This is a genomic window from Sinorhizobium sp. 7-81, from assembly GCF_030124405.1.
GTDB lineage: Bacteria > Pseudomonadota > Alphaproteobacteria > Rhizobiales > Rhizobiaceae > Sinorhizobium > Sinorhizobium psoraleae.
This window is the reverse complement of the sequence record NZ_JASKLT010000001.1, coordinates 900,884-1,355,669: the sequence shown is the minus strand read 5'-3', so window position 1 is coordinate 1,355,669 and position 454,786 is coordinate 900,884. Positions and strand designations below refer to the sequence as shown.

At 61.3% G+C, this 454,786-nt stretch carries 432 protein-coding genes, 7 tRNA genes and 5 pseudogenes; 205 read left to right on the top strand and 239 right to left on the bottom strand.

The features are described 5' to 3' along the window. Positions 1-88: 88 nt before the first annotated feature. From QN224_RS06515 to QN224_RS06410, 22 genes are all read right to left on the bottom strand, one after another. Positions 89-358: a DUF1467 family protein gene (locus tag QN224_RS06515; RefSeq protein ID WP_283975973.1), complete on the bottom strand. Its 270-nt coding sequence runs from the start codon at positions 356-358 to the stop codon at positions 89-91. 133 nt (positions 359-491) lie between these two features. Continuing rightward, the gene (gene mce, locus QN224_RS06510) at positions 492-896 is read right to left on the bottom strand and encodes a methylmalonyl-CoA epimerase (protein ID WP_283975972.1); all 405 of its coding nucleotides are present in this window, start codon (positions 894-896) and stop codon (positions 492-494) included. 74 nt (positions 897-970) lie between these two features. Beyond that, the gene (locus tag QN224_RS06505) at positions 971-2,638 is read right to left on the bottom strand and encodes a ribonuclease J (RefSeq protein ID WP_283975971.1); all 1,668 of its coding nucleotides are present in this window, start codon (positions 2,636-2,638) and stop codon (positions 971-973) included. A 25-nt stretch (positions 2,639-2,663) separates the two neighbouring features. After that, positions 2,664-3,431, bottom strand: coding sequence for a biotin--[acetyl-CoA-carboxylase] ligase (locus QN224_RS06500; RefSeq protein ID WP_283975970.1), 768 nt, complete (start codon positions 3,429-3,431; stop codon positions 2,664-2,666). Continuing rightward, complete coding sequence (gene nuoN, locus QN224_RS06495; protein WP_283975969.1) at positions 3,428-4,870, bottom strand: NADH-quinone oxidoreductase subunit NuoN; 1,443 nt, start codon at positions 4,868-4,870, stop codon at positions 3,428-3,430. Before nuoN ends, QN224_RS06500 begins: the two co-directional genes overlap by 4 nt. A 19-nt stretch (positions 4,871-4,889) precedes the next feature. Continuing rightward, on the bottom strand, positions 4,890-6,401 hold the full coding sequence (locus QN224_RS06490; protein ID WP_173512543.1) for an NADH-quinone oxidoreductase subunit M: 1,512 nt from the start codon (positions 6,399-6,401) through the stop codon (positions 4,890-4,892). Then, positions 6,401-8,395, bottom strand: coding sequence for an NADH-quinone oxidoreductase subunit L (gene nuoL / locus QN224_RS06485; protein WP_283975968.1), 1,995 nt, complete (start codon positions 8,393-8,395; stop codon positions 6,401-6,403). The genes QN224_RS06490 and nuoL overlap by 1 nt, the downstream gene beginning before the upstream one ends. Before the next feature lie 7 nt (positions 8,396-8,402). Then, positions 8,403-8,711, bottom strand: a complete 309-nt coding sequence (gene nuoK, locus QN224_RS06480) for an NADH-quinone oxidoreductase subunit NuoK (protein ID WP_034803568.1) — start codon at positions 8,709-8,711, stop codon at positions 8,403-8,405. A gap of 28 nt (positions 8,712-8,739) precedes the next feature. Then, positions 8,740-9,354: an NADH-quinone oxidoreductase subunit J gene (locus tag QN224_RS06475; RefSeq protein WP_269284280.1), complete on the bottom strand. Its 615-nt coding sequence runs from the start codon at positions 9,352-9,354 to the stop codon at positions 8,740-8,742. Between the two features lie 145 nt (positions 9,355-9,499). Then, positions 9,500-9,991 (bottom strand): NADH-quinone oxidoreductase subunit NuoI, encoded by a 492-nt coding sequence (nuoI, locus tag QN224_RS06470; RefSeq protein WP_136504284.1) that lies wholly within the window; start codon positions 9,989-9,991, stop codon positions 9,500-9,502. A gap of 64 nt (positions 9,992-10,055) precedes the next feature. Next, a complete protein-coding gene (gene nuoH, locus QN224_RS06465; protein ID WP_283975967.1) occupies positions 10,056-11,099 on the bottom strand; it encodes an NADH-quinone oxidoreductase subunit NuoH in 1,044 nt (347 codons plus the stop codon). A 20-nt stretch (positions 11,100-11,119) separates the two neighbouring features. Beyond that, positions 11,120-13,201, bottom strand: a complete 2,082-nt coding sequence (gene nuoG / locus QN224_RS06460; RefSeq protein WP_283975966.1) for an NADH-quinone oxidoreductase subunit NuoG — start codon at positions 13,199-13,201, stop codon at positions 11,120-11,122. A gap of 111 nt (positions 13,202-13,312) precedes the next feature. Further along, the gene (locus QN224_RS06455; protein ID WP_283975965.1) at positions 13,313-13,939 is read right to left on the bottom strand and encodes an NADH:ubiquinone oxidoreductase; all 627 of its coding nucleotides are present in this window, start codon (positions 13,937-13,939) and stop codon (positions 13,313-13,315) included. Between the two features lie 6 nt (positions 13,940-13,945). Next, complete coding sequence (nuoF, locus tag QN224_RS06450; protein ID WP_283975964.1) at positions 13,946-15,250, bottom strand: NADH-quinone oxidoreductase subunit NuoF; 1,305 nt, start codon at positions 15,248-15,250, stop codon at positions 13,946-13,948. An 11-nt stretch (positions 15,251-15,261) separates the two neighbouring features. Next, a complete protein-coding gene (locus tag QN224_RS06445) occupies positions 15,262-16,386 on the bottom strand; it encodes an NADH-quinone oxidoreductase subunit E (RefSeq protein WP_283975963.1) in 1,125 nt (374 codons plus the stop codon). Between the two features lie 16 nt (positions 16,387-16,402). After that, positions 16,403-16,657, bottom strand: coding sequence for a hypothetical protein (locus tag QN224_RS06440; protein ID WP_173512536.1), 255 nt, complete (start codon positions 16,655-16,657; stop codon positions 16,403-16,405). Continuing rightward, positions 16,657-17,847, bottom strand: coding sequence for an NADH-quinone oxidoreductase subunit D (locus tag QN224_RS06435; protein WP_283975962.1), 1,191 nt, complete (start codon positions 17,845-17,847; stop codon positions 16,657-16,659). The genes QN224_RS06440 and QN224_RS06435 overlap by 1 nt, the downstream gene beginning before the upstream one ends. 56 nt (positions 17,848-17,903) lie before the next feature. Then, on the bottom strand, positions 17,904-18,509 hold the full coding sequence (locus tag QN224_RS06430; RefSeq protein WP_283975961.1) for an NADH-quinone oxidoreductase subunit C: 606 nt from the start codon (positions 18,507-18,509) through the stop codon (positions 17,904-17,906). 19 nt (positions 18,510-18,528) lie between these two features. After that, entirely contained in the window at positions 18,529-19,107 is a 579-nt protein-coding gene (locus QN224_RS06425) for an NADH-quinone oxidoreductase subunit B family protein (protein ID WP_173512533.1), read from the bottom strand. Beyond that, positions 19,098-19,463 carry an NADH-quinone oxidoreductase subunit A gene (locus QN224_RS06420; protein ID WP_136504274.1) on the bottom strand — a complete coding sequence of 122 codons (366 nt, stop codon included), beginning with the start codon at positions 19,461-19,463 and terminating at the stop codon, positions 19,098-19,100. The genes QN224_RS06425 and QN224_RS06420 overlap by 10 nt, the downstream gene beginning before the upstream one ends. Before the next feature lie 307 nt (positions 19,464-19,770). Further along, positions 19,771-19,847: transfer RNA gene (locus QN224_RS06415), tRNA-Asp, on the bottom strand. Between the two features lie 74 nt (positions 19,848-19,921). After that, positions 19,922-19,998, bottom strand: a tRNA-Asp gene (locus QN224_RS06410). Between the two features lie 443 nt (positions 19,999-20,441). Here QN224_RS06410 and QN224_RS06405 point away from each other — a divergent pair. After that, a tRNA-Val gene (locus QN224_RS06405) sits at positions 20,442-20,517 on the top strand. Between the two features lie 67 nt (positions 20,518-20,584). Here QN224_RS06405 and QN224_RS06400 read toward each other — a convergent pair. The 3 genes and pseudogenes from QN224_RS06400 to QN224_RS06385 all read right to left on the bottom strand — a co-directional run bounded on the left by QN224_RS06400 (position 20,585) and on the right by QN224_RS06385 (position 25,786). After that, the gene (locus QN224_RS06400; protein ID WP_173512532.1) at positions 20,585-20,983 is read right to left on the bottom strand and encodes a cupin domain-containing protein; all 399 of its coding nucleotides are present in this window, start codon (positions 20,981-20,983) and stop codon (positions 20,585-20,587) included. 61 nt (positions 20,984-21,044) lie between these two features. Beyond that, a pseudogene (locus QN224_RS33845) lies at positions 21,045-24,512 on the bottom strand (AAA family ATPase). Next, positions 24,512-25,786 carry an exonuclease SbcCD subunit D gene (locus QN224_RS06385; RefSeq protein ID WP_283976107.1) on the bottom strand — a complete coding sequence of 425 codons (1,275 nt, stop codon included), beginning with the start codon at positions 25,784-25,786 and terminating at the stop codon, positions 24,512-24,514. Before QN224_RS06385 ends, QN224_RS33845 begins: the two are co-directional and overlap by 1 nt. 336 nt (positions 25,787-26,122) lie before the next feature. On the opposite strand from QN224_RS06385, the gene QN224_RS06380 reads away from it, so the two are divergent. Continuing rightward, on the top strand, positions 26,123-26,596 hold the full coding sequence (locus QN224_RS06380) for a MarR family winged helix-turn-helix transcriptional regulator (RefSeq protein ID WP_173512530.1): 474 nt from the start codon (positions 26,123-26,125) through the stop codon (positions 26,594-26,596). A gap of 92 nt (positions 26,597-26,688) precedes the next feature. Here QN224_RS06380 and QN224_RS06375 read toward each other — a convergent pair whose 3' ends face one another. The 7 genes from QN224_RS06375 to QN224_RS06345 form a co-directional block, all read right to left on the bottom strand. Next, positions 26,689-28,884: an esterase-like activity of phytase family protein gene (locus QN224_RS06375; protein ID WP_283975958.1), complete on the bottom strand. Its 2,196-nt coding sequence runs from the start codon at positions 28,882-28,884 to the stop codon at positions 26,689-26,691. Between the two features lie 318 nt (positions 28,885-29,202). Then, positions 29,203-29,475 (bottom strand): DNA-binding protein HupB, encoded by a 273-nt coding sequence (hupB, locus tag QN224_RS06370; RefSeq protein WP_136504269.1) that lies wholly within the window; start codon positions 29,473-29,475, stop codon positions 29,203-29,205. Positions 29,476-29,696: 221 nt separating this feature from the next. Beyond that, the gene (gene lon / locus QN224_RS06365) at positions 29,697-32,117 is read right to left on the bottom strand and encodes an endopeptidase La (protein ID WP_283975957.1); all 2,421 of its coding nucleotides are present in this window, start codon (positions 32,115-32,117) and stop codon (positions 29,697-29,699) included. Between the two features lie 371 nt (positions 32,118-32,488). After that, complete coding sequence (gene clpX / locus QN224_RS06360; protein ID WP_136504267.1) at positions 32,489-33,766, bottom strand: ATP-dependent Clp protease ATP-binding subunit ClpX; 1,278 nt, start codon at positions 33,764-33,766, stop codon at positions 32,489-32,491. Between the two features lie 287 nt (positions 33,767-34,053). Beyond that, positions 34,054-34,686 (bottom strand): ATP-dependent Clp endopeptidase proteolytic subunit ClpP, encoded by a 633-nt coding sequence (gene clpP / locus QN224_RS06355; RefSeq protein ID WP_173512527.1) that lies wholly within the window; start codon positions 34,684-34,686, stop codon positions 34,054-34,056. Positions 34,687-34,937: 251 nt separating this feature from the next. After that, positions 34,938-36,497: a phospholipase D family protein gene (locus QN224_RS06350; RefSeq protein WP_283975956.1), complete on the bottom strand. Its 1,560-nt coding sequence runs from the start codon at positions 36,495-36,497 to the stop codon at positions 34,938-34,940. Positions 36,498-36,516: 19 nt separating this feature from the next. Next, entirely contained in the window at positions 36,517-37,374 is an 858-nt protein-coding gene (locus QN224_RS06345; protein ID WP_173510282.1) for an endonuclease/exonuclease/phosphatase family protein, read from the bottom strand. Positions 37,375-37,590: 216 nt separating this feature from the next. Here QN224_RS06345 and QN224_RS06340 point away from each other — a divergent pair, with 216 nt between their 5' ends. Next, positions 37,591-38,838 (top strand): cytochrome P450, encoded by a 1,248-nt coding sequence (locus QN224_RS06340; protein WP_283975955.1) that lies wholly within the window; start codon positions 37,591-37,593, stop codon positions 38,836-38,838. A gap of 146 nt (positions 38,839-38,984) precedes the next feature. On the opposite strand, the gene QN224_RS06335 is transcribed toward QN224_RS06340, so the two are convergent. The 3 genes from QN224_RS06335 to QN224_RS06325 are packed head-to-tail and all read right to left on the bottom strand — an operon-like array spanning position 38,985 to position 41,110. Next, positions 38,985-39,329, bottom strand: a complete 345-nt coding sequence (locus tag QN224_RS06335) for a cupin domain-containing protein (RefSeq protein ID WP_283975954.1) — start codon at positions 39,327-39,329, stop codon at positions 38,985-38,987. Between the two features lie 47 nt (positions 39,330-39,376). Further along, positions 39,377-40,660 (bottom strand): O-acetylhomoserine aminocarboxypropyltransferase, encoded by a 1,284-nt coding sequence (locus QN224_RS06330; protein WP_283975953.1) that lies wholly within the window; start codon positions 40,658-40,660, stop codon positions 39,377-39,379. Positions 40,661-40,681: 21 nt separating this feature from the next. Beyond that, entirely contained in the window at positions 40,682-41,110 is a 429-nt protein-coding gene (locus QN224_RS06325) for a CoA-binding protein (RefSeq protein ID WP_283975952.1), read from the bottom strand. A gap of 198 nt (positions 41,111-41,308) precedes the next feature. On the opposite strand from QN224_RS06325, the gene QN224_RS06320 reads away from it, so the two are divergent. After that, positions 41,309-42,145 carry an EamA family transporter gene (locus QN224_RS06320; protein ID WP_283975951.1) on the top strand — a complete coding sequence of 279 codons (837 nt, stop codon included), beginning with the start codon at positions 41,309-41,311 and terminating at the stop codon, positions 42,143-42,145. Between the two features lie 3 nt (positions 42,146-42,148). Here QN224_RS06320 and QN224_RS06315 read toward each other — a convergent pair whose 3' ends face one another. Then, complete coding sequence (locus tag QN224_RS06315; protein ID WP_269276635.1) at positions 42,149-42,970, bottom strand: enoyl-CoA hydratase; 822 nt, start codon at positions 42,968-42,970, stop codon at positions 42,149-42,151. A gap of 135 nt (positions 42,971-43,105) precedes the next feature. On the opposite strand from QN224_RS06315, the gene QN224_RS06310 reads away from it, so the two are divergent. From QN224_RS06310 to rpsI, 3 genes are all read left to right on the top strand, one after another. Next, positions 43,106-43,537: a PaaI family thioesterase gene (locus QN224_RS06310; protein WP_269276637.1), complete on the top strand. Its 432-nt coding sequence runs from the start codon at positions 43,106-43,108 to the stop codon at positions 43,535-43,537. A 225-nt stretch (positions 43,538-43,762) separates the two neighbouring features. Then, positions 43,763-44,227, top strand: a complete 465-nt coding sequence (gene rplM, locus QN224_RS06305; protein WP_173510290.1) for a 50S ribosomal protein L13 — start codon at positions 43,763-43,765, stop codon at positions 44,225-44,227. A gap of 2 nt (positions 44,228-44,229) precedes the next feature. Beyond that, entirely contained in the window at positions 44,230-44,697 is a 468-nt protein-coding gene (gene rpsI / locus QN224_RS06300; protein ID WP_173510291.1) for a 30S ribosomal protein S9, read from the top strand. A gap of 69 nt (positions 44,698-44,766) precedes the next feature. On the opposite strand, the gene QN224_RS06295 is transcribed toward rpsI, so the two are convergent. After that, positions 44,767-45,240, bottom strand: coding sequence for an Lrp/AsnC family transcriptional regulator (locus tag QN224_RS06295; protein WP_173510292.1), 474 nt, complete (start codon positions 45,238-45,240; stop codon positions 44,767-44,769). A 112-nt stretch (positions 45,241-45,352) separates the two neighbouring features. On the opposite strand from QN224_RS06295, the gene QN224_RS06290 reads away from it, so the two are divergent. From QN224_RS06290 to argC, 3 genes are all read left to right on the top strand, one after another. Then, complete coding sequence (locus QN224_RS06290) at positions 45,353-46,144, top strand: phenylalanine 4-monooxygenase (protein WP_269276641.1); 792 nt, start codon at positions 45,353-45,355, stop codon at positions 46,142-46,144. A 192-nt stretch (positions 46,145-46,336) separates the two neighbouring features. Next, the gene (gene speB / locus QN224_RS06285) at positions 46,337-47,293 is read left to right on the top strand and encodes an agmatinase (protein WP_283975950.1); all 957 of its coding nucleotides are present in this window, start codon (positions 46,337-46,339) and stop codon (positions 47,291-47,293) included. A 191-nt stretch (positions 47,294-47,484) separates the two neighbouring features. Further along, positions 47,485-48,417, top strand: coding sequence for an N-acetyl-gamma-glutamyl-phosphate reductase (gene argC / locus QN224_RS06280; protein ID WP_283975949.1), 933 nt, complete (start codon positions 47,485-47,487; stop codon positions 48,415-48,417). A gap of 67 nt (positions 48,418-48,484) precedes the next feature. Here argC and QN224_RS06275 read toward each other — a convergent pair whose 3' ends face one another. Continuing rightward, positions 48,485-49,588, bottom strand: a complete 1,104-nt coding sequence (locus QN224_RS06275; protein ID WP_283975948.1) for a COX15/CtaA family protein — start codon at positions 49,586-49,588, stop codon at positions 48,485-48,487. Between the two features lie 265 nt (positions 49,589-49,853). On the opposite strand from QN224_RS06275, the gene QN224_RS06270 reads away from it, so the two are divergent. After that, positions 49,854-50,066 carry a DUF2842 domain-containing protein gene (locus tag QN224_RS06270; RefSeq protein ID WP_173510297.1) on the top strand — a complete coding sequence of 71 codons (213 nt, stop codon included), beginning with the start codon at positions 49,854-49,856 and terminating at the stop codon, positions 50,064-50,066. A 15-nt stretch (positions 50,067-50,081) separates the two neighbouring features. Next, a complete protein-coding gene (locus QN224_RS06265) occupies positions 50,082-50,822 on the top strand; it encodes a metallophosphoesterase family protein (protein WP_283975947.1) in 741 nt (246 codons plus the stop codon). A 3-nt stretch (positions 50,823-50,825) separates the two neighbouring features. On the opposite strand, the gene QN224_RS06260 is transcribed toward QN224_RS06265, so the two are convergent. Next, positions 50,826-51,476, bottom strand: a complete 651-nt coding sequence (locus tag QN224_RS06260; RefSeq protein ID WP_283975946.1) for a CatB-related O-acetyltransferase — start codon at positions 51,474-51,476, stop codon at positions 50,826-50,828. Positions 51,477-51,908: 432 nt separating this feature from the next. Between QN224_RS06260 and QN224_RS06255 the strand changes: the two genes are divergently transcribed. Beyond that, positions 51,909-53,045: a GNAT family N-acetyltransferase gene (locus QN224_RS06255; RefSeq protein ID WP_283976106.1), complete on the top strand. Its 1,137-nt coding sequence runs from the start codon at positions 51,909-51,911 to the stop codon at positions 53,043-53,045. A gap of 46 nt (positions 53,046-53,091) precedes the next feature. On the opposite strand, the gene QN224_RS06250 is transcribed toward QN224_RS06255, so the two are convergent. After that, positions 53,092-55,233: an exopolysaccharide transport family protein gene (locus QN224_RS06250; RefSeq protein WP_283975945.1), complete on the bottom strand. Its 2,142-nt coding sequence runs from the start codon at positions 55,231-55,233 to the stop codon at positions 53,092-53,094. A 197-nt stretch (positions 55,234-55,430) separates the two neighbouring features. Here QN224_RS06250 and QN224_RS06245 point away from each other — a divergent pair, with 197 nt between their 5' ends. From QN224_RS06245 to QN224_RS06230, 4 genes are read left to right on the top strand one after another with little or no spacing between them, the layout of a single operon-like run. Then, on the top strand, positions 55,431-56,006 hold the full coding sequence (locus tag QN224_RS06245) for a polysaccharide biosynthesis/export family protein (protein ID WP_173510302.1): 576 nt from the start codon (positions 55,431-55,433) through the stop codon (positions 56,004-56,006). 5 nt (positions 56,007-56,011) lie between these two features. Further along, a complete protein-coding gene (locus QN224_RS06240) occupies positions 56,012-57,181 on the top strand; it encodes a glycosyltransferase family 4 protein (RefSeq protein WP_283975944.1) in 1,170 nt (389 codons plus the stop codon). A 59-nt stretch (positions 57,182-57,240) separates the two neighbouring features. Continuing rightward, complete coding sequence (locus QN224_RS06235) at positions 57,241-58,803, top strand: undecaprenyl-phosphate glucose phosphotransferase (protein ID WP_283975943.1); 1,563 nt, start codon at positions 57,241-57,243, stop codon at positions 58,801-58,803. Next, the gene (locus QN224_RS06230) at positions 58,800-60,044 is read left to right on the top strand and encodes an O-antigen ligase family protein (protein ID WP_283975942.1); all 1,245 of its coding nucleotides are present in this window, start codon (positions 58,800-58,802) and stop codon (positions 60,042-60,044) included. The genes QN224_RS06235 and QN224_RS06230 overlap by 4 nt, the downstream gene beginning before the upstream one ends. 532 nt (positions 60,045-60,576) lie before the next feature. Here the strand turns inward: QN224_RS06230 and QN224_RS06225 are convergent. Together QN224_RS06225 and QN224_RS06220 are read right to left on the bottom strand one after the other, a co-directional pair. Beyond that, positions 60,577-60,783 (bottom strand): hypothetical protein, encoded by a 207-nt coding sequence (locus QN224_RS06225; protein WP_173510306.1) that lies wholly within the window; start codon positions 60,781-60,783, stop codon positions 60,577-60,579. A gap of 397 nt (positions 60,784-61,180) precedes the next feature. Continuing rightward, positions 61,181-61,257: transfer RNA gene (locus QN224_RS06220), tRNA-Pro, on the bottom strand. Between the two features lie 86 nt (positions 61,258-61,343). Here QN224_RS06220 and QN224_RS06215 point away from each other — a divergent pair. Next, positions 61,344-61,892, top strand: a complete 549-nt coding sequence (locus QN224_RS06215; RefSeq protein ID WP_283975941.1) for a hypothetical protein — start codon at positions 61,344-61,346, stop codon at positions 61,890-61,892. Between the two features lie 49 nt (positions 61,893-61,941). On the opposite strand, the gene QN224_RS06210 is transcribed toward QN224_RS06215, so the two are convergent. The 6 genes from QN224_RS06210 to QN224_RS06185 all read right to left on the bottom strand — a co-directional run bounded on the left by QN224_RS06210 (position 61,942) and on the right by QN224_RS06185 (position 66,446). Beyond that, the gene (locus tag QN224_RS06210) at positions 61,942-62,475 is read right to left on the bottom strand and encodes a MerR family transcriptional regulator (RefSeq protein WP_283975940.1); all 534 of its coding nucleotides are present in this window, start codon (positions 62,473-62,475) and stop codon (positions 61,942-61,944) included. A 135-nt stretch (positions 62,476-62,610) separates the two neighbouring features. Continuing rightward, positions 62,611-62,949, bottom strand: a complete 339-nt coding sequence (locus QN224_RS06205) for an integration host factor subunit alpha (RefSeq protein ID WP_173510309.1) — start codon at positions 62,947-62,949, stop codon at positions 62,611-62,613. A 93-nt stretch (positions 62,950-63,042) separates the two neighbouring features. Next, entirely contained in the window at positions 63,043-64,014 is a 972-nt protein-coding gene (locus QN224_RS06200) for a beta-ketoacyl-ACP synthase III (protein ID WP_283975939.1), read from the bottom strand. Positions 64,015-64,032: 18 nt separating this feature from the next. Further along, a complete protein-coding gene (plsX, locus tag QN224_RS06195; protein ID WP_173510311.1) occupies positions 64,033-65,076 on the bottom strand; it encodes a phosphate acyltransferase PlsX in 1,044 nt (347 codons plus the stop codon). Positions 65,077-65,275: 199 nt separating this feature from the next. Then, on the bottom strand, positions 65,276-65,827 hold the full coding sequence (locus tag QN224_RS06190) for a DUF177 domain-containing protein (protein WP_283975938.1): 552 nt from the start codon (positions 65,825-65,827) through the stop codon (positions 65,276-65,278). Positions 65,828-65,909: 82 nt separating this feature from the next. Then, the gene (locus QN224_RS06185) at positions 65,910-66,446 is read right to left on the bottom strand and encodes a ubiquinol-cytochrome C chaperone family protein (protein ID WP_283976105.1); all 537 of its coding nucleotides are present in this window, start codon (positions 66,444-66,446) and stop codon (positions 65,910-65,912) included. Between the two features lie 136 nt (positions 66,447-66,582). Between QN224_RS06185 and QN224_RS06180 the strand changes: the two genes are divergently transcribed. Next, entirely contained in the window at positions 66,583-67,092 is a 510-nt protein-coding gene (locus tag QN224_RS06180) for an outer membrane protein assembly factor BamE (RefSeq protein WP_173510313.1), read from the top strand. Between the two features lie 156 nt (positions 67,093-67,248). On the opposite strand, the gene QN224_RS06175 is transcribed toward QN224_RS06180, so the two are convergent. The 4 genes from QN224_RS06175 to ribH form a co-directional block, all read right to left on the bottom strand. Beyond that, positions 67,249-69,384: a sodium-translocating pyrophosphatase gene (locus QN224_RS06175; RefSeq protein ID WP_283975937.1), complete on the bottom strand. Its 2,136-nt coding sequence runs from the start codon at positions 69,382-69,384 to the stop codon at positions 67,249-67,251. A 286-nt stretch (positions 69,385-69,670) separates the two neighbouring features. Then, positions 69,671-70,924: an MFS transporter gene (locus QN224_RS06170; RefSeq protein WP_283975936.1), complete on the bottom strand. Its 1,254-nt coding sequence runs from the start codon at positions 70,922-70,924 to the stop codon at positions 69,671-69,673. 5 nt (positions 70,925-70,929) lie between these two features. Then, on the bottom strand, positions 70,930-71,409 hold the full coding sequence (gene nusB, locus QN224_RS06165) for a transcription antitermination factor NusB (RefSeq protein WP_173510315.1): 480 nt from the start codon (positions 71,407-71,409) through the stop codon (positions 70,930-70,932). Then, positions 71,406-71,867 carry a 6,7-dimethyl-8-ribityllumazine synthase gene (gene ribH / locus QN224_RS06160; RefSeq protein ID WP_283975935.1) on the bottom strand — a complete coding sequence of 154 codons (462 nt, stop codon included), beginning with the start codon at positions 71,865-71,867 and terminating at the stop codon, positions 71,406-71,408. The genes nusB and ribH overlap by 4 nt, the downstream gene beginning before the upstream one ends. A gap of 364 nt (positions 71,868-72,231) precedes the next feature. Here ribH and QN224_RS06155 point away from each other — a divergent pair, with 364 nt between their 5' ends. The 3 genes from QN224_RS06155 to QN224_RS06145 all read left to right on the top strand — a co-directional run bounded on the left by QN224_RS06155 (position 72,232) and on the right by QN224_RS06145 (position 73,933). Continuing rightward, complete coding sequence (locus QN224_RS06155; protein ID WP_283975934.1) at positions 72,232-72,735, top strand: cupin domain-containing protein; 504 nt, start codon at positions 72,232-72,234, stop codon at positions 72,733-72,735. Positions 72,736-72,771: 36 nt separating this feature from the next. After that, the gene (locus tag QN224_RS06150) at positions 72,772-73,308 is read left to right on the top strand and encodes a GNAT family N-acetyltransferase (protein WP_173510318.1); all 537 of its coding nucleotides are present in this window, start codon (positions 72,772-72,774) and stop codon (positions 73,306-73,308) included. Positions 73,309-73,582: 274 nt separating this feature from the next. Further along, on the top strand, positions 73,583-73,933 hold the full coding sequence (locus tag QN224_RS06145) for a hypothetical protein (RefSeq protein ID WP_283975933.1): 351 nt from the start codon (positions 73,583-73,585) through the stop codon (positions 73,931-73,933). A gap of 62 nt (positions 73,934-73,995) precedes the next feature. On the opposite strand, the gene QN224_RS06140 is transcribed toward QN224_RS06145, so the two are convergent. From QN224_RS06140 to QN224_RS06110, 7 genes are all read right to left on the bottom strand, one after another. Then, positions 73,996-74,616 (bottom strand): riboflavin synthase, encoded by a 621-nt coding sequence (locus tag QN224_RS06140; RefSeq protein ID WP_283975932.1) that lies wholly within the window; start codon positions 74,614-74,616, stop codon positions 73,996-73,998. Further along, positions 74,616-75,704 carry a bifunctional diaminohydroxyphosphoribosylaminopyrimidine deaminase/5-amino-6-(5-phosphoribosylamino)uracil reductase RibD gene (gene ribD / locus QN224_RS06135; protein ID WP_283975931.1) on the bottom strand — a complete coding sequence of 363 codons (1,089 nt, stop codon included), beginning with the start codon at positions 75,702-75,704 and terminating at the stop codon, positions 74,616-74,618. Before ribD ends, QN224_RS06140 begins: the two co-directional genes overlap by 1 nt. 18 nt (positions 75,705-75,722) lie before the next feature. Next, the gene (gene nrdR, locus QN224_RS06130; RefSeq protein WP_003529310.1) at positions 75,723-76,196 is read right to left on the bottom strand and encodes a transcriptional regulator NrdR; all 474 of its coding nucleotides are present in this window, start codon (positions 76,194-76,196) and stop codon (positions 75,723-75,725) included. Between the two features lie 12 nt (positions 76,197-76,208). Continuing rightward, positions 76,209-77,504: a serine hydroxymethyltransferase gene (gene glyA, locus QN224_RS06125; RefSeq protein ID WP_173510322.1), complete on the bottom strand. Its 1,296-nt coding sequence runs from the start codon at positions 77,502-77,504 to the stop codon at positions 76,209-76,211. Between the two features lie 183 nt (positions 77,505-77,687). Beyond that, positions 77,688-79,013 (bottom strand): murein L,D-transpeptidase, encoded by a 1,326-nt coding sequence (locus tag QN224_RS06120; RefSeq protein ID WP_283975930.1) that lies wholly within the window; start codon positions 79,011-79,013, stop codon positions 77,688-77,690. Positions 79,014-79,485: 472 nt separating this feature from the next. Then, positions 79,486-79,998 carry a transcriptional regulator LdtR gene (locus tag QN224_RS06115; protein WP_136504221.1) on the bottom strand — a complete coding sequence of 171 codons (513 nt, stop codon included), beginning with the start codon at positions 79,996-79,998 and terminating at the stop codon, positions 79,486-79,488. 130 nt (positions 79,999-80,128) lie between these two features. Next, positions 80,129-80,566: a DUF6163 family protein gene (locus QN224_RS06110; RefSeq protein ID WP_283975929.1), complete on the bottom strand. Its 438-nt coding sequence runs from the start codon at positions 80,564-80,566 to the stop codon at positions 80,129-80,131. A gap of 179 nt (positions 80,567-80,745) precedes the next feature. On the opposite strand from QN224_RS06110, the gene hemB reads away from it, so the two are divergent. The 4 genes from hemB to QN224_RS06090 all read left to right on the top strand — a co-directional run bounded on the left by hemB (position 80,746) and on the right by QN224_RS06090 (position 84,124). Continuing rightward, complete coding sequence (gene hemB / locus QN224_RS06105; protein ID WP_283975928.1) at positions 80,746-81,759, top strand: porphobilinogen synthase; 1,014 nt, start codon at positions 80,746-80,748, stop codon at positions 81,757-81,759. Positions 81,760-81,840: 81 nt separating this feature from the next. After that, entirely contained in the window at positions 81,841-82,305 is a 465-nt protein-coding gene (locus QN224_RS06100) for an RDD family protein (RefSeq protein WP_173510326.1), read from the top strand. A gap of 139 nt (positions 82,306-82,444) precedes the next feature. Further along, complete coding sequence (locus QN224_RS06095) at positions 82,445-83,218, top strand: arginyltransferase (RefSeq protein WP_173510327.1); 774 nt, start codon at positions 82,445-82,447, stop codon at positions 83,216-83,218. A gap of 3 nt (positions 83,219-83,221) precedes the next feature. Next, complete coding sequence (locus QN224_RS06090) at positions 83,222-84,124, top strand: DMT family transporter (protein WP_283975927.1); 903 nt, start codon at positions 83,222-83,224, stop codon at positions 84,122-84,124. Between the two features lie 7 nt (positions 84,125-84,131). On the opposite strand, the gene QN224_RS06085 is transcribed toward QN224_RS06090, so the two are convergent. Further along, positions 84,132-84,503, bottom strand: coding sequence for a metalloregulator ArsR/SmtB family transcription factor (locus QN224_RS06085; RefSeq protein WP_283975926.1), 372 nt, complete (start codon positions 84,501-84,503; stop codon positions 84,132-84,134). Positions 84,504-84,671: 168 nt separating this feature from the next. Then, positions 84,672-86,948, bottom strand: a complete 2,277-nt coding sequence (gene parC, locus QN224_RS06080) for a DNA topoisomerase IV subunit A (RefSeq protein ID WP_283975925.1) — start codon at positions 86,946-86,948, stop codon at positions 84,672-84,674. A 409-nt stretch (positions 86,949-87,357) separates the two neighbouring features. On the opposite strand from parC, the gene QN224_RS06075 reads away from it, so the two are divergent. The 3 genes from QN224_RS06075 (at position 87,358) to groL (QN224_RS06065) (ending at position 90,810) form a co-directional block, all read left to right on the top strand. After that, positions 87,358-88,551: a hypothetical protein gene (locus QN224_RS06075; RefSeq protein ID WP_283975924.1), complete on the top strand. Its 1,194-nt coding sequence runs from the start codon at positions 87,358-87,360 to the stop codon at positions 88,549-88,551. A gap of 182 nt (positions 88,552-88,733) precedes the next feature. After that, positions 88,734-88,955 carry a hypothetical protein gene (locus QN224_RS06070; RefSeq protein ID WP_173510332.1) on the top strand — a complete coding sequence of 74 codons (222 nt, stop codon included), beginning with the start codon at positions 88,734-88,736 and terminating at the stop codon, positions 88,953-88,955. Positions 88,956-89,181: 226 nt separating this feature from the next. Continuing rightward, positions 89,182-90,810 (top strand): chaperonin GroEL, encoded by a 1,629-nt coding sequence (gene groL, locus QN224_RS06065; protein ID WP_283975923.1) that lies wholly within the window; start codon positions 89,182-89,184, stop codon positions 90,808-90,810. A gap of 119 nt (positions 90,811-90,929) precedes the next feature. Here groL (QN224_RS06065) and QN224_RS06060 read toward each other — a convergent pair whose 3' ends face one another. Beyond that, on the bottom strand, positions 90,930-91,310 hold the full coding sequence (locus QN224_RS06060; RefSeq protein WP_269276765.1) for a rhodanese-like domain-containing protein: 381 nt from the start codon (positions 91,308-91,310) through the stop codon (positions 90,930-90,932). 192 nt (positions 91,311-91,502) lie between these two features. Then, a complete protein-coding gene (gene aspS, locus QN224_RS06055; RefSeq protein ID WP_283975922.1) occupies positions 91,503-93,290 on the bottom strand; it encodes an aspartate--tRNA ligase in 1,788 nt (595 codons plus the stop codon). Between the two features lie 299 nt (positions 93,291-93,589). Here aspS and QN224_RS06050 point away from each other — a divergent pair, with 299 nt between their 5' ends. The 4 genes from QN224_RS06050 to QN224_RS06035 all read left to right on the top strand — a co-directional run bounded on the left by QN224_RS06050 (position 93,590) and on the right by QN224_RS06035 (position 98,942). After that, positions 93,590-94,828, top strand: a complete 1,239-nt coding sequence (locus QN224_RS06050; protein ID WP_283975921.1) for an MFS transporter — start codon at positions 93,590-93,592, stop codon at positions 94,826-94,828. A gap of 98 nt (positions 94,829-94,926) precedes the next feature. Then, positions 94,927-96,327: a multicopper oxidase family protein gene (locus QN224_RS06045; protein WP_283975920.1), complete on the top strand. Its 1,401-nt coding sequence runs from the start codon at positions 94,927-94,929 to the stop codon at positions 96,325-96,327. Between the two features lie 78 nt (positions 96,328-96,405). Then, positions 96,406-97,557 carry a ribonuclease D gene (gene rnd, locus QN224_RS06040; protein WP_283975919.1) on the top strand — a complete coding sequence of 384 codons (1,152 nt, stop codon included), beginning with the start codon at positions 96,406-96,408 and terminating at the stop codon, positions 97,555-97,557. Between the two features lie 323 nt (positions 97,558-97,880). Then, the gene (locus QN224_RS06035; protein ID WP_283975918.1) at positions 97,881-98,942 is read left to right on the top strand and encodes an adenylate/guanylate cyclase domain-containing protein; all 1,062 of its coding nucleotides are present in this window, start codon (positions 97,881-97,883) and stop codon (positions 98,940-98,942) included. On the opposite strand, the gene QN224_RS06030 is transcribed toward QN224_RS06035, so the two are convergent. After that, a complete protein-coding gene (locus tag QN224_RS06030; RefSeq protein WP_283975917.1) occupies positions 98,914-99,321 on the bottom strand; it encodes a DUF2000 family protein in 408 nt (135 codons plus the stop codon). The two genes, QN224_RS06035 and QN224_RS06030, sit on opposite strands and share 29 nt — an antisense overlap. A 185-nt stretch (positions 99,322-99,506) precedes the next feature. On the opposite strand from QN224_RS06030, the gene QN224_RS06025 reads away from it, so the two are divergent. Beyond that, positions 99,507-100,865 (top strand): esterase-like activity of phytase family protein, encoded by a 1,359-nt coding sequence (locus QN224_RS06025; protein WP_283975916.1) that lies wholly within the window; start codon positions 99,507-99,509, stop codon positions 100,863-100,865. A gap of 61 nt (positions 100,866-100,926) precedes the next feature. On the opposite strand, the gene ppx is transcribed toward QN224_RS06025, so the two are convergent. From ppx to QN224_RS06005, 4 genes are all read right to left on the bottom strand, one after another. Then, on the bottom strand, positions 100,927-102,450 hold the full coding sequence (ppx, locus tag QN224_RS06020; RefSeq protein WP_283975915.1) for an exopolyphosphatase: 1,524 nt from the start codon (positions 102,448-102,450) through the stop codon (positions 100,927-100,929). A gap of 11 nt (positions 102,451-102,461) precedes the next feature. Continuing rightward, positions 102,462-104,648, bottom strand: coding sequence for an RNA degradosome polyphosphate kinase (locus QN224_RS06015; protein WP_173510343.1), 2,187 nt, complete (start codon positions 104,646-104,648; stop codon positions 102,462-102,464). A 64-nt stretch (positions 104,649-104,712) separates the two neighbouring features. After that, entirely contained in the window at positions 104,713-105,402 is a 690-nt protein-coding gene (gene hdaA, locus QN224_RS06010; RefSeq protein WP_283975914.1) for a DnaA regulatory inactivator HdaA, read from the bottom strand. 25 nt (positions 105,403-105,427) lie between these two features. Then, complete coding sequence (locus QN224_RS06005) at positions 105,428-106,549, bottom strand: AI-2E family transporter (protein WP_173510345.1); 1,122 nt, start codon at positions 106,547-106,549, stop codon at positions 105,428-105,430. A gap of 252 nt (positions 106,550-106,801) precedes the next feature. Here QN224_RS06005 and purM point away from each other — a divergent pair, with 252 nt between their 5' ends. Next, positions 106,802-107,872, top strand: coding sequence for a phosphoribosylformylglycinamidine cyclo-ligase (gene purM, locus QN224_RS06000; protein ID WP_283975913.1), 1,071 nt, complete (start codon positions 106,802-106,804; stop codon positions 107,870-107,872). Next, entirely contained in the window at positions 107,869-108,531 is a 663-nt protein-coding gene (gene purN / locus QN224_RS05995) for a phosphoribosylglycinamide formyltransferase (protein ID WP_283975912.1), read from the top strand. The genes purM and purN overlap by 4 nt, the downstream gene beginning before the upstream one ends. A gap of 22 nt (positions 108,532-108,553) precedes the next feature. On the opposite strand, the gene QN224_RS05990 is transcribed toward purN, so the two are convergent. The 4 genes from QN224_RS05990 to QN224_RS05975 form a co-directional block, all read right to left on the bottom strand. Then, positions 108,554-109,936 carry an AcvB/VirJ family lysyl-phosphatidylglycerol hydrolase gene (locus QN224_RS05990; RefSeq protein ID WP_283975911.1) on the bottom strand — a complete coding sequence of 461 codons (1,383 nt, stop codon included), beginning with the start codon at positions 109,934-109,936 and terminating at the stop codon, positions 108,554-108,556. Next, complete coding sequence (mprF, locus tag QN224_RS05985) at positions 109,933-112,545, bottom strand: bifunctional lysylphosphatidylglycerol flippase/synthetase MprF (protein ID WP_283975910.1); 2,613 nt, start codon at positions 112,543-112,545, stop codon at positions 109,933-109,935. The genes QN224_RS05990 and mprF overlap by 4 nt, the downstream gene beginning before the upstream one ends. Positions 112,546-112,649: 104 nt before the next feature. Continuing rightward, entirely contained in the window at positions 112,650-113,246 is a 597-nt protein-coding gene (locus tag QN224_RS05980) for an NUDIX domain-containing protein (protein WP_283975909.1), read from the bottom strand. A gap of 67 nt (positions 113,247-113,313) precedes the next feature. Next, positions 113,314-115,446: a molybdopterin oxidoreductase family protein gene (locus tag QN224_RS05975; protein WP_283975908.1), complete on the bottom strand. Its 2,133-nt coding sequence runs from the start codon at positions 115,444-115,446 to the stop codon at positions 113,314-113,316. Between the two features lie 68 nt (positions 115,447-115,514). On the opposite strand from QN224_RS05975, the gene QN224_RS05970 reads away from it, so the two are divergent. From QN224_RS05970 to QN224_RS05955, 4 genes are read left to right on the top strand one after another with little or no spacing between them, the layout of a single operon-like run. Then, positions 115,515-116,384, top strand: a complete 870-nt coding sequence (locus QN224_RS05970) for a 23S rRNA (adenine(2030)-N(6))-methyltransferase RlmJ (protein WP_283975907.1) — start codon at positions 115,515-115,517, stop codon at positions 116,382-116,384. A gap of 51 nt (positions 116,385-116,435) precedes the next feature. Beyond that, entirely contained in the window at positions 116,436-116,867 is a 432-nt protein-coding gene (locus QN224_RS05965; protein ID WP_225105014.1) for a hypothetical protein, read from the top strand. Next, positions 116,828-117,577, top strand: a complete 750-nt coding sequence (locus tag QN224_RS05960; protein WP_283976104.1) for a ribonuclease T(2) — start codon at positions 116,828-116,830, stop codon at positions 117,575-117,577. Before QN224_RS05965 ends, QN224_RS05960 begins: the two co-directional genes overlap by 40 nt. A 16-nt stretch (positions 117,578-117,593) precedes the next feature. Then, positions 117,594-118,184: a glutathione S-transferase gene (locus QN224_RS05955; protein ID WP_283975906.1), complete on the top strand. Its 591-nt coding sequence runs from the start codon at positions 117,594-117,596 to the stop codon at positions 118,182-118,184. A 48-nt stretch (positions 118,185-118,232) separates the two neighbouring features. On the opposite strand, the gene QN224_RS05950 is transcribed toward QN224_RS05955, so the two are convergent. Then, entirely contained in the window at positions 118,233-118,871 is a 639-nt protein-coding gene (locus tag QN224_RS05950; protein ID WP_269276808.1) for an outer membrane protein, read from the bottom strand. Between the two features lie 360 nt (positions 118,872-119,231). Here QN224_RS05950 and QN224_RS05945 point away from each other — a divergent pair, with 360 nt between their 5' ends. The 5 genes from QN224_RS05945 (at position 119,232) to QN224_RS05925 (ending at position 123,603) form a co-directional block, all read left to right on the top strand. Then, entirely contained in the window at positions 119,232-119,996 is a 765-nt protein-coding gene (locus QN224_RS05945; protein WP_283975905.1) for an SDR family oxidoreductase, read from the top strand. Beyond that, entirely contained in the window at positions 119,993-122,017 is a 2,025-nt protein-coding gene (gene uvrC / locus QN224_RS05940) for an excinuclease ABC subunit UvrC (RefSeq protein WP_283975904.1), read from the top strand. The genes QN224_RS05945 and uvrC overlap by 4 nt, the downstream gene beginning before the upstream one ends. A 266-nt stretch (positions 122,018-122,283) precedes the next feature. After that, positions 122,284-122,871, top strand: coding sequence for a CDP-diacylglycerol--glycerol-3-phosphate 3-phosphatidyltransferase (gene pgsA / locus QN224_RS05935; protein ID WP_173510357.1), 588 nt, complete (start codon positions 122,284-122,286; stop codon positions 122,869-122,871). After that, positions 122,868-123,128, top strand: coding sequence for a molybdopterin converting factor subunit 1 (gene moaD / locus QN224_RS05930; protein WP_283975903.1), 261 nt, complete (start codon positions 122,868-122,870; stop codon positions 123,126-123,128). The genes pgsA and moaD overlap by 4 nt, the downstream gene beginning before the upstream one ends. Before the next feature lie 4 nt (positions 123,129-123,132). Then, complete coding sequence (locus QN224_RS05925) at positions 123,133-123,603, top strand: molybdenum cofactor biosynthesis protein MoaE (protein WP_283975902.1); 471 nt, start codon at positions 123,133-123,135, stop codon at positions 123,601-123,603. Here QN224_RS05925 and QN224_RS05920 read toward each other — a convergent pair whose 3' ends face one another. Further along, complete coding sequence (locus tag QN224_RS05920; RefSeq protein WP_283975901.1) at positions 123,604-124,500, bottom strand: branched-chain amino acid ABC transporter permease; 897 nt, start codon at positions 124,498-124,500, stop codon at positions 123,604-123,606. A 67-nt stretch (positions 124,501-124,567) separates the two neighbouring features. On the opposite strand from QN224_RS05920, the gene QN224_RS05915 reads away from it, so the two are divergent. Both QN224_RS05915 and QN224_RS05910 read left to right on the top strand, forming a co-directional pair. Further along, positions 124,568-125,128 carry a CGNR zinc finger domain-containing protein gene (locus tag QN224_RS05915; RefSeq protein WP_283975900.1) on the top strand — a complete coding sequence of 187 codons (561 nt, stop codon included), beginning with the start codon at positions 124,568-124,570 and terminating at the stop codon, positions 125,126-125,128. Further along, positions 125,125-125,628 (top strand): hypothetical protein, encoded by a 504-nt coding sequence (locus QN224_RS05910; RefSeq protein ID WP_283975899.1) that lies wholly within the window; start codon positions 125,125-125,127, stop codon positions 125,626-125,628. Before QN224_RS05915 ends, QN224_RS05910 begins: the two co-directional genes overlap by 4 nt. 241 nt (positions 125,629-125,869) lie before the next feature. Here the strand turns inward: QN224_RS05910 and ndk are convergent, their stop codons facing one another. Next, positions 125,870-126,292 carry a nucleoside-diphosphate kinase gene (ndk, locus tag QN224_RS05905; RefSeq protein ID WP_003531616.1) on the bottom strand — a complete coding sequence of 141 codons (423 nt, stop codon included), beginning with the start codon at positions 126,290-126,292 and terminating at the stop codon, positions 125,870-125,872. Between the two features lie 260 nt (positions 126,293-126,552). On the opposite strand from ndk, the gene QN224_RS05900 reads away from it, so the two are divergent. After that, a complete protein-coding gene (locus QN224_RS05900) occupies positions 126,553-127,065 on the top strand; it encodes a DinB family protein (RefSeq protein ID WP_283975898.1) in 513 nt (170 codons plus the stop codon). On the opposite strand, the gene QN224_RS05895 is transcribed toward QN224_RS05900, so the two are convergent. Further along, positions 127,006-129,654, bottom strand: coding sequence for an AMP-binding protein (locus QN224_RS05895; RefSeq protein ID WP_283975897.1), 2,649 nt, complete (start codon positions 129,652-129,654; stop codon positions 127,006-127,008). The genes QN224_RS05900 and QN224_RS05895 overlap by 60 nt on opposite strands. A 263-nt stretch (positions 129,655-129,917) precedes the next feature. On the opposite strand from QN224_RS05895, the gene QN224_RS05890 reads away from it, so the two are divergent. After that, positions 129,918-130,997 (top strand): GGDEF domain-containing protein, encoded by a 1,080-nt coding sequence (locus tag QN224_RS05890; protein ID WP_283975896.1) that lies wholly within the window; start codon positions 129,918-129,920, stop codon positions 130,995-130,997. 140 nt (positions 130,998-131,137) lie between these two features. On the opposite strand, the gene QN224_RS05885 is transcribed toward QN224_RS05890, so the two are convergent. After that, positions 131,138-131,422 (bottom strand): hypothetical protein, encoded by a 285-nt coding sequence (locus tag QN224_RS05885; RefSeq protein WP_283975895.1) that lies wholly within the window; start codon positions 131,420-131,422, stop codon positions 131,138-131,140. 73 nt (positions 131,423-131,495) lie between these two features. Then, positions 131,496-131,786 (bottom strand): hypothetical protein, encoded by a 291-nt coding sequence (locus QN224_RS05880; protein ID WP_336621101.1) that lies wholly within the window; start codon positions 131,784-131,786, stop codon positions 131,496-131,498. Positions 131,787-132,104: 318 nt separating this feature from the next. Here QN224_RS05880 and QN224_RS05875 point away from each other — a divergent pair, with 318 nt between their 5' ends. Next, a complete protein-coding gene (locus QN224_RS05875) occupies positions 132,105-133,994 on the top strand; it encodes an ABC-F family ATP-binding cassette domain-containing protein (protein ID WP_283975893.1) in 1,890 nt (629 codons plus the stop codon). Here the strand turns inward: QN224_RS05875 and QN224_RS05870 are convergent, their stop codons facing one another. Continuing rightward, positions 133,995-134,837, bottom strand: a complete 843-nt coding sequence (locus QN224_RS05870) for a GNAT family N-acetyltransferase (protein ID WP_283975892.1) — start codon at positions 134,835-134,837, stop codon at positions 133,995-133,997. A 198-nt stretch (positions 134,838-135,035) separates the two neighbouring features. Between QN224_RS05870 and QN224_RS05865 the strand changes: the two genes are divergently transcribed. Continuing rightward, positions 135,036-135,962: a Gfo/Idh/MocA family oxidoreductase gene (locus tag QN224_RS05865; protein ID WP_283975891.1), complete on the top strand. Its 927-nt coding sequence runs from the start codon at positions 135,036-135,038 to the stop codon at positions 135,960-135,962. Between the two features lie 176 nt (positions 135,963-136,138). Here the strand turns inward: QN224_RS05865 and QN224_RS05860 are convergent, their stop codons facing one another. Next, positions 136,139-136,588 (bottom strand): DNA polymerase III subunit chi, encoded by a 450-nt coding sequence (locus QN224_RS05860; RefSeq protein WP_269276834.1) that lies wholly within the window; start codon positions 136,586-136,588, stop codon positions 136,139-136,141. Between the two features lie 34 nt (positions 136,589-136,622). After that, positions 136,623-138,116, bottom strand: coding sequence for a leucyl aminopeptidase (locus QN224_RS05855; protein WP_283975890.1), 1,494 nt, complete (start codon positions 138,114-138,116; stop codon positions 136,623-136,625). Positions 138,117-138,436: 320 nt separating this feature from the next. On the opposite strand from QN224_RS05855, the gene lptF reads away from it, so the two are divergent. From lptF to rsmA, 6 genes are all read left to right on the top strand, one after another. Continuing rightward, the gene (gene lptF, locus QN224_RS05850; protein WP_173510373.1) at positions 138,437-139,609 is read left to right on the top strand and encodes an LPS export ABC transporter permease LptF; all 1,173 of its coding nucleotides are present in this window, start codon (positions 138,437-138,439) and stop codon (positions 139,607-139,609) included. After that, positions 139,606-140,688, top strand: a complete 1,083-nt coding sequence (lptG, locus tag QN224_RS05845) for an LPS export ABC transporter permease LptG (protein ID WP_283975889.1) — start codon at positions 139,606-139,608, stop codon at positions 140,686-140,688. The genes lptF and lptG overlap by 4 nt, the downstream gene beginning before the upstream one ends. Further along, on the top strand, positions 140,688-143,036 hold the full coding sequence (locus QN224_RS05840) for an LPS-assembly protein LptD (protein WP_283975888.1): 2,349 nt from the start codon (positions 140,688-140,690) through the stop codon (positions 143,034-143,036). The genes lptG and QN224_RS05840 overlap by 1 nt, the downstream gene beginning before the upstream one ends. Positions 143,037-143,254: 218 nt before the next feature. Continuing rightward, a complete protein-coding gene (locus QN224_RS05835; RefSeq protein WP_173510376.1) occupies positions 143,255-144,190 on the top strand; it encodes a peptidylprolyl isomerase in 936 nt (311 codons plus the stop codon). An 11-nt stretch (positions 144,191-144,201) separates the two neighbouring features. Next, positions 144,202-145,230 (top strand): 4-hydroxythreonine-4-phosphate dehydrogenase PdxA, encoded by a 1,029-nt coding sequence (pdxA, locus tag QN224_RS05830; protein WP_283975887.1) that lies wholly within the window; start codon positions 144,202-144,204, stop codon positions 145,228-145,230. Beyond that, positions 145,230-146,060 (top strand): 16S rRNA (adenine(1518)-N(6)/adenine(1519)-N(6))-dimethyltransferase RsmA, encoded by an 831-nt coding sequence (rsmA, locus tag QN224_RS05825; RefSeq protein WP_283975886.1) that lies wholly within the window; start codon positions 145,230-145,232, stop codon positions 146,058-146,060. The genes pdxA and rsmA overlap by 1 nt, the downstream gene beginning before the upstream one ends. A gap of 140 nt (positions 146,061-146,200) precedes the next feature. Here rsmA and gmk read toward each other — a convergent pair whose 3' ends face one another. The 7 genes from gmk to fabD all read right to left on the bottom strand — a co-directional run bounded on the left by gmk (position 146,201) and on the right by fabD (position 153,253). Then, the gene (gmk, locus tag QN224_RS05820) at positions 146,201-146,860 is read right to left on the bottom strand and encodes a guanylate kinase (protein ID WP_283975885.1); all 660 of its coding nucleotides are present in this window, start codon (positions 146,858-146,860) and stop codon (positions 146,201-146,203) included. Positions 146,861-146,863: 3 nt separating this feature from the next. Further along, positions 146,864-147,751: a YicC/YloC family endoribonuclease gene (locus QN224_RS05815; protein WP_283975884.1), complete on the bottom strand. Its 888-nt coding sequence runs from the start codon at positions 147,749-147,751 to the stop codon at positions 146,864-146,866. 194 nt (positions 147,752-147,945) lie between these two features. Beyond that, positions 147,946-149,151, bottom strand: coding sequence for an endolytic transglycosylase MltG (mltG, locus tag QN224_RS05810; RefSeq protein WP_283975883.1), 1,206 nt, complete (start codon positions 149,149-149,151; stop codon positions 147,946-147,948). 335 nt (positions 149,152-149,486) lie between these two features. Further along, positions 149,487-150,752: a beta-ketoacyl-ACP synthase II gene (gene fabF / locus QN224_RS05805; protein WP_283975882.1), complete on the bottom strand. Its 1,266-nt coding sequence runs from the start codon at positions 150,750-150,752 to the stop codon at positions 149,487-149,489. Between the two features lie 217 nt (positions 150,753-150,969). Continuing rightward, the gene (locus tag QN224_RS05800; RefSeq protein WP_003531676.1) at positions 150,970-151,206 is read right to left on the bottom strand and encodes an acyl carrier protein; all 237 of its coding nucleotides are present in this window, start codon (positions 151,204-151,206) and stop codon (positions 150,970-150,972) included. Between the two features lie 338 nt (positions 151,207-151,544). Continuing rightward, positions 151,545-152,282, bottom strand: coding sequence for a 3-oxoacyl-[acyl-carrier-protein] reductase (gene fabG, locus QN224_RS05795; protein ID WP_173510382.1), 738 nt, complete (start codon positions 152,280-152,282; stop codon positions 151,545-151,547). 26 nt (positions 152,283-152,308) lie between these two features. Next, on the bottom strand, positions 152,309-153,253 hold the full coding sequence (gene fabD, locus QN224_RS05790; protein ID WP_283975881.1) for an ACP S-malonyltransferase: 945 nt from the start codon (positions 153,251-153,253) through the stop codon (positions 152,309-152,311). A gap of 345 nt (positions 153,254-153,598) precedes the next feature. Here fabD and QN224_RS05785 point away from each other — a divergent pair, with 345 nt between their 5' ends. Further along, a complete protein-coding gene (locus QN224_RS05785; RefSeq protein ID WP_283975880.1) occupies positions 153,599-154,642 on the top strand; it encodes an aldo/keto reductase in 1,044 nt (347 codons plus the stop codon). Positions 154,643-154,756: 114 nt separating this feature from the next. On the opposite strand, the gene QN224_RS05780 is transcribed toward QN224_RS05785, so the two are convergent. Beyond that, positions 154,757-155,089, bottom strand: coding sequence for a four-helix bundle copper-binding protein (locus QN224_RS05780; RefSeq protein ID WP_283975879.1), 333 nt, complete (start codon positions 155,087-155,089; stop codon positions 154,757-154,759). A 357-nt stretch (positions 155,090-155,446) separates the two neighbouring features. Between QN224_RS05780 and rpsF the strand changes: the two genes are divergently transcribed. The 5 genes from rpsF (at position 155,447) to QN224_RS05755 (ending at position 159,764) form a co-directional block, all read left to right on the top strand. Further along, positions 155,447-155,893 (top strand): 30S ribosomal protein S6, encoded by a 447-nt coding sequence (gene rpsF / locus QN224_RS05775; protein WP_034854248.1) that lies wholly within the window; start codon positions 155,447-155,449, stop codon positions 155,891-155,893. Between the two features lie 24 nt (positions 155,894-155,917). Continuing rightward, positions 155,918-156,166, top strand: coding sequence for a 30S ribosomal protein S18 (gene rpsR, locus QN224_RS05770; protein WP_012707461.1), 249 nt, complete (start codon positions 155,918-155,920; stop codon positions 156,164-156,166). Between the two features lie 193 nt (positions 156,167-156,359). Further along, positions 156,360-157,313 carry a DUF2232 domain-containing protein gene (locus QN224_RS05765; RefSeq protein WP_283975878.1) on the top strand — a complete coding sequence of 318 codons (954 nt, stop codon included), beginning with the start codon at positions 156,360-156,362 and terminating at the stop codon, positions 157,311-157,313. Between the two features lie 35 nt (positions 157,314-157,348). Continuing rightward, complete coding sequence (rplI, locus tag QN224_RS05760; RefSeq protein ID WP_173510387.1) at positions 157,349-157,924, top strand: 50S ribosomal protein L9; 576 nt, start codon at positions 157,349-157,351, stop codon at positions 157,922-157,924. A gap of 340 nt (positions 157,925-158,264) precedes the next feature. After that, positions 158,265-159,764, top strand: a complete 1,500-nt coding sequence (locus tag QN224_RS05755) for a replicative DNA helicase (RefSeq protein ID WP_173510388.1) — start codon at positions 158,265-158,267, stop codon at positions 159,762-159,764. A 9-nt stretch (positions 159,765-159,773) separates the two neighbouring features. Here the strand turns inward: QN224_RS05755 and QN224_RS05750 are convergent, their stop codons facing one another. The 3 genes from QN224_RS05750 to QN224_RS05740 form a co-directional block, all read right to left on the bottom strand. Beyond that, positions 159,774-160,079, bottom strand: coding sequence for an AzlD family protein (locus QN224_RS05750; RefSeq protein ID WP_283975877.1), 306 nt, complete (start codon positions 160,077-160,079; stop codon positions 159,774-159,776). Continuing rightward, positions 160,076-160,729 carry an AzlC family ABC transporter permease gene (locus QN224_RS05745; protein WP_283976103.1) on the bottom strand — a complete coding sequence of 218 codons (654 nt, stop codon included), beginning with the start codon at positions 160,727-160,729 and terminating at the stop codon, positions 160,076-160,078. The genes QN224_RS05750 and QN224_RS05745 overlap by 4 nt, the downstream gene beginning before the upstream one ends. A 121-nt stretch (positions 160,730-160,850) precedes the next feature. Beyond that, positions 160,851-161,708, bottom strand: coding sequence for an AraC family transcriptional regulator (locus QN224_RS05740; RefSeq protein ID WP_283975876.1), 858 nt, complete (start codon positions 161,706-161,708; stop codon positions 160,851-160,853). Positions 161,709-161,850: 142 nt separating this feature from the next. Here QN224_RS05740 and alr (QN224_RS05735) point away from each other — a divergent pair, with 142 nt between their 5' ends. The 5 genes from alr (QN224_RS05735) (at position 161,851) to QN224_RS05715 (ending at position 167,632) form a co-directional block, all read left to right on the top strand. After that, on the top strand, positions 161,851-162,990 hold the full coding sequence (alr, locus tag QN224_RS05735; protein WP_283975875.1) for an alanine racemase: 1,140 nt from the start codon (positions 161,851-161,853) through the stop codon (positions 162,988-162,990). Positions 162,991-163,132: 142 nt separating this feature from the next. Further along, the gene (radA, locus tag QN224_RS05730) at positions 163,133-164,539 is read left to right on the top strand and encodes a DNA repair protein RadA (RefSeq protein ID WP_269276885.1); all 1,407 of its coding nucleotides are present in this window, start codon (positions 163,133-163,135) and stop codon (positions 164,537-164,539) included. A gap of 109 nt (positions 164,540-164,648) precedes the next feature. Beyond that, the gene (locus QN224_RS05725) at positions 164,649-165,245 is read left to right on the top strand and encodes a CvpA family protein (protein WP_173510393.1); all 597 of its coding nucleotides are present in this window, start codon (positions 164,649-164,651) and stop codon (positions 165,243-165,245) included. Positions 165,246-165,390: 145 nt separating this feature from the next. Beyond that, entirely contained in the window at positions 165,391-166,881 is a 1,491-nt protein-coding gene (gene purF / locus QN224_RS05720) for an amidophosphoribosyltransferase (RefSeq protein WP_283975874.1), read from the top strand. 10 nt (positions 166,882-166,891) lie between these two features. Next, positions 166,892-167,632, top strand: a complete 741-nt coding sequence (locus tag QN224_RS05715; protein WP_283975873.1) for an SDR family NAD(P)-dependent oxidoreductase — start codon at positions 166,892-166,894, stop codon at positions 167,630-167,632. 121 nt (positions 167,633-167,753) lie between these two features. Here QN224_RS05715 and pssA read toward each other — a convergent pair whose 3' ends face one another. The 4 genes from pssA to QN224_RS05695 all read right to left on the bottom strand — a co-directional run bounded on the left by pssA (position 167,754) and on the right by QN224_RS05695 (position 173,392). After that, positions 167,754-168,590: a CDP-diacylglycerol--serine O-phosphatidyltransferase gene (gene pssA / locus QN224_RS05710; RefSeq protein ID WP_269284298.1), complete on the bottom strand. Its 837-nt coding sequence runs from the start codon at positions 168,588-168,590 to the stop codon at positions 167,754-167,756. Positions 168,591-168,635: 45 nt separating this feature from the next. Then, on the bottom strand, positions 168,636-169,334 hold the full coding sequence (locus QN224_RS05705; protein WP_283975872.1) for a phosphatidylserine decarboxylase: 699 nt from the start codon (positions 169,332-169,334) through the stop codon (positions 168,636-168,638). Between the two features lie 209 nt (positions 169,335-169,543). Continuing rightward, complete coding sequence (locus tag QN224_RS05700) at positions 169,544-171,436, bottom strand: ABC transporter ATP-binding protein/permease (protein ID WP_283975871.1); 1,893 nt, start codon at positions 171,434-171,436, stop codon at positions 169,544-169,546. Positions 171,437-171,670: 234 nt separating this feature from the next. After that, complete coding sequence (locus tag QN224_RS05695; protein WP_283975870.1) at positions 171,671-173,392, bottom strand: LysM peptidoglycan-binding domain-containing protein; 1,722 nt, start codon at positions 173,390-173,392, stop codon at positions 171,671-171,673. A 251-nt stretch (positions 173,393-173,643) separates the two neighbouring features. Here QN224_RS05695 and QN224_RS05690 point away from each other — a divergent pair, with 251 nt between their 5' ends. Then, a complete protein-coding gene (locus tag QN224_RS05690; RefSeq protein WP_269276896.1) occupies positions 173,644-174,261 on the top strand; it encodes a TIGR00730 family Rossman fold protein in 618 nt (205 codons plus the stop codon). 84 nt (positions 174,262-174,345) lie between these two features. Here the strand turns inward: QN224_RS05690 and rarD are convergent, their stop codons facing one another. The 7 genes from rarD to cysS form a co-directional block, all read right to left on the bottom strand. Then, complete coding sequence (rarD, locus tag QN224_RS05685) at positions 174,346-175,284, bottom strand: EamA family transporter RarD (protein ID WP_283975869.1); 939 nt, start codon at positions 175,282-175,284, stop codon at positions 174,346-174,348. Positions 175,285-175,472: 188 nt separating this feature from the next. Next, positions 175,473-177,089: a citramalate synthase gene (gene cimA, locus QN224_RS05680; RefSeq protein ID WP_283975868.1), complete on the bottom strand. Its 1,617-nt coding sequence runs from the start codon at positions 177,087-177,089 to the stop codon at positions 175,473-175,475. Between the two features lie 72 nt (positions 177,090-177,161). Continuing rightward, a complete protein-coding gene (gene pip, locus QN224_RS05675; RefSeq protein ID WP_283975867.1) occupies positions 177,162-178,124 on the bottom strand; it encodes a prolyl aminopeptidase in 963 nt (320 codons plus the stop codon). Then, positions 178,121-178,621 carry a GFA family protein gene (locus QN224_RS05670; protein ID WP_269276902.1) on the bottom strand — a complete coding sequence of 167 codons (501 nt, stop codon included), beginning with the start codon at positions 178,619-178,621 and terminating at the stop codon, positions 178,121-178,123. The genes pip and QN224_RS05670 overlap by 4 nt, the downstream gene beginning before the upstream one ends. 2 nt (positions 178,622-178,623) lie before the next feature. Further along, on the bottom strand, positions 178,624-179,097 hold the full coding sequence (locus tag QN224_RS05665; protein ID WP_173510403.1) for a GFA family protein: 474 nt from the start codon (positions 179,095-179,097) through the stop codon (positions 178,624-178,626). After that, positions 179,094-179,576, bottom strand: a complete 483-nt coding sequence (locus tag QN224_RS05660) for a GFA family protein (RefSeq protein ID WP_283975866.1) — start codon at positions 179,574-179,576, stop codon at positions 179,094-179,096. Before QN224_RS05660 ends, QN224_RS05665 begins: the two co-directional genes overlap by 4 nt. 43 nt (positions 179,577-179,619) lie before the next feature. Continuing rightward, complete coding sequence (cysS, locus tag QN224_RS05655; RefSeq protein ID WP_283975865.1) at positions 179,620-181,020, bottom strand: cysteine--tRNA ligase; 1,401 nt, start codon at positions 181,018-181,020, stop codon at positions 179,620-179,622. Between the two features lie 402 nt (positions 181,021-181,422). Here cysS and QN224_RS05650 point away from each other — a divergent pair, with 402 nt between their 5' ends. Next, positions 181,423-181,584, top strand: coding sequence for a hypothetical protein (locus QN224_RS05650; RefSeq protein WP_283976113.1), 162 nt, complete (start codon positions 181,423-181,425; stop codon positions 181,582-181,584). A gap of 128 nt (positions 181,585-181,712) precedes the next feature. Here QN224_RS05650 and QN224_RS05645 read toward each other — a convergent pair whose 3' ends face one another. After that, complete coding sequence (locus QN224_RS05645; RefSeq protein ID WP_283975864.1) at positions 181,713-182,492, bottom strand: SOS response-associated peptidase; 780 nt, start codon at positions 182,490-182,492, stop codon at positions 181,713-181,715. Positions 182,493-182,553: 61 nt separating this feature from the next. Between QN224_RS05645 and QN224_RS05640 the strand changes: the two genes are divergently transcribed. The 8 genes from QN224_RS05640 to QN224_RS05605 all read left to right on the top strand — a co-directional run bounded on the left by QN224_RS05640 (position 182,554) and on the right by QN224_RS05605 (position 187,790). Further along, on the top strand, positions 182,554-183,024 hold the full coding sequence (locus QN224_RS05640; protein ID WP_283975863.1) for an NUDIX hydrolase: 471 nt from the start codon (positions 182,554-182,556) through the stop codon (positions 183,022-183,024). Beyond that, positions 183,021-183,458 carry a TIGR02301 family protein gene (locus QN224_RS05635; protein ID WP_283975862.1) on the top strand — a complete coding sequence of 146 codons (438 nt, stop codon included), beginning with the start codon at positions 183,021-183,023 and terminating at the stop codon, positions 183,456-183,458. Before QN224_RS05640 ends, QN224_RS05635 begins: the two co-directional genes overlap by 4 nt. A 160-nt stretch (positions 183,459-183,618) precedes the next feature. After that, positions 183,619-183,888: a hypothetical protein gene (locus QN224_RS05630; protein WP_085939040.1), complete on the top strand. Its 270-nt coding sequence runs from the start codon at positions 183,619-183,621 to the stop codon at positions 183,886-183,888. 16 nt (positions 183,889-183,904) lie between these two features. After that, the gene (locus QN224_RS05625; protein WP_173510409.1) at positions 183,905-184,657 is read left to right on the top strand and encodes a hypothetical protein; all 753 of its coding nucleotides are present in this window, start codon (positions 183,905-183,907) and stop codon (positions 184,655-184,657) included. Positions 184,658-184,825: 168 nt separating this feature from the next. Then, the gene (locus QN224_RS05620; protein WP_283975861.1) at positions 184,826-185,674 is read left to right on the top strand and encodes a folate-binding protein YgfZ; all 849 of its coding nucleotides are present in this window, start codon (positions 184,826-184,828) and stop codon (positions 185,672-185,674) included. Beyond that, on the top strand, positions 185,671-186,279 hold the full coding sequence (locus QN224_RS05615; RefSeq protein ID WP_173510411.1) for a YfbR-like 5'-deoxynucleotidase: 609 nt from the start codon (positions 185,671-185,673) through the stop codon (positions 186,277-186,279). Before QN224_RS05620 ends, QN224_RS05615 begins: the two co-directional genes overlap by 4 nt. A 1-nt stretch (position 186,280) precedes the next feature. Further along, the gene (locus tag QN224_RS05610; RefSeq protein ID WP_283975860.1) at positions 186,281-186,820 is read left to right on the top strand and encodes a tyrosine phosphatase family protein; all 540 of its coding nucleotides are present in this window, start codon (positions 186,281-186,283) and stop codon (positions 186,818-186,820) included. Next, a complete protein-coding gene (locus tag QN224_RS05605) occupies positions 186,810-187,790 on the top strand; it encodes an NAD regulator (protein WP_173510413.1) in 981 nt (326 codons plus the stop codon). Before QN224_RS05610 ends, QN224_RS05605 begins: the two co-directional genes overlap by 11 nt. A 1-nt stretch (position 187,791) precedes the next feature. On the opposite strand, the gene QN224_RS05600 is transcribed toward QN224_RS05605, so the two are convergent. The 8 genes from QN224_RS05600 to QN224_RS05565 form a co-directional block, all read right to left on the bottom strand. Continuing rightward, on the bottom strand, positions 187,792-188,310 hold the full coding sequence (locus QN224_RS05600; protein ID WP_283975859.1) for a superoxide dismutase family protein: 519 nt from the start codon (positions 188,308-188,310) through the stop codon (positions 187,792-187,794). A gap of 99 nt (positions 188,311-188,409) precedes the next feature. Next, positions 188,410-189,312, bottom strand: coding sequence for a carboxylating nicotinate-nucleotide diphosphorylase (nadC, locus tag QN224_RS05595; protein WP_283975858.1), 903 nt, complete (start codon positions 189,310-189,312; stop codon positions 188,410-188,412). A 53-nt stretch (positions 189,313-189,365) separates the two neighbouring features. After that, positions 189,366-190,964 carry an L-aspartate oxidase gene (locus QN224_RS05590; protein WP_283975857.1) on the bottom strand — a complete coding sequence of 533 codons (1,599 nt, stop codon included), beginning with the start codon at positions 190,962-190,964 and terminating at the stop codon, positions 189,366-189,368. Positions 190,965-191,021: 57 nt separating this feature from the next. Beyond that, the gene (gene nadA, locus QN224_RS05585) at positions 191,022-192,101 is read right to left on the bottom strand and encodes a quinolinate synthase NadA (protein WP_283975856.1); all 1,080 of its coding nucleotides are present in this window, start codon (positions 192,099-192,101) and stop codon (positions 191,022-191,024) included. Between the two features lie 166 nt (positions 192,102-192,267). Continuing rightward, entirely contained in the window at positions 192,268-193,503 is a 1,236-nt protein-coding gene (locus QN224_RS05580) for an MFS transporter (protein ID WP_283975855.1), read from the bottom strand. Between the two features lie 138 nt (positions 193,504-193,641). Next, positions 193,642-194,490, bottom strand: coding sequence for an MOSC domain-containing protein (locus QN224_RS05575; protein WP_283975854.1), 849 nt, complete (start codon positions 194,488-194,490; stop codon positions 193,642-193,644). Positions 194,491-194,666: 176 nt separating this feature from the next. Next, complete coding sequence (locus QN224_RS05570) at positions 194,667-195,323, bottom strand: HD domain-containing protein (RefSeq protein ID WP_283975853.1); 657 nt, start codon at positions 195,321-195,323, stop codon at positions 194,667-194,669. Further along, entirely contained in the window at positions 195,320-198,148 is a 2,829-nt protein-coding gene (locus QN224_RS05565; RefSeq protein ID WP_283975852.1) for a DUF2339 domain-containing protein, read from the bottom strand. The genes QN224_RS05570 and QN224_RS05565 overlap by 4 nt, the downstream gene beginning before the upstream one ends. A gap of 299 nt (positions 198,149-198,447) precedes the next feature. Between QN224_RS05565 and QN224_RS05560 the strand changes: the two genes are divergently transcribed. After that, positions 198,448-200,460: a PhoX family phosphatase gene (locus QN224_RS05560; protein WP_283975851.1), complete on the top strand. Its 2,013-nt coding sequence runs from the start codon at positions 198,448-198,450 to the stop codon at positions 200,458-200,460. A 176-nt stretch (positions 200,461-200,636) separates the two neighbouring features. On the opposite strand, the gene recO is transcribed toward QN224_RS05560, so the two are convergent. Beyond that, a complete protein-coding gene (gene recO / locus QN224_RS05555) occupies positions 200,637-201,386 on the bottom strand; it encodes a DNA repair protein RecO (RefSeq protein WP_283975850.1) in 750 nt (249 codons plus the stop codon). A 228-nt stretch (positions 201,387-201,614) separates the two neighbouring features. Between recO and QN224_RS05550 the strand changes: the two genes are divergently transcribed. Continuing rightward, positions 201,615-202,355 carry a L,D-transpeptidase gene (locus tag QN224_RS05550; protein WP_283975849.1) on the top strand — a complete coding sequence of 247 codons (741 nt, stop codon included), beginning with the start codon at positions 201,615-201,617 and terminating at the stop codon, positions 202,353-202,355. Between the two features lie 38 nt (positions 202,356-202,393). Here the strand turns inward: QN224_RS05550 and QN224_RS05545 are convergent, their stop codons facing one another. Beyond that, positions 202,394-202,756, bottom strand: a complete 363-nt coding sequence (locus QN224_RS05545; protein ID WP_283975848.1) for a VOC family protein — start codon at positions 202,754-202,756, stop codon at positions 202,394-202,396. 11 nt (positions 202,757-202,767) lie between these two features. Continuing rightward, on the bottom strand, positions 202,768-203,250 hold the full coding sequence (locus QN224_RS05540) for an SRPBCC domain-containing protein (protein WP_283975847.1): 483 nt from the start codon (positions 203,248-203,250) through the stop codon (positions 202,768-202,770). A gap of 51 nt (positions 203,251-203,301) precedes the next feature. On the opposite strand from QN224_RS05540, the gene QN224_RS05535 reads away from it, so the two are divergent. The 3 genes from QN224_RS05535 to rkpK all read left to right on the top strand — a co-directional run bounded on the left by QN224_RS05535 (position 203,302) and on the right by rkpK (position 206,179). After that, on the top strand, positions 203,302-203,634 hold the full coding sequence (locus tag QN224_RS05535) for a helix-turn-helix transcriptional regulator (protein WP_173510427.1): 333 nt from the start codon (positions 203,302-203,304) through the stop codon (positions 203,632-203,634). Positions 203,635-203,705: 71 nt separating this feature from the next. Further along, entirely contained in the window at positions 203,706-204,731 is a 1,026-nt protein-coding gene (locus QN224_RS05530; RefSeq protein ID WP_283975846.1) for an NAD-dependent epimerase, read from the top strand. 134 nt (positions 204,732-204,865) lie between these two features. Beyond that, positions 204,866-206,179, top strand: a complete 1,314-nt coding sequence (gene rkpK, locus QN224_RS05525) for a UDP-glucose 6-dehydrogenase (protein WP_269276955.1) — start codon at positions 204,866-204,868, stop codon at positions 206,177-206,179. Positions 206,180-206,292: 113 nt separating this feature from the next. Here the strand turns inward: rkpK and QN224_RS05520 are convergent, their stop codons facing one another. The 4 genes from QN224_RS05520 to QN224_RS05505 all read right to left on the bottom strand — a co-directional run bounded on the left by QN224_RS05520 (position 206,293) and on the right by QN224_RS05505 (position 212,038). Continuing rightward, on the bottom strand, positions 206,293-206,607 hold the full coding sequence (locus QN224_RS05520; protein WP_269276957.1) for a hypothetical protein: 315 nt from the start codon (positions 206,605-206,607) through the stop codon (positions 206,293-206,295). A 244-nt stretch (positions 206,608-206,851) separates the two neighbouring features. Next, the gene (locus tag QN224_RS05515; RefSeq protein ID WP_283975845.1) at positions 206,852-209,158 is read right to left on the bottom strand and encodes a Tex family protein; all 2,307 of its coding nucleotides are present in this window, start codon (positions 209,156-209,158) and stop codon (positions 206,852-206,854) included. 190 nt (positions 209,159-209,348) lie between these two features. Beyond that, positions 209,349-210,605, bottom strand: a complete 1,257-nt coding sequence (locus QN224_RS05510; protein WP_283975844.1) for a cyclopropane-fatty-acyl-phospholipid synthase family protein — start codon at positions 210,603-210,605, stop codon at positions 209,349-209,351. A gap of 434 nt (positions 210,606-211,039) precedes the next feature. Beyond that, positions 211,040-212,038 (bottom strand): glutathione S-transferase family protein, encoded by a 999-nt coding sequence (locus QN224_RS05505; RefSeq protein WP_283975843.1) that lies wholly within the window; start codon positions 212,036-212,038, stop codon positions 211,040-211,042. Positions 212,039-212,210: 172 nt separating this feature from the next. Here QN224_RS05505 and QN224_RS05500 point away from each other — a divergent pair, with 172 nt between their 5' ends. Beyond that, complete coding sequence (locus tag QN224_RS05500) at positions 212,211-213,209, top strand: glycerophosphodiester phosphodiesterase family protein (protein WP_269276965.1); 999 nt, start codon at positions 212,211-212,213, stop codon at positions 213,207-213,209. 30 nt (positions 213,210-213,239) lie between these two features. Here QN224_RS05500 and era read toward each other — a convergent pair whose 3' ends face one another. The 8 genes from era to rpoZ form a co-directional block, all read right to left on the bottom strand. Then, positions 213,240-214,169: a GTPase Era gene (era, locus tag QN224_RS05495; protein WP_283975842.1), complete on the bottom strand. Its 930-nt coding sequence runs from the start codon at positions 214,167-214,169 to the stop codon at positions 213,240-213,242. Positions 214,170-214,177: 8 nt separating this feature from the next. Further along, on the bottom strand, positions 214,178-214,894 hold the full coding sequence (gene rnc / locus QN224_RS05490) for a ribonuclease III (protein WP_173511479.1): 717 nt from the start codon (positions 214,892-214,894) through the stop codon (positions 214,178-214,180). Next, a complete protein-coding gene (gene lepB / locus QN224_RS05485; protein ID WP_173510436.1) occupies positions 214,894-215,637 on the bottom strand; it encodes a signal peptidase I in 744 nt (247 codons plus the stop codon). Before lepB ends, rnc begins: the two co-directional genes overlap by 1 nt. A 146-nt stretch (positions 215,638-215,783) precedes the next feature. Beyond that, the gene (acpS, locus tag QN224_RS05480) at positions 215,784-216,203 is read right to left on the bottom strand and encodes a holo-ACP synthase (RefSeq protein ID WP_283975841.1); all 420 of its coding nucleotides are present in this window, start codon (positions 216,201-216,203) and stop codon (positions 215,784-215,786) included. After that, positions 216,200-216,757: a DUF2062 domain-containing protein gene (locus QN224_RS05475; protein WP_173510438.1), complete on the bottom strand. Its 558-nt coding sequence runs from the start codon at positions 216,755-216,757 to the stop codon at positions 216,200-216,202. The genes acpS and QN224_RS05475 overlap by 4 nt, the downstream gene beginning before the upstream one ends. A gap of 313 nt (positions 216,758-217,070) precedes the next feature. Beyond that, positions 217,071-217,223 (bottom strand): DUF3563 family protein, encoded by a 153-nt coding sequence (locus QN224_RS05470; RefSeq protein ID WP_173510439.1) that lies wholly within the window; start codon positions 217,221-217,223, stop codon positions 217,071-217,073. A 279-nt stretch (positions 217,224-217,502) separates the two neighbouring features. Next, a complete protein-coding gene (locus QN224_RS05465; RefSeq protein WP_269276975.1) occupies positions 217,503-219,728 on the bottom strand; it encodes a bifunctional (p)ppGpp synthetase/guanosine-3',5'-bis(diphosphate) 3'-pyrophosphohydrolase in 2,226 nt (741 codons plus the stop codon). A 103-nt stretch (positions 219,729-219,831) separates the two neighbouring features. After that, complete coding sequence (rpoZ, locus tag QN224_RS05460; RefSeq protein WP_136504099.1) at positions 219,832-220,239, bottom strand: DNA-directed RNA polymerase subunit omega; 408 nt, start codon at positions 220,237-220,239, stop codon at positions 219,832-219,834. Between the two features lie 470 nt (positions 220,240-220,709). Here rpoZ and QN224_RS05455 point away from each other — a divergent pair, with 470 nt between their 5' ends. Further along, entirely contained in the window at positions 220,710-221,288 is a 579-nt protein-coding gene (locus QN224_RS05455) for an NYN domain-containing protein (protein ID WP_173510441.1), read from the top strand. A gap of 49 nt (positions 221,289-221,337) precedes the next feature. Here QN224_RS05455 and smpB read toward each other — a convergent pair whose 3' ends face one another. Next, positions 221,338-221,817, bottom strand: a complete 480-nt coding sequence (gene smpB / locus QN224_RS05450; protein ID WP_269276981.1) for an SsrA-binding protein SmpB — start codon at positions 221,815-221,817, stop codon at positions 221,338-221,340. Further along, positions 221,817-222,701 (bottom strand): 4-hydroxy-tetrahydrodipicolinate synthase, encoded by an 885-nt coding sequence (gene dapA / locus QN224_RS05445; RefSeq protein WP_283975840.1) that lies wholly within the window; start codon positions 222,699-222,701, stop codon positions 221,817-221,819. Before dapA ends, smpB begins: the two co-directional genes overlap by 1 nt. A 292-nt stretch (positions 222,702-222,993) precedes the next feature. Here dapA and QN224_RS05440 point away from each other — a divergent pair, with 292 nt between their 5' ends. The 3 genes from QN224_RS05440 (at position 222,994) to QN224_RS05430 (ending at position 226,860) form a co-directional block, all read left to right on the top strand. Continuing rightward, on the top strand, positions 222,994-225,057 hold the full coding sequence (locus QN224_RS05440; RefSeq protein ID WP_283975839.1) for a lytic transglycosylase domain-containing protein: 2,064 nt from the start codon (positions 222,994-222,996) through the stop codon (positions 225,055-225,057). A 145-nt stretch (positions 225,058-225,202) separates the two neighbouring features. Beyond that, a complete protein-coding gene (locus tag QN224_RS05435; protein WP_283975838.1) occupies positions 225,203-225,688 on the top strand; it encodes a BA14K family protein in 486 nt (161 codons plus the stop codon). A gap of 290 nt (positions 225,689-225,978) precedes the next feature. Further along, complete coding sequence (locus QN224_RS05430) at positions 225,979-226,860, top strand: alpha/beta fold hydrolase (protein ID WP_283975837.1); 882 nt, start codon at positions 225,979-225,981, stop codon at positions 226,858-226,860. Between the two features lie 109 nt (positions 226,861-226,969). Here the strand turns inward: QN224_RS05430 and QN224_RS05425 are convergent, their stop codons facing one another. Further along, a complete protein-coding gene (locus tag QN224_RS05425; RefSeq protein WP_269276991.1) occupies positions 226,970-228,016 on the bottom strand; it encodes a porin in 1,047 nt (348 codons plus the stop codon). Between the two features lie 1,057 nt (positions 228,017-229,073). Between QN224_RS05425 and QN224_RS05420 the strand changes: the two are divergent. Beyond that, positions 229,074-230,119: pseudogene (locus QN224_RS05420) on the top strand (IS256 family transposase). Positions 230,120-231,242: 1,123 nt separating this feature from the next. Here the strand turns inward: QN224_RS05420 and QN224_RS05415 are convergent. Further along, positions 231,243-231,902, bottom strand: coding sequence for a hypothetical protein (locus QN224_RS05415; protein WP_283975836.1), 660 nt, complete (start codon positions 231,900-231,902; stop codon positions 231,243-231,245). Continuing rightward, positions 231,895-232,383 carry a DUF1376 domain-containing protein gene (locus QN224_RS05410; RefSeq protein WP_283975835.1) on the bottom strand — a complete coding sequence of 163 codons (489 nt, stop codon included), beginning with the start codon at positions 232,381-232,383 and terminating at the stop codon, positions 231,895-231,897. Before QN224_RS05410 ends, QN224_RS05415 begins: the two co-directional genes overlap by 8 nt. Positions 232,384-233,416: 1,033 nt before the next feature. On the opposite strand from QN224_RS05410, the gene QN224_RS05405 reads away from it, so the two are divergent. Both QN224_RS05405 and QN224_RS05400 read left to right on the top strand, forming a co-directional pair. Continuing rightward, positions 233,417-233,716: a DUF982 domain-containing protein gene (locus tag QN224_RS05405; RefSeq protein WP_283975834.1), complete on the top strand. Its 300-nt coding sequence runs from the start codon at positions 233,417-233,419 to the stop codon at positions 233,714-233,716. A 268-nt stretch (positions 233,717-233,984) separates the two neighbouring features. Next, positions 233,985-234,346, top strand: a pseudogene (locus QN224_RS05400) (SPW repeat protein). Between the two features lie 122 nt (positions 234,347-234,468). Here QN224_RS05400 and QN224_RS33840 read toward each other — a convergent pair. The 3 genes from QN224_RS33840 to QN224_RS05385 all read right to left on the bottom strand — a co-directional run bounded on the left by QN224_RS33840 (position 234,469) and on the right by QN224_RS05385 (position 235,969). After that, complete coding sequence (locus QN224_RS33840; protein ID WP_336621103.1) at positions 234,469-234,831, bottom strand: NADH dehydrogenase ubiquinone Fe-S protein 4; 363 nt, start codon at positions 234,829-234,831, stop codon at positions 234,469-234,471. Between the two features lie 65 nt (positions 234,832-234,896). Continuing rightward, positions 234,897-235,406 (bottom strand): Hsp20/alpha crystallin family protein, encoded by a 510-nt coding sequence (locus tag QN224_RS05390; protein WP_283975833.1) that lies wholly within the window; start codon positions 235,404-235,406, stop codon positions 234,897-234,899. 101 nt (positions 235,407-235,507) lie between these two features. After that, positions 235,508-235,969, bottom strand: a complete 462-nt coding sequence (locus QN224_RS05385; protein WP_283975832.1) for an Hsp20 family protein — start codon at positions 235,967-235,969, stop codon at positions 235,508-235,510. Between the two features lie 362 nt (positions 235,970-236,331). Between QN224_RS05385 and groES the strand changes: the two genes are divergently transcribed. The 7 genes from groES to QN224_RS05350 all read left to right on the top strand — a co-directional run bounded on the left by groES (position 236,332) and on the right by QN224_RS05350 (position 243,312). Then, the gene (gene groES / locus QN224_RS05380) at positions 236,332-236,643 is read left to right on the top strand and encodes a co-chaperone GroES (protein WP_283975831.1); all 312 of its coding nucleotides are present in this window, start codon (positions 236,332-236,334) and stop codon (positions 236,641-236,643) included. 31 nt (positions 236,644-236,674) lie between these two features. Then, complete coding sequence (gene groL, locus QN224_RS05375; protein ID WP_283975830.1) at positions 236,675-238,303, top strand: chaperonin GroEL; 1,629 nt, start codon at positions 236,675-236,677, stop codon at positions 238,301-238,303. 188 nt (positions 238,304-238,491) lie between these two features. Further along, complete coding sequence (locus tag QN224_RS05370; protein WP_283975829.1) at positions 238,492-239,832, top strand: DegQ family serine endoprotease; 1,341 nt, start codon at positions 238,492-238,494, stop codon at positions 239,830-239,832. Between the two features lie 42 nt (positions 239,833-239,874). Next, positions 239,875-241,062, top strand: coding sequence for an NEW3 domain-containing protein (locus tag QN224_RS05365; RefSeq protein WP_283975828.1), 1,188 nt, complete (start codon positions 239,875-239,877; stop codon positions 241,060-241,062). Further along, entirely contained in the window at positions 241,059-241,997 is a 939-nt protein-coding gene (locus tag QN224_RS05360; RefSeq protein ID WP_283975827.1) for an ABC transporter ATP-binding protein, read from the top strand. Before QN224_RS05365 ends, QN224_RS05360 begins: the two co-directional genes overlap by 4 nt. Then, positions 241,987-242,940, top strand: coding sequence for an ABC transporter permease subunit (locus QN224_RS05355; protein ID WP_283975826.1), 954 nt, complete (start codon positions 241,987-241,989; stop codon positions 242,938-242,940). The genes QN224_RS05360 and QN224_RS05355 overlap by 11 nt, the downstream gene beginning before the upstream one ends. A gap of 57 nt (positions 242,941-242,997) precedes the next feature. After that, entirely contained in the window at positions 242,998-243,312 is a 315-nt protein-coding gene (locus QN224_RS05350) for a DUF982 domain-containing protein (protein WP_283975825.1), read from the top strand. 137 nt (positions 243,313-243,449) lie between these two features. Here QN224_RS05350 and QN224_RS05345 read toward each other — a convergent pair whose 3' ends face one another. The 7 genes from QN224_RS05345 to QN224_RS05315 all read right to left on the bottom strand — a co-directional run bounded on the left by QN224_RS05345 (position 243,450) and on the right by QN224_RS05315 (position 252,150). Then, complete coding sequence (locus tag QN224_RS05345; RefSeq protein ID WP_283975824.1) at positions 243,450-243,635, bottom strand: hypothetical protein; 186 nt, start codon at positions 243,633-243,635, stop codon at positions 243,450-243,452. A 727-nt stretch (positions 243,636-244,362) separates the two neighbouring features. Continuing rightward, a complete protein-coding gene (locus QN224_RS05340; protein ID WP_283975823.1) occupies positions 244,363-245,334 on the bottom strand; it encodes a threonine/serine dehydratase in 972 nt (323 codons plus the stop codon). A gap of 148 nt (positions 245,335-245,482) precedes the next feature. Next, on the bottom strand, positions 245,483-246,478 hold the full coding sequence (locus tag QN224_RS05335; protein WP_283975822.1) for an ornithine cyclodeaminase family protein: 996 nt from the start codon (positions 246,476-246,478) through the stop codon (positions 245,483-245,485). A gap of 672 nt (positions 246,479-247,150) precedes the next feature. After that, the gene (locus tag QN224_RS05330) at positions 247,151-247,768 is read right to left on the bottom strand and encodes an adenylate kinase (RefSeq protein ID WP_283975821.1); all 618 of its coding nucleotides are present in this window, start codon (positions 247,766-247,768) and stop codon (positions 247,151-247,153) included. 17 nt (positions 247,769-247,785) lie between these two features. Continuing rightward, the gene (gene acs / locus QN224_RS05325; RefSeq protein WP_283975820.1) at positions 247,786-249,735 is read right to left on the bottom strand and encodes an acetate--CoA ligase; all 1,950 of its coding nucleotides are present in this window, start codon (positions 249,733-249,735) and stop codon (positions 247,786-247,788) included. Between the two features lie 85 nt (positions 249,736-249,820). Continuing rightward, positions 249,821-251,257, bottom strand: coding sequence for an aspartate ammonia-lyase (locus QN224_RS05320; RefSeq protein ID WP_283975819.1), 1,437 nt, complete (start codon positions 251,255-251,257; stop codon positions 249,821-249,823). A 35-nt stretch (positions 251,258-251,292) separates the two neighbouring features. Continuing rightward, the gene (locus QN224_RS05315) at positions 251,293-252,150 is read right to left on the bottom strand and encodes a GNAT family N-acetyltransferase (RefSeq protein ID WP_283976102.1); all 858 of its coding nucleotides are present in this window, start codon (positions 252,148-252,150) and stop codon (positions 251,293-251,295) included. Positions 252,151-252,429: 279 nt separating this feature from the next. Between QN224_RS05315 and QN224_RS05310 the strand changes: the two genes are divergently transcribed. The 7 genes from QN224_RS05310 (at position 252,430) to QN224_RS05280 (ending at position 259,581) form a co-directional block, all read left to right on the top strand. Beyond that, a complete protein-coding gene (locus QN224_RS05310; RefSeq protein WP_283975818.1) occupies positions 252,430-252,783 on the top strand; it encodes an FAD-dependent oxidoreductase in 354 nt (117 codons plus the stop codon). Positions 252,784-252,791: 8 nt separating this feature from the next. Further along, entirely contained in the window at positions 252,792-253,916 is a 1,125-nt protein-coding gene (gene argE, locus QN224_RS05305) for an acetylornithine deacetylase (RefSeq protein WP_283975817.1), read from the top strand. Between the two features lie 23 nt (positions 253,917-253,939). Further along, the gene (locus tag QN224_RS05300) at positions 253,940-254,863 is read left to right on the top strand and encodes a glyoxylate/hydroxypyruvate reductase A (protein WP_283975816.1); all 924 of its coding nucleotides are present in this window, start codon (positions 253,940-253,942) and stop codon (positions 254,861-254,863) included. Positions 254,864-254,889: 26 nt separating this feature from the next. Further along, positions 254,890-255,243: a cupin domain-containing protein gene (locus tag QN224_RS05295; RefSeq protein WP_283975815.1), complete on the top strand. Its 354-nt coding sequence runs from the start codon at positions 254,890-254,892 to the stop codon at positions 255,241-255,243. 349 nt (positions 255,244-255,592) lie between these two features. Then, a complete protein-coding gene (locus QN224_RS05290; protein ID WP_283975814.1) occupies positions 255,593-257,056 on the top strand; it encodes an aldehyde dehydrogenase family protein in 1,464 nt (487 codons plus the stop codon). A gap of 8 nt (positions 257,057-257,064) precedes the next feature. Beyond that, positions 257,065-258,108 carry a tartrate dehydrogenase gene (locus QN224_RS05285; RefSeq protein WP_283975813.1) on the top strand — a complete coding sequence of 348 codons (1,044 nt, stop codon included), beginning with the start codon at positions 257,065-257,067 and terminating at the stop codon, positions 258,106-258,108. An 18-nt stretch (positions 258,109-258,126) separates the two neighbouring features. After that, positions 258,127-259,581 carry an NAD-dependent succinate-semialdehyde dehydrogenase gene (locus tag QN224_RS05280; RefSeq protein WP_283975812.1) on the top strand — a complete coding sequence of 485 codons (1,455 nt, stop codon included), beginning with the start codon at positions 258,127-258,129 and terminating at the stop codon, positions 259,579-259,581. Positions 259,582-259,897: 316 nt separating this feature from the next. On the opposite strand, the gene QN224_RS05275 is transcribed toward QN224_RS05280, so the two are convergent. Both QN224_RS05275 and QN224_RS05270 read right to left on the bottom strand, forming a co-directional pair. Further along, complete coding sequence (locus QN224_RS05275; protein ID WP_283975811.1) at positions 259,898-261,172, bottom strand: FAD-binding oxidoreductase; 1,275 nt, start codon at positions 261,170-261,172, stop codon at positions 259,898-259,900. A gap of 17 nt (positions 261,173-261,189) precedes the next feature. Further along, a complete protein-coding gene (locus tag QN224_RS05270) occupies positions 261,190-261,858 on the bottom strand; it encodes a haloacid dehalogenase type II (RefSeq protein WP_283975810.1) in 669 nt (222 codons plus the stop codon). Positions 261,859-262,175: 317 nt separating this feature from the next. Between QN224_RS05270 and QN224_RS05265 the strand changes: the two genes are divergently transcribed. From QN224_RS05265 to QN224_RS05235, 7 genes are all read left to right on the top strand, one after another. Continuing rightward, on the top strand, positions 262,176-263,012 hold the full coding sequence (locus tag QN224_RS05265) for a GNAT family N-acetyltransferase (protein ID WP_283975809.1): 837 nt from the start codon (positions 262,176-262,178) through the stop codon (positions 263,010-263,012). 13 nt (positions 263,013-263,025) lie between these two features. After that, positions 263,026-264,402, top strand: a complete 1,377-nt coding sequence (locus QN224_RS05260; RefSeq protein WP_283975808.1) for an aspartate aminotransferase family protein — start codon at positions 263,026-263,028, stop codon at positions 264,400-264,402. Between the two features lie 243 nt (positions 264,403-264,645). Further along, a complete protein-coding gene (locus QN224_RS05255) occupies positions 264,646-264,891 on the top strand; it encodes a hypothetical protein (protein WP_283976101.1) in 246 nt (81 codons plus the stop codon). 70 nt (positions 264,892-264,961) lie between these two features. Next, complete coding sequence (locus QN224_RS05250; protein WP_283975807.1) at positions 264,962-266,572, top strand: ABC transporter substrate-binding protein; 1,611 nt, start codon at positions 264,962-264,964, stop codon at positions 266,570-266,572. A gap of 91 nt (positions 266,573-266,663) precedes the next feature. Further along, entirely contained in the window at positions 266,664-267,614 is a 951-nt protein-coding gene (locus QN224_RS05245; RefSeq protein WP_283975806.1) for an ABC transporter permease, read from the top strand. Next, positions 267,611-268,474, top strand: coding sequence for an ABC transporter permease (locus tag QN224_RS05240; protein ID WP_283975805.1), 864 nt, complete (start codon positions 267,611-267,613; stop codon positions 268,472-268,474). Before QN224_RS05245 ends, QN224_RS05240 begins: the two co-directional genes overlap by 4 nt. Further along, a complete protein-coding gene (locus QN224_RS05235) occupies positions 268,474-270,129 on the top strand; it encodes an ABC transporter ATP-binding protein (protein ID WP_283975804.1) in 1,656 nt (551 codons plus the stop codon). The genes QN224_RS05240 and QN224_RS05235 overlap by 1 nt, the downstream gene beginning before the upstream one ends. Positions 270,130-270,308: 179 nt before the next feature. Here the strand turns inward: QN224_RS05235 and QN224_RS05230 are convergent, their stop codons facing one another. After that, the gene (locus tag QN224_RS05230) at positions 270,309-270,785 is read right to left on the bottom strand and encodes an Lrp/AsnC family transcriptional regulator (protein ID WP_283975803.1); all 477 of its coding nucleotides are present in this window, start codon (positions 270,783-270,785) and stop codon (positions 270,309-270,311) included. Between the two features lie 235 nt (positions 270,786-271,020). Here QN224_RS05230 and QN224_RS05225 point away from each other — a divergent pair, with 235 nt between their 5' ends. Then, the gene (locus QN224_RS05225; RefSeq protein WP_283975802.1) at positions 271,021-272,346 is read left to right on the top strand and encodes an FAD-binding oxidoreductase; all 1,326 of its coding nucleotides are present in this window, start codon (positions 271,021-271,023) and stop codon (positions 272,344-272,346) included. A gap of 631 nt (positions 272,347-272,977) precedes the next feature. On the opposite strand, the gene QN224_RS05220 is transcribed toward QN224_RS05225, so the two are convergent. Beyond that, positions 272,978-273,442, bottom strand: coding sequence for an Lrp/AsnC family transcriptional regulator (locus QN224_RS05220; protein ID WP_283975801.1), 465 nt, complete (start codon positions 273,440-273,442; stop codon positions 272,978-272,980). Positions 273,443-273,566: 124 nt separating this feature from the next. Between QN224_RS05220 and alr (QN224_RS05215) the strand changes: the two are divergent. From alr (QN224_RS05215) to QN224_RS05205, 3 genes and pseudogenes are all read left to right on the top strand, one after another. Continuing rightward, positions 273,567-274,714: pseudogene (gene alr, locus QN224_RS05215) on the top strand (alanine racemase). A gap of 21 nt (positions 274,715-274,735) precedes the next feature. Next, a complete protein-coding gene (locus QN224_RS05210; protein WP_283975800.1) occupies positions 274,736-275,986 on the top strand; it encodes a D-amino acid dehydrogenase in 1,251 nt (416 codons plus the stop codon). Positions 275,987-276,022: 36 nt separating this feature from the next. Further along, on the top strand, positions 276,023-276,361 hold the full coding sequence (locus QN224_RS05205; protein ID WP_283975799.1) for a Rid family detoxifying hydrolase: 339 nt from the start codon (positions 276,023-276,025) through the stop codon (positions 276,359-276,361). Between the two features lie 128 nt (positions 276,362-276,489). On the opposite strand, the gene otnC is transcribed toward QN224_RS05205, so the two are convergent. The 3 genes from otnC to QN224_RS05190 form a co-directional block, all read right to left on the bottom strand. Beyond that, positions 276,490-277,131 (bottom strand): 3-oxo-tetronate 4-phosphate decarboxylase, encoded by a 642-nt coding sequence (gene otnC / locus QN224_RS05200; RefSeq protein ID WP_283975798.1) that lies wholly within the window; start codon positions 277,129-277,131, stop codon positions 276,490-276,492. Continuing rightward, positions 277,128-278,390 (bottom strand): 3-oxo-tetronate kinase, encoded by a 1,263-nt coding sequence (gene otnK, locus QN224_RS05195; RefSeq protein WP_283976100.1) that lies wholly within the window; start codon positions 278,388-278,390, stop codon positions 277,128-277,130. Before otnK ends, otnC begins: the two co-directional genes overlap by 4 nt. Before the next feature lie 178 nt (positions 278,391-278,568). Then, positions 278,569-279,273, bottom strand: coding sequence for an aspartate/glutamate racemase family protein (locus tag QN224_RS05190; protein ID WP_283975797.1), 705 nt, complete (start codon positions 279,271-279,273; stop codon positions 278,569-278,571). Positions 279,274-279,797: 524 nt separating this feature from the next. Between QN224_RS05190 and QN224_RS05185 the strand changes: the two genes are divergently transcribed. From QN224_RS05185 to QN224_RS05165, 5 genes are read left to right on the top strand one after another with little or no spacing between them, the layout of a single operon-like run. Next, positions 279,798-281,120, top strand: a complete 1,323-nt coding sequence (locus QN224_RS05185; protein WP_283975796.1) for an FAD-binding oxidoreductase — start codon at positions 279,798-279,800, stop codon at positions 281,118-281,120. Between the two features lie 51 nt (positions 281,121-281,171). After that, complete coding sequence (locus tag QN224_RS05180) at positions 281,172-282,299, top strand: FAD-dependent oxidoreductase (RefSeq protein ID WP_283975795.1); 1,128 nt, start codon at positions 281,172-281,174, stop codon at positions 282,297-282,299. Then, a complete protein-coding gene (locus QN224_RS05175; protein WP_283975794.1) occupies positions 282,280-282,582 on the top strand; it encodes a (2Fe-2S)-binding protein in 303 nt (100 codons plus the stop codon). Before QN224_RS05180 ends, QN224_RS05175 begins: the two co-directional genes overlap by 20 nt. Then, positions 282,579-284,099, top strand: a complete 1,521-nt coding sequence (locus QN224_RS05170; RefSeq protein WP_283975793.1) for an FAD-dependent oxidoreductase — start codon at positions 282,579-282,581, stop codon at positions 284,097-284,099. Before QN224_RS05175 ends, QN224_RS05170 begins: the two co-directional genes overlap by 4 nt. Continuing rightward, positions 284,096-285,523 carry an aldehyde dehydrogenase family protein gene (locus QN224_RS05165; RefSeq protein ID WP_283975792.1) on the top strand — a complete coding sequence of 476 codons (1,428 nt, stop codon included), beginning with the start codon at positions 284,096-284,098 and terminating at the stop codon, positions 285,521-285,523. Before QN224_RS05170 ends, QN224_RS05165 begins: the two co-directional genes overlap by 4 nt. 240 nt (positions 285,524-285,763) lie before the next feature. Here the strand turns inward: QN224_RS05165 and QN224_RS05160 are convergent, their stop codons facing one another. From QN224_RS05160 to QN224_RS05145, 4 genes are all read right to left on the bottom strand, one after another. Beyond that, complete coding sequence (locus QN224_RS05160; RefSeq protein ID WP_283975791.1) at positions 285,764-286,120, bottom strand: cupin domain-containing protein; 357 nt, start codon at positions 286,118-286,120, stop codon at positions 285,764-285,766. A gap of 661 nt (positions 286,121-286,781) precedes the next feature. After that, on the bottom strand, positions 286,782-287,438 hold the full coding sequence (locus QN224_RS05155) for a site-specific integrase (protein ID WP_283975790.1): 657 nt from the start codon (positions 287,436-287,438) through the stop codon (positions 286,782-286,784). 1 nt (position 287,439) lies between these two features. Next, on the bottom strand, positions 287,440-288,084 hold the full coding sequence (locus tag QN224_RS05150) for an integrase arm-type DNA-binding domain-containing protein (protein WP_283975789.1): 645 nt from the start codon (positions 288,082-288,084) through the stop codon (positions 287,440-287,442). A gap of 164 nt (positions 288,085-288,248) precedes the next feature. After that, positions 288,249-288,338, bottom strand: a tRNA-Ser gene (locus QN224_RS05145). Between the two features lie 459 nt (positions 288,339-288,797). On the opposite strand from QN224_RS05145, the gene QN224_RS05140 reads away from it, so the two are divergent. The 3 genes from QN224_RS05140 to QN224_RS05130 all read left to right on the top strand — a co-directional run bounded on the left by QN224_RS05140 (position 288,798) and on the right by QN224_RS05130 (position 291,037). Continuing rightward, positions 288,798-289,154, top strand: coding sequence for a PilZ domain-containing protein (locus tag QN224_RS05140; RefSeq protein ID WP_283975788.1), 357 nt, complete (start codon positions 288,798-288,800; stop codon positions 289,152-289,154). A gap of 220 nt (positions 289,155-289,374) precedes the next feature. Further along, positions 289,375-289,800 carry a PilZ domain-containing protein gene (locus tag QN224_RS05135; RefSeq protein WP_173510449.1) on the top strand — a complete coding sequence of 142 codons (426 nt, stop codon included), beginning with the start codon at positions 289,375-289,377 and terminating at the stop codon, positions 289,798-289,800. A 112-nt stretch (positions 289,801-289,912) separates the two neighbouring features. Beyond that, a complete protein-coding gene (locus QN224_RS05130) occupies positions 289,913-291,037 on the top strand; it encodes a pyridoxal phosphate-dependent aminotransferase (RefSeq protein WP_283975787.1) in 1,125 nt (374 codons plus the stop codon). A gap of 85 nt (positions 291,038-291,122) precedes the next feature. Here the strand turns inward: QN224_RS05130 and QN224_RS05125 are convergent, their stop codons facing one another. Next, positions 291,123-291,389, bottom strand: coding sequence for a sel1 repeat family protein (locus tag QN224_RS05125; RefSeq protein ID WP_173511480.1), 267 nt, complete (start codon positions 291,387-291,389; stop codon positions 291,123-291,125). A gap of 603 nt (positions 291,390-291,992) precedes the next feature. On the opposite strand from QN224_RS05125, the gene QN224_RS05120 reads away from it, so the two are divergent. Next, the gene (locus QN224_RS05120) at positions 291,993-292,334 is read left to right on the top strand and encodes a DUF2147 domain-containing protein (RefSeq protein WP_283975786.1); all 342 of its coding nucleotides are present in this window, start codon (positions 291,993-291,995) and stop codon (positions 292,332-292,334) included. A gap of 49 nt (positions 292,335-292,383) precedes the next feature. On the opposite strand, the gene QN224_RS05115 is transcribed toward QN224_RS05120, so the two are convergent. Beyond that, positions 292,384-293,085 (bottom strand): glutathione S-transferase N-terminal domain-containing protein, encoded by a 702-nt coding sequence (locus tag QN224_RS05115; protein WP_283975785.1) that lies wholly within the window; start codon positions 293,083-293,085, stop codon positions 292,384-292,386. Between the two features lie 278 nt (positions 293,086-293,363). Here QN224_RS05115 and QN224_RS05110 point away from each other — a divergent pair, with 278 nt between their 5' ends. The 4 genes and pseudogenes from QN224_RS05110 (at position 293,364) to QN224_RS05095 (ending at position 295,844) form a co-directional block, all read left to right on the top strand. Further along, positions 293,364-293,537 carry a hypothetical protein gene (locus tag QN224_RS05110; protein ID WP_173510453.1) on the top strand — a complete coding sequence of 58 codons (174 nt, stop codon included), beginning with the start codon at positions 293,364-293,366 and terminating at the stop codon, positions 293,535-293,537. Between the two features lie 75 nt (positions 293,538-293,612). Continuing rightward, positions 293,613-293,786 carry a hypothetical protein gene (locus QN224_RS05105; protein ID WP_269277005.1) on the top strand — a complete coding sequence of 58 codons (174 nt, stop codon included), beginning with the start codon at positions 293,613-293,615 and terminating at the stop codon, positions 293,784-293,786. A gap of 78 nt (positions 293,787-293,864) precedes the next feature. Next, positions 293,865-294,184, top strand: a pseudogene (locus tag QN224_RS05100) (YnfA family protein). Positions 294,185-294,341: 157 nt separating this feature from the next. Continuing rightward, positions 294,342-295,844, top strand: a complete 1,503-nt coding sequence (locus QN224_RS05095) for an AMP nucleosidase (protein WP_173510455.1) — start codon at positions 294,342-294,344, stop codon at positions 295,842-295,844. Position 295,845: 1 nt separating this feature from the next. On the opposite strand, the gene QN224_RS05090 is transcribed toward QN224_RS05095, so the two are convergent. Continuing rightward, positions 295,846-296,802 (bottom strand): lysylphosphatidylglycerol synthase domain-containing protein, encoded by a 957-nt coding sequence (locus QN224_RS05090; protein WP_283975784.1) that lies wholly within the window; start codon positions 296,800-296,802, stop codon positions 295,846-295,848. A gap of 96 nt (positions 296,803-296,898) precedes the next feature. Between QN224_RS05090 and QN224_RS05085 the strand changes: the two genes are divergently transcribed. Continuing rightward, positions 296,899-297,918 (top strand): glycosyltransferase family 2 protein, encoded by a 1,020-nt coding sequence (locus tag QN224_RS05085; RefSeq protein ID WP_283975783.1) that lies wholly within the window; start codon positions 296,899-296,901, stop codon positions 297,916-297,918. Then, on the top strand, positions 297,911-299,419 hold the full coding sequence (locus tag QN224_RS05080) for a glycosyltransferase family 39 protein (RefSeq protein ID WP_283975782.1): 1,509 nt from the start codon (positions 297,911-297,913) through the stop codon (positions 299,417-299,419). Before QN224_RS05085 ends, QN224_RS05080 begins: the two co-directional genes overlap by 8 nt. Positions 299,420-299,493: 74 nt before the next feature. Here the strand turns inward: QN224_RS05080 and QN224_RS05075 are convergent, their stop codons facing one another. Next, positions 299,494-300,393: a diacylglycerol kinase family lipid kinase gene (locus QN224_RS05075; RefSeq protein WP_283975781.1), complete on the bottom strand. Its 900-nt coding sequence runs from the start codon at positions 300,391-300,393 to the stop codon at positions 299,494-299,496. Between the two features lie 81 nt (positions 300,394-300,474). Next, positions 300,475-300,882, bottom strand: a complete 408-nt coding sequence (locus QN224_RS05070; protein ID WP_283975780.1) for a helix-turn-helix domain-containing protein — start codon at positions 300,880-300,882, stop codon at positions 300,475-300,477. A gap of 102 nt (positions 300,883-300,984) precedes the next feature. Here QN224_RS05070 and QN224_RS05065 point away from each other — a divergent pair, with 102 nt between their 5' ends. After that, positions 300,985-301,998, top strand: a complete 1,014-nt coding sequence (locus tag QN224_RS05065) for a zinc-binding alcohol dehydrogenase family protein (RefSeq protein WP_283975779.1) — start codon at positions 300,985-300,987, stop codon at positions 301,996-301,998. A 63-nt stretch (positions 301,999-302,061) separates the two neighbouring features. Here QN224_RS05065 and QN224_RS05060 read toward each other — a convergent pair whose 3' ends face one another. Continuing rightward, positions 302,062-302,532, bottom strand: a complete 471-nt coding sequence (locus QN224_RS05060) for an Lrp/AsnC family transcriptional regulator (RefSeq protein ID WP_173510462.1) — start codon at positions 302,530-302,532, stop codon at positions 302,062-302,064. Positions 302,533-302,677: 145 nt separating this feature from the next. Between QN224_RS05060 and QN224_RS05055 the strand changes: the two genes are divergently transcribed. Further along, entirely contained in the window at positions 302,678-303,586 is a 909-nt protein-coding gene (locus QN224_RS05055; RefSeq protein ID WP_283976099.1) for a DMT family transporter, read from the top strand. A gap of 46 nt (positions 303,587-303,632) precedes the next feature. On the opposite strand, the gene QN224_RS05050 is transcribed toward QN224_RS05055, so the two are convergent. From QN224_RS05050 to QN224_RS05040, 3 genes are all read right to left on the bottom strand, one after another. After that, positions 303,633-304,520: a proline/glycine betaine ABC transporter permease gene (locus tag QN224_RS05050; RefSeq protein ID WP_173510463.1), complete on the bottom strand. Its 888-nt coding sequence runs from the start codon at positions 304,518-304,520 to the stop codon at positions 303,633-303,635. 197 nt (positions 304,521-304,717) lie between these two features. Continuing rightward, entirely contained in the window at positions 304,718-305,716 is a 999-nt protein-coding gene (locus tag QN224_RS05045; RefSeq protein WP_283975778.1) for an ABC transporter substrate-binding protein, read from the bottom strand. Positions 305,717-306,159: 443 nt separating this feature from the next. Then, on the bottom strand, positions 306,160-307,824 hold the full coding sequence (locus tag QN224_RS05040; RefSeq protein WP_283975777.1) for an electron transfer flavoprotein-ubiquinone oxidoreductase: 1,665 nt from the start codon (positions 307,822-307,824) through the stop codon (positions 306,160-306,162). 325 nt (positions 307,825-308,149) lie between these two features. Here QN224_RS05040 and QN224_RS05035 point away from each other — a divergent pair, with 325 nt between their 5' ends. From QN224_RS05035 to QN224_RS05015, 5 genes are all read left to right on the top strand, one after another. After that, positions 308,150-309,442, top strand: a complete 1,293-nt coding sequence (locus QN224_RS05035) for an Hsp70 family protein (protein ID WP_283975776.1) — start codon at positions 308,150-308,152, stop codon at positions 309,440-309,442. A gap of 40 nt (positions 309,443-309,482) precedes the next feature. Then, positions 309,483-310,364, top strand: a complete 882-nt coding sequence (locus QN224_RS05030) for a uracil-DNA glycosylase (protein WP_283976098.1) — start codon at positions 309,483-309,485, stop codon at positions 310,362-310,364. Positions 310,365-310,506: 142 nt separating this feature from the next. Then, positions 310,507-310,683, top strand: coding sequence for a hypothetical protein (locus tag QN224_RS05025; RefSeq protein ID WP_283975775.1), 177 nt, complete (start codon positions 310,507-310,509; stop codon positions 310,681-310,683). 60 nt (positions 310,684-310,743) lie between these two features. Beyond that, on the top strand, positions 310,744-310,899 hold the full coding sequence (locus QN224_RS05020) for a hypothetical protein (protein WP_173510469.1): 156 nt from the start codon (positions 310,744-310,746) through the stop codon (positions 310,897-310,899). Between the two features lie 185 nt (positions 310,900-311,084). Next, a complete protein-coding gene (locus tag QN224_RS05015) occupies positions 311,085-312,377 on the top strand; it encodes an MFS transporter (RefSeq protein ID WP_283975774.1) in 1,293 nt (430 codons plus the stop codon). Positions 312,378-312,393: 16 nt separating this feature from the next. Here QN224_RS05015 and QN224_RS05010 read toward each other — a convergent pair whose 3' ends face one another. After that, complete coding sequence (locus QN224_RS05010; RefSeq protein ID WP_283975773.1) at positions 312,394-313,332, bottom strand: DMT family transporter; 939 nt, start codon at positions 313,330-313,332, stop codon at positions 312,394-312,396. Between the two features lie 418 nt (positions 313,333-313,750). Between QN224_RS05010 and pepN the strand changes: the two genes are divergently transcribed. Continuing rightward, a complete protein-coding gene (gene pepN / locus QN224_RS05005) occupies positions 313,751-316,399 on the top strand; it encodes an aminopeptidase N (protein WP_283975772.1) in 2,649 nt (882 codons plus the stop codon). Positions 316,400-316,854: 455 nt separating this feature from the next. Continuing rightward, positions 316,855-319,188: an ATP-binding protein gene (locus QN224_RS05000; protein ID WP_283975771.1), complete on the top strand. Its 2,334-nt coding sequence runs from the start codon at positions 316,855-316,857 to the stop codon at positions 319,186-319,188. Between the two features lie 55 nt (positions 319,189-319,243). Here QN224_RS05000 and QN224_RS04995 read toward each other — a convergent pair whose 3' ends face one another. The 12 genes from QN224_RS04995 to feuN form a co-directional block, all read right to left on the bottom strand. Further along, a complete protein-coding gene (locus tag QN224_RS04995; protein ID WP_283975770.1) occupies positions 319,244-322,201 on the bottom strand; it encodes a bifunctional [glutamine synthetase] adenylyltransferase/[glutamine synthetase]-adenylyl-L-tyrosine phosphorylase in 2,958 nt (985 codons plus the stop codon). A gap of 26 nt (positions 322,202-322,227) precedes the next feature. Further along, complete coding sequence (locus QN224_RS04990; protein ID WP_283975769.1) at positions 322,228-323,634, bottom strand: HAMP domain-containing sensor histidine kinase; 1,407 nt, start codon at positions 323,632-323,634, stop codon at positions 322,228-322,230. Further along, positions 323,631-324,329 carry a response regulator transcription factor gene (locus QN224_RS04985; protein ID WP_283975768.1) on the bottom strand — a complete coding sequence of 233 codons (699 nt, stop codon included), beginning with the start codon at positions 324,327-324,329 and terminating at the stop codon, positions 323,631-323,633. Before QN224_RS04985 ends, QN224_RS04990 begins: the two co-directional genes overlap by 4 nt. A gap of 302 nt (positions 324,330-324,631) precedes the next feature. Further along, a complete protein-coding gene (locus QN224_RS04980) occupies positions 324,632-326,191 on the bottom strand; it encodes a Do family serine endopeptidase (protein ID WP_283975767.1) in 1,560 nt (519 codons plus the stop codon). Positions 326,192-326,486: 295 nt separating this feature from the next. After that, positions 326,487-326,942 (bottom strand): cytochrome c-type biogenesis protein CcmH, encoded by a 456-nt coding sequence (locus QN224_RS04975; RefSeq protein ID WP_283975766.1) that lies wholly within the window; start codon positions 326,940-326,942, stop codon positions 326,487-326,489. Beyond that, positions 326,939-328,927, bottom strand: a complete 1,989-nt coding sequence (locus tag QN224_RS04970) for a heme lyase CcmF/NrfE family subunit (RefSeq protein ID WP_283975765.1) — start codon at positions 328,925-328,927, stop codon at positions 326,939-326,941. The genes QN224_RS04975 and QN224_RS04970 overlap by 4 nt, the downstream gene beginning before the upstream one ends. Beyond that, positions 328,924-329,376, bottom strand: coding sequence for a cytochrome c maturation protein CcmE (gene ccmE, locus QN224_RS04965; protein ID WP_173510480.1), 453 nt, complete (start codon positions 329,374-329,376; stop codon positions 328,924-328,926). The genes QN224_RS04970 and ccmE overlap by 4 nt, the downstream gene beginning before the upstream one ends. Further along, complete coding sequence (gene ccmI / locus QN224_RS04960) at positions 329,373-330,518, bottom strand: c-type cytochrome biogenesis protein CcmI (RefSeq protein ID WP_283975764.1); 1,146 nt, start codon at positions 330,516-330,518, stop codon at positions 329,373-329,375. Before ccmI ends, ccmE begins: the two co-directional genes overlap by 4 nt. 150 nt (positions 330,519-330,668) lie before the next feature. Further along, positions 330,669-331,115, bottom strand: coding sequence for a hypothetical protein (locus QN224_RS04955; protein ID WP_283975763.1), 447 nt, complete (start codon positions 331,113-331,115; stop codon positions 330,669-330,671). Positions 331,116-331,284: 169 nt separating this feature from the next. Next, complete coding sequence (locus QN224_RS04950) at positions 331,285-332,670, bottom strand: HAMP domain-containing sensor histidine kinase (protein ID WP_173510483.1); 1,386 nt, start codon at positions 332,668-332,670, stop codon at positions 331,285-331,287. Beyond that, positions 332,660-333,331, bottom strand: a complete 672-nt coding sequence (gene feuP, locus QN224_RS04945) for a two-component system response regulator FeuP (RefSeq protein WP_173510484.1) — start codon at positions 333,329-333,331, stop codon at positions 332,660-332,662. The genes QN224_RS04950 and feuP overlap by 11 nt, the downstream gene beginning before the upstream one ends. Positions 333,332-333,372: 41 nt before the next feature. Beyond that, the gene (gene feuN / locus QN224_RS04940; protein ID WP_173510485.1) at positions 333,373-333,624 is read right to left on the bottom strand and encodes a two-component system FeuPQ modulator FeuN; all 252 of its coding nucleotides are present in this window, start codon (positions 333,622-333,624) and stop codon (positions 333,373-333,375) included. 711 nt (positions 333,625-334,335) lie between these two features. Here feuN and QN224_RS04935 point away from each other — a divergent pair. Together QN224_RS04935 and QN224_RS04930 are read left to right on the top strand one after the other, a co-directional pair. Next, a complete protein-coding gene (locus QN224_RS04935) occupies positions 334,336-334,476 on the top strand; it encodes a hypothetical protein (RefSeq protein ID WP_283975762.1) in 141 nt (46 codons plus the stop codon). A gap of 141 nt (positions 334,477-334,617) precedes the next feature. Then, a complete protein-coding gene (locus QN224_RS04930) occupies positions 334,618-334,953 on the top strand; it encodes an MmcQ/YjbR family DNA-binding protein (RefSeq protein WP_173510487.1) in 336 nt (111 codons plus the stop codon). Positions 334,954-335,007: 54 nt separating this feature from the next. On the opposite strand, the gene QN224_RS04925 is transcribed toward QN224_RS04930, so the two are convergent. Then, complete coding sequence (locus QN224_RS04925) at positions 335,008-335,475, bottom strand: YcgN family cysteine cluster protein (RefSeq protein WP_173511483.1); 468 nt, start codon at positions 335,473-335,475, stop codon at positions 335,008-335,010. Between the two features lie 81 nt (positions 335,476-335,556). Here QN224_RS04925 and QN224_RS04920 point away from each other — a divergent pair, with 81 nt between their 5' ends. From QN224_RS04920 to QN224_RS04910, 3 genes are all read left to right on the top strand, one after another. Next, positions 335,557-337,836: a transglycosylase domain-containing protein gene (locus tag QN224_RS04920; RefSeq protein ID WP_283975761.1), complete on the top strand. Its 2,280-nt coding sequence runs from the start codon at positions 335,557-335,559 to the stop codon at positions 337,834-337,836. Positions 337,837-337,926: 90 nt separating this feature from the next. Continuing rightward, complete coding sequence (locus QN224_RS04915; protein WP_283975760.1) at positions 337,927-338,514, top strand: DUF1214 domain-containing protein; 588 nt, start codon at positions 337,927-337,929, stop codon at positions 338,512-338,514. Continuing rightward, complete coding sequence (locus QN224_RS04910) at positions 338,507-339,052, top strand: DUF1254 domain-containing protein (protein ID WP_283975758.1); 546 nt, start codon at positions 338,507-338,509, stop codon at positions 339,050-339,052. Before QN224_RS04915 ends, QN224_RS04910 begins: the two co-directional genes overlap by 8 nt. Before the next feature lie 258 nt (positions 339,053-339,310). Here the strand turns inward: QN224_RS04910 and QN224_RS04905 are convergent, their stop codons facing one another. The 3 genes from QN224_RS04905 to QN224_RS04895 form a co-directional block, all read right to left on the bottom strand. Further along, on the bottom strand, positions 339,311-339,481 hold the full coding sequence (locus tag QN224_RS04905) for a hypothetical protein (protein ID WP_173510491.1): 171 nt from the start codon (positions 339,479-339,481) through the stop codon (positions 339,311-339,313). Between the two features lie 331 nt (positions 339,482-339,812). Beyond that, positions 339,813-340,097 carry a hypothetical protein gene (locus QN224_RS04900; RefSeq protein ID WP_173510492.1) on the bottom strand — a complete coding sequence of 95 codons (285 nt, stop codon included), beginning with the start codon at positions 340,095-340,097 and terminating at the stop codon, positions 339,813-339,815. 200 nt (positions 340,098-340,297) lie between these two features. Continuing rightward, positions 340,298-340,960 (bottom strand): SH3 domain-containing protein, encoded by a 663-nt coding sequence (locus QN224_RS04895; RefSeq protein WP_283975757.1) that lies wholly within the window; start codon positions 340,958-340,960, stop codon positions 340,298-340,300. Between the two features lie 270 nt (positions 340,961-341,230). Between QN224_RS04895 and QN224_RS04890 the strand changes: the two genes are divergently transcribed. Further along, on the top strand, positions 341,231-342,310 hold the full coding sequence (locus QN224_RS04890; protein ID WP_283976097.1) for a DUF2336 domain-containing protein: 1,080 nt from the start codon (positions 341,231-341,233) through the stop codon (positions 342,308-342,310). Positions 342,311-342,340: 30 nt separating this feature from the next. Here the strand turns inward: QN224_RS04890 and QN224_RS04885 are convergent, their stop codons facing one another. The 3 genes from QN224_RS04885 to QN224_RS04875 all read right to left on the bottom strand — a co-directional run bounded on the left by QN224_RS04885 (position 342,341) and on the right by QN224_RS04875 (position 345,250). After that, positions 342,341-342,700 (bottom strand): DUF1491 family protein, encoded by a 360-nt coding sequence (locus tag QN224_RS04885; protein ID WP_283975756.1) that lies wholly within the window; start codon positions 342,698-342,700, stop codon positions 342,341-342,343. Positions 342,701-342,792: 92 nt separating this feature from the next. Then, on the bottom strand, positions 342,793-343,728 hold the full coding sequence (locus tag QN224_RS04880) for a peptidoglycan-binding domain-containing protein (protein WP_283975755.1): 936 nt from the start codon (positions 343,726-343,728) through the stop codon (positions 342,793-342,795). Further along, a complete protein-coding gene (locus tag QN224_RS04875; RefSeq protein WP_283976096.1) occupies positions 343,700-345,250 on the bottom strand; it encodes a HAMP domain-containing sensor histidine kinase in 1,551 nt (516 codons plus the stop codon). The genes QN224_RS04880 and QN224_RS04875 overlap by 29 nt, the downstream gene beginning before the upstream one ends. Positions 345,251-345,879: 629 nt before the next feature. Between QN224_RS04875 and QN224_RS04870 the strand changes: the two genes are divergently transcribed. Then, positions 345,880-346,311, top strand: coding sequence for a DUF5330 domain-containing protein (locus QN224_RS04870; protein ID WP_283975754.1), 432 nt, complete (start codon positions 345,880-345,882; stop codon positions 346,309-346,311). Positions 346,312-346,672: 361 nt separating this feature from the next. Further along, positions 346,673-347,095, top strand: coding sequence for a SufE family protein (locus tag QN224_RS04865; RefSeq protein WP_173510497.1), 423 nt, complete (start codon positions 346,673-346,675; stop codon positions 347,093-347,095). A gap of 241 nt (positions 347,096-347,336) precedes the next feature. Here QN224_RS04865 and mucR read toward each other — a convergent pair whose 3' ends face one another. The 8 genes from mucR to QN224_RS04825 all read right to left on the bottom strand — a co-directional run bounded on the left by mucR (position 347,337) and on the right by QN224_RS04825 (position 354,096). Then, positions 347,337-347,768: an exopolysaccharide biosynthesis transcriptional regulator MucR gene (mucR, locus tag QN224_RS04860; protein WP_153442114.1), complete on the bottom strand. Its 432-nt coding sequence runs from the start codon at positions 347,766-347,768 to the stop codon at positions 347,337-347,339. A gap of 406 nt (positions 347,769-348,174) precedes the next feature. Next, entirely contained in the window at positions 348,175-348,534 is a 360-nt protein-coding gene (gene mnhG / locus QN224_RS04855; protein ID WP_283975753.1) for a monovalent cation/H(+) antiporter subunit G, read from the bottom strand. Next, the gene (locus QN224_RS04850) at positions 348,534-348,908 is read right to left on the bottom strand and encodes a cation:proton antiporter (protein WP_269284313.1); all 375 of its coding nucleotides are present in this window, start codon (positions 348,906-348,908) and stop codon (positions 348,534-348,536) included. Before QN224_RS04850 ends, mnhG begins: the two co-directional genes overlap by 1 nt. Next, positions 348,905-349,381, bottom strand: a complete 477-nt coding sequence (locus tag QN224_RS04845; RefSeq protein ID WP_283975752.1) for a Na+/H+ antiporter subunit E — start codon at positions 349,379-349,381, stop codon at positions 348,905-348,907. The genes QN224_RS04850 and QN224_RS04845 overlap by 4 nt, the downstream gene beginning before the upstream one ends. Then, positions 349,378-350,937 carry a Na+/H+ antiporter subunit D gene (locus tag QN224_RS04840; protein WP_283975751.1) on the bottom strand — a complete coding sequence of 520 codons (1,560 nt, stop codon included), beginning with the start codon at positions 350,935-350,937 and terminating at the stop codon, positions 349,378-349,380. The genes QN224_RS04845 and QN224_RS04840 overlap by 4 nt, the downstream gene beginning before the upstream one ends. 8 nt (positions 350,938-350,945) lie before the next feature. Further along, positions 350,946-351,323, bottom strand: a complete 378-nt coding sequence (locus tag QN224_RS04835) for a Na+/H+ antiporter subunit C (protein WP_173510501.1) — start codon at positions 351,321-351,323, stop codon at positions 350,946-350,948. Further along, on the bottom strand, positions 351,323-351,742 hold the full coding sequence (locus QN224_RS04830; protein ID WP_283975750.1) for a Na(+)/H(+) antiporter subunit B: 420 nt from the start codon (positions 351,740-351,742) through the stop codon (positions 351,323-351,325). Before QN224_RS04830 ends, QN224_RS04835 begins: the two co-directional genes overlap by 1 nt. Continuing rightward, positions 351,739-354,096: a putative monovalent cation/H+ antiporter subunit A gene (locus QN224_RS04825; protein ID WP_283976095.1), complete on the bottom strand. Its 2,358-nt coding sequence runs from the start codon at positions 354,094-354,096 to the stop codon at positions 351,739-351,741. The genes QN224_RS04830 and QN224_RS04825 overlap by 4 nt, the downstream gene beginning before the upstream one ends. A 493-nt stretch (positions 354,097-354,589) precedes the next feature. On the opposite strand from QN224_RS04825, the gene QN224_RS04820 reads away from it, so the two are divergent. Further along, positions 354,590-355,090 carry a hypothetical protein gene (locus QN224_RS04820; RefSeq protein WP_283975749.1) on the top strand — a complete coding sequence of 167 codons (501 nt, stop codon included), beginning with the start codon at positions 354,590-354,592 and terminating at the stop codon, positions 355,088-355,090. Positions 355,091-355,209: 119 nt separating this feature from the next. Here QN224_RS04820 and QN224_RS04815 read toward each other — a convergent pair whose 3' ends face one another. From QN224_RS04815 to QN224_RS04805, 3 genes are all read right to left on the bottom strand, one after another. Continuing rightward, positions 355,210-355,872 carry a hemolysin III family protein gene (locus tag QN224_RS04815; RefSeq protein WP_283975748.1) on the bottom strand — a complete coding sequence of 221 codons (663 nt, stop codon included), beginning with the start codon at positions 355,870-355,872 and terminating at the stop codon, positions 355,210-355,212. Between the two features lie 544 nt (positions 355,873-356,416). Beyond that, positions 356,417-356,758: a TraR/DksA C4-type zinc finger protein gene (locus QN224_RS04810; RefSeq protein ID WP_269277090.1), complete on the bottom strand. Its 342-nt coding sequence runs from the start codon at positions 356,756-356,758 to the stop codon at positions 356,417-356,419. 54 nt (positions 356,759-356,812) lie between these two features. Then, positions 356,813-357,235 (bottom strand): universal stress protein, encoded by a 423-nt coding sequence (locus tag QN224_RS04805; protein ID WP_283975747.1) that lies wholly within the window; start codon positions 357,233-357,235, stop codon positions 356,813-356,815. A 439-nt stretch (positions 357,236-357,674) separates the two neighbouring features. On the opposite strand from QN224_RS04805, the gene QN224_RS04800 reads away from it, so the two are divergent. From QN224_RS04800 to QN224_RS04785, 4 genes are all read left to right on the top strand, one after another. After that, complete coding sequence (locus tag QN224_RS04800) at positions 357,675-358,565, top strand: VOC family protein (protein ID WP_283975745.1); 891 nt, start codon at positions 357,675-357,677, stop codon at positions 358,563-358,565. A gap of 151 nt (positions 358,566-358,716) precedes the next feature. Further along, positions 358,717-359,556, top strand: a complete 840-nt coding sequence (locus QN224_RS04795; RefSeq protein WP_283975744.1) for an SDR family oxidoreductase — start codon at positions 358,717-358,719, stop codon at positions 359,554-359,556. A 152-nt stretch (positions 359,557-359,708) separates the two neighbouring features. Next, a complete protein-coding gene (locus QN224_RS04790) occupies positions 359,709-361,817 on the top strand; it encodes a S9 family peptidase (RefSeq protein WP_283975743.1) in 2,109 nt (702 codons plus the stop codon). Positions 361,818-361,834: 17 nt separating this feature from the next. Further along, positions 361,835-362,362, top strand: coding sequence for a DUF1697 domain-containing protein (locus QN224_RS04785; protein WP_283975742.1), 528 nt, complete (start codon positions 361,835-361,837; stop codon positions 362,360-362,362). A gap of 6 nt (positions 362,363-362,368) precedes the next feature. On the opposite strand, the gene QN224_RS04780 is transcribed toward QN224_RS04785, so the two are convergent. After that, on the bottom strand, positions 362,369-362,983 hold the full coding sequence (locus tag QN224_RS04780) for a TetR/AcrR family transcriptional regulator (RefSeq protein ID WP_283975741.1): 615 nt from the start codon (positions 362,981-362,983) through the stop codon (positions 362,369-362,371). Positions 362,984-363,215: 232 nt separating this feature from the next. On the opposite strand from QN224_RS04780, the gene QN224_RS04775 reads away from it, so the two are divergent. From QN224_RS04775 to QN224_RS04760, 4 genes are all read left to right on the top strand, one after another. Further along, a complete protein-coding gene (locus QN224_RS04775) occupies positions 363,216-364,172 on the top strand; it encodes a homocysteine S-methyltransferase family protein (RefSeq protein ID WP_283975740.1) in 957 nt (318 codons plus the stop codon). Positions 364,173-364,326: 154 nt separating this feature from the next. After that, entirely contained in the window at positions 364,327-365,832 is a 1,506-nt protein-coding gene (locus QN224_RS04770) for a protein adenylyltransferase SelO family protein (RefSeq protein WP_283975738.1), read from the top strand. A gap of 209 nt (positions 365,833-366,041) precedes the next feature. Next, positions 366,042-368,378: a glucose/quinate/shikimate family membrane-bound PQQ-dependent dehydrogenase gene (locus QN224_RS04765; RefSeq protein WP_283975737.1), complete on the top strand. Its 2,337-nt coding sequence runs from the start codon at positions 366,042-366,044 to the stop codon at positions 368,376-368,378. An 81-nt stretch (positions 368,379-368,459) separates the two neighbouring features. After that, a complete protein-coding gene (locus tag QN224_RS04760; RefSeq protein ID WP_283975736.1) occupies positions 368,460-368,921 on the top strand; it encodes a hypothetical protein in 462 nt (153 codons plus the stop codon). Positions 368,922-368,999: 78 nt separating this feature from the next. Here QN224_RS04760 and bla read toward each other — a convergent pair whose 3' ends face one another. Continuing rightward, on the bottom strand, positions 369,000-369,890 hold the full coding sequence (gene bla, locus QN224_RS04755; RefSeq protein WP_283975735.1) for a class A beta-lactamase: 891 nt from the start codon (positions 369,888-369,890) through the stop codon (positions 369,000-369,002). Positions 369,891-370,285: 395 nt separating this feature from the next. On the opposite strand from bla, the gene QN224_RS04750 reads away from it, so the two are divergent. The 4 genes from QN224_RS04750 (at position 370,286) to QN224_RS04735 (ending at position 373,075) form a co-directional block, all read left to right on the top strand. Then, on the top strand, positions 370,286-371,155 hold the full coding sequence (locus tag QN224_RS04750) for an alpha/beta hydrolase (RefSeq protein ID WP_283975734.1): 870 nt from the start codon (positions 370,286-370,288) through the stop codon (positions 371,153-371,155). Positions 371,156-371,356: 201 nt separating this feature from the next. Next, on the top strand, positions 371,357-371,770 hold the full coding sequence (locus tag QN224_RS04745) for a helix-turn-helix domain-containing protein (protein WP_173510517.1): 414 nt from the start codon (positions 371,357-371,359) through the stop codon (positions 371,768-371,770). A gap of 207 nt (positions 371,771-371,977) precedes the next feature. Then, positions 371,978-372,481 (top strand): GNAT family N-acetyltransferase, encoded by a 504-nt coding sequence (locus QN224_RS04740; RefSeq protein WP_283975733.1) that lies wholly within the window; start codon positions 371,978-371,980, stop codon positions 372,479-372,481. 12 nt (positions 372,482-372,493) lie between these two features. After that, on the top strand, positions 372,494-373,075 hold the full coding sequence (locus tag QN224_RS04735) for a DJ-1/PfpI family protein (protein WP_283975732.1): 582 nt from the start codon (positions 372,494-372,496) through the stop codon (positions 373,073-373,075). 16 nt (positions 373,076-373,091) lie between these two features. Here QN224_RS04735 and QN224_RS04730 read toward each other — a convergent pair whose 3' ends face one another. The 3 genes from QN224_RS04730 to QN224_RS04720 form a co-directional block, all read right to left on the bottom strand. After that, on the bottom strand, positions 373,092-374,006 hold the full coding sequence (locus QN224_RS04730) for a cytochrome c (protein WP_283975731.1): 915 nt from the start codon (positions 374,004-374,006) through the stop codon (positions 373,092-373,094). Between the two features lie 85 nt (positions 374,007-374,091). After that, on the bottom strand, positions 374,092-374,538 hold the full coding sequence (locus QN224_RS04725) for a cytochrome c (RefSeq protein ID WP_283975730.1): 447 nt from the start codon (positions 374,536-374,538) through the stop codon (positions 374,092-374,094). 224 nt (positions 374,539-374,762) lie between these two features. After that, complete coding sequence (locus QN224_RS04720) at positions 374,763-375,401, bottom strand: LysE family translocator (protein ID WP_283975729.1); 639 nt, start codon at positions 375,399-375,401, stop codon at positions 374,763-374,765. A 131-nt stretch (positions 375,402-375,532) separates the two neighbouring features. Here QN224_RS04720 and QN224_RS04715 point away from each other — a divergent pair, with 131 nt between their 5' ends. Then, entirely contained in the window at positions 375,533-376,246 is a 714-nt protein-coding gene (locus QN224_RS04715) for a YafY family protein (RefSeq protein ID WP_283975728.1), read from the top strand. Between the two features lie 152 nt (positions 376,247-376,398). Here QN224_RS04715 and QN224_RS04710 read toward each other — a convergent pair whose 3' ends face one another. After that, complete coding sequence (locus tag QN224_RS04710) at positions 376,399-377,001, bottom strand: superoxide dismutase (protein ID WP_283975727.1); 603 nt, start codon at positions 376,999-377,001, stop codon at positions 376,399-376,401. Positions 377,002-377,450: 449 nt separating this feature from the next. Here QN224_RS04710 and QN224_RS04705 point away from each other — a divergent pair, with 449 nt between their 5' ends. Together QN224_RS04705 and QN224_RS04700 are read left to right on the top strand one after the other, a co-directional pair. Then, the gene (locus tag QN224_RS04705) at positions 377,451-377,867 is read left to right on the top strand and encodes a VOC family protein (protein ID WP_269277135.1); all 417 of its coding nucleotides are present in this window, start codon (positions 377,451-377,453) and stop codon (positions 377,865-377,867) included. 39 nt (positions 377,868-377,906) lie between these two features. Further along, positions 377,907-378,122, top strand: a complete 216-nt coding sequence (locus QN224_RS04700) for a YdeI/OmpD-associated family protein (protein WP_283975726.1) — start codon at positions 377,907-377,909, stop codon at positions 378,120-378,122. A gap of 67 nt (positions 378,123-378,189) precedes the next feature. Here the strand turns inward: QN224_RS04700 and QN224_RS04695 are convergent, their stop codons facing one another. Beyond that, entirely contained in the window at positions 378,190-379,071 is an 882-nt protein-coding gene (locus QN224_RS04695; protein ID WP_283975725.1) for a branched-chain amino acid aminotransferase, read from the bottom strand. 174 nt (positions 379,072-379,245) lie between these two features. On the opposite strand from QN224_RS04695, the gene QN224_RS04690 reads away from it, so the two are divergent. The 4 genes from QN224_RS04690 to tam all read left to right on the top strand — a co-directional run bounded on the left by QN224_RS04690 (position 379,246) and on the right by tam (position 382,555). After that, positions 379,246-380,286: a zinc-dependent alcohol dehydrogenase family protein gene (locus QN224_RS04690; RefSeq protein ID WP_283975724.1), complete on the top strand. Its 1,041-nt coding sequence runs from the start codon at positions 379,246-379,248 to the stop codon at positions 380,284-380,286. Between the two features lie 71 nt (positions 380,287-380,357). Further along, positions 380,358-380,909, top strand: a complete 552-nt coding sequence (locus QN224_RS04685; protein WP_283975723.1) for a phosphatase — start codon at positions 380,358-380,360, stop codon at positions 380,907-380,909. A gap of 197 nt (positions 380,910-381,106) precedes the next feature. Continuing rightward, on the top strand, positions 381,107-381,769 hold the full coding sequence (locus QN224_RS04680) for a haloacid dehalogenase type II (RefSeq protein WP_173510530.1): 663 nt from the start codon (positions 381,107-381,109) through the stop codon (positions 381,767-381,769). A 12-nt stretch (positions 381,770-381,781) separates the two neighbouring features. Continuing rightward, positions 381,782-382,555: a trans-aconitate 2-methyltransferase gene (gene tam, locus QN224_RS04675; RefSeq protein ID WP_283975722.1), complete on the top strand. Its 774-nt coding sequence runs from the start codon at positions 381,782-381,784 to the stop codon at positions 382,553-382,555. 47 nt (positions 382,556-382,602) lie between these two features. Here tam and QN224_RS04670 read toward each other — a convergent pair whose 3' ends face one another. Continuing rightward, a complete protein-coding gene (locus tag QN224_RS04670; protein ID WP_283975721.1) occupies positions 382,603-383,496 on the bottom strand; it encodes a LysR family transcriptional regulator in 894 nt (297 codons plus the stop codon). Between the two features lie 157 nt (positions 383,497-383,653). Between QN224_RS04670 and QN224_RS04665 the strand changes: the two genes are divergently transcribed. Beyond that, positions 383,654-384,835 (top strand): MFS transporter, encoded by a 1,182-nt coding sequence (locus QN224_RS04665; protein WP_283975720.1) that lies wholly within the window; start codon positions 383,654-383,656, stop codon positions 384,833-384,835. An 82-nt stretch (positions 384,836-384,917) separates the two neighbouring features. After that, on the top strand, positions 384,918-385,760 hold the full coding sequence (locus tag QN224_RS04660; protein ID WP_283975719.1) for an aldo/keto reductase: 843 nt from the start codon (positions 384,918-384,920) through the stop codon (positions 385,758-385,760). Between the two features lie 89 nt (positions 385,761-385,849). On the opposite strand, the gene QN224_RS04655 is transcribed toward QN224_RS04660, so the two are convergent. Next, positions 385,850-386,242: a hypothetical protein gene (locus QN224_RS04655; protein WP_269277158.1), complete on the bottom strand. Its 393-nt coding sequence runs from the start codon at positions 386,240-386,242 to the stop codon at positions 385,850-385,852. Positions 386,243-386,532: 290 nt separating this feature from the next. On the opposite strand from QN224_RS04655, the gene QN224_RS04650 reads away from it, so the two are divergent. Both QN224_RS04650 and QN224_RS04645 read left to right on the top strand, forming a co-directional pair. After that, positions 386,533-388,095 carry a DUF853 domain-containing protein gene (locus tag QN224_RS04650; protein ID WP_283975718.1) on the top strand — a complete coding sequence of 521 codons (1,563 nt, stop codon included), beginning with the start codon at positions 386,533-386,535 and terminating at the stop codon, positions 388,093-388,095. 84 nt (positions 388,096-388,179) lie between these two features. After that, positions 388,180-388,392 carry an alkylphosphonate utilization protein gene (locus tag QN224_RS04645; protein ID WP_173510537.1) on the top strand — a complete coding sequence of 71 codons (213 nt, stop codon included), beginning with the start codon at positions 388,180-388,182 and terminating at the stop codon, positions 388,390-388,392. Positions 388,393-388,468: 76 nt separating this feature from the next. Here QN224_RS04645 and QN224_RS04640 read toward each other — a convergent pair whose 3' ends face one another. After that, positions 388,469-388,891, bottom strand: coding sequence for an organic hydroperoxide resistance protein (locus QN224_RS04640; RefSeq protein WP_283975717.1), 423 nt, complete (start codon positions 388,889-388,891; stop codon positions 388,469-388,471). Positions 388,892-389,005: 114 nt separating this feature from the next. Here QN224_RS04640 and QN224_RS04635 point away from each other — a divergent pair, with 114 nt between their 5' ends. Next, entirely contained in the window at positions 389,006-389,482 is a 477-nt protein-coding gene (locus QN224_RS04635) for a MarR family transcriptional regulator (protein WP_283975716.1), read from the top strand. Positions 389,483-389,529: 47 nt separating this feature from the next. On the opposite strand, the gene QN224_RS04630 is transcribed toward QN224_RS04635, so the two are convergent. Together QN224_RS04630 and QN224_RS04625 are read right to left on the bottom strand one after the other, a co-directional pair. Further along, entirely contained in the window at positions 389,530-390,318 is a 789-nt protein-coding gene (locus QN224_RS04630) for a L,D-transpeptidase family protein (protein WP_283975715.1), read from the bottom strand. 285 nt (positions 390,319-390,603) lie between these two features. Further along, positions 390,604-392,937 carry an EAL domain-containing protein gene (locus tag QN224_RS04625; protein ID WP_283975714.1) on the bottom strand — a complete coding sequence of 778 codons (2,334 nt, stop codon included), beginning with the start codon at positions 392,935-392,937 and terminating at the stop codon, positions 390,604-390,606. A 231-nt stretch (positions 392,938-393,168) separates the two neighbouring features. On the opposite strand from QN224_RS04625, the gene QN224_RS04620 reads away from it, so the two are divergent. Next, positions 393,169-393,828 (top strand): glutathione S-transferase family protein, encoded by a 660-nt coding sequence (locus QN224_RS04620; protein WP_283975713.1) that lies wholly within the window; start codon positions 393,169-393,171, stop codon positions 393,826-393,828. Positions 393,829-393,843: 15 nt separating this feature from the next. Here QN224_RS04620 and QN224_RS04615 read toward each other — a convergent pair whose 3' ends face one another. After that, positions 393,844-394,767, bottom strand: coding sequence for a LysR substrate-binding domain-containing protein (locus QN224_RS04615; RefSeq protein ID WP_283975712.1), 924 nt, complete (start codon positions 394,765-394,767; stop codon positions 393,844-393,846). Between the two features lie 90 nt (positions 394,768-394,857). Between QN224_RS04615 and QN224_RS04610 the strand changes: the two genes are divergently transcribed. Next, complete coding sequence (locus QN224_RS04610) at positions 394,858-395,049, top strand: hypothetical protein (protein ID WP_283975711.1); 192 nt, start codon at positions 394,858-394,860, stop codon at positions 395,047-395,049. Between the two features lie 58 nt (positions 395,050-395,107). After that, positions 395,108-395,470, top strand: a complete 363-nt coding sequence (locus QN224_RS04605) for an MmcQ/YjbR family DNA-binding protein (RefSeq protein ID WP_283975710.1) — start codon at positions 395,108-395,110, stop codon at positions 395,468-395,470. Positions 395,471-395,544: 74 nt separating this feature from the next. Here QN224_RS04605 and QN224_RS04600 read toward each other — a convergent pair whose 3' ends face one another. Then, positions 395,545-396,165 (bottom strand): glutathione S-transferase family protein, encoded by a 621-nt coding sequence (locus tag QN224_RS04600; RefSeq protein WP_283975709.1) that lies wholly within the window; start codon positions 396,163-396,165, stop codon positions 395,545-395,547. A gap of 118 nt (positions 396,166-396,283) precedes the next feature. After that, the gene (locus QN224_RS04595; protein ID WP_283975708.1) at positions 396,284-396,655 is read right to left on the bottom strand and encodes a DUF4406 domain-containing protein; all 372 of its coding nucleotides are present in this window, start codon (positions 396,653-396,655) and stop codon (positions 396,284-396,286) included. A 90-nt stretch (positions 396,656-396,745) separates the two neighbouring features. Between QN224_RS04595 and QN224_RS04590 the strand changes: the two genes are divergently transcribed. Next, on the top strand, positions 396,746-397,498 hold the full coding sequence (locus tag QN224_RS04590) for a DeoR/GlpR family DNA-binding transcription regulator (protein ID WP_283975707.1): 753 nt from the start codon (positions 396,746-396,748) through the stop codon (positions 397,496-397,498). A gap of 4 nt (positions 397,499-397,502) precedes the next feature. On the opposite strand, the gene QN224_RS04585 is transcribed toward QN224_RS04590, so the two are convergent. Further along, a complete protein-coding gene (locus tag QN224_RS04585; protein WP_283975706.1) occupies positions 397,503-398,510 on the bottom strand; it encodes an asparaginase in 1,008 nt (335 codons plus the stop codon). Positions 398,511-398,581: 71 nt separating this feature from the next. On the opposite strand from QN224_RS04585, the gene QN224_RS04580 reads away from it, so the two are divergent. Next, positions 398,582-399,319, top strand: coding sequence for a DUF3750 domain-containing protein (locus QN224_RS04580; RefSeq protein WP_283975705.1), 738 nt, complete (start codon positions 398,582-398,584; stop codon positions 399,317-399,319). A 404-nt stretch (positions 399,320-399,723) separates the two neighbouring features. Here QN224_RS04580 and QN224_RS04575 read toward each other — a convergent pair whose 3' ends face one another. The 3 genes from QN224_RS04575 to QN224_RS04565 form a co-directional block, all read right to left on the bottom strand. After that, complete coding sequence (locus QN224_RS04575; RefSeq protein ID WP_283975704.1) at positions 399,724-400,731, bottom strand: NAD(P)H-quinone oxidoreductase; 1,008 nt, start codon at positions 400,729-400,731, stop codon at positions 399,724-399,726. 84 nt (positions 400,732-400,815) lie between these two features. Continuing rightward, complete coding sequence (locus QN224_RS04570; RefSeq protein WP_283975703.1) at positions 400,816-402,615, bottom strand: EAL domain-containing protein; 1,800 nt, start codon at positions 402,613-402,615, stop codon at positions 400,816-400,818. A 164-nt stretch (positions 402,616-402,779) separates the two neighbouring features. Further along, positions 402,780-403,328: an HdeD family acid-resistance protein gene (locus QN224_RS04565; protein ID WP_173510553.1), complete on the bottom strand. Its 549-nt coding sequence runs from the start codon at positions 403,326-403,328 to the stop codon at positions 402,780-402,782. A 148-nt stretch (positions 403,329-403,476) separates the two neighbouring features. On the opposite strand from QN224_RS04565, the gene betI reads away from it, so the two are divergent. The 4 genes from betI to betA all read left to right on the top strand — a co-directional run bounded on the left by betI (position 403,477) and on the right by betA (position 409,065). Beyond that, on the top strand, positions 403,477-404,082 hold the full coding sequence (betI, locus tag QN224_RS04560; protein ID WP_283975702.1) for a transcriptional regulator BetI: 606 nt from the start codon (positions 403,477-403,479) through the stop codon (positions 404,080-404,082). Positions 404,083-404,228: 146 nt separating this feature from the next. Further along, positions 404,229-405,767, top strand: coding sequence for a choline-sulfatase (betC, locus tag QN224_RS04555; protein WP_283976094.1), 1,539 nt, complete (start codon positions 404,229-404,231; stop codon positions 405,765-405,767). 1 nt (position 405,768) lies between these two features. Continuing rightward, a complete protein-coding gene (gene betB / locus QN224_RS04550; protein ID WP_283975701.1) occupies positions 405,769-407,232 on the top strand; it encodes a betaine-aldehyde dehydrogenase in 1,464 nt (487 codons plus the stop codon). A 183-nt stretch (positions 407,233-407,415) separates the two neighbouring features. Next, entirely contained in the window at positions 407,416-409,065 is a 1,650-nt protein-coding gene (betA, locus tag QN224_RS04545) for a choline dehydrogenase (protein ID WP_283975700.1), read from the top strand. Between the two features lie 103 nt (positions 409,066-409,168). Here betA and QN224_RS04540 read toward each other — a convergent pair whose 3' ends face one another. Together QN224_RS04540 and QN224_RS04535 are read right to left on the bottom strand one after the other, a co-directional pair. Continuing rightward, entirely contained in the window at positions 409,169-409,657 is a 489-nt protein-coding gene (locus QN224_RS04540) for a DUF6644 family protein (protein ID WP_283975699.1), read from the bottom strand. Continuing rightward, positions 409,654-410,040, bottom strand: a complete 387-nt coding sequence (locus QN224_RS04535) for a DUF6152 family protein (protein WP_283976093.1) — start codon at positions 410,038-410,040, stop codon at positions 409,654-409,656. The genes QN224_RS04540 and QN224_RS04535 overlap by 4 nt, the downstream gene beginning before the upstream one ends. Before the next feature lie 324 nt (positions 410,041-410,364). Here QN224_RS04535 and QN224_RS04530 point away from each other — a divergent pair, with 324 nt between their 5' ends. From QN224_RS04530 to QN224_RS04515, 4 genes are all read left to right on the top strand, one after another. Further along, positions 410,365-411,120, top strand: a complete 756-nt coding sequence (locus QN224_RS04530; RefSeq protein WP_283975698.1) for a phosphoadenylyl-sulfate reductase — start codon at positions 410,365-410,367, stop codon at positions 411,118-411,120. A 46-nt stretch (positions 411,121-411,166) separates the two neighbouring features. Further along, positions 411,167-412,120: a sulfate adenylyltransferase subunit CysD gene (cysD, locus tag QN224_RS04525; protein ID WP_283975697.1), complete on the top strand. Its 954-nt coding sequence runs from the start codon at positions 411,167-411,169 to the stop codon at positions 412,118-412,120. Next, positions 412,120-413,622 carry a sulfate adenylyltransferase subunit CysN gene (cysN, locus tag QN224_RS04520; protein WP_283975696.1) on the top strand — a complete coding sequence of 501 codons (1,503 nt, stop codon included), beginning with the start codon at positions 412,120-412,122 and terminating at the stop codon, positions 413,620-413,622. Before cysD ends, cysN begins: the two co-directional genes overlap by 1 nt. 155 nt (positions 413,623-413,777) lie before the next feature. Continuing rightward, positions 413,778-413,969 (top strand): hypothetical protein, encoded by a 192-nt coding sequence (locus QN224_RS04515; protein WP_283975695.1) that lies wholly within the window; start codon positions 413,778-413,780, stop codon positions 413,967-413,969. 25 nt (positions 413,970-413,994) lie between these two features. On the opposite strand, the gene QN224_RS04510 is transcribed toward QN224_RS04515, so the two are convergent. After that, positions 413,995-414,138, bottom strand: coding sequence for a hypothetical protein (locus QN224_RS04510; protein ID WP_283975694.1), 144 nt, complete (start codon positions 414,136-414,138; stop codon positions 413,995-413,997). A 140-nt stretch (positions 414,139-414,278) separates the two neighbouring features. Then, positions 414,279-414,355, bottom strand: a tRNA-Pro gene (locus tag QN224_RS04505). Positions 414,356-414,644: 289 nt separating this feature from the next. Between QN224_RS04505 and QN224_RS04500 the strand changes: the two genes are divergently transcribed. After that, a complete protein-coding gene (locus QN224_RS04500) occupies positions 414,645-415,058 on the top strand; it encodes a hypothetical protein (protein WP_283975693.1) in 414 nt (137 codons plus the stop codon). Positions 415,059-415,176: 118 nt separating this feature from the next. Here QN224_RS04500 and QN224_RS04495 read toward each other — a convergent pair whose 3' ends face one another. The 5 genes from QN224_RS04495 to QN224_RS04475 form a co-directional block, all read right to left on the bottom strand. Then, positions 415,177-415,689, bottom strand: a complete 513-nt coding sequence (locus QN224_RS04495) for a cupin domain-containing protein (RefSeq protein ID WP_283975692.1) — start codon at positions 415,687-415,689, stop codon at positions 415,177-415,179. Positions 415,690-416,115: 426 nt separating this feature from the next. Beyond that, positions 416,116-416,316: a hypothetical protein gene (locus tag QN224_RS04490; protein ID WP_269277215.1), complete on the bottom strand. Its 201-nt coding sequence runs from the start codon at positions 416,314-416,316 to the stop codon at positions 416,116-416,118. An 8-nt stretch (positions 416,317-416,324) separates the two neighbouring features. After that, positions 416,325-416,507, bottom strand: coding sequence for a hypothetical protein (locus QN224_RS04485; RefSeq protein WP_269277217.1), 183 nt, complete (start codon positions 416,505-416,507; stop codon positions 416,325-416,327). A 146-nt stretch (positions 416,508-416,653) separates the two neighbouring features. Continuing rightward, positions 416,654-417,109: a hypothetical protein gene (locus tag QN224_RS04480; protein ID WP_283975691.1), complete on the bottom strand. Its 456-nt coding sequence runs from the start codon at positions 417,107-417,109 to the stop codon at positions 416,654-416,656. Positions 417,110-417,239: 130 nt separating this feature from the next. Then, complete coding sequence (locus tag QN224_RS04475; RefSeq protein ID WP_283975690.1) at positions 417,240-417,614, bottom strand: hypothetical protein; 375 nt, start codon at positions 417,612-417,614, stop codon at positions 417,240-417,242. 397 nt (positions 417,615-418,011) lie between these two features. Here QN224_RS04475 and QN224_RS04470 point away from each other — a divergent pair, with 397 nt between their 5' ends. The 3 genes from QN224_RS04470 (at position 418,012) to QN224_RS04460 (ending at position 420,079) form a co-directional block, all read left to right on the top strand. Further along, positions 418,012-418,197, top strand: a complete 186-nt coding sequence (locus QN224_RS04470) for a hypothetical protein (protein ID WP_283975689.1) — start codon at positions 418,012-418,014, stop codon at positions 418,195-418,197. A gap of 119 nt (positions 418,198-418,316) precedes the next feature. Next, a complete protein-coding gene (locus tag QN224_RS04465) occupies positions 418,317-419,606 on the top strand; it encodes an SDR family oxidoreductase (protein ID WP_283975688.1) in 1,290 nt (429 codons plus the stop codon). Continuing rightward, positions 419,606-420,079 (top strand): DUF2269 family protein, encoded by a 474-nt coding sequence (locus tag QN224_RS04460; RefSeq protein ID WP_283975687.1) that lies wholly within the window; start codon positions 419,606-419,608, stop codon positions 420,077-420,079. Before QN224_RS04465 ends, QN224_RS04460 begins: the two co-directional genes overlap by 1 nt. Before the next feature lie 237 nt (positions 420,080-420,316). Here the strand turns inward: QN224_RS04460 and QN224_RS04455 are convergent, their stop codons facing one another. The 5 genes from QN224_RS04455 to QN224_RS04435 form a co-directional block, all read right to left on the bottom strand. Further along, a complete protein-coding gene (locus QN224_RS04455; protein ID WP_283975686.1) occupies positions 420,317-421,288 on the bottom strand; it encodes a DUF3618 domain-containing protein in 972 nt (323 codons plus the stop codon). After that, positions 421,285-421,704, bottom strand: coding sequence for a phage holin family protein (locus QN224_RS04450; protein ID WP_269277232.1), 420 nt, complete (start codon positions 421,702-421,704; stop codon positions 421,285-421,287). Before QN224_RS04450 ends, QN224_RS04455 begins: the two co-directional genes overlap by 4 nt. Then, the gene (locus tag QN224_RS04445; protein WP_283975685.1) at positions 421,697-422,296 is read right to left on the bottom strand and encodes a nutrient deprivation-induced protein; all 600 of its coding nucleotides are present in this window, start codon (positions 422,294-422,296) and stop codon (positions 421,697-421,699) included. The genes QN224_RS04450 and QN224_RS04445 overlap by 8 nt, the downstream gene beginning before the upstream one ends. A 199-nt stretch (positions 422,297-422,495) precedes the next feature. Further along, on the bottom strand, positions 422,496-423,488 hold the full coding sequence (locus QN224_RS04440; protein WP_283975684.1) for a YihY/virulence factor BrkB family protein: 993 nt from the start codon (positions 423,486-423,488) through the stop codon (positions 422,496-422,498). Positions 423,489-423,694: 206 nt separating this feature from the next. After that, positions 423,695-424,183: a BON domain-containing protein gene (locus tag QN224_RS04435; RefSeq protein ID WP_283975683.1), complete on the bottom strand. Its 489-nt coding sequence runs from the start codon at positions 424,181-424,183 to the stop codon at positions 423,695-423,697. 263 nt (positions 424,184-424,446) lie between these two features. Here QN224_RS04435 and paoA point away from each other — a divergent pair, with 263 nt between their 5' ends. From paoA to paoC, 3 genes are read left to right on the top strand one after another with little or no spacing between them, the layout of a single operon-like run. Next, positions 424,447-425,094, top strand: a complete 648-nt coding sequence (gene paoA / locus QN224_RS04430; protein ID WP_283975682.1) for an aldehyde dehydrogenase iron-sulfur subunit PaoA — start codon at positions 424,447-424,449, stop codon at positions 425,092-425,094. After that, positions 425,091-426,041: a xanthine dehydrogenase family protein subunit M gene (locus tag QN224_RS04425; protein WP_283975681.1), complete on the top strand. Its 951-nt coding sequence runs from the start codon at positions 425,091-425,093 to the stop codon at positions 426,039-426,041. Before paoA ends, QN224_RS04425 begins: the two co-directional genes overlap by 4 nt. 4 nt (positions 426,042-426,045) lie before the next feature. After that, the gene (gene paoC, locus QN224_RS04420; RefSeq protein ID WP_283975680.1) at positions 426,046-428,247 is read left to right on the top strand and encodes an aldehyde oxidoreductase molybdenum-binding subunit PaoC; all 2,202 of its coding nucleotides are present in this window, start codon (positions 426,046-426,048) and stop codon (positions 428,245-428,247) included. 108 nt (positions 428,248-428,355) lie between these two features. On the opposite strand, the gene QN224_RS04415 is transcribed toward paoC, so the two are convergent. After that, positions 428,356-428,430, bottom strand: a tRNA-Gln gene (locus tag QN224_RS04415). Between the two features lie 297 nt (positions 428,431-428,727). On the opposite strand from QN224_RS04415, the gene QN224_RS04410 reads away from it, so the two are divergent. Further along, positions 428,728-429,651, top strand: coding sequence for an MBL fold metallo-hydrolase (locus QN224_RS04410; RefSeq protein WP_283975679.1), 924 nt, complete (start codon positions 428,728-428,730; stop codon positions 429,649-429,651). Between the two features lie 15 nt (positions 429,652-429,666). On the opposite strand, the gene QN224_RS04405 is transcribed toward QN224_RS04410, so the two are convergent. Beyond that, on the bottom strand, positions 429,667-430,575 hold the full coding sequence (locus tag QN224_RS04405; protein WP_283975678.1) for a DUF1499 domain-containing protein: 909 nt from the start codon (positions 430,573-430,575) through the stop codon (positions 429,667-429,669). A 251-nt stretch (positions 430,576-430,826) separates the two neighbouring features. Between QN224_RS04405 and QN224_RS04400 the strand changes: the two genes are divergently transcribed. Then, positions 430,827-431,213 (top strand): hypothetical protein, encoded by a 387-nt coding sequence (locus tag QN224_RS04400; RefSeq protein WP_283975677.1) that lies wholly within the window; start codon positions 430,827-430,829, stop codon positions 431,211-431,213. A 307-nt stretch (positions 431,214-431,520) separates the two neighbouring features. Further along, on the top strand, positions 431,521-431,790 hold the full coding sequence (locus QN224_RS04395; protein WP_173510581.1) for a hypothetical protein: 270 nt from the start codon (positions 431,521-431,523) through the stop codon (positions 431,788-431,790). Between the two features lie 51 nt (positions 431,791-431,841). Here QN224_RS04395 and ppdK read toward each other — a convergent pair whose 3' ends face one another. The 4 genes from ppdK to QN224_RS04375 all read right to left on the bottom strand — a co-directional run bounded on the left by ppdK (position 431,842) and on the right by QN224_RS04375 (position 439,748). Continuing rightward, positions 431,842-434,535, bottom strand: coding sequence for a pyruvate, phosphate dikinase (gene ppdK / locus QN224_RS04390; protein WP_283975676.1), 2,694 nt, complete (start codon positions 434,533-434,535; stop codon positions 431,842-431,844). 182 nt (positions 434,536-434,717) lie between these two features. Next, a complete protein-coding gene (locus tag QN224_RS04385) occupies positions 434,718-438,179 on the bottom strand; it encodes a chromosome segregation SMC family protein (RefSeq protein WP_283975675.1) in 3,462 nt (1,153 codons plus the stop codon). A 123-nt stretch (positions 438,180-438,302) separates the two neighbouring features. Continuing rightward, positions 438,303-439,118 carry a DsbA family protein gene (locus QN224_RS04380; RefSeq protein WP_283975674.1) on the bottom strand — a complete coding sequence of 272 codons (816 nt, stop codon included), beginning with the start codon at positions 439,116-439,118 and terminating at the stop codon, positions 438,303-438,305. Positions 439,119-439,235: 117 nt separating this feature from the next. Beyond that, positions 439,236-439,748, bottom strand: a complete 513-nt coding sequence (locus tag QN224_RS04375; RefSeq protein ID WP_283975673.1) for a DUF721 domain-containing protein — start codon at positions 439,746-439,748, stop codon at positions 439,236-439,238. A gap of 90 nt (positions 439,749-439,838) precedes the next feature. Between QN224_RS04375 and mutY the strand changes: the two genes are divergently transcribed. The 3 genes from mutY to QN224_RS04360 all read left to right on the top strand — a co-directional run bounded on the left by mutY (position 439,839) and on the right by QN224_RS04360 (position 442,830). After that, entirely contained in the window at positions 439,839-440,933 is a 1,095-nt protein-coding gene (gene mutY / locus QN224_RS04370; protein WP_283975672.1) for an A/G-specific adenine glycosylase, read from the top strand. A gap of 72 nt (positions 440,934-441,005) precedes the next feature. Beyond that, complete coding sequence (locus QN224_RS04365) at positions 441,006-441,623, top strand: HAD family phosphatase (protein ID WP_173510587.1); 618 nt, start codon at positions 441,006-441,008, stop codon at positions 441,621-441,623. A gap of 169 nt (positions 441,624-441,792) precedes the next feature. Then, positions 441,793-442,830 carry a calcium-binding protein gene (locus QN224_RS04360; RefSeq protein WP_283975671.1) on the top strand — a complete coding sequence of 346 codons (1,038 nt, stop codon included), beginning with the start codon at positions 441,793-441,795 and terminating at the stop codon, positions 442,828-442,830. A 176-nt stretch (positions 442,831-443,006) separates the two neighbouring features. Here QN224_RS04360 and QN224_RS04355 read toward each other — a convergent pair whose 3' ends face one another. From QN224_RS04355 to QN224_RS04345, 3 genes are all read right to left on the bottom strand, one after another. Continuing rightward, on the bottom strand, positions 443,007-444,137 hold the full coding sequence (locus QN224_RS04355; RefSeq protein ID WP_283975670.1) for a site-specific DNA-methyltransferase: 1,131 nt from the start codon (positions 444,135-444,137) through the stop codon (positions 443,007-443,009). Positions 444,138-444,287: 150 nt separating this feature from the next. Continuing rightward, the gene (locus QN224_RS04350; RefSeq protein ID WP_283975669.1) at positions 444,288-444,647 is read right to left on the bottom strand and encodes an antibiotic biosynthesis monooxygenase; all 360 of its coding nucleotides are present in this window, start codon (positions 444,645-444,647) and stop codon (positions 444,288-444,290) included. 4 nt (positions 444,648-444,651) lie between these two features. Beyond that, on the bottom strand, positions 444,652-444,972 hold the full coding sequence (locus tag QN224_RS04345) for an NIPSNAP family protein (RefSeq protein WP_283975668.1): 321 nt from the start codon (positions 444,970-444,972) through the stop codon (positions 444,652-444,654). Between the two features lie 72 nt (positions 444,973-445,044). Here QN224_RS04345 and QN224_RS04340 point away from each other — a divergent pair, with 72 nt between their 5' ends. Next, on the top strand, positions 445,045-445,725 hold the full coding sequence (locus tag QN224_RS04340; protein WP_283975667.1) for a winged helix-turn-helix domain-containing protein: 681 nt from the start codon (positions 445,045-445,047) through the stop codon (positions 445,723-445,725). Here QN224_RS04340 and QN224_RS04335 read toward each other — a convergent pair. The 3 genes from QN224_RS04335 to QN224_RS04325 all read right to left on the bottom strand — a co-directional run bounded on the left by QN224_RS04335 (position 445,705) and on the right by QN224_RS04325 (position 447,634). Next, entirely contained in the window at positions 445,705-446,169 is a 465-nt protein-coding gene (locus QN224_RS04335) for a DUF1284 domain-containing protein (protein ID WP_283975666.1), read from the bottom strand. The two genes, QN224_RS04340 and QN224_RS04335, sit on opposite strands and share 21 nt — an antisense overlap. Continuing rightward, positions 446,166-446,759, bottom strand: a complete 594-nt coding sequence (locus QN224_RS04330) for a biotin transporter BioY (RefSeq protein ID WP_283975665.1) — start codon at positions 446,757-446,759, stop codon at positions 446,166-446,168. The genes QN224_RS04335 and QN224_RS04330 overlap by 4 nt, the downstream gene beginning before the upstream one ends. Positions 446,760-446,965: 206 nt before the next feature. Further along, positions 446,966-447,634 (bottom strand): GntR family transcriptional regulator, encoded by a 669-nt coding sequence (locus QN224_RS04325; RefSeq protein ID WP_269277306.1) that lies wholly within the window; start codon positions 447,632-447,634, stop codon positions 446,966-446,968. Between the two features lie 180 nt (positions 447,635-447,814). On the opposite strand from QN224_RS04325, the gene QN224_RS04320 reads away from it, so the two are divergent. Beyond that, a complete protein-coding gene (locus QN224_RS04320; protein ID WP_269277308.1) occupies positions 447,815-448,510 on the top strand; it encodes an HAD family hydrolase in 696 nt (231 codons plus the stop codon). 318 nt (positions 448,511-448,828) lie between these two features. After that, a complete protein-coding gene (locus QN224_RS04315) occupies positions 448,829-449,935 on the top strand; it encodes a branched-chain amino acid ABC transporter substrate-binding protein (protein WP_269277312.1) in 1,107 nt (368 codons plus the stop codon). Between the two features lie 75 nt (positions 449,936-450,010). Here the strand turns inward: QN224_RS04315 and QN224_RS04310 are convergent, their stop codons facing one another. Beyond that, the gene (locus QN224_RS04310; protein WP_173510598.1) at positions 450,011-450,556 is read right to left on the bottom strand and encodes a hypothetical protein; all 546 of its coding nucleotides are present in this window, start codon (positions 450,554-450,556) and stop codon (positions 450,011-450,013) included. Between the two features lie 491 nt (positions 450,557-451,047). Here QN224_RS04310 and thrC point away from each other — a divergent pair, with 491 nt between their 5' ends. From thrC to QN224_RS04295, 3 genes are all read left to right on the top strand, one after another. After that, on the top strand, positions 451,048-452,448 hold the full coding sequence (thrC, locus tag QN224_RS04305) for a threonine synthase (RefSeq protein WP_283975664.1): 1,401 nt from the start codon (positions 451,048-451,050) through the stop codon (positions 452,446-452,448). Between the two features lie 15 nt (positions 452,449-452,463). Beyond that, positions 452,464-453,765: a pitrilysin family protein gene (locus QN224_RS04300; protein ID WP_173510600.1), complete on the top strand. Its 1,302-nt coding sequence runs from the start codon at positions 452,464-452,466 to the stop codon at positions 453,763-453,765. 250 nt (positions 453,766-454,015) lie between these two features. Continuing rightward, entirely contained in the window at positions 454,016-454,627 is a 612-nt protein-coding gene (locus QN224_RS04295; protein ID WP_173510601.1) for a GNAT family N-acetyltransferase, read from the top strand. Positions 454,628-454,786 lie beyond the last annotated feature (159 nt).

Below are 454,786 nucleotides of genomic sequence, written 5' to 3'. Positions count from 1 at the left end.
AGATGGGGGGCAGAATGGCTGGCGAAACGGCTGTGGGCGTTCGGCCGTGGCATGCTTTTGCCATCCAACCCGCAGGCGCGGCGGCCGTTCAGTAAAATTCCGGCGCGAACCGCGGGATGGAATCGATCCCGTATCCGAGTTTGACAGAAACGACGTACCAACCGAGGTGAATGGCCGCCGCGATGACAGTGGTCAGCAAAACGACACGAAGTGCACGAAACCGCGCCGGAGCGCTTTCGACACTGCCGGGTACGATATCGTTTTCCTCGGCCTGCGTCCGGACTCCCAGCGGCAGAACGGCAAACAGCGTCAGCCACCAGATGATGAAGTAGATGGCAAGGGTCGAAAAAGCGGACATTGCGGGTCTCAATTCAAATCGCCGGACAGGCCGAGCGCCGGCGCGTTTCCGCCGGAACTGCCGCCAGGGCTATGGCGTCCGCCTTATAGCGTTCCTCAGTCCAGCCGGCAAACAAGTGGGCCGCGCCCGACTGTCACACCTGTTCCAACTCTATCAGAGTACCCTGAAAATCCTTGGGATGGAGGAACAGGACCGGTTTGCCGTGCGCGCCGATTTTCGGCGTTCCATCGCCGAGCACCCGCGCGCCCGCCTGCTGCAACCGGTCGCGCGCCGCGATGATATCCGCCACCTCATAACAAATGTGGTGCATGCCGCCCGTCGGGTTCTTCGCAAGGAAGGCGGCAATCGGAGATGCATCGCCCAGCGGTTCCAGCAGTTCCACCTTCGTGTTCGGGAGTGTTACGAACACAACCGCGACACCGTGTTCGGGAAGCGCCTGTGGCTCGGTGACGTTTGCACCGAGCGTCGAACGATAGCTTTCAGCGGCCGAAGCGAGATCCGGCACGGCGATCGCCACGTGGTTTACCCTTCCCAACATCGAATGCTCCCTTCGCTCGAAGACCAAAGCCGATGGCTGCGTGACCGTTTACATCTACCTTGGTGGCGAGGAAATCAGACTTTGGTGACAAAGACCGTGACCACCGGCTTCTTGCCCCAGACCTGATTGGCGGTGCTGCGCACGGCGCGGCGAACCGCTTCCTGCAACATGGCCAGATCCTTCCGCTTTGCCCGAGGAATGCTTTCCACTGCGCCGAGCACTGCGTCGTAGAGCGTGTCATTCATGTCCTCGCCCTCGTCATCGAACTCCGGAAGCCCGATCGGCACGACAACCGGATCACCGAGGAAATCATAGCGGTTGTCGAGCACGACGTTGACGGAGACGTGGCCGGCGAAGGAAAGCTTGCGCCGCTCGCCGATGCCCATCTCGTCGAAATCGCCGATCAGGATGCCGTCCTTGTAGATGCGGCCGTGTGGCGCCTCGTCGATTACTTCCGCCGGCCCCGGAGCCAGGCGCAAGATTTGGCCGTTGCGCAGCCGCGGTACACTGGCGATCCCGGAATGCAGCGCCAGTTCGGCATGCGCCGTCAGGTGGGCTGCCTCGCCATGGACGGGCACGACGGTCTGCGGCTTCACCCACTGGTACATCTGCTGCAGCTCGTTGCGCCGCGGGTGACCGGAAACATGCACCAGCGCCTCACTGTCGGTGATGATGTGAATGCCCTGTTCGATCAGACCGTTCTTGATATCGTTGATGGCTTTCTCATTGCCGGGGATGGTTCGCGAAGAGAAGACGATCGTGTCGCCGGCGGAAAACGCCACATTGCGCATCTCGTCCCGGGCAATCTTGGCAAGCGCTGCCCGGGGCTCGCCCTGGCTGCCGGTCAGGATCACGACGACCTTATCGCGCGGAATATAGCCGAACTCGTCCTCCGCCAGGAACGGCTTCAGCCCTTCCATCAGGCCGAGGTCCCTCGCTACGTCCACGACCCGCTTCATAGAACTGCCGAGCAGCAGCACCTCTCGGCCCGCTGCTTCCGCCGCTTCGGCGACGGAGCGAATGCGGCCGACGTTCGAGGAGAACGTGGTGATGCCGACACGACCTTCAGCATTGGCGATGATCTTCGCCAGACTTTCGGAAACCTGCTGTTCGGAAGGCGAAACCCCATCGCGAAGTGCGTTGGTGGAATCGCAGACGAGCGCCAGCACGCCTTCTTCGCCAACCTGGCGGAAGCGCGCCTCATCCGTGATCGGGCCGAGCGACGGCTCGAGATCGATCTTCCAGTCGCCCGTGTGTACAACGGTGCCGAGCGGCGTGCGGATGACGAGTGACATCGGTTCCGGGATCGAATGATTGACGCCGACCGCCTCGATGCTGAAGGGGCCGACATTGATCCGGTCACTCTGCTTGAAGATCGTGATCGGAATTTCGCCGCGGCTCTTTTCGAAATCGCGCTTCGCCTCAAGCATGCCGGCGGTGAAGGGCGAGGCATAGACCGGAACGTTGAGACCCGGCCAAAGATCGTTCAACGCACCATAGTGGTCCTCATGCGCATGCGTGATGATGATCGCCTTCAGATTGCGGCGCTCCTCCGCGAGGAAGGCGATATCCGGTAAGACCAGTTCGACGCCCGGCAGTTCCGGGCCGGGAAAGGTCACGCCGCAGTCAACCATGATCCACTGGCGGTTGCCCGGCCGGCCATAGCCATAAAGGCCGAGGTTCATGCCGATTTCGCCGACGCCGCCGAGCGGCAAGAACACCAGTTCTTCTTCCTGCGCCATATCTTTGCGCGCCCCTATTCTTCAATCATCCAAAAAATACATCACCGGCGGCGATCGCCTGCTGCGTGCCGGCGCCGGTATCGAGCAACAACCTGCCGTCGTGGTCAATACCGACAAAACGGCCCGAAAGCGATCGATCCGGCAGGTTGACGGTGATCGTCTCGCCAATGCCGCGCGCCGCCGAACGCCAAAGTTCAACGATCTTGCCGATGCCCGTGCCGCGATCCCAGAGCGCGAGCATCTCGGCCACGGCGAGAAAGAGATGTGCGAACAGTTCCTCGGGAGACGCCGACGCCCCTTCGCGACGAAGAGATGTCGCAGGATAGAGCGCCCCTTCGGGCGCGACACCGACATTCACTCCGAAACCGATGACCAGCGCCCGGCGGCCATCGGCAAGCTCCTCCCCTTCGAGAAGAATGCCGCATGCCTTCTTTCCATCGATGAGGATGTCGTTTGGCCATTTGATCTCAACCGGCGCTGCCGCCGGCGGCATCACCATCCGGATCGCCCGGTGCGCCGCCACCGCGACTGCAAGAGGCAGGGAATGCAGGCGCGCGATCGGTGCCGGATCGATGAGAAGCAGCGATGCGTAGAGATTGCCAGGCTCGGAAAACCAGGCGCGGCCGCGACGGCCGCGACCGCCCGTCTGGCGCCCGGCGGTGATCCAGAGGTTGCCTGGGTCGCCTTCGCGCGCCCTCGCCAGGCACTCGCTGTTGGTCGAGACGGTCTCGGCAAGCGCGACGTGCCGGAAGTCGTCAAGCGAAATCCGGCCGCCGCCCTTCCCGCCGGTCAAAAGAAGGTCCGGGCCGCAACTTCCGCGGCGCTTCCGAGCGGACCGCCGATCAGCACGTACCCGAGAACGAACAGACCGGAAAGGCCGAAGACAAGACGCAGTTCGCCGGCAGTGCGGGCAAATTCACCCTTGGCTTCATCGAACCACATGACCTTGATCACGCGCAGGTAATAATAGGCGCCGACGACGGACGCGAGCACGCCTATGATCGCGAGCGCGTAGAGATGCGCCTCGATGGCGGCGACGAACACGAAATACTTCGCGAAGAAACCTGCGAGCGGCGGAATGCCGGCCAGCGAAAACATCAGGACCGTCAGCACCGTTGCCATGAACGGATTGGTCTGCGAGAGGCCGGCAAGATCATCGATGTTCTCGACGTGCTCGCCTTCCTTGCGGCGCATGGCGAGAATGCAGGCAAAGGTGCCGAGAGTCATGATCATGTAGATCAGCATGTAGAGGATCACGCCGCGCACTCCGGCCATCGAGCCGGCCGCAAGGCCGACCAGGGCATAGCCCATGTGGCCAATCGAGGAATAGGCCATCAGCCGTTTGATGTTCCTCTGGCCGATTGCCGCGAAGGCACCGAGCAGCATGGAAGCGATCGAGATGAAGACGATGATCTGCTGCCAGTCGGCCACGACGGGCTCGAAGGCTTCGATAACGATGCGAACGAGCATCGCCATTGCCGCAACCTTCGGTGCGGCTGCAAAGAAGGCGGTCACCGGCGTCGGTGCGCCTTCGTAAACGTCCGGCGTCCACATGTGGAACGGAACCGCGGAAATTTTGAAGGCGAGGCCGGCGAGGATGAATACCAGGCCGAAGACCAGGCCGAGCGAACGGCCTTCCGCCGTCAGCGCCGCAGCGATCTCGTCGAAGCCGGTATGGCCGGTGAAACCGTAAACGAGCGACATGCCGTAAAGCATCATGCCCGATGACAGGGCACCGAGAACGAAATATTTCAACCCGGCTTCTGTCGAACGGATGCTGTCACGATTGATCGCCGCTACGACGTAGAGGGCGAGCGACTGCAATTCCAGCGACAGGTAGAGCGAGATCAGGTCGTTGGCGGAGATCATCAGCAGCATGCCGAGGGTCGCCAGAACCAGGAGCACCGGAAACTCGAAACGGTCGATCTGGGCCGAGCGGGCATGACCGACGGTCATCACCATCGCAGTAATGGAGCCGATCAGCGCCAGGACCTTCATGAATTTGGCGAAGGGATCGGAGAGGAAGGCGCCGCCATAGGCCTCGCCCTCGCCCGTCTTCAGGACGAGCCACAGCCCGGCGATGATCAGCAATGCGACCGCAAGCCCGGTTACCGTCGGCGTGGACCGTTCGCTCGAAAAGACGCCGATCATCAACAGTACCATCGCGCCGACCGCGAGGATCAGTTCGGGGACCGAGAGTTGCAGGCTTGCAAAGAGGGTTTCAGCAGTCATGTCCAGTCACGTCCTGTGGTCATTGCACCGAAAGCGCAACGTCTTGCGCTGCCTGCAGGGCTGCGGAGTAGTTGTTGACGAGCAGATCCACGGAAGCCGCCGTCGCATCGAAGACCGGTGCCGGATAGACACCGAAGAAGATCGTCAGGATCACCAGCGGGTAAAGAATGAGCTTCTCGCGCGCCGACAGATCGAGCAGCGCCTTCAGGCTCTCCTTCTCGAGCGCACCGAAGATCACCCGACGGTAGAGCCAAAGCGCATAGGCGGCCGACAGAATGACGCCGGTGGTCGCGAAGAAGGCGACCCAGGTATTGGCGCGGAAGGCGCCGACCAGCGTCAGCACTTCGCCGACGAAGCCCGAGGTGCCCGGAAGGCCGACGTTTGCCATGGTGAAGACCATGAAGGCGACCGCATATTTCGGCATGTTGTTGACGAGGCCGCCATAGGCAGCGATCTCGCGGGTGTGCAGCCGGTCATAGACGACGCCGACGCAAAGGAAGAGCGCGCCAGAGACGACGCCATGCGACAACATCTGGAAGATGGCGCCCTGGACGCCCTGCGTGTTGGCGGCGAAAGTGCCCATGGTCACATAGCCCATGTGCGCCACCGAGGAATAGGCGATCAGCTTCTTGATGTCGGTCTGCATCATCGCCACCAGCGAGGTGTAGATGATCGCGATGATCGAGAGCGTGAAGACGAACGGCGCGAAATAGTCCGACGCGAGAGGGAACATCGGCAGCGAGAAGCGCAGGAAGCCATAGCCGCCGAGCTTCAGCAGGATGCCCGCCAGGATCACGGAGCCCGCCGTCGGGGCCTGGACGTGCGCGTCCGGAAGCCATGTGTGAACCGGCCACATCGGCATCTTCACCGCGAAGGAGGCGAAGAAGGCAAGCCACAGCCAGGTCTGCATCCCGCGCGGGAACTTGTAGGCGAGCAGTTCCGTGATGTCGGTCGTGCCAGCCTGCCAATACATCGCCATGATGGCGAGCAGCATCAGCACCGAGCCAAGCAGCGTGTAGAGGAAGAACTTGTAGCTCGCATAGACGCGATCCTTGCCGCCCCAGACGCCGATGATGATGAACATCGGAATGAGGCCTGCTTCGAAGAACACGTAGAAGAGCACGATATCGAGCGAGACGAAGACGCCCAGCATCAGCGTTTCCAGTATCAGAAACGCGATCATGTATTCCTTCAGGCGCTTCTCGATCGTGAGCCAGCTTGCGAGCACGCAGAATGGCATCAAGAGAGCCGTCAGAGGCAAGAACAGAACGGAAATGCCGTCAATGCCGAGATGATAGGAGATGCCGGTACCGAGCCATTCGCGCTTCTCGACCATCTGGAAGCCGGGGTTCGAGGCGTCGAACTGATACCAGATGTAGAGCGATACGGCGAAGGTGAAGATCGTCGTCAGCAGCGACACGTTCAGGATGTTGCGGCGGCCGTAGACGCTGTCTTCCCTTGTCAGCAAGAGAAGCAGAACGCCGACGAGCGGCATGAACGTGACCGCGGAAAGTACGGGCCAATCGGTCATCAGAAGGAACTCCCGAGCATCATCCATGTAACGAGCGCAGCGATGCCGATCAGCATGGCGAACGCGTAGTGATAGAGGTAACCGGTCTGCAGCCGGACGACGCGGTCGGTCACGTCGAGAACGCGTGCCGCAACACCATTCGGTCCGAAGCCATCGATCACCCGGCCGTCACCCTCCTTCCAGAGGAAGGTGCCGAGACGCTTTGCGGTGCGGACGAAGAGGAAATCGTACAGTTCGTCGAAATACCACTTGTTGAGCAGGAACTGGTAGAGACCACGGTGTTGCTGCGCGAGATATTTCGGCGTCTCCGGCGAGCGGATGTACATGTACCAGGCAGTGTAGAGACCAAGCGCCATGGCCACGAACGGGCTCCATTTCACCCAAAGCGGAACATGGTGGTATTCCTCGAGAATTTCGTTTTCAGGCAGTGTGAAGAGAGAGCCCTGCCAGAACTCGACATAGTGATGGCCGAAGAAATAATCATGGAACAGGAAGCCCGCGAAGAGCGCGCCGGCGCCGAGGATATAGAGCGGCACCAGCATAACCTGCGGTGACTCGTGGACGTGATGCATGACATCCGAAGAAGCCCGCGGCCTGCCGTGGAACGTCATGAAGGTCAGACGCCATGAATAGAAGCTCGTGAACAGAGCGGCGATCACGAGAAGAATGAAGGCGACGCCGGAAACGGCACCATGCGAGGCGAAGGTGGATTCGATGATCGCATCCTTCGAGAAAAAGCCGGCAGTGCCGATGACGGTTCCCGGAATGCCGACGCCGGTCAGCGCGATCGTGCCGATGAACATCATCCAGTAGGTGACCGGGATGTGCGTGCGCAGTCCGCCCATATAACGCATGTCCTGCTCTCCATCGACGGCGTGGATCACCGAACCGGCGCCGAGGAACAGGAGCGCCTTGAAGAAGGCGTGCGTGAAGAGGTGGAAGATAGCGGCACCATAGGCGCCGACGCCGAGTGCCACGAACATGTAGCCGAGCTGCGAGCAGGTCGAGTAGGCGATGACGCGCTTGATATCGTTCTGGACGAGGCCGACGGTTGCGGCAAAGAAAGCCGTGATGGCACCGATCAGGGTAACGACCGTCAGCGCATCGGGCGAGAGCTCGAACAGCGGCGACATGCGGGCAACGAGGAAGACACCGGCGGTGACCATGGTTGCGGCATGGATGAGGGCCGACACCGGCGTCGGGCCCTCCATCGCGTCCGGCAGCCAAGTGTGCAACAAGAACTGCGCCGACTTGCCCATTGCGCCCATGAAGAGCAGCAGGCAGGTGGCGGTCAAGGCATGCGCCTTGTCGAGCTGCATACCGAACAGCGTGATGACGGCTTCCCCTGCCTCGGCACCTTCCGCCGGCAGATAGCTTTGTGCGGCCGCAAAGATGGTTTCGAGGTTGATCGAACCGAAGAGCACGAAGACGCAGAAGATTCCGAGCGAGAAACCGAAGTCACCAACACGGTTGACGATGAAGGCCTTGATCGCCGCCGCGTTGGCGGAAGGCTTCTTGTACCAGAAGCCGATCAACAGATAGGAGGCCAAGCCCACGCCTTCCCAGCCGAAGAACATCTGCAAGAGGTTGTCCGACGTGATCAGCGTCAGCATCGCAAAGGTGAAGAGCGACAGATAGGCGAAGAAGCGCGGCCGATGCGGATCATGATGCATGTATCCGATCGAATAGACGTGCACGAGCGTCGAAACCGTGTTGACCACCACGAACATGACCGCGGTCAGGGTGTCGACACGGAAGGCCCATTCGACATCGAAGCTGCCGGACTGGATCCAGCGCAACACCGAGACCTTGATCATTTCCTCTTCGCCGAGCGCGACATCGAAGAAAACGAGCCAGGACAGCGCGACCGCGATGATCATCAATCCGCTTGTCACATATTCGGATGCCTTCGCACCGATCTGCGTGCCGAGAAGACCCGCAATGAGAAAGCCGATCAGAGGCAAAAAGACGATAGCCTTGATAATGGTGTCCATAGCCCAATCAGCCCTTCATCATGTTGACGTCTTCGACGGCGATCGAGCCGCGGTTGCGATAGAAGACGACGAGAATTGCAAGCCCGATGGCCGCCTCGGCGGCCGCCACGGTCAGGATGAACAGCGCGAAGACCTGACCGGTGATGTCGTTGAGGAAGGCCGAGAAGGCCACCATGTTGATATTGACCGCGAGCAGGATGAGTTCCACCGACATCAGGATGACGATGACGTTCTTCCGATTGAGAAAGATGCCGAAGACGCCGAGCGTGAACAGGATGGCGCTGACGGTCAGATAGTGGGAAATTCCGATTTCCATGTTGTAGTTCCTCGACCTCGCGTCCGGCTTAGATGCCCTGCCCGGGCTTGACCGTGACCACCTCGACGGCGGTCTCCGGTGTGCGGGCAACCTGGCGCGGAATGCTCTGGCGCTTGATGTTCTGGCGGTGACGGAGCGTCAGCACGATGGCGCCGATCATGGCGACGAGCAGCACGAGCCCCGCAATCTGGAAGAAGTAGATGTAGTGGGTGTAGAGAACGTCGCCGAGTGCGGCGGTATTCGTCCGCTCGGTTGCCGCCGGGATCGGCATCGAGATGCCCTTGGCGATTTCCGGCGAGAACGTGGTGCCGCCGACGACGACGATGAGCTCGGCCGCAAGGATCAACCCGATCAGCGCGCCGATCGGCGCATATTCAAGCACGCCCGCACGCAGTTCCGCGAAATCAATGTCGAGCATCATGACGACGAACAGGAACAGAACAGCCACCGCGCCGACATAGACGACGAGCAGGATCATCGCCAGGAACTCGGCCCCCGTCAGCAGGAAGAGCCCTGCCGAGTTAAAGAAGGTCAGGATCAGGAACAGAACGGAGTAAACCGGATTCTTGGCCGCAATGACCATGAATGCCGATGCCACCGCAATGAAGGCAAAGAGATAGAAAAAAAGAACCTGCAGACCCATGATCGGTGCCTTTTTCGTCTTGCTCGGCGTGAAGGCGCCTGCCCCCACTCCACGGGCAATGCCGGACACGGTCCGGCCAAATGCCCAGTACCTGTTTCACATGCACCGCTCGGAAGCGGCGCGATGCAGCGTCACGCGGATAGCCTCAGCGGTAGGGCGAGTCCATCGCGATGTTACGCGCGATTTCCCGTTCCCACCGGTCGCCGTTGGCGAGCAGCTTCTCCTTGTCGTAGTAAAGCTCTTCGCGCGTTTCGGTGGCGAATTCGAAGTTCGGCCCCTCGACGATGGCGTCGACCGGACAGGCCTCCTGGCAGAAACCGCAATAGATGCACTTCACCATGTCGATGTCGTAGCGCACCGTGCGACGCGTGCCGTCGTTGCGGCGCGGGCCGGCTTCGATGGTGATTGCCTGGGCAGGACAGATCGCCTCGCACAGCTTGCAGGCGATGCAGCGCTCCTCCCCGTTCGGATAGCGGCGAAGCGCATGTTCGCCGCGGAACCGCGGACTGACCGGGCCCTTTTCGAAGGGGTAGTTCACGGTTGCCTTCGGCCTGAAGAAATAGCGCATCGACAGGAAGAATGCGCCGACGAATTCCTTGAGGAACAGCGAGTTGACGGCTTGCGAAAGACCGGCCATCATTTACCTCCAAACTTGCCGGCATCGGAGACACCGGCGGTATTCAGCGAAGCTTGAGCGGACATCAAGCCCACCCCATCAGCTTCAGAACGAATGCGACGATCACGACCATGGCGAGCGACAGCGGAAGGAAGACCTTCCAGCCAAGTCGCATCAGCTGATCGTAGCGGTAGCGCGGCACGAACGCCTTGACCATGGCGAACATGAAGAAGACGAACGAGGCCTTGAGCACGAACCAGACGATGCCCGGGACCCAGTTCAGCAACCAGATGTCAACCGGGGGCAGCCAGCCGCCGAGGAACAGGATCGTCGTCAGCGCGCACATCAGGCAGATCGCCGCATATTCGCCGAGCATGAACATCATGTACGGAGTGGAGCCGTATTCGACCATGAAGCCGGCGACGAGTTCGGATTCGGCTTCGGGCAGGTCGAAGGGCGGACGGTTCGTCTCGGCAAGGGCCGAGATGAAGAACACGATGAACATCGGAAAGAGCGACAGCCAGTGCCAGTCGAGGAACGAAGCCGGCAGGCCAATCATCGTTCCGAGACCGTCGTTCTGAGCGATGACGATGTCCGTCAGGTTGAGCGAGCCGACGCAAAGCAGCACCGTGACGATGACGAAGCCGATCGAGACTTCGTAGGACACCATCTGCGCGGCGGAACGCAATGCGCCGAGGAAGGGATACTTCGAGTTCGACGCCCATCCGCCCATGATGATGCCATAAACTTCGAGAGAAGATATGGCGAAGACGAAGAGGATACCGACGTTGATGTTCGCGATCACCCAGTTTGCATTGAGCGGAATGACCGCCCAGGCGGCGAGAGCAAGCGTCACCGAGACCAGCGGCGCAAGCAGGAAGATCGTCTTGTTGGCGCCGGCCGGAATGACCGGCTCCTTGAAGACGAATTTCAGGAGGTCGGCGAAGGACTGGAACAGTCCCCACGGGCCAACGACGTTCGGGCCGCGGCGAAGCTGCACGGCCGCCCAGACCTTACGATCGGCCAGCAGAACATAGGCGATAAAGAGCAGCAGCGCGACCAGCAGCAACAGCGACTGGGCGACCATGATGATCGCAGGCCAGAGATAGGTCGAAACGAAAGCGTCCATGATACTCTATTCCCTCGCGCTCATTCCGCCGCAGCTTTGAAATTGTTGCGTGCCAAAGCCGAGCATTCGGCCATCACGGCGGATGCGCGCGCTATCGGGTTCGTCAAATAGAAGTCTTTGACCGGAGACGCAAACACGGATTTCGCCATCTCACTGGCTTTTTGTGCGAGTGCGGCAATTTCATCGCTGCGGCCCGCAGCAATCGTGTCATTCTCGGCGAAATGCGGATGAGCCGCATAGAGCTTCGCGCGCAATTCACCAAGCGAATCAAAGGGCAGCTTTCGGCCGAGCACATCGGAAAGCGCCCGGATGATGGCCCAGTCCTCGCGCGCATCGCCCGGTGCGAAGCCGGCGCGGTTGCCCATCTGCACCCGCCCTTCGGTGTTCACCCAGATTCCGGACTTTTCGGTGTAGGTCGCGCCTGGAAGAATGACATCGGCTGCATGTGCGCCGTTGTCGCCATGCGAACCGATATAGACGGTGAAGCCGGCTTTGCGTGCCGAAAGGTCGAGCTCGTCCGCGCCGAGCAGGAACAGCACTTCCGCGCTGCCGACCATATCGGCTGCCGAGTTGCCGCCCTCCCCGGGGACGAAGCCGAGATCGAGCCCGCCGACGCGGGAGGCAGCCGTATGAAGAACGGCAAAACCGTTCCAGTCTGTGCCGACCGCGCCAACCGCGACCGCGAGCTTTGCGGCGTTTGCGAGAACGGCCGCACCGCCCTGCCCTGCCAGCGCGCCCTGGCCGACGATGATCAGCGGGCGCTGCGCCTTCTTCAAGGTAGCGAAGAACTTGGCCTTGCCGGAAAGGAGTTCGGTCAGCATGTCGCTGCCGGCGCCGAGATATTCGTATTCGTAACGCAGCTCGCTCTGTTCGCCGATCACGGCGATCGGGAAGTTGCCCATGCGGTAACGCTTGCGGATGCGCGCATTGAGCACGGACGCTTCGAAACGCGGATTGGAGCCGATGATAAGCAGCGCATCGGCGCTTTCGATGCCCTGAATCGTCGGGTTGAAGATATAGCTCGCGCGGCCGAGCGACGGGTCGAGCGCTGCGCCATCCTGCCGGCAGTCGATATTCTGCGAGCCGAGCGACGAAACGAGTTCCTTCAGCGCGTACATTTCCTCGACAGAAGCGAGATCGCCGGCGATCGCGCCGATCTTGTCGCCCGAGGTCTTCGCAACGGCAGCCTTGATCGCCTGGAACGCCTCGCTCCAGCTTGCGGGCTGAAGGCGACCGTCCTTCCTGACGTAAGGGCGGTCAAGGCGCTGTGTCTTCAGGCCATCCCAAATGAAACGGGTCTTGTCGGAGATCCATTCCTCGTTGATGTCCTCGTTGACGCGCGGCATGATGCGCATGACTTCGCGGCCGCGCGTGTCGACGCGGATCGCCGAGCCGAGCGCGTCCATGACGTCGATCGATTCGGTCTTGTTCAGTTCCCACGGGCGCGCCGTGAAGGCGAATGGCTTGGACGTCAGGGCGCCGACCGGGCAGAGGTCGACGACATTGCCCTGCAGTTCGGACGTCATCGCCTGCTCGAGATAGGTAGTGATCTCGGCGTCCTCGCCGCGACCGATGAGACCGAGTTCGGCAATGCCGGCGACTTCAGTCGTGAAGCGGACGCAACGCGTGCAGTGGATGCAGCGGTTCATTACCGTCTTCACCAGCGGGCCGATATACTTGTCCTCGACCGCGCGCTTGTTCTCCTGATAGCGCGAGCTGTCGATGCCGAAGGCCATGGCCTGGTCCTGCAGGTCGCACTCACCGCCCTGATCGCAGATCGGGCAGTCGAGCGGATGGTTGATCAGCAGGAATTCCATGACGCCTTCTCGTGCCTTCTTGACCATAGGCGTGGTCGTGAAGACTTCCGGCACTTCGCCGTTTGGGCCGGGGCGGAGATCGCGCACGCCCATGGCGCAGGAAGCAGCCGGCTTCGGCGGCCCGCCCTTCACCTCGATCAGACACATGCGGCAGTTGCCGGCAACCGAAAGCCGCTCATGGAAACAGAAGCGCGGAACCTCGGCGCCGGCTTCCTCACACGCCTGAAGCAGCGTGAAATGATCCGGGACCTCGATCTCTTTTCCGTCGACTTTCAGCTTTGCCATCTTCGCACTCAATCCTGTCTTCCGTCCGCCTGCCTCTCGGCGGCGGACATTCCTTTATAGCCATGCCGCTTGCCTGGCGATGGCCGCAGAGGGTCATCGCCTCATCTCTCATCACGCGCCATTGAGCGCCTTCGCCTGCCCCACCCAGTCGTCGCGCAGGATACGGCCGTCGAAGCCGAGTTCCTTATCCAGCCGCGCCACATCCGCCTCGCTCCAGCCGGCGATGTCCGCAAAGCGGCGAATGCCCCTGGCGTTCAAGACCTGCTCAAGCTTGGGACCGATGCCGGGAATCCGCTTGAGGTCATCGGCCGCTACCTGCCTTGCCTCCTTGGCGGGCGCCTTCGTTTTCGCCTTCGGCCTGGATACCTTGGAAGACCGCGCAACAACGGGGGCTGGCGAAGCTTCTGGCGCTTGCTGCACCGCCTGTCTGGCCGGCGCGACCGTTGGCGCCGGCTTGGCCCGCGCCGGGATGCCTTTCTGCATGGCACCGACAGCGCCCTGCATGGCGCCGAACATGATGCCGGCGATGTGACTGGACAGGCCGAAACCAAGCGCCGTTGCCGCGGCAACCGCCGCCGCCGGATGCGCCATCAGCGGGTACGGCGGGAGATTCTGCATGTTTTTCATCCATTCGGCCATGCCGAACGGATCGGCCGGGTCGACGTCGACGGGCCGCGCGAATGGAATGGCTACGCCGACCTTCTCGCTGCTCTGTCCGTCTTTGCGTACCCCGGCCATCGGTCGTTACTCCGCTGCTTCGAGCACCGCGCCGTGCGACGTCGCGTTGCGTGTGTATTCGTCGATGCGCTTTTCGATCTCCGGACGGAAGTTGCGGATGAGGCCCTGAACCGGCCAGGCGGCCGCATCGCCGAGCGCACAGATCGTGTGCCCCTCGATCTGCTTCGTCACATCGAAAAGCATGTCGATCTCGCGCTTCTGCGCGCGGCCCTGCACCATGCGCTCCATGACGCGCCACATCCACCCCGTGCCCTCGCGGCACGGCGTGCACTGACCGCAGCTCTCGTGCTTGAAGAATGCCGAGATGCGGGCGATCGCCTTGATGATGTCGGTCGACCGGTCCATGACGATCGCGGCTGCGGTACCGAAGGACGACTTCACCTCGCGCAGGCCGTCGAAGTCCATCGGGCAGTCGATGATGTCTTCGGCCTTGACCACCGGGCACGACGCACCTCCCGGAATGACGGCCAGGAGGTTATCCCAGCCACCGCGGATGCCGCCGGCGTGCTTTTCGATCAGCTCGCGGAACGTGATGCCCATCGCCTCTTCGACCGTGCACGGCTTGTTGACGTGGCCGGAAATCATGAACAGCTTCGTGCCGACGTTGTTCGGCCGGCCGATGGAGGAGAACCAGCCGGCGCCGCGGCGCAGGATCGTCGGGGCAACCGCGATCGACTCGACGTTATTGACGGTCGTCGGGCAGCCGTAGAGACCCATGTTCGCCGGGAATGGCGGCTTCAGACGCGGTTGACCCTTCTTGCCCTCGAGGCTTTCGAGCAGCGCGGTCTCCTCACCGCAGATATAGGCGCCGGCGCCGTGATGGACGTAGATGTCCATGTCCCAGCCGTGCTTGTTGTTCTTCCCGAGCAGGCCCGCGTCATAGCACTCGTCGATCGCAGCCTGCAGCGCCTCGCGCTCTCGGATATATTCGCCGCGTACATAGATGTAGGCAGTGTGGGCACCCATGGCGAAGCTCGCAATCAGGCAGCCTTCGATCAGCGTGTGCGGATCGTGGCGCATGATGTCGCGGTCCTTGCAGGTCCCCGGCTCCGACTCGTCGGCATTGACGACCAGATAGTGCGGCCGGCCGTCACTTTCCTTCGGCATGAAGGACCACTTCAGGCCTGTCGGGAAGCCCGCACCGCCACGGCCGCGAAGGCCGGAAGCCTTCATCTCGTTGATGATCCAGTCGCGGCCCTTTTCAAGGATCTGCTTGGTGCCGTCCCAATGGCCGCGCGCCATGGCGCCGCGCAGGGACTTGTCCTTCAGGCCGTAGAGATTGGTAAAGATGCGATCTTCATCTTTTAGCATGGTTCACCTCTTTACCGCGGCTTCTTGCCGAAAACCTTGATGTATTCGGCTTCGCCGCCCTTGGCGAGCGCCTTGGCCTGCTTGACCCAATCGTCGCGCTCGATGCGGCCCCTGAAATTCAGATACCCGTCGACCCATTCGCGCTCGGCCTTTTTCCAGGAAGCGACCTGGGCGAAGGTGTAGATGCCAAGCTCGTTCAGGATGCCTTCGATCTTGGGGCCGACGCCCGAGATCAGCTTGAGATCGTCGACGACAGCCGGCTTCTCAATGCCCGCCGGGCGGTCCTTGTCCTCGAGGGACGGCCGGCCTGTGACCGCAGGCTTCGCCGGCTTGGACTTGTCAATCGTCTCGCCTTCGGTCTTGGCGATTGCGGCCGCTTCTTTTCTTGCGGTCGCCGGAGTCTTTAATGTCGGGTTGGTGACGGCGCTTGCGGTCTTCGGCCTTCCCGCGTTCGCCGGCGGCACGCTGACAGCCGGCTCGCTCGACGCCTTTTTTGCCCGAGCGGGGCTGTTCTTAATCGCCGGGTCCGCCGTCAGCAATGTCGTCGGACCGCCAACGGGCGCGGAATAGACGCGATCGATCTGCGGGCCGGGCTTGATCTCCGCGCCCTTGCCTGCTTCGAAACCGTCGATGATCTGTTCCAGCCGCTCAGGCGTCAGGTCTTCGAAAGTATCCTTGAAGATCATCACCATCGGAGCGTTCACGCAGGCGCCCTGACATTCGACTTCTTCCCACGACAGCGACCCACTCTCGTTCAGAGCAAAGGGTTCCGAAGCAATCTTCCTCTTGCAGACCTTGATCAGATCCTCGGCGCCACGCAGCATGCACGGCGTCGTTCCGCAAACCTGCACATGCGCGCGCGTACCGACGGGTTTCAGTTGGAACTGCGTGTAGAAAGTCGCAACTTCGAGAACGCGGATATAGGGCATGCCGAGCATGTCTGCGATCGACTCGATCGCCGCCTTCGTCACCCAGCCGTCCTGCTCTTGGGCGCGCATCAGCAGGGGAATGACCGCCGACTGCTCGCGGCCCTTCGGGTATTTCTTGATCGTTGCCTTGGCCCAGGCAGCATTCTCTTTGTTGAATGCAAAGCTCGCTGGCTGGACAGTGTCTTCGGCTAGTCGACGAACGGACATTCTAGTGGACACCTTATCAGTTAATCGAACCACACCGCGATTTCGCCACCGAGACGAATTCGCAGGCATAGGCTGACTGGTCTTTCTGCAAAAATACGATGTAGCGCGTGCCGTTGGCGACCGCGGCCTTGATCTCATAGCCCTTCGACAGGAGTGCGGACATGGAGCCGCCGCGCAAGGCCTGGGACGACGCGCTGTCCACTTCCTCCTGGGCCGATGCCGCAGAAGTGAACGCAAGAAGCCCGAGAACGGCAAGCGGCGCCAGACGCATCAGCGGTCTACCTCGCCGAAAACGATGTCCAGGGAGCCCAGCACAGCCGAGACGTCGGCAAGCTGGTGTCCGCGACAGAGGAAGTCCATGGCCTGCAGATGCGCGTAGCCCGGCGCGCGGATCTTGCATCGGTACGGCTTGTTGGAGCCGTCGGAGACGAGATAGACGCCGAACTCGCCCTTCGGCGCTTCGACCGCAGCGTAAACTTCGCCGGCCGGTACATGGTAGCCCTCGGTGTAGAGCTTGAAATGGTGGATCAGCGCCTCCATCGAGCGCTTCATCTCGCCGCGCTTCGGAGGCACGATCTTGCCGTCCATCGACGAGACCGGCCCCGCCTTCGCGTCGCCGAGCAGACGGTTCACGCACTGGCGCATGATTTTTGCCGCCTCGCGCATCTCGATCATGCGGATCAGATAGCGGTCGTAGCAGTCGCCGTTCTTGCCGATCGGGATATCGAATTCGAGATCGGAATAGCATTCATAGGGCTGCGCACGGCGGAGATCCCAGGCGGCACCCGAGCCGCGCACCATGACGCCGGAGAAGCCCCAGGCCCATGCATCCTCCAGCTTGACGACGCCGATGTCGACGTTGCGCTGCTTGAAGATGCGGTTTCCGGTGAGGAGCTCGTCGATATCGTCAACGGTCTTCAGGAACGGGTCGATCCACTTGCCGATATCCTCGACCAACTGGTGCGGCAGGTCCTGATGCACGCCGCCCGGACGGATATAGGCCGAGTGCATGCGGGCACCGCAGGCGCGTTCGTAGAAGACCATCAGCTTCTCGCGCTCTTCGAAGCCCCAGAGCGGCGGCGTCAACGCGCCGACGTCCATCGCCTGCGTCGTCACGTTGAGAAGATGCGAAAGGATACGGCCGATTTCCGAATAGAGGACGCGGATAAGCTGTCCGCGGATCGGCACCTGCGTGTCCGTCAATCTCTCAATGGCCAGCGCGAAGGCGTGCTCCTGGTTCATCGGCGCGACGTAGTCGAGACGGTCGAAATAAGGTATCGCCTGCAGGTAGGTCTTGGTCTCGATCAGCTTCTCGGTGCCCCGATGCAGGAGCCCAATATGCGGATCGACGCGCTCAACGATCTCGCCGTCGAGCTCCAGCACGAGCCGTAGAACGCCGTGCGCCGCCGGGTGCTGCGGACCGAAATTGATGTTGAAGTTGCGGACGTTGTGTTCGGTCATACCGATTGCTCCAGGCCGGATGACATCCTCGGCGGATCGTCACGGGCCGACTTAACTCAGCGTGCCTTCGCCTTTTCATCACCGGGCAGGACGTATTCGGTCCCTTCCCACGGCGAGAGGAAATCGAAGTTGCGAAATTCCTGCTTCAATTCGACGGGCTCATAGACGACGCGTTTGACCTCGTCGTCGTAACGAACTTCGACGAAGCCGGTGACCGGGAAGTCCTTGCGCAGCGGATGGCCCTCGAAGCCGTAATCCGTCAGGATGCGCCGCAGGTCCGGATGGCCGGTGAAGAGAATGCCGTACAGGTCGTAGGCTTCCCGCTCGAACCAGTCTGCGCCCGGGTAAACAGCCGTCGCAGACGGCACAGGCTCGCCCTCTGCAGTCTTGACCTTCACGCGGATGCGCAGGTTCTGCCGCGGCGAGAGCAGGTGATAGACGACGTCGAAACGATCCGGCCGCTGCGGCCAGTCGACGCCGCAGACGTCGACCAGGTTGACGAAGGCGCACTGCACGTCATCGCGCAGGAACGTCAGCAGCGCCACGACGTTTTCCGCCTTGGTCGTCACCGTCAGTTCGCCGAAGGTGATGGATGCGTCGACGATCAGCGCGCCGCGCATCTCGCGAAGATAGGAGGCAAGCTCGTTCAGGGCTTCACTCATGTCAAAGAACCCCCTGCCCTTAGCGCTCGATCGTGCCGGTTCGGCGGATCTTCTTCTGCAGCAGAAGCACGCCATAGAGCAGCGCTTCTGCCGTGGGAGGACAGCCTGGCACGTAGATGTCGACGGGCACGACACGGTCGCAACCGCGTACGACCGAATAGGAATAGTGATAGTAGCCGCCACCGTTGGCACAGGAGCCCATCGAGATGACATAGCGCGGCTCCGGCATCTGGTCGTAGACCTTGCGAAGCGCGGGCGCCATCTTGTTGGTCAACGTACCGGCGACGATCATGACGTCGGATTGGCGCGGCGAGGCACGCGGCGCGAACCCGAAACGTTCGGCGTCATAGCGCGGCATCGACATCTGCATCATTTCGACGGCGCAACAGGCAAGACCGAAGGTCATCCACATCAGCGAACCGGTACGCGCCCAGTTGATCAGTTCGTCGGTTGAGGTAACGAGAAAACCCTTATCGGCGAGCTCATTGTTGATCTCGCCGAAGAAAGCGTCATTGCTGCCAATCGGCTTGCCGGTCGAGGGATCGATAATCCCCTTCGGCTGCGGCGCAACGAGCGTGGTGCCGGACATCAATTCCATTCCAGCGCTCCCTTTTTCCATTCATAGATAAAGCCGACCGTCAGCACCAGGAGGAAGACCATCATCGACCAGAAGCCAAACCAGCCCATTTCCCTGAACGAAACGGCCCAAGGGAAGAGGAAAGCCACTTCCAGATCGAAGATGATGAAGAGGATCGACACGAGATAGAAACGGACGTCGAACTTCATGCGGGCGTCGTCAAACGCGTTGAAGCCGCACTCGTACGCCGACAGCTTTTCCGAATCAGGCGCCTTGAAGGCGACGGCGAAGGGGGCGACCAGGAGCGCGAGGCCGATCACAAGAGCGATTCCAATGAAAATCGCGATCGGAACATAGGAACCGAGAAGTTCAGTCATTGTTATCCGTCCCTGCCTGCGGGAGAGCGCCGGAGAGGCACTTGAACAACAAATCTCGCAGGCCGAAAAATATGTTGCAACGCCAGAGTGGTTAGCGCAGCCCGCGCCCGCGCGCAAGCCTTCAAGGGGCATTTAAACCGCTTCGCGACACCGGATGAAGTGGCATTATTCGGCGCAGCAGCGACAAAACGCGCATTTGCGGGAATCGACGAACCTTACCGTAGACGATGGCCCACCGAGACAGATTGCCGCAATGCAAAAAATGCCAAAATCCGGACCATCAGAACCGATCGAAGGACAGGAGAAATGGCGCGAGTGACGGGGCTCGAACCCGCGACCTCCGGCGTGACAGGCCGGCACTCTAACCGACTGAGCTACACCCGCGCATCATGACCACGCGTGGTCATTATTACATCATCGGCACATTTTGAGAATGCCGCTGGTTTGCCTTTCAAGAGTGGCGCGAGTGACGGGGCTCGAACCCGCGACCTCCGGCGTGACAGGCCGGCACTCTAACCGACTGAGCTACACCCGCATCATCTTGACTAGGCCGGAGCGACTTTCGTGCGCCCCGCATCAAAGCGGCCCTGCCGTTCGATGAGCGGCTAACTAAGCGGTTCGCATTTGGGTGTCAAGCGTGTTTGAAGACAAATCCGTGACGGAGCGAATTTTGATCCACAGCCGACTTCGCGACACGAAATCAGACACTGCACGAGACGCCAGTGGGCGACCTGTCGCCTCCGCGCACTTTCTTTGCCGATCGTCGGCCGCCGGATACGTCCACGAGAAGCCGTGCCTCGTCTGACGACACCGCCACACTCGCGGGAGGTTGTCCACAGGCGGCGACGATGCGCTCCGGTGCGCGAAACGGTGTTCATAAAAAAAATCAAAAAAACCTCTCAAATGCTCTTGCGGTTTTTCCCGGTTGCGCATAGATCACGCCCACCGACGCGGCGGACACGTGTTCGAAACGCGAACGGGCGATTAGCTCAGTTGGTAGAGCGCCTCGTTTACACCGAGGATGTCGGGAGTTCGAGTCTCTCATCGCCCACCATTTCATCCGATAGAATCCGACGACTTGAACCACAGCGGCGTGCGCCTCCTCAAACCGGCGCGCCTCGTCACGTTCCGCTATACTGCTCAACCGTCACGTGTTCGAGCCAATCCACGACCTTGCCGTCGAGCGCTTCCTGGATCGCGATATGGGTCATGGCCGTGTCCGGCCCGGCGCCGTGCCAGTGTTTTTCGCCCGGCGGAAACCACACGACGTCGCCCGCGCGAATCTCCCGCAACGCCCCGCCCCAGCTTTGTGCGAGTCCACGGCCAGCCGTCACGATCAAGGTCTGGCCGAGCGGATGCGTATGCCAGGCCGTGCGTGCGCCGGGCTCGAACGTCACGGTGACGGCGCGAACGCGCGCCGGCTCAGGTGCCTCCAGCACGGGATCCTGCCGCACCGATCCGGTGAAGTACTCCGCCGCCCCGCGCACAGAAGGCCGCGATCCGCATTCCATGATTTCCATCGGGGAGTCCTCCGTGTTGTCGATCCAATATCCAAGACAGCGTGAAGCGGGCGCGCTTCGGTTAAAGCCTGTGAATGGTTACTGACGGGCACGCGTCCCGCGCGACATCGCACAGATGTTCGTGGTGGGTAAGATAGATCACCTGCCCGACTCGCGCCATGTCCGCCATCAGCTCGAAGGCACGGCCGGCGCGATCGTCGTCGAATGTTTCCATGATGTCGTCGGCGATAAACGGTAGCGCCTCCCTGGCGGCAGCAACCTCGTGGTAGCCGGCAATCCTGAGAGCGAGATAAAGCTGAAACCGTGTGCCTTTCGAAAGATCGCCGGCGAGCTTCGACCCGCCCGAGGCGACATTCGCGATCAGGAATTCCTGCCCCTTGTCCGCATGCGTGGAGAGGCCGGAATATTCGCCGCCGCTGATCTTCATGAACATCCGGGAAGCGCGTTGCATCATGGCGCTGCGGTGGCGCTCGCGAAATAGCCGTAGCGCCTGCTCGGCGGCAACCACGCCGGCCCTCAGTCGCAAATAACCGATCGCCCTGTTTTCGATGTCTAGAAGCAACGTCCGGCGCCGCTGCTCCAATTCAGCGACCGTGTCCCCACCTTCGACGCCGGCAATCGCCTTTTCCGCGCTCCGCACCTCCGCATGCAGTTCGCTGACATCGCGATCGGCAGCGTCAATCGCCTCCTCCAACCTGGCGAGGTCGTGGCGCAATTGCGTCTCGTCGACCGCAGCGAGGATTGTCTCCGCCTCTTCGCATGTGGCCACGCAAAGCCGTGTCACAAGATCATTCTCAAGCTCGGCGAGCCTTTGCCGCAACCTCTCCTGCTCGCGCACTGCGTCAAGGCAAGCGCCGGCGTCGTCAAGCGTTGTGCATCCAAAGAAATCGAGAATGACCTGTTTTGCGCAGAGATGGAGTCGCTCCTCCGCGCGCAGCGCTCTTAGGTTCTCCTCCATTCGCTCGATGCTGGCAAGGACTGCCCCGCGGCGCTCTTGCTGCTGATGAGCAGTACTTATTCGGTCGCGCAAGGACGCGAAGAGAACCAGCGGATCGCCTGCGGTCTGCTTCAGCCCGAATGTTTCGGCCAGATTTGAAACTGCGTCGCAGAACGCAGCCTGATCCTTGCGCATGCCGGCGATTCGATGATCGAGATCAGCCTTGCGCTGCATCAGCTTGTCGAAGTCCTGCAAGACGGTGATCATAGGCCCAATCTCTTGTGGAACAGGCCGCTCGATCCGGCCAGCAAGCCAGGTCAATGCGAGCGCCTCGTCCCATTCCCGCTGCCAGGCCGCCATCTCGGCCTCGACGATCGCAAGCACCGCCTCACGGCCTTCCAGCGATTCCGAAGTCCTGCGATGCTGCTCAACAGCAGCACGATGCGCGGCGGCGGCCGTCTGCGCCTCGGAGACGACACGCTCGGCGACCACCAGCAGGCCGTCCAAGCGTCCTGGCACGTTCTCGGTCACTCCAACCCGGGCAAGTTCGTCCTGAAGCGTGCTGACGGTCGTCGCTTCTTCGCAGGCCGCCCGCTCGTGCTGCTGGCGCGCCGCACGCAAAGCCACCCGTATTTCCAACGCGGCGGCACGCGTCGCCAACCAGGCGTCAAGTTGCGGCAACAGCATGACGTTAGGTAAACCGCAGGCGCTTGCGGCCTCACCCACCGCCGCGTCCAACTCCCCGCGCTCCCTGACCGCTGTGCTCTTCTTTGCTCTTCAAGTTCCTGCAAGCGGGCGCGCCGTTCGGCAATCGCGCATGTCAGGCCGCGTATCTCTGCGAGCCGTTCCGCCTGCCTCAAACGGAACGCGGTGGCTCGATCATCCTCCTTCAGCAGCGTCTCGAAGGTGCCCGCCGTGGCGTCATCCAGCCGAAGGCGGTGCGCCTGCCACGCGAGATCGCGCCGCTGGCGCAACTCGCCCGCGGCCGCGTCGTCCACAGCGCCGCCGAAAGACTTGAACGCCGCAAGACGCGCTTCATCTCCAGCCTGACGCTCGCTTTCATCTGCGATCCTGGCGTCGAGGCGCAATCTCCGTTCCGCCTGCAGCGCTACCTCCGCCCGCCAGGCCTCGACCATGCCAGGCGCCGGAACGCAAACCGCCGCAAGCTCGTCGGCATTTCCGTCGAACGGCCGGAGCGCTTCGAGCTTGTCGGAAAGTTCCGCCTCCAGTCGGTCGACCTCGCGTCTTGCTGCCTGTTGACGAAGCAGGCAATCGCTCTGGCGAGCCAGCCGCAGACGTTCGGTGAGATGGCTGAGGTCCTTCCCGCCTCCACCCAGCCCGGAAAAGTTTGCGGTCGGCCTCCTGCCACTGCCACTTTGCTTTCCCCGCCTCCTCGCGCGCGGATGAGAGCCTTTCGGCGAGCATCGCATGTCGCCGTACGAGATCCTGCAGCCGGGCGCCGACTGCGGCGGGCAAGAGTAGTACGACGGGATCGGGATTGCCCGCCTCACCGAGACGGACGAGACAGGCCTCGATCCCGCTTGACGTAACGGCAAGCTCTTCAAGGCGAGACGGCATGTCCCGCGCGGCCGTCAGATAGCGGGCGTCGAGCGCGGTTTCGCGAAGCACCTTGAACCGGTCCGCAAGCGTCAGCGCCAGGTCGTCCAAAGGCAGGTCTTCCAGCTCTTCGCGCCGGAGGCGCAATTCCTCGCTCAGTTGTAGAAACCGGGCGGCGATTTCCGCTTCCGTTTTGCGAAGCGCCGGCAGTTCGCTCCACCATTCCGAAGGCGGCAGCGGCAGAGCTTCTTGCCGCGCGAGTTCTTCCTGCGCCGCGCGCAGCCGCCCGAGAAGCGGCAGACAGTCGAGCTGCGCACGCACCCGGTCCCGGCCAACGCGCAATTCCGTGCGCTGCGCCGACGCCCTGTCATGGCGCTCGCGGGCGCTTGCCAGCGCCTTGCGAAGCGACGCATATTCGCGCGCGTTGATGTCGACCGCGTTGCGCTCGACCTTCAGCGCATCGAGTTCGCCCCTCAGTTCGGCGAGTCCGTGCTTTCGCCCTTGCGGCCTGTAGAAGGCATCCGCCTCGGCGCGCAAGTTCGCCAGCACGGCGCTGCTATCCGGCAGGCCGGAACTCGCCGAGAAGAGGAGCGAACCAAGCTCTCCCTCGCTCTTCAGAATGCTTTCCCCGCCCTGTTCAATGCTGTCATCGTCCAGCGAGAACATCATTCGATAGGTCGCACGATCGATAGAGCCGAGGGCGGCCGAAAAGAGATTTTCCGGCAGCGGCTGTTCATCGGAGCTGATCAGGCTGTTTGCATTGCGCTTGATGCGGTAGGCGTGATGTCGCCGACCGCCGGTTTCGACGATGCCACCGACACGCATCGTCTGGTACGGGTGCAAAAAGCCATAGGGGCTGAGGCGCTCGATCCCGAAAAGCAGATCGAGAAAACCGGCAAACAACGTCGACTTGCCGGCCTCATTCGGACCGTAGACAAGGTGAAAGTCCGGTTGCCCGGATTTGGCGTCGCCGAAATCGAGGCTCCGCCCGGTGAACTTGCCGTAGCGCACAAGGTCGAGTTGCTGCAGCCGCATCAATCGCCACCCTTGGCGGCGGCGTGGAGATGTGCCAGCACATCCGCGCTCCCCATCAGCCCGGCACTCATCACCAGTTCTTCAAGCGCGCTTTCATCGGGCGCAAGCGTCTGTCGCAGCTCAAGTGGCAACTGCTGCAAGAGCTCTTCGGCGACAGTTCTTATTTCCTTCCGAAAGCCGAAGCCCGGTAGCACCTCGTTTTCGACAAGGGCGGCAAGTTCCTCCACCGGCTCTCGCGAAGGCCGATCGTATTCATCTCGCGGCTCCCGGCAGTGAAGCTCAATTTTCTCTACCCAGCATCCACTGAGCCCAACAGCAATGTTCGTGAGCTCGGTTTCCAAAAGATCCGCGTCTCTTCTCAGGCGCCAGGCAAGCGGAGAAGCGCCCGTCAGCGATAAACGCAGAATGAGGTTCTCCGCCGAGATCTGGTGTCGGAGTCGGGCGAGTGCACGGGTCACCAGATCCAACGCGTCGCGCCATTCCACCGCGCCGGTGATATCCACGGAAAGCCGCTCAAACACGGCCGCGCCGATCGAGCGCTCCTCGATCTCGACACGTCCGTCGTCGTCGATCGTCACGACGGTTACGCCCTTCGCACCCCCTTCGTTGATGTCGCGACCCTGCGGCATGCCCGGCATGACGACAAAGGGCTGCGTGCTGTGCACCTGGCGCTGGTGAACATGGCCGAGCGCCCAATAGTCGAAGCCATGCCGTTGGAGATCGGCGACACTGCAGGGCGCATAGCGATCATGCCCCTCCGAACCGGAAAGGCTCGTGTGCAGCATGCCGATGTTGATCGCTTCGGCGACCGGCGGATGGAAGGACGGCAGCAGGCTCTCCGGTGCGTGCGGATTGGCGAAGCTCACCCCGTGAACATGAACTGTCCTCCCGTTTGCCATTGCCTTGGCAAGCATCGGCTTGCTCCGCCCCTGGAAGACGTGAACGGAAGGTGGCAGCGTCAGTTCGCGCGTTACCTGGGATTGGGCGTCATGGTTGCCGCGAATGAGAAACGTCCTGATGCCGGCCTCGTCCAGGCGACGCAGCTCGCCGGCGAGAAAAAGCGCCGTGTTCATGGAGGTCTGGCTGCCGTCATAGAGGTCGCCGGCGATCAACAGGGCGTCGACGCTTTCGGCGATACACAGGTCGACGATCTTTGCCAATGCGCCTCGGGTGGCGCCGCGCACGAGATCGGCGAGCTCCGCATTCCTGAGAGCCAGGCTTCGCAAGGGTGAATCGAGGTGGAGGTCTGCGGTGTGAACGAAGCGGAAGGGCATGGCCGGACCATGGCCCGGCGCTGCCTCGCCCGTCAATGGCGCCCAATCACTCGACCACAGGCGATCCGGTCACCATCCCCAACGTCGTCGGCCTCACCAACAAGATCGCTTTCCTTTCAACGGATCGCGCAGCCGATTGCGCCGACCCTATACAACCGCAGACAGCAATTCTTCGCCTCACAACATTGACGGCCCTCTACAACGCGGGCCGTTTCCTTTTGCTGAATAAGCGCACCTTAAGAATTAGGAGGTTTTTGTCGACAAATGTGCCAATTGTAACTATCAATAGTGTTACTGCCATTTGACATGGCACCTCAACATATACCTATGACGGTCATGAAGAAGACAATCGAAGTTTCCGAGAAGCTGTTCGAACTTTATCATCGCGTTCATCGATTGGTGAACGAGTCGATGACGGAGGAAGGCGTATCGCTTGCCCGAAGCAAGTTCCTGTTCTTTCTGAGCAAGCTCGGCCCTTGCCGATCCACCGATATCGCCTGCGCGCTCAACTTCGCGCCACGCACAGTCACCGAGGCGATCGACGGGCTGGAGCGCGACCGTCTGGTGATGAGGAAGCCTGACCCCGAGGACCGCCGCGCGAAAATCGTCTCGATCACAGAGACCGGCCGGGTCGTGCTCGAAGCGGCCGAACATCCGCGCAAGCAGCTCATTGAGGAAATCTTTTCGGCACTCGACGACGAGCAGCTGGACCAGCTTTACGAAATCGTCAGGCAACTCGTGGAGAAGACCGACGAAATTCGCAAACGCAAGGAAGAAGCCGAAGAGGCTGAGGTGGCCGTCGCGCGCTAGAGACGCCCACCATCCACGAAGTTCCCAGAAAAATCAGAAAGAGGCCGGAACGTCATGTCCCGGCCTCTTTCATTTTCTCCAGGCGTTTGCGGTTACATCGCGTCGATGGCGCCGATGGAGAAGAACAGGGTTTCGCCGGAGGAATCGTCGACGCCGTCGTTGTCCGTGACCACATAACCGTTGCCAGCCGCATCGACAGTGAAGCCCTCGACCTTGTCGACGACATAGCCGTTCAGCGCTTTCAATTCCGGAATGAGGTCACGCACCTCTTCCTTCTTGACGACCGGCAGTTCGCCGCCGAGTGCAGCCGGCTTCAGATCAGCAAGTGCAACGCGGTAAAGCTTCTTGAGCCCAGCCGCCTCACCGATCAGATTGTCGCGCTCGATGATGTAGGCGTAGCTGCCGTGGACGGAGATTTCCGAAAGGCCGACCCAGCCATCTTCGGACTTGTCGAGCGGATACCGCACGCCACCCCATTCCTTGGTCGCCGGACTATAGGAGACGATCTTGACGAAGCCCTTCTCGTCATCCTTCCATTCGCGCTGAACCGCCATCCAGAGAACCTGATCGTCGCCCTCGCCGACCGTCGCGATGCCTTCGAAGCCATAGCGGATCTCGTTCGCGCGCAGCGCTTCCGGCAGCGCGATCTCTTCCTTGATCTCGCCCTTCTTGTTCACATGGAAAATCGCGTGGCTGTAGAGCTTGTCCGAGTTGCCTTCCGAGGCGAGCCAGAAGCCGCCTTCGCCATCATTGGCGATGCCTTCGATGTCGAGCTTCTGGGCCGGCACACCGTCACGGGTGATCGGCAGAGCTTCGGTGATCACGGCCGGCTTCTGCGAGGCGTCGATCGTGAAAATCGTCGGCCGGGACGCGAAGACGGAATCGTTGACGGCGCGCAGGAAGCCCGGCTTGTCTTCGACCGCAGCGAGCCCCGAAAGAGCGCCGAAGCCTATAGGCAGTCCGTCCTTCTCCGAGGAGCGGATCTGCGGATAGGCGGCGTCGCCTTCCGCGCGTTCATAGATCATGACATGGGCGCGCGCGCCGCCGTCTTCGACGAGATCGACTTCGTTCGCCGTTGCGAACAGGTTACGATCCGAAATCGCCACTGCGCCCTCGGGAGATATTCCGGAGGGGAGAAGCTGGAGCAGCTCGGGTTCGGCGCCGGTGTCCTTGTAGACGCCAACGATCGAGGCGCGCTCCGAGAGCACGAAGAGGAGATTGTCGTCACCGAAGCGCGCCGCTTCGAGACCCTCCGGCTCAACGCCTTTCGCGGATGATCTCTTGTCCGGATAGTGGCCGATCGCCGCAATCGCATGCTCGAAGGCCGCGCCAGACTCGAACAGCACTTTGCCGGTCGTATCGAAGATCGTGAAACCGCGCGCTCCGCCTTCGTAGTCGCCCTCGTTGGCAACAACCAGTCGGTTGTCGTCGAGCCATTTCACCGCATCCGGCTCCCGCTTGCGGCCCGCCTGCTCGCCGGTAAACGAGATAGCACCGTCGCGCTTGGCGTCGATGTTCTTGAGATCGACCGTGCCGGCCGAAAAATGCGTCTTCACGGCGGCGGATTCGCCGTCGATGACGACGATGTGGTTGTTTTCCTGCAGCGTCAGGGCGATTTCGTCCTTGCCGTTGAAGGCAACGAATTCCGGCTCCGGATCTTCGCTGGCTGTCTCGGCGAGACCGGTCAGCGCCACATGCTTGATGCTCGCGCAGTCGGCGACACCATCCTTCAAGGAAAGAATGACGAGATCGCCCGCCGGCATCTGCGGAATCTCCCCGTCATTCACCTCCTCGTCGCGCTCGTTTTCGATCGCAATTGCGGCAAGCGTCTTGTCCTTATTGATCGCAACCGAATCCGGCTGGCCGCCAAGGTCGCAGGTCGCATCGATCTTCTTCGTCGCAAGATCGACGACGGCGACAAGACCGGAGGGCTTGGTGAAGCTTTCGCGCGTGTTGACGGCGACGAGGGCCTTCGTGCCGGCGACAGCAACCGATGTCGGTTCGCCATCAAAAGAGACGATGCCGCCCGCTTTCGGTGCCTTGGCATCGGTGATGTCGATGAAGCCGATGCGCTTGCCGGGGCTGTCGGAGTAGATGAGCGTTTTGCCATCTTCGCTTGCCGTTATGATTTCGGCCGAGGTCGCGGCTTTGCGATCCGCACCTTCCGGCAGATTGTCGGCGACGGCAAAGGATGCGATGCGGTTGAAAACCTGTTCTGCCTGCGCGGCTGACGCCGTCGATGCGGCGAGCGCTGCCGCCAATGCTGCGGTGATTGAAAATGTCTTCATGTGTCCCTCCGTGTCGCGACACATGGGCAAATATCCCTCACGCATGTGCCGCTGTTGGCATCCGGAATCGCTCGATCGTTTCACGCGCCGGATGGGAGGCTTTTGCAACCGTCCTGTAACAGCTCAATGACAGGAGATAGAAACGAAAAGAGGCCCGGGCGGACCGGGCCTCAATTGATCTGCTTGCGTGCTTCCGCCATCAGGCGGCTCCGCGGCAGATGAAACATGAACCTCTCTGCTGCCTATGTTCTCACGAGGGAAACGGGCAAGACAGGGTGCGATGTTCGCTCGGGTTCTCGAACCCCCGCAAACACCAGATTAGTTGACAGCGTCCTTCAGGCCCTTGCCGGCCGTGAACTTCGGCACGTTGCGTGCCGGGATGTCAACTTCCGCGCCCGTGGACGGGTTGCGGCCCTTCGAGGCTTCGCGGCGGGTCACGGAGAAATTGCCGAAACCGACGAGGCGGATATCGCCACCGTTCTTCAGCTCAGCCTGGATGGTCTCGAAAACTGCATCAACTGCAGAAGATGCATCGGTCTTGGAAAGTCCGGCCTTCTCAGCAACGGCAGACACGAGCTCATTTTTGTTCATGTTTCCACCCCTTTCATATGGTTCGAAACGACTGTCTTCCTAAGCCGGGGCGGCTTGCGCATCGCCCACGTCTTGCCATTCCCAATTGCGCCTAATCCCTTGGAATGCAAGGCTCGCGGAAGGCTTTTACAACAAAAAAGACCGGCAAAAGGCCGGTCTTCCTTGTTTTTCTGGCCAGGGGCGCAAGTGGGACACAGTCCCACGCCCCTTCCGGCACTTGATCAGTGCGCGATCGAAGCGCCCGCTTCGTCCTGCGAATCGACCGCTGCGACGGGCGAAGGCTGGTTCGCCGGATCCCATTCGATCGGTTCGGGGCGACGCGACAGGGCATGTTCGAGGACCTCGCCCATCCGCGAAACCGGGATGATTTCGAGGCTGTTCTTCACATTGTCCGGAATCTCGGCCAGATCCTTGGCATTCTCCTCGGGGATCAGCACCTTCTTGATACCGCCGCGCAGAGCCGCCAACAGCTTTTCCTTCAGGCCGCCGATCGGCAGCACGCGACCGCGCAAGGTGATCTCGCCGGTCATGGCGACATCCTTGGAGATCGGTATGCCGGTCATAACCGAGACGATGGCGGTCGCCATCGCGACACCAGCCGACGGTCCGTCCTTCGGCGTCGCACCTTCGGGCACATGCACGTGGATGTCACGCCGGTCGAAAAGCGGCGGCTCGATGCCGAAATCGATCGCACGCGAACGGACATAGGATGCCGCCGCCGAAATCGACTCCTTCATCACGTCGCGCAGGTTGCCGGTGACCGTCATGCGGCCCTTGCCGGGCATCATGACGCCCTCGATCGTCAGCAGTTCGCCGCCGACCTCGGTCCAAGCCAGTCCCGTGACCACCCCGACTTGGTCGTCGCGCTCGGCCTCGCCGTGGCGGAACCGCGGCACGCCGAGATAGTCGTTGACGTTCGCCGCCGTCACTTCGACCTTCTTGGTCTTACCCTTGAGGATCTCCGTCACAGCCTTTCGGGCGAGCTTCATCAGTTCGCGCTCGAAGTTGCGGACGCCGGCTTCACGCGTATAGGTCTGGATGACGGCCATCAGAGCATCGTCGGTCACCGAGAATTCCTTCGGCTGCAGAGCGTGGTCGCGTATCGCCTTCGGCAACAGGTGCCGCTTCGCAATCTCCAGCTTTTCCTCTTCGGTGTAACCGGCGATCCGGATCACCTCCATGCGGTCCATCAGCGGCGCCGGAATATTCAACGTATTCGCGGTGGTGATGAACATCACGCTGGAGAGGTCATATTCGACTTCCAGGTAGTGATCCATGAAGGTCGAGTTCTGTTCCGGATCGAGCACTTCCAGAAGCGCCGAGGACGGATCGCCGCGGAAGTCCTGGCCCATCTTGTCGATCTCGTCGAGCAAGAAGAGCGGGTTGGACTTCTTCGCCTTCTTCATCGACTGGACGACCTTGCCGGGCATAGAGCCGATATAGGTCCGACGGTGGCCGCGGATCTCAGCCTCGTCGCGAACGCCACCGAGTGCCATGCGGATATACTCGCGGCCCGTTGCCTTCGCGATCGACTTCGCGAGTGAGGTCTTGCCGACGCCGGGCGGGCCGACGAGGCACAGGATCGGTCCTTTGATCTTGGAGGAGCGTGCCTGTACCGCAAGGTACTCGACGATGCGTTCCTTGACCTTGTCCAAGCCGAAGTGATCGGTGTCGAGCACCTTCTCTGCGTGGTTGAGGTCGGTCTTGATCTTCGACTTCTTGCCCCAGGGCATGCCGAGCAGCCAGTCCAGATAGTTGCGCACGACCGTGGCTTCCGCCGACATCGGGCTCATCTGGCGCAGCTTCTTCAACTCCGCATCAGCCTTCTCGCGCGCCTCCTTGGAGAGCTTGGTCTTGGCAATGCGCTCTTCGATTTCGGCCATCTCGTCGCGGCCGTCCTCGCTGTCGCCAAGCTCCTTCTGGATCGCCTTCATCTGCTCGTTGAGATAGTACTCGCGCTGGGTCTTCTCCATCTGGCGCTTGACGCGCGAACGGATGCGCTTTTCGACCTGGAGAACCGAAATCTCGCCTTCCATGAAGCCGAGGGCCTTTTCGAGGCGCATCTTCACGCTCGTCGTCTCCAGCATTTCCTGCTTTTCGACGATCTTGATGGAGAGGTGCGATGCGACCGTGTCGGCAAGCTTCGAATAATCTTCGATCTGGCTTGCGACGCCGACGACCTCGGGAGAAATCTTCTTGTTGAGCTTTACATAGCTCTCGAACTCGGACACCACCGAGCGGCTCAACGCTTCAATCTCGACCGGATCTTCTTCCGGCTCGTGGAGCGCATTGGCCTGTGCTTCATAAAATTCCTCGCGCTCGGTATAACGATCGATCTCCGCGCGCGAGCGCCCTTCGACGAGAACCTTGACGGTGCCGTCGGGAAGCTTCAGCAACTGCAATACGTTGGCAATGGTTCCGACATGATAAATGGCGGACGGTTCCGGATCGTCATCGGTGGCGTTGATCTGGGTGGCAAGCATTATCTGCTTGTCCGTGCCCATAACCTCTTCCAGCGCGCGGATCGACTTCTCCCGCCCGACGAAGAGCGGCACGATCATGTGCGGGAAGACTACGATGTCACGCAGCGGCAGAACCGGATAGGTCGCGCTTTCAGTCGCCGAGGACGTTTTGTTCGTCATATCATTTCCTTTCCGTCCCGATTTCGGGCCCGTTCCCGGGAGCCCTACGGCACTCCCGGCTGTCATATTTTCTACATGAAAGTGGAGAGCAAGAGCGGCCTTTTCAAGGTACGGCGCAGCCTCCTCCTTCACGGATAGTTTCCGATCCCTATGCCAGGACGCTGTTGCGGACCTTGCGACGGGACGCTGAAACATCAACGACAGGCAGCAAACGAGCCTTCACTGAATCGTCGCATCATCGCGTTGTTGCCGCACTTTAGCAACAACCGTTTCATTAAATCGAACGGGCTGCGGCCGTATCTCAACAGCTATTGCACAATATGAAAAAGCCCGCACGTGGCGGGCTTTTTCAAACAATCGTGATGGCGCCGTTAGGCCGAAACGTTGGTCTTCTCTTCGGACCGCTCCGAATAGATGTAGAGGGGCCGCGCGGTTCCCTTGACTACCTCGTCCGAAATCACAACCTCGCGAACGCCTTCCAGCGTGGGCAGCTCGAACATCGTGTCGAGCAGGATCTTTTCCATGATCGAACGCAAACCGCGCGCGCCAGTCTTGCGCACGATGGCGCGCCGAGCGATTTCCCGCAGAGCGTCCTCGTGGAAGGTCAGTTCGACGTCCTCCATTTCGAACAGACGCTGATACTGCTTGACCAGAGCGTTCTTCGGTTCCGAAAGAATCTGGATCAATGCGTCCTCATCGAGATCCTCGAGCGTCGCCAGAACCGGCAGACGGCCGATGAACTCGGGGATAAGGCCAAACTTGACGAGATCTTCCGGCTCGAGCTCGCGCAATACCTCGCCGACGCGGCGATCTTCCGGAGCGCGGACGGTGGCGCCGAAGCCGATCGACGTCTTTTCACCGCGGGCCGAGATGATCTTGTCGAGGCCCGCAAACGCGCCACCGCAGATAAAGAGGATGTTGGTCGTGTCCACCTGCAGGAACTCCTGCTGCGGATGCTTGCGGCCGCCCTGCGGCGGCACGGACGCCACGGTTCCTTCCATGATCTTCAAGAGCGCCTGCTGCACGCCCTCACCCGAGACGTCGCGGGTGATCGAAGGATTGTCCGACTTGCGCGAAATCTTATCGACCTCGTCGATATAGACGATGCCGCGCTGCGCGCGCTCGACGTTGTAGTCGGCCGCTTGCAGCAGCTTCAAAATGATATTCTCGACGTCCTCACCGACGTAGCCCGCTTCCGTCAAGGTCGTTGCATCGGCCATAGTGAAGGGAACGTCGATGATCCGGGCCAGGGTCTGGGCCAGATACGTCTTGCCGCAGCCGGTCGGGCCAACAAGCATGATGTTCGACTTCGCCAGTTCCACGTCGCTGCTTTTGGCGGCATGCGCGAGGCGCTTGTAGTGGTTGTGCACGGCGACCGACAGGATGCGCTTGGCCTGTTGCTGACCGATGACGTATTCGTCGAGAACCTTGATGATTTCCTGCGGAGTCGGAACGCCATCGCGCGACTTGACCATCGAGGTCTTGTTCTCTTCGCGGATGATGTCCATGCAAAGTTCCACGCATTCATCGCAGATGAATACGGTCGGCCCTGCGATCAGCTTGCGAACCTCATGCTGGCTCTTGCCGCAAAACGAACAATAGAGGGTATTTTTCGAGTCACCGCCGTTGCTACCGCTGACCTTGCTCATTTCCACTTCCTTCCAGCACGCCGGACACCTTCGGAAAGATATCCCGGACCACTCAATCCGCCTTGCGTAAAAGCCCACCGCCCTTCGCAAGGTTCTTGGGAGTACTCACCGTACAGGCAAACGCCTGAATTTCGGCCGCAACGACTCTCCCGCCGAAACCCGACCGCTATGTTTCAAACTCCAACATAGCGCTTTGGTTCATATTAACGGCTTTACCCTGCCGATAAAGCCCCTTAGCAATTACAAATGTGTCACAATTGCATCGGTGGCGACACAAACGCTTGATGTCAAGCCGATTCGACGCCTTCGGCGGCCTCGCGCGACGTGATCACCTTGTCGATCAGCCCCCAGTCCAGAGCCTCGTCAGAACTCATGAAATGGTCGCGATCGAGCGTCTGTTCGACCTCTTCGTAGGTCCGTCCGCAGTGTTTGACATAGACCTCGTTCAGCCGGCGCTTCATCTTCAGAATGTCTTTTGCATGCCGCTCGATGTCGGATGCCTGACCCTGGAAGCCGCCGGAAGGCTGATGCACCATGATGCGGGAATTCGGCGTCGCAAAACGCATGTCCTTGTGGCCCGCCGCCAATAGCAGCGAACCCATGGATGCCGCCTGTCCGATGCAGAGTGTCGAGACCGCCGGCTTGATGAATTGCATCGTATCGTAGATCGCCATGCCGGCCGTCACGACGCCGCCGGGCGAGTTGATGTAGAGCGCGATTTCCTTCTTCGGGTTTTCAGCCTCGAGGAAAAGCAGCTGGGCGCAGACGAGCGTTGCCATATGATCTTCGACCGGGCCCGTCAGGAAGATGATCCGCTCCTTGAGCAGACGCGAATAGATATCGTAGGAACGTTCGCCGCGGTTGGTCTGCTCAACAACCATCGGCACCAACGCCATGGCCGTATCAACTGGATTTCTCATATCGAACCTTCATCAATCGGGCCCGCAATCCCTTCGCGGACCGGGAATCATCGGATAAGCCTCTACCCTTACATAGAGTGTCAATGCCCTTCACTTCAAGTCGCGAACATTCGATAGGCATAATGGTCGCGGGCTATCCGCCTCAAGGTCCGCTCTCCTGCACACGCCCTCCTTGCAGGATTGCTCACAGGCATTCCCAATGCGTCAGTAAACAATCGGTAAACCGCGCCCGCGCATGAAGAGCGCGCGCTTCAAAGTTGGGATTCCAGCGGCAAGAAGCGGATTGCGCCGGCAATCAACCGCCGAAGAATGCCGGCATCCGGCTCGCGCCGCAGCAATCTTTCCGTTCCATTCGTGCGATCGCGCCAGACCGGCCTGCCGTTCTCCAACCCCAGCCGATAGCTCGTCTCCGGCAAGGTCTCGTCGTCGAATATCGATTGCAGCTCTGCGGCCAGCGCCTCATCCGAGAACACGACACCCATCTCGGTGTTGAGCGAGGCGGAGCGCGGATCGAAATTCATCGAGCCCACATATCCGATCATCCCATCGATAACGAAGGCCTTGGTGTGCAGGCTCGCGTTGCGGGCGCCGAACAGCGACATGCGGTGACGGTCGATGAAATCGCCGCGTTCCTTGAGTTCGAAAAGATCGATCCCGCCGCGCAGTAGCCCTTTGCGATACTTCATATAGCCGCCATGCACGGCGGCGACGTCCGTCGCCGCGAGCGAATTCGTCAGCACCGCCACCTTCGCCCCCTTCCTGGCGAGAGCCGTCAGTTCGCGCGTTCCTTCGGCGCCCGGTATGAAATAGGGCGAGATGATGCGCAACTCGCGCTTGGTGGCATTGATCAGCGGAAAGAGTTCACGCAGCAGCCAATTCTGGCGCTTCTGCATCAGCGCCTTTTCAGGCGGATCGAAAGCGATACGGACATCGGCGCTCCGGTGGAGCGGTCGGCTGCCCCGAAAGCAACCCTTCTCAGCGACGGCCTTGCCTACCCGTTCCAGATAGAAACGCGCGGCGGCGGTGCGGGAAAGCGCATCGAGCGTTTCGCGCAGGGCCGGCAGATATTGCTTGCGCGGCGTGCGCAGCGCCGCGATCGGCAGGACGGAGGCGCTGTTCCAATAGCGATCGAACATCTCCGTCGCCTGATCGACGACCCGCCCTATCATCCAGACGTCCAGGTCGCGAAAGTTCGAAAGCTCGGCAGCGTCGAAATAAGCATCGCCAATATTGCGCCCGCCGGCGATCGCGAGCCGGCCGTCCGCTATCCAAAGCTTGTTGTGCATGCGGCGCGTTGCGCTGAAGGCGCGGATGGCCATTTCGAAACCCCGCCGAAAGCGGTCCCTTCGCGCGCGGCTTGGATTGAACAGGCGGACGTCTATATTCGGGTGCGCGTCAAGCGAGATGCACAGGCGGTCATGGATCCCTGCATTGATATCATCGAGCAGCAATCGAATGCGCACGCCGCGGTCGGCGGCCATGACGAGTTCGCGCGTCAGCAGAAAACCGGTCAGATCGTCCTTCCAGTAATAATATTGCAGGTCGAGGCTGCGCCCGGCTCGCCGCGCGGAGTGCGCTCTCGCGACAAAGGCCTCGATGCTGTCGGATATCAGCGCGACGCCGTTTTGATGGGGATGGTCGAGCAGGATCTGGCCGATATCCAGGTCGATCGCGGTTTCGTTCTCGGCGACGGGCAGTGCAAAGGATGGCTGCGCCTGGGGGCGGCGTCCGAGCCGTCCATAGATATAAAGGATCATCGCGCCGACGAGGGCGATCAGAACGGCAAGAGAGACCGCAAACCAGGGGATCATCGCACGCCGCCTCAGCCTGCTACGCCGAGCCCGTCCCAATCAGCTCGGCGCGAACCGGATCGTTATCGCTTTTGTGAGCCGCCTTCAGGTCAATCGAGGCCTTGACCGGCAGATGGTCCGAGGCAACGCGCGCCAGGGGTGTGTCGTGGACCGCCACGGACGTCACCAGATGATGCGGATTGCCAAGCACACGATCGAGCGGAAGAAGCGGAAAACGCGACGGAAAACTGGCGACGGCCGCGTGCGAAGGATCGAAGATCGGGCTCAGAAAACTGAGGGATGAACGCTTGCCCATGCGCCATTCGTTGAGATCGCCGATAAGCAGCGTCGGCCGCCCGACCCCATCGGCTGCGGCACGCAGAATGGCTTCGGCCTGCCGCGCCCGGGAGTGGCGCAACAGGCCGAGGTGAGCGGCGATCACCCGCAGCGGCCCGGCCTTGAGGTCGAGATCGACGACCAGGGCGCCGCGCGGCTCGACACCGGGCAGCTTCAACTGGCGGAGATCGGAAACCGCCCCTTCTCTCAGCAAGAGGACGTTGCCGTGCCAGCCGTGCCCCTTGGCTGAAAAGGGCGAGATCGGCACGGAAACCAGATGGGCCTCGCGCCGCAGGTGCTCGAGGTCGAGGAGCCCGGCGCGTTCGCCGAAACGCTGATCCGCTTCCTGCAGGGCGACGATATCCGCACCGATCTCGCTGATGACCTGGGCCGTGCGCGCCGGGTCAAACCGGCCGTCGGTCCCGACACATTTATGGATATTGTAGGAGGCTATGACGATGTCTCCGCGCTCCACCGCCGCATCGCGCCCAATAACCGTGGGCCGTCGTTTGCGGATCGCCGCAAGAATGCCCGCGGATAAACTGTTCTGTACTTTTGCCATGCCGCTCCCTGCTTGCTGCCGCATCATGCTCAAATAAGTCGCCCCGTGCCACTGAAAAAGCCCGGCTCCTGCATGTTGTTCCTTCCGTCGGATCGCGGGGCTCCCGTCGTGAGCCGCACGCACGTTCGCCGGCTGATTAGGCTTGCGGTACCTGCATCCGGCGCAATAGAGATGCAGATGAAGCAGCGAGCCTATCCTTACGTGAAGAGTTGAGTCATGCCTGTAATTCCCGGTATCTCCATCGACGGTTCCACCCGGCGCGTTTCTCTTGACGTTCGCAATCCGGATTTCTTCCGCAATCCGCTCCCCGCCTATGCAGCGCTGCATGCACAATGTCCCGCCTTCTTCTGGGAAGAGCCGCAGCAATGGTATTTTGCGGGCTACGACCAGGTGAACGGCCTTCTGCGCGACCGCCGTTTCGGCCGCCAGATCCTGCATGTCGCGACGCGCGAGGAACTCGGGATGCCAGAGCCGAAACCGCATCTGAAGGATTTCGATGCGCTGGAGGCACATTCGCTGCTGGAACTGGAGCCGCCGGCGCACACGCGGCTCAGGACGCTCGTCAACCGCGCTTTCGTGTCGCGGCAGATCGAGCAGCTGAGACCGGAGATCGAGGCGCTCTCGCACGCCGTCATCGATGGTTTTGAGAAGAACGGCGAGGTGGAATTGCTGAAGACCTACGCCGAGACGATCCCGGTGACGATCATCGCGCGCATGCTTGGTATTCCGGTGGAAGCGGCCCCTCGCCTCCTCGACTGGTCTCATCGCATGGTCCGGATGTACGTGTTCAATCCGACTTTCGAAACCGAGCTCGACGCCAATCAAGCGTCGGCGGAATTCGCCGCCTACCTGACAGACATCATCGCTGAAAAGCGCGCCAATCCGGCCGACGATCTGTTAACGCATATGATCACGTCCGAAAAGGACGGGGAACGACTGTCGGACGCCGAACTGATCTCGACAGCGGTCCTGCTCTTGAATGCCGGCCATGAGGCGACGGTCCACCAGATCGGCAATGCGGTGCGGACGATCCTGCAATCGGGTCTTTCCCCCATTGAACTCTTCGCAAATGAGCAAACGAGCGAACGGACCATCGAAGAATGCCTCCGCTTCGCGGCACCGCTGCATATCTTCCAGCGCTATGCGCTTGCAGATATCGAGCTCGAGGATAGCATCACCCTGAAGAAGGGCGACAAAATCGGACTAATGCTGGGTGCAGCCAATGTAGACCCGCGGAAGTTCTCGGCGCCCGATACGTTCAAACCCGACCGGGACGAGGGCCCCAATGTTTCGTTCGGTGCGGGTCTGCACTTCTGTATAGGCGCGCCGCTGGCGCGGCTCGAACTCAGGCTTTCCCTGCCGATCCTTTTTCAGCGTCTGCCGGGGATGCGGCTCAAGCACGAGCCGCATGTCAAGGACAGCTTCCATTTTCACGGTCTGGAGCGCCTGGATCTCGTCTGGTAGACGGCTCAGACGGCCTCGGCGCGCTGCACCCCGTAGCGTTCCGCCGGTCGATCGCGGGAGAGATTGGGCGCGAGTACCATGCGCGCCCGGAAGAGCGCCAGCATTATGACGATGTTCTTGCGCCAAACGGCCTCAAAATCTCCCTGCTACAGCCGGATAACATAGTCCTTGCGAGTCGTTTCAACGACTTCCCAGGTTCCCTTGAAACCGGGCCTGAGAATCATGCTGTCGCCGGCTCTGAGGTGGACGGACTCCTGCCCCTCCTCGGTTACGATCGAATGGCCGGACAGAACGTGGAAATATTCCCATTCGTCGTAGACGATCCGCCACTTTCCGGGCGTCGCCTCCCAGATGCCTGCGTAGAGGCCACCATCCGTCTCCTCCAAGTTCCAGGTGCGAAACTGCGGGTTTCCGGAAATCAGCCGGTCAGGCGCCGGCGCTCCAATTTCCGCTTCTGCAGAAGACAGATCGAACTTCAAGAAACTGCTCATGATGCACCTATCTGGCAAACGCGCCTGAACGCCGCGTCGCGCCTTTCTCAGATCATTGCCAGGGACTGGTCAAGGTCGGCGATGATGTCGGCGACGTCCTCGATGCCGATCGAGAGGCGGATGACGTCGGGCCCGGCACCTGCTGCGACCTGCTGCTCCGGCGTCAGCTGGCGATGGGTGGTCGACGCAGGATGAATGACGAGCGACCGCGTATCGCCGATATTGGCGAGGTGCGAGAACAATTCGAGCCCCTCGACAAAGCGTTTTCCGGCCTCGTAGCCGCCCTTGAGACCGAAGGTAAAGACGGCGCCCGCTCCCTTCGGTGAATAGCGTTTCTGTAGCGCGTTGTTCTGATCATCATCCAGACCGGAATAGCGAACCCAGGATACCTTGTCGTGCTCCCTCAGCCATTTCGCTGCGGCCAGCGCATTGTCGCAATGGCGCTGCATCCTGAGCGGCAATGTCTCGATGCCGGTCAGGATCATGAAGGCGTTGAAGGGCGAGATCGCCGGCCCGAAGTCACGCAGGCCGAGCACGCGCGCCGCGATCGCGAAGGCGAAGTTGCCGAAGACTTCGTGCAGCACGACACCGGCATATTCCGGACGCGGCTCGGAAAGAAGTGGATACTTGCCCGATTTCGACCAGTCGAAGGTGCCGCCATCGACGATGATCCCGCCCATCGAATTGCCGTGGCCGCCGATGAACTTGGTCAGCGAGTGAACGACGATGTCTGCGCCATGCTCCAGCGGTCGAAGCAGGTAGGGCGTCGCCATCGTATTGTCGACGATCAGCGGCAAATCGTGTCTGCGCGCCACCTCGGCGATCGCCTCGATATCGACGAAGGTACCCCCGGGATTGGCGAGGCTTTCGATGAATATTCCCTTTGTCCGCTCATCGATCTTGGCATCGAAACTTGCAGGATCCGCGCAGTCCGCCCAGCGAACCTGCCAGTCGAACGATTTGAAGGCATGGCCGAACTGGTTGACGGAGCCGCCATAGAGCTGCTTTGCAGCGACGAAGTTGTCGCCCGGCCGCATGATCGTATGAAAGACCAGGAGTTGTGCGGCATGTCCCGAGGCGACCGCGAGTGCCGCCGTGCCCCCTTCGAGCGCGGCGATGCGCTCCTCCAGCACCGCTTGCGTCGGGTTCATGATGCGGGTGTAGATGTTGCCGAACTGCTGCAGGCCGAAGAGTGCGGCAGCGTGATCGGTATCGTCGAAAACGAAGCTCGTCGTCTGGTAGATCGGCGTGACGCGCGCGCCCGTTGTCGGGTCGGGTTGCGCCCCGGCGTGAATTGCAAGCGTGCTGAAACCCGGGCCCGCCTTCGTCATTCATTCCTCCTGAACCACCATTTAGCCGATAAGGCGCGGATATTCGATCGCGGGACAGCGGTCCATGACGACCTTGATCCCGGCGCCCTCCGCCCTGGCCGCGGCCTTGTCGTCGCGAACGGACAGCTGTCCCCAGATCACCTTCGGCAACGAGGGGAGCTCGAGGATTTCGTCGACGAGCGCTGGCAGCGCGTGGGCGGCGCGGAAGACGTCGACCATGTCGATCGGCTCCTTTATATCGGCGAGCCTCGCCACGACCGGCTGGTCAAGGATCGTCCTGCCGGCTTGGCCCGGATTGACCGGGATCACGCGATATCCCTTGCGCAGCAGGAAGGCCATCACGCGGTGACTCGGCCGCTCGGCCTTCGGCGAGGCGCCGACCAGCGCGATAGTCTTCGTCGTGCGCAGGATGTCGGCGAGATAATAGTCCGGGTAGGCGTCGTGATTCATGCTGGGCACATCCAAGGGTCATTCACATGCGTGGATACTTGGCCTCGCACGCCGACAAGTCAACCGAAGCGGGCAGGATCGGTCGCCATTTCAACAATGGTCCCGACATTTGACCATCGGTTGATGGAATCTGGTTGCATTTCGTCCAGCACAGCTCCACAACCCCCAAGCGTCCCACATCGTCCCGCCGAGGTTACCTTGCCACTTGACGTTATCGTGCTTGTCCTTTTCGGGGCGCTTCTGCACGCAACCTGGAACGCACTCGTCAAGGCGGGCTCGGAAAAGTCGCTGGACGCCGCCATGATTGCGCTCGGCGCGGCGGCCGTGGCCGTGCCTTTCCTGCCTTTCCTACCGCTCCCCACATCCCGAGCGTGGCCCTTTATCCTGGCTTCGGCAGTCTTCCAGTTCGTCTATTTCCAGCTGGTTGCGGCATCCTATCGTGCCGGCGACATCGGTCTCGTCTATCCACTGATGCGCGGCGTCGCACCGCTCATCGTCGCCGCGACGAGCAGCATCATTGTCGGCGAGGAACTGAGCAGCGGGGCCGTCGCCGGCATCATGACGATCTGCGCCGGTGTGCTGACGCTCGCCTTCGAATCCCGCAAGGGCGGCAAACACGCGATGCTGCTGGCACTCGCCAATGCCTGCGTGATTGCGTGCTACACCTATGTCGACGGCATCGGGGCACGGATTTCCGGCAATGCCATTTCCTATACGCTGTGGATGGCGTTGCTGCCGCCGGTGCTTCTCTTCACCTGGGCGTTCATCCGGCGCGGGGTGAAACCGGTCTTGCGGCATGTCCGCCAGCACTGGTGGCGCGGGCTGATCGGCGGGGCTGGATCGCTCGGCGCCTACGGCCTCGCGCTCTGGGCCATGACCAAGGCGCCGGTTGCTACGGTCGCGGCGCTCCGGGAAACGTCGATCCTCTTCGCGGTCGTGATCTCTATCGTCTTCCTCAAGGAGCGGGTCAGCGTCTGGCGGATCGCCGCCGCTTCCGTCATAGCGCTCGGCGCCCTGCTCCTCAGACTTGCTTGACGATCAGTCCTCTTTCCATTCCGGCATGCGCTTGCCGAGAAAGGCTCCGATGCCCTCTTCCGCATCGCCGGCAAGCATGTTCTCGACCATCACGCCGACAGCATAATCATAGGCGTCGGCCAACGGCATTTCGGCTTGCCGATAGAAAGCTTCCTTGCCGATTTTCAGTGCCTGCGGCGACTTCGAGGCGATGATGGCGGCGTATTTGTCGACTACCTGGCGCAGATACTGCTGCGGCACGATGCGATTGACGAGCCCGAAATCCTTGGCCGTGGCGGCATCGATCGTCTCGCCCGTCAACAGCATCTCCATTGCCTGCTTGCGGTGCGCCGCGCGCGAGAGCGCCACCATCGGCGTCGAACAGAACAGACCGATGTTCACGCCGGGCGTGCAGAACGTCGAACTGTCGGTGCAGATCGCCAGATCGCAGCTTGCCACCAGCTGGCAGCCGGCAGCCGTCGCCAAACCGTCGATCTCGGCGATTACCGCTTGCGGTAGCCGGGTGATCTTCAGCATAAGGTCTGCAGCAAGCCGGATCGTGCGCTCGAAAAAGGCCCGGCCGCGATCTTCGTCGGCGCGGTGCAAGGTCATCTCCTTGAGATCATGGCCGGCGGAGAAGAGCTTGCCCGCGGCCGCAATCACGATCACCTTGATGTCCTTCGAGGAGGCGGCCGCCCCGAGCTCTGTCAGAAGCGCTTCCATCAGGGCGATCGAAAGGACATTCGCCGGCTGATTGTTGAGCGTCAGCCGCAGGACCGGGCCGTTTGCCTCGCGCAGCAGCAAGCCGTTCGGTTCTTCCTTCCTGAATGAGACGACGTCCGCCATGACCTTCTCCGAATGGTATCCGTGGATGACGCGTGGTACGCCGCCGTGGCCGCTCTTTCAACCCTAAGACCATTTTCCGGCTTGCACGATCGGCACGAAGAGCCTGTAACGAGGACATGAAAGAGGAGGATAGCGATGAAGCTGCAGCCTATCATGACAGTCGAAGAGTTAAACAGCTTCCTCGATACCGACTTTCCGCAGGTCCATACGGACGGAAAGGTTTTTGCCGTGACCGCTACCGGGCCGGGTTTTGCAACGATGCGGCTCGATCCGAACGAACGCCATATTCGCCCCGGCGGCACGGTGTCCGGGCCGACGTTGTTCGCTCTTGCCGACGTATCCGCCTACATCGCACTGATTGCGCATATCGGCCCGATTGCTCTTGCCGTCACCACGAACCTCAACATCAACTTCCTGAGAAAACCGGAGCCGGAGCCGCTCGAATGCACCTGCCGGATCCTGAAACTCGGCAAACGGCTTGCCGTCCTCGACGCTTCGATAACGCCCGTCGGTGGGGAGGAACTGGTTGCCCACGCAACCGCGACTTACTCGATTCCGCCGCGTTAGCTTGTGGTATCGTACCACCACACATCTAACCAATTGATTTTTCGACACATTCTTTCAAGCCTCGCAAGAAGACACCCTTGACGGCTTTTTCACACTTCCGTATAAGCTGCGCTCAGATCGCGGTCCCCGTCGGGCCGCCTTCTTTTTTGGCCCGCCCTGCGGGTCAAACCAAGCAACAAGAAAAGCCCGGCGCTATGCTTCCGGGTCCAACGAAAGAGTTTAGATATGGCAACCTTCGTTCAGAAGCCTGCAGAGGTGGAGAAGAAGTGGATCATCATCGATGCCGAAGGCCTCGTTGTCGGTCGCCTCGCTTCCATCATCGCAAACCGCCTGCGTGGCAAGCACAAAGCCACGTTCACGCCGCATGTTGACGATGGCGACAACGTCATCGTGATCAATGCCGAGAAGGCCGTCCTCACCGGCAAGAAGTACACCGACAAGAAGTACTACTGGCACACCGGCTATCCCGGCGGTATCAAGGAGCGCACCGCGCGCCAGATCATCGAGGGCCGCTTCCCGGAGCGCGTCATCGAGAAGGCCGTTGAGCGCATGGTTCCGCGCGGCCCGCTCGGCCGTCGTCAGATGAAGAACCTGCGTGTCTACGCCGGCTCCAACCACCCGCATGAAGCACAGCAGCCGACCGTCCTGGACGTCGCCAAGCTGAATAGCAAGAACACAAGGAGCGCCTGATAATGGCTGACCTTTCCGCTCTCAAGGATATCGCCACGACCGCGGAACCGGCTGCTCCGGTTCACGTCAAGAAGGTCGACGCGCAGGGCCGCTCCTACGCGACCGGCAAGCGCAAGGACGCCGTTGCCCGCGTTTGGGTCAAGCCCGGCTCCGGCAAGATCACCATCAACGGCAAGCCCTATGTGGCTTACTTCGCCCGTCCGGTTCTGCAGATGATCCTGCAGCAGCCGATCGTCGCCGCTGCCCGTGACGGCCAGTTCGACATCGACGCGACCGTCGCCGGTGGTGGTCTCTCCGGCCAGGCCGGTGCCGTTCGCCACGGCATTGCCAAGGCCCTCACCTACTTCGAACCGGGCCTGCGCTCCGTTCTGAAGCGCGGTGGCTTCCTCACCCGCGACAGCCGCGTGGTCGAGCGCAAGAAGTACGGCCGTGCAAAGGCACGCCGTTCGTTCCAGTTCTCCAAGCGTTAATCGCTGGCAGTTACCGCATTTCCAAGGCCGGGCATGTCCCGGCCTTTTTTCGTTGCTTCATTTCAAGGGTCAGATCGGCAATTCCGTGGTCGACTTGAGCTCCCTCAGTACGAAGCTCGACACCACCGTTCGCACATGCGGATTGCGCATCAGGTAGCGCGTCATGAACGCGTCATAGCTTTCCACATCCGCCGCCCGGATCTTCAGCATGTAGTCGAACGTGCCGGAGAGCGCGTAACATTCCATGATTTCCGGCCTGTCCCTGACCACGGCCGAGAAAGAGGCGATCGCCTCGTCATGGTGATCCTCGAGCGTCACATGGGCGATGATGCAGAGCTTCAGATCCAGCTTTGCCGGATCAAGCAGCGCCACGCGTTTGCGGATCACGCCATCGGCCTCGAGTTCCTGCAGCCGGCGCCAGGCCGAGCTTTGCGACATCCCGGCCTTTTCCGCCAGCTCCGCGAGCGACTGGCCGCCGTCAGCCTGGATCAAGCGAAGCAATCGACGCAACGGTTGGAACGTTTCCTTCAAATCTGACGGCATTTCGAAATTTCCTCCCGTCAGGAAGCCGGCAACCGGCAACTGTGAAACAAATACTCAGCCCGTTGGGGATACAATTGCAACAGCAATCTGTTCTGACGAATGAGGAGACGTCATGACCAAGCAAAGCACCTACACCGCGAAGCTGCCGGAACCGGACGGCACCTATCTCTATACACCGGAGGAGGATGCGGTCTGGGGCGAACTCTATCGGCGGCAAATGAAGCTGCTTGCCGATAAGGCATGCGACGAATATCTCGAAGGCGTGAGGACCCTCGGCCTCAAGCCGGACCATGTCCCCCAACTCAAGGACGTTAACGCGAGGCTCGCCGAAACCACGGGCTTCGGCGTCGAGGGCGTGCCGGCGCTCATTCCGCCTTCACGTTTCTACGAACTGCTGTCGCAGGGCAAGTTCCCGCTCGCGACCTTCATGCGCCGGCGGGAGCACATCGACTATATCGAGGAACCGGACCTTTTCCACGAGGTCTTCGGCCATTGTCCGCTGCTGACCAACCAGAGCTACGCCAATTTCGTCCGGCGCTTCGGCCAGAAGGCGGTCAAGCTCGGCAAGGACTATTCGTGGCACCTGTTCCGCTTCTTCTGGTTCACAGTGGAGTTCGGCCTGATCAACACACCGAAGGGCCGGCGCTGCTACGGCGCAGGTATCGTCTCGTCAACGAGCGAGACGCGCCATGCCATGGAGACGATGGACTGCGAATTCCGCCCCTTCGACCTGATGAGCGTTCTTCGGACGCCCTATCGCATCGATATCGTCCAGCCGATCTACTATGTCATCGACAGCTTCGCCCAGCTCGAGACGATTATTGAGGAGGACATCACGGCTCGGATCAATGAAGCCAAGAGGCTTGGTGATTTTGCGCCGACCTTCGAGGCCAAGGCATCCTGAGGGGCTGCCCTACTGCATGTGTCCGTAAATCGCACCCGGTTTACGGACGGAAACATGCAGCAACTCAAAGTGCTACAGCGTCCTTGGCGCGTCCGACGCGCGGCGCTGTAGAATGCACATGATTTTGCCGGCAAGCTATTGCCTTGCCGGCATTGATTGTCCAACGTCCCGCCGATCTGGCGGGAGACGGGAATGGCAAACAAGACAATCGACCACGCGATTACGGCAAGATCACTTACGTCGGCGGCGTCCGATCCGACCCATGCCGGCATGCTTTCGTTCATGCGGCGGAAATACACCAAGAAGCTGAAGGGCGTGGATACCGTCGTCTGGGGCATTCCCTTCGACGCAGCGACCTCCAATCGTCCCGGCGCCCGTTTCGGACCGCAGGCGATACGCCGAGCCTCCGCCATCTTCGACAACGATCCGCAATATCCGTTCGAGCGTGATCTCTTTGCCGACATGGCGACGATCGACTATGGCGACTGCCTGCTCGACTACGGCGATCATACCAGAACGCCCGCAACGATCGAGCGTGAGGCGGCGAAGATCCTGAAGTCCGGCGCCTATCTGCTGACGCTCGGTGGCGACCATTTCGTCACCTATCCCGTGCTCAAGGCTCACGCCGCCCTGCATGGCCCCCTCGCCCTCGCTCAGTTCGACGCCCATCAGGATACCTGGCCCGACGAGAAAGGCCGCATCGACCATGGCTCATTCGTCGGCCGCGCCGCGCGCGAGGGGTTGATCGACGCCGAGCGTTCGATCCAGATCGGTATCAGGACCCATGCTCCCGAGGATTGCGGCATCAGGATCGTCTATGGCTACGAGGTCGAGGAGATGCGCGCCGAGGAGATTGCCGAGACAATCGTCCGACATGTCGGCAGCAAGCCGGCCTATCTGACATTCGACATCGATTGCCTCGACCCGGCCTATGCACCCGGCACGGGTACACCGGTCGCCGGCGGTCCTTCGAGCGCGAAGATCCTCTCGGTGTTGCGCAAGCTCGGTGCCCTCCACATCGTCGGTAGCGACGTGGTCGAGGTGGCGCCCGCCTATGACCATGCCGACATGACCGCCATTGCTGGCTCGACGATCGCCATGTATATGCTGGGCCTGCGTGCCGAATGGCTCGCGGAAAGGCGCGGCTGATTTCGCAGCGACCGCTACAGCGCCGCGCGTCTGACCAGACGCGCAAAGGACGCTGTAGCACTTTGATCGCTGCATGTTTTTATCCTTAAAATCGGATACGATCTAAGGAAACATGCAGTAAGAAATTGATTCAATTCTATGCCAGACTGATTCCGGAAATTTCCGTAACCGTCTGCAGGAACAGGTAAATCATGAAACCGAAGATCTTCATCGATGGCGAACATGGCACCACCGGGCTGCAGATCCGCACCCGTATGGCTGGCCGTACGGATGTCGAACTGCTGTCGATCCCGGAAGCGGAGCGCCGCAACGCAGCGATGCGCGAAGACCTGCTCAACGATGCCGACATCGCCATTCTGTGCCTGCCTGACGACGCATCGCGCGAGGCAGTGTCGATGGTCGCCGGCAACAATCGCGTACGCATCATCGACACGTCGACAGCGCATCGTGTCGCGCCCGACTGGGCCTATGGTTTCGCCGAAATGGACAAGGCGCAGCCGGCCAAGATCCGCGAAGCACGCCATGTCGCCAACCCAGGCTGCTACCCGACAGGCGCCATCGGCCTGATCCGGCCGCTGCGCCAGGCCGGCATCCTGCCGGACGGCTACCCGGTTACCGTCAATGCGGTCTCCGGCTATACCGGCGGCGGCAAGCAGATGATTGCGCAGATGGAGGACGAGAAGAACCCGGACCACATCAGCGCGCCGCATTTCCTCTACGGGCTCACGCTGAAGCACAAGCACGTGCCGGAAATGAAGATGCACGGCCTGCTCGAACGCGCTCCAATCTTCTCGCCGTCGGTCGGTAAATTCCCGCAAGGCATGATCGTGCAAGTGCCGCTGTATCTCGATGATCTTGCCGCCGGCGCGACACTAGAAAGCATCCATGCAGCACTCGTCGAGCACTATGCCGGCCAGTCGATCGTCGAGGTCGCTCCGCTTGCCGAAAGCGCGCAACTCGCCCGTATCGACGCGACGGAGCTTGCCGGCAAGGACACGATGAAGCTCTTCGTCTTCGGCACGAGCGGCGGCACGCACGTCAATCTCGTCGCCGTGCTCGACAATCTCGGTAAGGGCGCCTCGGGCGCAGCGGTCCAGAACATGGACCTGATGCTTTCGGCCTGACAGGACAAAAAAGAACCCCCGGCACGTTCCAGCGCCGCGGGTTTTTCTTTGACCATTCAGGACCCGATCAGTCGCGGAATTCGATCGCCGTCGATTTCGGATATTCTCCGACGAAACCTCGCCAATGCGCGATTGCGAAACCGAGCACGACCAGTGCACCCGCCTGATGCAGCACACCCCAGCCGATCGGCACCTGCAGCACGAGCGTGGTGATGCCGATCACCGCCTGGATCGTCACCAAGGCGAAGAGAACGACCGAGCGGCGCGCATGCGTTGTTTCCGGCGCCGCCCGCAAGGAAGCAATCATGTGCATCAGTGCCAGTGCGAGCAGCAGATAGGCGCCCGCACGATGCAAGAATTGAACGGTCTTGGGGTTCTCGAAAAGATTGATCCAGGCCGGCTGCTGCACGAACAACCCTCCCGGCACGATCGAGCCGTCCATTAGCGGCCAGGTGTTGTAGGTGAAACCCGCATCCAGACCCGCCACCAGCGCGCCCAGATAGATCTGGAACAGGCTCATGACAGCGAGGATGACCGCCATAGATCGCGATTTCTTCGTCGGCGCCGCATCGCCGGAATGCGGACAAAGACCGCGCAGGATCCACATGCAGCCGGCAAAGATCAGGCATGCGATGACGAGGTGCGCGGCAAGCCGGTACTGGCTGACCTCGGTGCGTTCGACGAGGCCCGAGGAGACCATCCACCAGCCGATGAAGCCCTGGAACCCGCCGAGCGCCAGAATGCCTAGAAGAGGCCACCTCAGGCGTCGCTCGATCCGACCCGTTACCCAGAAGAAGAACAGCGGCAAGGCGAAGATCACGCCGATGGTGCGTGCCAGCAGCCGGTGTGCCCATTCCCACCAGAAGATCGTCTTGAACTCCTCGACCGTCATGCCCTTGTTGAGCTGTTCGTACTGCGGAATGCGCTGGTAGAGCCGGAACTCCTCTTCCCATTCCTCAGCGGTAAGCGGCGGTATGACGCCGTGAATGGGTTTCCACTCGGTGATGGAAAGACCGGACTCGGTCAGCCGCGTCGCACCGCCGACGAGCACCAAGGCAAACAGGGCGAAGAGAACGACCGCGAGCCAGCCGCGAATCTGGCGGCGGTTACGCTCTGTCCTGCCGATCTCCTTCAGGAGCGTCTGTTCAGTTGCCAACTCGGCGTGGGCCATGGCTTTTCCTCATTTCTTGCCGTGACGCGGCCATGCCTGCGGCAAGGTTCCCGCTCGACCGCCCCGGAAAGCCGTTGATTTGCACCAGAGCGCCGTGCAAAACAAGGCCGAAGCCTTTGCGGCATGCCGTCGCGGCTACTGCATGTTTAGTCGTAGTCGATTTAAGGACAAAAATATTTAGCAATTCAAAGTGCTACAGCGTCCTTTGCGCGTCTGACAAGACGCGCGGCGCTGTAGTGAAGCGCAGCCATCCGAAAGAAATGAAATGCCTGTACGCCTCAGAAAACTGATCGGCACGATCCTCATCATCATCCTCGTCGTCGTTTATGCGCTGGCGGCGGTCACCTTCGCTTCGCTGCTGCTCGGCGCATCGCCCTGGTGGGTGCATCTGCTTTACTTCTTCCTGACGGGCCTGCTGTGGATCCTTCCCGCGATGCTGATCATCAAGTGGATGGAAAAGCCCGCCAAGAACCGCTGATTGCCGAGGCACAAGATGAGAATCGCGGTGATTTCCGATGTTCACGGCAACGACCTCGCGCTTGAGGCGGTGCTTGCCGACGTCGCAGCACAGGGTATCGGCGAGATCGTCAATCTCGGCGATCATCTGAGCGGCCCGCTCAACGCCGCGCGCACCGCGGACATCTTGATGAAACACAATATGCCCGCGATCGGCGGCAACCACGATCGCTATCTCCTGACGCTCGATCCCGCGCGCATGGGGCCTTCCGACCGTACCGCGCACGACGAGCTTGAACCGCATCACCTTGCGTGGCTTGCTTCCCTGCCTGAAACGCTGGTCTACCGCGATGCGCTCTTTCTTTGTCACGGCACGCCACGGAGCGACGAGACTTACTGGCTGGAAAAGCTGACGGCCGATGGCGTGGTTCACATGGCGGGGCGCGAGATGGTCGAGAGCTTCGCCGCCGGCATCCGCTATCCTGTGATCCTCTGCGGCCATACGCACATTCCGCGAGCCGTGCGGCTTGCAGACGGTCGCCTCGTCCTCAATCCCGGCAGCGTCGGCTGCCCCGCCTACGACGATGATGAGCCTGTTCCCCACAAGGTCGAAACCGGTTCGCCAGATGCGCGCTATGCCATCGTGGAGCACATTGCCGGCGACTGGAACGTCACGTTCCGTTGCGTGCGCTATGACCATATGGCGATGTCGCGCCTTGCCGCCCGTCGCAATCGCCCCGAATGGGCAAAGGCTCTCGCAACTGGTTTTCTCGATTGACCTCTATTGCGCGTGTTCGAGCGCGTGGAGGTCTGCGCCGATGATTGCGGCAATGTTTCGCGTCACCTTGTCGACCGGCCAATCCCACCAGGCAATCGCCTGCAATCTGGCGATCGTGTCCGCCGGAAATCGCATTCTGACGACGCGTGCAGGATTGCCCGCCACCACCGCATAGGGCGGTACGTCCTTCGAAACCACCGACTTCATACCGACGATGGCGCCGTTGCCAACCGTGATCCCTGGCAGGATCGTCGCATCCATGCCGATCCAGACGTCATTGCCGACGACCGTGTTGCCGCGATAGCCGCTGGTATTGGCGGCAGGATCAGAGCCGTCCCGCCAACCGCCGGGAAAGATGCTGAAGGGAAAGGTCGAGAAACCGCCGAGAGCGTGATTGGCTCCGTTCATGATGAACTGCACGCCGGTGGCGATGGCGCAATATCGCCCGATCACCAAGCGGTCGCCGATGAAATCGTAGTGGTAAAGAACACACTTTTCTTCAAAGCGCTCAGGCCCGTCGGGATCGTCGTAGTAACTGTAATCGCCGACCTCGATGAGGGATGAACGCACGATATTCTTGAGAAAACCAATGCGTGGAAACTCCGCGACGGGAAATTTGTCGCCGGGGTTCGGCGCGAACGGCGTGACTGGCATGACATCCTCCTCGAAAGAAAGGTCGTCAAAGCGTGTGGATTCGCTGCGGTCCGGCCGCACGGCACTCCGCTGATGTCCGAACCTTCTTTAGTGGCGCATCTATCCCTCCATCGTTCGGCGTGATGTTAGCGCAGCAGCCGAGAGTTTCCAACCGCCTGCGGAATACGACTTTGCTCTGTGCCCTTCATGCTTTGCTAACTGCATTCTGCTGTCGCCCGGAAAGGGGCCCGCGACCGCGCTCGAAATTAAGCTGAATGTAGCGACGTTTGCGCTTCAATGGACGCACGATCCGGCTTCCGAACGGTGGATGAGATGACGAATGCCTGTTTCACTTTAACCCCGTTGAACGATCCGCAGTCGAGCGATCGCGCCTCGACCCATTGTTCGGAAACGCGAGACACCGGGACGATCACCGTGTCCCTCCACGCGGACATGGCCGCGCTCGAGACGGAGTGGCGCGTTCTGGACGGGAACAGCCAGAACTCGCTGCACCAGAGCTTCGACTGGTGCGCCGCGTGGCAGAAAACGCACAGGGGCCAGATGCTCTTCGTCCGCGCCTCGCGCGGCCAGCAAACGCTCTTTATCCTGCCGCTCGAAATCGACAGCGGACGCTTCTTCCGCACGGCGCGGCTGATCGGCTCCGAGCATAGCAATCTCAATACCGGCCTGTTTGCCGAAGAGGATGCAATGCCACCTCTGGAACTGGTGCGCGCGCTGAACGTCGGGATCAAACGCCAACTGCGAGCGTTCGCGGACATCGTCACACTCGACAAGACGCCAGCGAGGTGGCGCGGAAAGGCTCATCCGCTCGCCGGCCTGCCCGCCTTGCAGAACGCCGACGCCTCATTCCAACTGCCGCTGCTGGGGAATATCGAACGGACGCTGGCACAACTCAATGCAAAGCGGCGGCGCAAGAAGATGCGCATATCGGAGCGGCGTCTCGCCGCCCTTGGCGGCTACGACTACGTGGTTGCCCTGGAGGCATCGGAAGCGCGGCTTCTGCTGGAAACCTTCTTCCAGCAGAAGGCGGCGCGCTTCGAGGCGCACGGCCTGCCGGATGTGTTTCGTGATGCCGATACCCGCGCATTCTTCCATGCGCTCGCTGAACCTGGTCACGCGCCGAATGGGCGACTGCTCGAGCTCAACGCTATTCGCCTCAAGGGCGAGCACGAGGGTCGGATCATTGCGATCGCCGGCCTTTCGCGCAAGGGCGACCATGTCATCTGCCAGTTCGGCTCGATTGATGAAGGGATCGCCGCCGACAGCAGTCCGGGAGAATTGTTGTTTTACCGGATCATCGAAAGGCTATGTTCGGAAGACGTCAGGCTTTTCGATTTTGGAATCGGCGATCAGCCCTACAAACGGTCGTGGTGCACCATTGAGACACCCTTGCGGGACATCGTCTTGCCCGTGACGCTCCGCGGATATCTCGCGGCCTACATCCATCGCGGCGCGATTCTTGCCAAGCGCGTGATCAAAGCCAACAAGGCATCCTACGCGTTCGTGCAGCGGTTGCGCCAGCGGCGTCAATCAACGCTGAAGCCTGCGGATGCAATGGACGAGGACTGAGCATCCGAACCGCGCGGGGATACCCCCGAAGACGTATTGTCTCTGTTCATGCCGCGCGGCGATGGGGAAAGTCCGGGTCGCTCTCGCGCTGTCCGGTCATCAGCACGATGTTGCGGAAGCCGGCCTCGCCAAGGTCGGTCAAGAGTTCCACAATCCGTTCATCGCTGACGGACGAGGCTGACAATATGATCTCGGTTCCCTCCCGCCGGGCAACCTTGGACACGGCGGTGGCGTCCGCCGGGCCGCACTCGACCAGAACCAGGTCATAGGCATTGGTGAGCGCATCGACAATCATCTGCAACCGTTCGATCCCGCGCATTGCCGTCCGCGCGTCGGCATTTCCCTGGGGAATGATGTGCGCTTCGGAGAACCGGTCCGCATGTATCGATTCGGTGAATGCGACTTCGCCGGCAAGCAGGTTGGTTATACCGGGCAGCGAGGACGACTGCGCCATGAGCCGCGTCGGACAAGCCGAGCCGGTAAGGTCAACGAGAACGACCTTCTGCCCTTCCTCCGCCAAGAGCCGCGCCAGCATGACGGTCGCCGTCGATCCTTCGTCGCCGCCGGGCGAAACGGAAACGGCGATCCGGACGTTCCGATCGAGGAGGTGAGCGGCAACGAACTCGATCGAGAAGTCGCTTTCCGCTGGTTCCGTATCCTTCTCTGGTTCAAGGTCCTGTTCCGCCGCGTCGGCGACATCGGCGAGCGCCAGCATCGGCTCCGCCGGCTCGGTTTCCGCCAAGATAGGTGTCAATTGTCCGAAATCTTCCGGTTCAGCGCCGGAAACCGGCTTCAGCGCCCGTCCGCTGAACAGTTCGCCAAGCATGATGACGACGCAACCGACGAGGAAGGTGGCAAGTGCCGCGACTACCGTGATCGGCACTACCTTCGGGAAGTCCGGGTTGCTCTGAACGACCGCATTCGAAATCACGCGCGCATCCGCCGGCGTTGCATTCGCAACCGTACGCGAGGTCGCCTCCCTGTAGCGGGCGAGATAAGTTTCGAGAAGCTGCCGTTGCGCGGTCGCTTCGCGCTCCAGTGCGCGCAAGCCGACCTCTTCCTCCCCCGCCTGCGCGGATTGCGCCTTGAGCGTGTTGAGCCGCTGCAGCAACTGCTCTTCGCGCAATTGCCCGACCCTGGCTTCATTCTCCAGGCTGACGAGGACCTTGCGGGTCTCGGCGCGGATTTGCTGCCTGATGCCTTCCAGCTGGGATTTCAAGCCCTTGAGACGCGGGTGGCCGTCGAGCAATGCCGTCGACAGGTCCGCAATCTGCGCCCGGACAGCGGCTTCGCTTTCCTTCAACCGCTGGATCATCTGCGAGCCGGCGACCTCGGTCAGCGTGTCCGGCGCGCGGCCGTCGGCAAGCGCCGTGCGCACGCCTTTCGCGCGCGCTTCGGCATTTGCCCGCTCTCCGCGCACCCGGGCGAGCTCGCTCGAAATATCGGTGAGCTCGCGTGTGGCGAAGTTTTCCGTCTGACCGGTCGGCAACAGGCCGGAGGAGGAACGGTAGGCTGCAACTTTCGCCTCGGCCTCGCGCACCTTCTCGCGAAGGTTCGCGATTTCCGGTTCCAGCCAACGGCTCGCCTCCGAATTGGAATCGAGTTTGGCGCCGCTCTGCAGTGAAAAATAGACCTTCGCCATCTCATCGGGGATGGCGGCCGCAAGCTTGGGGTCCTCCGAAGTGAAAGCAATGGCTATCACGCGCGACTTCTCAACCTGATAAACCTGCAGCTTGGAGTCGAACTCCTTCAGCACGCGCTCTTCGGGCGGCAAGTCGAGTGGATTTTTCCTGACGCCGAGCATTACCAGAAGATCGGAAAGGGCCGAAGGTTCGGCAGAAGGATCGAACTCCCTGCGTTCATGCAGCTTCATGTTGCGCGCGACCTGTTTGATCAGATCGGCGGAGCGCAGCACCTGCACCTGGCTTGAAATGCCGGATTCATCGAAAACCCGGTCGGATCCCGGCTGCGCCAGCTGGTTCGAGCCGCTGAACTCCGGTTCGCGCGACTCGATCAGCAGTCGCGTCTCGCTCTGGTATTGCGGAGCGATCATCTTCGCGGTTACGAAGGCTGCGCCCGCGACACAAACCGTCGCGAGCAAGAGCCGGGTACGCCGTTCCCAAACGGCGCGGAAGAGCCCGCCGAGATCGATATCCACATCCTGCTGCCCGCCGCCGATGCCCGACATGTCTCAACTCCGAAGGTTCCTCATCCGGCCGGAAAGTAAAGGAACATGGTAACGCAAGGGTTAATTTCCGGCGCAACCATAAGGTGGTGCGCCTTGCCGAACCTCCCATCAAAATTCTCGGGCGAGTTTACCGGCTATTAACCCTAACGGATCGATAACGTCGCCAGAGGTGATCGTTTCCGGAGCCCGAGACCCGCATGTCGACCGCAGGCAAAAAGACAGCACGCGCTATCGCGTTGGCGATATTGTCGGCACTGGTCGGCGGTTGCACCAGCTACCAGCCGGCTCCCAAAGCTTTCAGCGAGGCCACCATCCAGCCCTACAGGCTGGACAGCGGCGACCGCCTTCGCATCAACGTGTTCGAACAGGCGGGCCTCAGCGGCACCTATACCGTCGACCAGGCGGGCTATGTGGCCTTCCCGCTGATCGGTGCTGTACCGTCGCGCGGCCATACGCTGCCGGAACTGGAAGGCATGATCGCCGCAAAGCTGCGCGAAGGCTATCTCCGGGATCCGGACGTCACCATCGAGGTGGACCGCTATCGTTCGGTGTTCATCATGGGTGAAGTGGGCCAAGCGGGCCAATATAGCTACGTTCCCGGTATGACGGTCCAGAATGCGATCGCAGTCGCCGGCGGCTTCTCGCCGCGTGCGAACCAGTCGAACGCCGACATCACCCGCAAGATCAACGGCCGCATCGTTACCGGCCGCGTGCCGATTTCCGATCCGGTCCTGGCCGGCGACACGATCTATGTCCGCGAACGGCTGTTCTGACATCCATGCACAGCGAACGTCCACTGCGCATCCTTCATTGCTTCAGGTCGCCGGTCGGCGGCATATTCCGCCACGTGCGCGATCTTGCCGAAGCCCACGCGAATGCCGGACACGAGGTCGGAATTCTGTGCGACAGCACGACCGGCGGCGCTTACGAGGACGCCCTGTTCGATGCGATCCGCCCCTATCTGGCGCTCGGCGTCGTTCGCCTGCCCATTCATCGCGCCATCGGACCGTCCGATGTTGTCGCGCTCTGGCGCAGCTACAAGGAAATCAGAAGTTTGCAACCGGATGTGCTGCACGGGCACGGCGCCAAGGGCGGCGTCCTTGCGCGCACCATCGGTTCAGCCTTGCGGGTCAACAAGTATCGCGTAGCCCGCCTCTATTCGCCCCATGGCGGCAGCCTCCATTACGATTCAAGATCGTTGAAAGGTCGAGCGATTTTCCGGCTCGAACGGCTGCAGGAGCGCCTCACCGACGCGCTCGTCTTCGTCTGCGATTATGAGCGCCAGACCTATTTCGCGAAGGTCGGCCAGCCGCCCGGCCGCAACGAACTGATTTATAACGGCATCGACGATCGCGAATTCGAGCCCGTCGCGGTCACGCCCGGCGCGGTGGATTTCCTCTATATTGGCATGATGCGGGACCTCAAGGGTCCCGATCTTTTTGTCGAGAGTTTTGCCGCGGCCGAGCGGATCGCCGGCCGCCCCCTCTCCGCATTGATGATCGGCGACGGGCCGCAACAGCAGCAATATGCGGAGATGAAACTGCGCAAGGGACTGGGGCGCCGCATCAACATGCTCCCGGCGATGAAGGCGAGGGAAGCCTTCGCACTCGCACGCACGGTCGTCATCCCGTCGCGGGCGGAATCGATGCCTTACATCGTCCTCGAGGCACTCGCCGCCGGCAAACCGCTCATCGCAACGCGGGTGGGCGGGATCCCGGAGGTCCTCGGCGCCGATAGCGGTGCCCTTGCCGAACCCAGCGTGGAGTCGCTCGCCACGATCATGGCCGCCGCGATCGTCGAGCAGGACTGGGCCGAAAGGATGATGCCGGATCCCGAAGCGTTCAAGTCCCGCTTCGCGTCATCGGTCATGACGAAAGGCGTAATGCGGCTATACCGCGAGCTGGTGGGCAATGCGACCCCTGCAGGGGAACAGCTCCTTACAACGTAAGCGTTTCTTAGTGGCTTTCTGCTATCCGGACGGAGGGACTCCAGCGCCGGGAAAAGACCATGAACCACTACGAGAGGCCTGAAACATTCGATCCGGAAGCGCTTCGCAAGAAGATCTCCGAGATCAGGACGGTTGCCCCCAAAGAGACGATTGAGGAAAAAGGCGCGACGGAGCTCAATCCGCTGGCTCGACAGATCGCGCTCCAGTTTCGCGCCGACACCTATTCACCTGCGATGATCACCGGTCTGATTCGGCTGCTCGATTTCTCAGTGCTCTTTGCTATCGGCTATGGCATCAACGCGTACTATGTTCAGCCGGATCTCGAACAACTTCCGGTCTATCTTGCAATTCTTGCCGGCGGCTCGGCACTCGCCGTCGCGGCTATCCAGATCGCCGATGGGTATCAGGTGCCGGCGCTGCGCGCCTGGCTGCGAATGACACCGCGCATTCTTGGCGCCTGGGTTGCCGCCTTTGGCGCCATCGCACTTGCGCTTTTCTTCCTTAAATCCGGCCATCAGTATTCCCGCGTCTGGATCGCGGGATGGTTCATGGGCGGCGCGCTCTTCCTCGTCGCTCAACGGGCGTTCATCGCCTATTCGATCCGACACTGGTCGCGGAACGGGACGATGGAACGTCGCGCCGTCATTGTCGGTGGTGGTCCGCCGGCGAAAGATTTGATCCGCACGATCGAACATCAGCCGGACAATGATATCCGCATCTGCGGCATCTTCGATGACCGCGACGAGCGGCGATCACCGAACATGATCGCCGGCTACCCCAAGCTGGGGACCGTCAACGAACTCGTCGAGTTCGCCCGGCTTGCGAGGATAGACATGCTGATCATATCGCTGCCGCTGACTGCGGAAAAACGAATACTCGAGCTGTTGAGGAAGCTCTGGATCCTACCGGTCGACATCCGGCTGGCGGCGCACGCCAACAACCTGCGCTTCCGACCGCGCAGCTATTCCCATGTCGGACAGGTTCCGATGCTCGACATCTTCGACAAGCCGATTGCCGATTGGGATTCAGTAGCGAAGCGCTGCTTCGATATCTTTTTCAGCGTCGTCGCACTTCTTCTGCTCTGGCCGGTGATGCTGGCCGCCGCAGTCGCCGTCAAGGTCACGTCACCGGGTTCGATCATCTTCAAGCAGGCCCGGCACGGCTTCAACAACGAGACGATCGAAGTCTACAAGTTCCGCTCGATGTACACGCATATGAGCGACCCGACCGCACGCAGCGCCGTCTCCAAGGGAGACCCGCGCGTGACGCCCGTCGGCCGCTTCCTGCGCAAGTCTTCGATCGATGAGCTGCCGCAGATCTTCAACGTCTTGAAGGGCGAGCTCTCGCTGGTCGGCCCGCGCCCACACGCCGTTCTGGCGCAGACCCGGGACCGAACCTTTTCCGATGTCGTGGAGGGTTATTTCGCGCGCCATCGCGTCAAACCGGGGGTGACCGGCTGGGCACAAATCAACGGTTGGCGCGGCGAGATCGACAATGACGAGAAAATCCGCTTCCGCACCGCTTTCGATCTCCACTACATCGAAAACTGGTCACTGCTCTTCGATCTGAAGATCCTTTTCCTGACACCGTTCCGTTTGTTCAATACGGAAAACGCGTATTGATCTCCGCGAGCGCACCCCAGCCGATCGTCCTTCGCCCCCAACTTGCTGCGATTTCGTTCGTCGCTTCCGGCCTGGTGACGGTCGCGGTGTTTCTGTCCGGCTTCGTCATCGCGGAGCCGGCGCCCTACGAGATTTTCATGGCGTGCCTCATCGGCCTATGGGCACTCTTCGGGCTGAAAATTTCCCGCTATGTGGCGCCGTTGCTCTCGCTCCTTGTCGTGTTCATGGTTGGCGGAATCCTGTCGCTGACAGTGATGGCGGACCTCGGCACCGGGCCGATGTACATGGCCGTCTCCGGCTTCCTCGCCCTCTCCGCGGTCTTCTTTGCGGCGATCGTCGAAGATCGGCATCAGCGGTTGCGCCTGATCTTCAATGCCTGGGTCGGTGCCGCAATAATCACAGCACTTCTCGGTATTCTCGGCTATTTCGGCGCAATACCGGGCAGCGCCAACTTCACGCTCTATGACCGTGCGAAGGGAGCGTTCCAGGATCCGAACGTTTTCGGACCATTCCTCGCCGCGCCCGCGCTCTATCTCCTCCACGGCCTGCTTACCCAACCGATCCGCCGAGCTCCGCCGAAGATCGTCGGACTTCTCGTCCTGGCGCTCGGCGTCTTCCTCTCGTTCTCGCGGGCGGCCTGGGCGCTCAATCTCTTTTGCGTTGTTGCCTTTGTCTTCGTCATGCTGCTGAAGGAGCGGAGCGGCCTCTTCCGCCTGCGCATCCTCGTCCTGGCCCTGTGCGGCGCCCTGTTCATCGTCGCCGCACTGGCGGCCGCCCTGCAGTCCGAGCAGGTCGCGACGCTCTTCTCGAGCCGCTCCCAGCTTGTCCAGGAGTATGATGGCGGACATCTCGGCAGGTTCGACCGGCACAGGATCGGTTTTCTCATGTCGATGGAAAGGCCGCTCGGCATCGGGCCGCTGGTCTTCAGTACCATTTTCCCGGAGGACGAACACAATATCTGGCTGAAATGCCTGACGTCCTACGGCTGGATCGGCTTCGTCGCCTACGTGACGCTGATCGCATGGACGCTTTCCCTGGGCTTCCGCTTCCTTCTGCTCGATCGGCCTTGGCAGCCATACCTGATGATTGCGTGGATCACGCTGATAGGCCATGTTGGCGTCGGCAACGTCATCGATACAGACCATTGGCGCCATTTCTACATGCTGCTCGGCGTCGTCTGGGGATGCGCCGCGCTCGAATATCGCTTTCAAAGGCAGGTCCGCGCCGGAAGGCGCGCATAAACATGAGCGAACCAGCAACGTACGGAACGACAGCCCTTTGCGCCTCCTCGAAGTGCTGGAGCCAAGCGGCGATCTATTCGCCGGTGCGAGCGGAAGACGGCTTCGTCCGTGAGCTCAAGGCAATCGGCTTGACCGCGCTGCGGAGCGATATCCTATGTCATGCTGGGAGGCCGCCGCCGGAAGATCGATTATCATCTCCATCATCGACAACGGCGAGAACGGTTTCATCATTCCCAACAGCGACGACGTTTCGCAGCTTGCGAAAACATGATCGCCGCCGCAATACCCTTCGCTCCTCAAAACGGCCGAGCCGCGCAACGAGCGCTTCACCCTCGACGTCATGCTTGACCGGACGGAGGAACTTTACCGACGTTAGCGGCGCGCCGAACCGTGAGCGACCACCTCTCTGCAGGCCATCGCTGCGCAAAACGTTGTGCGATACGGGAGTTGAGAGCTGTTCTTCATGAGAGGCGTCGGATGCTGGATGCCATGCCCAATAACCGGGCAAGCCCGGCATCCGACGTTGTTGGACCTATTCGTCCGCCTCTCGCTCTTCCTGCTGCCGTTTTTGCTGCAGGAGGATCTCCTCAGCCGGCGTCGACTGTTCAGTCTTGGTGACGCTCGCCGTGGTCATCTCTTCGTCTACAGAAGCAGTGGTTTTCGAGTGCCCGATGCACTCTGCGGAAGCCACCGGTGCCGACAAGGCGAAGGCGGCTGCAAATACGAGGATGCTCTTCATACGGCTTCTCCTTGTTGTTGCAGGCGCAGTCTATCCGCCGCAGTGGCGTCGTCCAAATCACAAAACTGTTCACTTGGCCGCCGGACGCGCAGAATTCCCACGCGGCGCCATGACGCGTCGCCCGATGCCACAATGCTTCGGATTTATCCTATCGGCCTCGGGGATTTCTTCGGCGGCGACGCGCTATGCTCACGTCCTCGATGAGGAGGTCGCGGAAGCCCTCGAATCGCTTTCCCGCTCGAAGAAGGCACAAATGAAGAACAAATGACGGGGATCGTTCGGGACTTTTTCGGGACTATTCGCTCCCGAACAGTGAATCTGAGCGCGTTTCGTTCCCATTTAACCGGTATGGTTAACGAAAGCTTCTCTTGTAGCGCATTGAAATCAAAGAGGAAAATGGTCGGAGCGGCGGGATTCGAACCCACGACCCCTTGACCCCCAGTCAAGTGCGCTACCGGGCTGCGCTACGCTCCGAACCGAAGAAACCCCTATATTCTCGACGCTTGGAGCGCAAGCCCGAATTTGGGTATCGACAGGAAAAAGGAAACGACCGCCTGGACATGGATCACAGCGCGCGACCAAGCACACCGGGAACAAAACCTGCACCGGGCCGTTCGGCCTCTGTCGGTGCAGAGCCGCCGGGCATTTCACCGACCTTGGGCGAAGCTCCGGAAGAGGAAACCAAAGGGCGGAAAGATATCCAGATGTCCCGGAAAATAGACGCAGACAAGCTTCAGAAACTGACGCTCCTCCTGGGCCAAACCGTGGCCGCCTTGCGCGTAAATGAATTCATGATGCGCCGTCTCCTCCAGTGGGCCGCTTCCCAGAGTGATGACCCGCCAGGCTTCGTTAGGGAGATGGTCGAGCATACAAGGCACGACCTGCAGCAGGCAGGCGAGACCGACGGCAGGATGTCAACGTTACTGGCGGTCCATGAGGCGCTGGAATATCTTGAGGATCTCTCCGCCACAATGCAAATCGCGCCGGCAGCAAAGAGTGCGGGCGGGGAAAAGGGCCTTGCGATCCTCGAACATATTCATTTCCCCACCTTCGTGTCCGTTCCCGACCAGCAAGCTAATGGCGCCTCCAAGCGGACCAAAATAGACTAGCCCTGCGGCCGGCGACCACAGGCTCACCCTTGCCTCGCCGGGTCAAATATTACCGCACCTGATCGAGCAACCGCTTGCATTCCAGAAGATCGTAAAGCGCCTCCTGCAAAAGCGCCCGGTCTTCCTTGCTTACGGAAGTCTTGCCGATCGATATCTCCGCGGCGTCGTCGCCACCACCGCCGAAGGCGAAGAACCGCCGGCCTGCCGGCGCCTTCGCGCGGCCAACGATCTGGTCTTCGTCGGCGACGCCGACCTTTGGCGGCTGCGGCTCTTCATTGCTGGAAGCGGCAAGTGCCTCGACGGTCGCGAGATCGCCGCTTGCGATCGCCGCGACGAACTTGTTGCCGTTGGCCTTGAGCAGCTTTTGCACGCCCTTGATCGTGTAGCCATGATCATAAAGGAGATGGCGAATACCCTTGAGGAGATCGACGTCCTCCGGGCGATAGTACCGCCGTCCGCCGCCGCGCTTCATCGGCTTGATCTGCTGGAACCGCGTCTCCCAGAACCGCAGGACATGCTGAGGCAGATCGAGCTCGTCTGCGACCTCGCTGATTGTGCGGAAGGCGTCCGGGCTTTTGTCCATATCATCCCCATTTACAGATCACGCGGCATGTCAGCCCGCAATGGACGGGTCACCGCTCGATGATCGCACGAGTCGCGCCCATTTCAATGGGTTATGGACAGGTTTTCAACCACATTTGTGGTTTTGGGCAAGCGGTCAGGACGCAGGAGAGGCCGGTCTCTGCTTGGCCTTGCGGCTCAAATGCGCCTTCAGCACGCGCTGCTTCAACACGTTCGACGCCTTGAAGGTCATCACCCGGCGCGGTGAAATCGGAACTTCCTCTCCGGTTTTCGGATTGCGCCCGATGCGCTCGTTCTTGTCGCGCACCTGAAACGTTGCAAAGGAAGACAGTTTCACGCTCTCGCCACGCACGATTGCGTTGCATATTTCATCAATGACCGTCTCCACGAGTTCGGCAGACTCTGTGCGAGACAGGCCTACCTTGCGAAAGACCGACTCAGCCAAGTCCGCCCGTGTTACTGTTTTTCCGCTCATCTTCCCCCACCGATGTCTGGCATGCCGATCAGCGCTCGAAGACTATTGCCCTTGCCTTTTGTGGTCAAGCGCCTGCGGTGCTTCATTATTTTCTTACCACCGGATGAGAACGGAGCCCCAGGTGAAGCCACCGCCCATCGCCTCGAGCATCACGAGGTCGCCTTTTTTGATCCGCCCGTCGGCCGCCGCGGTATCAAGCGCGAGCGGAATGGAGGCGGCCGACGTATTGCCATGCACATCGACGGTCACCACAACCTTGTCGAGCGGGATACCCAGCTTCTTTGCCGAGCCGTCGATGATACGGCGATTTGCCTGGTGCGGAACCAGCCAGTCGACGTCGTCTGCCGTCGTCCCGGTTGCCTCGAATGCCGCCTCGATCACATCTGTAATCATGCCGACGGCATGCTTGAACACCTCGCGCCCTTCCATCCTGAGATGGCCCACCGTGCCCGTTGTCGATGGGCCGCCGTCTACGTAGAGCTTGTCGCCGTGGATGCCGTCGGAGCGCAATTGCGCCGTCAGCACGCCGCGGTCGGCATTCGTGCCCGAGCCTTCCTGCGCTTCGAGAATGATCGCACCCGCTCCGTCGCCGAAGAGCACGCAGGTCGTTCGATCGGACCAGTCGAGGATGCGCGAGAACGTCTCGGCCCCGATTACCAGCGCACGCTTGGCGAGGCCGCCGCGGATATAAGCATCCGCCGTCGCGACCGCATAGACGAAGCCGGAACAGACCGCCTGCATGTCGAACGCCGCGCCATGCCGCATGCCAAGGCGATTCTGGATGTTCACCGCCGTTGCCGGAAACGTGTTGTCCGGCGTCGACGTCGCGACGATGATCAGGTCCAGATCGTCGGGCGTCAGATCGGCCCTCGCAAGCGCGGCACGCGCAGCGCTTTCTCCGAGCGATGCCGTCGTCTCCCCCTCGCCCGCGATATAACGCTGGTGAATCCCGGTCCGCTGCACGATCCATTCGTCGGATGTGTCGACCTTCGCTTCCATTTCCTTGTTGGTCATCACTCGCTTCGGCAGCGCTGCCCCGAAGCCGCGAACGACGGAACGGATCATTTACTCAAACCTCATCATTCATGCCGGCGGGAAGGCTTCGGACGGCTGCGCGCCGTGATATTTCGCCAGGTCGCTCTCAATTTTGGCCTTGAGGCCGTTCTTTACCATGTCGTAGCCGACATCGATTGCGGCCGCGAAGCCCTCCGCGTCCGTGCCACCATGACTCTTGATGACAACGCCATTGAGGCCGAGAAACACGCCGCCGTTAACCTTCCGCGGGTCCATCTTTTCACGCAGCCGGTCGAAAGCGCCCTTGGCGAATACGTAACCAATCTTCGCGAGCAGTGTGCGCGACATGGCTGCGCGCAGATATTCGGCAATCTGGCGAGCCGTTCCTTCGGCCGCCTTCAGGGCGATGTTGCCAGAGAAACCCTCGGTGACGACGACATCGACGGTTCCCCGGCCGATATCGTCGCCTTCGACGAAACCGTAGTAATCAATACCCTCGATATTGGCCTCGCGGATGAGCCGCCCGGCCTCCTTGACCTCTTCCTGGCCCTTGATTTCTTCAACGCCGACGTTGAGGAGGCCGACCGAAGGATGTTCGACTTCGAACAACGCACGCGCCATCGCTCCGCCCATCAAGGCGAAATCCATGAGCTGCTGCGCGTCCGCGCCAATCGTCGCGCCCACGTCGAGGACGATGCTTTCCCCCTTGAGCGTCGGCCAGATGGCGGCGATCGCAGGGCGCTGAATCCCCTGCATGGTTCTGAGACAGAAGACGGACATCGCCATCAGCGCGCCGGTATTGCCTGCGGAAACGACCACGTCCGCCTCGCCGGCATTGATCGCGTCGATTGCCTTCCACATGCTCGACTTGCCGCGTCCGCGCCGGAGCGCCTGGCTGGGCTTCTCGTCCATGCCAACGGCGATTTCGCAATCGTTGAACGTGCTCGCTGCCTTCAGCTTCGGATATTTGGCCAGAAGCTCGGCGCATCGCGCTTCCTGGCCGAACAGGACGAATCGAATGTCCGGGTGACGTTCGAGCGCCCTTGCTGCGCCCGGGATAACGACTTCAGGACCATAGTCGCCCCCCATCACGTCAAGTGAAATTCTGACCACGCGTGTCTTATCCTTTTTTCCTGCCACGCAACGCGCCTCGCCCCTGCGTATCCGTCTCACGCGGGGCGATCCCTGTTCCTTCTGACGCTTGAGGCAACATGCGACGTCTCGGCGCATCGGCCCCATCGGCTGGAGTCGGGGCCAAAATACTGCTTTTCGTCTGCGTGACAACCGAATTGTAGACCCGGCTTTCGCCGTTTCAATCCTTTTTCCAGTCCTTCAGCGCTGCAAACGGGTTCGGTCGCTTGTCATCCGCTGCGGAGCTTTCGATACGCTCGCCGAAGACGACGCCTTCCTTGCGCGGATAGGGGTCTATTGCGAGGGCGACATGTTCGCTGACGACGACGCCCGCATCGATGGTGTCGCCGGAAAAGGTGTCGGGAATGTCCGGACCGTCCGGATCGAGCACCATCTCGCCACCATCGCTTTGTGCTTGGCGCGCAAGCCGCGATCCTTCCGGTACGAAAATCGCCTCGACCGGCTCGTTTATGTCCGCCTCGACGGGTTCGAGCGTCACGACACAGGACTGGACAATGCGAGCAGAGACGTCACCCTTGATCTTCACTCCGTCCTTCTTCCAGCGCGCGATCTGGAGGTCAGCGTCGAGCGAAAGTACCTCGTCGACATTCCAGAGATTGGCGAGCGCACGGCGCTCGGCCTCGTTGGCCGAAAGATGGACGCTGACCGCATTTGCCGAGATATGTCCCACCTTCACCGGGTAGGAGAACGCCGGTTTGCTATCGTCTCTCATGACAGGATCCTTCCTCGCGGTATCGGAACGCCCAAGCCGCGGATGCAGCCGCCGAGCGTCGGGCGGCATCAATACCGGTCTATTACGCTCCAGCCGGCGGTATGCGCAACTGGCCCGCTTCGACCACCTCTTCCGGCGTTGCGGACAAAGCCGCTTCGACCGCCAGAAGATAGGCCGCCAGCCCGTCCATCGGCGGCCCTTCGCGGACGTCGGGGTGGAAGTTGCGCAGAAGCGCGTCGGCCAAGGCGCCGCCATCCCCCTGCTCGAGCGCGGCGGCATAAGATTCGAGCCGGCCATAGAACATGCCAGCTAGCTTCTTCATCTTTTTCGGGACGCCCGCGTCACCGACACCAAGTTCGCGGATCGAGTGATCGACGTCTTCGAAAAAGGCATCGACGATTTCCTGAGCGATCTCCTGACCCGTCCGCGCCGAGGCACGTGTCCGTCGAAAATAGAGAATCAGGATAGCCGACAACATCTCGAAGCGGCCCATGACCGTGTCGGGCACAGCGAGGTCGGTGTACAGAAACGGCTGGCGCGCGGCTGCGGTCAGCAACGCATACTGACGCTCCACAATCGCAATATTGCCGCCTTTTCTCTTGAACAGTCCCAAAATCATCACAAAGCCCAGCTCTGGCTTTCTCGAAATGTGGGCGGCGCCCACGACGTTATTGCATGATAGCCGAAGCTGGTTTACCGAAGCAGGCACGAATTGCAATGGCGGATCTGCCATCGTTACTCCAGGGGAACAGTCCTTGACGAAGCGGTATATGATATCAAACCTGAATGTTCTGGGCCGTGCCGTGCTCGTGGCTTCCCTTTGCGCAACCACGCTTGCCGCCTGCACGACGGCGAATGTCGGCGAGGTCCTTCATCAGGGCTACGTCGTTGACCAGGAAACGCTGAACCTCGTTCCAGTCGGATCGAGCCGCGAGCAGGTGCTGCTCTCTCTGGGCACACCGTCAACGACCGCGACCTTCGACAACGAGGTTTTCTATTACATCTCCCAGACGCGCAAGCGGCCCGTCGCCTTCATGAAGCCGAAGATCATCGACCAATCGATCCTCGCCGTCTATTTCGACAAGGAAGGCGTCGTCAGCCAACTCGCACATTACACGCTTCAGGACGGCAAGGTCGTCGACATGCTGTCGCGCACGACGCCGACCGGCGGCAAGGAAACGAGCTTCCTTGGCCAGCTCCTGTCCGGCCCCGGCGCTGGACAGGCTGCGGCACGAAACCTTTTCCGGGACTTCGGCAAGAACTAAACAATTCCAGGAAAAGTGTTTAACGGTCCTCCGTCCGGAATCGCGTCATTTCAAAGAATTATTTCATTGTTTCAATGAAATAATCTTAATCAGCGGTAACACGCAAAAAGGCCCGCGAACGAGGTTCGCGGGCCTTCGGTTTTCAAAGAGGCGCGATCAGGCTAGAACAGCCAGCAAGAGCAACGCCACGATATTGGTGATCTTGATCGCCGGATTGACCGCCGGACCGGCCGTATCCTTGTAGGGATCGCCGACCGTATCGCCAGTGACCGATGCCTTGTGAGCCTCGGAACCCTTCATATGGCGAGTGCCGTTCTTATCGACGAAACCGTCCTCGAAGCTCTTCTTCGCATTGTCCCATGCCCCGCCCCCGGAGGTCATCGATATGGCTACGAAAAGGCCGTTGACGATGACGCCGAGGAGTGACGCTCCAAGTGCCGCGAAGGCCGAGGCCTTCGATCCGGAAAGCATCAGCACGCCGAAATAGACGACGATCGGCGCCAGCACCGGCAGCAGCGATGGAATAATCATCTCGCGGATCGCCGCCTTGGTCAGCATGTCGACGGCGCGACCATAGTCGGGCCTGTCCTTACCTTCCATGATGCCCGGCTTTTCCTTGAACTGCCGGCGCACCTCCTCGACGACGGCGCCGCCAGCGCGGCCGACGGCCGTCATGGCAATCCCGCCGAAAAGATAGGGAATGAGGCCACCAAAGATCAGGCCGGCGACGACATAGGGATTGGACAGATCAAACGAGATCGTTCCCACATCGGCGAAATAGGGATGCTTGTCGCCATTGGCGGCGAAATAGGTAAGGTCGTTCGAATAGGCAGCGAAGAGCACCAGGGCGCCAAGACCCGCAGAGCCGATCGCATAGCCCTTCGTTACGGCCTTGGTCGTGTTTCCGACAGCATCGAGTGCGTCGGTCGATTTGCGCACTTCCGGTGGCAGATGCGACATCTCGGCAATACCGCCGGCATTGTCCGTGACCGGGCCGAAGGCGTCTAGCGCCACGATCATGCCGGCGAGGCCGAGCATGGCGGTAACCGCGATGGCGGTACCGAAGAGGCCGGCAAGCTGGTAGGTGGAGATGATCCCGCCGACGATGACGATCGCCGGCAGCGCCGTAGACTCGAGAGAGACGGCGAGCCCCTGGATCACGTTGGTGCCGTGGCCGGTGACGGATGCCTGCGCAATCGAGTTCACCGGCCGCTTGTTGGTGCCGGTATAGTATTCCGTGATGACGACGATCAGCGCGGTGACGACAAGGCCCAGGATACCGCAGATGAACAGGCCCCAGCCGGTGACATCCTTGCCCGCGACGGTCCCGATCGAACCCCAGCCGATCGTCAGCGACGTCGCGGCGCCAAGGCCGATGATCGACAGCGCACCGGTGACGATCAGGCCCCGATAAAGCGCGCCCATGATCGAGCCATTTGTACCAAGCTTGACGAAGAAGGTGCCGATGATCGAGGTGATGATGCAGGCGGCGCAGATCGCCAGCGGATAGACCATCACGGTGGCGAGCAGCGGCGTACCCGCGAAGAAGATCGATGCAAGCACCATAGTCGCGACGACTGAAACCGCGTAAGTCTCGAAGAGGTCCGCCGCCATCCCTGCGCAGTCGCCGACATTGTCGCCGACATTGTCCGCGATGGTCGCGGGGTTACGCGGATCGTCCTCGGGAATGCCGGCTTCCACCTTGCCGACGAGGTCGCCGCCAACGTCGGCTCCTTTTGTGAAGATGCCGCCGCCGAGACGGGCGAAGATCGAAATCAGCGATGCCCCGAAACCGAGCGCCACGAGCGCATCGATAACCTCGCGCGAGGCCGGGTCGTGTCCGAAGCCCGCCGTCAGGATGAGGTAATATACGGAGACGCCGAGCAGGGCCAGACCGGCCACCAACAGGCCGGTGATCGCGCCCGATTTGAAGGCGATATCGAGACCGGAGGCAAGGCTGACCGATGCGGCCTGGGCCGTGCGGACGTTGGCCCTGACAGAAACGTGCATGCCGATGAACCCGGCCGCGCCCGACAACACCGCGCCGATCAGGAAGCCGATCGCGGCTGCACCGGAGAGAAGAAACCACGCGGCGATGAAGACAACGATACCGACGATGGCAATGGTCCTATATTGACGTGTGAGGTAAGCCTGCGCCCCCTCTCTGATAAAGCCTGCGATCTCCTGCATGCGGGCATTCCCCTGGTCGGCGGCAAGCACCGACTGCGTCGCCCAGATGGCATAGGCCACCGCGAGCAACCCGCATGCGATAACACCTAAAAGCAAGGTCATTTCGCACTATCCTCCGTTTCACCCGCAGGCTCACTCCCTCCCGCAGGCCCCTCAAAACCGCGAATCGCGCACCGCCTCCTCAAGCGGTACCCCTCGCGGCGCGGCCAGAGTGCGGGCGCGGATAGGGATCGTCAAGCCCCTGAAATTACCGGCGTGATGGCGTTTGGAAGGAGTTGGCAGATTTTGCCAAGCGGCTGAAGCAGGACGTCAGACGGCAACGCGCTCCGATGCATGTTTCTCTAAATCGTCGCCGATTTGAGGATAAAAACATGGTCATTGAAAGGTGCTACAGCGTCTTTTGCGAGTCTGATGAGACGCGCGACGCTGCAGTCGTGCGCATCAGCAGGAGAAGGAGGAACAGGCAGGTGCCAGCAACCGGCCAGACAACGGCGTTGAGCATGTCCCATCCATAGGCCGAAAGCACCTTGCCGGAGGCGAAGGACGCGCCGGCGACGGTCGAAAACAGCACGATATCGTGGAAGCCCTGAACCTTGTCCGCCTCTTGCGGCCGATAGCTCTGCGCAATGATCGCGGTCGAGCCGATGAACCCGAAGTTCCAGCCGAACCCGAGGAGGACCAGCGCCCCCCAGAAGTTCCAGAGCGCCACGCCCAGATGCGCGACTGCCGCGCAAGCCAGAAGCAGCAGGAAGCCGCAGGCCACGATACGCTCGGCGCCGAAGCGGCTGATGAGCCAACCCGTCGCAAAGCTCGGACCGAACATCGCCAGCACATGCCATTGTATTCCGAGGGTCGCCAGATCGGTCGAAAAACCGCAGCCGACAACCATGGCGACCGGGGCGCCCGTCATCATGAAGGTCATCAGGGCATAGGCGGAAATGCCGCAGATCATGCCGGTCAGGAACCGTTGGCTACCGACGATCTCGCGAAGCGGCCGAACCGGCAAGACGGCGTGCGCATCCGACACGCCCCTGAGATCCGGCAGGCGAAGCGGCACAAAAAAGACAATGGCCGCAAGGCAAACCGGCAGCAACGCGACGAAGGCGCCGGCAAACCATACGGGCGCGAAGTAGTCGCCCGCGAAGATGACGATCTGCGGACCGAGTATCGCGGAGATGACGCCGCCACCCAATATCCAGGAAATCGCCTTCGGCTTGTAGAAGGAAGGCGACGCGTCGGCTGCAGCAAAGCGGAGTTTTTGCGTGAAGCCGCTGGAGGAGCCGAGAACGGCCAAAGCGAACGTGAACAGCCAAAAGCTGTCGCGGAAAAGCGCCGCCGCCGCAATCAGCCCGCCGAACGCGGCGATGGCGGCGCCGGCGATGAAGGCGAAACGTCTGCCGATCAGCCGAGACAGCGTCGCCGCGAGGACGACCCCAAGCGCCAAGCCCACGTTGAAGCCGGTAAGGGGCGCGGTCGCCAGCGACTTGTCTTCGCCGAGAAGCTGGTGGCCAGCGATGCCGCCGACCGCGAAGCTGATAGGCCCGACAACACCGAGCAGCGCTTGCGCAAGGGTCAGCAGGAAGACGTTGCGACGTGCCTCGCGGAGAACCGCTCCCATATCTTCCGCAGTCGCTGCCACCATTTTCGCTATTTCCGCTGCCCGCGGACCTGCTTGGCGATCCGGTCGAGAACCGCGTTGACGAGCTTGGGCTCCTCGTCCTCGAAGAAAGCCTTGGCGATCTCGACATACTCGGTGACGATCACCGGAACCGGAACGTCCTTACGCTCGAGCATCTCGAAGGTGCCGGCGCGCAGGATCGCGCGCACCGTGGAATCGAGCCTCGACAGTGCCCAGTCATCCTGAAGGGCGGCGCCGATCAGCGGGTCAAGCATACGCTGGTCGCGCACGACACCCGAAACGATCGAACGAAACCACGAGGCGTCCGCCTTCAGGTAGGTCTCGCCGTCCAGTTCCTGACCCAGCCGATGCGCTTCGTATTCGGCGACGATCTCCAGCACACCGGTGCCGCCGATATCCATCTGATAAAGCGCCTGGACGGCTGCGAGGCGCGCGGCACCCCGCTGGTTGACCTGCTTCAGCGGCTGATCCGAGGGAGTCTTCGTCACTTTTCTACGCCCAGTTTCTTCTTCAGTTCGATCATGGTCAGCGCCGCGCGCGCGGCGAAACCACCCTTGTCGCCTTCCGACCGGCGGGCGCGCGCCCATGCCTGGTCATCGTTCTCGACGGTCAGAATACCGTTGCCGAGCGCAAGTCTTTCGCTGACGGCGAGGTCCATAAGGGCGCGCGAGGATTCGTTCGCGACGATGTCGAAATGGTAGGTCTCGCCGCGGATAACCATGCCGAGCGCGACGAAACCGTCATATTCGGTGCCGCCCTCATCGGCGCCGTCAAGCGCCATGGCGATCGCCGCGGGAATTTCCAAAGCCCCCGGGACCGTCACAATATCATAAGTCGCGCCGGCTGCATCGAGCGCGTGCTTCGCACCGTCAAGCAATGCGTCGGCCATATCATCATAGAAGCGCGCTTCCACAATCAGAATGTGGGCGGACTTGGTCTTCGCCATGGATCACCTGTCTTGAAAACTTGGGGCCGGACTGACCGGCGCAGGCGGCGGTCAAACCATGCCGGACGCGGATTGGCAAGCAAATTCCGCCAGCCGGAGGCCATTTGCCGCGCCGATGTCCGTCACAGTGCAAGTTCCCCGCCCGGATGCGACAAGGATGCTGTCGAACCCGACGCCGTTGTGGCCGGGTGCGGACCTGCTAAAAACACAGGTCAGCAGAGCGGTATTTGCTTGCAACAGCTCTCATTGCGCCTAAACCTTAGGTGCAGTAGCGTCGGTTCTGCAAGGCGGAGCTGTCCCCGGTTTATCCGACCGTGGCAACGGCGACGTCGGGATGGGCGTCGCGAAGATTGGGAGGAACGCGATGACGGAAGCGCAAAAGCCGATCGTCAACATTAAGAAGCTCGAACTCGAGCATTGGCAGCAGGGCTCGTTCTTCGAGTCGAGCGACGTTTCCTTCGGCGCTCTTCTCGGCCTCATGGATCTCGGCGTCGGCTACGGCGAGGTGCCGCCCGGCAAATCCGGCTGCCCGTTTCACAACCATCATGTGGAGGAGGAGCTGTTTGTCATCCTGGAGGGTGAAGGAACATACCGCTTCGGCAACGAACGCTACAAGGTCGGCCCAGGCGACGTGCTCGGCGCACCCGCCGGTGGGCCTGAAACCGCGCATCATCTGATCAATACAGGAACGACGCCGCTCAAATATCTCTCCATCTCGACAATGGCCGCCACGGAGATCTGCGAATATCCCGATTCCGGCAAGTTCCTGGCAAAGACGCGGCGACCGGGCTCGCCAAAGGCTTCATTCCGGTTCATCGGTCGCCGCGCATCCGCAACCGACTACTGGGATGGCGAACCGGGCACCTGATTTTTACTCCCCAACAAGAACAATCTGGATCGGAAAATGCACAGCGTTCCCACCATCGAAACCAAACGACTTCTGCTACGCCCCTACCGGCGCGACGACTTTCCCGCCTACACCGCTCTGTTCGCCGACGAGGAGGTTACGCGCTTCATTGGCGGCGTCCCCTATTCGCGCGAGCAGTCCTGGACACGCTTCCTGCGCCAGGTCGGCATGTGGCACTATTTCGGCTTCGGCTTCTTTGCGATCCAGGACAAGGAAACCCGGGCTTTCATCGGCGAAGCCGGCTTCCACGACGCGCATCGGACAATCACGCCCTCGCTCGAAGGCACAATGGAAATGGGCTGGGCGCTTTCCCCCAGAACCCATGGCCGGGGCCTGGCGACGGAAGCCGTGACCGCCGCCCTTGCCTGGGCCGACCGACAATTTCCGGCCTTGAGGAAGACCTGCATCATCGACATTGGCAACCAGGCATCAATCCGCGTCGCGGCCAAGCACGGCTTTACCGAATTCTGGCGCACTACCTATCACGGCAATCATGTCATCCTGTTCGAACGGCACCAGAAGTCCGCGGCATAGGCGGCGTTTGCGCTGCCCCACGAACATGAACAAATTTTAATTATTTTACAGATGGTTACGCCTTTGAAAGGGCCAGATTCCGGCCCAATTTGTCACTGTTGAAACGACGTAACTCCCGGTCGCGCGACGGGACCGCCGCCTCAACCAGTCGAAACAATCCAGTGCTTTTCGCTGCGGGTGACCTCGCCCGCAAAGGATCGGTGCTGGCCATCCCGGGGCAGCTCGGCTCGTCGAACGCGCGCCGCAGCCCCGCGGGAATCAAAGGAGCATGACAATGAACCGCTTTGCGAAAATTTCCGTCATCGCCACCCTCTCCGCCTTGAGTTTCAGCGGCATCTCCCACGCAGCCGGCGTCGAAATGAACTGGCCGAGGGAGATCGACGAGACAGTTCGGAACTTCAGGGGCGATAACTTCAGGATCGTCGATGCGGACACGCTGAACCGTATGAACGAGACCCGCGCCCGGATCGACGCGGAAACGCCGCAGCAACTGGCAGACCTCCATGCCGCCGTCGGTGCCAACAGGGCGCTCGCCGCTAAGCTGAAGGCACGCGATGTCGAGATGGACAACATCGCAGGCGCAGCGCAGGCATCCGACGGTAGTCTCACGCTCTATGTGCGTTGAAACCTTACCCTAACAACTGCGTCCGCCCCCGCTTGTCGGGGGCGGATCCATTTCTGCTGTCGTTATTCCGCCTTGGGTACGGGAAACTCTGCGAGCCGCGCGGCATAACGCGCCATCGTATCGACCTCGAAGTTGACGAGATCGCCAGCGCGCCGATCGCCCCAGGTGGTGACTTCGAGCGAATGACGGATCAGGAGCACGTCGAACTCGGCGCCATCCACCTTGTTGACCGTCAGCGAGGTTCCGTCGAGGGCAACCGAACCCTTGGGCGCCACGAACCTGGCAAGATGTTCCGGCGCGCGGAGCCGGAAGCGGACCGCATCGCCTTCCGGCTCGACGGAAAGGACTTCCGCTCTGTCATCCACATGGCCGGACACGAGATGACCGCCGAGCTCGTCGCCGATCTTCAGGGAACGCTCCAGATTGATGCGCGTGCCCTTTTGCCACCAGGCGATCGTCGTGAGCCTGAGCGCCTCTTCCCATGCCTCGACTTCGAACCACCGTGCATTGCTCCCTGCCTCCGGCAGCGCGGTGACCGTCAGGCATACTCCTGAATGGGCAATCGAAGCGCCGAGGTCGATCGTCTTCGGGTCGTAATTGGTGGCAATGCGGAGCTTGATGCCTTCCTTCAGTGGCGTGACCGCTTCAACGGTGCCGATATCGGTAACAATCCCTGTGAACATCAGATGTCTCTCTCGTAATCCTCGAAGATATCGTCGCCATAGCGCGCCGTCCGTCGAAGCGTGAATCCGGTCGGAATGGACTCCCGCTCAAATGGGGATCGGATGCCACCTTTGCCAATGGTGATCGGACCAGTGAAAAGCAGTATCCGATCAACAAAGTTGGCTTCAAGAAACGCCCGAGCCGTGCGCGCACCACCCTCCACCAGCAGCGAGGAGATGCCGCGCGAGGCGAGCGCCGTCAAAAGATCGGGGATATTGTCGGTGTTCAGCACTTCGACGCCAGCGGCTTCGAGCGCTGCGCGGCGGCTGTCGACGCCCGAATCCTGCCTTGCGTCTGCCACAGCGATCACTGGAACATCTTGCGCCGAACCGACGAGTTTCGAGCCGACCGGCAGATCGAGACGGCGGTCGAGAACGATGCGAACCGGAGACCGGTCCTCCAATCCCGGCAAGCGCACGGTCAACTCCGGATCATCCGCTGTCGCCGTGCCAATGCCGACCAATATCGCGTCCGTCTCTGCGCGAAGCACCTGTACCTGCGCACGAGAAATCGGCCCGGTTATCCGAACCTGGCCCTCTCCCGCGCGGCCGATCATTCCATCCTGGGAAACCGCAAGCTTCAGAGTCACATACGGTCGTTTGCTGCGCTGACGCGTCAGATAGGCGTCAAGCGCCCGTTCGCCGTCGCGATGGAGCGTACCGATGTCAACGGCGATGCCGGCGTCGCGCAGCATGACCACGCCGCGTCCGGCAACACGCTCGTCCGGGTCGAGGATCGAAATGACGACGCGGGCGACACCGGAGGCAATCAAGGCATCGGCGCAGGGGGGCGTCTTGCCGTGATGCGAACAGGGCTCGAGCGTGACATAGGCGGTTGCTCCCCTCGCCCTTTCTCCGGCTTCGGCAAGCGCCTGCGTCTCGGCATGCGGGCGTCCCCCAGGCGCCGTTACGGCCCGCCCTACGATCGTTCCGTCCTTGACGATGATGCAGGCGACTGACGGATTCGTCGATGTCAGGCCGAGATTGTGCCGGGCGAGGCGCAGCCCCGCCGCCATGAACCTCTCGTCCTCGCGGGTCGGCGCCGTCATGCTTCGCTCCGCTTGGGCCTATTCGCCGGGATCGCGCGCGATCTTGGCGCTGATCTCAGCGATGACTTTTTCGAAATCTTCCGCGTGCGAGAAATCGCGATAGACCGATGCGTAGCGAACGAAGGCGACATCGTCGAGACTCTTCAGGGCCTCGAGCACCTGGAGGCCGATTTCTTCTGAAGGGATTTCCGTTTCGCCGGAGCTTTCGAGCCGGCGGACGATGCCCGACACCGCCCGCTCGATGCGATCGCGATCGACCGGACGCTTACGCAACGCGATCTCGAACGAACGCAGCAACTTGTCCCGGTCGAAAGGCACCTTCCGACCGGTTTTCTTGATGATCATCAGCTCACGCAGCTGCACCCGCTCGAAGGTCGTGAAGCGGCCGCCACAATCCGGGCAGATGCGGCGACGACGAATGGCATTCCCGTCCTCTGCCGGACGGGAATCCTTCACCTGGCTGTCTTCGGAACCGCAATAGGGGCAGCGCATGCAGCCGTCCGATCACATGTAGCTGTACATCGGGAACCGATCGGTGAGCTTGATCACCTTCTCGCGAACGCCCGCTTCGACGGCAGCATTGCCTTCGTCGGAATTGGCGACCTTGAGGCCGTCAAGCACCTCGACGATCAATTCGCCGATTTCCTTGAATTCCGCCTCCTTGAAGCCGCGAGTCGTGCCAGCCGGTGCACCGAGGCGGACGCCCGAGGTGACGAAAGGCTTTTCCGGATCGAAGGGAATGCCGTTCTTGTTGCAGGTGATATAGGCGCGGCCAAGAGCGGCCTCGGCTCGTTTGCCGGTGGCGTTCTTCTTGCGCAGGTCGACGAGCATCAGGTGATTGTCCGTACCGCCCGAAACGATATCGAGGCCGTTCGCCTTCAGCGTTTCGGCGAGAGTACGGGCATTCTTGACGATCTGGGCCGTATATTCCTTGAAGGAGGGCTGCAGCGCTTCGCCGAACGCGACGGCCTTGGCCGCGATCACGTGCATCAGCGGGCCGCCCTGGAGACCTGGGAAGACGGCGGAATTGATCTTCTTCGCGATCTCCTCGTCGTTCGTCAGCACCATGCCGCCGCGCGGACCGCGCAGCGATTTGTGCGTCGTCGTCGTCGCGACGTGGCAATGCGGGAACGGAGAGGGATGCTGACCGCCGGCAACCAGACCGGCGATATGGGCCATGTCGACCATCAGCCAGGCGCCGACTTCATCGGCGATCTCGCGGAAGCGCTTCCAGTCCCAGATGCGCGAATAGGCGGTGCCGCCGGCGATGATGAGCTTCGGCTTGTGCTTGCGGGCCTTCTCGGCGACATCGTCCATGTCGAGCAGGTGATCGTCCGCGCGCACCCCGTAGGAAATGACGTTGAACCACTTGCCGGACATGTTCACCGGCGAGCCGTGGGTCAGGTGACCACCGGAATTGAGGTCAAGGCCCATGAAGGTGTCGCCCGGCTGCAGCAGCGCCAGGAAAACCGCCTGGTTCATCTGCGAGCCGGAGTTCGGCTGGACGTTGGCAAAGTTGACGCCGAAGAGCTTCTTGGCGCGTTCGATCGCCAGTTCTTCGGCGATGTCGACGAACTGGCAGCCGCCGTAGTAGCGCTTGCCCGGATAGCCCTCGGCATATTTGTTCGTCATGATCGAGCCTTGGGCTTCGAGGACTGCCCGCGAAACGATGTTCTCGGAGGCGATCAGCTCGATCTCGTGGCGCTGGCGCCCCAGCTCCTTCTCAATCGCACCGAAGATCTCCGGATCGCTTTCCGCGAGAGAGCGTGTGAAGAAGGCGTCATTGGTTTGTGCAAGCATCGGCTCGAGGCTCCTCTCAAAGGTGGTCGTTCTTTAGCTTCCTCGCACGCGGAGAGCAATATCCGCTGTGCGGTTTGCGCCATTTCCACGATCCGCCGCGCCGAAGAACCAAGCGCGGATGCCAAGAAAAAAGCCGCGCTCCGTTCGGATGCGCGGCCTTGATCGGTGAAATCGGGAGTTTGCTTATTGCGGCAAGGCGTCCTGTTCGATGGAGCCCGCCGGCTGTTCGATTCCCGTCGTGGTCTGGAGCGCGAGTTCGGCGGCACCGTCGCGCTGATAAATGTCGTCGCGGAACTGAACGACACGGTCCTTTGCCGACCAGGCGGTGACATAGGTGAAGTAAACAGGGACCTCTTCCGCAAGCTTGATCGGCGTGTTGACGCCCGACTTGATCGTCGCTTCCATCTGCTGACGGGACCACCCCGGCGTTTCCTTCAGCAGCCAGGTCGAGAGGTCGCGCACGTTCTGGACGCGCACGCAGCCCGATGATTCGAAACGCATCAGCTTGTTGAACAGGCCCTGCTGCGGCGTGTCGTGCATGTAAACTGCATGCTCATTGTGGAAGTTGATCTTCGTCGAGGACATCGCGTTGATCTTGCCGGGGTCCTGCCGGAACATCAGGTTCGGCGCCTTCTCGGCGTTCCAGTCCACCGTCTCTGGCGAAACCTCATTGCCGCTGCCGTCGAAGAGACGGATCGCATTGCGCTCGAGATAGGTCGGATCCTTGCGCATCAGCGGCATGATGTCCTTCTGGACGATCGAGCGCGGTGCGGTCCAGTACGGATTGAGGATGACCTCATAGATCTTCGAATTCAGGATCGGCGACTGGCGGTCGATCTTGCCGACGATTGCCGTGTGGCGCAGCACGACGCGGCCGTTCTCAACCGCCTCGATGTAGGCGGCTGGAATGTTGACCATCACATAGCGGCGACCGAGATCGCCGGACATAGACTGGAGGCGGACAAGATTGGTTTCAAGTTGGCCCAGGCGTGTCGTGGCGTCGACGTTCAGCGCCTTCAGCGTATATTCGCCGATGACGCCATCGGCCGGCAGGCCGTGGCGCGCCTGGAAGCGCTTGACCGCTCCGTCGACGTAGGAATCGAAGGACGAAGAAATGCCCGCCGAGCGCGGCAGGTCGCCGGAAACCATCAGGCGCTGGCGCAGCTGCTGAACGGAAGGATCGGTGACGCCCAGTTCCAGCTTCACCGAGGTCGTGACCATCGGCCAGCCGCCGGAGGCGACGATCTGCTGGTAATCGTAGATCGCCTGCTGGAGATGGCCGATCGTTTCGGGTCCGAAGACCGGCGTATTGGAAAGAACCGCCGTCGCCGTACGCGACGCCTTGGCATCGAACTGATCGTCCCAGGAGCCACGGCGCGGTGAATTGATGATCTCGTTCAGAGCATCCTGGGCGCTCGCGGCACCGGCCCATGCAGCAGCACTGAGCGTTGCGGCCGAACGCAGAAATGCACGGCGCGAGAAAGCATCAATTCCGTTCTTTTTCGACATAGTCCCTACCACCTCAATGCGCCGATGGGCGCGCTGCCCTAGCCCTAGAGCGCCTAGCGTCTTATCAGACGCTTTAAGGACGCTGTAGCACTTTGAACTGCTGCATGTTTTCGTCCTTGAACCGGCTACGATTCAAGGAAGCATGCAGTAGCACAAACGTGGTTAACAAAGGTTAACCCCCGTGCCACCCCGCTCTCACGTCGCTTCACGTAAGTGCGAGCGAAGCATCTAACCGGCAGGCGGAACGCGAAACGAATCCCCGTCGTAAATGCGAGAGCACACCTGCAGCAACAAAGCGTCGCTCCCACAGCAATATGGCCAATTCGTGTCTCGCGATTTTCATACGATCGTCGACCGCGGCCAACTCGCGTCTAATGGCAGTGTTTTCGGCGGTAGCCGGGAAGCCAGAATGCAGCAAAGGTCGGACACGCAGGGATTGCGCCCGACCCTTGAACTGGAGGCTGCTATCCGATCAGAGGCGGTAGAGGATCTGATCGTTCCAGAAGCGATCGAGACGCTGCAGGAGCTTGTTCATCTGGGTGAATTCGTCGGAGCCAATGCCGCCGACCTTCTGGATCGAGCCGATGTGACGCTCGTAGAGCTTGGCGACCGTTTCGGCGATTTCCTGGCCTTCTTCGGTCAGGCTGATGCGGACCGAGCGGCGATCGACGCGGGAGCGCTGGTGGTTGATGAGACCGAGATCGACCAGCTTCTTGACGTTGTAGGAAACGTTCGAGCCGAGATAATAGCCACGCGAGCGGAGCTCTCCGGCGGTCAGTTCGGAGTTGCCGATGTTGAAGAGCAACAGCGCCTGGACGGCGTTGACGTCGCTGCGGCCCTGACGGTCGAACTCGTCCTTGATGACATCGAGCAGACGGCGATGCAGACGCTCGACCAGGTGAAGGGATTCCATGTAGAGACCACGGATGGTTTCTTCCTGCGGGTCTCGGGGCGCAACTGCCTGCGGCTTCATTTTCGTGTTCATTTGACTGCCTCACTGTTTTGTTTGGCGGTGTCTGTTTGTCTTCCCGCCTTGAGTGAGACCCTATCGAATACGTATAAAATTCTACTTAAACCGCAGCCTTAACATGAACTTACCATCGAGCGAGCCTGTCTCAGGGTGAATCAACCCTTACCTTCCTTGCCTGGCGCAGCCGCTGATAGAAGAGCGCGGCACGGAAGAGAACGAAAGTCACGGCGACAGCCCCGTGCAGCACGAAAAGCAGCGGCCGCGCGCCGAAGATGCCGGGGTAGAACTCGTGCACGGCGATCTCGATCGCCGCGGCGACGACCCAGACGACGGGTCCCCAGGAGACCAGAAGCCAGAGACCGATCGCGGCGACGGGATAGACGACGGCGAGCGCCGTCGCCGCGGCGCGCCACTCCGGCGGCAAGAGATCGAAACGGCCAGCGCCGCCATGGGAAAAGCCGATGAGCATCGCCCAATAGTTCAACGCGAACCAGAAGCAGGACGCGGAAACAAGGCGCAGGAACCAGCCGAAGAGCACTTCGGTCAGCGACGGCTTCGGCACATGAGCAGAATCGTGAAGCATGCGCGGCAACATAGGCTGGGCGCCGGTAATCCACCAGCACGAACGGCGGAAAAGCCGAGAAACGCGCGCGAGGCACGGGAAGAAATGCCGCAGCGGAGTGCTCTGAAACGCGGTTTTCAACCCATGGAGGCGCATGATAAACCGCTTGTCCGATAAGCGTGGAAGAAGGAAGCGGCGCGATGAACGACAAGACGAATCTTGTGGACAGGATAACCGGACACCGCCGCATGCGCCGAAACCGCAAGGCGGACTGGACGCGGCGGCTGGTGCAGGAGAACCGCTTGACCGTCGACGACCTGATCTGGCCGATCTTCATCGTGCCCGGCAGCGGCATCGTCCAACCGATCGACGCAATGCCAGGCGTGAACCGCATGAGCGTCGACAAGGCAGTCGAGGCGGTGAAAGAAGCGGCCGACCTCGGTATCCCGGCGATCGCCACATTTCCGAATATCGACATGGCGCTACGCGACGAGACCGGCTCCAACAGCCTCGCCGCCGACAACCTGATCAACGAGGCGACACGGGCGATCAAGAGGGCGGTGCCAAACATCGGCGTCATCACCGACGTCGCGCTCGATCCCTTCACCAGCCACGGCCATGACGGCATCCTGCGCGACGGCGAGATCGTCAACGACGAGACGGTTGCGGCAGTCGCGAGGGCAGCGGTGATCCAGGCCGATGCCGGCTCGGACATCATTGCCCCGTCCGAAATGATGGACGGGCGCATCGGCGCGATCCGGGAGGCGCTCGACGCCGCCGGCCACCAGAATGTCGGCATCATGTCCTATGCGACGAAATTCGCCTCAGCCTTCTACGGCCCCTACCGCGAGGCGATCGGCACCGGCGGCCTGCTCAAGGGCGACAAGAAGACCTACTACATCGATCCCGCCAACGGTAGCGAGGCAATCCGCGACGCGGCGCTCGACGTCGAGGAAGGTGCCGATATGCTCATGGTCAAGCCCGGCCTTCCCTATCTCGACATCTGCTGGCGCATGAAGGAGGCCTTCGGGCTGCCGGTTTTCGCCTATCAGGTTTCCGGCGAGTATTCGCAAGTGAAGGCGGCCGCGGCCAATGGCTGGATCGACGGCGAACGGGTCATGCTGGAAACGCTGCTTGCCTTCAAGCGGGCGGGCTGTGACGGGATACTGAGCTATTTCGCCGTCGACGTGGCGCGCATCCTGGCAAAAGGCTGAGTGGCAGACCGTGTTCAGCCACGCATTGTTTTGTCGAAATTCATTCCCCATATCTGAGCGGGAACAAAGTGAGGCACGCGCATGAGCATGCACAACGAACAATTGAGACTCCCCAGCGATGACTGGCGCGCCTACCAGGGTGTGCTGTCGCGGCGAGTCTTTGCCTTCATCATCGACTATGTGATCATCGCCCTGCTCTGGATTCCGGCGGCAGTCGTCGTGTTTTTCCTGGGCATTCTCACGCTCGGCCTCGGCTTCCTTCTCTATCCCGTGCTCTTTGCGCTTGTGGCGATGCTCTATTTCGGGCTGACCGTCGGCGGCCGGGATCAGGCCTCTCCGGGTATGAGAATCATGGGCGTGGCGATCGCCCGCACAGACGGACGGCCGCTGGATTTTCTGACGGCGATCGTCCATCTCGTGATCTTCTGGATCGCCAACGCCCTCTTGACGCCGCTCATCCTCCTCATTGGACTTTTCACCGACCGCGGCCGGCTCTTGCACGACCTTCTGATCGGTACCGTCACGGTTCGCAGCGACGCGTATTAATCCCTGCGGGCCATCTCCGCGTTTGCGGGCGGCAAGCGTCAATTCCGTAAGGAATGCCTAAACGAGTGAGTTGACGTTTTCCATTCTTAGGCCATGCTATTGTGATGAGTAACTGCACGAAGAGTGGCCCCCACGTTCGATGAACACGCAGACCGCACCGTCTCCACAATTCTACCTGACTGCGCCGGCACCCTGCCCGTACTTGCCGAACGAGATGGAGCGAAAGGTCTTCACCCACATGGTGGGCGAACGGGCCCCTGAACTGAACGATCTGCTGACGCAGGGCGGCTTCCGCCGCTCCCAGAACATCGCCTACCGACCGGCCTGTGAAACCTGCCGCGCCTGCGTCTCGGTGCGCATCCTTGCAAACGAGTTTGCGCCAACGCGGTCGATGCGGCGCGTGCTCGCCGCCAATCGGGACGTTATTTCGACCGAATACCCCGCCGAACCCTCGAGCGAACAATACAACCTCTTCCGCCGCTATCTGGACCGTCGACACCAGAAGGGCGGCATGTCCGACATGTCGGTGCTCGACTACGCCATGATGGTCGAGGACACCCATGTGCATACAAAGATCATCGAATACCGCTTGCGGACTGAGGGCGACGGCATCAACGAAAAGGCCAAGGGACCGTTGATCGCCACAGCGCTAACCGACCGAATGAGCGACGGGCTGTCGATGGTCTACTCCTTCTTCGATCCGGCCCTCTCCGAGCGCTCGCTCGGCACCTTCATGATACTCGATCATATTCGCCGGGCGAAGGAACGCGGCCTGCCCCACGTCTATCTGGGCTACTGGGTCAAAGGATCGCGCAAAATGGGGTATAAAACAAAGTTTTTGCCGCAGGAGCACCTTATGGCTCGTGGGTGGGAGCGCTATGCTGGTGACGACGCATCCACCGAAACGGACTGAGAATTGACCCCTTCCCCTGACGCCGCCCGGCACCGGCGCGGCCTTGCCATCACCGGCCTCGGCGGCCTCGCCCTCTCCTTCGACATTCCGCTCATCCGTTCGGCGAACGGCGAGGTCTGGTCGATTCTCGCCGTACGCAGTGTTTCGACCTTCCTCGTCGCCCTTGCCGCCTGGTTCGTGCTCAATCGGGTGCTCGGTCGCCGCGTTGCCTTGATCCCCGGGAAGGCGGGCCTGATCGCCGGTCTTTTCTATGGCATCAACTCCTTCACCTTCCTGCTCGCAGTGTTCAACACATCGACGGCGAACGTCGTCTTCGTGCTGGCCTTCACGTCGATGTTCGCGGCAATCCTCTCCTGGGTCTTCCTGAAGGAACGGCCCTCGAATGCCACGCTGTTGACCATGGCGATCATGGTTTTCGGGGTCGGGGTGATCGTGCAGGACGGGCTCGAAAGTGGACATCTCTTCGGCGACGCGATGGCCGCGTGCTCGGCTTTGCTGCTGGCGAGCGCAATCACCATCAGCCGCAAGAGCGGTCGGGACATGGCGCTGGTGCCGCTGACGACCGCGATCTTCCCGGCCATCGCCGCCTTCGCGCTTCTGCCGTCGAGCGGCATCTCGATCGCGGAACCCGGCTACATTCTGTTCAACGGCCTAATCATGATCCCCCTCGCCTTCTTCTGCCTGGCGACAGGCCCGCGCTATCTTTCCGCGCCGGAGGTCGGCATGTTCTATCTGCTGGAGACAATTCTCGCTCCGATCTGGGTATGGATCGTCTTTTCGGAAACGCCGACGACGCAGACGCTCGTTGGAGGAGCCATCCTCATCCTTGCCTTGATCGGTCATTCGTTCTGGCAGATGCGTCACAAGACGATGAAAGCGCAGACGCCTTGTCCGGAGCTGGGATAAGCGCCGGTTAGAGTAATTCCAGGAAAAGTGTAGAACGGTTTTCCGTCCAGTCACTGCCTCTCGACGGGTCCGGCTTCGTGCGAAGAATCCTGCATCTGCGAGCGCCCGTCCAGAGTTCGCGGTTGGTATTGATCCACTTTGCAGCAATCTCGAGAGGCGCCGGGTTGGCGGTGACCATTTCACCGCCTTCGCCCCGTTGCCGAACGATCAGCCCGGCGCTTTCCATGATGGCAAGATGCTTTGAAAGCGCATCCCCGTCGACACCGAGGGCAGCAGCGATCTCCGCGACACGTGTCGCGCCCGCAAACAGGACCTCGAATATACGGCGACGCATCGGATCGGCGATAGCCAGCAAGGTTTCGTCAAGAGCAGAGGCCATGACATTCACCCCTCTGGAGAGGACCATTGAACTACGAGGGCGATCGCACCAGCGACACCTTCCGCTGCATGTTTCCTTAAAATCGAAGCCGATTTAAGGGCAAAACATACAGCAATTCAAATTGCTACAGCGACCTTTCTACGCCCGGGGGGCGCACGGCGCTGTAGATCAGCCGCTGAACTTGCCGCTTCGCGGGAAGCCCTTCGGCACGTTCCGACCTGTGGCAGCGCGGTCGCCAAGCCACTCGATCAGTTCGTCCTTCATCTTGGTAAAGACGCGACCGGCGCTGTCTTCCCAGGCCAGGCCGTCCGCCATTGTAAAGCACCTGATGTCGGAAATACCGCCGTCCTTGTAGCGCTGCAGCCGGACGCCCTTGCCACGCGCCATTTCGGGGATCTGCTCCAATGGGAAGACAAGCATCTTGCGGTTTTCGCCGACGACGGCAACATGATCGCCCTTGACGGGAACAACGAGCTTCGCCTCGTCGGGCATTCCGACGTTCATCACCTGTTTTCCCTTGCGGGTATTGGCGACAATATCGCTTTCGGTAACGACGAAGCCGTTTCCTGCTGCGGACGACATGATGAGCTTACGTGCCGGATCATGAACGAGGGCCGTCAGCACGTCCTGGTCATTCTCCATGTCGACCATGATGCGCAGCGGCTCGCCATGGCCGCGCCCGCCCGGCAGCTTGTCGCCGCCAAGCGTGTAGACCTTGCCGCCGGTCGTGAAGACCAGGATCTTGTCCGTCGTCTGCGCCGGGAACGCCACTTTCAGCGCGTCACCCTCCTTGAACTGGAGCGACGACGTGTCGGAGATGTGTCCCTTCAGGGCGCGGATCCAGCCTTTTTCCGAGATAACGACGGTGATCGGTTCCTTTTCGATCATCGCCTGCTGGATGGCCTCTACATCGGCCTCCGGCGCATCGGCGAAAGTGCTGCGGCGCTTGCCAAGTTCGGTCGCCTTGGCGAATTTCTTCTTGACCTCGCCGATTTCCCAGGCAACGGCCTGCCACTGCTTCTCATCCGAGGCGAGCAGCGCCTCGATCTCGGCCTTTTCCTTCGACAGCGCATCGAATTCGGTACGGATCTCAAACTCCTCAAGCTTGCGCAAGGAGCGCAGGCGCATGTTGAGGATTGATTCGGCCTGCAGATCAGTGAGCGTGAAGCGCTCGATCATCACCGCCTTCGGCTCGTCCTCCTCGCGGATGATACGGATCACCTCGTCGATGTTGAGATAGGCAATGAGATAGCCGCCCAGGATCTCCAGCCGGCGATCGATCGTGGCGAGCCGGTGGCGCGAGCGGCGCTGCAGCACATCGCGGCGATGGGCCAGCCACTCGCTCAAGACCTCGTTCAGCGCCATGACACGCGGCACGCGGCCCATGGAGAGCACGTTCATGTTGAGCGGGATGCGATTTTCGAGCTCGGTCAGCTTGAACAGTGATTCCATCAGGATGCCGGCGTCGACCGAGCGGCTCTTCGGCACGAGGACGATGCGTACGTCTTCCGCCGATTCGTCGCGAACATCCTCGAGCAGCGGCAGCTTGCGGGCGAGGAGCAGCTCGGCGATCTTCTCGATCAGGCGCGATTTCTGAACCTGATAGGGAATCTCCGTAACGACGATCTGATAGCCGCCGCGGCCAAGATCCTCCGAAACCCAGCGCGCGCGGACGCGGAAACCGCCGCGGCCCGTCCGGTAGGATTCGATCATGCTTGCCCGGCTTTCGACGATTACGCCGCCTGTGGGCAGGTCCGGCCCCTCGATGCCCCCCTTCTGGGGATTGGCGGGATCGTACAGCAGGTCCTCCACCGTCGCATCCGGATGGCGGATGAGATAGAGGGCCGCGTCGCAAAGTTCATGTGCGTTGTGCGGCGGAATGGAGGTGGCCATGCCGACGGCGATACCGGAGGCGCCGTTTGCGAGAAGATTGGGAAATGCGCCGGGAAGGACGACCGGCTCCTGGTCCTCCTCGTTGTAGGTCGGGCGGAAATCGACGGCGTCCTGATCGATGCCTTCGAGAAGAAGGGCCGCAACTTCCGTCATCTTCGCTTCGGTGTAGCGATAGGCGGCGGCATTGTCGCCGTCGATGTTGCCGAAATTGCCTTGCCCATCGACGACCGGGTAACGCTGCGAGAAGTCCTGCGCCAGACGCACCAGCGCGTCATAGACGGACTGGTCGCCATGCGGATGGAACTTACCGATGACATCCCCGACGATGCGGGCGCATTTCTTGAACGAGGAATTGGGTCTCAGCCCCATCTCGCTCATCGCGTGAATGATCCGGCGGTGGACGGGCTTCAGGCCGTCGCGGACATCCGGTAGCGCGCGATGCATGATGGTTGAAAGGGCATAGGCGAGATAACGCTCTTCCAGCGCCGCTTTAAGATCAACCGGCTGAATGTTGTCGTCCCCGCCCGACGGCGGCAAAAGGCTTTGTCCCATGCCCTCTTGCTACCGCAACCAGCCGCCAACGGCAAGAATTTCAGGGCATCGCGCTGTGGAGAACGCGCTTATGAGGCGAGTCGTGCAAACGAGAACAAATGCCGGTAAGTTTCCGGAAAGCATGATCCGCGGGGAACACCTGCCATCCAACCCGACGAATATAAATTTGCTCTGTTTCGTATTAGCTTCGGGATGCGCTGATTTGGCCGATTTGAAATTGAGGATTCGAGTGAGGGTGTCCGCGTTCGAGACATAGCTGACCGCAAGCGGCAGGCCGACCGTCGCAGGGGTCGTCAGCCTCCGTTCGGGGCGAGCGAGTTGACGGATGCCGCGGAGATCACTCAGATTAGCGATAACCGATCCCAGAAACAGCTTCGCAATCAAACATTTTTAAACAAGGAACTCGACAATGACGCATACGCGCAAGATCCGCCTGATGATGGCGAGCGCAGCCTTTCTCACACTCGCCGGCCCGGCCTTCGCGCTCGATGGCGCCGACATGATGAAGAAGCTTGATGCGGCTCTGTCTACCAACGGCTCCTCGATCCTCTTCGACAAGGCGGACGTGAACGGCGACGTGGTGACGGTGACCGGTGTCAAACTGCAAACGGCTGCAAACCCCGGAGAAACGGTCCTCATCGGCGATGTCACCTTCGAAGGCGTCGAGGAAAACGAGAATGGAGGCTATTACTGCGAAACTGTCACCTTCCCCGATATCAATGTCAGCGCCGAGGGCTCAAGTTTCTCCGCCAAGGACCTTTCGATCGGCGGCCTGTTGATCCCCGGCAATCCGGCCGGCGACACGATCAACGACATCCTGCTTTACGAGACGGCGGGAACAGGTCCGATCGTGGTCAATGTCAAGGGCAAGGACGTCTTCACGGCCGAAAGCACGGAAGCCAATCTGACGCGGCAGGAAAATGATGCCGGCTTCGACTTCGATGCAACGCTCGCCGGGCTTAAAGCCGATCTCTCGGACGTCGACGACGCCAAGGCAAAGGAGGCGATCGAAAAGCTCGGGCTGGCCATGTTGGACGGCGAAGTCACCATGAAGGGCAGTTGGGAACTGCAGAGCGGCAACGTCGCCCTCGATGAATACGCCTTCGACTTCAAGAATGTCGGCCGGCTGAACATTGCCATGGACTTTTCCGGATATACGCTGCAGTTCATGAAGTCGCTGCAGGAAGCGACAAAAGCCATGGAGGCCAACCCGAACAAGGAAGAGGCCAACCAGGCGATGGGACTCGCGATGATGGGTCTGATGCAGCAGCTCACGTTCAACAGCGCCTCGATCCGTTTCGACGATGCTTCGATCACCAAGAAGGCGCTCGACTACGCCGGCAGCCAGCAGGGCGTCAGCGGCGATCAATTGGCACAGTCGCTGAAGGGCCTGGTGCCGATCATGATGGCGCAGCTCAACGTACCGGAACTGCAGAACCAGGTTTCGGCCGCCGTCAACGCCTATCTCGACGGACCGAAGAGTCTGACGATCAGCGCCCAGCCCGAAAAGCCCGTTCCCTTCCCGATGATCATGGGAGCGGCCATGGGCGCGCCGAACACGATTCCTTCGGTCCTGGGGGTGAAAGTGACGGCGAACGACTGAGCGGCAGGACGTTCGCTAACGGGAGTCTCAAATCCTCACGGAGCCCGGCGGTCCACCTCCGGGCTTTTTCTATCCCGTTTGATTAGTGATATGATCCACTGCTTGATGCTCGGAGCCGGTCGCCTATCTAATAGTTGCCGACAATTGCGCATTCCCGACCGATGAAGCGGAAGGAGGACGCTATGGGACTGAAGCATTCGGATATCACCGCCATCCTCGGCCCCGTCGACGAAACGCTAATGGCCGAGCTTCTTGCCACCGGCGCAACAGCGAGCGAACTAGCCGAGGCGATTGCTTGGGTCAACAATGACGAGGCTCTGATCGGCGAAGGCCGTCATCTTCCGGCCGGCCGCGTCGCAGCCTTGATCGACATCCTGACACCTGAAGAAGACGAAGAAGAGTGAAACGACCGACCGGCCCTTGTAGGGAGCGGCGCGCTCCCTGCTGCATGTTTCCCTGAATCGGAGCCGATTTAGGCACAGAAACATGCAGCAACTGAAAGCGCTACAGCGACTTTTTGTGTGTCTGAAAAGAAGCAAGGACGTGGAAGACTTGATGACAACGGTGATCCCGTAGCCTGTTGCGGAGGCAATCGGCGATCTCACAGTTTCCGTGTAGAGGGAGGAGCACATGGCTGCCAAGGAAGTCAAATTCAACACCGATGCCCGCGACCGCATGCTACGCGGCGTCGACATCATGGCCAATGCCGTTCGGGTCACCTTGGGCCCCAAGGGCAGGAACGTGGTCATCGATCGATCCTTTGGAGCGCCGCGCATCACCAAGGATGGTGTGTCGGTCGCCAAGGAAATCGAGCTCGAGGACAAATTCGAGAACATGGGCGCGCAAATGCTGCGCGAAGTGGCTTCGCGCACGAGCGACGTTGCCGGCGATGGCACCACCACCGCCACGGTGCTTGCCCAGGCTATTGTCAAGGAAGGCGCCAAGGCCGTGGCCGCCGGGATGAACCCGATGGATCTGAAGCGTGGCATCGATCTTGCGGTCGAGGCGATCGTCAAGGAACTCAAGACCCACGCCCGAAAAGTTTCAAAGAATGCCGAAATCGCCCAGGTCGGCACGATCTCGGCCAATGGTGATGCCGAGATCGGACGCTATCTTGCCGAGGCGATGGAGAAGGTCGGCAACGAGGGCGTTATCACGGTCGAGGAGGCAAAGACCGCCGAGATCGAGCTCGAAGTCGTAGAAGGAATGCAGTTCGACAGAGGCTATCTCTCTCCCTATTTCATCACCAACCAGGACAAGATGCGGGTCGAGTTCGAGGATGCCTACATCCTGATCCACGAAAAGAAGCTTTCCAATCTGCAGGCTATGATCCCCATCCTGGAATCGGTGATCCAGTCCGGAAAACCGCTCTTGATCATCGCCGAAGACGTGGAGGGTGAGGCCCTGGCGACGCTCGTCGTCAACAAACTGCGCGGCGGCCTGAAGATCGTTGCCGTCAAGGCGCCCGGCTTCGGCGACCGCCGCAAGGCTATGCTGGAAGATATCGCAATCCTCACTGGCGGCACCGTGGTTTCCGAGGATCTCGGCATCAAGCTCGAGAACGTGACGATGGATACGCTCGGGCGGGCAAAGCGGCTGATCGTCGAAAAGGAGACGACGACGATTGTCGACGGCGCCGGGGAGAAGACCGACATCGGCGGGCGCATCAGCCAGATCAAGGCGCAGATCGAGGAAACCACGTCGGACTACGACCGCGAAAAATTGCAGGAGCGGCTTGCCAAGCTGGCCGGCGGCGTCGCGGTCATCCGTGTCGGCGGTTCGACCGAAGTCGAGGTCAAGGAAAAGAAGGACCGCGTCGATGATGCCCTTCATGCAACGCGGGCGGCGGTCGAGGAAGGCACTCTTCCGGGCGGCGGCGTTGCATTGCTGCGCCTCGTGAATACGCTAGACAATATATCGACCGCCAATGACGACCAGCGCGTCGGCGTCGAGATCGTCCGTCGGGCGATCGAGGCTCCCGTGCGTCAGATCGCCGAGAACGCGGGTGCCGAAGGGTCGATCATCGTCGGGAAACTGCGCGAGAAACCGGATTTCGCCTACGGCTGGAACGCTCAGACAGGAGAATTCGGAGACCTCTACGAGATGGGCGTCATCGATCCCGCCAAGGTCGTACGGGCGGCGCTGCAGGATGCGGCGTCCGTAGCCGGCCTGTTGGTGACAACGGAAGCGATGATCGCCGAGAAACCGAAGAAGGAAGCACCGGCACCGATGCCCGGTGCGCCGGGCATGGATTTCTGAGACGCAGCCTTGGCGCTCAGAAGCGCTGGGGCGCAGCCGCGTCCCAGCGCCGTCAGTACCGAGGTGCGACGGCTCCCGACGAAGCGCCTCAATCTCTGCGGTTTATCGGTTGACGCGCCTCAAGCGGGCTCCGTGTCGATACCCGCGTCGACCAGTTCCTTGAAGCCGCCGATGTTGAATACGGCCGTATAGCCCATGTCCTGAAGCGTTTTGCCCGCTAGGGCCGAACGGCCGCCGGATGCACAATGGAGAAGGACCGTCTTGTCCTTTTGGAAGGCGGGGTTGTGATATTGGCTCTCTGGGTCTGCGCGAAATTCCAGCATTCCCCGCGACACGTTCACCGCACCCTTGATCTTGCCAGTTTGCTGGACTTCCGTCGGATCGCGGACGTCCACAATGAGCACATCACCAGAGCGCATCTTCTCGGCGGCCTCGGTGGGAGATAATTTTTGGACTGCGCTATTTGCTTCCGCGAGCAGGTCCTTGACGTTCTTCGCCATCGTCCCCTCCATCCAACACGCTGCGACAGAGCAGCGAACAAAGGAAACGCCTTGAAGGAAATCCTGTCAAGGCGGGCAACGGGACCGTGCAACTGACTGCAGGCAGCTAGTGCAAGCATCAATGGATGTTTGCTCCACCATAGAAAAACCCGGCGATAGAGACCGCCGGGTTATTTTCATGCCTTGAAAACTTCAATCTTTCTTCTGCGGGATCGGACGGATCGCCAGTTCCCGCAGTTGCGCGGGTGTCGCCGGCGACGGCGCGCCCATCAAGAGGTCGACGGCCTGCTGGTTCATCGGGAAGAGCGAGATCTCGCGCAGGTTCTTGGCGCCGACCAGGAGCATGACGATACGGTCGATGCCGAACGCCATACCGCCGTGTGGCGGAGCACCGTACTGGAAGGCACGGTAGAGACCGCCGAACTGCTCCTCGACTTCCTGCTGGGATTTGCCCGTTAACTCGAAGGCCTTGACCATCAGTTCCGGCAATTGGTTACGGATCGATCCGGACGCAATCTCGAAGCCGTTGCAGACCATGTCGTACTGGTAGGCCTTGATGGAGAGCGGATCGTCGCCGTTCAATGCCTCCAGACCACCCTGCGGCATCGAGAAGGGGTTGTGAGCGAAATCGATCTTCTTCTCTTCTTCCAGCCATTCGTAGAACGGGAAGTCGACAATCCAGCACAGCTCGAAGCGGTCGCGGTCGACGAGGTTCAGTTCCTCGCCGGCCCTCGTCCGCGCTTCGCCGGCAAACTTGTAGAACTTGGCCGGCTCGCCGGCGACGAAGAAGCAGGCATCGCCATCCTCGAGACCAAGCTGCGTCCGGATCGCCTCGGTGCGTTCTTCGCCGATGTTCTTGGCGAGCGGGCCGGCGCCTTCGAGCTTTTCACCCTCCTTGCGCCAGAAGATATATCCGAGGCCCGGCTGGCCCTGGCTCTGGGCCCAGGCGTTCATGCGGTCGCAGAAGGCCCTCGAACCACCGGTCTTGGCGGGGATCGCCCAGACCTCGACCCGCGGGTTGGACGCGATCATGTTGGCGAAGACCTTGAAGCCCGAACCGGCGAAGTGCTCGGTCACGCTCTGCATCTCGATCGGGTTTCTGAGGTCCGGCTTGTCGGAACCATACTTGCGGATCGCCGTGTCATAAGGAATGCGCGGGAACTTGTCCGTCACTGGCTTGCCGCCGGCGAAATCCGTGAAGATGGCTCGGATCATCGGCTCCATCGTGTCCCATACGTCTTCCTGCTCGACGAAGCTCATTTCGAGATCGAGCTGGTAGAACTCGCCCGGCAGCCGGTCGGCGCGCGGATCCTCGTCGCGGAAGCAGGGAGCGATCTGGAAATAACGGTCGAAGCCTGCGACCATCAGAAGCTGCTTGTATTGCTGCGGCGCCTGCGGCAGCGCGTAAAAGTTCCCCGGATGAATGCGGCTCGGCACCAGGAAGTCACGCGCGCCTTCCGGCGACGACGCCGTCAGGATCGGTGTCGTATATTCGGTGAAGCCAATCTCGCTCATGCCCCGGCGCATGGCCGAAATGATCTCGGTGCGCTTGACGATGTTGCGATGCAGCGTCTCGCGGCGGAGATCCAGGAAGCGGTATTTCAGGCGCACATCTTCCGGATAATCCGGCTCGCCGAAGACCGGCAGCGGCAGTTCCTTTGCCGCCGACAGGACTTCGATCTCGCGGGCGTAGAGTTCGATCTCACCGGTCGGCATGTTCTTGTTGACGGTTTCGTCGGTGCGGGCCTTCACCGTTCCGTCGATGCGGATAACCCATTCACCGCGCACGGTTTCGGCCGTCTTGAAGGCTGGAGAATCCGGATCGGCGACGACCTGGGTCATGCCATAGTGATCGCGCAGGTCGATGAACAGCACGCCGCCATGATCGCGGACGCGGTGAACCCAGCCGGAGAGGCGAACGGTGGAGCCGACATCCGACTTGCGGAGAGCGGCACAGGTGTGGCTGCGGTAACGGTGCATCGTCTAATCCTGGAATTGCAGAAAACCACGCAGGCTCGCTTACGGCGCGCGGCATGGTCAAAATCGGGCGGAAAAGCGCATGATGCGCCGGTTTTGTCAAGGCCGCGACGTGTGTTGCGGCGACAAGAGTCATGAACGGACGCTTCCCTATTGCAGTGAGCTTTGCGAGCGATGTGGCGCAAAAAGAAGGCAAAAGGCCACAAATTGCTACTGTCCCTGGCTGCAAACCGCCGCTAAACAAGGATAAGCCGGTATTTCCCTTTAAGCCGCGGCCGCCATCCGGATGCTTCCAGCCCCCAATGTCCCAGATCCGCCCGCTTATCCCGCTTCTCGTCACCGCAGGCATTCTCATCGGCGGTAACGGTTTGCAGGGGACTTTCATTTCGCTGCGCGCGCTCGAGGAGGGATTCTCGACCTCGCTGATCGGCCTTGTCGGCGCTGGCTACAATATCGGCTTTGCCATCGGCTGCATCTATGTCACCCGCATCCTTCGGGCAATCGGCCATATCCGCACGTTCTCGGCGATGGCCGCGATCGCGTCCGCGACGGCGATCTCGATGGTGCTGCTCATCGACCCGTGGTTCTGGTTCCTGATGCGGCTTCTTGCCGGAATCTGTTTCGCGAGCCTTTTTGCGACGGTCGAAAGTTGGCTGAACGCCAGCGTTACCAACGCCAACCGGGCACGCACGCTTTCCGTTTACCGGCTGGTCGACCTCGGCTCCGTCACTGCCGCACAGTATGTGATTCCGGGTGTCGGTATCGGCGGGTTCGAGCTTTTCGCAATCATCTCGATGGCGCTGACACTCTCGCTCGTGCCGATATCCTTTGCCGACCGGTCAAGTCCCGTGGCCCCGGAAGCGATCCGATTCGACGTCCGGGCGCTGTGGAACATCTCCCCGCTCGCGACGGTCGGCTGTATCGTCGTCGGCCTTACGAACGCGGCCTTCCGCTCGCTGGGGCCGATCTATGCCCAGGGCATCGGCCTCTCCGTCACCGCGATCGCGACCTTCATGAGCGCGGGCATCATCGGCGGCGTGGTGCTGCAATATCCGCTCGGGCACTATTCAGACCAGGTCGACCGGCGCCTGATCATCCTGATCGCCACGCTTGGCTCGCTTCTGGCCGGACTTTTTCTCGCCTTCGGCGCAGGCAGCGACGAGTGGCTGAATTTTGCCGGCATCTTCGCCTTTGGCGCCTTCGCGATGCCGCTCTACTCGCTCTGTTCGGCGCACGCCAACGACCATGCGGCCGAGGGGCAGCATGCGCTGGTCTCCGCAGGCATGCTCTTCTTCTGGTCGCTCGGCGCGATCATCGGCCCACTCTTCGCCTCCTTCATGCTCGACCTCTTCGGACCGCAGGCGCTCTTCACCTATACCGCCGCAATCCTCGCCCTTTTCATGCTCTACACGCTCCGGCGCATGACGGCACGCGGGCCGGTCCCGGCGGAAGAGCGCGCGATGCCGTTTCGCAATCTCCTGCGGACGTCGTCCTTCTTCAACAAGCTTGCCGGCGGTCAGCAGCGAGAGGACGCGCGGTAGCGACAGCTGCGGCAAGATGACCTTTCGGGCGAATTGCTGATTATGAAAATCAGGTTTAGAAACGCTCCGATCGCTTATCCGCACCACGGGACGTCATGATGCCGATGTTCAGCCGCCGAACGTTTCTCCAGGGCTCGGCCGCGCTTGGAGGCGCTTTCGCCTTGGGTGCCGGCGTTGCCGCACGCGCCGTCGCCTCTCCCGATCCGCAAATCCTGGCGGCGCAATTCGCGGATGTGAGGATCGCAGCCGATGGCGTGACGCCGAAAATCATGACCTACGGCCTTGATGATGCCCCCCACGGCGGCATGCCTCCGGTCTTAAGAATGCGCAAGGGAGAAGCCTACGCGGCAAGACTGGTGAACCATCTCGACGAACCAACCACGGTCCATTGGCACGGCTTGAGGATCGCCAATGCGATGGACGGCGTGCCGGAGATAACCCAGCCCTACGTCTATCCCGGCGACACTTTCGACTATGTCTTCACGCCGCCCGATGCGGGCACGTTCTGGTACCACCCGCATTGCAACACGCTCACACAGATTGGACGGGGGCTCGCGGGCGTTGTCGTGGTCGAGAACCCCGAGGACCCGGTCTTCGATGCCGAAATTGTCCTCAATCTCCGTGACTGGCGGCTCGGCGCGGGCGGCAAGTTCATCGATCCGTTCAAGCCCCGCGATGCGGCGCGGGGTGGCACCTACGGCACGGTAAGGACGACGAACTGGCAGCGCCAACCGACCATTGAGGGGCCTGCCGGCGGTCTCGTCCGGGTGAGGATTGCCGCCACCGACGTCACGCGCATCTACACGCTGGCGCTCGAAGGCGCGGCGGCGAAGGTAATAGCCCTCGACGGCAATCCCGTCGAAGATCCCTTCCCGCTCGATCGCATCGACATCGGGCCGGGGCAGCGCGTCGATCTCGCCGTCCGAATGCCGGAGAGCGAGGGCCAAGGAGCAACGCTCGGCAATTTCCGCGGGTCGCAGCCCTGGGCCATCGCAACGTTCCGGGCGGCCGGAACCTCGCTGAAGCGCGACCTGCGCGACATCGCTCCCCTGCCCGCCAATCCGATTGCGGAAGCCGACCTTTCGACGGCCAAACGAATACCGATCGACCTGACGGCGACGGCCGAACACAAGGCGACAGCCTCGATTTGCGGCTCGCTCGGCTATACCTTCTGGGCAATCAACAAGGTTCCGTGGCCGGGAGACACGCCGGATCCGATCGCGCCGATCGAGGAACTGAAGCTCGGCAGGAGCTATGTGCTGCAGATTTCCAATCGCACGCCGCACGCGCATCCGATCCATCTGCACGGCCTGAGCTTCCGCATTCTCACCTCCAACAAGCGGAGCTTCCTGCTGCCCCCGACGGACACAATCCTGCTCCTCCCGGACGAACAGGCGGAAGTAGCGCTGGTTGCGGACAACCTCGGCGATTGGGTGATCCACTGCCACATCATCGAACATCAGAAGACCGGCATGACCGGATATTTCAAGGTGGTCTGACAATTTCGATTGTGACAACAGCCGCGAAACGATACACGGAGGGTAAGCCGCATTTCCGCCACAGTGATTAAAAACCCGATGATTCAAACGACAGTAGATTTAGAGGCCGCCTGCAAACAGTTGGCCCAGTCAAGTTATATTACGATCGACACTGAATTCCTGCGCGAAACAACGTTCTGGCCGGAGCTTTGCCTTATCCAGATGGCGAGCCCCGATCTCGCCGTCATCGTGGACCCGATGGCGCCTGGAATCGACCTCTCGCCGTTCTTCGAACTCATGGGCAATTCGGACGTCGTCAAGGTCTTTCACGCAGCCCGCCAGGACATCGAGATCATCCATCATCTCGGCAACCTTATTCCACATCCGCTCTTCGACACCCAGGTGGCGGCAATGGTCTGCGGCTTCGGCGACAGCGTCTCCTACGACCAGCTGGTCAACCGCATCAAGAACGAGCAGATCGACAAGTCTTCGCGCTTTACCGATTGGAGCCGCCGACCGCTCACGGACAAGCAGCTCGACTACGCACTCGCCGACGTCACGCATCTGAGGGATATCTACCAGTATCTGACAGCAGAGCTCGCGCGCGAGGGCCGCTCGTCGTGGTTGGCCGAGGAGATGGCGATCCTGGAGAGCCGGGAAACCTATGACCTCCATCCGGACAATGCCTGGCAGCGGCTGAAGATGCGCGTCAAGAAGCCGATCGAACTGGCGGTCCTGCAGAAGGTGGCGGCCTGGCGAGAACGCGAGGCGCGCACGCGCAACGTTCCGCGTGGGCGGATACTCAAGGACGATGCGATCTACGAGATCGCGCAGCAGCAGCCCAAGGATGCCGAGGCGCTGGGACGGCTCAGAACCGTCCCCAAGGGGTGGGAACGCTCCAACGCAGGCACGGCCGTCGTCGAGGCCGTGAACGAGGCACTTGCGATTCCGAAACCGGAACTGCCGCGCCTGCCCCGCCAGAACCATGCGCCCGAGGGTGCTGCTGCAGCGGGCGAAATGCTGAAGGTCCTTCTGAAGCTCATCGCCGAAAAGGAAGGCGTCGCCGCGAAGATCATCGCCAATAGCGAAGACCTCGACCGCATCGCCGCCGAAGGCGAAAAGGCCGATGTCGCGGCGCTGAAAGGCTGGCGGCGCGAGCTCTTCGGCGAAACAGCGCTGAAGCTCATCAACGGCGAGGTGGCCCTCCGCTTCGTCGACAAGAAGATCGAAGCGATGGAAATCGGCGGCTGAGAGCGAGCGGATCGCCCATCGCAGTTGTTGCCCCTCACCCTAACCCTCTCCTGCCGTCAGGGAGAGGGGACTTGGGCAGCGCAACATTCCCCTTCTCCTCGTCAAAACGCCGAGAAGTCGCGGCAGCGGAATGAGGGGGCGAACGCGGAAAACGACTCATGCAAACGGACGGTGCCTCTGGGGCCAGGAGCCTTCCGTTTGAATCCGGCACCGGCGAAGACAAAACCCGAGGCTGATCCCAAGATCAGGTGTCTCAACGCATTGCGGACCGGCGTCCGATCCGCGATTGTCCTGTGTATTTTCCGATTCCGAGGCCTCCGTAAATGCGCTGGCGATTCTCCACGCTCGAGTTGATCCTGCTGCTCCTTGTCGTCGCCGGCAGCGGTGTGGCCTATGCCTGGGTCGTTTACGGCGACGGCGGCCTGATCGGTGCAACCTATGCGCTATTCAGTTGCATGCCGATCCTCGCCTTCGAACGGCGCATCATTTTCCGGCGCCTTTACAGGAAGATCCACGGCCTTGCGACGCCGGGCTTTCTTCTCTCTTCCATTGCGGTCTATTTCGCGCTCGTCAATGTCGGCTTTGCGGCCGCAGGCTTGCTGCTGCGACTGGCGGGCCATCCCGGGGAGATGATCCCATCGCTGAACGTGCTCCTCGTCGCACTGGCAATCTCCGGTCCGATCATCTTCGTCTTGCGGGTACGGGAACTGCTTGGCCGCGACGTCTTCCTGAACCTGCTCACCGGACGCTACCGCAAGCCGATTCAGGAAGAGCGCGTGTTCCTTTTCGTCGACCTCGCTGGCTCCACGTCCTTCGCGGAGCGGTTCGGCGATCTCAAGACGCAGGAATATCTGGGAAGGGTCTTTGCCACCATGGCCGATCCGGTGCTGCGCTATGGCGGCTCGATCGACGACTATATCGGCGATGCGGCGGTGATCACCTGGCCGTTCGACCGCGCCATTGCCGACGCCGCCTGTATTCGTTGCGTGTTCGACATTCTTGACCAGATCGACGCGGATGCTCACCGGTGGCGCAAGGAATACGGCGAGGTTCCGAGCCTTCGCGCCGCATTGCATGGCGGAACGATCGTTGCCGCCGAGATCGGCGTCGACAAACACAAGATCACCTATTTCGGCGACACGGTGAACACCACGGCGCGCCTCGAAGGCTTTTGCCGGACCTTCGATCGCCAGGTTCTGATTTCTTCCGACCTTCTCAGACGGATGCGGCTGCCGGCCTTCGTGCGCAGCGAAGACCTCGGCGAACAGGAGGTCAAAGGCCGCGGCCAGAAACTCGGCGTTTTCGCTCTTCGCGTTGGCGGCCTGACGCACGGCGGGGCAAAGTCTTCCGCCGAAGCTAACCGTGTAGCTTTGCCCCCTTCGTGATCTTGTCGACGAGCTTCTTCTCCGCGTGGATCGCGATGCCCGCCACCTTGGCATTATCGGGCGCTGATCTCGAAAAGACTTCCCGGTTGGCTGCGTCGTGCCCGGTCGAGAACATTTCGTCGACGTAGAGCGACGTGCGAACCTGCCTTTCCAAAGCGCGTCGCTGAATGTTGCCAAGGGTGATCCCGTCTGCCGACAGCACGATGATCGGCTGGATGCTGAGCGCGTTATAGATATTACCGGCAGCATCGCGATATGCCTCGCCGATAACCTCCGGCTTCTGCCCGACGATGCCCGTCGCGAGAAAGGCGGTGACGTTCAGCTTCTGCCATAGGGCGAGGTCGTCCCGCAGGATGATTGCAAATTTCGTCTCGAACATTTGTGACCACTCATCTCCATTCTTCCCGACAATGCTAACGCCCGAAGCGGCTGCCGATCTTGAACGTTCGAGCAGGATGCCAATGTCATCAAAGCTTCATCGGGCTGTCAGACAAGCATCAACCAGCCGTCATCAAAGGCGCCTATCGGGGACCGGTCTCAGACCTCCAACCCATGGTGAACTTCATGACGAAAGTACTTTTCGCCTCCGCGGCGCTGATTCTCGTGATGGCAGCGACGGCGCACGCCGGGGAGAAAGCCTTTCCGGCGACGCTGAAGGCGCATGCCGTCCTTCCCGCCAACACGATCATTGCAGCGCCGGCTGACGCGGCGGATTATCTCAAGACCTCGGGGAAATTCACGACCGCCGACCGGAAGCGTGCCGTGGAGCTCGGCAGCGTGGCCGGCAAGGACGGCGTTCGCCCGACCGGATTGTCGCTGCCTTTCAACGGTCAGCCGATGCAGGGCTTTTCCGGCATCAAGACGATGCCGGACGGTACCTTCTGGAGCCTTTCCGACAATGGTTTCGGCAACAAGCTGAACTCGACCGACGCCATGCTGATGCTTCACCAAGTGAAGATCGACTGGGACGCCGGCAAGGTCGAAGCGCTGCAAACCGTCTTCCTGTCCGACCCCGACCGCAAGGCTCCCTTCCCGATCGTCATGGAAGGCTCGGCCAACCGCTATCTCACCGGCGCCGATTTCGATGTGGAATCGATCCAGCCGGTCGCCGACGGCTTCTGGGTCGGTGAAGAGTTCGGTCCCTCCATCCTGAAATTCGACACGGCCGGCAAACTGACCGATATTGTCCCGACCGTTGTCGACGGCAAATCGGTCATGTCTCCTGACAATCCCACACTGACCCTGCAGGCGGACCCGTCCAAGAAAATGCCGGCCTTCAACCTGAAGCGTTCCGGCGGCTACGAGGGCCTGGCTATGTCCAAGGACGGCAGCAAGCTTTACGGCCTGCTCGAAGGGCCGATCTGGACCGACAATGAATCGGTCGAGCAGGCAGAAGGCAGGCCGGCGCTGCGGATCATCGAACTCGATGTCGCGAGCAAGGCTTGGACCGGGCGCAGCTGGCTCTATCCGCTCGCCGAGGGCGGCGAGGCGATCGGCGACTTCAATATGCTCGACGAGACGACCGCGCTGGTCATCGAGCGTGACAACGGGGCCGGCACTGTCGAGAAGGCGTGCGCAGACCCGAAGGATCCGAAGCCCGACTGCTTCGCGGTTGGCTCCAAGCTCAAGCGCCTCTACAAGATCGAGATGACCGACGAAAACGCCGGCAAGGCCGTGCGCAAGATCGGTTACATCGACCTCCTCAAAATCGCCGATCCGGAAAACCGGAAGCGTCAGGGCGGCGGCGACGGCTACTACGACATGCCTTTCGTCACCATCGAAAATGTCGATCGCGTTGACGACGCGCATATCATCGTCGGCAACGACAACAACCTGCCCTTCTCCGCCGGCCGTGCCATCGACAAGGCCGACGACAATGAGTTCGTGCTGCTCGAAGTCGGCGAGTTCCTGAAAGCCGAATGATCCGAAGGCGGCTGCGCGATCGAAGCGCAGCCGCCTCTCCGCAGGCTGCTGCCTTGGCTGGTCAGTGCTCGAAATGGAAGGTGAGCTTCTTTCCCGTCAGTTTGCTGAGTTGCTGGAGACGGCCGTCCAGCCGTTCGCCCTCGAAGTCGGAATAGGCCGCCGGGATGACGAATTCCAGGTCGACATCCGGGCGCGGCGATCGCCGCAAGCCAAGATGGCGCGTTACACCCGGCATCGATGCTGAGAAAAGATAGGCGACGCGCAGGAGCCCGCCCAGCAGTTTGGCGAGTTCCAGCAACCGCGGCGTCGTGATCCCCGCGAGGGGCTCTGTGGCGCCGTCGTCGTTGAGGCCTTCGAAACGGTAATAGTTCGCGAGCGCGATATAGGCCCGGCCGGCATGCGTAATGCCGGAAAAGGACGAATGCGCAATGATGTTCAATGCCTGCAGGCCGCGATAGTCCGGATGGGCACGCCAACTGATGTCGGCGAGCAGGCAGGCGGCCTGGCGGTATCGGCTTTCCTCTTCCGTCTCCTCCACACCGAAATGCGGCACCATGCGCCCGGTCCATTCCGCAAGTTCGCGCGCATGTTCCGGCGAGCGGGCACGCAGGATCGCGATCTCGTCGGCGGCCGTCAACAACGGGTCCTGCACACGCTCGGCCTCGGAAAGCAGTGAGAAAAGATAACCTTCGCGGACGCCGAGCGCGGAGAAGGAGATCCGCTCCGGCTTCATGATCGAGAGCGCTTCGTGCATCGTCACGGCGCCGAAGGGCAGCAGGCTGCGGCGGCTCTTCGAGATCGTCGCGTAGGCGGCAGGTTTGATGTTCTTCGGCTCGATCACCTCCAGAAGGAGAGACATCGCCTCGTCGTAGGAAATCTCGTAGCCCTGCATCATATGCAGGGGATAGTCGCGCGCTTCCATATGAAGCTTGGCGATGGATCGCCATGTACCGCCAACGGCATAGAACGTGCGTCCCGCGCCGCCCTTCAGTACGGCCGCGTCCCTCATGAACTTGCGCACCCATGTCCGTGCCTTGGGTAGCGAACCATTGCTGTGTTCAAAGAGACGGATGCCGCCGAGCGGCAGGGTAATGCCTTTGCCGATGCGCTTGCCGTCGACGTCGACAAGCTCGAGGGAACCGCCGCCGAGGTCACCAACGATCCCGTCAGGATCGTGATAGCCGCTGACGATGCCCATGGCCGAGAAATAGGCCTCCTCTTCGCCGCTGAGGATGCGAACCTTGCATGCGAGGATGGCCTCGGCCTTTTCGATGAAAGACGGGCCGTTGGAGGCTTCGCGCGCGGCGGCCGTCGCCAGCGCGTACATCGTGGTGGCGCGCGCCTGATCGGACAGCGCGCGAAAACGGTGCAAAGCCCTTAGAGCCCGCTCGACGTTCTCCTCCGCCATCCGGCCGGTCGCATCGATGCCCTTGCCGAGACCGCACATCACCTTTTCGTTGAAAAGAACCGCGGGCGAACGGCTCAGCCCCTCGTAAATGACAAGGCGAATAGAGTTGGAACCGATATCCACAACGGAGACCGGGCGGATGCCGGGCAAACGCCCCTGCGCTTCAGATTCTACCATGCAATTCCAGTTTACTTGCGCCAACCGCTTTTCCAGCCGGCAATCAGCTTTGGTGCACTGGATTTCAGAGCCTCACCCCGACCCGAGAGGCTGGGATTGGTCATGAAATAATGCTGCGCATTGAACGGTTCGGCATCCTTGCCGACTTCCATGCGACGCGACGTGCCGTCCGGAAGGATCTCGTAGCTCTGCTGGTTGTCGATGAGATTGCCCAGCATGATCTGCGAAAGAACCTGTTCGTGCACAGTCCGGTTGATGAGAGGCACAAGCGTCTCGACCCGCCGGTCCAGATTGCGCGGCATCATATCCGCCGAGCCGATATAGACAAGTGCATTTTCGGACGGAAGGCCATGACCATTGCCGAAGCAGAATATGCGCGAATGCTCAAGGAAACGGCCGACGATCGACTTGACGCGGATGTTGTCGGACAGGCCAGGCACCTGCGGACGCAGGCAGCAGATGCCGCGCACGACGAGATCGATTTCGACGCCAGCGCGACTGGCCTCGTAAAGCGAATCGATGATTTCCGGATCGACAAGCGAATTCATCTTCATCCAGATCGCAGCAGGACGGCCTGCCTTTGCATGCCCGATCTCTTCCTCGATATGCTTGAGGATTCGCGGGCGCAGCGTGTGCGGAGAGACCGCCAGCTTCATACCAGCTTCCGGCTCGCCGTAGCCGGTAATGAAATTGAAGATATTCGCCATGTCGTGGGCGATCACCGGATTGCAGGTGAAGAACGACAGGTCGGTGTAGATCTTGGCGGTGACCGGGTGGTAGTTGCCGGTGCCGAGGTGGCAATAGGTCCTGAGCTTGCCCTCTTCACGGCGCACGACCATCGACATCTTGGCATGCGTTTTCAGTTCGATGAAGCCGAAGACGACCTGAACGCCGGCACGCTCCAGGTCGCGCGCCCAGCGGATGTTCGCCTCTTCATCGAATCGCGCCTTGAGCTCAACAAGCGCCGTCACGGACTTGCCGGCTTCCGCGGCGTCGATCAACGCTCGCACGATCGGGCTGTCGTTCGATGTGCGGTAAAGGGTCTGCTTGATTGCGAGCACGTCCGGATCGCGCGCCGCCTGCAGCAGGAACTGGACCACGACATCGAACGATTCGTAGGGGTGATGGACGACCATGTCCTTTTCGCGGATCGCTGCCAGGCAATCGCCCGCATGTTCGCGCACACGTTCTGGAAAGCGCGGATTGTAGGGCTCGAAGCGCAGATCTTCGCGCGGCGCCTTGGTGATTTCCGAGAGCGTGTTGAGCGCAAGGAGTCCGGGCAGAACCGCGATGCGGTTTTCCGGGACCCCGAGTTCCTGTACCACGAACTGGCGCAACGACGCGGGCATCTCGGAGTCCGTCTCGATGCGGATCACCGAACCACGACGCCGGCGCTTGAGCGCCGTCTCGAAGAATCGAACAAGGTCTTCTGCTTCTTCCTCAACTTCGATATCGCTGTCACGAATGATGCGGAAGGTGCCCGAACCCTGCACCTCGTAACCCGGGAACAGGCGGTCGATAAACTGGCTGACCACGTCCTCGAGCGTGATGTAGCGGATGACGTTCTTCACGTCCGGCAATCGGACAAAACGGTCGAGCGCTACCGGAAGGCGCAACAGGGCCGTCATCGGCTCGCGGCCCGTCTTGCTGACGAGCTGGAGCCCGATCGAAAAGCCGAGATTGGGGATGAACGGGAAGGGATGCGCAGGGTCGATCGACAGCGGCGTCAGCACCGGGAAGATCGACTGGTCGAATTCGTTGGCGAGCCAGCTGCGATCCTGCGCGGACAACGAAGCGGGGCGAACGATGAGGATGTCTTCCTTCGCTAGATATTGCTGCAGCACGGCGAGCGACGCCTGCTGCTCCATCTGAAGATTGTCGATTTCCTTGAGGATATCGTCGAGCTGTTCGGCCGGCGTCTTGCCGTCGGGGCTGCGAAGGACAATTCCCTGACGCACCTGACCTTCGATACCGGCGACGCGAACCATGAAGAACTCGTCGAGGTTGGCGGCCGAAATCGACAGGAAGCGCACACGCTCCAACAAGGGATGCGCCGTGTTCAGCGTCTCCTCGAGGACACGGCGGTTGAATTGAAGCCAGGAGAATTCGCGATTGATGAACCGCTCGGGACTCGCCAGGAGGTCTATCTGCTCCGCAGGCGCCTCAAGTTCAGTGATTGCAGACGTCGCGTTATCCATGCCCATCAGACCCCATTACTCAAACTGCACGAGCTACCCCACTTTGACGACGGAACTGTGACAGTCAATCGGACTGGCGGGGATTTCCAAGCTCTGCCAGCACCTCCGCCGCCAGGCTGCGTGTCAGCCGTGTGCCACGGGCCAGCGCCAGGTGATCCAGTCGCTCGACAATCGTCTGGGCGGCTTCCAGCGAGCGCTCCATGCGCGCCACGATATAACCGACGAGGCGCTCATCGACGAAAAGCTGGCGGTCGGCGAAAAGCTTGACGAGCACCTGCGTCAACAGCTCGTCGTCCGGCTCGCCGATTTCGACGACCGTCGCAGCCTTCAGGCGCGAGCGGAGATCAGGAAGCGTCACCGGCCACGACATGGGCCACAGGCGTGATGTCATCAGCAACGCGGTGCCGTGCTGGCGCACACTGTTGATGACATGGAAGAGCGCTGTATCGTCAAATCCCTGGCGATCGGCATCCTCGAAGAGAACCGACTTGCTCGCCGCAATATCGGCCGCATCAGAGCCGGCGACAGGATGAATCGCCTCGGCTCCCGCCTTTTCCCGCCAAATGCTGGCGAGGTGCGACTTTCCGGAGCCGACCGGCCCGGCGATGATGACCACCGGCGATGGCCAATCGGGCCAATGGTCGACGATGGCGATGGCCGCGCTCAGCCGGTCGGAAACGAGCAGATCCTCGCGGCCGGTTGCCGGATCATGGCCGAAGGTGAGCGGCAATTGTTCGAACGGACGTCTTGTCATGCTGTACTCTGGACAATGGCGTGACTCAGCCGGGTTCATGGCCTTCCGGCTGCTTCTTCGCGGCTGTCCTATGCCCGTGATAGAGATCACTATCAAGGTACCGCTGTATGCCGAAGCGAACAAGGACCCCGATAGCGGCGGCGGCGGGCACGGCGACGAGAAGGCCGACGAAGCCGAACAGGGCGCCGAAGGCAAGCAGCGCGAACATCAGCCAGACAGGGTGAAGACCGACACTCTTGCCGACCAGTTTCGGCTGCAGGATGTTGCCTTCGAGGAACTGTCCACTGAAGAAGATAACCAGGACCAGCAGGATCATAATATAGTCCGGCCAGAATTGGACGAGCGCCACGCCGACAGCCAGCACGAGCCCCACCATCGAACCGACATAGGGGATGAAGCTTATCATGCCGGCGAAAAAGCCGATCAACAGCCCGAAATTGAGGCCGACAAGCGAAAGGCCGATGGCATAGTAGAGACCGAGGATGATGCACAGCGAACCCTGGCCGCGGACGAAGCCGGCAATCGTCGTGTTCATGTCACGGGCGATCTGGCGGACGACGTCGACATAGTCGCGCGGCACCCAGCTGTCGACCTTGTCGACCATGCGATCCCAGTCGAGCAGCAGATAGAACGCCACGACCGGAGTGATCACGAAGAGCGAAAGGATGTCCAGCAGCGCCATGCCGGAGTTCCACAATTGCTGGAACAGCGTGCCGAGGAAGCTTGCACCCTGTTCAAGCAGCTTGGCCGAATTCTGCTTGATCGCCGTCATCTGCCCCGCAAGCCAGTCCGGAAGCAGCGTCGATTGGCTATCCGTGATGAAGGCCTGAAGCCTGGCAATGTAGTCAGGCATCTTCTGAATGAAGTCGGCCGCTTGCGTGAAGATCAACGGGATGACGATCATCAGCGACAGCGCCAGGACGACAACAAAAGCGACAAGAATGACGATCGTCGCCATCAACCGGCTGAGGCCCAGACGCTGCAGCCGGTCGGCGACCGGATCGAGGAAATAGGCGAGTGCCATGCCGGCGAGGAACGGCAGCAGGATCGAACTGAAGAGCGTCAGGAAGGCGATGAAGCCGCCGAGCACCAGCAGCCAGAAGACGACCTGGCGCTTGAGACTCACACTGCTGACCTGACTGCCCATGGCGCTCCCCGTACCGCGTCGGGCGCAAGCGCGCCTCGCGTTCCATCCATGTGGACGAGATAGGGCGCGGCGCGCGCGCAGGTCAACCCCGGCGCCATTCAAACAGGGGAAATCGCCCCTCGCCGGTCGAAACGCGGTGGGGATGCGGGCAAAACGGCAAAAAAAGGCGGCAAGCACCGGCTGTTGGCTTGCACTCCTTGTCCCGCCGTGCCAATCGCATCCGCAATATGCGACGAGCCTTGGAGAATGAGCATGAGCCAGTCGGGCAAGAACGGCCTCACCTATAGCGACGCAGGCGTCGATATCGATGCCGGCAACCTGATGGTGGAGAAGATCAAACCCCATGTGCGCTCCACGCGGCGCCCGGGCGCCGATGGCGAGATCGGCGGTTTCGGCGGTCTCTTCGATCTCAAGGCTGCGGGCTTCACCGATCCGGTTCTGGTGGCCGCGAACGACGGCGTCGGCACCAAGCTCAAGATCGCGATCGATGCCAACAAGCACGACACCGTCGGCATCGATCTCGTCGCCATGTGCGTCAACGATCTTGTCGTACAGGGCGCGGAACCGCTGTTCTTCCTCGACTATTTCGCGACCGGCAAGCTCGATCCTGACCAGGGTGCCGCGATCGTCGCCGGGATTGCCGCTGGCTGCCGCGATGCGGGCTGCGCGCTGATCGGCGGCGAGACGGCCGAGATGCCGGGCATGTATTCCGGCGGCGACTACGACCTCGCCGGCTTCGCCGTCGGCGCGGCCGAGCGCGGCCAACTGCTGCCGGCGGGCGACATTGCCGAAGGCGATGTCATCCTCGGCCTCGCCTCCTCCGGCGTGCACTCGAACGGCTATTCGCTGGTGCGCAAGATCGTTGCGATTTCGGGACTGGCCTGGGACGCGCCCGCTCCCTTCGGCGAAGGCACGCTTGCCGATCTCCTGCTGACGCCGACCCGCATCTACGTGAAGCCGCTCCTGAAAGCGATCCGCGAGACCGGCGCCATCAAGGCACTGGCGCACATCACTGGCGGTGGGTTCCCCGAAAACATTCCGCGCGTTCTGCCGAAGCACCTCGCCGCAGAGATCGACCTTGACGCGATCAGATCGCCGGCCGTCTTCTCCTGGCTCGCCAAGACCGGCGGCGTTGCCGCCAACGAGATGTTGCGGACGTTCAACTGCGGCGTCGGCATGATTGCCGTCGTTCCGGCGGCGGAAGCAAAAAAGGTCGCGGCGGTACTTACCGGCGAAGGCGAGACGGTCTTCACGCTCGGCCGCATGGTCGCGCGTGTCGAGGGCGCCGCGGGCACGATCTACAAGGGCAGCCTCTCTCTATGAGCACGACTACGGCTAAGAAACGGGTCGTCGTCTTCATTTCCGGCGGCGGCTCGAACATGCTTTCGCTGGCAAAGGCAGCGGCGGAGCCGGACTTTCCAGTTGAAATCATCGCCGTGATCGCCGACAAGGCGGAAGCCGGCGGCCTGGCCAAGGCGGCAGCCCTCGGCATCCCGACATTTTCATTCGTCCGAAAAGACTTCGTCAGCAAGGAAGCGCACGAAGCCGCGATCCTCACCGAGCTTGATCGGCTTCACCCGGACATCATCTGCCTCGCCGGTTACATGCGGCTGCTTTCGGCAACGTTCATACAGCGTCACGAAGGCCACATCCTCAATATTCATCCGTCGCTTCTGCCGCTGTTTCCCGGGCTCCACACGCATCAGCGAGCGATCGATGCCGGCATGAGGCTTGCCGGCTGCACGGTTCATTTCGTGACCGAAGGCATGGATGATGGCCCGATCATCGCGCAAGCCGCGGTCCCGATCCTCGCCGGCGACACGGCGGAAACACTCGCCGCGCGCGTCTTGACCATCGAACACAAGACCTATCCGATGGCGTTGAGGCTCGTCGCCGAGGGCAAGGTCGAGATGAAAGGTGGGCGCGCCGCGAGTCATGCGGTCGGCGAGGCTTCGGGAATGCTCATTTCTCCTGCTATCTGACAGCCATTGCGGAATGCGAGCGTCACTTCGCCGCCGCGAGGCGGCGGTCGAGTGCGTCGAGCACGCGGCGCGTCAAGGTGGGATAGTCCTCGTCGAAATGGTGACCGCCCTCAATGGCGACCACGTCGACGCCTGACGATTTCAGGTCCGGGCAAGCGTCGTCGTCCTCTTCGGTACCGTAGATGCATTGGACAAGCGACGGGTCAATCGCCTTGATGTCATCGACCGGATCGCCGGCGTCTCCCTCACCCTTGGCGCCGAGCCAGCCGAGGACGGAAATCTTGAAATCGGCCTGATGCGAGAGTGCCATGAGGGTGACCTGGCGCACGCGCGCTCGATCGGCTGACGGAAGCAGGTTGTAGGTGCGCGGCAGGATATCGGCACCGAAGGAGTAGCCGATCAGCAGAACGTTTCGGACATTCCAGCGCTTACGATAGTAGGTGATGATCCTCGCCAGATCGTCGGCAGTCGCCTTCGGCTGGCGCTCGGACCAGAAATAGCGCAGCGAATCGACGCCCACGACCGGCACGCCCTGCTGCTGCAGGACGTTGCCGACCTCCCTGTCGATATCCCGCCAGCCACCATCGCCCGAATAGATCGCGGCCATGGTGTCGCGCGCGGGCTTCGCGTCGAGGATAGTCAGCGGAAGCCCGAAAGGGTTGTCGCCTTCTCCGCTCTCAGCCAACAATCCGGAAAGCGCATTCGAAAGCGCCGTATAGGCGTCGTCCCCCGTGTCTCGGATTCCGATCTCCGGATGTCTAGCGATGAGCGTGGTCAGATGATCCCGTCCTTCGGCGGAAGCGGCGGGAGAAAAGGCGACTGTCACTGGGTCGGGCAAAGATCCGTCGGTCAGGCCATAGACCATGCGGTCGCCCTTTCGAACCTTCTCGGCCGGCGTACAGAGCTGCTTCGTCAATGCAATACCCTCTTCGGGATCGACTGCAAGCGTTTGACCAATGGTCGCGGCTGGAGATTGCGCAGCGATCGCCAGCGCCATCGCCCCGCCGGCGCCCACGCCCGCGACGACCGGCGGCTGATAGGCGCCGCTCTTGGCAGCGCGCTGGACCTGCTGGCTCAGCGATTCGATATCCGAGACCGTGTAGATGCAGTTGCCACCATCCTTCGCGAGCGAAGCCAGATAGGTCTTGAGGTCGATGCCGATGACCACCGCCTTTTCGCTTGCAAGCGCCCGCGCGACCCGCTCTTCCTTCGCGGTCCACCCGGCGGCATCCGAAAGGAGCACGACAACCGCAGAAGCTTTTTCCGCGGGGAACAGGATATGCGGCGACGGGATCATGCCGGTGGCGAAATTTTGCGCGTTCTGGGCTGACGAGGAAAAGGACGCTGCCGCTGCAATCAGCACGGCCGAAAGGACGGGCTTCCAGGTTTTTCGTATGCCGGTCATTTCCTTATCACTCCCTTGAGGCCGCCGCCGATGAGAAACGTTGCATCCATCAACGCCAGGATCGGATTTAAACCGCCGCTCGCCACAAGGTAGCGCGGCTGCCAGCGCGGGTGGAACTTGGACTTGAAGGCGCGCAGGCCCTTGAAGTTGTAAAAGCGTTCGCCGTGCTCGAAGAACGCCCGACCTGCCCGATCCCACACTGGCGCCACCCGGCGGGAAGACATGCCCGAGAGCGGCGCCATGCCGAGATTAAAGCGCCGGTAGCCTTGCGTCTTGAGGAATTCCATCAGTTGCACGAACAGGAAGTCCATCGAACCTTTGGGAGCATCCGGCGAGAAGCGCATCAGGTCGATCGACCCCTCCTCCTTCGTCACGGTCGTGAGAATGTTGGCGAAAGCGACGATGCGCCCGGCGCATTTAAGGATAGCGACAGGCTGCTCAGCCAGATAGTCGGGATCGAAGGCTCCGAGGGAAAAGCCCTTCTCTCGTGCGCTGTGATGTGCGAGCCAGGCGTCTGAAACTGCCGCGAGCTCCGGCAGAATCCCCGCTACTGCCTCGGGCTCGACGACGGTGAATTCCAGTCCGTCGCGCTGACCACGGCTTACCTGCTGGCGCAGGTTTGCCCATTTTCCGCCCTTCAATTCGAACCGTGTCAGATCGACCTCGGCGAGTTCGCCAAGTCGGAACGCCCGTAAGCCGGCATCCGCATAATAGGCGAGCCCCAGTGGCGAAACCTGGTAGAAAACTGCCCTGCAGCCATTGGCGCGGGCGGTCTCTATGAACTGCCAGATGAGATCCGGCCAAGTCTCCACCGGGCCAACGGGATCGAAAAGGGCGATCCAGGAACGTGCCCGCCGGCCGTACATGATAAAGGCACGACCGTCGGAAGAGAACATGACGCTCTTGTCGCCCATCCGCACGAGATTGGCATCCGACATGTCCTGGTTCTCGACAATGGCGATCGCCCGCTCCAACGCCTCCTCCGAGGCAGGCTCCACTGCTGTCGTGGCCGGGCGCATCAGGCTCCAGATGGCGATGGCGCTCGCCCCAACCGTGACACCCAGGAAGGCGCGAAGTCCGCGCGGCGCTTCGGCGGAAAACTCGAACTGCCACCAGAGCTCGTGGCTATACTCGATATCGCGATACACGAAGAGCAGAACGACGAATGCCCCGAGGCAGATAACCCCGATAGCCGTCAGCCACGGCAGCGTCAGCGCCTGACCGAACAGCGACGCAGGGCGGACGAAAAGCCGGCGGCTGACAAGCAGGCCGACGATGAAGAATGCGAGCATGCCGGCTTCCATCAACGCCACCGCCTTCAGCAACGACAGCAGCAGCGCCGCGACCGCGATCACGATCGAGGCCCACCAGGCGCCGTCGAGGCGCAGCGCCAATCCCCGCGCTACGATGACCAGTACCAGTCCGAGCAGGCTCGCGAGGAAATGCGCGCCTTCGACAAGTGGCAGCGAGACATAGCTGGAAAGGAACGCCAGGTTCTCGCTAGGCGTCGGCGTCACGCTCGACAGCACCAGCATGATGGCGAGCACGAGTGCGAGCGTTGCCAGAAGCAACGGAGCGATCCGGCCGCCTATGCGGCGCATGCTGGAGGCCGCAGGACGGCCGGCGAGCTGACGAACTTCCATGCCGATGATCACGACAATCGCGATCAGCAGCGGCAGCACGTGATAGATCAATCGGTAAAGAACCAACGCGCCGAGAATTGTATCGACGTCAGCCGCACGGCCGAGCGTCGCCACTATTACCGTTTCGAAGACGCCGAGCCCTGCCGGCACGTGGCTCAGCACGCCGATGCCGACCGCCAATGAATAAACCGCCAGGAAGGCCGGCCAGCCAATTGTTCCCGATGGCAACAGCACGTAGAGAACGGTCGCGGATGCGGCAAGATCGAGCGCTGTTACCAGGAACTGACGGGAGGCCGTTCTGGAGTCTGGCAGGCGCAGGGTTATGCCGCCGACGCGGATCTCATGGCCGTCGCGTGCCAAGATAAAGGCGGTTAACAGGACGCCTAACACGATGATGGCGATGATCCGCAGCCAGAACGGTTCAAGCCCAGTCAGCGGAGCCACGTATTCGCCGACGGTGAGCACGCTGATGCACGTGACGGCGGCAAGACCAAGCCCGAAGGCAAGCGTCACGAACGCGACGACGCGGGCTATCTGTTCCGGCTCCAGGCCGAGCCGGGAATAGGACCGGTAGCGGATCGCGCCTCCGCTCAAAGGTCCGAAGCCGGCTGTGTTGCCGACGGCATAGGCACAGGCGGCCGTGAGCGCGATATCCGCATAGGGTAGCTTGAGCTTGACGTAGTCGAGCGCGGCGACGTCGTAGAAGGTTAGCGCAAGAAAGCTCAACGCCGTGAACAGAACTGCTGCGACGATCGAGATCCAACGCGTCTCGGCCAATGCGGACACGACGTCGTCGTAATGCACCTCAGCGGTCAGGTGAAAGATGGCGGCTCCAAAGAGCGCAATTACGAGAAGCGTGCCGACGGCGGAAAGAGAGCGCTGATTGCGCCTCAGAAACGGCCGCCACCCCGCTTCGTTCCTTTGCTCTTCATCGACTTCAGGCTCTGAGGCAGAGGGGGAGATCATGGCTCGCCCGTGTCCTTGTTGAAGACAACAGGGCTTTAGCCCACTCGAGCGCCATCAGAAAGTGAAATATCGGTAATGTACAATAACGGTCTTAAGTCAAACGGTTATGACGAAATAGAAGCTCGATTGAGCATCGCCCATTGCAGCAGCATGATCGTCTTCGCGTCGCAGATCTCGCCGGTGCCGATCATCGCCACCGCTTTCTCAAAGGGAATCTCGAGAACTTCGATGTCTTCGCCCTCGTGGACCAGCCCGCCGCCTGCAGACACTTTCTTCGACGCGTCGATGAGCCCGACGAAAAAGCTCGTTCGTTCCGTCAGAGAGCCGGGGCTCATATAGGCGTCGAAGAGATGGGTGGCGCTTTCGATGCGGTAGCCGGTCTCCTCCATCGCTTCGCGGCAGATCGCCACTGCCGGCTCTTCGCCGTCGAGTAGGCCGGCCGGTGCTTCGATCAAATATCCCGGCTCGCCTTGCAGGAATACCGGAATGCGAAGCTGACGGACAAGGACGACCAGCTGCCGTTCCGGATCGAAGAGCAGGATCGTTGCGGCGCGACCATGATCATGGATCTCGCGGACCAGCCGGGCTGTTTGACCGTTGGACATTTCCTGTTCAAGCGTGACCTCTTCGAGGCTGATGAAGCCTTTCCAGAGGGGCTTGCGATCGATGATCCGGACGCGCGGGTCGGCATGCTTCGTCATGAGAGATCCTTGTTGGACGAGGAATTCGCTTGCAGAATCTGACGAGCCGGAGGCGCTCGACCAATCTTCAGGCCCGACGCACCCAGACCCGGTTGTCGTGGAAGGCTGCGCCGCCGTAGGGCGCGACTGCATCGGCGCCGGTCAGGACATTGACCCCCTCGCCGTCCAGATGGGCTCCGTTCGGCCAAAGCCCTTCGGCGATGACGACACCACGGCGTGCGCCTCCGCCGATCCTCGCGTGCAGCCGGATCTCGCCGCGTTCATTGCCGAGCCTGACGACGTCGCCGCCGGCAATGCCGAGCGCGGCTGCGTCTTCCGCGTGGATCATAACTTCCGGCCGCCCCTCCTTCTGAATGGACGACGGCGTCTCGGCGAACGTCGAGTTCAGGAACGACCGCGCCGGCGACGTCGCCAGTCTGTATGGATGGCGTTCGTCGGCCACTTCGATCAGATCGACATGATCAGGAAATTCCGGCAGCCTGCCGTGCGGGCCTTGCGGCCCCATCGATTTCGACGGGCGGTTGGGCGCCGGCGTGCCGGTCCAATCGGCCTTGAAACGGAACTTGCCGTCCGGATGGCCGAAGCCGTTGAGAAAATGTGCCTCCTCGAAGGCTGGCTGGCAATCGAGCCACTTCTCCCGCTTCATCCGCTCGTAATCGATGTCGTAGTTGGCGAGAAGCCGATCGATATGCTGCCGTTCCGTGAGGCCGAAGCCCTGGCGGTCGGATACACCGAGGCGCTTCGCCAACTCCTCGATGACGAAGAGATTGGTCCGCACTGTCGGCGGTGGTTCGACGACCTTCGGTCCGATCAGAATATGCTGGTGACCCCCGCCGCGATAAAGATCGTCGTGCTCCAGGAACATGGTCGCAGGCAGGACGATGTCCGCGAGCCGCGCGGTGTCGGTCATGAACTGCTCATGCACGGCAACGAAGAGGTCATCGCGCAGGAAGCCCTGCTTCACCAGCCGCTGCTCGGGCGCGACGTTGACGGGGTTGGTGTTCTGGATGAGAAGTGCCGTCACAGGCCCGCGATGCCGCAGCGCCTCGGCGTCGCCGGTCAGCACACGGCCGATCTGCGACTGGTCGAGCATCCGCACGTCGGGATCGTGGAACGCGGAACCGACGAGCTCGCGCTTGTCCAGCTTGAAGATGTCGTTGTTCGAATGGAACGCGCCGCCGCCTTCATGCTTCCAGGAGCCGAGCACGGTGGCGACCGAAGCCGCCGCATGGATGGCGACGGAGCCGTTGCGCTGGCGGGTGAAGCCGTAACCGAGGCGGAAGTATGTTTTCGGCGTCGTCCCGACGAGCTTGGCGAAGGCTTCGATTTCCTCCACCGGCAGGCCGGTGATGGCCGAAGCCCAGTCCGGGCCGCGTGTCTTGAGATGCGCTTCGAGGCCCGCGGGATCATCAGCGAACTTCGCCATGTAGGCGCGATCGGCATAGCCGTCACGGAAGGCGATGTGCATGACGGCGCAGGCGAGCGCGGCGTCCGTGCCTGGTTTCAGGACGAGCCCCATATCAGCTTGCTTGACGGTCGGGTTCTCATAAATGTCGATGACGACGATCTTGGCGCCGCGATCCTTGCGCGCCTTGACCGCGTGGGTCATGACGTTGACCTGCGTCGCGACCGCATTGGTGCCCCAGATCACGACGCAGTCGGCCTTCGCCATTTCGCGCGGGTCGGGGCCGCGCAAGGCTCCCGTCGCCATGGTGAAGCCGGTCCAGGCCATGTTCGTACAGATCGAGCCGAAGAATCCGGAATAGCGCTTGGCATGGCGCAGCCGTTCGATCGAATCGCGCTGGACCTGTCCCATCGTGCCTGCGTAGAAATAAGGCCAGATCGCCTCGGGACCGTGCTTCTGCTCGGCCTTGACGAACTGGTCGGCAATCTCATCGAGCGCCGCTTCCCAGGAAATCTCCTGCCAGCTCCCGTCGCCCTTGGCGCCGGTGCGGCGCTGCGGCACTATCAGCCGGCCGGGGTGGTAGATGCGCTCGGCGTAGCGCGCCACCTTGGCGCAGATGACGCCGGCGGTATAGCTGTTTCCGGCCGCGCCGCGCAGACGGCCGATCTGGCCTTCGGCCGTCAGGTCGACTTCAAGCGCACAGGCTGACGGACAGTCGTGCGGACAGACCGAATAGCCGATCGATTTTTCTGCTTTGATGGGGGTCGCAACGTTCATGGCTTTTCTATATGGCATCCGCTAGAGGGCAAAAAGCCCCATTCGCCATCCATCGAAACAATTGATCATAGCCATCGGCGGCGCTCATGAACTACCGGCACATCTATCACGCAGGCAATTTCGCCGACGTCCTGAAACATGCGGTGCTGGCGCGGCTCGTCACGTATCTCAAGCAAAAGGACAAGGCCTTCCGGGTGCTCGACACGCATGCCGGCATTGGGCTCTATGACCTTTCGAGCGAGGAAGCCCAGAAGACCGGAGAATGGCGAGAAGGCATCGGCCGATTGCTGGACGCGGAGCTCCCTGCCCCGGTCGCCGCGATCCTCGAGCCCTATCTCTCGGCCGTTCGCGATCTCAATCCCGACGGCGGCCTCACTCACTATCCCGGCTCACCTAAGCTCGTCCGCATGCTGTTCCGCCCTCAGGACCGGCTTTCGGCGATGGAACTGCATCCGGACGACTACGAGACGCTGCACCGCCTGTTCGATGGCGACTTCCAAAGCCGCATCACGAAGCTCGATGGCTGGCTGGCGCTTGGCGCTCACCTGCCACCGAAGGAAAAGCGTGGCCTCATTCTCGTCGATCCTCCGTTCGAGATCGAGGGCGAATACCAGCGGCTTGCCGAGGGGCTCGCGAAAGGCTACCGCCGGTTTGCCGGAGGCACCTTCTGCCTCTGGTATCCGCTGAAGAAAGGCGCACCGATAAAGGATTTCCACGCGGCGTTGAAAGCGCTGGAGATTCCGAAAATGCTCTGCGTGGAACTCGCGGTGCGCAGCGATCGCGACACCACCGGGCTTGCCGGATCGGGCCTAGTCATCGTCAACCCGCCCTTCACGTTGAAGAGTGAGCTCGATGTCCTGCTGCCCTTTTTGAAAACACATCTGGCTCAGGATCGCTTCGCGTCGGCCCGCTGCTTCTGGCTGCGCGGCGAAGCATCTCTCAACCCGGGGCCTTGACGGATCGATGGCGAAGGGGTCAATCTCCTGAAAGGATTCAGGGAGATGGCCATGACTCGTACGCTTGCCGCATCGCTTCTGCTCTCGCTTTCCCTTACCACCGCTGCTGCCGCCGCCGACTATATCGGGGAGCCTGCACCCCATGCAGCCTATGCTACCGGCGCCTGCAGCAACGCCTCCGTTTTGGGTTTCATTACCCGACGCTTCGACTACAAGGCCGCGAACTACCTTCATGCCAATCTCGCCATCGCCGAGATTCGCGACATGGGCCAAAATCGCTTCGAGCCGCGTGACTACACGCACCTCGTCGAGCGTGAATATTGCTATGCGACTGCCGTGATGACCGACGGCGTACGGCGTCCACTCTGGTATCTGATCGAGCGGCCGTGGGGCTTTGCCGGTGTCGGCAGGAGTATTGAGTTCTGCGTCGGCGGCCTCGATCCCTGGTATGTCTACGGCGCCCACTGCGCTTCGCTTCGTTGAGAGCGGCGAAGAGGCTGCTGCCGGCGCTCGTCGGCGTTCTGACGATCGCCGCCTGCAGCGATGAAAGTGCAGACAAAACTACCCCGAATTCGGCGACCGGCGGGACGAAGACTATTGCGACAGCACCGGTTCCCGTCGGCAGAGGCTTCGACTTTTACGTCCTTTCCCTGTCCTGGTCGCCCACCTGGTGCGGCAGCAACGATCCGTCCGGAAAATCTGATCAATGCGAGGCCGGCAGCCGTCGCGGCCTCATTGTGCACGGGCTCTGGCCACAGAATGAGAGGGGCTATCCGGAATATTGTCCAACGCGGCAATCGGACCGCGTGCCGGATTCGCTCGGCCGGCAATATCTCGACCTCATTCCCTCGATGGGGCTCATCGGTCACCAGTGGCGCAAGCACGGCACCTGCTCCGGTCTCAGCCAGGCGGACTATTTCGCCGTGGCGCGCGCCGCGCGCGAACGGCTCACGATCCCGCCGGAGTTGGCATCGACGGAAAAATCGCGCGATCTCCCGGTATCAGTGATCGAAGCCGCGCTGATCGCGAAAAATCCCGGCATGACGCCGGAGACGATCGCTGTTACCTGCGAAGCCAGGCTTCTCGAAGAAATCAGAATCTGCTTCGACAAGACACTTAAATTTAGGGCATGCCCCGAAGTGGATCGCCAAGCCTGCAGAAGGGGCGCGGTTTCCCTTCCCCCTGCCCCATGACAACGGAAAGACTCGAATGAAGATACTCTATTCGCCTGCCTCCCCCTACTCGAACAAGGTCCGCATGGCCGCGCATCACCTGGGCCTCGACGCAGAAAGCGTGTTGACGGACACGAACGCCAACCCGCCGGAACTGATCGGCAACAATCCGCTGGGCAAGATTCCGACCCTGATTACTGCGGACGGCAAGGCGATCTACGACAGCCGGGCGATCATGCATTTCCTCGACCGCGAAACCAAGGGCAAGCTCTATCCGAAAAACGCGGACAAACGTACCGAAGTGGAAATCTTCGAGGCGCTTTGCGACGGTGTTTGCGACAGCCTGCTGGCAATCGTCTACGAGAAGCGCTTTCACCCACCGGAGAAGGTGCACCAACCCTGGATTGACCGGCAATGGGAAAAGGTCGAACGCGGGCTGGATTACTTGAACGCAAACCTCCCGAAGACCGGAGGCAAGCTCCATGCAGGGCATTTCGCGCTGGCAGCCCTGTTGCGCTACATCGAATTGCGTTTCGCCGGCGAGTGGCAGCGAGGGCGGCCGAAGCTCAAGAACTGGCCGGCGAAGTTCGAAAAGCACTTTCCGGATTATTCCAATTTCAAAGCATAAAAAAAGGCCGGGTCACCCCGGCCTTTTCGACTTTGCGATGTCAGCCGATCAGAACTTGACGCCCATACCGACGCGGACGCTGTGCTCGTCATAACCAGACGTAACGGTGCTGCCGCCAACATTGAAGTCCTTGGAGGCATAATCGGTGTAACGATATTCAACGCGCGCTGTGACGTTGTCCGTGACAAAGGTTTCCGCGCCGGCACCGGCCGTCCAGCCAACCATCGTATTCTTGTCGGAACCGTCCGGGGTCGAAAGCTTGGCCTTGCCGACGGCGAGACCGGCCGTACCATAGAGGAGAACCGGGTTCACATCGACGCCCACACGGCCACGGATCGAGCCGTTGACACCCTGCTCGACGCGACGGCCGCTGGAGTGAGAATCGTTTCCGGCATAGCCGATATCGGCTTCACCGCCGTAGACGATCTGGCCGCTCTGCACGTTGTAACCGCCGTAAAGACCGCCGCCGAAACCAGCGGAGGTGTTGCTGCCCGTGGCGTCAGCCTCGCCATGGTGCCAGTCGGCCGTGCCGCCGACATAGGCGCCCGACCAGTCCTTGGTCGCCGGTTCGGTGTATTCGGCAGCCGGAGCAGCCGGAACTTCATCGACGGCGTCTGCGGCGTGGGCGGCCTGCAAGGCAACGAAAGCCATGGCCGAAGCCATGAGGGTGGTGGTCAGCGTACGCATACTATTCTCCTTTTCAACCGATGCTCCGACGCAATTGTATCTCTGCGGAACACCGGACATTCTGTGATTAACCCGCCCGGTTGACCGGAAATTGGCCAGAAAATGCGGAATCTCAAGAGCTAAATTGTGAAATTTTAGCGGCACGAACACGGCCGAAATTGGATGTTGCCTTCACGACACAGGGTATTTGTTAACCATAGTTTTAGATTAATGAAATCTATACTATGATACTTCGAAATAATACAATTTATCCGCTTTGCATTAATTTTTCTGAAATGATTCCACCGGGAGAGTTTCAGGCCGGCCATTCTTGCCTATATCTTCGTCCAGCCAGAACAGGATTCGAGGGACGGAAAAAAGTTGACGAGAACACTCAAGGCGGCGCTCGTAACCGGCGGCGCCCGACGCATAGGCAAGGCAATAGTCGAGGATCTGGCCGCGCACGGCTTCGCAGTCGCCATCCATGCGAACGGCTCATTCGCCGAAGCAGAGGCACTGGCGAAGAGCCTCGCCGCGAATGCCGTCAAGGCTGTCGCTCTGAAGGCGGATCTCACCGATTCCGCCGCCGCGTCCCGGGTTATCACTGAGGCGACGGCCTTGCTTGGTCCGCTCGACCTGCTCGTCAACAACGCCTCGGTCTTCAAGAAGGACAGTCTGGATGCGTTCGACGAACAGGTCTGGGAGCGCCACTTCGCGCTGCACGTCAAGGCCCCTTCCCTGCTTGCGCGCGACTTTGCCCGGCAGCGTCCGGATGACGTTTCCGGCCTTGTCATCAATGTCATAGACCAGCGCGTCTGGTCTCCAAATCCGCGCTTTTATTCCTATATGCTTTCCAAGTCGGCGCTGTGGACGGCAACCCAAACGATGGCACAGGCGCTTGCCCCTCACATTCGCGTCAACGGCATCGGACCGGGGCCGACACTGCCGAACGAACGGCAGAAACAGAGCGACTTTCAAGCGCAGGTCGACGCACTGATCCTCAAGCGCGGTCCGGCGCTCGACGAGTTTGGACGCGCGATCCGCTTCCTTTTCGACACGCCGTCGGTTACCGGACAGATGATCGCGCTTGACGGCGGCCAGCATCTTGCCTGGGAGACGCCGGATATTCGGGAGATAGTGGAATGAACGGGCAGACGCCCACCGATGGCGGCATCCTTTATGACGGCAGCGAGACCGATGAAGACGACGATCTGCTCGAGGTGACAGAAGGCGAGCGACCGGCGCCAGCGATCGATTGGGCGGAGAACCGCGCCGAGACGCAGGGCCTCAAGGGCGCGGAGCTCATTCAGGCCTTCGTCAAGCTTTTGCCGAACGGCCCCGGCGTCTACCGCATGTTCAACGACGCCGGCGACGTGCTCTATGTCGGCAAAGCCCGCAGCCTCAAGAAACGGGTGAGCAACTACGCCCAGGGCCGCGGCCATTCAAACCGCATCGCGCGGATGGTTCGCGAGACTGCGAACATGGAGTTCGTGACGACACGGACCGAGATCGAGGCGCTGCTGCTCGAAGCCAACCTCATCAAGCGGCTGCGCCCGCGTTTCAACGTGCTGTTGCGCGACGACAAGTCGTTTCCCTATATCGTCGTCACCGGCGACAGCAGGGCGCCAGCGCTGTTCAAGCATCGCGGGGCACGCAGCCGCAAGGGAGATTACTTCGGCCCCTTCGCATCGGCCGGCGCCGTCGGACGAACCATCAACTCGCTGCAGCGCGCCTTTCTTCTCAGGACCTGCACGGATAGCATCTTCGAGACACGCACACGCCCCTGCCTGCTCTACCAGATCAAGCGCTGTTCGGCGCCTTGCACCGGCGAAATCAGCGATGCCGACTATGCCGAGCTCGTTCGCGAGGCAAAGGACTTTCTCTCCGGCAAAAGCCAGGCCGTGAAGGCAACGATCGCTGCCGCCATGAGCGAAGCCTCCGAGAACCTCGATTTCGAGCGTGCCGCACTCTACCGCGACCGCCTGGCGGCGCTCAGCCATGTGCAGAGCCACCAGGGCATCAATCCGGCAGGCGTCGAGGAGGCGGACGTCTTCGCGATCCATCACGAAGGCGGGATTTCCTGCATCCAGGTTTTCTTCTTCCGCACTGGACAGAACTGGGGCAACCGCGCCTATTTCCCGAAAGCCGACCCGTCGCTTCCTTCGACAGAGGTGCTCAGCGCCTTTCTCGCCCAGTTCTACGACGACAAGCCCTGCCCTCGGCAGATCCTGCTCTGCGAGGCGGTCGAGGAGCAGGAACTGCTCGGCCAGGCGCTCACGGAAAAATCCGGCTACAAGGTGTCGATCCTGGTGCCTCAGCGCGGTGAGAAGAAGGATCTCGTCGACCACGCGCTCGCAAATGCGCGCGAGGCCCATGGCCGCAAGCTTGCCGAGACCGCATCGCAGTCGCGGCTGCTCGAAGGTTTTGCCAAGACCTTCCAACTGGAACAGGTGCCGCGCCGCATCGAGATCTACGATAACTCGCACATTATGGGGACCAACGCCGTCGGCGGTATGGTCGTCGCCGGTCCCGAAGGTTTCGTCAAAGGCCAGTATCGCAAGTTCAACATCAGATCGACCGACATTACGCCGGGCGACGACTTCGGCATGATGCGCGAGGTCATGACGCGGCGCTTCTCGCGCCTGCTGAAAGAGGAAGGCAAACCCGACCGCAGCGCCGAACCAGGCGATGACGGCGCATTCCCGGCCTGGCCGGACGTCATCCTGATCGACGGCGGCCAGGGCCAGATGACCGCGGTCCGCGCAATTCTCAAGGAACTGGACGTCGAGGATTGCGTGACCGCGATTGGCGTCGCCAAGGGTGTCGATCGCGACGCCGGCCGCGAGCGCTTTTTCGCGGAGGGGCGCGAAAGCTTCACTCTGCCGCCGCGCGATCCGGTTCTCTATTTCATTCAGAGACTGCGCGACGAAGCACACCGTTTCGCTATCGGCTCGCACCGTGCCCGGCGAAAGAAGGAGATGGTCAAGAACCCGCTCGACGAAATCGCTGGTATCGGGCCGACGCGGAAACGGGCGCTGCTTACGCATTTCGGTACGGCCAAGGCCGTCTCCCGAGCCGGCATCAACGACCTGATGGCCGTCAATGGCATCTCTGAAGCCGTCGCCCGACTCGTCTACGAGCATTTTCACGAGGATAGCGTGAAATAACTGCCCACAGCAGCCGCGCGCCGGACGCGCAAAGGCCGCTGTAGCGCCTTGAACTGCTGCGGGACTTGTCCTCAAAACGATTCAGTGGCGGCGCAATTCAGCCTGCGTTCAGATGAAATCCGCCAAATATGACAACCGTTGTGCAATGTCCTGTTGACCTTATGGTCGCAAAGTCATTCTGTACACATGAAACCCAGAGGGGATGGGAAAGGTGGCCGCCGCTCCTTTCGCGTGCTGCTCTGCCGTCGTCCAGAGAAACCGAGTTCATGTCAACGCCCATTGCCTATAGTGTCCCGAACCTGCTCACCTATTTCCGCATCCTGATCGTGCCGCTGATCGTGCTTTGCTTCTTCATCGAGGGCCGGCTGCACAGCTCGGACTTCGCGCGGTGGACCGCGCTTGTCCTGTTCGTCACGGCGTCGATCACGGATTTCTTCGACGGCTATCTCGCCCGCATCTGGAAGCAGACGTCGAACATCGGCCGGATGCTGGATCCGATTGCCGACAAGCTGCTCGTCGCTTCGATCCTGCTCCTCGTTGCCGCCGACGGCACGATCGCGGGCTGGTCGATCTGGGCTGCGATCATCATTCTCTGCCGTGAGATTCTGGTGTCCGGCCTGCGCGAATATCTTGCCGCGCTCAAGGTGAGCGTGCCGGTGACGCGCATCGCGAAATGGAAAACGACCATCCAGATGGTGGCGATCGCCTTTCTGCTGGCCGGTCCGGCCGGCGACAAGATCGTCCCCTACATCACCGAAGCCGGCATTGTGCTTCTGTGGATCGCGGCTGCAATCACGCTCTATACGGGCTATGATTATTTCCGCGCCGGTTTGAAACATGTGGTCAATGAATGAGCACGGTCAATCTCGTCTATTTTTCCTGGGTGCGGGAGCGCATCGGCAGGGGTGAGGAAACGCTGGAGCTTCCCGCGAATGTCGTCACGGTTGCCGATCTGCTTGCGCATCTGAAAACGCTCGGCGAGCGATACGAGGCGGCACTCGAACACCAGAACGTCATTCGCGCGGCGATCAACCAGGAACATGTCGATCATGGCGAGCCGATCGCCGGAGCGCGCGAGATCGCCCTCTTTCCACCGATGACGGGCGGCTGAAGACATGAACGCCGCCGTCACCGTGCGCGTCCAGCGCGAAGACTTCGACCTCGCCGCCGAAGTCGCCTCGCTCTCCCGAGGCCGCGGGGACATTGGCGCGGTCGTGACGTTTTCGGGGCTTTGCCGCGATGAGGCCGGTGTGCTTGGCGCGCTTGAACTGGAACACTATCCCGGCATGGCGGAAGCCGAAATCGAACGCATTTGCCACGAGGCGGTGACGCGTTTCGGATTGCAGGCGGCAACTGCCATTCATCGCTACGGCAAGATCATGCCGGGCGATAACATCGTGCTTGTGGTGACGGCCTCGCCGCACCGGCAAGCGGCGTTCGACGGCGCCAATTTCATCATGGATTTCCTGAAGACCTCGGCTCCCTTCTGGAAGAAGGAGCATCGTGCCGATGGCAGCACCGGCGGCTGGGTCAGCGCCAAGGATGCCGACGACACGGCGCGGGGCCGCTGGTCTTCAAAGAACTGATCAGGGAATGACCTTTTCCCGGCGTGTCACGACCAGCACGATGACGAGAAAACCGAAGATCGCGAAATCCCGCCAGAGAATCGGGCCGTAAGCGGACCAAAGCGTTTCAAGCAGACCGACACCGGCGGCACCCAGAGCGGCAAGCAGCGGCGCCGTTTGCCCGCCGATTGCGGCGATGAACAAAACTTTGACGCCGAAGGTCAGGCCCGTGCCGAAATCCATGTTGCCATAATAGGAAGCCGCAAGGATTCCGCAGAACGCTGCGATCAGCGACGCGGTGCCATAGGCAACGATGTAGACGGTTGCGGGATCGACGCCGCATAGCGCCGCTGCCTCGCGGTCCTCGGACACGGCGCGCCAGTAGCGCCCGATAAAGGAGTGGGTTAGCAGGAAATGCCCGCCCGCGACCAATGCCGCCATCAGCGCGGTGTTCAGCAGTTGAATGGTCGTCAGCGTCACCGGGAACTGCGGATCGGGCCAGAACACGATGACACTGTTGAGGAACGGCGGCATCCATAGGCTTCGGGTGTCCGAGGCAAGACGCGCCGTTTCCATCAGCACAAGAAGAGTGCCAAGCGAGGCGACGACCACGGCGTTGGCCGAGGAGAAGGCCAGGGGTCGCATCACGTAGCGCCCCGCGACGAGCCCGGCGCCAAGTCCGAATGTCAGCGCCGCCGCCGCCCCGAGGCCAAGCGCAGCCGGCAGGACCAGCCAGAGCCGGTTCCAGCCGACATCCGCGAAAAGCACGAACATCTGACCGGCAAAAGCGAAGAGCGCTCCGTAGGTGAGGTCAGCCCTCCGCGTCACGGCAAAGGCGATGGCATAGCCGAAAGCAAGCGCCGCGTAGAGCGCCGCGACGGGCACGGCATTGGCAATCTGCTGAAGAAAATAGGCCATTGCACATCCACAGGGTGACAGAAGCAATATAACTGGTAAAATCAGTTTTACCAGTTAGGAATTTGGGATGACCTTCACCTGGACTGAACATAGATTTTCGGGCGGCGTACTGGCCTTGGATGTCGCGAACTCGGTGGTCCTGCGCTTCGATCCGGAACGCCGGGTCGATCGCTTCGCCGACGCCGCCGCGATGGACTCCTTTGCCGGGGCCGCTAGTCTCTACAGCGCCGAAAGAGAGCGTTTCGGCACGCTTGTTCCGGCGCCGCCCGAGAACCGGAAATCCCTCATCGGATTGCGCGAGGCGACGGACCGCCATTTTCGGGCGCAAGTCGAGGCCCAAGACCGGCCCGATCTGCTGGCAGACCTTCTGGAGGCGATTGCCGCCGTCTTGCGTCAGCCAGCGGGCAACGGCCAAGGCACATCACTCGATGTGGCGACCGCGCATTCGGCACTCAGTCTTATTGCCAACCCCGAGCCGGATCGCCTGAAAATATGTCCCAATTGCTGCTGGCTGTTTCTCGACCGCAGCCGCAACAGAAGCCGCACCTGGTGCGACATGGCGGTTTGCGGCAACCGCACGAAAGCGAGACGGCATTATCGCCGCAACAGGCAGGGAGTTCAGCAATGAAACGAGTCATCATATCCGCTCTCTTTGCCGCGGCGGTACTTGTCGGCTGCCAGCGCGAAACCGGACCGGACCCGCTGGAGCTGACCGGAAAGATGTTCGTCTTCAACTACCGGCTCGCCTATGCCGCCTACATGATCACGCTCAATAAGACAGAACCGGTGCCGGACGGCAGCGTCGTCGTCGCCAGCTTCGAGAACCCGGCCGGCGGCGAACCGCTGACGCTGACGCGCAAGCTCTTTCCGAAACTTGATAAAGTGACGCTGGAAAGCCCGGAGATAAGCTGCGTCAAGAAAGAGAGGCCCTACGCGGTGACGATCGAGGTCAAGGGACCGGACGGCGCGACGCTGCAGAAATTGGAAACGACGGTGACGTCCGACGTCGATCAGGATGTCCTGCCGGCAAAGCCCCTCGTCGAAGGGCCGGCCTACGACAAGAACCCGGAGGTCTTCGTGGGCGGCAGGGCACCGGAGCGCTTCGAAACGGCGGCCTGCCCGACGTAAAGGGCGCGTCATAAATATCGTTGCCCCAAAACCGCTGCACACTTTCGAGCGACATGCATTACAGCGCCGCGCGTCCAGTTTGATGCTCATAGGTCGTTGTAGACCTTGAAACTCTGCATGATTTTGTTCCTAAATCGATTTCGATTTAGGAACAAAATCATGCAGTTAAAAACCGGGGCGTTGCCGCCCCGGTTTTTAAGAGTCGTTTCAAGCCTTTGCAGGCGTAAACGAAGAACGTGAATCAGCCGACGATCTCGGTGCCGGAGAACCAGTAGGCGATTTCCTCGGCGGCCGTTTCCGGAGCATCCGAACCATGAACCGAATTTTCGCCGATCGACAGCGCATGGACCTTGCGGATGGTGCCTTCGGCAGCGTTTGCGGGATTGGTGGCGCCCATGACTTCGCGGTTCTTGGCAATGGCGTTCTCGCCTTCGAGAACCTGAACAACGGTCGGGCCGGAGGACATGAACTCGACCAGTTCGCCGAAGAACGGGCGCTCCTTGTGTACGGCGTAGAAGCCTTCGGCTTCGCGGCGGCTCATCCAGACGCGCTTCGAAGCGACGACGCGCAGGCCGGCGTCTTCGAGCATCTTGGTGATGGCACCGGTCAGGTTGCGCTTCGTCGCATCCGGCTTGATCATCGAAAAAGTACGTTCAATCGCCATTGGCTCAATTCCCTTGTTTCTTGGAAAGTGGCGGTTCATTAGCCGCCAATTCCGTGCAAAACAAGGGGGCGCGGCGATGTTTCGACCCCGCCGGCGAGAGTTTCATGCCGCTGTCACGGAGCGTTCCAAACAGTCATGAGGCTCAAGCCAGCGTACCATCGGCAGGGCAGCCGCAGATCAATCAACAAATTTCATTGGTGGCATTCGACACCCGGATACCGATTTGCGCTAGGCTCGGGCGACTATAGGGGAGATCGCCGATGCTCGACCATTACCGCATGTTTGCCGATTACAACCGCTGGGCCAACCGGCGGCTTTACGCCGCCGCGGCTGAACTCTCGGACACGGAGTACCGCCAGCAGAAGGGCGCGTTCTTCGGCTCGCTCCATGGGACGCTCAATCACCTCCTGGCGGCCGATCGCATCTGGATGAGACGCTTCACCAAGGAGGGCGAAGCCCCCTCCGCACTCGACGCGATCCTGCACGATGATCTCGCGGCGCTGACGGCGTCGCGCGTGGCGGAAGACGAACGCATCATCGCCTGGATCGACAGCCTCGATGAAGCTCGCCTGGCAACGAAGGTCACCTATACACCACTTAGTGCCCCGGGCGAAATCATCCAGAGACTCGGGCCGACGCTCGCCCATTTCTTCAACCACCAGACCCATCACCGCGGCCAGGCGCATGCAACCCTGACCGCGCTCGGGCGCCCGTCATTGACGCTGGACCTGGTTTTCTTCCTGCGGTCCGATGGCGAGAAGTGGGCGAATTGACGGAACCCGCCCGACGAACCGGTTCTGCCAATCGATGAGACCGCCGCCGTGCCTGGTCTGCGCCCAGAGTTTCATGAAATACCGCTGGGCAAGCCATGCCGCCATGCCGAGCGCTATCCCGCCGACGATCGAGCACAGCGAATAGGCAGCCGGCGACATCAATGGCTGCAGTGGAGGCAGCAGAAGCTCCGGCACGAAACGGTGCAGAATATAAATGTGAAAGCCGGCGGCCGAGATCGGCAGGATGAGCTTCGCAATCCATTGCGGCATCCTGATCTGCGGCAGGAAGAGCAAGGCAGCCAGAACCGGAATCTGCAGCAGATATTTGATCTTCGTCCCGATCCATACGCCCTCATAAAGCCCGAAGAACAGGAAGATGGCCGTTCCGGCCAGCATCAGCACGCCACGCTCAAGCCTCGTCTCGGCAACAGCAGCGCACCAGCCGATGACCGCCAGGTGGAATATCCACGGCAGCGTGAAAATCTGGCGGTTGCCCATATCGACCACCAACGGCAATGCCAGCCGGGCGACGAGAGCTGCCGCGAGCAACGCCATTCCGAGCATGAAGGGCTTCGAGGCAGCCGCACGTCGGACCGATGGCACAGCGAACAATGCCGCAAAGACGACAAGCATCTGGCAATAGGCCTCGATGAACCAGTAGAGGTAAGGCACCATGCTGTGGTGTTCCGGATCGGCAAGACCGAGATTGCCAAGGAGGAAAACCGACGCCCAAGGTATCTCCCCCCAGGCAAGGGTGTAGCCCACCACGATCAGATAATAAGGCATCAGAATCTGCGTGAGGGGCCGCAGGAGGCGCAGCACCGCGCCCGATAGCAAGGCGCCGCGTTGGAAGCGCGCAACGCCGAAACCGGCAAGGATGACCATCGCCGCCGATCCGCCGGGGATGGGCCATAAGATCTCGTGGTGCAGGACGACGAGCAGGATCGCCAATGCCCGAATGAGGAGATCGGTGCCGATCCGTCTGCTTTTGGTTTCGCGCTTTCCCAATGCCGCAAGTTCAGCGACCGACATCTTTTCCCAAGCCTCGGGTATTTCGCCGAGAAGCTTCTCCAGGCCGATCGAAAGCTGGACGAAACGCAGCGAGTCGCCGCCAAGCGAAAGGAAGCTGTCGTCGGACCGAACCTTTTTCGGGCCGAAGATCTGGTTGAAGAGCGCCGCGATTCCGTCTTCCTCCGCGACGGTACCGGTGTCCTTCTTCATCGCGTTGCGGAGAGCCTGATAATCGATCTTGCCGGATGGAAGCCTCGGCAGCGCGTTGACGCGCGAAGCCTTCACCTGCAAGACGGTCAAACCACTCGCGGTGGCCAGGATGCTGCGGATGTCGTCGCGATCGCGCTCTCCCACATAGAAGGCGTGAACGCTCGTATCGTCGCCGACGACGGCGGCTGCGATGCCGTGTCGTTCGAGGGCGGCCTCCAAACCGTCGTGCCCGATGCGCAGGCCGGCGATCTTCGATATGCGCTTCGTCCGCCCAACGATCCGGAAGTACCCGTCGACGTCTCTCGTCGCCAGATCGCCGGTGCGCAATTCTGAAAGGTCGCAGCCGCGTGCGAGATCGGCGCGCGACGAGGCATAGCCCATCATCACGTTCGGCCCGCGATAGACAAGTTCGCCAGGCGTATCGGTGCCCGCGATCAATTGCCCCTCGTCACTCTCGATGGTCAGGCTACCGCCCGGGATGGCGATGCCGATCCGATCTTCCCTGCCCCTGAGGCGATCAGGGGGAACATAGGCCATACGGGCGGTCGCCTCCGTCTGGCCGTACATGACGAAAAAGGAAGCGCCGCGTGCCGTGAGGTGCTCGTTGTAAAGGCGAATCTTCTCGGACGCCAATCTCCCTCCGGCGACGGTCATGAAGCGCAGATCGGGGAATTCCCGCTCACGGACTCCCACCTTTTCCAGAAGTTCATAGGAATAGGGAACGCCGGAAAGATTGGTGCTGCCGCTTTCCGCAAGTCCATCGAGAAAGCCGTCATCCAGAATGGAGCCACCCGGGACATAAAGGCTTGCACCGACCGACAGGTGGGCATTCAGCACGGAGAGGCCATAGGAATAGTGGAACGGCAGAATGAGACAGGCTCGATCCGAGGCGGTGAGGCCGAGATAATCGGCGATCGAACGGGCGTTCGACTGAACGTTCGCGGCGGACAGTCTCACGCATTTTCCGTGGCCGGTGCTGCCGGATGTCGAGAGCAGGACCGCGAGATCCGGATGGAGTTGCAAATTGCTCCCCGGCAGACGTTCCGTCCGCCATCGGCCATCACAACGGCGATAGCAATATTCAGGCTCGAGAATTTTTTGATCGGGGGTACCGGAGCCCTGGATGGCAATCGCGTGTCCGGCGCTGAGCGCCGCGAGATAGGCGATGATTGCGTGCTCCGAAAGGTCGGCCTCCAGCATGACCAGTCCTCGCTCGCCGCGCCAGGATGATGCCTGACGATCGACGCGCGCGGCCAGTTCGCTATAGCTTATTATCCGCTCTCCGGGAAACAACAGCGCCGGCCGCTCGTCCCAGGCAGCCAGGTTCGCAGAGAACAATGGAAACTTCGACAAATCGCCTGCGCTCAAGACCGCCTCCTATTTCAGCAAGGCGGCATATAATTGCTGACTCAAGCAGTCAAGTATAAGAACGCAACCGAAAGCGGCTACTCCTGTGACGATCGGTGCGGCAAACAGCAGCACACGACCGCCTCTCTGCAGAGGATCATGTTTCAGCAACCATATCGTGCATTTTCCTTCCGCTGCTCGGGCGTATTCAGGATCTCTTAAATTCGCGCCGGGATAGTGCGAGGCGAGTTCGACGAGTTCGACATTGGTATCAAGGCACCGCAATGACCCAGCATTCTCCACCACCGCGCGGCCAATCGCAGGCACGAAATGCGGTGATCATCCAAAAACTGGCGCATTCGATGATGCGGCTCGGCGTGGCTGCCCTCCCCCGCAACTACGAGCTGATTTATGAAGCTCTGTCCGGCCACATGCCGCAACTGTCGCACGATCTCGCAACGCTTGGTCCGGAGCCGACGCAAGAAGCTCTGGATCACCTTGGCATCAAGCACAAATTGATCGGCCACAGCGCGCTTGCGGCAGACCGCGCGCGTGCGGAGGCGCAGGCTGCGCTCGGTGATTTGACGGCGATGTTCCGTGATGCATCGGCACGAAAGTACGCCTTCAACGATCAGATGAAGCGGTTCGTCTCCCGGCTTGCCTCCGATCCGGTCGCAACCATGTCGGAGTTCGCCGACGAAGCGGCACAGTTGCGTGATGCCGCGGGGCTGCTGATGAATGAGGAAAGCGCGCTTCGCGCAGCGCTGGAGACGCATACGCAACGCTTGGCCGAGCTCGAAGGCGATCTGGAAGAAAGCCGCATGGGCCTTAACCGGGATCGACTGACCGGCCTGCCGAACCAGGCGGCCCTTTCAAAAAAACTTGCAGCCCTATTTGACGTTCCGCCGTCGGGTCAGTCCGCCGCACTTGTTCTGGTGACGGTTGAAGGATTGCGAGATCTTGGCGAGCAGCATGGGAGCGCGCTCGCTCAAAAGGTATTGAGCAAGCTCGCCACCTCTTTCCGCAAGACGATCAAGAAAAACGATTTCGTCGCGCGCGTTGGCCCACAGGAATTCGCGTTCGTCTGCGATGACGTCACCGCCGAAAACGCCGAGACGATCGCCCGGCGCATCCATCAAAGTGTCACAGACTTGGCGATCACGCCGCCGGGCCGCGCTTTCACGAGCGAAACCCTTTCCCTTTCTGCCGGGATTGCATTGACTCCCGCTGCAACGAGCGCGGCCGAGTTGCTGGGCCAGGCTGAACTTGCTTTGGCCGCGGCGCGGACGCAGAGAGGCATTCAGGTCTATTCGGCAGACATCAACAGGACCCACGGCAAGGCCAGTGTGGCGGATGCGGCCTGACGGCGCCGCTTCAATCATGCAGCAACCGTTACCTCGATTTTTCTTGTCATAGACTCACCTCACAGGTGTTGCCAAAACATGAAACGACCCGGCTCCGCGCGCAGCGGGACCGGGTCGCTCGGCTCGCCTCCCGGCGTGGATTAGCGGTTGTCCTGCTCGGTTTCACCGGAGACGTTCACGCCCGCGCGGCCATTGGCAATAGCGCCGGTCGACGCCGCATCGACGGACTTGTTATCCACACCGGCATAAAAATCACCGTTGTCGGCGGTGCTCGCCGAAACGCCGGTGCCGGCGGAGGCTGCCGCGCGCCCTGTGAAAAGCGGCGTCGAGCTGACGCCCTCGTAATAGCTGCCGCCGGCGCTCGCGGTGGAGGCGCCGCCAACCACGGCGGCCGCAACGAGAAGGGCTGCGATTGATTTGGTCATAGGATTGTTCCTTGCTGAAAAAATGCGGGCGCGGCGCTCTCACACCGTGCCCGCTCTTGGGAGGCGGCCTGCCTTAGCGGCTGATGCCCTGGTAATATTCACCTTCACCGCCCGGAATGACGGCCGGCCTCGAACCGTAGTCCGACACAGCGCCGGTGGAGGTGCGGTCGAGGGAGCCGTTGTAGCCGCCACGGACGGCCGAGGCTTCACTGCGCGCCTTGGGTGCGCGGTCGGTAAAAAGCGGCTTGTCGCTGACGCCTTCATAGTAGCTGCCGCCGGCGAAGGCGGCGGATGCGCCGCCGAGAACGGCAGTGGCAACCAGGGCTGCAGCAAGCGCAGTATGAATTGCATTTCTCATGATCATGACTCCTGAGCGGTCGTTGCTTGAACGACGATTTGGTAAAGACTACCTCTGGCCGGACCGATCTTCCTTCGAACGCGGCGGCCTCGCCGATGGCGTTCGACCCGGTCCGGGTAATCGGAAGAGCATGGGAGTGCTCTTCGCCGATAGATGTGGTCCCTCATGATGATGATGTGAAGTATTGATTATCGGAACACCTTGTCCACGATTCGATAACAATCCCCTCTTGAAAACAGCAAGCGGAACGCACAGGGAACAGCCCCGGATCTCGCCGCCGACGCACCCCTTGCCTTCCCGGAAAAGTCCGGGCAAAAGGCCCGCATGATCCAGATCGCCGGTCTCTCCGCCCGCATTGCGGGCCGCCTTCTCATCGAAAATGCTTCCGTGACGCTTCCGGCGGGCACGAAGGCAGGGCTCGTCGGACGTAATGGAGCAGGCAAATCGACGCTCTTCCGCGTCATTACCGGCGAGCTTTCGGCGGAAGCCGGCAGCGTCTCGTTGCCGAAAAACGCGCGCATCGGCCAGGTTGCCCAGGAAGCACCCGGCACCGAGGAGCCGCTGATCGAGATCGTACTCAAGGCGGACAAGGAGCGCACCGCGCTCATCGCCGAAGCCGAGACCGCGACCGATCCACACCGGATCGCCGAGATCCAGACGCGACTTGCCGACATCGGCGCCCACTCGGCGGAAGCGCGCGCGGCAAGCATCCTTGCCGGTTTGGGCTTTGATCACGACGGGCAGCGGCGTCCGGCATCCTCCTTCTCCGGCGGCTGGCGCATGCGCGTGGCTCTGGCAGCCGTTCTCTTTTCCGAGCCGGACCTGCTTCTTCTGGACGAGCCGACCAATTACCTCGACCTTGAAGGTACGTTGTGGCTCGAGGACTATATTCGCCGTTATCCGCACACGGTCATTATCATCAGCCACGATCGCGACCTCCTGAACACGGCCGTCAACGCGATCGTTCACCTCGACCAGAAGAAACTCACCTTCTATCGCGGTTCCTACGACCAGTTCGAGCGGCAGAAGGCGGAGGCCGACGAATTGCAGATGAAGGCGAAAGCCAAGAACGAAGCGGCACGCAAGCATCTGCAGAGCTTCATCGACCGCTTCAAGGCCAAGGCCTCGAAGGCCCGCCAGGCACAAAGCCGCGTCAAGGCGCTGGAGCGCATGGGCACCGTAGCGGCCGTGATCGAGGATCACGTCCAGGGTTTTTCCTTTCCCGATCCGGAAAAGCAGGTGGCGTCGCCAATCGTCGCTATTCAGGGCGGCGCGGTTGGTTACGAACCGGGCAAGCCCATTCTCAAGCGCCTCAATCTCCGCATCGATGCAGACGATCGCATCGCCTTGCTCGGTTCCAACGGCAACGGCAAATCGACCTTTGCGAAATTCATCTCCGGTCGCCTTCGGGCGGAAGCCGGCGATGTGCGGATCGCCCCGGGACTGAAGATCGGTTTCTTCGCCCAGCATCAACTCGACCATCTGGTACCGACGCAGAGCGCGGTGGAACATCTTCGCCGGCGCATGCCCGATGCTCCGGAAGCAAAAGTTCGTTCGCGCGTGGCGCAAATGGGCCTCGCAACGGAAAAGATGGATACGGCCGCGAAGGATCTTTCCGGCGGCGAGAAGGCGCGGCTCCTGATGGGGCTCGCCGCCTTCGACGCGCCGAACCTGCTGATCCTCGACGAGCCGACCAACCATCTCGATATCGACAGCCGCAACGCACTGATCACCGCGCTCAACGACTATTCCGGTGCGGTCATTCTCATCTCGCACGACCGGCACCTGATCGAGGCTACCGCCGACCGGTTGTGGCTCGTGCGTGATGGTACCGTCGCCACCTACGACGGCGATCTTGAGGACTACCGCAGCCTGATCGTCGGCGGCCCAAAGCCCAGGGACGACAAGGCGAAGGTCAACGGATCGGACGAGGCCCTCTCGAAGGCGGATCAGCGCAAGGCCAATGCCGACAGGCGCACATCGCTGGCGCCTCTCAGGAAAAAGATCAACGAGATCGAATCGTTGACCGGAAAATTGGAGAAACTGATTCAAGCTCTTGATGCCGAGCTTGCAGATCCCGTTCTTTACGAGAAAGCTCCGGCAAAGGCCGCGCAGAAAGCCAAGGAACGCTCGGAAGCGGCCGCGAAGCTGGCCGAGGCGGAAGAGCAGTGGTTGGAGCTGTCAACCGAATACGAAGAGGCGATGATCAGCTGATCAGCCAAGCTCGAATGTCGTGATGCCGTAAATCCGTCCCAGCGGAAGATCCGGTGCCGGACCCCGATACATCCGCGCGGTTTCGAAGACCGGCTTCATGTTGTGGCGTTCGCAAAGCGCTCGGGCCGACACGTTCGGTTCGGGAATGTCGAGATAGACCGGACCACCTTTCACCTCGGCCGCGAGCTTCCGAAAGATAAGATCGGCGCCTGTCTCCGTGTCGGCGAAGAGCGGACCGATCTTGTACCCCTCGCGGCAGGCACGCAGCGTTCCATAACCGGTGATCGTCCCATCGCGCAGCAGCACGACGCTTCGGCGCGTCTTCAATTGTTTCGTCCACTCGCGCAGAAAAGCATCGCGACTTGCCGGGTTGAAGCCGCGATCATACGCGATCAAGGCAGGCGCATGGACGGGCGCTACGTCGATCAGGTTCGTGCCGGGCGGCTCCTTCACGTCGACTACGCCGCCGTACCGAATATTCGCATGGGATCGGACGAAGCCCGACTTTCGATAGTTCTCCTGTTGCGCCACGACACCATCGAGCCCAACGGTTCGGTCCCCTGCCTCCGCGATCGCTCGCTTCCATAGCGCGAGGCCGATGCCCCGGCCGCGGTAGGCGGGGCGAGCGACGTAAAAGCCAAGAAACGCGTAATCGCTACCGTAGCGTACGAGCGAGATCGCGGCTGCGAGCGTGTCCTCCTCGGTGGCGACCCAATATCCTTCAGGATCGGCCGCCCAGAACGCGTTGGCGTCCTCCAATCCGGGGTTCCATCCTTCTTGCGCAGCCCAGTCGATGATCGTGTCGAGTTCGGCGCGCGTCGCATGACGAATGGTTTGTGTCATTGCAAATCCCCAACAACTCGCTCTACGGTACCGATATCCTGGGCAAGCGAAACCATTTTTTCGCTCCGACCACAAAGGGGCGCCGACATCTTGCGTGACCAGGGTGACGACGTGAGAAGCGCCGGGAGCGCGCTTGCCCGCTGCCCCCAATCTGCTACAAGGATCGAGAATAAATCATACTAATCCGAGCGAAACACCATGACCCCCATTCAAATTGCGATTGTCGGCGTCGGCAAGATCGTGCGCGACCAGCACCTGCCGGCTATTTCAAAGAATGCCGACTACCGGCTGATTGCGGCGGCGAGCCGCCACGGAATTGTCGACGGCATCGATAATTTCAAGTCCATCGAGGCGATGCTGGAGGCGGTACCGGCGATTAATGCCGTCTCGCTGTGCATGCCGTCGCAATATCGTTATGAAGCCGCGCATGTGGCGCTCGAGGCCGGCAAGCACGTCTTCCTCGAGAAGCCGCCGGGCGCGACCTTGAGCGAGGTTGCCGATCTCGAAGCGCTGGCGGCGGCCAAGGGTGTTTCGCTCTTTGCAAGCTGGCATTCGCGCTATGCGCCGGCGGTCGAGGCCGCCAAGGCGTTTCTCGCGTCGACGGCGATCCGCAACGTCAAGATCATCTGGAGGGAGGATGTCCGCCACTGGCATCCGAATCAGGAGTGGATCTGGGCCGCCGGCGGACTCGGCGTCTTCGACCCGGGCATCAATGCCCTCTCGATCGTCACTCATATCCTGCCCCGCCCGATCTTCATCACGTCGGCGACGCTCGAGTTTCCAGAGAATCGCGATGCGCCGATCGCTGCGACAATCGCTTTCAGCGATGCCGACAAACTCAGCGTTTCGGCGGAATTCGACTGGCGCCAGACCGGCAAGCAGAGCTGGGACATCGTCGCCGAAACCGACGCCGGCGAGATGGTTCTGTCAGAAGGCGGTGCCAAGCTGGCCGTCGATGGAAAGCTGGTGCATGAAGAGCCGGAGCAGGAATATTCGATGCTTTATCGGCGCTTCGCCGAGCTCATCAAGACCGGCAAGTCCGATGTCGATTTGGCGCCTTTGCGCCACGTAGCCGACGCCTTCATGCTCGGCCGGCGCAAGTTCGTCGAGGCGTTCCACGACTGAGAATGTCGTTTGCTCCTCGCTGCCATTGCTGACTGACCCTCTCCCCCTGATCCTCTCGCCGCGCGCGGGGAGAGGGGGCCGAGAGCTTGCGGCGAGTCCCCTTCGCCCCGCTTGCGGGGAGAAGGTGGCCGGCAGGCCGGATGAGGGGCAGCCTTTCCGCTTGACGAGAGGGTCGCTCAGGCCTTCTTTTCCCAGCGCCCGTCTCTGTTCTGCTGCCAATAGGTGAGGTTGTGCCCCTCCCCTTTGAGCCGCTTCCATTGGGCACGCGCGGCTTCGAGCTGCTGCTGATCGTAGCCGTCGAACATGAAGACCACGCGCTCGTAGTCATTCACCGGCGGCGGCTCCGCGCCATCCACAAGGAAGCGCACGGTCGCGGCATTCTGATTGCCGTGATCGGCGACGATCAGGATCGGCTGGTCTGCCGCAAAGTCACCGGCATCCGTGCCATGCGGCAGAAAGCTGTCGTCCCGATAGACCCAAAGGTGCGTGTCCAGCGCGTCGCGCCGCTCGGCATCGACCGTCTGCACGGCCACCCGCCACCCGCGCTCGATGCTCTTGTCGAGCAGCGGCGGCAGTGCATCCTCAAGCTTCGATTCCGTCAGGTGATAGAAAAGAATCTCGGTCATACCGCCCTCTCCCGGACACCTGCCGCGCTAACGGTCAGGACTCGTAGCTCGCGCGGACCAGTTCGTCGAGGAGGCGCACGCCGAAACCGGATCCCCAGGACTGGTTGATCTCGTCGGTCGGCGAGCCCATCGCCGTTCCGGCGATGTCGAGATGCGCCCACGGCGTATCCTTGACGAAGCGCTTGAGGAACTGCGCCGCCGTCACCGAGCCGCCATGGCGACCGCCCGTGTTCTTCATGTCGGCGAACTTGCTGTCTATCATCTTGTCGTATTCTTTGCCGAGCGGCATCCGCCAGAGGCGCTCCTGCGTCGTGGAGCCGGCTGCGAGCAGTTGTTCGGCAAGGCGGTCGTCATTCGAGAACAACCCCGCATAGTGGCTGCTGAGCGCCACCATGATGGCGCCGGTGAGCGTCGCCAGATCGATCATCGCCTGCGGCTTGAAGCGATCGTTGCAGTACCAGAGCGCATCGCAGAGGACGAGCCTGCCTTCGGCATCCGTATTGATCACCTCGATCGTCTGGCCAGACATCGACGTCACGATGTCGCCCGGTCTCTGGGCACTGCCGTCCGGCATGTTCTCGACGAGCCCGATGATGCCGACTGCGTTGACGTTTGCCTGCCGCGCGGCGAGCACATGCATGAGGCCGGTAACCGCGGCGGCGCCTCCCATGTCGCCCTTCATCTCCTCCATGCCCGAAGCAGGCTTGATCGAAATGCCGCCGGTATCGAAAACGACGCCCTTGCCGATGAAGGCGATAGGCTTCTCTTTCGCCTTTCCGCCTTTCCACTGCATGATGACGAGGCGCGGCGGCCTGGAAGATCCCTGGGCGACGCCGAGCAACGCGCCCATTCCGAGTTTCTTCATCTCCCGCTCGGTCAGGATTTCGACGTCGACGCCGAGCTTTTCCAGTTCCTTCGCCTTGGCCGCGAACTCCACCGGCCCAAGTACGTTGGCCGGCTCGTTGACGAGATCGCGTGCCAGAAACACGCCTTCGCCGATCGCCTGAGCGGTAACGAACGCCTTCTTCGCGGCGATCACCATGCCGGTAACGATGGTGACTTTGATCGGCTTTTGCTGGGGCTTCGAGTCGTCGTCGGATTTCTTGGTCTTGTAGCTGTCGAAGGAATAGGCGTTCATCTCCATGCCGAGGGCGAAATCCGCGGCAGCCTTGCCCGTGACGTCCACACCCGGCGCATCGAGAAAGACCGTGACCTTTTCAGCGGAGCGCAGCTTCGCGGCAACCGCGCCGCCCGCCTTCAACCAGTCGTGATCCGTCAGTGCCGCCGCGTCGCCGAGGCCGAAAAGGAGGATTCGGTCGGCCGGCGATCCGTGAGGAGCGACGATATCGAGTGTCGAAAGCGCCTTGCCCGTGAACTTGCCGACCTTCGCAGCCTTCGGCAAAACGCCTTCCGGATCGGCGACTGTCGCACCAGCTGCTTCCTTGCTACCGGCGACCTGAAGAAGGACGGCGACGCCGCCAGCCGGGCGATGGGACTTACTGAAAGCGAACTCGAATTTCATCGGCATATAACACTCCGGGCAGTTCTGATTTGGGCCCGCCCGCTCTGTTACCGGACGGTTACAGTGGCAAACATTCGCGACGCCGGCCACCGTCAAAGTGGTGGCGCGCACCCTTCTCGCTTTTGAACCGCTTGGCAAGATGCTCACACGTGTTTACATGCGGTTAACCGCAGTTCTTCGCCTTATATTAGCCTTGGCGTTCGAGAATCGGATTCGAACGGAGCAGCCGGCGGAGAGCCGGTCGGGGCGCAAAGCGAGCCAGTGAACGGGGTCGTGAAGGCGGAGGGGCACGGAAACTTGAGCAGGATTTTGGACCGGATACGGACATGAAGCTGATCGAACGCTACATCTTCCGACGCGCCGCGACCATGTTCCTCGCAACGCTTCTGCCGCTGATGGGAATCGTGTGGACGACACAAGCGCTCACGAACGTGAACCTGGTCACCGACAGCGGTCAGTCGATCTTCGCTTTCCTGAAACTCGCGACACTGATTCTCCCGTCTGTCGTTCCGATCATTCTCCCGTTCGCACTTATTATCGGTGTGACACAGACGCTGAGCGCGATGAACACCGATTCGGAACTGACCGTACTGAACGCGGCCGGCAGTTCCCGCATGTCGATTATCCGGCCCGTCATCTATCTTGCGGCCGGATTGAGCGTGCTATCCTTTGCCATCGATAACTTCGTCGAGCCCTATTCTCGCGTCGCCGTGCGCCGGATGATAGCGACGGCGCATGCCGACCTGCTCTCCGCCGTCGTGCAGGAGAACTCCTTCCGAAAGATCACCGACGGGCTTTATGTGCAGGTCGGTGCCCGCCGCAGCGGCGGCGTCCTGCAAGGCATTTTCGTTGCCGATTCGCGCAATCCGAATTTCGAGCTCGTCTATTACGCTCGCGAGGGCGCCGTCGACGAGGAGAGCTCGGCCTTGGTGATGAAAGACGGAGAGGTCCACCGCAAGCTGCCGGATGGCGGCGTCTCCGTCATCAAGTTCGACTCCTATGCTTTCGACCTGACGGACATGACCAGGATGGCTGGCGAGGCAAATATCCGGGCCAAGGATCGCGACCTTTTCTACCTGCTCAACCCCGATCCGAACGATCCAGCCTATAAAAGATCGCCGTTGACGTTCACAGCGGAACTCAATCGCCGCTTCACCGAATGGACTTTCCCGCTGCTGTTCGGCCTCATCGCGCTGGTCGTCAGCAGTGATGCGCGCTCCCACCGAGAGGCGCGCGTACATCCGATGATCAGTGCACTCGGAGCAGCGCTTGTCATTCGATGGATGACGTTCTATGCGGGAAACAGTGCCGAGGATTCCTTCTGGTTCGTTCCGCTCATGTATTTCATTCCACTGGCGACTGGGGCATTCGCGATTCATCAGCTTGTCAGCAATCGCCGCCTCGACATACCGACGACATGGCGGGAAAAGCTGTCCGAACTCCTGGTTCGGCTGCGCTTCATGCGGCCGGCGGGTGCTGACGGGGAGCAGGCATCATGATCCTCGACACCCTCGGGCGTTATTTCTTCAAGCGCTACACGATCACGACATTCTGGTTTCTCGTCGGTATCTTCGCGCTGATCTTCATCATCGATTTCAGCGAGCTTGCCAGCCGCATGTCGGCGTTGCCCCACTATTCGGTGAGCGGCGCATTGCTGATGACGACGTTTCGCATCCCGACGATCATGCAGCAGACGGTTCCCTTCATCGCGCTTTTTGCCGCGATGGCCGCATTGATCTCGCTGAACCGCCGCTACGAATTGGTCGTGACACGGGCGGCCGGCATTTCCGTCTGGCAATTCCTTCGACCCTTCGTCCTCGGCGCATTTCTTTTCGGCTTGCTCGCCGTCGCCATACTCAACCCGCTTGCCGCCTGGGGCACGAAGAAGGCTGAGGCGCTCGAAGCCGAGTGGGGCTCGTCCCGTTCCGCAGAAACGAATTCGATACCCTGGCTGCGTCAGATCTATGATGGCACCGATACGATCATCGGAGCGCGCTCGGTTCAGAAGGGCGGAACGGAGCTGATCAACGTCACCGTCATCCACTTCGATCCACAGGGTACGATCACCAAGAGGCAGGACGCGAAGTCTGCGAAACTCGAAGATGGTTACTGGCTTCTTAACAATGTTACGGAAACCGGCGGCGGTCAGCTGCCCCGTCGTCAGGAAACGGCACAGCTGCCCACGAATCTGAAGGCCGAGTTCGTGCAGGAGCGTCTGGCAAAGGCTGATTCCATTCAGTTTTTTGACCTTCCGCGGAAGATCGAGGTGGCCCGATCCTTCGGCTTTTCGACCAACGGCATGGAAACGCAATTTCACTCCCTGCTGTCTCTGCCGCTATTGCTCGTGGCGATGACTTTGATCGCTGCATGCGTCTCTTTAAAATTTAGCCGGTTCAACCAATCGCGCTCCGTAATTCTCGGTGGAATCCTCTCAGGCTTCGTGCTTTATGTCGTCACCGTGCTTGTCAAAGCATTCGGGACCAGCGGTATCGTGCCTCCGTTCGTTGCAGCCTGGTTGCCAGTTGTTGTAGCGATGGCGCTGGGCTCGACGATTCTACTTCATCAGGAGGATGGCTAGTGGCGGTAGGCAACCGCAAACGCATGAAGCTGATCAATGCTACCCTGCTCGCGGGCGTGGCGTTGCATACACTTGCCATGGGAATCAATGCGCCTGCCCTGGCGCAGGACACATCGGCACGAATCGATTCGCTGCAGCCGAACATTCCGGCTGACGAAAAGCTGCTGCTGTCCGCGAATGAGCTCGTCTACAATCGCGACGCGGAAACCGTTACCGTACGCGGCAACGTTCAGATCGAATACGGCGGCTACAAGATGGTCGCCCGTCAAGTCGTCTACGACCAGAAGTCGGGGCGGATCATGGCGACCGGCGAGATCCAACTGATCGAACCGGATGGTAACATCGTCTACGCCGACAAGATGGATGTCACCGACGATTTCGGTAATGGTTTCGTCCAGGCCCTGCGGATCGAAACGACCGATCTGACGCGGCTGGCGGCGGAAAGCGGTGAACGCCGCAACGGTGAGGAGTTCATTCTCAACAAGGCCGTCTATACCGCCTGCACGCCCTGCAATATCAAGCCGGAACACCGTTCCCTGTGGCACATCAAGGCGGAGCGTGTGATCCAGAACGGCAGGACGCACACGATTCGGCTTGAGAACGCCCATTTCGAGCTCTTCGGCAAACCGATTGCCTATATTCCGGTGATGGAAATCCCGGACCACACGGTCAAGCGCAAGAGCGGTTTTCTGTTTCCGAAGTTCCGGTATGCGCAAAAGCTGGGCGCCGGTGTGGGCGTGCCCTACTACTGGGCGATTTCGCCCTATATGGATGCGACCCTCACCGCGACAGGATTGACCCGGCAAGGCTTTTTGCTCGAGGGCGAGTTCCGCCAATCGTTCCATAACGGCTTGCACACGCTGAACGTGGCCGGCATCAGTCAGCTCGACAAGGATCAGTTCACGCCCGGAACGGTCGATGCCGAGGAAACCAACCGCGGCATGGTGGCTTCCAAGGGTGAATTCGAGATCAATCCGCGCTGGACCTTTGGCTGGAACGTGCTCGTCCAGTCCGACGCCAACTTTGCCAAGACCTACGATCTGGAGAGCTTCGACGGCACCACCTATGTCAATCAGGCCTATCTGACCGGTCTCGGCAAGCGCAACTACTTCGACTTGCGCGCCTTTTATTTCGACATCCAGGACGCCGACCCGAACAGCATTGAGGAGAATCAGCAGCCGGCGGCGCAGGTCCTCGATTACTCCTACACCGCGCCGCAATCCGTTTTGGGCGGCGAGCTCAATGCAGACGTCAATCTCACGAACATCAAGCGCAACCGGCTGGACAACATCAACGTCCTTGGCGTCGAGCGCTTCCGCGGCCTCGAGGGCACCTCGCACCGCCTGACAGCGGAACTCGAATGGAAACGGACATTCATTGCTCCGGGCGGTCTCGTCCTGACGCCGTTGCTCGCTGCACGCGGCGATGCCCTGGGCCTCAGCATGGACGACCCTGGCCCTGACTACACCGGTAACTACATCGACAGCGACGCGGCAACGCGGCGCATGCTGACTGCCGGTCTCGAGGCGCGCTATCCGATCCTCTTTGCCGGTGAGAACAGCAGCCACGTGCTGGAGCCAATCGGGCAGATCTATGCCCGCCCGGACGAACAGCATGCCGGTGGCCTCCCCAACGAAGACGCACAGAGCTTCGTGTTCGATGCGACCAACCTTTTCGATCGTGACAAATTTTCCGGTTTCGATCGCATCGAAGGCGGAACACGCGCGAATCTCGGCATCCGCTACACCGGAAATTTCGACAACGGTTACGGTTTGCGCGCGATCGCCGGCCAATCGTTCCACCTCGGCGGGCTCAATTCCTTCGCAACCGACGATCTCGTCAAGGTCGGAGCGGACTCGGGACTGGAGACCAAGAGTTCCGACTATGTCGCGATGTTCGGCATCGACGCGCCTTCCGGTCTGATGGCAAGTCTCTCCGGGCGACTGGACGAAAGCGACTTCGATCTGCGCCGTGCCGATGCGACGGTCGGCTATCTCGGCCTGACGTGGCAGGCGGCTCTGACCTACACGCGCATCGAAGCGCAGCCGATCTACGGATCGCCCTCCGACCAGGATGAAATCCAGACGGCAGCCGCCTTCAGGTTCCACGATTATTGGTCGGTGTTCGGAGCATTGACCTATGACATCAACAACGACGTGATATCGCGCAACGGCTTCGGCATTACCTACGATGATCAGGATACGTTGTTCTCGATCGTCTACCAGCAGGAGCGCGATACCGACAGTTCAGTGGCGAACGATTGGTCGATCGGCGCTCGTATCAGCTTCCGCACGCTCGGCGACATCGACATTGGCGATACGACATTCGAGGAACTGGACTACTACTGAGTTCTGGGCCTGAGCGCCGTAGCCTGTCCTTTGCTCTATCGGCTGTAGCGACGTTGCGCGTCTCGAAGACGCGCAACACTCAAGGTTTGACCATGTGGTCTTGTCATCGTTTGGCCGCATGTATTATGCATTTCCTCCAACTGACGTAGGGAAGGCGCAGGCTTGCGGTCCAAAGAAGGCCGCGGGCAATTGGGGCGCGGGACGGACAAGGAAAGACTATGGGCGGGAAATCTATCTTGCGGGCGCTGTCGGCGCTGGTGCTTGCCGGCACGCTGAGCGTCGCTGTGTGTGCAGCGGCACAGGCCGCGAGCGCGGTCAAGGTGATCGTCAACAATGTCGTGATCACTTCGGGCGACATCGCGAAGCGCGTAGCCTTCATTCGCCTTCAACGGCAGCGTGGCGGCGCAGAGGAAGCTAAGCAGCAACTTATCGACGAAGTGCTGAAGCGCTCCGAGATCGCGCGCGTCCAGCAATCGGTCAGTACGCAGGACGTTGACGCGGCTTTTGCGCGTTTTGCCTCCGGAAACAAGCTGTCGCCCGAGCAACTCGGCAAGATCCTTGATCAGTCCGGTGTCGGCGTCGATCATTTCAAGCAGTATATCGCCGTCCAGATGAGTTGGCCGCGCGTCGTCAACTTCCGCTATGGCAATGCCAACCGCCTGTCCGGAGGCGATCTTGTGAAGCGCATGATGGAGGGCGGCGGCAACAAACCGGTCACGACGGAGTATTTCCTGCAGCAGGTCATCTTCGTCATTCCGGAATCGAAGCGCGGCGCGATTACGGCAAAGCGACAGGCTGAAGCCAACGCTTCGCGCTCGCAATTCCCCGGTTGCGAAACGTCCAAGGCCTTCGCAGCCAACTATCGCGACGTCTCGATTCGCAGCCTTGGCCGGGTGCTTGCCCAGCAATTGCCGGAAGATTGGAAGCCGCTCGTCGAAAAGGCTGGCGACGGCACGACGACCGGCACACGCGTCACCGAAAAGGGTGTCGAATATCTTGCCATCTGCAAGAAGCGCCAGGTCAACGACGACACTGCCGCCGAAATCGTCTTCCGCGCCGAGGATCTCGGCAAGAAGAAGTCCGGCGGCGAAGACCCGAACAGCGCGAAGTACCTCGAAGAACTGCGTGAGAAGGCGCGGATCATCAACAAGTAACACGGGCTATCATGAACAAGACGAGCGGCAGGCCGATCGCCCTGACGATGGGCGACCCGGCCGGTATCGGCCCGGACATCAGCCTGACCGTGTGGGCAAGGCGCAAGACGCGGGCGACGCCGCCCTTCCTTTTGATTGGCGATCCTTCGGTGCTTTCGGACCGCGCAAAGGCGCTCGGCCAGACCGTGCCGATAACGGAGACCGATTGCCTCCATGCATCCTCCGTCTTCGGGGGGGCCCTGCCTGTATCGCCGATCCGCTGCACCGCTCCGGTCGTCGCCGGCGAACCCAATGCGGCCAACGCCTCCGCAGTCATCGGCGCCATCGATGCCGCAGTGCGGCTCGTCATGGCCGGCGATGCGTCGGCCGTCGCCACCAACCCCATTGCGAAAGCGGTGCTTTACGAAGCCGGCTTCCGCTTTCCCGGCCATACCGAATATCTCGCGCATCTCGCGGAGAAGGCGACCGGGGCGCCCGTGCTGCCGGTCATGATGCTGGCCGGGCCGAAGCTGCGGGCGGTTCCCGTGACGATCCATATTCCGCTCAAGGATGTTCCCGGCGCACTGACGTCGGAACTGATCTACCGGACCTGCATGGTAACGGCCGCCGATCTCCGAGGCCGCTTCGGTTTGGCGGCACCGCGCCTCGCCGTCGCCGGTCTCAACCCGCACGCGGGCGAAGGCGGCGCACTCGGCCTCGAGGACGACGCGCTTATCCGCCCCGTCATCGACCGGCTCCGCGCCGAGGGACTGGATGTCGTCGGTCCGCTTCCGGCCGATACCATGTTTCACGACCGCGCAAGGGAAACCTACGACGTCGCCATATGCATGTATCATGACCAGGCATTGATACCCGCCAAGGCGCTTGGTTTCGATGACAGCGTCAACGCCACGCTCGGCCTGCCCTTCATCAGGACGTCGCCGGACCACGGCACTGCATTCGGCATCGCCGGAAAAGGAATTGCGCGCGAGGATAGCCTGCTGGCGGCACTGCGCCTGGCTGCGGAGCTCGCTGCCAATGCGGAAGGGACGCATCGCTGATGGCGGCGCTCGACGGCCTGCCGCCACTCAGAGACGTCATCCAGCGTCATGGCCTCGACGCAAGGAAGGCGCTTGGTCAGAATTTTCTGCTCGACCTCAATCTCACCCAAAAGATCGCGCGCACGGCCGGTCCGCTCGATGATGTGACCGTCATCGAAGTCGGCCCTGGGCCCGGCGGCCTCACGCGGGCGATCCTGGCGTTGGGTGCCAAGAAGGTCGTGGCGATCGAGCGCGACGCCCGATGCCTGCCGGCCTTGGCCGAAATCGCCGCCCATTACCCGGGCCGGCTCGACGTAATCGAGGCGGACGCTTTGAAGGTCCCGTTCGAGGCGCTGGCCAGCGGCCCGGTACGGATCATCGCCAACCTGCCCTACAATGTCGGCACGCAGCTCCTGGTCAACTGGCTTCTGCCGGAGCGCTGGCCACCCTTCTGGCAATCGATGACGCTGATGTTCCAGCGCGAGGTTGGCCTGCGGATCGTGGCGGGTGCCGACGACGACCACTATGGCCGGCTGGGCGTCCTCTGCGGCTGGCGGACAAAGGCGCGCATGGCCTTCGACGTCCCGCCGCAAGCCTTCACGCCGCCGCCCAAGGTCACCTCGTCGGTCGTCCATCTGGAGCCGATCTCCGATCCGATCCCCTGCTCCGTGTCAGCGCTTGAAAAAGTGACGCAAGCCGCCTTCGGCCAGCGCCGCAAAATGCTACGCCAGAGTCTGAAAAGTCTGGGTGGCGAGGCGTTGCTGGCAAGGGCGGATATCGATCCCCAAAGACGTGCCGAAACGCTGACGGTCGAGGAATTCTGCCGATTGGCGAACTGTCTCGGTGGTTAAAGCCATTCCGGGAAAAGTGTGTAGCGGTTTTTCCGTCCGGAATTGCCTAAGTTCAAAGAGTTAGATCATCATTTCACTGTTTCAATGGAACACTGAAATGATCTTGTCAGCCAAGTCAGAGATGCCTCCGCCCCGCTCGATTAAAAGGGGTTTTCCGTCAGCAGCCGGTTGACGAACTCGAACAGGCCGGGACGGCGGTCGCGGCGCAGGCGTTCGGCCTCCACAATCGCCCGGACGGCAGAGAACGCCCGATCGAGATCGTCGTTGACGACAATGTAGTCGTACTCGCGCCAATGCTCGATCTCGGCGCGTGAATTGGCCAGCCGGGTCGCGATGACGTCTTCGCTGTCTTCGGCGCGGCGGTGCAGCCTTGACTGCAACTCGGCCATCGACGGCGGCAGGATGAAGATCGAGACGACATCGCCTCCCATCTTTTCCTGCAATTGCTGGGCGCCCTGCCAATCGATGTCAAAGAGCATGTCCCGGCCTTCGGCCATCGCCGCCTCGACAGCATCGCGCGGTGTTCCATAAAAGTTGCCGTGCACCTCCGCCCATTCGAGCAACGAATCCGTCGCACGCAGGGCCTCGAATTCGCGGATCGACTTGAAGAAATAATGCCGCCCCTCGATTTCACTCGGCCGCCGCGCGCGCGTCGTCACGCTCACCGAAATGCTGAGTTCCGGATCGGCCTCGAGCAGGTTGCGGGCGATCGTCGACTTACCGGCACCCGACGGCGACGAAATCACGAGCATCAGCCCACGGCGGGCGATCTTGATGGGCGAAGCGGTCGCCGATTTCATGTCTTACTCCAGATTCTGAACCTGCTCGCGAAATTGATCGATCACGACCTTCAACTCGATTCCGGCGGCCGAGACGGCAGCGGCATTCGACTTCGAACAGATCGTATTCGATTCGCGGTTAAATTCCTGTGCCAGGAAATCGAGCTTGCGGCCAATAGGACCGCCCTTCGCAAGAAGATCGCGGGCAGCGGCGACATGCGAACCGAGACGGTCGATTTCCTCCCTGAGGTCCGCCTTCGTCGCAAGCAGCGCAACCTCCGCATACAGCCTGTCGCGGTCGAGCGAGGATGCGCCCTCCATCATCAGCGCCACCTGCTGCGCCAGCCTTTCGGCAATCGCCGAAGGGCTGCGGGACGGGTCGCCCTCGACCGTGGCCGCCAGGTGCGCGATGCGATCCACCTGCGCAAGCAGGATCTGGCCAAGCGCGCTTCCCTCCTCTTCACGCATGGACCGCAAGTCATCGAGGGCAAGCGCCAGGCCGGCGAGGATATCGGCGTCGCGCGCGGCGCGCTCGCTCTCACTTTCTTCCGGCTCCCGGAAGTCGATGATGCCGCGGATGGAAAGCAGCGTGTCGAACTTCAGCGGCGCTGGATCGACGAGATCACCGAGCTGCTCGCGAAGCTTCAATACGGCCGACAACGCACCCTGATTGACGACGGCCTCCACGGCGGCCTCGCCGCCACTGACGGTGAGGCCGATTTGCAGATTGCCGCGGGCAAAATGTTCCGATGCGAGGCGCCGACAGTCGGGTTCGAAGCGCTCGAGCCCCTGCGGCAGGCGGAGGCGAATGTCGAGCCCCTTGCCGTTGACGGACCGCAATTCCCAGGCCCAGCGATGCCGACCGCTGCTGCCCTCTCTCCTCGCAAAGCCAGTCATCGATTGGAGCGGCATCATTACCTCCGTTCGCTGCTGCATCTCTCCTCGAAATCAGAGCTGATTGAGGAAACATGCAGCGATCCAAAAGTGCTGCGGCGACGTTTGCGCGTCTGAACGCGGCGCTGTAGTTGCAGAAGCAATAGGTCGGCGGCGCGGGATCCCGCAAGGGATATCCGCACCGCACTCCATCCGTCCACAATAAGGGCCTGTTACTGCGCCTCGGCCGGTGTCACCGTCGGCTCGGCAGTTTTGGCCGCCTCCGCCGCCTTGGCCGCCTCTGCAGCCTTCTCGGCTTCGAGCTTTCGCCAACGCCTCACGTTGGCGTTGTGCTCGTCCAACGTCGCGGCAAAGACATGGCCGCCCGTTCCGTCCGCCACGAAATAAAGTTCCGGCGTGCGGGAAGGATTGGCGACGGCTTCGAGTGCCGCACGGCCCGGATTAGCGATCGGCGTCGGCGGCAGCCCCTTGATGATATAGGTGTTGTAAGGGGTTTCCTTATCGAGGTCCGACTTCAGGATCGCCCGATCCGCCGGCTTCCCCTCCCCACCGAAGATGCCATAGATAATCGTCGGGTCGGACTGCAGCCGCATGCCTTTTTCCAAGCGGTTTATGAAGACAGACGCCACGCGTGGCCGCTCGTCCGCGCGGCCCGTTTCCTTTTCAACGATCGAGGCCAGCGTCACGAACTCCTCGACAGACGAGACCGGGAGATCGGGATCGCGCTTTTCCCAGATCTGATCGACCAAGGCTTTTTGCGCTGCGACCATCTGCTGGACGATCTCGGCACGCTTGGTGCCGCGGGTGAATTTGTAGGTGTCCGGCTTCAGCGAACCCTCCGACGGCAGATCCGACGGCAAATCGCCGACGAGCACCGGATCATCGGCGAGTTTGCGGAACATCTGCTTGACCGTCAGTCCCTCCGGAAGAGAAACGGAGTATAGGATCGACTTGCCGGACTTCAGCAGTTGCATGATTTCCTGCATCGACGAGCCGGCCTTGATCTCGTATTCACCTGCCTTCAGGGTCTCATTGTCGAGATAGGCTTCGGACACGAAACGGAACACACGGCTGTCCGTGATGATGTTATTGCGCTCCAGGCCGCCGGCAATTTCGCTGATGCCGGCGCCACTGCGAACGATGAAATTCTTGTTCGCCTCCAGCGGGCCGGGCTTTTCGTATTCGTGCATCGCATAATAGACCGCGCCGGCGGCTGCGAGCGCCACGAAAACGATGACCGTCATCAGGAAATTGAGAAAGATGACAACCTGGCTGCGCGCCTTGCGGGACCGCTTGGGCGGTTGCGGAACCTTTTCCGGGCGCAGGGCCTCGTTTGCCGATTTCGGGATGATCGGCCCGTTGCTCCCGGTTTCATTGCGGCCGAACTGTACCGCGCCGTTATCGTTTGAGTCGCTCACGATTATCCCGAATCCGAAATTCGCAATCTCAATCAAGCTGCCACCAATGCGAATTTCGGCTTAGACCGGCGGCAAGCTGAATGTGTCAGAGCAATGGATATTCTACAAATTGTCAGAAGTGCCTTGCGCGAACATAGTCGGCGGCGCCGCGCGGCGGCGACTCCTCCAGTTACAGCTTGTAGCGAGCAATGCGGCAAAAAGCAGGATCACCAACCGGTGTTTGAACGGGACCAGTACGCCGGAAGCGGTTTTCCGACATCACGACGATCCTCGGCCAACGTAACCGAGAATCGTCGTGGAGAATCATCATTATCGATCCTGTCGTGTCGGCGATCTTAGTTGCCGTTGTAGCGACGCAGAACCAGCGAAGCATTCGTGCCGCCGAAACCGAAGGAGTTCGACAGTGCGATGTTGATCTCCCGCTTGCGCGCGACATGCGGCACCAGATCGATCTTCGTCTCGACGGAGGGATTGTCGAGGTTGAGGGTGGGTGGAGCGATATTGTCGCGAATCGCCAAGGCCGAGAAGATTGCCTCGATCGCGCCAGCGGCGCCTAGCAGGTGTCCGATTGCCGACTTGGTCGAAGACATGGATATCTTCGAAGCGCTGTTGCCGACCAGCCGCTCGACCGCGCCAAGTTCGATGGTATCGGCCATCGTGGACGTTCCGTGGGCGTTGATGTAGTCGATGTCGGCGGCCATCAGGCCGGCTCGCTTCAACGCCATCTGCATGCAACGATACGCGCCATCGCCGTCCTCGGACGGAGCGGTGATGTGGAAGGCGTCACCGGACAGGCCGTAGCCGACGACTTCGGCGTAGATCTTGGCGCCGCGTGCCTTCGCATGCTCCAGTTCCTCGAGAATGACGACGCCGGCGCCTTCCCCCATGACGAAACCGTCGCGATCGGCATCATAGGGGCGCGATGCCTTTTCCGGATTATCGTTGTGCTGGGTCGAGAGCGCCTTGCAGGCGGCGAAGCCTGCGAGCGAAATGCGGCATATCGGCGATTCCGTGCCGCCCGCCACCATCACGTCGGCATCGCCGAGCGCGATCAACCGGCTCGCATCGCCGATCGCATGCGCACCGGTAGAGCAAGCCGTCACGACCGAGTGGTTCGGGCCACGAAGCTTGTGGCGAATCGAAACCTGGCCCGAGGCGAGATTGATCAGGCGGCCGGGAATAAAGAATGGGGAAATACGACGCGGGCCCTTGTCGCGCAGCGTATAGCCGGCATCGACGATGCCCTCGAGACCGCCGATGCCGGAGCCGATCAGCACGCCCGTCGCAATCTGGTCCTCATCGTTATCCGGCTTCCAGCCGGCGTCGGCCAGCGCCATGTCGGCTGCAGCCATCGCATAAACGATGAAGGGATCGACCTTGCGCTGTTCCTTCGGTTCCATCCAGTCGTCGGGATTGAAGGTGCCGTCCGAGCCGTCGCCAAAAGGAATTCGGCAGGCGATCTTGGCAGGAAGATCCTCAACCTCGAATTCGGTGACCTTGCGCGCAGCATTCTGGCCCGCGATAAGACGCGACCAACTGACCTCGGTTCCGCAACCCAAAGGAGATACCATGCCGGTACCGGTGATAACGACACGTCTCATAACCCGTGACCCACCCTGACTGTTCAGTTCTAGAGGCGGACCGGACCACGCGTGACGACCCCGATCCGTGCATCCATTGTAAATTTCTCACGTGACGATCAGAGGGAAGGCGGGAACGCTTTGCTGATCGAAACCCGCGGTCAACGCAGGCCAGCCCACTTCCCTGGGCTGGTACGGGCCGCGGCAGGCGGCCCGTCAACGGCCTAGACCGTAAAGATCAGGCCTGAGCCTTCTCGATGAACTTGACGGCGTCGCCGACGGTCAGGATCGAATCTGCCGCGTCGTCCGGGATCTCGACACCGAATTCTTCTTCGAATGCCATGACCAGTTCGACGGTGTCGAGCGAGTCCGCGCCGAGGTCATCGATAAAGCTTGCGCCTTCGCTGACCTTTTCGGCGTCGACGCCAAGATGATCAATAACAATTTTCTTCACGCGTTCTGCGATATCGCTCATGTCGGAGTTCCTCGACCTTCGTTTCTCTGCGGCGCCATTCTTGGCGCCGTCACTTTCAATCAAGCCTGATAGACCAAGATAGTCCAACGGGCAATCCATCCAACCGAACCCGCGGAAAACCCAAGGCAGCGAGGGCTGCCGGACACCTGGCCGGACCGGTCGACTGCGCACAGTCATGGCCCGATTAACATGGTTTAAGCCTGCCGCAAAGTGCGAAAATGCCCGACATTCGCTTGGTCAACATTGAATTTCAGGCATTTGGCATCGACCAATGAAGGTACCGAACCGGGTAGCGACGACGGGCGAAACACGCGCCGTCCGCCTCACCCGGTGCCGGATCAGATCATCGCCATGCCACCGTTGACGTGAATGGTCTGCCCGGTGACGTAACCCGCTTCGTTCGAAGCAAGATACGCAACGGCGGATGCGACCTCCGCACCCGTACCCATCCGCCGCATCGGGATCGCACCCATGATGCCTTCCTTCTGCTTGTCGTTAAGCTTGCCGGTCATCGCACTTTCGATGAACCCTGGGGCAACGCAGTTGACGGTAACGTTGCGGGTGGCGATTTCCTGCGCGAGCGACTTGGAGAACCCGATCATGCCCGCCTTCGAAGCGCAATAGTTGGCCTGCCCAGGATTGCCGGTAACGCCGACAACGGAGGTGATGTTGACTATGCGGCCGAAACGGCGGCGCATCATCGGGTGTGTCAGTTCACGGGTCAGGCGGAAGACCGCCGTGAGGTTGACCTCGACGACACTGTCCCAATCTTCATCGCTCATGCGGACGAAGAGGCCATCCTTGGTGATGCCGGCATTGTTGACGAGGATGTCGACGCCACCGAGCTCAGCCTCCGCCTTCTCGCCAAGCGCCTTGACTTCGGCGCGGTCGGAAAGATTGGCGGGAAAGATCTGGACGCGTTCGCCAAGCGTGTTGGCAAGTGCTTCGAGCTTCTCGACGCGCGTGCCGTGCAGGCCGACAATGGCGCCCTGTGCGTGCAGGATGCGGGCGATTTCCTCGCCAATGCCACCGGATGCGCCGGTGACGAGAGCCTTGCGGCCGGAGAGATCAAACATGGACATGTTCCTTGTAACTGGAGCGCTCAGGACTGAAGTGCGGCGAGCGCCGTATCGATGTCGGCGGGCGTATTGACGGCAATACCATTGACAGTCTTGTCGATCCGTCGAGCAAGTCCCGTCAGCACCTTGCCCGAGCCGATTTCATAAAGCGTCGTGACATTGTTGGCCGCGAACCATTCTACCGTCTCGCGCCAGCGCACCTGGCCGGTCACTTGCTCGACGAGCAACCGGGCGATCTCGCCGGCGTCACTTACCGGAGCGGCCAAAACATTCGCCACCAGTGGAACGGACGGGTCGCGCTTCTCTACCTTGGCAAGCGCATCGCGCATGGCATCGGCAGCAGGCGCCATCAGCGAGGAATGGAAGGGCGCGGATACCGGCAGCATCAGCGCGCGCTTGGCACCTTTTTCGGAGGCGAGCGCGGCAGCCTTCTCCACGGCCTGCTTCTCTCCCGAGATCACGAGTTGTCCGCCGCCATTGTCGTTGGCGATCTGGCACGACCCGAGCGCGGACGCTTCACGACAAACCGCGTCAACGTCCGCATGTTCCAGGCCGATGATGGCAGCCATGGCGCCTTTGCCGACGGGAACAGCCGCCTGCATCGCGTTACCGCGAATGCGCAGGAGACGGGCCGTGTCGGCGATCGAAAACGTCCCGGCGGCGCAGAGCGCGGAATACTCGCCGAGCGAATGGCCGGCGACGAAGGCGACCTTGTTCTTGAGATCGAGCCCCCTTGCCTCGAGCACGCGGATCACCGCCATGGAAACGGCCATCAGCGCCGGCTGCGCGTTTGCCGTCAGCGTCAGCGTTTCCTCCGGCCCGTTCCACATGACGTCGGAAAGCTTTTCGCCCAACGCTTCATCGACCTCGGCGAACACGGCTGCAGCCTCCGGAAAGGCCTCCGCCAGATCCTTGCCCATGCCGACAGCCTGACTGCCCTGCCCGGGAAACGTGAATGCAATACTCATGGGGCTGCCCTTCCCTTGATGACGAAACGACCGGAGCGAGCCAAGCTTCTCGTGATCGTTTCTCATATGATTAGAGCGGATGCCGGCGGAAAACCGCCTCACATTCCCCATCCGCCCTGTTTTTCCTCTCCATTCACATTCCTGAACAGGGAGTCAAGCGCAGAGGCCGAGCTTCACCCTTGCCAGCGGGCTTTTGCCCTTGATCTTAGTCAATCAAGGCGTAAGTTTGCCGCGCATCGCTGCCGCCCCGCTGATAAACCATGCTCCGCGGCACAACCCAATCATTGGCGGCGCGCCTTTTCCTCCCGCTGGCGCGGAACCGCCCCTCGCGAGGAACAATACTTCATGCGCTACAACATGCTAGGCCGCACCGGCATCAAGGTTTCGGAAATCTGCTTGGGCACGATGACCTGGGGCTCCCAGAACACGCAGACCGAAGCCTATGGACAGCTCGACTACGCCTTCGACCGTGGCGTGAACTTCATCGATACGGCCGAACTCTATCCGACGACGCCGCTTTCGGCCGAAACCTACGGCAACACCGAGCGCATCATCGGGAACTGGCTGGCGATGCGCGGCCGCCGCGACGATGTGGTGGTCGCGACCAAGGTGGCCGGTCCCGGCCGTCCTTATATCCGCAATGGCGAACCGACGACGCCCGAGGGCATAGAAGAAGCTTTGCACGCCAGCCTGAAGCGGCTGAAGACCGAATATGTGGACCTTTACCAGCTGCATTGGCCGAATCGCGGCCACTATCACTTCCGCAATTCCTGGTTCTACGACCCGTCCGGACAAGACAGCGAGCATGTCGCCGCAAACCTGAAAGCGATCCTCGACAAGCTTGGCGACCTCGTAAAGGCCGGCAAGATCCGCACCATCGGGCTTTCGAACGACACCGCCTGGGGCGCCATGAAGATGCTCGACCTGTCGAACAGATACGACCTGCCGCGCGTTGCGACGATCCAGAACGAATACAATCTTCTCTATCGCGCCTACGATCTCGATCTCGCGGAACTGTCTCATCACGAGGATATCGGTCTGCTTGCCTATTCGCCGCTCGCAGCCGGTCTCCTGAGCGGAAAGTATCTCGGAGGGGCGAAGCCGGCAGGATCGCGCCTGTCGATCAACGGCGACCTCGGCGGCCGTTTCACACCGCACCAGGAGCCCGCCGTCGCCGCCTATGTGGCGCTCGCCCGGGAGCATGCCCTCGATCCAGCGCAGATGGCACTCGCCTTCTGCCTAAGACGTCCCTTCACGGCTTCGGCCATCATCGGCGCGACGTCGATGGAACAATTGAAGACCGACATCGGCGCCGCCGGTATAACGCTCTCGCAAGACGTGATGAACGGCATCCGGCGCCTCCATCGGCTCTACCCGGCGCCGATCTGAGCGGCTCTTTTTAAATCGGATCCGATTTAAGAACATGCAGCAATTCAGAGGTGCTACGGCGGCCTTTGCGCGTCTGACAAGACGCGCGGCACTGTAGTCGGGGGCGCAAGGGCTTCAAGCCGCCATCTGGCGGCAGCTCTCGGCGCAGCGCCTGCAGGCTTCAACACATTCGTCCATGTCGCCGATGCGCTCACAATCCTCAGCGCATTCGTCGCAGATCTCCGCGCATTCGCGGCACAGATGAACGTGGTGAGGGCTTCCGATCAGCATGAAATGCGCCGTGGTCCGGCAGATCTCGGTGCACCCCATCATCAGCCTGAAATGAGACGGCTCAGTGTGTTTGCCGCCGACTTGAAGGCAATGGTTCATCGCGGTCGACAGACACGCGGAATAGCAGTCCAGACAATTGTCGATGCACGGTTGCATTCTTGGATCGACATGGGTCATCGTCGTCTCCCGCTCCTTTGGGTTGCGGCTATCCAACAGCAATGCCGTGCGATTGTTCCGTGCGAACACCTCGGCGAGGCCGCGAACACCCAAGTTCGGATCACGGCTTGCATTTCAGCGGAAAATCCGTATAAGCGCGCTGTTCGAAACACCCGGTCTTCTGGCTGGTGGCTGAACGGAGGGCCGGTTTCCGCGTTGGAAGCCGCCAGGAATGCAAGACATTCCGGCCTCCCGTGTCTCCGCTCTCGACCGTCTCGATACAACACTTTCTTGCCGGCTGCACTGCGGCCATAAGAACAGTCGTTGAGGCTTAGCCGCCGAGGTCCGGGCTGATTAACGCAAGAAAGGCAAGCCACAATGGCTCTTTATGAACACGTATTCCTTGCCCGGCAGGATATCACGCCGCAGCAGGTCGATGCTCTCGTCGAGCAGTACAAGGGCGTCATCGAAGCGAACGGCGGCAAGGTCGGTCGCGTCGAGAACTGGGGCCTGAAGTCCCTCACCTACCGCATCAAGAAGAACCGCAAGGCTCACTACGTCCTGATGGACATCGATGCTCCGGCACCGGCTGTCCACGAGGTTGAGCGCCAGATGCGCATCAACGAAGACGTCCTGCGCTACATGACGATCGCTGTCGAGAAGCACGAGGAAGGCCCGTCCGCGATGATGCAGAAGCGCGATCGCGACGATCGTCCGCGCGGCGAAGGCCGTGGCCCGCGTGAAGGCGGTTTCGACCGTGGCCCGCGTCCGGACCGTGGCGACCGTGAAGACCGTCCGCGCCGTCCGCGTGAAGACCGCGCGTAACCCGAAGCTTAGGAGATAAAGACAATGGCTGAAGTTTCTTCCGCTCCGGTACGCCGTCCGTTCCACCGTCGCCGCAAGACCTGCCCCTTCTCGGGCGCAAATGCTCCGCGGATCGACTACAAGGACGTCCGCCTCCTGCAGCGCTACATTTCCGAGCGCGGCAAGATCGTTCCGTCCCGCATCACGGCCGTTTCCCAGAAGAAGCAGCGCGAACTCGCCCAGGCGATCAAGCGTGCGCGCTTCCTCGGTCTGCTGCCCTACGTCGTTTCGTAAGGCGCTTGACTCTCCGTCAGTCGATTGACTCGACGGAGACTCGTTCCGAGGCAAGGCATTCCGCACCGTGAATGGCTTGCCTCTCTCCCTTCCGCGGTGGGCGCGGATCGGAACCGGCGCATGCGCCAAAATCCCATGTTGGGGCCAAAGCTCGACGGCGACCCCTAACTGCGTTTCAAGCAGGACAGCGAACGTGAATATCTGGAACAGGACATCGCTGATCACCGGCGCGCTCGCCGGCATTACCGCCGCCCTTCTGTCGATGGGCGCGAACACGCAGTCGTCCTTTGCGATCGTTCTCTACGCTGCGTCGGCACTACCGATCCTGATTGCCGGCCTCGGATGGGGCAACGCGGCCGCGATCATTGCGATCGTGGTTGCCGGCGCGACCGCCGCCGCGCTCGTTTCCTCCTACTTCGCGCTGCTGATCCTGCTCGTGACGCTTGTTCCCGCCGGCTGGCTCAGTCACCTCGCAAATCTTGCGCGCCCAGCCTCCGAACTCGGCGGCCCCGAAGGCGCGCTTGCCTGGTATCCGCTGTCCGACATCCTCGGCCATCTCGCCGGGCTCGTCACCGTCGGCATGATCATCGTCGGCTACATCGTGGGTTACGATTCCGGCGTCTCGGACCGGATGATCGACATGGTGATCGAGGCGGTAAAGGCGCAGGAACCGCTCTATAATCCGGACGCCGCCGCCATCGCGCAGATCAAGGCGATGTTCACGCTCGCCCTGCCGCTCGTCCAGGGCGCGATCTGGGTGCTTATGCTCTTTGCCGCCTACTATCTCGCAACGCGGATCGTCCAGTTGTCCGGAGGGTCGCTGCGTCCCCGCGAAGACATTCCGTCGGCGTTGAGGATGCACCGCAACGCCATTTTCGTCTTTCTCGCCGGCCTGATCCTCGCATTTCTCGGCGGGGCGCCGGCGGCGATCGGCGCCCTCATCTGCGGCACGTTCGGCGCAGGCTTCCTGCTCTCGGGCTTTGCCTCGTTCCATTTCCGCACGCGTGGCAAGTCCTGGCGGCTTCCCGTGCTGTGGATCGCCTACCTGTCGGTATTCGTCTTCACGATCCCGGCCGTGTTCTTCCTCCTGTTTGGCTTGACCGATACGCGACGCACCATCGCGGTCACGCCGACTGGAAAAAGCTGACCAACGAAACAACGCTAAACTGAAAGGAATCAAAAATGGAAGTCATTCTCCTCGAACGCATCGCCAAGCTCGGCCAGATGGGCGAAACCGTAAAGGTTCGCGACGGCTTTGCACGCAACTACCTGCTACCGCTCGGCAAGGCGCTGCGCGCCAACGCCGCCAACAAGGCCCGCTTCGAATCCGAGCGCGCAACCCTCGAAGCCCGCAACCTCGAGCGCAAGTCCGAAGCTCAGCAGATTGCGGACAAGCTGGACGGCAAGTCCTTCATCATCGTCCGCTCCGCCGGCGAAACCGGCCAGCTCTACGGCTCGGTTGCTGCCCGTGACGTCGTCGAGGCGCTTGCCGCCGACGGCTTCAACATCAACCGCAACCAGGTCGACCTCAACCATCCGATCAAGGCGATCGGTGTGCACAAGGTAACGCTGCACCTGCATGCGGAAGTCGAAATCGCCGTTGAAATCAATGTCGCCCGTTCGACCGAAGAAGCCGAGCGCCAGGCGAAGGGCGAAAGCCTGACGTCCGCTGATGCCATCTACGGTGTCGACGAAGACGCCCTGAAGCCGGAAGACTTCTTCAACCCGGAAGCTGAGTTCGAAACCGAAGAAGAATAAGCTTCGCGGCATACCTGAATTGAAGGGCCCGGATCCATCGATCCGGGCCCTCTTCATTTTGCGCGTCGCGCTGCGTCGTTCCGCACCAGGCTCTCGACCGGCGGTTCATAAAAGACGTTTGAACGCGAATCAGATACCTTTCGCTCGGGTCGCGGCGTCAATCGCCGTCATCATTTTTTCGCCATTTGTGACGCTCGCCTGTGGAACAGTCGAACAACGGGCAAAGACCGCGAGCACGGTTGCATGGTTCACGACTGTTGCGCAGCAGCACTTGACCCACAGAACGACAGGCAGCAAATCGGATAGCTCACACGAACTACACGCGGAAATGGAACGATCGATGAACGACGCAGCGCGCAAGCTCGCCCCCTTGGCCAAGGATCAGGCGGATCAGCACTATCGCGAAGCGCCGAACAATCTGGAAGCCGAGCAGGCGCTGCTCGGCGCCATCCTGGTCAACAACGACGCGTTCTACCGGGTATCCGACTTCCTCAAGCCGGTACATCTTTTCGAGCCGCTGCACCGCCGCATCTTCGAGGTGGCCGGCGATATCATCCGGATGGGCAAGACCGCCAACCCGGTCACGATCAAGACCTTCCTCAAGGCGGACGAAAAAGTCGGCGACCTGACCGTTGCCCAATACCTCGCGCGCCTTGCGGCCGAGGCCGTTTCGATCATCAATGCGGAGGACTACGGCCGCGCCATCTACGATCTGGCGCTGCGTCGTTCGCTGATCACGATCGGCGAGGACATGGTCAACATCGCCTATGACGCGCCGCTCGACATGCCGCCGCAGAGCCAGATCGAGGACGCGGAGCGGCGCCTTTTCGAGCTTGCCGAAACAGGACGCTATGACGGCGGCTTCCAGTCGTTCAACGACGCGGTCGCGTTGGCCATCGATATGGCAGGGGCGGCGTTCGAGCGCGACGGCAGTCTCTCCGGCATCTCGACCGGCATTCATTCGCTCGATGCCCGCATGGGCGGTCTGCAGCGTTCGGACTTGATCGTTCTGGCCGGGCGTCCCGGCATGGGCAAGACGTCGCTTGCGACCAACATCGCCTACAATATCGCCGCAGCTTACGAGGGCGAAGTGCAGCCCGACGGATCGATGAAGGCGAAGAACGGCGGCGTCGTCGGTTTCTACTCGCTCGAAATGTCGTCCGAACAGCTCGCCACCCGTATCATCTCCGAGCAGACGGAAGTCTCCTCCTCGAAGATCCGTCGCGGCGACATTTCGGAAGCCGACTTTGAAAAGCTCGTCGCTTGCTCGCAGATGATGCAGAAGGTACCCCTCTACATCGACCAAACGGGTGGCATCTCCATCGCCCAGCTTTCAGCCCGAGCCCGGCGTCTGAAGCGACAGCGGGGCCTCGATTGTCTGGTAGTGGACTATATCCAGCTCATGACCGGTTCGGGGAAATCGAGCGACAATCGCGTGCAGGAAATCACGCAGATCACCACCGGCCTGAAGGCGCTGGGCAAGGAGTTGAACGTGCCGATCATTGCGCTTTCACAGCTCTCGCGCCAGGTGGAAAGCCGTGAAGACAAACGACCACAACTCTCCGACCTTCGTGAATCGGGCTCGATCGAACAGGATGCCGACGTGGTGCTCTTCGTGTTCCGCGAGGAATATTATGTGAAGAACCTGGAGCCGCGTGACGAGCTCGACCCGAAATACGAAGAGTGGAAGATGAAGATGGAACAGGTGAAGGGCACGGCCGACGTCATCATCGCCAAGCAGCGTCACGGACCAACTGGTACGGTAAAACTGGCATTTCAGTCGGAATATACCCGCTTCACTGACCTTGCAGACCCCTCGTTCACGCAGTACGAACACTGACAATTGGCTTCACGCCCCGATCAGCGCTCTCGCAACGGCAACGACAATAACACCGGTTGCCACCGCCGCTAGCAGCGGCAGCCGCGTTGCGGCGAGCGCCGTCGCGAGCGCCGCAAGAGTCTCGGCCGACCCTGTCACGAGCGCGGTCGGGGCGATGACGGCCATTAGGACAGCCGGCGGTATGGCCTCCAAGGCCCTTCTTTGTTGCGGTCCGATTGTCACGAAACGGATGAGAAGCAAGCCGCTGATACGTGTCAGCACCGTCGCTGCGGCCATGGCAAGAATCGCGAGAACAGCGCTCGGATCGACTGTCATGCACAGGCCTCCCGGCGCTGATCGGCGACGAGCGCTGCAACGACGCCGGCGGCGGCACCCGCCGCGATATACCAGACGCCGGGCAGCAATTGGTGTGTCAGCACCGCTGCGGCTGCACTTGCCGCAAGCACGACACCGGTCTCCCGCCCTTTCCAGAAACCCATCACCAGAACCACAAAGACGGCGGGAAAGGCAAAATCGAGGCCCATTGCCTTCGGGTCTCCCAGGAGGGCGCCGACAATCGAGCCGGCGAGGCTTGTCAAAACCCAGACGAAATAAAAAGGCACCGCGAGGCCGGCATACCAGGCAGGGGACAGACGCGCCTGTGCTGCCCGGGACTCGGCCATGGCCCAGATTTCATCGGCCAACAGCAGCATCGCGGCATATTTCGCGGGGCCGGAGAAGGCTGGCATCTTCGCGCCGATCGAGGCACTCATCAGCACGTGGCGGATGTTGACGAGCAGCGCCGAAAAACCGAGCGCACCCCAGGATGCCGGATGAGTCCAGATATCCATGGCGACGAACTGCGAACCGCCGGCGAAGACCAAGGCACTCATCAGCGTCACTTCGAGACTGGAAAGACCCTTACTTGCCGCGACCGCGCCGAAGACAAGGCCGATCGGCATGACGGCGACAATGAGCGGCGCCATGGCCCTGACGCCGCCAGCAAACTCCCGAAAAACATTCTTCGTGTTCACGCCCGTCACTCCGCATTTCAATTGCATCAACGCAATAGATGTGGAGGAGCCGGCGCGTCTTGAACGAAAGTGATCAGCCGGCTCGGAATGCACCAGGGGTGACACCGGTTCTTGCCTTGAAATGCCGGCTGAAGTGCGCCTGATCGGCGAAGCCGCAATGATAGGCGGTGTCGACGGCCGACCAGCCCTGCCGCAGCAGTGTCTTTGCTTCGCGGACCCGCTTGTCGGTCAGGAAGGCGTGGGGCGTGATGTGGAATTCCTTGCGGAACGCGCGGATCAGGTGCGCCCGGCTAAGCCCGGCCACCTTCGCGAGCTCGTCGAGGCCGATATCGCAGGAATAATTGGCGATGAGATAATCCCGAGCGCGATGCACGGCAGAAGGTTCGCGCGTCTCCACGGGAAGGATGATCGCGCCGCCGTGCCGCCGGAACAGTTTGGCCAGGAAGCCGAACATTCCTTCGTCCGCTTCCAAGGCGCCCGCATTTCCCTCGAGCGCCCGATGGGCGCGATGAAAGGCGATGGCAAGCTCGGGGTCGCGAAGCAGCAGTCGCGAGAAGCAGGGTGTCCCTCTAAAGGTCCGACCGGTAACATCCTCGAGGACGTCGACCAGCAGTTCGACAGATGGATAGATCATCCGATAGCAGTAACCATCGAGGCCTGGATGCCCATCGTGGATCTCGTCGGGATTGATGAGGTAGAGATCGCCGGGCCCTGTCTGCGATCGTTCGCCCTTGATCGTGCTGATCTGCGAGCCCGCCTCGATTGCGCCGATGCTGAACGTGTCATGGGCATGCGGTGCAAACTCATGTGTGATGAAGGTCGCGCTCAGGCATTCCATGCCCTTGAACCGCGCATCACGCCAGAAGCGCGTGTGCTCGGCACCCTTGAGCGGCATGGCCTCGATAGCCTGTTCCTGCGAGATCGTCTGCATCGAGCAAATGTTAGCGGCAGCGGAACTGTGCGTCTTGCACAAAAGTGCTCGGGCTCTTCTCCCGCCGGCCGGATGGGGGACCGTTTGCGACCTTCGGCGCCAGGATGTATTGCTGCAACATCAATCACACAGAGCGTCCGGTATGCACATTCCAGAATTCCTCTCCGCCTCCAGCAGGCTCACCATCGACCTCACAGCACTGGCCGACAACTGGCGTGCCATGAACGAGCGCTCCGACAAGGCTCGCGCGGCCGCCGTGCTCAAGGCGAACGCCTATGGGCTCGGCATCGAGCAGGCGGCCCCCGCCCTTTACGCCGCCGGTGCACGCGACTTCTTCGTCGCCAGCGCGGAGGAAGGAGTGGAGCTTCGCCCGCTGGTTCCCGATGGGCGCATCTACATTCTGGCCGGCATGTGGCCAGGCAACGAGGAGCTCTTCTTCGACAATGACCTCGTGCCGATCATCAACTCGGAGGAGCAACTCGCCGTCTTCATGGCTGCGCTTTCCGAGCACGGCGACCATCCGTGCGTGCTTCACGTCGACACCGGCATGAACCGGCTTGGACTGTCGGTCGAGGAAGCCGTCGCGCTCGCCAACGACCCGGCGCGGCCGGCAAGTTTCTCGCCGGTGCTGATCATGAGCCATCTTGCCTGCGGCGACGATCCGAAGCATCCGATGAACCTCTATCAGCTCGACCGCTTCCGCGAGGTGGCGACCGCCTTCGAGGGCATCCCCGCGAGCTTGGCCAATTCCGGCGGCGTGTTCCTCGGCAAGGACTACCACTTCGACCTTACCCGCCCGGGCATCGCCGTCTATGGCGGCGAAGCAGTGAACGGAGCGGTGAACCCGATGAAGGCGGTGGTGACGGCCGAAGCACGCATCATCCAGGTGCGCACAGTTCCCTCCGGCGCGACGGCAAGCTACGGCGCATCGGCGCGCTTCACCCGTGACAGCCGCATCGCAACGGTCGCGATCGGCTACGCCGACGGATATCACCGTTCGGTTTCCGGCGGCGGTGTGACGCTCAGGCAATCGATGCCGTCGGGCGCCTATGGTTTTCTTCACGGCAGAAGGGTGCCGCATGTCGGCCGGGTAACCATGGACCTCAGCCTGTTCGACGTTACCGACCTGCCGGAAAAGGCCGTCCGCGCCGGCGACTACATCGAGCTATTCGGCCGCAACATCGCGATAGACGACGTCGCGCGCGCCGGCGGAACGATCGGCTACGAGTTGCTGACGAGCCTCGGTCATCGCTATCATCGAACCTATATCGGCGGCGCCTGAGCGCGGAGCGTCGCTGCGTCGACAGTCGGGTCGCCGAAAAACACCCTTTCAAGCCGAATTTCGCGGCATTATGTGATCGCTGGTGGTGATTCTCGAACCACCGCCGTTCGCAGTCTCCCGGAATATCCGAAAGCTAGTCTCGATGGCGAAAGCCCGCACCCAGTTCATCTGCCAGAATTGCGGCACCGTTCACTCCCGCTGGGCGGGCAAGTGCGATGGCTGCGGCGAGTGGAACACGATCATCGAGGACGATCCGACCGCGGGGATCGGCGGCGGTCCGTCGCGCGCGCCGAAGAAGGGACGACCGGTCGCACTCACCACGCTTTCCGGCGAGATCGAAGACGCGCCGCGCATCCAGACGGGGATATCCGAACTCGATCGCGTCACCGGCGGCGGCTTCGTGCGCGGCTCGGCATTGCTCGTCGGCGGCGACCCCGGTATCGGCAAGTCGACCGTGCTGATGCAGGCGGCCGCGGCCCTTTCCCGCCGCAAGCATCGCGTCATCTATGTGTCGGGCGAGGAGGCCATCGCCCAGGTGCGTTTGCGCGCCCAGCGGCTCGGGGCTGCCGACAGCGACGTGCTTCTTGCCGCAGAGACCAATGTCGAGGACATTCTGGCGACCCTTGCCGACGGCAAGCGCCCCGATCTCGTCATCATCGATTCGATCCAGACGCTCTGGAGTGACATCGTCGATTCGGCGCCCGGAACAGTGACCCAGGTGCGCACCGGCGTGCAGGCGATGATCCGCTTTGCCAAACAGACCGGCACGGCGGTCGTGCTCGTCGGCCACGTGACGAAGGAAGGCCAGATCGCCGGCCCACGCGTCGTCGAACACATGGTCGACGCCGTGCTCTATTTCGAAGGGGATCGCGGACATCACTACCGCATCCTCAGAACGGTCAAGAACCGCTTCGGCCCGACCGACGAGATTGGCGTGTTCGAGATGTCGGACAAGGGCTTGCGCGAAGTCGCCAATCCGTCGGAGCTGTTTCTCGGCGAACGCAACGAGAAGTCCCCGGGAGCAGCCGTCTTTGCCGGCATGGAAGGAACCCGGCCGGTGCTGGTGGAGGTGCAGGCGCTCGTCGCGCCGACGTCGCTCGGAACACCGCGCCGTGCGGTCGTCGGCTGGGACTCCGCGCGTCTGTCGATGATCCTCGCGGTGCTTGAAGCCCATTGCGGCGTCCGCCTCGGCCAACATGACGTTTATCTCAACATTGCCGGCGGTTTTCGTATTTCCGAGCCTGCGGCCGACCTCGCGGTTGCTTCCGCGCTGGTTTCGTCGCTGGCCGGGCTTGCCCTTCCGGCCGATTGCGTCTATTTCGGCGAAGTCAGCTTGTCGGGCGCCATCCGGCCGGTTGCGCATACCGCCCAACGTCTTAAGGAAGCCGAGAAGCTCGGTTTCTCCCAGGCCGTATTGCCGTCTGCATCGACCGAACTGCCGAAGAACGGCAACGGCCGGTGGAGCGAGATGGAGAGCCTGCCGGATCTCGTGGCGCGCATCGCCGGATCGCGGAGCGCTCTACGGCAGGCGGAAAGCGAAGACGAATGACCTCGGCGACGATTGGCCGTGGAAAGATGTTCAGAGCGCGTGCGGAGAGGACCGACCGCAGCTAAGCTTGGTGTGGCCCGGATCAGGACGGGGTCGGAGTAAGGACAACATGCCCATTACAATTCTCGATGGTATCGTTCTCGGCGTAGCGCTGTTTTCGGCCATCCTCGCCATGGTCCGCGGATTCTCGCGCGAGGTTCTGTCGGTCGCGAGTTGGGTCGGCGCGGCGGCAGCGGCCTATTTCCTCTATCCGTACCTGCTGCCCTATGCCTCGCAATACACGAGCAGCGACACGGTCGCGATGATCGGTTCGGCCGCTGTGGTCTTCCTGGTCGCGCTCATCATCATTTCCTTCATTACGATGCGGATCGCCGATTTCATCATCGACAGCCGCATCGGCGCGCTCGACCGGACGCTCGGCTTTCTCTTCGGTGCCGCCCGCGGCATCCTGCTTGTCGTCGTCGCCATGCTGTTCTTCAACTGGCTGGTCGCGCCGCAACAGCAGCCGATCTGGGTAACCCAGGCGAAGTCGAAGCCGCTGCTTGACAATCTCGGCAACAGGCTGATCGCGCTTTTGCCGGAAGAGGCCGACGCCACAATCCTCGACCGCCTTCGCGGCAAGGATGCGACGGGCGAAGGCGAACCCGAAACCCCTCCGGGCACGACCGAACAGCCCCCCGTCGAGGATGCGCCGACGAACGGCTGAGGCAGACATCAGTTAGTGACAAGGCCCGCTGCGCGGGCTTTGTCCATTTGGAATAACGCTTGCTAGTGTTTTCGGCTAAGATTGCTTGAAGACGGGCAGCCTGATCACGATATGCGCACCGGCATGGAGCAAAGGCGAACTTGTGATGACCGATCTCAGATCCAGTGAAATCCACGACGAACTCGATGGCGACACTCTGCACGAGGAGTGCGGGGTCTTCGGTATTCTCGGGCATTCGGATGCGGCCACCCTGACGGCACTTGGCTTGCATGCGCTCCAGCATCGCGGCCAGGAAGCGGCCGGTATCGTCACCTTCGACGGCAAGCAGTTCTATACCGAAAAGCGCATGGGTCTCGTCGGAGACCACTATACGGACCCCGCAACGCTGGCCAAGCTGCCAGGCTATATTTCCATCGGGCATACGCGCTACTCGACGACCGGCGAGGTGGCGCTGCGCAACGTCCAGCCGCTCTTTGCCGAGCTTGAAGTCGGCGGCATCGCTATCGCCCATAACGGCAACTTCACCAATGGGCTGACGCTCCGCCGCCAATTGATTGCAGACGGCGCGATATGTCAGTCGACCTCGGACACCGAAGTCGTCCTTCACCTCATCGCCCGCTCCAAGCAGACCTCCTCCTCCGATCGCTTCATCGACGCCATCCGCCAAATGGAAGGCGGCTATTCAATGCTGGCGATGACGCGCACCAAGCTGATTGCCGCACGCGACCCGATCGGTATCCGCCCCCTCGTCATGGGCGAACTCGACGGCAAGCCGATCTTCTGTTCGGAAACGTGCGCGCTCGACATCATCGGCGCCAAGTACATCCGTGATGTCGAGAACGGCGAAGTGGTCATTTGCGAGATCCAGCCGGACGGCTCGATCTCGATCGACGCACGCAAGCCGGAATCAACGCAGCCTGAAAAACTCTGCCTCTTCGAATATGTCTACTTCGCCCGCCCGGATTCGGTCGTCGGCGGTCGCAGCGTCTATGTGGCGCGCAAGAACATGGGCGTCAATCTCGCCAAGGAAGCTCCCGTCGAGGCGGATGTGGTCGTTCCTGTGCCCGATGGCGGCACTCCGGCCGCGCTCGGCTATGCACAACAGAGTGGCATTCCCTTCGAATACGGCATCATCCGCAACCATTACGTCGGGCGAACCTTCATCGAGCCGACGCAGCAGATCCGCGCCTTCGGCGTCAAGCTGAAGCATTCGGCCAATCGCGCCATGATCGCCGGCAAGCGCGTCGTGCTCGTAGATGATTCCATCGTGCGCGGTACGACGTCGGTCAAGATCGTACAGATGATCCGCGAAGCCGGTGCACGCGAAGTGCATATCCGCGTCGCCAGCCCGATGATCTTCCACCCGGACTTCTACGGAATCGATACGCCGGACCGCGACAAGTTGCTCGCCAACCAGCACGCCGATCTCGCCTCCATGTGCCGATTCATCGGCGCCGACTCGCTTGAATTCCTGTCGATCGATGGGCTTTATCAAGCCGTGGGCGGTGTTGCGCGCGATCCCAAGGCACCGCAATTCACCGATCATTACTTCACCGGTGACTACCCGACCCGCTTGCTCGACCAGGAAGGCGCAAGCAACGTCCGCAAACTCTCGGTTCTCGCCAGCAACGGATAAAGACAACAAAATGACGCCCAATCTGAAAGACCGGGTCGCCCTGATTACCGGTGCATCGCGCGGTATCGGCTATTTCACTGCCCTCGAACTTGCCAAGGCTGGCGCGCACGTCATCGCCTGCGCACGCACGGTCGGCGGTCTCGAAGAACTGGACGATGCCATCAAGGCGATTGGCGGGTCGGCGACGCTCGTCCCCTTCGACCTCGCGGATATGGCAGCGATCGACAAGCTTGGAGGCGCGATCCACGAGCGTTGGGGCAAACTCGATATCCTCGTTGCCAATGCCGGTGTGCTCGGCACGATTTCGCCGATCGGTCATGTCGAGGCCAAGGTGTTTGAAAAGGTGATGACGATCAACGTCACCGCGACATGGCGGCTGATCCGGTCGGTCGAGCCGTTGCTCGTCAAGTCCGATGCGGGCCGCGCGCTCATCCTCTCCTCCGGCGCTGCGCACAAGTGCAGGCCCTTCTGGGGGCCCTACTCTGCGTCCAAGGCGGCCGTGGAGGCACTGGCACGCACCTGGGCGCACGAAACACAGCGACTGCCGCTTCGCATTCTCAGCGTCGATCCCGGAGCGACGCGCACCGCAATGCGGGCGCAGGCGATGCCCGGCGAAGATCCGGCAACCCTGCCACATCCATCCGAAGTTGCGGCCGCACTGATGCCGCTTCTCGGACCTGACCAGACCGAAACCGGCAAACTTTTCGTCGTCCGCGAAAACAACATCGTCGACTATCGGATGCCCGAATAATCGGGAATCCTTGTGTTACAGGGGCGTTTCAATGTTTTGAAACGCTCTGGCAATCGAAGCCAAAAATTAAGTCACCACGGTGATCCGCGGTGGCTTTCTTCGTTCATGGGGAGGCTTGTGCCTAATCGTTGTCGCCGGGCAGTCCATCGCCTCCCTGCGCCGGATGGGCCGGCCAGTCGCCATATTTGCGCTGCCAGGATCGGGCGCCGAAGGGCAGGCTGATCAGATAGGCGAGCGCCGTCACTACCATCGTTTCCCAGGTATAGGTCATCAGCGTCGCGACGTAGAAGACGACAACGAGAATGGCCGGCAGGACGAGATCGCGGCGCAGACGGCTGTTCTCCGACTTGCCGGACCAGACCGGCAGACGGCTGACCAGAAGGAAGGCGATGAGCACCGTATAGGCGGCCGCGATGAGCGCGAACAGCCGCTCCGGCGCAAGGCCGAGCAGACCGAGATAGACCGGCAACAGCACCAACATGGCCCCCGCCGGCGCCGGAACGCCGACGAAATATTCAGACTGCCAGGATGCCTTGACCTGGCGCTCGGCCATGACGTTGAAGCGCGCCAGTCGCAACCCAGTGGCGATGGCGTAGATCAAGGCGGCGATCCAGCCGATCGACCGCGCCTGGTCAAGCACGAAAACATAAAGAACCAGTGCCGGAGCGACGCCGAAATTGATGATGTCCGCAAGCGAATCCATCTGGCCGCCGAAGCTCGATGTCGCCTTGAGCAGGCGGGCGACCCGTCCGTCGATACCGTCGAGGAATGCAGCGAACAGCACCATGGCGACGGCAAGCTCGACGCGGTTCTCGAAGGCAAGCCGGATGCCGGAAAGGCCGGCGCAGATCGCCAGCACAGTGATCATGTTGGGGATCATCAGGCGCAGCGGAATTTCGCGCAGACGCGGCCCGCGCGCCTTGTCGTTCGATCCCTCACCCTCCGCGGCCGGTTGCATTGCTTCTGTCGGCTTTTCCTGCTGAGGCTCTTCCATGATCGCTCCTTATGCCCGGCGGCTGATGACCGGCCCCTTCGCGGAGCCGAATTCAGCAAGCACCGTTTCGCCGGCGACTGCGGTCTGGCCGAGGCTGACGCGCGGCTCGGCCCCTTCCGGCAGAAATACGTCGAGGCGAGAGCCGAACCGGATGAGACCGAAGCGCTCGCCCGCTTCAAGCGGCGCGTTTTCCGCCGTCCAGCAGAGAATGCGCCGCGCCACCAGCCCGGCAATCTGGACTACACCGATTTCGCCGTGCGCCGTCTCGATGACGAGGCCATTGCGTTCGTTCTCGTGGCTGGCCTTGTCGAGCTCGGCATTTACGAACCTGCCGGCCCGATAGGCGACGCGGCGCACGGTTCCACTCATAGGAGCGCGGTTCACATGGCAATTAAAGACGTTCATGAACACCGAGATGCGCAGCATGGGCGTCGATCCCAGGCCTAGTTCATCCGGCGGGGTAACCACTGCAATCGAGGAGACGCGACCGTCAGCCGGGCTGATGACGAGATCGTCGTCGATCGGTGTCATGCGTTCGGGATCGCGGAAGAAATAGGCGCACCAGGCGGTCAACAGGAAGCCGATCCACATCAGCGGCTCCCACAGCAAGCCAAGCACCAGCGACACAACGAAGAAAATCGCGATGAAGCGATAACCTTCCTTGTGCACCGGAACGAGCGTGTTACGCACCGTGTTGACCAAGCTCATGAACTCTACTCCAGATTTGACGTGGAAGGTGACCTACAGCGCGTGCGTCTTTTCAGACACACAAAGGTCGCTGTAGCACTTTGAATTGCTGCATGTTTTTATCCTCAAAATCGGCCCCGATTTTAGGGAAACATGCAGTAGCGCGAATCCAGGAGTCCGGCAACGTGGAAGCCGCAAAACAAATGGCGCCGCGCACTCACCTGTTATGGTCAAGCAGCCGGCTGACCTCGGTCGACGATACCGAGGTCGTCGCTCTCGCGCACCCGCTTCAACTGCTCTTCCGCCTGTGTTGCCTCGCGCTGGCGGCTCCACATGGAAGCGTAAAGGCCATCGCGGTCGATCAGTTCCCCGTGCGTGCCGCGCTCCGCGATGACGCCGTCCTTGACGACGATGATCTCATCCGCGTGGATGACCGTCGATAGACGGTGGGCGATGACGAGCGTCGTGCGGTTGCGGGACACGACATCCAATGCCGCCTGAATTTCCTGCTCCGTCTTGGTATCGAGCGCGGATGTCGCCTCATCGAGGATCAGAATCGGCGGTGCCTTCAGGATCGTGCGCGCGATCGCCACGCGCTGTTTCTCGCCACCTGAAAGTTTCAGCCCGCGTTCACCGACCATGGCGCGGAACCCCTCCGGCAGGCCACGAATGAAATCGGCGATCTGCGCCGCTTCGGCGGCCGCCTCGACCTCGGAGTCGGACGCCTCGACGCGACCGTAGCGAATATTGTAGGCGATCGTATCATTGAAGAGCACGGTATCCTGCGGCACCATGCCGATCACTGCGCGCAGGCTTTTCTGCGTCACATCACGAACGTCCTGCCCGTCGATGGTAATCGATCCCTCCTGGACGTCGTAGAAGCGGTAGAGCAGCCGCGACAATGTCGATTTGCCCGCTCCCGATGGCCCAACGACCGCAACCGTCTTGCCGGCGGGAACGTCAAACGAGATCCCTTTGAGGATCGGACGGGCGGGATCGTAGGCGAAACGCACGTTCCTGAAGGCAATGGCGCCACGGTCGATCTTGAGTTCCTTCGCATTCGGGTGATCGACGACCTCCGCCTGAACATCGAGCAGATCGAACATGTGCTCGATGTCGGTCAGGCCTTGCCGGATTTCGCGATAAACGAAACCGATGAAGTTCAGCGGAATGGCAAGCTGGATCAGCATCGCGTTGACGAAGACGAAATCACCGATCGTCTGGTCGCCGCGCTGTACGGCGAGCGCCGATATCGTCATCATGACCGCGGTGCCCGCGCCGAAGATCAGCGCCTGGCCGAAGTTCAGCCAGCCGAGCGACGTCCAGACCTGGGTCGCAGCGCGTTCGTAGCGTTCCATTGACCTGTCGAACCGCTTTGCCTCCATCTCTTCGTTGCCGAAATACTTGACGGTTTCGAAGTTGAGAAGCGAGTCGATCGCCTTGGTGTTCGCGTCGGTGTCGCTGTCGTTCATCGAACGGCGGATGGCAATGCGCCAGTCACTGGCGCGCACCGTGAACCAGATGTAGAGCCAGACCGTCACGGCCGTCACCAAGAGATAGCTGAAGCCGTAGCCCCACCAGAAGATCACCGCCGTCAGCAGGAATTCGATGAGCGTCGGCACGCTGTTCAGGATCGTAAAACGGACGATCGTTTCGATGCCCTTGGTTCCGCGCTCGATGATACGCGAAAGCCCGCCCGTGCGCCGCTCGAGATGAAAGCGGAGCGAAAGCTGATGCATGTGGACGAAGGTTCTGTAGGCGAGTTGCCGCACGGCATGCTGACCCACGCTCGCAAACAATGCATCACGCAACTGGTTCAGGCCTGCCTGCAGCAGACGCGCAAGATTATAGGCGAGCACCAGCATGACCGCGCCGGTCAAAAATTGCGGCAGGGAGGCCAGCGCGTCCGGCCTGCTGTTGAGGGCATCGGTTGCCCACTTGAAGAAGTAAGGAACGAGAATAAGGACGACCTTCGCGATCACGAGGATCACCGTCGCCCAGACGACCCGCAACTTCAGATCCGCGCGATCTGCCGGCCACATGTAGGGCCAGAGGTTCACAATGGTCTCTAACGGATTGCTCGTGCTGGCAGAAACCGTCTTTTTCTGGTTTTGGGATGCCACGTCTCGTTCCGTTTCCAGTTCTGCTGCATGTTTCCTTAAATCGGAACCGATTTAAGGATAAAACATGCAGCAATTCAAAGTGCTGCAGCGTCCTTTGTGCGTCTGAAACGACGCACGGCGCTGCAGATCGTCAATGAAAAGCGGCGCCTTTTTGGAGACGCCGCGTTTGCTGACAAATCAGATAGGCTCGCATGCTCCTCGCCGCAATGGAATTGCGGCCAAAAAGGCGGGCTATTATTCGTGCTTCACATGCTTGCGGTGCATTTCCCGCGATTCGTCCTCGGACATCGCCTCGTCGGGAACACCGAAAACCTGGCCGGGACGGATCAGGTCGGGATTTTCGATCTGCTCCCGATTGGCAAGATAGATCGTCGTGTAGCGAACCCCTGCCCCATAGACCCGGCGCGAAATCTGCCAGAGCGTGTCGCCGCGGCGGATGATGACCGAAGTCTTGCTCTCCTTGAGCGGAGCCTGCTCGATCGTCGTGGGTTGTCCAGGCGCCTCGACGGATGCTGCAGCCGTAGCCTCATCGGTCGCGGGCGCTGCCGCAGCGCTGCCGGCACCTTCGGCCATCGACGGCTCCGACGGCTTGGCGGCGTCCGTAGCCGTCTCGGCGTCAGGCCTGACAACTGCCTCGGCAACAGCACTCTGCCGCGTCAGCGCGGGGCCGACCGTGCCCTCGACCTTTGTCAAGGCTGCAGCGACGCTGGCCGGGTCCCGCTGGGAAGACTTGAGTACCGTCAGTGCATCTGCGGCCGCCTTGGAAGCCTCTGCGGCGGCTGTCGCCAGCGCCCGGTTCTCATTGTCCGCCGGCTTGAAGTCCGCGAGCGACTGGAGGGCGAATTCCGTCGCCGAGCGGGCCGCCGCAAGCTGCTCGGCAGTGGGCCGTTTGCCATCGGCGAAAAGTCCCCTCAGCAGGGCAAGCGCCTTGCCCGCCTCAGCCTTCAAGCGGTCGAGCCCGTCGCTCGCGACCGCAGCCTGCGGGCCAGCGACGGCAGAAACCTGCGTGCCCGCCGGCCTGTCGAAGGGCACGGAAGCGCGCATCGCAACCTTAACGCCGTCCTCGTTCAGCATGTCGGCCCGGATGATGTGGCTGCCGACCGCCAGGTCGATCGAGCCATCAACGACGAATTTACCCTTCTCGTCGGCCTTCATCTCGCCGACGAACTTGTCGTCGGCATAAATGCGCACCAACGCGCCGGGCTTTGCGTTGCCCGCAACGAACATCGTTCCGCCCTCAATCTCGACAGCGGTGACCTGAAGACCCGCAACGCCAGCGGGTTTGGCCGGCGTCCCGAGCGTGCCTGCAGGCTTGTCCGCTTGTTCCGCATTCGGCTGAACTGCGGCCATCGCCGGCTTTTCATCGATCTTCGGCGTCGTGATCAGGCGGCTCGCTTCACCAGGTTTGGATACCATCGCCAGCAACTGGCCGCTGGCGTCCTTCGGCACGGACACTGTCGCCACTTCCTCGGACGTCTTGGTCGCGCCGCCCGCACCGACGCTGCGCAGGGTCAGTTGGTGGTCGCCGGCACCAAGCGGTTTGTCGAAGACGGCAGCGAAGTCCCCGGCGGCCCCGACGTCGGCCGTGCCGATAATCGTGTTGCCGTTGAGAATTTCGAGTTTGGTCCCGGGCTGGGCACGTCCCGCAACGACGGTCGACCCATCGGGTTCGACGCGAAGAATGTCGAAGCCCGGAACAGTCCAGTTCGCTGGGTCGGACGCATCGGCAGCCTTGTTGCCGGTGACATTCGTCGCCGCCTGTCCTTCCGGTGCGGCCGGGGTGGTTTCGACCTTGGCCGCTGGCTTGGTCTCGGCCGGTTGGCCACCACTGGCGGTTGGCTGTGCTGTCTGTTCCTTGCCGTCGTCACGCAGATTTGGCTGGACCACGAAAACCATCAATGCGGTCGCGGCCGCCAAAACACTCAGCGCCACCCAGCCGGCTTTGTTCTTCATCATGCTACTCTCCACACGGAGCGGAGCAATACAACGCCCCGCGCATGCCCGTTTTTATCGCCCTGCGGCGCGGGCCTTTTTCGCCATTATAGCGCAACAACGGCCTGCACGTCCGAATTCTTCAACGTATTGCTGAAATTGCTAACGTTTCCTATAGTTTCATACAAGCTCCCGCGTCTTATGCGGGGCTCATTGCCGCAGCTTTTTCCCTCATTTTTCTTGACCGATGCTGCGCTGCAATGTCTTTTGGCTCCATGACCAAGCAAATTGCCCCGATTCGATCGATCTGCGTCTATTGCGGTTCTCAGCCTGGACGAGATGCAGCCCATATGCAGGCCGGTCGCGCACTTGGAAAGTCGATCGCCGATCATGGTCTGCGCCTCGTCTATGGTGGCGGTACGCGCGGCATCATGGGTGCGGTGGCAAGCGGTGTGCTTTCCGCCGGCGGCGAGGTCACGGGCATCATTCCGGAATTCCTCATGGACAAGGAAGCGACGCGCCATTCACTGGGGCAGCTCAACGAGCTTGTTGTCACTGCCGACATGCATGAGCGCAAGCACAAGATGTTCGAGCGTGCCGACGCGTTCGTCGCGCTTCCTGGCGGTATCGGCACGCTTGAGGAAATCGTCGAGATCATGACCTGGGCGCAGCTCGGTCGCCACAGGAAACCGATGGTCTTCGGTAACATCAACGGCTTCTGGAACCCGATGCTGGAACTGTTCCAGCATATGCGCGATCAGGGCTTCGTCCACACGGCCCACCTCGTCCAGCCGCTGGTGATCGACAGGGCCGAAGATATCGTCCCGGCGATTCTCGCGTCAGCCGGCGCCAAGGGGCGCGAAGGCGAGGCAGATATTATTTCCAGGCTTTAGGGAAATTCCGGGAATCGCGTAATTTCAAACAATTAAACAGCGCCTGCGTGGCTCGCACGTCTGAAGAGACGCGCCGTGATAAATCTACTCAGCCGGAGCGGGCGGCGCGGCGCGGCGAGCCCTGCTTTCGACGAGCATCGCGCCCGAGTAGACGATAAGTGCGGCCCAAATCAATGCAAAGGCAATGAGTTTCGCCGTCCCGAAGGGTTCGTGAAAGACGAAAACCGCAATCACGAAGATCATCGTCGGAGCGATGTACTGCATGATGCCGATGGTCGAGAGCCGCAACAGCTTCGCGCCGTTGGCATAGATCATCAGCGGCACGGCGGTGACTATGCCGCAGGAGAGCAGCCATAGGACGTCGGCCACACCGGTATCACCGAAGTGACCCTGGCCGGTGGCTTCAAGCCAGATGATGTAGCCGATCGACGGAATGCTGAGCAGCAGCACCTCGAGGAAGAAGCCCTGGTTCGGCCCGATCGGCAGCGTCTTGCGAAAAAAGGCGTAGAAGCCCCAGGAGATGCAAAGCCCGATCGAGACCCATGGCAGGCCGCCGGCATCGAACGCGAGCACAGCGACGGCGATAGCGGCGAGCGCGATCGCTACCATCTGCGCCGTGTTCGGCCTTTCCTTGAGCAGAACGGCTCCGAGAAAGATCGAAAATAGCGGATTGATATAATAGCCGAGCGCCGTTTCGATGGCGCGGCCGGCACCGATCGCCCAGACATAGATGCCCCAGTTGATCGTGACGAGCACAGCGGTCACTGCCGCCATTCTCAGCATGCTCGGGGACCTGAGCGCCGCCTTCACCTCGTGCGTGCGACCGAGCCACAACAGCACGAGACCCGCGAGCGGCACGGACCAGACGATGCGGTGGGCGACGACTTCCGCCGCGGGGATGTGTGCTACGGCCTTCATGAAGAACGGCAGGAAACCCCAGAGCAGATAGGCGGAAAGCGCGAAGGCGAAACCCTTGGCGGAATCGGTGTTTTCAGAGGGCATCTTCGCGTTGGGCTCGGCCATGGTTTCGTTCCTGACATCTCGGACACAGCGGAACTGGCGGTCTGGTCCTTATCGATGGCCTGGTCAATGGACCAATGCCTCCTCATTCGAGGCGTCCTACTCCAACGCGCGGTAATGCACCAATTCATTTCCGTGAACGAAGAGTGAAACTCTCTGATCGAACGGCGAACCAAAGCGCACCCCCGACGTCATTCGGCCGCGATCAATCCGATCTGATCGCGGTTCTTGAGGAGCTTGTAAACGATACTGTCCATGAGAGCCTGGAACGACGCATCGATGATGTTGTTGGAAACACCAACCGTCCACCAGCGCGCGCCAGTGCGATCAGTCGATTCGATCAGCACGCGCGTGATCGCCTCGGTACCGCCATTGAGGATACGCACCTTGTAGTCTGCAAGCTCAAGATCGACGATTTCCGACTGGTATTTGCCGAGGTCCTTGCGCAAGGCAAGGTCGAGCGCGTTGACCGGGCCATGGCCTTCGGCAACGGACATCATGACTTCCCCGTCGACCACGACCTTCACCACGGCCTCCGAGACCGTCTTCAAGTTGCCGTTCGCATCGAAACGCCGCTCGACCATCACGCGGAAGCTCTCGACGTGGAAGAAATCGGGGACGGTCCCAAGCGTTCGGCTCGCGAGCAGGGCAAAACTCGCGTCCGCACCCTCGTAAGCGTAGCCCGTGGCTTCGCGCTCCTTGACGATGGCGATCAACTTGTCGAGCCTCGGGTCGTCCTTGGCGACGCTGATGCCGCGCCGCTTGAGCGCATTGATGAAATTGGCCTTGCCGCCCTGGTCCGAGACCATGACCCTGCGCAGATTGCCGACGCTTTCGGGCGCGACATGCTCGTAGGTTCTCGGGTCCTTCAACAGCGCCGACGCGTGGATCCCGGCCTTCGTTGCAAAGGCCGACGCGCCAACATAGGGAGCCTGCGGATCCGGCGAGCGGTTCAGAAGCTCGTCGAACGCATGGGCGAGCGTCGTCAGTTCCTGCAGTTTCTCGGAATCCGCTCCGGTCTCGAAACGGCTGGAATAGGTTTCCTTCAGCGCCAGGGTCGCGATCAGCGTCACCAGATTGGCATTGCCGCAGCGTTCGCCGATGCCGTTCAGCGTTCCCTGGATCTGGCGGACGCCGGCCTCGACGGCGGCAAGCGAATTCGCCACGGCCTGGCCGGTGTCATTGTGGGCGTGAATGCCAAGATTGGCGCCGGGCACGCCTCCGGCGATCACGGCGGCAACGATTTCGCGCACCTCCGGCGGTTGCGTGCCGCCGTTGGTGTCGCACAGTACGACCCAGCGTGCTCCCGCCTCAAGCGCCGTCCTGGCACAGGCGAGCGCATAGGCCGGGTTTGCCTTGTAGCCGTCGAAGAAATGCTCGCAATCGACCATGGCCTCGCGACCGGAGGCGACAACGGCCTCGACCGACGCGCGGATGTTGTCGAGGTTCTCCTCATTCGAACAGCCGAGTGCCACCTCGACATGATAGTCCCAGCTCTTGGCAACGAGACAGATCGCATCGCTCCTGGCGTCGAGCAATGCGCGCAGGCCCGGATCGTTGGAGGCGGAGACGCCGGCGCGCTTGGTCATGCCGAACGCTACGAAGGAAGCCTTCTGTGTGCGCGTCTGCTTGAAGAACTCGGTGTCCGTCGGGTTGGCACCCGGATAGCCGCCTTCGACATAGTCCATGCCGAAATCATCGAGCATGGTCGCAATCGCAATCTTGTCCTCGACGGAAAAGTCGATGCCGGGCGTCTGCTGCCCGTCCCGAAGCGTGGTGTCGAAGAGATAGATGCGTTCTCTGGTCATGGCTCAGTTCCAACGTGCGATGCTAATAAGTCAGCGCGGGATGCCGGCGAAAAACCGCAGACACCTGCCGCTCTATTCGGCCTTGCCTGCAAACTTGTCCGTTGCCCGGATCAGGCGGTCGAGAATGCCCGGTTCCGAATAGGCGTGCCCCGCTCCTTCTATCAGGTGGAACTCCGCCTGCGGCCAGGCCTTGTGCAACTGCCAGGCATATTTGGCCGGGCACGGCATGTCGTAGCGGCCGTGCACGATCACGCCCGGAATGCCGTGGAGCTTATGCGCGTCACGCAGCAATTGTCCCTCCTCCAGCCAGCCAGCATTGACGAAGAAATGGTTCTCGATCCGGGCAAAGGCGTCAGCATACTCCTCCTCCTCGAAGCGCTCGCTCGTTGCCGGTTCCGGGAGCAGGGTAATCGTCTCACCTTCCCAGATGCTCCAGGCCTTTGCGGCGGCTAGCCGCGTCGCGCGGTCCTCGCTTGTGAGCCGCCGATGATAGGCCAACATCATCTCGTGGCGCTCTTCCTGCGGGATCGGAGCAACGAAGCGTTCCCACTTATCGGGAAACATTTCCGAGACGCCGAATTGATAGTACCAGTCGAGTTCGGCCCTGGTTAGCGTATAGATGCCCCTGACGACGAGTTCGGAAACACGGTCGGCGTGGGTTTCGGCATAGGCAAGCGCCAGCGTCGAGCCCCAGGAGCCGCCAAAAACCAGCCATTTGTCGACGCCCGCCAATTCACGCAAGCGTTCGATGTCGGCGACGAGATGCCATGTCGTATTCGCCTCGATCTCCGCATGCGGCGTGGACTTGCCGCAGCCGCGCTGATCGAACAGCGTCGCATCGTAAAGTGCTGGATCGAAGAGGCGGCGGTGGTTCGGCGAGATCGTGCCGCCCGGTCCGCCGTGCAGGAAAACCGCCGGCTTTGCGCCGGGCGTACCCACGCGTTCCCAATAAATCACGTGGCCTTCGCCCACGTCGAGATGGCCGGAGGCATAGGGTTCGATTTCGGGATAAAGGGTACGCAATGTGACGCTCACAACAGGTCTTCCTTGGGTGGCCAATGAACGGTGTCGTAGTCGGGATGCTGGCGGTTGGATTCCAGCACGCGCAAATGACGCGCAGCAGATTCTTCGCTGCCGTCATCAGTCTCCTTTTCAGGAAGGCGCGGCAGATGAGAAAACCACAACACGCGTGACTCGATTCCGGACTGATAGACGGGCTGTACGTCGTCCGGATCGTCCAGCGAGCCAAGAGCGATGTTCAGGAAATCCTCGCCGGGCATGTCGTAGAAGAGCGGCGTACCGCAGTCGCGGCAGAAGCCGCGTGTGACGACATCCGACGATTGGAACCAGGATGGCTCCCCGCGGGTGATGAGAAAATCTTCCCGCTTGATATTGGCGAGCGGCAGGAAATAGTTGCCTGCCGCCTTCTGACACATGCGGCAATGGCAAAGATGCGGATCGTCGAGCGTGCCCTCGGCGCGGTAGCGCACCGCGCCGCATTGGCAGCCACCCGTAAAAATTCGTCTGATCATCACTACCAGGCCCCTGCCGCCGGCCACTGGTCCGTCTCGTGATCGGGATGCTGGAAGGAGATGATCTGTTCCTGCCGGGCATAATAGTCCGGATCGTCGTGCACCGGCTGCTCGAAGATCGTTTCGACCCACGGCAACCGCGCGGCGTAATTGACCTGGATTTGCGGCGCAAGGTCGGAGCGGTCATCAAAGGCGCCGATCGCGATTTCGAGCCCGCCCGGATGCCGGTAAGTCAGCGGCGTTCCGCATTTCGGGCAGAAGCCCCGGTCGATATTGACCGAAGACTGAAAGTAGCTCGGCTCGTCGCGCGTCCATTCGACCCCATCCTTCGGAGCCGTGACGAGCGCCGAAAAGAACGATCCGAACTGCTTCTGACACATGCGGCAATGGCATATGGACGGGCGTCCGAGCTTTCCATGGATGCGGAAGCGCACGGCTCCGCACTGGCATCCTCCTGTTCGTACAGCATCGGTCATCGCTTTGCCTCCGGTGGCCAGGTTTCGGTATCGTGATCGGGGTGCTGATAGGAAACGAGATCGGTGAGAAACGAGCCCGCCGCCACATCCGCCATCGTCTCTTCGCCCGGAAGGTCGGGCACATGGTCGACATAGGGCAGCTTCGCCTCGATACCCCACTGGACCGTCGGCACGATACCCTGGGGCTTGTCGAAGGCTGCAATTGCCAGCGCCATGCCATCCGGCGCCTCGTAGGTCAGCGGTGTGCCGCAATCACCGCAGAAACCGCGCCAGACGGCGTTCGACGACTGAAAGCGCCGGCGCTCGCCGCGCGTCCAGGTGACCGTTGCGCCGCGCACGGAGACGAGCGGCAAATAGAAGTTCCCGCTCGCCTTCTGGCACATGCGGCAATGGCAAACGGAGGCGTCGCCGAGCTTTCCCTCGACGCGAAAGCGGATCGCGCCACATTGGCACCCGCCAGTATGGATCTCGTCCGTCATGTCACGCTCCTCTTCTTTCTGCGGCGATTGTCGCCTGTAACGGTCACGCCTGCGACCGCTTGACCTCCCAGGTCGTCACCCGTTCCCCGGTTTCCGGGTCCTTGGCGTCCTTGAGCTGGATGCCTAGGGCCTGGAGATCGTTGCGAATGCTGTCCGCTTCGGCAAAGTTCTTCTCCTTGATGAGTTCGAGACGGGCACGCACCCGTGCGTCGATCTCGTGTACGACTGCCTCGTCGAGTTCGATTTCCTTCGGCGCGACGCCAAGCAAAGCTGCACTTGCGGCGAAAACGCCTGCCTGACGCGAATCGACGGATGCCTTCTGGGCAAGTGCATGCAACGCCTGAATGGCCGCGACGGTGTTGAGGTCATCCGCCAGTGCCGCAACGATCGCGGGATCCGGCTCGTCGGCTGTCTCCCCGGGTACAGGCCATTTGGACAGCAGGTGCTCGGCCTCCTCCAGCCGCTTGATGGAGAAGTCGATCGGCTCGCGATAGTGCGTCATCAGCATGGCAAGCCGCAACACCTCGCCCGGCCACTTGCGGCCGCCGAACTTCTCGGTGTGGAGGAGTTCGTAGATGGTGACGAAATTGCCTTCGGATTTCGACATCTTGCGGCCTTCGACCTGCAGGAAACCGTTGTGCATCCACACGTTCGCCATCACGTCGGTCCCGTGGGCGCAGCGCGATTGGGCGATCTCGTTTTCATGATGCGGGAAGATCAGATCCAGTCCGCCGCCGTGAATGTCGAACACTTCGCCGAGATAGCGCCTGCTCATCGCCGAGCATTCGATGTGCCAGCCGGGGCGACCACGTCCCCAGGGGCTCTCCCAACCGGGCTCGTCGTCCTCGGAAAGCTTCCAGAGCACGAAATCGCCGGGATTTTTCTTGTGGGCATCGACGGCGACACGGGCGCCGGCCTGCTGTTCGTCGAGGTTGCGTTTCGAGAGCTGGCCATAATCGGTCATCGACTTCGTATCGAACAGGACTTCGCCGGCGGCCTGGTAGGCATGCCCCTTGGCGATCAGCGTCTCTATGATCTCGACCATCTGGGCGATATTTTCGGTGGCGCGCGGCTGCACGTCCGGATCTAGGCAACCGAGCGCCTTCGCATCTTCGAGAAACTGTGTCTCGGTTTTCTCGGTCACGCGCCGGATCGCCTCGTTCAGCGGCAGCCCCGGATAGTCGCGCAGCGCCCGCGCGTTGATCTTGTCGTCCACGTCGGTGATGTTGCGAGCATAGGTGACATGGTTCGCGCCGTAGACATGGCGCAGCAACCGAAAAAGAACGTCGAAGACGATGTTCGGACGCGCGTTGCCGATATGGGCATAGTCGTAGACCGTGGGGCCGCAGACATACATACGGACGTTCGCCGGGTCGATGGGCCGGAAATCGGCCTTGTCCCGCGTCAGTGTGTTGTACAGCTTCAAAGTCGGCATAGCGCCCATCCCAAATCTCCAAGCCTGCGTGCAACCGTCGGAATATACAGCGTCCGGGCGGCCCGCACGTTTGTCATCTTGGATTTTAGGAGACGAAAACGGCCAGGCCAGCGGATCGCTAGCGAATAATCTTCCGGCAAATAATGCAGATAACCGTTTTCATGGCGACACTTATCGCGCTTCACATCACGCCGGTCAAGAGGTCAACCACGGGCAAGCAACGACCGGCATCATAGAATGATGGCGGCCATGGTTTTGTCATCATTAGCTTATCTGGATCGCCACAACGGGAAGGAGATTCGCGATTGCAGATTGGCCCTGCATTCCGATTCCTGTTTCCGGAGGAACAAGGAGGAGCTTTGTTTTCGCGCATAACGGGAAAACAAAGTGTTTCCGGTCAGGGAAAGCACCATGGAGAGAATAGAAGTGAAGGCCGCCAAGACCACCGACACCAAAGCACCCGCCGCCGATCTGGTAGCGCTTTACCGGCCGCTGGGCCTCAGGGCCGTGCTCGCCGCCGCACTGCAGATCAAGGTCAAGCCGTCAGGCAAACTCGTCAAGCGCCCGGCTTGATCTACAGCGCCGCGCGTCCTGTCAGACGCGCAAAAGACGCTGCAGCGCTTTGGATTGCTGCATCTTTTGCCCTCCAATCGGCTACGATCTAGGGGGCCATGCAGCAGACTCCACCAAGGGGCACCCCGCTAAAACAAGGACATCTGCCCGCTGCCGTCGTTACGGTCGTCAACGCGTTTTCGGCGCGCCGTTTCCGGCGACATTGCAGGAACGACCTCATCCTGAAGCTCGGGTCCGGTATTGGTGACCTTGTTGACCTTGTCGGACACGGGGATCGCCTCGAAATAGTCGTCCGGGACCGGCGTCATGAGATCGGCGATTTCGCGCGGCTCCTGGGTTCTGCAGTCCAGCCAGCGGGCAAAGTCTTCCGGCTGGATTACGACCGGCATGCGATCATGGATATGCCGGATCACCGTGTTTGCGCCGGTGGTGAGGATCGCTGCCGTGTCGACCTCCGAGCCGTCGGCCGAAGACCAGGTCTCCATGAGGCCGGCAAAGGCGACGATCCCGCCCCGCTTCGGACGGACCCAGTAGGCCTGCGAAGCTTCGCCGCTGCCCTTTGCCGGGCGGTGCCACTCGTAGAAGCCCGAGGCCGGCACCAGAATGCGGCGATGCCGCATCGCTGCGCGGAAAGCAGCCCTTCCGACCGCCGATTCCGAACGGGCGTTGATGAGCAACGGGAACTTGCGTGGATCCTTCACCCAGCCGGGCGTGAAGCCCCAGCGGACAAGCAGGGCCTTGCGCTCCGGCAGGTTGCTCCCGGGTCTCGCCCGATCCGAGGCAACGACCACGATGATCGGCTGCGTCGGCGCGATGTTGTAGCGCGCCGGAAAGTCTTCCGCCTCCAGCAGCCCAAACAGTTCCAACAATTCTTCCGGCGTCGCCGTGAGCGCAAAACGTCCGCACATGACATGGATGTGGCACTTCACGTAGGATGGGTCAACGATCCAACGCCATTTTGATTCTGCGATGCAAAAGCGGCCCGAACTTGCCTCCTCCGCCATCCTCGAACGGGATGGGCGCTATCTCCTCGTCCGACGCGCCAATCCGCCGTCGGCCGACATGTATGCCTTTCCCGGCGGGCGGGCAGAGCCGGGCGAGACGTCGGCAGAGACGGCGCTGCGCGAGCTTGCCGAGGAGACCGGCATCAGTGGCCGCGACCCGGTGCTCTTCGAAACCTACGATCTGCCGGGAAAGGAATCGGAAGGGCGGCATTTCCTGCTCTCAGTTTTCACGGTCGATGCGGATACCAATTCTGTCGCGATCGCCAGCGACGATGCCGCAGGCGTCGGCTGGTTCACGCCGCAGGAAATCTTCGAACTGCCGATTCCGGAGAGCGTTCGCCAATGCGTCGAAAAACTGTCTGGCCTCTCGCCAAGACACAGCGTGGCTGATCCCTGCCACAAAACCGACGTTGATTCGGATTTGATGGGACCATGACCAGCGCCCTGCCCCCTCTTCGACTTGCCCTGATTGGAGCCGTTCTCGTCTTCGCCGCGGGCGCCGCCGCCCAAGAAGAGGCACAGTCGCAACAGGACAAGGCGCCGGAAGCGGCGACGGAGGAAAAGTCGACGCCCTACGATCAGCGGCTGATTCGCCTCGCCGAAATTCTCGGATCGGTCCATTATCTGCGCAATCTCTGCCTCAAAGCGGAAGAAGACACCTGGCGACGCTCGACGCAGGAATTGCTCGACAAGGAGACGGGCGACGAACCGAAACGGCGCGAGCGTCTGACGGCTGCGTTCAACCGTGGATATCGAACCTTCGCGTCGGTCTACACGACCTGCACGGAGCCGGCCACTCTCGCCGAGCAGCGATACCGTGCCGAAGGTGCAACACTTGCGTCAGAAATCGTCGCCCGCTTTGGAAATTAGCAATAAATTAACCTCTTTTCCCGGGACCCCGTGTCGTTTCGGGAAAAGGCTGCTAAGTTTGTTAAGAGAGTGGTAAGAAGTGACCGGCGTATCCGCCCCGTTCAGTTGCGGTTCAGCGGAGCAGCGTTAGATTGAGCCAAGTGCACGTATTGGAAGTCGCATGGAACGAATGATGGAACCAAGCCTGACCGACATCGACGACATGATCGTCCACGAGAAAATGCAGGCGGCCCTCGAACATCAGAACGAAGCCTGGGCGGACGGCATGGCGGACGGCATCGAGCCGGAGATCATCGCCGATGCGGCGATCGCGCTGGCCATGCGGGAAACCATCCGGCTCCATGGCGAAGAAGGCGCCGAAGCGATGTTGAATTCGCTTCGCGAGCGGATGCTGGCCGGAGAATTCTCGCCACAGCGAACAATCCAGTAATATCGGGACTGCCTCAATGAGACGGAACCTTGCAAACCGGGTTTCCCCGGTTCGCCTCGCTACGCTGCTGCTGGCCGGCGTAACCGCGTACACACCGATCATCGCATCCCCCGCGCTTGCCCTCAGCGAGTTTCAGAGGGTTCCTGGCCCTATCGCCAGCGACCAGAACACGGCGCCCGCCGGTCAGCCCGAAGAGATCGAGCAGGAGGAGAGAGCCCCTCTCGAAATTCCAATGCCCGATCCGCTCGTCGACAAGGCCGTAAGCAAAGACGATGAAATCGAGGCGCCGCAAGTCGTTGAGCCTGTCGAGGTGCTGACGGATGTTTCCACGATTCCAGCACCCGTTGCACGCATGCGTGAACTGATCGTCGAAGCCGCTGCCTCCGGCGACATCGAAAGACTGCGGCCGCTGCTCGGCAAGGGACCAACCCAAACCCAAGTGACGGGCGTCAACAGCGACGAGGACCCGGTCACAACACTCAAGAGCCTTTCCGGCGATCAGGACGGCGTCGAAATCCTGGCCATCCTTCTCGACGTTCTGTCGACCGGCTTTGTTCTCGCCGACAAGGGCACGCCGGAAGAAGCCTATGTCTGGCCCTACTTTGCCGAAAAGCCGTTGTCTTCGCTCACAGCGCCGGAAAAGGTGGATCTGTTCCGCCTCGTCACCGCCGGCGACTTCGCCGAAATGGAAGAATTCGGCAGCTATAACTTCTACCGCGTCGGCATCACGCCCGACGGTCGTTGGAAATTTTTCGTCGCTGGCGACTGAGAGGGATGCGCGGCAGCGACTTTTGTGCGTCTGGAAAGACGCACGACGCCGTAGAGCGGACGTGAACGGAAAGCAGCCTGGCACTTTTCCTCTTCCCGCTCCGGCGGCATGCTTGCCGATGACCGGCGAACATCCTACCTCTTCGACAAAGAGAACAGGATTCGAATGATGCCGAAGGTTTGCCTCAATGACCGCGCGATCATCAGCGTTTCCGGTAAGGATGCTGAAGATCTTCTGCAAAGCCTGATCACCACCGATATCGGTGCGCTTGGTTCCGACGAAGCGCGCCCGGGCGCCTTGCTGACGCCACAGGGCAAGATTCTGTTCGACTTTCTGATCTCCCGCGATGGCGAAGCACTCAGGCTGGAGACGACGAGCGATCAGGCCGAACCGCTCCTGAAGCGGCTGACCATGTATAAATTGCGCTCCGCGGTCGAACTCTCGCTCCAGTCGCCGGCGCCTGTCACGGTCGTGTTCGAGGAAGAGCAGCCCGCCGCGAGCTTTCGCGATCATCGATTCGAGAAGGCCGGGAAACCGGTTTTCCGTCTCTATCAGGACATGGGGAACCCGGAGGCAGACGTCAGCGAACTCGAGCGGCTCAGGATCGCGAGCGGCGTTGCCGTTTCCGGGCCGGACTTTGCCTTGCAGGATGTCTTTCCGCACGATGTGCTGCTGGATCTCAATGGCGGGCTTTCGTTCCGCAAGGGCTGCTATGTCGGTCAGGAGGTCGTTTCACGCATGCAGCACCGCGCCACGGCACGACGCCGCGTCGTCATTGTTGCCAGCGAAGCGCCGCTGCCTCCGACCGGCGCAAGCATTACCGTCAATGGCCGATCGATCGGCTCCCTCGGCACTGTGAGGCACAAAGCTGGCCTTGCCATCGTTCGCATCGACAAGGCCGGTGAAGCGATCACCAAGGGGGATACCATTCTCGCAGGCGACGTGCCGGTGACATTGACCCTGCCCGGCTGGACCGGCCTCTCATTCCCGACCGAGGCCGATGAGGCAAGCGCATGACGAATGCGCGTGCCTGGCAGCGTATGCTTTCCGGCCGGCGGCTCGACCTGCTCGACCCCTCGCCGCTCGACGTCGAGCTTTCCGATATCGCCCATGGGCTCGCCCGCGTGGCACGCTGGAACGGCCAGACCTCGGGGGATCACGCTTTTTCCGTCGCCCAGCACAGCCTTATCGTCGAGGACATCTTTCGCAGGACCAACCGTTGCAACGCGGACGAATGCCTGATGGCGCTGCTGCACGACGCCCCCGAATACGTCATCGGCGACATGATTTCGCCGTTCAAGGCTGTCGTCGGCGGTGGGTACAAGACCGTGGAAAAGCGGCTCGAAAGCGCCGTGCACCTGCGCTTCGGCCTGCCGCCTCATACGCCCAAGGAACTCAAGGAGCGGATCAAGAAGGCCGATCGTGTCGCAGCCTATTTCGAAGCGACCGAGCTTGCCGGTTTTTCGGCAGAGGAGGCCCGGAGGTTCTTCGGTCAACCGCGCGGCATTACGCGGGAAACCCTGCTGATCGATCCGCTGCCGGCCGTCGAGGCACAACGACGCTTCGCCGAACGGTTCAACACGCTCGAAGGGGAGCGGACCATGGCAAAGGCGGAAGCCTGAAATGACCGGCATTGTCGTTTCGCCGCTCGCGCGCATCGCGGAAATGGCCGTTCGCCACGGTTGCCGCGAAATGCTGAGCCTGCTTGCCAAGGGGCAGGATTTTCACCGCCCTGCCGTGATCGACCGGGCGAAACACCTGACGATCGGCGTCAACGACATCAGCTTCGTCGGAACGGGCGACCTCATTGCTCCGCAGGAGGAACACGTCCGGCGGATCATCGATTTTGCCCGCGACTGGGACCGTACCCGCCCACTCCTCATCCATTGCTGGATGGGCGTCTCCCGCTCGCCGGCAGCCGCGCTGATCGCAACCCTTGCGGTCGAGCCGGACCAGGACGATGATGCCCTGGCGGCGCGGCTGCGGCGGGTATCGCCTTTTGCGACACCGAACCTGCGGCTCGTCGAGATCGGCGACGAGGCGCTGTCGCGACGGGGAAGGCTCGTTGCCGCCGTGCGATCCATCGGCCGCGGCGCCGACGCCGACGGCAATGCACCCTTCATGCTCCCCACCCGACCCGAAGGCGCACAGCATGCCGACTGACGTGCCGGCAATTACGGTCGAGATCGGGCTAAATGCGGCGATCGTCGCCGTCGTCAACCGCAGCCCGCATATTCTCGCCGTCAGCGAGGCCGATGGCGACATGCGTGACAGCTTGCCCTTCGGTCCTTTTGATCCGGCGCGTCACCGCACCTTCGAGACGGGCCTGCGCGATCGTGTCGAAAAACGCATCGCTCTCAAGCTTGGATATATCGAACAGCTCTACACCTTCGGCGACCGTGGCCGGCAGCGGCTGCCCGGCGAGGAAGGCAAGCACATGGTCTCCGTCGGCTACCTGGCGCTGACCCGCACCGACGCCGAGAACAATGAGCGATTGGCAGAGGCCGGCGCTCACTGGCGGGACTGGTATGGCTATCTGCCGTGGGAGGATTGGCGGCGCGGACGCCCCGCCCTGCTGGACCAGGTAATCCTGCCGGCGCTCGCTCGCTGGGAAAGCAGCCCGCCGGAAGATGAACGATCAGCTTCCGCCTTTCAGCGCCGCTCCCGTGTTCGCCTAGCCTTCGGTCTTGACGATTTCCCCTGGGACGAAGAGCGCGTGCTGGACCGCTACGAACTGCTTTACGAGGCCGGTCTTGTGCGCGAGGCCGTGATCGACGGGCATTGCCGCAACCTCGGCAATCCCACCGTCGGCCTGACGATGCGACACGACCACCGCCGCATCGTCGCGACGGCTGTCGCCAGATTGCGGGGAAAGATCAAATACCGGCCGGTGGTCTTCGAACTGATGCCGCCGGAATTCACGCTTACCGATTTGCAGGCGACCGTGGAGGCGATCTCCGGCCGCCATCTGCACAAGCAGAATTTTCGACGTCTGGTCGAGGGGGCCGAGCTCGTCGAGCCGACCGGCGGCACGCTTGCTTCCACCGGCGGTCGCCCGGCCGCGCTTTTTCGCTTCCGCCGCCAGATACTCGACGAGCGGCCGGCTCCGGGGCTGAAGGTCGGCGGGCGTTAGACTATTCGATGACGGCACAGGCGAGACGGCCACCCGCGTCGCCCGCCGGTTGGCTGCGGTTGTCATCGGAGCCTGCATGGATCACTAAGGCCCGTCCGCGAACGGCGGTGCCCTTGTCATCGAGAGAGATAAAGCTGTTGAACACCTGGGCGTGCAGCGTCCCGTCGGCGCCGACATATTGGTTCGGCATGTCGCCGGCGTGCGGACCTTTCGCCGCCAGGAACCCATGTTCGGCGCTCTCGTCCTCTCCGGCAAAATGCTTGCCGGCAGACTCGTAACCGCCTGCAGCGTCGCAGCTCCCGACTTCGTGAACATGGAAGGCAACCCAAGTGCCCTTTGGCAGGCCGGTGACCTCCATCTCGATCAGCACGCCTTTCCCGGCCGCCGTCAACATCGCGCGGCCCGTCTCCTTGCCATCCTTGCCGATGAAATTAGCGGCGGCAGTCTGCGATGACTCTTGCGCAGATGCAGTGGCTGCCGCGCCGATTGCCAGCGCAACTACAGCTAAGATTCTGATCATCACCAAATCCTTCCTCGCTCGCGGGATAGAAAGAGCAACGCGCGGGTGGTGATGTCGTTCCATAGGAGCGCGGAAGAGTTGTGGTCTGTGATTCCGCGCCTAGATCGTCACGTCGAGCCCGATGTCGAGCGTCGGCGCCGCCATGGTGATCTTCGAAGTGGAGATGTAATCGACGCCGCTCTCGGCGATTGCCCGGATCGTGTCGATCTTCACGTTTCCGGACGCCTCGAGCCGCGTGCGGCGCGGGTCGGCGGCATAGTCGGCCGGGTTCAGCCGCCAATGTCCGGCATTGACCGCGACGGCCTCGCGCAGCAACTCCGGTCCCATATTGTCGAGCAGGATCACGTCCGGAGCAGCGGTCAGCGCCTCGCGCATCTGCGCAAGCCCGTCGACTTCCACCTCCACCTTGACGAGATGGCCGCAATAGGCGCGCGCAGCGCGAACGGCATCGGCAACACCGCCGGAAACGGCAATATGGTTGTCCTTGATCAGCACGGCATCGTCGAGGCCGTAGCGATGGTTGGAACCTCCGCCGAGACGGACGGCGTATTTCTCCAGGGCACGCAGGCCAGGAATGGTCTTGCGGGTGCAGCAAACCTTGGCGGCCGTATCCGCGATCTCATCGGCGAATTTCGCCGTGTAGGTGGCGATCCCGGAGAGATGCATGAGGAAATTGAGGGCGACACGTTCGGCAGATAGCAGCCCCCTTGCGCGACCCGATATCCGGGCAATGGTGATACCAGGCGCCACACGATCGCCGTCTGCAGCCAGCGCGTCGAAGCGGATTGACGGGTCGATCAGCCGAAATGCCGTCCGTGCCAAATCCAGCCCGGCGATGACGCCCGCATCACGGACGCGCATTTCCGCCACCGCCGCCATGTCCGGGCCTATGGTCGAGAGCGTCGTGATATCGCCGGCTCGGCCGAGGTCCTCCAGGAGAGCGGCCCTCACCTGTTCTTCGACCATGAGGGCGGGCAGTTCCGGGCGTAGCGCGGCAGTCATGGGCTTGGTTCCTGCTCTATCGTCGATAACGCTTGGAGATATCCGGCCGGCTGTCACGCCGGCTCGGTTTCGGCCACCTCCGCGGCCAGGCGCTCGGCCTGCGCCAGCGTCAAGTAGGTGCGGCGCTGCCATTCGGGGCGCTCGGCCGGGCAGTCCGCGCGGAAATGGCCGCCGCGGCTCTCGGTGCGCTGAAGCGCGGCGACAGCGATGAGCTTTGCAGTGGTGATGATGTTGGCGAAGCGCAGGCGGCTGTTGGAACGCTCCAGCGTTGCAATCTCGCGGATCGCCCGCGTCAGGCTCTCGCGGGTACGGATAACGCCAACGCAGTCGCTCATCAGGCCGCGCAGGATCTTGAACGGCGGGCTGTCCTCGACCGTCACCGGATCGTCGTTCTCGCCGGCATTATCGCCCCATTCGGTGAGCTTCGGCGCCGGCAAGGTGCCCTTGATGCTTTCCGCGATGCGCGCGGCGAAGACCACGGCTTCGAGCAGTGAGTTGGAAGCGAGACGGTTGGCGCCGTGAACGCCGGTCGAGGTCACCTCGCCTGCCGCCCAGAGACCATCGATCGAGGTGCGGCCCTGCCCGTCGGTCAGCACGCCGCCCATGTGATAGTGAACCGCCGGAACAACCGGGATCGGTTGCGTCACCGGATCGATGCCGGCCGCGACACAGGAGGCATAAACGGTCGGGAACATTTCGGGGAAATGTTTGCCCACCGCCTTGGTGCAATCGAGGAAGGCGCCACGCCCGGCCTGCACTTCGGCGAAAACGCCGCGCGAGACAATGTCCCGCGGCGCGAGCTCGCCGTCGGGGTGAATGTCGAGCATGAAACGATGACCCGCGGAATTGACAAGCACGGCGCCGTCACCACGCAGCGCCTCCGTGGCCAAGGGCGCCGGGTCCTTGCCGATATTGATCGCGGTCGGATGGAACTGGACGAATTCGGGATCGGCGATGATCGCGCCCGCCCGCGCCGCCATGCCGACACCCTGGCCACAGGCCTCCCACGGATTGGTGGTGACGGCGTAGAGATGCCCGATGCCGCCGGAGCACAGCACGACGGCGCGCGCGGGGAAGGAGACACGGGTCTTCGACTGGCCAGCATCCGGCCTCGCGATGACGCCGGAGATGAAGCGCCCCTCACGAACCAGTTCCTCGACCACATAGCCTTCGATGATGCGGATAGACGGAGTCCTGCGCACGGCGGCGATCAGCGCTTCCATGATCGCCTTGCCGGCCATGTCGCCCCTGACGCGAACGATACGCCGCTCGGAATGCGCCGCCTCGCGCGAAAGCAGAAGCTTGCCTTCGAGGTCCCGGTCGAAGGGTACCCCATATTCGAGCAGATCGTGAATGCGCGCCGGGCCTTCGGCGACCATCATCCGCGTCATCTTCTCGTCGACGATGCCCGCACCGGCGGTGACCGTATCGGCGACGTGCTTTTCGAAAGTGTCGCCCGGGCTCATTGCGGCAGCAATCCCGCCTTGCGCCCAGGCGGACGAGGCGCCGTGCCCGATAGGCGCAGCGGCGAGGATCGTAACGGGACGCGGCGCCAGCTTCAGGGCGCAGAAGAGCCCCGCGAGCCCGCCGCCAACGATGACGATATCATCGATGCCGTTGAAAGATTGCGGGCGAAAATGGTCTTTCAGCATGGCTCGGTAGCTCCTCCAACGCATGCATGAGTGCCGGGCTGTGGGCCCGGGCATCGACTACTGCTTGAGGTTCACCATGCGCTCGACCGCAAGGCGCGCGCGACCGGCGATAGCCGGATCGACCAGAACCTCTTCCGTCATGTTGAGCAGGCTGTCGAGGATCTTCGGCAGCGTGATGCGCTTCATGTGCGGACAGAGATTGCACGGCTTGACGAACTCGACACCCTCGACTTCGGCCTGGATATTGGAGGCCATGGAGCATTCGGTGACGAGAAGCACCTTGGGCGGCCGCTTATCCTTGACATAGTTGATCATGCCCGAGGTGGAGCCGGCAAAATCGCAGACGGCAATGACATCCGGGTGGCATTCCGGATGACCGATGATCTCGATGCCCGGATTGGCTTCCTTGTAGGCGAGGAGTTCCGCCGCGGTGAAACGTTCATGAACCTCGCAGTGGCCCTTCCAGGTGAGGATCTTCTTGTTCGTCTGGCGCGCGACATTCATCGCGAGATATTCGTCGGGAATGCAGAGGACCGTATCGGACGCGAGGCTTTCGACGACCGCCAGCACGTTGGAGGAGGTGCAGCAGATGTCGGTCTCCGCCTTCACTTCGGCCGAGGTGTTGACGTATGTAACGACCGGAACACCGGGATAACGCTCCTTGAGCAGGCGTACATCCGCGCCGGTGATCGATTCGGACAACGAGCAGCCCGCCTTGGCATCGGGGATCAGCACGGTCTTTTCCGGATTGAGCAACTTCGAGGTCTCGGCCATGAAATGCACGCCGCATTGGACGATGATTTCGGCGTCGACCTTGGTGGCGTCGCGCGCGAGCTGCAGCGAATCCCCGACGATATCGGCCACACAATGGAAAATATCGGGAGTCTGGTAGTTATGCGCCAGGATGACGGCGTTGCGCTCCTTCTTCAGACGATTGATCGCGTGAACATAAGGCGCGTAAGCGGGCCACTCGATGGCCGGGATGAAATCCTTGACCTTCTCGTAGAGATGCGCGGTTTCGCGCGCCATCGCCGGCGTGTAGGTGAGGTCCGGTTTTTCGATGACACCGAAGCGCGCAGCCGCGCTGACGAATGCCGGGGCTGGCGCTGCGTCTGCACGAAGGTCAAGATTGGTCATCGTCTCTCCTCTCCCGCCGCTTTGGGCGGCTACTAATTATGCTCACATTGAGCATAATTAGGTCAAAACAAAAGCGGCGAAGCCGCGGCGATTGATTTAGAAAGTTTTGTGACAGATTTCAAGAAGGACGCGCCCATTTCGGGCGCATCCATATTGTCGTCTTCGGTCAGGCCATCGCCGGTCTCGCGACACCACGCTCCTCGATCGGCCAATGGACGATGGCAGCAAACACGCCGAGCGCGACGCCCAGCCACCAGACCGGATCATAGGAACCGAAGCGGTCGTATAGATAGCCGCCCATCCAGACGCCGAGGAAGGAACCGATCTGGTGGGAAAGGAAGACAATGCCGCCAAGCAGGCCGAGATGTCTCGTTCCGAACATGATCGCCACCAGCCCGTTGGTCGGCGGCACGGTCGACAGCCAGAGCAAGCCCATAACGATTGCGAAAATTATGACCGAGGTCGGCGACTGCGGCAGCAGCAGGAAAGCTGTAACGGCGATCGAGCGGGCAAGATAGATCAGCGCGAGGAAATAGGGCTTCGAATAGCGCTGACCGATAATGCCGGCTGAGAACGAACCGATGATGTTGAAGAAGCCGATCAGGGCGAGGGCAATCACCGCATAACGCGCATCGATGCCGATGTCGCCGATATAGGCGGGGAAATGCGCGGTGATGAAGGCGACCTGATAGCCGCAGACGAAGAAGCCAGACACCAGCAGCAAATAGCTTCTATGCCCGAATGCTTCCCTCAAGGCTTCGCCGACTGTCTGCTTGTACTGCATTTCCGACTGGCGACCGGATGAAGCGTTGCCGCGCAAGGGGATTGCGACGAGCGGGACCACCAGCATCAGCACGCCGAGATAGACAAGGCTGTCGGACCAGCCATAGGCGGAAATCAGCCCTTGGCTCAGCGGCGCGAACAGGAACATGCCGGCCGAACCAGCAGCCGTGCCGATGCCGAAGGCGAGCGAGCGCTGCTCGGGCGCGACATTGCGCGCAAAGGCCGAAAGCACGATGCCGAAGGAACCGGACGCAACGCCGAGACCGACGAGCACGCCGCCGCCGATATGCAGCCAGATCGGTGCATTGGCAAAGGCCATGATGAACAGACCCGCCGCGTAAACAAGACCGGATAGCGCCAGCACGCGCCAGGTACCGAACTTGTCGGCTATGGCCCCGAAGAACGGCTGGCCAAGCCCCCAGCAGAGATTCTGGAGCGCCATTGCGAGGCCGAAGGTCGTCCGGTCCCACCCCGTATCGGCGAGCATCGGCAATTGGAAGAAACCCATGGCGGATCGAGGACCGAAGGTGAGCATCGCAATCATGGAACCGGCGGCGATGATCAGCCACGGCAGGCTGCTATCGGCTGGACGTGCGGCGGCTGAGGAAATCGCGGACATAGGATAGCTCCGATTTGTGAGGGCGCATCCTATGGCGGCGCTCATATTGAGGAAAGCCAATTAATTTGACGATGTGATCACAGGAATTGATAGCGCCTGCCGGCAAAGCCGCTCTTGCGGCGCGTGAAGGCGCATCATTTAGCGTTCGCGCACCTTCATAGGCCAGCATTCGCCGCGCCGCCGAACGACCTTGGCGTCGTGCCCGAGCTTGACGGTCCCGTCGCCTCGCGGCACGGCATTCCAGCCGAAAAGAACGCCCGCGACGCGCCGGTCCGCGGACATGCGCTTTTCCGACAGGCCCTGGATCGGATTGCCGCCGGTCCGCTCGCCGGTGGTTTGATCTTGCGTGGTCATGATGCATCGGGCGCAGGGCTTGACGAGGTCGAAGGTGACGCCGGCGATCTCCAGGCTTTCCCACCAATCTTCTTCCCAAGGTTCATCGCAATCGATCAGGATATTGGTGCGGAAGCGCTCCATGCCGACTGGCTGCTGCCCCTTCGCGATCAGCGTGCGGTTGAGGTCCGCAAGCGATCCGGTCGTGGTAATGAGAATCGGAAAGCCGTCGGCAAAGCCGACTGGAGCTGCCGCGCCCGCCCATTCGGCCCCGACGAAGCGTTCTGCCTGTTCGTCCATGTGGACCAGTTTCACAGCACGCCCGAACCAGCGGGAAAGCACGTCGTTGGCGGCATCGTCGGCGACCGCAGCGTCGACGTCGCTCGACCAGACGCGGACATCGAGCCGGCGGCCTGGATCGAAGCGCACGGACAATTCGTCGCCGTTCATCTTCAAGTGCACGCCGCCGTCGATGAGCGCCGCCTCGACCTGTGCCAACGCCTGCAACTCGCGCTGGGTAATGAAGTGGCCATCCGGTTCGACCACCATGAAGCGCCGATCGCCGACGAGCCCATCAATATTGACCGTCACGGCGGCTTGCGGAATGGCGCGACCGCTCTTCAGCGGATGGATATTGAGGCCGGTCACTTTCATGTCGATCTTTCCGAGTTCAGAAACTGATTCAGGCGGCTCGCAATCTGATTCGGCGAGCGGCGCCAATCATTTGAAAGATCACATCATTTTGGTCGAGACAATCGGGAATGGCTGTGATCGATTTTCATGGGGAGCGGGATGCGGGGCGAGACCGCTTCGCACCTTTCCCTCCTGCTCTAGATTTCATCGAGCAGCATGGCAAGTATGCTGCGCAGCCGGGCTTGCCGCTCCTTCGCATGCCGACGCCCCGCCGCAGTCTGGAATCCGTCCGCAAGGCGAAAGAGCTTCGTCTCGAAATGATCGATTGCGAAGGCCTTGTCGTCGAGCGGCCGATCCTCTGCCAGAGGATCGAGCGGATCGTAGAGCCCGCTGCCCATGCGTCCGGCGATATAGAAGCAGCGCGCCGCTCCGACCATGCCGATCGCGTCCAATCTGTCGGCGTCCTGGAGGATTTTCGCCTCCAGCGTTTCAGGCGGCAGGTTGGCGGAGAAGCTGTGCGTCAGGATGGCATGCGCGACAGGCGAGATGTCCGCCGTGCGCCAGGCGAGAGCGTCGAGGATTTGCCAGGCCTTCTCGGCCGCAAGCCGGGAAGCCTCGGCACGCTGCGGCGAGTTCTTCTCGACCGAAACGCAATCATGAAGCAGCACGGCGGCCGCGAGAACGTGGGCGTCGCCGCCCTCCTCGGCCTGTATGCGCGCTGCATTTTTCCAGACGCGAATGAGGTGCGACGCATCGTGTGAACCGTCGTCCTCGGCAAAGGCATGCGGCAAGAGCTTTCTTGCGAGCTCGTCATGAGGCGCGAAAGCGGCTGCCAGTTCCGGAAGGCGTGTCATGCGCGGCTAGTCCCCTCGTCCGGTCCAATTGTAGCTGCCCCAGCGTCGCCCCGGCCGCCATTCCCCGTGTTGGACAATATTCTTTGGTAGAAAAGGCCGATACCGATCAGTACGCCACCGAGACCGATGAAGGACAGGGCGCGCAGGAATCCTTCCAGATTCGACATGTCGATGAGAAAGACTTTGAGCACGGCAATGAAGACGAGCACGGCCGAGGCAATGCGGATGCTCTTCGCATCGAAGCGCGAGCCGGCGACAAGGAGCGACACACCAAGCACCAGCCAGACGACCGAATAGGTATATGTTTCCCCCTGGAGGAAGCCCTTCCAGTCAGCGACGTTCTCTCCCTGCCAGAAGCGGCGAACGCTGAGGCTTGCCCAGGCGAAGGCGAGGACTGCACCGCTAACAGCAAGTGCGGCCACATAAGGCCAAGGGCGCTTGTCGCGCGCATACCAGGCGAGGCCGGCGTAAGCGACGCCGGGCAGCAGATAACCGATGAAGAGCAGATCGAAGACAGGGATCCTGCCGAGCAGTTCGCCGCTGAAATAGGGATTGAGACCGGCAAGGTGGGCCGAAAGCACCGAGAGCATCGAAAGCGCGCCGAGCGCCATCCCGCCGTAGCGAAACACCGGACTTGGCGACTTGGTGTCCAGGGTCATGAATATGCCGGACGCGCCGATTGCGAGAAGCGTGTAGATCGACTGCTCCGCAAGCGTCGGAACGGAACTGTCGAGAACGCCGCCATTCATCGCGTGGCGAACAAGGATCGCGAGCGTCAGCAGCACGAAAAGACTTGCGAGCGCCTGCAGCAGGTTGCGCACGCGCGTCGCCGATGAGGCGCGAAGCAGATAGGCGGATGCCACCAGCAGCAATGCCGGAATGCCGTAGCCTGGCAAAAGCGCATTAAAGACTGGTGTCGTCGAGAGATTTCCGGCGCCGACGATCGTCGGCTCCCAGGCGATCCGTGCCAGAACCACGATAGCTGATCCGACGGTTATCCAGGGAAGAACGGGCCAGGAGCGCGCCCGCGTTGCGAAGGTATATCCCGCGCCCAGCAGCGCGACGGCAAGGGTCGTGGCGAGACCATCCGTCCAGGCATGCAGGCCGATGACGAAGAGACCGAAGGAGCCCGCCACCAGCAGTCCGCTAGCGATGTCCATGTCCCTTGTATTCATGTCTCTTGTCTCTGCGCTCCGGCGGTAACGCCACTCGACGAAAGCGAGAAGAAACAAGCCGCCGATAAAGCCGGCGAGCCCGTGCAACAGATCGAAGGCGAATTTTCCCGTCATGAGGAAGGACATGGCCAGCACGGCATTCGGCACGACGCCGCCGATACCTGCCCACAGAATCGCAAACTGCGAGTGCGTCCCAAGCCGCCGGTCGAGCACGAAGGAAGGGAGCAGCACGAAGAGCGCCGCCAGCGTCATCGCGGCCAGCATCGCCGTGCTGCCGGGAACGACGACTTCCGGTGAAAGTTGCGGGAGTGCAGGGTCGAGATAGGCAAGAACATCGCTGAGCGCGGTCAGGCTCCACGTGCCGGCGATCGCGCCGAAGGCGGCAAACAGCGCCGGATAGACCGCCGTTGGCCTCAATGCGCCGACCAGCGCGAGCGCTGCGATCACCACGACAAATTCCTGGACCGGGAAACGCTCTGCGGTGACTGCCGGGCTGATGAAAAGAAGCGCGAGAACGGTTGCCGCGATCGCAGACGAGACGGTGACTGCCGCATAGGGGGGTGCGAACAGTCTTTCCCATGGTCCGGCCGCGGCGGCGTCAGCGCGACCCGCCCCCGGCGCACTTTCTGCGCGTTCGCCGCCGCCTGGCCAGATCAATCCGACGCCAGCAATCATCACCAGCAGCGCAAAGGTGACCGGCAACGCCTCGAAGGGTGTCACACCCACGACATAGGCGAGCCCCCAGAGACCTAGCCCGGCATTGGCGAGCGTCGGCACGACAGTCCACTGGCGGAAGCGCGAGGCGAAGAGCGTCGCAAGCCAGGCAATCGAGAGGAAGCCGAACAGCACCCAGGGTCGGGGCGCTTCGCTTGATACGAACAAGGGCGTGAGCAGTGAAGCGAGGAGACCAAGCCCGGCGAGGGCCTGGCCATGCAACAACGACAGTCCCACCGTCGCCAGCGAAATCAATGCCAGCAGTACGAATGCCGCCGCAGTGCCTATGAAGCCGTAGATGCCGTGGGCAGCATAAACAACCCCGAAAAGCGTGGCGGCACCGGCCGCCGTCAGCACGCCCGGGATCATGGCATGACGGAACCTGTCGGCAATCGTCGGCATCGCACGCCGGCGGATCACGTCGCCAGCGATCCCAAGCGCGAGACCGAAAGCCGCCGCCAGTGTCAGTCTGACGGTCGGGCTCAGCAGCCCCGCATCGATAGAATATTGCACCAGGAAGTAACCGCCGAGCGCCAGCGCCAGACCGCCGACCCAAACGGGCCATTGGCCGCCAATTCGGCTTTCGAGGCTTTCTGCCGAGGGTGTTGGAGCCTCCGCGATGGCTGCAGCAGCGACTTGACCGTCGCGGCCACCGTCCTCGGCCTGCTCCTGTCCTCCCGCCTCCTCGCGGGCGCCTCGCGCCGCCCGCGACCAGGGGTCTTCCTTGCCTTCGTCTTCAACTTCGATCGTACCGGGAGCCTGCGCCTCATCGGCCCGCGAAGGAGCAGGCTCGACTGGGGTCTGTCGTTCGCTCAAGCGAGCGATCTCGGCCCTCAGAGAAATGATCTCGGCTTCCAGCCGCTCCGCGGTCTTGCGGCCACCGAGAAAAGCGGCAAGCGCCATGGCAAAGGCAACAAAGGCAATGACTTCAAGCATCTTTTCCCCTGCAGCGCCGCGCTTCCGATCGGACGCGCAGAGGTCGCTGTAGCACTTTGAATTGCTGCATGATTTTGTCATTAAATCGATTCCGATTTAAGGAATCATGCAGTGGCGGCAATCTTCGCAGGCTGCTGCGACCATACAGGTTTTCATTCAAGCGCCAAATGCATTGACAATCGGGCGCAGCAATCTCTTCACTGAACTGTCGCGGAACTGTCATGAACTTGCTGCTACAGCGACGGACGGACGTCGCATGATGCGCGGCGGCTCTATCGTTCAACGTGGAGAACCCGGCAATGGACAAGCATCTCGCCTCAACGGAAGAAACCGAATTCAAGACGCTGACGGAACGCAGGGAGGAATTGGAGGACGTCGGTCAGAACTGTTCCGCCAATCCGACCATGGGCGACATCATCAATCGCCGTTTCTCGCGCCGCTCATTCATCGGCGGCTCCTTGGCTGTTGCCGCTATTTCCACGACAGTCAGCCCGCTCGCGCTTTTGACGGCCGATGAAGCGCGCGCCGACGACGCCTCGCGTTTCGACTTCACGGAAGTCGAAGCCGGTATCGACGAGAACCATCACGTGGCCGACGGCTATGATGCCGATATCCTCTTGCGCTGGGGCGACAAGGTTTTTGCCGACAGCCCGGACTTCGACCCGAAGAACCAGACGGCCGCGGCCCAGGAAAAGCTCTTCGGCTACAACAATGACTATGTCGGGTTCATTCCGCTCGAGGACAATCCGGACCACGGTCTGCTGGTCGTCAACCATGAATACACCAATGCGGAACTGATGTTTCCGGCCTTCGCCTCGATCGTGAAGGAGAAAGTGACCAAGGACGGTCAGGAAGTCGAGGAGGAAAAGGTCACCCTTGGCGAATACACCAAAGACCTCGTCGACATCGAAATGGCCGCACACGGCGGCACGATCATCGAAATCCGAAGGGTGGACGGCAAGTGGCAGCCGGTGCTCGGCGGCAAGTACAACCGCCGCATCACGCTCAACACCGAAATGCAGCTTTCCGGGCCGGTTGCCGGCCATGACCGTGTGAAGACCCCGTCCGACCCGACCGGCAAAAAAGTCTTCGGCACGGTCAACAATTGCGCCGGCGGCGTCACCGCCTGGGGCACCTACATGATGGCCGAGGAGAACTTCAACGGCTACTTCGGCGGCGAAATCGCCGAGGACCATGCGGAATTCAAGCAGTTGAAGCGTCTTGGGGCGCCGGGCGGACAATATGAATGGTCCAAGTTCTACGATCGCTTCGACGTGTCGAAGGAACCGACCGAGGCCAATCGCTTCGGCTGGATCGTAGAAGTCGATGCCCTCGACCCGACGTCTATCCCGAAGAAGCGCACGGCGCTTGGCCGGTTCAAGCACGAAGGCTGCGAATCCATCGTCAACAAGGACGGGCGCGTCGTGCTATATACCGGCGACGACGAGCGCTATGATTATGTCTACAAATTCGTGACCAAGGGCAGCTACAACCCGAACGATCGTGCCGCCAACATGGACCTCTTCGACGAAGGCACGCTCTATGTGGCGAAGTTCGATGAAGACGGCACCGTCACCTGGCTGCCGCTCGTCCATGGCGAGGGACCGTTGACCGCCGAGAACGGTTTTGCCTCGCAGGCCGACGTGCTGATCGACACCCGGCTTGCTTCCGACGCGCTCGGCGCCACCAAGATGGACCGTCCGGAGGACGTCCAGCCCAATCCGAAGACCGGCAAGGTCTACGTGATGCTGACCAACAACACCAAGCGCAAGGCCGAAGAAATCAACGCCGCCAATCCGCGCGCAAAGAACGCCTTCGGTCATATCATCGAAATCACCGAAACCGATGGCGACTTCGCCTCGCTCACCAGCCGTTGGGACGTGCTTCTGAAATGTGGCGATCCAAGCGTTGCCGAAGTCGGTGCGTCGTTCTCGACAGCAACGACCAAGAACGGCTGGTTCGGCATGCCGGATAACTGCGCGATCGACGCCGACGGCAGGCTTTGGGTTTCGACGGACGGCAATAACGAAAAGGAAACCGGCCGCACCGATGGCGTCTGGGCGATCGACACCGAGGGCGGAGCACGCGGTACTTCCAAGCTGTTCTTCCGCGTTCCGGTCGGCGCCGAGATGTGCGGTCCCTGCTTCAATCCGACGTCCGACACTTTCTTCCTCGCCGTGCAGCACCCGGGCGACGCAGGTCTTGCCACCTACGAGAAGCCGGCAACGCGCTGGCCCGATTTCAAGGACGACATGCCGGTACGCCCGGCGGTGGTGGCGGTCACCAAACGTGGCGGCGGCCGGATCGGCTGACCCGCATACAACGGACGCCGCGTCGCCGACGCGGCGTCTGGCTTCATCGTCCCTACTGCATGATTCCTCAAATCGGAATCGATTTGAGGACAAAATCATGCAGCGATTCAAGGTGCTACAGCGACCTTTGCGCGTCCGATTGGACGCGCGGCGCAGTAGTTGCCAGCAGACCTCGATCAGGCCGCAGACGGTGGAGAAGATTTCAACGCCTTAAGCGCGGCGTGAACAAAAGCGTCACGCACGGAGGAGGCGTCGAGGCCGCGTGGCTCGTAGACATGGCGGTTGAGGAAATAGGCGGTCAGGCGAAACGCGGCGGCGAGGCTGTCGTGGTCGGCCGCCTGGTGCCCACCGGGAGACAGGAAATCCGGAAGGGCGAGCATGCGGTCGGCATAGCGCGCGCCCGCCTCCCGACTGACGGCGCGGCCGGATTTGGGCGAGACATAGACGAGGCCCTGACGCGCGCCGGTCGCGGCGCATTCCGACAGATCCAGACCGAAGCCGAGGTCGTTCAAGACGGCGAGTTCGAAGCGTACGAACAGTTCCCCGGCATCCGCCGGGTCCTGAAGATGGTCGACGATGACGGCAAGCGCCTCGTAGAGATGCGGGTGCGGATCACGCTCCGGCAGCAGCCGCAGCAGCGCGCCCAGGGCCTGGATGCCATAGACGGACGTTGCCGCCTCCATCAGCCTTGCGGCACGCAGTTGAAGCGGCTCCACCCGAAATTCGCCGAGATGTTCGTCAAGCCGCGCCCGCCAGGTCACTTCGACAGAGTTTCCGGGCTGCAGCACGGGCTGCATCGTACGCGATCGGCCGGAGCGCACGAGGCCAAGATGCCGCCCATGCGCGGCGGTCATGACTTCCGCGATGACAGAGCTTTCGCCGTGCCGCCGGATGCCGAGTATGATAGCTTGATCGCTCCACTGCATGGAACAGGCATACACCCGGGTTTGAAAGCGGATCAAGCACAGATATGTCGGCTTCGGATGGGGCGGCGAGAACGGTTCTGGACGAAACTGTCGCCTTTTCGCTACACCGCCGGCCGGCCACATTTCTGCCTTAGCGCCGCCTCCCCGCGGACATTTTTGGGCCTCAAGCCGGGCCACTCGTTGGAACGCTTCCGAGTCCAGGAATTATTGCAGTCAGCAGGATCAACTATGTGTGTGTCCCGGAACAGCGCCGGCCGCCTGGCGCGGCTCTTCGCCCTTCTCCTCGTTTCGTCAGTTCTCGCCAACTGCGCGACCAGCGGCCAAAGCGCCAGGCAGAAAGGGCCGGATCCATATTACCTCGCCATGTACGGGCCGAAGCCGGAGGAAAAGTTCCCGCTTCCCGCAACCGACATCAGCAAGGTCGAGCCCCGCTATCTGCGCCAGCAGGTCGCCTATGCCACTTCCGAACCGCCGGGCACGCTCGTCGTCGACACCCAGAATCGCTTCCTTTACCTCGTGCAGGATGGCGGCATGGCGTTGCGATATGGGATCGGCGTCGGCAAGGCGGGGCTGGAATTCCAGGGTGAGGCCCGTGTCGGGCGCAAGGCCGAGTGGCCGCGTTGGACGCCGACGTCCGACATGGTTGCACGCGAGCCGGAACGCTACGGACCGCTTGCCGGCGGCATGGAGCCGGGGATCCGCAATCCCCTTGGCCCGCGCGCGCTCTATCTTTTCCAGGGCAACCGCGACACGCTGTTTCGCATCCACGGCACCACCGAGGCCTGGTCCATCGGAAAGGCCGTTTCGAGCGGCTGCATCCGGCTTTTCAATCCGGACATCATCGACCTCTATAGCCGGGTGCCGACGGATACACGCGTCATCGTGCTTCAATCCGAGCCACCGATGGGTGGGCCGCTCGGTGCGCCAATGGCGGCGGCCGCTGATGAGGGTCAGCCGCTTTCGATGTGACGACTGGCCCATGTGAGGCGCATTTGACACTCAGGCGCCTACCAGGCATCCGGTTCCCGCACCAGGTGCACGATGTTCGCAGGGTTCATGATCCAGCCCCCGCGAAAGCCTTCACCCAGATCCTCGACCGCGTCGCAGCGGACGGCTCCGTTCGCCGCGAGATGGTCGAGCGCCTTCTCATAATCGCCGGTGAAAAGCTCCAGCCAGATTTCCGCCTGGCTGTAGTTTGGCACCTCATCTATCCAGAGGCGATTTGGGCCGAGAACGAACCCCATCGCAGGCGCCTTCTCATCGAAGGGCGGAAGCCCGACGACGTCGCGGTAGAAGGCAATCACGGCTTCGTATTGATGGCTAGGAACCTTCATGGCGATGTTGAACCCGCCCTTGATCTCCGTCGGCATCGCACGCCCTCCTATGCTTGCGGCTCGAGTGCAGGATTGCCCGAGAGTTCGCTCACGTAATAGCCCTCGCGCAAGTTGATCCCATATTCGAGCCAGGCCTTCATGCAGGCGAGCATCTGGGACCAGCCTTCGCAGTTCATATAGGAGCTCTTCTGTCCCTGTTCGTTTTCGCGCCAGCCGGTTTCGGCAATGGTGATCATGGTTGCGCCGTCATCAAGGGACTGGAAGCGCATCTCTACCTTCGTCCGGTACGGGGCTTCGCCCTCGCCCACCTTGGCGTCCCACCGGAATACGATTCGCTGATTGGACTCGACGGTTTCCACCTCCACCGGCACCTCCCCCCACCAGGTGACTGTCGTACCGGCGACCAGAGGCGCGCTAACACCACCGAGGGTCACGAAGTAGCGGCTGAGCTGATCCGGGTTGACGACAGCGTCGAACACCTCATCGACAGGCCGGGCGATCCGGCCATTCACACGAAATTCCAAGGTCATGTCTTCCTCCTCGCCATTGTGTGACACGATGATATGTTATAAAAATATAACATGTCAACCGATTCGAAAGACGACGCCGTATTCAAAGCACTGGCCAATGGCCTGCGCCGGCAGATCCTCGACGCTCTGAAAGCCGCGCCGCAGACGACCGGCATGCTCTGCGAACAATTCTCGCAACTCGACCGCTGCACCGTGATGCAACACCTGAAAGTGCTGGAGGACGCTAACCTGATCCTCGTCCAACGAGAGGGGCGCGAGCGATGGAACTATCTGAATGCTTTGCCGATCCAGGCCATTCATGATCGCTGGATCAGCCAATATGCGGACCACGCCATGTCCGTACTGACGGCCCTGCACCGGGGGCTCGAAAGCCCGCCCAAGTGATGGATTCGGCTTTCCATTGCTCAGCTTTCTTCGTATGAACTGTCCGACTATGCAAATTTGGGGATACCGTCGTGCGCTACCTCATCACCGGCACAGCAGGCTTCATCGGTTTCCATGTCGCCAAGCGGCTTATCGACGAGGGACATTTCGTTGTGGGCTTCGACGGCATGACGCCCTATTACAACGTGACGCTCAAGGAGCGTCGCCATGCGATCCTGAAGCGCTCCAATGGCTTCAAAGCGGTGACGGCGATGCTCGAGGATCGGGCGGCACTCGACCACGCTGCAGAGCTTGCCGAGCCCGAGGTGATCATTCATCTCGCCGCACAGGCGGGCGTTCGATACAGCCTCGAAAATCCCAAGGCCTATGTCGACTCGAACCTCATCGGCACGTGGAACATGCTGGAACTTGCGCGCGCAATTGGTCCCAAGCACCTGATGCTCGCGTCGACGTCCTCGATCTATGGCGCCAACGACAAGATCCCCTTTTCCGAGACGGACCGGGCCGACGAGCCCCTGACGCTGTACGCGGCGACGAAGAAATCGATGGAATTGATGGCGCACAGCTACGCCCATCTCTACAAGGTGCCGACGACCGCCTTCCGCTTCTTCACCGTCTACGGCCCTTGGGGACGTCCCGACATGGCGCTGTTCAAATTTGTGGACGCGATTCACAATGATCGGCCGATCGACATCTATGGCGAGGGCCGGATGAGCCGCGACTTTACCTATATCGACGATCTCGTCGAAGGCATCCTCAGGCTTTCGCACGTTGCACCGGCAGAGGAAAATCGCGTGCCGGCGGAAAAGGCCAAAGACACGCTCTCCTCTCAGGCACCGTTTCGCGTCGTCAATGTCGGTGGCGGCCAGCCCGTCGAACTGATGACCTTCGTCGAAACGGTCGAGAAGGCAGTCGGCAGGCCCGCCATCCGCAACATGCTTCCGATGCAACAGGGTGACGTTCCCCGCACCTACGCGTCGCCGGACCTGCTCGAAGCGTTAACTGATTTCAAGCCGTCGATTTCGGTCAAGGAGGGCGTTGCCCGCTTTGTGGAATGGTATGAGCAATATTATTGTAAAACCGGCCAGATCGCATAACGTATTATTAGCCACGAGGCTGGGCCAAAACCTCAGATCCGGCTCAAAATGGCCGCAAATAGGTCTATTTCGCTTTTAATACACGGATTTATCTAACCGACATCCAATAAAACCCAACAACAAAGGAAGAACCGATGAAAATCACGATGATCGGCGCCGGCTACGTCGGCCTTGTTTCGGGCGTCTGTTTTGCGGATTTTGGTCACGACGTGATCTGCCTCGATAAGGACGAGCGCAAGATCGAGGCGCTCAAGCAGGGGCAAATCCCGATCTTCGAGCCGGGCCTCGACCATCTTGTCGCCAGCAATGTCGCGTCGGGACGCCTGAGTTTCACGACAGACCTCAAGTCGGCCGTTGCCGAAAGCGACGTGATCTTCATCGCCGTCGGCACGCCGTCGCGGCGCGGCGACGGGCATGCCGATCTCTCCTACGTCCATGCAGCCTCCCGGGAGATCGCCAGCAATCTCACCGGCTTCACCGTCGTCGTCACGAAGTCGACCGTTCCTGTCGGAACCGGTGACGAGGTCGAGCGTATCATCCGCGAAACCAATCCCGAAGCCGATGTCGCCGTCGTCTCCAATCCGGAGTTCCTGCGCGAAGGCGCGGCGATCGAGGATTTCAAGCGGCCGGATCGTATTGTCGTCGGCCTCAACGGCAACGACCAGCGGGCACGTGAAGTCATGACCGAGGTCTATCGCCCGCTCTACCTCAACCAGGCGCCGCTTGTGTTTACCACGCGCCGCACCTCCGAACTGATCAAATATGCCGGCAATGCCTTCCTGGCGATGAAGATCACGTTCATCAACGAAATGGCCGATCTCTGCGAAAAGGTCGGCGCCGATGTTCAGGATGTCGCCCGCGGCATTGGCCTCGACGGCCGCATCGGCTCGAAGTTCCTGCATGCCGGGCCGGGTTACGGCGGCTCGTGCTTTCCCAAGGATACGCTGGCACTCGTCAAGACCGCTCAGGATTACGACAGTCCGGTTCGCCTCGTCGAGACGACCGTTGCGATCAACGACAATCGTAAACGGGCGATGGGTCGCAAGGTGATCACCGCCGCGGGCGGTGATGTGCGCGGGCGCAAGATCGCCGTCCTCGGCCTCACTTTCAAGCCGAATACCGACGACATGCGCGACAGCCCGGCGATCGCAATCGTGCAGACCCTGCAGGATGCGGGCGCCAAGGTAACCGGCTACGATCCGGAGGGTGTCGAGAATGCCCGCAAGCTGATTGAAGGGCTGGATTACGCGGCCGACCCCTACGATGCGGCAGCGGACGCCGATGCGCTGGTCATCGTCACCGAGTGGAACGAATTCCGGGCACTGGATTTTGCGCGGCTCAAAACCGTGATGAAGACGCCGCTGCTCGTCGACTTGCGCAACATCTACCGCAGGGACGAAGTGGCAAGGCACGGTTTCGGCTATGCCAGCATCGGCAGGCCGGACTGACCAGACGTTCCGAGAAACGGGATAAAAGTGCGGACGCTTTTTGACGTGACGGCAGATTAATTGTGCCGTCACGTGATCGTTCGCAAAGAGCGGTCACGCGTGATCTTTCGCGTTCATGCCTTCGGCCCGACCTGCGGCATCGGGTCCCAGCTCTTTCCGGCGAGAATGACACAGCTTCGGCCCGAGACATCCGTGACGATCAGGGTCCAACTGCCGTTGTCGGCGGCAAAAACCTCCATGACGGCCTGCGGGTTGATCAATCCGACTGCCGCGGGCTTTTCGTCATATTTTTGCGCAAGGAACTCGATCACCTGGGATCGTTCGGCGCAATTCGCGACCGTCTGCGAACCTGCCGGATAGGGATGTGCCGACACCACTACAGCCAATATGATGGCTCTCGTGAGCCCGCGGATCACATTGCGTACCATGACGCTCCTCCTTTCGCCGGGAGCCCCGGCGGAAGAGGATTTCCGCTGACCTGTTCCGCCGTAGACCGGCATCCTATGGTCGACACCTGCTCGCGACACGAAGCCGGTGTCGCCACGAGAGGAGTATGACGGAAAGCAGAGTATATGTCAGTTAACTAATTTATAGATCACTCACCTGAAACCGTCATGCCAACAGTCGATGAGGGGGAAACGATCGTTGGCGCCGGCCGTTCCACTTAGCTGGTCATTTTTGTTTCATTGCCGCCAACAGTGCCGCGCCAAGAGCACCCTGGGCGGGCGCTTGCGGGCGCGGCTGACGCTCGGCTGCGTTGCGCGTGCCGCCGCCATTCGATGCGGATCCTCGCGCCTCGCGCCCCCCCTTTTCCGCACCACCGTCCTTGCGCATCGTGAGGCCGATGCGCTTGCGCGCAACATCGATTTCGGTGACGCGCACCTGCACGACATCGCCCGCCTTGACAACCTCATGCGGATCCTTGACGAAGCGGTCGGCCAGTTGCGACACGTGGACGAGGCCGTCCTGGTGCACACCGATATCGACGAACGCACCGAAGGCCGCGACATTTGTCACCGTACCCTCGAGTTGCATCCCGACTTTCAGATCCTTGATGTCATCGACGCCGTCGGCGAAGGTTGCGGTCTTGAAGCTCGGGCGCGGATCGCGGCCCGGCTTTTCCAGCTCTGCAAGAATATCCTTGATGGTCGGCAAGCCGAAACGCTCGTCGACAAAGGCGCGCGGCTCGAGCTTTTTCAGGGCGGCGCTGTCGCCCATAAGGGAGCGGACGTCGCGACCGCAAGCGGCGACGATCTTTTTCGCGACACCGTAGGCCTCCGGGTGCACCGAGGACGCATCGAGCGGGTCGGTTCCGTTCGGTATCCGAAGAAAGCCGGCACATTGCTCGAAGGTCCGGGCACCAAGACGCGGTACCTTCAAAAGTTGCTGACGACTGGAAAAAGGTCCGGTCGCGTCACGGTGCGCGACGATCGCTTCCGCGGACGATTTGCCGAGACCAGATACGCGCGCCAGCAGCGATGCCGAGGCGGTGTTGAGATCGACGCCGACGGCGTTCACCGCATCTTCGACGACCGCGTCGAGCGAGCGGCTGAGCTTCGACTGGTCGACATCGTGCTGGTATTGACCGACGCCGATCGATTTCGGCTCGATCTTGACGAGCTCGGCGAGCGGATCCTGCAATCTCCGGGCGATCGAAACGGCACCGCGCAGTGAGACGTCGAGCGTCGGAAATTCGGCCGCCGCCGTTTCGGACGCGGAATATACCGATGCCCCAGCCTCGGAGACGATGACCTTTGTGGGTTTCGGCGCTGGGAGCTGCTGAAGCATGTCGGCCACAAGCTTCTCGGTTTCGCGGCTGCCGGTGCCGTTGCCAATGGCAATCAGTTCGACCCTGTGCTTGCGAATGAGCGACGCGAGTTCCGCCTGGGCGCCGCGAACATCGTTCTTTGGCGGAAAGGGATAGACCGTTGTCGTATCAAGCAATTTGCCCGTGCCGTCGACGACCGCGACCTTCACTCCGGTGCGGATGCCCGGATCAAGACCCATGGTTGCGCGCGAGCCGGCGGGCGCGGCGAGCAGCAGATCCTTGAGATTGCGAGCGAAGACGCGGATTGCTTCCTCTTCCGCCCGCTCGCGCAGCTCACGCATCAGATCCAGCGAGAGCGACATGGAGAGCTTGACCCGCCAGGTCCAGCCGATCACGTCCAGGAGCCATTTGTCGCCGGGCAGGTGCGCGCCGACATTATAGGCGGCCGCAATCATACGCTCGACCGGTTTCATCGGTGATCTGTCGTCCTGGTCAACGACGATATCGACCGAGAGGATCTCCTCGTTCCAGCCGCGCAACATCGCAAGCGCCCGGTGGCCGGGCGCCGTCGCCCAGCGTTCGGCATGATCGAAATAATCCGAGAACTTCGCACCGGCTTCCTGCTTGCCGTCGACCACTCTGGCACGCAGGAACGCGGCGTCCTTCATGTAATTGCGCAGGCGCCCCAAAAGATCGGCGTTCTCGGCCATGCCTTCGGCGATGATGTCGCGCGCACCCTCGAGCGCCATCTTGACGTCCGTGACATCGGCCGTCAGATACGCACCGGCGCGATCGGCCGGCGCGATCGAGCGGTCGGCAAGTATTGCCTCCGCCAGCGGTCCCAGCCCACGCTCCCTGGCGATCTCTGCTTTGGTGCGCCGTTTCGGCTTGTAGGGCAGATAGATGTCCTCAAGCTCCGCCTTGGTGGCCGCAGCGGCGATCTTGCCTTCGAGCTCGTCGGTGAGCTTGTCCTGGCCGCGGATCGAATCGAGGATCGACGACCGGCGCGCCTCGAGTTCACGCAGATAGGTGAGCCGTTCCGAAAGCACGCGCAGTTGCGTATCGTCGAGACCGCCGGTTACCTCCTTGCGATAGCGAGCGATGAAAGGCACCGTCGCTCCCGCGTCGAGCAGGTCGACGGCGGCGGCAACCTGCGCGGTGGTTGCCTTGATCTCACTTGCGATGAGGGCGGCAATGGGCTTTGCGGTCATTCTGCTTTCCGTATTCTGTTTTCCGAGCGGACCATACTGGCGCAGACCATCAAGGCCAAGTGAGGGCGGATGATCGCCCGACCGCGCTCCACAGAAGATGGTCGATTGCGGAAATGCTCACCGCACCCCTCACCCGCATTGGGATGAGGGGCGGAAAAGACGCTCGCCGGATGACCGGCACTATGCTGCGTTAGACCGCGACGAGTTCCAGGCGCCGGCGGGTTCTCTCGAATTCAAGCAATTCGCGCTCCTTTTGAGCGATATAATCCCGTGAGACCGGCACCGACCTGAGCGATGGCGAGAGCTGAAGTTGGAAGACGAAGTGCTTGTCATGGAGAAAGGCGGTTTCCGAGGCCGCAAGATAGAATTCCCACATCCGGAAGAAGCGTTCGTCGTAGAGCCTGACCGCCTCCTCCCGCCGCGCCACGAAGCGCTCGCGCCACGCCCGCAGTGTCCAGGCGTAGTGCATCGGCAGGATTTCGATGTCCTTGACGAGCAGCCGCGTGCTCTCGACCGACGGCAGCACTTCGGAGAGGGCCGGGATATAACCGCCGGGAAAGATGTACTTCTCGATCCACGGGTTGGTGGCCCAAGGCTTGTAGATCTGGCCGATGGAGTGAAGCAGCATCACCCCTTCGGGTGTCAGCAGCTCTTTCATCTTGCGGAAAAAATTGCCGTAGTTGCCGATGCCCACGTGCTCGAACATGCCGACGGAAACGATTCGGTCGAACTGCCGCCCCTGCATCGTGCGGTAATCCTGCAGCTCGAAGCGCACGCGATCGGCGAGCCCGCGCCGCTCCGCTCGTTCGCGCGAGACCTTCAGTTGCTCCTCGCTGAGCGTGATTCCGGTGACTTCGACGTCGGACGCTTCGGCAAGATACATCGCCATCCCGCCCCAGCCGGAACCGACTTCAAGCACCTTCTGGCCGGGCTCGAGCAAGAGCTTCGCCGCGATGTGCCGCTTCTTGGCGCGCTGCGCCTCGTCGAGCGAAATTCCCGGCGGATGGAAATAGGCGCAGGAATATTGCCAGTCCTCATCGAGGAAGAGGTTGAAGAGCTTCCCGTCGAGATCATAGTGGTGGGCGACATTGTAGCGATTGCGGTTGACCGGCAGCCTGCTCTTCACCTGCTGGCGCAACACATGCCCCAGCGCCACGATGGAATTGGCGAAGGTCGCAACGTTTGCCAGATCATTGCTCTTGATAATGGATAGCACGTCGAAGATGTCGCCTTCCTCAACGAGAACGCGACCATCCATATACATTTCACCAAACTTTAGCCCGGGGTCCCGCACAATGGCCGTTTCCGCCGCGGCATCGGCTATCCGTATGGTCGCCGGCTGGCCCGTACCATCACCCAAGACTACCTTTTCATCTGATGAGAAAACGACCGTCAGTTTGCCCTTCTGGACAAGACGGCGAAGCAGATTCAACAATGCCGCACTCATATCCTACCTCAGCATCAGACCTAAACGGACATATAGTTCCTCCGCACAGGAGACGCTGCGAGCGGTTCGATCGGCTTTCGGAGGATACGCGCAGGCATGCGCTTGGGAAACGACGCCGGACGCATCCTGAAAAACGAGAACCGACTTGGCTAAGCCCACGGCTTCCGTCAGGCAGCGGCGCCGCAAGGTCGCCGCGCACCGGGAATTTCGTCAGGCTGGCCCACCGGGCTCCTATCCATCAGAACTTCCATTAACTTAGCGGTGTTCCACGGTTTATCAATGGGCTTCTTTGTGGCCCCTCATTGATCTGCTTCCTTAGTAAATTCGAAGAAATGCGGATTGGAGTGGCCAGCGGCCCCTCGCCGATCGGCCAGAGCGCGGCCAATGTATCGGCCGCGGGACGAACCGAAAATTCTGAGGTTTTCTCTTCCGCTCTAGCTGCCGAACACGCCAAGCCCGCGAAGCCTGTGGCGATCATGCGGGCGATCGAGATCGAGCACCGGTCCCGCCGCAACGATCCCGGTCGGATTGACATGCCGGATGCCGTAATAGCCGCGCTTGATGTGATCGATGCGCACGGACTCGCGGATACCGGGCCATTGGTAAATTTCGCGCATATAGTTGGACAGCGATGGATAGTCCTCGATCCGGCGGATGTTGCATTTGAAGGCCCCGTGATAGGCGGCATCGAAACGAATCAGGGTGACGAACAGCCGGATGTCAGCCTCGGTGAGATGGGCGCCGGCAAGATATCGATGCGCCGCAAGATGCCGCTCGAGTTCGTCGAGCATGTCGAACAGTCCAGAGACCGCCTCGTCATAGGCCGCCTGCGTCTTTGCGAAGCCAGCGCGGTAGACGCCATTGTTCACGCGCGCATAGACCGGCTCGTTCCAACGATCGATTTCCGCGCGCAACGCGGCAGGGTAGAAATCCAGGCGATTGCCGGTCAGATGGTCGAACGCCGAATTGAGGATGCGAATAATGTCGGCTGATTCGTTGTTGACGATGCGCCCCTCTTTCATGTCCCACAGCACCGGTACCGAGACCTTGCCGGTGTAGTGCGGGTCGCTCGCCGTGTAGAGCTGATGATGATAGCGAATCTCGCCCACGCGGGCGCCGGCATCGACAGGCTGGTCGTAGGTCCAGCCATCTTCACCCAGAATGGGGTTGGAGACTGTCAAGCCGACAACGGCTTCAAGGCCCTTGAGGTTGCGCATCGCGATCGTACGCGAGGCCCAGGGACACAGATAAGAGACGAAAAGCCGGTAACGCCCTGCTTCAGCCATCAATGCCGGTTGGCCGTCCGGACCGGCCCGCCCGTCGGGCGTGATCCAGTTGTGGAACCGAGTCGGCTCGCGATGGAAGGCACCGTCCTTCATCTCGCTTGCGGCGACATCGCCCCTGACCCATTTTCCATCGACGAGCTGCGGCATGCGTGTTCTCCTGTAGGCGTTGCCTAAACCGGTACCGATGGCTTACGTTCCACAGGGTTGATTTCCGGTCAATTGCGCGCGGGGTGACAGATCGTTCGCAAACCGCGCGCCCGGCGCTCGCATCATCTTCGCCCATATTGCCGGTGAAGCGGGCGCCAGAGGAGAAGTCACGATGAAGACGCTCATCGTTGTCGTGTTTGCCGTCGCTGCCGCCCTCTGGCTTCTCAATACCTCCCTGCTGGTGACGCCACCGTCAGATACGGCCAAAATTCTCGCGCACCGTGGCATTCACCAGGTTTTCCAACAGGAAGGCGTCGAAAACGACACCTGCACGGCCCAACGCATCGAGCCGCCGCGCCACGCCTATCTCGAAAACACGATAGCCTCCATGCAAGCGGCAATGGACAGTGGCGCGGAGGTCGTGGAACTCGACATCCACCTAACGCCGGACCGTCAGTTTGCCGTATTCCACGACTGGACGCTCGATTGCCGCACGGACGGAAAGGGCGTCACCGAGCAAACGCCGATGACGACGCTGAAGACGCTCGATATCGGCTACGGCTACACCGCCGACGGAGGCAAGACCTTCCCCTTCCGCGGCCGTGCGCAAGGCCAAATGCCGACGCTGACGGAGGTATTCACTGCGCTGCCCCACGGCCGCTTCCTCATCAACTTCAAGAGCGACCGGCGGGAGGAAGGAGCGACGCTTGCGGTCCTGTTGCGCGCGCATCCCGAATGGCGAAAATCGGTTTTCGGCGTCTATGGCGGCAGCGCTCCGACGCAGGAAACCCTGCGGCTGGTGCCTGGGCTGAGAGGCTATGACAGGCAGTCGACCCTCGCCTGCCTTGGCCGCTACGTCGCCTATGGCTGGACAAGCATCGTGCCGGAGGCCTGCCACAACACGCTCGTGGTCGTACCCGCCAACTACGCGCCGTTTCTTTGGGGCTGGCCAGACCGCTTTGCCGCCCGCATGAAGGATGCGGGCAGCGAGGTGATACTTCTCGGGCGCTACGGCGGCGGCGATTTTACCTCCGGCATCGACAGCGCAGATGACCTGACGCTCGTGCCCAAGAATTTCGCGGGCTATGTCTGGACCAACCGCGCAGAGACGATCAGTCCGCTTCTCGGGAAAAGGATGGCGGCAACGAACAGCCAGGCGAACCGCGAATAGGCCAAGACGTTTGCCGCGCCGATAACTCGGTTATCGCGGGAATTCGAGCCCCATTTCACGGAAGCGCTCCGGATCGTCGCCCCAGTTCTCGCGCACCTTCACGAAGAGAAAAAGGTGCACGGGCTGCTCCAGGATCTCCGAGATCTCCTTGCGGGCCGCGGTCGAGATCGCCTTGATCGCCTCCCCGCCCTTGCCAAGCGCGATTTTCTTCTGGCTCTCGCGTTCGACATAGATCACCTGCTCGATGCGCACGGACCCGTCCTTGCGCTCCTCCCATTTCTCGGTCTCGACGTGAGACGCATAGGGAAGTTCCTGGTGCAGCCTTAGGAACAGTTTTTCGCGGGTGATCTCGGCTGCGAGCTGGCGCATCGGAAGGTCCGAGATTTGATCCTCGGGATAGTACCAGGGGCCTTCCGGCAGCGCCTTCGCAAGATAATCCATGACATCGTCGCATCCGGATCCGGAAAGTGCCGAGATCATGAACGTGCGCTCGAATTTGACCGTTTCATTTGCCGCAGCCGCAAGCTTCAGCAAATCTTCCGGGCGAACCTGATCGATCTTGTTGAGCACCAGAATCTTCGGCTGATGCACTTCCTTCAGGCCCTCGAGGATCGCTTCCGCGTCGCCCTTCAATCCGCGTTCGCTGTCGATCAGCAGCATAATCAGATCGGCATCCTTGGCGCCGCCCCAGGCGCTCGTCACCATCGCGCGGTCAAGCCTGCGCCGCGGCTTGAAAATGCCCGGCGTGTCCATGAAGACAATCTGGGCATTGTCATGGATTGCGATGCCGCGCACGATCGCGCGCGTCGTCTGCACCTTGTGACTGACGATCGAGACTTTCGCACCGACGAGGCGGTTGACGAGCGTCGATTTACCGGCATTCGTCGCGCCGATCAGCGCCACGAAACCCGAGCGGGTCGGCGCGCCGGTGGCGGCCGTATCATGTTCCATATCCGTCATAGCTTCCGTCAATTTCCGGCAGGCTTCTGCTGCCAAACGCCTTCACGCTCCAGCAATCGTGTCGCGGCGACCTGTTCGGCGCCGCGTTTGGAGCGATCGGTTCCCGTCTCCGGTGCAAGCCCCATAACCTCAACCGTCACCGTGAAACGCGGGTCGTGATCGGGACCGGAGCGATCATCCGTCCTGTATTTCGGTGCAACGCCGAATCTGGCGTGCGCCCATTCCTGCAATTCTGTCTTCGCGTCGCGGCGGGCGCCATCGGCACTGGCCGCCCGAGCCGTCCAGTGGAGCAGCACGAAGCGCCGCGCCGCCTCCAGACCGCCATCGAGATAGATCGCCGCGATCAGCGACTCTACCACATCGGCGCGCACATTCATCATGTGCTTGCCGGTGATCTTCTTCACGTCCGAACCGGTGCGGATGAACTCGTGCAGTGACAGGTCGTCCGCGACCTTGGCGCAGCTTTCCGCGCTGACCAGTTGGTTCAGTCGGACGGAAAGCTCACCCTCGTTCGCGTCGCGAAAGGTCTGGAACAGTAACTCGGCCACGCACAGGCCCAGCACACGGTCACCCAGGAATTCGAGACGCTGATAGTTGCTGCCCTTGGCGTTGCGAGCGCTCGAATGCGTCAGCGCCCGGTCCAGGCGTTCTTTCTCGACGAACTGATAACCGATCACGGCCTCGAGTCTTGCCCGATCCTCCGCGCTCAGCGGTCGCCCCTTCATCATTCGACGACCTTGAACAGGCGGTCGTAACGCAGGTTTGCCGGCCATTTCCAGACCTCGCGGAACGACGTGTCGTTGCCGAGCGAGAAGAAGATCAGGCTGGCGCGGCCCACCAGGTTTTCCGCCGGCACGAAGCCAACGTCGAAGCGGCTGTCGGCGGAATTGTCGCGGTTGTCGCCCATCATGAAATAGTGGCCGTCGGGAACTATGAACTCACGCGTGTTGTCGCCGCGCGAATCCGGAAACTGGTCGAGCGTGTCATAGGAAACGCCGCTGTCCATCGTCTCGCGATAAACCGGGACATCGCCGCCCGTATCGTACTGGTCGTCAGCGCGGAATGCGCCGTCCGGAACGCGATCGACGGCCTTGTCGTTGACGTAGAGAACGCTGTTTCTCACCTGAATCCGGTCGCCGGGAAGACCAACAAGACGCTTGATGTAGTCGATGTCCGGGTTCGGCGGGAAGCGGAAGACCACGATATCGCCGCGTTCTGGCTCGCTTGCGAAAATCCGGCCGCTAAAAAGATCAGGCGAGAAGGGCAGCGAGTACTTCGAATAGCCGTAGGCAAACTTGTTCACGAAAATATAATCGCCGACAAGCAGGGTCGGCATCATAGAGCCTGACGGAATCGTAAAGGGCTGGAAGAAGACTGTTCGGATCACGACGGCCAAAAGCAGCGCCTGGATAATAACCTTTACATTCTCCCAGAGGCCGCTCTGCTTCGTTTCTGTCTTTTCTTCCACGCTGCTGTCTTCCTTTGTCATCCGCTTCGGATGCCCGACACTTGCGCTCGGGCTCCGTACTGCGCGCCGCCGCGCAATTCGATCCTATATGTTGCCGGAACTTTGCTCTTCAAGCGACCGCCGGTCCGTGTTTCCAGCAGAATGCTCTAAACCGTTCCCTCCACCGGGGCAACGGGCAGCGCCTCGATAATCACGAAGGCTTGTGCCAACGGGAAGTCGTCCGTCATCGTCAGGTGGATGGCAGCACGGTGACCCACGGGTAACATTTTCTGGAGCCGCTCGGCCGCGCCGCCGGTCAACTGCATCGTCGGCTTTCCGCCCGGCATATTGACGACACCCATGTCCTTCCAGAAAACCCCCTGCGCCAAGCCGGTGCCCAGTGCCTTCGAACAGGCCTCCTTGGCGGCGAAGCGCTTGGCATAGGATGCGGCACGATTCTTGCGGCCGTCCGATTTGGCGATCTCGATGTCGGTGAAGCACCGATTGACGAAGCGTTCGCCGAAGCGTTCGAGCGAATTCTCGATCCGGCGGATATCGATGAGATCGCTGCCGATGCCAATGATCATGATGAGTGCCCGACCTGTTGGGAACGTGCTCGCCTGCGCCTCCGTTGGAAAAGCCGGGCCGCTTGGTAGGCGAGCGGATAGAAGACAAGCGCGCCAGCGACGGCGAGCGGAAGTGAACCGATGAGCATCGGCTTGAACACCGGTCCCCAGAGTTCCGCGAGTTCCAGGCGCTCGACCATATCACCGATCTCGGCGCCGCTGACAGCCGTGCCATCCTGCGGCCCTGTCAGGACGGTGCCGATTTCATAAGAGGCCGTCAGGATGATCGGAATGGTGACCGGATTGGCGAGCGCCGTCGTGATAGCGGCAGCAAGAAGATTGCCGGAAAAAATCGACGCGAGGGCGACTGCCAGGAAGATGTGAAGGCCGAAAAACGGCGTGAACGACGATGCGGCGCCGGCCGCAACGCCGACCGCGATCGAATGCGGCGAAGACGACAGGCGCAGGACGCGCAAGGCAATGTATCGCAACCCGCGCGAGAGGCCCTTGCGTGGCCATAACAAGGCGCGGAGCCTCTCGGAAATCGTGACCGGTTTTCTGCGCCTGAATAACATTATGCCGTCATGATCGCATCTCGAAGCGGCCCATGGGCGCGAGATAGCGCTTCCGCCTCGTTGTGGGCCGCAAGATAGGCGTCATGTCCATTGCAGACAAGTCAGGCGCGGCACCACAGAAATTTGCAACGGAGCTATTCGCCTGATGCATGGCTTTAGCGAGCCGCCAACCGCTGCTGCATGCATCCTTAAATCGGGCCGGTCAAGGATGAAACATGTAGCAAATCAGAGTGCTACAGCAACCTTTATGCGCCTGAAAAGACACGTGGGAGCGTCGGGCCAGCTATCGCGGTTCGAGGGCCACGCGATAAAATCAGAAGCTGCTGCGGAACAGGCCACGGTCGATCTGGCGCTGACGGTATTCGAGATCGATGCGATCGACGGAACCGTTCAGATAAGCGATCTCACGCTCTTCAACGGTCGGAACGTGCAGGGCACGGGTGAGTTTCTTCAACTGCTTGAACATGGCAAACCTCTTCGCTTACCTCCCAAGCGAAAGATAGTTTAGCGACCGCTGCCCTACCAGCGTCAGGATAAGGCGGCAGCCATGCAACTAACGCATGACAGCGGACTTTCCCTCCCGCACCATGCCTATTCCATAGGCAAATGCATGGAGAACGTATCCGTCGGAACAACTGCCATCCATATATGCGGCTTGAACGACGCGCGACTCGATCGCGCGAACGGGCCATCCCCGCCGAGAAATCGCAGTGCTGGCCGGCCTCTTTGCAGCTTTTTGACGTGCCTATTCGAACAGCCGCTTGACCATGGAAATGCTCGGCAACTCTTTGAGCTGTGCGATCAGATGGTTCAACTGACGCAGATCCCAGACTTCCAGGTCGAATTGCAGCTCGCTGAAATCCGCCGCGACTCGCCCCATGGAAAGCGTGCGGATGTTGACATCGGTCGTCGCGATCGCCTGCGCGATCTCCGCCAGCGTGCCGGGCTCATTCAGCGCGCTGACCGCGATCCTTGCGATGAACCGGCTGCTGTTCGCTTCATCGAGGTCCCAGCGCACATCGATCCAGCGCTCCGGCTCGTCATCGAAGTTTTGCAGAATTGGCGACTGGATCGGATAGATGGTGATGCCCTTGTCGCTGTCCATGATGCCAACAATGCGGTCGCCCGGAACGGCGCCGGCCGGGCTGAAGTGCACCTCGGCATTGCCGGAAAGGCCACGGATCGGCAAAGCTTCGGGGCCTTCGGCCTGTTGCGCTCCGACCGTCTCTTTCGAACGGCCGGGAAGCTTGAAGACCATGCCTGCGGCGCTGCGCATGTTGAACCAGCCGTCGTCCGCGCTGGGCTTCACCGTGACGCGCTCGTCCTGATGATCGGGGAATACGGCGCGCAGGACATCGAGCGAGGACAGCTCACCCCGCCCGACCGCGGCGATCGCGTCCTCGACCTCTTTTTGCCCGAGCCTGTGCAGAGCGGGCTTCAGCGCCTCGCGCGAAAAACTCTTGCCGGCCCGTTCGAAGGTCCGCTCAAGAATACGGTAGCCGAGACCGGCATACTGCTTGCGAACGGCCGCACGCGTCGCACGACGGATAGCGGCGCGCGCCTTGCCGGTAACGACGATTTCCTCCCAGGCGGGCGGCGGCACCTGAATGCCGGAACGGATGATCTCCACCTCGTCACCGTTGTTGAGACGCGTGACCAACGGCATGATGCGGCCGTTGATCTTTGCACCGACGCAGGTATCGCCGATGTTCGTATGCACGGCATAGGCAAAATCGATCGGCGTAGCGCCACGTGGCAGCGCGATCAACTGCCCCTTGGGCGTGAAACAGAATACCTGATCCTGAAACAGCTCGAGTTTCGTGTGTTCCAGGAACTCCTCGGGATTGTCGCCCTCGGCCAGCGACTCGATCGTGCGGCGAAGCCAGGAATAGGCGTTCGATGTGGGTGATCGCGGCGCATCCGTCGCCACGGCGTCACGATCCTTGTAAAGGGCATGCGCCGCAATACCATATTCCGCAATGTCGTGCATGCGTTTCGTGCGGATCTGCAGCTCGATGCGCTGGCGTGACGGGCCAATGATCGTCGTGTGAAGCGATTGGTAGTCGTTCTGCTTCGGCGTCGAGATATAATCCTTGAAGCGTCCCGGCACGACGCGCCAGCGTGTGTGCACGATGCCGAGCGCACGGTAGCACGAGGGAATGTCGTCGACGATGATGCGGAAGCCCCAGACATCCGACAGCTGCTCGAAGGAAAGCGATTTTGACTGCATCTTGCGGAAGACCGAATAGGGCTTCTTCTGACGTCCCTTGACCAGCGCCTGCGTCAGCCCCTCGGCCTGCAGCAATTCGCTCAGCTCCTCCTCGATCTTCTTGATCAGGCCCTCGTTGCGCTCTGAGAGTTCCTGCAGTCGCCTGGTGACTGTTTCGTAGGCCTCCGGGTTGATATGGCGGAAAGCGAGATTTTCGAGTTCCTCGCGCATGTCCTGCATGCCCATGCGCCCGGCCAGCGGCGCATAGATGTCCATCGTCTCTTCGGAAATGCGCGCGCGCTTCTCCGGCGACATGTGGTCGAGCGTGCGCATGTTGTGCAGGCGATCGGCAAGCTTGACGAGGAGAACGCGGACGTCGTCCGAAATGGCAAGCAACAGCTTACGCAGGTTTTCCGCCTGCTTGGCCTTCTTGGTGACGAGATCGAGCTTCTTGATCTTCGTCAGTCCCTCGACCAGGGCACCGATGTCCTCGCCGAAGAGATCGTCGATTTCTTGCCGCGTCGCCGTCGTGTCCTCGATCGTATCGTGCAGCAGCGCAACGGCGATCGTGGACTCGTCCAGATGCATTTCGGTAAGAATGGCCGCCACCTCGAGGGGGTGAGAGATGTAGGGGTCGCCGCTTGCCCGTTTCTGTTGGCCGTGCTTCTGCATGGCGTAGACGTAAGCCTTGTTCAGCAGGGCTTCATTGACGTCGGGCTTGTATTTTTGCACGCGCTCAACGAGCTCGTATTGGCGCATCATCCGCTGGCGGCTCCGTGGAAAAGACAAACAAAAAAAGTGCGCCAATCATAGGAGTGGCGCACTGCTTTGAAAACAGACCGGAACACACGTTCCGGAACGGATCTTAGTAGTCGTCGCTCTTTTCCGGAGGCACAAGTCCTTCGATACCTGCAAGCAGTTCCTCTTCGGACATGCGGTCGAAGGTCAGCGCTTCCGGCTGATCTTCCTCTTCCGCCGCATCCGCGAAAGCGGCGGCGGCTTCCGGCTGCGTCAGCGAAGCCGGATCCGGCTCGGGTTCGTCCACCTCGACATGCTTCTGCAGCGAGTGGATCAGGTCCTCCTTCAGATCGCCGGGCGAAAGGGTCTCGTCAGCGATCTCGCGCAATGCAACGACGGGGTTCTTGTCGTTGTCGCGATCAACGGTGATAGCGGCACCCTGCGAAATCAGGCGTGCGCGGTGGCTGGCGAGCAGAACGAGTTCGAAACGGTTGTCGACTTTGTCAATGCAGTCTTCGACGGTGACGCGGGCCATAGCCTGTCCTTTGCGACTCAAAGCGCGGCGGCGTTGCCGCTGCACAGATTAAACGACACGAGACCGGAACAGCCGTCGGTTGACGACTTCATCAGCTCCGATTTCTGGAATTATCCGCTCGGATACAATCAAAACAGCATAAGTTCAAGTTTTTCCTGCATTCAGTGCTCACATCACCCAGTGACACATGGTAGAATATGACGCCTGAGCGCCGCAAGTGTTGGCCACATATGCTGATTGCATTGCGCAATGCGCTAATCGAATTTGCAGCGGCAATCGCAAATTGAGGTGTGGACCAACTGCAGCAACTGCTAAAACTAGCTATATGCGTCGTGCGCTGGTTGGATTAATGCGTGGTATAACCTACATTATTTGCAATATCAGCAATTATTAATGTAATCCACCTATTTTCTGCGCACCCTTCGGTCGGAAGGTTCAAGATGCGCCGGGCATGGAAAAAGGAAATTACGATGTTCGATCCCCGCGAGAAAATCGCACTTTTCATTGACGGCGCCAATCTCTACGCCGCGTCGAAAAGCCTCGGCTTCGACATCGACTATCGCAAGCTGCTGAAAGCTTTCCAGAAACGCGGATACCTGCTCAGGGCCTACTATTACACCGCGCTTATCGAAGATCAGGAATATTCGTCGATCCGTCCTCTGATCGATTGGCTGGACTACAATGGCTACAAGGTCATCACCAAGCCGGCCAAGGAATTCACCGACTCGCTCGGGCGACGCAAGATCAAGGGCAACATGGATATCGAGCTGGCGATCGACGCTATGGAGCAGTCCGAGACGGTCGATCATCTCGTCATCTTCTCGGGTGACGGCGACTTCACCACGCTGGTCGAAGCGCTGCAGCGCAAGGGCCGCAAGGTTTCCGTGGTCTCGACCATGTCGACCCAACCGCCGATGATAGCCGACGATCTGCGACGCCAGGCGGATCACTTCATCGATCTCGTGACACTCAGAGGCGAGATCGGCCGTGAGCCCTCGGAACGCACACCGCGTCCGGTCGAGCCCGTCGCAGACGACGTCGAACTTTAAGAATTCGAGCCCATGCAGGGGCGGCGCGAGCGCCCCTGACCCGGCCGGATCAGCCGCGCTCCTTGAGCAGGCGGTTCTTCTGCCGATTCCAGTCGCGTTCCTTGGAGGTCTCACGCTTGTCGTGCAGCTTCTTGCCCTTGCCCAGGGCAAGCTCCAGCTTCGCCCGCCCGCGGTCGTTGAAATAGATCCGCAACGGAATCAGTGACATGCCTTCACGGTTGACGGCGCCCTGCAGCCGGTTCACTTCCCGCTTCGACAACAGCAGTTTGCGACGCCGACGGGTTTCGTGGTTGAAACGGTTGGCCTGCAAATATTCCGGTAGATAGGAATTGATCAGCCAGATTTCGCCGCCTTCGTCGGTCGCGTAGGATTCCGCGATATTGGCCTTTCCTTCGCGCAACGACTTGACCTCCGTGCCGGTCAGCACGAGACCGGCCTCGTAGGTATCGATGATCTCGTAGTTGAAGCGGGCCTTGCGGTTCTCCGCCACGACTTTCTTGACCGTGCGCTCGCTACCTTTGGGGGCCATCAGTTCAACAATCCCGCATGCCGGAGCGCCGCATCGATCGCTTCCTCCGTGCCCGGCTCGAGCGTCGCCAACAGCGGCGAACGAACGGCGCGGCTCATCCGCCCGAGGCGATGAAGCGCATATTTGGCGCCGCAGAGGCCGGGCTCCATGAAGATAGCCTTGTGGAGCGGCATCAATTTGTCCTGATACTCCAGCGCCTTTGCGAATTCACCGGCAAGTGTCGCTTCCTGGAATTCCGCGCAAAGGCGCGGCGCGACATTGGCTGTGACGGAAATACAGCCGACCCCGCCATGCGCGTTGAAGCCAAGGGCGGTCGCGTCCTCACCCGAAAGCTGCACGAACTCCTTGCCGCAGGCCATGCGCTGCTCGGAGACGCGCTCGATCTTGCCGGTCGCATCCTTGACGCCGACAATCGTCGGATAAGCCCTTGCCAGCGCAGCCATGGTCTCCACGCTCATGTCGACGACCGAGCGACCGGGAATATTGTAGATTACGATCGGCAGCTTCACGCTTTCGGCGATTGCAGCATAGTGGGCAAAGAGGCCCTTCTGCGTCGGCTTGTTGTAATAGGGCGTCACGACCAGAATGGCGTCGGCGCCAGCCTTTTCGGCATGCTGCGCAAGCTCGATTGCTTCGGTCGTGTTGTTCGAGCCGGCACCGGCAATCACGGGCACGCGCCTCGCCGCTGCTTCCACACAGAGTTCGACAACCGTCTTGTGCTCGTCATGGGACAAGGTTGGCGATTCCCCGGTCGTGCCCACCGGCACCAGCCCATGGCTGCCTTCTTTTATCTGCCATTCCACATGCGCGACGAAACTATCCGCATCCACTGAGCCGGTGGCGGTGAACGGTGTTACGAGTGCGGGAATGGAACCCTGGAACATGCACAACTCCTGACGGCCGCAAGGAGCACGAACTCTCACGCTTTGGCCGCAATCGACGGTTAAAAAACTGCCGCACCATAATCATGTGAAGTGGTCGCGGCAAGCGTCGTGAAGACGCATTTCATGTCGGTTTTCACCCAAACGATAGCTCTAAGGCACTGCGGCGGTTAGAGCCCATGCTCGAGCGGGCCTCATGAAAACACCGTACCCACGATTTGCGGTCATCGGCAAATGCCGCTAACTTTTCGGCAAGCGGTCCGGCGGAGAACGAAGGGGAACACGGGGGCTCTTGATGCGCAGACCACTCTTTCTGCCTGTCGCCATCATGGTCGGCGCCGCGGTGCTCGCTTCTTCGGCTCCCGCCAGCGAGACCCACCGGACAGCGGTACCGGCAAACAGGTCTGATTCCCCCAGCAAGACGGGACGCGTTGCGGATATCACAGCCGCAATATCCGCGGCCGTAGCGCCGATCGGCGCAGATTTAAAGACAGGCCTCGACGCGCTTTCCAATCGCGAGCCCGCCAAAGCAATCGCAGTTCGCGACGGCATGCCCTCCGGAAAGCTCGAGCGCCACATCCTCACCTGGGCCATTGCCGTTTCAGGTCAGAAGGGCGTTCCATCCTACGAGATCGCCGAAGCGCAACGGGAGCTTCAAGGCTGGCCCGGCTTGAAATTGCTGCGGGCGCATTCGGAACGGGCGCTCTATCGCGAAAACCCGAGTGCCGCGGATGTGGTCGTCGCCTTCGGCGCGACCCAGCCGGAGACGGCGGAGGGGACGATCATTCTTGCGCGGGCGCTCGTGGCTCAAGGGCAAAGCGCAGCGGCGGCCAAGCACCTGCGCGCTATCTGGTTGAAAGAGGCGCTCGACAAGGACACGGAAACAAAGATCCTCTCGGAATTTTCCAATCTACTGACCACCGCCGACCACAGGCGGCGCATGGAACTGCTGCTCTATCGCGCTCGTGTCGAGCAGGCGGTGCGTTTCAGCGACCTCGGCAAGGCGCAATCGCTTTATCGCGCCTGGACCGCGGTTATCCGCGGCAGCGACAACGCGGCGGCGCTGATCAAGGCGGTCGACCCGTCGTGGCGCGATAGCCCCGCCTTTCTGTTTGTGCGCATCGAGCATCTGCGCAAGCAGGACAAATACCAGGAGGCAGCCAAGCTTCTGGCCCAAATGCCGAAGGACAGCGAAGCTCTCGTCAATCCGGGCGAATGGTGGACGGAGCAGCGCATTGTCAGCCGCGGCCTGCTCGACGAAGGTGATTTCCGTGGCGCTTACCGCGTCGCCGCCAGCCATGCGGCAACCGAAGCGACGGACATCGTAGACGCGGAGTTTCACGCCGGCTGGTACGCGCTTCGCGGCCTGGAAGACCCGACAACTGCGGCAGGCCATTTCCGGAAGATACTGGAAGCGTCGACCCGGCCGATCTCAGCCTCGCGTGCCTGGTACTGGCTCGGACGCGCCGCCGAAGCGGGCGGCCCTGGCGATCCGAAGGAGCATTTTGCCAATGCGGCGCGCTATCACGGCACATTCTATGGCCAACTCGCAGCCGCGCGGCTCGGCCGCTCGACGCTTGACGTAAGCTACCCCTCCCCCACGCCGGAGGATCGCATACGGTTCGAACGTCGCGAGGCCGTCAGGGCCATCTCCCGCCTGGATGCCGCCGGCCACGGCTGGCGTGCGGACAGCGTTTATCGGTCGCTGGCCGAGGAACTGACCAGCCCCGGCGAACTCGCGATGCTTGCTGCGCGGGCGGAAGAAACAGGCGATCACCAGCTTTCGCTGCAAATCGGCAAGATTGCTTTCGCCCGAGGCGTCGATGTCGCCGCGCTTGCCTTTCCGATCGGAGTGATCCCGTCTAGCGCCGATATCACCGGTGCCGGCAAGGCGCTGGCCTATGCGATTGCCCGCCAGGAAAGCGCTTTCAATCCGGCCGCCGTCTCGGCCGCCAATGCCCGCGGACTGCTGCAGCTTCTGCCGGGCACCGCCAAGGGCGTCGCGAGCCGATTCGGCCTTGCCTATTCCAAGGACCGCCTGACGACTGATGCAGGCTACAATGCGACCCTGGGGGCGCACTATCTCGGCGAGCAAATCAACAGTTTTGGCGGTTCCTACATTCTGACGTTCATCGCCTATAATGCCGGCCCGCGCCGCGTGCCGGAATGGCTCGACCGTTATGGCGACCCTCGCGGTAAGCCAATCGATGACGTGGTGGACTGGATCGAACGCATCCCCTTCCAGGAAACGCGCAACTATGTCCAGCGGGTCATGGAGAACTATCAGGTCTACAAGTCCCGGTTGGGAGAGCCCGCCGACATCGTCGCGGATTTGAGAATGGGGCGGAAATTGCCCTGAGTTCAATCGACTTTGGCCCCTTGTCCCCCGGCGAAAGGCGCGATCAAATGGTCGTGATCGGCCGCCGGAACATGGCACAAAATGCGGTCCCAACCATTTTCTTCGGGAAGGGATGCGTTTGTCTCGAAAGGAAATGGTGAAGCCAATGAAGACGTTAGCAATTGTCGCCCTGTCGCTGGCGACGGCGATAAGCAGCGTTCCGCCCGCAGAGGCATTTCCGATCGCTCCGGCGGTAAAGCCGCAAGCCACGGACATCCAGCACGTGCAGTTCTCTTATGAGCGCGGCGAGCACGCGAAGGGCGTGTGCCGCTTGCCTTCGTGCCGACGCGATCGCTATCGTGAGTCTCGGCGCGGCTATCGTGACTACCGGCGCAGTTTCTATCGCGATCGCTATCGTGATCGCCGCTACCGCCGCTACTATCGCGACGATGACAACGATTTCGGCGCGTTCATTGGCGGTTTGGCGACCGGCGCGATTGTCGGCGGCGTGCTGAGCCAGCGACCGAGATATTCCGGCGGCAGCGCCCATACTGAGTGGTGCTATGCGCGCTACCGGTCCTATCGGGCTTGGGATAACACCTATCAGCCGTATGGCGGCCCCCGTCGCCAGTGCTATTCGCCCTATAGCTAAGGCACCTCACCGCAGCAATAGGTCATTTCACTGTTTCATTGAAGCGGTGAAATGATCTAACTCTTTGAAACTGCGCAGCTCGGGACGGAAAGCCGTTACACACCTTTGCACGAATTGTGCCAATTCCGAGCTCTCCGCCAGCGTATAATTGCGCGCGAAGTGACGCGGAGCTGCGCGGGACGATCCGGCCCTAAAGTGACAATCTTCCGGTTTGATAAAGTCCTTTGCCGGCTTGCCGTAGCACATACAGAAGCTACCATTTCACTCCGCGCGACCGAATGGAGCCGATCATGGACCGGAGTGAATTTCGGGAACATCTGTTTCGAGTACAGGATGGTCTGCAGCTTTATGCCAGGTCCTACGGCCTCGCGGCATCGTCACGCGGTACAAAGGTTCCCGTCGTCTGCTTGCCCGGCCTGACACGCAACAGCCGCGACTTCCACGAGCTCGGGGGCTTTCTCGCCTCCCCGGCGGGAGGCGGCCATTTCGTCATCTCTCTTGATTCCCGTGGGCGCGGTCGTTCGGAGCGCGACGACGACAAACGCCGTTACACTGTCGCTATGGAAACCTTGGATCTCATCGCCGCCTGCGCGCATTTCGGTGTCGAGAAGGCAATTTTCATCGGCACATCGCGCGGCGGCCTGATTCTGCATCATCTCGTGGGCCTCGCCCCTACCTTGATAGCAGCCGTCATTCTCAACGACATCGGCCCGGTCATTGAAATCGAGGGGTTGCTTCGAATCCGGGAGTACCTCAACGCAGCGACCGGGCCGGCAAGCTGGCTTGCGGCACCTCGCTATCTGCAATCCATACATGGGGCAGATTTCCCGATCCTTCGTGAGGACGATTGGCACGGGATGGCGAAGGCGATCTATCGCGACGAAGGCGGACTCCCGGTCGCCGACTTCGATCCGGCGATCGCGGCGCAAATGCAGGCGCTCACAGCCGACACGTCATTGCCGGAACTTTGGCCGCAATTCGATGCGCTCGCTGGGCTGCCGATGATGGTCGTTCGTGGCGAGCACTCCAGCCTCCTGTCCGAGATCACAGTCGCGGAAATGAAGCATCGCCATCCGGACTTGGTGACGGTGACAGCGATCGGACAGGGCCATGCACCGCTTCTGCATTTCGATGGCCCGAGACAGGCTATAGCGGCTTTTGTTCGACGGTAGACCAGCTCGCCGACGGCGGAGCGGAAACACTCTCCCCGCAACAGGCCCAAAAATGGAAAAGCCCGGCTGGAGAGCCGGGCTTTCCCTAACTGACCGAGGTCAGGCCAGATTAGAAGTCACGCTGCAGGCGGAGGAAGCCGAATACTTCGTCGTCGCCGTTGTCTTCATCCTGGTACTGAACCGACAGACGAGTGGCGAGGCCTTCGGTGACCTGATAGTCAGCCGTTACACCAACGCGCCATGCATCGTCGTTGCCGAAGCCGTTGTTGCCGTCATTCAGGCTACCAAAGTACTGGGCGCCGGGGGTGATTGCAAACTTGTCGGTCGCATTGAAGCGATACGAAGCAGCAACCGTCCATTCGGATTCAGCCCAGTATGCGTTCGGGTCGGATGCCCAGATACCAGCGACCTGGAAGACGCCCGGACCGAGGTCAGCCGAAAGCAGAGCGCGGATCGCGCCTTCTTCAACTTCCGTGTCGAAGCCGCCGAGCAGGTCGAAGGAAACGCCGCCGAGGGTGGCCGAAACGATACCAGCAACGCCAACGCCGTTAGCCTTGGTGCTTGCACCTTCGAGTTCGTCGACCGAGATACCGGCCTGGAACGTGCCGCCGTCATAGAGGTAAGCGAGCGAGTTGAATTCGGTGAAGTTGCCGAGCGTATCGGTTTCACCGTTCAGACCCTTATCCCACCAGCTGTAGAAGAAGCCGGCCTTGAAGCCGCCGAGCTGGATGTAGGCTTCATCAACGTCGATGAAGTCGCTGTCGCCAGAGTCGGTGTCGTTGTCGGCGTTGAACTCAGCAGCGAAGAAGCCGGTGAGCGTGCCGTACTCGGTGTCGCTCTTGGCGTCAAACGAGATGTAAGCGCGGGAGAAGACATCCCAGTCCGACGTGGACTGATTGTTTCCACCGAGGGCACCCTGGTCGAAACGGCTGTCAGCTTCGTCACGACCGAACGAGCCCTGAACGCGGATGAAGCCGCCGATCTTGAGGCAGGTTTCCGTGCCCGGGATGTAGAAGTAGCCCGTGCCGAAAGCGTCGCAGACGCGAACGTATTCCATGGGCTCCGGCTCGGCGGCGACGATAGCGTCGGCTGCCTGCGCGCCGGATACTGCTGCGAGAGCAGCAGCGGAGCCGAGAAGAAGGCTCTTGATGTTCATTTCTGACCTCCAGTCAAAAGTTTCAAACGGGTCTGGGTTTCTTTGCTGAAGGACAGCGTTCCCTGCCCCATCCCCAACGTTCAAGAAGTCGGACGATCAACCGCCCTTGCTTCCGGAGTTGAAAATACAAAACCGGGTGGGGCACGCAACGACCAACTTACCAGATCACCTCCTTTGCGCTGCCCTTCCCTGATCCCTGTTGCTGAAACGACACAAAATCGCCTCAGACCACCCGAGAGAATTAACAAAGCGTTAAGAAAATCCTTTTGTCACAGGGGGTTATCATGGAGGCGGAGCGAGCCGCCTGTCTCAGAAAGGGGCAGAAAATGGCCGAAAAGGGGGGCAAAACCGGGCATCCGCGGTCCCGCCTCCCGCTCTTCTCACAAACAAGATGTCGCCCAAGAGCCGCTACGCGAAGTGCCCGCGGGAGCTTTTTCGCCGATTCACAGGAGAATCAACAAGCTAGATTCGCGAATCTTTTGGGCCCAAGGACCTCGCCGATTCTTCAGGGAACCGGCCGACTTGCCGGGACAGGTGAACGATGAAAGGAAAGACTGGAAGGACGGAGCGTTTGTGTACGCGCAGACTAAGCGCCTTGCAAAGCGTCCTTGTCGGAATGAAAAATCCGCGAGCCGCTATAGGCGGACGATAAGATGGCGGAGAAGAAGTCTTTCGAATACGTCTGTGTAAGCGATTGAAATACCGCTTGGAGCAAGCGGCATTTTTTGGTCCATGCCCGCAATGGTACCCGCAAAAAATTTCTCGAGGAATGGCTTACGAGAGCATTCGTCAGCGGCGCACCACACCATGCCCTGATGTCTTCCTGGTACCGAAGCAATCACGCAAACGTCTGAATATAGGAAGGCTGGTAGTGTACTGAAGGTTCTACAAATTCTCTAAGAGGGAACGGTCATGGCAGGCTGGGGATGTCCACGTCACCTGATTCCCTTGCGAGGAACGCCACCATGACCAAGATTCAAGGTAAGAGCGCCAGCAGCGCTCAAATACATTCTGCTTTCGAACCCCCGATGGTCTTTGCGAGGTGATCCGCACGGTGATGCAGGAGGTGCTCGAGGCGGAGATGGACGAGGCTTTGGGAGCCGCGAAAGGCGAGCGAACGCCGGAACGGCTCGGTTATCGCTCCGGCTCCTACGGCCGCACGCTGATGACACGGTCGGCAAGCTGGAACTGCGGGGGCCGCAGGACCGGCAGGTGCACTTCTCGACCGAACTGTTCGAGCGCTATCAGCGTTCCGAGCGGGCGTGGTGGCCACCATTGGTGGACATGTATGTGCAGGGCGTGTCGACACGCAGGGTCGAGGCGATCACCTAGGAGCTGTGCGGGCATGCGTTTTCGGCCTCGTCGATCTCGGCGATCAACAAGCAACTCGATGACAGCCTGAAGGTCTTTGCAGAGGGCCCGCTTCAAGACCCCTTCCCCTGTATCATCCTCGATGCCCATTACGAGAAGGTGCGCAAGGCGGCGGCGTCAGGAGCCAAGCGGTGCTGATCGCCGTCGGCACCGATTGGGACGGCCGGCGGCAGATCCTCTCCGTCGAGATGGGCGGTCGCGAGAGCCGTTCGGCCTGGAAGGACTTCCTGCTGAAGCTCAGGCTCGCGGCCTCAAGGGCGCCGAATCCGTCGTCTCCGACGACCATGCCGGGCTCGTCGCGGCAATCGGCGAAGTGATCCCGGAAGCGGCCTGGAATGCCCTCAATCATCTGCCGCGCAATACGGCGATGATTGCCTGCAGGAACGCCGTTGGATCGACGATCGTCGTGATCGCGACGAGGCGAAGGCCGAACTTTCCCGCTGGCTCGGCAAATGGTCGGGTAATTATCCGCCGCTGACCGGCTGGGTCGAGGAAGCCACCGAGCAGACGCTTACCTTTTTCCGCCTTGCCGCGCACGCATCACAAGCACCTCAACACGAGGAGATCCGCCGCCGCACCCATGTCCAGCGCATCTTCCCCAATGCCGAGAGTTGCCTGCGCCTGGTTGGGGTGCCGGCCGTCGAAACCCACGAGAACTGGATGGAGGCCAACCGCTACATCAACATGGACGACCTGAGAGAGCACAAGAAGCTCGCTCTCCGTCACGCCTGATGACCAGCGCCATGGCCGCCCCAATTTGCTGAACTTGACGCACAGAACCGGAAAGCCGCGCCACGCCCCACAGACAACGAAGGCACGCAGGTTTTGGGTGCGGGTAGGCGGTGCAGCCTGCGCGCCCTTGGGTTTGAACACAAATGAGGTTCCGGTATAATTGCATTGGCTTGCGGCGAGGCTGGCGCAGGTCTCCGGCCACCTCACAAGTCATTGAGACGGCGTGAACTTCTCTCAATGCGCCGCGCGTCGATCTCACAATGCTTTAGTAGAAGCGCGGTACAGCTATTCGCCGCAATGTCTCGCGGTCGTTCTGATTCTCCACCTGTGGGCCGGTTGCATCGTTTGGTCCACGTCCGCACTTGCTCCAAGCCCACGAAGGTAGGACGGGACGCGGCTTTCCTTAGTTGATAGTGGACGGAAGGGAGCCAAGGCGGTTGTACCAATTCCATGTCGCTGTGTGACCTTAGGGAATAAGTAGGCTTGGACTTCCTTGTTTTTCACCCGTATATCTTGGTCGCCGGTTCGTCGGCTAGCGTTGGCATCCGACGATTCAAAAGTGGCGGTGTCTGGACTGGCGCCACTGCCGGTCCCTGTGGCGACGGGGAAGCGTCTTCGCCGATTTCGAGAGCCCCCTCCGGAAATCAACCAGTGTGAGTCGACCCAATTCGTGAGATTCGGACTGGTCAGGTTTATCCGCTGCGACAGACGGCTGCCTCTGGGGCCAAACCGCGTGACAAGACGCTGAGCGGCTGCTTGAGTTTAGCGAACGCGGCCTTCTTTCGCTCTGGCCGCCTTCCTAACAAGATCAAGCAACCACTCCCTGGGGCGGACCAAATACCTGAGACCAACGTCACGCCACGTCCGGCGCTAATCGCATCAATGGGTTAGAACGATTTGTCGCAGCCTTGCAGATGCTTTGGCTCCCGGCTCTGCACTGCCGACTTCCTTTAGGTGTGAAAAAACCTCCGACGCTGCGTCTTTTTTTGCTGTCATCGAATGCGCCGCCATCTCGTCCTCGCTAGGCGTCACGCAGATGTCTGGCTGAACCTCGCGGCGATAGGCCATCTGCTCGGCGGCGACGTTGTGCGCACCCTCGAGAGGAACATCAGCCGGGCGGTGCTCACGAACCGCTTCTGAAACTGCGCGCGCCCTTCACCACGCGTGTTTCAAGAAGTCGTGACGGCTGCTCTGGGCGGGGCTTGCGGAGTGCGTCCAGCTTCTCCCGCATCTCGTCGGTGATGCCTTGGTGGGGCTGCCCGCTGTGAGCCTTAGCCGGGCTAGCTCGGACTGACCTCATGAGGGCGGCTGTGCGTTCCTTCAGCTTCGGGTCGGCCCGCTCCATCTCGATCCGAAACCGCCGCGCCTCGTCCTCGGCGCGTTGCAGCAGCCTCGCGGCTTCGTTCTTAAGGCTGGCACGCTCGGCGATGAACGGCCGGATGATCCAGCGGGCATGCCGGGCAAACTCGGCGCAGGTGGGCATGAATTGGCCGGTATGGTTCTCGACACGCCCGCCGAGATAATCGTTGGTCGTCTCCGATATCGCCCACTCCGGCAAGTCCGAGCATGCGAGGCGGAACTCGCTGGCTACCTCAGTCAAGGCGATGTCCGGCTGCGGGCGGAGCTGGCCGCGCAGGCGCAGCACAGCGTCGCGCACTGCCGTCGGCTGGGCCCGGGCAAGAACAGAATCGATTTCCGCGACTCGAGCGGCGATTTGCCGAGCGCGGTTCTGGTACCGCTCGGGAAGCCGATTGAATACGTCGTCGGTGACTAGCTCAGACATCGCTGAAAGCCTTCAATATTTCTTCTCGTGGTGATTTTTTCTGCGCACTAGCGCCCAAAAAGAAATCGCTAGATTTCTTACTGGTTATGGTATCTGGAAAATGCCTGAGCAACCCTGTGTCATTTGCTACAGGTCTCTGCTTGTTTTTCAATGACTTAGCTGCCCCTCCCTTCGCCCCGGCGGCGGCCCTCGAAGTGGATTTCCTCTCGCTTTTCTGAAGCTCTTTCGTCAACCGATTGTGGGAGATTTCGTGCTCCCCGACTTCGAAAAACGCGAGCAAATCCGCCTCGATGGTGCGCCACTTTTTTAGGCTCATGCGAGCGATAAGCGCGAGCTTCGACGGTTCGCGAGGGAGCTTGCCACCAGCGTTCCACATCGCCATCAAGAGCAGCATGTAGGCGCCGATCTTCTCCGTGTTGAGGTGCAGAGTGTCGCCGATGAAATCGGACGCGTAGAACTGCATGAATGGGCGTTCGCTCATGGGGTCCCTCCTGAGAGCAACGATGATGGTGAGGCTGCCGGCTTGCGAGGCGCGGCACCAATTTCGGAATAGGGCGCAATCAGAATGGAGTGTTGCCGGCGCCCCGAGCGCAAATTTTCTGCCCATACCCTCACAGCATGCTTTGCGCGCAGGCTCGCATCAACCCGGCCAGAGCAATTGTGGGATGCGATCGTCGGGATCGGAACATCAGGAGCGAAAGTTTGGTGGCGCTTGGCACTTCCATTTCGTGTATTTCGGTCGAACATTCTATTCTCTGCAAACTGCGTCCGTGACCCTTCCGCGTCGGCGTTGGGCATCGTGACTCGGCGACGGAATGCCCGCCGCAGTTGAGGTGGAATAGACAGGAAGGTCGCCGATTAATCCGCGACAGACATCGCGAGACGCATCACGGTATGGCGATGACGTGCGTTAAACCAAGCGGGTATGAAATGGGAAGATCACTCAGCGGTATGCACGGAATCGCCGACCGACCTAAACCGCGCGCATGATCGATCGCGATCATGCGCGGGTCAGCCTGTCGTCATATTCCCCGTCCGCCGGAATAAGAACCCGAAACGAATCGAAGTGGCTCGACCGTTACAAATCACTTGAAGCGGTAAGGCAGGCGCGCAGAAAAGTCCAACACGTGGGAGTTGATTTCCAGGTTGGCTAACATGAAACTTGCTTGCTGAGACTTCTCCGACGTGTCAGCCGCTTGTAGTGACAGTCCACGATGGCTAATTCTTGAGCGTGACACTTTCGACCCGCATGGCCGAGCTATGCTTGGGCCATTTGGCTGCACCGCACCCAAGCGACGAGCTGCCGAATCTTGTCTTGCCACCCTCCTCCGATCTTTGATCAACGCTAAAAATCGACCCAATGCGGCCGATGGCCGGTCACACATGGAATGTCCGGTGCCTGCGCGCGAAACAGACATACTTTGCCGCCGCCGAAAGTCTTGAAATCCGCCATTTCGACGCCGATATTTTCGTCACTTCTTTTTCATCTGGCGTGAATGCGAAAGGAGGACATCATGCTCAACCCGGAATTAGTTTGGATGACGCCCGTGACCGTCCGCGTCAAGGACGGGGCGCCCCAGGTCTTTGCTTCTATCAACGACGCACTCGAATTCCTCGAGGAGGATTGGGTGAATCGAGGCAGCAAATACAACCGAGCCGTTCAAACGTGTCGTCGCGCTCTAAACCGAATGACGCCAGTGGCCATCGCGCGCGAAGCCTTCCTAGACTTCTGCCGTGATGCAGGCATGTCGACAGACACGGATGGAATCTTTGGGCCGAAGACAGGCGCCGGCGGTCAGCACTCGCTCGCCTAGGATGGCGAGAAAGGGGCACTCTTGGTGCCCCTATTCGTATTCCTCCTCGCGCGCGGCCACGTACCATTTCTTTTTATTTCCAGCCTTCGCATTCCTCTTCGGTTGCCGCCCAGGACACAGGTTACCGGGCACCTTTGGAACCATGCTGGCCGTTTGTCACTCGAAGAGTCATCCTCTTGAAGATCAATTTGCCCAAAATTACATCATATTACGTAGCGTGCGCAGCACGCAAAAACACCGTCAACAAGCTTCATTCGTGGAGGTTGTCATGGCAAACGGACTGATGGAGGGCAAGAAGGCACAGGATTGGCTCAATCTTGTGCTCGCGTCGCCCTGTTCGTCTCGCCGTGGGTGATCAGGTTCGCCCCTGAGACCATGCCGGCGTGGAACGCATGGATCGTCGGCATAGTGCTTGGCGCTCTGGCAATTGCCGCGCTCGCGGCGTTTGCCGAGTGGGAAGAGTGGGCCAACCTGGTGCTCGGGATCTGGCTGATCGTCTCGCCCTGGCTGCTGCAATTCGCGACCAACATCAACGCGATGTGGACCCATGTGGTCCTGGGTGTGCTGGTCGCGGCCGTGTCGGCTTGGGCGCTCTGGGACTATCGGCAGAACCCCCACGCCCATGTATGATCCGAGAGTACCGCCCGCCGCTGCAGCGGCGGGCGGTTCCGGATTGATGATGGGAACCGAACATTCGCCGCCAAGAACAGTACAGCGCTTCGGCCAAAGCCATTTACTACTCCCCCTAAACACTAGCGGCTCCTGTCATCCAGGACGATGTAGTCGAGTTTCTGTCGTTCTGCGTAGGCAACCGCGGCATCGCGAGACGGGAAGCGCAGTTCGACCTGAGTGAGCGTATCACTCCCGCCGGTATAGCCCATGAGATGATCGATCGTCGGCGGGACTCTCCGTTCGAACACCAGCAGCCAGGGTCGTCTAGAAACGCGCGCTGACGTCATCACGGAACGTGAGGGCCGAAATATGCGCGCTACCGCATCGATGCTCGGCCGTGGCTGGTCCTTGTCAGCCGCGGGGTGCTGGCTGTCGCTGACCTGCTCTGCGAACTTCCGGGCAGCGCAACCAGATTTTTCCTGTCGAAAGCGGAGTTCCGTCATGACGTCGGCTGTCGTCACTAGAATAGCCAACCGGGCAATCGGTGCCCGGTCGGCGGGCGGAGGTATTATATGGCTCTATCGATGCTGATCCGCTTGACGTTGGCTCGCGCCTTCTCGGTCTTAGGCAGCGTCACTGAGAGCAGGCCGTTTTTGAACGTTGCGGCGGCCGTGTTCTCATCGACCTGGCCACCAAGAGCCAGCCGCCGCTCGAAACGGCCGTAGTAGCGCTCTGTGAATCGGCGATCCTTATCCTCGGTTTCTGATTTCTTCTCGCCGCGAAGCGTAAGCACACCATCGTCCAGCAACACCTCGACATCGTCTGGATCGATGCCCGGGACCTCCGCTATCACGCGGATCTCGTCGTCGTTCTCCTCGACCTCCACGGTAGGCCACGATCCGTTGAAGGGGGTCATGCCACCGAACGCCGATGGCTGACCGAAGCCGCGGAAGACGTCGTCCAACAGACGGTTTACATTGCGGTGCAACGACAGGAACGGATCCATGTCTTCGCCGCGATAGACGCTCGGTACCTGGCTGCTGCCACGGTTCCACGGGATCAGGTCACGTACATTCATGGCTTCATCCTTTCTTGGTTCATTCTCTCCTTTTGGTTTGGCGCAGTCGCCCTCCCCTCGCCTGTTCGGCGACAGGCGAGGGTTCGAGCGGTACGCGCCGTCTAGGCTGCCTTTTCGCCTTCGATCTGCTTCGAAGCGGGCATCGTCGTCTCGGTTTGGATGGTGATCCGACGCGGCTTCATCTCTTCAGGTATCTCCCTCCTGAGATTGATGACGAGCAGCCCGTTTTCGAGCTTCGCGCCCTCGACGAGGACATGATCGGCGAGTTCGAATCTGCGCGCGAACGGACGTACGGCCAAGCCCTGATGGAGGTACTCTTCCTCCTTATCCTCGGACTTGGCGCCGTTGACCACGAGCATGTTCGCCTCGTGGGTGATCGTAAGTTCGTCCTCGGCAAAACCTGCCACCGCGATGACAATGCGGTACGCATCTTCGCCGAGTTTGACGATGTTGTAAGGCGGCCAGTTGTCAGCGTTGAGGCTGGCGTTTTCAAGCAAGTCGAACATGCGGTCGAAGCCGATGCTCGACCTGTAGAAGGGGGTAAAGTCGAGGTTTGTTCTCATAGCTACATCCTCCGTAGAGCAACATAGATACGAGGGAACGCCAAGAAGCTCGGCGCCCCCTGACCATGCCGACCCCATATGGGCGTCAACGACAATGAGTTGGGGATTTCATTTTACGGCGTCAAGAGGGTACTCAAGACTATTGGAGCGGGATCGGCGCGAAATGACTATATGATTTCATAGAGTTAGCACTCTATAGGAGCGAGTGCTAAAAAAATCGCACCACCCTCTTGAAACTCGAAAAATCAGAAACCAGATCGATTGGCGCGTGATGCCGAAAGGATCGCACGCCCCCGCGCCGGATTCTTCGGATGCGGCGCGGAGGAGCCTCTAAAAACCTGTTTGTCAATGAGGAGAACGACATGTTCCGTCCATTGCACGACCGCATCCTGGTCCGCCGCATTGAAGCCGAGGAAAAGACGGCCGGCGGCATCATCATCCCCGACACGGCGAAGGAAAAGCCGCAGGAAGGTGAGGTCATCGCCGTTGGTCCGGGCGCACGCGATGACAGCGGCAAGCTGTTCGAACTCGAGGTCAAAGTGGGCGACCGCATCCTGTTCGGCAAATGGTCCGGCACAGAGATCAAGCTCAATGGTGAGGACCTCCTGATTATGAAGGAATCCGACGTGATGGGCGTGATCGAGAGCGAAGCATCCGCGAAGAAGGTCGCCTGAGCGAGCCCGACCGATTGAAGGAGTAGAAAAAATGGCTGCCAAGGAAGTGAGATTCCACACCGAAGCCCGCGAGAAGATGCTGCGCGGCGTCGATATTCTCGCCAATGCCGTCAAGGTCACGCTGGGCCCCAAGGGGCGCAACGTGGTGCTCGATAAATCGTACGGTGCGCCCCGCATCACCAAGGACGGTGTAACCGTCGCCAAAGAGATTGAGCTTGAAGACAAGTTCGAGAACATGGGCGCCCAGATGGTGCGCGAAGTAGCCTCGAAAACCAGTGACATCGCTGGCGACGGCACCACCACGGCAACGGTTCTCGCCCAGGCGATCGTCAAGGAGGGAGCGAAAGCCGTCACCTCCGGCATGAACCCCATGGACCTCAAGCGTGGCATCGACAAGGCAGTCGAAGCCGTGGTCGCGGAACTGCGCGGCAACGCCCGTAAAGTCACCAGGAACGACGAGATCGCCCAGGTCGGTACGATCTCGGCCAATGGCGACGCGGAGATTGGCCGTTTCCTTGCAGAGGCGATGGAAAAGGTCGGCAATGAAGGTGTGATTACCGTCGAGGAAGCCAAGACCGCCGTAACGGAACTCGAGGTCGTTGAAGGCATGCAGTTCGACCGCGGTTATCTCTCGCCTTATTTCGTCACCAATCCCGACAAGATGCGCGTCGAGCTGGAGGAGCCCTATGTGCTCATCCACGAAAAGAAGCTCTCGAACCTGCAGGCGCTGCTTCCGGTGCTCGAAGCGGTCGTTCAATCCGGCAAGCCGCTGCTGATTATCGCCGAGGATGTTGAGGGCGAGGCGCTGGCGACCCTCGTCGTCAACAAGCTGCGCGGCGGCCTGAAGATTGCGGCTGTCAAGGCGCCGGGCTTCGGCGATCGCCGCAAGGCCATGCTCGAGGACATCGCCATCCTAACTGGCGGAACGGCGATCTCCGAGGATCTCGGCATCAAGCTCGAAAACGTCACGCTCAACATGCTCGGCCGCGCCAAGAAGGTCGTCGTCGACAAGGAAAACACGACGATCGTCGACGGCGCAGGCTCGAAGAGCGAGATTCAGGGTCGCGTTGCCCAGATCAAGGCGCAGATCGAGGAAACGACCTCCGACTATGATCGCGAGAAGCTGCAGGAACGGCTGGCCAAGCTCGCTGGCGGCGTTGCGGTGATCCGCGTCGGCGGCTCGACCGAGGTCGAGGTGAAGGAACGCAAGGACCGCGTCGACGATGCGATGCACGCCACACGGGCGGCCGTCGAGGAGGGCGTGCTGCCCGGTGGCGGCGTCGCTTTGCTGCGGGCCGTCAAGGCCCTGGACAGCGTTCAGACCGAGAACCCCGACCAGAGACATGGTATCGAGATCGTCCGCCGTGCGATCGAAGCGCCGGTGCGCCAGATCGCCGAGAATGCGGGTGCCGAAGGCTCGATCATCGTTGGTAAGCTGCGCGAGAAATCCGAATTTGGCTATGGCTGGAACGCCCAGACCAATGAGTTCGGTGACCTCTACGATCAGGGCGTGATCGATCCGGTCAAGGTCGTTCGAACCGCCTTGCAGGACGCCGCCTCGGTCGCCGGGCTGCTGATTACCACCGAGGCCATGGTCGCCGAGAAGCCGAAGAAGGAAGCACCGGTTCCGCCGATGCCGCCTGGAGGCATGGACTTCTAACGCGAGCGATAGGTCCGCGCCCGACGGGCGCGGACCCCGTGAATGAATGCCTTGCCCCTCGATGGGCAAAGCGTTCGAAACATCGGTTTGGAGCAGGTTGGCGGGAGTCCGAGACGGGGCTCCGACAGGCTGGACCCAGGCCCGTTAGCCGGCTCCGAAGGAGGATCTAGAAAAAAACGGGGCCAAAAATGACCACGCGTTCGTCGAAATATGTTGGCGTATTCGCCGCGCTCGTCCTCGTTATGGTTCCTGGGCCGCTACAGGCGGCGCAGCCTCAGGCCGCCATTTCACCAGGCACCCAACAATCCCTCGCTGACGTCCTGGAGGAGATCACCCCGGCGGTCGTCAACATTGCGGTAAGGTCTCGCGTCTCCGCTGAAACCAACCCCCTCTACAACGATCCGTTTTTCCGTCGTTATTTCAACCTGCCGGAACAGCAGCAACGGCTAAGCGCCGGGTCCGGCGTCATCGTTGACGCCGACAAAGGCTTTATCCTCACCAATCACCACGTCGTCGCCAACGCCGGCGAGGTTGTCGTAACCCTGAAGGACCGCCGCCGCTTTCCCGCTGAGCTGGTGGGCAGCGACGAGGCAACCGATATAGCCTTGCTGAAGATCGAGGCTGACAAGCTCAAGGCACTGCCGCTCGGCGATTCCAGTGCGCTCCGTGTTGGCGACTCCGTCGTCGCGATCGGCAACCCGTTCGGGCTTGGTCAGACCGTGACCTCCGGCATTGTCAGCGCCCTTGGCCGTGGCGGCATCAATGTCGAGGGCTATGAGGATTTCATCCAGACGGATGCTTCGATCAATCCCGGCAACTCAGGCGGCGCACTGGTGACGGCAGACGGGCTTTTGGTCGGCGTCAACACCGCCATAATTGCGCCCGCCGGCGGCAACGTCGGGATCGGCTTTGCGGTTCCGATCGCGATGGCGTCCGCGGTGATGCAGCAACTGATCGAGCATGGCGAGGTGCGGCGCGGCCGCATCGGCATTTCCATTCAGGACCTGACGCCGGAGCTGGCCGAAGCGCTCGGAATAGAGAAGGCTTCCGGCGCCGTCGTCGGAAGCGTCGAGCAGAATTCGCCGGCAGCGCGTGCCGGCCTTCAGGCTGGCGATGTCATCATCGCCGTCAACAAACGCAAGATCACAGGCTCGGCAGATCTTCGGAATCGTGTCGGCCTGGCTCAGGTCGGATCGGAAGTCGAAATCGAATACTTGCGCGATCGGGTTCGCAAAACGGTGACAATGCGCATCGAACCGGACGAAGCAAACGCTAACCCCGGCGACATTGGCGCCCGCCTTGAGGGCGCGCAGTTCCAGGATGCGGCCGGCAACGTGGTTGTTTCCAACATTGAAGACGGAAGCGCAGCCGCTCGATCGGGTTTGCGGCCGGGCGACGTGATCGTTGCCGTTAATCGCCAGCCGATCACAACCGTCGCGGAACTCGCCGCAGCCTTAAAGGACGCCGGCGGCACGATTGCGCTCGATCTGTTTCGCGGCGGCTCAAAATTCTTCCTGGTGATCGGTTAGCGGCCGCCGCGAGTGGATGTTGAACGTTGAAGGGAGAACGAGATGAGGACAATTGCTCGATGGATCACTGCAGGAGCATTGGCCCTTGGAGCGACATTTGCATGCACACAGGCTATTGCTCAGGACCAGCAACAGGGGGTGGCCAAGCTTACCGGCTTCTGGCTCACGACACCGCATCCGGAACTCGCGATCCGCCCGGGAGAAACCGAAACAATTCCGCTGACGCTGCGCAATGCCAATCTGCCGCCGCAGCGGGCGTCACTTGATGTTACAGGCATTCCTAATGGTTGGGAATGGTCGCTGAAAGGCGGCAACCGCGAGGTCTCGGCTGTCATCGTGGCGCCAGATTCGACACAGGAAATCAACCTGGAACTGACACCGCCTGAGGGCGCCAGCGGTGAAAGCGTTCCGATCAGTGTGAAAGCGCGATACTCAAACCAGACAGCCGAGCTTCCTCTTGTGGTGAAGCTATCGGAGGCGGCGGAGGGTGGCTTGGAGCTGAAATCCGAGCTGCCGGCGCTGAGGGGTACGGGCAGTTCCACGTTCAGTTTCAAGATTGAAGTCACCAACGACGGCGCGGAAGAGAACCTGTTCAGTCTGGCTGCCAATGTGCCCCAGGGATTTCAGTCGCGCTTCAAGAGGGGCTATGGCTCGGAAGAGATCACAGGCTTGCCGATCGAGGCCGGGGCGAGCGAGAACCTGGCATTGGAGGTCACACCGCCGAGGTCAGCGCCGGCTGGCCGCTACCCGGTCGTGGTCGAAGTAGCGGGTGGTGGAACCAGCGCCACGACTGAGCTCAGTATCGAAGTGACCGGCCAGCCGGACGTTACCCTGACTGGCCCGCAGGAACGCCTTTCCGGGCAGGCGGAGGCCGGCAAGGAAGCGAGCTTCCCGTTCACGCTCGCCAACAATGGCAGTGCGCCTGCGAACGACATCGAACTGTCGGCCAGCCCGCCGTCAGGCTGGAAAGTCGAATTCGAGCCTGAGCGCATCGATTTGCTCGGGCCCGATGCTACGAGACAGGTGAACGTCAGGATCACCCCTTCTGAAAAGGCAATAGCCGGCGACTACATGGTCTCGGTGCGCGCGAGCGGCGGACCCGTGTCTAAGTCGGCTCAGTTCCGCGTCACCGTCAATACGTCGACGATTTGGGGCATGGCAGGGCTTGGCGTCATCGCAACCGCGGTGTTCGTCCTCGGCCTGGCCGTTATGAGGTATGGACGGCGATGAGCACGACGGTCATAGAGGCAAAAGGACTGGTGAAGCGCTACGGCTCCGCCGTGGCTGTTGCCGGAATCGATTTGTCGGTTCGGGCCGGAGAAGTCGTCGGCTTGCTCGGACCAAATGGCGCCGGCAAGACGACCACGATCCTGATGCTGCTGGGCTTGACCGAGCCGACCGAGGGGAGCGTGCGTATTCTCGGTAAGGACCCGCTGCACCAGCCGCTCGAGGTAAAGCGAGAGGTAGGCTATCTGCCAGACGCCGTCGGATTTTACGACAGTATGTCCGCAAGAGAAAACCTCGCCTATACCGCTCGCCTTGCCGGTATGTCTTCCGAGCTTGCAAGGGAACGCATTGCCGCGGCGCTCGACAAGGTGCGGCTGACTGAGGTGGCCAACCGGCGTGTCGGCACGTACTCCCGCGGCATGCGTCAGCGGCTCGGTCTGGCCGAAGTTCTGATGCGCAAGTGCTCCGTCGCCATCCTGGACGAACCGACCTCGGGCCTCGATCCACAGTCGACCCAGGAATTGCTCGATCTGATCCAGGCGCTGAGCCGCGACGGCATGACGATCCTGTTGTCGTCGCACATGCTCAACGTGGTGCAGACGGTCTGCGATCGCATCGCTTTGTTTAGCAACGGCAAGATCGGTTTCCTCGGCACAATCGAAGAGCTCGCCGATAAAATTGGTGGAGGCGCATTCATAATCGATGTCGAAGCCGATGGCATCGACCTTTCCGAACTGGGCACGTCGGCCGAGGGCGTGAAGTCGATCGTAGCCAGTCGCCATGGCCATTGGCTGGTCGAGGCCGAACGCGACGTTCGCCCGGAGCTCGCCCGCCTCGTCGTCGAGGCTGGAGGTTCCCTGAAGAATTTGGACCTGCGCCGGGCGCGGCTCGACCAGGCCTATAATCGGTATTTCCGGGAGGTTGTCCATGACGCGTGAAGGCTCACCCTTCAAGGGCACGGCAACGATCGCCTTCAAGGAAGCGGCCGATCATATGACCAGCGCGCGGATGCATCTGATCATGCTGCTCGTTCTGCTCACCGCGATCGGCGCCGTCTATGGCGCGATCGGGCGCATCACCGCGACGACAGCCGAGGATCCTTTCCTGTTCCTGAAGCTGTTGACGGAGGCGCGCGAGCCGCTTCCGTCCTTCGCCGCCTTGCTGGGCTTTCTGTTGCCGCTGGTGGCGATTGCGCTGGGCTTCGACGCGGTCAACGGCGAATACGCCCGGCGGACAATGAGCCGGCTCCTGGCGCAGCCGATCTACCGCGATGCGGTGCTGTTCGGAAAATTCCTCGGAGGCTTGCTTGTCATCGCCATCGCGCTGCTGACGCTCTGGCTGCTCATGACAGGCCTCGGCATCCTGTTCCTCGGTCTGCCTCCGTCGGCCGCCGACATCGTGCGGGGGGTGGCGTATCTGGCCGCGACGCTTGCCTATGCGGGTGTCTGGCTGGCGCTGGCGATCGCCTTCTCGACCTTGGTCCGCTCGCCGGCGACCTCGGCGTTGGCTGCCCTGTCGGTCTGGCTGGTGCTCGCGGTGTTCTGGGACATGATCGCGCCGCTATTTGCAAGCGCGCTGGCCCCCATTGATCCGCTCGATCCGATGACAGTGGTCACGCAGTTCGAAACGCAGCAGGCCGTGGCCCGGCTGTCCCCGCAGACCCTTTACGGCGAGGTCACCGCGATGCTGCTGAACCCCGCGGCGCGCTCGGTCGGCCCTTTGTTCTTCGATCAAGTCCAAGGCGCGATCGCCGGCGCACCGCTACCGACCGTGCAAAGCCTGCTGGTCGTATGGCCGCAGCTTTCGGGACTGGTCGCTGCGATGATCCTGCTGTTCACCCTGGCTTATGTCGTCTTCCAGCGTCAGGAGGTCAGAGCATGACCGTTGCCGGGCGCCTCGTCACCCGCAAATTTGATGTCGCGTGAATGGAGGAGAACGATGGAGCACGATTGCTTTCGACAACCCGTCACAATCTTTGTTGGCCTTGGATTTCCGGCTGAGATCCACGGCGTAAGAGAGGCCTATGCCTGGCTGAACGAATGGCCGCCGTCAAAGCGGAATCCGGCTCACGCGATCGCCCTCAATGCCTGCAAAGCGGCACTCGCGGGTGAGATTGATGCAGAGATCGCTCGCACGGCGCTTGTTGCCTGCGCGCGACGGGCCAATCTCCTCGCGCCTGACGCCGGCACGATCGTCGGCGCGAACAGACCGACGCAGTCGACGCCGTATCGCAGGCCGGCGGCTGTAAACTGACCCTGTTATAGAAGGAGGGTCGACGCCGAGCACCGCCGAGGGTTATTTGGCAGTGCCCTTGTCCGCCGCGCAGCACAAAACGGCGTTCGATCTTGCCATGATGTTGCCTATGTAAAGCGCCTTGCCGAAAACAGCGCTCATTTGTGAAGCATTCGGCTGGCGCCGCCGCCCGAGGGCGTTTTCCCGCGGTCGACAGCGGCAGCCGCCATCGCTCCCTGCGACGTTCCTGCCAAAAGCGCCTGCAGAAGCAGCAGGTAAGCGAACAGCAGCGCAATCGCCGTCGCCGTTATCCCGTCCCCTACTATGCGCCGCATGGTGATCATGCGCATCCCATCGCACAGTTGCAGCGAGAAGTCACCGCTCCCTGCCTGCTTATGCGTGTCGACGTTCGTGACGGCTCTATAATGTTATCACGTAACTTTCCATTTGACGAATGTAATAACGTAACATATCGAGGTCGAGACACATGCACTCTGCACCCATCTTCGCCACGGAAAGCGGCCGCCTGTGCCTAGGGCTGGAGGTGAATTCGTACGCGTCGCCCTTCTCCCCGCAGCCCTGCAGCCGTCGGCACGCCTTTTTTAAAGCGCATCCCGGCAAGCGTAGCGAAAACTCTCGATGTATAGGCGCCAGTCGCCTGGATAACCTGGCAAGCGGTAAGCGAGCCGCTCGCCGTTGTCAGCCCCCACCCCCCGGCAAAAATGGAACGGAAGCATCATACAGATGGAACGGAAGCATCATACAGTAAGAGGCGAATTTCATAGAGACATGATCAAGGACCGCGGCGGCGAGATCACGCTCTCAAAACTGGAAGCTCGTCACCTCGCTGGTCCGCTGAAACTTTCGGAGGAGTCCACGTAGATCAATCGAAGTTGGTCGGGCGAGCGCGGAAGCGGCGGTTTGACAGGCCCGCACATCAATACCCGATCCATCGCGCCTCACCTTTATTCAGCCCGGTGAATAAGCTCCTGACGAATACGTGCAGAAATGCTCTCACAGCCAGTTCGAATTTTCTATCGTAGGGAGTTTTCAAGTCCGTTCTGGAACCGCTTACTCAGCAGATTTGTATATCTCGGCAAGGTCGCGTAGATCCCAGTTCCCGCCGGACAACACCGCACAGACTTTTTCATCGGGCTTGACGTCTATGCTGCCCGCCAACAGTGCTCCGACGCCAATCGAGGCGGCTGGTTCAGCGATCAATTTTGCATCCTTGGCAAGAGCGCGCATCCCGGCGATGATGTGCTCGTCTTCAACAAGAACAATCTCGTCAACATACTTTTCGATAATCGGATACGGGTTTTGACCCGGAACGCTTATTCTCAAGCCATCCGCAATGGTGTTCTTCAAGGGAAGCGATGTGCGTTCTTTGTTGATCCGGCTGTGAAAATACTTCGGTGTCAAGGCAGGCTCTGCCCCGATAACGCGAACCGATGGTTTCGTTTCTTTTATGGCGGTCGCGATTCCCGAGATTAGGCCTCCGCCGCCTACGGGTACGATGACCGTATCTACATCGTCCAGGTCCTGCAGTATTTCACACCCGATCGTTCCCTGACCGGCCATCACGATGGGGTCCTCAAAAGCGTGAACAGCCGCGTATTTGTTTTCTGCAGCGATTTCATACACCCTTTTCCATCTGGCGGCGGTGTCGCCATCGAAAAGAATGACTTCTGCCCCGAGGGCTTTTGTATTTTCGACCTTGATTTTGGGCGTGGTGATCGGAAGGACCAGTATCGATTTTACGCCCAGCATCCTGGCGGCATAAGCAAGCCCTTGGGCATGATTGCCCGACGACGTCGCAATAATGCCGTTTGCGATCTCTTCTCGCGAGAGCGAGAGAGCCTTGTTCAGGGCGCCGCGGATTTTGAATGCGCCAGTAATCTGCAGGGTTTCGGGTTTGAGATATAGCTGACAACCAACGGCTTTCTCTATTTTGTCCGCACGCAATAACGGCGTATGTCTGATGTGGGATTCCAGCCTTTCCTGGGCTTCCCGAATGTCCTGAATGGTTGGGTAGTTGCGCATGCTTGCCGCCTTTCACGTTCCTTTGAACATCAGAGGAAAGTTTTGGTCGATGGTTGATTTGATTTTTGAGGCCGAGCCTAGGATTTGCTCACGAGTTCCGCGCACTGCCCCCTTGGCGCGCCTTTTGACGTCTGCGCTGTCTCTTCAATCATGAAGCAAAGAACTCGAAGAAAGTTCCAACGTTTCTCTCTATTGCGTTCCGATAAATTTTGCTCGCCGTAGTATTGTCCTGTATGGCCATTCCTGTGGCGTCGAAAATGGTCACTTCATCATCATTTTCTCTTCCTGGCTTTCTGCCCAGCAATATCTCGCCAATTTCTCCATGGATGTCGTCTTTGGTGATGATGTTTTTATTCAAAGGATGCCACGTTTCACCCTTTTCGGTGCACTGCGCGATTGAGTCCACGACTACCTTTGCACCCCTGAAGATCTCCGGATCCAGTTCCTGTTTGCCTTGTTGATCTGTACCGATCGCGACGATGTGCGTGCCGGGTTTTACCCAATCCGCTTCCACAAGCGACCCTTTCCCGCGGGTCGTCGTAATCAGGATATCGGCCTGCTCAACCGCTTCTTTTTTGGAGTTGGCCAACATCACAGGAATTCGAAATTCGCTTTCGATATCCGTCTTGTATTTGGAAAGCGTATCCGGGTGACTGTCCCATGCATGGATCGCTTCGATCTTCATAACCTCATTGATCGCCCGGATTTGCATTCGTGCCTGGTTTCCCGTCCCGATCGATGTAATTTTCCTGGCATTTTTCCTTGCCAGTGCTTTTACGGAAACGGCTCCAGCCGCGCCGGTTCGGAGGCCGGTGATCAAGCTTCCGTCCATTACGCAAATCAACGCACAGCTCCTGGCATCAAACAGGAGGATGGTCCCCATGCCACTAGGTACGCCGTGTGCTGTCGGGTTATCAATGAACCCTCCAGAAGACGCTTTCATGGAGATCACTTCATTGCCTTTATAGTAGCCAAGCTTGAAGTCAATTTCCCCACGAGGCGATGGGAGATGCATCCCGATATAGTCGGGTTGTTCCACCTGATCGCTGTTAAAGGCTTTGTATGCCTCTTCCACCGTACCGATGACTTCGTTCATGCAAATTAATTTGCTTACTTCCTCTTTCTTCAGCAGTAGGGTTTTCATGCATTGCCTCTCTACTGTTTAAACTCATGGCACGCGCCGTATATCGGTTGTCGAAAGCTTGATACTCTTCGGGTAGAGTCAAGAAGGCTCATGTTCAAAATCGGTAGGACATGGTGAGCTGGGGCCGCCAGGATCGACAAGAACGTGATCACGTTGGTTAAGCGGGAAGCGATGCTCATGCTCATCTCCCAGAATGCACTACCTGAATCTACGTGCGATTATAATTGCCTCGGGTACGCAGCAGAAAATGTCGAGTACTCCCCAAATACACACTTTCCGATGATTTCCACCGCCGTCTGCGAAAGCTAACGCTACGACCTGGCTAGGTGCTCCTGTGCGAAATTTTTCGAACACTGGTAGGATTATCGTCGACGGTGTTCTCTGAAGCGGCAAGATAAACAGCTTGCCGGTAGCGTCATCAGGGCGCATTTAGGACCGCGCTTCATCAGTCTGAATGGTTCGCCGAAGCAATCGCGCCGCCCAAGTGGCTTGATGAAAGACGCCGTTAGCTGCTCGCGCCAAATGCTGGCGTCCATCATCATTGGCGCGGCGTCTTCTCTGACCCTAGTGCCATGCTTGGCCGGAAATCCCGGCACCACTTGCGCACCGGGTCAAGTACCGTGTTGCTCAAAGCCTCGCTGTGGCTTCGGTTGTCCGGCTATCCGCGCTTCGTCAAGACAAGGTCGGCGCGGTCATTGGGCTGGACCTTCCGCTACGGAGGACAGATAGCGCACTCTGAGTAACGGCATCTACGTCTTGCAAGCCGTTGATTGCCTTGAGTATACCCATGTCCTGGTAATATTTTGAAAGCGGAGCGGTCTCCGCCGCATAGGCGTGCAACCTGACATTCAAGGCTTCTGAGTTATCGTCGCGGCGCACTGTTCTTCCGCTCAGCCGGGCAACTTCGGCCCGTTTCAGAATGCGCTCTAAAAGAACGGCATGATCAACCATTAACTCCAGAACCGAGTCGATTGCGGATCCGGATTGCGCCAAGATAGCGTCAAGTGCCGACGCCTGACCGGGGGTCCTTGGGAAGCCATCCAGGATGAACCCCATCGACGCATCGGCCTCCCTGATCCTTTCGTCAACGAACGTTACGATCAGTTCATCGCTCAGTAGCTCGCCTCTTTCCATAGCAGCCTGGGCGGATATCCCAACCGATGTTCCAGAGGCGATCGCGTGGCGGATCATGTCGCCAGTTGAAAGGTGGGGAATTCCAAAATGATCGGCTAACCGTGCTGCTTGCGTACCTTTTCCCGCTCCCGGCGGTCCTAACATGACGATTCTCATGAGTGCTTCTCCTGGCGCTATGATCGATTCTGGCGATTGGCGATCAGATCGTCGACCACCGCCGGATCGGCAAGCGTCGACGTATCGCCGAGCGAACCAAAGTCGTCCTCGGCGATCTTGCGGAGAATGCGGCGCATGATCTTGCCGGATCGCGTCTTCGGCAGGCCGGGCGCGAACTGGATCTTGTCGGGCGTGGCGATCGGTCCGATTTCCGAACGGACATGCTTGACGAGCGCCTGGCGAAGATCGTCGTTGCCGGTCTCGCCTGCCATCAACGAGACATAGCAGTAAATGCCCTGTCCCTTGATCGGGTGCGGATAGCCAACGACGGCGGCTTCCGAGACGAGATGGTGCGAGACGAGCGCCGACTCGACCTCGGCCGTGCCAAGGCGGTGGCCGGACACATTGAGCACGTCATCGACACGGCCGGTGATCCAGTAGTAGCCGTCCTCGTCCCGGCGGCAGCCGTCACCGGTGAAGTATTTCCCTTTATAGGACGAGAAATAGGTCTGAATGAAGCGGGCATGGTCGCCATAGACGGTGCGCATCTGCCCCGGCCAGCTATCGACGATGCAGAGATTGCCGTCTGCCGGGCCCTCGAGCACGTTACCCTCATTGTCGACGAGCTGCGGCTGGATGCCGAAGAACGGACGGGTCGCCGAGCCAGGCTTGAGATCGGTCGCGCCTGGCAGCGGCGTGATCAGGATGCCGCCGGTTTCCGTCTGCCACCAGGTATCGACGATGGGGGAGCGCTCCTCCCCGACGACACGATAGTACCACTCCCAGGCTTCCGGATTGATCGGCTCACCGACCGTGCCGAGCAGGCGGATCGAGGAGCGGGAGGAGCGCTTGACGAACTCGTCGCCGGCACCCATCAGCGCGCGGATCGCCGTCGGCGCCGTGTAGAAGATGTTGACCTTGTGCTTGTCGACGACCTCCCAGAAGCGGCCGGCATCCGGAAAATTCGGCACGCCTTCGAACATCAGCGTCGTGGCGGCGTTGGAGAGCGGCCCGTAGACGATATAGGAGTGGCCGGTCACCCAGCCCACGTCCGCCGTGCACCAGTAGATGTCGCCGTCGCGGTAGTCGAAGACATATTCATGCGTCATCGACGCATAGACAAGATAGCCGCCGGTCGTGTGCAGCACACCCTTCGGCTTGCCGGTCGAGCCTGAGGTATAGAGGATGAAGAGCGGGTCCTCCGCCTTCATCTTCACCGGCGGGCAATCCGGCTTCACCGTGGCGATTTCCTGGTGGTACCAGAAGTCGCGACCTGGTGCCCAAGGGACCTTGCCGCCGGTGCGGCGCACGACCAGGACCTTGTTGACCATGACATGCTGCTTGGCGGCGATATCGATCGCCCTTTCGGTGTTTTCCTTGAGCGGCACCGGCTTGCCGCCGCGCACACCCTCGTCGCAGGTGATGACGAAGGTGGACTCGCAGTCGACGATGCGGCCGGCAAGCGCGTCGGGCGAGAAACCACCAAAGACGACCGAATGAATCGCACCGATGCGTGCACAGGCGAGCATGGCATAGGCCGTCTCGGGGATCATCGGCATGTAGATGGTGACGCGGTCACCCTTCTTGACGCCGTGCTTCTTCAGCACGTTGGCGAGACGGCAGACCTGATCGTAGAGCTGGTTATAGGTGATCTTCTTGTCGATATAGGGGTTGTCCCCCTCCCAGATGATCGCGGTCTTCTCGCCATGTGTCTTCAGATGGCGATCGATACAGTTGTAGGAGACGTTGGTCAGTCCGTCCTCGAACCATTTTATCGGCACCCTGCCCTTGAAGGAGGTGTTCTTGACCTTGGTGTAGGGCTTGAACCAATCGATGCGCCTGCCGTGCTTGCCCCAGAACTTGTCCGGATCGGACACACTTTCCTCGTACCATTTCAGATAGGTCGCGTTGTCGAGCAGCGTCCGGCTCTTGGCGGGCTTGAGCACAGGATAAGAATTAGATGCCACGAAATACTCCTTGAATTGTGTTGTTCGCGGCGCGCTTGGTCACAGAAGGGAATGGGTGTGCCCCAACTGCCGCCGCTTAGGGTATTCAGGAAGAAAACTGGCCGCGGATCATGTTTTCCGGAAGAAGCAAATCGTTGAGTTCGCCGGCATTCAACAACCCCTCGTCCAAGACAACATCGGCAATGGGACGCCCCGATGTCTGCGCGAGCTTGGCAATACGTGTAGCGTTTTCGTAACCAATCCGCGGGTTAAGGGCCGTGACGATAGCGAGACTGTTTTGCACAAGCTCCCGACAATGTTGCCCATTTGCAGTGATGCCTTTGACGCATCGCTCTGTAAGCAACTCGATTGCGCGCCCGAGCATCGCCATGGACTGTAGGATGTCGAAAGCGATCACCGGTTCGAAAGCGTTCAGCTGTAGCTGCCCGGCCTCGGCAGCAAATGTCACGGTCAGGTCGTGCCCAATGACCTGATAGGCGACCTGATTCACCACCTCGGGAATTACCGGATTGACTTTACCCGGCATAATCGACGAACCCGGCTGCACGGCCGGTAGGCAAATTTCGCCCAGGCCGGCTCGGGGTCCGCTTGAAAGCAGGCGCAAGTCGCTGCAGATTTTCGACAGCTTTACGGCGATGCGCTTGAGTACGCTCGAGAAACTGACGAAAGCGCCGGCGTCAGACGTCGCTTCAATGAGATCGGGGCAAGGCACCAGCTTCTCGCCGCTAACGTCCGACAGCTCCGCGACCACTATTTCAGAATATCCGATAGGGCTGTTTATTCCCGTGCCGATCGCAGTGGCGCCCATGTTCACTTCGCGAAAAAGGTGTACAGCCTCATCGAGCCGGACAATATCCTCTGCGATCGTGGTGGCAAAGCCCGAGAATTCCTGACCGAGTGTCATTGGCACGGCGTCCTGAAGCTGGGTCCGCCCCATTTTTACGACATGCCGGAACTCGTCGCCCTTGGCCTGCATCGCGACGCGAAGTTCGTCCATCCGGCGCCCCAAGTCGCCATAGCTTCGCAGAATGCATAGGCGCACGGCCGTTGGGTAGACGTCATTCGTCGATTGGGAGAGGTTGACATGATTGTTCGGATGGAGGGCGGCGTATTTGCCCTTGCCATAGCCGAGTAGTTCGAGGGCGCGGTTGGCAATGACCTCGTTGGCGTTCATGTTGGTCGATGTGCCCGCGCCACCCTGGATCATGTCGACGACGAACTGGTCGTGCAGCTTTCCGGCGATGATCTCGTCGCAGGCAAATGAAATAGCCTGTTCATTTGCCTCGCTCAAAATGCCGAGCCTGCGATTGGTCCGGGCCGCGGCCTTCTTCACCATCGCCAACGCAGTCACGAGATGCGGAAATTGCGAAAGCGTAACACCGGTGATGTGGAAATTGTCTAAGGCACGCGCCGTCTGCACGCCGTAATAGACCTCTGCCGGCAAGGCGAAGTCCCCGAGCAAGTCTTGCTCTATACGTATGAACGAATCTTGACTCGGGTCGGCGAGCGGTTCGATCGCCATGGATATTCCTCCCTGATTACCGAGATTGACTTGTGTCAGCCGAGCGCATGCCCAACAAGAGCGTATGTTCTCGGCACGCGCGGCGCTTGGCGTCCCGGGCCAATAAGCCACGGGCGACCCCGCGACATAGTCGTGACGGTGTCGTAAACAGGAAGACCGCAATGGGCCAGGAAGTCGGAAAAGGCTCCGCCCTGCTCACGTGTGTCGAGGCGCAGGAACGATCCTGCATGTTTGGCCACGTGCGGGCGAACGACCGCGATCGCATCGGCGTCATTTGCTGCCACCACCGGCCCGATGACCCGGCCGCGCCCAAACCGCCGGCAGAGCGAAAAGCCTTCGATCTTACCGTCGCGGATCAGTCCAACGCTCTCGGAACATGCAAGCAATCGAGCGAGAAGCATCTTTCGGTCTGCGCCGAACGCCCCGCTGTCCAATTCAGCGATTGCCTGAAGATCTGTCGGCGCGAGCGCGCGGAGCACCGTACCGGACGAAGATTGCACATCGGGCGGGAGGGTCGATTCGCCCTGGCATTGGAAGACGAGCGCTTCTGTGCTGAAGTTCAGAGAACGATAGAGGCGCCGCGCGGCCCGAGTTGCGTTAAGCCCTAGGTTGCGTCCACCGACACGATCCAGAACATGGCCCATCAGCCATTTCGCGGCGCCGTTGGCCTGCAGGCGCGGTGTGGTTATGACCAAGCCAATCGTGGCAAAATGCGCACCGTAAGGAAACCACATCGCAGAGCCTTGTATGCGATCGATTTCATCAAGCGCCACGATGCCGTTGCCGACCTCTCGCGCGAACTGCCAATCCTCAGCGCGATGCGGCCAGCCGACAGCAATCGACAATGCGTGCAACTGCTCGAGATCTGCATTGTTGATATCGCCAATGCGCATCTCGAAGCTATCGACAACTCTCGATTTTCCGGCGACCACCCGCTTCCTCCCCGGACTTAAAATTCATGCCAAACGCACCGAAATGGCGTCGCATCTGATTCACGTCTGCCTCAAGATACGGCAGGGCGGCCGATAGAAATCGCTTGAGAGGCGGCCACATACACAACATTCATCCAAATCAACCCGCACATTCGGCACGTAAAGCCAGGGCGGGCTTCTAAAGTGGCCAGGCATGAAGCGAACCGGTAGTCGCTGCCGATTCTCCGCAGGAGCCCAGAGATGTTGCCTCCCGTCAGCCCCGTCGCAAGCGCCTCGAAAATCCCGCCCCGTGCAGATGTCGTCGTCATCGGCGGCGGCATGGCCGGCGTTGCCGCCGCCTACGAGCTCCCGCGCCGAGGCACACCAGTGGTGGTCATCGAACAGGGCGTCGTGTCGGGCGAGCAGTCGAGCGGCAATTGGGGCTGGTGTCGCCAGGACCGCGCTCGGCACGAATTGCCGCTCGCTCAGCTTGCGATCCGCATGTGGGCCGGCCTCAACGAGGAGATAGTGGAGGAAACCGGCGTTCGCCGCTCGGTCCTCGTCTACGGCTCCAACACCTACGGCACCGACCTCGGCAACCCGGGCATGCTGTGAGGACACCGATGCAGGCAGTCGAAATCCTCGAGAAGCTTGTTGGCTTCCCATCCGTCGTCGGCACGTGCAATGCCGACATTGTGGCCTGGATACGCGACTATCTGCACAGCCACGGCATCGCCGTCGCTGTGCTTCCCGGTCCTGAGGGTGACCGGTCGAATCTGTTTGCGACGATCGGTCCGAAGGAGGTGCCGGGCTACATCCTCTCAGGTCACATGGACGTCGTCCCCGCCACCGAGAGCGGCTGGACGAGCTATCCTTTTCGCCTGCGCGCCGAGGCGGGCCGGCTCTATGGTCGCGGCGCCACCGACATGAAGGGTTTCCTGGCCACCGTTCTTGCGGCGGTCCCGGGGCTCGCGGCCGCGCCGCTCCGCAGGCCTATCCATATTGCCTTCTCCTATGACGAGGAGGCCGGCTGTCGCGGCGTGCCGCACATGATCGCCCGCCTGCCGGAGCTCTGTGTGAGCCCGCTTGGTGCGATCATCGGCGAGCCGAGCGGCATGCGCGCGATCCGCGCGCACAAGGGCAAGGCCGCCGCTCGGCTGACGGTCAGGGGCCGCTCCGGCCATTCCTCAAGGCCCGACGAGGGGCTGAATGCGATCCATGGCATTACGGGCGTGCTTTCCCGTGCCGTCGCGGAAGCCGATCGGCTGACGCGCGGTCCCTTCGAGAACGTTTTCGAACCACCTTACTCCTCCCTCCAGACCGGAACGGTGAAGGGCGGCCAGGCGGTCAACATCATTCCCGACAGCTGCGAGGCCGAGTTTGAGGCGCGGGCCATTTCCGGCGTCGATCCGGCCGCGCTGCTCGCGCCCGTGCGCGAAGTGGCCGAAGGGCTTTCGGCGCGCGGCTTTCAGGTGGAGTGGCGGGAACTCAGCGCCTATCCGGCGCTTTCTCTGCCCACCGATGCGCCTCTCGCAAAACTTCTTGAGGATTTGACCGACCTCGAGCCTCTGCCCGCCGTCAGCTACGGCACCGAGGCGGGACTCTTTCAACGGGCGGGTATCGACGCGATCATCTGTGGTCCCGGCGAGATCGGCCGCGCCCACAAGCCGGACGAATTCATCCTCGCCGATGAACTCGTGGCCTGCCAAGCCATGGTCGAGGCGCTCGGCGAGCGCTGCCGCGCCTGAGAACCCAAGAAGGAGAAACCGCGATGACTTTCTTCTTCAACTCCGACGCGAAGCGCGGCGCGATCTTTGCCGAAGCCTTTTCGCGTGAACTGCCCGACATTCCCTTCTCGATGAACCCCGCGGGGGTTGAGCCAGATGAGGTCCGCTACCTGATCACCTGGACGGTTCCGGAAGATCTCGCGCGCTATCGCAACCTCGAAATCCTCTTCTCGATCGGCGCTGGCGTCGACCAGTTCCGTATCGACGCGGTGCCGCCGCATGTGAAGGTGGTGCGGATGGTCGAAGACGGCATCGTCCGGATGATGCAGGAATATGTGGCGCTCGGAGTACTCGCGCTCCATCGCCACCTACCGTCCTATCTCGACCAACAGCGGCGCCAGAACTGGCAGGCCATCGCGCCGATCCAGGCATCGGAACGCCGCATCGGCGTGCTCGGCCTCGGCATGCTCGGCATCGCGGTGCTCGAACGGTTGAAGGCCTTCGGCTTTCCGCTATCCGGCTGGAGCCGCAGTGCGCACGAACTCGAGGGTGTCAGATGCCTGCACGGTCCGGACGGTCTCGACAGTCTGTTGGGCTCCACCGACATTCTCATCTGTCTCCTGCCTTTGACCGAGGAGACGCGTGGCTTCCTCGATGCTGCGCTTTTCGCTAAGCTCCCGACCGCGGCGGGGCTCGTTCATGTCGGCCGCGGTCCGCAACTTGATCACCAGGCACTTCTTGAGGCACTCGACACCGGCCATCTCTCCGGCGCCGTCATCGACGTCACCGACCCCGAGCCGCTGCAGGCAGGACATCCCTTCTGGCGCCATCCGAAAATTCTGCTGACGCCACACATCGCGAGCGTCACCCAGCCGGCAAGCGCCGCCGAAGCCGTGATCGAAAACATCAAACGTCACCGGGCCGGGCTCGATCCGATCGGCCTCATCGATCGCAGACGCGGCTACTAAGTTCTCAATCCCAGGAAAGGAAAGCCATGCCCCTGTTGAAGACGATCGACACCAGCCCCTCCTTCGCGCCGCGCAAATCCGGTCCGCCCCCGGAGCGGCTGATCTCCGGCAACCCGTCCTTCAAGAGCTGGGCGCAGGACGTCGCCCGCGGGGAGATGATCCATACCGGCGTCTGGGAAGCGACCCCCGGCGAGACGCGCTCGATCAAGGGCGAGACCTTCGAGTTCTGCCATATCCTTTCGGGTGTTGTCGAGCTCACGCCGGAAAGCGGCGAGCCGGTCGCCTACAAGGCCGGTGACAGCTTCGTCATGAAGCCAGGCTTCGTCGGTGTTTGGAAGACGATCGAAACGGTGCGCAAGATCTACGTGACGGTCATGTAGTGCTCGCCGCGCGATGCGATCGGGGCGCTTGAGACAGGCCTATCCGCCACGGATCGCGCTCGGACTGGTTTCGGCGGAAACTTGCCGGCAAACCGGCATCCTCGCCACCACGGCACGCTCGCGGCTTTCTGGCGTGTCGTCGCTGCTCCAGACTGGCAATCGCTTTCTCGTGCCCCAGTCAGATTGCCGGTGCATCGCCGATACGTCACCGACCGGCCCATCTCAACCTCCGAAGATTTCGCTGTTCCGTCACCGAAAACGTAATTTTCGGCCGTCGCCGCATCGCCACTCGATGCATGCTGCTCGCGTTCTTCCGGTAGCCTCGCATGAGCTTATCCGAGGACCCGATATGACTCTCAGCTTTGACCCCGACACTCTTCCCCTGCCCGTCGGGCACTTCATCGGCGACCAGCTGCTTCCGGCCGAAGGCGTCATCGACATCCATCGGCCATCCGACGGCAAGGCCTACGCGGGATGCCCGCTCGCCGACGAAGCCCTCGTCGACCGCGCAGTCGAGACCGCCCAGCAGGCGCTAAAGGCAAGCAACTGGGGCGGCGTGCGGCCGCGTGAGCGCACCGTCGCGCTGCAGCGCTGGGCGGACCTGATCGAAAGCGAGGCAGAGACCCTCGCCAAACTCGAAGCGCTTTCGTCGACCCGGCCTGTCGGTCATCTGGTCGCCGGCGATATCGCCGTCAGCGCCGAGCAGATCCGATTCTTTGCCGAATTCGCCGACAAGGAAGGAAGCGACCTCGTGCCGACCGACGACGGTAGTCTCGGCATGGTCATGACCGAGCCCTATGGCGTCGTCGCCGCCATCACCCCGTGGAATTTTCCCGTTTCGATGGCCGCCTGGAAGCTCGGCCCCGCGCTTGCCGCCGGAAATGCAGTTGTCCTGAAGCCATCGGAAATGACGCCGTTTTCGACAGTCTACCTCGCCGAGCTCGCGATCCGCGCCGGCCTGCCGGCCGGTCTCGTTAATATCGTGCTGGGCAATGGTCCGGTGACCGGCACTGCCCTCACCGGCCATCCGGACATCGCCAAGGTGAGCTTCACCGGCTCGACTGGCGCCGGTTCGGCCATCATGGCCAATATCGCCCGCACCGGCGTCAAGCCGATGACGCTGGAACTCGGCGGAAAGAGTCCTCAACTCGTCTTCGCCGACGCGGACCTCGACAAGGCTGCCGCCGCGATCGCACAAAGCATCCTCTCCAATGCCGGCCAGGCCTGTATCGCCGGCTCGCGGCTGATCGTCGAAGAAAGCATAGCCGCCCCGCTCACCGAGGCGATCGTCAGACGCATGAGGGTGGCAAAGGCCGGGCCGACTTGGGACGAGGCGACCGACTACTCGCCCATTATCTCCAATCGCCAATTGAACCGCATCCACGGCATCGTCGAGGCGGCCGTCTCGGTAGGCGGCGAATGTCTGTTTGGAGGCGGCCAAATGGATGCGCCAGGCTATTTCTACCAGCCGACGCTGATCGCCGTCCGTGACGGCTCCTCGCCGGCAATCACCGAGGAGATCTTCGGACCGGTCCTAACCCTGCAGACCTTTGCCGACGAGGAGGAGGCCCTGGCGCTTGCCGACCACCCGACCTACGGCCTTGCCGCCGGTCTCTTCACTCGCGACCTGTCGCGCGCGCTGCGGCTAACGCGACTGCTGCAGGCCGGCACAGTCTGGGTCAACCGCTATAGCCGCTCGCGCGACCACATCCTGCCGACCGGCGGCTACAAACGCTCGGGCATCGGCAAGGATCTCGGCCGCGAGGCATACCAGGCCAACCGCAAGAGCAAGAGCGTTCTCATCAGCCTCTAGGAGCTTTCATGAAATCCTATTCGATCGCACTCATCCCCGGCGACGGCATTGGCCAGGACGTAACGGATGCAGCCTGGCAGGTTCTTTCGACCGTTGCCGGGCATTCCGGCTTCTCGCTCACCGGCACGCCCTTTCCCTGGTCCTGCGCCTTTTTCAAGGAGACCGGCGCGATGATGCCGACGGATGGCATCGAAATCTTGCGCCGCTTCGATGCGATCCTTCTCGGCGCCGTCGGCTGGCACGCCGAGGTGCCGGATTCCGTCTCACTGCATGGCCTGCTCCTGCCGATCCGCAAGGCCTTCGTGCAATATGCCAATATCCGGCCGCACCGGCTGCTGCCGGGAGTACAAGGTCCGTTGAAGGCGGAAAATTTCGACATCCTCTGCATCCGCGAGAATACCGAGGGCGAATATTCCGGTGCCGGCGGCCGCGTGCATCAGGGAACAGGCGATGAAGTCGCGGTCGAGACCTCGATCTTCACCCGCACGGGCGTCGAACGGATCCTGCGCTTCGGCTTCGAACAGGCGCGACAACGCCGCGGCAAGCTCGCTTCGGTGACCAAATCCAACGCCCAGAAATACTCCATGGTGTTCTGGGATGAGATGACGCGACAGCTCGCCGCCGAATACGCGGATGTCGAGGTGACGAGTTATCACATCGACGCCATGGCCGCGCGCATGGTGATGACCCCCGAAAGCCTCGACGTCGTCGTCGCCTCGAACCTTTTCGGCGACATCCTCACCGATCTCGGCGCCGCCATTCAGGGCGGTCTCGGCTTTGCGGCTTCCGCCAACATCAACCCTGATCGAAGCGCCCCGTCGATGTTCGAGCCGGTACACGGCTCCGCACCCGACATCGCTCATCTCGGGATCGCCAACCCCATCGCCGCCATCTGGTCCGGCGCCATGATGCTCGAGCATCTCGGGGAAAGAGAGGCAGGGCGGAGGGTCATGGAGGCGCTCGAAAGAACGACTACCCGCGGCATCGGCACGGTGCCGGGAAAAGACAGAACCGAAACCATTACCGCGGCGGTTGTCGCCGCGCTCGACTGATTCCAGGAGGGAGAGCACATGAAATTGAAGGACAACGAACTTTTCCAGCAATCCGGGCTGATCGGCGGTGAGTGGATCGGCGCGGCATCAGGCGACGTCGTCGAGGTCATAGATCCGGCCAGCCAGGCCGTCCTCGGTACCGTGCCGGACATGGGAACGGCCGAGACCCGGGCGGCGATCGACGTTGCCAGTGCCGCTTTCGGGCCCTGGAAGAAAAAGACGCACGCTGAACGCGCCGCGCTACTGGAGCACTGGCACGCGCTGATGATCGAAAATCTCGAGGATTTGGCACTGCTGCTGACGATGGAGCAGGGCAAGCCGCTCGACGAGGCACGCGGCGAGATCCGCTACGGCGCTTCCTTCGTCAAATGGTTCGCGGAAGAGGCCCGCCGCATCGGCGGCCACACCATCCCCTCGCCGACCGCGGACCGCCGCATCGTCGTTTTGAAGGAAGCGGTCGGCGTCTGCGCCATCGTCACGCCGTGGAACTTCCCGAACGCGATGATCACCCGCAAGGTGGCACCTGCCCTCGCCGCCGGCTGCACCGTGGTCATCAAGCCCTCGGAGTTCACGCCGTTTTCGGCGCTCGCCCTCGGCGTGCTTGCCGAGCGCGCCGGCATTCCGGCCGGCGTCATCAATATCGTCACCGGCATGCCGGCTGCAATCGGCAACGAGTTCATGGCGAACGAGACGGTTCGCAAGATCTCCTTCACCGGTTCGACGCGCGTCGGGTCGCTGCTGATGCGGGGCGCCGCCGACAGCGTCAAACGGCTCTCCCTCGAACTCGGCGGCAATGCCCCCTTCATCGTCTTCGACGACGCCGATCTCGATCTCGCGGTCGAAGGCGCGATCGCTTCGAAGTTCCGCAATGGCGGTCAGACCTGCGTCTGCGCCAACCGCATTCTGGTGCAGGCCAGCGTCTATGATGCCTTCGCCGAGAAGCTCGGCGCCCGCGTCAATGCCATGAAGGTCGGCCCCGGCACGGAGCCCGGTATTGCGATCGGGCCGATGATCAACGCGGCGGCGATCGACAAGATCGACCGCCATGTGGAGGATGCTCTCGCCAAGGGCGCAAAAGTCGCGGCCCGAGGCACATCGCTGCCGGAGGGTGCGCAATACACCGCGCCCATCGTGCTGACCGGTGCGACCCCCGACATGCTGCTCGCGACCGAAGAGACCTTCGGCCCCGTTGCCCCGCTCTTCCGCTTCGAGACGGAAGAGGAGGCGATCGAGATTGCCAACGGCACCCCCTTCGGCCTCGCCGCCTATTTCTTCACGGAAAGCCTGAAACGCTCCTGGCGGGTTGGGGAAGCGCTCGAATTCGGCATGATCGGCCTCAACACCGGCGCGATCTCCACCGAAGTCGCTCCCTTCGGCGGCGTCAAGCAGTCCGGTCTCGGTCGCGAGGGCGCTCAGGCAGGGATCGAGGAATACCTCGAGATGAAGAGCTTTCACATCGGCGGGCTCGAGTAGCCCGCGGCGCATTGAATAACGCATCTGCCGAGGTCTATCAGGTGTCGGCAGATGACGATCTCGTCGGGCGGCCCCTCACCCCCCGCCCGCCATCCGTTTGTCTGTCGGCGCCTTCGAGGCGCGTTGCCTGTGCAGCAGGTAAAGCGAGGAACGGCCGCGGCATTCCGCACCAGCTTTTAAGAAGTGATCACTTCCTGTGGGCTTATCCGCCCAGGAAGCGTTGCGATCCAGGATGGGGCTTCTTCGCGAGGAAAGCGCTGGGAGCCTCGAGCATGCGCCGGGATAAGCGCACGCGCCTATGCTCCTGACAGCAAGCCTACTGAATCCTGTCCAGCATCTTGTAATACATGCCGACCAGCGGCAGGAACCAGGGCTTTCCGAAATGTCCAGGCACGGCCGGCCAGTCGAGGCCCTTCAGCGGATTTCGGTCGGGCCGGTCGAGAATGGCATCCGCCATGATCATGCCGAGATGCGTCGAAAGCTGCGCCCCATGGCCGGAATAGCCCATGGCATACCAGACCCCGTCATGATAGCCGGCGCGCGGGAAGCGGTCCTTGGTCATGTCGACGAGGCCACCCCAGCAATAGTCGATCTCGACATTGGCCAGTTGCGGGAAGATCTCGGCGAGGCTTGCCTTGAGAATTGCGCCGCTCTTCGCATCCGAGCGCTGGTCGGAGGTGGCCGAGAAGCGGGCGCGGCCGCCGAAGATCAGTCGGTTGTCCGGCGAGAGCCTGAAATAGTTGCCGATGTTCATCGACGTGACGCAGGTGCGGTTGCCAGGCATCGTCGCTGCGATCTCCGCTTCGGTCAGCGGCCGCGTGGCGATGATGAAGCTGCCGACCGCGATGATGCGACGGCGGAAAAAGCCGAAGGTCGAAGGCGTATAGGCACCGGTGGCGACAAGCACTGCATCCGCAGTGACGCTGCCCCGCGCTGTTCTCAGGTGATGACGGCTGCCCGCCTGTCGATGTTCTGTTACGGCTGCCTGCTCGAAGATGGTGGCGCCGTGGCGTTGGGCCGCTTCGGCGAGGCCGACGACGTAACGGCCCATATGCATCATAGCGCTCTTCTTCGAGAGCATGGCGCCGAAGAAAGGCGCGCCGACTTCCTGCTTCAAATCGTCTGCACTGAGAAGCGCGGTATCGGGGTCGACCTCCGCGTGCACGGCTTCGAAGTTGCGCGCGACAGCGTCAAAATGCTGCGGCTTGGAAGCGAGCTTCAGCTTTCCGGCGCGGCGGAAATTGCAATCGATCCCTTCCTCGGCGATCAGCGCCTCGAGCATGTCGATCGAGTCGTCGAAGGCCTTATAGAGCGCAATCGCCCGCTCCTTGCCGAGTTCCGCCTTTGCCGCCAGATAGCTGTGTGCGAGCCCGTTGTTCAAGTGGCCGCCATTGCGGCCGGAGGCGCCCCAGCCGACGTTCTCCGCCTCCAGCACGACGACCTTCGCACCCGCCTTGGCGAGCTGGCGGGCGGCGCCGAGGCCGGTGAAGCCGCCGCCGATCACTGCGACGTCGTGGTGGCCATTGACCGGACCCGAAGCGGCCCCGGCGAAGGCCGGGGCGGTGTCGTGCCAGTAGGACAGGAATTTCATGGCGGTGTGCCTTCTCTCTAAAGACCGACGACGCCCGGTAGGCCGGAGATGTCGGTGATCTCGACGTAGCCGTAATAGGGATTGGCCGGCTCGTGGCCGCGATTGACCCAGACCTTGTTCTTGATGCCGAGGTCATGCGCCGACATCAGGTCATAGCGGAAGGAGGACGAGCAGTGGAGAATGTCCTCCGGCCCGCAGCCGAGCATGTCGAGCATGTATTCGAACGCCTTGAACCGCGGCTTGTAAGCCTGTGCCTGTTCGGCGGTGTAGACGGCGTGGAAAGGAGCGCCCAGCTTTTCGACATTCGACATGATCTGCGAGTTCATCGCATTCGAGAGAATGACCAAAGGAATCTCCTTGGCGACCTTGGCGAGACCGGCAGGTACGTCGGGATGCGGACCCCAGGTCGGGACGCGCTCATAGACCATGCGCGACGCTTCCTCGCGGAATTTTATGCCATTGCGCTTGCAGGTCCGTTCGAGCGAATTGTGCACCACCTCCGCATAGGGCTTCCAGTCGCCGAGAACCTGGTCGAGGCGATAGGCAGCGAAATTCTTGATGAACTCCTCCATGCGCAACTCGTCGAGTTGTTCGCCGTAGAGGTCGCGCGCTGCTTCCGCCATCTGGAAGTTGGTCAGCGTGCCGTAGCAATCGAAGGTGATGTATTTCGGCCGGAAGGTCGACATGTGAACTATCCTTGAAAGAGCGGGACCAGGGTTTACGTGTAAGATCATAGGCGCCAGCTATTCCTCGGCTCACCTGATTTCGCGCCGATCGAAGCAGAATCTATCGTATCCAGAGTCGGCTTTGGCAGAAGGTTGCGAGCTTTGCCCGCCGCCCCTGCTCATTGCCGCCCACATTCCGCTTCCGCTCCTGCCTGCCAGCATAAGATGCGGCGGCCCGTGAGAGCAAAGCTATAAGATATCGCGTGGGACGCGGCCTTCAGACGATCTGCCCGCTGCCACTCCTTCAGACTTCAGGGCAGGAAATGAAGGACATTCCCATGCAGTCAAATCAGATCGACATCACCGCCTTCGGTCCAGAGCATCTGGAAGCCGCCGCCAGTCTCTCCCGGCAGGCCGGCTGGCCGCATCGCCTGGAGGATTGGCAGATGGCGCTCACCTTGAGCGAAGGCGTGGTGGCTATCGAGGATGCCCGAGTTGTCGGCACCGTGCTCGTCACGCCCTATAAGGCGGACTGCGCCATGATCAACATGGTGATCGTCGACGAGACGATGCGCGGCCGCGGTCTCGGCCGGACGCTCATGGATGCCGCGCTGCGGATCGCCGGCGACCGGCCGCTGCGGCTCGTGGCGACCGTCGAGGGATTGCCGCTCTATGAGAAACTTGGCTTTCGGGAGACCGGGCGCGTGCTGCAGCACCAGGGCGTGGTCGGCGACGTCGCCGTGCCGCCGGGGATCGAGGCCGCAACCGCTGCCGACATCGACGCTATCGCTGGACTTGACCGCCGCGCCTTCGGCGCGGACCGCGAAGGATTGGTCGCTTATCTCGCCAAGGCCGGCGAATTCGCCGTGCTTCGCCGCGGCGGCCACGTCTCCGGGTTTGCTGCGCTGCGCGCCTTTGGCCGCGGCGAGGTCATCGGTCCCGTTGTCGCCGCGGATCTCGACGACGCCAAGGCGCTCGTCGGCCATTTCATCGCCATGCGGCCGGGCCGTTTCTTGCGCGTCGACACCCCCGCGGACGCCGATCTTTCCGGCTGGCTTGCCGAACAGGGCCTCGCCCATGTCGGCGGCGGCATCGCCATGATGAAGCCGCCAATCCACCGCGCCGCCGAGCCCGCCGCCACCACCTTCGCCCTCGCCAACCAGGCGCTCGGCTGATCCGGAGATCGTCATGTACAGCAATTCCCTCATAGAACTCGACCGCGCCCACCTCATCCATCCGGTCGCCTCCTATCGCGGCCATGAAAAACTCGGCGTGCGCATCCTCGCCTCGGCCAAGGGCGCGACGGTCACCGACGCATCGGGCAAGCAACTGATCGATGGCTTCGCCGGTCTCTGGTGCGTCAATGCCGGCTACGGACATGAGAGCATCGTCGAGGCGGCGGCAAAGCAGATGCGCGAGCTGCCCTACGCGACGGCATATTTCGGCCTCGGTTCGGAACCTGCGATCCGCCTTGCCTCGGAACTGGCCGAACGCGCGCCGGGCGACCTCAACCACGTCTATTTCACCCTCGGAGGCTCCGACGCCATCGATAGTACGATCCGCTTTATCCGCTACTATTGGATTGCCCGGGGCGAGCCGCAGCGCGATCAATTCATCTCGGTCGAACAGGGCTATCACGGCTCCTCGACCGTCGGCGCCGGCCTGACCGCGCTGCCGGCCTTCCATGCGGGGTTTGGCATCCCGTTCGATTGGCAGCACAAGATCCCGTCGCATTATGCCTACCGCAATCCGGTGGGTGGGGACCCGCAGGCAATCATTGATGCATCGCTGGCGGCACTCCGTCGCAAGGTCGCGGAGATCGGCCCAGAGCGCGTCGCCGCCTTCTACGCCGAACCTGTCCAGGGCTCGGGCGGCGTGCTGGTGCCGCCCAGGGGCTGGATGAAGGCGATGCGCGAACTATGCCGCGAGCTCGGCATCCTCTTCGTTGCCGACGAGGTGATAACCGGCTTCGGCCGCACGGGCCCGCTCTTTGCTTCAACCGAGGACGAGATCGTCCCGGATTTCATCACCACGGCCAAGGGTCTCACCTCCGGCTATGTGCCGATGGGCGCGGTCTTCATGGCCGATCATGTTTACCAGACGATCGCGGACGGCGCCGGAGCTGCCGCCGTCGGTCACGGCTACACCTATTCGGCGCATCCGGTGAGCGCCGCTGTCGGCCTCGAGGTGTTGAAGCTCTACGAGAACGGTCTTCTGGACAACGGCGTGAAGGCCGGTGCTCGGCTGATGGAAGGTCTCGAAAGGCTGAGGGACCACCCGCTCGTCGGCGATGTGCGCGGCCGCGGCATGTTGGCGGCCGTCGAGCTCGTCGCCGACAAGGCAAAGAAGACGCCCTTGCCGGCGGCCGCGGAACCGGCCCGGCGCATTTTCGATCGCGCCTGGGAAAACGGTCTCGTTATCCGCGCCTTCGCCAATGGCGTGCTGGGCTACGCGCCGCCTCTCTGCTGTAGCGAAACGGAGATCGACGCGATTATCGAGCGCACCCGCCAAACACTGGATGAGACCCTGGAAGACCCGGATGTTCGCCGGGCTCTGAAGACCTGACGGATGACGGTACGCGATATATCGCGAAAGTGTCATATTCGGAATTTTGTGCCGCAGCAGAATGTCTTTTCGGACACTTCCGTGCGGCACAAGTGCCAAACTCAAGTCAAGGAAAAGGGTCGGATCTCAGCAAATGCGGGCCTTTTCACCAAGAGCGGAAAGATCATCCGCCGCCGGGAACAGAACAATCTTCTTCACGAAGCCGGCGCTCCCGAGCGAGCGCCCGAAAACTGGGGAATCGACGTGCGCAAGAGCCTTCCGGAATTCAAATACATGACCTTCGACGTCGTCGGCACGCTGATCGACTTCGAGACTGGCATCAAAGACTGCCTCGCCGAGATCGCCGCTGAGGCAGGTGTCGCGATCGCCGGCGAGCGTCGCCACGCACAGAAGGGCTATGGCAGCACGATCGAGCCGACCGAATTCACCGAGCCCGATTACCATTTCACCACCATGGCCGGTCTTGCCGATGCCGTCGCACGCAACTGACCAATTCACCGGATCGGGTCCAAGCCTACGCAAGAAGGGCAGCCCGCCAACAGACGAAAAGGGGAATGACATGAACGACAAGATCACCAATTGGACCAGATCCGACGACGCCATGGTCGAAAACGCCATCCGTCGCGGCGCCACCCGCCGCGAACTCCTGCAGATGATGCTCGCGGGCGGCGTCGCGATATCAGCAGGCGGTGTTATTCTCGGCCGGGCCTCTGACGCGCTGGCTGCAACGCCGGTCACCGGAGGGCAACTAAAGGTGGCGGGCTTCACATCTTCGACCGCGGACACGCTCGATCCGGCCAAAGCTTCAAATTCGACGGACTATTCACGTTGCTGCGCGGTTTATAACCGGCTCTCTAACCTCGACAAATCCGGCGCCACGCAGATGGAGCTAGCAGAAAGCATCGAAAGCGCCGATGCCAAGGTGTGGACGGTGAAGCTACGCAAGGGCATTAGCTTTCACGATGGGAAGCCGCTGACATCCGCAGACGTGATCTTCTCGCTGAAACGCCATCTGGATCCCAATGTCGGTTCCAAGGTCAACGCCATCGCGAAGCAGATGATCGGTTTCAAGTCGGTTGACGATCTCACGGTCGAAATCACGCTTGCCAATGCCAACGCAGATCTGCCGACAATTTTGGCGCTGCATCACTTCATGATCGTCGCCGACGGTACTGCCGACTTCTCCAAGGGGAACGGCACCGGACCTTTCGTCCTCGAAAGCTTCGAGCCGGGCGTGCGCTCGCTCATGCGGAGGAACGAAAACTACTGGAAGTCAAAAGGACCATTTGTTGACGCCTTTGAATTCTTCGCGATCAGCGACGATAGCTCGCGCGTGAATGCGTTGTTGTCGGGAGACACCCATGTCGCCGCCGCCATCAACCCCCGTTCGGAGCGCCTTGTCGGGAGCCAGCCAGGCTTCGTTCTCTCGAAATCGAGCGCCAACAGCTACACCAATCTCAACATGCGCCTTGACGCGGCCCCGGGTCAGAACAAGGACTTCGTGGCCGGTATGAAGCACTTGGTCAATCGCGAACAGATCCTAAGGGCGGCCCTACGCGGGCGCGGCGAAATCGGCAACGACCAGCCGGTCTTTCCGGGCAACGTCTACCGCAATGACGATCTCAAGCCGAAGCCGTACGATCCTGAAAAGGCGAAGTTCCATTTCGAGAAGGCCGGCGTTTTCGGCCAGTCGATCCCCGTGGTGGCTTCCGAGGCGGCCACCGGCTCGGTCGATATGGCGATGGTCATCCAGGCCGCCGCTGCCGAGATCGGCCTGAAGCTGGACGTCCAGCGCGTACCCTCGGACGGCTACTGGGACAATTACTGGCTGAAGGCGCCCATCCACTTCGGCAACATCAACTACCGGCCAACGCCTGACATCCTGTTCTCGTTGCTTTACGCCTCCGGGGCTCCCTGGAACGAGAGCCAGTACAAGTCGGACAAATTCGACAAGATGCTCGTCGAGGCGCGCGGCGCGCTCGATCAGGAGAAGCGCAAGGCGATCTACAACGAGATGCAGGTGATGGTCGCCGACAATGCCGGCACCATCATTCCGGCCTATCTGACGGGTGTCGACGCCATTACCGAGAAGCTCAAAGGCATGGAAACCAACCCGCTCGGAGGTATGATGGGTTATCGCATGGCCGAGCATGTGTGGTTCGAAGCCTGATTGAGCAACTGGGCTCGGGGGCTGCAGGTGCAACACTGCGGCCCCTGGCATTATGGTTTGAACCTGTCTTGAAAGCCGAAAGGGAGCGCGCGTGAACAACCGGGTCCTATCCCTTGTGTTGAGCAGATTGCTCATCGCCCTGATCACCCTGGTGATCGTCTCCTTTGCCGTCTTCTTCGCGACGACGCTGCTGCCGGGGGACACCGCGTCGATCCTCCTCGGTCAGGCCGCCACGCCGGAGGCCGTCGAAGGTCTGCGCAAGGCGATGCATCTCGACGAGCCGGCAATCTTCCGTTTCCTGCGCTGGATCGTTGGTCTCGTGCAGGGCGACCTCGGTACCTCCTATGCGAACGAGATGCCGGTCGCAGATCTGATCGGCGGGCGCTTTGTCAACACGCTGATGCTCGCGGGCGTCACCGCGCTCTTCTCCGTGCCGATCGCGCTCACCCTTGGGATTACCGCGGCCATGCTGCGCGGCTCGCTCTATGACCGCGCCGTCACCGTGTTGACGATCGGCGTCATCTCGGTGCCGGAATTCATGATAGCGACCTCAGCCGTGCTGATCTTCGCCGTCTACCTGAAATGGCTGCCGGCGCTCTCCTTTGCCAATGAAGTCACGTCGCTGACCGATCTGCTGCGCATCTATGCCATGCCGGTGATCACGCTGACCTTCGGTGTCTCGGCGCAGATGATCCGAATGACACGGGCAGCAGTGATCGAGACGCTGAATACGCCCTATGTCGAGATGGCACTGCTCAAGGGCGCCTCGCGGCCGCGCATGGTTTTTCGCCATGCGCTCCCCAACGCGCTGGGGCCGATCATCAATGCCGTTGCGCTTTCGCTCTCGTATCTGGTCGGCGGCGTCATCATCGTCGAGACGATCTTCAACTATCCGGGAATCGCCAAGCTGATGGTCGATGCCGTCGCCACCCGCGATCTGCCGTTGATACAGAGCTGCGCGATGATTTTCTGTCTCGGCTACCTGCTCCTGATCACGACAGCCGACATTATCGCCATCCTTTCCAATCCGAGGCTCCGATGACAATGACCCATTCTGAGACCAAGTCTGCCCGGATGTCCGGAACCCGGCTCGGCTATCGCTTCAATATCGTCGGGATGGTCGGCCTTTCGATCATCCTTTGCTGGGCGCTCGTTGCGATCGTCGCGCCGCTGATCATCCCCTACCCGGTCGGGGAGATCGTCGACCTCGATTACTTCGGACCGATGAGCCGCGACTTCTGGCTCGGCTCCGATTACCTCGGCCGCGACATGCTTTCGCGGATTCTGATGGGTGCCCGCTATACGGTCGGCATCTCGCTTGCGGCAGTCACCATCGCCTGTTTCAGCGGCGTGGTCCTCGGTATGATCGCGGCGGTCGCCGGCGGCTGGCTCGACACGGTGCTGAGCCGCTTCCTCGACGCGCTCAACTCGATCCCGAGCAAGCTCTTCGGTCTCGTGGTGGTCGCCGCCGTCGGCTCCTCCATTCCGGTGCTGATCCTGACGCTGTCGGTGATCTACATACCTGGCGCCTATCGCTTCGCGCGCGCCCTCGCCGTCAACATCAATGCGATGGATTTCATCACCGTCGCCCGCATCCGCGGCGAAAGCACCCTCTATCTGATCCGCTCGGAAATCCTGCCGAACATCGTCGGGCCGGTGCTCGCCGACCTCGGTATCCGCTTCGTCTTCATCGTTCTCCTGCTCTCCGGCCTCTCCTTCCTCGGCCTTGGCGTCCAGCCGCCCTATGCCGACTGGGGGGCTCTCGTGCGCGAGAACATCGGCGGCCTGCCCTTTGGCGCACCGGCGGTGATGGCTCCCTCCTTTGCGATCGCCAGCCTCACCATCAGCGTTAACCTGCTGATCGACAACCTGCCCAAGAAGATCCGCGATCGGAGCGAATGATGGTCAATCTCGTAGAAATCCGCGACCTGAAGGTCGAAGCCACCACCGATTCCGGTCGCCGCGTTGAGATCATTAACGGCGTCAGCTTCGACATCGCCGAGGGCGAGATCGTGGCGCTGATCGGCGAAAGCGGCTCCGGCAAGACCACGATCGCGCTCACGCTAATGGGCCATGCCCGCCCCGGCTGTCGTATATCCGGCGGCAGCGTCTCTGTCGCCGGAAAGGATATGGTGACGCTGAGCGAAAAGCAGCGCGCGAGGGTGCGCGGCACCGAAGTCACCTATGTTCCGCAATCCGCCGCCGCCGCATTTAACCCGGCCGCCACCATCATGGACCAGGTGATCGAGATCACCCGCATCCACCAGCTGATGTCGTCCGACGAGGCGCGCGCCAAGGCGGTCGATCTCTTCCGCGCGCTGTCGCTGCCCGAACCGGAGACGATCGGCAGCCGCTATCCGCATCAGGTCTCCGGCGGGCAGTTGCAGCGCCTCTCCGCCGCCATGGCGCTGATCGGCGACCCGAAGCTGGTGATCTTCGACGAGCCTACGACAGCGCTCGACGTGACGACTCAGATCGAGGTGCTGCGCGCCTTTAAGTCGGTCATGAAGGCCGGCGGCATTGCCGGCGTCTACGTCTCGCACGACCTCGCGGTCGTCGCCCAGATCGCCGATCGCATTGTCGTCCTGAGGGGCGGCGAAATGCAGGAGACCGGTACGACGCAAGAGATCCTCAACGGCGCCAAGCACCCCTATACGCGCGAGTTGCTTGCCGCCTTCGAGCCAAAACCACGCGGCGCCGCGGACGCGGCCGATACCGTCCCGGCACCACTTCTGACGATCGAAGACCTCGTCGCCGGCTACGGCCCGCGTCAGGCGGACGGCCTGCCGCTCGTGCGCGCGGTCGAGCATGTCACCCTCAAGGTCGAGAAGGGCCGTAACCTCGGCATCATCGGCGAATCCGGTTGTGGCAAGTCCACGCTCGCCCGTGCCATTGCCGGCATCCTGCCGGCCGCTGTAGGCAAGGTCGTCTTCGACGGCAAGGAGCTCGGTCCGAGCGCCCGCGAACGCTCGCGCGAACAGCTGCGCGAGATGCAGATCGTCTTCCAATATGCCGATACGGCGCTCAACCCCGCGAAATCCGTCGAGGACATCTTGGCCCGGCCGCTTGCTTTCTATCACGGGATGAATGCGAAGGCGCGTAGCGCTCGCATCGACGAGCTGCTCGACATGGTGCGCCTGCCGCGCAACCTGCGTCATCGCAGGCCGGCGGAGCTTTCGGGCGGGCAGAAGCAGCGAGTCAACTTCGCCCGCGCGCTCGCCGCCGAGCCGAAGCTGATCCTTTGCGACGAAATCACCTCGGCGCTCGATACGGTGGTCGCCGCCGCCGTCATCGACCTGCTCAAGGAATTGCAGCGCGAGCTCGGTCTTTCCTACATCTTCATCAGCCATGACCTCTCCGTGGTGGAGGCGATCTGCGACGAGATCGTCGTGATGTATGGCGGCAGAAAGGTAGAGGAAATCACGCCGGCCAATGTCAAGACACCTCAGCACCCCTATTCGCAACTGCTCTTTTCGTCGGTGCCAAAACTCGATCCCGCTTGGCTCGATGGGCTCGAGCAGGATCCGGAGCTGGTCCGGGCCTATTGCCGGCGCTAAGGCGCGGGCACGCTCCGCGAGACGTGCCGACTCATCCCAAGCTGCTGGCCATCCCTCTGAACCGAAAGCGGACCGAAGACGACGCATGACGACATCGTGCTTTGTCGCCTGGGCTCCGGAGAAGCGGGCAAAATCGCGAGCGCCGGCTGCGCAAGCCGGTGCAAACCGATCCGAAGATCCTACAGCCGAAACAGGCTGGTCAGCGGCATGTGCGCCTTGACAATCGGCGATTTCAGCACGACGAAGCTGAAATATTTGTCGATGCCGACGTCCATGTCGGTGAGACGCTCCATGATCGTCTGGTATTCGCCGATCCCGGCGGTGACGAATTTCAGCAGATAGTCGTAGCCGCCGGACACCAGATGGCATTCGATCACGTGGTCGACCTTCTCGATCGCCGCAAGGAAGCGGGCGAAGTCGATCTGCCGGTGGTTCTTCAGCGTGATCTCGGTGAAGACCGTCAGTGTCTGCCCCAACTTGCCGACGTTGATCTGTGCCGAATAACCCTCAATATACCCCTCCGACTGCAATTTCTTCACCCGCATCAGGCAGGGGCTCGGCGACAGGTTGACCAGCTCGGCGAGTTCCACATTGGTGATGCGGCCATTCTTCTGCAGTTCGTACAGAATCTTGATGTCGATCCGGTCGAGTTTCATCGCACGCGCCTCCCCGCGGTTGTGAGGTCCGAGCCGCAGCAGATTATGCCGCGATCTTCCCGATGATGACCCTAACACATTGCCGTCACGTGTCGATTCCGTTTCGCTTGTTCGCCCTAAGCAGGAAGGACTGTGATCCTCCAGCAAGACAGAATCTTCTGCTGCCGGGTCGCCGGTCTCCGGCAGCGACGAGGCAATAGAATCTGTAGACTGCACTCATAACGGAGACCGACCCATGCCCGCACCGCTGAAACTTGTCGATACATCGCCGGAACTGCCCGAGGCCGCCGATGCCGTGGTGATCGGCGGCGGCATTGTCGGCGTATTTGCGGCCTATTACCTTGCTCGCCGCGGAATGAAGGTCGCCCTCGTTGAGAAGGGACGGATCGGCGCCGAACAGTCGAGTCGCAACTGGGGTTGGTGCCGCCAGCAGAACCGGGACGCCCGCGAATTGCCGATGGCGACGAAGAGCCTCGATCTTTGGGAGCGTTTCGCCGCCGAGAGCGGCGAGGACACCGGTTTCCGCCGCTGCGGGCTGCTCTACCTCAGCAATAGCGAAGAGGAACTGGCCGGCTGGGCACGCTGGCGCGATTTCGCCCGGACCGTCGGCGTCACCACCCATATGCTCGACAGCGCCCAGGCGACCGAGCGCGGCCGCGCAACCGGTAAGCCATGGAAGGGCGGCGTCTTTTCGCCGACCGATGGCACCGCCGATCCGGCAAGCGCGGCACCCGCGGTCGCGCGTGCGATCCTGAAGCTTGGCGGCACCGTGCACCAGTCGTGCGCCGCCCGCGGCATAGAGACAGAAGGCGGTCGCCTATCCGGTGTCGTCACCGAGCATGGCACCATTCGCACGAAAACGGCCGTCCTCGCCGGCGGCGCCTGGGCCTCCTCCTTCTGCCGCCAGCTAGGTATCCGCTTTCCGCAGGCCGCTATCCGCTCGTCGATCCTTGCCGTCTCGCCGGGCGCCATCGGCCTTCCGGATGCGCTGCATACAGCCGCTGTTTCGGTGACGCGCCGCGCCGACGGCGGCTATACACTCGCCATCAGCGGCCGCGGCCGCGTCGACCCGACGCCGCAGCAACTCAGGTTCTCGCCGCAATTTCTGCCGATGTTCGTCAAACGCTGGCGCAGCCTGGCGCTAGGCGGGCTTGAGGGCTTCCGCTCCGGCCATGAGACCTTGGCCCGCTGGCGACTGGACGCCCCTACGCCGATGGAGCGCATGCGCATCCTTGATCCCGCGGTCGATAAGGCCACCATTCGTCTCACCCATTCGCGCGCACTCGACCTCCTGCCTCCCCTGAAGAACACCAGCATCGCCGCCGCATGGGCGGGCTATATCGACAGCACGCCGGACGGGGTCCCGGGCATCGGCGAAATCGCCGCCGTACCGGGTTTCATCCTAGCCGCCGGCTTCAGCGGGCACGGCTTCGGTATCGGTCCGGGCGCCGGCCACTTGATCGCGGACATTGTCACGGGTGATGAGCCGATCTCCGATCCCCGTCCCTACCATCCAGAGCGCTTTCAAAAATCTGCTTGGGGCAAAGTCGCTGATTTTTAAAGCCAGCCTCGAGCACATCGAAGACGAATGCGGCGGAAACCCATTCCTGGTCGTGCAATCGAGTCGGGGCTTCGCCTGCAATGCCTCATGGATGCTTTTCCTCCCCTATGCGGACAAATCCGAACGTGTGGCCGATCTCGTCTGTCAGCAGCCATGACTGGCTCGGCCAAGCGAGAAAAATGCCCACAATTCTATATCAACGGGGAATGGATCGAGCTCACGACATCAAGAGCACTCGAGGTCATCATCCCTCGACCGAGCAGCCGGTAGCGACGATCGGACTTGGCAGCGCCGCAGGGCTGTGGCCAGCCATGTGATCAGCATTTTGTACCGAGGGGAGGCCACCTTCTGGGGGAAATCAAACGCGTACGCTCTGACTTTACAAGAAAAGCGTTAGCTAGATTAGCTTTAGATCGCCCAGCTGCCGCAGCCCAACCCGCATATATGCGTCTAAGATATCAATCGTTGGATGGAGACCTGAACGCAAGCACAGCAAAGCCGTCCACATGCATGTTCCCTTCCCCTCCTCCCAGTGTAGATTGGCTGCCGTTGAAGAGGTCCGCGGCGTCGTGTCGTGCAAGGCGGCGGTAGAAACGATGCGCGTCCAGAGGAGGGATCGAAGTCGGAACGGTCACCGTCGCGCCTTCGAACGAGTGGCCAGCACGTTGCGAATGGAGAAGCTTGAATGGATTCTCAGGACGCCCGGCAGCGTCGAGAGAATTTCCTTATGGATTCTCTCGAACTCACTCGCGCCCGCCACCTCCACCCGAAGCAGATAGTCCGAGCCGCCGGTCATCAGAAAGCATTCGCGGATTTCCGGATGCTTTCGCACGGCGGCTTCGAAACGATCGAGGTGTTCCTCGGTCTGCCGCTCGAGCGTGATGTTGATAATTACCGCCATCGTGTCCTCGGAACTCCCGCTGTCCACCAGGGCCGTGTAGCCGCGGATGACGCCGGCTTCCTCGAGCAATCTTATGCGCCGCAGACAAGCCGAGGGTGAGAGGCCAACTTCCTCCGCCAGGCGCGCATTGCTCATTCGGGCATTCAGCCGCAGCAGGCGCAGGATATTGCGGTCGATCGCATCAATCGCGGCCATGCATAATCTTCCATTTGTTCGCAGGTTATTCGCTCGAAGGTCATACAATGAAATGATCGATCAGAACTAGATGGGATATTCAACGAATGCTTCAATATGTTCCCATGCAACGAGAGGGTTGCGCATGGACGGTCATGCTTTGCATGTTCAAAGTCGGGAAGCAGACGCTGGCGCTGGGGCTTCCGGCTACCTGACCATTGACCTTGCCGCATTGCGTAGGAACTACCAGAAGCTTTCGGCGACAGTCGCACCTGCAACGGCCGCCGCCGTCGTCAAGGCCGACGCTTATGGCCTTGGTGCTCAGCAGGTCTCCAAGGCGCTCCATGCGCAGGGCTGCCGACATTTCTTCGTTGCGCAACTCTTGGAGGCGATCAAACTCAGACCGCTGTTGCCGAGCGACACGCAGATATTGGTTCTCAACGGGCTGCAGCCCGGAGCAGAGATCAGCTGCGCCAAGGCCCACATTGTTCCGGTTCTCAACTCTCTCGAGCAATTCCGACGGTGGTCACTGACGGCGCAGAAGCTCGGATGCGTACTTCCGGCCGTCCTGCAGTTCGACACCGGCATGTCTCGTCTGGGCGTCCCGCCGGAGGAAAGAAGTGCGCTTGCAGCCGAACTCGCGGCTTGTGGGAACATCGAAATCCGCTTCATCATGAGCCATCTCGCCTGCGCCGACGAGGTCGACAACACGCAGAATGCCGATCAGCTCGCTGAGATGCGCCTTATCGCCGCCGAGTTTGCAGACCTCGATGTCTGCTTTGCCAATTCGGGCGGCGTCTTTCTTGGCGGCGACTATCATGGCGTCCTCACGCGCCCCGGTATCGCCCTCTACGGTGGCGCGCCCATTGCCGGCAGACCCAATCCCATGGAGCCGGTCGTCCGGCTCGACGCGTCGTCATCCAGACAAGGACGGTTCCCGCTGGAACCCGTGTTGGATACGGCGGTGCGCACGTGACCTCCGCAGAGACCAGGCTCGCTACAATCCCCGCTGGCTATGCCGACGGTCTTCCCCGCAGTCTCAGCGATCGCGGCGCCGTTTTCTACGATGGCTTTCGCCTGCCGATCGTCGGCCGTGTCTCGATGGACAGCATCACGGTGGATATCACCACGGTGGATATCACCACCCTGCCCGAGGGCATGCTGTCCCTCGGTAGCCTTGTCGAGGTTGTCGGCCCCCACCAGACGCTGGAGGACGTCGCCCAGGCCGCCGGCACGATCTCCTACGAAATCCTGACCAGCCTCGGCCATCGCTACGAACGTCGGTATCGCTGAGAAGACATCATCGAGGAAACCATGAAAGTCATCGTTCTCGGCGCCGGCGTGATCGGCGTGACCAGCGCCTACCAGCTTGCCAAGGCCGGACACGAGGTCATCGTGGTCGACCGCCAACAGGGCCCGGCTCTTGAAACCAGCTTCGCCAATGCAGGTGAAGTCTCTTTCGGCTATTGCTCGCCCTGGGCCGCACCGGGCATCCCGGCGAAGGCGCTGAAATGGCTCTTCATGGAACACGCGCCGCTGATCCTGCGCCCGAAGCTCGATCGCCCTATGCTCGCCTGGATGGTGCAGATGCTCAGAAACTGCACCGCTGAACGCTACGCGATCAACAAGGGCCGGATGCTGCGTCTTGCGGCGTACAGCCGGACCTCGCTGGCGGAAGTGCGGGCGGAGACCGGCATTGCCTATGACGAGCGCATGCAAGGCACTCTGCAGCTCTTCAGGACGCAGCAGCAGCTCGACGCCTCCCGCAAGGACGTCAAGGCGCTCGCCGCCGACGGCGTGCCTTACAAGGTGCTCGACCGTGACGGCTGCATCCGGGTCGAGCCCGCCTTGAAGCATGTCCGCGAGAAAATCGTCGGCGGGCTGCTGACACCGAAGGATGAGACGGGTGACTGCTTCAAATTCACCAACGCGCTCGCCGCCAAGGCAGCAGCACTTGGCGTCCGCTTCGCCTATGGAACGCAAATCAAGGGACTGGGTGTCGAGAATGGCCGCGTGCGCGGAGTTCTGACCCACCGCGAAACGATGACCGCGGACGCTGTCGTGGTTGCCCTCGGCAGCTACTCGCCCCTGCTCCTCAAGCCGCTCGGCATCAAGCTGCCTGTCTATCCCGTCAAGGGCTATTCGCTGACGATCCCGATCACCGACCCGTCGCGCGCACCGGAATCGACGGTCATGGACGAGACCTACAAGATCGCGATCACCAGGCTGGGCGACCGTATCCGCGTCGGCGGCATGGCGGAAATCTCAGGCTACACGAATGACCTCGGCCACGCTCGGCGTCGCACCCTCGATCATTCGGTAACGGACCTGTTCCCGGGTGGGGACCTGCAAAGGGCTTCCTTCTGGTCGGGGCTGCGGCCCATGACCCCCGACGGGACGCCAGTGATCGGCCCAACGAAAATCGCCGGCCTCTTCCTGAACACCGGCCACGGGACGCTGGGTTGGACGATGAGCTGCGGCTCGGCGCGGCTCATCAGTGATCTGGTCAGCGGGCGGAAGCCGGAAATCGACGCGGCCGATCTCGCGATCAGCCGCTACAGGTGATCCCTTGTTGGAAGCAAAAGTGAACTGGAGGTATGAATGATTGAGGCGGTAACAACATCTGACGCACCGGGCGCCATCGGCCCCTTCTCGCAGGCAATCAAAGTGGGCAGTTTGCTTTTCGTCTCGGGGCAACTGCCGATCGATCCGGCAACCGGAGAGTTCGTCTCGAACGATCCTGTCGAGCAGGCAAGGCAGTGTTTGAAAAACATCGCCGCTATCGCCGAAGCGGCGGGATCGGGAATCCAGAGGACCGTCAAGACGACCGTGCTGTTGACGGACCTTTCCCGGTTCGCCGACATCAACAATGTCTACGCGACCTTCTTCCCTCCTCTACGGATGGCATCGCCGGCTAAGGCAGCCGAACGGCTGCCTTAGGTGCCTTATGTCCACGGTGTTTCTCTGTAGCTTGGCATCTAACTTAGATATTCGCCCAGAGGCCAGCCGACTTCGTGGCCTGATGTCCTCCCCGAGCTACGCAAGCATGGAGCCTGGACGCGGAGGGGCTAATACGCGCTGAAAACGGACTTGAGCTCAACCACGTTTTCATCCGACAACAAGCGCGTTGGCAGGCCACGCAGCATGAGGAGCAGTTTCGCGGTCTCTTCCAGTTCCTCCGCCGCATAGACGGCCGAGGAAATATCTTTGCCGGTGACGACCGGGCCGTGATTTGCGAGAAGCACCGCAGCATATTTCCCCCCGAGCGCCCGGATCAAATCTCCCGCCTTCTCATCTCCCGGCCGCACGTATTCCAAGAGTTTGACCTGGCCCACGCACATCACCACGTATGGGGTGAGCGGCGGGATGCAATCGTCAGGATCGATGTCGGTGAAACAGGAGAGCGCGGTTGCATAGGTTGAATGAAGGTGAACCACCGCTCCGGTCTGTGGCCGCGTTTCATAAAATGCCTTGTGCAGAGAAATTTCCTTGGATGGTCTGTCTCCTGATAGGTGCCGACCATCACGCGTGACTTTGCTGATCTTGGCGGGATCTAGAAAGCCAAGACAGGAGTTCGTGGGTGTCATGAGGATGACGTCATCAACGGCCGCGCTGATGTTGCCTGCGGAACCGACCGAGAACCCACGTTCATAGAGCGACCGCGACAAGCGTACGATATCCTCGCGGATTCTGTTTTCAGAGCTACTCAACTTGCTTTCAACCTTTCCAACGCTTTGACGAAGAAATCGGCAGAGCCGAAGTTGCCGGACTTCAGGGCAAGAGCGATCGGCTTGTCGCCATGGGAAAGGAGGACTGGCACGCCTGGATCAATTTCCTGCCCGATCGTCAGCGCGCCAAGATCCAGAGCCGATACGATTGCGCCAGACGTTTCGCCGCCAGCAACGACCAACCGTGTCACACCCGATCGAACCAGCTTGATGGCTGTGTCGGCAAAGAGGGCGTCGAGCTTGGCGGCGACTTCTTCGCGACCATACTTCGCCTGCAGGGCCTTGACTTTTTCAGGCGTACCGGAGGAGTAGGCGAGCGGAGCTTGGCCGTGATTGCGCGTTATAAATTCTACGAGGTGGTCGGAGGTGGTTTCGCCGCTCATCACCTTGTCGACGTCGATGGCTAGCGTCGGGTGGTTTTGCTTATGGACATCGATCTGGCCGCGGGTCGCACCAGAGCAGCTTCCCGCCAGGATGGCTTCCGGCCCGTTTGTTCCAATCAACCTGCCAGAGTTTCCTGAAGCGAGGCCGCGCCGAATGAAATTCTCAGCTAGACCAATCGCTATGCCAGACCCGCCTGTTACCAGCTTGTGGTCGGCAATCGCTGACCCGATTGTGATCAGATCCTGATCGGATGTCGCATCGACGATCACCAACGTATCATCCTTCGCGGCAAGCGCAGCGGCGACTTCTTCGGCACCCTTGCGAACCGTATCCAGCGCGACGTGCCCAACGGACGATCGGGTCTGGTATCGCAGCCATCGGCGAATGTCGGGGTCCGTCATGGGTGTAAGCGGATGGTTCTGCATGCCGGATTCACTCAGAAGCCGGTCATGGACGAACAGGTGCGCCATGTAGACAGTGCGGCCAGCACCTGGGAAAGCCGGGCATGCAACAACGCTTTTCACATCGAGCGCGGCCGCAAGCGCTTCGCCCACGGGTCCAATGTTGCCTTCACGCGTGGAATCGAACGTCGAGCAGTACTTGAAGACGATCTGACGGCAGCCTTGAGCCAGAAGCCAGTTCAAGGCATCAATGGATTGCGCTATCGCCACCTCGACTGGAACAGTTCGGCTTTTCAGGGCAACCACACCCGCCTCGACGTCGGCAGCTGCAGCGGTTTTCGGTACGCCGAGAAACTGCGCGGTGCGCAGTCCACCGTTAGGCGCCACGCCCTTTGCAATTGTGTTTGCAATATCGCTTGCGCCGGTAAAATCGTCGGCGATCACTCCTAAAAACACTTCCTTTCCCTTCTCCCCGCGCACACCACCCGATGGGGCGGCTTGCAGCAAACTGTCTCTTTCCGCCGATGCCGCGCCGCCTGATGCGCGAAGCCTTCTTTGGTCACTGCTTTGCGATCAGATCGCGCAGGTTCACGACGGCCTGTTCGGAACTGCTGAAAACCGGCAAACCGCTGCTCTAACTTTGCGCACTTTCCTGGACGCGGGAGCGCGCGTTTAGTGCGGAGGACATGTGCAGCACACCAAGTTCAGGGCTAGTAAGTACTGGCACCGATGCCTCGCTCATCTCATTTAGAGCATTTGCCATTGATGCTTGAGCAAGAACAACCACGTCGACGCTGCCCACGAGCGAAGCGAGGCCTTCACGTATCATCGCATCATGCGCCGCCCTGTCCCCGTTTCGCAATTTATCAAAGGCTCCTTCACAAAGACGACCGGTCACGGAAACGTTATGACCTATTCTTTGAGCATGGCGTTCAATTAGGCGGGTTGTGGGGTTCATTGTTGTTGCCAGAGTTGCAAGGACGCCAATTCGGTTCCCGCGCTGGATCGCCTCAATCGCCATCCCATCATCTATACGGAAGAGGGGTACGGGGCAGAGCGGCACTGCCGCATCCACTGCAGGACCGAGCGAGGAACAGGTGACGAGGACCGCCGAAGCCCCCGCATCCACCGCCGACCAAATGTGAGTCGCAAGCCGCCGCATAGTTTGACGTGACAGCACGCCTTCGCGAATCGTGTTCCCCAGCAGGCTCTCATCTAACATGTTGAACGTGCGCCAACCGGGCAGATGGAGACCAACGAGTTCGTTGAACGCGGGGATGATCCCGTGGACCGTGTGGATCATGGCAAGCGCAGGGGACGCATGAATGTCTGTAGTCATGGCTTACATCTCTATTTTTGATTGTGCACGCTCTTCAATTTGAGCCTGTAACAGCAGGGGTGATATGAACCCGATCGCGGCGTGCTACGACCGGAAGTCGATTCAAAACCACTGTCGTCAGACGATGCTCCGTAACTTACCTGCTCAACAGCCGAAGTTTTGACTGTCGTGCCGCCGAACACGGAACTTTCCGCCGTCCCCGCATTCTCATTCGATGCATGCTGCTCGCCTTCCTCCGGTAGCTTCACATGAGCTCACTTCGAGGACGCGCCATGACACCAATCTTTGATCCAGGTAGTCTGCCCCTGCCCATCGGGCATTTCATCTGCGACCGGCTGCTTCCGGCCGAAGATGTCATCGATATCTATCGCCCGTCGGACGGCAAGGCCTAGGCGCTTCCCGCCCGGCTCGCACCGTCGTTCCAAGTCGATGCGATTGCCGTCATTGCCTCAGATGCTTCTGCCGGAGGGGCAGCAAACAGTGCGGTACAGATCGGCCGCCAAAATAAGTTCAGGTCAGCCTCTATGTCTCCAATTGTCAAACGCATACAGAACGATCAACAGCTTCCCGCCAAGGCGGATGTCGTCGTCATCGGCGGCGGCATCATTGGTGCAACGGCAGCTTTCTTTCTCGCGGAACGGGGGCTGTCGGTCGCTCTGGTCGAAAAAGGCCATGTCGGCTGCGAGCAGTCGAGCCGCAATTGGGGTTGGTGCCGCCAACAGAACCGAGATGAGCGCGAACTGCCGCTTTCGGGTGTGGCGCTGCGGCTATGGGATGAGTTTGAGTCCAAAATCGGAGAGGACGTCGGCTTCCGCCGATGCGGTTTGCTTTACGCTACGGACAATCCCCGGCAACTGGCGGAATGGGAAGCATGGCGTGATACGGCCCGCCAGTTCAACGTCAATACCAGGATGCTGAGTGCCGGAGAAGCGGCTGCTGCAATTCCGGCGAACGGTCGCCGATGGCTGGGCGGAGTGCATTCGATCGATGACGGCAAGGGCGAACCCGCCATCGCCGCGCCGACGATCGCGAACGGCGCTCGCAAATTCGGGGCGACGATCCACCAGGAGTGCGCTGCCCGAGGCCTCGATCTGGTCAATGGAGCGGTAGCGGGGGTGATCACCGAAAAGGGGACCATCCGGACACAAGCCGTTCTTTGCGCAGGCGGTGCCTGGACGTCCATGTTTTGTCGCCAGCACGGAGTTCTGTTTCCGCAGGCGAGCGTGCGCCAGACAGCACTTCGTACGCGGCCAACAGCGGATCTGGGCGAAGCGATCTATACGCCGGAGTGTGCGCTGACCCGCCGGTTGGATGGCAGCTACACGCTTGCGATCAGCGGCAGGGCGATGCTCGATATCACCCCACAAGGCATTCGCTACGCCCCCTGGTTCATGCCGATGTTCATGAAGCGCCTGAAAGCGGTGCAGTTCGGCATCGGCAAATCCTTCCTCCATGGTCCGGAGGCATTCGGTAGCTTGAACAAGAGTAAACCGTCGGCCTTCGAGCGGATGCGCGTTCTTGACCCGCCGCCGAGCCGTCGCACGATCGCGGCTATTTTGAAACGGGTCACCGAGCAGTTCCCTGCGCTGGCAGGCGTCGAAGTCGCCGACAGCTGGGGGGCGTACGTGGATTTCACGCCGGACGCGGTGCCGGTCATCTCGCCGGCCGATGGTGTGAAGGGCCTCTACCTGGCCGCGGGCTGCTCCGGCCACGGCTTCGGCCTTGGCCCGGGTATCGGACGCCTGGCGGCCGACTTGGTTGCCAATGATACACCCTGTGTTGACCCCACCCCCTTCCGCCTGTCGCGCCTCCTTGATGGTTCGAAAGTCAAAGTCGGCGCCATCTGAGGCCAGATCCGGAGAAGGCCGTGGGGATACGCGCCGAGGGAAGCTAGCGGAATGGATTACGACGTAATCGTCATCGGCGGCGGGCTGGTAGGCGTATCGATAGCCTGGGGTCTGGCGAAGTGCGGGCAAAGGGTTGCAATCGTCGACGAGGGCGACGTGGCAAACAGGGCCGCCCGGGCGAATTTCGGTCTCGTGTGGAGCTCAAGCAAGGGCCTCGGCAACGCCGCCTATTCGCGGTGGTCGCGAACCTCGACGGCGAACTGGCACCGGCTGGCAGCCGAACTCAAGGCCGAAACCGGTATCGATACCGGCTTTGTCCAGTCGGGCGGCTTCTCAATTCGGCTCACGCCAACGGAACTGAAACGCGGGATCGCATCGATGACGAAGCTCGCCGGCCAACCAGGAATGGACGCGGAAGGAACGCCGCCGCTCGAATATGAGATACTCGACCAGGCGGAGACGCGCCGCCGCTTGCCTCTCGTCGGGGAGACGGTGGCAGGCGCGATTTTCAGCCCGCTCGATGGACACGCAAACCCGCTGCGGCTGTTCGCTGGATTTCACAAGGCGCTGCAGCAGCGTGGCGTTCACTATTTTCCGCATCGGAAGACGACCGCGCTCCGCCATCGCGGCGGCGCCTTCGAACTGGCTGGGGACGGATGGAGGCTCGGTGCCGGCAAGGTCGTGCTTGCGGCCGGCATCGGCAATACTGCTCTCGCCCCGATGGTTGGGCTGAGCGTTCCGCTCTCGCCCAGCCGCGGCCAGATCATCGTCACCGAGCGGCTGAAGCACTTCCTCAGCCATGCCACCGGCTTTCTGCGGCAGACAGACGAGGGCTCTGTACTGATCGGCGAGAGCAAGGAGGCGACGATCGATCATCAGCGACCGCGAGGACCTATCACCGCAGTTCTGGCCGAACGCGCCCTACGCACCTTCCCATTGCTCAGGGACGCCAAGGCGGTGCGGATCTGGGCCGCGTTCCGTGTAGTGACGCCCGACGGCTACCCCATTTACGAGCAGTCGGAGAGGTTTCCAGGTGCGTTTGCATTCGCCTGCCATTCCGGCGTGACGCTGGCGGCGAACCATGCGCTGGTCCTGCCGCGGCAAATTTCGGCCGGGGCGCTTTCTCAGGATCTTTCCGTATTTCATTCCCGGAGGTTCCATGTTCCGGCGGCTGTCTGACAGAAAAGAGAGCTCGGTCTCATTCACATTCAACGGCGTGCCGACCATGGCCCGCCAAGGGGATAGCGTTGCCGCTGCACTGTTGGCCGCGGGACATTGCAGCACGCGGCGCACCCCGGTGTCCGGCGCCGCCCGCGGTCCTTACTGCATGATGGGTGTGTGCTTCGAATGCCTGGTCAAGGTCGATGGCCGGCCGAACCGGCAGGCTTGCCTGACCACCGTGGTGGAGGGCATGCGGGTCGAAACACAGGATGGCGCGGCCATACCGGGGCAGGAAGAATGATTCAAAACATTCAGTCTGCCGCCGATCTCGCTCCTGCCTATGACCTCGTCGTCGTTGGCGCCGGGCCCGCCGGTCTTTCGGCAGCGATCGAAGCGTCGACCCACGGCCTCGCCGTATTGCTGGTCGACGAAAACGAAGCGCCCGGCGGCCAGATCTATCGGTCGGTCGACCGTGCTTCGGACGCCGATCTCGCGCGCATGGGGCCGGACTACGCTGCCGGTCGGATGCTCATCGAGCGGTTCCGGGGCGCAGACTTGAGCTATGCCCGCCGGGCGACGGTGTGGAACGTCGGGCCCGCTGACGAGGAAACTGGTGACGGCGCGCATGCGCTCGAGGTCGGGATCTCGCTCGGCGGCATTGCTCGGCCGATCGCCGCCCATCGAGTGATTCTCGCGACCGGCGCGCTCGAGCGTCCGTTCCCATTCCCGGGGTGGACCATGCCCGGCGTCATGGCGGCGGGAGCGGCGCAGATCCTGATGAAGTCGTCAGGCCTGGCGCCCGCGGGACGGACCATCCTCGCCGGGACCGGGCCGCTGCTGTATTTGCTGGCAAGCCAACTTCTGCGGGCAGGCGTGTCCGTGATAGCGGTCGTCGATACCACGCCGGTCGAGAACTGGCGCTTGGCCCTGCCTCACGTGCTTAGCTTTGCCATGTCGGCCTATGCACTCAAGGGCCTGAAGCTCCTCATGGACGTTCACCGTCGAACCCGTGTCATCCGCGGCGTGACCGCGCTCGAGGCGGTCGGTTCCGCACAATTCAGCGCCTTGCGGGTCCATCGCGGCAACAAGTCCCTGCACATTGAAGGCGACCTGCTCCTTCTGCACCAGGGGGTCGCGCCGAACCTCAATCTCACGCTGGCAGCCGGGTGCGACTACGTCTGGGACGAGCGGCTGGCAGCCTTCCGCCCGGCCGTCGACGTTCGCGGCGCGAGTTCGGTCCCGGGGGTTTCAATCGCTGGTGATGCGGCGGGAATTGTCGGGGCGGTTGCTTCGGCTCACCAAGGAGAACTCGCGGCCCTGTCTGCGGCGCTCGACCTAAATCGCATTGGCCAGGGTGCCTACCAACAGCGCCGGAACCAACTCGCGCGAAAGCTCGCGCGAGCCCTCAGGGGCAGGACTTTCATCGAGCATCGGTTCCGTCCCGGCAAAAGGTTTCGCGTGCCCGAGGACGGCGGCACCATCGTCTGCCGCTGCGAAGAAATTGCAGCCGGCAAGCTGCGTGAAGTTGCTGCGCTCGGCGTGCCGGGCCCCAACCAAATGAAGGCGTTCACACGATGCGGAATGGGACCATGTCAGGGCCGGCTGTGCGGTCTGACCGCGGTTGAACTGCTGGCGCAATGCCGTGGCGTTGCGCCCGGAGAGGTCGGTTACTATCGGCTACGCCCACCCATTAAACCTGTGACGCTCGGCGAGCTCGCCGCTTTGCCGCACACGGAGGCAGCCATCGTCGCTGTCGCCGGATTCGTGGAACGGGCCGCAGATGGGGCGCAGGACGTCATACATGGGAGCGACCAATGAAACATGCCGACAAGTTCTATATCGACGGTGAGTGGGTCGAGCCGTCCGTGTCGAAAACACTTGAGGTAATCGATCCCTCGACGGAGCAGCCGATGGGTACGATCGCACTCGGCAGTGCCGCCGACGCGGACAAGGCGGTCGCGGCCGCGCGGCGGGCCTTTGCCTCCTTCTCGCAGACGTCCAAGCAAGAGCGCGTCGAACTGCTGAAACGCATTGTAACGATCCTGAAGCGCCGCAATGACGAGCTCGGCGACATCATCTCGCGGGAAATGGGCGCGCCGCTTGCCATGGCCCGGGCCGAACAGGCCGGCCTCGGCGCCGCTCATTTCGAGCAGACGATCAAGGCCTTCGATACCTTCGCCTTCGAGTATATGCAGGGCTCGACCCGCATCGTGCACGAGCCGGTCGGCGTCGTCGGAATGATCACGCCGTGGAACTGGCCGCTCAACCAGATCGCCTGCAAGGTGGCTCCGGCGCTCGCCGCGGGATGCACCATGGTGCTGAAACCCTCGGAGATCGCCCCGTTCAGCGCCATCCTCTTCGCCGAAATCATGGATGAGGCCGGCGTACCGAAGGGTGCCTTCAACCTCGTCCAGGGCGACGGGCCGACGGTCGGTGCGATGCTCGCCAGCCATCCGGACGTCGACATGGTGTCCTTTACCGGCTCGACGCGCGCCGGCGTCGCCGTGGCGCAGGCAGCGGCCCCGACCGTCACGCGGGTGCATCAGGAACTCGGCGGCAAGTCGCCAAACATCATCCTGCGGAGCGCCGACTTCTCAGCCGCGGTCGGCGCCGGCGTGCGCCGATGCTTCGGCAATTCCGGCCAAACCTGCACTGCGCCAACGCGGCTGCTGGTGCCTGCGGAGCGAATGGAGGAAGCAAGCTCAATCGCCGCGAGGGAAGCGGCTGCGCTCGTTGTCGGTCCCCCCTCGGATCCGCGCACCGACCTCGGACCAGTCGCAAGCGCCGCCCAGTTCGACAAGATCCAGGCGTTGATCGAACGCGGCATCGCGGAAGGAGCGGAGCTCGTCGCCGGTGGCCCTGGCCGCCCTTCGCATCTCAATGCGGGCTATTACGTGCGCCCGACGGTGTTTGCCCGCGTCACCAATCAGATGACGATTGCGCGGGAGGAAATCTTCGGCCCGGTGCTGTCGATCATCGGTTATGACAGCGAAGAGGAAGCAATCGCGATCGCCAACGATACGCCCTACGGCCTGGCAGCCTACATTCAGGGCGATCCGAAGGAAGCGCGGGCGCTCGCAGGCAGGCTGCGCACCGGCACCGTTCGCCTTAACAGCTCCGCCTGGGACAGCGCCGCCCCTTTCGGCGGCTACAAGCAATCCGGCAACGGTCGGGAATACGGGAAGTTCGGACTGCACGAGTTTACCGAGATCAAGGGCATCGTCGGCTTCTCGAACGAGTGAATGTTCAAAATAGGTGTGCCCGGTCCGGATGCCTGGCGCACATCGCGCCTGATATTGGCCCCCTCGCGCGCATAAGCAGGAGATGCTCGCGAGCCACGGCGGTTACACGGCCGGCATGACAGCACCGGGAGCGCCGTCTTTCGGGCACTCACTGCGCGCCGAACCGCGTCAAGGTTTCTGAAGTCGCCTCATCCGGAAGGCTCAGGTGCGCCTATAGTCGGGCGCACCTGAGTTTTGCTGTCACTCGTAAACACAAACGTAGATCTTGCGTACAGTCTCGATCGTACGCCAAACACCGACGAACCCCGGCTTCATGACGAAGCTGTCACCAGCGCGATAGGTCTTCGTCTCGCCGCCCTTCTCCTCGATTTCCACGAGGCCTGAAATGATGTGGCAGAATTCGTAGGTGGTCCCCTTGATCGAATGATGCTCGCCAGGCGTCGCCTCCCAGACGCCGGTCAGCACCTTCTCTCCCTTCGAGGCATCCTGTGCCCAGGTCTTGAAGAATGGATTCCCCGAAATGAGCCGTTCCGGTGCGGGAACCGCGTCCTTTGGGGTGAAGTCCGGATTCGTGTCGATAGTAATCAACAGTGACATGTCATGGTCCTTATTTGGTTCGCGGGTTGCCGGATCGAAAGGGCGATTAAATATTTTCCGGCGCGGCGCGCCGGATGTTTTGAATGACGATGCTGCCTTGGCGGTTGAGCCAGCGATGTGCCTCTGAGCTGGGTCGGGCGTCACTCAGAATAGGGCGATGCAGGAGTTGGCTTTGCCAAATAGAGCGTCGGTTTAGCAGATAATTTCAAAAATTCGCCGCGAACCAGCGAACCTGCCCGCCCCTTGCGCCAGCTGTCGCCGCGCCTGCGACACAGCGGCAAGTTTCTTGCCCGAGCTCCGCGCCGGCCACGGCATCGTCGCCGTTGAGGGCATCGCTCCTTTTTGCACAACGGTGCAGTCCAGTTTCAGCATGTAGCCTGACCTCATCTGTTGCCGGGAACACCGTGAACCGGCAGTGCGCAATGACGGCTCTTGTCTGCAAACGCCGCCATTTAGCGCTTTAGGCGCCTAATTACGCTCCCCACCCATTCGAGACGCTCGGTGGCCGACCGATGCGCCGGCCCAACGGTGCCTTGAGGGACGCAGGCGGCGCTGAGAATTCGCAAAACGAGCTCGCGGCAGACCGCCATGATCAGATTTAGGGTGCGACAACTGCAGGAAGCGGCTCGGCCGCAAGTGGGAGTCGTCATCGCGGCGACAGTTATCCTCGCCGTCTGGCTCTTGGCTCTAAAGTTACAGCCTCTACCTCCTTTAGGTTTTTCCTCGGTCCGTGAAGCAACTCCTCGGCCGCAGGCATATCCTTGAGGATCAGGTCGGCCCATAGCTGCGCGAGTTCCTTGCGGCGATGCAAGTGCTCCGCCCGGTTATACGCGCCCTCGACCTTGTCTTTCGGCGTGTGAGCGAGCATCAGGTCGATAATCTGGCGATCAGCCGGATATCGTTCATTCATGATCGTCGAGAACGTCGAGCGGAAGCCATGCGGCACGTGCTTGTGATGGTAGCCGGCCCGGTTCAAGAGGTACCCCAGTGCGTTTTCGGACATCGCCTTATGCGCGTGCCGTCCGTTCGGCAGGGCGAACGGGCACCTGCCTGTGATCGAGCGCAGAACCGCAACGGTTTCCATCGCCTGGCTAGACATCGGAACGAGATGATCGCGTTCCTCATCGTCCTTGTGCTGCAGCTTGAGCTTCATGCGGGCGGCAGGTATCTGCCAAACCGGATCGTCCTCATCGAGGCCGTTCCACTCTGTCCAAGGCGTCGTAATCAGCGTGCCCGGGCGCACTGCGGTCAGCACCAGTAGCCGCAGGCCGAGTTTCGTCACGGGATGCGATGGCGTCTTCCACGCCGCCAGCAGCATCTCACGCGCCTTCCATGTCGGTAATGGCGGGCTGCCGACCCTTCTTCATGGGCGCCAACGCCTCACGAACGACGGCGGCTGGATCTTGTGTCGCCCTGCCCGATACGATCGCATACACGAAGACAGATGAGAGCCGCTGCCGGATTCGCCGGGCCGTTTCCTTTGCGTCCCGCTTCTCCACCAACCGAAGAACCGCCAGCACGGTCGGTGCATCGATGTCGCGGATCGGCATCTTGCCGATGATCGGAAACACATCCTTCACCAGCGAGTCCAGAACGTCTTCCGCGTGCCTTGGGACCCAGTGCGGCTTTTGCAGCTCGTGCCACTCTCGGGCGATAACCTCAAAGGTGTCGGCCGTCTGCTTCTTGCCAATGAGCTTTTCGACCTTCTTAACGACGCTGGGGTCCCGCCCGGCTTTGAGCGTATCCTTGGCGCTCTCCCTCTCAGCCCGCGCGTCGGCGAGCGATACGTCGGGATAATTTCCGATGACGAGCGTCTTTTCCTTCCCGTCGAAGCGGTACCGCAGACGCCATGATTTTGTGCCGGTGCGGAGAACGAAAAGGTTAAGTCCGCCGCCGTCGGCGAGTTTGTAGTCCTTTTCCTCTTTTTTTGCGTTCTTGATCTGCTTGTCCGTTAAAGCACTCATGCGCCCTGATACCCACATTTTCCGAATCCAGTACCCACAAAGATACCCACAAATGCGCGGGTAGCAGTCGAGATCGATGGGAACCGATAGGAAACTAGAAGCAGCAAAAAACGCGGCAAATCAAGGCCGTGTGGGTGTGGATAAGAAGCTGTAGGAAGAGTCGATGGCGGAGAAGAAGGGATTCGAACCCTCGATACCGTTTCCGGTATACTCCCTTAGCAGGGGAGCGCCTTCGACCACTCGGCCACCTCTCCGTTAGCGCCTGACTAGTGTCACCGCGTCATCAATGCAAGATTTTTTTGTCAGATTTCAGGAAATCACACGATTTTCATCCTTGGCGGCGCATTGGTCGACGCTTTGTCAGGACGCATGAACACCGGCTCGTCGTGGGCAGCGTCGTCGGGCTGCGTCTCGGGAATAAGCCCAACACCTTCGAGGCAACGACCGATCTTATATATTGGCGCGTGCACCCGTGTTTGGAATATCCGGGCGCCGGCTCTCGCGGGTCGTAGCCCCTGGGGAAACATTGCTCTTGCCGGCGAGACAACGTCCGGCCCCGCGAAATCCGAAGCTCTCGCAAAGGGCGCCGCCTTCGCAAGGCCGAAGCAAGGCCGTCCGCGGAAAATAGCCGCCACGCCGTCGAGCGGTCATTCCGGCGGAAGCCGACCGCAACCGCGTGGTGGATAGAAGAATCGGCATTTTCGGAGGCTGCGATGTCGATGATCATGCATGTCGCGCTGGCAAAGCCCGGCCAAGCCGCGGCCGTGTACCAGCATTATTTCATCGAGCGTCCATGCCGCATCCTCGTGATCGGTAAGCAACTGAAGGCGAAGACCAAATATCAATGCCTGCTTCGGCATATCTCGATTGGTGGCGCGATGCTCGACTTCAATGCCGCAATCATGCTGCCGAAGCACTTCTTCCTGGAAATCGACGGCTTCAAAGAGGAGATCGGCTGCGCCGAGGTCCATCGTAGCGGCACGGAGCTTGGCGTGCGCTTCAATATGCTACTTGCCCAAGACTTTCTGCGCCGGCTGATCCGGTTGCAATTTTCCAGCGGCGGCCTCTAAGCGCCACGCGACGTTCCCGTCGGGAACTTGCGGCGTCACTCAATTAAGCAAGCTCATTAGATTCTTATCGATTGCCTTCAAGGGATTGCAAGTTTCCCGCTGGAGACTGTTGAGAAGCCCTCCTGCCTTTTGCAGGCAGTGGGAGGCACCGGCAAATGACTTGTCCGGGCTTCGTGGAAACGCAATCGCCGCTTCATGCGGGGCTTCCGGAGTATGACGCATGCTGCAGTCGACCATGTATTCGCTCGCGCCCTCGCTGCTCTACGAGCGTCGATACGAGCGCTTTTCGATCGGCCAGGCCGGCACGCTGATGTCGGTGCGGCCGGCGCTCGGCGGCGTCTCCATACGCGCCTGCAAAATGATCGACATCTCGCGCGGCGGAGCGAGCTTTTCCGTGAGCACGACGATTGGGCTATCGCAGCACTATTATCTCCATATCGTCGGGACGAAATTTCGCATCGGATGCGCCGAAGTCTACCGCAAGGGAGAGCGCATCGGCGTGCAATTCATCAAGGCGATCGACGAGGCATTCCTGCACGAAATCGTGCGCGGCGAGTTTTTCACCGGTCAGAACAGGAAGACTCAATCCGGTCTGGCGTCGGTTTCGCGTCGTCCTGCATCCGTCAACTGGGGCTTCGTCGAGTAACGCCGTGCCTAAGGTGCAGGCAGGTCGATCTTTTCCGCAAAATCGATTCCGGTTCCCGCACATATGCGATAAGTTCCGCGGCGTTTTGTTCGAACGGGGTTCAGTTTCTCGCATGTCCGCATTCTCACGCTTCACGCCGCTTATCCAGTCTTTGCCAGCAACCATCCCCTTCGTTGGGCCTGAAGCGATTGAGCGTCAGCGCGGCCGTAAGGTCGCGGCACGCATCGGCGCCAATGAAAGCGGATTCGGTCCGGCAAATTCGGTGCTGCTCGCCATGCAGCAAGCGGCCGGCGAGACGTGGAAATATGCCGACCCCGAAAACTACGACTTGAAGCAGGCCCTCGCCGGGCATCTGGGAATCTCTCCCGCCAACATTGCCATCGGCGAAGGCATAGACGGGCTGCTCGGCCAGATCGTCCGCCTTATCATCGAGCCCGGCATGCCGGTCGTGACGTCGTTCGGAGCCTATCCTACATTCAACTATCATGTCGCCGGGCACGGCGGGCGCCTGGTCACAGTTCCTTATGTCGACGATAGGGAGGATCTCGATGGCTTGCTCGCCGCCGTCAAGCGCGAGAACGCACCGCTCGTCTACTTCGCCAACCCGGACAACCCGATGGGGAGCTGGTGGCCGGCCGATCGAATCGTCGAATTTGCACATGCCTTGCCGGAAACGACGCTGCTCATCCTCGACGAAGCCTATAGCGAGACGGCGCCGCCGGAATCGATACCCACGATCGACAGCTTGAGCGACAAGCCGAACGTCGTACGCACGCGCACCTTTTCCAAGGCCTATGGCCTTGCCGGATCGCGCGTCGGCTACGCGCTTGCGACACCCGGCACGGCCGCGGCGTTCGACAAGATCCGCAATCATTTCGGAATGAATCGTGTCGGCGTGGCCGCAGCGATTGCTGCTCTCGCCGACCAGCACTACCTCAGACAAGTCATTGCGAGGATAACGGAGTCACGCGATCGAATCTCTGCGATAGCGCGCGACAACGGGCTCAAACCATTGCCGTCGGCCACCAATTTCGTGGCCATCGATTGCGGACGCGACGCGACCCACGCGCGAGCGATCGTCGACCGCCTGATGAGCGATCACGGTGTTTTCATCCGCATGCCGGGTGTTGCCCCGCTCAATCGCTGCATCCGGGTCAGCACCGGACCCGAGGCTGAAATGAACCTGCTCGAGGCTGCCCTGCCCGACGTTCTCGGGAGCCTGGCAGCGAGCAGCTAGCGCTCAACTGATCGAGCAAGGAGGCCAGCGGGTGTCCCCGCAAAGTCTCTGCGCGGTCAGGAAAAAAGCACGGCCTGCGCGTTCATCAATGTACCGTCATCCATTCGCGTGCCGCGCGCAATGCGTGGGCTAGATCGGTTTTGCTCATCGTTGCCGCCAGGTCGGCGCGCAGGTCCGCGGCGCGGTCCGAGCCCTTGATGGCGGCAATGTTCAGCCACTTGTGGGCGGCAACCAGATCGACCGGCCGTCCACGGCCCGTCGCGTAGGCTAGGCCCATTTCACAAAATACGTCCGCTTGGTTTTCACCACCCATTGCGGCATCTGAAGCGAGCTGCATTTCAAAGCGTGCCATTGTCTTGTCCCTGTCTTGCCTGATTGATGTCTTGCCTGATCCGGCTGAAGCGGCCCGCCCCTTGGGGCGGACCTTGCTCCAGATCAGCATTTGTTTTTGTCCCTGTTCAGTCGCGCCTCTTTGCGGGCCTTCCGAAAAACGCACCGTCTTTTGCAGTGTCGCTTTCGGCGGTTCGGCGGGTTGTTTTCTCCGCTCGTCTTATGGATTGAAGTATGCCGTACGGCCTTCAATGCTCGCTTAAAATGCATGCTTAATTTGACGCAAACAAAGTTCAAACGGTTGGTAAATTTGAGTTTTCATTAAGCATCGGATCGCCTGGAACAGCGTGGATTTGCCTCAAAATTTACGAAATATTCAACTGCGGATTTCAACCAAACGCTAACCACACAAACAGCATCAACCGGCCGAACCAGCGACCTTCGCCAATTTTCCGCGGCTCTCCGGCACGCGACAAACGTAATTCCAGCGACGTTGCGGATATTTACCTTTACGTACGCGTAAGCTACGGTTTCGCCCGGCGGTGGGAGACCGCTCGTTATAAGGCGTTCAGGGTGAGCCGGTACACGCCACAATACCGGCCGCTTTTCTTATCGGAGGAATTGAATGATTCGCACATTGCTCATCGCAGCGGCCGTTGCCTTCGGCACCGCCTGCTCGGCCATTGCCGCAGAACCGATCGTCGGCAACTGGAAGACTGCAAGCGGCGCCACGGCCGAAATCGCACCGTGCGGCGGCGCATATTGCGTTACCTTGAAAACCGGAAAGCACGCGGGCAAGCGCATCGGCAATCTCACCGGAACCGACGGCAGCTATAGCGGCGAACTCACCGATCCGGAAAACGACAAGACCTATAGCGGCTCGGGTGCAGTCAACGGCAATTCGCTGAAGATGAAAGGCTGTGTGCTGAAGGTGCTTTGCAAATCGCAGACCTGGACGCGTCTGTAACGCGTCGAGATCATGAGGGGCACCGCTCATCGCGGTTCCCCTCTTCATTTCAACGGGCGCGCTGCCCAAACAAGATCTTCTGCGCTTCCTGATCCTCGGCCAGGCTCTGCTGGCGGGCGCGCTCCTCCTTGCCCACTTCGATCGCCTTCTGGACAGCCGGTCGCGCAAGCACCGCCTCGAACCAGCGCTTCAGATTCGGGAAATCATTCAAGTCCTGTCCTTGGTTCTCGTGCGGGATCACCCAGCCGATGCAGGCCATGTCCGCGATGGAATAGTCGCCGGCGAGGAACGGCCTATCGGCAAGACGCTTGTTCATCACGCCATACAGACGGTTCGCCTCGTTGGTATAGCGGTTGATCGCGTATTCGATCTTCTCCGGAGCATATTGGCGGAAATGATGGGCCTGTCCCGCCATGGGGCCGAGGCCGCCCATCTGCCAGAAGAGCCATTGATCGACTTCGACGCGGGCCCGCTCGTCGGCAGGATAAAACTTGCCGTATTTGCGCCCGAGATATTGCAGGATCGCCCCCGACTCGAACACCGATATCGGCTGGCCGCCCGGACCATCGGGGTCGATGATCGCCGGCATTCGATTGTTGGGTGCGATCTTCAGGAAATCCGGAGCGAACTGTTCGCCTCGTCCGATATTGATGTATTTGACCACGTAAGGAACGCCGAGTTCCTCCAGCATGATCGTGATCTTCCAGCCGTTTGGGGTCGGCCAGTAATAAAGCTCGATCGGAGCAGTCATCCTGTTTCTCCTGAGGTTGCAAGAGTAGAGAGGTAGGCATGCCTGCTGCCGCCGGCAAGACTACAGCTCCGTGCGCCTTTTCAGACGCGCAACGGTCGCTGTGGCATGTCTGAAGTGCTGCATGTCTCCGCTAAATTCACTAGGATCTGAGGAGACATGCAGTACGGCGGCTTGCGAAGATGAACCGGAGATGAACGGACATCTCAGCATAAATTCAGTTTGGTTGTGCGAAAAGGCCATTATCGCTTTCAACGTGCCTCCAGCCAACGGACAGAACCATGGATATTCTCGCTCGGCGCCTCACCATCATCAGTCTGCTGATGGTTGTCTTCGCGATGACGCTCGCTGCCGCGGTCAGTGCCGATACGCAGCGCCGCCGCCAAAACACTTATCTCGGCTCGCTGACCGACTGCACCGCCCACACGGCACAATATTGCCAGGCCAAGCTCTAGATCGCTGAAACTCACGCAATTCCGGGTGGAAAACCGCTATTCACTTTTCCTGGAATTGCTCCAAAGGAACCGAAAATGGCCGCTCTCGCCACTTCCGCTATTCTCTCGCTCCGGGTCCTCTTGCTCACGAGCCTGCTGATGGCGCCGATCGGGGCGGTCGCTTACACCAAGGCCGCAGGCCTCGGCATCGGAAAACACGGTGCCGGCCTCGTCCTCTTCGTGACGCTACAGCGTCAAGCCATGAGCTGACCGCAAGCTCGCGACCCGCTCCCTCTTGCACGTGGACTGAAATTCCGATCCCTTCCCAATGAAAGGATTCGGAAAACCATGCCATCATTCGCAATCTATCTCGCGGCGGCACTTGCCGAAATCGCCGGGTGCTTTGCCTTCTGGGCGTGGCTCAAACTCGGCAAATCCATCTGGTGGCTTATGCCCGGCATGGGGTCGCTCGCGCTTTTTGCCTGGCTCTTGACGATGATCGATGCGGCTGCCGCGGGCCGCGCCTATGCCGCCTATGGCGGTTCTATATCGCCGCTTCGCTCGCCTGGCTCTGGCTCGCCGAGGGTGTGCGCCCGGATCGCTGGGACGTGACCGGCGTCGCGGTGGCGCTCGCCGGCAGCACTATCATCCTCGCGGGCCCGCGCTGAGCGTGCAAGCGAAAGATGCGAAAGGCCGAGTTGGGCTGCTCCGAGCGCTTTTGATTCCAGATAGTTGGAGGGAGGCCACGGGAAATCGCGCATGTTTTTCCGCATAGCCCTGCAATCTTGTCGTTTGCTTGTCAGGAGCCGCAGCTTATAATGCGACATGAACAAACGAATCTCGTCAAACTCCGTTCTCTCCATCGCAACCCCTGAAGCAATCGAGCCGCAACTCTTCGAGCATCCGGCCGAGGCCGTTGATTGCCTGGAGGCTCTCTACGAACGCAACACCCGCTTCCTCCGCGAGGCGTTCGAAGGGCTTGGAAAGAACGATGCGCCGCTCACACGTTTCCGTGCCTGCTATCCGCAAGTCAGCATCGAGACGAGCAGCTTCGGCCACGTCGATTCCAGGCTTTCCTTCGGCTACGTCAGTGCGCCCGGTGTCTACACGACGACGATCACCCGGCCCAAACTCTTCCGCCACTACCTGAAGGAACAGCTCGGGCACCTGATGCGCAATCATGGTGTGGGTGTCACCGTATCCGAATCGGCGACACCGATACCGTTGCATTTCGCCTTCGGCGAGGCCGCTCATGTCGAGGCCTCGGCCGCCGAGACCATTGACATCCCGCTGCGCGACCTGTTCGACGCGCCGGACCTCACGACGACCGACGACGAGATCGCCAATGGTTCCTACGAGCCGGGCCCCGGCGAACCGTCGCCGCTCGCTCCGTTCACGGCGCAGCGCATCGATTATTCGCTGGCCCGGCTCAGCCACTACACGGCGACCAGTCCCGCGCATTTCCAGAATTTCGTGCTCTTCACGAACTACCAGTTTTATGTCGACGAGTTCTGCGCCTGGGCCCGGCAGCAGATGGCAGAAGGCGGCAATGGGTACACCGCCTTCGTCGAGCCCGGCAACATCGTGACCCCGGCAGGTGCCGACAAGCCGGATGCCGACTATACCCTCTCCCGTCTGCCGCAGATGCCGGCTTATCATCTGAAAAAAAAGGGGCATGGCGGCATCAGCATGGTCAACATCGGCGTCGGCCCGTCTAACGCCAAGACGATCACTGACCACATCGCCGTGCTGCGCCCACATGTCTGGCTGATGCTCGGTCATTGCGCCGGCCTCAGAAACAGCCAGCGCCTCGGCGACTATGTGCTGGCACATGCCTATATGCGCGAGGACCACGTGCTCGATGACGATCTGCCGGTCTGGATCCCGCTGCCGGCGCTCGCGGAGGTGCAGGTTGCGTTGCAAGACGCCGTTGCCGAGGTGACGGGCTATAAGGGGTATGATCTCAAGCAGATCATGCGCACGGGCACGGTCGCGACTATTGACAACCGAAACTGGGAACTGCGCGACCAGCGCGGCCCCGTCAAGCGCCTCTCTCAGGCGCGCGCAATCGCGCTCGACATGGAGTCGGCAACGATCGCGGCCAACGGTTTCCGCTTCCGCGTGCCTTACGGCACGCTGCTTTGCGTGTCGGACAAGCCGCTGCACGGCGAGTTGAAGCTGCCCGGCATGGCGAGCGCATTTTACCGGACGCAGATCAGCCAGCATCTGAAGATCGGCATCCTGGCCTTGCAGAAGCTCGCGGCGATGCCACCGGAGAAACTTCATTCGCGCAAGCTCCGAAGCTTCTACGAGACCTCGTTCCAGTAGATCACGCTCTCCGCCGCAGCAGGAGCGACAGCATCGTGCCGGCGACTGCCGAGACGATGACGAGCAGATGCGCATTGACGCTGGCTCGGCCGAGCAGTTCAAGTGCGCCGCGACCGCTAGGCGCTCCGAAGGAAATCGCTCCGGCCGCAATCGCCGCCGGGTAGGTTCCAACCCCCGCCGGCGCATGAACCGGCAGCACGGAGGAGAGCTCGCCGCCAAGAGCACCGCCGAAGCTGGCAGCAAGCGGCGCCACGCCCATGATGGCAAGCACCCAGGCGAGAACCACGACCTTGACAGCCCAGTTCAGAATGGTCATCGCCCATGCACGCAGAAATCCTGGCACGTTGCCCGGGAGGCCTGCCTCCACTTCATCCAGCACGGTCGCAAGCCTCCCGCGCGCCAAACGCCGCGCAAGCGCGAGAACCCTTCCCTTCAGCAGAAAGAATGCGAGCGGCGAGAAGAATGCGAACGTCCAAACGAGCCAGCCGATCGACGCATCGCTCCTCTCGATCACAAGGCCGATGGAGGCAACCGTCAGCAAGGCATGCAGATCAAGCAGCCGCATGACGAGCAGCGCCGATGTGCCGTGCACGAGCGGCACGCCGAATTCGGAGCGCATCAGCAGAGGGAAGCTCGTTTCGCCTGCTCGAAACGGCAACATGATGTTGAGCAGATTGTGGACCTGTGTAACGCGAAACAACGGCAGGAAGCGGTCTGTGGTATGCCCCGGGAAATAATCATAGATGCGGTAGCAGCGGATGAAATAGGTGGAGATCAGTAGGGCGAGCGCGGCAAGCACGGCCCCGATGCCAATCTCGGCCCACTGGCGCATCAGGGTCGACCAGCCCCAAACCCACTCGACGAAGATCGCGTAGGCCGCGATCGCGACTACGGAAATCAGCATCATGCGGTTGCGTGCAAGCCACGATCGCTGACTGAACTGCCAGTCCGAATTCATCCGATGCCGATTTCCTGTGCTGAACCACGCAATTCGACGTTGGTTATCACCGTTAACTGTGCAAGAAAACCTGCGACAGTACGCCGGAGATCATCCTTGAACCACACTGAAGAACCCATGGCGGCGCTTGCCGATAAATTGGAGGCCATCGAGCTGTCCGTCGTCGTCCCCGTGTTCAACGAAGAGGACAGCGTCGGGCCGCTCGTCACACGCATTCACGACGCAATGGCCGGCTTCAGCAAGCCGTGGGAACTGATCCTTGTGGATGACGGCAGCACCGACCGCACGCTACCGAATGCCCGCGCCGAACTCTTCCGCCCGGACCTGAGATTGAAGATCATCGAACTGCAGAAGAATTTCGGTCAGACTGCCGCCATGCAGGCCGGTATCGATGCGGCCTCCGGACGATTGATCGCGACACTTGACGGCGACCTACAGAATGACCCCAATGACATTCCGCGCATGGTCGTGGCGATCGAGGAACGCCAACTGGACCTGCTCGTCGGGTGGAGAAAAAACCGCCGGGACGGACTGCTGCTCAGGAAAATTCCCTCGTGGTGCGCCAACCGGCTGATCGGCAAGATCACCGGAGTCAAGCTCCACGACTACGGGTGCAGCCTGAAGGTCTATCGCGCCTCGATCATCAAGCAAGTCAAGCTGATGGGCGAGATGCACCGCTTCATCCCTGCATGGGTCGCCGGTGTCGTGCCCAGCAGCCGGATCGGCGAGATGCCAGTCACCCATCATGCCCGCCATTTCGGTGCATCGAAATACGGCATCTCACGCACTTTCCGCGTCATACTCGACCTTTTGGCCGTGCTCTTCTTCATGCGCTACAAGGCGCGCCCCGGCCACTTTTTCGGATCCATCGGGCTCGCGACCGGCGGTTTGAGCGCACTTATCCTCTTCTATCTGGCCATCGACAAATTCATCCTCGGCAACGACATCGGCACACGCCCGATGCTCATGGTTGGTGTGATGCTGTTCCTGTCGTCGATCCAGCTCATCACCACGGGCATACTGTCGGAGATGATGGCCCGCGCCTATTTCCGCGACGACGAGACGACAAGCTACATCGTGCGCCAGGTCTTCGAGCAGGAACAAGCCGATGCTTGACGCCGTCAATCGACGCCCGGACACGGTCTTCCTTGCCGTTTCGGGTTATTTCCTGCTGTGCGTTCTGCTGCGCCTTGCCGTTTCCAACTCCCTCGAGATCGACGAGGCGGAACAGGCTTATCTGTCGCAGTTCCTGCAACTGGGTTACGGACCGCAGCCTCCATTCTACAACTGGCTGCAATACGGCCTGGGTCAACTGCTCGGCACGTCGCTTGCGACCATGACGATCCTCAAGAACGGGCTCCTGTTCCTTTGCTGCCTCTTTTACGGCCTCGCCGCACGCCTTGTCCTTGCCGATCGGCGGCTTTCGGCCACCGCGATGCTCGGTGTGCTGACGTTGCCGCCGGTTTTCTTGCTGGCGCAGCGTGATCTTTCGCACACGGTCGCCGCGCTTTTCGCCGTGTCGCTGTTCCTTTACGGCTTCCTGCGGACACTCACGCGACCGAGCCTCCTTTCCTATCTGCTTACCGGGGCCGCCGTCGGCATCGGCGTGATCTCGAAGTATAATTTCGTCCTGGTGCCGGTCGCCGCGATCATTGCCGTGCTCCCCGAGCGCGACCTGCGTGCCCGCATCTTCGATTGGCGGACGCTGGCAGCCGTTGTGGTTGCCTGCCTTATCGTCCTGCCGCACGGCTACTGGGTGCTTCAGAATCTCGATTCCGCGTCGAGCGGTACCTTGAACGAGATGAAGGAACGCGAGGTGGAGGGGCGGCTCCTGCAGGCGGCCCACGGTGTCCTGGCGCTCGGCTCGGCGATCATCGGCGGCAGCATCGTCACGCTGCTCCTCTTTGGCCTTGTCTTTCGCGCCAGGATCCGGCTGATCTGGCAGGCCGAAAGCCAGTGGACCCGGATCGTCGGACGCATGATTTTGCTGTGCCTCTTTGCCGTTCTGCTGATCATTCTAGGCGTAGCGGCGACGCATGTTCGCGAGAAATGGCTGGTGCTTTTTCTCGTCCTGCTTCCGCTCTATCTCTGTCTCAAGATCGAGGCGGCGAAGATCGATTTGTCGGGCCATCTCGGCCGATTCTTCCTGCTGGTCGGAATCATCGCCGTCGGCGCACTCACGGTCGTCTCGGCCCGGGTCATCGTGCGGCCCTGGTACGGAGATTATTCGAGGCTGAACATTCCTTACGGAGCATTTGTCGAAGCCGTCGCGCAGAGCGAAGGCAAGCAGCCAGCGCTCGTTCTGACGGGCGACAAGCAGCTGGCAGGCAATATCCGCACACAATTGCGCGATGCACTGGTTGCCATTCCCCATCTTTCGAATGTGCCTGCGGCCGATATGTCCAAACGACCGCTTCTGGTGGTCTGGCGCGACGGCGAGGCCCAGGCACAGCCGGTTCCGGAGCTTCTGAAAGGGGCCTTGAAGGCTTTCAACGTCCCGGAGACAGGAATGTCACCACGCTCGCTAGCCCTGCCCTATCTCTACGGTCGCGATTCGCAGCGATATGGTTTCAGCTACATCTGGATCGGGGAACAAGGCACCGTCGCCGGACAATAGCCCCGCCGGAGCAGCTCCAGGAAAGTATGCAACGGCTTTCCGCTCGAAACTGCGTCCTTTCAAGGCGGCTGCATCTATTGATTGCCGACCAGCAGCTTCAGTTCGCCGGGATGGACGCGCAGTGCCACGTCACGTCCCATCGGCAGAAGCTCGCCGTCAACGACGCAATTGATCTTTCTGTCCACCTTCGGGAAGTGCAGATCGACAGCGATGGCGCTCATCTCGGTGATCAAGGGGCTCGCGCGGAACTTTCCGCGCAGGATATCGAAGGCAAGTTTCGCGACCCCGGCCGGTTTCAGCGGCGGCGCCGTGTAGAAACCGAGATGCCCGCTCGTCACGTCATCGGCGTACATCAATGTGGCATGGCCGAAGTGATTGTTCGAGACCGAAATGGCCGAGACATGCCGGCGCTCCCGGTGACCGTCGGCATCGAACTCGATCTCAAAATCCGGGGGGTTGAAAATCACGCCGATCGCCGCACGCGTGCTTGCGCCGATCTTTCCGAGCCTTGAGGCGAAACGGTAGGATTCGCGATAGCGTACCAGGCGGGCATGCAAGCCCATCGAAAACTGATGAACGAAGGCGCGGCCGTCCGCGCTGCCGATGTCGCCATCGATGATCCTGCCATAAGCAAGGACCTCCGGCGCCTTCCAGATATCGAGCGGCAGTTTCAACGAACGCGCGAAAAGGTTCATCGTCCCAGCCGGGATGACGCCGAGCGGCATGCGGTTTTTCCACGCGACGCCGGCAGCCGCCGAAATCGTACCGTCGCCGCCGCCGGCGACAATCGCATCGAGATCGTCACGGTGGCAGGTTCTTTCCAGCATATCGCGCATGTCACCGGCCCCGACAGCGACGACTTCGATCTGATGTCCGGCACCGCGAAAGACCTCTTCCACCCACCGTCCGTAGGCCTCCATTTCCGTCGTCCGGAATGTTCCCCCATCTCGATTGAAGATGGCTTTGACTTTCATGAAACGTCGTTTTCTCCCGGACCTCGATCAAACATGTAGGTCACAGATAAGCGCGATGAGAAGGGTTTCCAGAGGAGCCGGTCAGGCGTCCTCGAATTTGGCTCGCGAAGACGATCGGTTTTCGAGCGGTTTCAGCGTCATACGATCGCCGTCGCAAAGGACATTTTCATCGCCCCACGCTTTCAGCGCCATGATCACTGGCCTCAAGCTTTCTCCCCTGGGCGTCAAGGCGTAGTCGACGCGCGGCGGGACGACCGGAAAAACAGTGCGTGACAGAAGCCCCGCCTCCTCCAGTTCGCGCAACTGCTTGGTCAGCATCCGCTGCGTCACGCTTGGCAATCTCCGCCGCAACTCGTTGAAGCGCAACGTGCCCTCGAGCATCAGGTGATAGAGGATGACCCCCTTCCATTTGCCGTCGATGAAGCTCAGCGTCGACTCCACCGGGCAACCCGGGAATGTGTTCGTCAGTTTCGCGCGCGGCCTGGACATAACAGTATCCTTTTCGACACTATGGGCCAAATTTGTGCATTCTTGTGCTTATCGACTATAATGCTCATGTAGCTCCTGTTCAATTCTGCAAAGGAGCATTCGATGCGTGCCGTCGCCTACAGGATACCGCAAGCCATCTCCGCCGAAACCGCCCTGATCGACGTCGATCTGCCTGTGCCCTCGCCGGAAGATCGCGATCTTCTGGTCGAGATCAAGGCTGTCTCCGTAAATCCCGTCGACACGAAAGTGCGCGCCGGCGTTCAGCCGGAGCCGAACCAGCCGAAGGTTCTCGGCTGGGACGCCGCCGGCGTCGTCAAGGCCGTCGGCCCGAAAGTCACACTGTTCCAAGTGGGCGACGAAGTATTCTACGCCGGCGCACTCGACCGGCCAGGCACCAATGCCGAGTTTCATCTGGTGGACGAGCGCATCGTCGGCCGAAAGCCGAAGTCGCTCGGCTTTGCCGAGGCCGCCGCGCTGCCGCTGACCGCGATCACCGCCTGGGAAACGCTGTTCGACCGTTTGAAGGTCGGTGAGCCGGTGCCGGGGGCTGCCAATGCCGTGTTGATCATCGGCGGCGCCGGCGGCGTCGGATCTATCGCGATCCAATTGTTGCGCGCGTTGACGAACCTCACCGTGATCGCCACCGCCTCTCGACCCGAAACCCGCGACTGGGTGCTGAAGCTCGGCGCCCATCAGGTACTCGACCACGGTCGCCCGCTTGCCACCGAGATCGAGCAATTGGCGCTTGGCGCGCCTGCCTTCGTCTTCTCGACCACCAACACCGACAAGCATATCGGCGAAATCGTCAAGCTGATTGCACCGCAGGGCCGGTTCGCCCTGATCGATGATCTTCCTGTGCTCGATGTCATGCCGTTCAAGCGCAAAGCTGTGTCGACGCACTGGGAGATGATGTTTGCCCGTCCGATGTTCAAAACGCCAGACATGATCGAGCAGCACAACCTGCTCAACCGCGTCGCGGAACTGGTCGACAGCGGCAAGATCCGCACGACCTTGACGGAAACGCTGGGTCCCATCAACGCGGCCATGCTCAGGAAGGCGCATCAAATGATCGAGACCGGCCGCACGCGCGGCAAGCTCGTTCTGGAAGGGTTTTGAGCAGACGTTTCGAAAGGGGCGCGCAGCCTTCCCGCGGCAGTCAGTGCCGCGGGAAATCCTTCGCTACAGCGACGGCAGCTTCAGCGGACCGCCCGTCTTGATTGAGCGGATGGCGAAATTCGATCGGATATCTGTCACGCCCGGCAATGCCAGCAGGGTTTCAGTCAAGAGCTTCTCATAGGCCGAGAGGTCCTCGACCACGACCTCGGCCAGGAAATCGGCATTGCCGGAAATCAGAAAGCACGAGACCACCTCGGGAATGGCGAGCAGCGATTCCTGCTGGCGGCGTGCGTTCTCCTGGCTGTGATGGCCAACCTTGATCTCGACGAACACCGTAAGGCCAAGGCCGACCTCCTTGCGATCGATGTCGGCGCGATAGCCGCGCAGGACACCGGATTTTTCGAGATTGCGAATGCGCCTCAGACAGGGTGACGGCGACAGGTTGACCCGTTCCGCAATCTCGACATTGGTCGCTCGCGCATCCTCCTGGAGAATCTTCAGGATGGCGATATCGAATTTGTCCAGCTTTGGCATATTCAGAAACTCAATGGCGGCAGATTGGCAGATTGTTGCCAAACATACGGGTTGTGAGGCGGAGATAGCAAGGACATACCCCCGCACTCGGCGCTAGTTTCTTCCCGATCCTCTTTCGCAAACCCCTTCGGGAAGGAACATGAAAATGGTTGCGCTCGCTCTCGATCGCGGCTCCGCCGCACCCGCCGCCGGCTATGCCGGCGCGTTTATCACCGTGATGATTTGGGCGACCTGGATTCTCGCCACGCGGCACACCGCCGCGACGGCAATCGGGACGATCGACCTCGGGCTCATTCGCTACGGAATACCGGCGCTGGTACTCGCCCCGGTCTGGCTGAAGACGGGGCTCTTGCCCAAGGCGTTGCCGCTTTCCCTTCTCGTTCTGATGGTCGCGGGTTCGGGCGCTGTGTTTTTCCAGGTGGCCGCCTTCGCCATCCACGCAACACCTGCTTCATCCGTCGGTATTCTGCTCGGCGGCTCGATGCCGCTCGCCGCGGCGTTGATCGGCGTCGTGTTTTTCCAGGAGCGCCCCGACCGCATGCGCATCATCGGCTTTTCCGCCATCGTCGTCGGCGTCGCTATCCTGCTTGGCCGCAGTCTCGGCGCATCGGATCCATCCGCCTGGACGGGCTATGGGCTGCTGCCCGCCGCCGCGACGCTTTGGGCAATCTATACCCACGCGTTCCGGCGCTCAGGTCTGAGCGCCGTCGAAGGCAGCGCCCTGATTGCCGTTTGGTCGTTTCTGATCCATCTCGCCTTGGCATCGGTCTTCGGCAGCACGCTTGCGAGCGTCCCGCTCGGCGAGATCGGCCTCCAGGTCTTGAGTCAGGGCGTTCTTTCGGGCCTCGCGGCAACGGTTGCCTATGGCTTTGCGGTCCGTCGCCTAGGCGGCACGCAAGCGGCCGCCTTCACCGCCTTGACGCCCGTGCTTGCCATGTTCGGCGGTGCAGCGTTGCTTGGCGAAACGATCGGTCCGTACGAGATCGTGGCCGCGGTCGTCACCTCGGCTGGCGTTGCACTCTCGACCGGCATCCTCTCCCATAGGCAGGCTTGATCGTATAAGAAACGGCCCGGAAACGCTGGTTTCCGGGCCGGTCTTTCTATCCGTGAACGATCTCGCGATGTCTCTGCAGGCGATGACCATAGGCCTGGCTGACGCGATCGAAGATGATCGCGATGCCGACAATGGCGAGGCCATTGAAGATGCCGAGCGTGAAATACTGGTTTGCGATCGCCTTCAATACCGGCTGGCCCAGCCCTTGAACGCCAATCATCGAGGCAATCACGACCATGGCGAGCGCCATCATGATCGTCTGGTTGATGCCGGCCATGATCGTCGGCAAGGCAAGCGGCATCTGCACGTTCTTCAGCTTCTGCCAGCTCGACGAACCGAAGGCATCCGCCGCCTCCAGCACATCCTTGTCGACGAGCCTAATACCGAGATTGGTGAGGCGGATCATCGGCGGGATGGCGTAAATGACCACGGCGATCAGGCCAGGAACCTTGCCGATGCCGAGCAGCATGACGACCGGGATGAGATAGACGAAGCTTGGCATCGTCTGCATGACGTCGAGCACCGGATTGACGATGTTCTGAAAGCGATCCGAGCGCGACATTATGATGCCGATCGGTATGCCGACCGCAATCGACAGAACGGTACAGACGAAGATCATCGAGATCGTCTTCATCGTGTCGTCCCACATGTCGAAATAGCCGATGAGGAGAAGCGTACCCATGCATCCGGCAACGATCTTCCAGTTGCGGCTGGCGAACCAGGCGATGACGGCGATCAGGATCAGAATGATCGGCCACGGCGTCCGCGTCATGAACCGCTCGGAGTGGATCAGAAAGAACTGCAGCGGTTCGAAGAAAGACTCGATGCCGTCGCCATAGGCGCGTGTGAATGCCCGGAAACCCTCGTCGATCACTTTCTTCAGCTCTCGAAGCCGGTCATCGTCCATATGCGGAAATTTGGTCAGCCATTCCATGTCTTCATTCCCCTTCGCACTCTTCCAGGCGGCTCATCTTTCTTTTTTTTCACCGCCGACCCACAAACGCTCGATGCGCCGTGTAACCAATGGAGCTGCGCAATCTTATTCTCAAACCGACATGCGGTGAAGGAAATCGTGCGCTTCTGAAACGAGAACGGCGCGCTTTGCGCGCGCCGTTCGTTGGAAAGAGTCGATCAGAGAGCAGCCTTGACCTTCTCCGCAACCTCCGGAGAAACCCACTTGGTCCAGAGGTCTTCGTTTTCCTCCAGGAAGTGCTTCGCACCTTCTTCACCGCTCGCCTGATTGTCGGTCATCCAGGCCATCAGCTTGTTGACCGTGTCGTTCGTCCAGGCACGGGTGTTAAGATACTCCATTGCCGGGCCGGCACGGTCGGCAAAGGTCTTGGTCACCAGCGTCTGAACCTTGTCCTTCGGCCAGTCGTTCTTCTTCGGATCCGGGCAATCGGCAACAGTGTTGCAGCGCTTCCATTCGGCCATGTCGCCGGGCACGCCGTGTTCGAGCTTGACCATCTCGTACTTGCCGAGCAGCGCCGTCGGAGCCCAGTAGTAACCGACCCAGCCCTGCTTGCGCTCATATGCTTTCGCGATCGAGCCGTCGAGGCCGGCGGCCGAACCGGTGTCGACCAGCGTGAAGCCCGCGGTCTCGGCGCCGTAGGCCTTGTAGAGCTGAGTGGTCACGACCGTACCGCCCCAACCCTGCGGACCGTTGAAGATTGCACCCTTGCTCGGATCCTCCGGATCCGGGAAGAGTTCCTTGTGCTTCAGCACGTCGTCGATCGTCTTGATGTCCGGATTGGCATCGACAATATATTTCGGTACCCACCAGCCCTGTACTGCGCCGTCCGAAAGCGCAACAGCAGCACCGACGAGTTTGCCTTCCTGGAGGCCGCGGTTCACCACATCCGGCAGCAGGTCGACCCAGCCTTCCGGTGCAATGTCCGGCTCGCCCTTCTCGATCATCGAGGTGATCGTCGGCACCGTATCACCGACGACCAGTTCGGCGTCGCAGCCATAGCCTTCCGTCAGGATGAACTTGTCCACGTTCGCCAGCACTTCGGCGCTCTGCCAGTTCATGTTGGCGATCGTCACGTCGCCGCATTCTGCCGCCGACGCCGCGCTACCTAGACCGAGAAGGCCGGCAGCCAGACATGTCGTTGCAAGGAATTTTTTCATTTTCAGTTCCCTCTGTTTGGCGGTGTACCCATGGCGAACTGTCAGCCTCACCGCAACGGCCGGCAGCGAACGGAACAAGGCCCCTGCCCCAATCCGAGAGGAATGGAAGCAACAGCTTACGACGGCCGTCAATGCCTATTCGGATCGACGCCCCCATCATTGCTACTCAGTCTTTCCGGCAAACACTTTTCCATTTGCGTCAGCCAGTGCGCTGACTCACTTCCCGGAGACACAAAAAATTGATGGGTTTGGAGGCCCGGCAACCGTGCCGCGTTTATTAAAGCCAAGGATCAACCGCGGAGGCGACGTCGGCCTGGACGTCCCAGCGCCAGGCCGTCTGAACCGGCAAATGCCGGCGCCTATCGGCCGGCATGACCGCACATGTCGAAAGACCGGCCGCCGCTCTTTCCCGACGCGATTTCGGGCGGCTCGCCTCTCGAACATTACATGTTCGGATAGACCGGGCCCTCGCCGCCTTGCGGCGGCACCCAGTTGATGTTCTGGTTCGGGTCCTTGATGTCGCAGGTCTTGCAGTGCACGCAGTTCTGGGCGTTGATGACGAAGGTCGGCTGGCCGTCCTTCTCCACCCATTCGTAGACGGCGGCCGGACAGTAGCGGCTCGACGGGCCGGCATAGACGTCATATTCCGAGCGCTTCTGCAGTTCGGGGTCCTTGACCTGAAGATGGATCGGCTGGTCTTCCTCGTGATTGGTGTTCGACAGGAACACCGAGGACAGCCGATCGAAGGTCAAGACGCCGTCCGGCTTCGGATAATCGATCTTCTGGTGCCGGGCCGCCGGTTCGAGCGATTGCGCATCGCTCTTGCCGTGCTTCAGCGTGCCGAAGAAGGAAAAGCCGAGGAGCTGGTTGGTCCACATGTCGAGGCCGCCGAGCGCGACGCCGATGGCGGTGCCGAACTTCGACCACAGCGGCTTGACGTTCCTGACCCGCTTCAGGTCCTGGCCGATGGCGCTGTCGCGCCAGCCGCGTTCGATCTCGATCGGCTCGTCATTGGCGCGGCCATCAGCGATCGCTGTAGCGAGCTTTTCCGCCGCCAGCATGCCCGACAGCACCGCATTGTGGCTGCCCTTGATGCGCGGCACGTTGACGAAGCCGGCCGAGCAGCCGATCAGCGCGCCGCCGGGGAAGGACAGTTTTGGCACCGACTGCCAGCCACCCTCGGTGATGGCGCGTGCGCCGTAGGAAAGCCGTTTTGCCCCTTCGAACGTGCCGCGGATCGCCGGATGCGTCTTGAATCGCTGGAACTCCTCGAACGGATGCAGATAGGGGTTCTTGTAATTGAGGTGGACGACGAAGCCGACCGCGACGAGGTTGTCCTCGAGGTGATAGAGGAAGGAGCCGCCACCGGTCTTCATGTCGAGCGGCCAGCCAAAGGAATGCTGCACCAGGCCGGGTTTATGGTTTTCCGGCTTGACCTCCCAGAGCTCTTTCAGCCCGATGCCGAATTTCGGCACGTCGCGGCCCTCGTCAAGCCTGTATTTGGCGATCAGCTGCTTGGCCAGCGAGCCGCGCACGCCCTCGCCGATCAGCGTGTATTTGCCGAGCAGCGCCATGCCGCGGGCAAAGTTCGGCCCCGGCTCGCCAGAGCGTTCGATACCCATGTCGCCGGTGGCAACACCGATGACCGCGCCCTCGTCGTTGTAGAGCACCTCGGTTGCGGCAAAGCCCGGATAGATCTCGACGCCGAGCGCCTCGGCATGCGTCGCGAGCCACCGACAGACATTGCCCAGCGAGACGACATAGTTGCCGTGATTGTTCATCAGCGGCGGCATCAGGAAATTCGGCAGGCGGACCGAGCCGGCGGGACCCAGGAACAGGAAATGGTCGTCGGTGACTTCGGTCTTGAGCGGATGGTCGGGCTCGTCGCGCCAGCCGGGCAGTAGCCGGTCGATGCCGATCGGATCGACGACGGCGCCGGAGAGGATATGGGCGCCGACCTCAGCACCCTTTTCCAGCACCACGACCGAGAGCTCCGGATTGACCTGCTTCAGCCGGATCGCCGCGGCAAGCCCGGCCGGACCGGCGCCGACGATCACCACGTCGAATTCCATGCTCTCGCGTTCCGGCAGTTCCTGTCGCTCGGTCATTCTAATGCTCTCCAGTCTCGCCGGTCTTGCGCCGGTTCTCCGTTCCCAGCCAAATCATCCCGTCATGGCAAATGCGGCCAGGATTGTCGAGCCGAGATGCGACAGACTATCTCCGCATTTGCGCATAACTTCATGAGTTTACCACACGTGCCTTATATTACTTGTACGTAAACGTAAACATAGCGTACGATTCCGGTGGTCGATGCGGCTTGCTTTTATGGTCTCCGCATGCGAGGAGGCCCGCCCTCCCCTGAGAGTGACGCAATTCCGGACGGATAACCGTTACCGCCCTCTTCCTGGAATTGGTTTAGATACGGAGAACGTCATGGCATCGGCCCTCGGCCTAGATTTCGGCACGACCAATTCCGTGCTGGCACTGTCACAGGACGCCTCGACACGCTCCGTCGTCGTCGACAGTCCGGCGGGCAAATCCGACACCACGCGAACCGCACTTTCGTTCCTCAAAGGCGCAGACCGCGGACGGTTACAGATCGAAGCGGGACAGGCGGCAATCCGCGAATTCATCGACAACCCCGGCGAATGCCGCTTCCTCCAGTCGATAAAGACGTTCGCAGCGAGTTCGCTCTTCCAAGGGACGATGGTCTTCGCCAAGCGGCACGACTTCGAAGACCTCATGTATGCGTTCCTCGCGCGGTTGAGGGATTATGCGGGAAGCGACTGGAGCAGCGAGCTGAAGCGCATCGTCGTCGGGCGCCCGGTGCAGTTTGCCGGCGCCAATCCCGACGAAAAACTGGCGCTCCAGCGTTACAATCGTGCCCTCGCACGCTTCGACTTTCCGGAAATCCACTACGTCTACGAACCGGTCGCGGCTGCCTTCTATTTTGCGCGGACCCTCGACAGGGATGCGACCGTGCTGGTAGCCGATTTCGGCGGCGGGACGACCGACTACTCGATCATCCGCTTCGAGAGCGAGGGCGGGCGACTGACTGCGACGCCGGTCGGGCATGGCGGTGTGGGCATCGCCGGCGATCATTTCGACTTCCGCATCATCGACAATATCGTCTCGCCGCTCATCGGAAAGGGGAGTCTGTTCAAGAGCTTCGACAAGCTGCTTGAAGTGCCGTCGAGCTACTATGCCAATTTCGGCCGCTGGAACCAGCTGTCGATCTTCAAGACGCTGAAGGACTTTTCCGAACTCAAGAAGCTCGTCCGGGCGAGCCTGGAGCCGGAAAAGCTCGAGGCCTTTGTGGACCTGATCGAACATGATGAGGGCTATCCGCTCTACCAGGCGGTTTCAGCCACCAAAATGCGGCTGTCGCAGGAGGAGGAAACCGAGTTCTTCTTTGCACCGCTCGGCGAGCGGGCGCGCAGGACGGTCCGGCGAGCCGACTTCGAGACCTGGATCGCGCCCGATCTTTCCCGAATCGAACAGGCGCTCGATGACGTGCTTCAAAAAACTGCGACAGCACCGGCAACGATCGACAAGGTTTTCCTAACTGGCGGCACGTCCTTCGTACCGGCGGTAAGACGGATATTCGACAACCGTTTCGACCGGTCAAAGATCGAAAGCGGCGGCGAACTCCTGTCGATCGCGCACGGGCTTGCGTTGATCGGCGAACGGCAGGACATTGAGACCTGGACGGCAGAAGCCGCCTGATGCCGCTGGACCGCTTCCGCCGATCTGCTACATTCGCGCCATGATCCCGGCCAACGACCTTTCCCCTGCAGAGCTTGCCGCCCTTCTCGCCTTCCATGCGGACGCGGGCGTCGAATGGCTGCTGGAAGACGAAGCCGTCGACCGGTTCGCGGAATTCGAGATGATGAAGGCGAGGCGTGCGGAAGCGCGTGGCGCACCTCAACGCCCGGCCGGCACCGGGCAAAGTCAAGCTGCAGGATCGCAGCCAACGGCATCCACTCAGTCCCGCAATGCCGTTCCGGCCGCGCCGACAGCCTCCCCTCCGCCTGTCGCAGTCCCCGACGAGCAGGCCGTCAAGGAGGCCAGGTTCGCCGCGGAAACCGCGCGCTCGCTGCCGGAACTGCGGACGGCTATGGAGTCCTTCAATTACTGCAACCTGAAGAACAGCGCCCGCAATCTCGTCTTCGCCGAGGGCAACCCTGCTTCCCGCATCATGATTGTCGGACCGATGCCCTATCCGGACGACGATCGCGATGGCCAACCATTCGCCGGCAAGCTCGGCGAAATGCTCGAGCGCATGCTTTCCGGGATCGGTCTCGCGAAGCAAGATGTGCTGCTGACAAATGTCGTGCCATGGCGGCCGCCCGGAAATCGCGTGCCGACCGCGCGGGAGGCAGATATCTGCCGCCCCTTCATCGAGCGGCAGATTGCGCTCGCGGAACCCAGGCAGTTGTTGCTTCTCGGAAACTTCACCGCTCGCTTCTTCTTCGGCGGCGGCGATACGATCCATCAGTTGCGGGGGGAATGGCGCGAAGTTTCCGCCGGTGGTCACCGCGTCGCGACGCTGGCCACGCTGCACCCCCAGGATCTCGTGACGGCACCAGTCAACAAGCGGTTTGCTTGGCAGGATCTGCTGGCCTTCAGGGCCAGATTTAGCGGCTAAGCACGCTCAGCGCTCAACTCATGAACAGATCGTGAAAAAAGCCATGCGAATTGCGCATGTCAGCGCCGCATTTTAATGCATTGCAAAATCAATGCTGCATCGCAATATGAGCGGACGGGAGGAATGGAAAAGGAAATGAACCATGACTGCCCGCTTTCGTCCGATCCACAGCAGCTTTGAGACGCTCCGCCATGCCGGCGCTGCGCTGCGGACGCCGTTCAATAATTTCGGCACGGCAGCCAACGAGCAGATGACCGCAATCGGCCTTTCCCGGACCACGCGTCCGGCACAGCTCTACGCCGAATTCATCCAGCGTTGACGCAGAGCGGAGCACACAGCTCCGCATTGCTTGTTCCAGACCGCAGATAGGAAGAGAATTATGTCCAAGCCGCTCGATAGTATTCGGGGCCTGCTCGACACGATCTCCGACATCGGCACCGCCGTGCGCGCCTCGCGCGAATACAGCCGCCTGAGCACGATCAAAGATCCACGGCGTGCTCACAGGGTCGCCGTCAGCCCGCTGCTGCCGAACTAATCCGGCTTCCTGCGCCTTTTCGCCAAAGACTGTCGCAATCGACAGCGTCCAGAAATTTCGATAGAGCCACTCTCATTCCGATCCGTGGAGTGAGCTGACGAGGACTCGATCGACTCTCCTTCCCCGTATCCCGGACGAGTCTCCGCCAAGGCTGAAGACGACACCGGCAACGTCCAGGAGCGCCGATGCTGGCCAGTCTCTCTTCCGTTTTCAGCCTTATGCTGTCCACCTTGCTGATGATGGTGGCCTTCGGGCTGCAAAGCTATGTCATTCCCGTGCGCTCCGTGGCAGAAAGCTGGTCCACCCTTACAGTGTCGATCTTTGCCACCGGCTATACGCTCGGCTTCACGCTCTCCTGCATCGTCACACCGAAATTCGTGCTGCGCGTCGGACATGTCCGCGTCTTTACCGCGCTGATCACGCTGCTCTCGATTGCCATCCTGATGTGCGGGCTCTTTGTCGACTGGCGCGCCTGGATCTTCTTCCGGGCGATTTCCGGCTTTGCCATTTCCGGAAGCTATCTCGTCATCGAGAGTTGGCTCAACGAGCGTGTGACGAACGAAAATCGCGGCCTGCTCTTCTCGCTCTACCTCATAACGACCATGGTCGGCACCATCGGCGGCCAATATCTGGTGCCCCTCGGCGACCCCACCAACACCTCGCTGTTCATTCTCTGCGGCGTGCTGTTTTCGCTGGCGCTGCTGCCGACGGCGCTTTCCTCCTCGCCCATGCCGGCGCCGCCGGCGCAAGCGAAATTCGACATTCCAGGTCTATTCCGCCGCTCGCCCGTCGCCGTCGTCGGCGGCGTTCTCGCCGGCGCGCTTTCCGGTGCCTGGCTCAATCTTGGCGGCGTTTTCACCCAGAGGATCGGGCTTTCTACGGCTGAGGGTGCGACCCTCCTTGCATCGCTGCTCGCCGGAAGCGCGATCATGCAGATACCGATCGGCCGCGCTTCGGACCGAATGGACCGCCGCATCGTCATGGTCGCCTGCGGCATTGTCGGCGTCATCTCCTGCCTTGCCATGTCGGCTTCGATCGGCAGCAGCCCGGCGATGCTCTATCTCATGGCCGCCTGCATCGGCAGCGTGCTCTTCCCGATCTATGCGCTCAATGTCGCGCATGCCAACGACCTCGCCCGGCCGAACGAATATGTCGAGATCTCGTCGGGCCTGATGATCACCTACGGCATCGGCACCATCGTGGGGCCGTTAATGGTCGGCCCCGTGATGGACCGCTTCGGTCCTGCGGCGTTGTTCATCGTCCTTGCCGTCTACTTCGCGCTCTACGGTGGCTACGCCGCCTGGCGCATTCTGAGGCGCGAGCAGCACCAAGGGCTCGTCGCCAAGACCGATTTCCAGGCGACCACCGTTATGCCGACGCCGGGGCCCGATGTGACGAGCCCGATCGCCCAACAGGCAGATGCCGATGCGCTCATCAGCGACGACACCGTCCCCCTGTGGGAGCGGCCCTCGGAATAAGGGCTTGGCGAAATCGTCACCCTTGCGGCGTCACATGCTTGCGGGCGCCTCTGCGCTCCAATCCCAACTGGTGCTCTCGAAAGATGATGAAGATGCCCGCGCTGACAACGATCGCCGTGCCCGCCAACATGGTTTCCGTCGGTATATCGCCGAAGAAAAAATATCCGATGGCAATGCCCAGCACGATCGATGTGTACTCGAATGGGGCGATCGTCGACATGTCGGCATGACGGTAGCTTTCCGTCAGCAGGATCTGCGCGACGCCTCCGCAGAAGCCGGCGACCATCAGCAGCAGGAAGGACGTCCAGGACATTGTCGCCCAGCCGAAGGGCAACGTCGCAAGCGAAAACATCGAGGCCGAGAGGGAGAAGTAAAGCACGATCGTGTGCGTTCGCTCGGTCTTCACCAGCTTGCGCACGAGCACCATCGCGATCGCCCCAAGCGTCGCAGAAAGTAATACGCCGACCGCACCAAGCGCCTCGGATGAGCCGAATTCTCCATTGCGCAGCAGCGTCAGCCGCGGCCAGGTGATGATCAGCACGCCCATGAGCCCGATCACGACCGCGGACCACCGGTAAAGCCGCACGGTCTCCCGGAGAAAGACAGCTGCGAAGATCACAGCGAGCAGCGGCATGGCGTAGCCGATCGCAATCGCCTCCGGCAGCGGCAGATGAACGAGCCCGTAGAACCCGCAACTCATCGAGAGAATGCCGACGAAGCCGCGCGCTAGATGTCCAGTGATGTCCTTGGTTCTGAACGCATCGCGCAACTGGCCGCGAAGCGCCAGGAAGCCCAGGATGGGCACCATCGCAAAGGCGGAACGGTAGAAGGTGATTTGCCCGGTGGCGATGTCGCTGCCCGCAGCCTTGATGCACGTGGACATGCAAACGAAGATGACGACCGAAAGAACCTTGAACAGGATCCCCTTCATCGGGCTTACGATGTCCGCATCCATCGAACGCACTTTTCAAACGCTGCCGGCCAATGCAGGAAGGATGTCAGCCGAGGAAGACGCGGCGGAAAGCCGCAGGAAGATCGCGCTTACTCTAGCGGCGCCATGTCGGAATATGGATCAAATTTCTTGATGGAAAGCATTTTTTCTTGATGCATTCGCCATCGAATCCGCAGCGTGCCAAGATTCTTTAGCAAGCGCGAAAAAATCCTTGCCGATTTAGTTCTTGTTAGTGACGCTTCTGTAAATCACTGATCGATACGGGAGCGGGAAGAATACCGGAAGCCACGTCTTCGCCGGAGTGCGGCCACCGGCATCACAATCATGTGGCAAGGCTTCGCTTTTCGCCCCTTGGGCTTTTCACCATCACAGGCGCCCTCTACAAATCGAATGTACAAGGAAGGCGCAAGCGAGACTGATCATGCGGACAAATACTGGCCAGACCATTCGTCTGGAAGACTACCGGCCTACCGACTTCGTCCTTGAGAGAGTGGATCTGACTTTCGAGCTCGACCCCAAGGAAACGAAGGTCGAAGCGCGCCTCATTTTCCACCGGCGCGAAGGTGTAAGCCGGGCGGCACCTCTGGTCCTGGACGGCGACGAACTGCGCATGGCCAGCCTGCTGCTCGATCAGGTGGACATACCGCCAGCGCTCTACGAGGCCACCGACGATACGCTGACGATCCGCGATCTCCCGGAAACGGCCCCGTTCGAGATCACGGTAACGACTCTGCTCTCGCCTGAGACCAACACCAAGCTGATGGGCCTCTACCGCACCAACAACGTCTATTGCACCCAGTGCGAGGCGGAGGGGTTCCGTCGCATCACTTACTTCCCGGATCGCCCGGATGTGCTTGCCGTTTATACGGTCAACATCATCGCCGACAAAACAACATCACCGCTTCTGCTGTCGAACGGCAACTATCTCGGCGGCGCGGAAATGGGCGACGGTCGTCATTTTGCCGCCTGGTACGATCCACACCCGAAGCCGAGCTATCTTTTCGCACTGGTCGCCGGCGACCTCGGCGTCGTGGAAGACACCTTCACGACCGTGTCGGGCCGCACTGTCGCGCTCCGGATCTATGTCGAGCATGGCAAGGAAGCCCGTGCTTCCTACGCCATGGACGCGCTGAAGCGCTCGATGAAGTGGGACGAGGAGGTTTTCGGCCGCGAATACGATCTCGACATCTTCATGATCGTCGCGGTCTCCGACTTCAACATGGGCGCCATGGAGAACAAGGGGCTCAACGTCTTCAACGACAAGTACGTGCTCGCGGATCCGGAGACGGCGACGGACGCGGACTACGCCAACATTGAAGCGATTATCGCGCACGAGTATTTCCATAACTGGACAGGCAACCGCATCACCTGCCGCGACTGGTTCCAGCTCTGCCTCAAGGAAGGCTTGACCGTCTACCGCGACCACGAATTTTCCGCGGACATGCGTTCCCGCGCCGTCAAGCGCATCGCCGAGGTGCGCCACCTGAAGTCGGAGCAATTCCCCGAGGATGCCGGTCCGCTCGCCCATCCGGTGCGCCCGACGACGTATCGTGAAATCAACAACTTCTATACGACGACCGTGTATGAGAAGGGCTCCGAGGTGACGCGGATGATCGCCACCATCCTCGGGCGCGATCTCTTCAAGAAGGGCATGGATCTCTATTTCGACCGCCATGACGGCCAGGCGGTGACGATCGAGGATTTCATCACCTGCTTCGAGGACGCCAGTGGACGCGACCTCAAGCAATTCTCGCTCTGGTATCATCAAGCGGGGACACCGCTGGTCACCGCTTCGGGTTCCTACGATGCGGAAAAGCAGACCTTTTCGCTTTCGCTGGAGCAGACCGTGCCTCCCACTCCGGGGCAGAGCATCAAGGAGCCGATGCATATTCCGCTGCGGCTCGGGCTTTTGCTGGAGGATGGCAGCGATGCGAAAGCTGCAAAGGTTTCCGGCGCCGACATCACGGACGATGTCGTCCATCTGACCGAACGCAAGCAGACGGTTGTCTTCTCCGGCATTCCCTCGCGCCCCGTCCCCTCCTTGAACCGCGGTTTCTCGGCGCCGATCAACCTCCACATGGAGCAGAGCGCAGAGGACCGCGCGCTGATCGCGCGCCACGAGATCGACCTTTTCGCCCGCTGGCAGGCACTGAATGCCATCGCGCTCGACAATCTGGTCGCGGCAACGGCGCAGGCACGCAGCGGTCAATCGGTCACCTGCGACGGCGCTCTCCTTGATGGCCTTATTGCCGCGGCCGCGGATGATCGGCTGGAACCGGCGTTCCGCTCGCAGGCGCTTGCGCTGCCGAGCGAATCCGATATTGCCCGGGAAATCGGCAGCAACAACGATCCGGATGCCATTCACGCCGGCCGTCAGCAGATCCTGGCTGGTGTCGCCGCAGCCGGACGGGATACGTTCATCCGACTGACGGACGAAATGGCATCGCCCGGCCCATTCAGCCCGGATGCCACCAGTGCCGGTCGGCGGGCGCTGCGCAACAGCGCCCTTACCTTCCTCGTCTATGGTGACAAGGGACCGGAGAAGGCGGCGGAGGCGTTCCGTGACGCCAACAACATGACCGATCTCAGCCTCGCGCTGACGTTGCTTGCGCATCGCTTCCCGGACACGAAGGAAACGACCTCCGCACTCACCGGCTTCAAGCAACGCTTTGCGGACAACGCCCTCGTCATCGACAAATGGTTCGCAATCCAGGCGACGATCCCCGGCCCCGAGACCCTCGACCGCGTCAAGGCGCTGATGTCCGACCCGCTTTTCAACGGAAACAATCCGAACCGTGTGCGCTCGCTCGTTGGAACCTTCGCCTTCTCCAATCCCACGGGGTTCAATCGGGCCGACGGCGAAGGCTATCGCTTCCTCGCCCGACAAATTCTCGACATCGATCCGCGCAATCCTCAGCTCGCGGCGCGCATTCTGACCTCGATGCGTTCATGGCGCTCGCTGGAAGATGTCCGGGCCGATCATGCCCGCAACGCGCTGAACGAGATCGCCGGCGCATCCAACCTCTCCGCGGACGTCAGCGATATCGTCGACCGCATGCTGAAGGCCTGACGGGCCCTCCCGTCATCATGAATCACTGCGGCTTCGGCTCGAATCAGGCCAAGGCCGCAGTGAACGATTCCAATGAATTAAAGCTCACCTCGCACGAAGAGCCGTCGCCACCTACAGCGCCGTGCGTCTTCTCAGACGCACAAAGGTCGCTGTAGCACTTTGAATTGCTGCATGTTTTTGTCCTCAGATCGGCTCCGATTTAAGGAAACATGCAGACGCCATCCGGCCTATGATTTCCCAACGATGAGAATTGGTTAAGAAATCTTTACCATCCCCTCTGGACAAGGCGAATCGCCCTGTGATTCATTGAGTCAGATTCGGGCGAGCGGCGCACCGAATCACTGAGACAACCATCCTCCAGCCGAATGCCGGAGCGGCTCATGTCTCAGATTTAGAGGATCAGGCGTCTTCGGCACATTCATTGCGAATGCGAGGCGCTTTCGAGGATGACAAGATTGGGAAAGATGGCGGACGCGCGACGGGGAAGCGCAGCCGACGGGCGGTTGCGACTCAAGTTTCCGGGCTTTTCCAGCCTGGAGCGGGAGTTCATCGAGCAGGCAAAGCTGTTTGCCGAGCCCGCATCTCAGCGGCTCGCGAGCGCCGAACCTATTCTCAAGCGCTCCATTCCCGTCCTGATCATTGCTTTCCTTGTCATCGTGGCCATATCCCGCATGTCGGGCATCATGGGCGAGCATGCCCGTATGGAAGGCAGTTCCCGCCAAGCCGTCAGCCTCGCAGCGGCCGCGGCCGCTGCAGCCTTCCAAGCCGACGGAGCAACGGTTTTCGACGGCGGTCTGCGGTGGGAGGCCGAACAGCGGCTCGGCGAATATCTTCCGGCAGGCACTCTCGACGGCGGCATGTTTCTGCTGACGGTTCGCAAGGACGGGCGGATATTCGCAAGCACGGCGGACGGCGTTCACTTCATCGGGCGCACGCTGGCCTCGATCGCTCCGGACCTGGCAACGCTGCAGTACTATGGCGAAGGATCGAGCGTGGTGAAGACGCCGGTCGGCGACGTCGATCATCTTGTCGCCTTGACGCAGCTCCCGGACGCCGCCGGCGTCATTCTGGCGGCGAGGCCGATCGCGCAGCTCGAGACGGCGTGGCGCGACGACGTCTCGCTCAACGTCACCCTGTTTGCAGGCATATCGGCCATCCTGCTCGTCGTCCTCTATGCCTACTACATTCAGGCAAAGCGAGCGCGCGATGCTGACGCGGTTTTCGCGGAGTCGAACCTGCGTGTCGAAACTGCGCTCTCGCGCGGTCGTTGCGGCCTGTGGGATTTCGATCTGGCCAACCGGCGCCTGTTCTGGTCGCGGTCGATGTACGAGATGCTGGGGATGCCGGGGGACAGCAGTGTGCTGTCCTTCGGCGATGCCGCGCGGCTGATGCATCCGGAGGACCGGGGCATTTACAGCGTGGCGCGGGCGATCGCCCGGGACAACGCACGCCAGATCGACCAGGTATTCCGCATGCGCCATGCCGACGGCCACTACGTATGGCTCCGCGCGCGCGCGCAAGTCATTCGCACAGTCTCCGGCCGCACGCACCTGATCGGCATCGCCATGGATGTCACCGAGCAACACCGGCTTGCGCAGCGCTATGCGGAAGCGGACCAGCGTCTCGCCGACGCCATCGAGTGTACGTCGGAGGCTTTCGTGCTCTGGGACAAGCAAGACCGCCTGGTCATGTGCAACACCCACTACCAGCAGGCCTATCAATTGCCGGACCATGTGCTCGTGCCCGGCACGGAACGGACAGTCGTACACGCCGCCGCGGCACGGCCGGTCGTCGAGCGCCGGATCGCCGATCCGGATCGCAGCAACCATTCGCAGACGAGCGAGGTGCAACTCGCCGACGAGCGATGGCTCCAGATCAACGAGCGCCGCACCCGCGATGGCGGTCTGGTTTCGGTCGGCACCGACATCACGCTGCTCAAGCGCCACCAGGTGCGCCTGCGCGAATCCGAGCGTCGGCTCATGGCGACGATCGGCGACCTTTCGGCATCACGCATCACGCTGGAGCAGCAGAAGGCCGAACTGTCGGTCGCCAACTCCAACTATCAGGCGGAGAAGGAGCGCGCAGAAGCCGCAAACCGCGCCAAGTCCGAATTTCTGGCGAACATGTCGCACGAACTGCGCACGCCGCTGAACGCTATCCTCGGGTTTTCGGAGATCCTGCAGAACCAGATGTTCGGTCCGCTCGGGTCCGAGAAATACCACGAGTATTCGCGCGATATCCATGAAAGCGGCAAACATCTGCTCAACGTCATCAACGACATTCTCGACATGTCGAAGATCGAAGCCGGGCACATGCGCATCACGCGTGAGAAGATCGACCTCGCGCCGCTGATCGAAGAGACGCTTCGCTTCACCACAATTCCAGCCGAGCAGAAGAATATCCGCGTCGTCCAACAGATTTCCTCGGGTCTCACGATGGTGGCCGACCGCCGCGCGATGAAGCAGGTGCTGCTGAACCTCCTGTCGAACGCGGTCAAATTCACCAACGAAGGAGGCCGCATCTCGCTCAGGGCGCGCAAGGTCACCGGGGCGGTGACGCTGACGATCGCCGATTCGGGTATAGGCATCCCGAAGGACGCGCTGCAGAAGATCGGCCAGCCATTCGAGCAGGTGCAAAGCCAGTATGCCAAGAGCAAGGGCGGTTCAGGGCTCGGGCTTGCAATTTCGCGCTCGCTGACGCGCCTTCACGGCGGCACGATGAAGATCCACTCCACCGAAAACGTCGGCACGATCATATCCGTCCGCATCCCCGACCGCGTCGGCGGCTAAGCAACCGTCCGGGAATTGCGCAGGCTTCAAATCGCGCGACCGCCGACCTCGCAGATCACTCGGCAACAATGGATTGGAAGATCCCGCGGACCGCCTTGGAGAGGCTTCGAATATCCGCCTCGAGATGCTTCAGATCCGGATAGTCCCCTGCCCCGCAAACGAGATCGACCAGGCCAGCGGGTGCATCCTTCGGATCGAAATCCCCGTCGATGCAGAGGCGCACGATCTGCGAGACTTCGGTGAAAAGCGTCAGCGCGTCGACGGCCACGTCCAGATCGTTGGCATTCATCATGGACGCGCCCAGGCTCTTCAACGCCTCAAGGGTATGCGTTCCTGCCGGTGGCGGCGTCACCCCTTTTGCCGGAGCAATCAGCGCAAGATATTGCGCGATGAACTCGAGATCGACGAGACCGCCGGGGATGAGCTTGAAATCCCAGATGGCGTTCGGGGGCTTCTCCTTGTCGATCAGGTCGCGCATCTCCTCCACGTCCTTGCGGACCTTCTCGATCTTGCGCTTCTCAGAAAGGACCTCGCCAAAAATCGCTTCCGCCTCGTCGACCAGACTTTCATCACCGCAGATGCATCGCGCGCGTGTGAGCGCCAGATGCTCCCAGGTCCAGGCCTCCGCGCGCTGATATTTGGCGAAGGCGGTGATGCGCGTCGCGACGGGGCCCTTGTTGCCGGACGGTCGCAGCCGCATGTCGACATCGTAGAGAATACCTTCGGCAGTCGGCGCAGAAAGCGCCGCGATCAGCCGCTGCGTCACCCGGGTGAAATAGCGCACGGGGTCTAACGGCTTGGGGCCATCGGACTGCGCCGCGTCGTCATCATAGTCATAAAGCAAGATGAGATCGACATCGGAGCCCGCCGTCAGTTCGTGGCTGCCGAGCTTGCCCATGCCAACGATGGCGACTCGACCGCCCGGAAAGCGTCCATGTGCCGAGCGAACTTCCTCCAGCACCGCGTCGAGCGCCGCGGCGATGATGAGGTCAGCAAGATCGGTGAAGGCGCGCCCCGCCTGGATGCCGGAAATGGCGCCGGTCAGGAGCCTAATGCCGATCAGAAAACGCTGTTCGGCAGCGATGATACGCAACCGGTCCAACACGTCCTCGTAGTGACGGCCACCGGCAACGAAATTTGCGATCCTCGGTGCCAGATATTCCCGTGTCGGCAGTTCCGCAAGCAGGCCCGGGTCCAGCATGCCGTCGAAAACATGGGGTCTGGCGGCGATGATGTCCGCCAGCCGCGGCGCCGATGACATGACGTTGACGATCAGCGAAAGGAGCCTGGGATTGTTGCCGAGCAACGAGAAGAGCTGGATGCCGGCGGGCAGTCCCGAGATGAAATGGTCAAAGCGAAGCAGCGCCTCGTCCGCGCGACGGCTCTCCCCGAATACCCGCAGGAGTTCTGGCGTCAGTTCGGTCAGCCGCTCGCGCGCCTCCACCGACTGCGTCGCCCGATAGCGCCCGTAGTGCCAGGTGCGAATTGTCCGGGCTATATCGGACGGGCGTTGAAAGCCAAGCTTCTTCAAGGTCTCGAGCGTGTCCGGATCGTCCTGTTGTCCGGTGAAGACCAGATTTCCGGTCTCGGTCGAGAGCTTTGCCTCCTGCTCGAAAAGCTGCGCATAGCGCCGCTCGACCGTGCGCAGCACGCGGGAAAGCTCCGTTGAAAAGGAGGCAGTGTCCTCGAAGCCGAGCATGTAGGCGATCCGCTTAAGCTCTGCCTCCGTCTCCGGCAGGACGTGCGTCTGCTCATCGCGCACCATCTGTATCCGGTGCTCGACGTCGCGCAGGAACCAGTAGGCATCGATAAGCTCGTCGGCGGTCGACTGATCGATCCATCCTGCCTTCACGAGCGCGCGCAGCATTGGCTCCGTTGCGCGCAGCCTAAGCTCTGGCATGCGGCCGCCGGCGATCAGTTGCTGCGTCTGGACGAAAAACTCGATCTCGCGGATGCCGCCGCGACCGAGCTTGATATTGTGTCCCTTCACGGCGATTTCGCCATGTCCCTTGTGCGCGTGGATCTGCCGTTTGATCGAATGAATGTCGGCGATTGCCGCGTAGTCGAGGTACTTGCGGAAGACGAAGGGCGTCAGCTCCTTCAGGAAACGCTCGCCAGCCTCCAGGTCGCCAGCCACCGGCCGCGCCTTGATGAAGGCGGCGCGCTCCCAGTTCTGTCCCCTGCTCTCGTAATAGAGCATCGCTGCCTCGATCGGGATCGCAAGCGGAGTCGACCCCGGATCGGGGCGCAGACGCAGGTCCGTGCGGAAGACATAACCGTCGCCGGTCCGTTCCTGCAGGATGCGGATCAGACGCCTGAGCAGACGCGCGAAAACATCGGACGCGTCGTCGCGGTCGATGATGATGCCGGACTGCGGATCGTAGAAGATGACGAGGTCGATGTCGGAGGAATAGTTGAGTTCGCAAGCACCGAGTTTGCCCATCCCGAGAGCGACGACCCCGGAACCGATGCTCGGCGCCGACGGATCCTTCAACCTGAGCTTGCCGCCTTCATGCGCGCCAAGGAGCAGGTGATCGATCGCGGCCGCGACCGCGGCAGCGGCGAAATCGCTCAGCCAACGCGTCGTTTCCCGGCCGTCGAAGAGCCGAGACAGATCCGCCAGGGCGACGGCAAAGGCAACCTCCCGTTTTGCCTTTCGCAGCCTGGACATGATCTCCGCGTCGGGCAGTGCGGCCGCTTCCGGCTCGGGCCGCCATGCGGACCGGGCCGCCTCGATCCGGCGCTTGAGGAACGCGCACAAAGGCGTGGTGAGCAGATTGTCGAGGATTGCTGGATTGCTGCCTGTCGTATCCCGCAGAAACGGCGAGAGCGCGAGGGCCGAGACGACAAAGTCCTTGGTCGGTGTGCTCGAGGCCAGAAGATCCGCGATGCGAGCGTGCCCCTTGGCCACGTCCTTCAAAACGGACAGAGCGGCCTTCGCATCCGCCTGGCTCGTCGGACCGATTGAAACCACTTCGATATCGGACAGACGCCGCTCATCTGCGTCGAGCATCGACACTTCCTCCCAATCTCGGTCTATCAGGTCGCACGAGCCGGGAAAACCATGCGGACGGTCAGTCCCTTGCCATCTTTGCGGTCTGGTTCGGTCGCAGTAAGCGTGAGCGATCCGCGATGCATCTCCATCACTGCCTCGACAAGGGAGAGGCCGAGGCCCGTCCCCGGTTTCGAGCGGCTTTCATCCAGGCGGACAAAACGTTTCAGCACTTCGCGGTACATGTCTTCCGGGATGCCGGGACCATGATCGGCGACGGTCACCACCGCCTCGTTTCCGCTCTTCGTCATCGCCACCCGGATCAGAGGATTGGTCGATCCCTCGGCATACTTGATGGCATTGTCCATCAGGTTTCCGAGTGCCTGGCCAATCAGTTCGCGATTTCCGGAGATCACGACGTCCGGGAGGATATCCGCTTCGACCTTCAATGCCTTGTCCTCGGCCGCCGGTTCGTAAAGCTCGACGCAATCGGCAACGATCCGGGACAAATCGACGTCGCTCATTTCCGCGGCGGCGGAACCCGCCTCGACACGGGAAATCGTCAGCAGCGCATTGAACGTGCGGATCAACTGGTCCGACTCCGCAATGATTTCCTCCAGAGCGCCAGTTTGGCTTCCGTCCTCCTTGCCGGAGAGTGCCGCTTCGGCCTTGTTGCGCAGACGCGTCAACGGCGTCTTTAGGTCGTGGGCGATGTTGTCGGAAACCTGTCTCAGCCCCTCGTCGAGCTTCTCGATCCGCCCGAGCATCGCGTTGAGCGATTCCGAAAGCCGGTCGAATTCGTCTCCCGACCCGCTTGTCGGCAGGCGCTGTGAAAGGTCCCCCGCCATGATCTTCGTGCTGGCCTCGGACATGCGATCGATGCGCTTCAAGGCGTTGCGACCGATGACGAACCATATGATGAGCGCACCGAGCCCCATCACTCCAAGCGCAACGACCAACGCCTGACGCACGAGCATACGGAACTTTTCCGGTTCCTGGAGGTCGTGACCGACGAGAATCCTCAAGCCATTGTCGAGCAGCAGAACCTGGGCCAGCGCCACGTGACTTTCCTCGCGGCTTTCATCGGTAAACCGCCGGTAGCGGAACGGCTCAGATTTCCAGCCTTCATCGTCAAGCAGGCCCGGCTGCAGGCCGGCGACGTTGCCCGCGAGGATTTCGCCGCTCGGACCGGCGATGACATAGAGATTGGCACCCGGCTGGCGCGCCCGCCGTTCGAGCGAGCGAAGCAGGCCGCTCATGCCGGCGCGCTCGTAGACGGCTTCGATCTGGCTCACTTCGGTCGTAATGGCGTCGCGCGTCTGCTGCTGCAGCAGGCGTTCGGACATGCCTGTCACGTAAAAGACGAGAAAGATCGCACAGAGGGAAAAGAGAACAAGATAAAGTGCGGAGAGCCGGACCGCCGTCGTCCTTAACAGAACCCTGAGTTTGCTCATGTCTCGGTCCGGTCGTCCTTGATCATGTAGCCGGCACCACGCACCGTCCGCAGTAACGGCGTGTCGAAGTCCTTTTCGATTTTCGAGCGCAGACGCGAGACATGCACGTCAATAACGTTGGTTTGCGGGTCGAAATGGTAATCCCACACGTTTTCAAGCAGCATCGTCCTCGTCACGACCTGACCCGCATTCTTCATGAGGTATTCGAGCAGTCGGAATTCGCGCGGTTGCAACGGGATTTCCTTGCCCTGCCGCCGAACCGAATGGGCGAGCCGGTCGAGTTCGAGGTCGCCGACGCGGTAGACCATATCCTGTTCGGGCGTCCCCTTGCGGCGGCCGAGCACCTCGACACGCGCCAGAAGCTCGTTGAACGCGTAGGGCTTCGGAAGATAGTCGTCGCCGCCGGCGCGCAGGCCAGTGACGCGGTCGTCCACCTGGCCGAGCGCCGAGAGAATGAGCACGGGCGTGTGGATATCACGGCGCCTCAGTTCGCTGATCAACGACAAGCCGTCGCGACGCGGCAGCATCCGATCGACCACCAGCACGTCATAGGCATTCTCGCTTGCCATGAACAGACCGCTTTCGCCATCGCTGGCGTGGTCGGAAACAATGCCGGCCTCGCGAAACGCCTTTGCCAGATAGGCAGCGGCCTCAAGGTCGTCTTCAACGATCAGAATCTTCATGCGCGTGACCATAGTCCCGGATCCCTATCTGTCTCAACCGGTTTCGGTTCCGACACCTCCAGCGCCGCTTCTCTGATGGGACGCGCAAAGGTCGCTGCAGCATTTTGAATTGCTACATGATTTCGATCGAAGCCGTCATGCCGTAGCGTCGTAGCAACCATCGCTTCGGCCCGAATGAAAAGCGCCGCGAAATCACTCGGATGTCGTGGCGCCTTTGGATCATGGTGATTGCGGATTGTGTCGATCCATTCACCTCGATCAATCAGAATGGATCGGTGCGGGCGACCCACTCCAATCCTTCGAGAGTCGCGACATCAGCCCTGATCGATCGGAAGCGCGACAAATCGGCTGCCGTCCTGAGTTTCGATCTGGAAGAGCGCCTTGGTCCGCCCATCCTTCTTGGCGTTGTTCATCACCTTGACGATGTCGTCCGCCGACTTCACTTCCTGATTGTTGACGGTGACGATCTTCTCACCTTCCTTGAGGCCACGGTCGCCGGCGTCGGAGTCCGGATCGACGGAAGCGATCGTCACGCCGGTGCCGTCCTCGGAAGGCGTCACCGTCACGCCGAGACCGGCAAGCGCTTCATCACTGGCTGTCGGTCCCTGCTCGGAGCGCTCGTCCTTCGGCTGCACGGCGTCGCTGGTGTCGCTCGGCAGATTGCCGATTTCGAGCTTGACGCTTTCAGACTTACCATTGCGCCACAGGGTCACGTCGGCAGAAGAGCCCGGACGCAGTGCCGCAACCTTGCGGGCGAGATCACGCGGATCCTTGATCGGCTCACCGTTCAGTGCCGTCACCACATCGCCCTTCTTGATCCCGGCCTTTTCTCCCGGAGAACCGGCCTGCGGTTCGACGACCAGAGCGCCGCTTGCCTCGGAGAGGCCGAGCGAATCAGCGATGTCCTTCGTTACCGGCTGGATCTGAACGCCAAGCCAACCGCGCGAGACGGTGCCGTCCTTCATCAGATCGTCGACGACGTCCTTGGCAACCGAAGCGGGGATCGCGAAGGCGATGCCGACATTGCCGCCCGCGGGCGCCAGGATGGCGGTATTGATGCCGACGACCTCACCGGAAAGATTGAACGTCGGACCACCGGAGTTGCCGCGGTTCACGGCGGCATCGACCTGCAGATAGTCGTCATAGGGGCCTGAGCCGATGTCGCGACCGCGAGCGGAGACGATGCCGGCCGTCACGGTTCCACCGAGGCCGAACGGGTTACCAACTGCGACGACCCAATCGCCAACACGCACCCTGCTGTCGTCCGCAAAGGTCACATAGGTGAACTTCCTGTTGTCGTCGACCTTGAGCACCGCGAGATCGGTGCGGCTGTCCTTACCGACCAGCTTGGCATCGAGCTCCGTGCCGTCATTCAGGATGACCGTGAAGGCGGAGCCATCGGAAACGACGTGGTTGTTCGTGACGAGATAGCCATCTTCGGTGATGAAGAAGCCGGAGCCCTGGGCGCGCGGACGGAGGCGACCCTCGGCGCGCGGACCACGACGACGGTCTGCACGGTCATCGCCGCCATCGCCACGCGGGCCGCCGAATTCACGGAAGAAGCGCTTCAGCGGATGATCGTCAGGCAGGTCCTCGAAGCCGCGACCGCCGAAGTCGAAGCTGAAGTTGCCGGCCTGTTCGTCGGAAGTGTTCACGCGCGACTGGACGCGCACGGAAACGACGGCCGGTGAAACCGCATCGACGACGTTTGCGAAGCTCGGGACCGCTGGAGCTTCCGTCTTCACCGCTTCGGCGAAGGTCTGCGAAATCTCAGTCGGCAGGCCGCTGGTCAGCAGGACGGCCGCGAGACCGGCGACCGTGGAGGTCTTCAGGACCGTCTTCAGGGATGGACGCAGAGTTTTGATCTTGGACATTCGTTTTGCCTTCTCTCTTCCATGAAGCCCCCGCCAATCGGCAGAAGGCTTCGAAACCTTGAGACCACGAGCTTGTTCCGAACGTATCGGCGTCTGGAACCGCTCGTCTGGCTGTGACTGGAGGAACAGCCGATGATGAAAGGTGTAACGGATGGGACCTTACTGAGTTCTGTCCGGCAGATGAATTTTTGGTAATGTTCGCGCGGAAGCGGAAGGGCCACTATCAGCCCCATGCACATCCCTTGAACGTCTTGAGTTACCGCGCGAGGTCAAATCGCGACATGGATCCGAGATCCTAGGATCTCAGGAGCTTATCCAGCTTTTCCTTTTCCTCGTCGGAGAGCGGCGCGCCGGGCGTCGTGGCGCTGCGGCGGCGCGCAGCCACGACAAGGGCAGCGCCTCCGCAAAGAAGCAGGATGACCGGCATGCCCCAGAGGAACAGGGTCTTCGCCTCGAAACGCGGCTTCAACAGGACGAAATCGCCGTAGCGGGAAACGACATAGGCAATCACGGCTTCGTCCGTGTCGCCATTCGCCAGCCGCTCGCGCACCAGCACCCGCAAATCCTTGGCGAGTTCGGCATTGGAGTCGTCGATCGACTGGTTCTGGCAGACCATGCAGCGGAGCTTCGCCGAGATTGCCCGTGCGCGCGCCTCGAGTGCCGGGTCGGCAAGCACTTCGTCCGGATTGACCGCGAAGGCGGGCGCCAAGGAAGAGAGGCAAAGAAAAAGCGCGAGAAGCAGACGGATCATTCGGCGGCTCCCAATGCAATCTGCGGGGCTCTCCTGGCGCGCGCCGGCGCGCCGACCCGCAAGCGGCGGTCGCTCAGGGAGACGATGCCGCCAGCCATCATGATCAGCGCCCCACCCCATATGCACAGAATCAACGGCTTCCACCAGATGCGCACGACGATCCCGCCACCAGTCATCGGATCGCCGAGGGAAACATAGAGCTGGCTGAGACCGAAGGTCCGAATTCCCGCTTCCGTCGTCGGCATCCGGCGTGCCGTATAAAGCCGCTTCGACGACCAGATTTCGGTGACCACGACACCTCCCCGGCTGACCGTGAAATGGCCGGTTTCCTCGGTGTAGTTCGGTCCGCGACCCTGGCGCATGCCGTCAAATCGCAGGGCATAGCCGCCGGCGTCCACCATCATTCCCGGCTTCATCTCGACGACTGTCTCGGTCTCGAAGGCGGTGACGGCGACGATGCCGATCAGCGTGACGCCGAGCCCCGCATGGGCAAGCGCCGTTCCGAAGGCAGAGCGCGGCAGGCCCGCAAGCCGCTTCCAGGCAACGTTGGCCGCCACTTTGCCGATACCCGAACGCAGGATCAGATCGGTAAACGCGCCAGCGATCAGATAGGCGCCAAGCGCGATGCCGAAGAGGGCGAGAACAGGGCCGCCGTTCATCGCGTAATAATAGAACGCACCGGCAAGAAGACCGACCGCGGCCGCAACGAACAAACGCTGGGCGACACCCGTGAGATCACCGCGCTTCCAGGCAAGCAGCGGGCCGAAGGGAACTGCAAAGAGCAGCGGCAACATCAACAGACCGAAGGTCATATTGAAGAACGGTGCACCCACTGAGATCTTGTCTCCCGTCAGCGCCTCGAGCACCAGGGGATAGAGCGTGCCGGTGAGCACAGTCGCGGTCGCCGTCGTCAGGATCAGGTTGTTGAGAACGAGTGCACCTTCGCGCGAGATCGGCGCAAAGAGTCCACCGGACTTGAGGCGGGATGCCCGGAACGCAAAGAGCGAAAACGCGCCGCCGATGAAGAGGACGAGAATGGCGAGAATGAATATTCCGCGCGTCGGGTCGGTCGCGAAGGCATGGACCGACGTGAGCACACCCGAGCGGACGAGGAAGGTACCGAGCAGCGACAGCGAAAAGGTCATGATCGCCAGCAGCACGGTCCAGATCTTCAGCGCCTCACGCTTCTCCATCACCAGTGCCGAGTGCAAGAGCGCCGTGCCCGCAAGCCACGGCATGAAGGAAGCGTTTTCGACCGGGTCCCAGAACCACCAACCGCCCCAGCCGAGCTCGTAATAGGCCCAGTAGGAGCCCATGGCGATGCCGGCGGTCAGGAAGGTCCAGGCGGCAAGGGTCCATGGCCGTACCCAGCGCGCCCATGCCGCATCGATGCGACCTTCGATCAGCGCCGCGATCGCAAAGGAAAAACAGACGGAAAAGCCGACATAGCCGAGATAGAGCAAGGGCGGATGGATGGCGAGGCCGACGTCCTGAAGTACCGGATTCAGGTCCTTACCCTCTCCCGGCGCCGGAATGAGGCGGGCGAAGGGGTTGGACGTCAGCAGGACGAAAAGCGCAAAGGCAGCCGCGATCCAGGCCTGTACGGCAAGCACGGTCGCCTTCAACGTTTCCGGCAGGTTGCGGCCGAAAACCGCCACGAGGGCTGAAAAGAAGACGAGGATCAGCAGCCAGAGCAGCATCGACCCCTCGTGATTGCCCCACACGCCGGAGATCTTGTAGATCAAGGGCTTCAGGGAATGCGAATTCTCCCAGACGTTCCGCACCGAGAAATCGGAGGTCACGTAGGCGAAGGTCAGCACCGCGAAGGAAAAGGCAACGAGCAAGGCGCAGACGAGCGCAGCGCTCGACGCGAGTTCCATCAGCGCGCGGTCGCCACGCCGCGCTCCAACGATCGGCAGCATTGCCTGGACGAGCGCGGTCGCGAGCGCCAGCACCAGGGCATAATGTCCGAGTTCGATGATCATTGAATGTTTTCCTTGCCGCCGAGCGTGACGCCCTGGGCCTTCAGGCGGTCCGCAACATCCTTCGGCATATACGTCTCATCGTGCTTGGCGAGCACCGTATCCGCGACGAAGACCGGGCTATCTGCAACGAAAGCGCCTTCGGCCACGACGCCCTGTCCCTCGCGGAAAAGGTCCGGCAGGATGCCGGTATAGGTTACCGGCACCGTTCCCAGCGTGTCGGTGACATTGAAGGTGACTGTCTTCCCCTCGCCACGCTTGAGCGATCCGGTCTCCACGAGTCCTCCCAGACGGATGCGCGTCCCAGGCGCAAGGCTCGCCTTTTCGAGATCGCCCGGAACGTAGAAGTAGGCGACCGCCTGGCTGAAGGCGAACATGACCAGGAATACGGCGGCAATCAAGAAGCTGACGCCACCGCCTATGATCGCCAGTCGTTTCTGCTTGCGTGTCATTTCTCTTCTCCGCCCGCGTCGATTCCGAGTTCGCGGCCGAGAGCCAGCAATTGCCCCCCCTCTTCTCCGGTCGCTGGGAAGGCCTTGAGCCCTTGCTGTAGAGCGTCGCGTGCCTTGTCTCTTTGATCGAGCACAACGTAGGAGCGGATCAGGCGCATCCATCCTTCGAAGTTTGCGGGATTTTCCTTCAGTTTACTCGACAGGCTGTCCACCATGCCGCGGATCATGGCCTGGCGATCGCCGGCGTCCATTTGCGCGGCCGCCGCCATGTCCTCGGACGTCGGGTTTGCAGGCATCGTGTTGCCGGCGGGTGCCTGGCCGGCGGAGAGCTCCGCGATATGCTGGTTCACCAGCGGCAACCAGGGCGCATCGGCGGGAGAATTACCGGCAAGCTTGCGGAATGCGGCGAGCGCATCCTGCTGCTTACCTTCCTGCTTGAGGCCGAGAGCCAAGTAAAATTCCGATCGCGGGTCATTGGGATCGAGGGCAAGCGACTTCTTCAAGGCCTCCTGCGCATCGGCCGTCACCAGGCCGCCGGACTGCACGATCAACGCCTCCGCATAGCCGCCGAGTCTGGCGGGCGTCGGTCCGATCAGGCGGATCGCGTGATCGTAGGCGGCAACGGCGTCCTCGACCCGGCCGCTGCGCATGTAGATCGGCGCCAGCAGGTCCCAGCCCTTGCCATCGTCCGGGTTGAGCGCGAGGTGGTTCTCGGCCCTTGCAATCAGGATGTTGATGTCGTCACCGGGATTGGCAAGCCTGGCCGCAAGCGGCTGCGCCGGGACGCCCGGGCTGCCGGTCACGAGATAGAGGCAAAGCCCAACGGCGGGAAGACAGAGAAGAACGAACAGCTGCGCCACGCGGTTCGAGCGCAGACGTTTAGGGCCACTCTCCTGGGCGGGAGCGTCTGCGGCGCTGGCCGCTAGCAGCCGGCGCGCGATCTCGGCCCTGGCGAGTTCTGCGTTCTCACTGGTGATCAGGCCAGACTTCTGATCTCGCGTCACTTCCTCGAGTTGATCGCGATAGACCTCGATGTCATGGCTGTGGGGAGACGAAAGCGGCGCCGCTGCCCGCATCAACGGGAGAACGAGCACGACAGCGACTGCCGCTGTCAAAATAGCGACGAGGATCCAGAACAACATGCAGGGGAAATACTATGAGCCCCGTGTCATTCCAACTCGAAAACAGGCAATGACGGAGATTTGAGGCGTTTCGCCGCAAGGTGCCCCCGCGTATTTGACTGATTTAGCAGGTCGAAGACGCCGCGATCCTGCCCGGATGACACCGCTGGCTCAGGTCAGCGGCGTCCAGCTGCCATCAGGATTACGGCATGCCGCGCCGCGTGCCGTCGTCTGCTGCCCCTTGACGGTTACGGTGTGGCTGTATTGGCGGCAATTCTGTGAACCGACCTGATAGGGTGCCGCGGCAACGACGGAACCGCTGACGCCGCGTCCTTCCCAGATGACGGGCTGCCCGCCCGGTGCGGCCTCCAGCGCTCGGTACTCGGCCTCTAGCGCCCTCTGCCGATCGGATTTGCCGAGGTCGATACCATCGAGGCGCGCGATGACGCCACCCTGCAGAGCGGCGATATAGGACGTCGACGACGCACCTCGCGTTGCTGTCGCAGCGAGGCCCGAGACGGCTCCACGCTGGCCATTAGACGCAGTGCCGCAACCGGCCAGTGCGACGGCCGACGCGATGACGGCGATCCTACCGCTGGCGACAAAGGTTCGTGTCATTACTGCGTGGTTCCTCATGATCCCCCGACAACTCAACTCACCGCCCTTTCCGCCTTCCGAACATCCGGCGGACGGGTGGACCCTCGTCGATTTTCTTTTTGCACTCCCCGGCGCATCAGGCAACCATACCCTCTAAAGGCAGCGGCATTTTCAGCCCCCGGTGTGGCCACTAAACCGCAGCCGGCAAAACGAGCTGGGCGCGCAAGCCGCCTTCGGCGCGCCGCGAGAGTTCGATCGTGCCCTGATATTCTCCGACAATCTCGTTCACGATCGAAAGTCCAAGCCCCGTGCCGGGCTTGCTTTCATCAAGCCTCTTGCCACGCTTCATTGCCAAAGCGATCTGGTCCGGGTCGAGCCCGGGACCATCGTCATCGACGTCGAGCACGATCCAGTGCCGGCCCTGATCCTTGCCGCGTACGTCCTCGGGGGCCGGCCGGACGCTCAACCAGACCTGATCGCGTGCATGCCGCGCGGCGTTTTCGAGCAAATTGCCGACCGTTTCCTCGACGTCCTGCTGTTCCATCGCCAAAATCAATCCCTGCGGATTAATCGACAGGCTGAACTGCTTTTCGGGATTGAGTCGCCTCATCACCCGGACAAGCCGTTCAAGCGCCGGCTGGGCCTCTGTCCGCGCGAGGATCGAGCCTCGTTGCGCGGCAATGCGCGCGCGGCTCAGATAGGTTTGTACCTGGGTCTGCATCGCATCCACCTGCGTCTTCACCAGATCCCCATGAGGCACCTCCAGCACGCGCGCTTCGTTGAGCAGCACGGCGATCGGCGTCTTAAGGGAATGGGCAAGGTTGCCAACCTGCATGCGCGCCCGCTCGATGATGCGGCGATTGCTGTCGATCAGAGCGTTCACCTCGTTGGCAAGCGGCTGGATCTCGCGCGGGAACGCGCCGTCCAGGCGCTCGCTCTCGCCCGCGCGGATCTTTTCGAGCGACCGGCGCACCTGGTCGAGTGGCTTGAGGCCGAACAGAATGGTCAGCGCGTTAACGCCAAGCCCGCCGAGACCGAAGATCGATAGCGCGATGGTAAGGTTGCGGGTGAAGCGATCGATATCCGCTTCCAGCACGTCGCGATTGCCCGCGACGCGGAAGCGGGCGGCATGCCCCTGAATGTCGAGCACGACTTCGGTTTCGGCCACCTCGACCTCGTTTCCGAACGGATCCTTGGTCGTATAGAAGCGCTCGTAGCGGATATCGAAGGGAACCTCGTCGACACTGGCGATCGGCAGTTTGGCGGAGCCGAGTGAAGTCGACAACAGCGGCGGCGTGTCAAATTCGCCGATCGGCTCGACAATCCAGTACCACCCTGTTTGAGGCTGGGAGAAACGCAGGTCGCCGAGTTGCGGACTTCCGGCCAGAACGGCCTTCTCGTTGACGGAAATCGAGTTGATGACGTTGTAAAGTTGCGCGCGCAGCAGGTCCTGAAAACCGCGCTCCGATCCCTGCCTGTACAGGGCGGAGATAACCACTCCGATCACAACGAGGGCGACGACGGCCCAAACGGTCGAAACCGCCAGGACGCGGGCCGTAAGCGATCTAATTGCCATTGCCGGGCGCTTGCATGCGATATCCGAGGCCGCGAACCGTTTCGATCAGGTCGTTGCCGATCTTCTTGCGCAATCGACCGATGAACACTTCGATTGTGTTGGAATCCCGGTCGAAATCCTGATCGTACATGTGCTCGACCAGCTCCGTGCGCGATACCACCTGCCCCATGTGGTGCATCAGGTACGAAAGCAGACGGAATTCGTGCGACGTCAGCTTCAGCGGCACGCCACGGACGGTCGCCTTGGAGCCCTTGGTATCGAGCCGCACCGGACCGCAGACGATCTCGGAACTCGCATGTCCCGCGGCACGACGGATCAATGCCCGGATGCGGGCAAGAACTTCCTCCACATGGAAGGGCTTGGCGACGTAGTCATCGGCGCCGGCGTCGATACCGGCCACCTTGTCGCTCCAGCGGTCGCGGGCAGTCAGGATCAGGACCGGCATGGTCTTGCCGTCGCCGCGCCATTTTTCGAGGACCGTGATACCGTCCATTTCCGGCAGACCGATATCGAGGATCACCGCATCATAAGGTTCTGCATCGCCAAGATAGTGGCCCTCTTCACCGTCGAAGGCCTGGTCGACGACGTAGCCGGCTTCTTTCAATGCGTCGGCCAGCTGCCTGTTCAGGTTGGCGTCGTCCTCGACTATCAGAATGCGCATCTGCGTTCATTTCCCTTGCTCGTAGGTCACGCGCAAGCGGCCTACATCGGCACTTTCACCGTTACCTTCTTCGGCCGCCCACCGTTACCCGGGATGAGCACCGTGATCACGCACTGACCGTCGGATGTCGGCTGGGCGGAGAGCAGTTCTCCACCCGTCTCGGCAACCACTTGCGCGGCGGCAGCACTGCAATCGCCAGCCGCGCGGACAACAGCCGAAGGCATGTTGATGACGGGCGGCGAGAAGCCCGCGAGACCTGCGGCAAGCGCGGCGATGATCACTGGTGAAGACATGAACGCACTTTCGACTTGGGAAGCATCATGGCAAAATCATTAACCGATACAGGCTGAATGGCAAATGAATGTCGGATCCTGACGCCGTGCAGCATATACCAGAAAAACGACCATAGATTGCAACGATTCCTCCGGCCGTGAAAGATTGCCCGGCGTGACCGGCGCCGCTTGTCGCCGATGGTCACATCAAGTGGTTTGCTAAGACCTGCCTGCGCGAATATTACTGCGCGGCGCGTCTTGTCGGACGCGCAAAGCACACTGCAGCGCTTTGAATTGTTGCATGTTTTTGCCTTAGATCGGCTGCGATCCAAGAAAACCTCCAGCGATACCCGCGACTGAACGTGGCCGCCTCATTGAAAGGGCAGGAACGCTGCGCTTTAGCCGTCGTGGATTCGCGATTCTTCCGAGTCGCTTACGATAGTTATTTCAGGAATTGAGTCCGATCTTTCAGAAGTTGCGTCAGCGAATTTTGAATGCGAGTTCGTGTCTTCGCCGAGGGACCTGAAAAGCGTCATTTTCCCCTTGCCCACGACCAGCTTTAATCCGGCGATTCTTCGTCGAAGGCCGGCAGGACAAATTTGTGGATCAGCCGGAGATTAATCGATTTAAAGATTTTTCAATCGTTTAAATGATTTAAACCACTGATTTACATCGCATTTATGATGTGAAATGGTTTTGCATCCTTGAACCGTAACGAACCAGGAGAAACGGATGCAGACGTTCGCGAACAAACAGCCCGCACCACCGCAATCCAGGATTCCGCAATCGCTTCTCGATCGCTTCGAGAACGAGTGGCGCGAGATGCGCACGGTTGGCGAACCTGCACCAAAGCCCGTTACGCCTGCAGAATGATACCCTTGCACCGCTGAGGCGAATGCCGTTCGTCCAGCGGTGCCACACTTTGAAAAACGGCGGCGGAACGCTTCCTGGCGTCGACGACAGGGCCGTCGCGGCCTTTTTTGTCAATCCGCAATTCCATGCTACTCTTCCACCATGCTGACCGAAGAGATCGAAAAGCTGGCGCTCAGTCTGCCGGGAACGCAAGAGAATGCCCATTTCGGAACGCGGGATTTTCGCGTGGGCAAGCGGATTTTCATGACCCTGCCAGAGGCGGGCCGCGCGGTCTTCAAGTTCACGCCCGATCAGCAGCGCATGTTATTGGAAATGGAGCCCGGAGTTTGCGCCGCAGTCCCCGGCGGCTGGGGAGCGCGCGGCTGGACGTCGTTCTATTTCGTCGACGCTGACGAAGAGCTTATCCGGCAGTCCATGGAAACCGCGTGGCGCAACGTCGCACCGAAGAGCCTCGTGAAGAAAAACGGCGGCGTTTGACGGGACCGCATTCTGCGCCGCCCCTCCACCTGAGCAACAACTCCTAGCGCCAACTCAGCGGGCGGTTTCCAGTCCCACTTCCAGCGGCCAGGTAACCAGGTAGTCTTCGTAATCTTCAACGTCGATGCCGTCTTCCGCGACAGTGCGCCCGCGTACGGATATTCCTGCCGCATGGACGGTTTCCGGATCGCCGGAAACGAGCGGATGCCACCAGTAGAGATCCCTCCCCTCGCCGATCAGTCTATAGGCGCAGGTCGGCGGCAGCCATGAGATCTCATGCACAACCTTCGGTGTCAGCTGGATGCAATCCGGTACGGTCGCCTGCCGGTTATCGTAATCCTTGCAACGACAGCTTCCACCATCGAGCAGCGTGCACCGGATCGACGTCCAGGCGATCTCGCCCGTATCCCAATCCTCGAGCTTGTTCAGGCAACAGAGCCCGCAGCCGTCGCAGAGGCTTTCCCACTCGGCATTGCTCATTTCTTCAAGGCTTTTGGTTTTCCAGAAAGGCATTTCGCCCATCATGTCACACTTTCGTCTGTTCCCATGCCGACATGGAACATTTACAGAAAATTGCCGGTTTTTTAAGGCCGGCAGCACGATATGCAAGTAGATTGGAAATTCGCCCCGTGCAAATATCGTTGTGGGGCAGTCAACCTTCGGGACAAGAACGCCGTGCAGGAACCGAGGAAAGAGGACAACCGGCCGAAGAGGCGACACACCTTTCTCAGAATCGATTCCTGGATCGACTCGACGGTGTGGAATGCCGGATTCCGGCTGGCCGAATGGTGGGAAGAGACGACCATCTTCTTCCGGCGCTTTCGCATGCGCGGCTGGAAAAGGGCACTTTTCGAAGTGCTTGGAGAAACGGCGACGTGGGGGACGGCGGGTTCCGTGCTGATGCTGGCCTTGGCCTTGCCCGCTTTCGAGGAAACCAAAGGCAATTGGCGCGCCCAAAGCGACTTTGCCGTTACCTTCCTCGACCGCTACGGCAGTGAGATCGGCCACCGCGGCATCATCCATGAGGACTCTGTTCCGATCGACGAACTGCCGGATCATCTTATCAAGGCCGTTCTCGCCACCGAGGATCGGCGTTTCTTCGATCACTGGGGCATCGATTTTCTGGGCCTGGCACGAGCCATGACCGAGAACGCCCGAGCAGGCGGCGTGGTCCAGGGCGGCTCGACGCTTACCCAGCAGCTTGCCAAGAACCTGTTCCTGTCGAACGAACGCACGATCGAGCGCAAGATCAAGGAGGCCTTCCTCGCCGTGTGGCTGGAATGCAACCTTTCAAAGAAGGAAATCCTGCGCCTCTATCTCGACCGCGCCTATATGGGCGGCGGCACCTTCGGAGCAGCGGCGGCCGCGCAGTTCTATTTCGGCAAGGCGATCACCGATGTCAATCTCGCCGAATCCGCCATGCTTGCCGGTCTCTTCAAGGCGCCGGCCCGCTATGCGCCGCACGTGAACCTGCCAGCAGCACGCGGCCGCGCCAACGAGGTTCTCACCAACATGGTCCAGGGCGGCCTGATGACCGAGGGCCAGGTGATTGCCGCCCGCCTCACGCCTGCAACGGTGATCGACCGCGCCCAGGTGAAGGCTCCCGATTTCTTCCTCGACTGGGCTTTTGACGAAGTGCAGCGTATTGCCGCGCCCTTCGCGCAGCACTCGCTTATCGTGCGCACGACGATCGACATGGGTCTGCAACACGCAGCCGAGGATTCGGTCGAGTCGAGCCTTCGGCAGTATGGCGAAAGCTACAATGTGAAGCAGGGCGCCCTCGTCATGGTGGAAAACGGCGGTGCCGTACGTGCCATGGTCGGCGGCCGCGACTATGGCGAAAGCCAGTTCAATCGCGCAACCCGGGCACTGCGGCAGCCGGGCTCCTCCTTCAAGGTCTATACCTACGCCGCGGCGATGGAAAAGGGGATGACGCCGGAGACGGTGGTCGTCGACGCGCCGATCACGTGGCGCGGCTGGTCACCGCAGAACTACGCCCGCAAGTATGCCGGCCGGGTCACCTTGATGAATGCGCTGGCGAGATCAATCAACACCGTGCCTGTCCGCCTGGCCAAGGACAAGCTCGGCACCGAGATCATCGCCGCCACCGCGAAGAGGATGGGTGTCGAAACACCTATCCGCACCGACAAGACCATGCCGCTCGGCACCTCGGAGGTGACTGTGCTCGACCAGGCGACCGCCTACGCTGTCTTTCCTGCGGGCGGCCTGCAGTCGCGACGTCACGGCATCAGCCAGATTCTCAACTATGACGGCGACATCCTTTATGATTTCGGCCGCGATGCACCGCCGGCGCGACGGGTCTTGAGCGAGCAAGCGATCTCATCGATGAATCGCATTCTCACCCAGATTCCAGTGATAGGGACAGCACGGCGGGCGGCCCTCGACAACGGTATCGTCACCGGCGGAAAAACCGGGACCACGCAGGCCTACCGCGATGCCTGGTTCATCGGTTTTACCGGCGACTACACGACCGCTGTCTGGTTCGGCAATGACGACTATACGTCGACCGACGAGATGACGGGCGGCTCCCTGCCGGCGATGACCTTCAAACGGCTGATGGATTATGCCGAACAGGGCATCGAGCATCGCGCGATCCCCGGCATCGACAATCCGCTTCCCGACGCGAGCAAGGAGCCGGAAGCCGTGGCGGATGCCAAGCCCGATGAAAATGCACTTCCGCCGCTCGTTCGCCCTCGCTCTCTCTCCGCCGAGGTGACCAGGCTATTGAAAGCGATCGGCGCAACGTTCGAAAAAGCCTCCCCGCTCAAAGCACCCGACAAGAGCTCCGGCAGGGTCGCAGTCCTCGATACGCCGACGGACAATCCCCCGAACCGCGTTACGACGAGTGCCACAAGCAATTGACTTTGCGGCTATAAATTCGTTCCTTGACGAATGAAGATCATGCCGCATGGCTTTCGCAAAATTGCCAGGCAAACGAGATAGAGCCGCTCCTTGTTTCGCATCCCCCTCCTTGTCGCTCTTGCTCTGATCGTCGCCTTCGGCGGCGGAATCACCTCGGCTGTCTGGGCGCTGAAGGCGACCGTTGGCTTCGGCTCGATTGCGATCGGTCCCTGGGTCGCATTCCCCGAGGCGCAGACCGCCTCGGCGGACCCTTACGCAAAGGCGCACCGCGCCCGGGCCGGCGAGCTGCTCTTTGGCGGCGCAGAAGGGCTGATCTTCACGGCTGCAACCGACGACAGCGGCGCCCGCCTGTCGGCCAACTGCTCCTACGATATCTCGGGCATCACGCCGCCTGCCCGTTTCTGGAGCCTCTATGCGACGACCTCCGAAGGGGCAACCTTGCGACCCGGCCCGGATCTGCCTTCGGCCGTAAACTCCTGGACTGTGCTGCGCGCTGAAGACAGCAGTTTCGTCGTTCACGCTTCGCCCGTCGCTCACCCGGAAAATTGGCTCGCAATCCGCCACCGCGGCAGCTTTAAACTCGTGCTGACCCTCCTCGATACACCGACGGCCGGCTCGTCCGGGTTGATCGATCTTGCGATGCCGAAAATCGTCAAGACGGGATGTGAAAATGCGTAGCACGCTGTTCGCCATTCTCGTCGGACTGTTTGGTGCGGCGCTGCTGCATATCGTCATCGTGCTCGCGCTGCCGCAATTCACCGGTCGGGACGCCCATACGCGCGTGCTCGGCCTCCTGGAGATGGACAGCTTCTTTCCATTGACGGCGGAACCGGGGATAACTGGGCTCGACAACAGTGATCCGTATCTGCGGACTGCCGTCTGCAGCTTTTCGATCGCGGAGGCGCCGGCGCGTTTCATCGCCCGCGGCGCGGTGCCGTTCTGGTCGCTCTCGGTCTTCGACAGCAGCTCGAACGAGGTGTTCAGCATGAACGATCATACCGCCGTCAACGGCAGTCTCGATCTGGTCGTCGCCACACCTATCCAGCTTGTCGAATTGCGCAAGTCGCCGCCGGAGGCGCTGGCTCAATCTATCATGATTGAGATGAAGGACGACGAAGGCTATGCTGTTCTGCGAGCCTTGGCCCCGCTCGAGAGCTTCGAGGAACAGGTACGCAATTTCCTGACAGAGTCGAGCTGCGAGCCGTTCCGGCGCTAGGGCCAGAAAAAGTGTGTAACGGTTTCTGTCCAGAATTGCGTATTTTCAATGCGTTAGATCATCTCACTGCCCAATGAAAACAATAAAACAATCTAACGAGCTCCGCACAGCCGGAGCGTCCGGCGTCGATCCGACGCTTTTCGGATCGCAGTATCGTATGATGGTTGGTGGAGGTGCCCGGCATACCGGGTTTTGAGGTGACGACCTTGCTCACGCGGCCGCATCCGCGCGGGCGGCAATGCCGCACGCCGCAATGAACTACTGCTTCTTGATCCGCCGTCCTGCCGGTGCGTTGGGCTGTGGTCCGCGACCGTCGAGACGCTCGTAGCGGATACCTGTAAACAACAGCACAGTGGCGCTGCCCGACTTCACGGGCGGCCTTCGCGGCCTTTGGACCTTGCGATCCTGCATTCTGATTACGTCTGCCATGCTCGTCTCCGTATTTCCATGAGACGGATGAACTACCGTACCGATTTCACCCTGCCCGCCGTGGGGCTGACGCATTTTCCAAAGGCTGAGCTCCCTGGACAGACGCGCCCTTCTCATCTGCTCCTTCTTCCGGTTACCCGGACGTTGTTTCGGTTCATATCAGATGCCGGACCGATGATAGCCGGTCCATCCCGATTGAGCCATAGCCTAGTTAACACTATCTTAAACTCATCGTGCTTCCCCCCTTTTTGGTGCTCTATTCCTCTGACGGCACACGTGCCCCGTGCCGATAGGTCATTCGACTTGCATACGGGCATGTCTGGAATTGTGGTCAGCGCCTCGCAAGCACTCCGAACAGGAAGGCAACACCCGCGACCGTCAGCAGGGTTGAGATCGGTTCCTCGCGGACGCGTTCCCGTACGCGCTCCGTCATCAACTCGGCTTCTCCCTGCACGACCGCCCTAGCACCGGTGCCGATTGCCGATACCGTCTCCGTCAGCCGGGCAATCTCGGTTCTGAGGTCTGCGATCTGCGCCTCTAGTTCCGCCTGCGCACCCGCAGTACGCGTTTCAGCATCCGCTTCCGCCCCGACGGCTGCCAACTTCTTCTCCGCCATTTCATCGCTCCTTATCTTCGCGCGATGTCAACGCGCCGAAACTGGATTTGGTTCCCGCCGAGGCAACGCAAATAGAGCGAACAAAAAAGGCCGGGCGGCAGTTGCCGCCCGGCCCTTCAAATCGTGTCAGACCTTCTCTCTATCAGCGTGTCGCGCCCGACTTCCGGCGGTACCCGCGATCGCCAGGAGGGCTGCGCACTTCAGTCGTTCTCACACGAGACGCCGTTGAAGTCACACTCCGGAACCCTTCTGATTTCATCGCGTCCGGCGTCGCGCAGTTGGCGCTCGCCCTCGCGCCTGCGGACGCCTCGATAATTCGCATCGAACTCGTCCCATTGCGCATCGTCGCGGTCGCGGTCCCATTCCCGGCGCTCCTCGCTCACCTGCCTGCGTTCCCACTCACGACGATCCCACGCACGCTGCCGCTGCCAGTCTCGCCGGTCCCTTTCCTCGGCCCAATCGGGACCACGGCGCCAGCGATCACGGTCACGATAGAAGTCGCGGCCCCGGTAATTGCGATCCCAATAGCGATCGAATTGGAAGACGACCGTAGGGATCCCGAGGGGGCGATAATATTCCGGCTCCAGATAAACCCTGTTGCTGCGGTAGACGGCCTGTACATATCGGCCGGCAACCCAGCCACGCCCGCCGTAGAACGAAACATCGCACCAGGGCAGGTCCGCCAGGCAGCCGTGGATTTCCACCGATTCGCCGGCGGGAATGACGGTCACGGCCGGATAGCGTGTGCTCGGCCCGGATCGCATGTTGACGTTGGCGGTAGCAAAACCTCCCGCAGCTTCGGCAACCGCGGGGATGAGGAAGAGCGCACAAACAGCCGCCGCCCGAAAAAACGCATTTTTCACAGATCTATCTCCCATACGAGGCCGACCTTCGGCCCCTTCGGCGGGCACCAGCCCTTCACCGATCTGCGGATCAAATAGAAGAGCATGTGGAGTTTTTAAGGCTGAATGTGGCCCCGGAATGCCACCTCTGTGGATCGAGCAAAATTCCGCATCGCCACGACAGCGCCGCAAGCCTGAATAAAGCCCCAACGTCCATAGTTAATGCTACGCTAACGTTTTAGATCTATTTTGAATGACGTGTGCCGTTCCGGGCCATCGGCGATGGCGATCGTGTTTTGCGTGCAAGGATCAATTGTGACGAACCGGTTTCGTGAGTTGGAAAGGCCGCAGACGGGGCGGCTGAAGGACGTCGTGCTGATGGCGACCGTCACCGGCTTCGAGAGCCTTCGCATCCCGCGCAAGTCGGACATGAAGCAGTTTGCCGAGCTGTTCGAACCGCTGTTCCTTGCCTCCAGCAACGAGGCCCGTCGTCAGGCGGCCGCCGCGCTTTCACAGTGTGCGCATGTGCCCGAACCTGTCGCCCTGCTGATCGGCAGCATGCCGATTTCCATTGCGGCTACCTTCCTGACCCGGTCCAACGCAATTTCCGATCGAGTGCTGATTTCCATCATCCGCCGGCAAGGACCGGCCCACGCCGGAGCAATCGCGCGCCGGGAAAGTCTTTCGACCTCTGTGGTCGATGCCCTAGTCGAGCATCATCAGGCAGGGCATCCGAGCGAGCAGTCCGGCACGAGTGCGAATCAGTCGAAAACAAACGTCGAAGTTGCATCGGCACCGGCTGAGGAGAGCTCCTCCTTCTCCGATCGCATCGCCCGCGAAGACAAGCTGCGCGAGGAAATCAAGGCATTGGTGCGGGCCGAGCCGCGGGAGGCCACGTCCCTCATTCGACCGATCGACGAACTCCATCAGGCGTTGCTCATGCGATTTGCCCGCAGCGGCGAAGCGGTTCTCTTCGCGAATGCTCTCGCCGACGCACTGCAGTCGAGCCGCGCGCTTGCCGAGCGGATCCTCTTGGACGTTTCCGGCCAGCAGCTCGCCGCGAGCCTTTCTGCGCTCGACTTCCCCGCCGGTGAAATGGGTCCCCTCCTCGAGGCGCTCTATCCCGACCTTTCCGAAAGACTCGGTGGCGGCACGCGCGCCACAGCCTTGATTGGGACCGTTGCGAGGAAAGCCAGCATCGAACGGGTGGAGTCCTGGCTGCGTGCGGATGGTCATGGCGGCGCCGAGCGGGTGCGCCATGAGCCCCATCTCGCCGACAACCGTGTCTCCGACCCTCGTCAGCAAGACGCTCGCCCGGCTTTCGGCCATCGCAGCACAGCCCAGCCCGTGAGAGGCATCGGCATACGGTAAATCATGGAACTCTGCTGACAGGCCGCGGCGTTATCGCCGGGGATCGACGTCGTTGGCCACGATCTCGAACAGGCCATCGCAATCGTCCAGTTCGATTTCTACGATCCAGCAATCAGGATCGAAGCGGATCTCCGAGGAAAGCGCACCGTCGACGCGTTCCGCATCGGCATTCTGCAGCCGCATCTCGAACTTGCGGCCCGGATTGGCTTCCTCCTCGAAGAAGTTCTGCGGCGCGGGCGCATAGAGGGTCTCCAGACCAAGCCGCGAGCGCTGACGGATAAAGATTGCACCGGCCTCTTGCGCGCCCTTGCGCAGCACGGCGGCATAGCCACCGAGCGCAAAGACGCGGCGCAGCAAGGAGGATACGAAGATATCGGATTTCAGGCGCATTCAAGGCTGATACACGCGAGATCACCCGCATGCAATTGGCCGGCAAATCGCCGGCAGCCGATAAAAGTCACCATTTTAGACGTCGATGCGGCTCAAAGGGCGCCGATTTCCTTCAGTTTCTTGAGAACCTTCGCATTGGGTTCACCCGTCTGCGGCAGGCGGTAGTGCTTTTCGAAATGCCGGATGGCAGCGCGCGTTTGATCGCCAGCGACGCCATCGACCACGATGTCGGCATAGGCAAGATTGCTGAGCCCCTTCTGAATGCTCACCACCAGTTCGCTCGAGACCGGAATCTCGGCCCGAGGAAGGAGCGTCTTGTCCTCTTCGGCGGTACGGATCGCCGCGGCGACGGGATCGACCTCGGCGGGCGCGGTCTTAGGATCCGAATAAGGACGATCGGCAGGGGTGGCGACAGCACGCCCGGAATTGTCCGTTGCTCGCAGCGCCTGCAGCAGATCGCTGCTCGCTTCGCCGGTTTGCATGCGCCCGGCCTGCTTTTCAAAGCGAAGGATCGCGGCTGATGTCTTCGGGCCGCTCCGCCCATCCGGCGCTCCCTCATAAAGCCCGAGGCGCGCCAACTCTCTCTGAATGTCCGCGGTAAGGGTCGAGGCGGCCGGATGTGCCGGCGACGCCGTTTCCAACTGCCCGCTTTGCTGTTCGGTCACTTCGCCCTGAGCAGCTGCCGCGCCTTCACGTTCGATGACGAAGGTCGTTACGTTGCGCGGCTCGACCGGCTCACCATTGGCAGCCGCCAGACGCTCGGCAACTTCAGGGCCGACCAGCGGGACGCGGGTGCGCAGGAGCGGCGACGGGTGCGCGCCATGCTGATACCACATGGCGTTCGCCGCAACGAAGCTGAAGACGACGATGAAGGCAGCCGATCCGCCAGCGCCAACAGGGTGGCGCGCCATCATCCTGCCGGCAAACGCAACCCCGCGAGCAGCAGCGGCCAGGCCGCGCAACGCGAGACCCGGTCGAGTGTGTGCCGCCCTCTTCCGCTCAGGCTGTTTGCGCTTGCGCGGAGCCATGTCCCCGGTCCTTGTTCATTCCCTCGCCTTGAAGACCGATATCCCGCAGACGCGTCGTCCCTTCGCCGCGCTCTTTAAGCCGCGGCGGGAATTCCACCGTGACGGGAATGCTCGCCTGCTCCCGTTCGCCGTTCGCAATGCCGGATCCGTCACGCGGGATCGAAATGACGATGACCGTCCCCTCGCCTTCGGAACTGCGGATCGAAACATTGCCCCCGTGCAGTGTGACCAACCCCTTCACCAAAGACAATCCGAGCCCCGTACCCTCATAACGGCGTGTATAGTCGTTCTGAATCTGGACGAAAGGTTGGCCGAGCATCTGCAGTTTGTCTTCGGCAATGCCTATCCCCGTGTCGCTCACGGTGAGCTTCAGCATTGCACCCTCGGTTTCGGCATCGATGGTGACCAGTCCCCCCTGATCGGTAAACTTGATCGCATTGCCGACGAGGTTGATCATTATTTGCTGAAACGCGCGTTGATCGGCATTGATTTCGCCAACCGCACGCGTGACGCGGCTTGCCAGCCTTACGCCCTTTTCGCGCGCCTGATGGGAAAGCATCGCCTCGCAAGCAGCAACGGCATCGGCCACACGGAAGGGCTCCGGAATAAGCTCGTAGCGGCCGGCCTCTATCTTGCTCATGTCAAGCATCGTGTTGACGACGGAAAGGAGGTGGGCGCCGGACTTGTGGATCAGCGAGACATACTCGCGCTGCCTGTCGTTCTCCAGCTTCCCGAAATATTCGCCGGCGAGAACATCCGAAAAGCCGAGGATGGCGTTGAGCGGAGTGCGCAACTCGTGGCTGACAGCCGCGAGAAAACGAGTTTTCGCATCATTTGCCGATTCGGCATACGCTGTCTTGGTGGCCGCTTCCTCCCGTAGCCGGGCCTCCTCGGAGACGTCCCGGGATTGGACGACGATGGCCGTCAGCCGGTCCTCGGCATCCCGCACCGGGGTCATCTCGCAACGCATGTGCACAAACTGTGCTCCCTCGGCGGGCGCCGACAGCCGCTCAAGGCGGATATCGACCGCCGACCTCTCGCCATTCTGGCGCAGCGCATCGATTGCACGCAGAAAGGTAATCCGATCGGAGACGTGGATCTGCTCGATGAACCCGCGACCGCAAGGATCGCGCATCAGAGTCAGGTACTCAGCAGCATCGCGACCGTGAACGGAGAGCACGTTGCCGCGCAGGTCATGAACCGTGACGAGACCGGAGAAGAGATCGTAAGCCGCTGAAATATCGGCAGGCGCCATGGTGATCTTGGGCTGTCCACCACCATATGACTCCAACGAGCGGTCCCCCCCAATGGCAGCGGCCGAGGCCAACAGCGATGCCGAAGCCCAGAGCGCGGTTCCCACCGGCAAGGCGGCGGAAACCGGCAGCACAATCATCAGCGCCAGCGGCACGACCGGCAGAGCCGTCAGAGAGACGGCCGCGACCGCACGTAGACGCTTGAAGTCACGGTGCGGCAGCCACGCGGCGGCAGCTTCATCCACACGGGATGCCCATCTGCCAGCCATGTCACGCAATACACTCACGCTTTGCCCTGCCACCTTTGTTGTTTCTTTCGAGCCGATCCGGAACGCCTGTTACGCTTCGCAGGAGGTTTGGCCGGGCTGTCTCGTGATGGTCCGAATCTCGCATCCCCGACTTAATGAAAGAATAAACCGGTCACCCGCGAGCGGCCGCCAAACGAGCGAAAAATCCTGTTTTGGAGCAATTCCGGTGAGCTTCGTTCCTTGTGGTTAACAGGGCGTAAGCGACGGATTTCCGTAGATTTTTCGGTTTCCGTTAACCATTTGGGCGGAGCATCGAAGGCCCATCGCCCGCGCCGCGGGCGGTCAGTGCCGCGAGCCTTGCCACGAACCTTAACGGTATTCGCTAAAATTTGATGTAAATGCAGTCTCGGATACCCAAATCGCGCATTTCATTAAAATTCGAGACAAATTCCACTAATTTTGGAAAAGCGCCCTTGTGATTCCCACTCTAAAGTCTGTGTCAACACACGGAGGAGCCGGACGGTGACGGTTCCGAACGTGAAGCAGATGCAAGCGGGCGCGTGTAGATACTTGGCGTCCAGGACTGCCGACAAGCCAAAACCGGCTAAAAGACCGGAAACTGCGGCAGCCGAACAAAGGATGGGCAGAACATGTGGTTTCTCGTCAAGGCAGCATTCTGGTTTTCCCTGGTTCTCGTCCTCCTGCCGTTCCTCGATCCCTCGAGCACGGAGAAGCTGCAGCACGGACCGAAGGTGGAGATCGGCGACACCTTCTCCGCGGCCAACGAGGCGTTCCAATATATCAGCGCCATCTGCGTCCAGAAGCCCGACATCTGCGAGAAAGGTGCCGAGACTTTCGTTGCGCTCGGCCATCGTGCCCGTGAGGGCGCGCGCATCGCTTACGAATTCCTCGACACGCAGTTCGCGGAAACCGGTTCCGGCGCGCCGGACGCCAAGATAATGACGGGAACGGTCGCCCCTGCAGACAATTTGCATGAAGAAGCGATCGAGGGCGCGCCGACCTTCAAGCGCACGCCGGTTCCGGAGAAGCGTCTCAATCCCGACGCCGCTCTGGCCCAGTAACAGCGGCTTCGACAGTCGCATACCGCGAAGTTCCAACTGCCTGATTAGCCGTCCCGTTTCGGCCGCCGCGAGGGGTTCATCCTTCGCGGCGTTTCTTTATGAACGCAATGGGACGAAAGTCGTCAGTTCCCGACGTCCGTGCGACGCGCCGTCCCGGCCGCTTATCAGCCTTGCGCTTCCCATCGCGGCAAATGGCGTTGTTCACGCCCGAAATGCTATTGGATGTTCTCTTTGCCCCCTCCATCTCCTATATGAAGGGGTGAAAGAGATCCCGATGACCCGGAGGGCATGGGATCAAGCAAGGCGCGACTCTCGCGCGGCGACAGCCGGCCGCGAAAAGGTGCCGAGAATCGGACGGACCATGACTTCACTTGACCAGATCATCGACGACTTTTCCTTCCTCGACGAGTGGGAGGACCGCTACCGCTATGTGATCGAACTGGGCAAGAGCCTGCCGGAGATGCCGGAGGCGCTGCGAACGAGCGAGAACAAGGTGCAGGGCTGTGCGAGCCAGGTGTGGCTTGTGACGCACACGGCCGGTGATCCGGGGAACCCCGTCCTCACCTTTGAGGGGGAATCCGACGCCCATATCGTCCGGGGCCTGGTGGCGATCGCTCTCGCCATCTATTCTGGCAAGCATGCCTCCGAAATCGCGCAGCTCGACGCCCTCGAGGTCTTCGGCAAAATCGGCCTTATCGAACATCTGTCGGCGCAGCGCGCCAATGGCCTGCGTTCGATGGTCCGGCGGATCAAGAGCGAGGCGGAGGTCCGGCTCGCAGCCTGAGACCGCTCGGTGTCGCTCAGTCATAGCCCGTAACGAAAAAGGCCGGGCTCGTTCAGCCCGACCCTTTCCCCGAGATGAAATCCCGCGCATTCGTCCATACGCAATTCCGGACGGAAAACGGTTACGCTCTCTTCCTGGAATTGCCCTACTGCATGATTCCTGAAATCGGAATCAATTTAAGGACAAAGTGCTACAGCGACCCTTGCGCGTCCGATTGGACGCGCGGCGCCGTGACAGGGCTTCACTTGCCGCGCCGCTTGCGACGCTGTCCGAGGCCCATCTCCTTCGCGAGGCGCGAACGGGCTTCCGCATAGGCGGGTGCAACCATCGGGTAGTCCGCGGGCAGGTCCCACTTTTCGCGATACTCTTCCGGCGAAAGATTGTGATGGGTCATCAGATGGCGCTTCAGCGACTTGAACGTGCCGCCGCATTCGAGGCAGGTGATCTGATCATCCTGAACCGACTTGCGCACGGAAACGGCAGGCTTCGGCTTCTCGACCGGAACCACCACCGGAGCAGGAGCCGTCGTGTTGTTGAGCGCCGAATGAACATCGGCAATGAGCGTCGGAAGCTCGGCAACGGGAACCACGTGATTGCTTACATAGGCGGCAACGATTTCCGCCGTCAACTCAACCAGGAGTTCATGGCTCGCGCCGGGCGTGGTTTCTATCATTTCTTTCTCCTATCGGAATCCAGCAACAAATCTGAAACAATGTTTCAGAGGGAGGAATTCGCGAAAATGCCGCCGAACAGCGTCGGCTGCCTTGGAATTGACCGATAACTGCACGGCGAGGACCAATGTTCTGCCGCAACATCAAGGCTCGAATTGGGATAGCGAAACCCGTCACCAAGGCATCCAGACAACCGACACCTCAAAGCAACGGATAATATTCACAACTCAAGCTGGAATTTCAGTTCAAAGTATTTTCCACGACGACACTTTGCATTTACTGCATTAACACTGATCGTCGAAAAGTCCAAACATAATTTTATGGTACCGCAGCAACTTTATTCCGAACTGCTAAAATTGTCACCGCGCATGGTATTGTTCTGAAATACAGACACAGCAACGATGCCGATCAAAGCCGCCGCGCCTCTTCCTTTTGCGGAAGCTGATCTATCACCGACAGTTTCGTCAGTCTGTAACCCGCCTGGTGCGCGGCCTTGGCCAAAAGATGGGCGGAGATCGGCGCCGTCAGAATGAAGAACACAAAACCGGCAAGCGCACGCACGAAAATCGCGCCGTCAAGGGAATGCAACCCAGCGGCAAGGAGCAGCAGGCCGGAACCGATGGTACCCGCCTTCGACGCCGCATGCATGCGCGTGTAGAGATCAGGAAACCGAACGATCCCCAATGCCGCCAGCAGAGAGAAGGCGGCACCGACGACGATGATCAGCGCGACGACGAGAGCAACTGCGGCATTGACTTGCGCTTCCATCAACGTGTTCCTCGGCGTTTGCGGCGTGGCGCCTGGACGGCCTTGCCGCGCTTCGGGGACCCCTTGGCCGACGCGCCCTCCGCGGCCTGTTCCGGCGCGAGTCCGCGCGCCAGAACGAAACGGGCAAAGGCGACGGTCGCGAGAAAGCCGACCAGACCCAAGGCGATTGCGATGTCGATGTAGAGGCTGAAGCCAGTCTTGATGGCGATCACTGCGATGAAGCCGATTGCGATCGCCACGAGCATATCGAGCCCGAGGACGCGGTCCGGCAAGGTGGGGCCCCGAACGATGCGCAACACCGTCATCAGCAGCGCGACGGACAGGAGCACCAGCGCGAAGTCGATCGCCACGGAAAGCACAGCATCGGGCGTCACCATCCGAAGGCCTCCCGGATACGGCGCTCGAAGCCACGCGCGATGTCCTGCCGAAGAGCGCCGGGGTCGGCGCAATCAAGCGCATGGACGTAAAGGGTCTTGCGATCGTCGGAAACGTCGACCGAAAGGGTTCCCGGCGTCAGAGTGATGAGATTGGCGAGCAGGGTGATCTCGAAATCGCTTTTCAGCATCAGCGGATAGGCGAAGATGCCGGGCTTCAGCACCATCTTCGGCTGCATGACGAGAATGGCGACCTTGGTCGCGGAAACGGCAAGCTCCTTGAAGAAGAGCAGCATGAGGAGCAGCACCCGCAGAGGTCTTATCGGATACGTGACAGGCTGCAACTCACGGCGGATGAGCGCGAGCGACAGCGCGCCGGCCAGAAAGCCGAGTATGAGATTTGCGGGGCTGAAGCTTGAGCTGATGGCGCCCCAAACGATGGTGAATATCAGGTTGATCGCAAGAAACTTCATTGCAGGCCTCCCGCGGGAAAGACCGAATTCAGATAGGCAGAGGGCTCCGCAAGCCCGGCGGCGGCACTCTGGATCGTCGCCAGCAGCGGCTCCGGATAGAGGCCGATCCCGAGCGTGAGAAGGGAGAGTGCCGCAAGCGGCGCTAACAAGGTCGAGGGCAATCGCACAGCCTCGACCACCGGACCGGCTTCGTCACGCCAGTAGGCGAGCAGGAACAGCCGCCCGGTCGCAATCAGCGTGCAGAAACCGGCGAGAAGGAGCGCCGCCGCAAGCCACCAGGCGCCGATGTCGAGCGCCGCCTTGACGAGCATGACCTTCGGCCAGAAGCCTGAAAAGGGTGGCAGCCCGGAAACGGCGAAGCACAACATCAAGGTCAGCGCGGCAAATCCCACGTTCTTGCGATAGAGGCCCGACAGGGCCGCGATGGAAGAGCCCCCGCCGAGCCGCGCGGCGATCCCGGCGGCGAAGTAGAGGCCCGTCATAACCAGCATCGAATGCAGTGCGTAGAAGATCGCGCCGCCGATGCCGCCAGGGCCGCCGATGGCAACCCCCGCCAGCATCGATCCGATTCCTGATACGACGAGATAGCCGAGGATGCGGCGGAAGTCCGTCTGCGCCAGAGCGCCGATTACGCCGACGATCATCGTCAATGCTCCGGCAAGTGCCATGACGAAGCTCAGCTCTTCTCTTTCCACCGGGAAAAGCATGACCATCACACGGATCAGCGCGTAAATACCGACCTTGGTGAGCAGGCCGGCAAAAAGCGCCGACACGACGACACGCGGCGTATGGTAGGAGGCAGGCAACCAGAAATTCACGGGAAAAGCCGCGGCTTTCATGCCGAAGGCCAGCACGTAGAGCGCCGTCAGCGTCATCAGCGGCGCGCTGCCCCGTAATCCTTCCGCCTTGCGCGCGATGTCGGCCATGTTCAGCGTCCCGAACACGGCATAAAGATATCCCGTCGCAACCAGGAACAGCGTCGTTGCCACGAGATTCAGGAAGCCATACTTCACGGTGCCGTCGATCTGCTCGGGCTCCGAACCGAGAACCAGAAGACCGAAGGACGAGATCAGCAGAACCTCGAACCAGACGTAGAGATTGAAAACGTCCCCTGTCAGGAAGGCGCCGGAAACCCCCGCCATCAGCAACATCAGGAACGGATAGAAGCCATAACGCCGGCCACTGTCGTTGATATCGGCGAGCGAGAAGATACCGCCGGCGAGCGCGACGATCGCGGCGACCAGAGCAAAGAGCGCTCCCGTCAGATCGACCGTGAAGGCGATGCCGAAGGGCGGCAACCATCGGCCCATCACCATGGTCACCGGCCCGGCCGTCGCCACATGGCCAAGCAGGAGGCCGTCGATCAGCACAAGTCCCCCAAGCCCGGCGATCGCCATGGTCGGGTGGAGGTTGACCGCGCGGCGCAGCATGACCAGCAACGCACCGACTGCGAAGCACCAGGCAACCGGCAGGATCACCAGCCAATCGGCGGCGGTCGCCGGTCCGAGAACGAGCGCGGCGGAAAGATCGACGGATGATGAGGTCGGGACAGCCATGAGATCGATCAATATCCAAGCGGCGGCATCGGTTCCTTCACCGGTTCCGCCACACGCATCTCGTCCGTGTTATCGGTCGAGAGATCCTCATAGGCGCGCCAGGCGAGAACCAGCAGGAAGGCGAAGAAGGAAAAGGAAATGACGATCGCGGTCAGGATCAGCGCCTGCGGCAACGCATTGGCCGCAGGGCCGTCAAGCGCATCGGCACCGGCGGTTATGACCGGCGGAACATCGCGCGTCAGCCGGCCACCGGTGAAGATCAGCAGGTTGACGGCGTTGCCGAGGACCGCCACGCCGAGGAGCACGCGGATGATGAACTTCGACAGCATCAGGTATACCGCAACGGTGAAGAAGATACCGACGAGCAAGGCAAACCAGGCTTCCATCACTCACCTCCCCGTTCTTCAAGCGAGAGCGCGACCGAACTGATCGCCCCTACAACGACGAGATAAACGCCGGTATCGAACAGCATGACGGTCGAAAGCGGGATCTCGACACCAAAGAGAGACGGATAGATCCACAGGCCTGTCATGAAGGGGACGCGCGCAAAGACCGAAATCAGGCCGGCGACGGTAGCGGCAAAGAGCCCTGCGCCCGCGATCGCCATCGGATGGAAATAGATCGCCCGTCTTACGGTCTCGACGCCGTGGGCGATGCCGTAGATCGCGAGCGCCGAGACGGCGATCAATCCGCCGATGAACCCCCCGCCCGGTTCGTTGTGGCCCCGCAACAGGACGAAAATCGAGAACAGCATCATCAGGCTGGTCAGGAACGGCGCGACCGTGCGGAAAATAACCGATTTCATACGCGCTCCTCCGCAGCCGATCGATCGGCGCCGCGCTTGAGCGAGCCCGCCCTCAGCCGTACCAGCGAGAGGATGGCAAGGCCGGTGATCATCACGACGGCAATTTCACCGAGCGTGTCTGTGCCGCGGAAATCGACGATGATGACGTTGACGACATTGGCCCCATGCGCGATCGATTTCGAATAGAGATTGTAGAAATCGGTCAGCGTCGCATCGAAAGGCGCCCCCGTGGCCCGAAGCAGGAAGAGGCCGAAACCGAGCCCACAGGCGAGCGCTATCATCGAATCGGGAAGCTTCTGGCGCAGCGGTCGATGATCCGAAGGCGAAAGCCTGAGCCGGGTCATCACCAGCGCCAGCACTACCACCGACAGCGTCTCGATCATGAACTGGGTGAAGGAGAGGTCCGGCGCACCATAGAGCAAGAAGATAACGGCGATCGCGAAACCCTGAATGCCGAGCGAGACGATCGCCGTCAGTCGATCGGCCGCCAGCACCACGGCAAAGAGGCCCGCGACAGCAATGGCCATGATCGCAAGCTCATGGGCTGGAACGTCCGCGGCAAAGAACGGCGCGCGCGGCAATTCGCCATAGCGGACGGGAGTTGCGAGAAGGACGATCGCGATCAGCACGAAGGCGACGGTCATGTAGACATCGAGCCTGCCGCTCTGCAGCCGGCGAGTGATGGCCACGGCGAGCCGCAAAAGCCCGCGGATGAACTGATCGAAACCCCGATCCGGCCCCCAGCCTATGTCCGCAAGGATGAGCGCCATGACCGCGCGGAGACGATCAAGATTGAGATAGAAGACGACACCGACGAGCAGCGTGACAGCCGAAAGGACCAGCGGTACGCCGATATGCGGCACAAGCGAGACCACCACCGTTCGCGGTTCGCCCGCAATGGCGGAAGACATTGGCGAAGAAATCACCCGATGGGCAAGGCCGGACATCAGCGCAACCGACAGACCCATCAGTGCCAGGATCGCCGGACCGAGCCAGAGGAGAACCGGCGCCTCGTGAGCATGCCTCGGCGTCTCCACCTTTGGCCCGAGGAACGGTTTCAAGGCTATCGCGAAGGCGACCGCAAACATCAGGGCGTTACCCAGAACGGTAAGCCCCGCAAAAACCATCGAGCGCCGATCGAAATTCGATAGGGCTTCGTAGATTTCCTCCTTTGCGAGGAAGCCGAAAAAGGGTGGCAAGCCGCCCATCGAAAGGGCAGCTGCAAGGGCGACCGCGAAGGTCAGCGGCATCGCCGAGCGCAGGCCGCCAAGCCTTGTCAGATCGCGTGAGCCCGTCTCGTGGTCGATGATGCCCGCAACCATGAACAAGGCGCCCTTGAACAGCGCGTGCGCCACGAGATAGAGCGCTGCCGCTTCGACCGCGTGCGGCGAACCGAGGCCCGTCAGCAAGACCAGAAGTCCGAGCGAGGCCATCGTCGTATAGGCAAGCATCAGCTTGAGGTCCGTTTGGCGCACTGCCAGCGCTGCACCGCTCACGAGCGTCGCAGCCCCGAACAGTGGCAGCAGAAACTGCCATTCAGGCGTATCCCCGAGCACCGGATTGAGCCGCATCAGCAGGTAGACGCCCGCCTTCACCATCGTCGCCGAATGAAGATAGGCAGAAACCGGCGTCGGCGCCTCCATGGCATTTGGCAGCCAGAAATGGAACGGAAACTGCGCAGACTTTGTGAAGGCTCCGCCCAGCACGAGAAGAAGTGCCGCCAGATAGAACGGGCTCTCCCTCAACTCCGTGCCGAAAGAAAGAAGCAACGAGAACTGGGTGATGCCACTCACGTTCCAGAGGATGAGAAGGCCGGCGAGCAGCGACAGGCCGCCTCCCCCCGTGACGACCAATGCCTGCAGCGCCGCACGGCGCGCGGCCTCGCGACCATGATCGAAGCCGATCAGCAGGAAGGACGTAATCGACGTCAGTTCCCAGAAGACGAAGAGCATCAGGAAGCTGTCCGAAAGGACGAGACCCTGCATGGAGCCCATGAACATCAGGATGAACGAAAGGAACCGACCCTGATGCGGATGACCTTTGAGATAACCGCCCGAATAGAGCACGATCAGAGTGCCGATCCCGGAAATCAAAAGTGCGAAGGTGAGCGACAGGCCATCGATCAGCCACGAGAAGCTGACATTGAAGGAAGGGATCCAGGCATAGCCGCCGGTGACTACTTCGCCGGCAGCGATTTCCGGAACGAAGCCGAGGAAATGCACGAAGATCGCAACAGGTGCGAGAGCCAGGAGCCAGGCGGCATTGTGACCCAGAACTCGGGTCAGGACCGGCGCCACGAGCGCCGCGACGAAGGGGAGACTGAGGGCCAGAAATGTCAGGGCCGCGACATCCATCGTCTTGGCAAGCTCCTTTGTCGTTTTGACCATTCGATCAAACTGTCGCCGGACATAAAAGAAGGCCCGTTCCGCCTCAAGAGTGAATCGGCACGAATCGTAGTTGCGCGACAGTAATACAATGCAAAGTGCAGGCAAATCTTGGCCTGTCGAGCGTGCCGGCCGCTATCGCCATCCAGGCAAGCGCTATTTGCGGGCGCGCCGTCCGAATCCTATATAATCGCCGCGACCGAATGGAGATCGACGATGGCCGATGCCGCTTCTCCGAAAGTGAAGAGGACAAACGAGGAATGGCGGGCACTATTGACGGCACGGCGATGACTTTCGAAGAGGATTGACAGCGCGAGGCGGAAGCGGTGCCATGTGCGTGAGCGCTTGCTTTTCGTGTTGTGTTGAACGCGCGGCGCTCCGGCTGTTCCAGCAGAAACAGCAAGGGCTTCGGGGGCCGGGCTACGAGGAGCGGCAGATCGAAGCAAGCCGAAAGGATGCCCGCATGCGCCGTGCTTTCTTCGCCTTCGCCCTCGTTTGGGGGCTCGCGCTCCCCGCAGCCGCGGAGGACGACTGGCACCCTTATGCCAATCCTCGCTTCGGCTATACGGTCGACATCCCGCCGGGTTTCGAGATGCGCCAAGGGGCTGCCGATGATGGAGACGGCGCAAGCTTCCACGCGGACGACAATGGAGCGACGCTTGCCGTCTTCGGAAGTCATCCGCCGGACGGTGATTTCGAGACCGATGTTGCCGACCACATCAGCCTTGAGACGCAGAACGACTGGAGAATGCTGTTCTCACGCGTTACACCCGCCTGGGCGAGCTTCTCCGGTGCCCGCAACGGCGAAGTCTTCTATGCCCGTGCGATCGCCCTATGCGACGGCAGTGCCGCGTATTTCAGGCTGCAATATCGCAAGAATCCGCTGACGAGTTTCGATGGCATCATCTCGCGCATGGCCGAGGCACTCAGGCCGTCGGACGGTTGTCAGCTTGCGCCGGAATGACTACAGCGCCGTGTCTCTTGAGACGCGCAATGGCTGCTGCAGCACTTTGACTGCTGCTGTTTTTGTCCTCAAATCGGTTCCGATTCAAGGAAACATACAGTTCCTCAGCACGAGAGAAATCAGGATATCGTGGTGCCGCTGAAACAGGTTACGACCGCCGAATAGTGTACTGCCGAGCCAGCAACGACGAAGCCGTGCCATATTGCGTTCTGGAACCGCAGGCGTTCCCAGACGTGGAAGATAACTCCCGCCGAGTAGATGATGCCACCGATCAGGATCAACACCAGCGTTGTCGCCGTCAGCATTGACTGAAGCGACCGGGCGGCAAGCACGCCGCTCCAGCCCATCGCAAGGTAGAGCAGGATTGCAAGCCGGTCGAAGCGTCCGGGGAAGAGGCACTTCATCACCACCCCCAAGGTGGCAATAGCCCAGATGCCGATCAGCATCTTGAAAAGGAACGGGTTGTCCCAGCCGCGCTGGAGAAACGGCGTATAGGTTGCCGCGATCAAGACGAAAATCGAGGAATGATCGAACCGACGCAGAAGCCATTTCATCCGGCAAATCGGGAAGAGATTGTAAAGGAAGGAAACCGAGAGGGTGGTAACGAGCCCGACGCCGTAAATCCAGGCTGCCGCGAGTTGACCGGACGTACTCCAAAGCGTTGCATAGAAAATCAGCGCCGTGACACCGCAGAGCGCTGCAGCAAGACCGATGCCGTGAACGATGCCATCCGCAATCAATTCGGACCGGTCATAGGTCCACTTGACGCCGTTGATCTCCACGCGATCCCTCCCCTCGACGCTGCATCCTTCGGACGCACAAAGGGCCCGCTCGTTCCTACGGCGCCGTGCTTCTTATCAGACGCGCAAAGGTCGCTGTAGCACTTTGAATTGCTGCATGTTTTTGCCCTTGAATCGGCTCCGACCAGGAAACATGCAACAGGTCCGCGCACCACCCGGAAATCGATCCCGATTTCCCCATCGGCGGCTGTCGTTCGGTCCGCGCAGGCACGTGTTTACCCGCTTAACGTGCCACAGCAAACGGCCGCAGAAAAGAGCCGCCGGGACCGCGAAAGGATCAATTTTTGCAACCTATCACAACAGTCGGCTAACGCCGTGCAAAACGGACGCGATTGCCGCAGCCCGAGCTGCTGCTTGAAGGAAGCGATTGAAGGCAGCCTGCGGAGTGCCCAATCTCGATCGTTATAATGCTACCCATCACGGTGATTACGCCATATGGATAGCAACGGCGGCCCTCGACGGTCGAACGCTTCAGCGGTCAAGTGCACAGAGAACCGCCGCGCCGCCGAAAATGCATGAGTCCAGCCTATCTTGCGCGTGCTACTTCCGCTGCGCAGGTCTGGCAGAGCGGTGCGTGCGGCACCGCGTGCAGTCGTTCCGGCGAAATCTGTTCGCCGCAGCGCACACAGGTGCCGAAGGTTCCGGACTCAATTCGGTCCAGGGCAGCGTCGATGGCGCGGATTTCACCCTGGCCCGCGAGGCCGAGGCCCTCCAATACTTCGTCGCCTTCTCGTTCGGTGACACGATCGGGCACGTCGGCATTCATCGGTTGATCGAGGTCCTCCTCGATCTTCACCAGCCGACCATAAAGTTCGCGTTTGCGGCGGAGAAGCTGTTCGCGAAAGTCTTCAAGCGCGTACTTATCCATTGCAGGGCTCCTTGGTCGCGGCGTGGTTCGACAACGCCGCCTTCTTGTTCATTTTTAGCGGTCGACGAGAACCGCGCATGGGCAATGGCTAACGACACGGCTGGCGGTCGAGCCGATAAAGTAGTCAATCAAACCCGGCCGGTGCGAAGCAATAATCACGAGGTCCGCGTTCTCTTCCTTCGCAAGAGCGTTGATCGTGCCGGCGGCTCCGCCGGTGCGGATTTCGATGCGACCCTTGATCCCGTGCTTGGCCTTCAATGCTTCCAACGTCTTGACTGCATGCCTGCGCGATTCCTCGATCATCTCGAGCGGAAAATCGACGATCATATATCCTTGTGCATAGGCATTCAGGTCCTCTACGACGTTGAGCAGGACGATTTCCCCCTCGTCGTCGATCAGCTTCTCTGCGATGCCGAGGACGGATTCGCCGTGCTCCAGCTGATCCATGGCGATCGGAACGATGATTTTCTTGTACATGCTGCACTCCTTCTCTTGCGTTCCCCGGTCGCCGTGCGGCGAGGCCAGCCCCTACAGCGCCGCGTCTCATTAGACGCGCAAAGATCGCCGTAGCACCTTGAATAGCTGCATGTTTTCGTCCTTGAACCGATCGAGGAACACGCAGCAAGCACGGATCGAGGGTAAAACCGGTCTTCACTTCCCCCGTCCCGCGCCAACATGAAATTGCGCGGAGGCGATGTTCCAGCATTGATTGAAATCAAATCGGCCGCCACCGTCGTATTAGCATCACTGAAAGATCAGGTAGCGCGGTGGTCATGGCTGTCAACGCTCATCGAACACAACATCAAGTAATATAATAGCTTTCCTGAACGCGGTCACGAGCCCATATTAAGACAAGTTTCAAGAAACTGCGATCGGCGGTCAACGGGGCGCCGGACCGGCCTGAAAGGCTATTGCAATGCAAGATTCAACCCTTTCGCGCTCGACACAGGGCATGCCCGCGGACCATGCCGTCGCGATGCCGGCCTATGTCGACCAGTCCCATCTCGTCGTTCAGGATCTGCCGATGGTATCCGCCTGGTACCAGAGGATCATGGGCCTGACGCCGATCGAAACCGGCGCCAAGGGCGAGACGCTTGGCGTCGCCGGCCGGCCTCTGCTGACGCTGACGACCGAAAGCGACGCGGCAAGGGCACCGCGCAATGCGCCGGGCCTGTTTCACACGGCTTTTCTCGTTCCCGATCGGCGCGAACTCGGCCACTGGCTTGCCCATGCGGCGCGCAACAACATCCGCCTTCAGGGCGCATCCGACCACCTGGTCAGTGAGGCGATCTATCTCGCCGACCCGGAAGGCAACGGCATCGAGATCTATCGTGACCGCTCCCGCAGCGAATGGAACTACCAGCCGGACGGCATGGTAGCGATGAGCACGCTACCGCTCGACCTGCAGGCCCTCTACGACGAAGCGCCGAAAGGTGATTGGAACAGTCTCGCGGAAGGCACGACGATCGGCCATATCCATCTGCAGGTTTCCGACATCCCCCAGGCGGACGCATTTTTTCGCGACGTGCTCGGACTGGACCTGATGGCGCGCTATCCGGGTGCGAGCTTCTTTGCTTCGGGCAAGTATCATCATCACGTGGCGGCCAACATCTGGAATTCTCGGGGCGCTCCCAAACGCCAGCACAACATGACAGGCCTGGCGGATTATACGATCCGCTTCAGCGATGCCGCGAAGCTCGCAACGGCGCTAACCAAGCTGGACGAGCTGGAAATGGCGGTAACGAGGCAAGGCGACGTCCACAGCCTCGTCGATCCGTGGGGCATCGGCCTCAAACTCTCCACCTGACAAGCAGTCGCCGAGCCCTGCAGCGGTCGCGCCAGCGTGCCGTCCCGGCGGCGAACCGGCGCGTTCGAGCAGGAAAGTTCTCCTATTTGGCAACATTCCGCCTTCTATTTGGTTTCCGTAATAAACCTGATCTCAGGGAACGGAGGCGAGAATGCCGGGGAAAATTCTGGTTCTTGGCGCCACCGGCACCGTTGGCAGCAAAGTGATACGGACGCTTGTCGCCAGGGGCGAGCCCACCAAGGCTGCATGCCGCAAATCAATTTCGATACCGGGTGTCGACGCAGTTGCTTTCGACTATCTCGATGCTTCGACCTATGGCTGCGCGCTCAAGGGGGTCGATCGCATCTTCGTCATCACGCCGACCGGGTGTCTCGACCCCGTCAGGCTGCTGACGCCAATCATCCAGGCGGCGGCCGCGCGCGGTATCAAGATCGTGCTGATGACCATGCTCGGCGTCGACACCGGCGGCAGCAATTCCTACCGGACGGTGGAGCTGTTCCTCGAAGAGACCTGCGCGCCATTCGTCATCATCCGGCCCAACTGGTTCGCCGACAACTTCCACAGCTACTGGCTCGACGGCATCCGCCGCGGCGTGATTGCGGTGCCGGCGGCAGACGGGAAGACGAGTTTCATCGACACGCGCGACATCGCCGAGAGCATTGCATGCACGCTCACGAGCGATGCGTTCAACGGACAGGCCTTCGATCTCACCGGTCCCGAGGCCTTGAGCTATGCCGAAGCGGCGGCGATACTTTCTCGCGCCATCGGCAGGACCATCGCGTACACGCCTGTCGATGACGCGATCTTCATCGGCCTGCTAACCGAAGCAGGTATTTCCGCGACCTACGCCCATCTCCTTGCCGAACTATTCCGGCCGGTGCGCGAGGGGCGTATGGCCGCGCTCAGCAATGGCGTCGAGACCCTGACCGGCAAGGCGCCGCGTTCGCTCGAGACTTATGCGAAGGACAATATCGCAGCGCTGACGGGGTGAACTCCGCAAGGCACAGCACCATCTCGTCAGCTCGCATCCGGCCACCGCGACAGAAGCATTGATTGAACGAACGGGCTCCGGTCTTTCCGCTTGATCGGTGCGATGGCGCTCTCTATCTCATGATCTCCCACCGAACAGATCGGAGACACGCCTTGTCCGCTTTCAACAATCTGCCCGCCGCCCCCGTCGCTCCGAAGAAACCGGTTACCGATACGCGTCACGGCATTACCCGGACCGATGACTATGCCTGGCTCCGCGCGGACAATTGGCAGGCCATGTTCAGGGACCCCTCGATCCTCGATCCGGAGATCCGCAAGCATCTCGAGGCGGAAAACGCCTACATGAGCGCCGCCATGGCGGACACCAAGGAATTGCAGAAAACCCTGTTTGCCGAGATGCGCGGCCGCATCAAGGAGGACGATTCTTCCGTTCCGATGAAGGACGGCGCTTTCGCTTACGGCACCTTTTACGTGACCGGCGGCGAACAGCCGCGTTATTTCCGCATTCCGCGCGACGGCAACACTAAGGACGAGACGATCCGCCACGTGCTGCTCGACGGCGACAGGGAAGCCGAAGGCAAGGCCTATTTCCGCCTCGCCGGCATCGACCATTCAAGCGACCATTCCCGCGGCGTCTGGGGCTATGACGACAAGGGGTCGGAATATTTCACGCTGAAAGTGCGCGATCTTTCGACCGGCGAGGATTTGCCCGATCTGATCGAGAATACGGGCGGCGGCGGTGCATGGGCACCGGACGGCAAGAGCTTCTTCTACACCGTTCTTGACGAGAACCATCGGCCGTCGAAGATCTTTCACCACGTCATCGGCACACCACAGAAGGACGACCGGCTCGTCTACGAGGAAAAAGACCCCGGCTTCTTCATGTCGGTCGGCGGGTCGCTGCTCGACGACTTCATCTACATCGATATCCATGACCACGAGACCAGCGAGTACCGGCTGCTCACGACCAAGGACCTGACGGCAGAGCCGCAGCTCGTGGCGGAGCGCGTAACCGGTCTCGAATACTCGATGACGGAAGGCGGTGATGTTTTCTACATCCTCACCAACGCCGACGGCGCCAAGGATTTCAAGATCATGGAAGCGCCTGTGGAGGCGCCGCAGAAGGAAAACTGGCGCGAGGTCGTCCCGCACCGGCCGGGCACGCTGATCCTCAATCACATGGTCTATGCCCGCCATCTGGTCTGGCTGCAGCGTCGCGAGGGGCTGCCGGAAATCGTCATCCGCGACCGCAAGACCGGCGAAGAGCACGCGATCGCCTTTGCAGAGGAAGCCTACTCGTTGGGACTCTCGGGCGCTGCCGAATACGACACCGACGTCATCCGCTTTTCCTACTCGTCGATGACGACACCGTCGCAGCTCTTCGACTACGACATGGCAACGCGTCGACGCACGCTCTTGAAGACCCAGGAAGTGCCCTCCGGCCACAATCCGGACGATTACGTCACCCGTCGCGTCTTCGCGCCGTCATGGGATGGTGTCGACGTCCCGATCACACTGCTCTATCGCAAGGATACGCCGCTCGACGGTTCCGCCCCTTGCCTGCTCTATGGTTACGGCGCCTACGGCATCACCATTCCGGCGGGCTTCAACACCAACTGCCTCTCGCTCGTCGACCGCGGCTTCGTCTACGCCATCGCGCATATCCGCGGCGGCAAGGACAAGGGCTTCCAATGGTACGAAGACGGCAAGATGGCGAAGAAGACCAATACCTTCAAAGACTTCATCGCTGCCGCTGACTATTTGAATCAGGAGAAGTTCACGTCCTATGCGAACATCATCGCCGAGGGCGGCTCAGCCGGCGGCATGCTGATGGGGGCGGTCGCCAATATGGCACCGGAGAAGTTCAAGGGCTTCATTGCCGCCGTTCCCTTCGTCGACGTCCTGAACACGATGCTCGACGACACGCTGCCTCTGACCCCGCCCGAATGGCCGGAATGGGGCAATCCGATCGAGAGCGCCGAATTCTACAATATCATTGCTGGTTACTCCCCCTACGACAACGTGGATGCGAAATCCTATCCGGCGATCCTGGCGCTCGGGGGCCTGACCGATCCTCGCGTGACCTATTGGGAGCCGGCAAAGTGGGTGGCGAAGCTCCGGGAAAAGACCACCGGCACCGCGCCGATCCTGATGAAGACCAATATGGATGCCGGCCACGCCGGCGCCTCCGGGCGTTTCCAGCGGCTGGAGGAAATCGCCTTCGAATACGCCTTCGCCATCAAGGTCGCGGGAAAGATGTAACGGGCTGGAGGAAGCGAATGCCGGTCTATGTCGCACTGCTGCGGGCGATCAATGTCGGAGGGACCGGCACGCTTCCGATGGCGGAGCTGAAGGCTATTTGCGAGAGCCTCGGCTTCACCGACGTGAAGACTTATATCCAGAGCGGCAATGTGCTCTTTCGTTCCGACCTTTCCGAAGCCAAGGTACAGAAAGGGCTCGAAGATGCTTTGGCGGAACGGATGGCCAAGGCGCCCGGCGTCATCTTGCGCAGCCGCGGCGAACTCCACAAGATCGTCGACGAGGCGCCGTTCGCGGACGCCAAGCCGAATTTTCTGCTGGTGACCTTCCTGCCTGAGCCGCCGCCGGCCGATGCGCTTGACAAGCTCGTCGCGCCGGACGGCGAAGAGGTGCAGATCAGCGGCAGGGAGATCTATATCCATTTTCCCAACGGCTCGGGAAAGTCAAAGCTCAAATTGCCCGCCCTCAAACCGGGTACGGCCCGCAATCTCAATACCGTGCGGAAACTCGCCGAACTTGCAGCCGAGCTCGAAGATAGTCGGGCCTGAACGCCATCAAGCCTGCGCGATTGGCTGGAACAGCAGCCGCACGAAGGTGCGGAAGACCAGGTCGGGCAGGCTCTTCGGCTCCTTCAACGCCTTTGAAAGCACGATGCCGCCTTCGAGCACGGTCGAGACCATGTCGGCCAATTGGTCGGCTTCGAGCGCTTCGCGCGGGCGGTAGTGGCGCATGATGTCCCGGAACATGCCGCCGAAGCGCCGGCGCCACATCAGTGCCGCCTGCCGGTTGATCTCCTGGATCTCGCGGTCAAAGGCGCGCTCCTGCGTGCACATGGTCGCGACAAGACAACCGGGATGGCCGTTCGGCAGGTCCGAGAGCAATTCAGACAGCAGCTTCAGGCCGAGCAAAAAGGCTTGCAGTGGATCATCCGAGAGTTCGTGTGCCCGGCTGAAGATCTCGTCGTAGATCCGTTCGTCGTTCTCGATGTAGCGTTCCAGGAGGGCCTTGGCGAGTTCGTTCTTGTCGCGGAAATGATAGAAGAAACCGCTCTTGGTGATGCCGGCTTCGGCAATCAGTTCATCGATCGAAGTGGCCCCGAAACCTTTCGCCAGCACCGCGGCTTCGGCGATATCGAGGATCCTCGTTCGCGTTTCCTCACCCTTCCGCATTATCCGCTCCTGTACCGCCGGTACGGTTTTCGACTCTGAAAACGCCCATCACGTCCTCCGCCGCAACGGAAACAACACGGCAAGTGTTTGTTTTCACATCGATATCAGGATATTCCGCAAGTAGTATACCGCAACTCCTCTAGTTTAGCAGATGATAAAACGGCAGAAATTCATCCGATCCCCGACGCGGGACACCTCGCGGAAAACCGGGTGGAAAAGGGTGGAGCAACACATGGCCAAGTACAGATACGCCTTGCCGCTGCTAAACGGAGGAACATTCCTTAGTGATGGCGGCATGGAGACGACGCTGATTTTTCACGACGGCGTCGAGCTTCCGCATTTCGCTTCCTTCGTGCTGTTGTCGTCGGCCGAAGGCCGCCGGAAGCTTGTGCAGTACTACACGCACTATCTCGACGTCGCCCGGCGTCACGATACCGGCTTCGTCCTCGACACTGCCACCTGGCGAGCCAATGCCGATTGGGGCGAGAAACTCGGCTACGACGCGGACGCATTGGCGGCGGCCAACCGCGACGCTGTCGATCTGCTGACCGGGCTCCGGGCCGAATACGAGCGGCCGCAAGCACCCATCGTCCTCAATGGCGCGATCGGCCCGCGCGGCGACGGTTACAAAGCCGGCAGGATGAGTGCTGACGAGGCTGAGGAATACCATGCGGCGCAGATTGCCACCTTCGCCGCAAGCGAAGCCGATATGGTATCAGGTGTTACCTTGAACAATGTCGACGAGGGTATCGGCATTGCTCGCGCGGCCAGAACGCATGGCATGCCCTGCGCGATCTCCTTCACGGTCGAGACCGATGGCAGGCTGGTGACCGGCCGTTCGCTACAGGATGCAATCGAGAGCGTGGATGCGGCAACCGATGGCTATCCGCACTACTACATGATCAACTGCGCCCATCCGAGCCATTTCGATGGCGCGCTCGAGCAGGGCCAATCCTGGGTCAAGCGTATCGGCGGCATTCGCGCCAATGCTTCGATGATGAGCCATGCCGAACTCGACGAGAGCGAGACGCTCGATGCGGGCGATCCGGCAGATCTCGCCCGGCGCTATCGGACGCTGACGGGCCGCATGCCGCATCTACGTGTGCTCGGCGGCTGCTGCGGCACCGACCACCGCCACATCGCCGCGATATGCGAAGTGTGCCTTCCTCGCGCAGCGCTCAGCGCCTGACGAAGACAACCGTCGTTCCTGCCCTCCGGCGGTACCTACCGGAGGGCAGGTGGATAAAGTCTCGGCCTCGCGGAACTATCGGCGCTCGTGTAGACTTGTCCCGATAGCAGTGACCCGTCGGCACTGCCCGGCGCGCGCAACGGGACAGAGAATGATGAACTACGTGCCCCCGCAACCGGCCTCCGAGACGGCCCCCTTCCCCTTCGACAACAGCTATGCGCGGTTGCCGGCGAACTTCTACGCCCGTGTCGAGCCGACGCCGGTTGCGGAGCCGTGGCTGATCAAGTTCAACCGAAAGCTCGCCGAAGAACTTGGCCTCGAGGCGGAAGCGCTCGAACGCGACGGCGCGGCGATCTTTTCGGGCAACAAGATCCCCCCGGGCGCGGAGCCGCTTGCCATGGCCTATGCCGGACACCAGTTCGGCACATTCGTCCCGCAACTCGGCGACGGTCGCGCCATCCTGCTTGGCGAAGTGATCGACCGCAGTGGAAAGCGACGCGACATCCAACTTAAGGGATCGGGGCAGACGCCCTATTCCCGCCGCGGCGACGGGCGGGCGGCACTCGGTCCGGTGCTGCGGGAATATATCATCAGCGAGGCGATGCACGCGCTCGGCATACCGACGACCCGCGCGCTCGCCGCCACCGTCACCGGCCAGCCGGTTTATCGCGAGCAAATTCTCCCCGGTGCTGTCTTCACCCGCGTCGCCGCCAGCCATATCCGTGTGGGGACGTTTCAATTCTTCGCCGCCCGCGGCGACATGGAATCGGTCAAAACGTTGGCCAACTACGTGATCGAACGCCATTATCCCGAGTTGAAGGACAGCGAAAAACCCCATTTCTCACTGTTCAAGGCAGTCGCCGCGCGCCAGGCGGAATTGATTGCGCGCTGGCTCCACGTCGGCTTCATCCACGGCGTGATGAACACCGACAACATGACGGTGTCCGGCGAGACGATCGATTTCGGCCCTTGCGCCTTCATGGATGCCTATGACCCGAAGAAGGTGTTCAGCTCGATCGACCAGTTTGGCCGCTATGCCTATGCCAACCAGCCGGCCATCGGCCAGTGGAACCTCGCGCGGCTCGCCGAAACGCTGGTGCCGTTGTTCGATCCGGTCGCCGACACGGCCGTCAATCTCGCCAACGATGCGCTTACCGAATACGGCTCGATCTTCCAGAAACATTGGCTCGACGGTATGCGACGCAAGATCGGACTCGCGACCGAAGAGGATGGCGATCTCGATCTGATCCAATCGCTCCTCACACTTATGCATGAGGGCAATGCCGATTTTACGCTTGTCTTCCGACGCCTCGCGGCATCCGCCGAAGATAACGGCGCCGATCCGGCACTCGTCGAACTTTTTGAGAAGCCGGGTACAGTTTCGTCCTGGCTTGGCGACTGGCGCGAGCGCCTGACCCGCGAAACACTCGACACCAGTGCGCGCGCCGCTGCGATGCGCACCGCAAACCCGGCTTTCATTCCTCGCAATCACCGCGTGGAACAGGCGATCGACACGGCCACACGGGATGCAGATTTCTCGCTGTTCGAAGCACTGCTCGATGTCACGTCCAGACCCTATGAGGACCGACCCGAGCACGAAGCCTACGCCGCACCGCCGCAGGCTGGCGAGGAAGTGCTGCAGACCTTCTGCGGTACCTAAGCGGTAGCCCCCGACCGGTCATAAACATTCGCGACTCGTTGCGACCTCCGTATTCTTGCAACTCCGCGGAGTGGGGCCATTGAAAGGCACGCTCCATGCGTTAGCTCCACAGGTGGAGTCGTCCGATGGCGGTTGACTGCGATCAAGACGACCCGCCATCGGGCTGCTCGGGTCCGCCCGCAAGATCTTTAATTCGGGGATTTGAACACATGCTCATCGTACTGACGGCCATTCTCTTCGCCCTGATCGGTCTTGCGATCGGTGCCGGAGGAATCAGGCTGCTGATGCTGGGTGGCAGCCCCTACTACCTCCTTGCGGGCCTGGGTTTCCTGCTGACCGCGTTTTTGCTTTTCCGCCGGCAGGCCGCCGCTCTCTGGGTCTATGCGCTCGTCGTCGTGGGTTCTCTCGCCTGGGCCGTCTGGGAGGTCGGCTTCGACTGGTGGCAACTCGGTCCTCGCGGCGGCATCATCATCCTGCTCGGTCTCTGGTTGCTTACTCCCTGGATCCGACGCCCCCTCGGCTTCGTCAGTCCCTCCGGCGCGCACTACAGCGCGACTGCATGGCCGCTCGCCGTCGCCAGCCTTGTTTCCATCGGCGTCGCCATATTTGCGATGACGCAGGATCCGCACGATATCCGCGGCGAGTTGCCGAGCGACGCGGTCGCGGCAAACGCCAACCTCGGCGGAGATGTGCCTCCGGGCGAGTGGCACCAGTACGGCCGCACGCCCTTTGGCCAGCGATACTCGCCGCTCGACCAGATCAATGCGGAAAATGTCGCCAACCTCAGGGTCGCATGGCAATACCAGACGGGCGACGTGAAGCGACCGGATGACGTCGGCGAGACCACCTATCAGGTCACGCCGCTCAAGGTGAAGGACACGCTTTACCTCTGCACGCCGCACAACTGGGCGATCGCGCTCGACGCGGCGACCGGAGAGGAAAAGTGGAAATACGATTCCAACTCCGGCATGAACCCCGACCGCCAGCACCAGACCTGCCGCGGCGTCACCTATTGGGCCGATCCGGCGGCCGCTCCCGGCAGCCCCTGCGCCGAGCGCGTCTACCTGCCGACCTCCGATGCGCGCCTGATTGCGCTCGACGCCGCAAACGGCGAGGTCTGCACCAGCTTTGCCGACAATGGCGTCCTGCATCTGGAACAGGGAATGCGGTACAATCCGGCCGGCTATTACTACTCGACGTCGCCGCCGGTCGCGGTCGCCGGCAAGATCATCGTCGGCGGTGCCGTCAACGACAATTACTCGACGCAGGAGCAATCCGGCGTCATCCGCGCCTTCGACATCAACAGCGGCGCGCTGCTGTGGAACTGGGACAGCGGCAACCCCGACCAGACGGCGCCCCTGCCAGCCGGTCAGTTCTACACGACGAACTCCCCGAACAGTTGGTCTGTTTCGTCCGTCGACGAAGGTCTTGGCCTGATCTATGTGCCGCTTGGCAACCAGGTGCCGGACCAGCTCGGCATGGGCCGAAGCGAGCATGTCGAGAAATATTCCTCCTCGATCGTCGCCCTTGATATCAACACCGGTGCGATGCGCTGGGTACGCCAGACGGTCCACCATGACCTGTGGGACATGGACGTGCCCGCGCAACCGTCGCTCATCGACATCACCAAGGACGATGGCACGGTCGTGCCGGCGCTCGTCGGGCCGACCAAGCAGGGCGACCTCTATGTGCTCGACCGGCGAAGCGGCGAGCCGATCATTCCGGTCGAGGAAGTGGCCGCACCCGGCGGCGCAATTCCGGAGGACTTCACCGCTCCAACGCAGCCGGTATCCGGCCTCACCTTCATGCCCGCTCCGCTCGAAGAGCACGACATGTGGGGCATCACCATGTTCGACCAGCTCGCCTGCCGCATCGCCTTCCGGTCGCTGAAATACGAGGGCCGGTATACGCCGCCTTCGCTCGAGGGGACGCTGGTCTACCCCGGCAATTTCGGCACCTTCAACTGGGGGTCGGTCGCAGTCGACCCGGAGCGGCAGGTGCTGTTCGGCATGCCGACCTATCTCGCCTTCACGTCCCGGCTCGTGCCGCGCGACCAGATCCCGCCGAAGCAGGAGGGCGAAACGGGCAGCGAACAGGGCTTGAACCGCAATGAAGGTGCGCCCTATGGGGTCTACATGGGCCCGTTCCTCGGTCCGCTGCAGATCCCGTGCCAGGCTCCTCCATGGGGCTATGTCGCGGGCGCCGATCTCAGAACCGGCAAGATCGCCTACAAGAACAAGAACGGCACCGTCTATGACATGACGCCGCTACCGATCCCCTTCAAGCTAGGTGTGCCGGGCATCGGCGGACCGATCATCACCAAGGGCGGCGTCGCCTTCCTGGGTGCTGCGGTCGACAACTATCTGAGGGCATACGACGTCACCACAGGAAGCCAGCTCTGGGAGGCACGGCTGCCGGCAGGCGGGCAGTCGACGCCAATGACCTACACCGTCGGCGACAAACAATACGTGCTGATGGTCGCAGGCGGCCACGGCTCGGTCGGCACCAAACCGGGCGACTACGTCATTGCCTATACCCTGCCCTGACCTCGCCGGGTGGTTGCATCGAAAGGCTCGCGCAAGCCACTGTAGACAGGCTCCCCTGGAACATTAAATCCGGGAATCCCCATGAAAATCGAAGGCAGCCTTTCCAACTACTACCTTTCGCAGCGCCGCCCCGTCGCAAGCAACCTTCCCTCGCTCGAAGAAACCGGCGGTGATCAAGCGCAGCGTCGTTCGCCACCCACCATTGCACCCGCCTCGCCTTCCGCCTCGCTTTCAAGCGCACTCTGGCTATCGCTCGCCACGGACGAAACGGCCGCTTCCTCGATCACCGAGGGCAAGTCGCCGTTCGGCTCGAGCGTTGCGGACGAGTTCCTCGAATGGTCGAAAAAGTCGTTAGCCGAAAAAATCAGGGCGCAGTATCTCGAAGCACATGGGTTGACGGAGGAGAGCCTGGAAGCGATGCCGTCCGAGGAACGCGCAGCTATCGAGGAAGAAATCCGCAAGGCCGTCGCTGAAAGCCTCGGCATCGAGGAACAGGCGAGCGACACTGCATCGGACATCGCCGAAAACGCTGCCGAAGCCTGACTATCCCGGATGCCGTCGGTTATTCCAGGAAAAGTGTGCAACGGTTTTCCTGGAATTGTGTAGCTTCAAAGGGTTAGCTCAAACCATTCCTGCAACAATCTTTCCGACTTCGGCGAAGACGGGATTCAGTTCCTTCACTGGCGCCTTCGCCTCGGCAATGTAGACCGTTATCAGGATCGGCCCGCGATCCTTTGGCCAGACGACGGCGATGTCCGATGCCGCGCCGGTCGCGCTCGTCCCGGTCTTGTCGCCGATACGCCAATCCTTCGGCATGCCGGCACGAAGGCGGGCGTCACCGGTCTTGTTGGCGACCATCCAGTCGATGAACTGCATGCGGGAAGTCTCCGACAAAACCGGGCCGAGCGTCAGGCGGCCGAGGGTTTCAAGCATGGCACCCGGCGTCGTCGTGTCGCGCGGGTCTCCCGGCTTCGCCTCGTTGAGCACGGGCTCGGTACGATCAAGCCGGGTCGTCTGATCGTTGATCGATCGCAGCCAGGCCGTCAGCCCTGCCGGTCCACCGAAACTTTCGAGCAGCAGGTTGCCTGCAGCGTTGTCGCTGATCGTAATCGCCGCCTCGCAGAGCTCGGCGACCGTCATGCCATCGCCTCCCACGTGCTTCTCCGTTACCGGCGAATAGGGGACCAGTGCGTCCTTGCCGAATTTGATTCGCCGGTCGAGCTTTTCCTCCCCTCGATCCACACGGGCCAACACACAGGCCGCGGCCAACGCCTTGAAGGTCGAGCACATGGCAAAGCGCTCGCTTTCCCTGTGGCCGAAGGAGATGTTCGTTTCCGTGTCGAGCACCGCAACGCCGAGGCGGCCGCCGGTACGCTTTTCGAGTTCGCCGAGCTGCTTAGAAACATCGTCGTTCGTTCCGGCAACGGCGCGCGCCGTGCTCGCCAGAACGAGCGCCGGATAGAGCATCGCAGAGCCGACCAGCATGGTGCGGCGATTGATGAAACAGGGCACGTTCTTCCTCCGTATTGGGCGTGCGGCTTTCGCTACGCACACCTCTAAATTATTGATAGTGAATATGTAATTCCCGCCGAGCCGGCCACGACAAGCGGCCGTTGCGAAGCAAGTCGCTAAGCGGCAAATATGGCGGCCTTGTGCTCGCCCACCTGTATCGGGACCGCCTTCCCGCCGTCTGGTTGCGGGGCGTCGAAAGAAAATGCTATGGCGAAGCCGTTGAAGTTGAAGGACGAGATCCGTGCGCCTCGTTAGCGACGTTAACTGGCAAATCCGAACCGCCGCTGTACGCGCCCCGCCTCGCGGGCGCTTTCGTGCGGCTGCTTCTGCCAGACCGCGCTGAGGTGCATAAACAAGGACGTGGGCCCCCGGCGGTCGCTTCAAGGATCAAATTCATGACAATCGACAACGGATATTCTTCCGAGGCGGGTCATCTTCGTTCCGGTCCCTTCGACCTCGGCTACAAGATTGAAGGCAGCGGTCCGACGCTGCTCATCATCGGCAGCGCCGTCTATTATCCAAGGACGTTTTCACAGTCGCTTCGGCGTCACCTGCGGCTCGTCTTTGCCGACCATCGCGGTTTCGCGCCCTCTCAAGGTAACCTGTCGACGGTCGATGCCAGCTTCGAGGCCGTCATCGAGGACATCGAACGCATGAGGGAGCATCTCGGGCTTGAGCGCTTCGCTATCCTCGGCCATTCCGGGCATGGCTACATGGCGCTCGAATATGCGAAGCGTCATCCGGACCGCATCAGCCATGTTGTCATGGTCGCGACCGGTCCGAGCCATTCGCCACGGCACATGGCCGCCGCGGATCGGCTCTGGGCGGAGACGGTAGCGCCTGAACGCAAGGCCATTTTCGACCGCGAGATGGCCGTCCTCGGCGGCGACATTGCCGAAAAGCCGGACGAGCGGTTCAAATCGCTGCTGATCAGGCTTGGTGCGAAAAGCTGGTACGATGCGGCTTTCGACGCCCGACCGCTCTGGGAGGGCGTCACGGTCAACAATCTCGTTTTCGATCATCTATGGGGCGAGGTCTTCCGCGATATCGACTTAAGGCAGGGGCTCGATCGGCTGAAAATGCCGATCATGCTTGCACTCGGCCGCTTCGACTATCTCGTTGCCCCCGCGAGCACTTGGGACGAATACCGCGCGGATATCGCCGATCTAACCATCCGCCTTTTCGAAAAGAGCGGTCACACGCCGCAACTGGAGCAGAGCGCGGCTTTCGACGACGCACTTCTCGAATTTCTGGGACGCCGTTGAGAAGCAGGGAGACCTCCACTGCATGTTTCCTTAAGTCGCTGCCGATTTAAGGATAAAAACATGCAGCACTTCAAAGTGCTACAGCGTCATTTGCGCGTCTGATGATACGCGCGGCGCTGTAGGCCCCTCCCCACTCTATTGCTGGGAGAATGCCGCCGCCCTATCTAGATACTCTAGCGACTATAGATATGAGGCGACAGCATGTATTCGATCGGCGACCTCTCCCGCCGCACCGGCGTCAAAATCCCGACCATCCGCTATTACGAACAGATGGGATTGCTCGAGGCACCTGAGCGCTCGGAAGGCAACCAGCGGCGTTATGAAAAACGCGAGCTCGAACGACTGGCGTTCATCCGTCATGCGCGCGACCTGGGCCTCTCGATCGAGGCGATCCGCGATCTTTTGGCACTCAGCCAGCATCCGGAACGCCCTTGCGGCGAGGCGGACCGCATCGCCACCGAACACCTTGCCTCGGTACGCGAAAAGATCGCCAGACTGCGGAGGCTGGAAAGTGAACTGGAGCGCATCGTCGCCTGCCATGGCGACCATACGATCGGCGACTGCTACGTGATTCGGGCACTGGCCGACCATTCAATGTGCGGCACCGACCACTGAGATCAGATCCGGAGGCGCGAGAAATCCCCGTTGACAAAATCGCGGAAATGGCGAATCTACGCGCATGATCAAGAACGCACCCATTTCCCGCGTGTATTTTTGGCTGTTCCGATAGGAGCGGCCTGCTGATCATATTCAACAAGGCCGCCATCAGGCGGCTTTTGTTTTTCACGGCACCTGATGGCGGCAGAACCATAGGAGCCGAGAATGCTGCAGACCGCCGTCCCTTCCCTTCCTCCCATACCAACGACACGTCCACCGATGGTGACGATCCGTTGCGCCAAACCGCGCGATCTTCCCGAGTTGCACGAAATGATTGTCGAGCTCGCCGCGCATCACGGTGAAGCCGCGCCGATCACGCCGGAACGGCTTGAACGCGACCTCTTCGGTCGCGCCCCCTGGATCACGGCACTTGTCGCAGAAGCCGGCAACCGGTTGATTGGCTACGCCATTCTCGTTCCGACCTACCGGGCGGCCGAGGGCGTACGGGGCATGGAACTGCACCACCTCTTCGTCCGGCCCGGCCATCGTGGCACGGGCATCGGCCGCCACCTCGTTGCCAAGGCACGCGAACAGGCGCGCATGGCCGGCTGCGACTATCTTTCGGTCAGCGCGGCCACCGGCAATTTCCAGGCGCATCGCTTCTACGAATCCGAACGCTTCGTACCTCGACCTGTCACCGGCATGCGCTATATGCAGAAACTTGGCTGAACGGGAGGGCTCATGCGCCTCGCAATCGTTCTGACAGAAGGCTTTGCCGACTGGGAATGCGCGCTGCTGATGGCTACGGCGCGCACCGAGCTCGGCCTTGATGTCCTGATCGCCACGCCCGGTGGCACAGTGGTGACGTCGATGGGCGGCCTTCACATCACGCCGCACCTGCCGACGAAAACCCTGGCGCCGGCGGAGTTCGACGCTCTCGTGCTCTGTGGTGGTTCAACCTGGGAAACCGCCGCCGCCCCAAATCTCACCGCGACGATCCGCGCCTTCCATGCGGAAGACCGCGTCGTCGCGGGGATTTGCGGCGCAACGCTTGCGCTTGCCGCCAGCGGCATTCTCAACGAGGCGGGCCATACGGGCAACTCGGCGGAAAGCCTTTCGGCGGTGGCCGGCTATCACGGGCACGAGCACTATCGCGAGCAGCCGCAGGCTCTTCGAAGCGGCCGGCTGGTGACGGCTGCGGGCACTGCCCCGATCAGCTTTACGGCCGAGATTTTCCACGCCCTCGGTGTCGGCTCCGAGGCCCTTGACGAATATCTCTCCCTCTACGGCAAGGAGCACGCGGCCGTTCAAGCCGCACGATAGTGCCGTTCCAGAACCTTCAAAGCGCCGGGATGGCCTTCAGGTAGGCGGCAATAGCCTCGCGGTCGGAGGGCGAAAGCTTCGCCAGGTTCTTCTGTACATCGACCATCGAACCGCCGACCGTATCGAATTCCGGCGTGAAGCCGGTCTCCAGATAGGAGGCAATGTCGGATGCACTCCAACTGCCGATGCTCCTCGAGCCCGGCGTGATGTCGGGAATACGACCTTCCCCTTCGGGATTCGGCGCGCCGGCCAACCATCTATCCGGCTCGAACCCGCCGAGCACGTTGCGCGGCGTGTGGCACTCGCCGCAGTGGCCGGGCCCTTCGACGAGATACTGCCCGCGGGCGAGCTTCGCGTCAGCCGTATTCACCTCGGCGCGCGGTTCGTCGGTTAAGAACAGCAGCTTCCAGGCGCCGAGCGCCATGCGGATATTATAAGGGAACGGCAAGTCATGCGGCGGCGCCACGTTGCTGCTCTTCGGCAGCGTCTGCAGATATCCCCAGAGATCGTTGATATCCTTGGCGGTCATGCGCGCATAGGAGCCGTAAGGGAATGATGGGTAAAGGTGCTCGCCATTTTTTCCGACACCGCGCGTCATGGCGTTGCCGAACTCCGCAAGCGTCCAGTCACCGATGCCGGCGCTTTCATCGGGCGAAATGTTCGGAATATTGAAAGTACCGAAAGGACTTTTCAGCGCCCGACCGCCCGCAAGCACGAGCCGGGCGTCATCCTTCGCTCCCGGCGCGGCGTGGCAACTGACGCAGCCGCCGGCCCAGAAGACCTGCTCGCCATTGGCGAGATCCGGTTCGCCAAGTCCTTGCCAATGGGCTTCATTCCACGGCGCCGGTTTCGTCAGCCACCAAAAAACGCCGGCGCCGGCAAGCGCCAGCACGACCAGACCAGATAGCAGTTTCGTTGTTCGCCGGCCCATCAGGCCTCCCCGATGCTGGAAAGACAGACAGGATGCGCCAGCAGAGCCGGCGCATCGCAACCGATCAGAATGAAGGAACGGCGTCTCAGTCCTTTTTCAGCCGGTAGCTCTCATGACAGCTGGAACAGTCCTTGCCGAGGATGCCAAGGGCGGCGCCAACACCGGCCTGGTCGGAAGGAAGCTGGGCAAGCAGCGTGCTCGCGTCAGTTCCAAGCTTGGCGGCCTTGGCCTTGAAGTCATCCATGTTTTCCCAGATCTTCGGGCTGGCTTCGGTTTCCAGGCCGGTTTCCGAGCCCGCCGGGAAATGATTCGGGAAGACCTTCACCGTCTCGCTGATCGTCGTCAGCGATGCCTTTACGATTTCCGCATCGTAGGGTTTTTCACCCTTGGCAATGCCGTTCAACGCACCGGCAGCTTGCCCTACCTTCTTCATCAGTTGCTGGCGCACTGCCTGCGGCTCGTCCGCCGCAGTGACGGCAGTCACACCCAATCCCGCGAGGGCCGCAGCAAGCATAAATGCTCGTATCTTCATCATGATCTCCCGGTCATTCGAACCCGCATCTGCGGCTTCCTGTTGAGGCGCGGGCATGATGGCATTTTGGTCTTTCGACGGAAGTAACATTTTTTTGATGTTCTTGTCATTCCAGCATAATTTGGCTCCAACAACCGCATTGCCGCCGTCTGCCGCGTGCCGGAAAACAGCGTGAACATGACAGCCATGTTTTTAATACTTGGGAGCGATCTGCCGCCGGCGTCCTACCGGGCACCTGTCCAACCCTGCCATACGGTCAAGACCGCAACTATGACCAGCACGACGCCGGCAGCCCGTCCGATTGCCACTGTTGCGCCCGGACTGCCGACAAGCAGGTCACGGCCGCGCCCGGCGGCAAGGGCTAGCCCGCCATAGACGGCAAGCTGCGTAAACGCGATCATCAGCGCCATGACGGCCGCTTGCGACCAGACCGGACCGAATTGCGGCTTCAGGAACTGCGGATAGACAGCCAACATGAAAAGATAGGCCTTGGGATTCATCAGGCTTGTCAGCGCGCCCTGGCGAAAGCTCGCCCAGCGCGACAGGTGCACAGCCTTTTCGATGCCGCCGATCGTGATCGAACTGCGTAAAAGCGAGAAGCCGATCCAGGCGATGTAAAGGGCACCGGCGACAAGCAGTACGTTGAAGAGCTGCGGCACCAGATGCAGGACGACGCTGACGCCGAGCGCGGCATAGAGCGTATGCAGCACGCCGCCGGCCATGATGCCGGCCGTTGCCGACAGGCCGGACGCCCGTCCGCCGGTTAACGAATTGGCCAGGACGAAGACCATGTCCATGCCGGGCACGATGATGATGCCGAAGAGAAGGGTGAAGAAAAGCCAGAGGTTTTCCGTGTAGCTCATGTCAGTTGTCCGTGAGATTTCCATGTGACGGGTGGGCGGATTGTCGATTCTTCAATCCGTTGACACGTGTTATACCGCCCTACAACTGACAGGGAATTGTCAGGAGCCTTTGAGGCGACGGAGGTTTTTTCGTGCGCAAGGCATCGCGCCTCTTTGAAATCATCCAGATCCTGCGGCTCGCCAGGAACCCAGTAACGGCTGCGGAAATTGCCGAAGCGCTGGAGGTTACGCCACGCTCGATCTACCGCGATATCGCGGCCCTCCAGGCAATGCGGGTGCCGATCGAGGGCGAACGCGGCATCGGCTATATCTTGAGACCGGGCTTCGATCTGCCTCCTTTGATGTTCTCCATCGAAGAGACGGAGGCGATCGTGCTCGCGCTTGCGCTGCTGGCACGCACGGGCGACGAGGAACTGAAGGCGGCCGCGCGACGCGTGAACCAGAAGATCACCGGCGCCGTTCCCGAGCCGCTCCGCCGAGCATTCCAGTCTCAGGCACTGCACGCCTGGGGTAGCATAGCACCGCCACCGCCCGCGATCGATCTTGCCATGGTTCGCCGCGCGATCCGTGACGAGCAGAAGCTTGCGCTGGATTATCGCGATGAGCTCGGGCGAGCGACGGAACGCACCGTGCGCCCGCTGGCGCTGATCTATTATTCGGAGCACGCGATGATGGTCGCCTGGTGCGAACTGCGCCACGACATCCGCAACTTCCGCGCCGACCGGGTGGAGCACTGCGAACCGGTGGACGATTTCTTCCACGACGAGGGCAACCGGCTGAGGCAAATGTGGATCGCCGGTTGGAAAGTGAATGCCGTTCCGTCGCTCGAGACGGGGGATGCGTAAGAATTTGCCCCTCATCCGGCCTGCGGCCACCTTCTCCCCGCACGCGGGGCGAAGGAGACTCGCGGCGGCGTTTCGGGGCAAACTGCAGGCCTCTCAAACACGAAAAGACCCGGCGCAAGCGCCGGGCCGAACTCGCCGAAAGACGATGCCGCTTACTTCGCCGCAGCTTCGTACATTTCGAGCACGTAATCCCAGTTGATGAGATTGTCGACGAACGCCTCGAGGTACTTCGGGCGGGCGTTGCGATAATCGATGTAGTAGGAGTGCTCCCAGACATCGACGCCGAGGATCGGCGACGCGCCGTGAACGAGCGGGTTTTCGCCGTTCGGGGTCTTCGAGATTTCAAGCTTGCCGTTCTTGACCGAGAGCCATGCCCAGCCGGAGCCGAACTGGCCGGTGCCCGCAGCGATGAAATCGGCGCGGAACTTGTCGTAGCCGCCAAGGTCGGACTTGATGGCCGCGTCGAGCTTGCCCGGGAGGCTGGTGCCGCCGCCGCTCTTCTTCATCCACTTCCAGAAATGGATGTGGTTGTAGTGCTGGCCGGCATTGTTGAACAGCGGCTGATTCGTCCCATAGGACTTCTTGACGACTTCCTCGAGCGAAAGACCGGAAAGACCGGCTTCCTCGGCGAGCTTGTTGCCGTTCGTCACGTAAGCGAGGTGATGCTTGTCGTGATGATATTCGAGCGTTTCGCGCGACATATAGGGGGCGAGCGCATCGTAGTCATAGGGAAGGTTCGGCAATTCGAAAGCCATTGTGGCATCTCCTCTTGGTATGGATTTCGTCAAGGAAATCTGTGAGCGGGAACATAGGCACCGGCATAGACCGAGGCAACCGATGCGGTGCCAAAATTTCTCTGCCACACGCAAAATACTTTCGTTGCGTTTCCAGCGAACCCCTCTCCCTGGCAAATTCTCGTCAAGACCGGCACCTCGCAGCGGAACGGACTCGCCGATCATCAAGACGGTCGTGAGGCCACGCGCAGAGGCACGGTGAAACGCCGTTCGCCCTTCCCTCTCCCGTTGATCCCGGGGGGGTCGCGTCGCCGCCACCCGCGCCAGACCTCCCATACGGCTGGCATATCGACATCCCGCACGGGCGCCCTATGTCTTCGAACGTCTAACTCTTGAAGCGACGCAATTCCGGACGGAAAACCGTTACACATTTTTCCTGGAATTGCTCCATGCAGCAAGCGGAGGATCTTATGGAATTTCACCAGGGCCGGTTGCTAGACCATGTGCATCTTCGCGCAAGAGACCTCGCTGCCAGCAAACGTTTCTATCGCGCTGTTCTCGCCGCTCTCTGCCACCAGCCGACCTTCGAGACCGAGCAGGCGATTGTATTCGACGAACTCTACATCGATCAGGCCGAAAGCTATCGCAGCCATGTTCACATCGCCTTCCAGGCGGTCGACCCAGTTGCGGTTCACCGTTTCTACGAAGCCGGCCTTGCGAACGGCGGGAAAGACAATGGCGAGCCGGGCGAGCGCCCCTACCATCCCGGCTATTTCGCAGCCTTTCTCCTCGATCCCGACGGCAACAACATCGAGGCGGTCTATCATGGGCCGACGACGCGCTCGTCCGCCGATGTCGTCATCCGTCCGCTGGAGACCGACGCATGACGGCCGGCACGGCTGACCTTCAGACGCGCGACCCAGCCGATGCCGGATGATATCTCCACGCGGCTACGCGACAGCGGGCTCGAAGCAGCCTATGCCGCGCGCCCAGCCTATCAGCGCAACGACTATCTCGGGTGGATCGCTCGCGCCAAGCGCGACGAAACCCGCGAGAAGCGCATCGCCCAGATGCTTGCGGAACTCAAGGCTGGAGACGCCTATATGCGCATGCCCTATCGCGACCGGGGCGACGAGAAATAGCCATACCGGAGGCGGCCCATGCCGCCCACGGGAAGCCCGGCGACAAGACAACTACGTGTCCGCGCCGTCAAACGTCCTGGCTCGAATGCGCCCAGTCCATGTAAAGGTCGCGCGCCTTGCCGGCGATCGGCCCTGCCTGCAGGTCGCGGTCATCAAGACGAGTGACCGGCAGTACTTTTGAATAATTGCCGGTGGTGAAGATCTCGTCTGCCGCTTCGAAATCGGCCATGGTCATCGTGGTTTCCACCACTTCGAAGCCGGCCTCGCGCAAAAGCGTCATGACGCGGAAGCGGGTGATGCCGGCAAGAAAGGTCTTGTTGGCCGCCGGCGTGAACACGACACCGTCCTTCACCATGAAGATGTTGGATGATCCGGTCTCGGCGATATTGCCGAGCATGTCGCGCACAAGCGCGTTGTCGAAGCCGCGCGAGCGTGCTTCGTTGAGGATCCGGGCGTTGTTGGGATAGAGGCAGCCGGCCTTTGCATCCGTCGGCATGCACTCGATCGTCGGCCGGCGGAAGGGCGACAAGGTCAGCGATGAGCCACCGTGGGCGTTGCCCATCGGCGCCTCGAACAGGCAGAGCGCGAAACGCGTCGATTCCGGATCCACCGCCACGACGCTCCAGGAGCCGTGCTCGCCCCAATACATCGGCTTCACGTAGATCGCCGTCTTGCCGTCGAACTTCTTCACGCCCTCCCACGTCAGCGCCTCGATCTCTTCGGCGGACATAGTGGGTTTCAGCCCAAGCGATGTGGCCGAACGGTTGACGCGCTGGCAATGCAGGTCGAGGTCCGGCGCGATACCGTCGAACCAGCGGGCACCGTCGAAAACCGTGGATCCGAGCCACATCGCGTGCGAGGTCGGCCCGATCAGCGGAGGATTGCCGGAAAGCCATTCACCGTCGACATAGGTCCAGGTGGTTGAGCGGGGGGATGTATCGACGGCCATCGGCGTCTCCTCTCGTTTATCGTCCGTTCGGAATACGATTAAAGGAAACATGCAGTAGCCGAAAAAAACAGCACCGGGGTGAATGGGTACATAAAAAAATGTCATGGCATCCATTCTGGAACCGGCCGGACCGCCATGCCAGAATGGCCCCGACAGCATGGAGTAAGACCCGTCATGAAAGCGATGTATTACGACGCGTTCGAAAAGACGCCGGAGATCAAGGTTTTGCCGGATCCGAAGCCGAGTGAAAACGGGGTCGTCATCAAGGTCGAGGCGACCGGCCTTTGCCGCAGCGACTGGCACGGCTGGATGGGACACGACGCGGACATTCGCCTGCCGCATGTGCCCGGCCACGAGCTCGCCGGAACGATTGCAGCCGCCGGACGCAGCGTCGTGCGCTACAAGGTCGGGGACCGCGTGACCGTTCCGTTCGTTTCCGGCTGCGGCCGTTGCGCGGAATGCCGCTCGGGCAACCAACAGGTTTGCGAGGCACAGTTCCAGCCGGGCTTCACCCATTGGGGTTCGTTTGCCGAATACGTGGCGATCGACTTTGCCGACCAGAACCTCGTGCACCTGCCGGAGAGCATGGATTTCGCGACCGCCGCAAGCCTCGGCTGCCGCTTCGCAACATCCTTCCGGGCGATCGCCGACCAGGCCCGCGTCGAGGGCGGTGAATGGGTGGCGGTGCACGGCTGCGGCGGCGTCGGCCTCTCCGCGATCATGATCGCCGCGGCACTCGGCGCTAACCCGATCGCGATCGACATTTCCGAGGAGAAACTCGCCTTCGCCCGCAAACTCGGCGCAGTCGCCGCGATCAATGGCAAAGAAACGGGAGATGTTGCCGAGGCCGTGAGGGAAATCACCAAGGGCGGCGCCCATGTCTCGATCGACGCTCTCGGCTCGCCGGTCACCTGCTTCAATTCGATCAAGAACCTGCGCCGGCGCGGGCGCCATGTGCAAGTCGGCCTGATGCTCGCCGAACATGCGACGCCGCAGATCCCGATGGCCCAGGTGATCGGCCACGAACTCGAGATTTACGGCAGCCACGGCATGCAGGCCTGGCGCTACGACGCGATGCTGTCGATGATCACCGCCGGCAAGCTCAACCCAAAACAACTGATCGGTCGCGAGATCACGCTCGAAGAAGCCGTGCCGGCGCTGGTGACGATGGACCGGGCGACAGACCTCGGCATCAGTGTGATTACGCGGTTCTGAGTGGGGATTCCGATCGCCGCCTTGCGCTGTTATGGTTTTCGCGAGCAAGACGAATCAACGAGGGTCCCGTCATGGCGCTTGCGGCTCAGACCACCGAAGGTGAGCTTTACCGGCCTGTTCTCGGCAGCAATCCGGCGCATCCGAACGGTTGGCCGATACGCGTGATCGTCAGTTCGCAGACCGAGGCGCGCCACAACCGCCACCTTTGGGCGCCGACGCATCTCGTCTCGATCCGCGCGCCTGCAAGCCGCCTGCTCTCCATGATCGAACTGCCGCCCGAGCGGCATCTGGAGCTTTACTTTGGCGATGCGACCGACCCGGACGCACCGGACGCCGCACGGGCGGAGGCGATCGAGGCAACCTTCGCCTTCATCGACACGCTGCCCGCGGATGCGCATCTGCTGGTCCACTGTCTCAGGGGTATCGGCAGGTCGACCGCGCTCACCCTCGGCATTCTGGCGCGCTACATGGCACCCGAGGAGGCGGCCGCGGCCCTTCACGCACTTCGCCCCGAAGCCAAACCGAACCGCCACGTCGTCGGGCTCTGTGATGCCGTTCTCGGGCTCAAGGGGAAGCTTGCGAAACAGGCGCTGCGTTTTCCGGCAAAAGTCTGGAAAGCTTAATTAAATTCGTATTGCCATGCATGATGGCATTGTGCGCCGCACAAAGTTTTGACATGATCCCAGAAAGAACTGACGAAGCGTTGCGCCTACCGCACCGGGCTCGAAATCGGAACCGATTTTCAGCGAGCACGTTGCGTGATTTCAAAGAGATAAAGCGTCCTTTGTGCGCCGCTGAATGGTCATGACGGGAGGGTTCGATGTCTCTGGCGGCCTATGTCTTCGATGCCTATGGCACGCTTTTCGATGTGCATGCGGCCGTGCGGCGCCATGCCGAGGCGATTGGTCCCGACGGCCAGGCCTTTTCCGAACTCTGGCGGGCCAAACAGCTCGAATATTCCTGGGTACGCTCGCTGATGGGCGCGTATGTCGACTTCTGGCAACTGACCGAGCAATCGCTCGACTACGCCTTTGCGCGTTTCCCCTCGGCCGATCCGAAACTCAAGAAACGGCTGCTCGATGCCTACTGGACCCTCGACTGCTATCCCGAGGTGCCGGCCGTGCTGAGAGGACTGAAGGAGCGCGGCGCCCGCATTGCCATCCTTTCCAACGGGTCGCCGGCCATGCTCGCATCGGCGGTGAAGAACGCCGCTCTCGACATCGTGATCGACGACGTGTTCTCGGTCGATGCGGTCAAGGCGTTCAAGACGGCGCCCGCCGTCTACGACCTGGTGACGACGCAATACCGGCTCTATCCGCACGCGGTTTCCTTCCAGTCGTCGAACCGCTGGGATATTGCGGGAGCGACAAAATTCGGCTTCCGCACCGTCTGGATCAACCGCTCCGACATGCCGGACGAATACAGGGACTATGGTCCTGCACTCATCCTCCCCTCGCTCGAGAGCCTGCAGTTCGGCATCTGAAGAAACTCCCTCATGGCCTGGTCGGCAGCGCAGTATGTGAAATTCGAAGACGAGCGGACACGGCCTGCGCGCGACCTCCTGGCGCAGGTGCCGGATCTTCCCGCCGGCCCGGCCTTCGACCTCGGCTGCGGGCCGGGCAACTCGACCGAGTTGATCCTCGAGCGATTTCCGAATTCCGCTGTCGTCGGCGTCGATAGCGACGCGGACATGCTGGCGGCCGCGCGCAAGCGGCTTCCGGCTCTACGCTTCGAGAAGGCCGATCTAGCGACCTGGGTGCCGCCGACGGAAACTGCGCTCTTCTTCGCTAACGCGGTGTTCCAGTGGTTGCCGGAGCACATCGAGATTTTCGATCGGCTGATCGAGGCGCTTGCGCCCGGCGGAACGCTTGCCGTGCAGATGCCGGATAATCTCGACGAGCCGACGCACAGGCTGATGCAGGAGACGGCGGAGGTCCCGCTCTTTGCGCAAGCGTATGGCGGCCGTGAGCTTCGGCGGGCGCCGCTGCCGCCGCCGCCGACCTATGTCGAACGGCTCACAGCGAAAGCGGTGCGCGTCGATGTCTGGCACACGGCCTATCATCATCAACTCGCCAGCGCAGAAGCGATCGTCGAATGGGTGAAGGGCACCGGCTTGCGGCCTTATCTCGACGCCCTGCCAAAGGATCGGCGCGCAGACTACCTCGCCGTCTACATGGAAAAGATCCGAAAGGCCTATCCGCCGATGGCAGACGGCCGGGTTCTTCTGCGTTTCCCGCGCTTTTTCATCATTGCAACCAAGGACCGGTAGATGAGGCCGGCGACGTTCGCGCGATGCAAGCGACATCGCTTCCCGTCCTAAATTCTTTCAACCAGGAAATCGATGAAAGCGCGGATGCGGGCGGCAAGGTGCTCATGCCCGGCGTAGACCGCGTGCACCCGTTCCATGTCTTCCGGATTATATTCTTCCAGCACCGGCACCAGCCGGCCCGCATCGATATCCGGCTGCACGTGGAACTGCCCGACGCGGCCGAGGCCCAGACCCGAAAGGCAGAGATTGCGAACGATCGCGCCGCTGTTTGCCTGCATATTACCGGTGACCGGGCGCACATACACATTTGACGAGCCGGGATCGCGGAACGGCCAGCCGTCGAGACTGCGGCGGAAATTGAAGGTGAAGCAATTGTGCTGGGCGAGGTCATCCGGCGTCCGCGGCACGCCATGAGCCTCAAGATAGCGCGGTGCGGCAACAATCACCTGCCGGCTATCGAGCAACTTGCGTGCCATCAGGCTGGAATCGCGCATCGGACCAGACCGAATGGCGACGTCGGTCCGCTCCTCGATCAGATCGATGATACCGTCGTTCAAGGAGAGGTCCAGTTGCACATCGGGATAACGCGCGAGGAATTCGGCAGCAAGCGGCAGAATGTAGCGCTCGCCGAAGCCGACAGACGCGTTCACCCGTAGCGGACCACGCGGCTGCGCCTGACCGCCGCCGGCGACCACCTGTTCCGTCTCGGCAATCGCCGCCAGGATGCGCTGTGCGCGGTGGAGGTAGATTTCCCCCTCCGGCGTCAGTTGCAGCATGCGGGTGGAGCGCATGACGAGCCGCGTTCCGAGCCTGTCCTCGATACGCGAGACAAGCTTGCTGACGGCGGAGGGCGACAGTTTCAGGCGCCGGCCGGCGGCTGAAAAACTGCGCAGTTCGGCCGCAGCAACAAAGACTTCCATTTCGCCGGCGCGGTTGTCCATTTTGCATCACCTTTGAATTCAGTTCACAGGCATTTATCCATTCCTCAGGATTATCGCGCAAGCCCGATCGATCCATATTCCCGGTCATCAATCAAGCAAACCGCGGCACGGCCGCAAAGTTCAGCCCGTATCGCATGCGGGCGGGGAAGGTATTTCTATGCCCATCGCTCTCTTTGCCTTGACGATCGCGGCCTATGCGATCGGAACAACGGAATTCGTGATCGTCGGCCTCCTGCCGACGGTCGCCTCCGATCTTCACATCTCCCTGCCGCTCGCCGGCCTCATCGTCAGCGTCTATGCCCTCGGCGTCACTTTCGGCGCGCCTGTGCTGACGGCGCTTACCGGTAGGATCGAGCGCAAGCCCCTGCTCCTCGGCCTGATGGCCCTCTTCATCATCGGCAATGCCGCCGCGGCGCTTTCGCCAAACTACGAGTTGCTGCTCGTCGCACGGGTCCTGTCGGCGTTCGCCCATGGGGTCTTTTTCTCCGTCGGCTCGACGATTGCCGCCGATCTCGTGCCCGAAGATCGCCGGGCGTCGGCGATCGCCATGATGTTCATGGGACTGACGGTCGCAATCGTCACCGGCGTGCCGCTCGGTACCTATATCGGCCAGACCTTCGGCTGGCGCGCGACGTTCTGGGCCGTTACCGCGCTCGGCGCCATTGCCTTTATCGGCATCGCAGCCCTGCTGCCGAATACGCTGAGCAAGGCCGCCGCGGCACGTCTCGTCGATCAGGTCCGGGTGCTCGGATCCGGCCGCCTGCTGATCGTCTTTGCGATGACGGCGCTCGGCTATGGCGGCACCTTCGTCGCCTTCACGTTCCTCGCACCGATCCTGCAGGAAATCACCGGTTTCTCGGAAGGCAGCGTCAGCCTCATCCTGGTGCTCTATGGCATCGCCATCGCGATCGGTAATGTTGTCGGGGGAAAGATTGCCAACCGCGATCCGGTGAAGGCGCTGATCGGCCTCTTTCTCGCCCAGGCAGCCGTGCTCGTGCTCTTCACCTTCACGGCCCCTTCTCCGGCGCTGACGCTGGTCACGCTGGTGGCGCTCGGCTTCCTTTCCTTCGCCAACGTGCCCGGCCTGCAGCTCTACGTCGTCCAGCTTGCCAAGCAGTACCGTCCCGGCGCCGTCGACGTCGCCTCGGCCCTCAACATCGCCGCGTTCAATCTCGGCATTGCGGTCGGCGCCTGGCTCGGTGGCCTTGTAGTTTCCTCACCGCTGGGCCTCGCTTCGACACCGTTCGTCGGAGCGATCCTGGTTGTCGCCGCCCTGATCCTGACGTTGTGGAGCGGCGTGCTCGACCGGCGCGCGGTTCCGGTCGGGCAGCCGGCTTGAACCTTCGTTCTGCCACCACAAGTATAGAATGTCGAATTCGCCCGGCATCTTGCCGGGCCTCTCCAAACCAAGGAGCTTTTCCATGCACGCAGTCAATTCCAACGGCGCCAATATTCCCGCCCTCGGTTTCGGTACCTTCCGCATGCCAGGCGCCGATGTCCTTCGCATCCTGCCGGGAGCGCTGAAACTCGGCTTCCACCATGTCGACACGGCGCAGATCTATGGCAACGAGGCCGAAGTCGGCGAGGCCATCCACCAATCGGGCGTTCGGCGCGCGGATATTTTTCTGACGACCAAGGTCTGGGTCGACAATTATCGCCATGACGCCTTCCTCGCCTCCGTGGACGAGAGCCTGAAAAAGCTGAAGACGGACTACGTGGATCTTCTGCTCCTCCATTGGCCGGGCAGCGACGTGCCGATGGCCGAGCGCATCGGCGCGCTCAACGAGGTGCAGAAGGCCGGCAAGGTACGCCATATCGGCGTCAGCAACTTCAACATCGCCCAAATGGAGGAAGCCGTCCTGTTGAGCGACGCGCCGATCGCGACCAATCAGGTGGAATATCACCCCTATCTCGACCAGACGAAGGTCCTGCAAGCCGCGCGCCGGCTAGGCATGTCACTGACAGCCTACTATGCCATGGCCAACGGCAAGATACCCGCCGATCCGCTGCTCAAGGACATCGGCGCGCGCCACGGCAAGACGGCGGCACAGGTGGCCTTGCGCTGGCTCGTGCAGCAGAAGGATGTGGTCGCGCTGTCGAAGACGGCGACTGAGGCCCGGCTCAAGGAAAATTTCGCGATCTTCGATTTTGCACTGACGCCGGAGGAAATGGCGGAGATCCGCAAGCTTGCGCGTCCGGACGGCCGGATCGTCAGCCCCGCGGGTCTGGCCCCTGAATGGGACAGAGCAGACAAAGCGGCTTAAGCGACCGCATCGGTGGGGCTTACGACCAGGCAATAAAAAGCACCCGTCGGATCACTCCGGCGGGTGCTTCTGTATGGAGACCATACCGATCAGACGAACTGGCTGAGACCCGGAACGGAGGCGACGACCTCATCGACAACCTCGTCGCCGGCCTTTTCCTTGGCGAAGGCGATCGTTTCCTTGGCGAGCGAAGTGATTTCGCCCATACCGAGGCCCTGGCTCATCAACTGCTGGCCGAGCGCCATGACACCGCCGCCACCGATCGCAGACATCAGGCCGCCGAGCAGACCGCCGCCGTTGCTGCCTTCGCCATTGTACTGGGCGACCAATTCCGGCGCGCCCGGGATCGCTTCGATCATCTTGGCAACCGGACCTTCCGCCGCCTCGCGCTGCAGGAAGCCGAGAATCATGCCAACTGCCTTCTCGGCCGTTGCAGGCTCGATACCGACATTTTCCGACACGCGGGTGACCAGTTCACTCATGGAAATCTCCTCGATTGTTTTTGACGTTGACGTCAAGGTAAATGATCGCCTCCGAATTAACAAGCGACGATGAACAACTCATGACGAGGCTGCGGCCATCACCGTAATCGAGAGGAGGCGCGCATCCAGGCGTATCGTTTCACGGACCGTCACCATTGGCAACGCACTCGATCGAGCAACATGTTGCCGCGCCTGATAGCACCGCCTATAACAGAAACCAGCACTATTTCTGTGACGGCGCAGCGCAACGAAATGCCCGCTTTCATAGGCAAAACGGAGATCAGGCCCACATGCTGCAAGAAGGCAAGCTCTATATCGGAACCAGCCGCAAGCCGGACGATTCGATCAACAAGGGCGAATATCTGGAGCTGAAATTCGGCAACCGCCACGGGCTGATCACCGGCGCGACCGGCACCGGCAAGACCGTGACGCTGCAGATCCTGGCGGAAGGATTTTCCAATGCCGGCGTCCCGGTCTTCTGCGCCGACGTCAAGGGCGATCTTTCCGGCATCGGCGCGATGGGCGAACCGAAGGATTTCCTTCTCAAGCGCGCCGAACAGATCGGCCTTTCGCCATACGACTTCCAGGAATTTCCGGTAATCTTCTGGGATCTCTACGGCGAAAAAGGTCACAGGGTACGCACGACCATCTCCGAGATGGGACCGCTGCTCCTGTCTCGCTTGATGAACGCCAGCGACGCTCAGGAAGGCGTGCTGAACATCGCCTTCAAGATCGCCGACGAAGGGGGGTTGCCGCTCCTTGACCTCAAGGACCTCCAGGCCCTGCTCAACTACATGGGCGAGAATGCAGGCGAGCTTTCCAACCAGTTCGGCTTCATTTCCAAGTCGTCGGTGGGTTCGATCCAGCGCGAGTTGCTGATTCTCGAGCAGCAGGGCGCGGAGCATTTCTTCGGCGAGCCGGCGCTGAAGATCACCGACATCATGCGTACCACCAATGACGGGCGCGGCGCGATCTCGGTGCTTGCCGCCGACAAGCTGATGATGAACCCCAGGCTCTACGCGACCTTCCTGCTTTGGCTCCTCTCCGAACTTTTCGAGGAACTGCCGGAAGTCGGCGATCCGGACAAGCCGAAGCTGGTGTTTTTCTTCGACGAAGCGCATCTGCTCTTCAACGACGCGCCGAAGGTGCTCGTCGAGCGCGTCGAACAGGTTGTGCGCCTCATCCGTTCCAAGGGCGTCGGCGTATACTTCGTGACGCAGAACCCGCTCGACGTACCGGAAACGGTGCTGGCGCAGCTCGGCAATCGTGTCCAGCATGCGTTGCGCGCCTATTCACCGCGCGAACAGAAGGCGGTGAAGACCGCGGCTGATACCTTCCGCCCCAACCCGGACTTCAACTGCGCCGAGGTGATCACCAATCTCGGCACCGGCGAAGCGCTCATTTCGACGCTCGAAGGCAAGGGCTCGCCGTCTATCGTCGAGAGGACCCTGATTCGCCCGCCGGCATCACGCCTCGGTCCGCTGACGGAGGCTGAGCGGCAAAAGGTGATCGATGTCAGCCCGGTGCGCGGACTCTATGACGAGAATTTCGATCGGGAATCGGCTTACGAGCTGCTAGCCAAGCGCGCTGCGAAAGCCGCCGAGCAGGCCGAAGCCGCGCGGCAAGCGGAGGAACAATCGGCGGAAGAGGTGTCCGGCGGCGGACGCTGGACCCTGCCCGGTTTTGGCGACGACGAGCAAAAGGAGCCCTCCGGCAAGCAGGCACGGCCGCGCTCCTCCGGCTATCAGCGCGAAACGATCGTCGAGGCGGCGATGAAATCCGTGGCCCGCACGGTCGCGACACAGGTCGGCCGCGCCCTGGTGCGTGGCATTCTCGGCAGCCTGAAGCGATAGCACGCCAACGATGAGAGCGCCCCCGCTCGCGCGCTCCCGACGCATTGACCCAGGCCGCATCCGGCGGCCCAGAAAGGATTGACTGTGGAAGCCAAGGATTCGAACGGCGCCGTCCTCAAGGACGGCGACAATGTCACGTTGATCAAGGATCTGAAGGTGAAAGGAACCTCCACCACGCTGAAACGTGGCACGCTGGTGAAGGGCATCCGCCTGACTGGCGATCCCGACGAAGTGGAATGCCGGGTCGAAAAGATAAAGGGGCTGGTGCTGCGCACCGAATTCCTCAAGAAGGCTTGAGGCGGCCCCGCCGTCTGACATCTGAAGCCCGGAGTATCCCCCGGGCTTCAAGACGAGAACTGCAAGCGCGTTCGCTTCAAGCCACCGTCAGCTTTACATCGATATTGCCTTTAGTCGCATGGCTGTAAGGGCATACTACGTGCGCCTTCTGGACCAGATCCTCGAGCACGGCCTTGTCGACGCCGGGCGAAGAAATTTCGAGCGCTGCATCAATGCCGAAACCCGTGCCGTCTTCACGCGGGCCGGTTCCGACCGTACCCGTCACTTTCGTGTCTTCCGAAAGCTTTACCTTTTCCTTGCCGGCAACGAATTTCAACGCGCCGAGGAAGCAGGCGGAATAGCCGGCTGCAAAGAGCTGTTCCGGGTTGGTGCCACGGGCGCCGTCGCCGCCAAGCTCCTTCGGGACAGTGAGGGTAACGTCAAGGATACCGTCGGCGCTCTGGGCCTGGCCGGCGCGGCCGCCAGTTGCCGAGGCGGTGGTGCGATAGAGGATGGGCATGGCAGTCTCCTTCGTATGGTCGTTGCTGATGGTCAGTGCATATCGTAAAATTAAATTGCGCGCAAATTAATTTTGCAAATTGCATTACCGCCTTGAATTTGCGACAATGCAATCATGACCAGCAAGGCGGCAAAATTTGAGGCAATACCCGATGAGGCGTTGACGCTTGGCCAGCAGCTCTGCTTCGCAGTCTATTCGGCGGGGCACGCTTTCAACCGCACCTACAAGCCGCTGCTTGACCGTTTTGGCCTCACCTATCCGCAGTATCTCGTCCTGCTCGCTCTCTGGCAGCAGGACCGCATGACGGTGAAACGGATCGGCGAGGAAATGGGCCTCGATTCCGGCACGCTTTCTCCCTTGCTAAAGCGATTGGAGGCGGCCGGTTATGTAAGTCGGTTGCGCGATCCAGGCGACGAGCGACAGGTAATCGTCAGTCTCACCGAAAAGGGCCGGCATCTGAAGGCCGAAGCCTTTGGCATACTCGCCGAGATCGGCAAGGCAAGCGGATGCACTTTGGAGGAGATCCGCGACCTGCGTGAGGCGCTGCATCGTCTGACCCAACGACTGGGCAGTAGCCAACAGGAAAGCTGACCGGGCTCGCGCCGTCGCCTCTTAATCGAATGACGGACCCTCTGGCGCTAGATGACGAGGATCGGGGCCTTGCCGCGGACGCGATCGTAGAGATCCATCACGTCCTGGTTGAGCATGCGCACGCAGCCGGAGGAAACGGCCTTACCGATCGACTGCCACTCCGGCGTTCCGTGTACACGATACAGGGTGTCCTGGCCGTTCTGGAAGATATAGAGCGCGCGTGAGCCGAGAGGATTGTTCAAGCCCGGCGACATGCCGCCGGCGCTTTCCGAATAGCGCGCGAGCTCGGGCTGGCGTTCGATCATAGAACCCGGCGGCGTCCAGCGCGGCCACTTCTGCTTCCACTGAATGACACCGCGTCCCGACCAGGCAAAACCCTCACGACCGAGGCCGACGCCGTAACGCATTGCCCTTCCGCCCGGCTGGACCAGATAGAGAAAGCGATCAGCGGTATCGACCACGATCGTGCCCGGCTGCTCGCCAAATGGATCATCGACTTCCTGGCGATAGAATCGAGCGTCGATCTGCTGGTAGGGCACCGCCGGAACCTGGTAGCCGCCGTCGTCTACCGCCGCGTAAATTGCCGAGTAGTAGGGGTCTTGCGGCGGCAGGCCGGTCGGCAGCGACCCCTCGTCAACAGGCCCTTCCAGGAACGCTCCTGTACGTGGATCGATCCAGCGTCCCTCCAGCGCGGGATTGCGGAAAACCGGCGCGGTTTGTTGCCGAAAGCGGTCCGTGTTCATTGACGACGTGCAACTCGCAAGCCCGGCGGAGACGACTGCTAGTCCGGATGTGCGGAGAAACTGGCGGCGGGAAAAATTGGACAGCGTTGGCATCGAACTCTAACGGGTTTGAGTGCAGCAAGCGGAAGGGGACGGCGCGACGTCAAACGGCGATTCGCGCCTCTCCGCTCTGGTCAGGAAGATCACGATGATTTCGCATTAAATCAATCCAAAATCATCGTGATCGATTCTCGAGGCGGTTGCGAACTGAACGGTGTTAATGCTTGTCCTCGCCCTATCGAGTGGCGGGCTATGCATCTACGGCTGGAACGAAGCTGATGTCAGCAAACTTCCTATCACAATCGTGGCACCGGCGCTCTGCAACCACCGGTACACAGCTCAGACGCCCTCAGCGTGGAGCCCGGACTGGCGGAGCAGTGCCTCGAAATCCCTGGCGACCAGCGGCGGACTGAAGAAATAGCCTTGGATCTCGTCGCAACCGCTTTGCCGCAGGAAATCGACCTGCGCCTCCGTTTCCACGCCTTCGGCGATGACCCGAAGACCGAGATTCTGCGCAAGCGAGATGATCGCCGAGGTGATCGCCTTGTCATCGACATCCGAAGGAATGTCCTCGACAAAGGAGCGGTCGATCTTCAGCCGTTGCACGGGGAATCGTTTAAGTGCGCTGAGGCTCGAATAGCCGGTTCCGAAGTCGTCGATCGCGAGATGTACGCCGATCGCCTCCAGTTCATGCATTGTCGCTATTGCGCCCGGCACGTCCTGCATGATCAGGCTCTCGGTCAGTTCGAGTTCAAGGTAACGTGCCTCCAATCCGGTTTCGGCGAGCACGGCCGCCACGCGGGCCGCCCAGTTGCGTTCGAGGAACTGCCGAGCGGAAACATTGGCACTGACAATCAACGGCGGGAGGCCGGCTTCCTGCCAGGCCTTGCACTGACGGCATGCGGCTTTCAGCACCCAATCGCCAATCGGCACGATCAGGCCGGTCTCCTCCGCCAGCGGGATGAAGGCACCGGGCGACATCACACCATGCACGGGGTGCTGCCAGCGCAACAACGCCTCTGCGGCGAAGACACGGCCGGTCACAAGGTTCATCTGCGGCTGAAAATGCAGGAGGAATTCATTGCGGGCGATCGCTTCGCGCAGTTCCTCGTGCCGCAAGAGCTTCTCGTGGGCCTTGGCGGCCATCTCTTCGGTAAAGACCTGGAGGTTGTTGCGACCGAGTTCCTTTGCGCGGTACATCGCCGCGTCGGCATTTGCAAGCAATTCGCTGACTGTCCGGCCCTGATTGGGAAAGCAGGCGACACCCATGCTGCAGGTCACCTGCAGGCTGCGGCCGTTGAGTTGAACCGGCGCGGCAATGGCCGCCCGGATGTCCTCCAGACGGGACAAAACGATGTCGCGCTCGGTCGGCAGGCCGTTCAAGAGAAGAATGAACTCGTCGCCGCCGACCCGCACGACCATGTCCGACTTGCGCACTGCGGCGCGCATACGGTCGGCAACCGCCTTCAGCAGATCGTCGCCGGCCGTATGCCCAAGACTGTCATTGATGAGCTTGAAATTGTCGAGATCCAGAAAGGCCAGCACGGCCCACTGATCGCGGCCGCGAATTGCCTCGAGCACGCCCGCCACCTGCGCCTCGAACAGGACGCGATTGGGAAGGCCCGTCAGCGCATCGTGGTGCGCCATGAAGCTTATTCTGTCTTCGGCTCGTTTGCGTTCGATCGCGATCCCGGCGAGATGCGTCGCCATGGCGATCAGTTCCTTCTGCTGCTCGCTCGGAACGCCGACCTCCTGCGAATAGAGCGCGAACGTGCCAAGCACCTTGCTTTCGTGAGAATGAATCGGCGTCGACCAGCAGGAACGGAAGCCATGAGGCTTCACGAGATCTGCATAGCCCGCCCACAAGGAATCAGAATATACGTCCGAGACGATCACCTGTTCACCGCGCCACGCCGCCGTTCCGCACGAACCGACTGCTGGACCGATTTCGACGCCGTCGATCGTGGCGCAAAATACCTCGTCCAGGCTTGGGGCAGCGCCATGCACAAGATGCCGACCGTCCTCGGAGAGGAGCAGGATGGAACCCTTGACGCCGGGCAACAGCAACTCGATCAGCAAGATGAGATCGGTGAAGAACTGATCGAGCGGCTCGCTCTTCGCTATCATCTCCAGCAGTCGCGCCTGCCCCTCGAGCAAACGTTCTGCCGCTTTTCGGTCGGTGATATCGCGCGAAATGCCGGGGCTGCCGGCGCTCGTGCCGCCCTTGTTGCGTAGCGGCACCTTGGACGTCATCAACCAGCGATCGCGCCCCTTCGTAACCATGGCCCGCTCTTCGATGCCGAAGATCGGTTCGCCAGTCTCGATCACACGCTGTTCCACGTCAGCGAAAGCCTGGGCGAACTTCGTCGGGTGCAGGTCAAAATCGGTCTTACCCACGAGATCCTGCAAGCTTTCAAGCCCGTTGTCGGCGACCGTCACCTCATTGGCAATAAGAAAGCGGCCTTTCGTGTCCTTGGCATAGATGTAGTCCGGGACATGATTGATCATCGTCTCCAGCCAATAATGACGATCGGCGATGTCCGGCTCGGACGGGAAAATGCGCGCCACCTCATCCGCCAGCCGGTTGCTGGCCTCGATCAGCCGACGCGTCTCCGCGTTGTCGCCAGCATTGAGGGCGGCATAGCGAGTATTGCGAGACGTTTTCCTTGCCAAGCAAAGCCTCCGGAAGAGCAGCGCAAATATCCGTTGGTCGTTCCAGCCTCAGCTCTAGCCAATAGAGGTTATACTTCTCTAAATGTTGCCGGGAAAAATCGTCTAAAGGTTGCAGCGTGGATCAGGACGTTTCATCAAAACATTTCATGAGCAACATCAATTGGGGACGCTTCTGTCGCCGCCTGCGATCGCATATGACGTTGCGCATCGAACAGGCGGAGGGCAGCCGGGATGCTGACAATCTACGGAGTTTATCGTTCGCGCGCGTCGCGCAACTACTGGATGGCGCGCGAGCTTGGCATTCCCTTCACATCTGTTCCGGTGATCCAGGCGCGCCGCGTCGCCGATCCGCTGGCCGTGGATGCACCGGTCAACACCAAGTCGCCCGACTTTCTTTCCATCAATCCGATGGGCCTCATTCCGGCGATCGACGATGACGGCCTGGTCCTGACGGAATCGCTCGCCAACAATCTCTATCTCGCCCGCAAATATGGCGGTCCTCTCGCGCCGGCCGATCTCGGCGAGGATGGGCAAATGGGCAATTGGACTATGTGGGCGGCAACCGAGGTGGAGCCGCATGCGGTCAAGATCATTCTCGCCTATGACGATGGCATCGAGAACACGCCCGAAGGTCAGGCGCGCATCGCCGCTTGCGCCCAATCACTCGAGAAAGCCTTCAGCGTTCTCGAAACGCATCTCAAAGGCCGCGACTATGTCGTCGGGAACCGCTTCACGGCCGCCGATCTCAACCTCGCCGAGGTCTTTCGCTATACCATGAGCCAGACGGCGTTGTTCGACAGGCATCCGCACGTCAAGGCGTGGCTTGCGCGTTGCCAGTCGCGTCCTTGTTTCAAGGCGATGATGGAGGAGCGGCTGAAAGAGCCGGAATAACAGCGACGGGCGGCATCACTTGCCGGAATAGCCGGCGATCTTGGCGTCAAGCAGGCGCATTCCCTCTTCCACCTCATCGCGCACCCAGCGCTTGAAAGCCAGGGCGGCCTTGCTCTCGCGCCGGGATGGCGAGCGCACGAAATAGTGGCCGAAGCCGGTTTTTGCCCGGATGTCGAAGGGCGCAACCAGACTGCCTTCAGTTACGGCAAAGCCTGCGAGCGTCTGCCAGGCGAGCATGACCCCCTGCCCGGCAATTGCCGCGTCAAGCACGAGCGAGGCCTCGTTGAAGGTGTGGCGCACCGTCATCTGCGAACCCGAAAGGCCAGCCTCCTTGAACCACACTTCCCATGTGAACATCGAGTGACCGTCGATCACCGCCGGAAGCTTTAGAATATCTGCAGGCAAACGCAGATCCGCGGCCATGCTCGGCGAACAAACAGGGAAGATCTCCTGCTCCAGCAGGAGTTCGGCATGGACACCCGGCCAGTCACCGGCGCCGACGCGGATGCCGACATCGACGTCGGAAGTGTCCAGATTGACGAGCGTCGTCGTCGCGTCGATCCTCAGCCGGATATCCGGATGCCGCTCGGCAAAGCGGTTCAACCGATAAACCAGCCACCGGGCGGCGAAGACCGGGGCCACGGAGATCGTCAACACCGATTCATCGCGTCGCCGCGCCGATGCTACCGCCTCGGCAAGCTCTCCGAAGGCGCTCGAAAGCCGTGCAAGGAACAGGCGCCCGAAATCCGTCGTGACGAGCCCGCGGGCGGTACGCTCGAAAAGCATGCGGCCGAGTTGCGCTTCCGTCTTGGCAATCTGCTGGCTGACGGCGCCAGCCGTGACGCCGAGTTCTGCCGCAGCGCTTGCGAGGGAGCCGAGGCGGCCAGCGGCTTCGACGGCACGCAGGCCGTTGAGGTGGACTGTGTTCAGTTCCTTCATGTAGTTTTTCTAAAACGAACAGCCGGCAATCTCAATTGAAATCCTGCCGTGACGAGCGGATGCTGGGCCCTATCGAAAGGGTGGTCCGCCATGCTGAAGATTCTAACGATGCTCAAGCGTACCTCGTTGACCCACGACGCTGCCGAGATGCCGCCCGACTGGCAGCGCGATCCGTTGCAGCACCCGGATCTCGCTCGCATGGAAGAGCGGGAGCTTGCCGATCTGCCGTTTCCGGGATGGCCCTGGCCACGGGCCGCGCCCGATCATTGCGATTGCGTCTGATCTGAGGATAGACTGTAGGACGGCGACTTCGATGCGCTTCGCGCAAGCGAGGTGATGCATGAGCGATGATCTCGAACGTTCTTTCGAACGTGTGCGGCGGCTGGCCGAGGCGGCGGGCCTGCCGGAAACGGCGGTCGGCACGTCCTACGGGACGCCGGCCCTCCTCGTCAAAGGCAAGAGTTTCGTGCGGATGAAGGACGCAGAGACGCTGGTGGTGATGTGCGCGCTCGATGAGAAGGAGATGCTGATGGAACTCGATCCATCCCTGTTCTTCGAGACCGATCACTACAAAGGCTGGCCGGCAATGCTGGTGAGACTCGCCGCAATCGACGACGAAACACTGACGCAACGGCTGATCGCGGCCTGGCGCGAAAAAGCGCCGGAGCGCCTCGCACGTCGCTTCGGCTCCCCGGCTCGTTGAAACGCTGAAACGCTCCAACTCCTTGAAACGCAAATGCGGACGGAAAACCGCTACACACTTTTCCTCGAATTGCTCTACGCCTGGACCGCAGCCAGCACCTTGGCGACAGCCGTTCGTGCGACCATGCGGTTGCGGTGGTCGAGCACCTTCGGGAAACGTTCCGGATCGACGCCATCCGCCTCCAGCCAGTTGGCGATGGTGAAGAGATAAGGATCTGCGATCGTATAATCCTCTCCCATGACGAAAGGGCCGGTGAACATGTCGCGTTCGATGAGCGCGAAGCAGTCGCCCATGTTTGATGCCACCTTCGCCTTCATCGCTTCATGCGCCGCCGGATCGTCTGCCCATCTGGCACCGCGTCGCGCATGCGCGTGCGCCACGTGCACGGTGGAGCAGAGATAGCTCAGGAAGGATTGCAGCCGTGCGAACGCGAACGGTTCGTCAAGCGGCGCAAGGCGGCGGTCTGGAAAGCTCTGGGCGATATAGGCCAGGATGGCCGGGGTTTCGGTGAGCACGCCGCGGTCCGTCACCAAAGCCGGAACCCGCCCTTTCGGATTGATCGCAAGATATTCCGGCGTGGTTTGTTCGGCCTTCGCGAAATCGACGCGTCGCGCCTCATAGGCGGCGCCCACTTCCTCGAGGGCGATATGCGAAGCGAGCGAGCAGGTCCCCGGGGCGTAAAACAGTTTCAGCATCATTCTGCCTCCCATGATGGTGCGGCGGCCACAAAATTCGCCAGCAGAAGAAATGAAATTGCCGCGGTTGACAAGGTCCGGAACGGCCCGGCGGTCTATGAACCGCCGGGCCTTTCGGTCACGCGGCTATCGTCCCTGCACAGCCCGGCACGTCTTCGAGGCGGTCGTAGACCGGAATGCCGCGCTCGCGGGCGATGCGCACATCATTATCTGCGCCTTTGGACTCGCCCGGCAAGCGCAGGACGGCGTCGCAGAGCGCAAGCAGCCGGCCGGCAACGGGATGAAAGATCTCCTCATAAAGATCGTCGCCCACCCGGCCTCCACCGGCCGCATGCCACACGGGCAAGGCAACCCACTCCCCGATCATCGGCACATGCCCAGCCCTGAAGAGGGCATAGGAGGGCTCCTCCAGACGCTTCAAGTTTTCCGCCATTTTCGATGGATCGTCCCCCGTCCCGGAGCGGTAGGGGCCGGCAATCAGAATTAGCATGACTCTCTCCATGTTTGCACGAAACTTCCAGATATTTCTGGAATTATCGCGAATATTCATGCAATCTCGTGAAGAATCAAGGGGGAATCGATGCTGACAACACAGAGACGAGCGATGATTTCGACAAGGCTTGCCCGCGACGGGCAAGTCGTTGCCAAGGCGCTCGCCGACGAACTCGGGCTTTCGGAAGACACCATCCGTCGCGACCTCAGGGAAATGGCGGCCGAGGGTCTGTTGAAGCGGGTTCACGGCGGCGCCCTGCCGCTGACGCCGCCGCTTCCGGATTTCGCCGCCCGCCAGGCGATCGCCAGCGACCTCAAGTGCCGGCTCGGACGACGGGCGGCGGACCTCGTCAAGCCTGGGCAAACCGTCTTTCTCGACGGCGGCACGAGCAATGCGGAACTCGCTCGCGCCTTGCCGCGCGACTTGCGGTCGACCATCGTCACGCACAGTCCGACGATCGCCGCCGAACTCGAAAAACACGACGCCGAGGTGATCCTGATCGGCGGCAGACTCTATAAACATTCCATGGTGGCGACGGGGGCGGCGGCGGTCGCCGCAATCGAACAGATCCGCGTCGACATCTTCTTCCTCGGGGTCACCGCCATCCATCCGGCGCATGGGCTTTCGACCGGAGACTACGAAGAAGCGGCGATAAAACGGGCAATCGCCCGGCAGTCCGCAGAAACCTATGTGCTCGCGACGCCGGAGAAATTCGGCGCAGCCTCCCCTCACCGCATCATGAGCGTCAGCGAACTCGCCGGCCTCGTCGTGCCGGCGGACATGGCAGCCGAGCCCCTGTCGCCCTATGGCGACGGCTCCACCGCACTGATCATGGCGTAGAGGCTCACGCCCCAAACGCCTCCGTCACGCGCACGTCGCCGACATGCATGCCGTTCCAGTTGCGCATCGGGTGGTTGGCTTGCGCCATCAGCGCCGTGTGGATCTGCGGTTCATCGGCGAAGAACCGCGCAAGCGTCGCGGCAACCATCGCCTCGGCGGCGCGGGTCGTGCCGTCCTCGCATTTGAGCGCTATGCCGACCCCCTTCTCTGGAATTGCCGCGCAGAAGACGCCTTCGGCACCGGTCTTGGCAAAGATGCGGCCCGGCGCGGCCTTCATCAGCCGCGTGCAGGCACGCTTGGTGCCGGCAACGTAGAAGGGTTCGGCCATGCAAGCCTCGACCAGACGCTTGGACGCGCGCGACCGCTCCGCCGCAAGCCCCACCCCTGTCGCCATTTTGGCGAAGCCGTGGGCGAGCCCCTTCAGGGGTACGGCATAGGTGGGGATCGAGCAGCCATCGACCCCGCAATTGTCGCGCGCAAGGATTGCCCCCGTAAGACTTTCCATGACACCGCGGATTTCCTGCTGGATCGGATGGTCGTAGCCGACATAGCCACGGACTGCCGTGCCGGAATGGCAGCAGGCGCAGACGAAGCCGGCGTGCTTGCCGGAGCAATTGTTGTGCAGGGCGCTCGGCGCCTCGATCGAACGCGCCTGCGCGATCAAGGTCTTCTGGTCGAAGGACCAGTGGGCGCCGCATTCCAGCGCATCGACGTCACGGCCAGCTGCCGCCAGCATTTCCGCCGCGAGCGCGACATGTTCCGGCTCGCCGGAATGCGAGGCACAGGCGAGCGCTAGCGCCTTGGCGTCGAACCGGTAGGCGTCCGCTGCACCGCTTTCCACCAGCGGCAGCGCCTGCATGGCCTTGCAGGCCGAACGCGGGAAGACGGCAGCATCCGTATCGCCCAACGAAAACACGGTGTTGCCGTCACCGTCGACAACGATCACCGTGCCGCGATGACGGCTTTCGACGAGATTTCCGCGGGTTACTTCGACCAGGACCGGATTAGACATGCTTGCCCTCAAAATTCCTCTTTCGCCCCTGCATTTATCAGGAATCCGATCGCTGGGAACCGGGGTGTGCGATGAAATTCATCCGCAGGCTGTTTGTCGCCTTTATGCTCATCTACCTGCTTCCGGCACTTGCCTCGGCCGGCTGGTGGTACATCAAGGACAGGCCGCAAAGCTGGCGGGAGGCGGATTGGTCATCTGCCGGTCTTCTCCCCAAACCGGCAGAAAGCCCGGAGGCGGCAGTCTATATCCTCTCGGCAACCACCGGCGGCATGAAGGGGGCCGTCGCCAGCCACGCGTGGATCGTCACCAAGGATGAAGGGGCCCAGGCCTATACCCGATACGAAAAGGTCGGCTGGGGCAAACCGGTCCGCAAGAATGCCTATCAGGCCGATGGCCGGTGGTATTCGAACGAGCCGCGCATCGTCGTCATGATCACGGGAGAGAAGGCGCAACGCCTGATTCCGAAGGTCGAGCGGGCCATTGCCGATTACCCCTACGCCTCGCCCGGCACCTACAGACTATGGCCCGGACCGAACTCGAACACCTTCGTCGCGCACGTGCTTCGTTCGGTGCCCGAGATTGGCGCGGTGCTACCGCCGAACGCGGTCGGCCGCGACTACTTGCCGAAGGGCAAGCTTTTCCACATCGATAGCGACGGCGGCGATCTGCACGCAACCCTCTACGGGCTGGCCGGCATTTCCGCCGGCTGGCGAAGTGGGCTGGAACTGCACTTCATGGGATTGGTGGCGGGCGTTGATATTGCACGGCCCGGGGTAAAAATCCCCGCGCTCGGCCGCTTCGGGATTTAGATCATTTCATTGTTTCATTGAAGCAATGAAATGATCTAACCCTTTGAAGCTGCGCAATTCCGGACGGAAAACCGTTACACACTTCGCTGAATTGCTCTGGAACGCTGCGCGAGAACTCTTGCAGAAATGGAAAAGGGCCGCCCGAGGCGACCCTTCCATGAGTTCTGGCCTAATGACGGCCGGGCCTCACAGGCCCAAGGAAGGCGGCAATCAAGCCGAGGGCTGCCTCGACTCCTTCACCTCTCCCATGCCTGTCACGAGGTTCGAAATCTCATTAGACATTGGACCACCTTCCTTTCTGTTCGTTGACGATGGCCCCAAGGTAGGTCATTCCCATCCGAATACAAGACCAACTATCGTCTTAGGGAGCGAAAGCACCGATGAGATCACCTGCTTTGGCACTCTTAGGATCGGCCCATCTTCATCACGATCTTGCCGATATGATCGCCTTCTTCCATCAGGCGGTGACCGTCGGCGACCCTTTCGAAGGGTAAGACCGCGTGGATGACCGGTGCCACCGCCCGCCCTTCCAGCAGTGGCCAGACCTTTGCCGCAAGCCCGTCGCGGATCGCCCGTTTTTCAGCGGGCGTGCGTGGGCGAAGCGCCGATCCCATGACATGCAGCCGCTTCGTCAGGATGGGTGCGATATTGGCGCTTTCCACGCGCGCCCCACTCAGGAAGGCGATGATCGACAGACGGCCGTCCTTCGCGAGCGAGCCGATATTGCGGTCGAAGTAGCGCCCGCCGACCATGTCGAGAACGACGTCGACCCCTCGCCCGCCGGTCTCTTCGAGCACGACGGCCTTGAAGTCTTCCTCACGATAGTTGATCGCTCGCTTGGCCCCCAGCGCCTCGCAGGCCCTGCACTTCTCGGCGTTGCCGGCGGTCACGAAAACCTCGGCGCCGAACGCTTTGGCGAGCTGGATTGCGGTCGTCCCGATGCCGCTCGATCCGCCATGGACGAGGATCGTTTCACCTGTCTTGAGGCCGGCCATGTCGAAGATATTGGCCCAGACGGTGAAGAAAGTCTCCGGCAGGGCGGCGGCCTTCGTCGCATCATAGCCCTTCGGCCAATGGAGCGCCTGCGTCGCCGGCACCGCGCAATATTCCGCATAGCCGCCGCCATTGGCGAGCGCGCAGACCTTGTCGCCGATCGAGAAACCGGTTGCCCCCTCGCCGAGAGCCACCACCTCGCCAGCCACCTCGAGACCGAGGATCGGGCTCGCGCCGGGCGGCGGCGGATAGTCGCCCTTACGCTGCAGCACGTCGGGCCGGTTGATGCCGGACGCCTCGACGCGGATCAGGATATCGCCGGCTTTGACGTCCGGCAGCGGTCCGCGTGCCAGGACCATGTTTTCCGGTCCACCCGGGTCCGGCAGGTCCACATAGGTCATTTCGGTCGGAAGGGTCATGAAGGCGTTCCTCGCAAAAGTGATTGCGCCTATACCTATCGCCCGCTCACAGTTCCGGAAACCCCGACATCGGCAGGCGAATAATCAATCGCCGTGAAGCAACTCAAAAACGAGGCCACTTTCGCTTTCCTTGGCGCGTGCTTTGATTTCAGCAATCCGCGCGCTGACCGTCTGGGTGTCCGATAGAATGAAGCCCTGCGGAAGCACGAGAACGGCGATCGAGCAACGCATCAGGGGAAAGTTCTTGCTTACTCCGTCGCGGCCATATCCGCTGATCCGTCCCTCGGCCTGGTGTTCCGCGGAATAGAGCTGCCGGACATCCGAGCGGAAATCCTCGGCGAGGCGCGTAAGGACGGAGCGGATTTCCTGATCGGTCCAGCCGCTGACGCCGACGAAGAAATCATCGCCGCCGACATGCCCCAGAAACTTCTCCTCGCCAATGAAGTGGCGTCTGAGCAGGGCGGCAAACAGCGTGATCGCCAGATCGCCCTTCTGAAAACCGTAGGTGTCGTTGAACGGCTTGAAGTCGTCGAAATCGCAATAGCAGAAGTAGCGCGTTTCGTCGCCGTCGAGGATCGCGTCCTGCACGTAGTCGCGGATCGCGCGGTTGCCCGGCAGGCCCGTCAGCGGGTTCTGCTCCTGCGCCATCTTCAACTGCTTCTCGTTGATGATCTTCAACAGCGACGAAGCGGAAAGAATCCCGGCGTAGCGCATGTTTTCAGTCAGGATCACACAGTCGCTGCCGTCCATGCCGGCGAAGATTTTCAGCATCTCGTCGGCAGGCGTATCGAGATCGGCGATCGGCGCCGGGCTGACGAAATGCGAAATGCGGCGCTGGTAGATGCGGTTCTTCAGCAGGTCCCGGCCGAAGGGATGATAGATCATCTCCTTGACGTGATACTCGTGCAGGATGCCGCGCGGCTCACCGTTGGCGTTCAGCACCGGAAAGAAAGGCTGGCGCGGATTGACCCGAAAAAGATCAAAGGCGGATTCGAGTTCGTCGCTCTCCCTCACGGCCGGAAGCTGTTCGATCTGCTTCCTGATGAGGATGCTGTCGAGCGTCGCGGAGGAGCGCCGCGCGGCACCGCTTAATTCCAGATGAGGGTAAGCCGGCTGCAGCTCGCTAAGATGGGTGGTCGGCCGGGCAATGAAATAGCCCTGCACCAGATCGCATCCGAGATCGCGACAGGCGAGGAACTCGGCCTCCGTCTCCACGCCCTCCGCAATCACCCGCGTTCCGAGCACGTGGGCCGTGTTGACCGTATGGCGAACGAGATGACGTTTGCGCGGGTCCCGCTCAATACCGGAGATGAAATGCCGATCGATCTTCACGTAGTCGACGGGCTGGTCGCAGAGCAATTTCAGCCCGTTGAAGCCTGCACCGAAATCGTCGATCGCGAGCTTGAAGCCGGCAAGCCGCAATTGCCGGACCAGCGCGGAAAAATCGGGCATCTTCCCACTGTCGAAGCGCTCCGAAAGCTCGAAGCAGAGGGAAGACGGCGCAATATTGGCGCGCTTCAGGTGGTTGACGAGGCGCTCGACGATATCGTCCTCGCCACCAACCAACCTCGAATCGAAATTCAGGAAAAGGGTCCGGGCCGAAAAATCGGGAATCGTCGCGAACGCGGCGACGGCGCGGCTGTTGATAAGATGTTCGAGTGCCAGAAGCTGGCCCACCTCCTCCGCCTTGTCCAGCAATTCGAGCGGCGAGGCAAAGCCCAGGCGCTGGAACCCGCGCATCAGCGATTCATAGCCGAAAACGGCACCGGTCGTCGCCTCGACGATCGGCTGGAAGGCGTTCTCGATGACAAGTTTGGCAAGCGTGACAATCTGCTCGTCGCCGAAGCGGCGAAGCGAGAGGATTTCGGCGGGGGCGACGGACATGCCGGCTCCAGGAACATACACGAACAAAGGCCGCGCCAGCATCAAGGGTAAGCGTCAACGAAACCTTTCGCGAGTGTGAAAGTTTCATGAAGCTTGGATGACAAGAGTGGCGGCTATCCTCGCACACGCCTCAAGGCCGCCGCGCATTGAAAATGCGATGGATTCTAGCCCTTGGCGAGAACGCCGAAAGCGATCAGCGCAAGGCCCTGCATCACGAGATCGACTGCGAGGAACAGCCCCAGGATCCACAGGCTGTTGACCGGCCATCCGGCAGCAATGACGAGGCCGGCAACCAGGGTGACGAGTCCGCCGATGACGATCCAGCCCCAGCCAGCGAGCGGCCTGAGCTTGAAGCCGACCCACAGGCGGGAGCAGCCGGCAACGAGCAATGCTACGGCCATCAGGAAGGTCAGGACCGAGGAGGCAAGAACGGGATTGATGAAAGCAAAGAGGCCAGCCGCCGCATAGCAGGCGCCACTCAAGACCCAATAGACGATGCTTTCCCAGCCTCTGACCTGAAACGCGTGCGCGAGGTTGAGCAGACCGCCGACGAGCATGATGGCGCCGACGTAGTAGACCGAAGCGACTGTCGCCATGAACAGATTGCCAAAAGCGATGCCGCCGCACATGATCAACAGCACGCCGAGCGCGACGAACCACGCCCATTTTCCGGCGACAGCCTCTCTACCGGCGGGATCGAACGCGTGGACCATTTTCAACCTCCAGTCATATCGGCAAGCATGAACGCCACCTCGTGATTGAGCCGGATTTCTCAGTAAAAAGAAAGAGAAAAAGCGACAAAATTTTTATTGATTGATGAGTCAATCAAAAATAAACTGAAGGCAGTCGAGGGAGTTTCGGATGCCGAAAATCGGGATGGAGCCTGTGCGGCGAAAGGCACTGGTGGACGCGGCGCTGCGCGTCATCGGCGACCAGGGCACGCTCTCGGTCACTATGTCGGATATCGCCAGAACCGCCGGCGTCTCGCCGGCGCTCGCGCACCACTACTTCGGCAGCAAGGACCAATTGTTGATCGCAACGATCCGCAGTCTTTTAGCGCAGTTGCGCGACGACGCGGTCGCTGCGCTCCAGGCGGCGAAGACGCCGCGCGAAAGGCTGAGTGCGTTGATCCGCGTGAGCTTCAGGGCTGAGCAGTTCGCGCCCGAGACGATCGCCGCCTGGCTCGCCTTTTATTCGGAGGCGCAACGTTCCGAGGATGTCCGCCGCCTCCTCGTCATCTATGCGCGCCGGCTGCGCTCCAATCTGCTGGCCAGCCTCAGGCCGCTCTCTACAGCCGATGACGCGGAGCGTATCGCCGAGGGCGCGGCTGCGATGATCGACGGGCTCTACATCCGGCAAAGTCTGAAATCGGCGCCGATCAGCATCGAAGCTTCGATCGCGCTCACGGAAGACTACGTGAATGCGCATTTGCGGGTGGGTGATGGTGAAAACTACCCCTCACCCTAGCCCTCTCCCCGCACGGGAGAGGAGACTTGGGCGCGCGCCATATCCTTCTCCCCGCGAGCGCGGAGAAGGTGGGGGCGCCGGATGAGGCGATCTCCGGTGTGACAACCGAAACGAACTGCAATTCAAACCTTCGAGGAACCGACGACGTGACTGCCGGAAAGCCGAATATCTTGATCATCATGGTCGACCAGCTGAACGGGAAGCTCTTTCCGGACGGCCCCGCCGACTTCCTGCACGCGCCAAACCTGAAGGCACTGGCCAAGCGCTCCGCCCGCTTCCGCAACAACTACACCTCGTCGCCGCTCTGCGCGCCGGCGCGCGCCTCGTTCATGGCCGGGCAGCTGCCGAGCCGCACCCGCGTCTATGACAACGCTGCCGAATACCAGTCTTCGATCCCGACCTATGCCCACCACCTGCGCCGGGCCGGCTATTACACCGCCCTTTCCGGCAAGATGCATTTCGTCGGGCCGGATCAGTTGCACGGCTTCGAAGAGCGCTTGACCACCGATATCTATCCGGCCGATTTCGGCTGGACGCCGGACTATCGCAAGCCCGGCGAGCGGATCGACTGGTGGTACCACAATCTCGGTTCCGTCACCGGCGCCGGGGTGGCGGAGATCACCAATCAGATGGAATATGACGACGAGGTGGCGTTTCTGGCGAACCAGAAGCTCTATCAGCTCTCCCGCGAGAACGACGACGAAAGCCGCCGCCCCTGGTGCCTCACCGTCTCCTTTACCCATCCTCACGACCCCTATGTCGCACGGCGCAAATTCTGGGATCTTTACGAGAATTGCGAGCACCTGCTGCCGGAGATCGGCGCGCTTCCCTTCGATCGGCAGGATCCGCATTCGCAGCGCATCATGCATTCCTGCGACTACGAGAACTTCGCGCTTACCGAGGAGAATGTCCGCCAGTCACGCCGCGCCTATTTCGCCAATATCTCCTATCTCGACGAAAAAGTGGGAGAGCTCATCGATACGCTGTCGCGGACGAGAATGCTCGACGATACAGTCATCCTCTTCTGTTCCGACCACGGCGACATGCTCGGTGAACGCGGCCTATGGTTCAAGATGAACTTCTTCGAAGGCTCCGCGCGCGTGCCGCTGATGATCGCCGGACCGGGGCTTACACCCGGCCTGCATCTGACGGCCACCTCCAACCTCGACGTGACGCCGACGCTTGCCGAACTCGCGGGCATCTCGCTGGAGGAGGTAAAGCCCTGGACGGACGGCATCAGCCTTCTGCCGATGGTGGACGGCACGGAGCGCACAGAGGCGGTGCTGATGGAATATGCGGCGGAAGCCTCCTACGCGCCGCTCGTCTGCATTCGCGAAGGAAAGTGGAAATATATCCACTGCACCCTCGATCCGGACCAGCTTTACGACCTCGAAAGCGACCCACTGGAACTCACCAACCTGGCGGAAAATCCGCGCAACTCTGTCGATGCGGCAACGCTCGCCGCCTTCCGCGACATGCGCGTCGCCCACTGGGACATGGACGCCTTCGACGCGGCCGTGCGCGAAAGCCAGGCCCGGCGCTGGGTGGTCTACGAGGCGCTCAGGAACGGCGCCTACTATCCTTGGGACCACCAGCCGCTGCAGAAGGCATCCGAGCGCTACATGCGCAACCATATGAACCTCGACAATCTCGAGGAATCCAAACGCTACCCGCGAGGAGAATGACATGAGAGCCCAACCGAAAGCCTCGCACTTCATCGACGGGGAATATGTCGAGGACGCCGCCGGCTCGGTGATCGAGAGCATCTATCCAGCGACCGGCGAGGTGATCGCCCGGCTTCATGCCGCGACGCCCGCGATCGTCGAAAAGGCGATCGCCGCCGCGAAACGGGCACAGCCGGAATGGGCGGCGATGAGCCCGACGGCGCGCGGCCGCATCCTGAAACGCGCCGCGGAAATCATGCGCGAGCGCAACCGCGAGCTTTCCGAACTGGAAACGCTCGACACCGGCAAGCCGATCCAGGAAACGATCGTCGCCGACCCGACTTCCGGCGCCGACAGCTTCGAGTTCTTCGGCGGCGTCGCGGCGGCGGCGCTCAACGGCGACTACATCCCGCTTGGCGGCGATTTCGCCTATACCAAGCGGGTGCCGCTCGGCGTCTGCGTCGGCATCGGCGCCTGGAACTATCCGCAGCAGATTGCCTGCTGGAAGGGCGCGCCGGCACTCGCCGCCGGTAACGCCATGGTCTTCAAACCGTCGGAAAACACACCCCTCGGAGCGCTGAAGATCGCCGAAATCCTGCACGGAGCGGGACTGCCGAAGGGCCTCTACAACGTCATTCAGGGCGACCGGTCGACTGGTCCGCTGCTCGTCAACCACCCCGATGTCGCCAAGGTATCGCTGACCGGCTCTGTGCCGACGGGCCGCAAGATCTACGAGGCAGCCGCAGCCGGGCTTCGCCATGTGACGATGGAACTCGGCGGCAAGTCGCCGTTGATCGTCTTCGACGATGCCGATCTCGAAAGCGCGATCGGCGGCGCCATGCTCGGCAATTTCTATTCGACGGGCCAAGTCTGCTCCAACGGCACCCGCGTGTTCGTGCAGCGGAAGGTCAAGGACGCCTTTCTGGCGCGGCTCAAGGAACGCACGGAAGCGATCGTCATCGGCGACCCCATGGACGAGGCGACGCAGCTTGGCCCCATGGTTTCGAAAGGACAGCGCGACAAGGTCTTCTCCTACATCGAGAAGGGCAAGGCGGAAGGCGCGCGGCTCGTGACCGGCGGCGGCATTCCGAACGCCGTCAACACCGAGGGCACCTATATCCAGCCGACCGTATTTGCCGACGTCACCGACGAGATGACGATCGCGCGCGAGGAGATCTTCGGGCCGGTCATGTGCGTGCTCGATTTCGACGACGAAGCGGAGGTCGTGGCCCGCGCGAACGCGACCGAATTCGGCCTTTCCGCCGGCGTCTTCACGGCCGACATCACCCGGGCGCACAGGGTGGTCGACCAGCTCGAGGCCGGCACGCTCTGGATCAACACCTACAATCTCTGCCCAGTCGAGATCCCCTTCGGCGGCTCGAAGCAATCGGGCTTCGGGCGGGAAAATTCGGTCGCGGCGTTGAACCACTATACAGAGCTCAAGACCGTCTATGTCGGCATGGGGAAGGTCGAGGCGCCGTACTGACAACATTTGCCCCTCACCCTAACCCTCACCCCGCATGCGGGGAGAGGGGACTGGGAGCGCCGTGAGCTTCCACGCGAGCGGCAGAGGAGGCTTGAGCGGGCGCCGCGAGTGCCTTCTCCCCGCAAGCGGGGAGAAGGTGGCGGCAGCCGGACCAGGGGCATCCGAATAAAGAAAGTAGCGAGAATGCAGGCAGATTTCGTCATCATCGGTTCCGGCTCCGCAGGCTCGGCCATGGCCTATCGCCTGTCGGAAGACGGCAAGCATTCGGTCATCGTGCTGGAGTTCGGCGGCTCGGACGTGGGCCCCTTCATCCAGATGCCGGCGGCTCTTGCCTGGCCGATGAGCATGAATCGCTACAATTGGGGCTATCTGTCCGAGCCGGAGCCGAACCTCAACAACCGGCGCATCACCGCGCCGCGCGGCAAGGTAATCGGCGGCTCTTCCTCGATCAACGGCATGGTCTATGTGCGCGGGCACGCGGAGGACTTCAACCGCTGGGAAGAACTCGGCGCCCAAGGCTGGGCCTATGCCGACGTGCTTCCCTATTTCAAGCGGATGGAACATTCGCATGGCGGCGAAGACGGCTGGCGCGGCACCAACGGGCCGCTGCATGTGCAGCGTGGCAGCGTTCGGAACCCGCTCTTTCACGCCTTCATCCAAGCGGGAAAGCAGGCAGGGTTCGAACTCACCGACGACTATAACGGCTCGAAGCAGGAAGGCTTCGGCCTGATGGAGCAGACGACTTGGCAAGGCCGACGCTGGTCCGCCGCTTCCGCCTATCTGAAGCCGGCGCTGAAGCGCCCGAATGTCCAACTGATCCGCTGCCTTGCCCACAAGATCGTGATCGAGAACGGCCGCGCAACCGGTGTCGAGATCGAGCGCAACGGCCGGACCGAGGTTGTGAAGGCCAATCGCGAGGTGATCGTGTCCGCCTCCTCCTTCAACTCGCCGAAGCTGTTGATGCTCTCCGGCATCGGACCGGCGGCGCATCTGAAGGAGATGGGTGTCGAGGTGAAGGCCGACCGCCCGGGCGTCGGCCAGAACCTTCAGGATCACATGGAGTTCTACTTCCAGCAGGTAAGCACCAAACCGGTTTCGCTTTATTCCTGGCTGCCGTGGTTCTGGCAGGGCGTCGCCGGCGCGCAGTGGCTGCTCTTCAAGAGGGGCCTTGGTGTTTCCAACCAGTTCGAGGCTTGCGCCTTCCTGCGCTCGGCGCCCGGCGTCAAGCAGCCCGATATCCAGTATCACTTCCTGCCGGTGGCAATCAGCTACGACGGCAAGGCGGCGGCCAACACGCACGGCTTCCAGGTCCATGTCGGCTACAATCTCTCGAAGTCGCGCGGCAGCGTCGCCCTTCGCTCGTCCGACCCGAAGGCTGATCCGGTGATCCGCTTCAACTATATGAGCCACCCCGAGGACTGGGAAAAATTCCGCCACTGCGTGCGACTGACGCGCGAGATCTTCGGCCAGAAGGCTTTCGACCAATATCGCGGGCCGGAAATCCAGCCGGGCGACAAGATCCAGACCGACGACGAGATCGACGCCTTCCTGCGCGAGCATCTCGAAAGCGCCTACCATCCTTGCGGCACCTGCAAGATGGGCGCCAAGGACGACCCGATGGCGGTGGTGGATCCGGAAACGCGAGTGATCGGCGTCGAGGGTTTGCGCGTCGCTGACTCCTCGATCTTCCCCCACGTCACATATGGCAACCTCAATGGTCCCTCGATCATGACCGGCGAGAAGGCGGCCGACCACATCCTCGGCAAGCAACCCCTCGCCCGCTCGAACCAGGAACCCTGGATCAATCCGCGCTGGGCGATCAGCGATCGGTAGGGCGGAAAGCGGGTGTGGGCAACGCCCTCGGTAGCTCTGAGATTCTACAGGCGCGACACCCGGTTGGTCGCAGCGATCCATCAGGTCCGGTCTCGCTCTGCGATCATTCCGAAAGGAAACCGATCCAGCGGCCGGCAAGAACCGCTCCGGTCCAGATCGCCATGGAAAGCAGGGCCGAAAGGCGGACTCTCCAGGAGAGCGGTCCGCCTTTGACGGCGGCGCGCCATTGCGGCGTCAGATGCAACAGAACCGCGTTGACGACGCCGAGTGCCAGCAACGTGATCTTTGTCAGGAAGGCGGGGTTGCCGGCATATTCAAGGGGGCGGACGCTGAAGAGGCAGAAGCCCGTGACCATGGCGAGGACTATGCCGGTTGCCGCGGCGCGCGAAAGATACGGGCCGATCGCCGGGATCGGCACCTTGCCGAAAAACCCGATCAGGCGCAGGTCGAGCGGCAGGATCGCGCCGACGATTATCCCGATCGACAGAATATGGGCCGCGTTCACGAAGAGGTAGAGGAGCGCGGAGCGCCGTATCGCCACCGCGAAAGGCAGGGCGCCGATCCACTCCAACGCCTCCGCCCCGCTCGTCAATTCGTCTGTATCCGTTCCGGATAGAGGTCGTAGGCCTTGCCGGCGACGGTGATCCGGACAGCCTTCATCCTCTTCTCATTGCGATCGAGCGAACGGTTGCCGAGGGCCACCACCGGATCGCCGACGTTCGCCACGCCCTCGACAAAGCCCGAGCGTTCGGTCTGGCGCGGATTGGCGAGTTCGACCCGCCAGACGCCGTCATTCTCCGTCTCGACGTCTAGCGTTGGATGCGGCGGGGCCATGGAAATCTCCCGGATCGTTCCGGAAAGCTCGATCTGATCGGCCTCCGCCCAGGACCAGCCGTGGTGCGCGTAGGCGCCTGTGACGAGAAGCAATCCGAGGACACCTCCACCGAGCATACGAGCGGAAAAGGACCTTGCCATTTCTGCCATCTCCTGTCTCCTTCGATGCGCCAAAACGATCAGGGTGAACGTGGAGCACCTGAAGCGAAAGGATAGGGCATTCAACAATTCTTGAATGGTGATGCCCTCGTTGTCGATGGTGGAGGGCTTGGACCGCCTGCAGCAAACGAAAGGGCATGCACGCTTGCCAGGGCACAGAAATAATCCATCAAATTACTAGGTTTTCTTAGAACTTTATGGATCAGAGAGATATTTGCTCTGATCCTTGAGCAATAGAAATCCGTTTTTCTGTCATTTGTCACAAACGGCTGCGATATTCCGTGCAAATTGCAACGGGATTTAGCCATGACCACGCAGACCCTCGAAGCCGAAGCGAAAGCCCTGAGCGAAGCGCTCGCGGGCCTCGATCTTGCCGGACGCCTGGCGCTGGTCGCCGATCTTGAAGGCAGAGCCGTCTTCACGACGTCGCTCGGCATCGAGGACCAGGTCATCACGGCCGCGATCGGCACGGATCAGCTCGATATCGACGTTGCGACACTGAAGACCGGCCGCCTCTTCAACGAGACCGTCGCGCTTATCGACAAGACCGAGGAAACCTACGGGATCCTGATCAAGCGTTTCTACCCCGAAAAGGCCGACATTGATGCCTATGTGGCTGAGTATGGCGTGAACGGCTTCTACGAAAGCGTGGAAGCAAGACATGCCTGTTGCGGCGTGCGCAAGCTGAAACCGCTTGCGCGTGCGCTCGAGGGGGCAAGCTACTGGATCACCGGCCTTCGCCGTGGTCAGTCAGGCAACCGGGCCGCTACGCCGTTTGCCGAAGCGGACCTCGAACGCGGCCTCATCAAGATCAATCCGCTGGCGGACTGGGATATCGAGACGATCCGCGCCCACGTCGCGACCAATGCCATTCCCGTTAACCCGCTCCACGCCCGCGGCTATCCGTCGATCGGTTGCGAGCCCTGCACCCGTGCGATAAAGCCCGGCGAGCCCGAGCGCGCCGGACGCTGGTGGTGGGAGAACGACGAGAAGCGCGAATGCGGCCTGCACGTGCCGGAAGCGGCCTCCTCTATCATTCCCAGCGCCAGCAATGCTGCCTGAAAGCGGCCGGCGCACCGAGAGACACGTATCCTCCCCGGAGTTCGAAATGCCCCATAACCATCCGGAAACGGAACTGCATAATCCGCAGAGCGCGAAGCCGCCGCTCGACCCGCATCTGAAGGCACTTGAAAACGAAGCGATCCACATTTTCCGTGAGGTTGCCGCCGAATTCGAGCGTCCGGTCATGCTCTATTCGATCGGCAAGGATTCGTCCGTGCTCCTGCATCTGGCGCGCAAGGCCTTCTATCCCGGCCGCGTCCCCTTTCCGCTGCTTCATGTCGACACCGGCTGGAAGTTCCGGGAGATGATCGCGTTTCGCGACGAGATCGTCGAAAAATACGATCTCGACCTGGTCGTTCACACCAACCCGCGCGGGGCAGCAGAGAACGTAACTCCCTTCTCGCACGGCTCGGCGCTCTACACCGACATCATGAAAACCGAAGCGCTGCGCCAGGCGCTTGACGCCGGCCAATACGATGCCGCCTTCGGCGGCGCACGCCGCGACGAGGAAGCAAGCCGCGCCAAGGAACGCATCTATTCGTTCCGCACGCCGGACCACCGCTGGGATCCGCGCAACCAGCGCCCCGAGCTCTGGAACATCTACAACGGCATGGTCCGCAAGGGCGAGAGCGTGCGCGCCTTCCCGCTCTCCAACTGGACCGAGGTCGACATCTGGCGCTACATCCAAGCGGAAGAGATCCCGATCGTGCCGCTCTATTTTGCGAAGAAGCGTCCGATCGTCGAGCGTGACGGCATGATGATCCTTGCCGAAGATCCGCGTCTCGAATTTCTCCCGGGTGAATTTAAGCGCGAGGAAGTGATCCGCTTCCGCACGCTCGGCTGTTTCCCGCTGACGGGAGCCATCCGCTCCGGTGCCACCACGCTCGACGACATCATTTCCGAACTTGAAACCGCGACCGTCTCCGAACGACAGGGACGCGCCATCGACCGGGACCAGTCCGGCTCGATGGAAAAGAAAAAACGCGAGGGATATTTCTGATGACCGCACCCGCAATCGCGAACGCCGCGCTGGACGAAGCAACCACCGTCGCGGCCTTTCCGGCGCAGGAGCCGGTGCGCGCCACGCGCGATTCCCGTCCGCTTCGCCTTATCACCTGCGGCAGCGTCGATGACGGCAAATCGACGCTGATCGGCCGGTTGCTTTGGGACACGAAGGCGGTCAAGGAAGACCAGGCCGCCACGCTCGAGCGCGATTCCAGCGGCAAGCAGAACGATCTCGGCTTGCCCGATTTCGCGCTGCTTCTGGACGGGCTGCAGGCCGAGCGCGAACAGGGCATCACCATCGACGTCGCCTACCGCTATTTCTCGACCGACAAGCGCTCCTTCATCGTTGCTGACACGCCCGGCCACGAACAATACACCCGCAACATGGCGACCGGCGCTTCGACTGCCGATCTCGCCGTGCTCTTGGTCGACGCCCGCGTCGGCCTCCTGGAACAAACCCGGCGTCACGCAACGATCGCGACGCTGATGGGCATCCGCCAGTTCGTGCTCGCCGTCAACAAGATCGACCTCACCGATTATGACCGTAGCCGCTTCGAGCAGATCTCGCACGAGTTCAAGGAACTCGCCTTGTCGCTCGGCGTGCGGCAGGTCACCGCGATCCCGGTTTCGGCACTCAAGGGCGAGAACGTCGTCTATGACGGCCGCGCCTCCATGCCCTGGTACGATGGCCCGACGCTGATCGAGGTCCTTGAGCTTGCGACAACGCGCTCTGCACAGACGGTCGGCTTCCGCCTGCCGGTGCAGCGAGTCTCGCGCCCGGGCGAGAGCTTCCGCGGCTATCAGGGTACCGTCGCCGGCGGCTCGGTGAAGCCCGGCGATTCCGTCGTCATCCTGCCGTCCGGCATGGTTGCCAACGTCACGAAGATCGTCACCTTCGATCTCGTGCGCAATGCCGCCGTTGCGGGCGACGCGATCACGCTCGTGCTCGACCGTCAGGTGGACGTTTCCCGCGGCGACGTGATCGCCGCGATCGACAGCCAGCCGATGACCGGGCTCGCCTTCGACGCCCAGCTTGTCGCGCTCCAGCCGGAAGGCATCCAGCCCGGCAAGCGTTACTGGCTGAAATCCGGCAGCCGCCGCCAGCGCGTGCAAGTGCAGCCCGCAAGCCAGCTCGATCTCAAGACCGGCAAGTGGAACCAGACGCAAGAGCTGCCGATGAACGCGATCGGCAAGGTTCACCTGGCCTTCGATGAACAGGCGATTTTCGACGCTTATGAACAGAACCGTACCACCGGCGCCTTCATCCTGATCGACCCGGACACCAACAACACGGTCGCCGGCGGCATGATCACTGCCAAACGCGCGGCGCTCGGTGGCATTCATGCGGAGGAGAGCCGGGTTATCCTGTCGCTGCCGGCAGACCTCGCCGATCAACTGATGGCAACGGAACTTTTTGCCAGCCGGCGTGAAGACGCGGAAATCCGCCGCGTCAATGCCGGCAAGGCGGCGGAAATCATCGATTCGATCGACGGCTGATCGGCAACTTTGTCGAAGCTGGAAAGGGGGCCGCTCGGCCCCTTTTTCATTTGTCCATGCCATTCGGTCGGCGGCGGCCGTCTCGCCTCGCTTCACTCTTCCAAACCGACGCTCCCGCCCTAGCTTTTCGCCAGGCATAGCAAGGAGACGCAGCCATGCTTGGCAACAATGGGAAGGAAACGCCCGATGGGGGCTTCGACGGCCGCACTATGACGATCGAAGGATTTGCGCGGAAATACCGCATGGACGAGGACGAAGCCAGCCGTCTCGAAGACGAATTCGACCCTGCCGCACCGGAAGTGGACCTGCTGAGAGCGGCAAGACGCAATGGACTTCCTGAGGAGTAAGGGAGCAGTCTGCGCCCGCAAATCGTCAGGCGGGCCGCTCGATCGGGGCAAGTTGCATCGTCAGCGGCGGCGGGTCGCCGTTGCGCCAGAGCTGGTAGCCGACGACGCTGCCGAGAATGGCGGACCAGATAGCGATCTCGCGCAGTGTGAAAATTGGTTCCTTCAACATCACAGCCTCACCGGAATGCGTTTGCCGTGAGACAGTCCGCCTCGGCAGGGCGCCGTCAGGCCGCGCCGCCCAAGAGGGTGCGATACGTCGTTCGCTCGGCTCGTCGGCGGCAAAATAGCTCGATAAGTGATTGATTTGGCTGGTCGGAGTGGCGTGATTCGAACACGCGACCCCCACGTCCCGAACGTGGTGCGCTACCAGACTGCGCTACACTCCGTGACCAGCGGCGCCTCTATAGAACAGCATTTTCGATTTCACAAGCGCCTATCTCAAAAAGAATGCAGCCTGGCGCAAAAATTCAATCGGTGGAAACCCATTGGCGCCCCTCGGCTGGAGCGGCAATAGGGCGTTTCTGCAACGCTTAATATTTTCCTGAATCCCGGCGGCCAGGGCGGATTTTCTTTCGCGTCTTTTAGCGCTAGAGGCTCAGCGGAAAGCTAGGAAAACCGGGGGATACGGGCTTCCGCGCCGCAGATTTCAGAACGAGACTCAAAGGGACAAAAAACATGAACTTCCGCATGACGACGGTCGCCGGCCTTGTGCTGGCCCTTGCCGGCTGCACGACGACTTCAGGGGTGGCAAAAAACGCCGTCGAGACCCGGTGGCTGGGCAAGCCCGCTGGTATCTTCTTCGCCCAGTTCGGCCCGCCGATTGCCGACGTCGAAACCGGTGACGACACCGTCTATAGCTGGAAGGGCGGCTACAAGACCCGCAAGATCCCGGCCGAGTATGAAAAGACAGCCGACGGCAAACGCGGCAAGCGCATCTCCGCCGCCCGTACCGAATATCTGAGCTGTTCCGTCCAGCTCACCGTCTCTTCCGACTACGTCATCCGCTCGATCCGCCTCGTCGGCGACCGCAAGCGCGCCAACGGCCCAAGCTGGTGCGAGGAATTTCTGGGTGGGGCGAAGGCGGAGTGAGAACCCTCACCGTACACCGACTATGGAACCCGTCCGCGAAAGCAGGCGGGTTTTTCGTGTGGGCTGCAGCGATCCACAGTATGGCATCCAAACAAGATGCCTCGGTTCTGGCAAACGGTCAGCCCGGATGCTTGTGGATCGGATCCACCCAGTAGATCTCCTCCGGCTTCTCGACCGGATCGATATCGGTGATGTTAACGACGACGGCCTCGTTATCGGACCGCACCAGCACGCATTCGAGCGGATGTTCAGGATCCGCATTGATTTCCTGGTGCGGCACGTATGGCGGCACGTAGATGAAGTCCCCCGGGCCTGCCTCCGCGACATATTCCAGCCTGTCGCCCCAGCGCATTCGCGCCTTGCCGCGGACGACGAAGATCACGCTTTCGAGCGGCCCGTGGTGATGCACGCCGGTCTTGGCATTGGGCTCGATCGCGACGGTTCCGGCCCAGATCTTCTGGGCGCCGACACGCGCATGATTGATGGCTGCCTGCCGGTACATGCCGGGCGTCTGGGCGGTATTGCCGTCCAATTGATCACCTTTGATGACGCGGACACCGTTGTGTTTCCACCGGTCCTCGCCGTGCTTGTCGTCACGATCATGGTCGTGGTGATGGTGGTGGTCCGACATTCTCCGTCTCCATTCTTCCGGTATGGCTAGCGCAGGCGACTCGGCACGAGATGATAGTTATGAGCAGTCCCGTGTCTGCCAGATGCGACGAACACGCCGGGACCGGTCCGGCAGACATTAGCAACATGACCGTTGAGCACAACCTGCGACGACTCCCGCTCGGCCTCTTGAACTCTGCGGGCAGCGTGACAGGGCAATCAGCGAACAACAACAGGCTGGCATTCCGCTCAACGCACCGTTTGGCCGATTTGACCACCAGCGTCAAAAAAAGAGCCTGCCGTGGGAGGAGCTGCGACAGGCCTCGACCATGTGTTGGTCGAATCAAATACGGTAACCATGATCTCGATCTTGTCGGTCACCGAACGGAGAGTTGCCTAACGGCAAGCGGTTTTCCGTCCAGAATTGCGTAGCTCAAAGTGAAATGATCTAACCCTGACCACCCTTCCGCCCCGGATCGTGAGTGTGGTGGCTGTCGTGCTCGCCTCCGCCGCCGGAAACCTTGCTGCGGGTACGCTTGTCAGGTTCGGCGGGTGGCTTCGGGATATCCAACGGAGCTTTGGCATTTTCATGCGAAGCACCTGGACCGCCTTGGCGGATGCTTGCCGGCGTCTTCTTGGAAGTGGACATGATGCTCCTCATCGATCCTGTTGGTAGCCCTGATGGGTCGTGTTGATCTTCGTATTGCCTTGCTGCCCCTTCTTCTCTGGATCCGAGGGTGTCTCTGGCTTCTTGGACTCGACCGATGCGTTTGTTGCGGGCTCTCCAGTTCCCTTCCCGCTGCGATTTTCCGGAGGAATTGGGGGTGGCCGACTGCTCATATAAAACTCTCCCGAAGTGTTTGGATTTTTCGCCAACGCACGCTGGCCTCGATTTCCAACACGTCAGATCGGATGTTGTTCCCAGGATGTCACATTTGAGGGGCGTCACCATCGCCGCAGCTACGAAGCTCGATCTGCGATCCAGATCAGCGCATCCGCGCATCGTGATGCAGGAAGGTGCCCAATGCCAGGCCCAGAGCCATGGCGACATAAGCCTTCGCGATGTCCGTTTTCGGTAAGGCCAGTTCCCAGCCAGGAGTAAGGCGTCTCGGCACCAGACCGTAATCAACGAGGGCCGCGAGTACGGTCGTGCCTGCGGCCGCCGCCACCACGCGCGGCGCGCTCGCCGTATTACTCCCCAGCAAGGCCGAAAACGGCAGCGCCCACCAGAACGAGGCAAGCATGTGCGTCACGAAACCGGTAAGCGTGTGAGAGAGGTCGAAGCGGGATACGGAGCCAGCGGCTCGGCCGTGCACCCAGTGGCTCGTCGCGTTGATCGGTCGCCAGTGACTTCGCCCTCGACGATTGGCCGAGGCCATCAGCACCAAGACCGTGGCCAGGCCAGCGCACGCTCCGCTCGCAAACACTACTCTGCCTGACATCGATATCTCCTAGGCGGCGTCGGTTTGCGGGCGGTCGTGACAATCGAAGGAGATACCGAACGGAGAGACGGCTCAAAGGTCTTCCAGTGGCATGAGGACCGCCGAGCCAAACCGCTTCGCCACATGGCAGCTACGTGCGAGTGCCGCCGACAGGCGAGCCCGCCTTCATCTCGGAGCGTACCGGTCCCTCGAACAGACCCAGATCGTCCCGGCTGAACACAGCCAAGGTCCAATGGGCGGTACTTGCCCCGTCTGCGTTTTGAGGTTGGTAGACGAGCTTGTCCGGGCTGCCGATCCTGCGCATCGCCTCATGATCGACTACTCCGGACCGGACCGCTTCAGCCGCTCTGCCGCGGTCACCATCAAAGGCATCCTCGACGAGTTCGTGCGTAAGTGTAATTCCCTTGCGCGATCCGCCGCTGTCTTCGTTGCTGGTCAGCATCACAAGCGCAACGTCGAGTTCCTTAGAGGTTTTTTGGTCAGCCATTATCTCGAACAACGCCATTGGATTCTCCGTCGACATGTTAGCCAGCAGCATCGACCATTCTCGATGATGGTCGAACCCGCGGGATGCGCCGATGTTCCCGCGTTGACCGCTTTGATCGAGGCGCAGGCAATAGGAAACATGCGAGTGACTCCCTTCGCTCGACCGCGGTTGCCGACAACATGGAGGTGGGAGAACCTGCCTTCCGCACGGCGGACCGCTCGACTTCATCCGTCATACTGCGCCTTGGAGCGAGTTTGGAACCGATCAGTTCTTCGATCGTTCGGATCGGTATTCAACCGGTTGGCGGCGGGACCATGGCCCGATGAACTCCGGTCGGATGCAGCCGGCGGGCAAAGGTTTCCCGCATGTGCTGGTCCAGGCGCGGAAGCCGGCACCAAAACCTATGGAGCATGAGATGGCAAACAAATCAGACCGTCCCAAGAACAAGGGAGAAAGCGGTACTGCCAAGAAAAACCAACCTGGTCACGTCGGAGGCGACGATGCGCGTAAGGCGCAACAGTGGGGTGGGGGTTCCAAGGCCTCGAAGGGTTCTGTCAGCGAAAGCGACAAGCACAATCCGAATTCAAGCGCGAAGACCTGACGCAAGTTCGTAGAGCATCGAGCACATAAGGCTGTCCCCAGATCTGGAGCCGTGAGAACCACCAGACCTTCGTTCGGGCGAAGTGCTACGACAGCGCCGAACATTCGTAAGGATGGACTATGAGAGTGCTTGTGGTAGGCGCTTCCGGCCTGATCGGCTCAGCAGTATGCGCAAAGCTTTCCGAGCGCGGCATGACAATCGTGCGCGTGGTTCGGCCCGGCTCGACATTGGCCTCTGGAGGAGGCGGCGAAGTCGTCGAAATCGATCTCGCGCGGGCAGTCGAACCCGCAGATTGGCTGCCTCATTTATCGGGTATTGCCGCTGTCGTGAACTGCGCAGGCACACTTCAAGACGGTCCCGGCGAAAGTACGTCCGGCGTTCATGCGCGTGGCCCGTCGGCACTATTCAGGGCTTGCGAACAGGCCGGCGTGCGCCGGGTTATCCATTTCTCTGCGATGGGCGTGGAAAAGGAGCAGCCCTCGTCATTTTCGCAAACGAAACTTGAAGGCGACAGGGCATTGATGGCTCGAGATCTCGATTGGGTCATTCTCCGCCCCTCTGTCGTGCTTGGTCCCGGAGCCTTCGGAGCCAGTGCCCTCTTCAGGGGGTTGGCGGCTTTGCCGGTCCTGCCGCTCATGCCGAAGACTGGCCCGCTCCAGGTCGTTCGCCTCGAAGATGTGGTGCGCACAGTCGAGATATTCGTCAGCCCGGATGCTCCCGAACGGCTCGTGCTGGAGATCGCCGGGCCGGAGGTCCTGTCTTTTGAAGACGTTGTAGGCACCTACCGTCGCTGGCTTGGCTGGCGGGCTGCTCGAGTGATCAGGATACCTCCTCTTTTGGCCGACCTCATCTACAGGTTTAGCGATCTTGCCGGCGCAATGGGCTGGCGCCCGCCGACACGGAGCACCGCGCAAAAGGAGATCGCACGCGGCGCGGTTGGCGATATCCAGCCGTGGCTCGAGACCACGCAGATTCAACCATTGGCATTGTCCGAGGCACTCGCCAGAACGCCGGTTTCCGTCCAGGAACGCTGGTTCGCCAAGCTCTATCTCCTGAAGCCCGTTATTTTCATCATTCTGTCGCTGTTTTGGATCGGTACGGGCATTGTCTCGCTTACGTCCGGATACGGCATCGGCGTCGATCTGATGCAACGAGCCGGAGCCGATATTCTCGCAGGACCCAGCGTCGTCGCCGGAGCACTTGCAGACATTCTTGTCGGGCTCGCGATCGCAGTCCGTCGAACCAGCCGCATCGGACTCTACGGCGCGATCTGTCTGTCGCTCTTCTATGCACTCGCCGGAACGGTCCTGCTTCCAGAGCTATGGAGCGAACCGCTGGGGCCTCTCATGAAAATCTGGCCGATCCTCGCGTTACACCTCGTCGCGCTGGCGATTCTCAAGGAACGATGATGCTTTATTTCGTGCTCAAGTACCTGCATCTTATCGGCGCTTCAGTCCTGCTGGGCACGGGAGCCGGAATCGCGTTCTTCATGTTTCTGGCCCACCGCACCGGCCGCACAGATACGATTGCTGCCGTGGCGCGTATCGTCATCCTGGCCGACTTCCTGTTCACCGCAACCGCCGTCATCCTGCAGCCCGTCACCGGGATCGCCCTTGCTTGGCACGTCGGCTATTCGTTGATGGAAGGCTGGATACTTCTTTCCCTGCTTCTGTACGCTGTTACGGGAGCGTTTTGGCTTCCGGTTGTCTGGATGCAGATGGAAATGCGCAGGCTCGCGGAAGTGGCGTGCAAAGACGTCGAGCCGCTGCCAAAACGCTACCATCAGCTCTTCCGTCTGTGGTTCGCCTTCGGCTTTCCGGCATTTGGTGCCGTTCTTGCGATTTTCTGGCTTATGATCACCCGACCGGCCATCGAGTGGTAGGGAGGCGGATTCGCGGGTGGACACAATGCTTGGGCGACGGCGGGACCTTCCCACGCGAACGCTGGTCATGCTGGGCATCCGTCGAGTTTCGGCGCGCCCCAGACACGCCAGAGCGATCGGCGAGGCCTTGACTCCATGAACCCGGGTCTTGCCGTCCGGCAATGACTCCATAAACCGACCCACCGCTTCGTTCCGCGATGATCGTTTGGATTTCGACGTACACCCGCGAGCCCGGTTTCATTCGCGGACCGATTCGCGCATTCGCTCCTTGGCGGCGTCGTGAGCTTCAAGCGCAGCATCACCCGCCTTGTCCAGGATCTCCTGCCCCGTTTCCAGCGCCTCGCCAACCGCCGCATTCGTTCTCGCCGCCAGGTTGCCACGCACCTGGTCGGACGCCTCGCCCATGGCCTCATCCTCGGTCTCGGTATGCGGCAGCGCGGCGCCTATCGCGGCGCCGACCGCGAAGGCGAGCGCGCCGCCGACCAGGGGCTGGTCGCGGAAATGCTTGAGGATAGCCGCATTGAGCTGCGCACCTTCATCCTGCAGCGATCGGCCCGCGTCCTGTGCACGGCTCGCGAGAGACTTACCGGCGTCAGCAATGGAGCCGGTCACGCGGCTTACCGTGGCACCCACCTCCCGCCATGTTCTGGATGCCCAACCGGAGGCCTCGTCGAACAAGGCACCGGTCTCGTCGCGTATATCTTCGATCTGCTTTCCGGCCGCGTCGGCAAAACCGCGATAAACGCTGCCGCTCGGGTCGACAAAGTGGCCGGCCCGACGACCTTCTGGATCCGTCAGGGCCCTGAAGCGATTGCCGCTTTCATCCGTGAAGTGGCTATACCGCTCGCCGAAGCTCGCCTCCACCGGTCCGATGCGCCTTACGGAACCCTTCACGGTCGCGAGCGGATATTCATCCGCCTCGTCGTCTTCCCTTAATCCTGGAGCGCGGGACCCCGGATTGGCGAGCAACCAAGCCAGACTGACCCCCATCAATGCGACAGGGATCGGATTTGCCTTAAGTGCGACACCAAGATTGCTGAGATATTCAGCTCCCCCGCTCGTCTTGGCATAGTCGAGCAGTTCGTCCATCAGCTGTCCTGGCGACATGCGCTCCTGAATAGCGTGGAGCTTTTCTTCGATCCGCTGGCGATCGGCCTCGATCTCTTGCTGCAACTCGGCAGCCGAATGCGTGTGGGAAGCATCGTTCATCGCACTCTCTCCTTCACCACGTCCAGGTCGCGCTGCAGCGAGGTTGCTGTTCTATCGAGCTTGAGACTGCTGCCCTTCAGTGTCGACAGGCTGCGCGAAATCATTGCCCAGGCGAGCAACCCCACGACGACACCCACAATAGCCGCTGATAATGCCTCGGCATTCGGTTCGGTTATGCCCCGAGTCACCAGAAATGCGGCCAGTCCCTGGACGACCGCAGCCAGGAGCACACCGATGGCGCCGATTGCGAAGATCAAGCCGACAAGAAGCGTTTCGAGGCTGCCTATCGCCCGGTTCAATGTCTCGGATGCCTCGGTCTTTGCCAGGTCGATTTCCTTGCGGAAAAGCCCGGATATATCCGCCACCAAACCGGTCATGAGTTCCGACAGGGGGCGGTCGTCCCGATGGTTAGCCATTGCGCTGATCCTCCTCAAAATTCCACCCGCCTTCACCTGGCCGGCCACTTGCCGACGGCGACGCGGAGGACGGCCGGGAAACGTTCCGGCGAGTGCGACGCTGAGCCGAGGCGGTCAGAAACCGACTGGCGGCCAGGCCCGCGATCGCCGCCATTCCGAGAAAGGCGAGCGGCTGCTTTCGGCCGAAGTCTTCAGCCATTCCCGCAATTTCGCCGAAGTCGCGCCCTTCGACGTCGCGCGCGAAGTTCCCGAGCGATGTGCCGATCTGTTGGGCGTAGCGGCCGAGAGCCTGTTGATCCGACTGTTGGAGTTCGGAGCCGACTTTCTCAACGGCCATTGCGACGCCGCTCAACTGGCGCGCCACGACGTTCTTCTCGTGCTCGGCGGCGCGGCTTGCGGCTTCCTTGGTGCGCTCCGCCTGCTCGTCGGCGAACTCTCTGACGTCGTTCAGATCCTCCTGCACTGCCTGCTGCAAGTTGCGATCTGTCATGCCAGTTCCGCTGGTTTGCGCGCCATGAATATCGTCGACACTTTGCGGGGCCATCGCGGGCGCTCCCAATGGGTCGCCGCGGTCATTTGGTTCATTGTTCATTTTCGGCTCCTCCCATCGCGTAACGGGATCGATTCACGTGTGTGCAATCAAACGAGCCACTTGAAGCCTTGTTCCCTGCCAGGGCCGATTCCGGAATTATTGTCGATGTTTCAGACGCCTTGCGGGGCAAGCGGCCCCATCTCGCGGGGCCATTCGTGTCGCAGCCCAGCGTTTGCTTCCGCTCCCGTGAGTTCGCCCGTCAATCGGCCGCCTTCCCCAGCGTATCGGCCACGTAAGCACCGCGTTCGCCCATTGGCAGTGGCTCACCTGTTGTGGAGTCCGTCGCTGTCTGGTGCTCGAGTTCGGCATTGAGGAGCGCGCCAACGATAAGAATGATTACCGAGATCCAGACCCACATCATGAGGCCAGCAAGTGCGCCGAGAGCGCCATATGTGGCGTTGTAGTTGGCGAAGTGTTCCAGATAGAAGGAAAAGATCCACGAGGCGGCGAGCCAGAGCAATGTGCTGAATACCGCGCCCCAGTTCAGCCATCTGAGCTTCGCCCGTTCCCGGCTTGGCCCAAAGCGATAGATGAGGACGGTGCCGATGGTGGCAAGAAGCAGAATGGCCGGCCACCTCGCCACCTTGGTCAAGACCTCCACCCACCGATCGAGCCACAAATAGGCGAGTACCGCCGGCACCACGCCAATCGCCACGATCAGCACGACGGCGAACAACAGGGCCGCGAAGGTGAATGCGAGACACAAGAGGGTTCTCGACAGGAAGCCTCTCTTTTCATTCTCTCCATAGGCAACATTCATCGCGTCGAAGAGCGCCGCAATGCCATTGGCAGCGCTCCACAACGAGACCAGCAGGCTCACAAGGAAGCCGATGCCGAGCGTGGTCGTCTTCTGCGTCGTCAGGTTCTGCAACTGATCCATGATGAGATCGTAGGATCCGGGTGGCAACACCGCTGCCAGCATGCTCATGTGTGTGCCGATCGCGGAAGGGTCCGAGACGAGTCCATAGATTGAAACCAGGGCAGCCAGCGCAGGAAACAGCGCCAGCAGAAGATAAAAGCTCACCCCCGCGGCGATCAGAACGATCCGCTCTTCGGCGATCTCCGATACGACTCGCCAGAATACGTCCCGCATCCCCTTCGCAGGTATGTCTCCCGGAGTGACGGCGTCCCTTCCTCGTCCCGGCTCCGTGGCCGCCAGCCTTTCGGCAATATCGGCTTCTTTCGCACCCATGGATCGGCATCCGCTGATTGACGAGACCGGCCGCTTCTCGCCGCGTGCATTAGCAACTCCGGAGGAAATGCCTTGTTCCGACTCTTCGGGCTCTTGCGCGCTTTTGAGCAGGCGCCGTTATCCAGGAGGAAAGCCAAGTCCAGCCGGCTGTCCCGATCATGCAGGTATCGAGATCGGGTGACCGACCAAAGCAGTTTCCTGCTTGTTCAAACGTCTTGGTCCGGAACCCGCGCATCGACCCCAGCAACGCGCAAATTGTTCCGGACGTGCCGAACCCCGTGGAAGGACAAGACGGCCAGCTCAATTTTACGAGCAATGGCGGCCGTCTCAACGGCGCCTTCGAGTATGATCGTGCCGCCACGAGCATGGACATCGATACTGTTTATGTCCAAGTCTTCCATGCTCTCCAGATATTCTGTGACACGGACCTCAAGATCGTCGCTTTGCCGGATAGGCTCCTGCTTCGATGTAAGCTGGCTATCGGTGCCCACCTCCTCCTTTCCCTCGATGCTGAAGCCGGACTTTTGCTCTCTGTCGAAGTTAGCCTCGGGTTCACCGTAGGCCCGGTTCTTTGGCTTGTTGGGGGCAGCATCGGGTTGGTCCGAATACGGCCAGCCGTCGCGGATGTTCCGCTCCTCAAAATCCCGGTAGTCTTCCTCGCGCGGCAGCGAGGTATTTTGCTTTTTCGAAGGCATCTCGAGCTCCTTGCTGCATGTCACCCCCCAACGCGCGGACGGGCGTTTTGTTCGCAAGCAATCGGCTTCGCCCGTGCGGTTGGGCCGGGCATTCATGAACACGGCTAATAGGCCCTATCAATTTTGAGGCACTATTCCGCGGCTGCCGGCGCGCTAACTCACTTGTGAACGCATGAACGGGATCGTTCTGCCGTTTGCTTTGTTTCGCCTTGGCGGCTCATCGGACAACTTTCACGCCGTCCTAGACCTTTCATCATCAAGACATGGAGCTGGATATGCAAAGTCCTGGCGCACTCGAAATCTCGCGGCGCGACCTGCTGGTCGCTTCCGCCGCCACCGTTACAGTAGCGGGCGCACCCTCGCTCGGTCATTCTCAGACGAACATCCCTGATGCATCGACAGGCACGAACGTCTCGTTCATCGTGAACGGTGAACGCCTCGAACTCGAGCTCGACAACCGGACGACGCTTCTCGACGCGCTGCGCGAGCACCTCCATCTGACAGGCACCAAGAAGGGATGCGACCATGGTCAGTGCGGCGCATGCACCGTCCTCGTCGACGGACGCCGTATCAATGCCTGTCTGACCCTCGCCGTCATGCACGAAGGCGGCAGCATCACCACGATCGAAGGATTGGGACAGCCCGGCAATCTCCATCCGATGCAGGCTGCGTTTGTCGAGCACGATGGTTTCCAATGCGGCTATTGCACCCCCGGCCAGATCTGTTCCTCCGTCGCCATGCTGGAGGAGATCCGGGCCAATATTCCGAGCCATGTGACGGGTGACCTGACGGCGCCGGCCGAGATCACGGCGGCCGAAATCCGGGAACGCATGAGCGGTAACATCTGTCGCTGCGGCGCTTATTCAAACATCGTCGAAGCCATTACCGAAGTTGCGGGGAGGAAGACATGAGAGCTTTCAGCTACGAGCGCGCCTCTTCGATCGAGGCGGCAGCAAAGGCCGCGGCCAGCACCGACGGCGCAAAATTCATCGCCGGCGGCACCAATCTGCTGGATCTGATGAAGCTTGAGATCGAGACGCCCACCCATCTCATCGACGTCAACGGCCTTGGACTGGACAGTATCGAGCCGACGCCGGAAGGCGGCCTCAGGATCGGTGCCCTCGTCCGCAATACCGATCTTGCAGCCGACGAACGGATTCGCCGCGACTATGGACTTCTGTCACGCGCCCTGCTCGCCGGGGCGTCAGGACAGTTGCGCAACAGGGCGACGACGGCCGGCAACCTGCTTCAGCGCACGCGTTGTCCGTATTTCTACGACACCAATCAGCCCTGCAACAAGCGGCAGCCCGGCAGCGGCTGCGCAGCGATCGCCGGCTTCAGCCGCCAGCTTGGCGTGGTCGGAGTGAGCGACGCCTGCATCGCGACGCACCCGGGCGACATGGCAGTCGCGATGCGGGCGCTTGATGCCGTCGTCGAGACCATGGAAGCGGACGGCACCACGCGCAGCATTCCGATCGCGGATTTCCATCGTCTTCCGGGCGAGACGCCAGACATCGAGCATGTACTCGAGCGCGGCGAACTGATCACTGCAGTCGTCCTGCCGAAGCCGATGGGCGGCAAACACATCTACCGGAAGGTCCGTGATCGCGCGTCCTATGCGTTCGCGCTGGTCTCTGTCGGCGCCATCGTGCAGCCGGACGGAACCGGCCGCATCGCCGTCGGCGGCATCGCACCCAAGCCTTGGCGCGACGAAGCTGCCGAAAAAGAGCTTCCGAGGGGAGCAAAGGCGGCCAGCACCAGGCTTCTCGCAGACGCCCGACCAACCGAACAGAACGCTTTCAAGATCACGCTCGTCGAACGCATGCTGAGCGCGGTTCTTGCCGAAGCGAGGGGATGAGAAAATGAGATTTGACACACCAGCAACGACGAACCCGATCGACCAGCTCAAGATCGTCGGTCAGCCCATCCACCGTATCGACGGCCCGCTCAAGACCGCGGGCAAGGCGGTCTATGCCTACGAATGGCATGATCCGAACACGCCCTATGCCTACGGCTATATCGTTGGCTCGGCGATCGCCAAAGGCCGGATCCGATCCATCGACGTCACCGCGGCAAAGAACGCCCCGGGAGTGCTCGCGGTCGTCACCGCCGACGGCGTGGGGGAGTTGAAGAAGGGCAAATACAATACCGCCAAGCTCTTCGGTGGCACGGAGGTCCAGCACTACCACCAGGCTATTGCGGTCGTGGTCGCGGAAACCTTCGAAGAAGCCCGCGCCGCCGCTTCGCTCGTCAAGGTCGACTATGCCGAGGAGAAGGGTGTCTTCGATCTGGCGGCAGCCAGGGACACCGCCGTCAAGCCAGAGGACGGCGAACCGGACTCCGCCGCAGGCGATTTCAATGCCGCGTTCGAGACAGCACCGGTCAAGCTCGACCAGACCTACACCACGCCGGACCAGTCGCATGCCATGATGGAGCCGCACGCCTCCATCGCCGCATGGAGCGGCGATGAACTGACTGTCTGGACGTCGAGCCAGATGATCGACTGGTGGCGGACCGATCTGGCGACGACCCTCGGGATCGACAAAGAGAAGGTGCACATCATGTCGCCTTTCATCGGCGGCGGGTTCGGCGTCAAGCTGTTCCTTCGTGCAGACGCAGTTCTTGCGGCCCTTGCTGCGCGCGAAGCGAAGCGTCCCGTAAAGGTAGCCCTCCCCCGCCCCTTCCTGATGAACAACACCACGCACCGCCCTGCTACGATCCAGCGAATCCGCATCGGCGCCGGGCGCGACGGCAGGATCACGGCGATTGCCCATGAGAGCTGGTCCGGCGATCTTCCGGGCGGCGGCCCCGAAGTGGCCGTTCAGCAAACGCGCCTGCTTTATGCCGGCGAGAACCGGATGACAGCGATGCGCCTTGCGACGCTCGACCTGCCTGAAGGCAACGCCATGCGGGCACCGGGCGAAGCGCCGGGCATGATGGCCCTGGAGATCGCGATCGACGAGATGGCGGAGAGGCTGGGGCTCGACCCCGTCGAGTTCCGGATCATCAACGATACGCAGGTCGATCCGGAGAAGCCCGAGCGGCCATTTTCGCACCGCGACCTCGTCGGGTGCCTGCGCACCGGGCCGGAACGGTTTGGCTGGAAGGATCGCAGCAAGCGACCGGGAAGCCGTCGGGACGGAGACTGGCTCGTGGGCATGGGGGTGGCCTCGGCCTTCCGCAACAATCTTGTGGTCCCCTCTGGAGCGCGTGTCCGCCTCGACCGGGGAGGTGTCGTCACCGTCGAGACCGACATGACCGATATCGGCACGGGGAGTTACACGATCATCGCCCAGACCGCCGCGGAGATGCTCGGTGTCCCGGTAGACAAGGTTGCAGTCAGTCTCGGCGATTCCCGTTTTCCGGTGTCCTCGGGCTCCGGTGGACAGTTCGGAGGAAACAGCTCCACCGCGGGGGTTTACGCCGCTTGCGTCAAGCTGCGCGAGGCCGTGGCCCAAAAGCTCGGCTTCAACAACGCCGACGATGTGATCTTCGCAGATGGCGAAGTCCGGTCCGGCGACCGCCGAATGACCCTTGCTGAAGCCGCCGGCGATGAAGGACTCGCGGCCGAGGATCGCATCGAATTCGGCAAGCTCACCGAGACCCATCAACAGTCCACCTTCGGCGCTCATTTCGTGGAAGTCGGAGTGGATGTGGCGACCGGCGAGACGCGGATCAGGCGGATGCTGGCCGTCTGCGCTGCCGGTCGGATTCTCAATCCGATCACGGCACGCAGCCAGGTGATCGGTGCCATGACGATGGGCGTCGGCGCGGCCCTGTCCGAGGAGCTCGTCGTCGACAAGGCGCGCGGCTTCTTCGTCAACCACGACCTGGCTGCCTATGAGGTGCCCGTGCATGCCGACATCCCCCACCAGGAGGTCATCTTCCTCGACGAGACCGACCCGATGTCGTCGCCGATGAAGGCCAAGGGGATCGCCGAGCTCGGCCTTTGCGGCGTCGCAGCGGCGGTGGCGAATGCCATCTACAACGCGACCGGCGTGAGGGTTCGCGACTATCCGATCACGCTCGACAAGTTGATCCATGGACTTCCGGAACTCAGCTAAGCCCAAACCGACGGGTGGCGAATTCGTCGCCACCCGAGGTTGGAGGAGATGCTGGAGCACGGGAAGAAGTGCTGGAAAGCCGCGATTCTGGGCTTGAAAAGGGAAACTTGGCTGGGGCGCCTGGATTCGAACCAGGGAATGGCGGTACCAAAAACCGCTGCCTTACCGCTTGGCTACGCCCCAACTTAAGGCGGCGAGATCACCTCGCCAAATCGTGCGCCTGATTAGCAAAGCTCGTGCGCCGTCACAATGCTTAACTTCGCTTCGCACGCAGATTTATTTCGCCGACCATAGGACGGTTCAATGCGAACAGCGACCGCCGTGTTTAAAATTCCGGAGCGGGAAGCAGTTTCCTCCTATAACCCTTTGGCCTATTGTCGCGACGCGCCGGCGCAAGCGCGCAAGATGGCGAAGGCAGGCGCAAAGAAAGACGATGGCCACTGCCGGGATCGGGTACAATTGAAAGCCAGGAAGAGACGCATGCAGGGACCGGATTTCGATCTCGACTTCAACCCGGCCCACGGCGAAGCGGTAACGGTTGCCGATGGCGTACAGCGGATCACTGTCAACAACCCCGGCCCGTTCACCTTCCATGGAACGAACACCTATATCGTCGGCAGGCGCTCTGTCGCGGTGATCGATCCGGGGCCGGAGGACGACGCGCATTTCCGCGCCCTTATGGCGGCGCTCGATGGTCGCGAGGTGACGCACATCGCCGTTAGTCATACGCATCGCGACCATTCTCCCCTCGCCCGACGGCTGAAGGCTGCGACCGGCGCCATGATCGTTGCCGAAGGCCCTCACCGGGCAGCGCGCCCCTTGCATGCCGGCGAAACCAATCCGTTCGCCGAAAGCTCGGACATGGATTTCGCGCCTGACATCGCGCTTCCCGAGGGCGGACGGGTCGACGGCGACGGCTGGAGCCTGACTGCCGTGATGACACCTGGCCACACAGCAAATCATGCCGTTTTCGCGCTTGGCGGCACCGGCATTCTCTTTTCCGCCGATCATGTGATGGCTTGGGCAACGAGCATCGTCGCGCCGCCGGACGGCGCCATGGCCGACTACATGGCCTCGCTGGAGAAACTATTGCAACGAGACGACCGGCTGTATCTGCCCGGCCATGGCGGTCCGGTTACCGAGCCCGGTTCGTTTCTCCGGGCGCTTCGGGCACATCGCAAGATGCGCGAGCGCTCGGTGCTCGAACGCATCCGCAGCGGCGACCGGAAGATTCCGGATATGGTCAAGGTGATCTATGCCTCTACCGATCCGCGGCTCCACGGTGCAGCGGCACTTTCGGTCCTGGCGCACCTCGAAGACCTGGTCGAACAGGGTCGCGTCGAAACCGATGGTCCGCCATCGCTCTTCGGCGACTATCGGCTGGTCCCCGGCGGCGCTGGATAACCCGTTGGCGCCGCGTCAACCGCCCGCGATACCCAGGAGTTCGGCATCAAGCGCTCGCAGGAATTCTTCGGCAAAGGCGGCGCCCATGCCGAGGTCGTGCGCACCGTAGCGCGATGCCACGCGCAGGTCGACAAAGGTCGTTTCTGCCTCTTCCCGTAGCCTGATCAGCACATCGAAGCGAAAGCCGACAATCAGCGTACGCCATTCGCCCTGCAGCACGATGTCGCTGGAGAGCCGTCCGGGAAGCGCGCCGTCTATATCAGGCGCGGGACGTGCGGCCGGAACCGGAATGACGTCCGGCTCACCGTTCGTGTCCACCCCGGCACCGGGGCGGACGGCCAGATCCTCGAAGTCCGCGCGGGCGTTCTCGACACCGAGCTCCGCCGTGGTGGCGATGCGCGTTTCGCCAACCACCTTGCGCACGCCCTGGAACACGCGGTCGAGCGCGCCGTCGTAGCGCCGTCCCGTCAATCCCGGATAGGCGACGATTTGCGCCTCCCGATCCTGCGGCGTGACTGTCGGGTTGCGCGCGAGCCAGCTCCTTTCGGCCGCCGGAACCCTGATCCATGGCGGCGGCGTCACCGCGTCGGTCGTGACGTCGTAGATCGTCGGCCGCCTCAGATATTGCACGGCACCGAAGCCGAGAAAGCCGAGCGGAGCAGCGGCGTAGACCAGCGCGGACAGCGAGGCGATGCCGCCGACCGCCGCCACTTGCCACAAGCGCGCAAGCCCGATCGTCGCGAGCACCACGCCGACAAGCGCAAAGGCGCCCGACAGCAATGCCAGCGCCAGAAAATGCGGTGTGGTCAACGGGCCGAAACGATGCGCCAGCAGCGACAACGCGAAGATCGCGAATGCAATGCGGGCAAGCCGGCGCGCCCAGTGGGCGGCGTGCGAATAGGGACGCTCGTAGCGGACAATCATCTAACGGAATCAATCCCCCAAGCGGAAAAGACATGGCCTTCTTAGACCATGGCTGCGGACGTGGGAACAGAGAATGCTAGCCCATCCCTCCGACAATGCCGCACTTGAAGCTTTGCCGCAAATTCGCCATTCTCGTTAATCACCTGTTTAAAATTCCCGCCAAACGTTCCGTGGCGGAAGGAGTTCAACTGGAGGCATCAGCCGGCGTCGGCGAATGGAACGAGCGCACGGCAACCAACGGAGAGGACATCATGGTCGCATCGGAAACAACCGTGACGAAGCCTGCCCCCACCCCGCTGCCTCAGCCAGGCGACGCAGCCATCCCGATGGCCCTGCTTGAGCTGGAACTTTCTCTCGATGGATTTTCCGGGACCAAGGAAGAATTTGCCGGCTTTGTGCGTACGGTGGCCGCCGATATCGGCGGCGAACTGCTTTTCACCCTGCCGGCGTCCGGTCTCCTCGAAGATTGTCTCACGATCGCTGCCATTCGTTACAGCGATGCCGGAAAAATGCCGACAATCCTGTTCGTCTGCCTTGGCGGAGACGGAAGCGCGATCCGCGTCGAGCAGCCGAGCGAGAGAACCGCGGATCTGAAGAGCTTTGCCGAGGCCTTTGTCGGCGTGCTCGAGCGGATCTGAACAGCGGCTCAGCGACCGTTGACCGGTTGCCGGCGGCGGGCGCATGATATTGTTGTTAAATGAATTGCGCCTTGCGGATCTGCGTCATGCGTCACCCGTGCATGCCTATGGCCTCTACATACAGAGCCACGAAGCGCATTGCGCCTTTTCCCTCGTTCCACCGTGGACATGACACCCGCCTTGCGGCCGACCTCTGTTCCAACACGCCGGCACTGGCGGCCTTGACCGACGCCGCGCTGTATCTCTCGTGGCCCGTTGATCTTGTGCGGAAGCGTCGCGTGCCACTGGTGCCGATCAGGAGGCAATGATGAAACCCTTGAGACTGCTGACCCTCGCCGTGACCGGGCTATTGCTCGCCGCGTGCCAGACACCAGAGGAACGGCGGGCTGCCGACAGCAACACCTGCGCCTCCTACGGCTTCCGCCGCGGCACCGATGCCTTCGCGACCTGCCTTCAGCGCATCGAACTCGACCGCCGCGCCGAGGCACGCAGCCTGCGCTACAGCAATGATCTGATGATGTGGGGCTGGAGCCGGCCGATAGTTGTCGAACGGCGGGTGGTCGTCAGGCCGAACTGATGGTGGCCGGATATTCGAGGTTTCCAACGCCCGTCGGTCAAGCGCCAGCGATCAACTCGCCGCCGCAGAGGCTTGTGCCTCGCTGCTACTGTTGATCGCCGCTTGCGCCGCCGCCAAACGGGCGATCGGCACGCGGAAGGGCGAACAGGAGACATAGTCGAGACCCGCCTCCTCGCAGAAGCGGATCGACGCCGGATCACCGCCATGTTCGCCGCATATGCCGAGCTTCAGACCGTTCTTCGTCCTGCGCCCGCGCTCCGCCGCAATCATGATCAGCTCTCCGACGCCCTCGAAATCGAGCGAGACGAACGGATCCTGCTCGATGATGCCCTTCTGCTGATAGGTGGCGAGGAACGGGGCCGCATCGTCACGAGAGATGCCAAAGGTGGTCTGCGTCAGGTCGTTGGTGCCGAAGGAGAAGAAGTCAGCCGCCTCGGCGATGACGCCGGCGCGCAAGGCTGCCCGCGGCAGCTCGATCATCGTGCCGACGAGATAGTCGATACCAATTCCCGCTTCCCCTATCACTTCCTTGGCAACGGTCTCGATCCGTTCCTTGACGTAGTCGAGTTCCGAGCGAAGGCCGACGAGCGGCACCATGATCTCGGGGACCACAGCCGCACCGGTCTCATGCGCCGCCTCGACCGCGGCCTCGAAGATCGCGCGCGCCTGCATTTCGGCAATTTCCGGATAGGAAATCGCCAGGCGGCAACCGCGGTGGCCGAGCATCGGGTTGAACTCGTGGAGGGCATCTACCCGCTGGCGCAATTCCGAAGGATCGATCGAAAGGACCGCGGCGACGTCGGCGATCTCCTCGTCCGTCTTCGGCAGGAACTCATGCAGCGGCGGGTCGAGAAGGCGGATCGTTACCGGGAGGCCGTGCATGATCGAGAAGAGTTCGATGAAATCCGAGCGCTGCATCGGCAGAAGCTTGGCAAGCGCCGTGCGCCGGCCCGCCTCGTCTTCGGCCAGAATCATCTCGCGCATCACATTGATGCGGTCGTCCTCGAAGAACATGTGCTCGGTGCGGCAGAGACCGATGCCTTCGGCTCCGAAGGAGCGGGCGGCACGCGCGTCCGCCGGCGTTTCGGCGTTGGTGCGCACGGTCATCCGGCGGCTTGCATCGGCCCATTCCATGATCCTGCCGAAATCGCCTGAAAGTTCGGGCTGAAGCATCGGGATTTCGCCCTTCAGCACCTGGCCGGAAGACCCGTCGATGGTTATGACGTCGCCCTTCTTCAAGGTGACGCTCGCGGCAATCAGCAGCTCGTTGCGCGGATCGACGCGGATATTGCCCGCGCCGGAGACGCAAGGCGTGCCCATCCCGCGGGCAACGACTGCGGCGTGGCTCGTCATGCCGCCGCGGGTCGTCAGGATGCCCTGCGCCGCATGCATGCCGTGAATGTCCTCGGGGCTGGTCTCCACGCGGACCAGAATGACCTTGCGGCCTTCCTTGACCGCCTGCACGGCCTCCTCGGAGGTAAAGACGATCTCTCCGGTTGCCGCGCCGGGCGAAGCCGGCAGGCCGGAACCGATAATGTCCCGCCGTGCGTGGGGATCGATCGTCGGATGCAGCAGCTGGTCGAGCGAGGCCGGGTCGATGCGCGCCACCGCCTCTTCCTTGGAGATAAGCCCCTGTTCGGCCATGTCGACCGCGATCTTCAGGGCCGCCTTGGCGGTGCGCTTGCCGGACCGGGTCTGCAGCATCCACAGTTTGCCGCGCTCGATCGTGAACTCCAGGTCCTGCATGTCGCGGTAATGCCGCTCCAGCTTGTTGCAGATCGCCTCGAATTCGGCGAACGCCTCGGGCATCAGCTTTTCCAGCGAGGGTTTGTCAGAACCCGACGCAATACGCGCGGCCTCGGTGATGTTCTGCGGCGTGCGGATGCCGGCGACGACGTCTTCGCCCTGGGCGTTCACCAGAAACTCGCCATAGAGTTCGCTTTCGCCGGTCGAAGGATTGCGCGTGAAGGCGACGCCGGTGGCCGACGAATTTCCGAGATTGCCGAAGACCATCGCCTGAACATTGACCGCCGTGCCCCAGCCGGCCGGAATTCCGTGAAGATGGCGGTAGGTTATCGCACGCGGGTTCATCCAGCTCGAAAAGACGGCGCCGATCGCTCCCCAGAGCTGAACCTCCGGATCCTGAGGAAACGGCGTGCCAAGTACCTCCTCGATCGCTTCCTTGTAGCGCGATATGACGTGCTGCCATTCGACGGCCGACAGCTCGGTATCCTGCTCGTGGCCGAGCCGCCCCTTCTCGTCTTCAAGGATTTCCTCGAAGACTTCGTGGTCGACGCCCATGACGACATCGCCATACATCTGGATGAAGCGCCGATAGCTATCCCAGGCGAAGCGCGCATCGCCGGCGTCGTGGCCGAGGGCGTGCACAGACTGGTCGTTGAGGCCTAGGTTGAGAACGGTATCCATCATGCCGGGCATCGACGCGCGCGCGCCGGAGCGAACGGACAGCAGAAGCGGACGGGTCGTATCGCCGAATGTCCGGCCGGTAATCTCCTCCATCCGCCGAATACCTTCCCGCACCTGCTCGCGCAGGCCGTCGGGCATGGCTCTATCGTTCTCGAAATAGCTGTTGCAGGCATCCGTGACGATCGTCAGTCCCGGCGGGACCGGCAGGCCGAGATTGCACATCTCGGCGAGGTTTGCTCCCTTGCCGCCAAGCCTGTCGCGATCCCCCGCATGCCCTTCGGCCTTGCCTCCGCCGAAGGTATATACCCATTTCGCCATGCCTGCTCTCCACCCGAAACAGCCTTTTATGACGATCTACAGTATATGCTTCGGCGTGAAAATGCACTCTGCGAAGAATTTTGCTGCAGTGCATCAAAATTGAAACGTGAAGCTGACGCACCCGTGCGGCGGCGGCCGGTTCGGCCTGTTCGAAGCCGCTGGAAATGCCCGGGGCGGACCGATCAGACCACTTCCCGCATACGCTCTGCCGTCTGCAGATCGACGGAAACGAGCTGCGACACACCCTGTTCGGCCATTGTGACACCGTAGAGACGGTTCATGCGGGCCATGGTGATCGGGTTGTGAGTGATGATGATGAAGCGGGTCTCTGTCGAGGCCGCCATTTCGTCCATCAGGTTGCAATAGCGCTCGACATTGTGGTCGTCGAGCGGGGCGTCCACTTCGTCGAGCACGCAAATCGGTGCCGGATTGGTGAGGAACACGGCGAAGATCAGCGCCATCGCCGTCAGCGCCTGTTCTCCGCCCGAGAGCAGCGTCATCGTCTGCGGCTTCTTGCCGGGCGGACGGGCAAGAATTTCGAGGCCGGCCTCCAGCGGATCGTCACTCTCGATCAATTGTAGTTCCGCCGTGCCGCCGCCGAAGAGATGGGTGAACAGCCGCTGGAACTGCCCGTTGACCACGTCGAACGCGGCGATCAGCCTCTCGCGCCCCTCGCGATTGAGGTTCTGGATGGCGCTGCGGAGCTTGCGGATTGCCTCGATGACATCGTCGCGCTCCTTGAGGATCGCAGCCAGGCGTTCGGAGAGTTCCTTCTGCTCTTCCTCGGCACGAAGATTGACAGCTCCGAGCCTTTCCCGCTCGATCTTCAGCCGCTCGAGTTCGCGCTCGACGCCGTGCATGCCGGGCAGCGCCTCATCGGCAGCCAGTCCCGTCAGGCGCATTACCTCATGCGGGGCGCAGGCAAGCCCTTCGTGAATGCGCGCCTCGATCTCGATGCGCCGCTCGCGGGCCGAGACCAGGCGCTCCTCCGCGCGACCACGCTTTTCACGCGCCTCCGCGAGGTCCGAAAGCGCAGCCGCGGCCACCCGATCGGTCTCCCGCTGGCGACCTTCCGCTTCGGCGAGAATATCGGCCGCTTCGCGGCGCGAAGCCTCCGCTTTCTGCAATTCACTCATCAGCGCGCGGCGCTTGTCCTCGAACTCGTCGGGCGCATCGATCAGTTCCTCGACTTCTTCCCGCGCTTCCGCCTCGCGATCGCGCAGCGTGCCGATATGTTCCTCCGCGCTCGCGGCCCTCGCTCGCCACGTCTCGCGCTCCGCGGCGATCGCCGAAAGTCGGCGCAGCCGCACCTCGTTTTCGCGGGCGAGGCCATCATGAGCGGCACGGGCTTCGGCGACCGCTGCGCGATCGGCGGCGACCACGGCCGCCTGGTTGCGGAGGCTAAGCTCGAGTTCGGAGAGATCGGGCGCTGCGGCAAGCGCGTCATTAGCCGCCTCGATCTGTTCCGCCGCCTCGTCGACCTGCCCCTCCACCTGAAGCTTCGTTTCGGTAAGCACGGCACGACGGCGGGCGAGATCGCCCGAGGCGCGCTCGGCCGTAGCCAAGGCTTCCCGCGCTTCGCCGAGTTGACGGGCGATCATGCGCTGGGCATCGCGCGCAAGCCGCAGCCGTTCGTCCTCGGCACGGATGCGTGCACTGGCCGCGGTGAGGTCAGCCTCCGCCCGCCGCAACGCCTCAGTCGCATCCTCGGTCTCGCTCTCGAGCTCGATAAGCCGGTTCTTCTGCGCGAGCCGCAAGGCTGCGGCGCTTGGCGCCTCCGATCCCGTCACGTGACCGTCCCAGCGCCAGACCGCGCCTTCTTTCGTCACCAGGCGTTGGCCGGTCTTCAAAAGCGGCAGCAGGTGCTCCGCCTCCGCTTCGCTTTCGACGATACCGATCTGGCCAAGCACCCGCTTCAGCGCCTCCGGCCCGCGCACATAGCCGTCCAGCGGCACGGCACCAGCCGGCAAAGGTGGATCGGCAGAATGGTCGCCGGGCATCCGCCAGTGGGCGGGCGCCGCCTGATCCAAAGGCGAATCGAGATCGTCGCCGAGCGCTGCACCAAGTGCCGTCTCGAAACCGCGCTCGACCTTCACCTCCTCGACGATCGGCGGATGGGCCCCACCACCGACCGCCTCCAGCATCCGGCGGATCGTGCGTGCCTCGGCTTCGATGCCATTCAACGTTGCACGCGCCTGATCGACCGGCGGGCGCGCAGCAGTTTCATCGGCGCGGGCGTCGGAAAGCGCCTCTTCGATGACGAGGACAGCGGCTTCGGCTTCTTCAAGCGCAGCTTCCGCGACCTCCACCTGCCCCCGCTTTTCATGCGGATCGGGAAGTACCGCCATCTGGCGATCGAGATCATCGAGATCGCGCGTCTGGTCGGAAAGCTGACGGGCGAGACGCGCCTGCCGCTCGGAGAGGTCGCGAAGCGTTCTCTCGATCTGATTGCGGGCAGCCTGGGCCTCGGCACGCTCAGCCGTCAGCCGTTGAAGTTCGGCCTCGCTGATCGACAGCATCCCGTCGGCCGCCTCCAACCGTTCGCGCGCCTCGCCGGCGCGGTCATCCGCCTCCGCCAGAACGCCCCGGAGCTCCGCCTCTTCCTCGTCGAGGCGGGCGAGAATGCCGGCATTGTCGGCAACCAGCCGCTCCTCGCGCGCGATATCCTCGGCGAGCTGTGCCAGCCGGCGCTGCAATTCATCGCGGCGCCTGAGGATCCGGCCTGCATCCTCCTCCAGTTGCGCGCGGGCGATCTGCAAGCGCTGCAGCGCCGCCGCGAGCTTCGCCTCGTTCTCGCGCAGCTCCGGCAGCTTGAGGCTGGCGATCGCCTGGGCTTTCGCTGCCTCCATCTGGATCTGCGCCTTCTCGGCGACCAGTGCGGTGATCTGGTTCAGCTGGCTTGTCGCCTCGGCCTCAGCCTCCTTGGCCTGCACCCAGCGAATATGGAAAAGGATCGCCTCGTGCCGGCGGATATCCGCGGACAGCATCTTGAAACGGTTGGCTTGGCGGGACTGGCGTTTCAGGCTCTCGATCTGGCTTTCGAGCTGGGACGTCACGTCGTCGAGCCGCTCGAGGTTGGTCTCGGCCGCCCGCAGGCGCAATTCCGCCTCATGGCGGCGCGAATGCAGGCCGGATATGCCGGCCGCCTCTTCGAGCAGTTGACGGCGAGCCTGAGGCTTGGCGGCGATCAGTTCGCCGATCCGCCCCTGCCCGACCATCGAGGGCGAGCGCGCCCCAGTCGACGCGTCGGCAAACAGCAGCTGCACGTCCTTCGCGCGCGCTTCCTTGCCGTTGATGCGGTAAACCGATCCCTGCTCGCGCTCGATGCGGCGGGTCACCTGGATCTCGTCGCTGTCGTTGAAGGCGGCAGGGGCCGTGCGATCGGCGTTGTCAAGATAGAGGCCGACTTCAGCCGTGTTGCGCGCCGGCCGGTTGCCTGAGCCGGAAAAGATCACGTCGTCCATGCCGGAGGCGCGCATGTTCTTGTAGGAGTTTTCGCCCATCACCCACCGCAGCGCCTCGACGAGGTTCGACTTGCCGCAGCCGTTTGGCCCAACGACACCGGTGAGGCCGCGCTCGATGACGAATTCGGTCGGTTCGACGAAGGACTTGAAGCCGAGCAGGCGGAGCTTGTTGAACTTCATGGGCGAAACGCTGGGGCGGATGGCATGTACCCCCCTCCGCGCGGTTCAGAACCCCCTCTGCTCTGAACAGCAAAAACGGGCGCACGGTTGCCGCCGTCGCCCGTTTTGAGGAAAAGCGAAGGATCAGAGCTTGCTGTCGATGAGGGCCGACATAACGTCAACCGACATGTCTCCCGAATAGTGCTCACCGTTGACGAAGAAGGTCGGCGTCGACTTGACACCGAAATCCTTGGCGCCCCTCTGCATTACTGCATTCACATCATCCAGAAGTTTTTGGTTCGTCAAGCAGGCCTCGAAGCTCTCCTGTGTAAAACCGGCGAGTTTGGACATTTGCAAGAGCGCATCACGGCCATTCTGCGCTGCGGCCCATTGCTCCTGCTGCTTGAACAGCATGGAGATCATCGGGAAATACTGTCCTTCCGGCGCGCAGCGCGCCAGCATGAAGGCCGCAGCCGCGCGCGGATCGAACGGGAACTCGCGGATGATGAAGCGCACCTTGCCGCTGTCGACATATTTCGCCTTGATGGCGTCGAAGGTCTTGTTGTGGAAGTTCGCGCAGTGCGGGCAGGTCATCGACATGTATTCGACGATCGTCACCGGTGCGTTGGCCTCGCCAAGCGCCATTTCCGGCAGCGCGCCAGGTTCGAGCAGCTTCTTCACATCGACAGTGCCTTCCGGCTGCGGCAGCTCAACCTTGGCGGCAGTGGATGAGGATGCCTGGGCAACCTCGGTTTCAGCAGGCTTTGCCTCGCTGGTGGCGGCCGGTGCTGCCGGGGTGGAGGCAGTGGTCGTCGCCTCCGCGGTCGCGCTGGTTTCGGCCGGCGCAGTCGAAGCCGCCTCCTTCTTCTCCTCGCTGCAGGCGGCGAGCATCAGGGCGAGCGCGGCGACGGCAGCACCGCCCAGAAGGCGTTTCGAAAGGCTCTTTTCGGAAGCGGACATGAACTTGACCCGTGTTCTATGAGGGAAAATTGAATTGCGAATTCGATAACTTGCCTTGCCGGAGGCGACAAGGGGCGGCGTCTCAACTGAATTCAAAGAAATGTGACCGCTTGAAGATCAGGTTCTCTTCGGACGCGACGAAAACACAGCGGTCCCAAGGCGCCGGAGCGCTGCCTTCAGCGCCTCGCTTTCCACGCCTTCCACCATGGCTTCGAGCTTTCGCGCGGGCTCGCCGACGAGCGGAGGCGAACGACGGAACGGTCTCGGCGGCGCCGCAACCGGCTTCTGCACGATGCGCACCTGCCCGATCGCATGGAAACCGAAGAAGCCGTTGATCCGCTGGATCAGTTCGCCTTGGGCGTGGGTCAGGAAAAGTGCCCTCGCGCCCTCGCAGGCGATGGTCAGAATGCCCGGCTGATGGCCCCCCTCGCCGCCCATTTCGGAGGCGCGCCGCGGCCAGGCGATTTTTTCCGGTCGCGTACAGTCGGCAAACTCCGGACCGGCAATCTCGTCCCAGGAGCCCAGCAGCATGGTGTTGATGCCCGCGCGCTTGGCGAGCACCGGATCGATCAGACCGTTCGCGACCTCGCTGATCTGGACGACGCCCTTGCGGGCCTTCTCTTGATTCACCGGCACGACTTTCTGTTTGCAACTCCGATTGCGCCTTGCAGCCCAGGCTGACGTCATCCAACTATAGGCCGGAAAAGGATTCCCCGGCAAATGATGCACCACACCCCGAAGGCGGCGGAAGCCAACTTTCTTCTTCTCGACTGGTATGATCGCCACCATCGCGACCTGCCGTGGCGAGTCTCGCCGCCGATGGCGCGAAGGGGCGCGGTCGCCGATCCCTACCACGTCTGGCTGTCCGAGGTCATGCTGCAGCAGACCACCGTCCAGGCGGTCAGGGCCTATTTCAACAAGTTCCTGACGCTTTGGCCGACGGTCGGTGATCTTGCCGCTGCGGATACGGAAGACGTGATGAAAGCCTGGGCCGGGCTCGGCTATTACGCCCGAGCGCGCAACCTGAAAAAATGCGCCGAAGCGGTGGCGGGTGAGCACGGCGGGCACTTTCCGAACACCGAAGAGGGCCTGAAAGCACTTCCGGGCATCGGCGACTACACGGCGGCGGCGATCGCCGCGATTGCCTTTAACCGCCGAAGCGCCGTTCTCGACGGCAATGTCGAACGGGTAATTTCCCGGCTCCATGCCATCGAAACGCCACTGCCTGCCGCCAAACCCGAAATGCGGGCGCGTGTCCTTGCCCTGACGCCGGAGGATCGCCCGGGCGACTTTGCGCAGGCGATGATGGATCTCGGCGCGACGATCTGCACCCCGAAGCGGCCAGCCTGTTCGCTCTGTCCTTTCCGTTCAAGCTGTCTGGCACTTGCGACGGCCGACCCCGAAACCTTCCCGCGCAAGGCGGAAAAGAAGCAAAAGCCGCTACGTCTCGGCGCAGCTTTCGTGGCGATCGACAACTCGAACGCCGTCTACCTGCAGAAGCGCGCCGATACGGGCCTTCTCGGGGGCATGACCGAGGTTCCCGGCACAGGGTGGACAGCCCGTCGCGACGGCGAGACCTCGATCGATGCCCAGCCCTTCGCTGCGCGCTGGGAGCACTGCGGAGCGATCACGCATGTTTTCACGCATTTCGAGTTGCGCCTTTCGGTCTACCGCGCCAATGTCCAACGCGCCGAGACAGGCGCGAACGGATGGTGGGAACCGATCGCGTCACTCAAGGCGCAGGCGCTTCCAACCGTCATGAAAAAGGCAATCGCCCAAGCTATACCAAACGCCTTCAGGGCCGAGCGAAGCTAGATCGAGCCGATGCATGAAGCGTTTTTCGTCAATCTCCCCGCACAGAACCTGTTGGACAACCAAGGATTGCCGATGAGCAGCGCCAACATCCGCCACATCGTCTTCGACATCGGCAAGGTGTTGATCCACTACGACCCGCATCTTCCCTACTGCCGCATCATTCCCGACGAGACCGAGCGCAACTGGTTCTTCGCCAATGTCTGCACGCACGACTGGAACGTCGAGCAGGATCGCGGACGCTCATGGAACGAGGCGGAGGAAATCTTGATTCGGGAACACCCGGACCGCGAGGAGCAGATTCGCGCATTTCGCCGATGCTGGCAGGAGATGGTACCGCATGCCTATGTCGAGACCGTCTCCCTGATGGAGGGACTGATCGCCGAAGGACGCGACGTCACCATGCTCACCAATTTTGCGTCCGATACGTTCCGGGAGGCGCAGAAGCTTTTTCCGTTCCTGACGCTGCCGCGCGGCGTGACGGTCTCCGGTGACGTCGGGCTGATAAAGCCGGACGTCGCAATCTATGAGGCCCATGCCGAGGCCTTCGACCTCGAGCCCGCCGCCACGCTCTTCATCGACGACAGCATCGCCAATGTCGAAGGCGCGCGCGCTGCGGGCTGGCATGCGGTTCGCTTCATCGATCCCGAGAAGCTGAAGGTCGATCTCGCGGCATATGGCATTCATCACTAGTTTTGGACGAGACGCATCAAGACTCTTAAGTCATGACGCCGCACGGTTTTCCCATGTCCGTGGTGGCTGTGAAATCACCAAAGCGCCACAATCGGTTCAGCCGTCATTCAGGTCCCACCCTTCATGATCACGGCCAGAATTCGACGTCCACCCCGAAAGGTTCTTCTCCATGGCGACGCGTATCTACGGAACGAACTACAGCGATAAGATCGTTCAGAACGGTTACATCTCGGTTGAGATCTATGCACTTGATGGTAACGACCAGATTTACCTGAACAGGACTGACGTCTACGGCGGATACAACTTCGTCGATGCGGGATACGGCAACGACACCGTCGTGAATTACTTCGAGGGTGGCAACGATATCTTCATGGGTGCCGGCGACGATCTTTACATCGCCGACGCACGTGTTCGCGACGCAAGCTCCTATGACGTAGTTTCCGGCGGCACCGGCAACGACCGCTTCGAGATCGAGACCTACGCGAGCGACTATTATGGCGATAGCGGCAACGACACCTTCCTCTCCGTCGGTTTCAAGAACTATTTCAACGGCGGCACCGGAGTCGATACGATCAGCTATCAACTGCAGGACAGCTTCAGCTCGGAGCGCGGCAGAGGGGTGACGATCGACCTCGGCTATAAATATGCGACCACCGGCACGGGTCGTCGGGAAGACCTGATCAGCATCGAGAATGCGACAGGCACGAATTACGGCCACGACGATATTACCGGCAGCTCGGTCGCCAACGTCCTGCGCGGACTCGGCGGCAACGACATCCTCGACGGCCTCGGCGGCAACGACTTTCTCGACGGCGGCAGCGGTGCAGACGATCTCTATGGCGGCTCCGGCGCAGACATCCTGCGCGGCGGCACAGGGTTCGATTATCTGGTCGGTGGTACCGGCGCCGACGACTTCGACTTCAATTCGATCAGCGAAACGGCGGTCGGCAGCAGCCGCGATGTGATCACCGATTTCCATCGTTCCGAATACGACGTGATCGACCTTTCGACGATCGACGCCGACACGACCTGGAGCGGCAATCAGAGCTTCACCTTCATCGGCAGCAGCACCTTCTCCGGAGAGGCGGGCGAGCTCAATTTCCGCTACGGGGTCGTCTCCGGTGACGTCAATGGCGACGGCTACGCCGATTTCCAGATCAAGGTCAATGGCGTCTCCAGCTTGCGGTTCGACGACTTCTTCCTCTGATACGCCGCGTCTCTCGACAGAGGACCCTCTGCAGCCGCGGCGGGTCTTTCTTTTCCGACGTTAATTACAAACGCCCGGAATCCTTGCGGATTCCGGGCGTTTAAAGCTCTCCCCCGGGACTGAAGGTACAAAAACCGGATGGAGCGCTTTTCGAAGACCCAAGCGGAACTGGTTGATCAGTTCAGTTTTGCCAGGTCATTTCGAATGACGGATCGGAGTTCGTCGATCGGCTTCAGGCTGCTTCCCTCTTCGAAGTGCCAGAATGTCCAGCCGTTGCAGGCATCGAGCCCCTGAACTTTCGCGCCAAGGCGGTGGATGGAGCCCGCCTCGCCGCCCGAGGCGAGCGTACCATCCGCACGCACGATAGCGCTGTAGCGGCGCTTTGCATCGGTGAGTACCGTGCCGGGCTTGATCAGCCCGCTTTCGATCAGCGTGTTGAAGGCAACGCGCGGCTCCGCCTTCTTGCCGGTCATCACGGAAAGCGTCGCCTTACCGAGCGGCTCGACGGCGGCGATGCGTTCGGCGGCGGCATCAATGTAGTCCTGTTCGCGCTCGATGCCGACGAAATGGCGACCGAGGCGCTTGGCGACAGCGCCGGTGGTGCCGGAGCCGAAGAAGGGATCGAGCACGACGTCGCCGGGCTTGGTCGAGGCCATCAGGATACGGGCGAGAAGCGCCTCCGGCTTCTGCGTCGGATGCACCTTCTTGCCGTCGTCACCCTTCAGGCGTTCATTGCCCGAGCAGATTGGGAACAGCCAGTCGGAGCGCATCTGAACGTCGTCGTTTGCCGCCTTCATGGCTTCGTAATTGAAGGTATAGCCCTTGGCCTTCGCGTTCGGCGTCGCCCAGATCAGAGTTTCATGGGCGTTCTGGAAACGGCGGCCCTTGAAGTTCGGCATCGGATTGGTCTTGCGCCAGATGATGTCGTTCAAGATCCAGAAATGCAGGTCCTGCAGGATCGCGCCGACCCGGAAGATATTGTGGTAGGAACCGATCACCCAAAGCGTGCCGGTCGGCTTCAGGACGCGGCGGCAGGCGAGCAGCCAGGCGCGGGTGAAGGCATCGTAAGCCTCGAAGGAGGCGAACTGGTCCCAGTCGTTGTCGACGGCGTCGACCAGCGATTGATCCGGCCGGTGCAGCATGCCGCCGAGCTGGAGATTGTAGGGCGGATCGGCAAAAACGGCATCGACGGAATTATCGGGAAGCGCGTTCAGCGCTGCCACGCAATCTCCCTTGATGATGCTGTCGAGCCAGTTCAACGGACGGGCGGCACGGGAGATTTCGGCAAGCGAAACAACTGAAGACATTGGACAACTCGCAAATACGCTTACTCGGACTGACTATACGCTTATGGTTACCGAAGATGGTTACCAAAGGCTGAAGCCGCTCCAGAAAAATTGGCGCCCATGCTTATGCCGACCAATCCGCATCATTGGTTCACCTGTGGAGCGCCTTCCTCAAGTCGTATCGTCCCGATCATGCCACTGACGACTGTCGGGCGGCGCCTGATCGCGATCGTTGAGGCCGTAGTCCCGGACGACTGCCGCGATCCTCAGACGATAGTCGGCAAACACTCCACGCCGGCCCGCCTCCTGGGCGGCGCGATGTTCGGCGCCGTTGCGCCACGTCTGCACCGCCGCTTCATCGCGCCAGAAGGAGAGCGACAGCAGCTTGTTCGGATCGGTGAGGCTCTGGAAACGCTCGATGGAAATGAAGCCATCGATGCTGTCCAGCAGGGGCCGCAGATCGGCGGCAAGACCAAGATAGGTGTCGCGCCTCCCCTCGGCCGGGACGACTTCGAATATCACAGCAATCATCGCGTCATTCCTTTCCATGCGGCAGAGAGACGTTCCGCAAAAAGATGCGATCCTCCTTCAGGATGAAGCGTTCCCTCCGGGCGAACTCGTAGTTCTCGCGCCCGAGCGGGTCGGCGGCGAGTCGGGCGCGATAGGCTTCGTAGGCGGCGAGGCTCTCGATGTTGTAGACGCCGTAGGCGGTCGTCGCCGAACCTTCGTGCGGGCCGAAATAGCCGATGAGATCGGCGCCGCAGCGGGGAATGGCTTGGCCCCAATTGCGGGCATAGGTCGCAAAGTCGTCCTTGCGGAACGGATCGATCTCGTAACGGATGAAGCAGGTGATCATGGTTTTCTCCTTCTGGCCTGGGAACAATTATGCCTCCTTGTCCGGCGCGAATGCTTCGATTAAGATCGAAGTATGAAGGAAGGTCCGGACATTGCCTTGATCGGCTCGCTCATCGGCGATCCGGCGCGCGCCAACATGCTGACCGCGCTGATGGGCGGGCGGGCATTGACGCCGACTGAGCTTGCGGCACATGCCGGAATCACATTGCAGACCGCGAGTTCGCACCTCGCCAAGCTTGAGGTTGGCGGCCTGTTGACGCAGCGCAAGCAGGGCCGCCACCGTTATTACGCCTTGAGCGAGGATGAAGTCGGCTTGATGCTCGAAAGCATCATGGGTTTTGCCGCGAGCCGCGGCCTGACGCGCCATCAACCGGGGCCGAAGGACCCGGCGCTGAGAAAGGCGCGCGTCTGCTACAATCATCTGGCCGGCGATTACGGCGTACGCATGCTCGACAGCCTGGTCGCCGCGCGGCAGATCGAAGTGACCGGAGAAGACCTTGCACTGACTGATGGCGGTCGGGCCCACGTCGAGGCCTTGGGCATCGATTATGCCGCACTCAAGAAATCCCGCCGGCCGATCTGCCGGACGTGCCTCGACTGGAGCGAGCGTCGCTCGCATCTTGCCGGCTCGCTCGGTGAGGCGTTCCTGACCCTCTTCATCGACAAGGGTTGGGCGAACCGCGAGCAGAACAGCCGTGCCATCCGCTTTACCGACACTGGCGAAAAAGCCTTCTCAGAGCTCTTTCCGCAATAGTGATACGGCAGGCGGCGCCGGCACTCCTCGAACGAGCACGCCGTCAAATCCATCCGTCGCGACGCGTGTGCAAAGCGCGGACCATTCGCATTCATCGCAGGCGGCGCGGACAGAGCCACGCGCAAAGGCGTCGCGCAGGTCCTGAAGGCGGCCGTCATCGAGAATGAGAACCGAACCGGGACCAAGCGGCAGCCCCAGCAGGTCGGATACCGCAGCCAAAGCCCGGTTGTCGCGACAGCCGATATTTTCGTTGCGGCAATGCACCTCGGGCACATCCCGCATCGGCGCGCAGATATCGTCCGGCCCGTCGACGATCTCGATCGGCTCGCCGGCCGAAAGGCGACCGGCAATCTGGCGATAGTTGCGGGTGAACGAGGGCGTATAGCCCTCGCCCACGAAGGTCAGCAGACACAGAAGATGATGCCCGCGCAGGCGAACCATCAAAACAGGCCTGCCGGCTTGCGAATGAAGCGCTGGATTGCCTTGAGAACCGCCGCCGCGAGCGCTGATTTCAGGACCGCACCGAGCAGGAATGGAGCGGCGCCCAACATGATAGCCTCTTCGAGGCCGATCAGCGTCGCAAGCCACGCCACACCGATGACGAGGCAGAGGATATTGGCGGAGAAGTGCGCCATGAAGCTCAGCACCACCCGATCGCCTGTCCAGCCGCGCGCGGCCAGCCAACCGGCGAGGCCGCCGATCAGCGGAAACGAGGCGAGATAACCGGCCGTCGGACCGGCAAAGTGGACGACGCCCCCCGCGCCATTGGCAAGCACCGGCAGCCCGATCAAGGCTTCCGTCAGCCATGCCAGGATGGTGACCACACCCAGACGCCAGCCATAGATGACGCCGATCATGGTGATCGCGAAGGTCTGCATGGTGATCGGCACCGGCACCATCGGCACGCTGATCTGCGAGGAGATTGCAAGGAAGCCTGTGCCTGCCAGCACGAACAGCGCCTTGAGTGGCCACGCTTTTCCGTCGAGACGCAGCGGATCGAAAACGGGTGAATGCGCAGAAACAAGATCGGACATTGGTTCTCTCAAGTTGGAATTCGGAATTATAGATAATTTCTGGAACTATCTATAATTTATCCAATAGCCGTAAGCTGAGACGCGATCAATAGTCAGGGGACTGCGAATTTGCGTTCGCAACCGAAAGGAAGCTCTGGGGCGACGCATCCACGCGCCTCCGGCTGCAGAAATTATAGATAATTTTGAATGGTCGCAGCGACGGGACTCTAGCCGACGATAGAGAAGGCGTCGTGGATCTCACCGGCCGCGGTCTTCACCGGAGTCTTGCCGATCCAGCCCACGTGACGCTCGAGAATGGCTGCCGCCTCCTCGCCCTTCCCTTGACGGAGAGCCGCCAGGATGGCGCGATGATCGTGGTCGGTGCGGGCTTCCCAACTCGAACGCCAAGCCGAGAAAAGAAACCGGGCACTTGCAGCATGAAGATCGTCGATCGCCGCGAGCAAGCGCGGCATGCCACAAGGCTCGAGAATTATCCGGTGGAAGGCGCGGTTCGCCGCCTCCCAGGAGCGCACGTCCCGGGAACGGTCGGCCGCAACCGTTGCCGCCTCGGCCCGATCGAGGATCGCTGGCGTCAGGTGCGGCACAGCGTGGCGTAGTGCCAAAACCTCCAGGACGGCCCGCATCTCTGCCACTTCGCGCACTTCCTTGAGGTCGAAAGCGGCGACGCGCACGCCGCGGCGCGGTTCGCTGACCGCGAGCCCCTGCGCTTCAAGCCGGCGAAAGGCCTCGCGCACAGGAACGTGGCTGGCGCCGAACTCCTCGGCAACATGATCCTGCCGCAGCCGCTCGCCCGGCGGCAGCACTCCGGAGATGATCCTTTCGGCAAGCACGCGGCTGATGCGGCTCGCAAGCGTGTCGTCGCGTTCCTTGTTCATGCGCTACAGATAGAGGCGCATTCCGACGCTGTCGAGGAAGCCCGGGTACTCTTCCGGCGATTTCCAAAGGTTGAGCTTTGGGCCGCCATCGTATAAAGCTCTGCCTGCTGTCGCGTTCATGGCGATCCAGACTCCTCCCCTGCCAGTGGCGCCTTTTTCTCCCAAGGAACTGACTCCCAAATGACCGGTATCGATCTCATTATCTTCGACTGCGACGGCGTTCTCGTCGACTCGGAAATCATCGCCTCGGAAGTCGAGGCCGGATTGCTGACGGAAGCGGGTTATCCGATCAGCGTCGAGGAAATGGCCGAGCGCTTCGCCGGCATGACCTGGCGCAACACGCTGCTCGCAATCGAGAAGGAAGCGAGCATTCCCCTGTCGGCATCGCTGATCGACAAGGTCGACACGATTCTCGACAAGCGGCTCGCCCGCGACGTCAAGATCATCGACGGCGTCAAGCTGGCGCTTATGCAACTGACACTGCCGCATTGCGTCTGCTCCAACTCCACCTCCGAGCGCCTTGCCATAATGCTTGGCAAGGTCGGTATCAGGGACCATTTCGGCAAGCATATCTATTCCGCGCGTGATCTCGGCGCCGACCGCGTCAAGCCGAAGCCGGACATCTTCCTGCATGGCGCCGCCCAATTCGGAATTGATCCTTCGCGCGTCCTCGTCATCGAGGATTCGGTGCACGGCATCCATGGCGCCCGCGCCGCAGGGATGCGCGTCGTCGGCTTCACCGGCGGCGCCCATACCTATCCGTCGCATGCGGACAAGTTGACGGAAGCCGGCGCCGAGACGGTGATTTCCCGCATGGCGGTCTTGCCCGGCGTGATCGCAGCGCTCGCCGAATGGTCGGAGTCCATGACCGCTTGACCGTCATGCTACAGCACCGCGCGTCTTATCAGACGAGCAAGAACGTTGTAGCACTTTGAATTGCTGCACATTTTTTATCCAATCGACTACGATTTAAGGAAACATGCAGTGGCGCGATCGGCTCAATCTTTTTCGCCCCGGCTGCTGCCGGGACGGAAAATCCCGCGGGTTGCAATGGGGCGCGTCCCTTTCGGCGCGCGAGGACGCCGTGCCGCATTGATTGCGCATGACCTTCCTTCGAAAATCATGGTTTTCGCGCAGCGCCCAAGGGCTTACATCAAGCAGTCCATAAGCGTTATTTTCCAAGGAGGAGACACCATGCGTCTTTCGATATTGACCGGTTTGACTTTGGCGGCCGGTGTCGCGTTCGCACCGCTTGCCCATGCCGATATCACGATTGGCGTGATCACCCCGCTCACGGGCCCGGTCGCCGCCTTCGGCGAGCAGGTCAAGAACGGCGCCGAAGCCGCAGTTGAGGCCATCAACAATGCCGGCGGCATCAATGGCGAAAAGATCGTCGTCAAGACCGTCGATGACGGCGGCGAACCCAAGCAAGCCGTATCCGTTGCGAACCAGCTTGCCGGCGAAGGTCTGCGCTATGTCGTCGGCCCGGTAACCTCCGGCACCTCGATGCCGGCGTCCGACGTGCTCGCGGAAAACGGCATCCTGATGGTCACGCCGACGGCGACCACGCCGGACCTCACGACCCGCGGGCTATGGAACGTGCTGCGCACCTGCGGGCGCGATGACCAGCAGGCGGTCGTCGCCGCCGACTATGTCGTCAAGAACTTCAAGGACAAGCGCGTCGCCGTGCTGCACGACAAGGCCGCCTACGGCAAGGGACTTGCCGACGGGTTCAAGGCTGCGATCAACGCGGGCGGTATCACCGAAGTCGTCTACGAGGGTCTGACTCCCGGTGAAAAGGACTTCGGCGCCATTGTCACGCGCCTCAAGGCCGAAAATGTCGATGTCGTCTATTTCGGCGGCTATCACGCTGAAGGGGGCCTGCTCGTGCGCCAGATGCACGACCAGGGCGTCAAAGCGCAGCTCATCGGCGGCGACGGCCTCTCCAACACCGAGTTCTGGGCGATCGGCGGCGAAGCGGCCAGCGGCACGATCTACACCAACGCGAGCGACGCGACCCGCAACCCGGAGGCTGCCCCCGTGATCGAAGCTCTCAAGGCCAAGAACATTCCTGCCGAAGCCTTCACGCTCAATGCCTATGCCGCCGTGCAGGTCCTCAAGGCCGGCATCGAAAAGGCGGGCTCCGCCGAGGACCCGAACGCAGTCGCGGCGGCAATCAAGTCCGGCGACGGGATCGACACCGTCATTGGCAAGCTAACCTACGGCGAAACCGGCGATCTCACCTCGCCGAGCTTCTCGCTCTACAAATGGGAAGCCGGCCAGAGCGTCGCCGCAGAATAAGCGGACGGCGACGGACACGCCGGGGCATGCCCCGGCGTTTTTTTTGCGTGTTGCGGGATATCCCGTCCGCTGGCCTCACTGCGTCCGGATCGGCCCCTCGTCGAAGCCGACGAAAATCTTGGCTTCGGCGCCCGCACCAGCGGGAAGCGTGACGTCGGCCTTGGTGAAAACGAATTGGGTCGAGGCACTTCCCTGCGGGATCTCGACCGGATGTTGGGTGAGTTCGGAATAAAGCGTCTTTTCGCCGTCCGTCGCGGCAACGCGGATCGGCATTGTCAGCTTGCCGGGTCCGCCGGCGGGACCTGCCGCGACACGCCCCTGCACCACCACCGTCACCTTGAGCGCATCTGCACTCTGCACGCATTGGCGCGTCGTGTCGGCAAGTGACGCTTGATAGACGATCTTGGTCGGATCGTCTTTCGCGCCCTTCGCATAGGTGCGGTAGCTGGAGGTCCCGTCCCGAAGGGTGACCTGAGGACAAGCGGCCTGTATTACCGCCGGCGTCGCGGCGGCCGCACTGCCGCCAGATTCGATGGCGCCGCCCGTTTGCGTCTGGTTGCAGCCGGCGAGCACTGCAAGAAGAGACACGGCGAGAAGACGGCGAGATATTTTGCCAAACACGTTGCACAACCTCTGCTGAACCCGGTTAAACACCAGATCACGATGATTTTGGACTGAATCAATCCAAAATCATCGTGATCGATTCCAATAGGTTAGAGCGGGACGGGAGCGGATAATCGCATCCTTGCCCCACCACGCCCTTCTGCATGGTTCCTTAAATCGTAGCCGACTTAAGGATGAAAACATGCAGCAATTCAAAGTGCTACAGCGTCCTTTGCGCGTCTGATTAAGACGCGTGGCGCTGTAGACCGAAAAGGATCGGCCGAAGGCCTTTCACGGCCCACGGGCATCGTCTATAGCAGCGGCGTTTTGAAAAATCGATCCAGTCAGCCGTCCCGCGCAGAAAATTCCGGGGAGCACGACCAGCCGGAAATTGCCATGGTGACAAGATTGACAAGGTGTTTTGCCGGGGATTGACGCAAAAAGGCGGCCGGGGTGGGCGGACCTTTCATACGGTCGCACTCTCGCGGAACGATGACGAAGGAAAGAAGATGGTGAAGTATATTTCGACACGGGGAGAAGCGGCGCCTCTCGGTTTTTGCGACGCCCTTCTCGCAGGGCTCGCGCGCGACGGCGGGCTCTATCTCCCGAAGGAATGGCCGACGCTCTCGAAAAAGGAAATACGGGCGCTGCGCGGCAAGTCCTATCAGGAAATCGCCTTTGCCGTGCTCGAACCCTTTACCAACGGCGAAATCCCGACCGCCAAGTTTCGCGAGATGATCGACGAGGCCTATGCCACCTTCAGGCATCCGGCGGTCGTGCCGCTCGTCCAGACCGGACCGAATGCCTTCGTGCTGGAGCTTTTCCACGGCTCGACGCTGGCCTTCAAGGATGTGGCGATGCAGCTGCTCGCCCGCCTGATGGACCACGTGCTCGCAGAACGCGGTGAACGCGCGACCATCGTCGGCGCGACTTCGGGCGACACCGGTGGCGCGGCGATCGACGCCTTCGCCGGCAGGGAGCGCACCGACATCTTCATTCTCTTCCCGCACGACAAGGTGTCGCCGGTGCAGCAAAGGCAGATGACGACATCCACGGCCTCGAACGTGCATGCGATCGCGGTCAAGGGAAATTTCGACGATTGCCAGAACCTCGTCAAAGCGATGTTCAACGATGAGAGCTTCCGCGACGGCGTCAAGCTCTCGGGCGTCAACTCGATCAACTGGGCCCGCATCATGGCCCAGATCGTCTACTATTTCACCGCCGCGGTCTCGCTCGGCGGTCCCGACCGGAAGATTTCCTTTACGGTTCCAACCGGCAATTTCGGCGATATCTTCGCAGGCTACGTGGCCAAGCGCATGGGCTTGCCGATCGACAAGCTGATCATCGCGACCAACGAGAATGACATTCTCGCGCGCACGCTGAAAACCGGTCGCTACGAAATGCGCGAGGTCAAGGCGACGACGTCGCCCTCGATGGACATCCAGATCTCTTCCAACTTCGAAAGACTGTTGTTCGAGGCTTACGATCGCGACCCGGCCAAGGTGCGTGCGGCGATGGCAGGCCTCAAGCAATCCGGTTCCTTCGCGATCGGCGACAGTGCCGTGAAAAAAATCCGCAAGGAATTCCGCGCGGGCCGCGCCTCGGAAAAAGAAGTGACGAAGACGATCCTCAGGACCTTCGAGGAAAGCGGCTATCTCCTTGATCCGCATACAGCAATCGGCGTATTCGTGGCGGGCAAAAACGAGAAATCTTCTGCGCCGATGGTCACACTTGCGACGGCCCATCCGGCAAAATTCCCCGACGCAGTAAAATCGGCAAGTGGTATTGACCCCGCGCTCCCGACGTGGCTTGCTGATCTCATGAATAGGGCGGAGCGTTTCGATATCCTGGATCCGGAGCTTAAGAACGTCGAAACCTTCATCGGCGAGCGTACCCGCGTTCGGGATTAGAACGAGAAGAAACGTATGATGAAAGTTAAGTGCACCCGGCTACCATCCGGGCTGACGGTGGTGACCGAGCGGATGCCGCATCTCGAAAGCGTGGCGCTCGGCGTCTGGATCAAGTCCGGTTCGCGCAACGAAACCGTGGATGAACACGGCATAGCGCACCTGCTGGAGCACATGGCTTTCAAGGGGACCCGGCGGCGCAGCGCCCGCCAGATCGCCGAGGAGATCGAGAATGTCGGCGGCGAACTCAACGCCGCCACCTCCACCGAAACGACCTCGTACTACGCCCGCGTGCTCAAGGACCATGTGCCGCTGGCTGTCGACATCCTCGCCGATATCCTGACGGAATCTACCTTCGAAGACGAGGAACTCAGGCGCGAGAAACACGTCATCCTGCAGGAAATCGGCGCGGCGGACGACACCCCGGATGACGTCGTCTTCGACCGTTTCGCCGAGACCGCCTACCGCGACCAGACGGTTGGCCGCCCGATCCTCGGCACGCCGGAAACCGTCATGTCCTTCTCGGCCGACCAGATTCGCCATTACCTCGGCCGCAACTATACGACCGACCGAATCTTCATCGTGGCGGCCGGCGCGGTCGAGCACGATTCCTTCGTGCGCGAGGTGGAAAGACGCTTTTCTGCGCTGCCGCGCGAGCCGCATTCCTCTCCCGTTCTCGACACGGCGCTCTACACCGGCGGCGACAGTCGCGAGAGCCGCGATCTTATGGATGCGCAGATCCTGCTCGGCTTCGAGGGGAAAGCCTACCACGCGCGCGACTTCTACTGTTCGCAGATCCTTGCCAATATTCTCGGCGGAGGCATGTCTTCGCGCCTCTTCCAGGAAGTGCGCGAGCACCGGGGCCTCTGTTATTCCGTCTATGCCTTCCACTGGGGCTTCTCCGACACCGGTATCTTCGGCGTCCATGCTGCCACGGGCGGGGAAAACCTGCCGGAACTGATGCCGGTGATCGTCGACGAACTGCGCAAATCATCGATGAGCATCGAGCAGCAGGAAATCGAGCGCGCCCGCGCGCAGATCCGCGCGCAATTGCTCATGGGACAGGAAAGCCCTGCTGCGCGGGCCGGACAGATCGCCCGCCAGATGATGCTCTATGGCCGCCCCATTCCCAACGAGGAACTGATGGAACGGCTGTCCGGCATCACCATAGAGCGCCTGACCGACCTCGCCGGCCGCCTGTTCTTCGATACGGTCCCGACGCTGTCGGCGATCGGCCCGCTTGAACAGCTTGCTCCCATGAGCGACATTCTGTCGTCTCTGAACATGAAGGCCGCTGAGGCGCACGCCATGGCGATCTGACCGGGTCTGCCGCGGAACTCAACACGGCGGAACCGGAGTGTTTTTCTTGAACAATTTCTGAAAATCGGATTCGATTCAGGCGCGAAGTTGTGCAACGTTCACAGTGTGGCGGCGCCACCGGAAGGTTGGAACGGCGGCGCCGTTGACGGGAGATAATTCCTTCCGTCAAGCATAGTGGCTGGGACGGGCGAGGAAAATCCAGACGGCTTTCGCCGCCGCCCCCGCCCGCGATCCTGGCCCGGAGGTATATATGGCACGATCGGTTTTTCGGTTTCTGTCGCGGCAGCCCGAGTCGATCGAGATCGCCAACCGGAACTATCTGCTTCGCCTCCCCCGTTATGCCGATTATCGCCAATGGTATCAGTTGCGCAGCGAGAGCCGCGCTTTCCTGGAGCCGTGGGAACCCACCTGGCGTGCCGACGAAATGACCGAGAGCGCGTTTCGCAGCCGCGTCATTCGCAATGAACAGGAATATGCCTCCGGCCAGGCCGTTCCCTTGTTTCTTTTCCACAAGCCGGACGAAATACTCCTTGGCGGCCTTACCATCGGACACATCCGACGAGGCGCGGCCCAGAACTGCATGATCGGCTACTGGATGGGACAGAAATATGCCGGCCAGGGTCATATGTACGAGGCGCTGAAGCTGACGATCCCCTACATCTTTTCGACCCTCGAGTTGCACCGTATTGAAGCAGCCTGTATTCCAGAGAACGCGCGGAGCATCCGGCTCCTTGAAAAGGCCGGCTTTGAGCGTGAAGGCTATTTGAGACAGTACTTGAAGATAAACGGGCAGTGGCGGGATCATCTGATGTTTTCCCTCCTGTCCGCAGACGCCGTACCGAACAGGAATATGCCCCTTTGATGCCCCTGACCTCTAAGCCGTTCGCGCGACCAGCCGCAAAGCTGGCGGCGTTTCTGGTCGCATTCGCCGTGTTCGCCATCGGCTTTGCCGGCGGCGTCGCGCACGCGCTCGAACCGGTGAAGATCTCGCGCGAAGACACGGCGCTCGACCTGACGGCCA

Excerpts from the sequence above, each read along its gene's own strand:
- QN224_RS06145 (WP_283975933.1), top strand. The coding sequence starts at position 73,583 with ATGAACCGCTTTGCGAAAATTTCCGTCATCGCCACCCTCTCCGCCTTG.
- QN224_RS04595 (WP_283975708.1), bottom strand. The coding sequence starts at position 396,655 with ATGCTAATTCTGATTGCCGGCCCCTACCGCTCCGGGACGGGGGACGAT.
- mutY (WP_283975672.1), top strand. The coding sequence starts at position 439,839 with ATGATGCACCACACCCCGAAGGCGGCGGAAGCCAACTTTCTTCTTCTC.
- QN224_RS06455 (WP_283975965.1), bottom strand. The coding sequence starts at position 13,939 with ATGGCCGGGGTACGCAAAGACGGACAGAGCAGCGAGAAGGTCGGCGTA.
- QN224_RS04500 (WP_283975693.1), top strand. The coding sequence starts at position 414,645 with ATGAACTTCCGCATGACGACGGTCGCCGGCCTTGTGCTGGCCCTTGCC.
- QN224_RS05240 (WP_283975805.1), top strand. The coding sequence starts at position 267,611 with ATGACAATGACCCATTCTGAGACCAAGTCTGCCCGGATGTCCGGAACC.
- QN224_RS05900 (WP_283975898.1), top strand. The coding sequence starts at position 126,553 with ATGCTCGACCATTACCGCATGTTTGCCGATTACAACCGCTGGGCCAAC.
- QN224_RS04955 (WP_283975763.1), bottom strand. The coding sequence starts at position 331,115 with ATGACACGAACCTTTGTCGCCAGCGGTAGGATCGCCGTCATCGCGTCG.
- lptF (WP_173510373.1), top strand. The coding sequence starts at position 138,437 with ATGAAGCTGATCGAACGCTACATCTTCCGACGCGCCGCGACCATGTTC.
- QN224_RS04300 (WP_173510600.1), top strand. The coding sequence starts at position 452,464 with ATGATGAAAGTTAAGTGCACCCGGCTACCATCCGGGCTGACGGTGGTG.
- nuoK (WP_034803568.1), bottom strand. The coding sequence starts at position 8,711 with ATGGAAATCGGAATTTCCCACTATCTGACCGTCAGCGCCATCCTGTTC.
- QN224_RS04660 (WP_283975719.1), top strand. The coding sequence starts at position 384,918 with ATGCACGCAGTCAATTCCAACGGCGCCAATATTCCCGCCCTCGGTTTC.
- QN224_RS06075 (WP_283975924.1), top strand. The coding sequence starts at position 87,358 with ATGACGCATACGCGCAAGATCCGCCTGATGATGGCGAGCGCAGCCTTT.
- QN224_RS05590 (WP_283975857.1), bottom strand. The coding sequence starts at position 190,964 with ATGCTGAAAGACCATTTTCGCCCGCAATCTTTCAACGGCATCGATGAT.
- QN224_RS06060 (WP_269276765.1), bottom strand. The coding sequence starts at position 91,310 with ATGGCGAAGAACGTCAAGGACCTGCTCGCGGAAGCAAATAGCGCAGTC.
- mprF (WP_283975910.1), bottom strand. The coding sequence starts at position 112,545 with ATGATCTCCCCCTCTGCCTCAGAGCCTGAAGTCGATGAAGAGCAAAGG.
- QN224_RS04785 (WP_283975742.1), top strand. The coding sequence starts at position 361,835 with ATGCCGGTCTATGTCGCACTGCTGCGGGCGATCAATGTCGGAGGGACC.
- QN224_RS04495 (WP_283975692.1), bottom strand. The coding sequence starts at position 415,689 with ATGTCGGACCACCACCATCACCACGACCATGATCGTGACGACAAGCAC.
- pgsA (WP_173510357.1), top strand. The coding sequence starts at position 122,284 with ATGTCAACGCCCATTGCCTATAGTGTCCCGAACCTGCTCACCTATTTC.
- groL (WP_283975923.1), top strand. The coding sequence starts at position 89,182 with ATGGCTGCCAAGGAAGTCAAATTCAACACCGATGCCCGCGACCGCATG.
- QN224_RS06425 (WP_173512533.1), bottom strand. The coding sequence starts at position 19,107 with ATGGAATTGATGTCCGGCACCACGCTCGTTGCGCCGCAGCCGAAGGGG.
- QN224_RS04380 (WP_283975674.1), bottom strand. The coding sequence starts at position 439,118 with ATGTCCGCTTCCGAAAAGAGCCTTTCGAAACGCCTTCTGGGCGGTGCT.
- QN224_RS05520 (WP_269276957.1), bottom strand. The coding sequence starts at position 206,607 with ATGGTACGCAATGTGATCCGCGGGCTCACGAGAGCCATCATATTGGCT.
- QN224_RS04490 (WP_269277215.1), bottom strand. The coding sequence starts at position 416,316 with ATGTCCACTTCCAAGAAGACGCCGGCAAGCATCCGCCAAGGCGGTCCA.
- fabD (WP_283975881.1), bottom strand. The coding sequence starts at position 153,253 with ATGAGTATTGCATTCACGTTTCCCGGGCAGGGCAGTCAGGCTGTCGGC.
- QN224_RS05630 (WP_085939040.1), top strand. The coding sequence starts at position 183,619 with ATGGAACGAATGATGGAACCAAGCCTGACCGACATCGACGACATGATC.
- acpS (WP_283975841.1), bottom strand. The coding sequence starts at position 216,203 with ATGATCATTGGCATCGGCAGCGATCTCATCGATATCCGCCGGATCGAG.
- purF (WP_283975874.1), top strand. The coding sequence starts at position 165,391 with ATGACCGATCTCAGATCCAGTGAAATCCACGACGAACTCGATGGCGAC.
- pepN (WP_283975772.1), top strand. The coding sequence starts at position 313,751 with ATGCGGACAAATACTGGCCAGACCATTCGTCTGGAAGACTACCGGCCT.
- QN224_RS04810 (WP_269277090.1), bottom strand. The coding sequence starts at position 356,758 with ATGGATAAGTACGCGCTTGAAGACTTTCGCGAACAGCTTCTCCGCCGC.
- QN224_RS04835 (WP_173510501.1), bottom strand. The coding sequence starts at position 351,323 with ATGGAAGCCTGGTTTGCCTTGCTCGTCGGTATCTTCTTCACCGTTGCG.
- QN224_RS04910 (WP_283975758.1), top strand. The coding sequence starts at position 338,507 with ATGCGTAGCACGCTGTTCGCCATTCTCGTCGGACTGTTTGGTGCGGCG.
- QN224_RS05545 (WP_283975848.1), bottom strand. The coding sequence starts at position 202,756 with ATGCCGACGGAGATCAAGGGCGGGTTCAACATCGCCATGAAGGTTCCT.
- QN224_RS05385 (WP_283975832.1), bottom strand. The coding sequence starts at position 235,969 with ATGAGAACAAACCTCGACTTTACCCCCTTCTACAGGTCGAGCATCGGC.
- QN224_RS33840 (WP_336621103.1), bottom strand. The coding sequence starts at position 234,831 with ATGACGGAACTCCGCTTTCGACAGGAAAAATCTGGTTGCGCTGCCCGG.
- QN224_RS06330 (WP_283975953.1), bottom strand. The coding sequence starts at position 40,660 with ATGACGAAGGCGGGCCCGGGTTTCAGCACGCTTGCAATTCACGCCGGG.
- QN224_RS04345 (WP_283975668.1), bottom strand. The coding sequence starts at position 444,972 with ATGATCACCTGCTTCATCCGTTACGAGATCGATCCGTTCCGCAAGGAC.
- QN224_RS04700 (WP_283975726.1), top strand. The coding sequence starts at position 377,907 with ATGCCGGATGATATCTCCACGCGGCTACGCGACAGCGGGCTCGAAGCA.
- QN224_RS05320 (WP_283975819.1), bottom strand. The coding sequence starts at position 251,257 with ATGGCGATCGAACCGCTCGCCGACCCGAGTCAAGATTCGTTCATACGT.
- QN224_RS04800 (WP_283975745.1), top strand. The coding sequence starts at position 357,675 with ATGCAAGATTCAACCCTTTCGCGCTCGACACAGGGCATGCCCGCGGAC.
- QN224_RS05660 (WP_283975866.1), bottom strand. The coding sequence starts at position 179,576 with ATGACGGACGAGATCCATACTGGCGGGTGCCAATGTGGCGCGATCCGC.
- QN224_RS04875 (WP_283976096.1), bottom strand. The coding sequence starts at position 345,250 with ATGGCTGGCAGATGGGCATCCCGTGTGGATGAAGCTGCCGCCGCGTGG.
- QN224_RS05740 (WP_283975876.1), bottom strand. The coding sequence starts at position 161,708 with ATGCAGACGATCTCGCAGGAACAGGCTATCGAGGCCATGCCGCTCAAG.
- QN224_RS04870 (WP_283975754.1), top strand. The coding sequence starts at position 345,880 with ATGTGGTTTCTCGTCAAGGCAGCATTCTGGTTTTCCCTGGTTCTCGTC.
- QN224_RS06095 (WP_173510327.1), top strand. The coding sequence starts at position 82,445 with ATGAACACGCAGACCGCACCGTCTCCACAATTCTACCTGACTGCGCCG.
- QN224_RS05290 (WP_283975814.1), top strand. The coding sequence starts at position 255,593 with ATGACTCTCAGCTTTGACCCCGACACTCTTCCCCTGCCCGTCGGGCAC.
- QN224_RS04465 (WP_283975688.1), top strand. The coding sequence starts at position 418,317 with ATGAGAGTGCTTGTGGTAGGCGCTTCCGGCCTGATCGGCTCAGCAGTA.
- QN224_RS05415 (WP_283975836.1), bottom strand. The coding sequence starts at position 231,902 with ATGTCTGAGCTAGTCACCGACGACGTATTCAATCGGCTTCCCGAGCGG.
- tam (WP_283975722.1), top strand. The coding sequence starts at position 381,782 with ATGGCCTGGTCGGCAGCGCAGTATGTGAAATTCGAAGACGAGCGGACA.
- nuoI (WP_136504284.1), bottom strand. The coding sequence starts at position 9,991 with ATGGCCGGTCTTTCGCAAGCCGTCAACTCGCTGTTCCTCAAGGAATTC.
- QN224_RS04350 (WP_283975669.1), bottom strand. The coding sequence starts at position 444,647 with ATGATTGCTGTGATATTCGAAGTCGTCCCGGCCGAGGGGAGGCGCGAC.
- nuoG (WP_283975966.1), bottom strand. The coding sequence starts at position 13,201 with ATGGCAAAGCTGAAAGTCGACGGAAAAGAGATCGAGGTCCCGGATCAT.
- QN224_RS04460 (WP_283975687.1), top strand. The coding sequence starts at position 419,606 with ATGCTTTATTTCGTGCTCAAGTACCTGCATCTTATCGGCGCTTCAGTC.
- QN224_RS05025 (WP_283975775.1), top strand. The coding sequence starts at position 310,507 with ATGACTGCCCGCTTTCGTCCGATCCACAGCAGCTTTGAGACGCTCCGC.
- QN224_RS05500 (WP_269276965.1), top strand. The coding sequence starts at position 212,211 with ATGAAGACGCTCATCGTTGTCGTGTTTGCCGTCGCTGCCGCCCTCTGG.
- QN224_RS04865 (WP_173510497.1), top strand. The coding sequence starts at position 346,673 with ATGACTTCACTTGACCAGATCATCGACGACTTTTCCTTCCTCGACGAG.
- QN224_RS04515 (WP_283975695.1), top strand. The coding sequence starts at position 413,778 with ATGCTTGGCAACAATGGGAAGGAAACGCCCGATGGGGGCTTCGACGGC.
- rpoZ (WP_136504099.1), bottom strand. The coding sequence starts at position 220,239 with ATGGCCCGCGTCACCGTCGAAGACTGCATTGACAAAGTCGACAACCGT.
- QN224_RS04780 (WP_283975741.1), bottom strand. The coding sequence starts at position 362,983 with ATGCGGAAGGGTGAGGAAACGCGAACGAGGATCCTCGATATCGCCGAA.
- QN224_RS06175 (WP_283975937.1), bottom strand. The coding sequence starts at position 69,384 with ATGACCTTGCTTTTAGGTGTTATCGCATGCGGGTTGCTCGCGGTGGCC.
- QN224_RS06205 (WP_173510309.1), bottom strand. The coding sequence starts at position 62,949 with ATGAGCGGAAAAACAGTAACACGGGCGGACTTGGCTGAGTCGGTCTTT.
- QN224_RS04685 (WP_283975723.1), top strand. The coding sequence starts at position 380,358 with ATGGCGCTTGCGGCTCAGACCACCGAAGGTGAGCTTTACCGGCCTGTT.
- QN224_RS05475 (WP_173510438.1), bottom strand. The coding sequence starts at position 216,757 with ATGTTATTCAGGCGCAGAAAACCGGTCACGATTTCCGAGAGGCTCCGC.
- QN224_RS05310 (WP_283975818.1), top strand. The coding sequence starts at position 252,430 with ATGTTGCCTCCCGTCAGCCCCGTCGCAAGCGCCTCGAAAATCCCGCCC.
- QN224_RS05955 (WP_283975906.1), top strand. The coding sequence starts at position 117,594 with ATGAAGATACTCTATTCGCCTGCCTCCCCCTACTCGAACAAGGTCCGC.
- QN224_RS04730 (WP_283975731.1), bottom strand. The coding sequence starts at position 374,006 with ATGGGCCGGCGAACAACGAAACTGCTATCTGGTCTGGTCGTGCTGGCG.
- QN224_RS05125 (WP_173511480.1), bottom strand. The coding sequence starts at position 291,389 with ATGGCACGCTTTGAAATGCAGCTCGCTTCAGATGCCGCAATGGGTGGT.
- QN224_RS04805 (WP_283975747.1), bottom strand. The coding sequence starts at position 357,235 with ATGTACAAGAAAATCATCGTTCCGATCGCCATGGATCAGCTGGAGCAC.
- QN224_RS06350 (WP_283975956.1), bottom strand. The coding sequence starts at position 36,497 with ATGATCCCCTGGTTTGCGGTCTCTCTTGCCGTTCTGATCGCCCTCGTC.
- QN224_RS05140 (WP_283975788.1), top strand. The coding sequence starts at position 288,798 with ATGTCGATGATCATGCATGTCGCGCTGGCAAAGCCCGGCCAAGCCGCG.
- QN224_RS05130 (WP_283975787.1), top strand. The coding sequence starts at position 289,913 with ATGTCCGCATTCTCACGCTTCACGCCGCTTATCCAGTCTTTGCCAGCA.
- QN224_RS05430 (WP_283975837.1), top strand. The coding sequence starts at position 225,979 with ATGGACCGGAGTGAATTTCGGGAACATCTGTTTCGAGTACAGGATGGT.
- QN224_RS04720 (WP_283975729.1), bottom strand. The coding sequence starts at position 375,401 with ATGAGCTACACGGAAAACCTCTGGCTTTTCTTCACCCTTCTCTTCGGC.
- QN224_RS05550 (WP_283975849.1), top strand. The coding sequence starts at position 201,615 with ATGTGTGTGTCCCGGAACAGCGCCGGCCGCCTGGCGCGGCTCTTCGCC.
- QN224_RS04680 (WP_173510530.1), top strand. The coding sequence starts at position 381,107 with ATGTCTCTGGCGGCCTATGTCTTCGATGCCTATGGCACGCTTTTCGAT.
- QN224_RS06110 (WP_283975929.1), bottom strand. The coding sequence starts at position 80,566 with ATGCTTCACGATTCTGCTCATGTGCCGAAGCCGTCGCTGACCGAAGTG.
- cimA (WP_283975868.1), bottom strand. The coding sequence starts at position 177,089 with ATGACCAGAGAACGCATCTATCTCTTCGACACCACGCTTCGGGACGGG.
- QN224_RS05170 (WP_283975793.1), top strand. The coding sequence starts at position 282,579 with ATGATTCAAAACATTCAGTCTGCCGCCGATCTCGCTCCTGCCTATGAC.
- QN224_RS05640 (WP_283975863.1), top strand. The coding sequence starts at position 182,554 with ATGCAAAAGCGGCCCGAACTTGCCTCCTCCGCCATCCTCGAACGGGAT.
- QN224_RS06190 (WP_283975938.1), bottom strand. The coding sequence starts at position 65,827 with ATGAGAGACGATAGCAAACCGGCGTTCTCCTACCCGGTGAAGGTGGGA.
- QN224_RS05355 (WP_283975826.1), top strand. The coding sequence starts at position 241,987 with ATGACGCGTGAAGGCTCACCCTTCAAGGGCACGGCAACGATCGCCTTC.
- QN224_RS04455 (WP_283975686.1), bottom strand. The coding sequence starts at position 421,288 with ATGAACGATGCTTCCCACACGCATTCGGCTGCCGAGTTGCAGCAAGAG.
- QN224_RS04590 (WP_283975707.1), top strand. The coding sequence starts at position 396,746 with ATGCTGACAACACAGAGACGAGCGATGATTTCGACAAGGCTTGCCCGC.
- QN224_RS06215 (WP_283975941.1), top strand. The coding sequence starts at position 61,344 with ATGGATCACAGCGCGCGACCAAGCACACCGGGAACAAAACCTGCACCG.
- era (WP_283975842.1), bottom strand. The coding sequence starts at position 214,169 with ATGACGGATATGGAACATGATACGGCCGCCACCGGCGCGCCGACCCGC.
- QN224_RS05035 (WP_283975776.1), top strand. The coding sequence starts at position 308,150 with ATGGCATCGGCCCTCGGCCTAGATTTCGGCACGACCAATTCCGTGCTG.
- QN224_RS04355 (WP_283975670.1), bottom strand. The coding sequence starts at position 444,137 with ATGTCTTCAGTTGTTTCGCTTGCCGAAATCTCCCGTGCCGCCCGTCCG.
- QN224_RS04695 (WP_283975725.1), bottom strand. The coding sequence starts at position 379,071 with ATGGCCGTCGATACATCCCCCCGCTCAACCACCTGGACCTATGTCGAC.
- QN224_RS05295 (WP_283975815.1), top strand. The coding sequence starts at position 254,890 with ATGCCCCTGTTGAAGACGATCGACACCAGCCCCTCCTTCGCGCCGCGC.
- QN224_RS05080 (WP_283975782.1), top strand. The coding sequence starts at position 297,911 with ATGCTTGACGCCGTCAATCGACGCCCGGACACGGTCTTCCTTGCCGTT.
- QN224_RS05270 (WP_283975810.1), bottom strand. The coding sequence starts at position 261,858 with ATGTCGACCTTCCGGCCGAAATACATCACCTTCGATTGCTACGGCACG.
- QN224_RS04585 (WP_283975706.1), bottom strand. The coding sequence starts at position 398,510 with ATGTCTAATCCGGTCCTGGTCGAAGTAACCCGCGGAAATCTCGTCGAA.
- QN224_RS04570 (WP_283975703.1), bottom strand. The coding sequence starts at position 402,615 with ATGTCCGTCGCCCCCGCCGAAATCCTCTCGCTTCGCCGCTTCGGCGAC.
- QN224_RS04795 (WP_283975744.1), top strand. The coding sequence starts at position 358,717 with ATGCCGGGGAAAATTCTGGTTCTTGGCGCCACCGGCACCGTTGGCAGC.
- QN224_RS04705 (WP_269277135.1), top strand. The coding sequence starts at position 377,451 with ATGGAATTTCACCAGGGCCGGTTGCTAGACCATGTGCATCTTCGCGCA.
- QN224_RS05105 (WP_269277005.1), top strand. The coding sequence starts at position 293,613 with ATGGCCGCTCTCGCCACTTCCGCTATTCTCTCGCTCCGGGTCCTCTTG.
- QN224_RS05890 (WP_283975896.1), top strand. The coding sequence starts at position 129,918 with ATGACCCAGCATTCTCCACCACCGCGCGGCCAATCGCAGGCACGAAAT.
- QN224_RS04470 (WP_283975689.1), top strand. The coding sequence starts at position 418,012 with ATGGCAAACAAATCAGACCGTCCCAAGAACAAGGGAGAAAGCGGTACT.
- QN224_RS05990 (WP_283975911.1), bottom strand. The coding sequence starts at position 109,936 with ATGACCGGCATACGAAAAACCTGGAAGCCCGTCCTTTCGGCCGTGCTG.
- cysN (WP_283975696.1), top strand. The coding sequence starts at position 412,120 with ATGACCGCACCCGCAATCGCGAACGCCGCGCTGGACGAAGCAACCACC.
- QN224_RS06140 (WP_283975932.1), bottom strand. The coding sequence starts at position 74,616 with ATGTTCACAGGGATTGTTACCGATATCGGCACCGTTGAAGCGGTCACG.
- QN224_RS05175 (WP_283975794.1), top strand. The coding sequence starts at position 282,280 with ATGTTCCGGCGGCTGTCTGACAGAAAAGAGAGCTCGGTCTCATTCACA.
- QN224_RS05670 (WP_269276902.1), bottom strand. The coding sequence starts at position 178,621 with ATGATCAGACGAATTTTTACGGGTGGCTGCCAATGCGGCGCGGTGCGC.
- QN224_RS04385 (WP_283975675.1), bottom strand. The coding sequence starts at position 438,179 with ATGAAGTTCAACAAGCTCCGCCTGCTCGGCTTCAAGTCCTTCGTCGAA.
- QN224_RS05155 (WP_283975790.1), bottom strand. The coding sequence starts at position 287,438 with ATGCTGCTGGCGGCGTGGAAGACGCCATCGCATCCCGTGACGAAACTC.
- QN224_RS06310 (WP_269276637.1), top strand. The coding sequence starts at position 43,106 with ATGAAGCTGCAGCCTATCATGACAGTCGAAGAGTTAAACAGCTTCCTC.
- QN224_RS05645 (WP_283975864.1), bottom strand. The coding sequence starts at position 182,492 with ATGTGCGGACGTTTTGCGCTCACGGCGACGCCGGAAGAATTGTTGGAA.
- QN224_RS06250 (WP_283975945.1), bottom strand. The coding sequence starts at position 55,233 with ATGTCGGGCATCGGCGGCGGGCAGCAGGATGTGGATATCGATCTCGGC.
- QN224_RS05875 (WP_283975893.1), top strand. The coding sequence starts at position 132,105 with ATGATCCAGATCGCCGGTCTCTCCGCCCGCATTGCGGGCCGCCTTCTC.
- QN224_RS05800 (WP_003531676.1), bottom strand. The coding sequence starts at position 151,206 with ATGAGCGATATCGCAGAACGCGTGAAGAAAATTGTTATTGATCATCTT.
- QN224_RS04295 (WP_173510601.1), top strand. The coding sequence starts at position 454,016 with ATGGCACGATCGGTTTTTCGGTTTCTGTCGCGGCAGCCCGAGTCGATC.
- QN224_RS06240 (WP_283975944.1), top strand. The coding sequence starts at position 56,012 with ATGCACAGCGAACGTCCACTGCGCATCCTTCATTGCTTCAGGTCGCCG.
- QN224_RS05190 (WP_283975797.1), bottom strand. The coding sequence starts at position 279,273 with ATGACTACAGACATTCATGCGTCCCCTGCGCTTGCCATGATCCACACG.
- QN224_RS04480 (WP_283975691.1), bottom strand. The coding sequence starts at position 417,109 with ATGTCAGGCAGAGTAGTGTTTGCGAGCGGAGCGTGCGCTGGCCTGGCC.
- QN224_RS04775 (WP_283975740.1), top strand. The coding sequence starts at position 363,216 with ATGGCCAAGTACAGATACGCCTTGCCGCTGCTAAACGGAGGAACATTC.
- QN224_RS05020 (WP_173510469.1), top strand. The coding sequence starts at position 310,744 with ATGTCCAAGCCGCTCGATAGTATTCGGGGCCTGCTCGACACGATCTCC.
- QN224_RS06085 (WP_283975926.1), bottom strand. The coding sequence starts at position 84,503 with ATGGCCTCTGCTCTTGACGAAACCTTGCTGGCTATCGCCGATCCGATG.
- QN224_RS06245 (WP_173510302.1), top strand. The coding sequence starts at position 55,431 with ATGTCGACCGCAGGCAAAAAGACAGCACGCGCTATCGCGTTGGCGATA.
- nuoN (WP_283975969.1), bottom strand. The coding sequence starts at position 4,870 with ATGACTGCTGAAACCCTCTTTGCAAGCCTGCAACTCTCGGTCCCCGAA.
- nrdR (WP_003529310.1), bottom strand. The coding sequence starts at position 76,196 with ATGCGCTGCCCCTATTGCGGTTCCGAAGACAGCCAGGTGAAGGATTCC.
- QN224_RS06170 (WP_283975936.1), bottom strand. The coding sequence starts at position 70,924 with ATGGTGGCAGCGACTGCGGAAGATATGGGAGCGGTTCTCCGCGAGGCA.
- QN224_RS04640 (WP_283975717.1), bottom strand. The coding sequence starts at position 388,891 with ATGCCCATCCTCTATCGCACCACCGCCTCGGCAACTGGCGGCCGCGCC.
- clpP (WP_173512527.1), bottom strand. The coding sequence starts at position 34,686 with ATGAGAAATCCAGTTGATACGGCCATGGCGTTGGTGCCGATGGTTGTT.
- QN224_RS05160 (WP_283975791.1), bottom strand. The coding sequence starts at position 286,120 with ATGTCACTGTTGATTACTATCGACACGAATCCGGACTTCACCCCAAAG.
- QN224_RS06070 (WP_173510332.1), top strand. The coding sequence starts at position 88,734 with ATGGGACTGAAGCATTCGGATATCACCGCCATCCTCGGCCCCGTCGAC.
- QN224_RS05510 (WP_283975844.1), bottom strand. The coding sequence starts at position 210,605 with ATGAGTGCGGCATTGTTGAATCTGCTTCGCCGTCTTGTCCAGAAGGGC.
- QN224_RS06435 (WP_283975962.1), bottom strand. The coding sequence starts at position 17,847 with ATGACCGAACACAACGTCCGCAACTTCAACATCAATTTCGGTCCGCAG.
- QN224_RS04820 (WP_283975749.1), top strand. The coding sequence starts at position 354,590 with ATGCGCCGTGCTTTCTTCGCCTTCGCCCTCGTTTGGGGGCTCGCGCTC.
- feuP (WP_173510484.1), bottom strand. The coding sequence starts at position 333,331 with ATGCGCATTCTGATAGTCGAGGACGACGCCAACCTGAACAGGCAGCTG.
- QN224_RS05435 (WP_283975838.1), top strand. The coding sequence starts at position 225,203 with ATGAAGACGTTAGCAATTGTCGCCCTGTCGCTGGCGACGGCGATAAGC.
- moaD (WP_283975903.1), top strand. The coding sequence starts at position 122,868 with ATGAGCACGGTCAATCTCGTCTATTTTTCCTGGGTGCGGGAGCGCATC.
- QN224_RS05075 (WP_283975781.1), bottom strand. The coding sequence starts at position 300,393 with ATGAAAGTCAAAGCCATCTTCAATCGAGATGGGGGAACATTCCGGACG.
- aspS (WP_283975922.1), bottom strand. The coding sequence starts at position 93,290 with ATGCACCGTTACCGCAGCCACACCTGTGCCGCTCTCCGCAAGTCGGAT.
- paoA (WP_283975682.1), top strand. The coding sequence starts at position 424,447 with ATGGAGCTGGATATGCAAAGTCCTGGCGCACTCGAAATCTCGCGGCGC.
- QN224_RS04735 (WP_283975732.1), top strand. The coding sequence starts at position 372,494 with ATGCGCCTCGCAATCGTTCTGACAGAAGGCTTTGCCGACTGGGAATGC.
- QN224_RS04840 (WP_283975751.1), bottom strand. The coding sequence starts at position 350,937 with ATGGCTGTCCCGACCTCATCATCCGTCGATCTTTCCGCCGCGCTCGTT.
- purN (WP_283975912.1), top strand. The coding sequence starts at position 107,869 with ATGAGCACGACTACGGCTAAGAAACGGGTCGTCGTCTTCATTTCCGGC.
- QN224_RS04950 (WP_173510483.1), bottom strand. The coding sequence starts at position 332,670 with ATGGCAATTAGATCGCTTACGGCCCGCGTCCTGGCGGTTTCGACCGTT.
- betB (WP_283975701.1), top strand. The coding sequence starts at position 405,769 with ATGAGAGCCCAACCGAAAGCCTCGCACTTCATCGACGGGGAATATGTC.
- QN224_RS04825 (WP_283976095.1), bottom strand. The coding sequence starts at position 354,096 with ATGGATGTCGCGGCCCTGACATTTCTGGCCCTCAGTCTCCCCTTCGTC.
- rsmA (WP_283975886.1), top strand. The coding sequence starts at position 145,230 with ATGGCGGCGCTCGACGGCCTGCCGCCACTCAGAGACGTCATCCAGCGT.
- QN224_RS04665 (WP_283975720.1), top strand. The coding sequence starts at position 383,654 with ATGCCCATCGCTCTCTTTGCCTTGACGATCGCGGCCTATGCGATCGGA.
- QN224_RS04620 (WP_283975713.1), top strand. The coding sequence starts at position 393,169 with ATGCTGACAATCTACGGAGTTTATCGTTCGCGCGCGTCGCGCAACTAC.
- QN224_RS06045 (WP_283975920.1), top strand. The coding sequence starts at position 94,927 with ATGCCGATGTTCAGCCGCCGAACGTTTCTCCAGGGCTCGGCCGCGCTT.
- QN224_RS06340 (WP_283975955.1), top strand. The coding sequence starts at position 37,591 with ATGCCTGTAATTCCCGGTATCTCCATCGACGGTTCCACCCGGCGCGTT.
- QN224_RS05785 (WP_283975880.1), top strand. The coding sequence starts at position 153,599 with ATGCGCTACAACATGCTAGGCCGCACCGGCATCAAGGTTTCGGAAATC.
- QN224_RS04650 (WP_283975718.1), top strand. The coding sequence starts at position 386,533 with ATGCTGCAAGAAGGCAAGCTCTATATCGGAACCAGCCGCAAGCCGGAC.
- QN224_RS06490 (WP_173512543.1), bottom strand. The coding sequence starts at position 6,401 with ATGACCGATTGGCCCGTACTTTCCGCGGTCACGTTCATGCCGCTCGTC.
- QN224_RS04690 (WP_283975724.1), top strand. The coding sequence starts at position 379,246 with ATGAAAGCGATGTATTACGACGCGTTCGAAAAGACGCCGGAGATCAAG.
- QN224_RS05015 (WP_283975774.1), top strand. The coding sequence starts at position 311,085 with ATGCTGGCCAGTCTCTCTTCCGTTTTCAGCCTTATGCTGTCCACCTTG.
- QN224_RS04905 (WP_173510491.1), bottom strand. The coding sequence starts at position 339,481 with ATGGCAGACGTAATCAGAATGCAGGATCGCAAGGTCCAAAGGCCGCGA.
- QN224_RS04610 (WP_283975711.1), top strand. The coding sequence starts at position 394,858 with ATGCTGAAGATTCTAACGATGCTCAAGCGTACCTCGTTGACCCACGAC.
- nadA (WP_283975856.1), bottom strand. The coding sequence starts at position 192,101 with ATGACCAATCTTGACCTTCGTGCAGACGCAGCGCCAGCCCCGGCATTC.
- QN224_RS06445 (WP_283975963.1), bottom strand. The coding sequence starts at position 16,386 with ATGTCCGTTCGTCGACTAGCCGAAGACACTGTCCAGCCAGCGAGCTTT.
- QN224_RS04400 (WP_283975677.1), top strand. The coding sequence starts at position 430,827 with ATGGTCGCATCGGAAACAACCGTGACGAAGCCTGCCCCCACCCCGCTG.
- QN224_RS04365 (WP_173510587.1), top strand. The coding sequence starts at position 441,006 with ATGAGCAGCGCCAACATCCGCCACATCGTCTTCGACATCGGCAAGGTG.
- QN224_RS05950 (WP_269276808.1), bottom strand. The coding sequence starts at position 118,871 with ATGCGTACGCTGACCACCACCCTCATGGCTTCGGCCATGGCTTTCGTT.
- QN224_RS06270 (WP_173510297.1), top strand. The coding sequence starts at position 49,854 with ATGCCTGTACGCCTCAGAAAACTGATCGGCACGATCCTCATCATCATC.
- QN224_RS04765 (WP_283975737.1), top strand. The coding sequence starts at position 366,042 with ATGCTCATCGTACTGACGGCCATTCTCTTCGCCCTGATCGGTCTTGCG.
- mucR (WP_153442114.1), bottom strand. The coding sequence starts at position 347,768 with ATGATAGAAACCACGCCCGGCGCGAGCCATGAACTCCTGGTTGAGTTG.
- QN224_RS05210 (WP_283975800.1), top strand. The coding sequence starts at position 274,736 with ATGAAAGTCATCGTTCTCGGCGCCGGCGTGATCGGCGTGACCAGCGCC.
- QN224_RS05390 (WP_283975833.1), bottom strand. The coding sequence starts at position 235,406 with ATGAATGTACGTGACCTGATCCCGTGGAACCGTGGCAGCAGCCAGGTA.
- QN224_RS05250 (WP_283975807.1), top strand. The coding sequence starts at position 264,962 with ATGAACGACAAGATCACCAATTGGACCAGATCCGACGACGCCATGGTC.
- QN224_RS04925 (WP_173511483.1), bottom strand. The coding sequence starts at position 335,475 with ATGGGCGAAATGCCTTTCTGGAAAACCAAAAGCCTTGAAGAAATGAGC.
- cysD (WP_283975697.1), top strand. The coding sequence starts at position 411,167 with ATGCCCCATAACCATCCGGAAACGGAACTGCATAATCCGCAGAGCGCG.
- glyA (WP_173510322.1), bottom strand. The coding sequence starts at position 77,504 with ATGCTTGCACAAACCAATGACGCCTTCTTCACACGCTCTCTCGCGGAA.
- lptG (WP_283975889.1), top strand. The coding sequence starts at position 139,606 with ATGATCCTCGACACCCTCGGGCGTTATTTCTTCAAGCGCTACACGATC.
- QN224_RS06115 (WP_136504221.1), bottom strand. The coding sequence starts at position 79,998 with ATGAACACGAAAATGAAGCCGCAGGCAGTTGCGCCCCGAGACCCGCAG.
- QN224_RS05225 (WP_283975802.1), top strand. The coding sequence starts at position 271,021 with ATGCCCGCACCGCTGAAACTTGTCGATACATCGCCGGAACTGCCCGAG.
- rplM (WP_173510290.1), top strand. The coding sequence starts at position 43,763 with ATGGCAACCTTCGTTCAGAAGCCTGCAGAGGTGGAGAAGAAGTGGATC.
- QN224_RS05120 (WP_283975786.1), top strand. The coding sequence starts at position 291,993 with ATGATTCGCACATTGCTCATCGCAGCGGCCGTTGCCTTCGGCACCGCC.
- QN224_RS05920 (WP_283975901.1), bottom strand. The coding sequence starts at position 124,500 with ATGGCCTATTTTCTTCAGCAGATTGCCAATGCCGTGCCCGTCGCGGCG.
- QN224_RS04340 (WP_283975667.1), top strand. The coding sequence starts at position 445,045 with ATGAAGGAAGGTCCGGACATTGCCTTGATCGGCTCGCTCATCGGCGAT.
- QN224_RS06290 (WP_269276641.1), top strand. The coding sequence starts at position 45,353 with ATGACCAAGCAAAGCACCTACACCGCGAAGCTGCCGGAACCGGACGGC.
- QN224_RS05915 (WP_283975900.1), top strand. The coding sequence starts at position 124,568 with ATGACCTTCACCTGGACTGAACATAGATTTTCGGGCGGCGTACTGGCC.
- QN224_RS06420 (WP_136504274.1), bottom strand. The coding sequence starts at position 19,463 with ATGACTGAACTTCTCGGTTCCTATGTTCCGATCGCGATTTTCATTGGA.
- QN224_RS05220 (WP_283975801.1), bottom strand. The coding sequence starts at position 273,442 with ATGGCCGCGATTGATGCGATCGACCGCAATATCCTGCGCCTGCTGCGG.
- QN224_RS06185 (WP_283976105.1), bottom strand. The coding sequence starts at position 66,446 with ATGATTTTGGGACTGTTCAAGAGAAAAGGCGGCAATATTGCGATTGTG.
- QN224_RS05605 (WP_173510413.1), top strand. The coding sequence starts at position 186,810 with ATGCCGACTGACGTGCCGGCAATTACGGTCGAGATCGGGCTAAATGCG.
- QN224_RS06155 (WP_283975934.1), top strand. The coding sequence starts at position 72,232 with ATGACGGAAGCGCAAAAGCCGATCGTCAACATTAAGAAGCTCGAACTC.
- QN224_RS06345 (WP_173510282.1), bottom strand. The coding sequence starts at position 37,374 with ATGGCAAAAGTACAGAACAGTTTATCCGCGGGCATTCTTGCGGCGATC.
- QN224_RS05045 (WP_283975778.1), bottom strand. The coding sequence starts at position 305,716 with ATGAAAAAATTCCTTGCAACGACATGTCTGGCTGCCGGCCTTCTCGGT.
- QN224_RS05110 (WP_173510453.1), top strand. The coding sequence starts at position 293,364 with ATGGATATTCTCGCTCGGCGCCTCACCATCATCAGTCTGCTGATGGTT.
- ccmE (WP_173510480.1), bottom strand. The coding sequence starts at position 329,376 with ATGACACGCAAGCAGAAACGACTGGCGATCATAGGCGGTGGCGTCAGC.
- QN224_RS05090 (WP_283975784.1), bottom strand. The coding sequence starts at position 296,802 with ATGAATTCGGACTGGCAGTTCAGTCAGCGATCGTGGCTTGCACGCAAC.
- QN224_RS05965 (WP_225105014.1), top strand. The coding sequence starts at position 116,436 with ATGACTCGTACGCTTGCCGCATCGCTTCTGCTCTCGCTTTCCCTTACC.
- purM (WP_283975913.1), top strand. The coding sequence starts at position 106,802 with ATGAGCCAGTCGGGCAAGAACGGCCTCACCTATAGCGACGCAGGCGTC.
- QN224_RS05865 (WP_283975891.1), top strand. The coding sequence starts at position 135,036 with ATGACCCCCATTCAAATTGCGATTGTCGGCGTCGGCAAGATCGTGCGC.
- ppdK (WP_283975676.1), bottom strand. The coding sequence starts at position 434,535 with ATGGCGAAATGGGTATATACCTTCGGCGGAGGCAAGGCCGAAGGGCAT.
- paoC (WP_283975680.1), top strand. The coding sequence starts at position 426,046 with ATGAGATTTGACACACCAGCAACGACGAACCCGATCGACCAGCTCAAG.
- speB (WP_283975950.1), top strand. The coding sequence starts at position 46,337 with ATGGCAAACAAGACAATCGACCACGCGATTACGGCAAGATCACTTACG.
- QN224_RS04330 (WP_283975665.1), bottom strand. The coding sequence starts at position 446,759 with ATGTCCGATCTTGTTTCTGCGCATTCACCCGTTTTCGATCCGCTGCGT.
- rarD (WP_283975869.1), bottom strand. The coding sequence starts at position 175,284 with ATGGCCGAGCCCAACGCGAAGATGCCCTCTGAAAACACCGATTCCGCC.
- QN224_RS05780 (WP_283975879.1), bottom strand. The coding sequence starts at position 155,089 with ATGACCCATGTCGATCCAAGAATGCAACCGTGCATCGACAATTGTCTG.
- QN224_RS05855 (WP_283975890.1), bottom strand. The coding sequence starts at position 138,116 with ATGCCGATGAAATTCGAGTTCGCTTTCAGTAAGTCCCATCGCCCGGCT.
- QN224_RS05350 (WP_283975825.1), top strand. The coding sequence starts at position 242,998 with ATGGAGCACGATTGCTTTCGACAACCCGTCACAATCTTTGTTGGCCTT.
- ccmI (WP_283975764.1), bottom strand. The coding sequence starts at position 330,518 with ATGTTGTTCTGGATCCTCGTCGCTATTTTGACAGCGGCAGTCGCTGTC.
- QN224_RS04745 (WP_173510517.1), top strand. The coding sequence starts at position 371,357 with ATGTATTCGATCGGCGACCTCTCCCGCCGCACCGGCGTCAAAATCCCG.
- thrC (WP_283975664.1), top strand. The coding sequence starts at position 451,048 with ATGGTGAAGTATATTTCGACACGGGGAGAAGCGGCGCCTCTCGGTTTT.
- QN224_RS04985 (WP_283975768.1), bottom strand. The coding sequence starts at position 324,329 with ATGGTCACGCGCATGAAGATTCTGATCGTTGAAGACGACCTTGAGGCC.
- QN224_RS05860 (WP_269276834.1), bottom strand. The coding sequence starts at position 136,588 with ATGACCGAGATTCTTTTCTATCACCTGACGGAATCGAAGCTTGAGGAT.
- QN224_RS05665 (WP_173510403.1), bottom strand. The coding sequence starts at position 179,097 with ATGACCGATGCTGTACGAACAGGAGGATGCCAGTGCGGAGCCGTGCGC.
- QN224_RS04535 (WP_283976093.1), bottom strand. The coding sequence starts at position 410,040 with ATGGCAAGGTCCTTTTCCGCTCGTATGCTCGGTGGAGGTGTCCTCGGA.
- QN224_RS05565 (WP_283975852.1), bottom strand. The coding sequence starts at position 198,148 with ATGCTTGAAGTCATTGCCTTTGTTGCCTTTGCCATGGCGCTTGCCGCT.
- alr (WP_283975875.1), top strand. The coding sequence starts at position 161,851 with ATGCACATTCCAGAATTCCTCTCCGCCTCCAGCAGGCTCACCATCGAC.
- QN224_RS05975 (WP_283975908.1), bottom strand. The coding sequence starts at position 115,446 with ATGCCATATAGAAAAGCCATGAACGTTGCGACCCCCATCAAAGCAGAA.
- QN224_RS06315 (WP_269276635.1), bottom strand. The coding sequence starts at position 42,970 with ATGGCGGACGTCGTCTCATTCAGGAAGGAAGAACCGAACGGCTTGCTG.
- ribD (WP_283975931.1), bottom strand. The coding sequence starts at position 75,704 with ATGACGGCGCCGACCCGCGAGGACGAGAGGTTCATGGCGGCGGGGCTG.
- QN224_RS05095 (WP_173510455.1), top strand. The coding sequence starts at position 294,342 with ATGAACAAACGAATCTCGTCAAACTCCGTTCTCTCCATCGCAACCCCT.
- QN224_RS05695 (WP_283975870.1), bottom strand. The coding sequence starts at position 173,392 with ATGATGAAGAACAAAGCCGGCTGGGTGGCGCTGAGTGTTTTGGCGGCC.
- QN224_RS05055 (WP_283976099.1), top strand. The coding sequence starts at position 302,678 with ATGGTTGCGCTCGCTCTCGATCGCGGCTCCGCCGCACCCGCCGCCGGC.
- QN224_RS05650 (WP_283976113.1), top strand. The coding sequence starts at position 181,423 with ATGGAGAGAATAGAAGTGAAGGCCGCCAAGACCACCGACACCAAAGCA.
- QN224_RS06400 (WP_173512532.1), bottom strand. The coding sequence starts at position 20,983 with ATGGAAATCATGGAATGCGGATCGCGGCCTTCTGTGCGCGGGGCGGCG.
- QN224_RS04450 (WP_269277232.1), bottom strand. The coding sequence starts at position 421,704 with ATGGCTAACCATCGGGACGACCGCCCCCTGTCGGAACTCATGACCGGT.
- QN224_RS05275 (WP_283975811.1), bottom strand. The coding sequence starts at position 261,172 with ATGAAATTCCTGTCCTACTGGCACGACACCGCCCCGGCCTTCGCCGGG.
- mnhG (WP_283975753.1), bottom strand. The coding sequence starts at position 348,534 with ATGGAAGCGCAAGTCAATGCCGCAGTTGCTCTCGTCGTCGCGCTGATC.
- QN224_RS06035 (WP_283975918.1), top strand. The coding sequence starts at position 97,881 with ATGCGCTGGCGATTCTCCACGCTCGAGTTGATCCTGCTGCTCCTTGTC.
- groES (WP_283975831.1), top strand. The coding sequence starts at position 236,332 with ATGTTCCGTCCATTGCACGACCGCATCCTGGTCCGCCGCATTGAAGCC.
- QN224_RS05065 (WP_283975779.1), top strand. The coding sequence starts at position 300,985 with ATGCGTGCCGTCGCCTACAGGATACCGCAAGCCATCTCCGCCGAAACC.
- QN224_RS04575 (WP_283975704.1), bottom strand. The coding sequence starts at position 400,731 with ATGACCCTTCCGACCGAAATGACCTATGTGGACCTGCCGGACCCGGGT.
- QN224_RS05315 (WP_283976102.1), bottom strand. The coding sequence starts at position 252,150 with ATGCGCATTGGCGATATCAACAATGCAGATCTCGAGCAGTTGCACGCA.
- QN224_RS04990 (WP_283975769.1), bottom strand. The coding sequence starts at position 323,634 with ATGAGCAAACTCAGGGTTCTGTTAAGGACGACGGCGGTCCGGCTCTCC.
- QN224_RS05870 (WP_283975892.1), bottom strand. The coding sequence starts at position 134,837 with ATGACACAAACCATTCGTCATGCGACGCGCGCCGAACTCGACACGATC.
- QN224_RS04475 (WP_283975690.1), bottom strand. The coding sequence starts at position 417,614 with ATGGCGTTGTTCGAGATAATGGCTGACCAAAAAACCTCTAAGGAACTC.
- QN224_RS05755 (WP_173510388.1), top strand. The coding sequence starts at position 158,265 with ATGAACGACGCAGCGCGCAAGCTCGCCCCCTTGGCCAAGGATCAGGCG.
- radA (WP_269276885.1), top strand. The coding sequence starts at position 163,133 with ATGGCGAAAGCCCGCACCCAGTTCATCTGCCAGAATTGCGGCACCGTT.
- QN224_RS04935 (WP_283975762.1), top strand. The coding sequence starts at position 334,336 with ATGCAGACGTTCGCGAACAAACAGCCCGCACCACCGCAATCCAGGATT.
- QN224_RS06200 (WP_283975939.1), bottom strand. The coding sequence starts at position 64,014 with ATGATCCGTTCCGTCGTTCGCGGCTTCGGGGCAGCGCTGCCGAAGCGA.
- QN224_RS06050 (WP_283975921.1), top strand. The coding sequence starts at position 93,590 with ATGTCCCAGATCCGCCCGCTTATCCCGCTTCTCGTCACCGCAGGCATT.
- QN224_RS05620 (WP_283975861.1), top strand. The coding sequence starts at position 184,826 with ATGCCGAAGGTTTGCCTCAATGACCGCGCGATCATCAGCGTTTCCGGT.
- cysS (WP_283975865.1), bottom strand. The coding sequence starts at position 181,020 with ATGGGCGCTATGCCGACTTTGAAGCTGTACAACACACTGACGCGGGAC.
- QN224_RS05300 (WP_283975816.1), top strand. The coding sequence starts at position 253,940 with ATGACTTTCTTCTTCAACTCCGACGCGAAGCGCGGCGCGATCTTTGCC.
- QN224_RS04635 (WP_283975716.1), top strand. The coding sequence starts at position 389,006 with ATGACCAGCAAGGCGGCAAAATTTGAGGCAATACCCGATGAGGCGTTG.
- QN224_RS04830 (WP_283975750.1), bottom strand. The coding sequence starts at position 351,742 with ATGAAATCGGTTATTTTCCGCACGGTCGCGCCGTTCCTGACCAGCCTG.
- QN224_RS04970 (WP_283975765.1), bottom strand. The coding sequence starts at position 328,927 with ATGATCATCGAACTCGGACATTATGCCCTGGTGCTGGCGCTCGCGACC.
- QN224_RS05970 (WP_283975907.1), top strand. The coding sequence starts at position 115,515 with ATGAACTACCGGCACATCTATCACGCAGGCAATTTCGCCGACGTCCTG.
- QN224_RS04900 (WP_173510492.1), bottom strand. The coding sequence starts at position 340,097 with ATGGCGGAGAAGAAGTTGGCAGCCGTCGGGGCGGAAGCGGATGCTGAA.
- QN224_RS06150 (WP_173510318.1), top strand. The coding sequence starts at position 72,772 with ATGCACAGCGTTCCCACCATCGAAACCAAACGACTTCTGCTACGCCCC.
- feuN (WP_173510485.1), bottom strand. The coding sequence starts at position 333,624 with ATGTCTTCACCAGTGATCATCGCCGCGCTTGCCGCAGGTCTCGCGGGC.
- QN224_RS05455 (WP_173510441.1), top strand. The coding sequence starts at position 220,710 with ATGTTCGATCCCCGCGAGAAAATCGCACTTTTCATTGACGGCGCCAAT.
- QN224_RS04615 (WP_283975712.1), bottom strand. The coding sequence starts at position 394,767 with ATGAAGGAACTGAACACAGTCCACCTCAACGGCCTGCGTGCCGTCGAA.
- QN224_RS05235 (WP_283975804.1), top strand. The coding sequence starts at position 268,474 with ATGGTCAATCTCGTAGAAATCCGCGACCTGAAGGTCGAAGCCACCACC.
- QN224_RS05505 (WP_283975843.1), bottom strand. The coding sequence starts at position 212,038 with ATGCCGCAGCTCGTCGATGGAAAATGGGTCAGGGGCGATGTCGCCGCA.
- QN224_RS04360 (WP_283975671.1), top strand. The coding sequence starts at position 441,793 with ATGGCGACGCGTATCTACGGAACGAACTACAGCGATAAGATCGTTCAG.
- rpsR (WP_012707461.1), top strand. The coding sequence starts at position 155,918 with ATGGCTGAAGTTTCTTCCGCTCCGGTACGCCGTCCGTTCCACCGTCGC.
- QN224_RS04770 (WP_283975738.1), top strand. The coding sequence starts at position 364,327 with ATGAACTACGTGCCCCCGCAACCGGCCTCCGAGACGGCCCCCTTCCCC.
- QN224_RS04725 (WP_283975730.1), bottom strand. The coding sequence starts at position 374,538 with ATGAAGATACGAGCATTTATGCTTGCTGCGGCCCTCGCGGGATTGGGT.
- QN224_RS04565 (WP_173510553.1), bottom strand. The coding sequence starts at position 403,328 with ATGGTCCACGCGTTCGATCCCGCCGGTAGAGAGGCTGTCGCCGGAAAA.
- fabF (WP_283975882.1), bottom strand. The coding sequence starts at position 150,752 with ATGAGACGTGTCGTTATCACCGGTACCGGCATGGTATCTCCTTTGGGT.
- rplI (WP_173510387.1), top strand. The coding sequence starts at position 157,349 with ATGGAAGTCATTCTCCTCGAACGCATCGCCAAGCTCGGCCAGATGGGC.
- dapA (WP_283975840.1), bottom strand. The coding sequence starts at position 222,701 with ATGTTCCAGGGTTCCATTCCCGCACTCGTAACACCGTTCACCGCCACC.
- QN224_RS04630 (WP_283975715.1), bottom strand. The coding sequence starts at position 390,318 with ATGCCAACGCTGTCCAATTTTTCCCGCCGCCAGTTTCTCCGCACATCC.
- QN224_RS06260 (WP_283975946.1), bottom strand. The coding sequence starts at position 51,476 with ATGCCAGTCACGCCGTTCGCGCCGAACCCCGGCGACAAATTTCCCGTC.
- QN224_RS05135 (WP_173510449.1), top strand. The coding sequence starts at position 289,375 with ATGCTGCAGTCGACCATGTATTCGCTCGCGCCCTCGCTGCTCTACGAG.
- QN224_RS05580 (WP_283975855.1), bottom strand. The coding sequence starts at position 193,503 with ATGTCCGCGATTTCCTCAGCCGCCGCACGTCCAGCCGATAGCAGCCTG.
- QN224_RS04670 (WP_283975721.1), bottom strand. The coding sequence starts at position 383,496 with ATGGACAACCGCGCCGGCGAAATGGAAGTCTTTGTTGCTGCGGCCGAA.
- QN224_RS04750 (WP_283975734.1), top strand. The coding sequence starts at position 370,286 with ATGACAATCGACAACGGATATTCTTCCGAGGCGGGTCATCTTCGTTCC.
- QN224_RS05610 (WP_283975860.1), top strand. The coding sequence starts at position 186,281 with ATGACCGGCATTGTCGTTTCGCCGCTCGCGCGCATCGCGGAAATGGCC.
- ppx (WP_283975915.1), bottom strand. The coding sequence starts at position 102,450 with ATGGTAGAATCTGAAGCGCAGGGGCGTTTGCCCGGCATCCGCCCGGTC.
- recO (WP_283975850.1), bottom strand. The coding sequence starts at position 201,386 with ATGCAGTGGAGCGATCAAGCTATCATACTCGGCATCCGGCGGCACGGC.
- QN224_RS04975 (WP_283975766.1), bottom strand. The coding sequence starts at position 326,942 with ATGATCCGTCTGCTTCTCGCGCTTTTTCTTTGCCTCTCTTCCTTGGCG.
- QN224_RS05285 (WP_283975813.1), top strand. The coding sequence starts at position 257,065 with ATGAAATCCTATTCGATCGCACTCATCCCCGGCGACGGCATTGGCCAG.
- QN224_RS06325 (WP_283975952.1), bottom strand. The coding sequence starts at position 41,110 with ATGAATCACGACGCCTACCCGGACTATTATCTCGCCGACATCCTGCGC.
- hemB (WP_283975928.1), top strand. The coding sequence starts at position 80,746 with ATGAACGACAAGACGAATCTTGTGGACAGGATAACCGGACACCGCCGC.
- QN224_RS04845 (WP_283975752.1), bottom strand. The coding sequence starts at position 349,381 with ATGAAGTTTCTTGCGATCAACCTGATATTCACCATCGTTTGGGGCGCC.
- QN224_RS05575 (WP_283975854.1), bottom strand. The coding sequence starts at position 194,490 with ATGAAAGTGACCGGCCTCAATATCCATCCGCTGAAGAGCGGTCGCGCC.
- QN224_RS05835 (WP_173510376.1), top strand. The coding sequence starts at position 143,255 with ATGGGCGGGAAATCTATCTTGCGGGCGCTGTCGGCGCTGGTGCTTGCC.
- QN224_RS05570 (WP_283975853.1), bottom strand. The coding sequence starts at position 195,323 with ATGACACGCCTTCCGGAACTGGCAGCCGCTTTCGCGCCTCATGACGAG.
- QN224_RS04435 (WP_283975683.1), bottom strand. The coding sequence starts at position 424,183 with ATGCCTTCGAAAAAGCAAAATACCTCGCTGCCGCGCGAGGAAGACTAC.
- QN224_RS05115 (WP_283975785.1), bottom strand. The coding sequence starts at position 293,085 with ATGACTGCTCCGATCGAGCTTTATTACTGGCCGACCCCAAACGGCTGG.
- QN224_RS05040 (WP_283975777.1), bottom strand. The coding sequence starts at position 307,824 with ATGACCGAGCGACAGGAACTGCCGGAACGCGAGAGCATGGAATTCGAC.
- QN224_RS05560 (WP_283975851.1), top strand. The coding sequence starts at position 198,448 with ATGGACAAGCATCTCGCCTCAACGGAAGAAACCGAATTCAAGACGCTG.
- QN224_RS05470 (WP_173510439.1), bottom strand. The coding sequence starts at position 217,223 with ATGTTCAAGCAGTTGAAGAAACTCACCCGTGCCCTGCACGTTCCGACC.
- betA (WP_283975700.1), top strand. The coding sequence starts at position 407,416 with ATGCAGGCAGATTTCGTCATCATCGGTTCCGGCTCCGCAGGCTCGGCC.
- ndk (WP_003531616.1), bottom strand. The coding sequence starts at position 126,292 with ATGGCGATTGAACGTACTTTTTCGATGATCAAGCCGGATGCGACGAAG.
- QN224_RS05750 (WP_283975877.1), bottom strand. The coding sequence starts at position 160,079 with ATGACAGTCGATCCGAGCGCTGTTCTCGCGATTCTTGCCATGGCCGCA.
- rpsI (WP_173510291.1), top strand. The coding sequence starts at position 44,230 with ATGGCTGACCTTTCCGCTCTCAAGGATATCGCCACGACCGCGGAACCG.
- QN224_RS06385 (WP_283976107.1), bottom strand. The coding sequence starts at position 25,786 with ATGCCCTTCCGCTTCGTTCACACCGCAGACCTCCACCTCGATTCACCC.
- QN224_RS06210 (WP_283975940.1), bottom strand. The coding sequence starts at position 62,475 with ATGGACAAAAGCCCGGACGCCTTCCGCACAATCAGCGAGGTCGCAGAC.
- QN224_RS05070 (WP_283975780.1), bottom strand. The coding sequence starts at position 300,882 with ATGTCCAGGCCGCGCGCGAAACTGACGAACACATTCCCGGGTTGCCCG.
- argC (WP_283975949.1), top strand. The coding sequence starts at position 47,485 with ATGAAACCGAAGATCTTCATCGATGGCGAACATGGCACCACCGGGCTG.
- QN224_RS05690 (WP_269276896.1), top strand. The coding sequence starts at position 173,644 with ATGACCAAGCAAATTGCCCCGATTCGATCGATCTGCGTCTATTGCGGT.
- smpB (WP_269276981.1), bottom strand. The coding sequence starts at position 221,817 with ATGGCCCCCAAAGGTAGCGAGCGCACGGTCAAGAAAGTCGTGGCGGAG.
- pdxA (WP_283975887.1), top strand. The coding sequence starts at position 144,202 with ATGAACAAGACGAGCGGCAGGCCGATCGCCCTGACGATGGGCGACCCG.
- QN224_RS06265 (WP_283975947.1), top strand. The coding sequence starts at position 50,082 with ATGAGAATCGCGGTGATTTCCGATGTTCACGGCAACGACCTCGCGCTT.
- QN224_RS06440 (WP_173512536.1), bottom strand. The coding sequence starts at position 16,657 with ATGCGTCTGGCGCCGCTTGCCGTTCTCGGGCTTCTTGCGTTCACTTCT.
- QN224_RS04410 (WP_283975679.1), top strand. The coding sequence starts at position 428,728 with ATGCAGGGACCGGATTTCGATCTCGACTTCAACCCGGCCCACGGCGAA.
- QN224_RS06015 (WP_173510343.1), bottom strand. The coding sequence starts at position 104,648 with ATGGATAACGCGACGTCTGCAATCACTGAACTTGAGGCGCCTGCGGAG.
- QN224_RS04325 (WP_269277306.1), bottom strand. The coding sequence starts at position 447,634 with ATGAACAAGGAACGCGACGACACGCTTGCGAGCCGCATCAGCCGCGTG.
- QN224_RS05635 (WP_283975862.1), top strand. The coding sequence starts at position 183,021 with ATGACCAGCGCCCTGCCCCCTCTTCGACTTGCCCTGATTGGAGCCGTT.
- QN224_RS06380 (WP_173512530.1), top strand. The coding sequence starts at position 26,123 with ATGAAGAAGACAATCGAAGTTTCCGAGAAGCTGTTCGAACTTTATCAT.
- QN224_RS06255 (WP_283976106.1), top strand. The coding sequence starts at position 51,909 with ATGGCCGCGCTCGAGACGGAGTGGCGCGTTCTGGACGGGAACAGCCAG.
- QN224_RS04315 (WP_269277312.1), top strand. The coding sequence starts at position 448,829 with ATGCGTCTTTCGATATTGACCGGTTTGACTTTGGCGGCCGGTGTCGCG.
- QN224_RS05360 (WP_283975827.1), top strand. The coding sequence starts at position 241,059 with ATGAGCACGACGGTCATAGAGGCAAAAGGACTGGTGAAGCGCTACGGC.
- QN224_RS05370 (WP_283975829.1), top strand. The coding sequence starts at position 238,492 with ATGACCACGCGTTCGTCGAAATATGTTGGCGTATTCGCCGCGCTCGTC.
- QN224_RS05230 (WP_283975803.1), bottom strand. The coding sequence starts at position 270,785 with ATGAAACTCGACCGGATCGACATCAAGATTCTGTACGAACTGCAGAAG.
- QN224_RS05010 (WP_283975773.1), bottom strand. The coding sequence starts at position 313,332 with ATGGATGCGGACATCGTAAGCCCGATGAAGGGGATCCTGTTCAAGGTT.
- QN224_RS06025 (WP_283975916.1), top strand. The coding sequence starts at position 99,507 with ATGACGAAAGTACTTTTCGCCTCCGCGGCGCTGATTCTCGTGATGGCA.
- parC (WP_283975925.1), bottom strand. The coding sequence starts at position 86,948 with ATGGGACAAAGCCTTTTGCCGCCGTCGGGCGGGGACGACAACATTCAG.
- QN224_RS05885 (WP_283975895.1), bottom strand. The coding sequence starts at position 131,422 with ATGACCAAATCAATCGCAGCCCTTCTCGTTGCGGCCGCCGTGGTTGGC.
- rkpK (WP_269276955.1), top strand. The coding sequence starts at position 204,866 with ATGAAAATCACGATGATCGGCGCCGGCTACGTCGGCCTTGTTTCGGGC.
- QN224_RS05515 (WP_283975845.1), bottom strand. The coding sequence starts at position 209,158 with ATGACCGCAAAGCCCATTGCCGCCCTCATCGCAAGTGAGATCAAGGCA.
- QN224_RS05365 (WP_283975828.1), top strand. The coding sequence starts at position 239,875 with ATGAGGACAATTGCTCGATGGATCACTGCAGGAGCATTGGCCCTTGGA.
- QN224_RS05725 (WP_173510393.1), top strand. The coding sequence starts at position 164,649 with ATGCCCATTACAATTCTCGATGGTATCGTTCTCGGCGTAGCGCTGTTT.
- QN224_RS05535 (WP_173510427.1), top strand. The coding sequence starts at position 203,302 with ATGTCAACCGATTCGAAAGACGACGCCGTATTCAAAGCACTGGCCAAT.
- QN224_RS06005 (WP_173510345.1), bottom strand. The coding sequence starts at position 106,549 with ATGGGCAGTCAGGTCAGCAGTGTGAGTCTCAAGCGCCAGGTCGTCTTC.
- QN224_RS04655 (WP_269277158.1), bottom strand. The coding sequence starts at position 386,242 with ATGAGTGAACTGGTCACCCGCGTGTCGGAAAATGTCGGTATCGAGCCT.
- QN224_RS04445 (WP_283975685.1), bottom strand. The coding sequence starts at position 422,296 with ATGAACAATGAACCAAATGACCGCGGCGACCCATTGGGAGCGCCCGCG.
- QN224_RS06100 (WP_173510326.1), top strand. The coding sequence starts at position 81,841 with ATGAGCATGCACAACGAACAATTGAGACTCCCCAGCGATGACTGGCGC.
- QN224_RS05615 (WP_173510411.1), top strand. The coding sequence starts at position 185,671 with ATGACGAATGCGCGTGCCTGGCAGCGTATGCTTTCCGGCCGGCGGCTC.
- QN224_RS04530 (WP_283975698.1), top strand. The coding sequence starts at position 410,365 with ATGACCACGCAGACCCTCGAAGCCGAAGCGAAAGCCCTGAGCGAAGCG.
- QN224_RS04920 (WP_283975761.1), top strand. The coding sequence starts at position 335,557 with ATGCAAGTAGATTGGAAATTCGCCCCGTGCAAATATCGTTGTGGGGCA.
- QN224_RS05165 (WP_283975792.1), top strand. The coding sequence starts at position 284,096 with ATGAAACATGCCGACAAGTTCTATATCGACGGTGAGTGGGTCGAGCCG.
- nadC (WP_283975858.1), bottom strand. The coding sequence starts at position 189,312 with ATGACTGCCGCGCTACGCCCGGAACTGCCCGCCCTCATGGTCGAAGAA.
- QN224_RS04885 (WP_283975756.1), bottom strand. The coding sequence starts at position 342,700 with ATGCGCCTGAAATCCGATATCTTCGTATCCTCCTTGCTGCGCCGCGTC.
- QN224_RS04405 (WP_283975678.1), bottom strand. The coding sequence starts at position 430,575 with ATGATTGTCCGCTACGAGCGTCCCTATTCGCACGCCGCCCACTGGGCG.
- ribH (WP_283975935.1), bottom strand. The coding sequence starts at position 71,867 with ATGGCGAAGACCAAGTCCGCCCACATTCTGATTGTGGAAGCGCGCTTC.
- QN224_RS05330 (WP_283975821.1), bottom strand. The coding sequence starts at position 247,768 with ATGAGAATCGTCATGTTAGGACCGCCGGGAGCGGGAAAAGGTACGCAA.
- QN224_RS04425 (WP_283975681.1), top strand. The coding sequence starts at position 425,091 with ATGAGAGCTTTCAGCTACGAGCGCGCCTCTTCGATCGAGGCGGCAGCA.
- QN224_RS05465 (WP_269276975.1), bottom strand. The coding sequence starts at position 219,728 with ATGATGCGCCAATACGAGCTCGTTGAGCGCGTGCAAAAATACAAGCCC.
- QN224_RS06275 (WP_283975948.1), bottom strand. The coding sequence starts at position 49,588 with ATGGCCCACGCCGAGTTGGCAACTGAACAGACGCTCCTGAAGGAGATC.
- QN224_RS05425 (WP_269276991.1), bottom strand. The coding sequence starts at position 228,016 with ATGAACATCAAGAGCCTTCTTCTCGGCTCCGCTGCTGCTCTCGCAGCA.
- QN224_RS05440 (WP_283975839.1), top strand. The coding sequence starts at position 222,994 with ATGCGCAGACCACTCTTTCTGCCTGTCGCCATCATGGTCGGCGCCGCG.
- nuoF (WP_283975964.1), bottom strand. The coding sequence starts at position 15,250 with ATGCTAAAAGATGAAGATCGCATCTTTACCAATCTCTACGGCCTGAAG.
- QN224_RS05705 (WP_283975872.1), bottom strand. The coding sequence starts at position 169,334 with ATGAGCTTGGTCAACACGGTGCGTAACACGCTCGTTCCGGTGCACAAG.
- QN224_RS06375 (WP_283975958.1), bottom strand. The coding sequence starts at position 28,884 with ATGAAGACATTTTCAATCACCGCAGCATTGGCGGCAGCGCTCGCCGCA.
- QN224_RS05260 (WP_283975808.1), top strand. The coding sequence starts at position 263,026 with ATGTACAGCAATTCCCTCATAGAACTCGACCGCGCCCACCTCATCCAT.
- groL (WP_283975830.1), top strand. The coding sequence starts at position 236,675 with ATGGCTGCCAAGGAAGTGAGATTCCACACCGAAGCCCGCGAGAAGATG.
- QN224_RS05745 (WP_283976103.1), bottom strand. The coding sequence starts at position 160,729 with ATGGCGCCGCTCATTGTCGCCGTCATGCCGATCGGCCTTGTCTTCGGC.
- hupB (WP_136504269.1), bottom strand. The coding sequence starts at position 29,475 with ATGAACAAAAATGAGCTCGTGTCTGCCGTTGCTGAGAAGGCCGGACTT.
- QN224_RS06225 (WP_173510306.1), bottom strand. The coding sequence starts at position 60,783 with ATGAAGAGCATCCTCGTATTTGCAGCCGCCTTCGCCTTGTCGGCACCG.
- QN224_RS04930 (WP_173510487.1), top strand. The coding sequence starts at position 334,618 with ATGCTGACCGAAGAGATCGAAAAGCTGGCGCTCAGTCTGCCGGGAACG.
- QN224_RS05265 (WP_283975809.1), top strand. The coding sequence starts at position 262,176 with ATGCAGTCAAATCAGATCGACATCACCGCCTTCGGTCCAGAGCATCTG.
- QN224_RS06235 (WP_283975943.1), top strand. The coding sequence starts at position 57,241 with ATGAACCACTACGAGAGGCCTGAAACATTCGATCCGGAAGCGCTTCGC.
- QN224_RS06515 (WP_283975973.1), bottom strand. The coding sequence starts at position 358 with ATGTCCGCTTTTTCGACCCTTGCCATCTACTTCATCATCTGGTGGCTG.
- QN224_RS05345 (WP_283975824.1), bottom strand. The coding sequence starts at position 243,635 with ATGATCACCATGCGGCGCATAGTAGGGGACGGGATAACGGCGACGGCG.
- QN224_RS05335 (WP_283975822.1), bottom strand. The coding sequence starts at position 246,478 with ATGAAAACCCTACTGCTGAAGAAAGAGGAAGTAAGCAAATTAATTTGC.
- QN224_RS05060 (WP_173510462.1), bottom strand. The coding sequence starts at position 302,532 with ATGCCAAAGCTGGACAAATTCGATATCGCCATCCTGAAGATTCTCCAG.
- rnc (WP_173511479.1), bottom strand. The coding sequence starts at position 214,894 with ATGAAGGGGCGACCGCTGAGCGCGGAGGATCGGGCAAGACTCGAGGCC.
- QN224_RS06295 (WP_173510292.1), bottom strand. The coding sequence starts at position 45,240 with ATGCCGTCAGATTTGAAGGAAACGTTCCAACCGTTGCGTCGATTGCTT.
- betI (WP_283975702.1), top strand. The coding sequence starts at position 403,477 with ATGCCGAAAATCGGGATGGAGCCTGTGCGGCGAAAGGCACTGGTGGAC.
- QN224_RS05030 (WP_283976098.1), top strand. The coding sequence starts at position 309,483 with ATGATCCCGGCCAACGACCTTTCCCCTGCAGAGCTTGCCGCCCTTCTC.
- pssA (WP_269284298.1), bottom strand. The coding sequence starts at position 168,590 with ATGCAACCGGCCGCGGAGGGTGAGGGATCGAACGACAAGGCGCGCGGG.
- argE (WP_283975817.1), top strand. The coding sequence starts at position 252,792 with ATGCAGGCAGTCGAAATCCTCGAGAAGCTTGTTGGCTTCCCATCCGTC.
- QN224_RS05150 (WP_283975789.1), bottom strand. The coding sequence starts at position 288,084 with ATGAGTGCTTTAACGGACAAGCAGATCAAGAACGCAAAAAAAGAGGAA.
- gmk (WP_283975885.1), bottom strand. The coding sequence starts at position 146,860 with ATGAAATCGGCGACCGCTTCGCCCATCAAGATCGCCCGCCGTGGGCTG.
- QN224_RS04485 (WP_269277217.1), bottom strand. The coding sequence starts at position 416,507 with ATGAGCAGTCGGCCACCCCCAATTCCTCCGGAAAATCGCAGCGGGAAG.
- QN224_RS06430 (WP_283975961.1), bottom strand. The coding sequence starts at position 18,509 with ATGAGTGAAGCCCTGAACGAGCTTGCCTCCTATCTTCGCGAGATGCGC.
- QN224_RS05815 (WP_283975884.1), bottom strand. The coding sequence starts at position 147,751 with ATGCCGCTCCAATCGATGACTGGCTTTGCGAGGAGAGAGGGCAGCAGC.
- QN224_RS05410 (WP_283975835.1), bottom strand. The coding sequence starts at position 232,383 with ATGAGCGAACGCCCATTCATGCAGTTCTACGCGTCCGATTTCATCGGC.
- QN224_RS05280 (WP_283975812.1), top strand. The coding sequence starts at position 258,127 with ATGAAATTGAAGGACAACGAACTTTTCCAGCAATCCGGGCTGATCGGC.
- nuoH (WP_283975967.1), bottom strand. The coding sequence starts at position 11,099 with ATGGACGCTTTCGTTTCGACCTATCTCTGGCCTGCGATCATCATGGTC.
- hdaA (WP_283975914.1), bottom strand. The coding sequence starts at position 105,402 with ATGACAAGACGTCCGTTCGAACAATTGCCGCTCACCTTCGGCCATGAT.
- QN224_RS05925 (WP_283975902.1), top strand. The coding sequence starts at position 123,133 with ATGAACGCCGCCGTCACCGTGCGCGTCCAGCGCGAAGACTTCGACCTC.
- QN224_RS06120 (WP_283975930.1), bottom strand. The coding sequence starts at position 79,013 with ATGTCGAAAAAGAACGGAATTGATGCTTTCTCGCGCCGTGCATTTCTG.
- QN224_RS05880 (WP_336621101.1), bottom strand. The coding sequence starts at position 131,786 with ATGATCATGAGAAATGCAATTCATACTGCGCTTGCTGCAGCCCTGGTT.
- QN224_RS06335 (WP_283975954.1), bottom strand. The coding sequence starts at position 39,329 with ATGAGCAGTTTCTTGAAGTTCGATCTGTCTTCTGCAGAAGCGGAAATT.
- uvrC (WP_283975904.1), top strand. The coding sequence starts at position 119,993 with ATGAACGGGCAGACGCCCACCGATGGCGGCATCCTTTATGACGGCAGC.
- QN224_RS05625 (WP_173510409.1), top strand. The coding sequence starts at position 183,905 with ATGAGACGGAACCTTGCAAACCGGGTTTCCCCGGTTCGCCTCGCTACG.
- lon (WP_283975957.1), bottom strand. The coding sequence starts at position 32,117 with ATGACGAACAAAACGTCCTCGGCGACTGAAAGCGCGACCTATCCGGTT.
- QN224_RS04740 (WP_283975733.1), top strand. The coding sequence starts at position 371,978 with ATGCTGCAGACCGCCGTCCCTTCCCTTCCTCCCATACCAACGACACGT.
- QN224_RS05340 (WP_283975823.1), bottom strand. The coding sequence starts at position 245,334 with ATGCGCAACTACCCAACCATTCAGGACATTCGGGAAGCCCAGGAAAGG.
- QN224_RS05180 (WP_283975795.1), top strand. The coding sequence starts at position 281,172 with ATGGATTACGACGTAATCGTCATCGGCGGCGGGCTGGTAGGCGTATCG.
- QN224_RS05980 (WP_283975909.1), bottom strand. The coding sequence starts at position 113,246 with ATGACGAAGCATGCCGACCCGCGCGTCCGGATCATCGATCGCAAGCCC.
- QN224_RS05050 (WP_173510463.1), bottom strand. The coding sequence starts at position 304,520 with ATGGAATGGCTGACCAAATTTCCGCATATGGACGATGACCGGCTTCGA.
- QN224_RS04510 (WP_283975694.1), bottom strand. The coding sequence starts at position 414,138 with ATGTTGAAGGAACCAATTTTCACACTGCGCGAGATCGCTATCTGGTCC.
- QN224_RS06505 (WP_283975971.1), bottom strand. The coding sequence starts at position 2,638 with ATGGCGCAGGAAGAAGAACTGGTGTTCTTGCCGCTCGGCGGCGTCGGC.
- QN224_RS04710 (WP_283975727.1), bottom strand. The coding sequence starts at position 377,001 with ATGGCTTTCGAATTGCCGAACCTTCCCTATGACTACGATGCGCTCGCC.
- QN224_RS05600 (WP_283975859.1), bottom strand. The coding sequence starts at position 188,310 with ATGATCAGAATCTTAGCTGTAGTTGCGCTGGCAATCGGCGCGGCAGCC.
- QN224_RS04395 (WP_173510581.1), top strand. The coding sequence starts at position 431,521 with ATGAAACCCTTGAGACTGCTGACCCTCGCCGTGACCGGGCTATTGCTC.
- clpX (WP_136504267.1), bottom strand. The coding sequence starts at position 33,766 with ATGAGCAAGGTCAGCGGTAGCAACGGCGGTGACTCGAAAAATACCCTC.
- QN224_RS04320 (WP_269277308.1), top strand. The coding sequence starts at position 447,815 with ATGACCGGTATCGATCTCATTATCTTCGACTGCGACGGCGTTCTCGTC.
- QN224_RS04440 (WP_283975684.1), bottom strand. The coding sequence starts at position 423,488 with ATGGGTGCGAAAGAAGCCGATATTGCCGAAAGGCTGGCGGCCACGGAG.
- rpsF (WP_034854248.1), top strand. The coding sequence starts at position 155,447 with ATGGCTCTTTATGAACACGTATTCCTTGCCCGGCAGGATATCACGCCG.
- QN224_RS05205 (WP_283975799.1), top strand. The coding sequence starts at position 276,023 with ATGATTGAGGCGGTAACAACATCTGACGCACCGGGCGCCATCGGCCCC.
- QN224_RS05185 (WP_283975796.1), top strand. The coding sequence starts at position 279,798 with ATGTCTCCAATTGTCAAACGCATACAGAACGATCAACAGCTTCCCGCC.
- fabG (WP_173510382.1), bottom strand. The coding sequence starts at position 152,282 with ATGTTTGATCTCTCCGGCCGCAAGGCTCTCGTCACCGGCGCATCCGGT.
- QN224_RS04995 (WP_283975770.1), bottom strand. The coding sequence starts at position 322,201 with ATGCTCGACGCAGATGAGCGGCGTCTGTCCGATATCGAAGTGGTTTCA.
- QN224_RS05405 (WP_283975834.1), top strand. The coding sequence starts at position 233,417 with ATGCTCAACCCGGAATTAGTTTGGATGACGCCCGTGACCGTCCGCGTC.
- QN224_RS05715 (WP_283975873.1), top strand. The coding sequence starts at position 166,892 with ATGACGCCCAATCTGAAAGACCGGGTCGCCCTGATTACCGGTGCATCG.
- QN224_RS04760 (WP_283975736.1), top strand. The coding sequence starts at position 368,460 with ATGAAAATCGAAGGCAGCCTTTCCAACTACTACCTTTCGCAGCGCCGC.
- QN224_RS04580 (WP_283975705.1), top strand. The coding sequence starts at position 398,582 with ATGAAATTCATCCGCAGGCTGTTTGTCGCCTTTATGCTCATCTACCTG.
- QN224_RS04880 (WP_283975755.1), bottom strand. The coding sequence starts at position 343,728 with ATGGCTCCGCGCAAGCGCAAACAGCCTGAGCGGAAGAGGGCGGCACAC.
- QN224_RS05910 (WP_283975899.1), top strand. The coding sequence starts at position 125,125 with ATGAAACGAGTCATCATATCCGCTCTCTTTGCCGCGGCGGTACTTGTC.
- QN224_RS06475 (WP_269284280.1), bottom strand. The coding sequence starts at position 9,354 with ATGGGTCTGCAGGTTCTTTTTTTCTATCTCTTTGCCTTCATTGCGGTG.
- QN224_RS04605 (WP_283975710.1), top strand. The coding sequence starts at position 395,108 with ATGAGCGATGATCTCGAACGTTCTTTCGAACGTGTGCGGCGGCTGGCC.
- rnd (WP_283975919.1), top strand. The coding sequence starts at position 96,406 with ATGATTCAAACGACAGTAGATTTAGAGGCCGCCTGCAAACAGTTGGCC.
- nuoL (WP_283975968.1), bottom strand. The coding sequence starts at position 8,395 with ATGGACACCATTATCAAGGCTATCGTCTTTTTGCCTCTGATCGGCTTT.
- QN224_RS04600 (WP_283975709.1), bottom strand. The coding sequence starts at position 396,165 with ATGCTGAAACTGTTTTACGCCCCGGGGACCTGCTCGCTCGCTTCGCAT.
- QN224_RS04980 (WP_283975767.1), bottom strand. The coding sequence starts at position 326,191 with ATGTCCAAGATCAAAACTCTGCGTCCATCCCTGAAGACGGTCCTGAAG.
- mce (WP_283975972.1), bottom strand. The coding sequence starts at position 896 with ATGTTGGGAAGGGTAAACCACGTGGCGATCGCCGTGCCGGATCTCGCT.
- QN224_RS05540 (WP_283975847.1), bottom strand. The coding sequence starts at position 203,250 with ATGACCTTGGAATTTCGTGTGAATGGCCGGATCGCCCGGCCTGTCGAT.
- QN224_RS06030 (WP_283975917.1), bottom strand. The coding sequence starts at position 99,321 with ATGTTCGAGACGAAATTTGCAATCATCCTGCGGGACGACCTCGCCCTA.